The organism is Hymenobacter psoromatis (assembly GCF_020012125.1).
GTDB lineage: Bacteria > Bacteroidota > Bacteroidia > Cytophagales > Hymenobacteraceae > Hymenobacter > Hymenobacter psoromatis.
The window spans coordinates 2690495-3151867 of sequence record NZ_JAIFAG010000001.1 but is presented as its reverse complement, the minus strand read 5'-3'; the positions used below and the strand labels follow the sequence as shown (position 1 = coordinate 3151867).

Here is a 461373-nt window from a genome sequence, read left to right as displayed (position 1 = left end):
CCGCCTTCGGCCCAGTCGGTGGCCGAGATGCGCACGAATAGCGGAAAAGTGGGGGGTAGGGCCTGGCGCACGGCCGCCACCACTTCCAGTAGCAGCCGGGCGCGGTTCTCGAATGAGCCGCCGTAGGTGTCGGTGCGCTGGTTGCTGAGCGGCGACAGAAACTGGTGCAGCAGGTAGCCGTGCGCGGCGTGTAGCTCAATCACCTGAAAGCCCGCGGCCAGTGAGCGCTCGGTGGCGCTGCGGAAATCAGCAATTACTTTCTTGATGCCCGCCGCATCTAGTGCCATTGGCAGGGGGTAGTCGTCGGAAAAAGGCACCGCGCTGGGTGCCACCACTTGCCAGCCGCCTTCGGCGTCAGGAATCGCGCCGTGGCCCCGGCCCAGCCAGCTGGTGTAGGTGCTGGCCTTGCGGCCGGCGTGGGCCAGCTGCACGCCCGGCACGCTACCCTGGGCCTCAATAAACTGGTTGATACGCCGCTGAAAATCAATATGCTCGTCTTTCCAGATGCCTAGGTCTTCGGGCGTAATGCGGCCCTCGGGCGACACGGCCGTGGCTTCCTGAATGAGCAGGCTGGCCCCACCCACGGCGCGGCTGCCGCTGTGCACCAGGTGCCAGTCGTTGGCAAAGCCATCCTGGGCACTGTACTGGCACATGGGGGACACGACGATACGATTTTTGAGCGTGAGGCCACGCAGGGTAAGCGGCTCGAAAAGGGCGGGCATGCGGAGGAAAATAAGCGTCGGGCAAAGAAATAAATTGCCGACTAATGATTGTCTATCAAGCGTTTATACTAAATCATAAAGCGCTGGCAGCTAGTAATTGACCCCTGCTAAACCGGTCAGCACGGGAGAGGTTATCACCGCCGAGCTTACTCTGCCGGCCGGCAACGCTGGGCCCCCTCCGGCACGTAGAGCCAGCTTTCCCTGGCTTCCTACTCTTTACTTTCTACCATGTTCCACGAGATTTCCACTGCCGATAGCCTCGACCGCGTTGCGGTTGAAACCACCGCCGATACGGCCTGCGACGCCTCGCGCCGCCAATTTATCAACCACGCTGGGCGCGGGCTGCTGGCCGCCGGTCTGGCCTCGACCCTACCCCTGGCCGCCGCCGAAGCCGCCAGCCTGGGAGACGCTGCACTGCCGCCCGTCACGGGCCCGCTCGATATCACCCTACCCTCCCTCGAAGCGCCCACCGACCCTAAAGCCGGCCCTTTTTTGAATCCCGACGCGCCCGACCAGCGCGTGGGGTACGCCCTCGTGGGGCTGGGCCATCTCACGCTGGCCGAAATCTTGCCCGCTTTTGGCCAGTGTAAGCACGCCAAGCCGGTGGCCCTGGTGAGCGGTGATGCTGACAAAATGGCCAAAGTAGCTAAGCAGTACGGTATTAAGCCCAGTAGCTGCTACTCGTACCAGACCTACGACAAGCTCAAGGACAACCCCGAGGTGCAGGTAATTTACATTGTGCTGCCCAACGCGATGCACCACGAATTTACCCTTCGGGGGGCAAAAGCCGGCAAGCACATTCTCTGCGAAAAGCCGATGGCTACTTCTGTGAAGGAGTGCGAGGAGATGATTGAGGCTTGCAATAAGGCGGGCAAAAAGCTCATGATTGCCTACCGCATTCAGTACGAGCCGCTCAACCGGGCTGCCATGAAGCTAGTGCGCGCAAAAACCTACGGTCAGACCAAGCTCATCCAGATGATGGACTGCCAGAACCAGGCCCACGACCAGCAGTGGCGCCATAAAAAAGCCCTGGCCGGCGGCGGCTCACTGCCCGACGTGGGTCTTTATTGTCTCAACACTACGCGCTTTTTGCTGGGCGAAGAGCCTACCGAGGTGTCGGCCTATACCTACAGCACGCCCGGCGACGACCGGTTTAAGGACATTGAAGAAAACGTGGCCTTTACGCTGCGCTTCCCCAGCGGAGCTATCTCGCAGTGCATGAGCGGCTACGGCTCCTTCGATTCCAAAAACTACATGGTACACGCCGAAGCCGGTACCATCAAGATGGACCCGGCTTTCCCCTACAAAGGCCTCAAGCAGGAACTGGTGCACGCCCCCGGTGGCAAGCAAGTAACCGAGCAGCCCAGCAACCCTGATAAGCAGCAGTTTGCCCTCGAACTAGACCACATGGCCGAATGCGTACGCGACAACAAAACGCCCTACACGCCCGGCGAGGAAGGCTTGCAGGACCAACGTATTATGGAAGCTATCTATCAGTCGGCCAAAGAGAACCGCCCGGTAAAATTGACGGTAGGGGTAGGCAAAACCGATGCCTTCCGGGGCACGCCGCCCACCGAGGAGCAGGCATAACTAATGCAATTATCAATGGGCACTTATTAATGCCCGACATTGCTCATTGATAATTGCCAATCGCGCACTACCTTGCCGCCCAATTCAGCAGGTATCATGTTCAGCAATCGCTACTTTTTTGGCTTCTATTATTTTACGCCGCCCGCGTAGAACGAGTCGCCATGTAGCTAAGCCCCGAAAATTAGCAGCGCCACTCGTTCCCCGAGTGGCGCTTTTTTTATGCTTTTCCGAAGCAGCTTCCGCCACAAGTCATACTTTATATTTAAAATGAAAGTCGCCATTCAAGGGTTTCAAGGCAGTTTTCACGAGGTAGCGGCCCGCCAGTACTTCGGGTCGACTCCGGCGCTGAATTTCTGCGCCACCTTTAGCGAGGTGGTGGCCCAGGTGGCCGATGGCCGCGCCAAGGTGGCCCTCATGGCAATGGAAAACTCGCTGGCCGGTAGTATTTTACCAAATTATTTGCTGCTGGAGCGCGCCGACTTCACCATTACCGGCGAAGTGTACTTGCCCATTCACCAGCACCTGCTGGCGCTGCCCGGCACCACGCTGGCCGACGTGCGGGCCGTGCACTCGCACCCGATGGCCTTGCGCCAGTGCGGCGATTTTCTGAGCCAGCACCCCGACTGGCAACTGGTCGAAACCGAGGATACCGGCCTCAGTGCCCAGCGCCAGGCCAAAAGCCGGATGCCCGGCGTGGCCGTGGTGGCCGGGGCGCAAGCCGCCGCGGCGTTTGGGCTGCAAGTGCTGGCCTCCGCCATCAACGACGACCCCAGCAACTACACCCGCTTCCTGGTGTTGGAGCGCGCCGCCGAGGCCCGCCCGGTGGCCCGGCCCGACAAAGCCTCGCTGTATTTCTACACCTCGCACGCGCCGGGCATGCTGGCGCGGGTGCTCACGCTGGTAGCGAGCCACGGCCTGAATCTGAGTAAGTTGCAGTCGTGCCCGCGCCCTAGCCAGCCCTGGCACTACGGCTTCCACGCCGACGTGGAGTTCGACGCCCCCGCCCAGCTAGCGCGGCTGCTGGCCGAACTACCCGCCGTGACGGAGGAGCTGCGGGTGCTGGGCGCTTATGAGCGCGGCAATATGGTGTTTAGGGAGGAAGGGGTAGTGGAATTAAAAGAGTATCATTCTACTCAAAGCCATATCTCCTCACAGCTTTCAGGCTAACATTATGTCTGGTTTTACTTGCGTAACCTGCGGCCAATACCACGAGGAATTACCGTTGTGCTTTGGAGCTGAAGTTCCATTATATTACTACAGTATTCCGGTGGAGGAGCGGGAAATCCGCATTGAAATGTCAGCTGATTGGTGCGTAATAGATGAACAGCATTTTTTTGTTAGAGGGAGAATAGAAATACCAATTTTGAATTATACCGAAACGTTTATTTGGAACGTTTGGACTTCGCTTAGCGAGGAGAAATTTATTCGGTCTCAGGAAATGTGGAACGACCCCTTGCGAGTACAGGAGATGCCTTATTTCGGCTGGTTGCAAACCGAAATTCCAGGCTATGAAAACACTGTCAACTGCAAAACTTGGGTACACACGCAACGGGTAGGTATCATTCCAAATATAGAGGTTTTTGAAGAAAATCATCCGTTAACAATTGACCAGCGTGATGGCATTACGCTAATACAAGTGCAGAAGCTAGTTGAATCGCTGCTGCATGCCGAGTGATTAGCCACTACTCACAAGCTTACCAATATGCTTCATTTTGCTCAGTGTGACGCCCTTCTCTAGCTTATTAACCTAATGACTATCACCACCGCCAGTCGCCTGGCCCACACCGGCGAATATTATTTTTCGCGCAAGCTGCGCGAGCTGGCCGCACTCAATGCGGCCGGGGCCAATATTATCAGCCTGGGTATCGGCAGCCCCGATTTGCCGCCGCATCCCAGCGTGGTAGCGGCACTGGCCGCTACTGCCGGCCAGCCCGGCGCGCACGGCTACCAGAGCTACCAGGGCACGCCGGCATTGCGCCAAGCGATGGCCGGCTTTTACCAAAAAAGCTACGGCGTGGTCCTCGACCCCGCCACCGAAGTGCTGCCGCTGGCCGGCTCCAAAGAGGGCCTGATGCACCTCGGCATGACCTTCCTGGAAGCCGGTGACGCGGTGCTGATTCCAAATCCCGGCTACCCCACCTACCGGGCGGTGGCCGAAATCTGCGGGGCTGAGGTGCGCGAGTATGACCTGACCGCCGCCACTGGCTGGCTGCCTGACCTGGCCGCGCTGGCTCGGACTGATTTAAGCCGCGTGAAAATGATGCTGGTCAACTACCCGCACATGCCCACCGGCACGCCGGCCAGCCCCGCGTTTTTGCAGCAGCTGGTCGAGTTTGCCGCAGCGCACGGCATTATGCTGGTGCACGATAACCCCTACGGCTTTGTGCTAAACGAGACGCCGCCCACAAGCCTGCTCAGCATTCCGGGCGCTAAGGAGGTAGCACTGGAGTTGAATTCACTTAGTAAGAGCCATAACCTGGCCGGCTGGCGGGTAGGGATGCTGGTGGGCCGCGCCGATTGGCTGACGGAGGTGCTGCGCTTCAAGAGCAACATGGATTCGGGCATGTTCCTGGGCACGCAGCAGGCGGCTGTGGCGGCGCTGGCGCTCGGCGACGACTGGTTTGCGGAGCTGAATGCCACGTACCGCACCCGGCGCGAGCTAGTGGTGGCGCTGCTGCGCGCCCTGGGCGGCGCGCCCGCGCCGGGCCAGGTGGGCCTGTTCATCTGGGCTGCCGTGCCACCGGCGTATGCCGATGGCTACGCCCTGAGCGACGCTGTGCTGGCCGAAGCCCGCGTGTTTCTGACGCCCGGCGGCATCTTCGGCAGCAACGGGCTCGGCTACATCCGCGCCAGCCTGTGCCAGCCCGAAAGTGTGCTGCGCGAGGCGTTGGAGAGAGTTGAAACGATGCAAAAAGAACGTCATGCGGCGCGGCGCGAAGCAGCTTATGTGCAGCAGTAACCTCAATCGTTGAACGACACCCGAACGGCGCGGGCGAGCTGCTTCGCGCCGCATGACGTTCACTTTTAGTAAACCTAATGACTATCACCATCATCGGCCTCGGTCTTATCGGCGGCTCACTGGCGCTCAGCCTACGGCAGCACGGCCTGGCCGACCGCCTTATCGGCGTGGAGGCCTACCCCCCCTACGCCCGTCGGGCGCTGGAGCTGGGCCTGGTCGACGAAATCGAGGCCGACCTGTCGGCGGCCGTGGCCCTGGCAGGCCTCGTCATCGTGGCCGTACCGGTAGATGCGCTGCTGACCGTGCTACCCCAGGTATTAGACTTGCTTACTGACCAGCAAGTGGTTATCGACGTGGGCTCGACCAAAAGCAACCTGCTGGCGGCCGTGGCGGGGCACCCGCGCCGGGGCCGCTTTGTGGCCGCGCACCCAATGGCCGGTACCGAATACTCGGGTCCCGACGCGGCCGTGCGCGGTTTGTTTGAGGGTAAGACGCTGGTTATCTGCGACGCGGCGGCCAGCGACGCCGACGCCGTAGCCACGGTAGAGGCACTGTTTCGGGCGCTACCCATGCGGGTGCTGCACTTGGGCGGGGCCGAGCACGATTTGCACACGGCCTATGTATCGCACATCTCGCACCTCACCTCGTTTGCCTTGGCCCTCACGGTGTTGGAGAAAGAGCAGCGTGGCGAGCAGCGCATTTTTGACCTGGCCGGTGGCGGCTTCGCTTCCACGGTGCGGTTGGCCAAGAGCGCTCCGGCCACTTGGGTGCCCATCTTCCGCCAAAACCGGGAAAACCTGCTGGATGTGCTCGATGAGCATCTATCGCAATTGCGTAAGCTGCGCGAATTGCTGGCTGGTGAAGACTATGCCGGACTGACGGCGCAATTGGAGCAGGCCAATGAGATACGGAAGATTATTCCCTGAAAAAGTAGGACATCAAAAGAGAACGTCATGCTGACGACAGGAAGCATCTCGCTCGCATCATTGAACGATTGAATTTACTATCTCACGCGAGATGCTTCCTGTCGTCAGCATGACGTTCTCTTTAACAATCACCAACTAATAATTACCAACCACCCCCCATGTTTCACGACCTGTTCAATCGCAAACCCGAGGATAAGCCTTTCCTCATCTCTGGCCCGTGCTCGGCCGAAACCGAGGCGCAAGTGCTCGAAACCTGCCAGCGCCTAGCCGCCACGGGTAAGGTTCAGGCGCTGCGCGCCGGCATCTGGAAGCCCCGCACCAAGCCCGGCGGCTTTGAGGGGGTAGGGGCCAAGGGCCTGCCCTGGCTCAAGAAAGCCAGCGAGCTAACCGGCCTGCCCGTGGCCGTGGAAGTAGCCACCGCCAAGCACGTGGAAGACTGTCTGGCCTTCGGCGTAGACCTGGTGTGGGTGGGGGCGCGCACCACCGGCAACCCGTTTTCAGTGCAGGAAATTGCCAATGCGCTGCGCGGGGTGGATATTCCGGTGCTGGTCAAAAACCCCATTCACCCCGAGCTGGAGCTGTGGGTAGGGGCCATTGAGCGCTTGCAAAAGGCGGGCTTAAAGCAGGTGGGTATGATTCACCGGGGCTTTTCGAGCTACGGCAACACCGACTACCGCAACGCGCCCATGTGGCACCTGCCCATCGAGATGAAGCGCCGGCTGCCCGAGATGCCCATCCTCAACGACCCCAGCCACATCTGCGGCCGGCGCGATACGCTGTTTGCCGTGGCCCAGCAGGCGTTGGACCTCGACTTCGATGGGACGATGATTGAGAGCCACATCGACCCTGACAATGCCTGGAGCGATGCCAAGCAGCAAATCACGCCCGAGGTGCTGCAGCAGCTTATTACCGACTTGGTGTGGCGGCACGAAACCACTGATAAAGAAGAGTTTCTAAGCGCCCTGGCCGGCCTGCGCGAGCAAATCAACAACCTCGATGCCGAGGTGATGCAGCTGCTGGGCCGCCGCATGGCCGTGGCCGAAAAAATCGGTCAGTACAAGAAGGACAACGACATTACCATTCTGCAAACTGCCCGCCTAAACGAGATTCTGGCGCGCAGCAAGCGTCAGGGTGCCCAGGTAGGCCTCACCGAAGATTTCGTGGAGCGCTACATGGAGGCCGTGCATCTGGAGTCGGTGATGCGCCAGGAGCGGGTGATGAAGGGGTAGGATACCCGCGCTACTTAAAGCGAACGTCATGCTAACGCAAGGAAGTACGACGTTCGCTTTAGTGGGTTTTACTGTGCTTGCCGCGTACTTTTCAGCAATGAAAAAAACTACGCTACTCGCGGCCCTGGCCGCTACGCTGCTCGTGGCCAGCCCTGCCTGCGCCCAGCACCTACCTAAAGCTCAGCACGAACTGCTGGCTACCCCCGCCACCGTGGCCTGGGGCTACTACGACGCGGCCGCCCCGCCGGTGCTGCGCATCAAGTCGGGCGAAACAGTGCAGGTGCACACGCTCATCACTTCCAGCCCTACCCGCCTCGAAGGCGCGGGCGTGGCCCCGGCCCAGGTGGAACAGTCGCTGCGCGATATTTATGACAAAGTGACCAATAAAGGGCCGGGCGGGCACATTCTTACCGGCCCCATCTTCGTGGAAGGGGCCGAGCCGGGCGATGTGCTGGAAGTACGCATCCAGGCCATCGAGTTGGCGATTCCCTACGCCTACAACGGTTTTGGGCCGAAGAGCGGGTTTATTCCCGAAGATTTTGGCTACGCCAAGATGAAGATTATTCCGCTGGATGGCAAGCGGATGGTGGCCGATTTCGCGCCCGGCATCACGCTGCCCCTGCACCCGTTTTTCGGCAGCATGGGGGTAGCGCCGCCGCCCGCGGCGGGCCGCGTGAATAGCGCGCCGCCCGGTATTTTTGGCGGCAACCTGGATAATAAAGACCTGGTGGTGGGCACTACCCTCTACTTGCCGGTACACGCGCCGGGCGCGCTCTTCTTTGTGGGCGACGGTCACGCTGGGCAGGGTAACGGCGAGGTAGACATCACGGCCCTGGAAACGTCGCTGGTTGGCAACCTAGAGTTTATTGTGCACAAAGACATGCACTTAACCATGCCCCGCGCCGAAACGCCTACCCAGTACATCAGCATGGGCCTCAACGAAGACCTGACGCTAGCCGGCAAACAGGCCGTGCGCGAAATGATTGATTTCCTGATGAAAACGAAGGGTATGACGAAAGACGACGCCTACATGCTGTGCAGCGTGGCCGGCGACCTCAACGTGACGCAGGTAGTGGACGGTACCCGCGGTGCCCACATGCTAGTGCCGAAAAGCATTTTTAAGAAATAAGTGCTTGTAGAAGAACGTCATGCTGAGCCTGTGAAGCATCTCTAGCGCTTCGTTAAACGACATCCCAACGGCGTGGTAGAGATGCTTCGCGGGCTCAGCATGACGTGCTTTTCTTCGGTATAATTACTTGCCCGCCGCCAAGAACTTCCCGATGTTATCGTTCAGAAACTTCGCGTCAGCCGGATTGCTGGCCGCGCCGGCCGTGTGGCCCCACAGCGACGGAATGGGCAGTAGCGTAACGCCCGGAATAAACGCCGCCTCGTAGCGCGCGTCGCCCACCGGGAAGTACATGTCCGTTTCGGAAGGCATGTACAAAAAGGGTACTTTAATGCTGCGCAGGGCCTTCTCCACGTCGCCGCCCATGCCGGGGGTAGTGCCCACGTTGTGGTATTCCCAGGTGCGCATCTGGGCAATGAGGTCGTTGGCATCGGCCCCCGGAATGAAGTGCGTGCGGTAGTTATTGAGCACCTGCTCGAAGGTGGTACCGGGCTTCTCCTCGCTGCGCCACAGCTCTTTGCGCCACCATTCCTGCGAGAAAAGCCAGCCCGTCCAGACCACCGCAAATGCCTCGATACCCTTGGTGGGCGGGGCGGTATAGTCGCCGTTTTTGAAGGCCTCATCGGCGGTGAGGGCGGCAATCTGGCCTTCGAGGCGCACTACACCGTGCGGATAATTCTTGGCCGTGCCCGAGGTAGCCACGATGCGGTCGGCGAAGGTGGGGTAGCTCACGGCCCACTGAAACGCCTGCTGCGCGCCCATCGAAAAGCCGATGAGCGCGCGCAGGTGCGTTATTTTCAATTCCTTGGTCAGTAGCTCATGCACGGCTAGCACGTTGTCGCGGATGGTCATCACTGGGAAGCGCGGCCCGTGAAACGGCTCGGGCGTGTTGCTGGGCGACGACGAGTGCCCGTTGCCAAACAGCTCGGTCGTGACCAGAAACAACTTTGTGGTATCCAGGCACTTGCCGGGGCCGATGAGCCACTCGTAGCCCCGGTGCCCAGCCATGTAGTGCGAGGGCAGCAGCACCGCATTGTCATGCTTGGCATTGAGGTGGCCGTAGGTGCCGTAGCCCACCAGGGCCTTCGGCAGTACTACGCCGGCCTCGGTTTTGAAGTTGGTGAGGGTGAAAAAATGGTGCGGCACCGGGCTAACCGCCGGCTTGGTTTGGGCCTGGGTAGCGGTGAAGCCGAGCAGCAAAATAAGCGTAAGTAACTGGCGCATAGAAGTGAATTGGTTGGTTACGAGCAGGAGCGGTTAAACCCGCCGCATTCTCCTTAAGCGCATTTATTCCCGCATCAGGGCCCAAGTGCCGGGTAGCGGCGGCCGGCGCATAGGTTGCGGCGCGTTTGGGAGGGTGCTGGTAAAGGTAGCCGGCCCGTTGTTTCTATAGGGGTGCCCCGCCGGTTTTATTCCCCGCTTTAAGGTGCCTGCTTGCTTAACTTCTGTCGCGCCAAGTCTCTGTGTGCGTGGCGGGTGGGCAGCGTGGCCAGACTGCTGCGGAGAGCTGACCGGGCGTAATGGGCTCGCTGCTTATCGGCCGGCTTTGGCCCGGAGTGCCACTTCGTGCTACCCTGCCCCGTACCCCGACCCGGAAACCGCATTAGGCCGCCTACGGCCTGCCCTGGCGGTATGCTGCCACGCTGAGGAGTGAAAACCAACCCAGGAAAATGGCGAACGTGAATTTTTGGATAACGGGCAGCGAGTAAATGAATTGCTGGGTGTAGTACACGTAATTATTAGTGGCCAGCAGCACCAGGCACAGCACCCCGAGCCCCAGCAGGCCGAGCCGCCGGGTTTGGTACAAACCCACAAAGGTGCCGCCGAGCGCCACCACCCCGAGCAGGCAGGCGATATTCAGTACCAAGTCGTGCTGCGCGCTGGAGAGGAAGCCCGCAAAAACCATGGAAAGCATCCCGGCTAGCCGCACGGTGCCTGCGCCGAGGGCTCCGAAGGGGAAAAGCGGGGGTAGGTAATACCAAAAAAGCATGAGCGACGCACACAGCACGCTCATCGCCAGCAGGGCCACGGGCTGGGCGGCATTAGGCTGCCCGTTGATGGCGACCGTCGTGAGCAGGTTGCACCAGTAGTTATGCAGCCAGCTGAAGCCGGGCGCGGTTTTGTCGGTTGGCGAGCCGCCTGGGTACAGCGCGGCCGCCAGGGCATACAGCGCCACGAACAGGGCCATGCCACCCGCCGGCAGCAGCTGCCACCACGAGTTAAGTAAGGGGCGCTTCTTGTTGAACACGACGCGGGTGAAAAGGGTGAAGCCGGCCGGCTGGCAAGCAGTGCCAACGTACGGCCCGCCCTACCGCACTGGTTCCCGGCGCGGCAAAAAACCACGGGTCAGTAGCCGTCGCGGCCAAGGACTTACCGCAGCGCCAGAATCTGCTTCAGCTCCTGGGGCGACACCGTGAGCAGGCCCACTTTGGGCAGGCGCTCAGTTAATATCCGCCAGTTGGGCTCCTGCTGAAAAATGGGTTTTAGCAACGCCAGCGCGGCGGGCACCTGCTGCTTATTGGCCAGCGTGATGGCGTGCCAATACTTCATTTCCAGGTTTTGGGGAAACATCTTTTCGGCGGCTTGGTACTCGGCGATGGCGGTCGGCATGTCGTTTTTCTCCACGGCCAGGTCGCCGGCATTCATGTGGTCGTAGGCGCGGGTGAGCTTCAGCAGGCGGTGCAGCTCGGGCAGCGGGGCGGCGCTGTCGTCCACCCGCAGGTCGATGAGGCGGTCGGCCCAGGGGCCTTCGGTGGCGGTGCCGCGCACTACGAGCAGCGCGGCCGACTGCCGGCCCCGGATGTCGCCGCCGGCGGCCTGGGCCGCGTCGAGGGCGGCGAGCACGCGCTCGGCGAGGGGTAGGGCGGCGTTGGCCTCGTACGCCTTGGCCATCGCGCCCCACACGGTAGCATTCAGCATCATGTTGGCCTGTACCGAAAACTGGTTGCCCTGCTGCTGGCCGGCCATATCCACGCACTTTTTGCCGGTGTGGGTGGCCACGCGGCCCTGGTTGTCTAGGATAGCGACCTGGCGAACCTCGCGGCCTTCGTCGGCGGCCAGCAGCTCGTCGAGCGCCTGCTGAGCGGTTTTACCGCTTTTCAATAAAGCTAATCCTCTCAGGCCAAACGACTTATTGGTAAACGACTGCGTGGCCACCACGCCCACGCCGGCCTCGGCCCAGCTCACGCTGGTGCCCACCGAAAACCAGTGGCTTTGCACGGCCACGGCCATTTCGCCCGTTTTGGGGTCGCGGGCCACGATGCTGAAGGTGTGAGCCAGCGGGTCAGTGGCCGAGTACACGGCCTGCGCGCGGGCGGGCCGGTGGCTCAGCAGCGTTAGCAGCCCGAGCAGGGGTAGGAGTTTGCGAAGCATAGAGCGGGACTTTTTGCCAAAGTAAGCACGCCACCCGCTGATAGGTTGTAGCGACGCGACCCCTCGCGTCTCTTGCCGCCAGAATGATTGTTCAACGACGCGAGACGGGAGGGGTCGCGTCGCTACATCCCTAATAGTACGTGCCTGCCACCAAATACCCCTGCACGTAGTCCCGGATGCCTTCTTCCAACGTCGCAAACGGCCGGTCGTAGCCCGCGGTGCGCAGCTTGCGCATGTCGGCCTCGGTGAAGTACTGGTAGGTATTGCGGATGTCCTCGGGCGTGTCGCGGAAGCGGATGTCGGCGGGCCGGTCCAGCGCGGCGAAGGTATTGAGGGCCAGGTCCATGAAGGTGCGCGCCTGGCCGGTGCCGAGGTTGTAGATGCCCGACTGCGTGCGGTGGTGCAGGAAAAAGTAGCATACTTCCACCACGTCCTTCACATAAATAAAATCGCGCATCTGGCCGCCGTCCGCGTAGGCGGGGTTGTGCGAGCGGAAGAGCTGCATGGAGCCGTTTTCCTGAATCTGCCGGAAGGCGTGCAGTATCACCGAGGCCATGCGGCCCTTGTGGTACTCGTTGGGGCCGTAGACGTTGAAAAACTTCAGTCCCGCCCAGAAATACGGCTGCTCAGTTTGCTGCACGGCCCAGTTGTCGAAGTCGTTTTTCGACTCGCCGTAGGGGTTCAGCGGGTGCAGGCGGGGGAGGAGGGTAGGGTCCTGGTCGGAGTAGCCGAGGCGGCCGTCGCCGTAGGTGGCCCCGCTGCTGGCGTACACCAGCGGCAGCTGGTAGCGCACGCAGGCCAGCCACATCTGCTGGCTGTAGTGGAGGTTCAGCACGTCGAACACGGCCGGGTCCTGCTCGGCGGTATCAGTGCGCGCGCCCAGGTGAAACACGAATTCCACCTGCTCGTGGTGGATATCGAGCCAGTCGAAAAACTCCTCGCGGTCCACGTATTCGCGCAGGTGCTTGCCCCGGATATTGGGTAGCTTTTTCTCCACGGCGAAGTTATCCACCACCACGAGGTCGTTGAAATTGGCGGCGTTGAGGCGGGAAACTAGGCAGCTGGCAATGAAGCCGGCGGCCCCGGTAACGACTATCATGGGACGAAGGATTGGGGTAAGAAGCAAGCTGGCCGGCCAGAAAAGCAGTACGGCTCGCCGGCTCATTCTGTGGCGTTATTCCAGCCTTTTTGCCGGCGAGCAAAGGTACGGCCACCCCGCCCCGCGGGGGCGGGCTACCTTTGCGGTCATGCGCGTTTCGCCCTTTGCAAGCCTGCTGCTGGCCGGGCTGCTGGCCTGCCAGCCCGCCAGCAAGCCTGCTAACCCGGCCGCCACCGTACTGGTGCACGACGACCTGGGCCGCGCCCTCACCCTGCCCGCCCATCCGCGCCGGGTGCTGGCCCTGGCCCCCAGCATGACTGAAATGCTGTACGCCGTGGCCGACACGGCCACCATCATTGCCCGCACCCAGGTCGACGACTACCCCGCCGCCGTGCTGCGCAAGCCGCTGGTCACGTCCTACCCCCTCGATTTGGAGCGGCTGGTGGCCCTGCGGCCCGACGTAATTTTTACCGTGGAAGGCCTCACCCCGCTCGATGCCGCCGAGCGCCTGCGTCAGCTCGGCATTCCGGTGTATTACCAAAAATACCGGCGCGTAGCCGACGTGCTGCAGGGCCTCACCGACATGGGCCGGCTGCTGGGCCGCCCCGCGCAGGCCCGCCGCCTCACCGATTCGCTGCGGGCGCAGCTCGCCGCGCTGGCCGCCACGCCGCCCGCCGCCCACCGGTCCACGGTGCTGGCTCTAGCCTCAGCCGACCCCATTTACGCCTACGGGCAAAACACACTGTTTACGGATGAAATCCGGCTGGCTGGCGGCCAGAACGCCGTGCGCGATACCTTTCCGCAGCCCTACCCCGCCCTCACCCGCGAATACGTGCTGAAGCTCGACCCCGAAGTGGTGCTGGGTGGTCGCTTCGGCCAGCTCGACAGCACGTTTTTTCAGCAAAACCCCGAGCTGCGCCGCACCCGCGCTTACCGCGCCCGCCGCGTATTTGCTACTACTTCCAACCTGCTCCAGCGCCCCAGCCCCCGCATCGTGGAAACCGTGCGCGAGCTGCGAAGGCTGCTGGGGCATTGATTGGTGCTTGGTATAGAACTTACGAAAAAGACGTTTGTCATTGCGAGCAACGCGAAGCAGTTGCATCTGAGCGACCGGCGCGGGTGTCGTTCTGGGGCGATTGCCGCGTCCTTGCTTGATGCGCAACATGCTCGCAATGATAAGCGATTAATTACTAATCATTACCCATTAATCACTACCCCATGACCCACCCTGGCCGCTGGCTGTTCGCCGGCGCGTTACTTACGCTGCTGCTGTTGGGGCTGGGGCTGGGGGTAGGGTCGTATAGCACCAGCTACGGCTTCATCCTGAAGACCTTGCGCCACTACGACCCCGCCGACCCGGCCCAGCTGGTGCTGGTGCAGCTGCGGCTGCCACGGCTGCTGCTGGCCTGGCTGGCCGGCGCGAGCCTGGCCCTGAGCGGCTACCTGCTCCAGACGCTCGTGACCAACCCGCTGGCCGACCCCTACCTGCTGGGCACGGCCTCGGGGGCTTCGCTGGGGGCCATTGTGGCGTATCTGTTTTATCCGGCGCTCACGCTGGGCGGGCTGTATCTGCCACCGCTGGCGGCGCTGGTGGGCGGGCTGCTGGCCACGGCATTGGTGGTGGCCATCGGCTCGCGGCGGGGGCGGGTGCGGCCCGCGCCGCTGCTGCTGGGCGGCGTGGCGGTAGGGGCACTGGCGGCGGCGCTGGGCTCACTCATCATCTTCCTGAAGGCCGACCAGGGCAACTTGCAGGCGGTGGTGTTCTGGGCTTTCGGGTCGTTTGAGCGGGCGGGGTGGGTAGGGCTGGGGCCGCCGGCTATAGTATTGACTAGCAGCTTGATTATGCTGTTTTTTCTGCAAAAAGACCTTAACCTGCTGCTGCTGGGCGAGGAGCGGGCGCAGGCGCTGGGCCTGCCGGTGGCGCGGCTGCGCTGGCTGCTGCTGGGGCTGGTGGCGGCCCTCACCGGGGGGGTAGTGGCGCTGTGCGGCCCCATTGGCTTCGTGGGGCTGGTGGTGCCGCACCTCACGCGGGGCTTGCTGGGCACCACGGGGCCGCTCAACCTGGTGGGGTGTGCGGTGCTGGGGGGCGGCTTTCTGCTGGCCTGCGACCTGCTGGCGCGCCTGCTCTACCCCCCCGCCGGCCTGCCCGTGGGCCTGGTAACCGCCCTGCTAGGGGTGCCATTTTTCGTATATTTGCTGCGGAAAAGTAGTTAGCTAGTAGCTGTTAGCTGCTGGCTTTTGTTTTATATAACGAAGAGCTAACAGCCAACAACCAGCAGCTAGTAGCCTAAAAAAATATGCTATACGTCAGTCGCCGCGAGCACTTTAACGCCGCCCACAAGCTCTACAACCCGGCCTGGAGCCCGGCGCGCAACGCGGAGGTATTCGGGCCGTGCGCCAATGAAAACTGGCACGGCCACAACTACGAGCTAATTGTGACCGTGAAGGGCCAGCCCGACCCCGATACCGGCTTCGTGGTGGACCTCAAAGCTTTGAGCGACCTCATCCGGGTGCACGTGACGGAGCAGGTAGACCACAAAAACCTCAACCTCGACGTGCCCTTCCTGGCTGGCCAGCTCGCCAGCACCGAAAACCTGGCCGTCGCCTTCTGGCAGATTCTGACCCGCGAGCTGCCCGCCATCACCGCCGCTCAGCTGCACTGCATCAAGATTTACGAAACGCCCCGCAACGCGGTGGAATACTTTGGCGGCTAGTTATTTAACAGGTATCAATTAACATGTAACAGGCCGTTTTGCTGGTAGGCCCTATCAATAGGCCGCCGCCGCTGCCCTACTGTTTTTGATAAAGAAAGAATGTTAAATGTTAAATGATATCTGTTAAATGAAATACTACCTGATTGCTGGTGAGCGCTCCGGCGACACCCACGCCGCCTACCTGCTGCGCGAGCTGCAAGGCCAGGACCCGGCCGCCGACTTTCGCTACTGGGGCGGCGACCAGATGCAGGCTGTGGGTGGGCACCTGGTACGCCACTACCGCGACCTGGCCGTGATGGGCCTGTGGGAAACCATGAGCAGCCTGCTCAAATTCAGAGGCTTGCTCAAGGAATGCCAGCGCGATATTCTGGAGTACCGGCCCGACGTGCTCATCCTGGTGGACTACGGCGGCTTCAACCTGCGCATGGCGGCCTGGGCCAAGACGCACGGCGTCAAGGTGTTCTACTACATCTCGCCCAAAATATGGGCCTGGAACCAGGGGCGGGTCGAAAAAATTAAGGTGCTGGTGGACCGGATGTTTGTCATTCTACCCTTTGAGGAAGAATTCTATCAACGCTTTGATTATAAAGTAGATTATATTGGAAACCCCACCGCCGACGAGGTGGCGGCGTTCCGGCCCGACCCCGAGTTTATGACCCGCTACGGCCTCAGCGCCGACCGGCCGATTGTGGCCGTGCTACCCGGCTCGCGCAAGCAGGAGATTGAGGAGATGCTGCACGAGATGCTGGCCGTGTTACCCGCGTTCCAAGACGCGCAGTTCGTGGTGGCCGGCGTCAGCAACCTCGACCCAGTATACTACCAACACTTTGAGCGCAATGGAATTAAGCTGGTATTTGACCAGGCGTATGACCTGCTGGCGCGGGCCAGCGCGGCGCTCGTCACCAGCGGCACGGCCACCCTCGAAACGGCCCTCTTCGATGTGCCGCAGGTGGTGTGCTACCGCACCAGCAGCCTCACGTATCTCATTGTCAAGGCCGCGATTAAGGTGCCCTACATCTCGCTGGTCAACCTCATCGTGGGCCGCGAGGTGGTAGCCGAATTCATCCAGAATAAATTCACGGCCCGCTACCTGCTCGATGAGCTGAAGCGCCTGCTGACGGATGAAGACTACATTGCCCGCCAAAAAGCCGGCTACGCCGAGCTGCGCCAGAAGCTGGGCCAGCACAGCGCCGCCCGCCAAGCCGCCGCGCTCATGGTCAGCTACTTGCAGGCGAGTTAGTTATGCTGCTGGCTCCTGACGGTTTTAGCCCGCAGAGAACCCGGAAGCGATAGTATGTAACTAGGAACCCGAGACTTAAAAAATGCCTACCCCCCCGCTTTTGGCCAGCGCCGAGCGCACCACCGTGCGGCGCGTGGAAGGCGCGGCCGCCACTACCGCCACTGACCTGTTGGCCGTGGAAGCGCCGCTCGAAATCAGCTTGGGCTACGGACCGGCCGGGGCGCGCCAGGTGCTGGCCCTGGCCATAACCATGCGCACTCCCGGCCACGATGCGGAGCTGGCTGCCGGCTTCCTGCTGAGTGAAGGCATCGTGCGCCAAGCGGTTGATATCGAAAGCATTGAATACCGCGCCGACCCGCGCCGACCCAAGGAGCGCGGCAACGTGCTGCGCGTGGAGCTGGCTCCCGGCGTGGCCGTGGCGCTGGACCGGCTGGAGCGGCATTTTTACACGTCGTCGAGTTGCGGGGTATGCGGCAAAACCAGCATCGACGCGGTGCGGGCCGCCAGCTGCCCGCTGCCACCGCCCGCCGATGCGCCGCGGGTGCCGGCCAGTATCATTCACGCCCTGCCCGAGCGCCAGCGGGCGGCCCAGCGCGTGTTTGCCCAAACCGGCGGCCTGCACGCCACCGCCCTGTTTTCCGCCGAAGGCGAGCTGCTGACGCTGCGCGAAGACGTGGGCCGCCACAATGCGTTCGACAAGGTAGTGGGCGCGGCGCTGCTGGCCAGGCAAGTACCTCTACATCAGCATATTATTCTGGTAAGCGGCCGCGCCAGCTTCGAGTTGGTGCAGAAGGCGGCCGTGGCGGGCGTGGCCATTTTGGCGGCCGTGGGCGCGCCGAGCAGCCTGGCCGTGGAGGCGGCCGAAGAGTTTGGCCTCACGCTGCTGGGCTTCGTGCGCGACCAGCGTTTCAACATCTACACCCACGAAAGCCGCATTCTATGAAGCTCCGCCTGGAAGAAAATTCGCTGCGCCTGCGGCTCTCCGAAGCCGAAGTGGCCGAGTTTGCCCGCACCGGGCAGGTGGCTTACGTTATCGCCTTTGGCCCTACCCCCTCGGCTACGCTGAGCTACGCCCTGGCCCGCCTGCCCGCCACCGATGCCGCGCCGGCCGTGCGGGTGCGCTACGCGGCGGGCGCGCTGGTGGTGGAGGTGCCGGCCGCCATTGCCGAAGCCTGGACCAGCACCGCAAACATTGGCTTCGAGGAGCGGGTTTTAGCGGCTGAAAACCGAGAGCTATGTATCTTGGTAGAGAAAGACCTCGACTGCCGCCATTAAGCTCCACCGTGGGTGCGGCGAGCCAGTTACCTTGTATTGCTACTCTTTTATTCTGATACCTCATGGAGAATTCCCCCGCCGACCAGCCGCACGCCCCTACCCCCCCCGTTCGCTCGCATAGTGGACAAGCCAGTGCCACCCCCTCGGACCGCACCGACCCCGATGGGCACGCCGGCCCCACCAAGGTGGAGCCTCGCCTGCCGGTGCCCGACGTGGCCGGGGCCAAGTACCAGCACGCCGTGCTGGCGCAGCCGCCCGAGGAATTGACCGGCCTGCGCCTCTCGCCGCAGCAGCGCATCGCGGCCGGCGTTACGGCTGTGATTAAGTCGATGGAATTCAACTGGGGCGAGGCCGGCGTGGGCCGCGGCACCAAGGCCCTGCTGGGCCTCAACCAGACGGACGGCTTCGACTGCTCGTCGTGCGCCTGGCCCGACCCGGACACCCACCGCTCGATAGCGGAATTTTGCGAGAACGGCGCAAAAGCCACCGCTTCCGATGCTGACGACAAGGCCGCCGGCCCGGAGTTTTTTGCTAAGAATAGCCTGGCCGCGCTGTCGCGCATGACCGACCGCGACCTCAACAACGCCGGCCGCCTCACGCACCCACTGGTGAAGCGCCCTGGCAGCACGCATTACGAGCGCATCGAGTGGCCCGAGGCGTTTGGTATTGTGGCCCAGGAGCTTAACGCGCTGGCCTCGCCCGACGAGGCCACGTTCTACACCTCGGGCAAGGTGCCTAATGAGCCGGCGTTCTTGTTCCAGCTCTTTGTGCGGCAGTTTGGCACCAACAACATGCCCGACTGCTCTAATATGTGCCACGAGAGCAGCGGCGCGGCCCTCAGCCCTACCCTTGGGTTGGGCAAAGGCTCGGTCACGCTCAATGACATTCACGAGGCGGAAGTCATCCTTATCATCGGCCAGAACCCCGGTACCAACCACCCGCGGATGTTGTCGGCGCTGAAAATTGCCAAGCAAAACGGGGCGAAGATTATCAGCATCAACCCCTTAATGGAAGCGGGCCTCAACCACTTCCGCGACCCGCAGGATTTCATGAATCCGCTGAAGGCGCTGGGGGCCATGCTGGGCGGCGGCACGCAGATAACCGACGTGTTCCTGCAAGTGCGCGTAGACGGCGATATGGCCCTGCTGCGCGGCATTATGAAGCACTTGTTTGAGGCCGAGGACCTGAACCCCGGCCAGGTCGTGGACCACGAGTTTGTCAAGGAATTCACTACGGGTTTTGAGGGCTTTGAACAGAATATTCGCAACACGAGCTGGGAAGATATTGAGGCGCTGAGCGGCATCAGCCGGGCGCAGCTACTGGAGGCGGCCAATATCATTGCCCACAAGCAGAAAATTATTACCTGCTGGGCAATGGGCGTAACGCAGCAGCGCCAGGGCGTACAAACCATCCAGGAAATTGTGAACCTGCACCTCATGAAAGGGGCCATTGGCAAGCCGGGCGCAGGCACCTGCCCGGTGCGCGGCCACTCCAACGTGCAGGGCGACCGCACGATGGGCATCTGGGAGCAGCCGGCTAAAGAGTTTCTGGATGCGCTGAAGAAAGAATTCGGCTTTGAGCCGCCCTACGAGCACGGCCTCGACACGGTGGAGAGCCTCAAGGCGATGGTCAACGGCAAAATCAAGGTGTACTTCGGCCTGGGTGGCAACCTGCTGGCCGCTGGCCCTGATACCGAAATCATCGCCGAAGGCATGCGTAAGCAGAACCTGACCGTGTACGTGGGCACCAAGCTCAACCGCGGCCACCTCGTGACGGGCCGCACCAGCCTGCTGCTACCCTGCTTCGCGCACGTGGATATCGATATGCAAAAGGCTGGCCACCAGATGACTTCCTGCGAGAACTCGATGGGGGTAGTGAGCCAGAACAAAGGCATTCTGGTCCCGCTGCCGGGTAATAATATTCTGAGTGAAGTCGCCATTCTGAGCGGCATCGCCATTGCTACCCTGGGCGATAAAATCAAGGGCGACTGGGTGGCGATGACCGAGAATTACGACGTCATTCGGGACCACATCAGCCGGGTTATTCCGGGCTTCGATGATTTCAACGAGAAGCTGCGTTCGCCGGGCGGCTTCTACCTGCCCAACGGCCCACGCCACCGCCGGTTCACCACCAAAAACGGCATGGCTAACTTCACCACTACCGAGCTAGAGCAGTACGAAGTGGGCCCCGACGAGCTGGTGATGATGACCGTGCGCAGCCACGACCAGTTCAACACGACTATTTACGAGTACAACGACCGTTACCGCGGCGTCCACGGCGAGCGCCGGGTGTTGTTTATGAATCCCGAGGACGTGCGCCAGCGCGGCCTGCAAGCCAAAGACTTGATTGATATCACGAGTCATCACGAAGGCGAGCAGCGTACCGTAGAGAAGTTCGTGGTGGTGCCCTACGACATCCCGAAGGGTAATGTGGCCGCCTATTTCCCCGAGGCTAATCCGCTGGTGCCCATCAGCAGCGTGGCTAAGGTGAGCAATACGCCCACTTCCAAGTACGTGCGCGTGACCGTGGCCAAGGCAAAAGTTAGCACTGCCCCCGCCGCGGTGAGGCCCCGCGCCGAGGCGGTGCCGGCGTAGCAGTCTTTTTTGAGAGCAAACAAAAAGTCCCTGACGGCGAGTCAGGGACTTTTTGTTTTCCTAACCACTCGGTTCGCCCCGCATTAGCAACGCGCCTATACCAGATTAGCAACATAAACAGTCGCTGCCTTTGCTGGGCGAAAGGCTGGCTATATCTTGCAAAAGCTTAGCGGATTGGCGCTGGCTTACTTTCTTTCACACTACCCTTTCCCGCCCACTTATGGCCGATTCTTCCGCTCCTTTACTTGACCGCAGCCGCACTATTGCGCCGGCCGGCTACAACCGCTGGCTGGTGCCGCCGGCGGCGCTGGCCATTCACCTAGCCATCGGGCAGGCTTACGCCTTCAGCGTGTTTAATAAGCCGCTGGGCTCGCTCATCAGCGGCGACCCGGCTAACCCCGCCCCGGCCGACTGGACGCCCACTCAAATCGGGGTCACGTTCTCGATTGCCATCGTGCTGCTGGGCTTGTCGGCCGCTCTTTTTGGGAAGTGGCTGGAGCGCGTGGGGCCGCGCAAGGCCATGCTGGCGGCGGCGCTTTGCTTCGGCGGCGGCTTCCTCATTGCCTCGCTGGGCATAAGTATGCACAACATCTGGCTGGTATATTTTGGCTACGGCTTCGTGGGCGGTATCGGGCTGGGCATTGGCTACATTTCGCCGGTGAGCACGCTCATCAAGTGGTTCCCCGACCGCAAGGGGGTAGCAACGGGCATGGCCATTATGGGTTTCGGCGGTGGGGCGATGATTGCCTCGCCTTTGTCGGTGGCCCTGATGTCGCACTTCAAGGCCAGCGCGCCGCAGGGGGTAGCGCCCACGTTTATTGTGCTGGGTATCATCTACTTCCTGTTTATGCAGTTCGGGGTCTGGACCATCCGGGTGCCGGCCGACAGCTGGGCTCCGGCCGGCTACGTGCCCAACGCCGAGCACAACGCGCTGATTACGACCGGCAATGTGTCGGCTGATAATGCTATTAAAACGCCGCAGTTCTGGCTGCTGTGGGTGGTGCTGGTTACCAACGTAACAGCCGGCATCGGTCTGCTCGAAACGGCCTCGCCGCTCATTCAGGATACCTTTTCGGACAAAGCGATGGGGGTAGGAAATGGCGTAACGGCCGCCGCCGCCGCCGGCTTCGTGGGTTTGCTCAGCCTGTTCAACCTGCTGGGCCGCTTCTTCTGGTCGTCGGCTTCCGATAAGCTGGGCCGTAAGGTCACCTACGCCATCTACTTTGGTCTGGGTATTCTGCTCTACGCCCTCGTGCCCACGCTGGGCCACAACTTGCAGCTAACCTTCTACGTCATAGCAGCCTGCGTTATCGTGAGCATGTACGGCGGGGGCTTCGCCACGGCCCCAGCCTTTTTATCCGACCTCTTTGGTAAATTCCAGGTAGGGGCCATCCACGGCCGCCTGCTCACGGCCTGGAGCACGGCCGGCGTGCTGGGGCCGCTCATCGTGCATCAGCTCCACGACCACGCCAAAGCCAACGGCCTGACCGGCGCGGCTGCCTACCAAAACGTGTTCTATACGATGGCCGGCCTGCTCGTGGTAGGCCTGCTGGCCGACCTGGCCGTGACGGCCGTGAACGCCAGGTATTACGAAAAAGGCCCGGTTGCCGTCGAGGCCGGTGGCCATTAATCAATTGAGGGCTTTCTCTTTCATTTTCAATAATCTAGCTTTATGAATCCGCAACCAATTTCCAACGCGGCCCCCGAAGAATCTGCGGGCGGCTCCGTCATTCTGGCCTGGCTCGTGGTGGGCGTACCCTTGGTGTGGGGCGTGTCGCAAACGTTTATAAAGGCGCTGGCGCTGTTCAAATAGTCCCTGCCTCCTCCTAAACAGCTAACGCCGCCCGGCCACATTGTTGACCGGGCGGCGTTAGCTGTTTAAGAAGGGGGTAGGGCGGCCCACACGGAGGGCTACTCCCGCACCATTCTAGGGTACTTAGGCAGAACGGCCGTACCAGTGGCGGCGCAACCAACGTGCCACGTTAACTAGGGCAATCAGGGCCGGCACTTCAATCAGCGGCCCCACTACCCCGGCGAATGCCTGGCCCGAATTGAGGCCAAATACGCCGATAGCCACGGCAATTGCCAGTTCAAAATTGTTGCCGGTAGCCGTGAAGGCGACGCTGGTATTCTCGGCGTAGCCTGCCCCCAGCCACTTACCAGCCGCGAAGCTGAGCCCAAACATGAGCCCGAAATACAAGCCCAGCGGCAGGGCAATGCGCAGCACATCCAGTGGAATCTGGATAAGCAATTTTCCCTTCAAGCTGAACATGACCACGATAGTAAACAACAAGGCAATCAGCGTAATCGGGCTAATGGCCGGAATAAATACCCGTTCGTACCAGGCATCGCCCTGCACCCGGCGCAGTACGAGGCGCGAAAGGAAGCCCGCTGCGAAAGGTAAGCCTAGGTACGCGAGCACGCTTTGGGTAATGGTGCCAATGCCAATCTGCACGGCGTAGCCCTTCAGGCCAAAGTACGGGGGTAGCACGGTGATAAACAGCCAGGCCAACACGCTGTAAAACAGCACCTGAAAGATAGAATTGAGCGCTACCAGCCCGGCCGCGTACTCGCGGCTACCGTCGGCCAGGTCGTTCCAGACCAGTACCATTGCGATGCAGCGGGCAATGCCGATGAGAATCAGGCCCATCATGTACGCCGGCTTGTCGGGCAGCAGCCAAATGGCCAGCAGAAACATGAGGAGCGGCCCCACCAGCCAGTTCAGCACCAGCGACAAGCCAATGATGCGGGTATTTCTGAAAACCGTGGGTAGCTGCTCGTACTTGACCTTGGCCAGCGGCGGATACAGCATGAGCACTAGGCCCAGGGCCAGCGGCACATTTACCGTGCCCACAGTGAAGTAGTTAACTGCCCGCTCTATGCCCGGCACGAAGTAGCCAAGGGCAACGCCGAGGGCCATTGCCAGAAAAATCCAGAGCGTCAGGCCCCGGTCGAGGCCCGAGAGCTTCTTTTCGGCCCCGGCCAGGGGCGCGGCGGCCGGTGGTGCGTGCGGGGCCATACTCAGCACGCTTGGCGCAGCATGTCGGCATCGGCGAAGGCCAGAGAAGACTTTATCTTGATAAGATTCATAGGTAGGGAAATAGCAGAAGAATAATTAGCAGGCGCACGCCTCCGCCGGCCCACAGGAAGACGCCGTGGTGGCTTCAATAAAAAAAGCCGCAAACTGCTGCTGAACGCGGCGCAACAGCTCCGTGTGCAGGCAGTAGCAGACCGTTACCCCCTCAATCTCCCCTCGAATCAGGTCCACGGCTTTCAGCTCGCACAAGTGCTGGGCAACGGTGGTCCGCGAGAGAGGTAGCTCCGCCGCGATGTCGCCTGAGATGCAGGTATTCTTGCTGGCCAGAAGCTGAATAATGGCCACGCGGGCCGGGTGGGCCAGGGCCTTAGCCACGCGGGCCAGCTGCTGCTGCTCCTGCGTGAACGCAGCAGTTTTGGCGTAGGTCATGAGGAGTGAAGCTGAAAATGACGTAAACATACGACATAGTGTGTCGTATGTTTACGTCATAAGGAAAAGCTTTTCCCATACCACTACCCCAGAACTGGCGGCCGCCACGCACGAAACGCGTAGCGGCCGCTATTTTTCACTCTCGAAGTCGGCTCCGTTTCACATTGCCCGCACCAGCACGCGCACGTCGGTGGTGCGGCCGTGGTCGTCGGCGCAAGAGATTTTGACCTCGCCGGGCGGCGGCCGAAAAAACAGCCGGGCCGAAGCTGGAGCCGCTTGCAGAAACTGGTCGTTCACGTACCAGTACACCTGGCGCACGTCGCCGGCCGCTGCGCAGCTGAGCAGTAGCTGTTGCTTTTCGTGGGCATCGAGCACGTACTCGGCATGGGCGGCGGGCGAGGTAATGGCTAGTAGCGGCCCGGCATCGGGGCCGGTGGGGCCGGTGGCATCGGCCCCGCGCACCAGGCGACAGGCCGGGTTGTGGGGGGGTAGGCGGCGCGTAGGCAGCCCCTGGCTCTCACGGAAGGCCAGCACTTCAGGCTTCAGATTTGGGAACAGCTCGCGGCGGTAGCCGCTGGCTGGCGCGCAGGCCCGGCAGTAGCTGAAGCGCCCATCGGCCGACACCAGCACCTCTTGTTGGTGCTGGCAGCGCTGGCTTTCGGAGTGGCCCGGCAGGTAGTAGTCGAGCAGCTGGTTGGGACAATTCTCGCCGGGCACCAGCCCGGTTTCGGCGCACACCAGCCGGAAATCGAGGCTGGCGGGCGGCGCGAACCATTCGCCGGAGCCGTTGTAAGCCAGCGCATTAAATAAATCAAATAGTAGCGGCGAGGCCACATCGGCCCCCGTCAGGGCCGGGCTGCCCTGCCCACTAAAATTCCCTACCCACACCCCAATGGTGTACTGGCGGTTGTAGCCGATGCTCCAGGCATCGCGGCGGCCGTAGCTGGTGCCGGTTTTCCAGGCAATGCGCGGCAGGTGCTGGCCGGCAGCCGCATCGAGCGGCAAATCGGGCCGGGTGCGCTGCGCCAGAATGTCGGTCAGCAAGTAAGCGGACGCTTCGCTAATTAAAAATTTTGAATTAAAAATTAGGAATGGATTCTTCGGCTGTTTTGCTCCAATTATTTTTCCGGTTGATTTCGCTAGTTTATTCGCAGCATCAATTTTAAATTCATCATTTTTAATTTTTAATTCCCCCCACCGCCCGCCGTTCGCCAGCGCGCAGTACAGGCCCGTTAGCTCTTCCAGCGTCGCGCCGCAGCCGCCCAAAATAGTGCTCAGGCCCAGCCGGGGGGCGTCGCGCGCTACCTGCCGGAAGCCTGCCTGCCGCAGCGTGTGGGTGAAATTATCTACCCCAACCTCGGCCAGCACGCGCACAGCCGGGATGTTGAGTGAGTAAGTGAGGGCGCGCTCCATTGTCACCTCACCCTGGCAGTGCTTGTCGAAGTTTTCGGGCCGGAAACCTTGGAAGTTAGTAGGCACGTCAGGCAGCACGGTCTTGGGCGTGAGCAGGCCGCGGTCGAAAGCCAAGCCGTAGAGCAGCGGCTTGAGTGCGGAGCCCGGCGAGCGCACGGCCTGCACGCCATCGACTTGCCCTAGCGCGCTATTGTCTTGAAAATCAACGGAGCCCACATAGGCTTCCACGGCGTGGGTGCGGTTGTTCACGACCAGCACGGCGGCCTGCGAGATGCCGAGCGTAGCCAGCCGCCGCACGTAGTTGCGGGCTAGCACCTCGGCCTTAGCCTGGGTGGCGGGCCGCAGCATGCTGCTAATGAGCGACGCGCCCGGCTGCGCCGCCACCAGCCGCCGGCTCAGGTGCGGAGCCAGGGTAGGGGCGGGGTGGCGGTGGGCATCGAGCGGTTCCAGCAGCGCGTCCGCTAGGTCCTGGGCTGGGAATAATTTTTGGGTTTGAAAATAGCGCAGCCAGCGGTTGCGCTCGCGTACGATGCGGGCGTTGTCGCGGCCCAAAACCAACCCGCCCGGTCGGTTCGGAATAATGGCCAGTGTCACGGTTTGAGCCAGGGACAAATAATTGGGTGGTTGCTGAAAATAGAGCAACGCTGCCGACTTCACGCCCTCAATATTGCTGCCGTAGGGCACCAGGTTGAGGTAAAGCTGTAAAATCTCGGCCTTGCTGAAATGCGCCTCCAGCTGTACGGCGCGTAGTATTTCGAGCAGCTTATTGCCAAAGGTCCGCTGCTTGGGTTCCAGCAGCCGCGCCACCTGCATGGTAATGGTGCTAGCCCCGGTGGTGCGCCCGCGCCCGAATAAATTGCGCCCCGCCGCCTGCATCACAGCCAACGGATTAACCCCGAAATGCCAGCGAAAATACTGGTCCTCCTTGGCAATAATGGCCGCCTGCAAGGCCGGCGTAATCTCGGCTAGCTCGGTTTTCATCCGCCACTTTTGGGTGGGGTTGAGGTAGGCGTGCAACACTGTGCCGTCGGCGGCCAGCACCAGCGGCGAGTAGCGCGGCGGGGGGGGTAGGGGCCAGCGCCGGTCGGCCAAAAAAGCCAGCACCAGCAAAACGACCAGCGCCAGCGCGGCGCGCAAAAGCTTGGGGCGGCGCATAGTAGCGAATGTAGCGCGAAGTTTTCACTTCGCGCTACTTACACGTACTTAATTTCTTGCAGGCCAAAGCGCTGCACTACCCCCTCAATTTCCACGGCCAGGCGGCCATCGGGCTCCACACCCACGATTTGGCCGCGCACGCGGCGGCCGGCCACTTCATACTCGTGCCACTCCTGGTAGCGGTAGAGGGCGGCCAGGTAGTCGCGCCGCAGCTCGCCCACCCGGCCGGCGCGCAACTGGAGGTAGCGCTTTTCCAGGCATTCGAGCAGGCGGGCGGCCAGGGTTTCGCGCTGGAAGTAGCGGCCCGTGAGCGCGCCCAGCGAAGTAGCTGTGGGTAGACCAAAGTGGCGCTGATTGATATTCAGCCCGATGCCGACGATACTAGACTGAATTCTTGCTCCACTCAAGCTGTTCTCAATGAGAATTCCCCCGAATTTTTGCGCGCCGTAATATAGGTCATTGGGCCACTTCAGGCGCAGCCCGCTGGCGGGTTGCAACAGGGGTAGGGCCCAGTCGTAAACGGCCAGCGCCACGGCTTGGCTCAGCAAAAACTGCTGGCCGGCATCCAGGAAAGTGGGTAGCCAGACGATGGAAAGTGTTAGGTTTTCGCCAGGCGCGGCCTGCCACTGGTTGCCCCGCTGGCCGCGCCCGGCAAACTGGTCGTCCGTTATGACAGTGCAGCCTTCGCTGGCCTGGTTTTCGCGCAACAGTTGCTGCGCTTCCGAGTTAGTGGAAGGGCAGGAGGGCAGCCAAATGAGCTGCTGACCCGTGAATAAGGTATTAGGGCTGATGACCACGGAGGTTAGCAGTCGTACATTAGCTAGTAAACAACGCAAACTTACTCTATGAAGAGCAATCAGGTCCGGCAGGATTCGGACACATTGGCAGAAATAGCCGTGCGCGGCCTCCAAGACCGCAAAGGACAAGACATTGTGGTTCTCAACCTGAAAGAGTTGAAAAACGCGGTGGCCGATTATTTTATCATCTGCTCCGCCTCATCCGATACGCAGCTCGACGCCCTGGCCCGCTCCGTGGAAGAGGAAGTCGAAAAAGTGACCGGTGAGGCCCCTTGGCAGAGCGAAGGCCGCACCAATCGGGAGTGGGTATTGTTGGATTATGTGGATGTGGTGGTGCACGTTTTTCTGCGCGACCGTCGGCAGTTCTATGCCCTCGAAGAGTTGTGGGGCGACGCCAATATCACCTACGTTGAAGACACCGCCGACGTGGCCCGGCACTAAAGCATCGGGCCGCTGGTTGCGTCTGCGGGTAGCCAGGCTACTAACAACGCTGGCCTGGTGCGGTTGCTTTTAAGTCACTACAAATTAAGTCATTTCCTATGTCAGATACGACGCCCACCAAACGCCGTAAGCCCACGCTGCCCAACCCTACCCCCCGGCCGGGCGTGCAGCTTTGGGTAATGGCGGGGCTGCTGGTGCTATTCACCGGCATGTTCTATTTTACGAGCTATAATTCGGCCGTTAAAATCAATCAACAAAAGTTTGAGCAGATGCTGGCCGCTGGCGATGTGCATGACATTACCGTCGTGAACAAGCAGGTTGTGGAGGTCGGCCTCACGCCGGCCGCCCTGCAAAAGCCAGAGTATCAGCGCGACCTGGCGGCCCACCGTGGTCCGTTTTCTGCTGAGCGCGGCCCGGAATACTTCTTCCCCGTTTTTGATGCCAAAGTATTTCAGGAACAGCTCGATAAGCTGCAAGCCAACAAGCCGGTAGGCCAGCGCGTGCCGCTCGATATCTCGGAGCGCCAAAGCATCGTGGACTTCATCAGTGGCTACGGGCTCATCATCGCCAGTATCGTCTTGTTTATCTTCCTGATGCGCCGCATGAGCAGTGCGGGTGGCCCCGGCGGGCAGATTTTCAACATTGGTAAGAGCCGCGCCGCCCTTTTTGAAGGCGGTGACAAGGTGAAGATTACGTTTAAAGATGTGGCCGGCCTGGAAGAAGCCAAGGAGGAAGTGCAGGAAATAGTAGAGTTCCTCAAAAACCCCAGTAAATTCACCATTTTGGGCGGTAAAATCCCGAAAGGCGCACTGCTGGTCGGCCCTCCCGGCACCGGCAAAACGCTGCTGGCCAAGGCCGTAGCTGGCGAAGCCGACGTGCCGTTCTTCTCACTCTCGGGCTCCGACTTCGTGGAGATGTTTGTGGGGGTAGGCGCGGCCCGCGTGCGTGACTTGTTTAAGCAAGCCAAAGCCAAAGCGCCCTGCATCATCTTTATTGACGAGATTGATGCCGTAGGTCGCTCGCGTAGCAAGGGCGCAATGCCCGGCGGCAATGACGAGCGCGAGAACACCCTGAACTCGCTGCTAGTGGAGATGGATGGCTTTGGCACCGACTCGGGCGTTATTATCCTGGCTGCCACCAACCGGCCCGATACTCTCGACTCAGCTTTGCTGCGCCCTGGTCGCTTCGACCGGCAGATTAGCATCGATAAGCCCGATATTAACGGCCGCACCGAGATTTTTCAGGTGCACCTCAAGCCGCTGACTCTGGGCCCCGATGTGGACGCCAGGAAGCTGTCGGCCCAGACGCCAGGCTTTGCCGGAGCCGAAATTGCCAACGTTTGCAATGAGGCTGCCCTCATTGCGGCCCGCCGCGATAAGAAGTTCATCACCAACCAGGACTTTACCGATGCCATCGACCGCGTGATTGGTGGCCTGGAAAAGAAAAATAAGATTATCAGCCCCGGCGAAAAGCGTATTGTGGCCTACCACGAGGCAGGCCACGCCATCACGGGCTGGTTTTTAGAGCATTGCGACCCTTTGGTGAAGGTGTCTATCGTGCCGCGTGGCGTGGCAGCGCTTGGCTACGCGCAGTATTTACCCAAGGAGCAATTCTTATATAACACCGAGCAGCTGATAGATGAAATGTGCATGGCCCTGGGTGGCCGCGCCGCCGAGGAGTTGGTATTTGGTAAGATTTCGACCGGCGCACTGAGCGATTTAGAGCGCATTACCAAAATGGCCTACTCCATCGTGACGATGTACGGCATGAATTCTAAACTCGGCAACGTATCGTTCTACGACTCAAAAGGGCAGAACGAATATGGCTTTTCGAAGCCCTATTCGGAGGCTACGTCGCAGATGATTGATGAGGAGGTGCGCACGATTATTGAGCAGGCCTACATCCGCACCAAGGAATTGCTGACCGAACGCCGCCACGAGTTGGAGGTTATCGCCAAGGAATTGCTGGAAAAAGAAGTGCTGCTGCAAGACGACCTAGAGCGTCTCGTAGGCAAGCGTCCCTTCGGCGGCCAGACCAATTATCAGGCTCACATGGCCGGTACCGACCGCTCCGAAACCGCCAGTGATTTGCACCGCGAACATCCCGATGTGCCGCTAGATGGCGACCTGCCTGCCCTGCACCTGCCCGGCCAGCCCGAAACAGAGACGGTATAAGCAACCACCAATAATGCCCAAGGCCAGCCGCAAGGCTGGCCTTTTTTGTGTTCCCTACCTTTGCCCGCATGTCCTCCTCCCGTGATATCCTGCTGGCGCGCATCCGCACGGCACTGGCGGCCGGTCCGGCCCCGCCACTGCCTGTGCCCGACTGGGCCGCGCCGGTGCACCCGCCGCTGCCCACCGCCGACCTAACCGTGACGTTTGCCGAGAACTTCCAGCGCATCGGGGGCGAGTTTTTTTACTGCGAAAGCCGGGCGCGGTTTGGTGCAGCGCTGCGCACCTGGCTAGCCGAGCGCCTACCCCCCGGCCAGCAGCTCTACGTGTGGGAGCCCGCTTTACAACAGCTGCTGGCTGCTGAAGATATGCCGTTTCAGGCTACGGAAGTTGATTTTCGGACGCAAGCGGCCGCGGGGCTAACCTCGTGCGAGGCGCTGGTGGCGCGCACGGGCAGCATTGTGGTGGCACCGGCCACGGCCAGCGGACGGCGGCTCAGCATCTACCCCGACCAACACCTGGTGCTGGCCCGGCCCAGCCAGGTAGTAGCCGAAATCAGTGACGCGCTACGGGCTGTGCAAGCCCGCTACGGCCAAAAAATGCCCTCAATGCTCTCGCTCACCACCGGTCCCAGCCGCACCGCCGATATTGAAAAAACGCTGGTGCTGGGCGCGCACGGCCCGCGCCGACTTAGCTTGTTTTTACTAGAAGATGACGCCGAAAACCTGGCCTGAGCTACCGCCGCTGGCACTAACCGCCGGCCAGCGCGTGTATTTTGCTTCCGATTTTCATTTGGGCGCGCCCGATGCCGTCAATTCGCGCGAGCGGGAGCGCCGCATTGTGCGCTGGCTGGACGCGGTGGCCCAGGATGCGGCGGCCATCTACCTGCTGGGCGACGTGTTTGATTTTTGGTTTGAGTATAAGCACGCCATTCCGCGGGGATTCAGCCGCTTGCAGGGCAAGCTGGCCGAGCTAACCGACGCGGGCCTGCCCGTTACCCTATTTACCGGCAACCATGACATGTGGATGTTCGGGTATTTTACCCAGGAAATGGGCATTCCAATCTTCCGTGAGGCCGTATCGCAACGGATTGGCAATCAGCTTTTTCATGTTGGGCACGGCGACGGGCTGGGGCCGGGCGACTTCGCCTACAAGCGCCTGCTGAAGCCCATATTCAGCTCCCGACTCACGCAGTGGCTCTTCGCTCGCCTGCATCCCAACCTGGGCATTGGCCTGGCTAACCGCTGGAGCCGCCACTCGCGCCTCCAGAACGGCGCGGCCGATGCCAAGTACTTCGGCGAAGACGAGTGGCTGCTCGTATACTGCCGGGCGATGGAGCAGCGCCAGCACCACGACTACTACGTATTTGGCCACCGCCACCTACCCCTCGACGTGGCCGTGGCTCCCGGCAGCCGCTATATTAACCTCGGCGAATGGGTCAATTATTGCTCTTATGGCGTGTATGATGGGCAGGAATTGGTTTTGCGCGAATTCACCGGTTGAATTTAAAAAGAAGAAAGAAGCTGGTAGAATCCCGACCACTAATTTCGGGGCTTTGCGCCTGCTACTTTTCCATTTTTTCTTTTTTCTTCACTCCCAATTAGCGCAGGCGCAGGTGCCCAGCGCGGCCTCCGTTGCGCCCGCCGCCCGCGTGGCCCCGGTCGAAACCGCCGCCCCAGTGCGAAGCCTGAATCCCGTCAGCCCTACCCCCGCCTCCGGCACGTGGGCGCTGGCCAAAACGCTGGCGCTGCCTGGCGTGGGCGCGGCCTCGCTCGACCGCCGCGGCACGCTCTACCTGGCCGACCGTGATAACAACCTGCGCCAGCTCAGCCGCGACGGCCAGCCGCTCAATACCTACTCGCCGACCCAGCCGGGCCACGTGGCGATAATTGAGGCCTGGAATCAGAATAGCGTACTGGTTTTTTACGACGACCGCCAGCAGGTGCTGCTGCTCGACCGCTTTCTGGCCCCGCTGAGCGAAATCAGGCTGGCCGACTATATCGATGGTACGGTGCGCACCGCCACGCTGGCCCCCGATGGCCTGCTGTGGCTCTTTGATGAGAGCGCGCTGGCCCTGCGCGAATTCGACCCCCAGGCGCTGCGCGTGGTGCAGAGCACGCCGCTCGACCTCATCATCGGGCGCAGCCGGCCCGATTTCCGCTTCCTGCGCCAGTACCAGAATAATGTGTATCTGGTAGACTATACCAGCGGCATCTTCGTGTTTGATAACCTGGGCAATTACCGCAAGAAATTGCCCTTTACGGGGCTGGATTTCATTACGTTCCGGGGCGATGAACTGGTGTACCTGGGTGCTGGCCAGCTGCATTTCTTCCACCTCTACAGCCTCACCGAGCGTACCCAGCCCCTACCCCCCGACCTCGATGCAACGACCGTGCGCCAGGTGCTACTCAGCGACCAGCTCGCTTACTTTATTACGACCGAGGGCGTGCGTATTTACCATTTATGAGGAAGTAGGCTGAGCAGCTGATTTTGAGTTGACGAGCAATTAGTATGGTGCAGGTCGGGAGCGGAGAAGAAGTATGGGCTAATTTATGTAACAGAGTTGCGTCCAGCGAGGCCAGCGTAACCAGCTGGCCGGTTGGCCGTTAGGAAGGGTGTTTCTCACTCTATTCCCCTTTTCCATGAAAGCTCTCATGTTCCACGGCCCCCGCAACGTCAGCGTGGATACCGTCGACGACCCCACGCTAAAGGACTCGCGCGATGCCATCATTCGCGTGACCAGCACGGCCATTTGCGGCTCTGACCTGCACATCTATAATGGCTCGCTACCCACGGCGCCAATGGTACTCGGGCACGAGTTTATGGGCATCGTGGAGGAGGTTGGTAAGGGCGTAAGCAATCTCAAGCGCGGCGACCGCGTGGTAGTGCCTTTCCCGATTGCCTGCGGCCACTGCTTTTTTTGCAGCCACGAGCTGCCCGGCCACTGCGAAAACTCCAACCCCGACCACTACGGCCCCGAAGGCGGCCTGATGACTCAGAAGGGCGGCGCGCTCTTCGGCTACACCGACCTCTACGGCGGCTACGACGGCGGCCAGGCCGAGTTTGTGCGCGTGCCCTACGCCGACTTCGGCCCGCGCAAAGTGCCTGATTTTCTGACTGATGAGCAGGTATTGTTCCTGACCGATATTTTTCCGACCGGTTACTCCGGCATCGATTGGGCCGAGGTACGGGGCGGCGAGTTTATCGCTATTTTTGGGGCCGGCCCGGTGGGCATTATGGCCGCTAAAAGCGCTTGGCTGCGCGGCGCGGGCCGCGTGGTAATCGTTGATACCCAGCAGTATCGCCTGGATAAAGCCAAGGAAACGACCCGCTGCGAAACTATCCTTTGGGAAAGCCACGACCAAGTGGTGCAGCAGATTCGGGACATGAGCGAAGGCCGCGGGGCCGACGTGTGCGTGGACTGCGTAGGCTTTGAGCCCGACCGCAACCTGCTCGACCGCGCCAAGGCCGTCATCAACCTCGAAAAGGGCTCGCCCAAAGTTATCGAAACCTGCATGAGCGCCGTGCGGCGCGGCGGCGTGGTGTCGGTGCTTGGCGTCTACGTAACTACCAACGATAACTTCCCGGTGGGCCAGTTTTTCGACAAGGGCATCAAGCTAGTGGGCGGCCAGGCCCCAGCCCATAAGCACATCGACAAGCTGTTGCAGCACATTATCAAAGGGGAAGTCGTGCTTGATGACATCATCTCGCACCGCCTACCCCTCTCGCAGGCGGCGCACGGCTACGACATCTTCCGCCACAAAAAGGACAACTGCCTGAAAGTGGTGCTACGGCCGGGCGAGTAGGCCTATGCGTTACTCCATAAAAAATGCCCCAGCCGGTTTGGTTGGGGCATTTTTTATGGAAATAAGGGTAAGAACGCCGGCGAGAATGGCAACCATAACATGGAGTTTTATTATCGCCTGCTACCTGCCTGTTCACCTGCCCAAAACGGTTATCTTTGCTAGATTCCCACTTTCGTGCGGCCGCTGTGCGGCTGCCTCACTTATATACTCTCAGCCTCATGGCTTGTGCTACTTGTTCATCCGGCGGCGGCTGCTCTACCAGTAAGGTAGGCGGCTGCGGCTCTAAGGGGGGCTGCTCGTCGGGCGGCTGCACCAGGCTTAATGTTTTTGACTGGCTCGCCGACGTAGAGATGCCCACCGATTTTCGCGGCTTCGACTGCGTGGAAGTACGCTTTAAGGGCGGGCGGAAAGAGTTTTTTCGCAACGATAAGCGTCTACCCCTCGTCACGGGCGATGCCGTGGTGGTAGAGGCCGCCGGGTCGGGCTGGCATTTGGGCCACGTGAGCTTGAAGGGCGAGTTGGTGCGCCTGCAAATGCGTAAGAAAAAGGTGCCTACTGATTCGCGCGACATTCGTCCCATTCTGCGCGTGGCGACGCCCGACGATGAGGAGCGCTGGCAGGCCGTGCGCGACCTCGAAAACGGCACCATGTTCCGGGCCCGCGCCGTGGTGGACGAGCTGCGTCTCAAGATGAAGCTCTCCGATGTGGAGTACCAGGCTGACCGCACGCGGGCGCTTTTTTACTACTCGGCCGAGGATAGGGTTGATTTTCGGGAGTTGATTCGGCGGCTGGCCGACGAGTTTCGGGTGCGCGTGGAAATGCGCCAGATATCCTTGCGCCAGGAAGCCGGTCGCATCGGCGGTATCGGGGTGTGCGGCCGCGAGTTGTGCTGCTCCACCTGGCTCACCGACTTTAAGGCCGTGAGCACCACCGCCGCCCGCTACCAGAACCTGAGCCTTAACCCGCAAAAGCTGGCTGGCCAGTGCGGCCGCCTCAAGTGCTGCCTCAACTACGAACTGGATGCCTACCTCGACGCGCTCAAAGATATTCCGCAGGTGCAGCGCCCGCTGCAAGTGGCTACGGGCGAGGCGTTTCTGCAAAAAACGGACATTTTTCGCAAGCGCATGTGGTTTGCCTTTCGGGGCGATAACAACTGGGTGATGCTGAGCGCCGAGCGCGTGCGCGAAGTGCTGGAAATGAATAAGAAAGGTGAAAAGCCCGATACCCTGCTACCCCCCCGCCAGGAGCAGGAAGTAGTGCCCGCTGTTTCGACCCTCATGGAAGGCGACCTTGACCGTCTCGACGACCAGATAAAGGGCGGTAGTAAGCGCGGTAAGCGCAAGCGTAAGGAGCGCCCCGACCGCCCCGAGGCCAGCGCCGCCGATACCGCGCCTACCCCCGCCGAACCCCGCGAAGACCGTCCGCGTCGTCGCGAGCGCCCTGAGGGCAGCGCTCGGCCCGAGGGCAACGCTCGCCGCGCCGATAATCCACCTTCGCCGGCTGCCAGCGATGTGCCTGCCGCGCCTACCTCCCCCGCCACCGGCGACCAGGCCGAGCACCGGGGCCGGCGTGGGGCCGCGGCCCGCCCCCTCAACCGCCGGGCGGGCCGCGGCCGCGAGGCCGGCGATACCGGTATGCCTCGCCCCGACCAAGAGGCCCGCCCGCGCCGCGCTGAGCCCGATGCCGACGCGCCTACCCCCCGCCCGCCCCGCGAAGGCGGCGACCAGCCTCGCCCCGAAGGTGGTGGCCGCAGCCGCGGCCGCCGCGGGGGTAGTGGCCGCCGCGGGGGCGAAGGTAGTGGCAGCGCCGCGCCAACTCCTTCTTCCAGTCCTTCTTAGCTCTATGCAACGCTCACGCCATATCAGCCGCCGGGCGGCTTGGCTGGCACTGCTGCCCCTGGCGGTGGCCGCGCTTAGTGCCTGCGACCCGCGGCGCGTGTACGAGGAAAACGTAGACCTGAAATCGCCCAGCGGCGACGCCTATGTGTGGGACGTGCAGCAGCGCCCCACGTTCACCTTCGTCATCGCCGACACGGCCGCCCGCTACAACGTGTTATTCAACGTGCGCAACGCCGCGGGCTACGGGTTTTATAACCTCTACCTTAAGCACACGCTTATCGGCCCCACCGGCCGCCCCGCGGGCCCGTCTTTGCTGCACCAGATGCTGCTGATGAACGCTAAAACCGGTGAGCCCCTGGGCGCGGGCGCGGGCGACATCTTCGACCACCAGTTTCTGGCCCTACCCCGCCAGCGCTTCGCTAAGCCCGGCACCTACAAGCTGACCTTGGAGCAGTACATGCGCCAAAACCAGCTCCCCGGCATCATGTCCGTTGGCGTGCGCATAGAGAAGATTAAGTAAGGATAAATGAGTAGGGTTCAGTGATTAATGTCGTTCAATGAGCAAGTTGAACGACATTAATCACTGAACCCTACTCATTTATCCCTATTCCAACTCTCTCCACACCACGTTCAGGCCCTCGGCCCAAACCGGGTGGGCGATGACCATGTTTTGCAGCTGTTGGTAGCGCAGGCGGCCGGCCATCGCTATCTGTAGCATGGTCATAATTTCGCCGGCCTCGGGGCTCAAGATGGCCGCGCCCAAGATGCGGTCGTCGGGGCCGACCAGCACCTTCCAAAAGCCGGTTTTCTGGCCCGTCTGCTGCGCCCGGCTCACGATGCTGACCGGAATTTTGCTCACGCGATAGGCTATTCCTTGGTCCTTGGCCTGCGTTTCGCTCAAGCCGATGCGGCCCAGGGCGGGGTCGGTGAAAACGCAGTAGGGCAGGGGGCGCTGTTTGGCCGAACGGCGTGGACCCTGGTGCAGCAAATTGTCGCGAACGACCCGAAAGTCGTCATAGCTCAAGTGCGTGAACTGCGGGCCGCCGTGCACGTCGCCTAGTGCAAACACCCCCTTGACGTTGGTTTCGAGGCGGCTATTGACCTGAATGTAGCCTTTTTCATCTAGCTTAATACCAGTGGTTTCCAGGCCCAGCTGGTCGGTATTGGGCTGGCGGCCGGTGGCTACCAGCAGGTGGCTGCCGTGCAGGTGACGTGCGCCCTGGTGAGTCGAAATGGTGAGCGTGTACCGACCGGCCGCGTCGCGGGCCACGCCGCGGGTTTCGGCGTGCATCAGAAACTCAACGCCTTCTTTTTCCAGCGCTTTCTGCAGGGCCTCGCACACGTCATCGTCCTCGCGGTCTAGTACCTGGCCGCCGGTTTCGATAATGGTTACCTGGCTGCCGAAGCGTCGGAACATCTGCCCAAACTCCAGCCCGATGTAGCCGCCACCCAGAATGAGCAGGTGGGTAGGAACTTCTTGTAAATCAAGTAGCTCGGTAGTAGTCAGGAAGCCCGCTTCGGCCAGACCGGGCACCTCGGGCACGGCGGCGCGGGTGCCGGTATTGATGAAAACCCGCTTAGTCTTGATAGTACTGGTGCGCTCCTGGGTTTCCTGCACCCGCACCTGGCGCGGCCCAGTGAAGGCAGCATGGCCGCGTACCACTGTAACGTTCTCGTGCTCAGGGCCCAGCGACTCGCGCAGGTGGCGGCGCGACTTGTCCAGTAAAGCATCTTTGCGGGCGATGACGGCGGGCATATCTACCCGCACCTCCCCGCCGACCTCAATGCCCAACTCGCCGGCCGTGCGTACCTCGTGCGCCCGCGTGGCCGAGGCCAATAAGGTTTTGGTGGGCACGCAGCCGTAATTTAGGCAGGAGCCGCCAAGGTGCGCTTCTTCTACTAAAACAACGTATTGGCCGGCTTCGGCCAGCGCTTTGGCGAGGGGATTGCCGGCCTGGCCGGAGCCGATGATGAGGGCATCGCAGGAATAATCGGGCATATTAAATAGCAAAACCGCCGACAATGGCGGTGCGGGCTATACGTAGATGGCGGTGCTAATGACCGGCTGACTGCAACGATTTTGGTCCCGCCTGGCTCTGTCAGGAAGTGAAAACTACCTGGCTTTTTAGGAGGTCCGCAAAATTTTAAAAGTCCGATAGTTTTTCCCTAAAACGAGTTGCTACGCGTGCAGAAGCCCGAAAACGAGGCTGCTAAAACCCATCAGCAAGTAGATAAAAAGTCTGATAAACAATAAAATAGATTTGCGCGGTGCCGGGCTTGGCGCGGTATTTTAAGGCATCGCTCACGCTCAACTACTACGCGCATGGCACTTACTCGATTATTCGCCGTGGGCCTAGGCTGCGGCCTGCTGGCTAGCACTGGCTGCACGGTGTACGCCCCCATGCAGCCACTGATGCCCCTGGTGCGCCAACGCGGGCAACTCGAAGCCGGAGCCAGCACGCAGTTTACCGGGCGGGTAGAGGCCACGGGGGCCTACTCGCCCGTGCGGCGGGTGGTGCTCACGGCCGGCGGCACCCTGGCCCCCAAGCTGGGCGACCGTTACTTTTTAGTTACCAGGCAGTATGAGGTAGGAGCCGGCCTGTACCAGCCGCTAGGCCCGCGCTGGCTGCTGAGCGGCCTAGCTGGCTACGGGCAAGCGTATTGCCGGCGCGGCTACGTTGACCTAGGCATTTTTGGCCCCGGCGTATATAGCGAGTACGAAGCGGCGTATGCCAAGCGCTTTGGTCAGCTCGGTATTGCCTACGGGGAGGATAGTCGGGCCATAAGCCTGACCTACCGCCTGGTGCGCATCAATTTCGACTACCTCCGCGATGCCGACTACGGCCCGCTGCCGCTGCCGGCCATGACCCGGCACGAATTGGCCCTTTCCAACCGCCTCGGCTTTGGTGCCCGGCCAACGCCCCGGTGGCTGCTGACCTCCGCGGTGGGCCTCTCACTGTCGGGCACGGCCCGGCTGGATGATACAGGCACTTCCTCCCCGTACCACGTGGTCTACGAGGCCAATCGCAACCTACTACCGGCCTTTTTTATGAGCCTGGGGGTAGTTTTCCGCCCGGCGCGGACCAGGCAATAGCTTAGCCTATACCGGCCGGGCTCTCCGGCATTTCCTTCTAGATATTCTTATTTTGCCCTTGTGAAAAATTTACGCTACGCCTACCCCCTGGCTGGCGCGCTGGCCTTGCTCAGCAGTTGCGCCGTGTACGCGCCCACCGTGCCCGCTACCCCCCTACTCGCGCGGGGGCAGGGGCAGCTGACCGCCAGCCTGCGCGGCCTCAACGCCCTGGAGGCCGGCGCAGGCTGGGCCCCCACTAGCCATCTGCTGCTCACGGCCGAGGCCGCCCTGCAAAGCAGCACCACTACCGAAACGGCCAATAACGTCACTACCACCTACCCCGACTACCACCGGCAACTCAGCCTGGGCCTGGGCTACTACCGGGCAGCCTCCGACCGTTCGCCCTGGTACCGGGCGGCGGTGGCGGGGGTAGGGCTGGCCAGCGTTAACCTCTACAGCGTTGATTTTTTCGTGCCTTCCGCGTTCTTTCCCTTTCCGCTGCCCTACGTTTCGGGGTTTTATGAGGCGCGGTACCGGCGCTACTATGGGCAGCTCTACGCGGCGCGGCCGCTGGGCCCCGGCGTGCAGGCCGGGGCCTCGGTGCGCGGTACCTGGGTCGATTACACCCAGCTCACCTTCGACGGCCAAGCCCTGCGCCCCACCAACCGCTTTTTCCTCGAACCCACGCTGTTTATGCAGGTAGGGCACGGCGTGGTGCAGGGCCTGGGCACGCTGGGCCTGTCGCTACCCACGCGCCACGAGGCCGGCAACCCCCTGGACAAGCGTACCTCGCCGGTATCGGGGCTCGTTAGCGTGGGCGTGATTTTCCGGCCCGATTTGCTATTCCGGCGCGGGGCACAGTAGCAGGGATTAGGGTTTCGTCTCGAAAAATTTGCTAACGGGGCGCTTGAACAGGCCGCTAGTAGTGCCTACATACACCGTATCGCCGAGCTGTTCTAAACCGGTTATCTCGCTTTGCCCAAAACCATCGTTTTTCAAGGCTCGAATCCTGTAGTTGGAATCCTTCCAATTTAGGGTATAAATCTGATTGTCACTTCCTTGGGTAACAACAACTAAGCTGTCACTAGCAGTATAGTAGCTCGTAAAGTTAAAGGCATCAGGCGTACCGGTGGCGCGCTGCCAGGTTTGGCCATCGTCTTTTGACAGTAAAACAGCATTGTATTCCTCTACCCCATATATACTTCCTTGCCGCTTATAGAAAATATCCGTGTAGCTGTACCCAAATACTTTTTTAATAGCGCCATCTTCCGTCACCTTATATAAGCCAGCACCGCAGTTGACAAGAAAATAATTGTCAATGGCTACCATGCACCGGATGGCGCTGTAAGCTGCTGTAGGTGAGGCGATACGAATAGTGCGGGACTGTGACTGCAACTCGCCTGCTCCATCCAAGCTCACTTTTGACAATACCAGTCAGATGTCCGTGCCCGCCCCGGCGTGATAGCCGAACAGGAAGAAGTTGTCGCTATTAATCGTTCCGAAGGGTAGCCAATAGGTGTGGGAAGGATTTAGGCTGGTAGCCTCGGGGTCTAGTTGTCGCAAGTGAATAAGCTTGTTAAAGCTATTCTGCACTGGTTCGGTGGGGCGGATAAGCCGAACAATAGAATCTTGAAAAGGAACGACTAAAAAAGTGTTGCTTATTAGTATCTTAATGTAAACGTCGCTGGGCAAGAAGGCATCAACAGTTATGTAGTAGCCAAAGCGACGTTTGACTGGTGGATTCTTCGGTGGTGTCAAAATACCCAGCAGGCCCGGGGTTTGGAGGAAAATGGAATTGTCATCCTTCCCCATCCCCAAAATAGTATTCTCCAAATCATATAGCCGCTTGATTTACTGCCAGCTATACACTTTATTCACTTCTTGCACCACAATCTTCTCCACCTCCTTTTTGCAGGCGGTACCTAGTAGCAACCCACCAACGAGCAGTATGGAATGAAATTGACGCATGAGGAAAAAGCAGGTCACTTATTACTCTCAAAAAATTTGCTGAGCGGGCGCTTAAACAAGCCGCCGGTGGTGCCCAGGTACACGGTGTCGCCGAGCTGCGCCAGGTCAGCGAAGTCATTGTAACCCAGGCCGTCATTCTTCAACTCGCGCAGGCGGATGCTATTGGCGCTCAGCCAGCGCAGGGTGTAGATACTGTTAGTGATGATGCCATGCGTAATGCCTACCAAGCTATCGCCCACCGGGTAGAAAGTTGAGAAGGTGAGTGCCTGATTGAAGCCCGTGATTTGCTGCCAGGTTTCGCCATCGTTTGTAGAAGTATAGAAGGTAGCATCACCGCCAGAACCCTGCTGAAGGGAATAAACCGTGCCCTTCCATTTATAGATGGTGGTTGGGCTTACCGGGCCACTCGTGAAGTTGGGCGGGCCATTTACTTGCTTTACCGTTCCATCTTGGTAAATTTTATAGAGTCCGGCATAATCACACCAAACCAAAAAATAATCATCAATAGCCCAAAAGCTCTTAAAGCTGAACTGACTTGGGCCGGGGGTAGGGAGGCGAATAAGCTGCGAGCTTATCTGCGTGGTGCTGGTAGTGGTTGAGCCGGTAACAGACGTATTGACGAGCTTTGTCAATATCAGGTGAAAAGCATTTTCCTGCGTGTTAGTCGTGCGGTAGCTGCAGAGCAGGTAGTTATTGCGATTAATAACTCCAAACGGGTAGCGCGAACCAATCAGAAAATTCTCAAACTGCGTGGCGGTGGGGTCCAGGCCGTGCAAATGCAGTTGAGTGCCCCGGTCAAAAAACTTGGTTGGGTAAATGGTTAGTATCGTGTCAGAATTGACGTCGCGGTAGCCGTTTGGATTGGCGTAGAAGTTTGCGTTCATCGGCACGGCATTGCGCACGTCCCACGGCAGGGGGTCGGGTACCCAGGTGCGCGATAGCTTGTGGCCAAAGCCCGTGTAATAGCCATTAGCAACCTGCTCGGCGGAGCCCGGAATGGGCGAAAGCACCTCAAAGCTCCCCGTTTCCTGCAAATTGAGGGTGTTCGTCCCCGGCATCACCCGCAATACATTACGCTGGTAGTTGACCAGATACTTTACTTCCGTCCAGCTGTACGCTTTATCCACCGGTACGGTAATCGTTTCGATTTCCTTCTTACAGGCCGTGGCCAGCACCAGGAAAGCCAAGGGGAAAAGAGGCTTGGTAAGCGTTTTCATAGGGGTAGGGAAGTAGATTGGTCAGTGTATATAAAAGTACCCAAAAAAAGCCCCGGTAAGTACCGGAGCTTTCTCTGTAATAACAATGAAGAACGGGCCTATTTCCCGCCCAGCACTTTCAACATCGTTTCGCCAATTTCGGCGGGCGAGTCCACCACGTGGATACCGCACTCGCGCATGATGGCCATTTTAGCGGCGGCCGTGTCGTCGGCTCCGCCCACGATGGCGCCGGCGTGGCCCATGCGGCGGCCGGGAGGCGCGGTTTGGCCCGCGATGAAGCCCACGACGGGCTTCTTATTGCCGGTTTCCTTAATCCAGCGGGCAGCTTCGGCTTCCATGCCGCCGCCGATTTCGCCAATCATCACGATGCCCTCGGTTTCGGGGTCGTTCATCAGCAACTCCACCGCCTGCTTGGTGGTGGTGCCGATAATCGGGTCGCCGCCGATGCCGATGGCCGTGGTCTGGCCCAGGCCGGCCTTGGTGAGCTGGTCCACTGCTTCGTAGGTCAGCGTGCCCGATTTTGACACGATGCCGATTTTACCCTTCTGGAAGATGAAGCCGGGCATGATACCCACCTTACACTCGCCGGCCGTAATGACACCGGGGCAGTTGGGGCCTACCATCGTAACGCCCGGCCGGTCCTTGAGGTAGTGCTTCACCGCAATCATGTCCTTAGTCGGGATACCTTCGGTGATGGTCACGATGACCTTAATCCCCGCCTGGGCGGCTTCCAGAATGGCATCGGCGGCGAAGGCCGGGGGCACGAAGATGATGCTGGTATCGGCCTGGGTGGCGGCTACGGCGTCGGCCACGGTGTTGAACACGGGGCGGCCGAGGTGCTCGGTACCGCCCTTGCCGGGCGTAACGCCGCCCACTACCTGGGTGCCGTAGTCCATCATTTGCTGCGCGTGGAACGAGCCTTCGGAGCCGGTGAAGCCCTGCACGATGACCTTGGAATCTTTATTGACGAGAACGCTCATGGGCGGCTAGCTTGTTAGGAATGAATGGGGCAAAAGTAGGGCCGGCGCGGGCAACGCACCCCGCCCGGCCGCCCACTCGGCAGGCTCCGTACCTTTGCCGCCTCATTAGCTCCCTACCCCTCCCCACCTGGCAGTATGTACTACGACCATATTATTGACACGCTCGGCAACACGCCGCTCGTGAAGCTAAACAAAGTTACCCAAGGCATAAAAGGTACTATTCTGGCTAAAGTTGAGTACTTTAACCCCGGTAACTCGGTGAAAGACCGCATGGCGCTGCGTATGGTCGAAGACGCTGAAAAGGCCGGCCTGCTGAAGCCCGGCGGCACCATTATCGAGGGCACGAGCGGCAACACGGGCATGGGCCTGGCCCTCACCGCCATCGCCAGAGGCTATAAGGCCATCTTCGTGATGAGCGACAAGCAGAGTAAGGAAAAGCAGGATATCCTGCGCGCTGTGGGGGCCGAAGTGGTAGTGTGCCCCGTCGATGTGGCCCCCGACGACCCGCGCAGCTACTACTCCGTGGCCCGCCGCCTCAACCAGGAAACGCCCAACTCCTTCTACCCCAATCAGTACGATAATCCCGGTAACACCGCCGCTCACTACGAGACCACCGGCCCCGAACTCTGGACCGGCACCGAGGGCCGCATCACGCACCTGGCGGCGGGGGTAGGCACGGGCGGCACCATCTGCGGCAGCAGCAAGTATTTGAAGGAGCAGAACCCGGCTATTTTTACGCTGGGCATCGACACCTACGGCTCAGTTTTCAAGAAGTACAAGGAAACCGGCATTTTCGACCCGAACGAGATTTACCCCTATAAAACGGAGGGCATTGGCGAAGACATTTTGCCGAAGAACGTGGACTTTAGCGTCATCGACCAATTTATTAAAGTCACCGATAAAGCTGCCGCGCTGATGACGCGCCGCCTGGCCCGCGAGGAAGGCTTGTTTGTGGGCTGGAGCTGCGGCTCGGCCGTATTTGGCGCGTTAGAATTTGCCCGTGAGCATCTTACGGAGCAGGATACGATGGTCATCATCCTACCCGACCACGGCACGCGCTATCTGGGCAAGATTTATAACGATGACTGGATGCGCGCCCAGGGCTGGCTTTAGCTAGCCGGCCGCTTGCGCGAATGGGGCCGCCGGTCTATCTTCGTTAGCCTAAACCGCACTACTTTTCTATGACGGACGCGCTTAACCATATCGTGTTGATTGAGGACAACGAAACGACGAGCTTCCTGAATAACCGGTTACTGAGCCGGTTGGGGGTAGCCAAACAGGTCAGCTCGTTTTCGAAGGCCGATGAAGCCTCGCAATTTTTGTGGGGTAACGAGCCAGCCGACCAAGCCACGCCCGACTTGGTATTCGTGGATTTGAAAATGCCCGGCATGAGCGGTTTCGACTTTCTGGAGCATTATAGCCGCCTGCCCACTGAAGTGCAGGAGCGCACCGTGGTGGCCGTGCTCACCACCTCCATGCACTCCGCCGATACCGCCCGCGTGGCCCTATACCCCAACGTAGAATATCTCACCAAACCGCTCACCGAGGAAAAAATGCAGCGCCTGCTAGCCAAGCGCTTCGCGCTCAGTAATGGGTAGCAGGCAATGAGTAATGTTGTTCAATCAGCTTGAACGACATTACCCATTGCCTATTACTCATTGCCTATAAACTCAAACTTCTCGCCGTCGAACAAGCCTTTGTCGCTGAGTTTGAGACTGGGAATGACTAGCAGGGCCATGAACGAGAGCGTCATAAACGGCGCTTGCAGGCCCGAGCCGAGCTGGGTTTTGGCAAAAGTATCGAGGGCCGAGTAGGCGGCCGCTACTTCGGGGCCGGGGCGGTCCGACATGAGGCCGGCCACGGGCAGGGGTAGTAGGTGCGCTTCGGCGGCGGTGCCCACGGCGGCCAGGCCGCCCTGGGCCGCCACCACCAGGTTGATAGCGCGAGCCAGGCTCTCGTCGTCGTAGCCCACGGCCGTAATGTTGTGCGAGTCATGGCCCACGCTGCTGGCCAGCGCGCCCCGCCGCAGCCCAAAGCCCTTGATGAATGCCACCGCTGGCGGCGCGCCCGGTTCATAGCGGTTGAGCACCACCAGCTTCAGCACGTCCTGGGCCGGGTCGGGCTGCACTAGGCCGTGGGCGAGGGGTAGGGGCAAGTTGCGCCGCGCCGTAATTAATTGGCCATCAAAGCACTCAATGACGGGATAAGTGATGGTTGGTTGTGGAGTATTGGCTGATACTTGAACCGCTAACGCAGCGGCTTTAATGGGCTGAGCGTGGAAATTATTGACCACCGCCACCGGCGCGGGGGGTAGGAGGCACTGGCCGTTTTCGGCCACCAGCACGCCATCCAGGTAGGTTTGCTTCACCTGAAAATCGGTTAGGTTATTGACCAGAATAAAATCGGCGGGGTCGCCCACGCGCAGTTGGCCCACTGGTAACTTATAGTGAGCCACGGGGTTGAGGCAAGCTACTTGCAACACGTCGAACACCGAGTAGCCCAGCGCCACGGCCCGCTGCACGAGTTGGTTCAGGTGGCCCAGCAGCAACGTATCGGGGTGCTTGTCGTCAGAGCAGAACATCAGATTCTCGTAGTGATGGGGCAGCAGTTCGATAAGCGCGTCGAAGTTGCGGGCCGCCGAGCCTTCCCGAATCAGGATTTTCATGCCCGCCGCCAGCTTGTCACGCGCTTCAATGGCCGTAAAGCACTCGTGGTCGGTGCTGATGCCGGCGCTGGCGTAGCGGGCGGCATCTTCGCCCTGGAGGCCGGGCGCGTGGCCGTCCACGGGCCGGCCGTAGTGGTGGGCCAGCTCGATTTTTTCGAGCACGCCGGGGTTGCGGTTAAGCACGCCCGGCCAGTTCATCATCTCGGCCAGGTAGCCGATTTTTGGGTTTTGAAAAAGCGTTTCAATGTCCGAAGCTGTGATTTCGGCCCCGGCTGTCTCGAAGGGGGTAGCCGGCACGCAGCTGGGGGCGCCGAAGCAAAATTTGAACGGCACCTGCGCCGCATTATCCAGCATATACTGCACGCCGGCCACGCCCAGCACGTTGCCAATTTCGTGGGGGTCGCTCACGGTGGCCACCGTGCCGTGCGCCAGCGCCAGCCGCGCAAACTCGCTGGGAACCAGCAAGGAACTCTCTACGTGCACGTGCGCATCCACAAAGCCGGGTAGGGCGTAGGGTAGGGCCGGGTCGGGGCCGCTGGCCCCGGTTACGGGCTCAATGGCCGCCACCCGGCCGGCCGCTACCCGCAGCTGGGCCGAAAAAATAGCGCGGGCCGGAATATCCACCACATTCACCGCAAGCACGAAATCAGACTGCATATCGTTCAGAGAAAAATCCGGCCCACGCGCCGGAGCGGCTTGGGCCGAAATGAAGTATTTTTGTAAAAAACCGCGCCGTGAAGCTATCGCTAAACATTCATGTACCAGCCCGGCCGGCGCTGCTGCTGGCCCTGGCTACCCTGCTGGCAGCCAGCGGCTGCGCCCGTCACGGCTCACTCCAGCAAAAAACGCGCTGGTATAAGCACCACAGCGGGGGAAAGGCAGTGCCTTGCCCTTGTGGGCATTAATAATTTGACTTTCATGGGTTTTGGCATTATGTTAGCCGCTGCTTAGTAGTAGTAGCGTGCTAACTTATGAAATATCTTTACGGAATAGGATTATTTTTATTAATCACCGCGCCGGCGCTCGCGCAGCAGCCCGCGCCGCATCTGCCGCCCACGGGTTTTCGCGGCGGCTCTTACCACCTACTCAATGGGGACTGGCAGCATGCCAAGCTTCAGTACGATACGCAGAGCCTGCGCGTGAGTGATAAGGACCACAAGCCGGATGCCCCGCTGGTGTACTCGGCCGAAAGCGTGCAAGCCTTTGTCATGGGCCGCGACACGTTTTCGCTGGCCCGCGAGGTGGATATTCCGCGGCCGGCTCAGCATTTCAACATCTTGTTTGTGCGGCAATTATATCGGCGCGGGGGCTTTCAGGTGAGCGAATACGTGGCCCTACCCCCCGCCCCCGAGCCGCCGCTGGTATACACGGTGCTGGTTGCACCCGGCCAACCCACGGCCGTGCTGCCACCCGGCAACGTAGGTTTCCGGCTGGCACTGGCCAAAGCCGTGCGTGATTTTGAGGTGCTCTCGCATCAGCTGGAACTGGACCCCAGTATCGTGCCCGCGCAGCTGCCCGAGCTGCTGACCGTCTACGGCAACTGGAAAGCCGGCCAGGCGAAGTGAGTTCCTGGTTCCTAAGTTTGCCTTTTGTGAAAAGCGTCTCTCCTTCAACTAAGAACTAGAAGGAACCAGTAACTCGAAAAAATTAAAAACCGAAAAAAGTTATGCCCGAAAACTCGTCCGAAGTCAATGCCCTGCAAGCCGCGGCCGAGCAGGTGCGCCAGCAGCTCGGCCTGGCGGCTTTCAATGCCGAGGCCGTGCAGGAACTGGACCATTTTATTGAGGTGCAGCGCGTTGAGCTGGCTCAGCAGGCTAATGAGCGCGAGGGCGTAGTGTCGGCGCTGGGCTGCTTTTTGGGGCAATGCCTGGTGAGTGCCTACCATGCCGAGTGGGCCGCCGGCCCCGACGGCAGCACGGGGATAGGGCTGGCCAACCGGCTTTTTTTTAACCCGTTTTATTTAGTTAATCAGCAGTTCGATAGGGGCACGGTGGCTTCGGTGGCGGCCTTTTTTCAATCGGTACCGCAGCGGCTGGTGGGCGCGGCCGGGGCCCGCAAGCGCTGGATTTCGTAATCTTGCGGGGCCAATGGCCGTTTCCGCGCGTTTATGAAAAACCTCGTCATCGCCATTGATGGCTACTCTTCTTGTGGCAAAAGCACTACTGCTAAGGCAGTTGCTGCCGCGCTACACTACGCTTACCTCGATACCGGGGCCATGTACCGGGGCGTAACGCTTTTTTTACTGGAGAATAATATCGCCTTCGATGATATGCCTCGCATCGAGCAGGTTCTGCACGATGAGATTCACCTCAGCTTCAAGCGCAACCGCCGCACCGGCCGCAACGAGCTGTGCCTGAACGAGGTAATCCGGGAGGATGATATTCGCCAGATGCGCGTCTCCAACTCGGTAAGCGAGGTGTCGGTTATTGCGCAGGTGCGCCACGCGATGGTGGCCCAGCAGCAGCGCCTGGGTCGCAAGCGGGGGGTAGTGATGGATGGCCGCGACATCGGCACCACCGTTTTCCCCGATGCGGAAGTTAAAATCTTCATGACCGCCGACGTGGAAGTGCGCGCCCGCCGCCGCCAAGATGAGCTAACCGCCGCCGGCCAGGACGTGCCGCTGCCCGACATCATAGAGAACCTGCGCAAGCGCGACCACATTGACTCGACCCGCGCCGAAAGCCCCCTGCGCCGCGCCGCCGATGCCGTGCTGCTCGACACCACGCACATTACCATCACCGAACAGGTTGATTTCGTGCTGGATAAGGTATCGTCGGCCCTGTTCGCAGCGTATGCGCATAAAATTAATGGGTAATGACAAGTGACTGATAACTAAGTAAGCACGTCATGCTGACGAAGGAAGCATGACGTGCTTACTTAGTTATTAACCCAATATCCGCCGCCAGCCGGGTGCTGAACGCCCGCGCCGCGCCGCGCCAGAGGTGGTTGCCGTCGGTAGTGAGGTAGGGCTGGCCGGCGTAGTTGAGGTAGGGTACGCCCAGGGAAGCGCTGGTTTGCCGCATGAGTTGGTCGAAATCAGGTTGATACATGCTTTCGATACCCGTCATGGCCGCGCCGGTGGGCACGCGCACCAGCACCACCTGGCCGTGCGGCTTCAGAAAAAGAATGAGTTGGCGCAGGCTGGCCAGCCGCGCCGCCGAGGGCTGGCTGGTGCGAGCCAGCTGGCGGTAGGTAGCCAGGCGCTCGGTTTCGCGCTGGCGGGTGCGGGCAGGGGTAGTACTGGGCGAGGGCAGCGCGATTTCGAGCCAGCCATCGGGCTGTAGGCGTTCGGTGGCGGTGGCGGTGTCGCGCAGCAGGGCACGGTAGAGCGGGAAGTTCAAGTAGTGGGCCAGGTAGCCAAAATTAGGGTTCTGGCTTACCTGGCGCAGTTGCCCAATCATGAGCTGGTCCTCAGGAAACGCCACTGGCTTATATGCCCCCGTGGGCCGCGCCACCGACAGCGACCACGGGTCTACGGCCAGCACGAATAGCCCGTGGCGGGTGTCCGGGTTCAGTTTGTGCCGGATGCTGGCCAGGTAGGCCGGCCCGTAGGGCGACTGGTAGAGCGTGAACGCATAGTTGAGCCACGGCCCGGCGTAGCGCCCGCCCAACTGCGCTTTCAGCACGCCCGGCAGCACCCCCTGCGCTGCCCGCGAGGTGCCCAGCACCAGCGAAGCCGCCGCCGGCGCGGTAAAGCGAGCGTAAAACGCATCGAGGTAGGGCCGCCGTAGCGCCGGTCCCAGCACGAGCACCGCTACCAGCCCTACCCCCCCCAGCAGCAGCAAGAGCTGCGTAAGTAGCTTGCGCATAGTTGATTGTTGATAAGTTGTTGTTAACTGTTAGCCGTTTGTCATTGCCGCGCTGCGTTCGCAATGACAAACGGCTAACAATCAACTCAAAACTGAAAATAAATAAACTGCGTGCTATTAAAAAACCCAAACAACACAATAGCCAGCAGCAGTGCCGCGTAGCCAGCCCAGCGCACGGCCGGAATGGGCCGGCCCCAGCGGGCGGCCAGGGCTGGCAGCTCCAGGCGTAGGTCCACGGCTAGCAGCAAGGCCCCGGCGGCCAGCGTCACGGCGACTTCGGGGGGGTAGTTGAGCAGGAAATGGCCGATGGTCAGCACCGCTTCGTGGCGCGTGAGCTGGGCCCAGCCCCGGAATAAATGGGTGCTCACGTACCAGGCATCGGCCAGCGAATTGGCTCGGAAGAATATCCAGGCGTAGGCCACCAGCGCCAGGGTAGCGGCCACGCCCAAGCCGTGCAGCAGGCGCGGCCGGGCGGCCAGGCCCAGCCCGCGCGCCAGCGCGGCGCGGGCTGGCTGCGTGAGGCCCTCCATTACTAAATACAGCCCGTGCAGCGCCCCCCAGGCCACAAACGTCCAGCTGGCCCCGTGCCAGAGGCCACTTAACAAGAAGACCGCGAACAGGTTAGTGTAGCGCCGCACCAGCCCGCGCCGGTTGCCGCCCAGCGGAATATACACGTAATCCCGAAACCAGCCCGAGAGCGATAGGTGCCAGCGCCGCCAGAAATCGCCCACCGAGGCGGCAAAATACGGCTGCCGGAAATTGAGCACCATCTGGTAGCCCAGCACCCGCGCCGCGCCCCGCGCCAGGTCGGTGTAGCCCGAAAAGTCGGCGTAAATCTGGATGGTGAAGCCGGCCACGGCCAGCAGCAGGGGTAGGCCCTGGTACTGGCGTGGGTGGTCGAAGATAGGTGTCACCATCTGGGCCAGGCGGTCGGCAATGACGACTTTCTTAAACATGCCCCAGGCCATGAGGCGCAGGCCGCTCGCCACCCGGCCATAGTCGAAGCCGTGGGCCCGCCGAAACTGCGGCAGCATCTGCGAGCCCCGCTCGATGGGGCCGGCCACGAGCTGCGGAAAAAACGCCACGAACAGCGCGAACCGCCCCAAATTCCGCTCGGCCGGCAGCCGGCCCTGGTACACGTCCACGACGTAGCCCACCGACTGAAACGTATAAAACGACACGCCCACCGGCAGGGCCAGCGCCAGCGCCGGGGCCACAAATGGCAGGTGCAGCGCCGTGGCCAGCTCGCCGGCCGCGCCCCAGAAGAAATTGAAGTACTTGAAAATGAACAGCGTACCCAGGTTGCTGGCCAGGCTCAGGTAGAGCCAGGGCCGGCGCTGCCGCTTGGTGGCCAGCCGGCCCATGCGCACCCCACTGAGGTAATCGAGCAGGGTAGTGGCCGCCAGCAGCAGCCCGTACACGGGCCGCCAACTCATGTAAAAATAGTAGCTAGCCGCCAGCAGCAGCGGCCCCCGCCAGCGCGCCGGTAGCCCAAAATACAGCCCGACAACAACCGGAAAAAAGACGAGGAAGTGAAGCGAGTTGAACAGCATGGGTGGGGGTAGGGCGGCAAAGTTCGGGCGAAAGCCCGTTGCGCCGGCCCTACCCCTTGGCCCGGCCTTTGCAGAGGGCCGCGCAACCCCCCGGCCCCGGCCGTACCTTTGCCGGCTGCGAACCCCAGGGAGCAGCGGGGGGTTTACTGAGTATCATGCAGGTAACCATTGACAAAAATTCGGGCTACTGCTTCGGCGTGGAGTTCGCCATTCAGATGGCCGAAGATGAGCTGCGCCACAGCGGCGGCACGCTCTACTGCCTCGGCGACATCGTGCACAACCGCATGGAGGTCGAGCGCCTGCACCAGCAGGGCCTGCGCGTGATTGACCGTGAGGAACTCGGCACGCTGCACGACTGCAAAGTGCTCATCCGGGCGCACGGCGAGCCACCCGAAACCTACCAGCTGGCCCTGGAAAACAACCTGGAGCTGATTGACGCCAGCTGCCCGGTGGTGCTCAAGCTCCAGAACCGCGTGAAGCACGCCTTCGACGCCACCACCCGTGCCAACGGCCAAGTCGTCATCTACGGCCAGCCCGGCCACGCCGAGGTTATCGGCCTCACCGGTCAGACGCGCAACCAGGCGCTCATCGTGATGACTGAGGCCGACCTTGACCAGATTGATTTTAGCCGCCCCATCACGCTCTTCAGCCAAACCACCAAGAGCACGGCTGGCTTCTACAAGATGAAGGCCCTAATTGAAGCCCGCATCGCCGCCGCTGGCGGTTCGCTCGAAAGCTTCGATGCCAACGACAGTATTTGCCGCCAGGTGAGCAACCGCGAGCCGCAGCTCGCCAATTTTGCCCAGGAGCACGACGTTATTCTCTTCGTGAGTGGCCGCAAAAGCTCGAACGGCAAAGCCTTGTTTTCGGTAGTAAATGCCGTGAACCCGCGCAGCTACTTCATTGAGAACGAGCACGAAATTCAGGAAGAATGGTTGGTCGATGCCGCCTCGGTGGGTATCTGCGGGGCCACTAGCACGCCGCTCTGGCTCATGCGCCAGGTAGCCGACCGCGTGGAGGGTATTGAGGTAGCAGTATAAAAGCAGCGCGATGCGAAAGCTTCGCGCCACTACCCGATTTCCTGCTCATAGAGAAGCTTATTTTCCTGGTCGAACGCCACCAGCACTACCTCGCGCGGCTACTCGTGCGCCGCCAGCCACTGCCGTATCTCGCGCACGGCGATAGCCACCGCGTCTTTTCTGGGGTAGCCGTAGATACCAGTGCTAATGCCGGGGAAGGCCACGGAGTCAAGGTGGTTTTCCAGCGCCAGGCGCAGGCTATTGCGGTAGCAATTGGCCAGTAGTTCCGGCTCACCTTTCTGGCCGCCGTTCCAGACTGGCCCTACGGTGTGAATAACATACTGCGCCGGCAGCCGCCCACCGGTGGTGATGACGGCCTCGCCAGTTTTGCAGCCGCCCTGCCGGGCCCGGATTTTTCGGCATTCCTCCAAAATGGCCGGCCCACCGGCGCGGTGAATAGCGCCATCGACGCCCCCGCCGCCGAGCAAAGACGAGTTGGCGGCGTTGACGATGGCCGTGGCCGCCATCTTGGTAATATCGCCTTGCTCAGCGCGCAGGCGGGGGGTGGGGGAAAGAAGCATGAGGTGAAACGCGGGGGGTAGGGCCAGCTTGTACGCAACGCTTCGGGTGGCGTTTGGGTAGCTTCGGGGGGGTAGGGCGACGGTTCGGCAGCGGCCAGTTGCGAGGGGGTAGGGCAACAAATACTTTTGAGCATCCTCCACCCCTTAAACGCCCCAAGCCATGCAGCCGACCAGCCCTACCCCCGCCAGTATCCGCGAGCAGCGCCTGTGGCAGGTTGCCCGCGCCCGCGTGAAGTTTCAGAGCCACGCGCTCGTCTTCGTTCTCGTCAATGCCGGGCTGTGGCTGCTGTGGGCGCTGCTGCCCGAGAGCCACAGCCGCCACGAGCTACCCTGGCCCATCTGGACCAGTCTGTTTTGGGGTTTTGGGTTGGCGCTGCAAGGCTTTGCTGCTTATAGCCGCCTCAACTGCGGCGAGCGCACCCAGCGCGAATATGAGCGCCTGCTGACTGAAAGCCATTGAATTAAAAATTAAAAACGACTTTTAGCGGGGCCTAGCCGGGCGCGGCGGCTCTGCGATAGGTCATGGGGGTAGGGGCGGTCAGGGGCGGCCCGCGTATCTTTCTTCCCAGGAAAAGCATTTTCGATTTTTAAGTTAAAATTTCACGTAGTTTGAAAAAACCTTCTGCCCAGCGGGTGCTGGGCCGCCGCGAGCTGCTGGACTTGCCCGCGCTGGGTCTGGCCGGGGTAGAGGCCAAAGTAGATACCGGGGCCTATACCAGCGCCATTCACTGCGCCGACCTGCACCTTGCCCCCGACCCCGCCACCGGCCGGCCCGTGCTGCACGTGCGCCTGCTCGACCCCGAGCACCCCGCCACCGACGGCCGGCCGCTGGCCTTCAGTGAGTTCGCGCAGCGCGCCATCCGCTCCTCCAACGGCGAGGTGCAGTTGCGCTACGTTATCCGCACCGTGGCGCGCCTCTACGGGCAGGATTTTACTACCGAGTTTTCGCTCGCCAACCGCTCCGACCTGCGCCATCCCGTGCTGCTGGGCCGGGCGTTGCTGCGGCAGGGCCGCTTCGTGGTAGATGTGGCGCGTCGCCACGTGGCCTATCAGGCTGAGCGCCGGGCCGCTGCGCCCAATCCGCGCGCCGCGTCCGCACCCGGTGGGGCAGTTTAGCCGTAGTTTGGCACCGAAATTCAAGTCAAAAACTACTATTCGAGCCGGCTTAGGTTGGCTTATGGTGGAGCTTTAAGACCTAACCTTGCCACTGCCGCGCGGCCCGGAGCGCGGCTTAGCTACTCTTATGAAACTGGCAATTCTCTCGCGCGAGCCCAATTCTTATTCCACCAGGCGGCTGGTGGAGGCAGCCACCGCGCGCGGCCACGAAGTGCGGGTGCTCGACCACCTGCGCTGTAACCTGGTGCTCGAAAAAGGCCAGCCCAGCGTGCTCTACCGGGGCCAGCTGCTGGAGCGGCCCGACGCCATTATTCCGCGCATCGGAGCCTCGGTCACGTTCTACGGTACGGCCGTGGTGCGGCAATTTGAGATGATGAAGGTGCGCACGGCCGTGGATAGTCAGTCCATCGTGCGCTCGCGCGACAAGCTGCGCTCGATGCAAATCTTGAGCCGGGCGGGGGTAGGGATGCCCAAAACGGCCTTCACCAACGATACCGACGAGGTGCCCGCCCTTATCGAGCACGTAGGTGGTGCGCCCGTGATTATCAAGCTCTTGGAAGGCACGCAGGGCCTGGGCGTAGTGCTGGCCGAAAGCGCCAAGGCCGCGCAGTCCGTCATCGAGGCGTTTCACAACCTCAAGGCTCGTATTCTGGTGCAGGAGTTCATTGGGGAAGCTAAAGGTGCCGACGTGCGCGCCTTCGTGGTGGATGGCGAAGTGGTGGGAGCCATGCGCCGGCAGGGCCAGGAGGGCGAGTTTCGCTCTAATCTGCACCGCGGCGGCACCGGCACGCTCGTGAAGCTGAGCCGCGCCGAAAAAGCTGCCGCCCTGCTGGCCACCAAAGCCCTGGGCCTGGGCGTGGCCGGCGTGGATATGCTGCAAAGCAAGCGCGGCCCGCTGGTGCTCGAAGTCAACTCCTCGCCCGGCCTCGAAGGTATCGAGAAAGCCACCGGCCTCGATATTGCCGGCCGCATCATCGACTACACGGCCGCCCTCACCCTGCGCAAGCGTGGCGGCAAAGCCAAGCCCAAACGTAAAAAAGCGGCTCCCGACCCGGCGGAGTAGTGATTTTGCCCCTTGGTTAGAGGCATTTGTCCTTACCGCGCTGTGCTCGCAAGGACAAACGTATTCAAAGTCACCTTAGCGGGTTTTTTTCTGAATAATGCCTGACAACACGCTGACGATAAATGGCCTGCACATTCAGCCCGGCGAGCGGGTGCTCACGCGCCTGGTTATCTCGCGCCTACCCTCGGGCACGGTCATCGACGTGCCGGTGCACATTATCCGCGCTGCCGAGCCCGGCCCGGTACTGCTGCTGATGGCTGGCATGCACGGCGACGAGGTAAACGGCATCGAAACCATTCGGCGGCTCATCCGGCGCGATTTGCTGCGGCCCACGCGGGGCACCGTTATCGCCATTCCGATTCTCAATATTTACGGCTTTCTTAATTTCAGCCGCGAAGTACCTGATGGCAAGGACGTGAATCGCTCGTTTCCGGGGCACCCGCGCGGCTCGCTGGCCAGCCGGGTAGCGCACCGCTTCATGCGCGAGATTATGCCGCTCGTAGACTACGGCCTGGATTTTCACACCGGCGGCCGGGCGCGGGCCAACTACCCGCAGCTGCGTTGCCTGTTGGGCGAGGAGCCGGCCATTGATGCGCTGGCCGCCGCCTTCGCGGCCCCTTTCACGCTGCACGCGCGGCTGCGCACCGGCTCGCTGCGTGCTACGGCCCACGCCCTGGGTAAGCCCATTATCGTGTATGAAACCGGTGAGAGCCTGCGCTTCGACGAGCCGGGTATTGGGGAGGCCATCGCGGGCACGCTGCGCGTGCTGCACCACCTGGGCATGGGCCCCGCGGGCCCTACCCCCGCCCGGCCCAACGTGGTATGCCAGCGCCACCGTTGGCTGCGCGCCCGCTACGCCGGCCTGTTTCGGGCGCACGTGGCGCTGGGCGACTACGTAGAAAAAGGCCAGATTTACGGTTCCATCGCCGACCCCTACGGCGAGCAGGCCGTGCGCCTGGAAGCTACCCTCAGCGGCTACGTTATCGGGCTCAACTACATGCCCGTCGTGAACCAGGGCGACGCCCTGCTGCACCTGGCGGTACCCATGCAGTGAACAAGGAATACTGTCGTTTCGACTGCTTATGGAACGACAGTGTTCACTGCTCCCTGTTTACTGCGCACTACTTTTGCTACCATGAAAAATCCTGCTCAACTAGCTTTTAATGCCGTGCTGCTCGTAGCGGTGGCGATACTGTATTTTCTGCATTTCAATCAGCGCCCGGTTGCTGCGCCGGCCGCGGCCCCGGTAGCCGCTACCGCGGAGGCTCCCCCTGCCGACACGGCTATCGTGCCGGCCGCTACCCCTGCTGCCGCACCCGAAATACCCGCGCCGGCCGTAGTTGCCGCGCCCGCCGGCCCGGCCCCGGCGGCCGGAGCCATCGTGTACATCGAGTCGGCAAAGCTGCTCGATGGCTACCAGGGCATGAAGGACGCGCGCCATTCATTTGAGGCCAAGGCCAAAGGCTGGGAAAAGCAAAACGCGGCTCTGGTCAGCAGCTTCCGCACGGCCGTGGAGGCATACCAGAAATCGGCCCCTACCCTCACCGCCGAGCAGCGCGCCGCCGCCGAGCAGAAGCTCCAGCAGCAGCAGCAGCAAGGGGCCGTGGAGCAGCAGAAAATCCAGCAGCAGGCCCAGGAAGCCGAAGGCAAGCTGACGCAGACGGTGCTCGAAAGCGTAAACAAGAAAGTAGAAGCCTATGGTAAGACCCACGGCTACAAGCTGATACTTATTTCGGCACCCAGCGGCGGCGTGGCCTACGGCGAAAAAAGCCTGGACGTGACGGCGGCCGTATTGGCGTATTTGAACAGCGAATACCGCAAGAAGTAATGTCCCAAGGCATATATCTGCGCTTGGCCACCGCACCTTATTTCTTCTGATTATTTTGTGCTATGAACGTCGACCAACTTCTCGACCAGCTCGAACCCTTGCTATCGGAGGGCATGGCCATTTTGGACCAGCATACCGCGCTGCTCAATCGCCATACTACCCAGTTGAAGCAACTGGTTAATACAGCCTCGTAGCACAGCGACAGCATCAGCTACGTGCTGCGCGGAGTGATAGAAATAAAGGAAAACAGGTAATGATGCTCACCAATCAAGTGAGCACGGGAGGCCGGATGGGTTCGCTGCAAGACGAAGTACAAAAGATAGCTGGCAAAGTTGACCACGTAATAAGGCTACTGAGTGCTGGAGAATAAGTCGCTTTTTGCCCGATTCTTTTCAAAACAACGGCTGCCGGCCACCAGCATAGGACTGGCGGCTGGCAGCCGTTTTTAGCACGTCAGCACCACTTTGCCGAGCTGCCGGCCGGCTTCGAGGTAGCGCAGGGCAGCTTCGCCCTCGGCCAGCGGGAATACTTTATCCACCACCGGCACTAGCTGGTGCTCGTTTACCAGCGCCAGCATATCGTCAAAATCCTGCTCCGAGCCCATCGACGAGCCCAGGATGCTGAGCTGCTTCCAGAAGACTTTGGCGGCGGGCAGCTGCGGCACATTACCCAGCGTGGCCCCGTAGAACACGAGGCGGCCGCCCGGCGCGGCCACGTCGAGCAGGGTGCCGAAGGCTGCGCCGGCCGCGCTGTCAACTATCACGTCGAAGCCGCCGCCGGCCTGCTGCGTGAGGGTGCGGCCCCAGTTTTCGGCTTTGTAATTGAGGCCCCCGCGCAGGCCCAGGGGTAGGCCCAGGGCGCGGGCCAGCTTGTCGTCATCGCCCGACGTCACCCACACTTCGGCTCCGCGCGCGGCGCAAAACTGGGCTGCTTGCAAGGCCACGCCACCGCCTACCCCCGTTACCAGCACCCGTTCGCCGGCCTGCACCCGCGCCCGCCCGAAAGCGGCCCGGTAGGCCGTGAGGCCGGCCAGCGGCAGCGCGGCGGCCTGCTCCCAGCTCAGGTGCGCCGGGCGGGGCCGCACGTAGTGGGCCGGCACGGTAGTGTACTCGGCAAAAGTGCCGGGGTCGGGCATGCCCAGCACCCGAAAGTCGCGGCCCTGCGCCCGCTGCTCGTTGCCCCAGGCCACCCCTGGGTAAATAAGGACGGGCGCGCCCACGGCCCACCCGGTTACGCCCGCGCCCAGCGCCGCGATTTCGCCGCTGCCATCGGCCCCCAGTGTGCAGGGCAGCTTGATGCCCGCGTACTGGCCCTGCTGAATCCAGACGTCGCGGTGGTTGAGGGCGGCGGCGTGCAGCCGCACCAGCACTTCATTGGTGGCGGGCTGGGGGGTAGGAATTTCGCGCGCCACGGCGGGCTGGTGCGGGGCATCGAGTTGAAGAGCAAGCATGTTATGGCTGATTGATGACTTATGTAAAAGCGTTTGTCCTTGTGAACATATTGCACACCAGGCAAAGACGCGGCAATAACAAGTAGGTTTCTGAAGGCTTATTCTCCCTTCTCCATTCCAACTTGCAGAGGAATAGCCAGTAGCAAGCCCATGAGCAGGCCGCCGAAGTGGGCCACGTTATCAATATTGCCGCTGAGCCCCGAGATTAAATTACTAAGCACCAGGTATAAAACCAGGCCCAGCAGGCCACGGCGGTCCCACTTGTCCAGCACCAGCTTCTTGCCGAGCAGCAGCGCCAATAACAGGCCGTAGAGCCCAAAAATAGCCCCGCTCGCCCCCGTCGAGTTGATGCCGCCGCTGTGGTACCAGAGCGTGGCCACCGAACCCGCCACGCCGCTGGCCAGGTACACGGCCAGCAGCCGCCCGCCGCCGGTGCGCGCTTCGAGCAGCACGCCCAGCAGCCACAAGCTGGCCATGTTGAGCAGCAGATGCGTGAGGCCGCCGTGCACGAATAAGCTGGTAACCAGCCGCCAGGGCTGGTGCGGCCACGTCAGGCCCGACACGTTGGAGCCCCAGCGGGCCAGCTCGTGTCCGGTGGGCGCGCTGGCCGATACACCGCTCAGCGTCATGGCCAGCCACACCAGCACGTTGAGGTCGATGAGCAGTGGTACGGCCCAATACTGGCGCGTGGGCCAAAACAGGCTCCGCAGCGCCGGCCGCAGCACCTGCCCCCAGGTTTCGGCCGCTTCGGCCGCTTCGGCGGGTTCGGGCTCGGTGGCGGCGGGCGGGGGGGGTAGGGGCGGGGCCACCTCGGGCAGCAGGCCGCGGCGGCGCAGCTCGACCACGGCGGCCGCCCCCACGGCGGGCGGGTAGCGGCGGGCGTAGCGGGCCAGGTACAGCAGCTCGGCATCGGGGCGCTGGGCAAAGTGCGCGGCGGCCGCCTCGGGGGTCGAAAGGTCCATGCTACAAGGGGTTCCTGATTTCTAGTTGGGAATAACAGATAACTAGGAACTAGGGACCAGGGACTCAAAAAACCAGAAACTTCCTACTGAAAGTGCAGCACCGTGACGCGGTAGGGCCGGCCCGTGACGGGCGAGGTCTTGCGCAGGCCCGCCAGCCAGTCCTGCACTTCGGCGTCGCGGGCCAGCATCTCCTTGTCGGTCAAAAACTTGCGTCCGGGCAGCAGGCCCGGCATATTGGCCAGGATGTGCTGCTGGCTGCTGGCCGCCTGGGCCATGCGCTCGAACTGCCCCTGCATAGTAGGCCCGAAGCGGTAGCTGTACACGACAGCCTTGTTCCAGGCCCGCCAGTTTTCGCGCACCAGCAGTGCCTGCTCCGCAAACATGGGGCTCACCTGCCCGGCGTGGGCTTGGTTGGTCAGAAACTCGGTCTGGGTTTCGGCCGACCAAAAGCGGCGGCCCAGCTCCCGAAACTGCCGTAGGGCCTGCGCCTCCTGCTTTTCTGAGGTCGGCACGCGGACTAGCTGCGCCGCCACAATGGCATCGGTGTCGAAGCTGGGTAGGGGGTGGGCACGCACGCTTTCGAGCCGCAGCGAGTCGGGTGAGAGCTGGCCGGGCCGGTTGGCGGGGGTAGTTACCGGCGTGCGGGTGTGCCAGAGCCAGCCCGTGCCCGCCGCGCCCAGCACCAGCAGCCCCGCCAGCAGCGGCCATCGCCGGGTGGCGGGCGTGGGCGCGGGTTCGGCCTCGGCGGGGGAGTAGGGGGCGGGCGGCGGCAAGGCAGCAGCAGGCGCTACGTCCCGGCGACGCAACTCGCGCTGGGCCGCTTCTACCAGGTCGGCGTGGTAAAAGCCGGGGTTGTCCACAAAAAACTGGAGCTCGGTGTTGGTTTTGGCGCGTAGCGTGTCGGTGGGGGAAGCCATAAAAAAGCGATGGACGGCAGCCCGCGCCCATTTGGGCCCTAAGTTGGGTATAAATTCTCAAATACCGTTGCTAACCAGTCTGCACCGGGCTGCGTACAGCCTGCGTAGCCTTCTTCGCCTTTTCTTATTCCGGCTAGCCATCCTGAAAGCTACCAAGCCACCCAGTTTGCGCAATTAAATGATTGCCAGCTCATCACTAAATCTCAATCCCCAAAAAATGGTAACCCCCAACCCCGCCCCCGACTCTGGCCGCCCTACCCCCATCGAAGAAGGCAAGCAGCCCAGCACGGGCGGCCCCATCACCAACCCCGACGCTGACCAGGACCAGAACGCCAGCGGCAACCCCGAAACCGCTACCCAGGAGGATTTGGCCGGCAGCGACGGCGCGGGCATTCGCGGCGACTACGGCGACGCCGAGCAGACCAACGGCCTCGAAGGCGGTAAGGATTCTATGGCTGATGCGACGCCCGATAATGCTGGTGCCAAGCCGACCAACGCCAGCGAGTAGAAGGTAGGGTGCGGGGGCAGGCCCCGCACCCTACTCTCAATTCCCCCTGCCCGTACTTTGTGCTTGTGTTGAGTTTCTGGTTTTCCTACCCCCGCTTTTTCGTTTATTGTCTTCTGAGCTTATTGCCGCTGGCCGGGCGGGCGCAGGCTCCGCCTACGCTCGGGGCCATCGCGGGCGCGGAGGACCTACGGCCCGCGCCGCCCAAGCGCGAGTTGCGCGGCTTCTGGGTGGCCACGGTGGCCAATATCGACTGGCCCAACCAGCGTGGTGAAGCCCCCGAGCAGTACCGCCGCGAGTACCGCCGCCTGCTTGATGCCGGCCAGCGCGCCGGCCTCAACGCGGTGTTTGTGCAAATCCGGCCCGCCTCGGATGCCTTCTATAAGTCTGATTTAGAGCCTTGGAGCAAGTACCTGACCGGCCGCCAGGGCCGCCCGCCCGGCGACCACGACGACCCGCTGCCCTTCCTCATCGCCGAGGCGCACCGCCACAATATGGAGTTCCACGCCTGGTTCAACCCCTACCGGGCCACGATGGACACAGTGACGCGCACGCTGGCCCCGCTACACCCCTACAAACAGCACCCGGAGTGGTTTATTAAATACGGCGGCCAGTATTTATATAACCCCGGCCTGCCGGCGGTGCGCGCCCACATCAAGCGCGTTATTATGGACGTGGTGCGGCGCTATGATATTGACGGCGTGCACTTTGATGATTATTTTTATCCCTACCCCGAGCCGAAGCTGGTATTTCACGATGAGCAAGCCTATCGGGAGCAAAACCCCGATAGCCTGAAGCTGGCCGACTGGCGGCGGCAGAACGTGAACACGCTCATCCACGACCTGCACGACAGCATTCGGACGGCCAAGCGGTGGGTGAAATTCGGGATTTCGCCCTTCGGCGTGTGGATGAACAAGAGCGCCGACCCGCTTGGCTCCGATACCCGCGCCGGCCAGCCCAGCTACTCCAATCTCTACGCCGACTCGCGCCTGTGGCTGGAACAAGGTTGGGTGGATTATATTTTACCACAATTATATTGGAGTACTAAATTTCGGCTCGTGCCCTACGGCCCGCTGCTGGACTGGTGGACGCGCAACCACTTTCAGCGCCACCTCTACATCGGCCACGGCACCTACCGGATGCTCGAAAGCACGCGCTCGGACACGGCCTGGCGCACGGCCCGCGAGCTGCCCCGCCAGATTCGCCTCAACCGCGACTACCCCGCCGACGTGCAGGGAAGCGTATTTTTCTCGGCTAAGTCGCTGGCCACGAACCCGCTGCACACTACCGATTCTTTGCGCCTCGACCTCTACCGAACTCCGGCGCTGGTGCCTGTTATGCCTTGGCTCGATAGCCTGGCCCCGCGCCCGGTGCGTGAGCTAGTGCTCAGCCGCCAGGGCCAAGTGGCTACCCTCACTTGGCAACCCGACCTGCGCCCCGCCGCCGATGGCGACCTCGCTGCCTACTACGTGCTCTACCGCTTCGAGCGTGGCCAGGTGATGGGTCCCAACGACCCGCGCCGCATCCTCACGGTGCAGCGGCCTACCGCGCTGGCCCAGCCCGGCACCTTCGCCGATACCACCGCCGTGCCCGGCCTGGCCTACGCCTACTACCTCACCGCCGTGGACCGCCTGCATAACGAGAGCGTGCCAGTCCGCATTTTCAGCGAAGGCAAGCTGCCTGTGGAGATGCTGGCCGCCGCGCCGCCCGCCGAGGTTCCAGTGGCCGCGGCCCGTCCGCAGCCGCGCCCCTCGGTGGCCGCGCGCCCGCAGCCGCGCCCCGCCGCCCCAGGTGCAGAGGAAGCTGCCGCCAAAGCGAAAGTCAAAACCAAAGAAAAACACCGGCACCGTGGCTTCTTCGCCCGGCTTTTTGGGTTGGAGTAAGGGGGTAGAGAATTTAAAACTTATGGCTTAGGCAGCTTACTTGAGGTTGTTCGTCTTTGCGAGCGCAGCGCGGCAATCGCCCCAGAACGATGGACGAACGACCGGCGCGGGTTTCGTTCTGGGGCGCTTGCCGCACTGCGCTTGCAAGGACAGACGATTTTTGCTTAATTCCCTATTCTAAATCCCCTACCCCCATGCGCCCTACCCGCCTGGTTTCGCTCGATGTATTCCGCGGCCTCACCGTGATGCTGATGACGGTGGTGAATAACCCCGGTGACTGGGGACACATCTACCCGCCCCTGGAGCACGCCGAGTGGAACGGCTGCACGCCCACTGACCTCGTGTTTCCGTTTTTCCTGTTCATCGTGGGTGTGAGCCTAGCCTACGCCCTGGCCGGAGCCCGGCGCGACGGCCTACCCCTCAGCCCGGTGTTGGCGCGGGTGGCGCGGCGAGCGGCTATTTTGTTCGGGCTGGGCGTGCTCACTTCGCTCTACCCGCACTTCGATTTTGCCACGGTGCGCATCATGGGCGTGTTGCAGCGCATTGCGCTGGTGTACTTCGGGTGCAGCGTTATCTACCTCACTACCAGTTGGCGCACACAACTCATGCTGCTGGTAATTTTCCTGGCTAGCTACGCCGCGCTGATGCAACTGGTGCCGGTGCCCGGCGTCGGCCCCGCCAACCTGGAGCCTACCACCAATCTTGGGGCCTGGCTCGACCGCACCCTGCTCACCGAGCCGCATCTCTGGCCCACCTCCCGCACCTGGGACCCCGAGGGGCTGCTCGGCACGCTGCCCGCGCTGAGCACCGGGCTATTGGGGCTGCTGGCGGGCACCTGGCTACGCTGGCCCGGCCCCGCCCGGCTCAGCAAGCCAGTGGGCCTGGCGCTGGCTGGCGTGGCGGCCGTAGTCGCCGGCTTGATATGGAGCCACTGGTTTCCCATCAATAAAGCGCTGTGGACCAGTTCCTACGTGCTCTTCACGGGCGGGCTGGCGCTGGGGCTACTGGCGCTGCTTTACTGGGTCTGCGACGTGCGGGGCTACCGGCGGGGGGTAGGGCCGGCGTTGGCCTTTGGCGTCAATGCCATTGCGGTATTCTTCTTCTCGGCCATTCTCTCGCGCACCTTTGGGTTGATGCGGCTGCCAGGTTCCGGTGGGCAAGCGGTGGGCCTCAAAGAATGGCTCTATGAGTGGGGCATCGCGCCTTTTTTCCACGACCCGCGCAATGCGTCACTGGCCGGGGCGGTCGTATGTTTGCTCATCTGGTGGGGCATACTCAGCTTCCTGCAGCGGCGAGGCTGGATTTGGAAAGTTTAAGATTTAAACCAAGCAACAGTGTTGCAAATGCGTTTTACTCTAATTTGCAACAATAATGCAAAATGAAGTAGATATGGATAATCAGCGGCTTATTGATGGTTAGAGCCTCGATTGGGCTATGCACTACTTACGATTAGGAGCGATTTTTTTCTCCAGAGCATGAAGATTCTTATTATTGGCGGCGGCAATATGGGCCTGACCTACGCCCGCAGTTTCGTGCGTGCTCACATCACCTCGCGCCTCGATTTGCGCCTGCTGGCCCGCTCGCCCGAGCGCGTGCTCGCCCTGGCCGCCCATGAAGTCGGGACCGTGTGGGGCCGGCCCGAAGAGTGCGTGCCGGGGGCCAATATCCTCATCCTGGCCGTGAAACCGCAGGATTCGGCCGCGCTCTTTGCGCAGCTGCGCGGGCTGGTGCAGCCGCAGCAGCTGGTGCTCAGCATCATGGCCGGCGTGCGGATTGACACGTTGCGCGAGGCGCTGGGCACGCCCAAAGTCATCCGGGCTATGCCCAACCTGCCGGCCCAGATTGGCATGGGCATGACGGCCTTCACCAGCACCGATGAGGTAAGCCGCGCCGAGTTGGTGCTGGTGCAGAACCTGCTGAGCACCACCGGCAAAACCGTGTATGTGGAGCAGGAAAGCGCCATTGATGCCAGCACGGCCATCTCGGGCAGCGGCCCGGCCTACGTATACTACTGCATGGAGGCCCTGATGGCCGCCGCCGCCCAAATGGGCTTCGCCCCCGCCGAGGCTGAGCTACTGGTGAGCCAGACCTTCCGCGGGGCCGTGGAGCTGTATAGTCAGGCTGGCCTCAGCTGCCAAGACTGGATAGCCCGTGTGGCTTCTAAGGGCGGCACCACCGAGGCCGCCCTGGGCGCTTTCGGCCGCGGCTCCGTGCGCGAGGGCCTCATGGCCGGGGCTGAGGCCGCCCGCGCCCGCGCCGAGGAGCTGGGCAAAAAATAAAGGGTAGGGCCGCCGCGCCGCCGCGCACCTTTGCTTCTTTTGCGTAAGCACTTACATCACCGCGCGTTTTGGTACCGCGCGATTATTATCACCCGTCTATTTCCCCTTTCTACCTTGCTGGTAATGAAAAAAACCGCACTCCTGGCCGGTGCTACTGGCCTTATCGGCAGTGCGTTGCTGCCCCTACTGCTGGCTTCGGAGCGCTACGCCAAAGTGATTGTGGTGGGTCGCCGCCCGGTAAGCACCCAGCATCCCAAGCTCACCCAGGTAATCACCGATTTCGACCAGCTTGAAGCCGAGCGCCTGCGCCTCATTGCCGATGATGTATACTGCTGCCTAGGCACGACTATCAGCCAGGCGGGCTCACGGGAGGCTTTTTACCGCGTTGATTTTCTGTATGTGGTGCAGCTGGCGGCCCTCACGGCGGCCAATTTTGCGGCGCAGTTCCTGGTGGTGTCCGCGCTGGGGGCCGACGCACACGCGCGCTTTTACTACAATCGCGTGAAGGGTGAAATGGAGGAAGCCGTGCGCCAGACGCCGTTCCGGGCCATTCATATTTTCCGGCCTTCGCTGCTGCTCGGCGAGCGGCCTACCCCCCGCTTAAGCGAGCGCCTGAGCGCAGCTGTACTAACCTTGGCCCGGCCGCTGTTGCGTGGCGGCTTGGCCAAGTACCGCCCCGTGACCGCTACCGCCGTAGCCCAGGCCATGCTGCGCGCCGCCGAAGATGATGGCGGCGGCATCCGCGTGCACAGCTCTGAGGCCTTGTGAGTCAAGTTGTTATAGAGATAATTTACCAAAAGCCCCCGCCAGCCAAAGCTAGCGGGGGCTTTTGGTAAGCTGAAACCGGACAACCTACCACCGGCGGCCGTAGCCACGTCCATAGTAGGGCCGGGGGTAATAAAAGCGCGGGCGCGGCGCATAGTAAATCGGGCGCGGCGCGTAGTACACGGGCGGCGGCACTACCACCACCGGCGCTACCACGGGGGGGTAGTAGCTATAGGGCCGGGGCGCGTAGTATGGGCGGTTGTAGTAGCCGTAGGGGCTGCCAATGCGGGCACTAATAAAGACTTGGGCTGAAGCCGCGCTCGCACTGAGCAAGCTTAACAGCAAAGCGAATAACAAGGGGCGGAAGCGCATGGCGTATGCGTGCCGAAGCACGTCGGTTAAGTGAGAGGAAAAGCGGGCCAATGCCCGGCTAAGGAAGAAAAAGGTGGAAGGTTGAAAAAAGAACGCTACTAGCGGCCGCGCCGGCTACCGTAGTGGCCACCACCGCCACCGCCGTGCCAGCCCCGCTCGCCCCCACCAAAGCCGCCCCGGTACGAGACCCGCGGTGCCACAATAATCGGGCGCGGCGCGTAGTAGCGTGGGCCATAGTAGCGCGGCCCGTAGTAGCCGCCGTATCCGTAGCCGTAGGCCGGGTAGCCATAGCCGGTGCCAATGCTGGCGCTGGTATACACGCCCGGCGCGCAGCTGCTGAGCCCCAAGCTCAAACCTATAATCAAGAACAAGGAAAAAAACAGATTGCGACGCATGACGAAACGGGGCCGTAGCTCCCGGATTTAGTTGTTGGAAACAACGCTGGGTTGGACCGAAAATACAGCGACTGGTTTAACGGCCAGTACTTATTGCTTGTACTAATACGTAACTGGCAAAAGTACCGTTCGGCCTTACCCATAATACCAAAACCTTGCCAAAAAATAAGTCTCTTCGGGACTGAAAAAAATATTTTTAACCTATTGATTTTCAATATTATAACCTTAGGTTTAGGTGGAATTTAATGCAGTCATCAGCTGTTTAGTAGACAGCCAATTATCCGTCTTAATTCCGTCATGAAAAATCCTGTTGATTACCTGGCCAGCCACGTTTTTGAGGCCCGTCGGCCCCGCCGCGAGCTGCAGCCCGTAGTAGCCTACGCCGATGCCGTGCAAGCCGTATCTCAGGCCCTGGCCGATGCCGAAAAGTACAGGTATCTGCTCATGCGCGCCCTGCGCCACCACGCCGACGAATTCGCCGTGCCAGCGGCGACCCTGCCCGCCAGCCCCGCCCGAGTACTCCCGCTCTACCCCGAGGGCTTGCCGATGGCGGCCTGAGTAGCAGTAGGCTGCTAGCTTAAAAAAAGCGCCGTTCTGGCTTTGGCTGGGGCGGCGCTTTTGCGGGCCGGGCCGGGTGGTAAGGCGGCGGCCAGCCGGGACCAGTTTGTAAATACCGCGCTGTAGGCCGGAACTTGCCGCTACTTATGCCTACCCTCCTACTTTCGCTCGAAACCTCATCGCCGATTTGCGCCGTGGCGCTGCACCACCTCGCCGATGGCCGCCTGCTCGGCCAGGCCGAATTGCGCCTCGATAAGTCGCACTCTACTCACCTTACGGTGCTCATCGAGCAGCTGGTAGCCAATACCGGCCACGCGCTGGCCGACCTCGGAGCCGTGGCCCTAAGCGACGGCCCTGGTTCCTACACCGGCCTGCGCATCGGGGCCGCCGCCGCCAAAGGCCTGTGCTTTGCCCTCGATATTCCGCTGCTGGCCGTGGGCACGCTGCCCGCGCTGGCCCATCAGGCGGCCGCGCATACGCCGCGCCCCAATACCTATTTATACTGCCCCATGTTGGATGCCCGGCGGCAGGAAGTGTACACGGCCCTCTACGCCGCCGATGGCTGCGAGCTGCTACCCCCCACCAATCTCGTGCTCGATGCCGGTAGCTTGGCCGAACATTTAGCCCACCACGCGGTGTTATTCTGTGGGTCGGGCGCGGCCAAGTTTGAGGCTTTGGTGCAGAATAATCCCAACGCTGTTTTCCTGGCCAATGTGCAGCCCTCCGCCGTGAGCCTCGGTGAGCTGGCCTGGGCCGCCTACCAGCGCCAGGAATTCTGCGATGTGGCTTATTATGAGCCTTTTTACTTAAAAGAAGTTTACACGACTACCCCCAGGTCAGTTATCAACTAATAGTTATTAACGAGCAGAGTATACCTGCTAATTGATGACCGCTAATTAATGACTGATAATTGATGACTGAAACTATGGAACCACTCTTCGTCAACCGCGTCGCCGCCTCGGGCCTCGTCACCCTTAACCTGGAGGATTTCATCCATCCCGGCAACCGGGTGGTGTACGATATTAAGGATAACCTCTTCCACGGCCTGATGCTGCGCGAAAAGGACTTCCGCGAGTTTGTGAAAACCCACGACTGGACGCAGTACGACGGCCAGAACGTGGCCATTATCTGCTCCGCAGATGCCATTGTGCCCACCTGGGCCTACATGCTGCTGGCTGGTAAGCTGCAAGGCCACGCCCATCGCTACGTATTTGGCAACCTGGAAGCGTTGGAGCAGTCGCTGTTTGAGGAAGCTATTGCCGCTATTAATCCCGTTGATTATCAAGGTATTAAGCTGGTAATCAAGGGCTGCGGCGACAAGCCGGTGCCCACTTTTGCCTACGTCGCCATCATGCAGCGGCTGCTGCCCGTGGCCGCCAGCATCATGTACGGCGAACCGTGCAGCACCGTGCCGCTTTATAAAAAGCCCAAGGCCGCCACCGCCGTAGCCGAGGGGTAGGGGCGGGGAATGGCCGGGCTAAGCGCATCTTTGCGGGTGCAAGCCGCCGCCCATGCCCGATTCGTCCAGTCCTTATAAAATTAATTTCCGCACCGGGGCCGCCATTGTCATCGCCAATATGGTGGGCACGGGGGTTTTTACTAGCCTGGGCTTCCAGGTGCTGGGCATCCAGAGCGGTTTTGCGTTGCTGATGTTGTGGGGGGTAGGCGGCCTCATTGCATTGTGCGGGGCCGTGAGCTACGGCGAGTTGGCGGCCGCCATGCCCCGCTCGGGCGGCGAGTATCATTATTTGAGTCAGATTTACCATCCGGCGCTGGGGTTTTTATCGGGTTGGGTGTCGGCCACCGTAGGCTTTGCCGCGCCTACTGCCCTGGCGGCGCTGGCTCTGGCGCGCTACTCGCAGAGCGTGTGGCCAGCGCTGGCCGCGCCGCTGGCACCGGGGGGCTCGTTCACTGGCGGCACCTTACTGGCCGTGGCCGTAGTGCTGGCCCTGGCGCTGGTGCATGGCCGCAGCACCCGCGCCGGCAGCCGCTTACAGGTGATTATCACGGCGTTGAAAGTGCTGATTCTGGTCGCTTTTATCGGGGTCGGCCTGGTGCTGGGCAACGCGCAGCCGCTGGCCTTCGCGCCCGACCCGGCGGGCTGGCGGGCGCTGCTGAGCCCGACCTTCGCAGTGTCGTTGGTGTACGTTAGCTATGCCTACTCGGGCTGGAACGCCGCCGTGTACCTCACCGGCGAAATCGAGCGCCCTCAGCGCAACCTGTCGCGCATTCTGCTTACCGGTACGGCCGTCGTACTCCTATTATATGTAGGGCTGAACTACGTATTTCTGCGCGCTACCCCCCTGGCGGTGCTTAAGGGTCAGCTGGAGGTAGGCTACCTGGCGGCCAGCTGGCTGTTCGGCCCCGCGCTGGGGCGGCTCATGGGGGGCGTCATCGCGGCGCTACTGGTTTCCACCATCAGTGCCATGATTTTTGCCGGTCCTCGCATTGTGCAAACGATGGGGGAGGACCTGCCCGCCCTACGCTGGCTGGCGAACCGCAGTGCGGCGGGCATTCCGGTGCGAGCACTGCTGTTGCAAGTAGCTATTACCCTAGTTTTTATCCTGAAGCCCGATTTTAACGCCGTGCTCGTCTACGCGGGCTTTGTCTTAAATCTGTTCACGTTTCTCACCGTGTTAGGCTTGTTCGTGCTACGCTGGCGTCAGCCCGAGCTGCCGCGTCCCTACCGTGCTTGGGGCTACCCCTTCACGCCGCTGCTGTTCCTGGCCCTCAGTGCCTGGACGCTCATCTTTATTATAAAGGATAAGCCCTACGAGTCGGCCTATGGTCTGGCCACGGTAGCGAGCGGCCTACTAGTGTATTTCGCCGCTACTAAGCTGGGCCCTACCCCCCGGCCCGCGGCCGAAGCGCCCGTGCCCACAGTGGGCGAAAGCTCTGCCGCTTGAAGAATTTTTTGTAAAAACCTCCGCTTACCTCGTTGCTCCATGCGCCTTTCTCTACTGCCGCTGCTGCCCGCTTTCGTCGCGTTGCTGGCCGGCTGTTCCAATGCCACCACCGACAAGCAAACGGCCACTACCACCAAAGCTCCGGCCGATACGGCCGCCCGCGTGGCGGCTACCCCGCCGCCCACGCGCCCGGCCGCGACTACCCCACCGCCCGCCCCCGACACGGCCAACGTGCAGAATGTGGCCGCCTACCTCGCCGGCCTACTCCCGCGGGCCGGCTCGCCCCTAGCCGCGCTGGCGGCCCAGCCCGCGTGGCAAGCCTTTGCCAAAGACCAGAATAAAAGCTGGGCGAAATACCGCACTACCCACACCGACCGCATGAGCCACTGGGCCTCCACTGAGCTGGACTCGGTGCGCCAGAATAGCCCTACCCTATTTTATCCCTTCAGCGGCCCCGATTTTCTAAACGTCTTCACGCTGTTTCCCGACAGCAAAACCTATGTGCTAGTTGGCCTGGAGCCGGTGGGCAGCGTGCCCGGCCGCGCCACCCTCGATAACCCCGCTCTCTTCCCCGCCGTGAAAACCTCGTTGTGGTCGGTATTGAATTTCAGCTTCTTCCGCACCAACGACATGGCCGTGGACCTCAAATCGGTGAACCTCGACGGGGCCGTGCCCCTGCTAATGCTCTTCGCGGCTCGCACCGGCAACCACCTGCTGGCCGTGTGCTCCGTGCAGCTCGATGCCCAGGGCCAGCTGCACGAAGTCAGCGACACTACCCGCGCGCCCGGTGCCAAGGTTATTCCGGGAGCCGAGCTGCGGCTGCAAGCCGCCGACGGCAGCCAGAAAACTATCTATTACTTTTCCGCCGACCTCAGCGATTGGAAATTGGGTGCCAAAGATGCGCCCCTGCGCTACGTGCGCAGCCTCGGTCCGCTGACTACCTACGTGAAGTCGGCCACCTACCTCATGCACAAGTCGTATTTCTCGAAAATCCGCAACCTTATTCTGGCCCAAAGCCAGTATATTTTGCAAGATGACTCGGGCATCGGCATGAAATATTTTCCTAAAAGCGACTGGCAGTTTACCTACTACGGCACCTACCGGCGGCCTATCAACCTCTTTGCCAAGCAGTACCAGCCTGAGCTGACCACCGCCTACCACGACAGTCTACACCACGCCCGCCCGCTGCCCTTCGGCACCGGCTACAACTGGCGTCAAACCGACAGCAACCTGCTATTAGCTCGCCGCCGCGTGCCGCTGGCCAACTAAGGTGGGGTAGGGGCCTGCCGCCGCTCCTTCGCTTCAGTATAGTAAAGGCCGTGATGAGGTATCACGGCCTTTTTCTTTATAATCCTATCCGATGTTTATCCGCTCGCTGCTGCCCAGCCTATTATTACTGCTTTTCCTAATGCGTCCGGCCCAGGCGCAGCAAGCTCCCCCCGATTCGCCGCTACTCGATAGCCTGCTTCGCAGTAGTCCCGCGTTGGCTCCGGTGCTGGCCCGGCCCGCCACGTACCAGCTCCAGATTATCTACACCCAGATAAATCGCGACGCGCAAAACGTGCCGCACTTCACCCGCCACACCTACCATCTCAATCCGCAGCAGTATTTCAATCCCGCTAGTCTGGTTAAGCTGCCCGTGGCGCTACTATCCCTCGAAAAGCTGCACGCCCTACCCCTCTCAATTACCCGGAATACCATCATGGCCACCGGGGTTGCCGGGCGCTGCCAGACTCCCGTGCCCTTCGCCGCCCCCGCCGATTCTGACCAGCAGGCCACCGTTGGTAACTACATCAAACGGATGCTGCTCGTCAGCGATAACCTGGCCTACAATCGGCTCTACGAGTTTCTTGGTCAAAAACCACTTAATGACCGCCTGCAGCAGTTAGGCTACGCGGGTAGCCGCATTGTGCGCCGTTTCGCCCCCTGCGACACGGCCGCCAACCGCTCTACCAATCCAATCGCTTTTCTTACCATCATCGGCGATACCCTCTATAAGCAGCCTGCCCAAACTAACCCGCGCACGCCCGCGCCGCCGCTTGGGCCCGTCTTCGCCGGCCGCGCCTACAAAGTGGGTAGCCGCATCATCCATAAGCCCTACGATTTCACCACGGCCAATAATCTGCCGCTACTCGATATCACCGCCTTGCTCCAAAGCGCGCTATTCCCTGAGTCCCTACCCCCCGCTCAGCGCCCCAGCCTCACCGCGCCCGATTATGCTTTCCTACGGCAATACTTGCATCTAACCCCCCACGCCAGCCACTTCAGCGCCTATACCAGCGCCAAGTACTTCGACGCTTACAAGAAGTATCTCTACTACGGCCGCAGCCCAGCTGCCATGCCGCAGCCCGGCCTGCGCATTTTTAACATCGTGGGTATGTCGCACGGCTACCTGGCTGATGTCGCTTACTTCGCCGACTCGCTGCACCAGTCCGAATTTATGCTCAGCGCTATCCTTTACGTTAATCAAGATGGTATTATCAATGATGCCGCCTATGATTACGACACCGTTGGCGAGCCTTTCCTGGCGCAGCTAGGTCAGCTTTTTTACCAATACGAAGCCCGGCGCGCCCGTCAGTTCCGCCCGGCGCTAACGCTTTTTTTCGAGTCCGACCCTGGCCACTAGTTTTTTTTAGCAATCAGCCATTCGCTAACCGTCTGATTGCTAAAGCACGGACGCCAAAATTTAGTTAATGCCAAGAAAAGAATGGACTAAGTGTTACCAACAAGCGCCTTCTCCGAGTACTTTTGCACTCCCAAATCGAACGGACAAGGGTAACCAAAGAGGACTCGGAAAAATAATTCTCCAAGTTGTTTTGCAAATTCAAAACCTGCGGCCTTACCTTTGCACCCGTTTAAATAACGGCTCATCGGGAACGCTGTTGAGGAGGTCAAAAAAACTTATTTTTTTGCTCCAAACTTGCGAATCCAGAAAAAAGCGCTACATTTGCACTCCCAAACAGAATAAGGGATAGTAGAACACAAAAACAAAAACTTAACTGTCAAGCTTTTGCAGATAAAAGTCGGTTTAATCGAAGTCGACTAAATTTAAGAAGTTAACTTAAAATCTTCAAAAATTCTCTCAGAAGATTTTGAAAACTGAAATAAACTTCTTACCTTTGCACCCCGCTTCGACCGGAAGCGAAACGTAAAAAAAAGATGAAAAATAAACTTCATCCGAAACTTGCGAAATAAAAATTTTATTCTACCTTTGCACTCCCAATTAAAATAGGGTCTTGCAAACGGTAAGAAAGGGAAGCTAATGCTACCCACCATGTTGCTTCAACTGGAAGCAACAAACGTTCTTTGAATGACTGGAAAAGACAAATGGTAAGTATGCTTACGTAAGTAAGCAAAAGCGTAACATTAAAATTGAACTCGTCAATACGAGTCGAACTAGCACTCGACATCGTTCCTACTTAGGTAGTGAATTTGGAATATTTTACAATGGAGAGTTTGATCCTGGCTCAGGATGAACGCTAGCGGCAGGCCTAATACATGCAAGTCGAACGGATAGTAGCAATACTATTAGTGGCGCACGGGTGCGTAACACGTAACTAACCTACCTACACCTGGGGGATAGCCCGCCGAAAGGCGGATTAATACCGCATAAGGCTTGGAACCGGCATCGGTTTTTAGTTAAAGATTTATTGGGTATAGATGGGGTTGCGGGTCATTAGCTAGTTGGTTGGGTAACGGCTGACCAAGGCGACGATGACTAGGGGAGCTGAGAGGCTGGTCCCCCACACGGGCACTGAGATACGGGCCCGACTCCTACGGGAGGCAGCAGTAGGGAATATTGGGCAATGGGCGAGAGCCTGACCCAGCCATGCCGCGTGCAGGAAGAAGGCTTTCTGAGTCGTAAACTGCTTTTGATAGGGAAGAATAAGCTTCACGTGTGGAGTGATGACGGTACCTACAGAATAAGCACCGGCTAACTCCGTGCCAGCAGCCGCGGTAATACGGAGGGTGCGAGCGTTGTCCGGATTTATTGGGTTTAAAGGGTGCGTAGGCGGCTTTGTAAGTCCGGGGTGAAAGCCCGCTGCTCAACAGCGGAACTGCCCTGGATACTGCGGAGCTTGAGTACAGACGAGGTTGGCGGAATGGACCGAGTAGCGGTGAAATGCATAGATACGGTCCAGAACCCCGATTGCGAAGGCAGCTGACTAGGCTGATACTGACGCTGAGGCACGACAGCGTGGGGAGCGAACAGGATTAGATACCCTGGTAGTCCACGCCGTAAACGATGGATACTCGCTGCGGGCTAAAGATTGTCCGTGGCTTAGGGAAACCGATAAGTATCCCACCTGGGGAGTACGCCGGCAACGGTGAAACTCAAAGGAATTGACGGGGGCCCGCACAAGTGGTGGAGCATGTGGTTTAATTCGATGATACGCGAGGAACCTTACCTAGGCTAGAATGCGCGTGACCGGCTCAGAGATGGGTCTTTCCTTCGGGACACAAAGCAAGGTGCTGCATGGCCGTCGTCAGCTCGTGCCGTGAGGTGTTGGGTTAAGTCCCGCAACGAGCGCAACCCCTATAGTTAGTTGCCAGCACGTAATGGTGGGGACTCTAGCTAGACTGCCTGCGCAAGCAGTGAGGAAGGCGGGGACGACGTCAGGTCATCATGGCCCTTACGCCTAGGGCGACACACGTGCTACAATGGACGGTACAGCGGGTAGCTACTGGGCGACCAGATGCCAATCTCGAAAAGCCGTTCTCAGTTCGGATCGGAGTCTGCAACTCGACTCCGTGAAGCTGGAATCACTAGTAATCGCGCATCAGCCATGGCGCGGTGAATACGTTCCCGGGCCTTGTACACACCGCCCGTCAAGCCATGGAAGTTTGGTAGACCTGAAGCTGGTGCTCCGCAACGAAGCCAGTTAGGGTAGAACAGGTAACTAGGGCTAAGTCGTAACAAGGTAGCCGTACCGGAAGGTGCGGCTGGATCACCTCCTTTCTGGAGCAGTTCGACTCGTGAGTTCAATTTGTTATGTGGTATCGTACCACGCGTCTTTTCCATCATTCAAATAATAAAGATTGGTATATTGGGCTTGTGGTTAGAGCGTTAAGCTGATAATGTAGATGTCTCTAGTTCGAGCCTAGGCAGACCCACTATGCCATCTATACCAAATAGACTACTGGTTTAGCGTGAAGTAGTTCAGCTATTCCGCATTTACTACTAATTGAGTAGTAAACGTTCTTTGACGTAAGGGAAAACAAGAGAGAGAAGTAAAAAGCGGGCTTATATCCACAAGATATAAGCAATTCATTCTACCCCGTGTAGGATGAATCGCAAGCGAGAAGTAAGTAAGAGCACACGGGGGATGCCTAGGGTCTCAGAGGCGAAGAAGGACGCGATAAGCTGCGATAAGCCGGGGGGAGGGGCACATACCCGTTATATCCCCGGATGTCCGAATGGGGCAACCCCACTGGTTGAAGACCAGTGACCACTCCTTTAATAGGACTGGGGCAAACGCAGGGAACTGAAACATCTCAGTACCTGCAGGAAAAGAAAATAACAATGATTCCCCAAGTAGTGGCGAGCGAACGGGGAGGAGCCCAAACCACGGCGGTTACGGCCGCTGTGGGGTTGTAGGACTGCGATATCTGATTAAATCGAGGTAGCTGAAGTGTGTGGGAAAACACGCCAGAGACGGTGAGAGCCCGGTAAGCGACATTTCTGATTTACGGTAGCAGTATCCTGAGTAGGGCGGGGCCGGAGAAACCCCGTCTGAATCGAGCGGCACCATCCGCTAAGGCTACATACTCCTGAGACACCGATAGTGAACCAGTACCGTGAGGGAAAGGTGAAAAGAACCGCGGATAGCGGAGTGAAAAGAACCTGAAACCGTGTGCTTACAAGCAGTTAGAGGACTATAAATGGTCTGATAGCGTGCCTTTTGCATAATGAGCCTACGAGTTACTCCTCACTGGCAAGGTTAAGCGTTTTAAGACGCGTAGCCGCAGCGAAAGCGAGTCTGAATAGGGCGCGTAGTCAGTGGGGGTAGACGCGAAACCTAGTGAGCTACCCTTGAGCAGGATGAAGGAGCGGTAACACGCTGTGGAGGTCCGAACCAGTTTCCGTTGAAAAGGATTTGGATGACTTGAGGGTAGGGGTGAAAGGCCAATCAAACTAGGAAATAGCTCGTACTCCCCGAAATGTATTGAGGTACAGCGTCGTGGTTAGGTTTGTTGGAGGTAGAGCTACCAATAGGACTAGGGGGTGTCAGAGCCTACCGAATCCTGATGAACTCCGAATGCCAGCAAATTCATACACGGCAGTGAGGCCTGGGGTGCTAAGGTCCCCGGCCGAGAGGGAAAGAACCCAGACCCGCCGCTAAGGTCCCTAAGTTCTAGCTAAGTTGAACAAAGGAGGTCCAGTTGCTTTGACAGCCAGGAGGTTGGCTTGGAAGCAGCCATTCCTTTAAAGAGTGCGTAACAGCTCACTGGTCGAGCGACCGGGCATCGATAATACGCGGGCATCAAGCTAGGCACCGAAGCGCGGGATTTGACATGTATTTGTCAAGTGGTAGGGGAGCATTCTGGTTGCGGAGAAGCCGTCCTGTCAGGGCACGGTGGAGCGTCCAGAAAAGCACATGTAGGCATGAGTAACGATAAAATAGGTGCGAAACCTATTCGCCGATAGACTAAGGTTTCCAATTCAACGCTAATCGGAATTGGGTTAGGCGGGACCTAAGGGATAGCCGAGAGGTGTACCCGATGGCAAGCCAGTTGATATTCTGGCCCCCGGATGTAGAAGTGATGCAGGGACGCAGGAATGAAAGTACCGCGAGCGGACGGAAGTGCTCGTTAAAGCCCGTACCTATTGGATGAGTAGTTAAGTACGCTCAACTAGGGGAAAGGTGATAGTACTGCACGGCTTTCGGGCCACGCAGATAGTGTACCTAAGGACTGCCAAGAAAAGCTGCTAAACGTTGTATCTATATTCGGCCCGTACCGCAAACCGACACAGGTAGTCAAGGAGAGAATCCTGAGGCGCTCGAGTGAATCACGGCCAAGGAACTCGGCAAAATGGTCCTGTAACTTCGGGAGAAGGGACGCTTCCTCTAGCGATAGAGAAGCCGCAGTGAAAAGACCCAAGCGACTGTTTAACAAAAACACATGGCTTTGCTAACGCGTAAGCGGACGTATAAGGCCTGACACCTGCCCGGTGCTGGAAGGTTAAGAGGGGAGCTTAGTCGCAAGGCGAAGGCTTGAATCGAAGCCCCAGTAAACGGCGGCCGTAACTATAACGGTCCTAAGGTAGCGAAATTCCTTGTCGGGTAAGTTCCGACCTGCACGAATGGTGTAACGATTTGGGTGCTGTCTCAGCCGTGAGCTCGGTGAAATTGTAGTCTCGGTGAAGATGCCGAGTACCCGCCACGGGACGGAAAGACCCCGTGCACCTTTACTATAGGTTGCCATTGGTGTTGGGTTCAGTATGTGTAGCATAGGCGGGAGGCGTCGAAGCGGGTCCGCTAGGATTTGTGGAGCCAACGTTGAAATACCGCCCTTACTGTGCCTGATGCCTAACTCTGAGTTTTTAGAGAACAGTGGCTGCTGGGTAGTTTGACTGGGGTGGTCGCCTCCAAAAGAGTATCGGAGGCTTTCAAAGGTCCACTCAATCCGCTTGGTAACCGGATGTAGAGCGCAATAGTAGAAGTGGGCTTGACTGTGAGACTGACTAGTCGAGCAGGGTCGAAAGACGGATATAGTGATCCGGTGGTTCCGCATGGAAGGGCCATCGCTCAAAGGATAAAAGGTACGCCGGGGATAACAGGCTGATCTCCCCCAAGAGCTCATATCGACGGGGAGGTTTGGCACCTCGATGTCGGCTCGTCACGTCCTGGGGCTGGAGAAGGTCCCAAGGGTTCGGCTGTTCGCCGATTAAAGTGGCACGCGAGCTGGGTTCAGAACGTCGTGAGACAGTTCGGTCCCTATCTGTGGTGGGCGTTGGATGATTGAGAGGACCTGACTTTAGTACGAGAGGACCGAGTTGGACCAGCCGCTGGTGCGCCGGTTGTCCCGCCAGGGGCAGCGCCGGGTAGCTACGCTGGGAGCAGATAAGCGCTGAAAGCATCTAAGTGCGAAACTCACCTCAAGATGAGTCATCCCAATGAAAGGTTCGTGGTAGACGACCACGTGAATAGGCCGCAGGTGTAAAGTCAGAAATGACATAGCTGAGCGGTACTAAGGAACCGAGGGCTTCCGCTGGCCCAGAAGCTTTTACTTCTTTCTCTTTTCCCTTATGTCAACAGTTTTGTCAAGTATCACTGAACACGATACTTAACGCCAGCAATGGTGGCTTTAGCCCGGGTGTTCACCTCTTCCCATTCCGAACAGAGTCGTTAAGCCCCGGTGCGCCTATGGTACTGCCTTCACCGGTGGGAGAGTCGGTCGCCGCCAATTTATCACGAGAGTCCTTCTGGGTCGTGCGCTTTTACCAGCGCCACTCAGAAGGACTTTCTGCGTTTAACATTTATAAATTTATCGTTGTAATTTTTTAATCTTCAGCAATAGCTTACTTGAATAAGTGAACTATTTTTGCAGTTATTGACTAGTATTAACGCGCGAGCTTTGTCGAATAATGCAATTATTATATCCGGGATTTTTGTGGGGATTATTTGGGATTAGTATTCCGGTCTTTATTCATTTGCTGCAATTGCGTCGGCCACAAAGGGTGCTTTTTAGTAATACTGGTTTTATACAAGAAATAGAGTTGACGACTACGCGTCGGCGGCGGATAGAAGAGCTAGTAATTTTGCTGACCCGAGTGGTAGCCATAGCTTTCTTAGTGTTACTTTTTTGCCAACCATTTATTCTCAGTAAAGCTTCCAATAAGCCTACTAGTAATGAGGTAAACATGCTACTTGATAATTCGGGAAGTATGCAGGCGCTTGGTCAGTCTGATACACCGCTTAATCAAGAAGCAGTAGTAAGTGCACAAGCACTTGGTAAGAGCTATGTAAGCACAGCGCGTTTCACGCTGTTAGGCCAAAGACCAGCAAATATGCAGCAAGCTGCCTTTTTGCTAACGGCTGTCTCCAGGCAAGTAGGTGTCACGGCGCAGGGCTGGGGTAGAGCAGAAGTTCGAACGGTTTTGCAAGAGGAAGCGCAAGGGCCGCTGTACATTTTCAGCGATTTTCAAAAGAGCGAAATGCGGCCTCAGCTTATCCAACATATAAAAACTGCTGGGGAAGTTGTGTTGGTGCCACTTATGGCCAAGCCAACGGCTAATATTTTTGTGGACAGCGTGTGGCTGAATGATGCCTTTGTGCGGGCACGTGCCAATGTAACGCTACACATTAGGTTTCGAAATGGGGGTAGTATTCCACTTGTTAATTGCCCGGTGAAAGTGATATTAGGTAAACAACAGGTGGCGGCCTTTCAGATTTCGGTAGTTGCGGGGCAGAATACGGAGACTACCGTGCAAGTGCAATTAGTTGACGATAAACTGGCTTTAGGAAAGGTAGTGACTCAAGATACACCGATTACATTTGATAATACCTATTATTTTACTCTGCAGCCCGCTTCGGCAATTCGGATACTAGAGATTGGGCCGGAGCCTATGACGAAGGCTGCTTATGCCAACGAACCGCTGTTTACCTATAGCTATGCTAAGCCGCAGGCTGTTGATTATGGCGTTTTGCGGCGAGCAAACTTGGTAATATTGCGGGAAGCACCGCAGGTAAACGCGGGATTGCGAGCGGCCTTAGTAGAGGTAACGCGGCGGGGGGGGAGCGTAGTGATAGTACCTCCTGGTAGCATAGCGGCACATGCTGCTTATAATGAATTATTTCAAGCGTTGGGAATAGCGGGTGAACAATGGCAACATGACCCTAATGCATTGCCAGTACGCCAGGAAGTACTGATGCCAAACGCGCGTAACCCTTTTTTTAAGGATGTATTCGGGGTGCAGCCGCAACAGGTGGCTATGCCCCAAGTGGCCCCGATAGTACGCTTACAGCGGGCAGGCACGAACATTCTACAACTGCGGGATGGCGATGGTTTCTTAACTGAGTTTCCAAGTAGGACAGGGCACGTTTACATTTTTGCAGCACCTTTTAGTACAGACTATTCCGACTTCGCGACGCACGCGCTATTCGTGCCGGTGCTGTATCGACTGGCGATAGTAAGCTACCGAACTGACCAGTTACCGGCTTATCGACTGACCGACCCAGCACTGACGTTACCGGTACCAAATGAAGATGAGCGAACTACGAATGAGCAGGCGAGCTACCGGCTAGTGCACGACAGTGCCACTTATATCCCCATTCAGCGCGTACAAGCGGAACAACTGCACTTGGATGTGCCAACCGGATTACGAACACCGGGTTTTTACGAATTACGCCGGCAGGGTAAGGTAGTCACTACCCTGGCATTTAATTCGGCGAAGGGCGAGTCAGAGTTGGGGGTTTATTCGGTGGCTGAGCTAAGGCAGCTCATCGGGCCCAACCACCCAAACGTGCGGGTGCTGGAAAATAGTGAGCAGCCCGCGACGATAGCGCGCTACCGGGCAGAACAAACTGGCCAGCCGTTGTGGCGCTATTGCTTGTTAGCAGTGCTGGCCTGCCTGTTGGCCGAAGGAATATTGCTGCGGGTGGGGCAGCAACGAACCGCGGCGCGCTTAGCCGTGAACTAAACCAGAAAAGTGGTAAGTGAGCTTAGCGTACCTTACATGCTGAATAGAAGTTTATGCAAGCCGCGAATCCAAATACCAAACCAGAAATATCCCGCGCTACGGCCGGCGAGCTAATTGTACGGCTCGGGCTACGCTTCGGAGTGGGGGTAGGGGTAGCGGGCGCGGCATGGTTACTTTTCTTGCAACTGACTGAAAATAATGCTTTTGGTCCCAAGCAGCTGATGGGGCAGCTGCTGGTGCCAATCGCGGTGGCAGGAAGCCAGTGGACGCTGCGGCGGCTTCTGGCACCCGTGCCGCCGGGCGTGGGGCGAGCTATGGCGGTGGGCTGGCTCACGGCTACGCTGGCCGCGGCCCTCGCAGGTGCCAGTGTATGGGGGCTGGCGCACGGGGTAGGCGAAGCGGCTCTGATTAAAAACCGGGCGGAGATGGTAGAAATAGTGCGGGTGCAACAACAAATTCGTCCCAAAGAGAAACGTAATGCTCAGTTTGAGGCCCAGGAGCTGCAGCAAATGGCTCAATTGACTATCCGCGACTTAGCAGTAGGGACTTTTACCCGTGTATTATTGCTGGGGTTAGTGCTAGCCATACCAAGTGGCCTATTTTTGCGCAAGTAGCAGAACGGTCTGCTAGCTTAATCTGCTCTTACTCATGGAAACCACTGGCGACTCCCAAGTTACTCCGACCTCAGTAGGATTGCGCTATGGGCTACTGACGGGATTAATTTGCATCATCATCTCTTTCGGATTGAATGCAATGCATATGGAAGCATCTCCACTCCGCTACCTAACTTATGCGGTGATAATAGGAGGAATTGTTTTGGCGCAACGCGAATTTAAACTGTGTAGCGCCGGCTTTATGGGCTATGGTCAGGGATTGGGTATTGGCACCCTATTATCAGGGGTAGTTGGGTTGCTGAGCGCTGTATTCGCTTACGTGTACATCAATTTTGTGGACCCCGACATTATTACTCGTGGTTTGGAAAAAGCACGTGCGGATATGGAAGCTCGTGGTACAATGTCAGACGCGCAAATTGAGCAAGGATTAGCTTGGGGAGCTAAGTTTAGTAATGGTCCGTTTCTATTTGTGCTTATTATCATTCTTACGTTACTCTTTGGATTGGTTGTCAGCTTGATAACCGCAGCCATTCTTAAAAACGCGAAGCCTGAATTTGAATAAGTCGGCTGCTTTTTCGGTGGAGCTTTCCATCGTGATTCCCTTGCTGAATGAGGAAGAATCGCTACCCGAACTCACGCGCTGGATAGCGCGGGTGCTCACGGCGCGCGGGCTATCCTACGAAGTGATTTTGATTGACGACGGCTCGACCGACGATTCGTGGGCGGTAATTGAGGCGCTAGCGGGCCAAGACATGGCCCTGCGCGGCATCCGCTTCAACCGCAACTATGGTAAGTCGGCGGCGCTCAACGTGGGTTTTGAGGCCGCGCGGGGCCGGGTCGTGTTCACGATGGATGCCGACCTGCAAGACTCGCCTGAGGAACTGCCAGAATTGTACCGCATGATAACCCAGGACGGCTACGACCTGGTAAGCGGCTGGAAGCAAAAGCGCTACGACCCGATTTCCAAAACCCTGCCGACCAAGCTTTTTAACGGTGCGACGCGGGCCATCTCGGGCATTAAGCTGCACGATTTCAACTGCGGCCTCAAGGCCTACGACCAGCGCGTGGTGAAGGCCATTGAGGTCTACGGCGAGATGCACCGTTACATCCCGGTTATCGCCAAGTGGAACGGCTTCAAGAAGATAGGTGAAAAGGTAGTCCAGCACCAGGAACGCAAGTACGGCGTCACTAAGTTTGGGCTGGAGCGCTTTATCTACGGCTTTCTGGATTTGGCCAGCATCACGTTCGTGGGCAAGTTTCGGCGGCGGCCCATGCACTTTTTTGGCACGCTGGGCACGCTCTCGTTCTTCTTCGGTACGCTATTGACTCTATGGCTGGTAGGCGAAAAAGCGTGGCTGGCCTGGCACAACCTCCGCGCCCGTGACGTGACGGACCAGCCGCTGTTTTTCCTGGCCCTGGTGGCGGTAATTGTGGGGATGCAGCTATTCCTAGCAGGTTTTCTGGGTGAATTAATTCAGCTCAACGGACCCAAGCGCAACGACTACCTGGTGCGCGAAACGCTGCGATGAACGTCGTCATCATCGGGCCGGCCTACCCCCTGCGCGGCGGCCTGGCCACCTACAACGAGCGGCTGGCGCGGGCCTTCCAACAAGCCGGCGATGAGGTGCGCATTATCACGTTTTCGCTGCAATATCCTGGGTTTTTGTTTCCGGGGCAAACGCAGTTTAGCACCGAAGCCGCGCCGGCCGATTTGGACATTGAGGTGAGCATCAATTCGGTGAACCCGCTCTCGTGGGTGGGGGTAGGGCGGCGGCTGCGGCGGGCGCGGCCCGACCTCGTGGTGTTTCGGTTCTGGCTGCCGTTTATGGGGCCGGCGCTGGGCACGGTGGCGCGGCTGGCGCGCGGCAACGGCCACACCCGCGTGGTGGCCATCACCGACAACGTGATTCCGCACGAGCGCCGGCCCGGCGACGGCCCGCTGACGCGCTACTTCCTGCGCGCCTGCGACGGCTTCGTGACCATGAGCCGCGCCGTGCTGGCCGATTTGCAAAGGCTGGGCTTCGGCGACAAGCCGGCGCTTTACCGGCCGCACCCGCTTTACGATAATTTTGGCCCGGCCAAGCCGAAAGCGGCGGCGCTGGCCGCGCTGGGCCTACCCCCCCACTTTCGCTACGTGCTGTTTTTTGGGTTTATTCGGGCGTACAAGGGGCTGGATATGTTGCTCGAAGCCTTCGCCGATGCCCGCGTGGCGGCCCTACCCGTCAAACTGCTCATCGCGGGCGAGTTTTATGAAGATGCCGCGCCCTACGAGGCCATTATTCAGAAACTCAACCTGGAAAACAAACTGGTGCGAGCCACCGATTTTATTCCCAATGAGCGGGTGGTTGATTATTTCTGCGCCGCCGATTTAATTATTCAACCCTACAAAAACGCCACCCAGAGCGGCGTGTCGCAGGTGGCCTACCACTTCGGGCGGCCCATGCTGGTGACCGACGTGGGCGGCCTGGCCGAGCTGATTCCGGCCGGCGTGGTGGGCTACGTGGTGCCGCCTACCCCCCTCGCCATCGCCGATGCGCTGGTAGATTTTTACGCCAATGGCCGCGAGGAAACCTTCGCGGCCGGCGTGCGGGCGGAGGCCAAAAAGTTCTCGTGGGACGTGATGGTGGCGGCGTTGAAAGAAGTGGCCGGGCTATGAGCCAGCTATGAGCCAGCGCCCGCCCGTGCCCGAACCCGCCCGGCGCTGGCCCGTGTGGCAGGCCCTGGCCGACATGTACCTCGACACCGAGTTGCAGCCCGACGAGCTGCGGCACATCGCCGAAGTCTGCGTGGCCAGCGGCTTCAGCTGGGCTGAAATCAGGCAGCTGAATTATGACGAAGTAGCCCCGGCGCTGTGGTTTAATCTGCACGACGTGGCGGGCGTGTGGGGCTGTTGGGACAAAGAGTGGCTGCGGGCGCGGCTCACGGCCTGCTACACCGGCACCCGCCACCGCATGCTGGGCTTTGAAAGCCTGTGGCGGCGGCGGGTGGATTTTTATACCGGGGATTACCTGGTCAAAATCGAAGCGTATTTCCGGGAGCTGAGCCAGCCAGCAAGCTGACGCCTACGCGGGTAGCGGCACGCTTTCGACCACCGCCGCGAAGACTTTTTCGGCCGGTAATTCCTCCATGCAGCTGGTGCCGAGGCGGCAGGTGCCGCGGTAGAAGCACACGCACTGGCGGTTGGGGGCCACAATCTGGCCCCGGCCGTAGAGGTCAAATTCGTGCGGGTTGAAGATGTTGTTCATCAAAATAGTGGGCTTGCGCAGGGCGATGCTGATGTGCATGCCCATCGTGACCTGCGTGACGATGCCCGCCAGCTGGTTCATCAGGTTGATGAACTGGGGGAGGGGGAAGGTGCCGGGATAGGCCGCGCCGGTGGCGGCTTGCAGCGCCAGGTTGCGCGGGTGCTCGGCCTCGCCGCCCAGCAGCACGGGCGCGTAGCCGGCGGCTTGCAGCTCGGTGATGAGCGCAATCCACTTTTCGGTGCTCCAGAGGCGGGTGGTCCAGCGGTCGCCGCAGCCGGTGTTGAGGCCGATGCGGGGGCCGGCGCTGGCGGGGGGTAGGGCGCTCCAGTCGTAGCCTTTGTCGTCGTGATTATCAAAGACGTATTCTTCGCCCCGGAAGTCGAAACCGCACAGCTCGAAAATTTCCTGCACGTAGGGCTTGGTATTACTGATGCTCAGCTGGTCGAACACGCCAGTGAGAAACTTGTGGTCGGCTAGGTCGTTGATGGGCCAGGGCACGCCGTCGTAGGGCCGCAGGGTGTAGCCGAATTTGCTGGGGGCCTCCACGTTGTGAAGCAGCGCGGCGGCTTCTTTTTCCTTATCGAGGTTAATGGCGATATCGAAGCGCCGGGCCTGCAAGTGCAGCGCGCTGGCGTAGTCGAACTTCAAAATCTCCTCAATCTCGCCCTGCGGCAAAATAGCCGGCGTGAGCGTGAGCCAGGTAATGTAGCAGCCCGGATGCTCCTGCCGCAGCCGCCGCAGCAGGGGGGTAGTACGAATGACGTCGCCAATGGCCCCGAGCTTGATGAGTAAAATACGCTTCGTAACCGGCTCATACACCGGGCAATCGCCGCACAGGTACCCGTGCTCTTTATTGGGGCGGCAGGGCAGGTCGCCGCGAAAAAATCGGCAGTCGGGACGAACGGGGATAGCGTGAAGAAACTCGGACACTGGAATAAGGAAAAAACGCGGAAGACTGCGAAATTACTCCCCAACGTTTCGAACTTGAAAAACCCTGTCTCTGAAGCATGTGTCATAAAATAGCGTGTCATACTTTTACGACACAAAATTTTATGACATACTTCGCTTGACTATGAGCTTGCCCAAACGATTTTCGGCGCAGCGTGGGCCACGTACCAGCCACAACGCGCTCCGCAGGTTGCGGGCCTGCTACGGGCTTACGCAAGACTGGCTGGCGGGCTTCCTGGGAGTGCCGCGCACGGCTATCTCGATGGAAGAATCGGTGGGGCGCGGGCTAACGTGGCGCTTTGATAAGCAACTAGTGGCGTTTTATCAGCAGCTGCCCGCCCCCGACGGCCCGGCCCCCGAGCCGGTGGCCCAGCCCACGGCGGCGGGGCTGGCCGAGGCCCGGTCGGCCCTGGCCGACCGCCGGGAGGCGCTCCAGCTGGAGCAGTACCGCCTCGGCCAGGCGCGGCAGAAGCTGGATATCCGGCTGCGCCAAGCACGCCTGCGCCTGCAAGCCCTACCCGCCCTGCTGGCCGCCCTACCCCCACCGCCCGCCGCCGAGCATCCCCGCCGCGCCCTGGGCTACTGGGCCACCCATGCGCCGGCCGAGCTGACCGCCGATGAGGCCGCCCTCACCCTCCTCGAGCTGCGCCAGCGCGTGCTGGAATTTGAGCTGGGTGAGCTGGAACGCCTGCTGAAAGAGCCAGAAGCCGAGAGCTAGCGCAGTTCCCAAGTTGGTGTACGGGGCGGGCTGCCGGCTTTTGGGCCGGCTGTCCGCTCTTTATAAAGAACGAGCGGCGCGCACGACGAGCGGACAGCCGGCCGAAAAGCCGGCAGCCCGCCTCGTAACCGCTTAGGCTACCGGCCCACGTAGCTGGCGGGCGTGAGGGCGCGCAGCTCGGCCTTCACAGATTCGGGTACTTGCAATTCCTCCACGAAGCCGGCGATGGTGGCGGCCGAGATGGTGGTGCCGGTGCGCGTGAGCTGCTTGAGGGCGTTGTAGGGGTCGGGGTAGTTTTCGCGGCGTAGTATCGTTTGGATGGCTTCGGCGAGCACGGCCCAGTTCTGGTCGAGGTCGCGGGCCAGGGCACTTTCGTCCAGGGCCAGCTTGCCGAGGCCGCGGGCAATGGCCCCGAGCGCGATGAGCAAATGACCCAGCGGCACGCCCAGGTTGCGCAGCACCGTGGAGTCGGTGAGGTCGCGCTGGAGGCGCGAAATCGGCAGCTTGGCGGCAAAATGCTCTAATAAGGCATTGGCGACGCCCAGGTTGCCCTCGGCATTTTCAAAATCAATGGGATTGACCTTGTGCGGCATGGCCGACGAGCCCACCTCGCCCGCCTTGAGCGTCTGCCGGAAATAGCCCAGCGAGATGTACTGCCACACGTCGCGGCACAAATCCAGCAAAATGGTATTCAGGCGCTTCCAGCCATCACAAAAGGCGGCCAGGTTATCGTAGGGCTCAATCTGGGTGGTCGGGAAGCTGCGGTGTAACGCTAACTTTTCTTCCACAAAACTTTGGGCGAAGGCGTGCCAGTCGGTGCCGGGGTAGGCGGCAAAATGCGCGTTGAAGCCGCCCGTGGCCCCGCCGAATTTGGCGGCGTAGGGCACTTGATTTAGCAGCGCCAATTGGCCATCGAGCCGGGCCACGAACACCGCCAGCTCCTTGCCCAGGCGGGTAGGGGAGGCGGGCTGGCCGTGGGTGCGGGCCAGCATGGGCACCGCGGCCCAGCCAGTTGCCAGCGCCGCCAGCTGGTCGCGCACCTGCCCGAAGCGCGGCAGCAGCACATCGGTCATGGCCTCCTTGAGGCTGAGCGGAATGGCGGTGTTGTTGACATCCTGCGAAGTCAGGCCAAAGTGGATAAACTCCAGAAAACCGCTCAACTGCAGCTTGGTAAATGCATCACGCAGGTAGTATTCCACAGCTTTTACGTCGTGGTTGGTTACGGCCTCGTGGGTTTTAATGCGCTGGGCTTCGGCTTCGCCAAACTGCTCGTAGAGGCCGCGCAGGGCCGGGAAAACGGCGGGCGGCACGGCGGCCAACTGCGGCAAGGGCAGCTCGCAGAGCGAGATGAAATATTCCACTTCCACCCGCACCCGGTAGCGCATCAGCGCCAGCTCCGAAAAGTATGGGCCAAGGGGAGCCGTTTGGCGCTGGTAGCGGCCGTCGAGGGGCGAAAGGGCAGTTAGCATTTTTTTTTGGTTCCTGATTTTGGAAGGCAAAACTAACGGGTAGGTAGACGTGAGTGGCCGCCCGGCAAAAAATGGGAGCACCCTGTTTAAGAATAACCAGAAACTAAAGAACCCGGTAACTTTGCGGGTATGCGCGTATCCGACCTTGCTAAAAAACGAATTTTATATGCCCTGGCCGGCCTGCTAACGCTGATTTTGCTGGCACTCATCGTGTTTCTGTGGAAGCGTCAGCAGCTGCTTGATTATGCACTGGGCGAGGTTAAAGTCCGGGTTGAGCGCCAGTATCCCGTGACGCTGACGCTGGGGCCGGCGCATTTTTCGGCCCTGAAAACCGTCGAAATCGCTGGTATGAGCCTGGTGCCGACCGCCGCGGCCGGTCCGGCCGCCGCCGGCGATACGCTGCTCACGGCCCAGCGCCTGCAAGTCAGCCTGAGCGTGCGCTCGCTGTTTGCGGGCCGGCCGGTGTTCAGCGAATTGCAGATTGACCGCGCCCACCTCACGGCCCACAAGGATGCCAAAGGGGCCAACAACTTCGCGTTTTTGCTGAAAAAATCGCCTACCCCCGTGGTGCGGCGCGATACGGCGCAGGGCCGCAACTACGGCTTGCTGCTCAACCAAGTGCTCGACGCGGGCTTCGGCAACGTGCCGGGCGAGGCCGATTTCCGGCAGTTTGTGGTGAGCTACGACAGCCCGCACCACCGGGTGCAGCTCACCATGCCGCGCCTCAGCATTCAGGACGGCCAGGTGCAGGGCCGGCTCACGGCCACCGTCGACTCGCTGGTGAACGAGCTGGGCGTGAGCGGCACCATCGCGCCGCGCGACTACGCCCTGAACCTGCGGCTGTTTGGCGTCAAAAGCTCGGTGCAGGTGCCCTACGTGGCGCGGCGCTTCGGGGCGCTGGTTTCGTTCGATACCATTCAGGTGGAGCTGATGGGCAAGGACTTTACGAACGATAAGCAAACCGGCGGGCAGCTCACGGTGCGCGGTTCGGTGGCGGCCCGCAACTTCAGCTTCTACCAGAAGCGGATTGCCTCGGAAGACATGGTGATTCAGCGCGGGCAGCTGGATTTTGTGGCGACGCTGGGCCGCGGCACCGTTTCGCTCGACCCCGGCACGCGGGCCGTACTCAACCAACTGGTAGTGCATCCCGAAATTTCGGTGCGCCTGAAGCCCCGGCTGGTCGTCAAGCTGAAAATTGATTCGGACCCGACCCCGACCAACGCCTTTTTCAACTCGCTGCCGGCGGGCATGTTCGACGTGGTGGCGGGCACGGCCGGCACCGGTACGCTCACCTACCACCTCAAGGCCGACGTGAACCTGGCGCGGGTAGACAGCCTGCACCTCGTGTCGTCGCTGCAACCCAGCAAGGACTTTACCATCACCCACTTCGGGGCCGAGGATTTGAGCCAGCTGGCCCGCGAGTTTCCATTTACGGCCTACAATGACAAGGGCGATTCGCTGCGCACCTTTTTAGTAGGCCCAAGCAACCCTGACTTCACGCCCTACGCCGACGTGTCGCCCTACCTGCCGGCCGTGATTCAGACCACCGAGGACCCGCAGTTTTTCCGGCACCACGGCTTCATGGAAAAGGCGTTTGTGAACGCGGCCATCGAGGATATCAAAGAAAAACGCTTTGCCCGCGGCGGCAGCACGCTGAGCATGCAGCTGGTCAAAAACGTGTTTCTGAGCCGCGAAAAAACCGTGGCCCGCAAGGCCGAGGAGATGCTCATCGTCTGGCTCATCGAGAACTGGCTGGTGGGGCGCACGCACACGCTGACCAAGGAGCGCATGTTTGAGATTTACCTCAACATCGTGGAGTGGGGCCCTACCACCTACCGCTGGCCCAGCGGCAAGCGCGGCGTGTACGGCGTGCGCGAGGCGGCCCTTTTCTACTACGCCAAGCGGCCCAATGAGCTGAACCTGGGCGAGAGCCTTTACCTGGCCAGCATTATTCCCAAGCCCAAGTACTACCGGCAGTCGTTCAACCAGTACGGCGAGCTGCGCGGGTCCACGCGCTGGTACTTCAAGTTTATCGCCGATATTATGCTGAACAAAGGCTTGATTACGAACAGCCAGCGCGATAACCTGAATTACTCGGTGAGCCTGCGCGACCCGGCGCGCAGCTACATTATTACGGCCGTGCGCGACACCACCCGCACCGTGCAGCCCGGCGACACAGCCCAATTCACGCCCCTTAACCTGATTGACTTGCTCAATACCGGCGCGCCCGCCACGCCCGAGTCGCTGCCCGCCCGCGGGGCTGCCGAGCCGCCTACCCCCCGGTAGTAATGCGGCCGCTGCGAGCCGGCCCTACCCCCGCAAACCTTCCCGGCCCGGCCGTAGTTATCAGCAGCTTACTCACTTCACCCAGCCTTTTCCTTATGAAACCTTTTGCTTTCGCTTTAGCCGCTGCCACGCTTGGTCTGGCGGCTTTCACCAGCCCCCGCCCTACCCCTATGCAGCCTACCGAAGCCACGGCCACCGGCACCGTGTACGACTACACCGTGAAAACCATTGATGGTAAAGACGTGAAGCTGAGCCAGTACAAGGGCAAGAAATTGCTCATCGTGAACACGGCTTCCAAGTGCGGCTTCACCCCGCAGTATAAGGAGCTGGAAGAGCTATCGAAAAAGTACGGCAACAAGGTGACCGTGCTGGGCTTCCCGTCCAACAGCTTCAACCAGGAGCTGGCCTCGAACAGTGAAGTAGCCGCGTTCTGCGAGAAGAACTACGGCGTGACTTTCCCGCTTTTCTCCACCGCTCCGGTGAAGGGCGATGATGCGCAGCCGCTCTACAAGTTCCTGGCCGACAAGGCGAAGAACGGTGCCGTGAGCGAGGCTCCGACCTGGAATTTCTGCAAATACCTAGTGGATGAGCAAGGCCACGTAGTAGCCTTCTACCCCTCCAAAGTGAAGCCGACCGACCCCGAGCTGGTAGCGGCTATTGAGAAGAAGTAGTCTTCTTCAAAAAAGAACGTCATGCTGACGAAAGAAGCATCTCTACCGCGTAACTAACCTCAATCGTTAGATTTACTTACACGGTAGAGATGCTTCCTTCGTCAGCATGACGTTCTTTTTTAGCTGAAAATCAGCATAGTAGTACACCAAAAAAATCAGCACCTCAACCCATGTCGCCCTGGATTTCCGCGTTTCGTCCCCGCACCCTACCCCTCGCTTTGGCCAGCATCCTCACGGGCGGCTTTCTGGCGAAGGCAACGGGGCATTTTAATGGCCCGGTGGTGGCGCTGGCGGCAGTTACGACCATTCTACTTCAGATACTTAGCAACCTGGCCAACGACTACGGCGACTCGGTAAACGGGGCCGACAGCGTGCATCGGCAGGGGCCGCTGCGGGCGGTGCAGAGCGGGGCCATTACGCCCGCGCAGATGAAACGGGCCATGTGGGGCTTCGGGGCGGCGGCCTTTGTGAGCGGGCTGCTGCTGCTGCTGCTGGCGCTGGGCCTGGCCGGCGCGTGGGTGCTGCTGGCGTTTCTGGTGCTGGGAATATCGGCCATTTGGGCGGCCGTGAACTATACGGCGGGTAGCAACCCGTACGGCTACGCGGGGCTGGGCGACGTGTCGGTGTTCACCTTTTTTGGCCTCGTGGGCGTGTGCGGCACGTACTTTCTGCAAGCCTACTCCCAGGCGCACGCGCTGGGCCAGGCCCTGCCGCTGGTGGTGCTGCTGCCGGCCGCCGCGCTCGGCTGCTTCGCCACGGCCGTGCTGAACGTCAACAACATCCGTGACATTGCCTCGGATAAGCTGGCTGGTAAAATCACGGTGCCGGTGCGGCTGGGGCCGCGCCACGCCCGGCGCTACCACTGGCTGCTGCTGCTGCTGGGGGTAGGGGCCGCCACGCTCTACGTGGCGCTCACCTACCACTCGCCCTGGCAGTGGCTGTTCGTGCTGGCCCTGCCGCTGTTCGCCTTCAACGGCTACCAGGTGTGGGCGCGCCAGGAGTCGCCGCAGCTCGACCCGCTGCTGAAGCAAATGGCGCTCAGCACGCTGGTATTCACGCTGTTGTTTGGGCTGGGACAGGTATTGTAGCGCGGCTACTCAGTAGTCGGCATCCCCAAACCTATCGAAACGGCACCTTTCTCGTTTTTGAGGCTGTTTTTGTTCAGGGCCGGCACGGGCACTAGCAAGTCCTTGAGCCAAGTGGGGCGGGGTTTGGAACTTGTGGCCAACTGGCCCTGCCACTCCTCATCGGTGAGGGGGGTAGGGCTGGTAAATTCGTAGTAACTGAACACCGCGCCGCGGGTGAGCACGGCCGTGCCGTTGATATCCACCACTACGTAGAGCGCGTCGGCCGCGCCCACCGCTTCTTCCAGCGCGGTGCCGTTGTAGGCGTACACGTCGGCCACCAGCGCGAGGCGGCGCTCGCGTTCGGGCAGTGGGTCAGACGTGCTAAGCTTGAGCGTGAGGAGCGTCAGCATTTCCACCTCGCCCCCCACGTGGGCCAGGCCATTCATTTCGTCGGTGGTGAGGGGCTGGTGCGCCACTTCTTTGCGGGCCAGCTGCTCCAAATTACTCACCAGCCGGTAAATGCCCCGGTTCAGGCTGTCGAGGTGCGGCGTGTTGGCGTGCAGGCGGCGCAGGGCCTGGTTCTGGAAATCGAGCAGCGCCAGCGCGTGCTGCCAGAAGGGTAAATTAGGCTCGACGTAGCCCAATTGGTTGGGGGTAGGCGGGCCGCCGCCGGGGCCGCCCATCTCGGCCCCCATCGGCTGCTCCGAATACAGCAGCAGGTCGTGCTTCAGCTCGGCCCAGCCGCCGAGAGCCGTGCTGAGGTTGCGCCGCTGCCAGGCCGGCGTGCGGGCAAAATAGGGCGGGTTGGGGTCGGGGCTAGGCGCGTTCAGGCTCAGTAGCACCTGCATGGTTTTGGTGTACAGGTTCTGGTCCCAGTTTTTATAGCTCCCGAACTGCTTTTGCACCGACCGCAGCGTGTCGGGGTAGGCGGGCCAGCGGGCGGCTTCCTTGTATTGATTAAGTAGAATATCCTCCGCCGTGCGGTTGCCGAAGGCCGCGAAGGCATCCAAACCCTTCGGGAACGGCCGCTTGGGCTGGGGTGCCAGCACTTCGGTGAGGCGCGAAAGTATTTCGCCGTCGAATGTGTAGCGCCCGGCCGTGAACAGCAGCTTGGGCCGCGCCAGGGCCTCCGCGGCCTTGGCCGTAACGCCTTTGGGCCGAATGCGGTCGGTGCCGGCGGCCACCAGCTGCTGGCGCAGGCGGGCCAGGGTGGCGGGCGCGGCCAACTGGTCGAGCGTTTGCCCGGCGTAGTCTTTTTTTAGAATCCGCAGTAGGTTGGTGAGCGAGCGGTTGTCCTCGTCGCCCACCAGCACGTCGAGCACGCGGCTCAGGTCGGCTAAGCCTTTGGTGGCCTCGGGGCTGGCCGATAGGGCCAGCGCCAGCGCGGCGGCCCGCAGCACACCGGCATCGCCATCCAGAAAAACGGGGGCGGTATTCAGCCACTTTACCGTGCGGAAGTAGCGCCGCGTAGTGTCATTGCGGGTGTACATGCCGCGCGGCTTTAGAGACTTATACTCGTAGAGCGAATCGCGCAGGAAATACGAGCCCTTCACGTTGGCCTGCGTGACCAGGGCCACCTCGCCGGGTACCTGGTCGGCGTACTCGCCGGCCACGGTTTGGGTGCTGCCCGTGAGCAGATTGCGGCCGATAGCGTAATAGGCGGCGGCCCATTCGGCCGCGTCGCGGGCCTGGAGGTTTTGGCTTTGGGTAGCCAGTATCTGGGCCTGGGTGGTGCCCTGGCGCAGCATTTGGGCCACGATGGGCGCGAGGCGCACCTCCTCCACATCGCTTAAAATGCCGTTCAGGTACTTGTGCAGCAGCTGCAGGAGGAGGTCGGTGGTGACGAAGTTGGGCGTGTAGCTGTACTCGTTTTGGTCGTAGAGGTAAAATAATTGCTCCTCCTGAGTGGGCACGATGGCGAAGTTGTGGCGCGCTAGCACCGGGCGCAGGGCTGGCGTCAGGGGTTCCTCGCGCTGGTTCACTACATAGTCCAGCCCCAGCATCGGGAAGCCGCCCTGCGGGGCCACGCGGTGCGCCAGCAGCACTAGCTCTTGGGCGTGAATTTTTTGGGCAAAGGCGGCCTCCTGCCGGTTCAGCGGCACGGGCAGCGGCCCGGCCGAATGCACCGAATGGCCATCCGCCGCCACCGAGTCGTTTTGCCACACTGGCCGGTACCACTTTTTGGTGTCGAAATAGGCTCGGGCAGTGCTATTCATAAAGCAGTAGCCGTTGCGGGCGTACAACTCATTGCGCAACAGCAACAGGTCGAGGTACGACTTGCCGGCCAGCGACTGGTTGAAATCGAGCGGCAGCGGGGCAACCTTGTGCTTGACTTCCTCGGCGGCAAATTCGTCATATCCCTCATTGCTTTGGTAAAATTCCGCGATGTCGGGCCGCTGGTAGAATTTGGCCAGCCCGGCCTTGCTCTCGGTCAATTGCACCGGCACCAACTCGCCAAAACCGTTTTCCTGCATCGCATCGGTGAAAACCGCCGGCCCGGCCGCCACCGCGGCAGCCGTGATAGGGGGCGCGGCCAGGCGCGCCGGCGCGGCGCGCCACCAGTAAATGCCCGCCGCTATAGTCAGCAGCACTACGCCGGCCAGCGCCAGCATTAAGGGTTTCTTACGCATACCGATACGGGTAGTAAATGCCTAGTGGGCAGCCGGGCCGGCCTGCACGAAAACCTGGTACGCCGCCGCCCGCGAAAGCCGCCGCGCCCGAAATTTATCGAGCGCCAGCCCAAAGCCCTGCCAAACATAGCGCCCAACGCAGTAGCTACCCCCCGGTTCCTGCTCAATGGTCAGCACGGACGAGCCATTTGAGTCAGGCACTACCTTGAAATACAGTAGCTTGAACATCAGCCGCGAGCCGCGCCAGCGGGGCCGCAGCCGCCCGGCGCTGTCGAGGCTGTACACAAATAAGCGCCGCCGCACCGCCGCATCGAGCGGCGTGCGCTTCACGGGCCCGATGAGCAAATCGGGCCGGCCGTCGTTGTCCACGTCGCCCTGCGTGAGCCGGTACACCGGAAATCCCAGGGGTAGTACCGACTCGGTATCGCCGGTGCGGGCGCGCACTTGGTACTGCCGCCAGTGGGGCAGGTAGCGCAGGCGCACGGCGGTGCGCGGGCCGGCCGGGCCGGTTATCGTCAGGTGCGGTACCAGGTAGGTGGGCAGCGAATCGGCGGGGGTAGGGAGCGCGGTGGGGCGCACGAGCCAGCCCGTCGGCTGCTCCACTAGCCGCGCGCTGCCGTCGGCCGGTTGCAGCCGTTGGGCCAGCGCCCGCCGGGCGGCCGCGTCGGCTAGCTGGGGCACTGCGCCCACCAGGCGTAGCGGCCGGATAAACGTGGCCGCCACCCGCCCGTTTTTCAAATCAAAATCAACCTGCGCGGCCAGCGCAGCAACGCCTCCGCGCTGGTCAAACAGAAAATTGCCCAAACTGTACACGATGGGCCGGCCCCGGTAAAACGCCACCGGCTGCACCACGTGCGGGTGCGCCCCTACCACGGCCGCCGCGCCGGCATCCACGAGGTCGTGGGCCTGCTGGCGCTGGTCGGCGCTGGGCCGCGCCGCGTACTCGGTGCCCCAGTGCAGATACACCAGCACCGCCCGCTCGGGAAACAGCGTTTTGTACGTGGCCACCCGCTCGCAGAGCGCCGCAAAATCGCGCCCGCATTGGCAGCCTTCGCCGGCAGTTTGCTGCGAGTAAGCAGAATAGGCGAACACCACCACGCTGCTATCGGACCCCAACACTGTGGGTAGGCAGCCGGCCAGCGAGTCGGGCTGGTAGCCCAGCGCGCCCAGTCGCGCCGCCCGCAGGGTGCGGGCCGTGGTGCGCAGGCCCGGTAGGCGCTGGTCAAGGGTGTGGTTATTCGCCAGTGAAAGGTGGGTGAATCCCAGGCTACGCAGCCAGCCAGCCCACTTTGGCTTAGCCTGAAAAACAAACGCTTTGTGTACTGGCCGGGCCGTATCGGTGAGCGGGCATTCCAGGTTGCCCACCACGTAGCGGCTGCCGGCCCAGAGCTGCCGCGCGGTGCGGCGAAGGGCGGCGCTGTCGCGGGCCAGCGCGGCGGGCACGGCGCGGGCCAGCAGCACGTCGCCCACAAAGCTCACGCGCAACGGCGGCGGGGGGGTAGGGCGGCAACCCAACAGGAAAAGAAGGAGGAATTCAGCAGGAAGAAGGAAGAATTTAGTCCGGGTGATTTTGCTGAAATTCCTCATTCCCAATTCTTCCTACCCCTAAAAATCCGCATCCAGCCCCAGGCGCTGCTTCATTTCCTGCAAGGCGGGATATTTCTCGGCCAGGTAGGCGAATTTATCGTTGGACGTGTAGAGCTTGCGGCCGGTGGGCGCGGCCTCGGCTACCTCGGTCTGCACCGTGAGGCCGGGGTGGCCGGTGCGCCGCCGCAGCTCCACCGTAAACTCGGCCCGAAACTCGTTGAACTGCACCACCTGCACCGGATTATCCACAGTGAGCATGATGACGTGGCTCGCGTCGGCCGTCACGGCGCGGTTCAGCACCAGGTAGTCACTGATTTTTTCCTGCGCGCGGCGCTCCTCGGTCAGCTGCTTCCACACGGTTTGCAGCAGCTCGGGCGCGATGGGGGGTAGGGGGCCGGTCGGGGCGGCTGGTTCCTGGGTTTGGGTTCCTGGTTTTTGGGCTGGCGTGGCCGGAGCGGGCGTGCCCACGTCGCGCAGGCCGGGCAGGCGATTGGCGAGGCTGGGCAGCTTGGGGAGGGTAGGGGCCAGCGTGGGGCGCACGGCCGGAGCGGACGACTCGGCCACGAGGCCGGGCGGCACGTCGGTGGGCCGGTGGTTGGGCTCCAAACCCTGCATACTGGGCCGGCCCACTTCGATGTGCGGCAACGTGTCGCGCACCTGATGGCGGGGCGTGACGAGCTCCGCGGCTTCGGGCTCAATACTGGGGGTAGGGTGCAACTCGGTTACGCCGTTTTCGACGGGCAACGGCTCGGGACCGTCGGCGGGGGCGTTGGTGTCGGACGCCTGGCTGCTGGCGTTTGGGGCTTGACTGAGGCTGGCCGGGGGCGAGGGGGTAGGGGCAGCTACGCCGCTAGTTTTTTTTTTAGCCTCGCCGTTGGCTGATGCTGACCTGTGGTTGCCGGCCGGCGTCAGGTCGCGCACAAATTGCACGGCCCCGTTGAGATACGCCAGCTTCATGAGCGTAAGCTCCACGTGCAGGCGCTGGTTTTTGGCCTGCTTGAACTCGCGGTCGCACTGGCTCACCAGGTTCAGGGCCGAGAGCAGGAAGGGCAGCGGCGCGGCCTGCGCCTGCCGCACGTACTGCTGCCGAATGCCCTCCGACACCTCCAGCAGCTGCACCGTCACGGGGTCTTTGCACACCAGCAGGCCGCGCAAATGCTCGGCCGTGCCCACCACGAAGTTGTGCAAATCGAAGCCCTGCTGCATCACCTCGTCCAGCAGCAGCAGCGCGGCCGACAGGTTTTCGCTGGTCAGCGCCTCCACCAGCCGGAAATAATAATCGTAGTCCAGGATGTGCAGGTTCTGCACCACTTCCTTGTATGTCAGATTATTACCCGCAAAAGTTACCTGCTGGTCAAACATCGAGAGCGCGTCGCGCAGGCCGCCGTCGGCCTTCTGGGCCAGCAGGTGCAGCGCGTCGTCGTCGGCCGTTACGCCCTCGCTAGTCGCCACGTAGCGCAGGTGCTCCCGAATATCATCCACCCGAATCCGGTTGAAGTCGAAAATCTGGCACCGGCTCAAAATGGTGGGGATAATCTTGTGCCGCTCGGTAGTAGCCAGGATAAAAATGGCGTAGCTCGGCGGCTCCTCCAGCGTCTTCAAAAAGGCGTTGAAGGCCGCGTTGGAGAGCATGTGCACCTCGTCAATAATATAGATTTTATACCGGCCCTGCTGCGGCGCGTAGCGTACCTGCTCCACCAGCGAGCGGATATCTTCCACCGAATTATTAGAGGCCGCATCCAGCTCGTGCACGTTAAAAGAGGCATTTTCTTGAAACGCCACGCACGAGGTACACTGCCCGCACGCCTCGGCCTCGGGCGTAAGGTTGGTGCAGTTGATAGTCTTGGCCAGGATGCGGGCGCAGGTGGTTTTGCCTACTCCCCGCGGCCCGCAAAACAAGAACGCCTGCGCTAAATGCTGGCTCTGAATGGCGTTTTGCAGCGTCGTGGTGACGTGCTGCTGCCCCACCACGCTCCTGAACGTGGCCGGACGGTACTTACGGGCCGAAACAACAAAATTTTCCATACGCGATACGCTAGCAAAGATACCCCCGGCCAGCGGCAAGCTAAAGCTGGCCCTACCCCCCGGAACAAAACCCGCCACCAAAACATTTATTTCACCTAGCGCGTATCTTTGCGCCCCGCTTCGCAGGAGGCGGACCTCGTTCTTTCTAATTTGGGGCTGACCGGAATTGACAGCTTGCGCAAGTTGCGGGTAAGCGTGCCGGGAGTTGATGGAAGCTCTCCCGCCAAAAAATCTATCAAACAACAATCGGCGACTATTCGTACGCCATGGCTGCCTAGTTTAGAACTAAGCACTGCCATCGTGCCGCCTGGGTACGTTTTTACACCTGGGAGTTCGGCGCGTCGTAAGTAAGAACTAGCCTTCGAAGAGCGGTGATTCGGAGGCGAAACCCAACTGCCGATAAGGGAATTTTAAGGGCCTGATGTGCGCCTGAAATGCCTCGAAAATCCAAGCATAGCTACGCACGTAGAAAGCACGTTGGCTTCCTTGTCTGGACCAGGGTTCGAATCCCTGCAGCTCCACTAAAAAAGTTAAAAAACCCGTTTCTGACCTGGAAACGGGTTTTTTGTTTTGAGGCCGGCTGGCAAAAAAAAGTCCCCGCCCGGTAGGGGCGAGGACTCAAGTGGAGAATATCGGAGTCGAACCGATGACCTATTGCTTGCGGAGCAATCGCTCTAGCCAGCTGAGCTAATCCCCCATTCGGCCGCAAACATACGGTGCGCCGGGCTATCCGGCGCCGGGCCGGGCAATGGCCGGCGTTAGCTTTACCGTACCACCCTCCCTTAGTTGCTTTGCTATGCGCGGTCTGTATGCGATTCTGCTCCTCACGGTATCCAACCTCTTTATGACCTTTGCCTGGTATGGGCATCTGCATTTGTTCAAGAAGATGGCTTGGTTTGCCAAGCTTGGGCTGTGGGGTGTCATCTTGGTGAGCTGGGGCTTGGCGTTGTTCGAATACATCTTTCAGGTGCCGGCCAACCGTCTGGGCTTTGAAGAAAACGGAGGGCCGTTTGGCCTGTTTCAGCTCAAAGTAATCCAGGAAGTGATAACGCTCAGCGTTTTCACGCTGTGTACAGTGTTTGTCTTCAAAACCGATAAGCTCGGCTGGAATCACCTGGTAGGCTTTGGGCTGCTGGTAGCAGCAGTGTATATCATTTTTAAAAAATGGTGAAGCCAGCTGGCCGGGGTAGGGCCGCGGGTTGCTGCCAGTAGCTAGCAAAGACCACTTCCGAAACGCAATTGTTGTAGCATTAGCCGGCTAATCATAACGCCTTGTTTATTAGCTGTAAATGAAAATAGTAACGCCGTGTTTACTGAAAGATTAATGAATTAATACTGAAAAACAGGCAACAATAGGGCACTGACCTGACGTATAAGGGCCGGCAATTGCCAGTTCATTCACCATTTACCTCCTTTTCCATGAAGACCGCCCCTATTTTCCTTGCCGCCGCTTTTGCCCTTAGCACCAGCGCCGCCTTCGCCCAAACTACGCCTAGCACTACCACGCCTGGCACCACTACGCCCGGCACTACTACCGGCACGATGCCAGGCACTTCGACCTCCGGCACGATGAGCAATGGCACCTCGACCTCTGGCACGATGGATAATGGCTCGATGGGCAACGGCTCGATGAGCGACAAAAAGCCCATGCGCCGCGAGCGGATGAAGGGCAAAGGCTCGAAGACCAAGAGCACGACGTCTAGCGGCTCTATGTAATAGCCATCAGGCTAGCATTCTGCGTATAGAAGCCGGCTTTCCTGTCTGGGGTAGCCGGCTTCTTTTACTTTCTGCTAATCTTCATAATTATTTGGCCATGAAAACGTTGACTCTATTATTGGTGCTGGGCTTGGCCGCCGTTGCGGCCCGCGCCCAAACCGTACCCTTCGACGCCACCGCGCCCATGCGCGGCGGAGCCCAGAACCAGACCAGCGTGCCCCCCGTAAACCCTGCCCTGAACCAGAGCACTATTCAGGGGCCATCGGAGGTGCAGCGCACTACCAGCAGCTACGATGCCCAGCCCAGCCGCCAGCCCAACGGCTCGGTGCCCCTGGCCGGCACTCCTGACATATCGCCCACGGCCGTACCCGACGTGCGCGAACAGCCGCTCATTCCGCAGACGGGACGGCGGCAGTCGAGCGACATCGTGCCCAGCCGGGGGGTAGGCTCCAGCAACATCTACCAGCGCCGCCCGCCGCTACCCCAAAATAATTCGTTGCCCAGCGTAGTAAAACCCACCATCCAGCCGTAGCTGCTGATTGCAGCATCCCCATTATTCTTTTCTTATGAACGCCAGAAATCTTCTGCTTGCCCTCGTGGCTACTTGCTGCTTTGGCAGCGCCCACGCCCAAACCGCCCCCATCAGCCCCAGCGCCCAGCAGGCCCCGGCCACAATGGCTAGCCCTAATACCACCCGCAGCAGCATGGGCAATGCCGCTGAGGCTACCGGCACCGTCGTAGGCAAACCCACCGGCAACGAATACGGCACTACGGGCGATGGCATGAAGCGCAAAACCACTAAGCGCAAAGGTGAAATGATGGGCGGTAAAGGCAAGATGAAAACCAAGATGTAGGGTTTCCCAGCACGCCTACCCCCCTAAAAAAGGCTGGCCTCCCACGCGGGAGGCCAGCCTTTTTTAGGGGGGTAGGGACAGAATTAGTTGGTATGAGCCAGCAGGTCGTGGCCGTGGCGGCGCAGCGTATCGGCCAGCTTTAGCAGGTCGGGCTTGAGGTTGGCGGGCGCGTGGTGGCTAACCTGGCTGGTTTGGTCGCCGAGCATATTCAGTGAGTTGCCGATGGCGGTGGCGTTAAGGCTGCCGCTGGTGAGCAGCGACTGTAAGTTGCCCATTTCGCGGGCAATATCCTGAAACTCGGGCTGGCCGCTTTGCAGAAACTGCTGCTGCCAGGTTTCGGTATTGTCCATCGCGGAGCCCAGGGGCAGGCTGGTGAGGCCGTTCTGCAACCCGGCGAGGGTTGCGTGCAACAAGTCGTTCATAAAAAAGGGGGTAGGGAGAAGGAGGAGAATAAAGCCGGCTCGTTACGGCGCGGTTGGTTTTTTGGCAGCGACCCGTTTGGCTTTCGGAGCCGCCGAGTCCGCTTCGGCCGGCGCGGGTTTGGACGCCGTTTTGCGCGGTTTTTTGATGGGTGGCACCGGGCGGCCTTCAGTAGCGAGAGGGGGGGTAGGGCGGGGAGCGAAAGTAGGCGGCGCGTAGCCGGCCGGCGCGGGCGGCAGGTAGCCCAGCTCGCGCAGCACTTGGGCGGCGCGCACGGCACTGGCCTCTTTATCCTTGATTTCGAGCATCATATCCACGTTCAGTCCATCGAGGTCGGCCAGGAAGGCGCGGAACAGCTCGGGCACCAGCGCATCAGTGTGCTTGCCGCGGCGCTCGCCGGGGGCCTGCGAGCTGTAATCCATCATCAGCACGCCGTCGCGGACGGGATGCCAGGTAGCAGCGGCCAGACGCAGGGCTTCGCGCATGGGCTCGCCGTGGTTCAGGCATTCGTGGTGAAAATTATCGAACAGGATGGGTACGCCCGTCAGGTCGTGCAGGCTCAGGCACTCGCGCAGGCTGTAGAGGCGGTCGTCATTCTCTACTACCAGCCGAATTTTCACGGCCTCCGGCACCAGCGTTTGGAAGGTTTCGACCCAGCGGGCCAAGGCCGCACCTTTGTCGCCGTAGGCTCCGCCGGCGTGAATTTGCAGCTTGGCCGTGCTGTCCAGCTCCATCAAGTCCAGCATCAAGCCCTGGTATACCAACTCCGCCACGCTACGTTGCACGATGGCCGGGTCCGGTGAGTTGAGCACCACGAACTGGTCGGGGTGGAACGAGATGCGCATTCCGTGCTGCCGGATGTAGGCTCCAAGGGCTTGAAATTCAGCCTTAAAATGCGCCTGCCACGGAAATGTATTGACTTCATGCGAGCCAAACGGCACGATGCCCGAGCCCATCCGAAAAAATAGCAGCCCGTGGGCCACGTTCCACTCCAGAATTTGCCGCAGGCAAGCTAGGTTGGCTGCCACGGTTGTCACCAGCCGCTCCTCCGAGTACGAGGCCAGCCGAAAAGTGCCGGCTGCGCTGCACGGCAGCGTTTCATTCACGCAAGGATACCCAATTTTCATCCCTTTGGCTTACGGAGGTTTTGATGGTTAGTTGGCAGCTAATCGCTTGTAATTGCGAGCGCAGCGCGGCAATCTTTCCTGGTCGTTCGCTTAATCGAGTTAGTAATCCTAGTGTGAAGGAAAGATTGCCGCGCTGCGCTCGCAATTACAAGTGCTTAACAAGCAGCAATTATTACTCATACCCTCGGTTATCCCGAAACGCCTTATTATACTCGGCACGGCGCTTAGCGGCTTCTTCGGCGGCATCGCGGGCTTTAAGCATCTCCACTTTGCGGCGCTCCTTACCCTGGCGCGAAAACTGGTCGTAGAGCCAGTCCACGTTCGAGCCGCTGATGGTGGGCGCTTCGGCGCGGGGCGCAGTCGAGTCCACGGCGAAGAGCGGCTTGGGCTTGGGCGCGCGCTTGGGTATCTTCACCACCGGGGGGGTAGGGCGCTTCATATTGCGCAGCGCCCGGTTGATGGCGGCGCGGTCGGGGCGGTCGGCGGTCACGCGCACCTCGCCCAGTTGCACTGAGTCGCGCACCATTTTCACCTGCACCACCAGCTGCGAAAGCGTGGTGCCGCCCAGCACCAGCCGGTGCGGCTTGTAGCCCACCGCCCGAAACAGCAGCGTATCCGTAGCCAGCGCCGTGATGAGAAATGCGCCCTCCGCATCGGCCGCCAGGCCGCGATGGGTACGCTGCACCTGCACCGTAGCCCCCGGAATGGCCTGCCGGTTTTCGGCCGCCGACACGTTGCCGCTCACGCGCACGGTAGGCGGAGGGCTGCCCGCCTGTGCCCACGCCCGCCCGCCGGCCAGCATTAGGCTGAGAGCCAGCAGCATACATCGAAAAAAAGTGGGGGTAATCGGTTCAGACACGTATCAAAATAACGCAACGCCAGCACAAAGCTGCCACCAAAGGAGGCAAAAAAAGCCCGCGCCGTTGCAGACGCGGGCTTTTCAGCGGCTAATAAGCAGATTTTACCGCCCAAAGCCTACATTTTCATTTTCTGCCCATCGGCGGTTTTTATCTTCACTTCATCGCCCTTCACCTTTATTTTAGCCCCGTTATCGAGCTTGGTTTTGGACTTGGAAACGGTATTATCGGCGTTCATCGTACCCTGGCCTGGCGTAGTGCTGCCCGAAGTAGTCGGCGCAGCGCTCGTGTTATCGGCGCTGCTGCTCATGGTGCTGCCGCTGCCGCTCCCCGACGACATGGCACCGGTCGTGTCCGACATCGCGCCGCTGTTCGACTGCATCGTGTTGTTATCCAGGTTCGTAGCCTCGTCATAAGTCGAGCGCGATGACTGGTACGCCTTGTACTGCGAAGGGTCGGTCAGCACGCCCTGAAACTCGGCATCGGTGTCGGTATTATACTGGCGCATATCGGTAGCCATGCCGGCCGTGTCGCTCGCGTACTTCTGGTGCATCGTATCATAGCGCTTCGAGCGGTTGTAGTAGGCCGTGCGCAGCTTCTCCTTAGTCGGCTCGTCGGTGATTTTCATATCCGAGGCAAACTTATCGGCCATGCGGTTGCCGCGGGCGTGGTAGGTTTCGTCGGTTACGGTGGTGCTGGTCGCCATTGCCCCGTCGGCGGGGGCCGTGGTAGTGGTGGTCTTGTCAGTGGTTTTTTCCTGCGAGCACGAGGCCAGCGAGAAGGCCGTAGCACCAGCCAAAATAAACAAAGCGTTTTTCATGGAGAAAGGGAAGGTTGTTAAAACCAGTAAGTTGTGGGGCCTTCAACGAAAGCACTTCCCGGCAGGTTATCCCTATGCCCCACCCGCCGCTAGGCCCGGCGCAACTCCAGCAAGGTTATTTCGGGCAGAAACCCGACCCGGCCCGGAAAGCCCAGGTAGCCCAGGCCCACGTTCACGTACAGCTTCTGGCGACCCTGCTCGTAGATACCCGCCCACTGCGGGTAGGAATACTGCACCGGGCTCCACTTGAAATTCGGCAGATTCACACCAAACTGCATCCCGTGGGTGTGGCCGCTGAGCGTGAGGTCAATGTCTTTGTAGTCAAGCACCTGCGCTTCCCAGTGAGACGGGTCGTGCGAGAGCAGGAGCTTGAAGGGCGCGTTGCCGCTGGCCGCGTGGGCCTGGGGCAGGTTGCCGTGCTTGGGAAAGTTGGGGTGGCTGCTCCAGTTCTGCACGCCCAGCACGGCCAGCTCATCGGCCCCGCGCCGGATGGTGTGGCTCTCATCCAGCAACAGCCGCCAACCAATTTTGGCGTGGTTGCGGGCCAGGCGCTGCAGGTTCTCGCGCTTGGCCTCGGCGCTGGTCCACTGCACGTAGTCGCCGTAGTCGTGGTTGCCGAGGATGGAGAAAATCGGCAGTTCCGACTTGATGCCCGCCAGCGCCTCGATGTGCGGCTCTACCTCCGTGGCGCGGTCGTTCACCAGGTCGCCGGTCATCACGATGAGGTCGGCTTTTTGGGCATTAATGATGCCCACGGCCCGGCGCATGGGCTCCGGGTTGCCGTTGAACGAGCCGGTGTGCAAGTCGGAGATTTGCAGAATTTTAAACCCGTCGAACGCGGCCGGCAGGTTGGGGTAGCGCAGCACCACGCGGCGCACGCGGTAGTCGGTTTTGCCTTTTGCCATGCCCCAAAGCAAGGCCAGCAGCGGCACCGCGCCCAGCCCCAGCGCCAGCCGGCTGATAAACTGGCTGCGCGAAATCGGTTCCACGGCCGCCCTACCCCCCGCCGCGCCGCCGAAGCCCGCCGCCGCCCAGCGGCCCAGGCGCGTCAGGTCTTCCAGCAATAGCGGGAAAACGACGACCAGCTTGGCCGCCAGCAGCAGCAGCGGGGCGGCCAGCAGGTAGCTTTTGAGAGCCACCGGGCCGTCGTGCCGGGTGCGGGCGGCCCAGAAGCACAGCGCCCACAGCCCCAGCGTGAGCACCCAGTAGCTAACCGTAAAGCCGCGCCGCGCGGCCGGCGAAGTCAGCCCCGCCGCCGTGCGCACGGCCAGGTAGCCGTAGGTTTCAGCAATAATAAGTAAGAAAAATATTCCCCAGAAAACGAGTTGGTTGCGCATACGGAAGGCCAAACGGCCGGCCGCGGGTTTTGGTTTGCGGTGCGGCCCGGCTCGCGCGGCTGACGCACGGCGCGGCGTTTTGCTTTATCTTGGGCCGCTATAAATCAGCTTTTGTATGTTCCCTACCCCCCCGGCTTCGCCCGATGCTGACGCCGACTTGCCCCCGGCCGCGCCCTACGCCCCGCCCGCCAGCTTCGGCATCAAGAGCTGGGCTGAAGAGGACCGTCCCCGTGAAAAAATGGTGCAGAAAGGTCGCGCCGCTCTCTCCGACGCCGAGCTGATTGCGATTCTGCTGGGCTCGGGCACCACCAAGCTTACGGCCGTAGATGTGGGCATGCTCATGCTGCAAGCCGCTGATAATGACCTGAATGAGCTAGCTCGGCTCAGCATCAAGCAACTGTGCCGGCACCCAGGGGTAGGGCCGGCCAAAGCCATCACGGTGGTGGCGGCCCTGGAGCTGGGCCGCCGCCGCAAGGAGGCCGGCGCGGGCCGCCGCGTGGCTATCACTTGCTCCAAGGACATTTACCAGCTGGTGCGGCCGGCGCTACAAGACCTGCCCCACGAGGAGTTTTGGGTGATTTTGCTCAACCGCGCCAACGTGGTGATGCGCCAGGAAAAAATCAGCAGCGGCGGCGTGGCCGGCACCGTGGCCGACCCTAAGCTCATTTTCAAACAGGCCCTGGAGCACCTGGCCAGCAGTATTATCCTGGTGCACAACCACCCCAGCGGCAACCGCCAGCCCAGCGGGGCCGACATTTCCCTAACCAAAAAGCTGAAAGAGGCCGGCGGCTTTTTGGATTTGCCCATCCTCGACCACCTCATTTATACCGATAACGGCTACTATAGCTTCGCCGACGAAGGCATATTGTGATGCAGTAGCCCAGTAGCGCGAACTTTGTGGTTCGCGTCTCCGCGCCGTAACAACGGTTTTAACGGCGCGGGGACGCGAACTATAAAGTTCGCGCTACTACGGTGCTCCTAACTATGCGTAAAATTCTCCTGGCCGCTGGCCTGCTGGCAGTTGTTGGTTTATTAATCTACAATTTTTTGGGCAGCTCCGCGCCTACCCCCGCCGCGCCGGCCGACCCCGCCTACGCTGCTCAAATCCGCCGGGCGCGCCAGCAAAAAGACGCCGCCTTCCGCGAGAGCCCTAGTTCGCCCCTGCCGGCCGGGCAGCGGGCGGCGTTTGGCGGCCTGCGCTACTTCAAGCCCAATGCGGCTTACCGCGTGGTGGCCCGCCTGACCCGCGCCGCCGTGCCGGCCCCGCTGCCGCTGGCCCTCACCCGCGGCTCGGCCGATGCCTACGTGAGCTGGGGTACCGCCGAGTTTGAGTTGGGCGGCCGGCCTCAGCGGCTGGCGCTGCTGCAAAAACAGGGGGTAGGGGCGGGCCAGGAGCTGTTTCTCCCCTTCACAGACCCTACCAACGGCCAGCAGACCTACGCCGGCGGCCGCTACCTCGACCTACCTCTGCCCACCCCCGATGCCGCCGACATCACGCTCGATTTTAATACTGCTTTCAACCCCTTCTGCGCCTACAACCACGAGTACAGCTGCCCCAAGCCGCCCGCCGATAACCGTCTGAGCGTGCCCGTGCTGGCCGGCGAGCAGTTGGCCCCGCAGTAGGCTGGCGCGGCGGCCTTTTCATCAAGCCCTACCTTTGCGGCCCGCGCCTGGCTCCCAATCTGGTCGGCGCTTTCGCTGATGACTATCTCCTTCGACTGGCTCAAAACGCTGTTCCCTACCCCCCTGCCCGCTGCCGAAGTGGGCGCGCTGCTCACCGGCTCCGGCCTCGAAGTGGAAAGCCTGACTGAGCTGGAAAGCATTCCCGGCGGCCTGCGCGGCGTGGTGCTGGGTACCGTGCTGACTTGTGAGCGTCACCCCGACGCCGATAAATTAAGCTTGACCACGGTAAGCGTGGGCGATGCTACCCCCCGCCAAATCGTGTGCGGTGCGCCCAACGTAGCCGCCGGCCAGCGCGTAGTGGTGGCCCTGGAAGGCGCGATGCTGCACCCCACGGCTGGCGAGCCATTCAAAATCAAGAAGTCGAAAATTCGCGGCGCGGCCTCCGAGGGCATGATTTGCGCCGAGGATGAGATTGGCCTGGGCCAGTCGCACGCCGGTATCTTGGTGCTCGATACCGACCTGCCCGACGGTACGCCCGCCGCCGATTACTTTGGCCTGGGCTCAGATGTAATTTTTGAAATTGGCCTCACGCCCAACCGGGCCGATGCCGCCTCGCACTACGGCGTGGCCCGCGACCTGCGCGCCCTGCTAGGCCAGCCCACCCACTTGCCCGACGTGAGCAAATTTGCTACCCCCGCCGCGGGCGAGAATATCAAGGTTACCATCGAGGACGACCAAGCGTGCCCGCGCTACGCCGGCCTGCTCTTGGATAATGTGAAAGTCGGCCCCTCGCCCGAGTGGCTCCAGCGCCGGCTGCGCAGCATCGGGCTTTCGCCGATTAATAACGTGGTGGATGTCACCAACTTCGTACTGCACGAGTTAGGCCAGCCGCTGCACGCTTTTGACGCGGCGGCCATCACGGACGGCCACCTGCGGGTGAAGCGCGCGGAGGCCGGCGAGCACTTCGTGACCCTGGACAACGTGGCGCGCACGCTGAGCGCCGACGACCTCGTGATTGCCGACGGTAATGGCGCGCCAATGGCGCTGGCCGGCGTGTTTGGCGGCAAAACGTCGGGGGTAGGGGCGGGCACCACGCGGGTATTCCTGGAAAGCGCCTATTTCGCGCCGGCCGTAGTGCGCCGCACCAGTCAGGCGCACGGCCTGAAAACCGATGCCTCCTTCCGCTTCGAGCGCGGCACTGACCCCTACATGGTGCCCCTGGCCCTGCAACGCGCCGCCCTGCTGCTGCAGGAAGTGGCCGGCGCGCGCATTGCCGCGCCGGTCGTGGACGAGTTTCCGCACCCTATCCCCAACAGCGAAGTGCGCCTGCGCCTACCCCGCGTCGCGCAGCTCATCGGCCAGGAAATCAGCGAGGCGCGCATCCGTGAAATCCTGACTAACCTCGACATTAAGATCGAAGAGGAAATCACCGAAAAAACTCCTAATTCCTCCTTCCTAATTCCCAATTCAAAAGCTTGGCTCTTGCAGGTGCCGCCCTACCGGGTGGACGTGACCCGCGAGGCCGACGTGGTGGAGGAAATCCTGCGCATCTATGGCTTTAATAACGTGGCGTTGCGGCCCCACAACTCGGCCTCTTTCCTCTCGCCCTTCCCCAACCCCGACCCCGAAGTGGTGCGCCAGAAAGTGGCCAGCCTGCTCAGCGGCCAAGGCTTTTCGGAGATTATCACCAACTCGCTCACCAACTCGCAGTACTTCGAGCCAGCCGATGCGCCAGCTGAGAACCTGGTACGCATTCTGAATTATAACAGCCAGGACCTGAACGTGATGCGGCCCGCGCTGCTGCATTCGGGCCTGGAAGTGGTGCGCCACAACCTCAACCGCCGCCAGCGCGACCTCAAGCTCTACGAATTTGGCCGCACCTACCAGCGGGCGGCGGGCGGCTACCTCGAAAAAACCGTGCTTGGCCTCTGGCTAACGGGCAATTTCAGCGCCGAAAGCTGGCAGCACCCGACCCGCAAAACGACCTTCGCCGACGCGGCCGGGGCGGTGCAGCAGGTGCTGGCCGCGCTGGGCCACCCGCAGGCCGCGCCGCAGCCCACGCAGCACCCGTACCTGGCGGGGGGGGTAGGGCTGCTGGTGCAAAACCAGCTCATCGGCCACGTTGGGGCCGTATCGCCGGCCGTGCTCAAGCGCCTCGACGTGAGCCAGCCCGTGTGGTATGCCGAATTGGATTGGGACTGGCTGCTCAAAAAATATAAGCCTACCCTCGTAGCCCGCGAACTGCCCCGCTTCCCGGAAGTGCGCCGCGACCTGTCGCTAGTCGTAGATAAGGGCGTGACCTTCGAGCAGTTGCGCACCATCGCGCAGCGCGCCGAGAAGAAGCTGCTGCACGGCCTCAATGTATTCGATACGTACGAGGGCGACCGGCTGGAGGCTGGCAAGAAGTCGTACTCCGTCAGCTTCACCCTACAAGACCCTGCCCAAACCCTCACTGACCAGGCCATTGACCAGGTGATGCAGCGGCTCATCCAACAGTTTGAAAAGCAGGCTGGCGCGCTGATTCGGAAGTAATTCTGGCTAAGGGTAAAATGCGCCACGACGCGTTCGGAAATCAGGTGTTCGGGGCTCAACCAGCGGACGTTCAACTCCCGAATGCGACGTGGCGCATTTCTATGGTAGCATAGAAGAAAACGAGGGAATAATGTAATGTTTTGTGCTTGTTGGCGAGTAACATTGTGGGCTGCTGGTGGGGGTAAGGCACTTCTGCTTACTACCAGCGGCTTTTCTCACCCTTTTCTTCTCTTATGAAAATACGTTCTGCCTACCCCTGGCTGTGCGGGCTGGCGCTGGTAGCGGCCCCGGCCGCCGCGCAACAAGCCGCGCCCAAAACTCCGAAAGCTTCGGCTAAAAAAATGACGGCTGCGCCCACCCTTGGCGGTGCGCGGCTGGTCGAAACTGTGACCCGCAAGCCCGGCGAGCTGGTTATTCCGTACTCCAAGTACGTGCTGCCCAATGGCCTGACGGTAGTGGTGGCCGAGGACCACTCCGACCCGCTGGTGCACGTGGACGTGACCTACCACGTAGGTTCGGCCAGGGAGCAGATTGGTAAGTCGGGCTTCGCGCACTTCTTTGAACACATGATGTTTCAGGGCTCCGACCACGTGGGCGACCAGCAGCATTTCAAGCTGGTGACGGCCGCCGGCGGCACCCTCAACGGCAGCACCAACCAGGACCGCACCAACTATTACGAAACCGTGCCGAGCAACCAGCTCGAAACCGCCCTCTGGCTCGAAGCCGACCGCATGGGCTTTTTGCTGGATGCGGTGAGTCAGAAAAAGTTTGAGATTCAGCGCGCTACCGTGAAAAACGAGCGCGGCCAGAACTACGACAACCGGCCCTACGGCCTGGCCAGCGAGTATATCTCCAAGACGCTCTACCCCTATGGCCACCCGTACTCGTGGCTAACCATCGGGTATTTGAAAGACCTGGATAACTCCAGCGTGCAGGATTTGAAGAACTTTTTCCTGCGCTGGTACGGCCCAAACAACGCGACCCTGACCGTGGGCGGCGACGTGACGACGGCGCAGGTGCTGAAGCTGGCCGAAAAGTACTTTGGGCCCATTAAGCGGGGGCCGGCCGTGCCGGTGCAGAAGCTGCCCGAGCCCGTGCTTACCGCCGACCGCTACGTGAGCTACGAAGACAACGTGCGCTTCCCAATGCTCCAAATGGTGTTTCCGACCGTGCCCCACGGCAACCCCGACGAGGTACCGCTCGATGCGCTGGCCGATATCATCGGTAGCGGCAAAACCTCCTTGCTCTATAAAAACCTGGTGAAGCCCCAAAAAGCCGTGCAGGCCCAGGCATATCAGCGCAATTCAGAATTGAGTGGCGAATTTGCGATGGTGGCACTGCCGCTACCGGGTAAGGGCCTGGACAGCACCGAGGTAGTGATGCGCCAGACGCTGGCCGAGTTTGCCAAAACCGGCCCCACCGACGAGCAGGTAGCCCGCTACAAAGCCAGCACCGAGGCCCAGCTCATCAACAGCCTAAGCAGCGTGAGCGGCAAGGTGAGCCAGCTCGCCGCCAACCAGACTTTTTTCAATAATCCCAATCGACTGCCTATCGAGCTGAAGCAATTGCGTAGCCTCACGAAAGCCGACGTGCAGCGCGTGTTTGATAAATATATTCGCGGTAAGCACGCCGTGATTCTGAGCGTGGTGCCCAAGGGCAAGACCGACGAGGTGGCCGCCAAGGATAATTACACGGCCTCTACGGCCGGCTACGTAGCCCCCAATTACGGCTACGACGGCCTGAAATACGTGAAGGCCACCGATAACTTTGACCGCTCGAAGCAGCCAGGGGCGGGGCCGAACCCAGTGGTGAAGGTTCCGGCCATTTGGGAAGATAAATTTGGCAACGGCCTCAAGCTCATCGGTACAAAAAACACCGAGCTACCGACCACGACCATGCTGCTGACTATTGAGGGCGGGCACCGATTGGAGCAGGCCAACCCCGGCAAAGCTGGCCTGGCCTCACTCACGGCCCAAATGCTGAACGAAGGCTCGGAGAAATACACCGGCGAGGAGTTTTCGGCGGCGTTGGACCGGCTGGGTAGCACCATACAGGTATTCGCGGGCGATGATAACACGTCGGTCTACGTGCAGAGCCTGACCAAAAACCTGCCCGCGACCTTGGCCCTACTCGACCAGCGGCTGCTGCACCCGCGTTTCGACCCAGCCGATTTTGAACGGGTGAAAAAGCAGAACTTGCAGCTCATCGCTAATCAGGTAACCCAGCCGGTCGTTATCGCTAATAACGCCTATGCCAAGCTGTTGTATGGCCCTAATGACATCATGGGCGTGCCCAATAGCGGCACCACGGCCAGCGTGGGTAGTATCACGCTCGATGATGTGAAGCAGTTCTACCAGCAGTTCTACTCGCCCAGCGTGAGCTTCCTCACTGTGGTGGGCGACCAGGACCAGGCCGCCGTGGAGCCGAATCTAGGCTTTCTGAAAAGCTGGGCCGCTAAGCCCGTAACCCTGCCCGTGGCCACGGCGGCGGTGCAGCCCGACAAAACCAAGATTTACTTCATTGACAAGCCGGGCGCGGCGCAGTCCGAAATCCGGGTGGGCTACCTCACGCCGCTGGCCTACGACGCCACTGGCGATTACTACCGAGCCTACCTCTCGAACTACCTGCTCGGCGGGGCTTTCAACTCGCGTATTAACCTGAACCTGCGCGAGAACAAAGGCTACACCTACGGAGCCAACTCGGGCTTCCGGGGTACGCGCTACTTCGGCCCCTATACCGCCCAGGCCGGCGTGCGCGCCGATGCTACCGCTGCCTCGGTGAAAGAGTTTATGAGCGAAATTCAGAACTACCGCAATGGTATCTCGGATGAGGAGCTGGCCTTCTTGCAAAGCTCAGTGGGCCAGAGCGATGCGCTGCGCTACGAAACCGGTCAGCAGAAGGCGAACTTTCTCTCGCGCCTGGTCGAGTATGACCTCAAGCCCGACTACGTGCAGCAACAGAGCACCATCCTGAAAGCGCTGAAGAAGGAGGACGTGCAGGCATCGGCCCAGAAATACCTGCCCGCCGATAAGATGTATATTGTAGTGGTCGGCGACCGCGCCAAGGCTTTCCCCGGCCTCTCGGAGCTGGGCTACGACGTGCAGGAGCTGGATGCCAATGGCACGCCTGTGACTGCCGCGCCTACCCCCGCCCCAGCGGCCGTACCTACTTCGACCGTGCTGCCCGCCATGCCCGATGGTAAAACTAAGAAGGATGAGGACGGCCGCAAGGTGAAGACCAAGAAGAAGGGATAGAACTTGTAGAGACACGACCCTTCGCGTCTCTCGGCAATAAGGGTTATTCACGCGGAGAGAGACGCGAAGAGTCGCGTCTCTACGGCCCGTTCCGCCTCGAAACCCCGGCCGCGCTAGTAGCCGGGGTTTCTTTTTTAGTGAGTTGCTAGCAGGAACGTTTCTATGCGCGGACTCGCAGCGTTCACGCTACCCGCTGGGGGTAGGGGCTTGCCGCGTTCGCGCCCTACCTTCGCGGGCTCAACAATACTTTACCGTGGCTTCATCCCAGCAACTCGCGCAACTCGACCGCCTGGAGCGACAAGTAACCATCTTAGTAGCTGCGTATCAGCAGCTACGCGAGGAACTGGCCGATGCTAACGTTACCATCGAGCACCTGCGCGCCGATGCCCGCGAGCGCGAAAAGCAGCTGCGCGAGTACCAAAACCAGGAAAACATTGTTAAACTTGTGCAGACTATAGCCGGCGGGGAACCTACCCAGGCCAACGAGCTCAAACAACGCCTCAACGAATACATCCGCGAACTAGATAAGTGCCTTGCCTATCTGAGGGACTAAAAAACCTTCTTATACGTTTTCTTATTTGCTCTCTGAATGAACGACTTAGCCATCAAGATTCGCATTGCCGAGCGCGACTACCCCATGCGGGTAGAAGTGGCTGACGAAGAGCGCCTGCGCCTGGCGGGCCGGCAGCTCAGCGAACGGCTCCGGGAGTTTCGGGAGCAATACGGGATTCAGGACAAACAGGACCTGCTGGCGATGGTAGCCCTCGCCACAATGGCGGACTCCCTGAAAGTCAGCAAGGAAAAGGATGGAACCGATGCAGCCCTCACCGAGCGCCTAGCGCGCCTCGACGAGCTGCTAACAGGCGTGGTGCTGGCCGCCTAGCGGCGGGGTAGCACCCACCAGTTTTGTTGGCCCGGCCGGGCGCATCGAAGGCAAGTAGCCTTCTCCTGCGTTTCGGTTCGGGTTTTTGTCGTGGCTATGGGCTTAGTTCATTTCTAATTCCCAAAATCCATGTCTCTTATAATTTTATACTGCGCGATTGCCGCCGTCCTCGCCCTCGTGGTGGGCGTGGGGGTAGGCCGCCAGCTGGCCGGCAAAGCCCGGCAAGACCACGAGGGCGCGGCCCGCGCCCAAGCCCAGCAGCTCCTCGCCGAAGCTGAGGCCGAAGCCACCCGCACCCGCGACGAGCGCATTCAGCAATCGAAAGATAAGTTTCGTAACCTCAAAAACGAGTACGAGCAGGAGCAGAAGCGCCAGCGCCGCGAGTTTGAGGCCGAAAGCCAGCGTCTCAAAGCGGGCCTCGACCAAGAGCTGACCGAGCGTCGGCAGGGCGTGCTAGTTCAGGAGCAAAGCATCAAGCACCTAACCGATACCACCCAAAAGCAGCTTGAAGCCCTGCAGCACAAGGAAAAAGAGCTGGAAGCCACCCGCGAAAAGCTGCAAGCCGACACCGAACACCACCGCGCCCGTTTCGAGCAGCAGGAAGAAAAGCGCCAGAGCAAGCACGAAGCCGCCCTGGCTGAGCTGCAAGCCAAGCAGCAGGAAGCCGAAGCCCAACTGCACGACGTGCAAAACCAGCTCGAGAAAGTGGCCGGCCTCACCGCTGCCGAGGCCCGCGAGCAGCTCGTGGAAAGCCTTAAAAACGAGGCGCAGCTCCAAGCCAGCTCCTACATCAAGGACACCGTGGCGCTGGCCAAGCTCACGGCTACCAAGGACGCCAAGAAGGTGGTGCTGGAAACCATTCAGCGCACCGCCTCGGAGCACGCCATTGAAAACTGCGTCTCGATTTTCAACATTGAGAGCGACGACGTGAAGGGCAAAATTATTGGGCGCGAGGGCCGCAACATCCGGGCGTTGGAAGCCGCGACGGGGGTAGAGATTATCGTGGACGACACGCCGGAGGCCATTATCATCTCGGGTTTCGACCCGGTGCGCCGCGAAATCGCGCGCCTCTCGCTGCACTTGCTCGTGAAAGACGGCCGCATCCACCCGGCGCGGGTGGAAGAAATTGTGGCCAAGACGACCAAGAAAATTGAAGAAGAAATCATCGAGATTGGCGAGCGCACGGTCATTGACCTCGGCATTCACGGCCTGCACCCCGAGCTGATTCGGATGGTAGGCCGGATGCGCTTCCGTTCTTCCTACGGCCAAAATCTGCTCCAGCACAGCCGCGAAGTGGCCAACCTCTGCGCCACGATGGCTGCCGAGTTGGGCCTCAACGTGAAGCACGCCCGCCGCGCCGGCCTGCTCCACGATATCGGCAAGGTGAGCACCGAAGAGCCCGAATTGCCTCACGCCATCTTGGGCATGGAGATGGCCAAGAAATACAAAGAGCACCCCGACGTGGTGAACGCTATTGGCGCGCACCACGACGAAATGGAGATGACGGCCCTTATCTCGCCCATCGTGCAAGCGTGCGACGCCATTTCTGGCTCGCGCCCCGGTGCCCGCCGCGAAATGATGGAGAGCTACATCAAGCGCCTGCGCCAGCTCGAAGAAACCGCCGGAGCTTTCAAAGGCGTGAACCAGACCTACGCCATCCAGGCCGGCCGCGAGCTGCGCGTGATAGTGGATGCGGAAAACGTGAGCGACGAGCGTGCTGGTGAGCTGAGCTTCGAGATTTCGCAAAAAATTGAGAAGGAAATGCAGTACCCCGGTCAGATTAAGGTGACCGTCATCCGCGAAATGCGCTCAGTAGCTTACGCTAAGTAGGGTAGGGCTTCGCATTTGCTGCAACCAAACAAGAACGTCATGCTGAGCCTGTCGAAGCATCTCTACCACGCCGTTCGGGTGTCGTTCGGTAGAGATGCTTTGACAAGCTCAGCATGACGTTCTTGTTTATTTACGGTAATTTATCCTGCTCAAGAAATGCCCAATGACTAAAGCGACTACTACCTTTTTGCTTGCGGCTGGCCTGCTCGCTACGGCCTGCGTGCGTAACCCCTACGCCACTACCAATAAGGTTTATCGCCAGCAGGTCAAGCTATTAGCGCAGCAAATTCAGGCGCAGCCGGCCCTACCCCCCGACACGCTGCCGCCTACCCCCTACTGGGTGGGCACCGTCAATTTTAATCTGCGCAAGCCCAACTACGTCATTATTCATCACACCGCGCAGGATAGTACCGCGCAGACTCTGAAGACTTTTACGCAAACTAAAACGCAGGTAAGCGCACATTACGTCATCGGCCGCAACGGCCGGGTGTTCCACATGCTGAGCGACTACCTGCGGGCCTGGCACGCTGGGGTAGCCCGCTGGGGCAGCGTGACCGATATCAATTCCATATCCATCGGTATCGAATTGGATAATAATGGCCGCGAGCCTTTCGCGGCGGCGCAGCTGACCAGCCTGCTGAAAATTCTGGGGTATTTAAAACGCAGTTATAACATTCCAGCCGCCAATTTCATCGGCCACGGCGACATTGCCCCAACCCGCAAAAGCGACCCGAGCGCGCTCTTTCCCTGGCAAAAGTTAGCTGCCCGCGGCTACGGCCTCTGGTACGATGCGGCCGTGCTAACTGATACCACTGCCGTGCCCTTCGCCGCCGACTCGCTGGGCCGGCTCCTACCCGGCCTCACCCCCCGCGAGGCCCTGCGCATCATCGGCTATGATACGCAGGACCTAAACGCGGCTATTCTGGCCTTCAAGCGCCATTTCGTGCCCACTGACCCGAGCCCGTTGCTAACCGAGCAGGACCGGCGGATTTTATATAATATTTATCGCAAAAGCTTGTAGGGGCAAGCCCCGCACCTACCAGATTATTGATTCCCCTTCAGTTTATCCTCACCGCCGTAGGGCGCGCCGGCAGTAATGTCGCCGCGCAGGCCGCCGGCCGTGGCCTCGCCGGGGCCGAAGCCGGGCTGCGGCGCAGTCGTGTCATTCTCTTGGCCTTGGGGGATTTCGGGAGCCATTGGGGCATTGGTGAGCGCGTCGGTAGGGACCTCACCGGCCTGGGTGCCCGCGCCAGCGTTATTAATCTGGGTTACCTGAGCCACGTAGCGGCGCTTGGCATCTTCCTCCGAAACGCCTTTGTACTTGTCCCACGACTCCCACTGGGCCTGCGAGAGGCCGGCGGGGCCGCTGGGCTTGTCTGCGCCGCCGGGGTCTACTTCATCAGATTTCATGTTCACATCGCCTTCAGTAGCCTGCTTATAGAGGCCGTAGAGGTCGGTCATGTGCTGGGCGGCCACGTTGGCGGGGAGGTTGTCAACCTGTTGCACGGCGGCTTCAAATTCTTGCTGTAAGCTCATGGGGTGGGGGTAGGAAAAATAGTGAACTGGCTTACTGTACTAGCCCCGGCCGGCTGAGGTTGCGCCCGCCCTACCCGCGAGCCTAGCCGCCGCCCTATCTTTGCGGCCTAGCTATGTGTGGAATAACCGGCCTCTACGCCTTCTCCGATTCGGGCCGCCTGGCCCTAAGCCGCCTGCAGGCGTCCACCGACGCCATTGTGCGCCGTGGCCCCGATTCGCAAGGGCATTTTGTGTACGACAACGTGGGCCTGGGCTTTCGCCGGCTGGCTATCCTCGACCTTTCGGCCGATGGCAACCAGCCCATGACCGATGCCTCGGGCCGTTACACCATCGTCTTCAACGGCGAGATATTTAACTTCCGCGAGCTGCGCGAAAAGCTGGTGCGCAAAGGCTATCAGTTTCATTCCCAGACTGATACAGAGGTTATTCTCAACCTGTATATCAGCGAGGGCAGGAGCTTTATCAAGAAGCTCAACGGCTTTTTCGGCTTCGCCATCTACGATAAGGAAGACGACTCGCTGTTTATCGCCCGCGACCGCTACGGGGTCAAGCCCCTGCACGTGTACCGCGACGAAGACCACCTGCTATTTGGCTCCGAGCTGAAGTCGCTGCTAGCCCTGGGCGCCCCCCGCAAGCTCGATTACGTGGCTTTGAGCCAGTATTTGCAGCTTAATTACATTCCGGGGCCGGCCACTATTTTCAAGGGTATTAAGAAAGTATTACCAGGCTACTACCTCTTTATTCAGGGTAAGAAGGTGGTGCGCAAGCGCTGGTACAAGATTCCGTATGACCCGAAAAAGGTCGCCAAAAACAAGCTCACTTATGCCGAACAGCAAAAAAAGCTGGTAACGCTGCTGGATGAGGCGGTGGAGCGCCGCCTCGTGGCCGACGTGCCGCTGGGCTCTTTCCTGAGCGGCGGCATCGATTCCAGTGTGATTACGGCGCTGGCTACCCGCCACACGCCCCACCTCAACACGTTCAGCATCGGCTTCCGCGACGAGCCATTCTTTGATGAAACCAAGTACGCCAACCTGGTGGCGAAGATGCATAACACCAACCACACGGTGTTTTCGCTGAGCAACGACGACCTCTACGAGCATCTGTTTCAGATGCTGGACTACTTCGATGAGCCCTTTGCCGACTCGTCGGCGCTGGCCGTGCACGTGCTTAGCCAGCGCACCCGCCAGCACGTAACGGTGGCGCTGAGCGGCGACGGGGCCGACGAGCTATTTGGCGGCTACAATAAGCATCAGGGCGATTTTCGGGTGCGGCAGGGCGGCTTCAAGGCTGAAGCCGTGACGGGCCTGAACCTGCTCTGGGACGTGCTGCCTAAGTCTCGCAACTCGTACTTCGGCAATAAAGTCCGGCAGTTTCAGCGCTTCTCGCGCGGCATGCTCAGTGGCCCTAAGGACCGGTATTGGGACTGGGCCAGCTTCGCCTCCGAAAAGCAGGCCCTGGACCTGCTCAGTCCCGCCAGCCGCCAGAAGGTGGGTAGAAAACTGGCTGCCAAGCGCCGCAAGGATATCCTGGAAAATATCCACGCCGACGGCGACCTCAATGAGGTCTTACTCACCGACACGCAGCTCGTACTACCCTACGATATGCTGACGAAGGTGGACCTGATGAGCATGGCTAATTCGCTGGAAGTCAGAACGCCATTCCTGGATTATCACGTTGTAAACTTCGCCTTTTCTCTACCCGTTAGCAGCAAGGTAGATGGCACGATGAAAAAGAAAATTGTGCAGGATGCCTTCCGCCCCCTGCTGCCACCCGAGCTATACGACCGCCCCAAGCACGGCTTCGAGGTGCCGCTGCTTAAGTGGATGCGCGGCGAGCTGCGCCCCCTCATTGAGCAGGATTTACTGGCCGACGATTTCGTAGCCGGACAAGGGATTTTTGCCGTGGAGGCAGTGCAAGAGCTAAAAAAACAGTTGTTTTCCGGCAATCCCGGCGACGCGCACGCCCGTATCTGGGCGCTGCTGGTGTTTCAGTACTGGTGGAAGCACTATATGGCCGAACCTATAAAACTAAAAACTTCCTGAGCTGGCGGGTATTAGGCAGGTTTTTTGCCGAGCGCACCAGCTGTTCTTCACCTTTCAATACCTTATGAAAATAGCAGTAGTAGGTACCGGCTACGTCGGGCTGGTCACGGGCACATGCTTCGCGGAAGTGGGCATCGATGTCGTGTGCATTGACATTGACCAGAAAAAAATTGATAACCTCCACAAAGGCATCCTGCCCATCTACGAGCCGGGGCTGGAGGAAATGGTGTCGCGTAATGTGAAGTCGGGCCGCCTAAATTTCTCTACCTCGCTGGCTGAGAGCATAAAAGGCGCTGACGTGGCCTTTATCGCGGTGGGTACCCCGCCCGGCGAAGACGGCTCGGCCGACCTGAAATACGTACTGGCCGTAGCCCGCGGCATGGGCGAAAACATGGATAGCTACACGGTGGTCGTAACCAAGAGCACCGTGCCGGTGGGCACCGCTGCTAAGGTGCGCGCCGAAATTGAGCAGGCCCTGGCCAAGCGCGGCGCGAGCGTGGAGTTCGACGTAGCTTCTAACCCCGAGTTCCTGAAAGAAGGCGCGGCGATTGACGACTTCCTTAAGCCCGACCGCATCGTGGTGGGCGTCAGCTCTGACCGGGCCGAGGAAATGATGCGCCGGCTCTACAAGCCCTTTCTGCTTAATGGCCACCCGATTATTTTCATGGATATTCCATCGGCCGAGATGACGAAATACGCCGCTAATTCCATGCTGGCGACTAAAATCTCGTTTATGAACGACATTGCCAACCTGTGCGAAATCATGGGAGCCGATGTCAATAAGGTGCGGCAGGGCATTGGTTCTGATGCCCGCATCGGCCACAAGTTTATCTATCCCGGCATCGGCTATGGCGGCTCGTGCTTCCCGAAGGACGTGAAAGCCCTTATCAAGACGGCCCAGGAAAACGGCTATCAGATGCAGGTACTGCAAGCCGTGGAGGGTGTGAACGAGGCGCAGAAAGAAGTGCTGTTCAGCAAAGTAAAGAAGCACTTTGGCGGCGACTTGAAGGGTAAGAAATTCGCTATCTGGGGCCTGTCCTTCAAGCCCAAGACCGACGACATGCGCGAAGCTCCGTCGCTGGTCATCATCGAGAAGCTGCTGGCCGAAGGTGCGACCGTTTCGGCCTACGACCCGGTGGCCATTCCGGAAGCCAAGCACTCGCTGGGCGACACTATCACCTATGCCAAAGACCAGTTCGAAGCGTTAGTAGATGCTGACGCGCTACTGGTCGTAACGGAGTGGCCCGAGTTTCGCTCGCCCTCATTTGAGGTGGTAGGCCGCCTGCTGAAGCAAAAAGCCATCTTTGACGGCCGTAATATCTACGATGCCGCCGAACTAAAAGAACTGGGCTTCGCCTACCACTGCATCGGGGTTAAGACCGACCATCAGGAGTCGGTTGCTTAGCAGTTTCTAACGAAACGGTCATGCTGATTTTGTCGAAGCATCTCGCTTGAATCGTTATAACGATTGAATTACTCTTACCCTACTTTGCTGCTTCGGCAGGCTCAGCATGACAATGATTTAAGTCTTCCACTATGTCTGACAAAAAACGAGTACTCATCACCGGCGGGGCCGGCTTCCTGGGCTCGCACCTCTGCGACCGGTTTCTGGCCGAGGGCTACCACGTTATCGCAATGGATAACCTCATTACGGGCAACCTAGCCAATATTGAGCACTTATTCAAGCGGGAGGATTTCGAGTTTCACCACCACGACGTAAGCAAGTTCGTGTTCGTGCCGGGTAAGCTTGATTACATTCTGCACTTCGCCTCACCGGCTTCGCCGATTGACTACCTCAAGATTCCGATTCAGACCCTGAAAGTGGGCTCGCTAGGCACGCACAACCTGCTGGGCCTGGCGCGGGTGAAGGGTGCCCGGATGCTGATTGCCAGCACGTCGGAAGTATACGGCGACCCCGAGGTGCACCCGCAGGTGGAGGAATACTGGGGCAACGTGAACCCCGTAGGTCCGCGCGGCTGCTACGACGAGGCCAAGCGCTTCCAGGAAGCCATTACGATGGCCTACCATAACCACCACGGTTTGGAGACGCGCATTATCCGCATCTTCAATACCTACGGCCCCCGGATGCGCCTCGATGACGGCCGCGTGCTACCGGCCTTCCTTTCGCAGGCGCTGAAAGGCGAAAACCTGACCGTATTCGGTGATGGCTCGCAAACGCGCTCGTTCTGCTACGTGGATGACCTGGTGGACGGTATTTACCGGCTGTTGCTCAGTGACTACCACATGCCCGTGAACATCGGCAACCCGGCCGAGATTACCATCAAGCAATTTGGCGAGGAAATCGCTAAGCTGACGGGAGTCGAGTTTAAGCCCACCTACCAAGCGCTGCCTGAAAACGACCCGATGAAGCGCCGTCCCGACATTACCAAGGCCAAGGATATTCTAGGCTGGGAACCCAAAGTGGACCGCGCCGAGGGGCTGAAGCGCACCCTGGAATATTTCAAGGAGCACGTGAAATAAGCTGCGGCCTAAACTAATGATTGTGGTCACCGTCCCCGGTCAGTTAAAGCAGTCGCTTTAGCTGACCGGGGACGTTTGGCGTTCGCTACCTCAGCTATGCTCATTCCCTTTTACTCATTTACTGCCCAACACGACCCACTACGAGCGGACGTGCTGGCCGCCTTAGCGGAAGTATACGATACGCACTGGTATGTATTAGGAGAGCAAGTGCGGGCTTTTGAGACTGAATACAGCGCTTTTAATGGGGTAGGCCATACCGTAGGGGTAGGGAACGGCCTGGAGGCACTAACGCTGGCGCTGCGCGGGTTAAGCATCGGGCCTGGCGACGAAGTATTGGTGCCCTCCAATACGTACATTGCTACCTGGTTGGCTGTGTCGCACGTGGGCGCCACGCCCGTGCCCGTCGAGCCCGACCTCGCTACCAGCAATCTCGACCCCGCCCGCTTGGCCGCCGCGCTCACGTCCCGTACCCGCGTCGTGCTGCCCGTACACCTTTATGGCCAGCCCTGCCGAATGCTGGAGATACTAGCCTTTGCCGGGCAGCATGGCTTGTTTGTAGTAGAAGATAACGCGCAGGCCCAGGGCGCTACGTTTGCGGGCCAACTGACGGGGAGCTTCGGCCACGCCAGCGCCACGAGTTTCTACCCCACCAAAAACCTGGGAGCCCTGGGCGATGCCGGGGCCATCACGACGGATGATGCCGACCTGGCCCGGCGGTTGCAACAGCTGCGCAACTATGGTTCAACGCAAAAAAACCACCACGAGCTGCTCGGCTACAACTCGCGCCTCGATGAGCTGCAAGCCGCCGTGCTGCGCGTGAAGCTACCCTACCTGACTGCCTGGCTTAGCCAGCGCCGCCAGTTGGCGGCCTGGTACAACGAATATCTGGCCGACGTACCCGGCCTGCGGCTGCCCGCCGTAGCGGCCGGGGCCGAACCCGCCTGGCATCTCTACGTGGTGCACACATCCCACCGCAATGCTTTGCAGCGCCGCTTAGCCGCGGCAGGTATCGGTACTCAGGTGCACTACCCCGTGCCACCCCACTTGCAGCCGGCCTACGCCTACCTCGACTTGGCAGCCGGCGCACTGCCAATCGCCGAAGATTTGGCCGCGACTTGCTTGAGCTTGCCACTGTGGCCGGGGATGACGGAGGCGATGGTGGCTACCGTGGCACGAGTTGTGCGGTCGTTTGCTGCTGAGGTTAGCGGGTTGCGGTAGTCCGTTCTGCGACGTAAGACGTACCTTTGCCCTCCCTAACCCTTGGCCGGTTGACTCGTACTAGCGGCCGCACTTGCTTTTAGAATTTGTACATGGTACCGTCTAGTATTGTTATTACCTCCATTTTTGCGCCTACCGAGGCAGTAACTAAATTTGCGGCCCTGCCTGATTATCAGCTGGTAGTGGCGGGTGATAAGAAGTCGCCGGCCGATTGGAGCGAACCCAACGTAACGTACCTCTCGGTAGCTGACCAGGAGGCCGCTGGCTTCCGGCTAAGCGAGAAGCTGCCCTTCAACCACTACGGCCGCAAGATGGTGGGCTACCTGCACGCCATTCAGAAAGGCGCGCAAGTTATTATTGATACCGACGACGATAATATTCCCTATGACGGCTGGCAGTTCCCGGCCACTGAAGGTACGTTTGCCGTCGCGCCGGCTGATATGGGTTTCGTAAATATCTATAAGAGCTTTACCAGCCACCACATCTGGCCCCGCGGCTACCCCCTTGACCTGATTCTGAACGCTGACCACAATCTGAAAGAGGCAGAGCTAACCCAGCAGGAAGCCAAAATCGGTATCTGGCAAGGGCTGGCCGACTCGGACCCCGACGTGGATGCCATCTATCGCCTGGTGGATAATACGGAAGTATTTTTCGACAAGCGCGCCCCCATCGTACTGGCTGAAGGGACGCTGTGCCCTTTCAATTCGCAGAATACGATGGTGCGCCGCGAGCTATTTCCGTTGCTCTACCTGCCAGCTTACGTCACGTTCCGCTTCACCGATATTCTGCGCGGGCTGGTGGCCCAACCCATTATGTGGGCGCACGGCTACCGGCTGGGCTTCACGGAGGCTACCGTGATTCAGGTGCGCAATCCGCACGACTACGTGAAGGATTTTGAGTCGGAAATTCCTTGCTACCTGCACCCCAACTGCGTTATTGCCGCCGTGCAGCGCGCTGTCGCTCCCACCAATACAGTAGGGGAAAACCTGCGCCGGGCCTACGCCGAGTTGGCCAAGGAAAACATCGTAACCGCGCAGGAGATTGAATTGCTCGACCTCTGGCTGGCCGACCTTGCCACGCTCACCGCGTAACGCACTAGTATGAATCAGGAATTTCCTTCGGTTTCGGTCGTCATTCCCTCCTGGAATCAGGGGCGCTTTATCGGCCGTACCCTGGATAGCATTCTCAAGCAGGACTACCCCGGCGCGGTGCAGGTCATTGTGTCCGATGGCGGCTCGACCGACGAGACGGTGGAAGTGCTCAAAAGCTACGGCGACCGCCTTACCTGGTGGTCGGCCCGTGATAAGGGCTTCGTGGATGCCGTAACCAAAGGGGTAGCCCAGGCTACCGGCGAAATCCTGGCCGTGCAAAGCTCCGATGACTACTACCTGCCGGGCGCATTCCGGGCAATGGCGGCGGCATTTCAGAAATATCCGGCGGCCAGCTTCATCTCGGGCGGGGAGTATTCGATTGACTTGCAAGGTAACGTGCTGAGCAGCAGCAATCCGGCCGGCGAAATCACGCCCCACACCATTCTGTTTAAGACCATCCCCCCCCAGCACGCTACGTTCGTGAAGCGCCGCTATTTCGAGGAAACTGGCGGAATGCGCCTCGAAGTGGATATGTGCGCCGACATTGACCAGTGGTACCGGGTAGCGCACCTGGCCCCCGGCCACTACACCCCCGAGATGCTGGCCGTGTACCAGCTGCACCCCGACCAGCGCACCGTTACCAGCGATAAATGGTACCCGAACCTGGTGAAGATGGTGGAGCTGTGCGAAGCTGAGCCCCGCTACGGCGACAAGTTCCGCCTCCGCGACGACGAACGCCGCAACCTCTACACCTACTGGGAAATCAACTGGACCGGCAAGCGCGACATGGCTGCCGCCCGGCCACTGGCCTTCGCCAAGCTGCCCGGCCTGCTCAGCTACAGCCCCCGCACCCGCCGCATGATACTCGGGGCCAGCATCAACCCCATGCTGAAAAAGCTGGTGCCGACGGGCCTGATGCAGACCATGCGCCCGGCCGCGCCAACTACCGCCGCCAAGCCCGACCTGGATTGGTGGCAGGCTTAGCCAAGCCGCCCTACCCCCCTCATATTCGCTCGTGAATCAACTTCCTTTCATGGAAAAAGACGCTAAAATATACGTTGCCGGCCACCGCGGAATGGTGGGCTCCGCCATGCTACGCCGCCTGGAACAGGCCGGCTTTGCCAACTTCGTTACGCGCACCTCCAGCGAGCTGGATTTGCGCAACCAGCAGGCCGTAGCTGATTTCTTCGCTCAGGAAAAACCCGATTACGTGGTGCTGGCCGCCGCTAAGGTGGGCGGCATCAATGCCAATAATACCTACCGGGGGGAGTTTCTGTATGATAACCTGATGATTCAGAACAACGTCATTCACCATTCTTATCTGAATGGAGTGAAGAAGCTGTTATTTCTAGGGTCGTCGTGCATTTACCCCAAATTTGCGCCGCAGCCCTTGCAGGAAACGGCCTTGCTCACCGGGGAGCTGGAAAGCACCAACGAGCCCTACGCCATCGCCAAGATTGCCGGCATTAAGCTCTGCGATGCCTACCGGGCGCAGTACGGCTGCAACTACATCTCGGCCATGCCCACCAACCTCTACGGGCCGCACGATAATTACGACCTTAAGAACTCGCACGTGCTGCCGGCGCTCATCCGCAAGTTTCACGAGGCCAAGAAAAGCGGTGCGCCCGAAGTAGAAGTGTGGGGCACCGGTACCCCACGCCGCGAGTTTCTGCATGTAGACGACTTGGCCGATGCCTGCTACTGGCTGCTGGAAAATTACAACGAGGCCGGCCTGGTGAACGTGGGCACCGGCACCGACCTCAGCATCCGCGAGCTGGCCGAGTTGGTGCAGCGTACTGTGGGCTACGAGGGCCGCATCCGCTTTAATACTGACTATCCCGATGGCACCCCGCGCAAGCTGATGGACGTGAGTAAGCTGGCGGGCCACGGCTGGCAAGCGACTATTGGCTTAGAAGAAGGAGTTACTGCCGTGTACGCAGGGGCATTCACTGAGGCCTAGTCAGCAGAACTAAGATACTTGCGGCATCTTCAAAGTTATAAAAAATTTATACTTTACGTTTAAAGCTTAACCTACGTGCAAACAATTGACACCGCCAAGCCCACTGTAGCCGCTGCTTCCGTGCCGGCTCATGAGGAGAGTGGGCAGTGGACTGAGATTATTAAGCCACGTACTAGTCTGCTCGACTTACGCCTCGGCGACGTGTGGCGCTACCGCGACCTGGTCATGCTGTTCGTGCGGCGCGATTTCGTTTCCAATTACAAGCAGACTATTCTGGGGCCTATCTGGTTTTTCATCCAGCCCCTGCTCACTACGCTTACTTATTATATCATCTTTGGCCGGGTAGCTAAGCTTGATACGGACGGCCTACCCCCCTTCGTATTCTACTTGGCCGGTATTACCGTTTGGGGCTACTTTTCCCAGAGCCTGACCGCCGTGGCCACCGTGTTCACGACCAACGCGGCCATGTTTAGCAAGGTGTACTTTCCGCGCCTGACGATGCCCTTGTCCATTGTGCTATCCAACCTGGTGCGGTTTGGTATCCAAATGGCCTTATTTCTGGTCGTATGGGCGTATTATCTCTTTACTAGCAATGCCTTACACCCCAATTGGCTGATAGCCCTTACTCCGTTGCTGGTGGTGCTAATGGGGTTACTTTCGCTGGGTTTGGGCATGATATTCAGCGCCCTGACTACCAAATACCGTGACCTGGCCATGCTGCTCACTTTCGGGGTGCAGCTGGCGATGTACGCTACCCCGGTTATCTACCCGCTATCTAAGGTGCCGGCCCAATACATGTGGCTCATCGTGGCCAACCCGATGACCGCCATTACGGAAACGTTCAGGGCTGCTTTTTTAGGTTCGGGTACTTTTAGCTGGCTGTATTTAGGGTATAGCACCTTAACTACCCTAATCATTTTGCTGGCTGGAACTATTATCTTCAATAAAGTAGAAAAGAGCTTTACCGATACGGTATAATTTTCCGGCCGGGGAACGTTGCCCACTGGCTGGCAAGTTTCTTCTTTGTTCGTAATAAGCTATTGTAGCAGTTAATAGGTATGGGTGATATCGCCATTAAAGTAGAGGGCCTGGGCAAACTGTATCGCCTAGGCGAGATAGGCACTGGGACCATAAGCCACGACCTGAACCGGTGGTGGGCCCAGCTGCGGGGTAAGGAAGACCCCTTTGCCAAAGTTGGTGAAACGAACGACCGCGCTGCTAAAGGGAGAGGTAGTGACTATGTATGGTCGCTCAAGGACATTAATTTTGAAGTGAAGCAGGGCGAGGTGCTTGGCATCATCGGCCGCAATGGGGCCGGTAAATCTACGCTGCTCAAGATACTATCGAAAGTAACGGCCCCTACTACCGGGAATATTAAGGTGAACGGGCGCATCGCTTCGCTGCTGGAAGTAGGCACGGGCTTTCACCCGGAGCTAACGGGACGGGAAAATATTTTTCTTAACGGGGCTATTCTCGGCATGACCAAGGCCGAAATCCGCAGCAAATTCGATGAGATTGTAGACTTTTCGGGCGTGGAGCGGTATATTGACACTCCGGTGAAACGTTACAGTAGCGGCATGTATGTGCGACTAGCTTTTGCCGTAGCGGCTTTCTTAGAACCCGAAATTCTAATTGTGGATGAGGTGCTAGCTGTGGGTGATGCAGAGTTTCAAAAGAAGTGCTTAGGCCGTATGAAAGATGTGAGTGTAAATGATGGGAGGACAGTATTATTTGTTAGTCATAATATGGAAGCGGTTCAAAACTTATGCAACCGTATCATCTCAATGCACCAAGGCTTACTTGTGGATAATGGTACACCCCATGTTATCGTGTCTCGTTATATTGCACAGTATACAAAGCAACAAACAGAGCGTACTTGGACACCTTCTGAAGCTCCTGGTAATTATGCGTCTCGCCTTCTAGCAGCACGGGTGACTAATCCAGTCACAAAGGATGCAAGCAATTTGAATACGCATGATGGCTTTAGACTTGAATTTAGTATCGAATTGCTCCAACTCGAGGAAAAGCAATTAGATGTGACATATCATTTAACTGATGAGCGTGGAATTTTAGTTACCGTTTCGTCTTCGGTGTTCACATCCAGCACGTACCGTTTGCGTAATGGTATCTTAGCTGTAAGTACGCAGTTCCCTGGTAACATTCTAGAACAAGGTATATATACTGTTAACCGTTTAATACTAGTTTATAATAAAAATCAGATTTTAACTGAATGGTATGATGTTTTATCATTTGAAATATTGCCTGTTACACAAGGTGGATTTGGTTGGCAAGGTGCAAAAGAGGGTGTTGTAAAAATTAACGATATTCCTTGGAATATAACTCTAGCTAATGAATATTAATGTTACTAAGGCGTATCTGCCGCCGTTTGAAGAATATACCAATTACTTACGCGGTATTTGGGAGCGAGGGTGGCTAACTAATAATGGCCCTCTGGTTCAGCAGTTAGAAGCGCAGCTTAGTGCTTTTTTGCATGGTGTACCTGTACAGTTTACCAGTAATGGTACTATTGCAATTCAAATTGCTATTAAAGCACTGAAATTATCAGGAGAAATAGTTACTACGCCTTTCTCTTATGTGGCTACTACAACTTCTATTATATGGGAAAATTGTAGCCCGGTATTCGTAGATATCGAATCACAAACCTTTTGTATTAATGCACAAAAAATTGAGGAGGCAATTACTGAACAAACATCAGCTATTCTTGCCACTCATGTTTATGGTTATCCATGTGACGTCGAAGCTATTGAGCAGATAGCTCAGAAGCATAATTTAAAAGTGATTTACGATGGTGCACATGCCTTTGGCACGGAGGTGCATGGGCGGCAATTACTCACATATGGCGATTTAGCTACGTGTAGCTTTCATGCTACCAAACTATTTCATACGATAGAAGGAGGGTGCATTGTAGTGAATGATAGCAGCTTAGCTAATGATATTTGGTTGCTAAAATCTTTTGGACATATCGGCGACGATTATTTTTCGCTTGGAGTGAATGGAAAAAATTCTGAATTTCATGCTGCAATGGGTCTATGTAATTTTCCGCGAGTGAATAGTTTTATTGCTTCGCGCAAAAAACTAGCCGAGCTTTACCATAGCGAATTAGTGGGATTACCTATAATATATCCTATGCCACAAGCGAAATCTTTGGTATATAATTATGCTTATTTTCCAATAATATTTCAGTCAGAAACGCAAATGTTGAAAGTGAAAGAAGCTTTAGCTGCACATTCTATTTATACCAGACGATATTTTTTTCCTTCACTTAATAGATTACCTTACGTTAAAGGTCAAATTTGTCCTGTATCGGAAGATATTGCTAGTCGAGTACTCTGTTTACCTTTTTACCAAGAATTAAGTGAAGATATAGTTCGTTGGATTGCTAATGTTGTTCGAATTAATTTTGTAGTAGCGTAAATTTATTTTAAAAATATGCTTGTTATAGGTGCTAAAGGTCATGCAAAAGAAATTTTAGATATACTAATTTATAATGAATATACTTTAGAAGAAATTTATTTTTTTGACGATATTTCAATCGATTTACCTAATAAACTCTTCAACAGGTTTCCTATTATTCGTACTTTGCCAGAAGTGACTCATTATCTAAGTTTTAATCCTTCTTGCATACTAGGTATTGGAGGGGTATATGCTCGTAAGATGCTCTATCACAAAATGACCGAATTAGGTGGCAAAGTTGAAACTATAATTGCTCAATCATCTAAGATTGGGAAATTTAACGTTGAAATAGCAGGTGGTGTTAATATTATGCACCAAACTGTAATATCAAGTTCGGTAAGTATTGGAATAGGAAGCATTATTAATGCCGCAAGCACAATTCATCATGATGTTACGGTAGGCGCATTTTGTGAAATTTCTCCTAATGCTACTATCACTGGAAATGTTGAGATTGGTAATAATACTTACGTAGGAACTGGAGCAATCATACTTCCTAGAATTAAAATCGGAGATAATGTTATTGTAGGCGCAGGAGCTGTTGTTACGAAAGACGTTCCTTCCAATAACAAGGTAGTAGGTGTACCTGCAAAATTAATTTGAATTTTTTGCTATGGTTTCTGCATTTGAAACAAGAATTAAAAGATTGATGAGACGATTTATTTATCGGGTCGTCCAAACCTTTATCTTCTATTTTTCGCTTATTAATAAACGGAATAGCATAATTATGTACATACCAGCAAATAATATGATTAGTGGTGGAATATTATCTATTTATTCACTATATTATGTTTCTAAAAGTATACTAAAAAATAGTAGCGTATTTATCTGTACTTCCTCGGAGCAGCCGGCATTACGAAAATATGATTGGTTTATGAATAATGTTAACTTGATTAAGTTAAATGTTATACTAAATAATCTATTTATTATAAATGATTTGGTTATTCACTTGCCAGAATGCTTCATTTCAGATTTTCTCGATAATTTGACTACAAAGCAAATAGATAAGTTGAAAGCCGTTCGAAACCTTCAAATAAATGTAATGAATCAAAATAATGAGCTGATGCCAACAGTAACTGTGTTTGATAATTTAAAAAAATTAACAAATACAGTTACTATCACGGCTGCACATAAACAATATGCCAATAAGAAGCTAAGCCAAAAATACCAAGTTCCAGTTCACTATTTATCAGCTTGGTTTGAACAGAATTCTTTGCTGGTTGAACATTACAGCAAGAAAAAAGATATTCTAATCGTATCCCCAGATGAGCACCCACGTAAAACAGCAATTCTTAATAAAATTAAGTATAATTTGCCACATATAAAACAGGTAATTGTTAAAGGCATGCAGTATGATGATTATAAGCTTCTAGAGAAACAAGCGAAATGGTCTCTATCATTCGGCGAAGGTTTTGACGGTTACACTATATTTCCAGTACTCAAAGGTGGAATTAGTTTCGCTGTATATAACGAGACTTTCTTCGATTCTGCCTATGAAAAATTTCCTAATTTTTATAAGTCTTATGATGAGATGGAAAAAACTATAGTTGAAGACATTATGAGATATGATAACATGCTGAATTATAGTGAGTATAATAACATACTAAGAAGCCGCTTAGAACAGGATTACAGTTACCAGGCATATACTAGTAGAGTAAAAGATTTTTATAATAAACATTATTTTGTATTCGAGTAATAAACTTTTTAATTAATGCGTAATTTACCCTATATTTCTGTTATTATTCCTAATTATAACCACGCCCGGTATCTACCGCAGCGCATCAAAAGTGTGCTCAATCAGACGTTTAGAGATATAGAAGTAATAATTTTGGATGATTGTTCGCCCGATAATAGCCGCGAGGTTATCAGCCGGTATGCCACGCAGGACGCCCGCATTCAATTAGCTTTCAACGAGCAGAACAGCGGTAGCACATTCAAGCAATGGAACAAAGGTATTGCATTAGCTCAGGGCAAATACATATGGATTGCGGAAAGCGACGATTATGCTGATACTGAATTCTTAGAAACGTTGGTAACTCGCCTAGAGGCTGATGCTGAAATAGGACTTGTTTATAGTGACTCTTGGAGTATTGACGAAAAAAATGCCATTATTGGAGACTGGAAATTATTTTATGAAGAACTGGATACTACCCTATGGACAAAAGATTTTGTTAGGTCTGGTGAAGAATTATTAAATAAATTTATGAGTTTTCGCAATATTATACCTAATGCGAGTGCAGTAGTTATTCGAAAATCAATAATACAGCAGATTGGGCTAGCTGATGAAACCTTTCGATTAAATGGTGATTGGGTATTTTGGGCAAAAATTCTAGCTATCTCCAAAGTTGCCTTTGTGGCGCGTCCGCTCAATTATTTCCGCCAGCACTCAAACAATGTACGTAGTAAGACAATAACGGATGGAACGGCTTTATTAGAACTTACTCGGATGGTGAGTTTATTAAATGGTTTTACTAAATTTGAGCCATATTTTTTTGATATAATGCTTGACAAGCTTCATAATATCTGGTTTACAAGCATGATAGAATATGACGTTTCACTAACCAGGCATCGGCAAATTTTCCGCAACCTAAAAGTAATTGATAAACAATTTTATTCACGATTTCGGCGTAATTTTTCCAGTCGTATGTTTTCCAATAGGATGAGCGGCTTACGGCAATTTTTGGGAGACGGCATCTTGTACCGAATTATTAAAAAACGTCCAAAAAAATAACTGTACTGTATTCTGATAGTAAACAGTGGATTATGATTTCATTAATAATATGCTCCCGTGATTTTTATCAACTTGAGCAGGTCAAAAAAAATGTTCAAGCCACTATCGGTATTCCTTACGAAATTATTGCCATTGATAACAGCCAGGGACAATATGGCATCTGCGAAGCCTACAACATCGGGGCTTTCCGGGCAAAGTACGAGTACCTATGCTTTATGCATGAAGACCTCAAGTTTCACACCCAGGACTGGGGCGCTATCGTGGCTAACACCCTAGCAGACCCAGACGTAGGTGTGTTAGGGGTAGCTGGCGGCACTTACCAGGCCAAAGCCCCGGCAGGCTGGACGGGGGGGGGAGCTGATACTCTCCGCATTAATGTACTACACACAACCAAGCATTCGGTAGCACAGTATGACCACTGGAACCCGGATGCCGAGAAAACGGCAGAAGTTGCTACCTTGGACGGACTGTGGTTGTGTTGCCGCAAGGCCGTATGGCAGGAGTTTCCATTTGACAGCGAGCATTTTCCGCATTTTCACTTCTACGACATTGATTTTTGCAGTAGGGTGCAGACTAAATATAAAAACCTGGTCACGTTTGAACTGCTGATAGAACACTTTTCGATGGGTACGTATGGGGCCGACTGGCTGCACAACGCGGTAAACTACTATAAGCGCTGGAAGGACCGGCTACCATTCGGAGTAATTACTGTTGACCAAACCGAAATAAAAAAGCGGCAGCTGGTATCGTTTCAGCATATAGTGCGCATGATGCTAGATTTCAGGGTAAGCGCGGGCGATGTGGTATATAGTCTAGGGCAATGCCTGGCGCTGGATTTTGGAAACCGGGATACTTGGTGGCTGGTAAAGCAACACCTGAAGAAAGCAACGAAATAAGCGAGTAATGCCGCAACGTTGTCAGCCTCTTCACACCGCCAAGATGGACGTCATGACCCCAAATTCTTCTATCTCTACGCCGCGGGTATCGGTTATCATCCCCAACTACAACCACGCCCGGTATTTGCCACAACGCATCGAAAGCGTGCTGAACCAGACCTTCCGTGACCTCGAGGTGCTGTTGCTTGACGATTGTTCGCCCGACGACAGCAGAGCGGTAATTGCTAAGTATGCGGCTCAGGACACCCGCATCCGGGTAGTGCTCAATGCGCAAAATAGTGGCAGTACTTTCAAACAGTGGAACAAAGGCTTTGCCCTAATCCGAGGTGAGTACGTATGGGTAGCCGAGAGCGACGACTTTGCCGAACCCGACCTGTTGGAAAAGCTGTTGGTCCCGCTGCTAGCTGACGAAGCGGTAGTACTAGCATATTGCAACTCATTCGATGTAGATGAGTACGGGCACGTGAGTGGCACCTGGGAAAGCTTCCTGACAGAGCTAGGACCTCAGTGGCAGCATGACTTCGTGGCTGAGGGTCTACCGCTTGTGTTGCGGTATCTATCGTTTCGCAACTTCATCCCCAATGCCAGCGCCGTGCTGATGCGGGCCAGCGCCCTGCGTGCCGCTGGTCCCGCCGACGAAAGCTATCGGCTGGTAGGGGATGTGATATTTTGGGCAAGGTTACTAGCCAGAGGTAAGATGGCCTACGTGGCTCAGCCGCTCAATTATTTCCGCACGCACCGCCAGAACGCCCGCAGCAAAAACTATGAAAATGGCACGACCGTGGAAGAAGCCAGTCGCGTGCCAATACTGTTGCGCGCATACGGCGAACTTGACCCCGTGTTTGTCGAGAAGGCCATCCGGTTTCTGTTGGAATTGTGGTACAATGCCACTATCCATTTCTTTATTCCTTGGTCTCGCCAACGGACAATATTTCGAAATTTTATAGTAATAGACCCTCGAACAAGGAAGTTGATTTTTCGAACGTTCGGTCGCAAATTCTTTAGCAAAGCCAGCGGATTTAGAATTTTATTGGGCGACCGACTCCTGTACCGCTGGCTAAAAAAAAGTGGAAAATAAGTTACGAGCAGCATAGGTGATTAAGCGCATTTAATTAGCGCTGAACCGATACCAGGCCGCCATTCTAATGGATACATTGCCCATACAAATCTCGGTTATTGTCCCAAACTATAATCATTGCCCTTACTTGAAAGAGCGGCTAGATTCTATATTGGAGCAAACATACCAGCACTTCGAACTTATCATCCTTGATGATTGCTCAACAGACGGTAGTGTAACCGTCATCGAGCAATACCGGAATCACCCCCGTGTCAGTCAGATATTGATTAATACTGAAAACAGCGGAACTACTTTCAAGCAATGGGCTAAAGGCATCGAGCTGGCCCAATATGAGTGGATATGGCTGGCCGAAAGTGATGACTGGTGTGAGCCTACACTACTCGAAACCTTAGTGGCTGGCATCACGCCCCAAACGTGCATCTCCTTTTGCATGTCGGTGGCTATTAAAGGTAACGATATTCTATACGTCAACGAAAATAAGTTTTTGTACAAGACATACCAAGGCCTGAGTTTTGTGCGGGAAAAGATGCTTCGCATAACGGCCATATCCAATGCCAGTCAAGCTATTTTCCGCAAGGAAACGTACTATAAGATTGATAAGTGCTTCACCACCTATAAGTTCACGGGCGATTACTTATTCTGGATGTTGGTGGCCCAGCATGGCGAGGTATTCGTAGTGGGCAAGTATCTCAATTACTTTCGCAAGCATGATAAGGATGTAACCAGCCCTTCACTTAAAAATGGCATGGCCTACCGCGAGTACCTACGCACCCTGCACATTTTGCAGAAACACGGTATTATTAGTTATGAAGAACGGGTACGGCTGCTCATTCTGAAATTTAATGAGTTGCTGTGGGATAGCCGCGTCGAGCAATCTTTTGTTTCGGAAATTAGTGCATTATACCACGATGAGTTAGGTAATCAGTTATTAAGCCCCAGTGCATACCAAATAATGGGCAAACGGAGCTATGCGAAAGTGTTATTGCACCGAATGTTTCCTAAAAAATATTAATGTTATTTGCCACTAAGTACAAATGTTTATTAACCTATTTTGTATTTGAGTATTTCAAATGGAACCAGAGCCAAAAGATATACATACTAGATTTTACGAGATAGACTTGCTACGTTTCTTAGCTGCTATTTTAGTAGTGATATATCATTATACATTTATTGTATATAATTTATCTAATCTTAGTCCAGTACGATATGAATATTTTGAACCAATTACTAAGTATTTTTACCTAGGGGTAGAGCTCTTTTTTGTTATTTCAGGTTACGTGGTATTAATGTCGGCTTATAAGAAAACATTGAAGCAATTTCTTATATCACGAATTACCCGTCTGTATCCAGCCTTCTGGGTAGCCTGTACACTTACTTTCATAATTATTCTTTTTTTTGGGCCAACACTACAAAGCTTAGCTTGGTCAGAGAATATGCATGTCACCAAGATGCAATACATTGTGAATATGACAATGCTCCAGCATTTCTTAGGCTATAGTGATATAGACGGGGCCTACTGGACACTTGCTACGGAAATTAATTTTTATTTTTTAATAAGTTTACTTATGTCTTATAAAATATTTAAAGAAATAGATATTTTCATACTTATTTGGATTATATATACAGGTGCTGCACAATTATCAGCTGCTACAGATACTCCTTTTCATTATTTACTCATTCCAGAATACAGCTCTTTTTTTATTGCGGGAATGCTTTTTTACGTCCTTCAAAATAATCTGATGCCACTATGGAAAATTTATGGCTTATTAATTGCGTCATTTATATTATGTGTGCGTAGTGCGTGGATTGAAGCACAAGTTCACACAAGGGTTTTTCATCAGCCTCACTCAGTAACTATTGTTGCTCTAGTTATTGCTTTTATCTTCGTATTTTTTTGGCTGATAGTTAAGCGTAAAATAGATATGAGCCGTTTTCCCTGGCTAAATCGGTTAGGAGCAATTACCTATCCATTATACTTATTGCATAGTAATATTGGATATATTTTATTTCAAAAAATAAATTATTCAGTTAATAAATATTTTTTATTAATAAGCATTATTGGGTTGATGTTAGTCGCTTCGTATTTAGTTCATGTGTTTATTGAGAAACGGTTTAGTTCGCTACTAGGTAAGCAAATGAATAAATTACTACTTTATCTAAGCAGTTGAAACAGTCTTTAAATTAATCTGCAAGCTTTTTACGCGTAGAAATTAAAGTAATTTTCTGCAAAATTCCGTATTATTTACCAGAACATTAATATGAAACTTTATGTGAACCAGCGGTGCGTGAGTAGTTAGCTTGCAAGTTTACCGTAGGTGATTGAAAGTTCAAATGCATGCGACGTTGGATTGATAAACATAAAAAATAATACTGTAAAATTTAATGTAATGATACTTAATAACTATATCTCTCCGCCACTTGTAACGGTGCTTATGGGGGTTTATAATGCGGCTACTTACCTTCACGAATCTATCGACAGTATTCTGCACCAGACGTTTACTGATTTTGAATTTCTGATTTATAACGATGGTTCGACGGATACTACTGCCGAGATAGTAAGAAGTTATACTGACCCGCGCATTATTTTTTTCGACAATCCGGTAAACCGTAGCGTATCGCCGAACATGAACGAAGGTATTGACCGGGCACGGGGGCGATACATTGTGCGTATGGACGGGGACGATATTGCTCACCCTGAGCGAATTGCTAGGCAACTAGCTTATATGGAGGCACACCCGGAGGTAGGCCTATGCGGCAGTGCCGTGCGTTACATCGGCGCGAGCAAAGCCATCAAACTTGTGCCAACGGACAACGGTACAATTCAATACACGATGTGGCTGCAAAATTCGTTTTTTCAGCCAGCAGTTATTATTCGCACGCAGGTATTACTAGATAATAACCTGCGCTACAATGTAGCTTATGAATGTGCGGAAGACTATAAGCTTTGGGCGGATATGTGCAGCGTGACTGAAGTACACAATCTTTCTGAAGTGTTACTGGATTATCGCATTCATCCGCACCAAATTAGCCGTCGTCGTAGTTTGGCGCAACGGCAGGTCAGCGCCCGCATTCAGCGGGAGCAAATGGAACGTCTGAATATTCGGCTGGAGCCAGCGCAAACTTCAGCGTTCGAATTGCTAACAATCGGTGAACCGCACACTTTCACCTCCAACGAATACGAGCAGGTAGCTACCCTACTCGAAGATTTTGGTCGACAGGCACGGCAGTCGGCAATGCCCGTTCACATTGTTTATCAAGTCCTGAGTCAACAATGGGCACGGATATTGGAGGCCACCCAGCAGTATAGGCTCGCGTTAATACCTTTCGTAATGCGCCAACCGTTGCGTAAGCATATTGCTTCTGGGCGCCTCTTAAAGCTGCTAACCAAATGTTTGATAAGCTGGCAAGTGAAGCAGCCAGTCTAGATAAAAGATAATACCTTCAACAGAAGAGCTACTACAATTTGAGTTCAGAATTTAGCAGTTAGCTTACTTAATAAGCTAACTTGTTACGCAAGTAAACTGCGAAAAGTCTTATTCCTAATTTGGGGATGTTCTACGCTAAAGTCATGGCGTAGATTAAGTATCCTTGACAGTTCACTTAAATGGTAGGCTAATTATCGCATAAAATAGATTTAAATTATACTAACTTTTTCTTTAAGACATCACTCATTCAACCATACTTTTCATGAAAGTTGCACTCATCACGGGTATTACGGGTCAAGATGGCGCGTACTTAGCTGAATTGCTACTCAAAAAGGGCTACGAGGTACATGGTCTTAAGCGCCGCTCATCGCTATTCAACACCGACCGTATTGACCACCTGTATCAGGACCCCCACGAGAGCAACGTGCGCTTCACGCTGCATTACGGTGACTTGAATGACTCGACGAACCTAATTCGCATTGTGCAGGAGATTCAGCCCGACGAGATTTACAATCTCGGGGCTATGTCACACGTGAAGGTGTCATTCGATACACCCGAGTACACAGCCAATGCTGATGGCATCGGTACGCTACGCCTGCTCGAAGCCATTCGCATATTGGGACTTACGGATAAGACGCGCATTTACCAGGCGTCTACTTCGGAGCTTTATGGACTAGTGCAGGCCGTGCCACAGAGCGAGACTACGCCTTTCTACCCTCGCTCACCCTATGCGGTGGCCAAAATGTACGCCTACTGGATTACGGTAAATTACCGCGAGGCTTACGGCATGTTTGCCTGCAACGGTATCCTCTTCAACCACGAGAGCCCGCTGCGTGGTGAAACTTTTGTAACGCGCAAAATTACCCGTGGAGTAGCCCGCATTTCGCTGGGCTTACAGAGCAAGATTTTCTTGGGCAACATCGACTCAAAGCGTGACTGGGGCCATGCCCAGGACTACGTAGATGCCATGTGGCGCATCTTGCAACAAGACGAACCGGAGGATTTTGTTATTGCAACCGGCGTGACCACGACCGTGCGCGACTTCGTGAAAATGGCTTTTGCTGAAGTTGGCATTGAGGTGGCCTTCACGGGCGACGGTGTAGACGAAAAAGGCCACGTAGTGAGCGTCAATAATCCCGCCGCTAAAGTGCAGCCCGGCGACGTAGTGCTCGAAATAGACCCCCGCTACTTCCGTCCCACCGAAGTAGAGTTGCTGATTGGCGACCCTACCAAAGCTAAGACCAAACTTGGCTGGGTACCCAAGCACGACCTAGCATCTTTGGTGAAGGATATGATGACTGCTGATGTAGAGCTATTTCGCCGCGATGCTTACCTGCTCAAAGGCGGGCACAAGGTGTATAACTACCACGAATAGGCTAAGTTCCTGCCTAACATGGAAGGACTGACCAATCGGTCAGTCCTTTTTTATGCCCGTATTTTTACGTTTTATTTTTGTGTCTGTCAGATGCGGTCAGTAAAGCCTTTTTTCAGTGTTATTATTCCCACTTATAACCGGGCCGACCTTATTGGTAAGACGCTGGAATCTGTACGCCAGCAGGAGTTCGCAACCTTCGAGGTGCTGGTGGTAGATGATGGCAGCCGTGACCACACGGCCGAAATAGTGCAGCCTTTTCTGGCCGACCTCCGCTTTCACTATCTGCTTAAACAAAACGCCGAGCGCGGCGCGGCCCGCAACTACGGCCTTGACCACGCTCAGGGTGAATACGCCGTTTTTTTGGACTCCGACGACCTGTTTCACCCCGAGCACTTAGCTACGCTGCACGCAGCTATCGAAGCCAGTCCCACTTGGCCGAACTTTATTGCTACTAAATACGACTTTGACCGCGCGGGGAGGCGACGGCCCAGCGACCTTGCTTTCCTACCGACCGGGCCATTGGGTTTTGATACCTTTTTGCAGGGTAATGCGCTGGCTTGCAACGTGTGCGTGCGGCGTGAAAACCCCGACCTACGCCGTTTTGAGGAGGACCGACGCTACGCAGCCATCGAGGATTGGATGTTTATGCTCGAAAATACCCAGCATGGTGACGCGGTGCAACTCGTGGATGCCCTGACACTGACAATGAACGACCACGACCAGCGCTCGATGCGCGCAGATAATCAGGGCTTCATTCGGCGGCTGGAACTGGCGGTAGGCTGGATGCAGCAGCACCTGACCCTCACGGCTGCCCAGCGCCAGGTGCTGCTGGGGCGGCTCCACTACCTTTGTGCCATTCACGCCCATATTGATGGTTATCAGGCCCAGGCCTTACGCTTTGCTTGGCGGGCCATGCCGGGGCTGCCGGGCCAGGCCGGGGCGGCACTACTACTGCGTTGCGCCACACCACCCGGCGTAGTGCAGTGGGCTAAGCGCCTGCTGGGCCGCTAGCCCCTGCCTAACTGCTACCCATGCGTATTCTATTTTTGAGCTACTGGGGCTTCGAGGACCCCCTCACTACGGCCACCGTGCTGCCCCACTTGCATGTGTTGCAAGCACGCCCCGATGTGGCCGCCATCCGGTTGGTGACGGTGGAGCGCGGCCAAGCGGCCTTATGTCCGCCCCTGCTAACGCTACCTTTCGCCAATAATAAAATAAGTTTTGAGCCGCTGCTATCGCCGCCTGGACAAAGGGTATTGGTGACAAAAACTAATGATTTCCGGCGCTTCCCGCGTGAGCTGGCCGAACAGGCGCGGCAGTTTGGTGCCGATATTATTTTGGCGCGGGGTGCACCAGCGGGGGCACTTGCTTACCTGGTTCAGCGGCGCACAGGATTGCCCTTTTATGTGGAGTCGTTCGAGCCGCACGCCGAATATATGCGAAAAGCAGGCGTGTGGCGGTGGTATGACCCACGCTATATTTTTCAGCAATATTGGGAAAATCAACAGAAGAAGCGGGCAGCTGGTTTAATGCCAGTGGCCGAGAGCTACCGTCGCCAATTATTGCGCGAGGGCGTGCCGGCTGAGCGCGTCGTCACGGTGCCGTGCTCGGTTAGTCTCACCGATTTTGCCTATGACCCCATAGCCCGCACCAAGGTGCGGCAGCAGTTAGCCTGGACAGCCGACACGGTAGGTGGGGTCTACGTCGGGAAGTTTGGGGGTATCTACTACGATGAGGAAGCCTACGGGCTGTTTAAAGAGGTAGCCGAATTTTTTGGGCCGAATTTTCGGCTATTGCTGCTCACGCCCCAAGCCCCGGCTGAGGTGCGTGCCCGGCTAGCCGCTGTCGACCTAGACTCTGTCCGCGTCACCATTACCAAAGTGCCCTTTGCCGAAGTACCGGCCTATCTATCGGCGGCCGATTTTGCCTTTGGCCTACATCGGCCTACGCCTTATGTGTCGCCTATTAAAATAGGTGAGTACTGGGCCAGCGGCTTACCCGTGCTGCTGACCGAAGGCGTAGGTGACGACTCGGGCATTATAACGGCCGAGGGTGGTGGGGCCGTGTTTAACCTCGCCCGGCCAGACAGTGTGAGCGCGGCGCTAGCTAGTATCCAGGAGCAGTTAACTAACCCCCTACACCGGGTTATTATCCAACGGCTAGCCGTGCGATACCGCTCAGTGGAGCGCGCCCGTGAGGCCTATACTGCTTTGTTGCCTGCTAGTTCCAGGCTCTAACCTGATTATGAGCAGCATTCTCTTTCTCGCTCCCTACCCCCCTGGGCAAGCTCCATCGCAGCGGTTTCGGTTTGAGCAGTACCTGCCGGCGCTAGCGGCGGAGGGGCACACGTATCGCCAAGAGTCCTTCTTATCACCGGCTACCTGGGCCATTCTCTACAAGCCGGGGCACACTGGGGAAAAGGTAGTAGGTATTCTACTGGGATTTATGCGGCGGTTGGGTCTGCTATTTGCCGTGCCGGGCTACGACGTAGTGTTTATTCACCGCGAGGCAGCGCCCATTGGGCCGCCCATACTGGAATGGATTATTGCCAAGGTGCTGCGCAAACGCATTATCTACGATTTTGATGATGCTATCTGGTTAAAGGACCCCGCGGGGGAGGCAGGATTTATTGGCCGGCTGAAATGGCAGCAAAAGGTAAGCAGTCTCTGCCGCTGGGCCTGGAAGAACAGTTGTGGTAATGCTTACCTGCGGGACTTCGCCCGGCAATTCAACCCGTCTGCTAGTATAAACCCCACTACCCTCGATACCAACCGGCTGCACAACCAGGTACGTTACCAGCTACAGCCTGGCCCCCTCGTTATCGGCTGGACCGGTACGCATACCACCCTGCGGCACCTCGACCTAATATGGCCCGTGCTGCGCCGGCTCGAAGCGGAAGGGCATGACTTTGAGTTTTGCGTGATTGCCAACCAGCCGCCCGATGACCCAGGGCTACGGGGCTTTCGTTTCCGGCCTTGGCGCAGAGATACGGAAATTGCCGACCTGCTAACTTTTCACGTGGGGCTGATGCCACTTGTGGACGACCCTTGGGCGCGCGGCAAGTGCGCATTTAAGGCGCTCCAGTACATGGCGTTGGGTATCCCGGCACTGGTGTCGCCGGTTGGCATGAACACGGAGGTAGTAGCTGATGGCCGGAACGGTTTCGTATGCGCAACGCCCGACCAGTGGTATACTGCCCTGCAACGGCTGCTGGCGCAACCAGGTTTGCGGGCTGAATTGGGCGCGGCCGCCCGCCGTACCATCGTGGAGCGTTACTCAGTAGAAGCCAATACTCCCAACTTTCTCGCCTTATTCGGTGGCTAGCCAACGTTGCATTCTTAATGTCAAACCCTAGTTCTAACCCGCCCGGCTCGTTCGTAATCTCTCTGGATTTTGAATTGTTTTGGGGAGTGCGCGACCTGCAAACCAAAGCTGGCTACGGCGCCAATATTCTAGGAGCCCGGCGAGCCATTCCGGCCATGCTGGCGCTATTCGAGAAATTCAACCTACATGCAACCTGGGCTACGGTGGGACTACTTTTCTTTGGTAATCGAACTGACCTGCTAGTAGGCCTGCCCAGCCAGCAGCCCGCTTATGCGGATGCTAATCTATCTAACTACGTAGCCCTGCCCGAACTTGGCCCCGATGAGGCCGCCGACCCGTATTACTACGGCCATAGTCTGCTTGAGCAAATCAGGCGAGTACCGGGGCAGGAAGTTGCTACCCATACCTTTTCGCACTACTACTGCTTGGAGCCAGGTCAGAACGCCGACGATTTTCGGGCCGACCTGGCGGCGGCCGTGGCCGTGGCCCAGCGGCAGGGGTACCACCTTCAGAGCCTAGTGTTTCCGCGCAACCAGTACAATACCTCCTATCTAGCTATTTGCCGCGAGTTAGGCATCACGTGCTATCGGGGCAATGAAGCTGCCTGGATGTATCAGAAGCAGAGCGAAGCGGCCCAAACGCGCTGGCAGCGCGGTGCCCGGCTGCTAGATGCCTATTTAAACGTTTCGGGCTCTAATACTTACTCACTCACCCAACTTGCTCAGCAGCAGCCATTCAATATTCCCGCTAGTCGTTTTTTGCGGCCTTGGTCTGGGCGGCTTCAGTTGTTGGAAGGCTTGCGCCTGCGCCGAATTCTGAATGGCATGGAACACGCGGCCCGCCATAAGGAAGTATTTCATTTGTGGTGGCATCCGCACAATTTTGGGGCGAACCTGACTCAAAATATGCTTGTATTGCAACGTATTGCCGAACATTTTTGGTACTTACAGGCCCGCTACGGCATGGTGAGTCAAAGTATGAGTGAAGTAGCAGCCTATCTCCAATTACTAGCTAGCGCCTAAACTATATGAGTACTGACCCTGAGTTTGCCGGTAAGAAAATTGTGCTGTTAGCTGGTAATGGCGAATCAACCGATATACTATTTCATGCCCTAGATGCCGAATTTGGCGTGCATCGCATTATTGTTGAAGCGCCGGTAAGTCAGCAGCAGCTCCTGAGGCGGCGGGCCCAGAAGCTTGGGTGGAGCACCGTGCTAGGCCAGATAGCCTTTAAGTTAATGATAGCTATTCCACTTGGGCGGGCCGCTCAGCCGCGGCTACGGGCGCTCAAGAACGCGCATTGTCTTAGCGACCAGCCCTTGCCCGCCGACCGCACCATTCAAGTAGCCTCGGTGAATTCCTCGGAATGTATAGCAGCGCTGCAAGCGCTGAATCCGGATGTAGTGGTGGTAAATGGTACCCGTATCATTGCCAAGCGGGTGCTTACCAGTGTATCCTGCCCTTTTATTAATACGCACGCGGGTATTACGCCTCTCTACCGCGGGGTGCACGGTGGCTACTGGGCGCTGGCTAACCATGATGCCGCTCACTGTGGGGTATCCGTGCACTTGGTAGATGCGGGCATTGATACGGGCGGTATTATTGCACAAGCCCTTATTCAGCCGAGCGAGGAAGACACATTCGCTACCTACCCCTTGCTCCAACTCATTGCCGGCCTACCCCTGCTGAAGAGAGCCATACGAGCCGCCCTGACTAATAAAGTGCAGCTACAACCCGCCCCGGAAGGTACTTCACGCCTGTGGTCGCACCCAACCCTACGCGAGTATCTGACTAATCGCCGCCGCAACGGTATTAAATAACCGCTACCGCCACGCTGGGCGTAGTGCCTTGACCGCAGCCTGCTTTCGTTGCGGCTGGCTCATACTCTCGGTAATGAGCAAGCCGCACATGTAGAAGGGAATAAGTGGAATCTTATAGCGTACCAGCGTGCCAAAATTCGACGTTGACGTACCTACTGCCACGGCAAAAACGAGGACAAATACGAAGCAAAGCGTGAGAATAGGAGTGGAAGCAATTAAGCGAAGCGTGCGAAAGAAACCGTTTCGGTAAAAGATACGCAGTGTAAAAAACAAAAAATAAGCGGCCTCGAGCGCGGAAAGAAGCATAACTGGGTTGCGAGCTTCCCAAATGAACGGGCGAAATAAAGTCACCACTATTGCCTGGGGGCCAAGCTTGATGATGCTGCCGATACTACCGTCCAACTCGCCGAGTTTGTAGCCGGACCCTTCCTGCTTTTGACTGACCTCATAGAGGTAATCAGCTGTAATCTTGCTGCGTGCCCCAATTTTATCAACATCAAAGCGCGCATCGCCAGCCGTGAGGTGAGTAGCGGCAAAGAAACCCAAGACTCCGCCAATACCTAACAGGAGTGGGCGAGCAGCTATGCGCAGCGTCGGGTTGCGGATGCGGGCGCTATTCTCATTGAATACCCACAATAGTGCGGGGGGTAGGAACGCCAGGAGGATATAAATTTTAGTGGCCACCAGCGGAACCGCAGCTAAGCCTCCAATGAGAAGGGCACGTAGTATATTCCGCTTCTCTATAGCTCCCCTATAAAAAGCATAAAAGACCCAGCCTAGGGCACCTAGGCAGAGAGAGTCTTTCATTAAACCCGAACCCCAGAAGAAGACGGAGGGAATGAAAAAAACGGCGATACCTAACTGCTTGTATATGGCGGGGCGAATTTTTGCAAATGTCATGTACATTGCCCAAATGCCACTGAAGCTAAGCAGCGCAAAAATCAAAGCTGTTACGGTGTAAGTATCAAAATCTAGTAAAGCACAAACACCCGCGACCCGTACAATAAAATACTCATTGGAATCGTGGCCAAACCAAAACATCTGACTCGTATATTTCGAAATAGCCGGGTCCGGGTAGCCATTAGTAGTAAGCAATTTCCAGCCTATAGGGAAAGAATCGCCGAAAGCTTGATAAACCAAGCTGGCATGGTTATAATAATTAATGGTATCACCACCGCTGTAATAAAACGTGTAAATGAGTCCTACTGAAATAGCACCAATAAATTTTAATGTAAGAGCCGGAATAAAATAGGGCCGAGTATATACATTAGTGACTCGTGGACGGACCGCATAGGCCAGTCCATAAAACAGCGCCAGATACAGCGGCGTTAGAAATAAATCATTTAATCCGAGGGCCATTTGCTAACCTGTTATTCTCTATGCTTTTTTAGCCACGCCTTGGCTTCCTTGTACTGGTCCGACTTGTGGTCGGCTTTGTCGGCTACTACCTCGTAGTAGCGGCGGGCGGCTACCAGGTCGCGGTCGTGGTCGGCCATGCGGGCCAGGTTGGCGTTGGCGAAAAGGTAAAAGCCGCCGTCGGTTTCGCCGTTGCTTTCGGCGAAGACGATGCAGCGCTGGTAGTAATCCTTGGCTTTCTCCAAGTCGCGGTACTTATACTGCATGAGGTAGCCCATGAAGTAGGCGGCGTAACGGCCGCTGCTGGCTTCATAACCGGGCATTCCCGCGTTGATTTTATCGAGAATATCGTGGCTTACACGCTCGCACTCCGTAAAATCGGCTTGGTCAAAACAGAGCAGGGCGTAGAAGCGGGCAAAGTAGCCATTGTCGGGGTACTTGAGGGCTAGGCCGCGGGCTACGGGCATGGCGGCGGCCGTCTGGTGCTCATCGTTGTGCAGCAGCTTCATCAGGAATACCTTGGCCTCGACTCCGGTGTAGAACGCATTGTTGGCTACCGTGCGCAATTGGCTTAAGCCCAATTGCTTATTACCCTTTGGAAAAAATAGTAGGACTGGCTTGAGCAGCGGGTAGTTTTCGGGAATCCAGACGGCGTAATAATTAAACAGTGCTTCGCCGAATAAAAACTCGGGGCTCAGGCCGTTGGCCTCGCTGCTTTTCTGGAGGTAGGTGAGCGAGCGCTTGCTGCTGAAGGTAGCCTTACGCCAGTTGTGGCGCTCGGCGTTGAGGCGGGCATCGAAACCGTTGGCGGCCGAAAGGAAAAAATAGGCTTCGTAGTTGTGCGGGTCCTCCTTTATCATGCGCTCGGCGTAGGTGTTGGCCGTATCCATGTAAGCGAAGAAAAGTCGGTCGTACTGCTTACTGTCGAAGTTGGTGGGCATTATTTTCCACCAGGTGCTCAGGCCCAGCAGGAAGTAGGGCATGGGGTGGTGGGGGTAGCGGCGGCGCAACGAGCGAAATTGCTTTTCTGCCTTTTCGTACTTGAAATTGTAGAGGTTCTGCACTGCGCCGTCCAGCTCCAATTGAATGTCCTTATCCAATAAAAGCCAGCCTTTGGTGTCGGCGGCGGTGGGCAGCACGTTCACCGTATCGACCTCAATGGTGCGCATGGCGGGTACCTCGCCCACGCGCAGGCGGGTAGTATCGGGCGTTTGCTGGGCCCAGCCGGGGAGGCCAAGTCCTAAAACCCCCACCATTACCAACAGCAACCGGAAAAACCAAACGGGAGTGGACATGCAGGCAAAAAAGCACTTGGGCAACCAGCCGGAACTGCTTGCGAATAGACAATAGACTTACGAAAGTACGGCGGCGGTCTTAGCTTTATCCAAACTCCCCCTACCCCCCGCCGATGCAGCTGCTCCGCACGCTTTGCCAAATTCCGGCCCCGTCGGGCGAAGAAGCCGCCCTGACGCGCTTTTTGCTCGACTACGTGCATGCCCACGGCCCTGGCTGGCGGCAGCCGCCGCTGGTGGTGCACGACGAAGCCCGGTTTCAAGACTGTCTGCTGCTGGTGTTCGGGCAGCCGCGCACGGCCGTGTTTGCGCACCTCGATAGCATCGGCTTCACGGTGCGCTACGGGCGCGGGCTGGTGCCCATCGGCGGGCCCGAGTGCGCGGCGGGCTACCAGCTGGTGGGGCGCGATTCGCAAGACGAGATTGCTTGTACGCTGACGGTGGAGGAAGTGGCTCACGATGAAGACGAAACCGAGGGGCTTGGCTATGAGTTCAGCCGAGTTATTGACCCCGGCACAAGCCTGACCTTTGCCTGCGACTTTCGCGAAACTGACACCACTGTGCAAAGCTGCTACCTCGACAATCGCCTGGGCGTGTGGGCCGCCCTGCGCCTGGCCGAAACCCTGGAACACGGCATTATCGCGTTTTCGTGCGGCGAGGAGCACGGCGGCGGCTCGGTGCCCTACCTGGCCCGGTTTATCTATGATACCTACGGCGTGCGGCAGGCCCTCATCTGCGACATTACCTGGGTCACGGAGGGGGTAAGGCCCGGTGCCGGCTGCGTGATTTCGCTGCGCGACTCGCTCATTCCGCGCCGCGGCTACGTCGAGCGCATCCGGGCCATTGCGCGGGCAGCGGGCATCGCGCACCAGGTGGAAGTGGAGGGGGTAGGGAGTTCCGATGCTCAGGACTTGCAGCGCAGCGATATTGCCTGGGACTGGTGCTTCGTGGGCGCGCCCGAAGACCACGTACACACGCCCAATGAAATAGTGGCTAAGGCCGACATTACCAGCATGGTAGCGCTTTATCAGGCTTTACTGCGCGAATTATAGGCCCAGTCGCCTACATTTGCCCATCTAGGCTCATTGTCACAAGCTTAGATTTCCTTTCCCACCCCAAACTGCTGCTGCTTATGCCTACCATTCTCTACGCGGTGCCCGCGCTGGGTATTTTTGCCTTGCTTTATACCTGGCTGCGCTCGGGCTGGGTGGCCCGGCAAGATGCCGGCGATGCCCGAATGCAAACCATTGCCGGCTACATCGCCGACGGGGCCATTGCCTTTCTCAAGGCCGAATACCGGGTGCTGGCGCTGTTTGCGCTCATTGCCTCGCTGTTTCTGGGCTACCTGGGTTTTACGGGCGAGAAATCCAGCCCGGTCATCATTATTGCCTTTCTGATTGGGGCGATATTTTCGGCCACAGCGGGCTACATCGGGATGAAAATTGCCACCAAGGCTAACGTCCGCACGGCGCAGGCGGCCCGCACCTCCCTCACGCAGGCCCTGAACGTGTCGTTCTCGGGCGGCTCCGTGATGGGCATGGGGGTAGCGGGGCTGGCCGTGCTGGGGCTGGGCACGCTGTTTATTATCTTTTATAAACTGTTCGTGCCAAGCGGCTTAGCTACGGGCGCAGAAATGGAAAAGGCACTCGAAGTGCTCACCGGCTTCTCGCTGGGAGCCGAGAGCATCGCGCTGTTTGCCAGAGTAGGGGGCGGCATTTATACCAAAGCCGCCGACGTGGGGGCCGACCTCGTGGGCAAGGTGGAAGCCGGCATCCCGGAGGATGACCCGCGCAACCCCGCCACCATCGCTGACAACGTGGGCGATAACGTGGGCGACGTGGCCGGCATGGGGGCCGACCTCTTCGGCTCCTACGTGGCCACCATCCTGGCCACGATGGTGCTGGGCCGCGAAGTGCGCCTGGGCAACATGGACCAATTTGGCGGCCTCTCGCCCATTCTGCTGCCGATGGCCATTGCCGGGCTGGGCATCGTGGCCTCGTTGGTGGGCATCCTGTCGGTGCGGGTGAAAGAGGGGGGTAGCGTGCAGGGCGCGCTCAACTTGGGCAATAACGTGTCCATCATCGTATCGGGTATTTTCTCTTTCTTCTTGATTAAGTGGCTGTTGCCGGCCGGTGACATCACCATCCGCGGCTATACCTTCGATGCCAACCACGTTTTTTACGCCGTACTGGTGGGCCTGGGGGTAGGCTTTTTGATGAGCACCATTACCGAATACTACACTGCGATGGGCAAGCCCCCGGTGAATAGCATCGTGCAGCAGAGCAGTACCGGCCACGCCACCACCGTTATCGGTGGGCTGGCGGTGGGCATGGAAAGTACCGTGCTGCCTATCCTGGTGCTGGCGGCCGGCATTGTGCTGAGCTACCGCTTCGCCGGCCTCTACGGCGTGGCCATTGCGGCGGCCGGCATGATGGCCACCACCGCCATGCAGCTTGCCATTGATGCCTTCGGCCCCATTGCCGACAACGCGGGCGGCATCGCCGAAATGAGCGAGCTACCTAAGGAAGTGCGCGAGCGCACCGACATTTTAGATGCCGTGGGCAACACCACGGCCGCCACCGGCAAGGGCTTCGCCATTGCTTCGGCGGCCCTCACTTCGCTGGCGCTATTCGCGGCCTTCATGGGCACGGCTAATATTACCACCATCGATATTTCCAACGCCAACGTGCTGGCCGGCTTGTTCGTGGGGGCCATGATTCCGTTCATCTTCTCGGCCCTAGCCATCAAGGCCGTAGGACAGGCAGCGATGGCAATGGTGCAGGAAGTGCGGCGACAGTTTCGCGAGATTCCGGGTATTATGGAAGGCACCGGGCGGCCCGAGTACGAGAAGTGCGTAGCCATCAGTACTGAGGCGGCCATCCGCAAGATGGTGGCACCAGGGGCCATCGCGTTGCTCACGCCCATTATTATCGGCTTCGCCTTTGGCCCCGAAGTGCTGGGCGGCACGCTGGCGGGCGTCACGGTCAGCGGCGTGCTCATGGCCATGTTTCAGAGCAACGCCGGCGGGGCCTGGGATAATGCCAAAAAGTCATTTGAAAAAGGTGTGCTAGTCGATGGCGTGATGCAATTCAAAGGCTCCGAGGCTCACAAAGCCAGCGTCACCGGTGACACCGTGGGCGACCCCTTTAAGGACACCAGCGGCCCGAGCATGAACATTCTTATCAAGCTCATGAGCATCGTTTCGCTCGTTATCGCCCCGCACATTGCCCGCGTAGGTAGCGAGCGCGTCGCCGCGCCGGCCCCAACCCACGACCGGGTAGAGCTGCGCCAGCCGCACGTGCGCTTCGCCCAAAACCCTACCCCCGCTGTGGAGGCCGTGCTACTCACGGCCCTGCGGCAGTTACGCTAAGGTGATTTTCAATTAAATAGGGCGTGAGGATACTCAGCCAGCAGGGCCATTTATAGCTCAGAAGGAAGTCATGCAGACCGAAGGGAAGCATCTCGTCCGAGTCGTTGGAATAGTAACCAACGATTCAGGCGAGATGCTTCCCTTCGGTCTGCATGACTTCCTTCTGGGCGAATTATCCTCACGTCCCAGCCATCCGGCGGGGGGTAGGGGCCGGCTATTTCGCCGCGTTGTACTGGCGCAGGTACGTCCGCGTTTTCAAGCCCGATTCCTTCAGGTCCGCGTCCTGCCACGGGCCGGTCGAGCTGGCCGATTTCTGGAGCATCGAGCATGTTTCGTCCTTATCCGAAACCGACCACACAATCCAGCTTAGGCCCTTGGCCTCCATCCAGTCAATATATGCTTGCCAAGCTTCGTTGTTAAGGGGGCCGTCGCCGGAGGCTTCCATACCCGCCGACTCCGACACGAATACCGGCAGGCCGCTGGCCAGCGCTGCATCGGTGCGGTCGCGCAGCCACTTGCCGTGCGTGGCGGCGTAGAAGTGCATGGTATACATCAGGTTAGCGTAGCCCTTGATGGGGTCGGCGGCGGGCAGGTTGATGTCTTGGTCCCAGTGCGGGCAGCCCACTAGGATAATATTGGACGGGTCATTGGCCCGAATCACCTTGATGATTTCCTCCGAATAAGCCTTCGCCTCGGGCCAGCTTTCCTGGTCGGGCTCGTTGAAAACCTCGTAGATAATGTTCGGGTACTTCGCGTATTTTTTCGACATCTCGGCGAAGAAGCCCTTGGCTTCCGCTAAGTTGATGTTGTGGCTGTGCCAGTCGATAATCACGTAGATATCGGCCTTGATGGCCCCCGCCACCACGGCCTCCACCTTAGCCTTCGAGAAGGCGGGGTCCTGCTTATAGTTGCGCTCGCCCACCTCGATGCCCATCGCCGCCCGCACCACGTTGCAGCTAAAATCCTTTTGCAGCCACCCCACGGCCGCCTCGTTGTAGAAGCGCGGCCACAGGCTGTGCCAACCGAAGCTCACACCCCGCAGCATCACCTTAGCCCCGTGCTGGTCCACGAGCTGGGTGCCGGCCACCCGCAGCCGGCCGTGGCGGCGTACGAATCCGTCGGCCGTCGCCTGCCCGGCGGGGCGCGCAATGGGTGGAAAGGCTGTCGGCCGGGCCACAGGCCTAGCCGGGGGTAGGGCGGCCGCCGATAGCAGCAGGGCCGCGGCAAGCAAGGGCGTGAGAAAGCGGGCGGGAGTAGGCATGGCTGGCGGGGGGTAGGGTAGGCTGCAAAGTAAGGAGCCCGGCTAGCCGGGCGGCCACGAATGCCGCGTATTGCCCAAAAAAAGCCAGGATTAGCTAATTTTTAAGCCGATGTGGACCTGGTGAGGGCCGAGGCCGAAGCAGTGCTGGTGCTCGCCGTACCTTTGCAGCCCGAAACGGCTACCCCGGCCGTTCCCCACCGCATGGGTCAAGCCCTTATTACGCTCCACAACAAGGCTTTCCGGCCTTATCTCGCCGCCGCCGACATCGCCACGGCCATCGACCGGGTGGCCGCCCGCCTCAACGCTGACTACGCTGGCCGCCGGCCGCTGTTCGTGGTGGTGCTCACGGGCGGCTTCATGTTTGCCACTGACCTGCTCAAACGCTACCGGGGCGACTGCGAAATCGTGTTTATCCGCGTGGCTTCCTACGAGGGTACCGATAGCACCGGGCAGGTGCAGGAAATTATGGGCCTGCGCGAAGATGTGCAGGGCCGCGACCTCATCTTGGTCGAAGACATCGTAGATACCGGTACTACCGTGCACTACTTACTGCCCACGCTGCGCGCCAACCAGCCAGCTTCTATTGAAATCGCGGCCATGTTCTTTAAGCCCGCCAGCCTACGCTACCCCTTGGATTTGAAGTACATGGCTATGGAGATTCCCAACGACTTCGTGGTGGGCTATGGCCTCGACTACGACGGCCTGGGTCGCAACCTGCCCGACGTGTACGTAGCCGCGTAAGGTGGCTTTTTCGTAGGTTACGCTATCTTTCCCGCCCCGGCCTTCGCGCCCTACCCCTCTTTTTTCTATGCTCAACATCGTCCTCTTCGGCCCGCCCGGCGCGGGCAAAGGCACTCAAAGCCAGAAGCTCATCGCCAAGTATAAGCTCGTGCACCTGAGTACCGGCGACCTGTTGCGTGCCCAGATTGCCGAAGGCACCGCCCTGGGCCTGCAAGCCAAAAAACTGATGGATGAAGGTTTTTTGGTGCCCGATGAGGTAGTTATCGGCATGATTGATAGTGCGTTGGAGAAAAATAAACAAGCTACCGGTTTCATCTTCGATGGCTTTCCGCGCACCGTGGCCCAGGCCGAAAGCCTCGACCGCCTGCTGGCTAAGCATAGCACCGGCGTGGCTTGCATGGTGGCCCTCGAAGTGGGCGAGCAGGAGTTGGTGAAGCGCCTGCTGGAGCGCGGCAAAACCAGCGGCCGACCCGATGACCAGGACGAAGCCAAAATCCGCCGCCGCGTGCAGGTATACAATACCGAAACCGCACAAGTAGCTGGCTTCTACGATGTTCAGCAGAAGTTTCACTCCCTCAACGGCATCGGCGAAATCGAAACGATTTTCGGGCAAATTTCCGATATTATTGACCAGCATCCGGTGGCTAAAGCTGAAACGCCCGCCGCCGCTACTAAAGAAGTGCGCGCCTAGTGGCGCGGCCGGCCGACGCTTAAAAGAACGGTCATGCTGAGCTTGTCGAAGCATCTCTACCGCGTAAGTGACTTCTGCCATTGAGGTTAGTTACGCGGTAGAGATGCTTCGACAAGCTCAGCATGACCGTTTTGTGTTATTCACTCAATCGCTTAATCATCAATTCCTTACCCCCGTGGCTAATAATAACTTCATCGATTACGTTAAAATCACCTGCCGCTCGGGTAAGGGTGGGGCGGGCTCGCACCACTTTTTCCGGGCTAAGGGCCTGCCCAACGGCGGCCCCGACGGCGGCGATGGGGGTAGGGGCGGCCACATTATCCTGGAAGGCAGCGCCCAGCTCTGGACCCTGCTGCACCTGCAATACCGCAAGCACCTTTTCGCTCAGGACGGCCAGGGCGGGGCCGAAAACCTGCGCACCGGCGCGCAGGGCGAAGATATTGTGATTCAGGTGCCGCTGGGTACCGTGGCCCGCGATGCCGAAACCGGCGAAATCAAGCTCGAAATAACCCAGGAGGGCGAGCGCCGCATCCTCACGCCGGGCGGGCGCGGTGGCCTCGGCAACGACCACTTCAAAACCTCCACCAACCAGGCCCCGCAGTACGCCCAGCCCGGCGAGCCGGCCGTGGAGGAGCAGGTAATATTAGAGCTGAAACTGCTCGCCGACGTGGGCCTCGTGGGCTTCCCCAATGCCGGCAAGAGCACGCTGCTTTCGGTAGTGTCGGCGGCCAAGCCCAAGATTGCTGATTACGCCTTCACCACCCTCGTGCCCAACCTGGGGGTAGTGGCCTACCGCGAATACCAATCGTTCGTGATGGCCGACATTCCGGGCATCATCGAGGGCGCGGCCGAGGGTAGGGGCCTGGGCACCCGCTTCCTGCGCCACATCGAGCGCAACTCCATGCTGCTCTTTATGATAGCCTGCGACAGCCCCGACCTCGCCGCCGAATACCGCGTGCTGCTCAACGAGTTGGAACAGCACAACCCCGAGCTGCTGGACAAAAAGCGCCTGCTCGCCATCACCAAAGCCGACCTGCTGGACGAGGAGCTGGAAGCCGAGCTACTCGCCTCCCTACCCCCCGACTTGCCGCCGACCGTCTTCATCTCCAGCCTCACTAATAAGAACATCCAACGGCTGAAGGATATGATTTGGGGGGCGTTGCACGAGTAAGCTACGAGCTTTGCGGCTTGCGCAGTGTATAGACAAAACCGAAATTTTTCATTAGCTCTTGTATATCCGGCGCGCTCTCAAGAAAATCTTCGGATGCATAAGACCATCCCGGCGAACCAACCAACAAAATCAAGGATTTTGTATTGATTGCTCGCTTACAAGCGTGCTGAAGCAAAAAGCCGAAATGCCTTTCATCAGGTGTTGCATTGGGCGCGTCAAAGTCTGTTGCTGGTGTAAAAATAGCGAGAGTTTCGCCACCATCAGTATCGAAATGTAGGGGATTACCAAGTGCGTTAATGGCAGCCGGGAAAGGAGACCATTCAAGGGCTAGTGTTACAGGTGCAATCGGTATAAAAACGGCGGGTATCAAGTCAGGGTCGCCGATTAGACTCTCCTCATCCTCGGCTTGGTCTTCGATATCATATTGAAATGACATGATAGCACAAGCTTCTTTGGCTTGTCGCGCAATCGGATTCTGCAAATCACGCAGCAGTAATAACCAGTAAGTAAAGGTATTATTCCATGTCTCATTGCCTGCATCTTTATTTAAGGTGGCAAAGTCAAGATTTTGATTTAGCATAATTTGCCTGATTAAATTAGAATCTTGTGTCAACTTGTCACCCTTCCCACCTTTGGCAAACTCCTTGTCCCTGACGGGCTGCCCGTATGGGAAATTCTTTCGCCCGCAAATTCCGCCATTTTTTCCAGAAAATGACTGACGATAATCCTATGAATCCCGAAGACCAGCCGCTGACTGACCCTACTGCCGAGCATGCCGCCGAGCAGCCTCTTGCCGCCGAAGACGGGGCCAATGAAGCTGGCAGCCGCACCGAAATGGAGCTGGCTGACTTGAAAGACAAGTACTTGCGCCTGGCCGCCGAGTTTGAGAACTACAAGCGCCGCACCGCCAAGGAGCGGAGCGACCTCTTCAAAACCGCCAATCAGGAACTGATGGTGGCTTTGCTACCCGTGCTGGACGATTTCGACCGCGCCCGACTGCACACCCACGATACCCAGGACCCCGCCGCGCTGCAAAATGCGCTCGATATTACTTATACCAAGCTCAACAAAACCTTGCAGCAGAAGGGATTAACGGCGATGAACGCCAAGGGTGGCGACTTTGATGCTGAGTTGCACGAGGCCATCACGCAAATACCCGCGCCCAGCGACGATTTGCGCGGCAAGATTGTTGAGGAGATTGAAAAAGGCTACTACCTGGGCGATAAAGTTATCCGCCACGCGAAAGTGGTGTTAGGTCAATAGAAAAGAACAATCATACAGAACGGTCAGGCTGAGCCTGCCGAAGCATCTCTGCCGCACAACTAACTTAAATCGTTAGGATTACTCGCACGGTAGATGATGCTTTGGCAGGCTCCGCATGACGGTCAAATGTAGCAAGCAACAATGGCAACCGGAAAGCGCGATTATTACGAAGTATTAGGTATAGCAAAAAACGCGGAGGGCGACGTTATTAAGTCGGCTTACCGCAAGATGGCTATCAAGTATCACCCCGATAAAAACCCCGACGACCCTACGGCCGAGGACAAGTTTAAGGAGGCGGCCGAAGCGTATGAGGTGCTCAGCGATGGCGACAAGCGGGCGCGCTACGACCGGTTTGGTCACCAAGCGGGCGGCGGAGGCGGCCACGCGCAGAACATGGAGGATATCTTCTCGCAGTTCGGCGATATTTTCGGCGGCGGTGGCGGCTTCGAGGGCTTTTTTGGCGGCGGGCGCGGGCAGGGTCGGCGCGTGAAAAAAGGCTCCAACCTGCGCATCAAGCTTAAGCTTGATTTGGAGGAAATCGCCAACGGCGTGGAGAAAAAAATCAAGGTGAAGCGCTACGTGGCCTGCCAGCCGTGTAGCGGCACCGGGGCCAAAAACGGCACTGAGCTGAAAACCTGCGCCACCTGCCAGGGCAGCGGCCAAACCAAGCGGGTAGTGAATACCATGCTGGGCCAGATGGTGAGCGCCAGCACCTGCCCCACCTGCCACGGCGAGGGCAAAACCATCAGTACGACTTGCGACGTGTGCAAGGGCGAGGGGCGGCAGCTGCATGAGGAAGTGATTCCGATTAATATTCCGGCCGGCGTAGCCAACGATATGCAGCTGAGCATGAGCGGAAAAGGGAATTTTCCGGAGCGCGGTGGCGTGCCCGGCGACCTGCTCATTCAGATTGAGGAGGAGCCGCACGAATTTCTGAAGCGCGACGGCAACAACATCATGTTTGAGCAGTATATCTCGTTCGTTGATGCGGCGCTGGGCGCGAGCCTGGAGGTGCCCACCATCGAGGGCAAAGTCAAAATCAAGGTAGAGCCCGGCACGCAGCCCGGTAAAATTCTGCGCCTGCGCGGCAAAGGCATCAAGGACCTGAACGGCTACGGCCGCGGTGACCAACTCATTCACCTCAATGTGTGGACGCCCAAAAACGTGAGCAGCCAGGAGCGCGAAATGCTGGAAAAGCTGCGTGATTCGGATAATTTCACGCCGCATCCCGGCAAGAACGAGAAGGGCTTTTTTGAGAAAGTGAAGGAGTATTTCGCTTAGGAGGAAGGAAATTGTTTCCCCGGAGTAGCTACTCAAAGCGCCTGTCGTTCGCGGCGGGCGCTTTGGTGCTTTACGGAGATTTTAGCCAACTTTGCGGGCGATGTCCGTCTTCACCACCTACCTTGAGTTAGGCTTCCGGCATATTTGCAGCTGGCAGGCCACCGACCATCTGACCTTCCTGCTGGCTTTGTGCGCGCCCTACGTGCTGGCCGACTGGCGGCGGGTGCTGGCGCTGGTCACGAGCTTCACGGTGGGCCATTCCCTCACGCTGGCGCTGGCCACGCTGGGCCTGGTGCAGGTAAACGCGCCGGTGGTGGAGGCCCTCATTCCGGTCACGATTATGCTTACGGCACTGCTGGATATGTGGCGGGCAGGCCCGGCGCTGGCGCGGCGGCCCGCCCGCCCGGCGTCTATTATCTGGGCGGCTCCCAATGCGCTGGCGGTGGCCTTTGGGCTGATTCACGGGCTAGGATTTTCGACCTACCTGCGCGAGCTGCTGGGCACGCAAAGCCGGCCGGTAGTCGAACTGCTGTCGTTTAACTTGGGCGTAGAGCTGGGGCAGCTGCTGGTCGTCAGCGCTATTCTGCTGCTGGGCTTTATTGTGCTGCGTGGCTTTCGGGTGGCCCGCCGCGACTGGGTACTCGTGACCAGTGGCGCGGCGCTGGGCGTTGCCGCGCTGCTGTTACTGCAGCTCAGAAAATAGGGGAGGGTAGGGAAGCCAAAATGGTGAAATAGCAGGAATACCAGCCCTCACACGGCCGCCAGCACCCATTGCCGCAACCCTGGCCTTATCTTCGCCGACTTTAACAACGGACTCTTTTTGCCTCTTAACCTATGCGCATTTCGCTACTAGCCGCCGGGCTGGGGCTGCTGCTGGCCCCGCTGCTGGGCCGGGCCCAGACCACCAACTCGGGTACCGATAAGTTCGCGCAGCTCGAAACGCTGCTGCCGACCCCCAACGAGTACCGCACCGCCAGCGGCGCGCCCGGCCCGCGGTACTGGCAGCAGCGCGCCGACTACAACATCAAGGTGAGCCTCGATGACCAGAAGCAGGCCATCACCGGCTCGGAGACGATTACCTACGCCAACCTCTCGCCCGACGTGCTGACCTACCTCTGGGTGCAGCTCGACCAGAACATTCTGGCCAAGAACTCGATGACGACGGCCACCAACGTGGCGCAGGTTACCACCGGTCGCTTCTCGTTTCAGGAGCTGGACAACCAGCTGGCCACGGCCGAGTTTGATGGTGGCTACAAAATAACGGCCGTGACCACGGCCGGCGGGCAGCCGCTCCAGCACGTCATCAACCACACCATGATGCGCATCGACCTGCCTACCCCCCTGCGGCCGGGGCAGTCGGTGGCCTTCGGCATCAAGTGGAGCTACAACATCAACGACCAGCTCAAGATAAATGAGCGCAGCGGCTACGAGTACTTTCCGACTGATAAGAACTACCTCTACGAAATCGCGCAGTTTTACCCCCGCATGGCGGTGTATTCGGACGCGACGGGCTGGCAGAACAAGCAGTTTTTGGGCAATGGCGAGTTTACGCTGCCCTTCGGTAATTATAAGGTGAGCATTACCGCGCCCGCCGACCACATCGTGGGGGCCACCGGCACGCTCCAAAACCCCGACCAGGTGCTGACCAGCGCCCAGCGCCAGCGCCTGGTGCAGGCCCGCGGGGCCAAAAAGCCGGTGCTCATCGTGAGCCAGGACGAGGCCACGCGCAACGAAAGCAGCCGCGCCACCGGCACCAAAACCTGGACCTTCGCCGCCCAAAACGTGCGCGACTTTGCCTGGTGCTCCTCGCGCAAATTCATCTGGGATGCGATGGGCATTACCGAAAGCGGCAAGTCGGTGCTTTGCATGAGCTACTACCCCAAGGAGGGCAACCCGCTGTGGGGCCAATACTCGACGGAGGTGGTGGCCCACACCATCAAGACGTATTCTAAGTTCACCATTCCCTACGCCTACCCGGTGGCCATCTCGGTGCACGGGCCGGTGGGCGGCATGGAGTACCCGATGATTTGCTTCAACGGCGGCCGGCCCGAGAAAGACGGCACTTACTCGGCCGACCGGAAATATGGGATGATTTCGGTGATTATCCACGAAGTGGGCCATAACTTCTTCCCGATGATTGTGAACTCGGACGAGCGCCAGTGGACCTGGATGGACGAGGGCCTGAATACCTTTTGCCAGTACCTGACCGAGCAGGAATGGGAGCGCGGCTACCCCAGCCGGCGCGGCGAGCCCCAGAACATCGTGGCCTACATGCGCACCGATAAGAGCCTGCAAACGCCGATTATGACCAACTCGGAGTCGGTGTTGCAGTTTGGTAATAATGCCTACGGTAAGCCCGCTACGGCCCTCAACATCCTGCGCGAGACGGTGATGGGCCGCGAGCTGTTCGACTACGCCTTCAAGACCTACGCCACGCGCTGGGCCTACAAGCACCCGCAGCCAGCCGACTTTTTCCGCACGATGGAGGACGCCTCGGCCGTGGACCTGGACTGGTTCTGGCGCGGCTGGTTTTACGGCACCGACCGCTGCGATATCTCGCTGGAAGGCGTGAAGTATTACCGCGCCAACACCAAGAATCCCGGCCTCGAAAACGCCCGTCTTCAGCAGGAGCGCCAGGCGCAGGTGCCTACCCTCTCGGCCCAGCGCAACGCCACCGACATCAAGCAAACCGCTGTGGACGAGAAGCCCGAGTTGAAGGATTTCTACAACGGCTACGACCCACTAGCCGTGACGGAGGCCGACAAGCAGCGCTACTTCCAGTACCTGAAAACGCTCAGCCCCCAGCAGCAGCAGCGCCTCAACGGCAACCTGAACCTCTACGAGCTGAGCCTGCGCAACGTGGGTGGCCTGGTAATGCCGGTAGTCATTCAGATGACCTACGACGACGGCACGCAGGATTTGGTGAATATTCCGGCCGAAATCTGGCGCAAGAATAATGAGGAGGTGACCAAGATTATCGTGTCGCCCAAAAACGTGGTGTCGTTCGTGATTGACCCTTACCAGCAAACCGCCGACACCGATTTGAGTAACAACGCCTACCCCCGCCAGCCGGTGGCCTCGCGCTTCGAGATGTTCCAGGCCGGGCAAGCGGGTAACAACGCCCAGCAGCCGCTCAACCCCATGCAGCAGGCAGCCGTGGCTACCCCCGGCACCGTGGATAAGCCCGCCCCACCCTCGCCTATGCAGCGCAAGGAAGACAAGCCCAACCCCGATGGCCGCCCGGCCAGGGGCACTCGCTAAAGGGAATTTAATTCAGTTAAAAAAAGCACCTGCCGGGTTCGGCAGGTGCTTTTTTAGTGATTATTTGCTGCGGAGCCGGGACATTTCTTCTGGTATCCTACCAGGACTTGAAGTTTTGGATGCGGAGGCGTTCGAGCATGGGAGGGGGGGTAGGGGCGGGGGCAAAGCTACTGGCGGCCGGCGCTACAAAAAACCGGGGAGCGGTAGTTGCCGGGCGAAGTAGTTTCTTGCGTCCGCTATGAAAGCCGCTACCCTCCCCGTGCTGCCGCTGGCCGCCTTTCCGCCCGCCGAGGCCACCGGCCCGGCCAGCCGCCGGCCCTACTACGTGCAGCAGCTCGAAACCCACGCGGCGCGGTTTCCGGGGGTGAGCGCGCCGCACACGCACGATTTTTACCTGCTGCTCTACCTCACGCGGGGCGGGGGCACGCACACCATTGATTTGCAGGCGTATGAGCTGCGGCCGGGGGCGCTGTTTTTTCTGGCACCGGGGCAGGTGCACGGCTGGACGCTGAGCGCCGACGCGGCGGGCTACATCGTGTTTTTCGAGGCTGGCTTCTACCAGCAACGCTACCCGGCCGGCCGCCTGCACGGCTACCCCTTCTTCGACCCCGGCCAGCTGCCGGTGGTGTACCTGCCGCCGGGCCACAACGACATTGCGCCGCTGCTGGCCCAGCTGTGGGCCGAGGTAGCGCCGCCCCGCCCCGAACCCGACGAGGAGGTGGTAGCCGCCTATCTGTTCCTAGTGCTGGAGCTAGCCGCGCGCGGCTACCCCGTGGCCTCAGGCCCGGCCGCGGCGCTGGGCCGCCAACAGGTACGCCGGTTCAGCCAGTTGCTCAATCAGCATTTCTGGCACGAGAAAACGGTAGCTTTTTACGCCAATGCGCTGCATGTGAGTCCCAACCACCTCACGGCCGTGTGCCAGCGCGTAGTGGGCCGCCCCGCCCGCAGCCTCATCCTGGCCCGCGTGATGGCCGAGGCGCAGCGTCGGCTGCACTACTCCGCCGATTCGGTGGCCCAGCTGGCCGAGGCGTTGGGCTACGCCGAAGCGTCGTATTTCAGTCGGGCCTTCAAAAAGCACGTAGGCATGACCCCCGAAGCCTTTCGCCGCCCGCGTTGATTTGTGCGGTCTTTGCCCGCGTTTGGCGCTGGTAGGGGGGGTAGGGGGCCGGTACCTTTGCCGGGTCATTTTAACTGTCCGTTTGCCATGTCTACTTCTGCCGCTGCCGCGCCCATCGAGTCTTCTACCCTAGCCCTGCTGGCGCTGCGCTGCCCGCGCTGCCACCGGGGCAAGCTGTTTTCGTACCCGGCCACTAACATAACCAAGTTTATGGATATGCCGGACGTGTGCCCGGTGTGTAGCCAGACGTTTGAACCGGAGCCGGGCTTTTATTTCGGGGCGATGTACATCAGCTTCGGCTTCGCGGTGGCCATTTTTGCGGTGTGCGGGGTGGGGCTATATTACCTGGCCGGCGACCCGGACGTGTGGGTGTACGTGGTGGCCGTGGCGGTCGTCACGCTGGTAACCACGCCGCTGACCTTTCGCTACTCGCGGGCCGTGATGCTGTATTTGTTTGGCGGCACGCGCTATGACTCGCGGTGGGCTACCCGCCCGTAGTAGATGAGAGCCTCGAAAAGTGCGGGGCGATGCAGGTGCCCAGTATGACGCTAGATGCTCTTTTTTTGCCAGACTGACTAAAGGAAGAACTGTCCCATACTTTTCGATGCTCTCCAATAGTAAATAAATGCTCGTTTAAACCTGGCAGGCAGTTCGACTTCTGCTCTACTGCTACCTTGCGTACTGGCCGCAGTTCGCGGCTGTCCCCACTGCCGAACCCATTCCCAGGAGGCTTCTCCATGCGTAAAGTTCTCCTTTGCCTGGCGGCTACTGTTGCGTTGGTCGCTCACGCCGCGGTCGTGGCGGCTCAAGTGGTGCTGCCCCCCGACCAGATTATGCAGCCGCACCTGGACTCGGGGGAAGGTATTGCTTTGTGGGTAGCGGGCGCGGCGGGTATGGTCGCCGTGTTGAGCGGGCTCATGCATTTCTACATTGTGCTCTGGGGGCATCAGCCGCCCGCGGCGGCGGCCCCGGCCCCAACTTCCCGACGCCGCCAACAGGCGGCTGGCCTCCCGGTAACCAAACCGGCCACTCCCCCTCGCTATTCGATTCCACAAGGCGTGCTATTCGTGGTATTGGGGGGTTATTTCGTCTGGATGCCGCTCCTCTACATCCGGCCGAAGGTGCAGCAGGAAGCCATCCAGCAGCAATGCGAAGACCTGCGCCGCCACCTGGGTAACGACTCGCTGGCGATGTCGCCCGGCCTGTATCTGAGCTACGTGCGGGCCGGGGCGGTGGAGCTGAATGAGGACCTGGGCAACGGCAGCACCATGCTGTCGAGCCTGGTCGAAGCCCACCGCCCCGACACCGTGCGCACGCTCTTGGCGGCGGGGGCCACTGCCGATGCGCACGCACCCGGCCAATACACGCCGCTGCTTATTGCCATTGATAATTTCGACGTGGCCGACGTGCGCCTGCTGCTGGCCGCCGGGGCCAATCCGTCGCTGGCGGCGGACAACCTGCCCATCTTCGATGCGGTTTATCCGGCTCCCAGCGAGGATTCTAGCCCCATTAGCCCCCGCCGCGCCGAGGCCCGCCGCCAGATAGTGGCCGCCCTGGTGGCCGCCGGGGCTCAGCTCAACGTGCGCGACAACTCGTATACGCCCCTGATGCTGGCCGCCACCAACGGCCAGTGCGACCTGCTGCCGGTGCTGCTAGCCGGCCACCCCGACCGCACGCTACGCCTGAAAACCGGCGAAACGGCGCTCGACCTGGCCGTGGCCCAGCACCCCGCGTGCGCGCCGCTGCTGCGGGCCGCCCACCCCGCCCCGCCCACCGGGCTTTTGCCGGCCCTACCCCCGCTGCGGGCGGCCCCCCGCCCCGTCCGGGCCGCCGGGGACACGGTAACGTTCAACCACCAGGAGTACGCGCGCTGGCAGGCCCCCGCGGTGGAACAGCAGGCGCGCGACCACCACGAGGAGTACCCCTACGGCTGGTTTGGCACCCACGTAGTAGGCGTACTGATTAATATCCTCTTATCGGTGGTGTTGAGCGCTTTGCTTTACTTTTTGCACCGCGCCTACCGCTTCTTGCGGGGTGACCACCGGCCGGTGGCCTGGGCGTGGCTAACGGTGTCCTCCGGTAGCTCAACTTCCTCCTCTTCCAGTGATGACGACGACCAGCCCGATTTGGAGGGGATAGCCGGGGGCGGGGGTGTGTCGGGGGGCGGGGGCGCGGCGGGCAAGTGGTAGAGCCTCAAAAGTGAGGGTGGGTTTATGCTGAGCGGAGCAGCTTTCTGCTTTATTCGTTCTTGAAACAACTGAGGACAGAATTGCCCCGCACTTCTTTGATACGCTCGTAGTAGGCCCAGGCAATTAGTAAGTTAGCAGGTAACTGCGGCTGAGCATTGGGCAAAAGCCGGTAAACTAAAGGCGGCTTGTCAGGTTGAAAAAGCGCGAAAGTCTTCTTACTTTTAACGTATCAGATAAGCGTTATCTCCTATTTCCTGGCCCATGCTACCCCCCGACCAATCTTCCGACGCGGCTAACTCGGCCGCCGCCGGCCCTTCGCGCCGGACTTTTCTCAAGCAAACCGGCGGCCTGCTCGGCGTGGCCCTGGCTCCGCCCCTGGCGGGCCAGGCCGAAGCCATCGCTGATAAAATGGCCCCGGCCAGCCCCATTCTGTCGGGGCCGACTAACGTGAGCCTCACCATCAATGGCCAGACCAAAAACCTGCGCCTGGAGCCCCGCACCACCCTGCTCGACACCCTGCGCGAGTACCTGGACCTGACCGGCTCCAAGAAAGGCTGCGACCACGGCCAATGCGGGGCCTGCACGGTGCTCGTGGATGGCCAGCGCGTGAACAGCTGCCTCACCCTGGCCATCATGGCCCAGGGCAAGCCCATCACCACCATCGAGGGCCTGGCCAAAGGCGACGACCTGCACCCCATGCAGGAGGCATTTCTCAAGCACGACGGCTTCCAGTGCGGCTACTGCACGCCCGGCCAGATTATGAGCGGCGTGGCCTGCGTGAAAGAAGGCCACGCTACCACCGATGCCCAAACCCGCGAGTGGATGAGCGGCAACCTCTGCCGCTGCGGGGCCTACCCTAATATTCTGGCCGCCGTGCGCGAAGTGGCCGGCCAACAAGCAAAAGGCTAGTCCGATGAATAATTTTAGCTATATCCAGGTGGCTTCTACGAAGGAAGCTACCACCGCCAAAGCGGCCGATAAGCAGGCCGCGTTTATCGGCGGTGGCACCACGCTGATTGATATTATGAAGTCCGATATCGAGCAGCATTCCTTGCTGATTGATATCAACAAGCTGGCGCTGCTGGGCATTGCCGACGACGCGGCCACTGGCCTCCGCATCGGCGCGCTCGAGCGCATGAGCGCCGTGGGCGAGCACCCGCTGGTAGTGCAGGGCTACCCCGTTATTTCGGAATCGCTGCTGGCTTCGGCTTCGCCGCAACTACGCAACATGGCCAGCATGGGCGGCAACCTGCTGCAAAAGACCCGTTGCGGCTACTACCGCGACGTGGCCTTTCCGTGCAATAAGCGAGTGCCCGGCTCGGGCTGCCCGGCCCAAACCGGCGACAACCGCACGCTGGCCATCCTGGGCGGCAGCCCCAACTGCATCGCTACCCATGCCTCCGACCTGGCCGTGGCCCTGGTGGCGCTCGATGCCAAATTGACCCTGGAAAGCCCCAAAGGCACGACCCGCGTGGTGCCGCTACTCGATTTTTATAAGCTGCCCGGCGCAACGCCGCAGCTCGAAAATCACCTGGCTCCCGGCGAATTGATAATCGCCATCACAGTGCCGGCCGCCGCGCACGCCCGCCGCTCGCACTACCTCAAGGTGCGCGACCGCGCTTCGTATGCCTACGCGCTGGTGTCGGCCGCTGTGGGCCTGGACGTGCAGAATGGTGTCATCAAGTCGGCCCGCGCCGCACTGGGGGGGGTAGGCACCGTGCCCTGGCGCGTGCCCGCCGTGGAAAAATACCTCGTGGGCAAGCCCGTTTCGGAAGATAATTTCCGCGCCGCTGCCGCCCTGGCTGTGCGCGAGGCCGCGCCCCGCGAGCACAATAAATTTAAAATCGAATTGGCCCAGAGCACCCTTACGCGGGCCTTTCTGGAAATAGCTTGATTTCAATTATTAGTCATCAATTATCAGTTATCATTCGCTTGCCCGGTAGGGGTAGGGTAATTGGTAATTGCTGACCAGTGATTGATACTTGAAGCCAACTGGCTGGCTACCGAATGCTAACTGATGATTGATAACTGATAATTGAAACTATGGACCCCCAATTTTCTGAGCAGCCTGGTGGCGTGGTGGGCAAGCCGATTGTCCGCGTGGATGGGCGCGACAAGGTGACCGGCAAGGCCAAATACTCGGCGGAGTTTCCGCTGCCCGGCCTCACCTACGGCGTGCTGGCCACCAGCCCCATTGCCAAGGGTAAGATACTGAGCATTGAAACCGCCGCTGCCGCCCGCGAGCCGGGGGTTATTGCGGTGCTCACGCACCAGAACCTGCCCAAGCTGGCCGTGACCCCCGACACGCCCGAGGGCAAGAAGAAAACCAGCGCGCCGATGGGCTTCATGCCCCTCACCGGCGACGAGATTTTCTACGCTGCCCAGCCTGTGGCAATGGTCGTGGCCGACACCCTGGAGCACGCCACCCACGCCGCTACCCTGGTGAAAGTGACGTACCAAAAGGGCGAGCCCATCGCGTATTTCACCGACCCGCGGGCGCAGCTGTTTGACCCGCAGAAGGTGCAGGACGGCAAAACCGACGGCCACACCCAGCGCGGCGGGGCGCAGGCGGCCTTTGATAAATCGGCTATCCAGCTGACTGCCACCTACCACCATCCGGTGCACAACCACAACCCGATGGAGCCCGGCTCGACTACCGCCGTGTGGGACGCGCCCGACCGCCTCACGGTGTACGAGTCGTCGCAGGGCATTACGCGCACTCAGAAAACGCTGGCTGCCATGACCGGTTTGCCCCAGGAGCAAGTACGCGTCATAACCAAGTTTATCGGCGGCGGCTTCGGCTGCAAGGGCTCGACCTGGCCGCACACTATCCTCACGGTGCAGGCCGCCAAGGCCGTGGGCCGCCCAGTGAAGCTGATGCTGACCCGGCCCCAGATGTTTACGAGCATGGGCCAGCGCGAAGACCAGCAGCAAACCGTGCGCCTGGGCGCGACTGCCGACGGCAAGTTGACCGCCCTGCTGCACACCAAAAAATCTACCACCTCGCCCTGGGACGACTACGCCGAGTCGAACTCGAAAATCGTGGATATGCTTTACGCCACGCCCGCTTTTGAGGCGCAGTACGAGCTGGCGCGGGCCAACGTGATGACGGCCACCTTTATGCGCGCACCGGGCGAAGCGCCCGGCTCATTTGCCATTGAGTCGTCGATGGATGACCTGGCCCATAAAGTGGGGGTAGACCCGATTGAAATCCGGCTGCGCAACTACGCCGACCACGACTACAGCACCGGCCAGCCCTGGAGCAGCAAGAGCCTGAAGCAGTGCTACGCCCGCGGGGCCGAGCTGATTGGTTGGAGCAAGCGCAACCCTACCCCCGGCCAAACCCGCGACGGGCGCTACCTAGTGGGCATTGGCATGGCCACGGCCAGTTACCCCGTGCACAGCACCAAAGGCACGGCCCGCGCCCGCCTCTACGCCGATGGCCACGCCGTGGTGCAGGCCGGCGCCACCGACCTCGGCACCGGCACCTACACCGTGATGACGCAGGTAGCCGCCGACTCGCTGGGCCTACCCCTCGAAAAAGTGCGCTTCGAGCTGGGTGATACGCAATTCCCGTCCACTACCGGCTCGGGCGGCTCCACGGCGGCGGGCACGGTGTCGTCGAGCGTCTTTCTGGCGTGTAACGACGTGTGGCAGAAGCTAATCAAGATTGCCGTGGCCGATAAAAAATCGCCTCTGCACCGCGCCCAGCCTGATGAGGTAGGGGTAGAGAAAGGCCGCTTATTTCTTAAAAAACACCCTAACAAAGGTGAAAGCTACGCCGACCTCATGCACCGCGCTGAGATGAGTGACATTGAGGGGATGGCCGAGGGCAAGTACGGCGCGGGCTACGAAACCGGCCGCTCGGGCAGTCCCGCCGACACCGGCAACCAGGGTAGCAAGCAGCCCGAAGCCGAGCACTCCATGCACTCGTTCGGGGCACACTTCTGCGAAGTGCGGGTCGATGCCGACCTGGGCACGGTGCGCGTGAGCAAGTGGGTGAGCGTTATCGGGGCGGGCCGCATTCTGAATGCCCAAACCGCCCGCTCGCAAATTCTGGGCGGGGCCATCTTCGGCATCGGCTCAGTGCTGATGGAAGACACCCGCCGCGACCCGCACCTGGCCCGTTACACCAACGCCGACCTGGCCAGCTACCACATCCCCGTCAATGCCGACATCCCCGACATGACTGTAGAATTCGTGGACGAGCATGACCCTTACATCAACGCGATGGGCGTGAAAGGTATCGGCGAAGTGGGCATTGTGGGCGTGGCCGCCGCTGTGGCCAACGCCGTCTTCAACGCCACCGGCAAGCGCCTGCGCGAGCTGCCCCTCACGCCCGATAAGGTGCTGACGGGAGAGGTGGTAAGCTAAAAGAACGTCATGCTGATGAAGGAAGCATCTCGCCCGCGTAAGTAATCCTAACGTTTGAGGATAGTTACGCGGGCGAGATGCTTCCTTCATCAGCATGACGTTCTTTTAATCCGCTCAATCACCAATTATGCACCACGACCCCATTGCCCAGGTGGGCCTTTTACTACTGGCCGCCGGCTCATCCTCACGCCTAGCACGGCCCAAGCAACTGCTGCCCTACCAGGGCCAGACGCTCCTGCGCCACGCCGCCGAGGTGGCTGTGGCCTCGCCCTGCCGCCCGCTGGTGCTCGTAACCGGCGCGCTGCACGATGAGCTGCTGCCCGAAATCGAGGGCCTGCCCTTCCACGTGGTCCGTAACGATGCCTGGGCCGATGGCATGGGCGGCAGCATCGCCGCCGGCCTCGCCGAGCTGGAAACCGCCGCCGAAGCCGCCCGCGTAGACGCGGTTATCGTCATCCTCTGCGACCAGCCTCTACTGACGGAAGACGTGCTGGGCCGGCTCATCGTGCAGTTTCAGGCCACCGGGCAGCCGGTGGTAGCCTCTACTTACGCGGGCACGCAGGGTGTGCCCGCACTCTTCGGCCGCGAAGTATTTCCGCAGCTGCTGGCGCTGCGCGGGGCCAGCGGCGCACGTGAATTGTTGCAGCAGTATGCGCATTTGCCCACCGTAGACTTCCCCGGCGGTGCTACTGACGTGGACACCGAGGCGCAATACGCCGCGCTGGGGGGGTAGGGGCGCGGCTTCGGCTTTTAGCTACATGCAACAGGTGCGCCGAACTTCGGTGGTCCTATTATTTTTCGGCGGTAGGGGGATAGGGGCCTACCCGGTGGTACTCTACCTCTTCGCTGGCGCCGGGCAGTTCGGGGCCGGCCGGGAACACTAGTACCAGCCCGCGGCGGGTAAGTTTCTGTACCTGCTGGTCGTGGAAAGAGGAACCGTCGGGGCTGGCGGGACTGCTGGCTTGCAGGTGTCCGTGGGCCAAGGAGTAGGTGCCAGTTTCGGTGCGTAGCCGCTTGCCGGCGCGGGTAATGGTGAATTGGTAGCTGCTATCGGCCCGAAATTCGACCAGCAGCTGCGCTTCGCCCGTAAACATGGCCCGGTTGAGGTCGGCGATGTCGGGGTCGTCGAGCTTGTTGCGCACCGAGTCGGGCGTGGCTGCTGTGACGCTAAAGCCGATTTGGCGGGTTTGCCAGTAGCCGAGCAGGGTAGGGGGCTCCTTGGGCGCTTTCTGGGCCTGGGCCGGCGCGGCCAGTAGCGGCAAGCCCAGCAGGCCCCCGAAAATCAGTTTGTTAAAGATGCTCATTAAGGGTCAAAAATAAGCCCATTTACGCGCCTGACAGCCGGGCGCACCGGGACCGGGTGGAAGTTGCCCCAGCTTGAGCGGCCCACGCCCGTGGTAGTAGCCCTGGCGGAGGCTTGCGGTAACTTGCGGGGGTATTGCCGGGGCCAGCCAGGTAGTATGTTGAGATTTTATTGTGCGGGCTGCCAACCAGGAAGTATTTTTTTCTCGTAGGGTTACCGGGCCACCGGGGTCAACCGCTATGGCAGCTGTCAATTTTGGTGCACTAACCTCGAAGTCGCACTAAGACTGGCCCTCGTCCCCGCCGCTTCCTATTATTTTCTCCTTTTCCTGCCGTGCCTGCTACCCCCGCCCGCGTTGCCATCCTGCTTTTCACCCGCTCGGCGCGGGAGGAAGGGGTCCGCAAGCGGTTCGTGAGCCACGGCTCACGAGCAGCGAACGCGGCGGTGGCCGCCCGCCTCATCGCGCACGCCACGGCCACGGCCCACGAGGCGGGTATCGAGGTAGTGTGCGTGAATTCGGCGGGCCAGGCCGGGACCACATTTGGCCAGCGGCTGCACGGGGCCGTGCGCCAGACGTTTGCGCTGGGCTACGAGAGCCTACTCATTATTGGCAATGACTGCCCGCAGCTGGCCGGGGCCACGCTGCGGCGGGCCGTGACAGCAGTGCGGGCCGGTGGCGCGGTGCTGGGGCCGGCTACCGACGGCGGCGTGTACCTGCTGGGCATCTCGCGCGCCTTTTTTGAGCAAGCCGACTGGCTGGCCCTACCCTGGCAAACCCGGCGGCTGGGTGCGGCGCTGCGTCAGCAGCTGCGCCAGGCCGGGGCTACCGTGTATCAGCTACCTGCCCTGGCCGACATTGACGACGAGGCTGGGCTGGCGCGAGTGCTGCGGCAGCTGGTTGCCCTACCCCTGCGCCGCGCCTTGTGCCGGCTGCGCGCCGCCCGGCCCCGGCTCGTCGGCCGTCCGGCCGTTCGGCTGGCCGACCCGCGCGGTGGCGCGGCCGCCTGCCCGCGCCGGGGTCCGCCGGCCTGTTAAACCATTTCGGAAAGTGCTACCCCCGGCCACGGGCGGCAAGGTCCACGGAGCGCTTGCCGCCCGTGGCCGGGGATAGGCGCGCGTCGGGTTTCAGCTTACTTTTCTCGTTTTTATGAAGAATATTTCCACTTTTTTAGGGTGCCTTTTGCTGTTTTTTGGGCCGTTGCGCCAGGCTTGGGCGCAGGTTGACTTAGTAGTGTCGGTGCAGAACGCGGCTCGCCAGGCCGTGGTGGGGCTGCCGGTGCACCTTGACAATGCCGGCATCGGCTTTAGCACCGAGCAGACTACCGATGCGCAGGGCAAGGTGCGGTTTCGGGGCCTGAGCACGGCTGGTAGCTACGCCGTGAGCACCACCGTGACCGACCAGTACCAGGCCGTGCGCGAGGCCAACCTGACGCTGCGCGCCAACTCCAGCCCCAGTGTCACGCTGGTCCTACCCCAGGTCAGCACCCAGGCGCTGGCCGGCGTGGTGGTGCGCGCCCCCAACGCCACGACCATCAACACCCAGAACGCCGAGGTGGCCTCGCAGCTTTCGGCCCGCGAGCTGCGCGAGATTCCGATTGAGGCGCGCGACATTACCCGCGCCCTCTACCGCCTGCCCAACGTGACGCAGGCCACCGGCTTTTTTGCCGAAGCGCCCAACGTGAGCATCAACGGGGCCAATGGCTTGTATACCAACTACCTGATTGATGGGCTCGACAACAACGAGAACTTCCTGGGCGGGCAGCGCTTCGCCATTCCGGTGGGCTTTGCCCAGAATGTGAGCGTGCTCACCAACAACTTCTCCACGGAGTTTGGCAACTCGGCCAACGGCATCGTGAACGTGACGACCAAGTCGGGCTCCAACAACCTCACGGCCGAGGCGTTTTACCTCACCCGGCCCGGCCCGGGCATCGATGGCAAAACCGCTTTTCCGCAGCGTGACTTGTCGGGCAACCAGGTGCAGAACGGGTTCCAGCGCCAGCAGTTTGGCTTTGCCGTGGGCGGGGCGCTGGTGAAAGACAAGACGTTTTTTTACCTGGATGCCGAGCAGACTTTCGACCGCAAGGACAACGCCCTGACATCGCCTGAGCTGGGCGTGGCCGCTACGGTGCGCGGCCACAACCGCTTCACTTATCTCTCGGGCAAGCTCGACCAGCGCTGGACGGACCGGTTCCGGTCGTCGCTGCGGGCCAACGTGGGCTACGTGAGCATCGAGCGCCAGGGCGGCGGGCTGGATGGCGGCGTGGCGTTTCCGTCGTCGGGTAATTATCAGGACCGCAACTCGGTGAACATTGCCAGCCAGAACGTGTACGTGGGCCGAAACTTCACCTCCGAAACCGACCTGCAATACGCCACGTTTCGCTGGAACTACGCCCGCGCCGACAACCCCAGCAGCCCCGACGTGACGGTGAACGACCCCAACGGCCAGCCCATAGCCGTGCTGGGCAACCCCGGCTACCTGTTCGACTCGCACCAGAAAACCTGGCAGGCTCAACAGAAATTCACCCTCGTGAAGGGCCGCAATACCTTCAAGGGCGGCCTGGGCCTCATCAGCACCGCGCACCAGCTCTACGGCGGCGGCAACCCCAACGGCAGCTACGGCGTGCAGCTGACGCAGGGCCAGCTCGATGCGCTGCGCGCCCGCAACCTGGGGCCGGGCCTGAGCATTACCGATATTCCGGCGAGCGTGCAGGTAAATAGTTACAATGTGGAGCTGCGCCCGGCCGCTTTCGGCACGACCCAGAACCTGTATAATATTTACGTGGAAGACCTGGTGGCCGTGACCGACCGCCTGAACGTGACGCTGGGCGTGCGCTACGACTACGACAACCTTTCGAAAGGCGGGGCCGCGCACGGCGACCGCAACAACATCGGCCCGCGGGCCAATTTCAACTACCGGCTCACCGAGCGCAGCAGCCTGCGCGGCGGCTACGGCGTGTTCTACGACAAGATTCTGTACACCGTGTACAGCGACGCGCTGCAGCAGAACACGACCTCGGCCGACTACAAAACCCAGCTCCGCGAGCTGGTGCGGGTGGGTGCCCTACCCCCCGGCACCGACGTGGACCGCATCACCTTCGACGGCAACCTGACGGCCAGCCTGGGCAAAGCGGGTAATGTACCCTACCTCCAGGGCCCCTCGGCGGCCAGCCTGCAAGGCCAGCGCGCTACGGTGCCCAGCACCGAGCGCCGCATCCTGAACCCCAACGGCTACCAGAACCCGTACTCGCTGCAAAGCACGCTGGGCTATCAGTACCAGGTGAGCGAGAAAACGCTGTTTTACGTGGATGCCATGTACAACCGCTCCTCCGACCTGTTCCGGCTGCGCAACGTGAACGCCGTGTCGGAATACGCCCAGACCGACCCCAATAACGTGGTGGTGCGCACCGCGGCGCAGGCCGACGCTACCCGGCCGGTGCCCATTCAGGCCGATGGCAGCGCCATTATCGGGGGCCAGCGGGTGGCGGGCGTGGCCCAAAACGTGGTCGAAACCGAGTCGGCGGGCCGCTCGCGCTACGTGGCCGCCAGCTTCAATTTACAGAAAACGGCCGGCGACGATAAGTATGGCTACCGGTTAGTCTACACGCTCTCGAACCTGAAAAACGACACCGAGGACGTGAACTTCCGGGCCGCCGACGCCAACAACTACGGCCCCGAGTTTGCCAACTCCATCAACGACCGTACCCACGTTATTAACGCCATCGGTAGCTACTATCCCACTAAGGCCCTGCGCTTTACGCTGGCGGCGCTGCTGCAAAGCGGCCAGCCCGTGAACCGCGTGACCGGGGCCTACCTGGTGCCCGGCACCACCAACGTTTACACCAACGACCTGAACGGCGACGGCAGCTCGTTCAGCACCGCCTACCTCGGCAACGCCGACCGCTACCCTGGCGAAAGCCGCAATTCCGACCGCCTACCCTGGTCCAAGACCTTCGACGTGGCGGCGCAGTACACGCTGCACCTCGGCGAAGGCACGAGCCGCGTGGAGCTGACCGCCGACGTCTTCAATGTGCTTAATACCCAAAACCTGAGCGGCTACTCCAACAACGCCACTCAGAGCAACCAGATTCAGGTAGGGCCGGCCGGCTCGGGCATCATGCAGCGCAATGCCAGCGCGCCGCGCCAGTTTCAGTTCGGGCTGCGCTACGCGCTGTGAGGGTAGGTAGTTGCTTAAACGTAAAGCGGTTACTGAGTAAATAAGAACGTCATGCTCATCTAGCGTCCGCTTGTCGAAGCATCTCTACCGTATCATTGGACGGCGTGGCTGAAGCGGTAGAGATGCTTCGACAAGCGGACGCTAGATGAGCATGACGTTCTTCGATTTCGCATTCTCCATGAAAAAAATCCTCCTTCTTTTCCTCCCTACCCTTGCCCTACTGGCCGGCTGCCAGGCCGACCAGCCCCGCACCCCGCAGCAAACTCTGGCCCAGACCTGGCCCCAAATCGAGGCCCGCGGCAAAAGCCAGCCGGTGAGTATGCTGATGTGGATGGGCGACCCGCTCATTAACAAGTACATGAGCACCTACGTGAAGCCTGAGCTGAAGCGGCGCTACGGCATCGACCTGCAAATCTCGGCCGGGCAGGGCGCGGGCCTGGCCCAGACGCTGGCCGCCGAGCAGCAGGCCGGCCAGCCCAGCCAGGTGGATATGGTGTGGATAAACGGTGAGACCTTCTACCAGCTGCGGCAGGTGGATGCCCTGCTCGGCCCCTTCGTGGGCAAGTTGCCCAACGCTCGTTTGCTCGACCTACAAAACCCGTTTATCAACACCGATTTTCAGCAGCCGATTGCCGGCATGGAGTGCCCCTGGGGCAACGTGCAGTTCACGTTTATCTACGATTCGGCGCGGGTGGCGCGGCCGCCCCGCACGTGGGCCGAGCTGCCGGCCTACGTGCGGGCGCACCCCGGCCAGTTCACCATCCCGAACGAGTTTACGGGCATGACCCTGCTCAAATCGTGGATGATAGCGCTGTCCGGTGACCCGAAGCTGTTCCAGGGCAAGTTTAATGAGGCAGTATATAAAAAGTGGTCGGGTGAGCTGTGGAAGCAGGTGAATGCCAGCCGGCCCTACTTCTGGAAGCAGGGCCAGACGTTTCCCGAGCAGCTGGCCCCGTTGCACCAGCTTTTTGCCAACGGCGAGGTGGCCTTCACGTTTTCCAATAATGATGCCGAGGTGGATAATAAGGTGAACCAGGGCGTGTTTCCGGCCACGGCCCGCGCCTACGTGCCACTGCCGGGCACCATCCGCAACTCGCACTACCTGGGCATTGTGCGCGGGGCGCAGCACCCCGAGGCGGCCATGCTGGCCATCAACTTCCTGATTTCGCCGGCGGCCCAGCTAAAGAAAATGGACCCCAATGTGTGGGGCGACCACACGGTGCTAAATCTGGCCGCCCTACCCCCGGCCGAGCGCCGGCAGTTTGAGCAGCTGCCCTCGCGCCGCTACGCCCCTCGGCGCGCCGCCCTGGAGGGCTTGGCCGTAATGGAACCCGACCCCGAGTACATGACCCGGCTATTCAAGGATTTTCGCACCTATGTTATCGAAGCGCCTGCCCACTAGGCTGTTGCTGGGCCTCTACGCCCTGCTGGTGGCCGGCCTGCCGCTGGCCGGGCTGGGCTATGCGCTGCTGGGTAGCCTGGGCATCGTGGGGCCGCTGGCTACCGGCTTCACCGCCCGGCACTGGCAGGTGCTGGGTACCGATGCCGGCCTGCTGAAAGCCGCGCTGTTCAGCCTGTGGATAGCCGGCGTTTCGCTGGCGCTGGCGGTGGGCCTGGCGCTGGCCTTGGTGCTGGGGGCGCAGGCCACGCTGCGGCGGCGGCCGTTTCCGACGCTGCTCTACGTGCCGCTGCTCATGCCGTCGCTGGTGCTGGGCTTTTATTTGTTTCAATTGCTGAGCCGGGCCGGCTGGCTTTCGCGCCTCAGCTTTGGGCTGAGACTCACGCGGGGGGTAGAGGGCTTCCCGGAGCTGGTGCAGGATGCGGCCGGCGCGGGCATTATTTTGGCCCACGTGCTGCTGCTGTTCCCGTTCCTGACCCTGCTTTTTCAGGCCATTTACCAGGAAAGCCGGCTGCCCGACTATGCGCAGCTGGCCCAGACGCTGGGAGCCAGCCTGGGCCAGTTTCGGTGGCGGGTGGCCCTGCCGGTGCTGCTGCGCCGGGCCGCGCCCACGGTGCTGCTCAGCTTCATTGCCACGCTCGGGGCCTACGATATTCCGCTGCTGCTGGGCCGGCCCTACCCCCAGATGCTAAGCGTGTACATTGCCACCCGCCTCCAACGCTTCGACCTGCGCGAGCTGCCGGCGGCCTACCTGGCGGGCTTCCTGGTGGCCGTGGGGCTGCTCGCGCTGATTCTGGTGCTTACCCGCCTCACCCGCCGCCATGCGCTTTAGCTCACGCTCTAAGCTGCTTGCCACGGCGCTGGTGCTGCTGTTTGCGTTGCCGTTTGGGCTGCTGGTGCTGCTGGCCGTGGCCCCGGCCTGGCGTTTTCCGGCCGCCCTACCCCCCACTTATTCGCTAGGTGCGCTGCGCGACCTGCTGGCGGCCGACAGTGAGCTATTGGCCGGCCTGGGGCGTAGCCTGCTGCTGGCCAGCGTGGTGGCCGTAGTGGCTACGGCCAGCGGCTTTTGGCTGGCGCGGGCCGTGTCCCGCGCCGCCCGGCCTGCGCGCTGGGAAGCCCTCAGCTACCTACCCTACGCGCTGCCGCCGGTGCTGCTGGCGGTGCTCATTCAGCCGTTTATTATCCGGCTGCATTTGTCGGGCTCGGTGGGTGGGGTGCTGCTGGGGCTGTTGCTCATCGCTGTGCCCTTTGCCACGCTGCTGCTGCGCAGCTTCTGGACGCCGCAGGCCCGCGAGTACGAGCAGCTGGCCCGCACCCTGGGCTGCACGCCCCAGCAGGCGCTGGGGCGGGTGCTGCTGCCGCTGGCGGGGCCGCTGCTGCGCACGGCGCTGTTCCAGACGTTTTTGCTCAGTTGGTTTGATTTTGGGCTGACTAACTTATTGAGCGTGGGCAAGGTGCGTACCCTCACGGTGCAGGTGTTTACGTATGTGGGTGAAGCCAACGCGCCGCTGGCCGCCGTGGCTTCGCTGCTGCTGCTGCTACCCCCGGCGCTATTGCTGTGGGCTAATAAAAATGCCCTGCTGCGCAAGACTGAGTGAGGGCTTTTGCGCGTAGATAAGCTTAGGAACAGTCAGGCAAAGCGAACAAAAAGAACGTCATGCTGACGAAGGAAGCATTTCGCCCGCCTCGTTGCTGCCGTTGAAATAAGTATCCCGACGATGCGAGCGAGATGCTTCCCTGCGGTCTGCATGACGTTCTATTAGTATTTACTCTCTCCCCTTATCCTTACCCCTCCCTCATGCTGCAAGCCCTCCTCATTTCCAACGGCCTTCAGGGGCTGGAGAAATACTACGTCTCGAACGAGCTGGTGCAGTACACTACCTGCCTCATCACCCAGGATTTCGACCCCGATTTACTACCCTACGACTTGCTGGTGGTGCCCAACGGCTCCGACCACGTGGCAATGCTCAAAATTAGGGACAAGGTGCGGGCTTTTCTGGATGCGGGCCGGGCGCTGGTGTGCTGCGACGGCTTTTTTACGGCCTGGGTGCCCGGCAACCAGTGGGTGATGGACAACTCGCGCCGCACCCAGGACGTGCGCTACGCGCCCGGCACCGACCGCCACCACCTGCTCGCCAACCTCGACCTGGACCAGCTCAACTTCTCGCACGGTATGAGCGGCTGGTGGGCCTGCGGCTACCTCGAGGCCGCGCCGGGGGCCGACGTGCTACTGGCCGATACCTGGCAGCGCCCCGTGGTGGTGCTCGACGAGGTGAGCACCAACGGCCGGCTGCTGCTCACCGCCAGCGGCCCGCTGGCCGACGTAACTTACGCCGGCCGCGCTGATAGCGCCCTGGTTACCTTGTACCGCAACTTTCTGCACCTGCTTGCTACCCCCACCGTTCCCGCTCATGGCTAAGATAGGACTGATTTTCAACGGCGTATGGTCGCACTATGCCGTGGCCACTGCCCCCAAATACCGCGACCTCTACCGCCTACTTTACGTGCACGACCTCTCGGCCGAAGCTGTGGCCGACCTCGACGCGCTGGCCATTCCCTTCCAATCGAACCAGGCGGTGCTAACCGAAAAGAAGGCGATTATCTACGACTTTCTGGCGGCCGGCAAAAAGGTGTTTGTGGAGGGCGACTCGTCGGCAGCCTGGCTCGATGCGCAGTGGGAAGACCGGCCGGTGAACAACTACTGGTGGGTGACGGACCCTACCCGCCCGCCCGTGGCCGATACTGACTACGACCACCCCGTGTACCAGGGCCTGACCCCGCGCCAGGCGTGCTGGCACACCCACGGCGTGTACACTCGGGTGCCGGCCGGGGCCGCTATTATCCAGACCAACGACGGGGGCGACGTCATTACCTGGCAAACTAACTGCTATGGCGGCACCCTGCTGGCCACTACCCTCGACCCCCTCGTGGAGCACGGCGTGCAGCAGATTACCCACCTCGACTACTACGTGGACCGCCTCACCGAGTGGCTGAGCGGCGAGCGGCCGGCGGCCGGCCGCATGACCATCGAGGCGGCGGCCTACGGAGCGGGGGCGCTGGTATGAGCGAGCTGCTGCGCGTGGTGGGCCTTTCCAAGCAGTTTGGCGGGCAGCCGGTGCTGCGCGATGTGTCGCTGACGCTGGCCGAAGGGGAGGTGCTGGCCGTGCTGGGCCGCTCGGGCTGCGGCAAAACTACGCTGCTCAAAATCCTGGCCGGCCTCGAAGCGCCTGATGCCGGCACGGTGCTTTCGCGGGGCGAAAACCTGCTGCCCGTGCCCCCCAACGAACGCCAGATGGTGTACCTCTACCAGGAGCCGCTGCTGTTTCCGCACCTGAGCGTGTTCGAGAACGTGGCCTTTGGCCTGCGCATCCGGCGGGTTGCGCCGGCTGAAATTACCCGGCAGGTGACCGAGCTGCTGGCCGAGCTGGACCTGGCCGCCCACGCTCAAAAAGCCCCGCACCAGCTCTCGGGCGGGCAGCGGCAGCGGGTGTCGTTTGGCCGGGCGCTCATCATCCGGCCGCGCCTGCTACTACTGGACGAGCCCTTTGGCAACCTCGACGCCCAGACCCGCGCCGACATGCAGCAGCTCTTTTTGCGCGTGAGCCGGCAGCACCAGATTACCTCCCTTTTCGTAACCCACGACAGCCGCGAAGCCCTCACCGTGGGCACCCGCTTCGCCTACCTCGACCGCGGCGAGCTAACCAGCTTCGCCGTGGTGGCCGATTTTATCCGCGACCCGCGCACGACTATTGCCGCCGAGCTGTCTTTCTGGGAGAATGTTCAGCAGCAGGCATTTCAGCAGCGAAAATGAGCGTCATGCTGACGCAAGGAAGCATCTCTACCGCTTCGTTGAACAGCGCGGATGAAGCGGCAGAGATGCTTCCTTCGTCAGCATGACGGGCTGATTAGTAGTTAAAAACAAAATAATGAAAACCGACTTCAACCACTGCGAGTCCGTGTACTGGGTCTTTACTCAGCTCTGCAACGATAAGTGCGACCACTGCTACAATAGCTCCGGGCCGCAGGGCACCCGCATCAGCGCCCAGGACTGCCTGCGTATCGTGCGCAACCTGCCCGCTAGTATTGACCGCCTCATCCTCTCGGGTGGCGAGCCGCTGGCCGACCGCGCCAAGCTCTACCTCATCCTCGATGCCGTGCAGGAAAAATATCAGGGCCGCACCCAGGTGATGCTGCAAACCAACGGCGATTTGCTCACGCCCCAAATTCTGGACCTGCTGATTGAAAAGGGCGTGACCCGCTTCGACATCGCCAGCATCGACCGCTACCACAAGCACGCTGGCAGCCGCCTGATGACGCTGGCTGACCTCTTCGAGAGCCGGGGCGTGAACGGCGACGACCACGACCCGCTCATCGAAAAAGACCACCTAGTAGTAGAGGGCCACCGCCTGAGCTGGGGCTACTGGGGAGCCAGCGACGACATGTGGCTGGGCGGCAACTGGGCCCGCGGCCGCGCCCTCGAAAAGGACCTCTGGCTGCGCGACCCCAACCATAATTTCTGTGCCATCCTGTCGGGGGCCAAGGGCTTTTTGGGCGGCACCGACTTGCCCCAGGAAATCAGTATTCAGCTCTGGAAAATCAATCCCTGCTGCCCCGGCACCAAGTTTCCGCTCGGCGATGCCCGCCGCGAACCAGTGGCCGACGTGCTGCTGCGCGCCTCCCAATCCGAAATTATGCAGCGCCTCAACCAGGGCGACCCCTGGAAGATGGGCGAGTCCATTGGCGTGACCGAGGCCCACGCGCTGGCGCGGGGCGAGGAATTGCAGAACGTGTGCCGCTGGTGCGACGAGTTTTTTGAACACCACCCCGAAGCGGCCGTATTGCCGTTGGTCGTGGCCGCGCCGGTCGCGGACGCGTAAGCCTTCTCATTTATGCCTTTCCGCCTGCGGCAAATCTGGCAGCAATTGCGTGAGTCGCTCTGGTTTGTGCCCCTCTTGATGGTGCTGGCTTCGTTGGGGCTGGCTTTCGGGCTGATACAGCTCGACCAAGCGAGCAGCGCCAGCGGCACCCGCCGCCTACCCCTGCTCTTTGGCATCGACGCGGCCGGGGCGGGCGGGATGCTCACGGCCATCGCCGGCTCGATGCTGACGGTGGCGGCGCTCACGTTTTCGCTGCTGCTGGCGGCCATTGCGCAGGTCAGCAACCAGTACTCGCCGCGGGCGCTGCGCAATTTCATGCGCGATTTGGTCAATCAGTTCGTGATGGGCTACTTCGTGAGCGTATTTACCTACTGCCTGGTGGTGCAGGGCACTATTCGGGATAGCCCGGCGGGGCATTTCGTGCCCACCACGGCCGTGCTGGCGGGGCTGCTGCTGGCGCTGGGGGGGGTAGGGGCGCTGCTGTTCTTCATGCACCACGTGGCCGAGTCCCTGCAAACGGGCACCCTGGTGCGGCAGATTGTGACCGAGACGGAAAACCAGATTGGGGAGCTGTTTCCGCACCGCTTCGGGCAGGAGTTGCAAGCCACGGCGCGGCCCGCCGCCGCCGCTTTCGCCGCCGCGCCCGAGGGCTGGTTTGCGGTGTATGCCGAAGCGCCCGGCTACTTGCAGCAAATAGATGCCCAGGGCCTGCTGGCCTGGACCACCCGCCACCGCACGGTGCTGCGCCTCGACGTGCACATCGGTGACTTCGTGGGCACCGGGCAGCGGCTAATGAGCGTGCGCGCCGGCATGGAGCGCGCCGCCACCCCCACCGCCGACTGGCCCGCCGACCTGCTGGGCTACGTGAGCCTGGGCCGCCACCGCAACCCCGAGCAGGACGTGGCCTTCGGCTTGCAGCAGTTGGTAGACATCGCCCTCAAGGCCCTTTCGCCGGCCGTGAACGATACCACCACCGCCATCATGGCCATTGACTACCTGGGCGAGCTGATGGGCCGCCTGGCCCACCGCACTTTCCCCGACGCGCTCCGCTCCGACGGCCAGCACCTGCGGGTGCTGGTGCGGGCCTACGCCTTCACCGATTACGTGTGCCTGGCCTTTGATTTGGTGCGCGAAAATGCCCGCGGCAACCCGGCCGTGCTGCGCCGTCTGCTGCGCGCCCTGGCGCTGGCCGCCAGCCAGGTGCAGGCCCCCCACCGCCAGGCAGCGTTGCGCGAACAAGTGGAGTTGGTCATGGCCATCGCCCAGGGCAGCTTACCCACCGACTATGAGCGCGCCGAAGTGCGGACGTTGTATGAGGAACTGCGCCCGGCCTGGGAGCAGGAAAGGGGGTAGGGGTAAGGCATTACCCTATCGTTACGCGGCGGCCCTGGGCCCGAAAAGCTAGTATCTTGGCAGCTCACTCACCTGGCAGCTCCCTATGGTTCCCACCGCCCCCGCGCCCGCCCTGGCCGTCGAGAAAGACAACAAGCACATCACCAACGGCTGGACGTTCTACGACTGGGCCAACTCGGTGTACCCGCTCGTCATCACCAGCTCAATTTTTCCGATTTACTGGGGTAGCATCACTAAAGAAATTAATCCCACGGACGTGGTTGATTTCCTGGGGTTTAAGGTGCCGGGCTCGTCGCTGCTCACCTATGCCATCTCGGCCTCGTTTCTCATTATCGCGCTGGTCAGCCCGTTTCTGACGTCGCTGGCCGACTACTCGGGGCGCAAGAAGCTGTTTCTGCAAATCTTCTGCTACCTCGGAGCGGCGAGCTGCGCGGGGCTGGCTTATTTTACCAAGGATACGCTGACGCTGAGCACGTTCATCTTCATCGCGGCCACCGTGGGCTTCAGCGGGAGCATCGTTTTTTATAATTCCTACCTGCCCGAAATCAGTTCCGAAGAGAAGTTCGACTCGCTCTCGGCCAAGGGCTTCTCGATGGGCTACATTGGCTCGGTGTTGCTGCTGGTTATTTGCCTCGGCATTATTATGGGGCCGCACATCGCGGGTGGGCCCGCGGGCGTGGCGCTGTTCGGCATGAGTACCGGGGCGGCTACGCGGCTCAGCTTTTTGCTGACCGGTGTGTGGTGGGTAGGCTTCGCCCAGATTCCGTTTTTCACCCTACCCCCCGATACCGGCCGCCCCGCCGATGCCCCCGCCAGCCAGGATGGTTGGCTGCTCAACGGCTTCCGCGAACTGGGTAAGGTCTGGGACCAGCTCAAGCAGCTGCCCAATCTCAAGCGCTTCCTGCTGGCCTACTTCACCTACAATATGGGCGTGCAAACGGTGATGTACGTGGCTACTATCTTCGGCGACAAAGTATTGAAGCTCGATAGTACCTCGCTCATCGTCACTATTCTACTGCTCCAAATCGTGGGTATCCTCGGAGCCTGGCTGTTTGCCAAGCTTTCCGAGCGCATCGGTAACACGCGGGCGCTGAGCTGGGCCGTGTTCATCTGGATGCTTATCTGCATTGCGGGCTACTACGTGCAGGCGGGCTGGAGCTTCTTCGCGTTGGCGGGCGTCATCGGCCTCACGATGGGCGCGGTACAAAGCCTCTCGCGCAGTACTTATTCCAAGATTATTCCCGAGAATACGCCCAACTCGGCCGCGTTTTTCAGCTTTTTCGACGTGGTGGAAAAGTTGGGCATCGTCATTGGCACGCTCTCGTTTGGCCTCATTGGGCAGCTCACGGGCTCGATGCGCAATAGCATTCTCTCGCTCATCGTATTCTTCATCCTGGGGCTGGGCTTTCTGCTCACCCTGCGGGGCAAAAAGCTGCGCGATGACCCCGCCGGTAGTAATTTCCTACCCCCCCCACCCGCCTCGGCCTCAGTCGATATGGGCCGGCCGCAAACCACGTAGGGTGCGGTCAGTTTAATCTACGCATTCCCTACCCCTCCATTCTTCTTGTATGCACACTTCCTCCCTGCAACAAAATATCCTCGACGAGCTAGACCGCGAACTAGTTGTGACGCGCCAGGTGCTGGCGCGCGTGCCCGACGATAAGTTTGACTACCAGCCGCATCCCAAGTCCATGAAGCTCGGCCAGTTGGCTTCGCACATTGTGAACCTGCTGAAATTCAAGCAGCTATTCGTGCAGACCGACCACCGCGACCTCCTCGACCCCAACGCGCCCAAGCCGCCGCCCAGCCCCACCACCACCGCCGAACTGCTAACCCGCTTCGACCAATTCAGCGCCGAACTACGCGCGGCCCTGCGCGCCAGCAGCGACGAGGAGCTGACCGATAATTTTCGCCTGCACCGCGGTGAGCAAACGATGATGGAGCGCCCCAAAGGCGCGGCTCTGCGCATTATGGGCCTCAACCACAGCATCCACCACCGCGGCCAGCTCACGGTGTACCTGCGCCTGCTCGATATTCCGGTGCCCGGCGTGTATGGCCCGAGTGCCGATGAGATGGGCGAGTTTTAGGTCAGTTATCGACTGAATACGAAGAACGTCATGCTGACGAAGGAAGCATCTCTGCTACGTAAGTAATTCTAATGATTAAGGTTAGTTACTCAGCAGAGATGCTTCTTTCGTCAGCATGACCGTTCTTTTTAAGGTTTTGCCTTAAACACCTGCCGACCGCCAATCCAAGTCTGCTGCACTTTTAGGTCGTGCAATTGCTCGTTAGGCGCGGTCATGAGGTCGGTTTTCAGCATGACGAAATCGGCCAGCATTCCGGGTTTTATCTGGCCTTTGCGGCGGTCCTCGAAGGCGGCGTGGGCGGCCCAGGTGGTCATGCCGCGCAGGGCCTGCTGGCGGGTGAGGGCGTTTTCGGACTGGAAGCCGCCGGCGGGGTAGTTCTTGGCATCCTGCCGGGCCACGGCGGCGTGGAAGCCGTAGAGCGGATTAATATCCTCGACCGGAAAATCGGAGCCAAGTGCCACCTGGCCGTATTGCGCTAGCAGCGCCTTATAGGCGTAGGCATCGGGCAGGCGCTGCGCGCCGAGGCGCTCGCCGGCCCAGTACATATCGGAAGTGGCGTGGGTGGGCTGCACCGAGGGCACGATGTGGTACTGGCCAAACTTGGGAATATCCTGCCGGCTCACGATTTGGGCGTGCTCGATACGCCAGCGCCGGTCGGGCTGGCCACGCAGGGCCGCGCCGTAGATGTCCAGTAGCAGCCGGTTGGCCGAGTCGCCGATGGCGTGGGTGTTCATCTGAAATTTGGTGGCCGCCAGCTCCTGCGCGATGGCGCGGTAATAGGCAGGCTTTTGCAGCAAAAAGCCTTTTTCGTGAGGCCGGTCGGTATACGGAGCTAGTAGCGACGCGCCCCGCGAGCCGAGCGCCCCGTCGGCGTAAACCTTGAACGAGCAAATAGTCAGGTTGTCGCTGAAATACGGCCCCCGCGGCAGGTAGTACGCCTTATTTTCGGGGGTAGGGTTCAGCATGGCGTAGAGGCGTAGGTGCAGCTTATCGGCCTTTTGCAAGGCGGCCAGCCGGTCAATATCGGCTTTATCAAGGCCAGCGTCGGCGAGGCTGGTGAGGCCCACGGCCAGGCAGTTTTGCTGGCCGGCCAGCAACAGGGCGTCGGCTTCGGCAGGGGCGGGCTCGGGCACGTGGCTGGCCACGAGGTGCACGGCATTGTCCACGAGCAGGCCGGTGAGGCGGCCCCGCGCATCGCGCCCAATTACGCCGCCGCTGATAGGGGTAGCGGCCGTAATGCCTGCCAAGTCCAGCGCCTTTTGGTTGGCCAGCGCCGCGTGCCCATCCACCCGAATGAGCAGCACCGGCACGCCGGGAAATAGCGCGTCCAGGGTGTCTTTGGTAGGAAAGCGCTGGCCGGGCCAGTCGTTCTGGTCCCAGCCGCGGCCGGTGAGCCAGGCGTCGCCGGGCCGCTGCTGCCGCTGCCGCGCTACTCGTGCCACCGTTTCGGCCCAGGAAGCCGCGCCTACCAGGTTGGCCGAGCGCAGCCCCAGCGAGTAGCGGTAGAAATGGCAGTGCGCGTCGTAAAAGCCGGGGTAGATAAACTGCCCGCCCGCGTCCACCGTTCGCGCCGCCTGGTAGCGGCCCTGCAAGTCGGCCGCGCTGCCCACGGCCACGAAGTGCCCATCGCGCACCGCAAACGCCTGCGCCTTACTAAAAACTGAGTCCACGGTATAAACGGTAGCGTTGGTCACCAGTAAGTCAACCGCCTCACGCTGAGACTGGCAACCGCCAAAACCAAGCGCCAGTCCAAAAGCCAGAGTACTCCCAAGTTTATAAAGTAGATTCATAGTACAAAAGAGTATGCAAAGTTCCTGGCCTATCCTATCGAACAAAGCTAAGCCCGTTCTCGCTAGAGAACGGGCCACGCAAATCATCCACAAAATCCGCGAAATCCGTTAAAGTCCACGCTAATCAGTGGGCTTATTCAAAGCGCATATGCTTCACCGACTCGCCCGAATTCTTCAATTCCAGCAGCGAGTCGATGCCGATTTCCAGGTGCTTACGCACAAAATTAGTAGTCACCTTCGAGTCCGACTCCGCCGTTTTCACGCCCTCGGGGGTCATCGGGTTGTCGCTCACGAGTAGTAGCGCGCCGTGCGGAATGTCGTTCATAAAGCCGCACACAAAAATGGTGGCCGTTTCCATATCCACGGCCAGGGCGCGCACCCGCTTCAGGTAATCCTTGAACTCCTCGTCGTGCTCCCACACCCGGCGGTTGGTCGTGTACACGGTGCCGGTGTAGTAGTCCAACTCGTGCTTCTTAATCATGGAAGACACCGCCCGTTGGAGCCGGAAGGAGGGTAGGGCCGGAATTTCCTTGGGCAGGTAATCATCAGAAGTACCCTCGCCCCGGATGGCGGCAATGGGCAGCACCAAATCGCCGAGTTTAGTCTTTTTCAGCCCCCCGCACTTACCCAAAAAGAGGGCCGCCTTGGGCTTCACGGCCGATAGTAAGTCCATGACTGTGGCCGCCATTGGCGAGCCCATGCCGAAGTTGATAATGGTGATGCCGCCCGCCGTGGCCGACTGCATCGGCTTATCCAGCCCGTGCACTTTCACGCCGAATTGCTCGGCAAACATGGTGACGTAGTTGCTAAAGTTAGTAAGTAGAATGTACTGCCCAAAATCCTTGAGCGCTACCCCGGTATAGCGTGGCAGCCAATTGTTTACGATGTCTTCTTTGGTCTTCATCAGGTGAGTTTTAGTTGAGTTATTTTTTAGCTGTTATTGCGAGCAGAGCGAAGCAATCGCACCAGAACAAGTCGTTCGGGTATTTTTTAGCTGTTATCGCTTCGCTGTGCTCGCAATAACAGCTAAAATAACCGGCAGCCAGAAACAAAAAAGCCGCCTACCCCCTGGGGTACGACGGCACGGCGGGCGCAAAACCAGTGAAACGCGGCTACCCGGCCAGTACCTTTGGAGGTGATGCACGTGCTGGACCTGCCGCCTTTCGAGGCCAAAATTAGGCAAATTTCCGCGGATATTTCCGAAATCTGGGATGAGTTGCGCCGCAAGTACGTGGTGCTGACCCCCGAGGAGTGGGTGCGCCAGCACGTGGCGCACTACCTGATGGCCCACCTGGGTTACCCCCGCGGCCTACTGAGCCTGGAGCGCGGCCACCGTTACAACCAGCGCCAGAAGCGCACCGACCTCGTGGCCCTCGGCCCTGCCGGCCAGCCTCTGCTGCTGGTGGAGTGCAAGCGCCCCACGGTGGCCATTACGCCCGCCGTGGCCCGGCAGGCCGCCACCTACAACCAAACCCTGCGTGCCCCTTTCCTACTGCTCACTAATGGTTTAACGCACTATTGCTGGCGCGTGGACTTCGAGCGGAGCCTGAACGAGCGGCTAGCCGAAATCCCCAGTTATGCGGCGGCCGTGGCCCTAGCTGGGGGGTAGGAAAAAGCCCGCCGGACGCGCGTCCGGCGGGCTTTTCAGCAAAAAGAATAGCGATTGCGGCTTTATACGGCCGCGCCTTCCAAAACAGTTTCCACGTCCACGAAGGGTAAGTCCCAGGCATCGGCCACGCCCTTATATACCACCTCGCCGTGCACCACATTAAGGCCGAGGCGCAGGGCCGAATCGTGGCGGCACGCCTCCTGCCAGCCTTTGTTGGCGAGCTTCACGGCGTAGGGTAGGGTGGCGTTGGTGAGGGCCAGGGTGCTAGTGTAGGGCACCGCGCCCGGCATGTTGGCCACGCAGTAGTGCACCACGTCGTCGATGATGAAGGTCGGGTTTTCGTGGGTGGTGGGGTGGCAGGTTTCGATGCAACCCCCTTGGTCCACGGCCACATCCACGACCACCGTGCCGGGGCGCATGGTCTTGAGCATGTCGCGGGTGATAAGGTGCGGGGCTTTTGCCCCCGGAATCAGCACCGCGCCCACGATGAGGTCGGCGGTTTTAATGGCTTCGCGGATGTTGTACTCATTCGAGTACTGCGTCACCACGTTCTTGGGCATGAAATCGTCCAGTTCGCGCAGGCGGTTCAGGTTGATGTCCATGATGGTAACCTGCGCGCCGAGGCCGGCGGCCACCTTGGCGGCCTGCGTGCCCACGATGCCCGCGCCCAGCACCAGCACGTGCGCCGGCTTCACGCCGGGCACGCCGCCCAGCAGAATGCCGCGGCCCTTGAGGGGTTTTTCCAGGTATTTTGCGCCTTCCTGCGGGGCCATGCGGCCGGCCACCTCGCTCATCGGAATGAGCAGGGGTAGGGCGCGCGAAGGCAGCTCCACCGTCTCATAAGCCAGGCACACGGCCTTGCGCGCAATCATGGCGTGGGTCAGCTCCTCGCCGCTGGCAAAGTGGAAGTACGTGAACAGCAGCTGGTTCTCCTTAATGAGCGGGTACTCCTCGGCAATCGGCTCCTTCACCTTGATAATCATCTCGGCCTGCCCGTATACGTCGGCGATGGACGGTAGCAGCAGCGCGCCGGCCTGCTCGTACTCCGCGTCGGTGAAGCCCGAGCCTTCGCCCGCGCTCGCCTGCACCAGCAGCGAATGGCCGTGCTTACGCAATTCGGCCACGCCGGCGGGCGTCAGGCCCACCCGGTTTTCATTGTTTTTAATTTCCTTCGGAACGCCGATAATCATGGGGTAGGAGGGGGGAAGAGATAGGGGAAAAACGCTCTGCAAAGATACAAGCCAGCTGGAGCGTAAAGTTTCCTTTCGCCCCTATTCAGCTAAGCTGAGCAGGCCCGGCAGGTCGAGCGGATGCGTATACATGGTCAGCTTACCGTCGGAGGAGGTGGGCCACTCGGCGCGGGGGCGGTCCCAGTACAGCTCCAAGCCGTTGCCGTCGGGGTCATCGAGGTAAATGGCCTCGCTCACGCCGTGGTCCGAGGCTCCACTCAGGGGGTAGCCCGCCGCCAGCAGGCGCTTGGTCACGGCCGCCAGCCCGGCCCGCTCCTGGTACAGGATAGCGGCGTGGTAGAGGCCCGCTACCCCCTCGCGCGGGGCGGGCTGGCCGCCCTGGCTGTGCCAGGTATTAAGCCCGATGTGGTGATGGTAGCCATCGGCCGATAAAAATGCGGCCGTGCCCATGTCCAGCATCACTTCAAAACCCAGCAGGTCGCGGTAAAAAGTCAGGGCGCGTTTTAGGTCCGTGACCTGCAAGTGGATGTGGCCGATACTGGTGCCGGCCGGTACGGTGTAAGCGTTGGCGATGGGGGAGGGGGTAGGGTTCATAGGAGGAAGATAAAACGTTAGATAAAAATAATGTACCTACATTGGTTAATAATCAAGCCAAAAAAAAGCTCTGCCGGTTTGGCAGAGCTTTTAAGGTACGTAAGAAAACGCTGCACAAGGTTTTCGCAGTGCGCCTCAAGGCCCTTGGCAAAATGCTCAGGGCGCGGCGCGAAAAACCAGGCGAGGCTGCGGGCCCTGCGGCGCATAGAGCCGCAGCGTATCGTGGCTGATGGCGTAGCGGCTGGTTTGGGGCAGCGCCGCCAGGTAGCGGCTGGCCACGGTGGGGCTGGTGCAGCCGCCCTTCGTCGTAGAAAGTTGATTAATAGTGAGTTGCTGCGAGCCGCTGCCCAGCGCAAACTGCCCCTGAATGGCATCGCACGTCGCCAGGCCTAGCAATTGATTGCCGGTCGCCGCGAACTGGATGTACGAATTATAGTCGTAGGAATAGCTTGACAGCGCTATGGGCGTAGCGTCTATCTGCACTAGCGCCCAGCGGGTGCCTACCAGTCCTGGGGTGGGGGTAGGGGCCGGCTCAGTGGTGCGGTGCTGGCAGCTCCCGAGTAAGGTGGCTGCTAAGAATAGGATAAGCTTTTGGTTCATAGGGATTTTGTTTGAGTAGAATGAGGGAACTACTATCACAATAATACTCATGCAAAACGCATTATCCTAGCGGGCGAAGCGCAGCAATTACATCCAAACGATACCCACGTCCATCGTGCTGGGGCGATTGCCGCGCTACGCGCGCAATAGCGAATAGTTGGGGCTACTTAAACGGCACCGACGCTCCGCTTTCCTTCACTAAACTCGTGGGCACCAGGCTCTTCACCACATCGGCCTTGAGGGTCAGCTTGGCGTCGCCGCGTGGGTCGTTCGAGTCCAGGGTGACGACCTCAGCCAGCGCGCCGGTGCCGCGCGGGGCGTACACCAGCTCCAGCACGGCGCGCTGGCCGGGCTTGATGGCGGCCGGTACCGTGCGGAAACCCACGCAGTAGCACGACGAAGTTAGCGTGCCCAAAACCAGGTCTTTCGGCCCGGTGTTGCGCACGGTGAGGTGGGCCACCGGCTGCTGCCCAGCCTCGATGCGGCCGAAATCGTAGGTGGCTTTTTCCAGCGTCAGGCGGGGCGTGGCGGCTAGCTGGGCGGGCGTGAGGCTGGCCCGAATCTCCTCCTTACTCAGCACCGTACCCTTGAGGCTGAGGACTTTGCTACCCTCGGTGGCGTTGCTCATCACGGTCACGGTTTTGGCAAACACGCCGGGGCGGCCAGCGCTGTTATACACCGCCTTGATGACGCCCGAGTGGCCCGGCAGCACCGGCGCTTTGGTCCACTCCGGGGTGGTGCAGCCGCAGCTAGCCTGGGCATTGGCAATTACAACGGGCTGATTACCGGTATTTTTAAACTTAAATTCGTGAGTGGCCATCGTGCCCTCGGGCACCTTACCAAAGTCGTGGTCAGTGGTTTCAAACGTGAGCACGCCCTGGGCGCGGGCGGCCAGCGCCAACAGGCACAGCACAAGGGTAGAGGCAAAGCGCATAACAGCAGGTAAAAATCAGGCCCTGACCGGAGTCATTGGCCGGAGTAACAAATACTTAACCCCAATCCGTGGGGCGGCTGAGACAAATATACGGCCCGCCCCCAATCGATTTCGTAAATTTGCACCCTCGCCCTACCCCCTTTCCCACCCACCCACTTCTTATTTCCACGCATTATGTCAGAGACGCTGCTCGCCCCGGCCGAAGTTTTGCCCGCTACGGCCGCCCCGCCCTTGTCGCTCTCGCAAGCCGAGCTGCTCGATGACTACCGGCTCGGCTGGGAAAGCCGCCACGCCTCGCTGGCCGGCCGCCGCGAGGTGTTTATGGGCAAGGCCAAATTCGGTATCTTCGGCGATGGCAAAGAGTTGCCGCAGCTGGCGATGGCGCGAGTGTTTGCGAAAGGCGATTTTCGGGCCGGCTACTACCGCGACCAGACCTTCATGGTGGCCATCGGGGAGCTAACCTGGCAGCAGTATTTTGCGCAGCTCTACGCCCACGCCGACGCGGAGGCCGAGCCCAGCACCGCCGGCCGCGCCATGAACGGCCACTTCGGCACTCGCCTGCTGGACGACGATGGCCAGTTCCGGCCCCAGACTTCGACCAAGAATTCCTCAGCCGACATCTCACCCACCGGCGGCCAGATGCCGCGTCTCGTGGGCTTGGCCTACGCTAGCAAGCTCTACCGCCAAAACCCCGAGCTGCACCAGTTTACCGATTTTTCGGTGAATGGCAACGAGGTGGCTTTCGGCACCATCGGCAACGCCAGTACCTCAGAGGGCGTGTTTTTTGAGGCTATAAATGCCGCTGGTGTGTTGCAGATTCCGCTGCTGATGTCGGTCTGGGACGACCACTACGGCATCTCGGTACCGGCTGAATACCAGACGACCAAGCAGAGTATCTCGGCCATTCTGGCCGGCTTCCAGCGCGAGGGAGAGAACCAGGAAGGCTTCGAGATTTTTGTAGTGCGCGGCTGGGACTACCCCGCCCTAGTGGATACTTACCAGCGCGCCGCCGCCGTGTGCCGGGCGCAGCACGTGCCAGTGCTCGTCCACGTCACGGAGGTGACGCAGCCGCAGGGCCACAGCACCAGCGGCTCGCACGAGCGCTACAAGCCCAAAAGCCGCCTCACCTGGGAGGAGCAGCACGATTGCCTGACCCACTTCCGCGAGTACCTGCTCACCGAGGGGGTAGCCACGGCCGACGAGCTGGCTCAAATCGAGAAAACGGCCGCCGCCACCATCAAGCAGGCGCGCACCGCCGCCTGGTCCGCTTTTTTCGACCCCATTCAGCAAGAGCGCGACGAGGCGCTAGTAGTGCTGAACAAGCTGGTGGCCGAAGCCGGCGCGGAAAACCAGCTCGCCGAGCTGGTCAACAGCCTGAAAACCAACGTAACGCCCATTCGGGCCGACATTGTGCGGACGCTGCGCCGGGCCCTGCGCCAGGTGCGCGGCGGTAGCAAGCGCAGTGCCGGCCGCCGCGCCGCGTTGCAGCTGCTGGAGCAGTGCGAAGCCGAAAACGCCGACCGCTACAACTCCTACCTCTTCAGCCAAAGCGCGGAGGCAGTGGGTAATATTGAAGAAATTCCGGTGCAGTACGCCGCCGACGCGCCCCTCGTGGATGGCCGCGAGGTGCTGCAAGCCTGCTTCACGGCCAACTTCAGCCGCGACCCACGCATCTTTGCCATCGGGGAGGACGTGGGCCAGATTGGCGACGTGAACCAGGCCTTCGCGGGCTTGCAGGAGAAATTCGGCGAGCTGCGCGTGACTGATACTGGCATCCGGGAGGCCACCATTGTAGGGCAGGGCATTGGGGCGGCGCTGCGCGGCCTGCGGCCCATTACCGAGATTCAATACCTTGATTATCTGCTCTATGCCATTCAGGTGCTGAGCGACGACGTAGCCTGCTTGCAGTACCGTACCAAGGGCGGGCAGAAGGCCCCGCTCATCGTGCGCACCCGTGGGCACCGCCTGGAGGGCATCTGGCACTCGGGCTCGCCGATTCAGCTCATTCTCGGGGCCATCCGCGGAATCCACCTGTGCGTGCCGCGCGACATGACCCAGGCGGCGGGCTTCTACAACACGCTGCTGCGCAGCGACGAGCCGGCCATCGTCATTGAGTGCCTCAACGGCTACCGCCTCAAGGAAAAGCTGCCCGCCAACATCGGCGACTTCACCCTACCCCTCGGCCGGCCCGAGGTGCTGCGCGAAGGTGCGGACCTGACCATTGTCACCTACGGCTCGATGTGCCGCATCGTGCTGGACGCCGCCCAGCAGCTGGCCGAAGTCGGCATTTCGGCGGAAGTCATGGACGTGCAGACGCTCCTACCCTTCGATACCGACCAGTTCATCGCCGACAGCCTGCGCAAAACCGGCCGCGTTATCTTCGCCGATGAGGACCTGCCCGGCGGGGGCACGGCTTACCTGATGCAACAGGTACTCGATGGCCAGAACGCCTACCAGCTGCTCGATTCCGCGCCGCGCTGCCTTGCCGCCCACGCCCACCGCCCGCCCTACGGCTCCGATGGTGACTACTTCTCCAAGCCCAACGCGGAAGACGTATTCGATATGGCCTACGATATAATGCGCGAAGCCGAGCCGGCTAAGTTTCCGGCTATTTATTGAGAGTAGACTAGAAGTAAGACACAGAATAACGTCCTGCTGAGCTTGTCGAAGCAGGACGTTATTCTGTGTCTTACTTCCCTTTAAAGCTTCGGAATAACGATGCTGTCGGTGCGGATAACATTGCTCACGTGCAGGGCGCGGTCGGCAATGCTGACGTCGAAGCGCACCACGTCGCCAGCATTGAAGTAATCGCCGCGGCCAAAGGCGAATGTGCGGGTCAGTGTACCTTTAATGGGAGCCGTTTTACTGTCTGTCAGGCCCGTAATATGATCAAAGCGAGCATTAAAGGTGCCGGGTGCGGCTGGTGTATTATTATACTGCAATATAGGAACTACATACGTGGTAGTACCAACATACTTTACAGTAGGTTCAATGAAGTAATTATTGTTAAATAAACTAGGATAAGTGTATGGGGCTACTTTACTCTCATCCCCACTCAACCCCAGGTCGCCGTCGCCATCCTGGTAATTAATGGTAATGTAGACGGAATCAATGGATTGCCCCCCCGGAACGGTAGATTTAAAGCTGCTCACCCGCACGTTATTGTTGCTGATAGAGGGAGTGGTCGAATAGTCGGGTGCTTGCAGGCAGCCGCCCAGCCCGGTCGCCAGCAGCGCCAGCCCACTTAGCGAGCAAAATAGTCGAAAAGATTTCATGTGTGAACGCAGTCAAAAAGAGTGTCTTCGGCCCTGCCTACCCTGCCCTTCGGGCCAGCTTAGCCAACGAGAAGGGCCAACGTTTGTTGTGCCCCGGTAAAGGTAAGCCGCCCGCCGCTAGCTACGGCCAGCGCTTATTTTGCCTAACCTTTGCCGCTTGCTATGAGTTTCCGCACTGCTTTTCTAGGGCCCGATTATCGGACTCTTATCCGCCTAAAACCCGCTGACTTTGCCGCCGCCGCGCTGCAACTGTTTCGCTACCAGGCCGCGCACTGCCCGCCCTACGCGGCCTACCTGGCCGGCCTGGGCCGCGACCCGGCCGCCGTGGGGGGGGTAGGGGACATCCCGTTTCTGCCCATCGAGTTTTTCAAAACCCAGGACGTGCGCACCGACCCTGCCGCCTGGCAGCCACAAGAAGTGTTTCGCAGCAGTGGCACCACCTTGCAGCAGCGCAGCCGCCACCTCGTGCGCGACCCCGCCCTGTACCGCGCCAACGCGGCCGCCATTTTCGAGGCCGCCTACGGGCCGCTTACGGACTGGGCGTTTCTGGCCCTGCTACCCTCGTATCTGGAACAAGGTGAGTCGTCCCTGGTGGCCATGGTGGCCGATTTTGCCCAGCGCTCGGGGCAGGCGCAGCCGGCGTTTTTCCTGCGCGACCACGCCGGCCTGCTGCGCGCGCTGGCCGAAGCGAAAGCGCAGCCCGGCCGCCGCGTGCTGCTCTTCGGCGTCACCTACGCCCTGCTCGACCTGGCCGACGAACTCGGCTCTATCCCCGAATTGCAGGACGTAACTCTGCTCGAAACCGGCGGCATGAAGGGCCGCCGCCGCGAAATGATACGCGAGGAGCTGCACCAGGAGCTGCATGTCGCCTTCGGCCCCGCGCCCATCCACTCCGAATACGGCATGACCGAGCTGCTGAGCCAAGCATACTCGCCCGGCGCGGGCCTCTTCTACTGCCCGCCCCAGATGCGCGTGCTGCTGCGCGACCCCGCCGACCCGTTCTCCGCTTCCGAAACCCGCCCCGAAGGTGCCATCAACGTCATCGACTTGGCCAACGTGGACAGCTGCGCCTTTGTCGAAACTAAAGACCTGGCGCGGCGGCATCCCGGCGGCGCGTTTGAGGTGCTGGGAAGGATGGATAATTCGGATATTCGGGGGTGCAGCCAGCTGGTTTGATTCCATTTGTCCTTGCGAGCGCAACGAGGTGGAGCGCGGCAATCTTTCCTAATCGTTGAATTATTAACTCCAACGGCAAGGAAAGATTGCCGCGCTCCACCTCGTTGCGCTCGCAAGGACAAATGGGTTTACTTCCCCGCAAATGCCTTCGCGTCCGCGTCAGTAATGGTGTCGTCGCTCATAATGACCAGGCGCTCGACCACGTTGCGCAGCTCGCGGATGTTGCCGCGCCAGTCGAGGCCCTGGAGGTAGTGCAGGGCGCTCTCCGAAATTTTCTTGGGCTTGTTGCCGTAGTCGGCAGCGATGTCCTGCAAGAATTTTTGTACCAGTTCCGGGATGTCCTCGCGCCGGTCGTTGAGGGCCGGTACTTTAATGAGAATCACCGACAAGCGGTGGTACAAATCTTCGCGGAAATTCTTATCGGCGATTTCCTGAAGCAGATTTTTATTGGTGGCGGCCAGCACCCGCACGTTCACCGTAATCTCCTTTTCGCCGCCTACCCGCGTAATTTTATTTTCCTGCAAAGCGCGCAGCACTTTGGCCTGGGCCGAGAGGCTCATGTCGCCGATTTCGTCCAAGAAGAGCGTGCCGCCGTCGGCCTGCTCAAACTTGCCAATGCGCTGCTTTATAGCCGAAGTAAACGAGCCTTTTTCGTGCCCAAATAACTCGCTCTCAATTAGTTCAGAAGGAATAGCGGCGCAGTTAACTTCCACCAGCGGGCCGTTGGCGCGGGGACTAAGCTGGTGCAGCTGCCGAGCCACCATTTCCTTGCCCGCGCCGTTGGGGCCGGTGATGAGCACCCGCGCATCAGTGGGCGCGACCTTCTCAATGGCCTTGCGCACCGCCCCGAGCGCGTCGGAGCCGCCAATCATCTCGGAGCCTTTGGTGGTGGCAAGCTTCTTCTTGAGGGTTTTGGTTTCAGAAGTTAATTTACTGCGTTCCAGGGCGTTGCGCACCGTTACGAGTAGGCGGTTGAGGTCGGGCGGCTTGGGTAGGAAGTCGAAGGCACCTTTCTTAGTGGCTTCCACGGCGGTTTCGATGTTGCCGTGGGCCGATACCATGATGAACGTCGCGTCGGGGGCCAGGGTACGGGCGCGCTCCAGTACTTCGAGGCCGTCCATCTTGGGCATTTTAATATCGCAGAGTACCACGTCGTACTTCTGCTGAATGAGCAGGTCGAGCCCCGCTGGCCCATCCTCAGCCTGGTCCACCTGGTAGTCCTCAAACTCCAGTATTTCCTTGAGGGTGTGGCGGATAGCCTTTTCGTCGTCGATGATGAGAATGCGGGGCATGGAACAGTTCAGAATTCGTTTGTCATTGCGAGTGTAATGACAAACGGGTTTATATAAAAAGGCGGCTGCCTCCGAAGAAGCAGCCGCCGAAATTACGCAGTGCGCCGATAAGCCGGGTTCTGTCCGCCCCGAAGTTTCCCTCGGGTCGGCCCCACCATTTATCTAGGCCCGCCATCGCTGACGGGCTCCAGCGACCTACCCGCGAACCCGGACGGGCCGCCCGGTGCCGGCCGCCCGAAGGCCGCCTGCACGTTCGCTTATTTGGTCTTGCAACCCCTGAGGTTTACCCAGCCGGCATGGTCACCCAGCCGCTGGTGCGCTCTTACCGCACCTTTTCACCCTTACCGGTTTTTCATTTAACAATTGTCAATCAACATTTAACAGTCGTTCAATCAGCGCATTTTGCGCAAGCCGAACGACTGTTAATTGATAATCGTTAAATGAAAAACCGGCGGTTATTTTCTGTGGCACTGGCTGTCCTGGCCCGGTTGGCCAGTCCTACCCGTTAGGTAGCAGGGTGCCCTGCGTAGCCCGGACTTTCCTCCCCGCCCGCATTTGCGTTGGGCGCGGCGGTGGGGTGGCGCACTGCGGGGCAAAGGTACGCGCTAGCGGGTTGGGGGTAATAATTCTTCGTGCGGGGGGCTGAACGTATCGAGTAGTGCGCCCGCCTGGCGGGCCACCACGCCGTGCGGCACGTTGGGGGCGGCGTAAAACGTGTCGCCGGTCCGCAGAATGCGCGTTTCGTCGCCCACCGTCACCGTAAACTCACCGCTCTCGACGTAGGAAATCCGGCTCTGCGGGTGTTGTTGCAGTGGGCCCAGCGCCCCGGCCTCAAACTCCGACTTCACCAGCATAAGCTCTTGGTTAGTAGCCAGCAAGCTACGGCGGATGCCGGGGCCGGCGGGCTGCCAGGTAAGGTCGGTAGCGGGATGAAAAGCGGTGGTGAAAGCGGGCATAGCAGGGAAAAGCGGGCGAGTACCTTCTACGGTACCCACACCAAGTGGTTAGCTTGTAGCGTTTGTTCGCCATCCCAGCGGTAGCCTACCAACTGGCCGCCCTTAGCCACACTGTAGTCGAGGCACACGGCGTGGGGCTGCAAAATAACGGGCTCACCGCGCAGCCAGTAATGGCCAAAAAATACCGGCTTCTCGTCGTGGTAATACCACGGGTCGAGCTTGGTCGCCGCCACGGGCCGGCCGCGCAATTCGGGCAGGTCTTCGAGGTAATACTCGTGGTAGGCGGCGGCCGTGGCGGGGTTTTGCCACCAGCGCGTGCGCATCAGCTCGCGGCGGTGGCCGTCTTTATCGGCAAACGACAGCCCGCCCGGCAGCCGCACCTCGCGGCCCTTGAGCGTGACTTCCACCGCTTCGTATTCGGGGCTGCCGCGCCGGCTGGCCCGCAGCATAAAGTCGGGCGTGAGGCGCAGCTCGGGCAGCTCGCGGCGCAGGTACACCACGTGGCGCGGCTCCCAGCAGGCGTGCACCGCGCGCAGGCCGGGCAGCTCCAGCAGCAGGGGTAGGGTCTGGAACCACGCCAGGTAATCGAGCCACTCGCGGTACAGCTCGGGCGTGCTAAACTCCTGGATGGTAGCCCAGTGCTGCTTGATGTGCCAGGGCCGGTGCGGCCGCAGGTAGCCACCGGCCGGGTCCTTCTGCCAAAACGCCAGCGCATTATATTCGTGGTTGCCCAGAATAGCCAGCGCCGCGCCGCCCGCCACCATGCCGCGCACCAGCTGCAGCGTTTCCCGGATTTTTGGGCCGCGGTCCACGTAATCCCCCAAAAAAATAACCTGCCTACCCCCCGCGTGGCGCGGCACACCGGCCGCGTCGGGCCGGTAGCCGAGGTGGTGCAGCAAGGCCCGCAGCTCGTCGGCGTGGCCGTGAATATCGCCGATGAGGTCGTACATGGAAGATGAAATTAGGTAATGGCCTCGTTCCTGAAATAGAAAAACCACAAAAAAGAACGTCATGCTGAGCTTGTCGAAGCATCTCTATTAAACGATACCCGGACGGTACGGTAGAGATGCTTCGACAAGCTCAGCATGACGTTCTTTTTTGATTTTACTGACTTCCTAAATAGCTTTCTATTTAAAACCGCAAGCCAATATTTGTTGACCTGCACTAAAATCGTATTCCGCGTGCCAGTAATGAACATCATTAATAAGCCTATGCGTAACATCAGAGGGCAGTAGGTAAACTTGGCTGAACTTGCGTTGGAGCATAATGAATAATTCGCACGTAGGTGGCCAAGCACTGACTTCCAAAATAGTATTACCTGCCGCTAGTTCAGCGTCAAGAATAGCTTGCAACGACGACACTAATTGGAGCATACCGACTGCTACTTCAGCCGCACCAGCGTAGCCCCATACCCAAACTTCTCTTTCTGGGCTTCCTCAAAGAATTTAATATCCTTGTTGCGGCTCAGCTGGCGGTGGATTTCCTTGCGCAGCGTGCCGTTGCCGGCCCCGTGGATGAAGATGATTTCGTGCATGTTGGTGGCCAGGGCGCGGCTCAGCGCATCCTCAAAGGCATCGAGCTGGAGGCGCAGCGCGGCGGTGTTGCTGAGGCTTTCCGCACCCTCGGCGCGCAGGGCTTCGAGGTGCAGGTCGAACTCGTGGGGCGGGGCCACCAGAGCTTCGGCCGGACGGGGGGGGGTAGGGGCCAGGATGGCTGGCACGGGCGCGGGCTTGTCGCCGCCTAGCGCCTGCTGCAGGGTGCTGGCTTGCTTGGCATCGAGCACCGGCGGGGGGGTAGCAGCTTCGAGGGCAGCCTCGGCCTGGGCCAGTTTCTCGGGGGTGAGGGCCGGCGCGGGGCGTTCATCGAGCTGAAACAGGTAGGCCTCCTTGCCAATAACCGGCGCGGGCCGGCGGCTGGTGTAAAACGTGGTGGCCTTGAACGACTGGCGCTTGGTGAGCAGGTCGTAGGCGGCATCGCTGTTCAGCTTAAAATTCAATAGCTGAAACACTACGGCGGGCCACTGCTCGAAGTCCTTGAGGTGCAGGTGGGCCAGCGGGGCGCTGGCGGCCTTGGCCTTCAGCTGGCCGGTAGCCAAGGCGCGGTACTTGCCCGCGCGCTCTTCGCCGTAGGTGAAGACTACTTCGGCTTCGGTGTTATTGAGCAGGTGCAGGGCCAGCAGCTCGGGGGCTTGGTGCACCAGCGCCAGGTAGAGGCCCTTGGCAGCGGGCGGGGGGGGAGTGGCGGCTGGCCGCGGCGGCATGGCGGCGCTGGGGCCGCCGACCGGCCGGCCGGCGGGGGTAGGGGCCGCCGGCGCGGGCCCGCTGGCGCGCGGGGCCTTAAGCTGGCCACCCTGGGGCTTGTTCTTTTTGCTGCCGGTAACGGGGCGGGTGGCTTCGGGGGCGGGCCGGCGAAACGCCTGGCCCTCCTCGGCGGCCACGAGCACCAGCTCGCGCCGCAGCACCGGAATGGTGAAGTCGTTGTCGATGGCTACTTCCACCAGCTCACTGTCGAGCAGGCGGGTAATAATTCCTTCTTCAGTGCCCGTGAGCAGGCGTACTCTATCTCCTACATTCATAATCTACGGCTTTTGGCGAATCGTACAAAGTACGCGCCGGAGCCGCGAAAGGCTGCCGGCCGGATGAGGGCCGATGCGGAAACGGGCTAAAATCAGCCCTGCCGGGAGCGCAAACGTTTGGGGAAGCTTCGTAAAAAAATCTAAGAATTTCACTTAAAATGCGTACGCTGTGATAGTATCTTAGCCAGATACTCGCAAAAACGACGCCTCTCCGCTCGTTTTCCCCGTTTTCCCCACCCATTTTATGATGAAACCTCGACTCCGCGGGCAGTGGCTACTGGCTTTGCTGCTGGTGCTGGGCTGGGCCTCGGCGGCCCAGGCGCAGGTCACGGCCAACCCGACTCCGTTTACTGACGCTACCCCCGTTACCCTCACCTACGACGCCACCCAAGGTAACGCGGCGCTCAACAACTTCGCCGGCGATGTCTACATCTGGACCGGCGTAGTTACGAGTAGCGCCACCGGCACGGGCTGGACTTACGTCAAGAGCCCCACCTTCGGCCAGGCCGACCCGGCGGCCAAGATGACGCGCAGCACCACTAACCCTAATCTCTACACCATCACCTTCACGCCGCGCACCTTCTACGGGGTGCCGGCTGGCACGCCCATCTACCGGCTGGGCATGATTTTCAAGGATGCGGCCGGCGCTACGGTGGGCCGCACTACCAGCGGCGGCGACATTTTTGTGGACGTGGCCCAGGATGCCTTCAACCTGCGCTTTGCCAGCCCCGGCGGCGCGCCACCCTATTACTTTCCGCAGAATACGGCCACCAACGTGACCGTGACCACCAATACGGCGGCCACTATTACGCTGTTTCTTAACGATGTGCAGGTGGCGCAGCAGGCCAACGTGACGACCCTCACGGCCCCGGTGACCCTCACGGCGGCCAGCGGCACGCTCAAGGCCACGGCTACCAGCGGGGCCAATACGGCTACTATTCAGGCGGCGGTGCAGGCCTACCCCCCCGTGACGGTGGCGGCGCTGCCGGCTGGGGCCAAGGCCGATGGCATTACCTATATTAACGGCGGTACGTCGGCCATTCTAACCCTGACGGCCCCGCGCAAGCAGTTTGTGTACGTGGTGGGCGACTTCAATAACTGGCAGCCCACGGCGGCCGGCTTCATGCAACGCACTACGGCCGGCAGTCCCACTTCCCTCAGCGACCCGGCCTCGGCCGTCGACGCGGCCAGCGGGCGCTGGTGGGTGCAGGTAGATGGCCTCACGCCCGGCACCGAATACGCCTACCAGTTTTTGGTAGATGGCCAGTTGCACGTGGCCGACTCGTACTGCGGTAAAATTTTGGACCCTGGTAATGACGCGGGTATTCCGGCCAGCACTTACCCCAGCCTGGTGGCCGCCTACCCCACCGGCAAGGCCACGGGCATCGTGTCGGTGCTGCAGCCCGGTAAGGCCGCTTATACCTGGACGGTCACCAACTTCCAGCGCCCGGCCCGCCCCGACATGGTAATTTATGAGCTACTGGTGCGCGACTTCGTGGCCGCCCACGACTACAACACCCTGCGCGATACGCTCAATTACATCCAGCGCCTGGGCGCGAACGTGATTGAGCTGATGCCGATTAATGAGTTTGACAACAACGAAAGCTGGGGCTACAACCCGAGCTTCTACTTTGCGCCCGACAAGTACTACGGTACTCAAGATGCCCTGAAAGCATTTATTGACGAGTGCCACCGCCGTGGCATCGCCGTGGTGCTGGATATGGTGCTCAACCACTCGACCGGCAACAGCCCGATGGTGCAGCTCTACGGCGATATTTCGAGCGGCCCCACGGCTGATAACCCGTGGTTTAATACGATGGCCCCGCACCCGTACAGCGTCTACAACGACCTCAACCACGAGAGCCCTTACACCCGGCTCTTTAGTAAGAACGTCATCCAGTTCTGGCTCCAGGAATACCACGTGGATGGCTACCGCTTCGACCTGGCCGGCGGCTTCAGCCAAGTACCTAAGACGGAGGCCAATTACAGTGACTACGACCAGAGCCGCATCAACATCTGGAAGGACTACTACACCTACCAGATGAGCGTGGATAATACCTCCTACCCCATTCTGGAGCACTTCCCCAACTACAATGCGGACCCCACCAAGGACGAGGGTAAGGTGCTGGCCGACTACGGCATGATGCTCTGGGACAACCAGAACTACAACTACACTCAGGCCGCGATGGGCTACGACCAGGGCTGGGACCTGAGCTACGGCTACTACGGCAACCAGGGGGGTAGGGGCTGGAACGAGCCCAACGCCGTGACCTATATGGAAAGCCACGATGAGGAGCGGATGCAGTTCAAGAACATCACCTACGGCAACAGCAGCGGCGGCTATACCACCAAGGACCCGGCCACCGGCCTCAAGCGCGATGAGCTGGCGGCGGCGCTCTTCTTCACCCAACCCGGACCGCGCCTGGTGTGGCAGTTTGGCGAGGTGGGCTACGACATCAGCATCGACCAGAACGGGCGCACTGGCGACAAGCCCATTCTCTGGAACTACTACCAGGAGCCCAACCGCCGCCACCTCTTTGATACCTACCGCGCCCTCATTGCCCTGAAAAAGCAGCCGGCTTTTGCCGCGCCCACCGCCTACGTGCAGAACCTGAGCGGCCCCGTAAAAACCATCAGCCTCACCGGGGCCGACCTGAGCGTGGTGTCCTACGGCAACTTCGGCGTGGTGGCGACCACGGCAACGGTTAATTTTCCGGCCGCTGGTACCTGGTACAATTACCTCGACGGCACGCAGCTGAACGTGACCAGCGCGGCCGTGCCCCTGAGCTTGCAGCCCGGCCAATATGCCGTGTACACCAGCCGCAAGCTGACCGTGCCGGCTGGCACCACCCTGGCCACCCGCGCCCCGCAAACGGCCGCCTTCGACCTGAGCCTGGTGCCCAACCCGGCCGCCGGCACCACTACCCTCACCTACGCGCTGCCCACGGCCGCCACCGCCACCATCGCGGTGCAAAACCTGCTGGGCCAGACCATCCGCCAGCTGCCGGCTGCCCGGCAGGCGGCCGGGGCGCAGGCCCAGGCGCTGCCGCTGCTGGGCCTCGCCCCCGGCGTGTACCTGGTGCGCCTGCAAGCCGACGGCCAGACCCAGACCGCCCGTTTACTGGTGCAATAACACTGGCCCGGCGGACACCCCGCGGCGCGGGTGCCCGCCGGGCCAGTGTTGGAGTTGTATTCGGCGTGTGTGAGTATTTATTGGCAGAAAAATTTGTTAAAATTTTTAAGCTATTCAGCAATAATTCAGAAGGTTAGCCTTAGATTTACCTCAGTGGCCCGCTAGCGCGGACGGCTGGTATTTTTTCACTTTTCCCCACCCATTTTTTCATCTCATGAAAAAAATCTTTACTCTCGCGGCCGCCAGTGCGCTGGCTACCGCTTCCCTCGGCGCGCAGGCGCAGGCAGCCGTTGACGGCGTGTTGAACACCGCCGAAACGAGCGGCACGGCTACTACCGGCCATTACGTGCTACTCGGGCAGTACCCCTACGTGCACAACTTTGGCCCCTGGGGGCTGCTGTCGATGTACGGCGCTAACACGCCTTCCAAAGTGCAGATGTTTATCGGGGGAACGTTACAGGCCAGCGCTACCAACTCGCTCCAGGTTTTCATTGACCTACCCGCCGTTACCGGCGTGCCGATGGGCACGGCCCTACCCGGAGCCACGCCGGCCGCCGCCACCTCGCTGGATAAATTCACGGCCAAGCTGGACCAGGGTGCCGAGCTGGCGCTGTCTCTGCACAGCCTGAACCCGGCCGCCGGGGCGACTACCCCCGCCTACCAGATTGAGGCCGCTGCCTACTACATGATGACGCCGGCCGCTGGCACCACGCCGGCCGTTTACGCGGCGCAGGATACCATTATTGCCCCCATTACGTCGGCCGGCACGGTCGTCACCGTGGGCTACATCTCCACCAAAAGCCGGTTTGCGGGCCTTTCTGGTGCCCGGTTCGCGTATGTGGCCCCCACTGGCGACATCACGACCAATCCGGGTTACACCGCCCCGATGACCACGGCCGTGACTTCCTACCCGGTGGCGGGTTTTGGCCAGGCAGCCGGCACCGTGGGCTGGGAAATGGAGCTGGACCGCACGTCGCTGGGCCTGCCCACCGGCAACCCCAGCCTGGGCCTGTTTGCCATCCAGAACAACGGCGGCGGCGATTATGCCTCGGGCGACTTCCTGCCCAACGCCGTAGTAGGGGGTGCCAACCTGGGCGGCCTGCCGACCAAGGGCGGCCCCGATTTTACGGATAATACCGTTTTCCCCGGTACGCAGTCGGCCACTTTCGCGCTGGCTACCGTAGCACTGGCCACCCGGGTAGCGTCCGCGGCTTCAGTAGGTCTGAGCGTCTATCCCAACCCCGTAGCCGATGCCTCTACGGTGACCTATCAGGTAAATGACCGCGCCGCCAATGTCCACATCGTGCTCACCGACTTGCTGGGCCGTACCGTGCGCACCGTCGAGAATGGCCTGAAGCCCGTGGGCCTCCAAACTGCCCGCGTCGATGCCTCGGCCCTGGCCGCCGGCACGTACCTGCTACGCGTGCAGGTCGGCGACAACGTTGCGACCAGCAAACTAGCCGTGCGCTAAATCAATTAAAAATGATAAATTAAAAATTTAGGAGTTGACTGTCAAATTTTTAATTTATCATTTTTAATTTACCAAAAAGCCCCGTTGCCTACGCAACGGGGCTTTCCGGCGTTTGGGGGGGTAGGGAGCTTAGAGCTTGACGAGCCGCTGGGTGCTAACGTAGCCCGCGTGGCGGAGCTGCACTAGGTACACGCCGGCGGGCAGGCCGTCGAGCGTGCCCAGCGCGAGGTGGTGCGGGCCGGCCGGAGCGCTGGGCAGGGCGGCCAGTGCGCGCACCAGCTGCCCCGTGAGCGAGTACAGCGCCACGGTGACCGCCGCCGGCTGGTCGAGCACGTAGCTGATGCTGAAGCTGCCGGTCGTAGGGTTGGGGTAGAGCTGGGGGGCGGCCGGGGCGGCGCTGGTGGGGGTAGTAGCCAGGGCGGTGGCGGGCACCAGCTCCACGTCGTCGAGGCTGCAGTAGTTACCGGCGGCCGCCACCGAGCGTAGGCCGATTTCGCACTGCCCATTAGCCACCACGATGCCCGGCAAGCTGAGCTGCGTCCAGGTGCCGGTAGTGGGTAGGGTCAGGGCCTGCTCGGCCGTGCCCGAGCGGCCATAGAGCTGGCAGGTCGTCTGGCCGCCGCCGCTCTGGGCCCAGGCGCGCAGGGTGTAGGTACCGTTGGGCAAATTACTGATAACCTGCGAGGTAGTAACCTGGTAGGCCGTGGCCTTGTAGTGCGTGAGGCGAAATTGGCTACTGTAGCCGCCCGTTTCGGTGTAGTCTGCATCGGCGTCGCCGGTGGTCGAGGTGGTGGTCCAGCCCAGCGGATTTTGGGTGGCCGCCGAGTATTCGAAGCCAGGGTTGTATACCAGCGGGGGGGTAGGGGCGGGCAAAAAGCCATCCATGCCTACGGTAGCGTGGCCGTCGGTGCCCCAGGCTCCTTTGCTGTAGCCCTGCCAGTTATAAGCCTCTGGCTCCCAGTAAACTACGCCCAGTCCCTTGCCGCCGGGCACGGCCTGGGTTTTGGCGATAAGGTCGAGCAGCAGCTCGCGGGTAGCGATGGGCACGTAGCTGTCCAGGCCCACTTCTACCACCATCACCTCCTTGCCAGGGTAGCGGCTCACCATATCGTTCATGTTGGCCTGCGTTTGGGCGGTGTAGGTAGGCCAGGTGGCCGCGTCGGGGTAGAGCGACATCCCCATCACATCCCAGCGCGCGCCGGCGGTTTGCAAGCCGTCAAAGTAATAGCGGAAAGCGCCGTTATCGTTGCCGTTGGCAAAGTGCACCACAACCTTGGTGGTGGGGCTTACCGCCTTCACGGCCGCGTAGCCCTGGTCCACGAACGCCGCGAAGTTGCCGAAGCCATTGACCGTAATGCGGCCTTCGGGCCAGAGCATCCCGTCGTTGGTTTCGTTGCCCACCTGCACCCACTCGGGCGTGATACCGTTGGTTTTCAAGGTAGTAAGTACCGCCGCCGTGTGGTCGTACACGGCCTGCTTGAGCTGGTCCACGGTGTAGCTCTGCCAGGCGGCGGGCTTGGTTTGATGGCCGGGGTCGGCAAACGTGTCGCTGTAGTGAAAGTCGATGAGCAGCCGGTAGCCCAGCGCCTGAGCCCGCTGGGCCTTGGCCAGCACGTCGGCGGGGCTGCAGTAGCCACCGGGCGGGTTTACCCACACCCGCAGCCGGATGGTGTTCAACCCGTAGTCACCCTTAAATAGCTGAAACAGGTCCTGCTGGGCCCCCGCTTTGTTGTAAAACTTATAGTTGTTGGCCTCCATCTCCGTCACCCAGCTGATGTCGGCTCCTTTGGAAAAAACGGGGGTAGTCTGGGCCCCGACCGGCCGCCAGCAAGCGCCAAACAGCAGAAAAACAAGTAGTAAACGGGTAGAAAGCAGCATGGGCTGGTGGGGAAGAGTTGAATAATACTTGTGTCAAATCGGCTGCTACCACAAGTAGGCCGGGCTTTAGATAAGGAAGACGTTAATTTACTCCAGCCTCACCGATTCCACGTCTACCCGCAGCGGCTCGATAAGGCCGGTGGGCTGGTCGAGCACCACTTGCAGTACCTCCACCGCACTCAGCCGGAAGGCCGGGCTACTCGCCGGGCTGTACGTGAGCGGCAAAAAGCTGGGGTAGGGCCGGGGCGTGAGTAGCAGCGGGGCAGCGCGCAGCGTGCGCAGTGGCACCCGCACCTCGCCGCCTGCCGCCGGTAGCGGCACGGCGGCTTCATAGGCCACCGCGTCGCGGCTCACCAGCACTACCCGCAGCCGGGTGGCGGCCGGCTGGTTACTTTGGGCTTTGATAACCAGTTCTTTAAAATTGCCTAAGTCAGCCATCCGGCCGGCCGTTTTCAAGCTCAGGTAGGCGCGCAGCGCGGCAGCGGGGACAGTTGTCATGGGCATGTCCGCTTTGGCCGGGTTCAGCACGAAGCGCAGGGCCAGCGCGCCATCGGCGGTGGTGGAGTAGTCGGTATAAGCCCCATTGGCGATGCCTCGGGCCTCCACCGCGTCGTGGTCGAGGGCGGCGGTGAAGAGGGGTAAGGGTGCAGTAGCCGCCACCAGCGGCACCTGCCAGGGCGCAGTGATGGGCGCAAAATCCCAATCGCGTGGGGTGCCCGGCTGCCCGCCCGGAAAGGTCAGGGCCGGCTGGCCGGCTCGTTTTAGCACCACCCAGTAGCGCAGCAAGCCGGGGTAGGTGAGGGCCGCCGGCACGGTAGCGGCCCAGCTGCCCGCGCCCGTAGGCTGCATGGGTAGGGTGCGGGTCGGCCCATAATAGTGCTGCGCCACCAGCAGTATGCTATCGGCCGGGCCGCTGCCGGCTACCGCAGCCGTGAGGACCAGCGGCTGCCCGGCCGTGGCCTGCGCCACCGGGCGCTGCCACACCCGCGGCGGGCCGGGGGTGGGCGGCGGGGCCACGAACTCACCCAGCCGAAGCGACCCGCTCCGCGTTTGGGCGGTCCAGGCGCGGCTATCCTGGCCGGCGCGGGTGAGTAGGTAGGTGCCGGGCCGCACCCGCAGCTGCCCGCCGCTGGCCTGGGCCTGGGTGTTATTACCTTCATTCAAGCCTTTGAGCTGAAAATCAGCGCCCAAATCGGTCAGATTGAGCGTTAGCGGCTGCTCGTTCCAGATAATTTCGGTCACCACTTTGCGTAGCGAGGCGGTGGCAAACGGGTCGCTCACGGGTACGGCGTCGGGCATTACTTCCAGCCGCCACACGCCGGGCACGAGCCGGTCGAGAAAGTACGCGCCGCTGCCGCCGTAGCGCGCCACCCCCGACGACCCTACCCCCGCTACGTGGCGCAGGGCGGCCGGCTTCACTGGATTATCGCTGGTGTTATTCGTGTAATAAAACTCCGCCGGCTTGTTCCACTGGCTTAGCTGGCGGCGGTAGCTCACCAGCGCCGGCCCAAAAACCGAATCAGCCGGATAGCGCCCGAACGACTGCCCGCGCTTGGTTTCGCTAAATACCCGGCCCGCGATGAGCAGGCTCAGAGCCTTAGCCGGCGTGTAGGCCAGGTTGAGGTAATGCGTCTGATACTCCGTGTTGTACGGCGCCAGGCTCAGCGGGTCGTAGGCAAACTGCGTGGCCCACTGAAAGCCCGCCGTGCGCAGGCTTTTGGCCATAAACGGGTATATGATGGGCTGCAACACGTCGGCCGACTCAAACTCGTACACCATCTTCGCCCGGCGCTCAAAGCGCGGGTCGCCCGTATAAGGCAGCGGGTACTGGTCCACGTAGGGCAGGAAATTACCGCGCAGCTCGTGCCCCGCCACCAGCCCCTCAGGGTACCACTGAAAGCTGAATCCCTGCACGTTAGCATCCAGAATGGCCTCGTGCACCTGCGGGCTTTCGGCAATGTTATAGAAAATCGGCTTGGTCAGGCCCGTGGCGCGCATGGCGGCTACCATCCGGTTGGCGAAGCTCAGTACGGGGGGTAGGGGCAGGTGGTAGTGCGGCTCGTTGCACACCTCGTAGGCGATAATGTCGGGGTCCTCGCGGTTCAGCAGGCCCGAGTACTGGTTGCGGTGGTTTAGAAACTGCCCCAGGTAATTTTCCTGCGCCCGAATGGCCCGCGGGTTGGTGTAGGCCTGGCCCTTATCATAAATACTCGAAAAGCCCCGGCCCGTGTTCGTGGGCTCGGGGTAGGCGTTACCCCAATAGGCAATAGGCGTGAAAATAATCTTGATACCCCGCGCCTTAAGCTTAGTAATCAGGTAGTCAAGTAACCGCAGGTGCTCATTTTGCTGCAGGTTGCCGAGCGTGTCGGTAATCTCAATATCCCAGACGTGCACCCGGAAGGCCGTGATACCCAGCCGGCTCAGGTGGTACACGTCCTGGTCAATGGCATCCTCGGGCCGGATGCCGAGCTGGCCCAGCGCCCGGTACGAGTAAGCAAACGGCGCGGTGTAGTTTACCCCAAAAAGCGCCACCTCGCGCTTGGTTTTCTGCCAGCGCAGCACGCCATGTGCGTCCACGAACACGTCGCCCGTAGGTGGGGGGGTAGGGGCTTGCGCGTGAGTGAAAAGGGCTAGCAGCGTGGCTAAGAATAAAAAGCAGTAGCGAAGCATTGCTTAATAATTAGCTGTGAATGAAGTAAACAGAACGTCATGCAGACCAAAGGGAAGCATCTCGCTCGCATCCTTGGGCCCTACTCCAACGGCGCGGGCGAGATGCTTCCCTTCGGTCTACATGACGTTCCTTCAGTAATCAAAGCCAGCGAAGCGGCCTACCGCTCGCCCTCGTGGAAGCTCACCAGGTCGTCGATGGGCGAGCGGATAATCTTGCCCACCTGCATGCCGTGGTGGTTGGCCACCTGCGTGAGCGCATCGCGGAAATTATACGCCACCGACCCAATGCAGTTGAAGCTAAGCTTTTGATAATCAGGATAATGCATCACAATGTTCTGGAAGAACGCCTCGAACGACTCCACCACAATCTGGCGGCAGTAGCTCACGTTGTTGTGGTCGTAGGCAAACTTGGCGAAGCTGGCCAAAAAGCGGTTGGGTAGCGGCTGGTTGTAGAGCCGGTCGATGATGTCGTTGCGGTGGCCGAGCTGATATTCCTCCCGCAGGGCTTCCTGCAAGCCGTCGGGCAGCAGGTTGCGCATGTAGTCGCGCAGCAGGCGCTTGCCCAGGAACGAGCCGCTGCCCTCATCGCCCAGAAAATAGCCCAGCGAATCCACGTTGTAGGTGATTTTCTCGCCGTCGTAGATGCACGAGTTGGTGCCCGTGCCCAGGATGGCCGCGAAGCCCGCCGAGTGGCCCAGCAGGGCGCGGGCGGCGGCCAGCAGGTCTTCGGTCACTTCCACCTTATTAGCCCCGGTGAATACCTCGCGCATGGCGGCGGCCACCACCTCCGCCTTGGCGGCGCTCGATACGCCCGCGCCGTAGAAATAAATCTCGCGTACTTCGGTGCGGGGCAGCGTATCGGGCAGGCTTTTGCGCAGCGAAGCCACGATGGTGGCCGTGTCCACGAAGTCGGGGTTGTAGCCTTCCGTGTTGAAATACACGCGCTGGCCCGTGTCAGCGAGCTGGCACCAGCTGGTTTTGGTCGAGCCGCCGTCGGCAATGAGTATCATGGGCAAGGAGGTAATGGGTAGTAGGTAATGGGTAATTCGTTCGTAAAGAAAAGGCCGGTTAGTCGTTCTTGCTTCCAAGTGGGAGTAGCGGACAGCTCCTTGTCTTTATAAGCAGCGTCGGCATTACTCATTGCCCATTACTTACTACTAATCGCCGACGGCAGCAAGTCAATCCAGCCATCTTCGCTCACCACCACGGCCAGGCAGGGGTAGGGTGAGGAGCTGACGTAGCGTACGGCCGAGTTGTAGCGCGCCCCGCGGCTGGTATCACCCTTTTCGGTGGCCTGCCCGTCCAGTATTACCCCAATGGCGTGGCATACGCCGGTGGGCTCGATGAGTACAGCCCCGTCAATACTGCTGGCCTGGCGCAGCACGGGAGCCAGCATGGGCCGGGGCACCACCCGGAAGCACTGGCGGCGCAGGCGCTCAGCCTCGGCCTTGGCCCCGGCCGAGATGCAGAGCATGGTGCCGTGGCTCTGGTTGGAGGCTTCCAGGGCCAACTCCCAGAGGTAGGCTACGCCCGCGTCGTCTACCTCCGGAAATACCCGGCGCGCCACGCGGGCAAAGTTGTCGGCCTGCACCTTGCCCTGGGGCAGGCGCGGCGTGTTGCTAACCACCCGCATTAGGGTGTGGCCGGCGTGGCGCAGCTCCCAGCCATAGTGGTTGGTAAAGTGCACCGTGGCCAGGGGCTCGTAGCGGGCATCGGTTTCGTCCACAATGTGGCCCAGCCCAAACACCTGCGTGGCATCCGACACCAGCCCTGTGGGGCCCTCCGTCAGCTCCAGCAGCTTGCGGATGGAGCGGTGGTCGCGCAGGGGCACGGGGGTTTCCAGGGTTAGCACCGGCACAATGGCCGCGTGCTGGCGCCGCCCGATGAGCATGGTGCCGCGGGCCTCATCGCCCTCGTGGCGCAGGGCAGCCACGCCCAGGCAGGCATCGTAGAGGCCGTGGGCATTGGCCGGCGAAATGCGCAGCATCAGGCGGCGGCCGGCCCCGCGCAACACCTCGTTGTAGTCGCGGTCCAGCACCGGCTGCTCGTTGTCAGCAGTATCGGCCTCGCGCAGGGCGCGGGTGCACTCGTGCAAAAACTCCAGTACCGCCGCGTGGGGCAAGGAGCCGGGCCGGTTGGGGCCCGGCTTGCCGGGTAGGGTGTAATACGAATTGTAGGTATCGGCGGCCAGCTGCACCACCACCACCACCAGATAACCGTTGAGGTTGAGGGGGGTAGAGCAGAAGCAGCGGCGGTTTTCACCGCGCGCGGCCACCAGCTCCTGCAAGGTCTGGTCAGTGGCGCGGCACACCAGCTCGTACCAGTGCTGCTTTTCCATCCGGTCGTGGTCCTGCGGGTGCAGGTGGTACACGTTGTCGCGCGGGCTTAGGTCGGCCGCCTCGAAAGTCACTGCCAGCGTCTTGATACCCCCAAAATCGGCCGGGCCGTAGCGTAGGCTGGTGGGCTCCACCACCACGCTCTCGGGGTCGTCTTCCTCGCGGCCTGAGGCCAGGCCCAGCAGAAAAACCTCAGGCCGCAGGTTGCGGTCGAGCAAATTAAAAATACCTTCGGCAAAGAGCTGAGCCGAAACGCGAAACAAGCTTTGGTGTTCCCACATAAGTGGTCGTCGGGGTGGGGCGAGGGGGCAGTGTCCGCCAGGGCCTGTGCGGGCTTACGTAAAAAAACCGAAAATAGTAATGCCCAACCCAGCGCTTTTTTTTACCGCCAGTTGTTGTAACTTCGGGCAGACGCTCCGCCGCCCGGCCCTCACCCCGTAGCCTCCATCCGCTTATGCCCCTTCTTGACATAATTCTGATGATGGCGGCGGGAATCTCCTTCATCCCCATCGTGACGGGTTACTGCGCCGCCTCGCGCGGGCGCTCATTCTGGGTTTGGTTTGCCCTGGGCTGGCTCTTGCCCATCGTGTCGTTTCTGCTGCTCTTCGCCCTCATCGCCCGCGATGAGCTAGACCCCGGCCGCCAGCTGCTGCGCGAAGCCCGCCAGATTCTGAAAGAATCGGAAAAAAAATCCATCAATAGCTGAATTTTAATTGTCAGCTATCAAACCCTGATTGCTGGACTTGCTGACTAATGACTGATTTCGCCACCCACGCGCCGGTGCTGAAGCAGCCTTGCAGCAGGTAGCCGCCGGTGGGCGCTTCCCAGTCCAGCATCTCACCGGCCAGGTAGGTGCCGGGGCGGCGGCGCAGCATCAGGTTTTCATCCACTTCCGTAAACGGTACGCCGCCCGCCGACGAGATAGCCTCGGCCAGCGGCCGCAGGCCCGCCACCGGCACGGGCAGCGCCGTGAGGGCTTCCACCAAATCTAGGGGGGTAGGGCCGGCCAGCTCGCGCAGCAGCGTGGGCACCGGGTGTTTGAACTTAAAGGCTTCGGCCAGAAAGTGGGGTAGGGAGGTGCTGGGCCGCCGCTGCGCCAGCCGCGCCCGCAGCTCGGCGGGCGGCAGGTCGGGCTTTAGGTGGAGGTGCAGTAGGGGGGTAGGGCCGCCCGCCGCCAGCGCGGCCCGCACCTGCGGCGTGAGGGCGTACACGGGCGTGCCCTCCAGGCCGTAGTCGGTGAGTAATATTTCGCCGCGCACGGTGTGGCCGCCGCAGCTCAGAGCAATGTTTTTGAGCGGGGCGCGGCCCACTTTCTCCTTAAAATAAGCCGACCACGCCACCTCGGCCCCGCAGTTGGCGGGTTGCCAGGGCCGGCACGCCACCCCAATATCGGCCAGCAGGCGCGTCCAGTGGCCATCGGAGCCGGTTTGGGGCCAGCTTGCGCCGCCCAGGGCCAACACCGTGGCAGTGGGCGTGAGGGTAAATTCCGCGCCGGTTTTTTCGTCTAAAAAGCGCAGGCCGGTTTCGCCCGAAAAGCCCAGCCAGCGGTGGCGCACGTGGATTTCGACGCCCAGCTCGCTCAGACGGCGCAACCAGGCGCGCAGCAGGTCGGCGGGCTTGTGCTGCGCCTCTGGGAATACGCGCCCGCTGCTACCCACGAAGGTGGCAATGCCCAAGTTGGCGGCCCAGGCGCGCAAATCGGTGGGGGAGAAGTAGGCCAGCAGCTTCCCAAAAAAAGCGGCCTGCGCGCCGTAGTGCGCCGCCATCGGTCCTACCCCCTCGCCGTTGGTCAGGTTGAAGCCGCCGTGGCCCGCCACCAGAAACTTGCGCCCCACGGTGGCCTTCTGCTCAAACACCCGCACCCGAAAACCCTGCTCGGCCAGGCGCTGGGCAGCCAGCAGGCCGGCCGGCCCGCCGCCGACAACGGCTACAAGCGGGGCGGAAATGGGTAGCGGGGCGGGAGGCGGGGGCATGGGCGGGAAACAAAATTAGGAAGCTGCTCAAAAAGTCGTCGAATAAGTATAATAGTCCTGGTAGTGCAAACCAAGAACGAAACTTTTTGCGCAGTCTGTCAGTAGTTAACCAAATGGTTAACTTTGCCTCGACATGACTGATACATCCAAGCTTTCGACCGAACAGCTAATCCTGGAAGCTGCGCAAGCTGTTTTTCTGGAAAAGGGCTTGGCTGGGGCGCGGATGCAGGAAATTGCTGACCGGGCCGGTATTAATAAAGCGCTGCTGCACTACTATTTCCGCAGCAAAGAGAAGCTTTCCGAAACGGTGGTGCACCAGACACTGGGGCTGCTGGTGCCGCGCTTGTGGCTGGTGCTGGAGGCCGAGGAGGAATTATTCGGGAAAATTCGCCGGCTGGCGCAGGAGTACGTGGAATTTTTGCAGGCGCATCCGCTGCTGCCATTGTTCATCGTGAATGAGCTGAACCGCAACCCGCGTTTTTTTGCCGGGTTGGTAGCGGGCAATGAGCCGGGCGGGCGGCTGGCCAGCTTCCGGCGGCAGGTGGAAGCCGCGGAGGCGCAGGGCCACATCCGGCCCGTTGGCACGGCGCAGCTGCTGCTCAATATCGTGTCGATGCTGATATTTCCGTTTCTGGGCCGCCCGCTGTTTCAGGCGGTGCTGGGGCTGTCGGCGGCCGAGATGCAGGCCGAGCTGGCCAAGCGGCAGCACGCGGTGGCCGAGTTTGTGATTCAGGCAATTACGCCCTGATATTTTTTTGCCTATTTCTTAACCAACTGGTTAATTTTTTCATCTTATCCCTTCTCACTCATGAGCAAGCTACCTGATGCCCCGGTTGCGCTGGTGCCCGAAACCAACCCCATCCTGATTGTGGGTGCCGGCCCCACCGGCCTCACCGCCGCGCTGGAGCTGTCGCGGCTGGGCGTGCCGGTGCGCCTCATCGAGCAGCGCACCGAGCCGGCTACCACCTCGCGGGCGCTGGCCGTGCAGGCCCGCACGCTGGAGCTGCTGGCCCCGCGCGGCGTGGCCGCCCCCATGCTGGCGCTGGGCAACCGGGCCTGGGCCGCCACTATTTACGATTCGGAAAAGCAGCTGGCGCAGGTGAATCTGCGCGATATTCCGAGCCGCTACAACTTTATTCTGCTGCTGGCGCAGTCCGAAACCGAGCGCCTCCTGCGCGAGCAGGTGGCGCGGCAGGGCGTGGCCGTGGAGTGGGGCACCGAGCTGGTGGCGCTGGCCCAGACCGAGGCCGGCGTGCGGGCTGTGCTGCGCGGGCCGGGCGGGCAGCTGGAGGAGCTGGCCGCCGCCTACCTCCTCAGCGCCGAGGGGGCGCACAGCCTGGTGCGCCACACGCTGGGGCTAGCCTTTCCGGGCACCTCCCTCCCCCAGCACTACGCCCTGGCCGACCTGCACCTCGATGGCGACCTGCCCGACGATGAGCTATCCATTTTCCTGGCTGAGCACGGGCTGGTGGCGGTTTTTCCGATGAGCGACCGGCGGTTTCGGCTTATTGCCACCGACCCCGAAGTTACCAGCACGGCTCCGCCCACGCTGCCCGAGCTCCAGCGCCTCTACGATGCCGGGGCCTGCCACCCGGCCCGCCTGCGCGACCTGGTGTGGAGCTCGCGCTTTCACATCAACAGCCGGATGGTAGACCAGCTGCGGGTGGGCCGGGTGCTGCTGGGCGGCGACGCGGCCCACCTGCACTCGCCGGCCGGCGGGCAGGGCATGAATACCGGCATCCAGGACATGGTGAATCTGGGCTGGAAGCTAGCCCTGGTCTGGCACGGCCAGGCCCCGGCCGCGCTACTGGATACCTACGCGCAAGACCGGCTGCCCGTTATCAGGGGGGTAGTGAACACCACCGAGAAAGCCACCGACGCCTTTAATTCGACCAACCCGCTGGTGCACACCCTGCTCACCCACGCCCTACCCCTGCTGCTCAGCTCCAGCTTCGTGCAGCACAAAGGGGCGGCCGTGCTGAGCCAGGTGGCGGCCGACTACCGCGCCAGCGCCTTGTCGCAGACGTTCCACGCGGGCGGGCAGCTGCGCGGCGGCGACCGCCTCCCCGACCCCGACGTGCAGCCCACCGCTGCCTCTGGGAGCGTGCCGCTTTACTCGCTGCTCAGCCCTTCGCGCCTGACGCTATTGTGCGTCGGCCCCGCGCCGCTGCCCGCCAGCTGGCTGGCCCAGCTGCAACCCTGGCAGCCCTGGCTGGCCGTGCAAATTATCGCTGCCGCCGCCGAAGATGCCGGGCCATTTACCGATGCTTTTGGCCGTGGCCCGGCGCTGGTGCTGGTGCGCCCCGATGCCTACGCCGCCGTGGTGGCGCGGGCCGATGCCGCCGGCCGCGCCGCCGTGCTGGCGTGGCTGCAGCGCTGGCTGCCGCGCCCGGCCGGCGCGTAGCCGCCCAATTACGGCCCTAAGTAGCGCGGCAACGGGTAAAAAGGTGGGGTAGGGACTGGGGCGGGCAGCACAAATACCGGCTGCCCGCCAACGCGGCCCGTTCTAGCCCGTACCCTAGGGCCCTATGAGTTCTTACAGCATCCTGATTGGCCTGAGCCTGGCCGTCATTCTTTCTTATGTCTTCAACCTGGCCTCGCGGGCCACGCGCATCCCGTCGGTGCTGCTGCTGCTGCTCACCGGTATCGGCCTGCGGCAGTGGGCCGAGTACCAGGGTATCGACCTCCACGTTCCCAAAACGGTACTCGAAATATTTGGTATTATCGGGCTGATAATGATAGTCTTGGAGGGCGCGCTCGACCTGCGTCTGAGCCGCGACAAGGTGGCGCTCATCCGCAGCTCGTTCTTCGCGGCGGCGCTCATGCTGGTGGCCCAGGCCGCCGCTATTGGTGGGCTGCTGCACTGGTGGCTGGGGGCCAGCTGGCAAACCTGTCTGCTCAATGCCGTGCCGCTGGTGGTTATCAGCAGCGCCATCGCCATCCCGAGCGTGGCCAGCCTCACGGGCGAAAAGCAGGAGTTTATCGTGTACGAAAGCACGTTTTCCGACATCCTGGGCATCATGCTCTTCAACTTTGTGGACCAGGAAGACTTTTACCAGGGCCAGGGCCTGCTCACCTTCGGGCGGGGGGTAGTGCTGGTTATCGTGGTGGCCATCGTGAGCACCGTGCTGCTGAGCTTTTTGCTGGGCCGCCTGCGCGAGCACGTCAAGTTTTTCCTGCTCTTCTCATTTCTGATTCTGATTTATAGCCTGGCCAAGCAGCTGCACCTCTCGTCGTTGCTGCTGGTGCTGGCCTTCGGCCTGGCCGTGAACAATGCCGACCTGCTGCTGGGCTGGCTGCGCCTGCGCACCGGCTGGCGCGGCTTCACGGCCGAAGACCTGGCCCCCGACCTGCACCAGCTCAAGAACATCACCGCCGAGTCGGCCTTTCTTATTCGCACGTTTTTCTTTCTGCTCTTCGGCTATTCCATCACCCTGCCCAGCCTCATGAGCTGGCAGCTGCTGGGCCAGGGCCTGCTGATAGTGGGCGTGCTCACGGCCATCCGCTACGTGTACCTGCGCTACATCGCCAAAACGGACCTCCTGCCCGAGCTGTTCATCGCCCCCAAGGGCCTCATCACGGTGCTCTTATTTTACAGTATCCCGGCCCAGCACCTGCTCGGCGATGTGAGCGAGAATATCCTGTTCGTGGTTATCCTGCTCACTAGCATTTTGATGATGGCCGGCCTGGTAGTCAGTCATCAGCGCCAAACGGCCGCCATTGAGTTTTGAGGGGGTAGGGCGGGCAGCCCAGTTCGCGCTACTTTACTACCCGCTTGAAATCCAGGTCTTGGAAATCGTAGGCCGGTGAGGTATTCGGCGAGATACCCTGCATGGTCATGGCCTTGGCTTGGCCTTGGGTATTGAGCGCAAACACTACGAAGGCATCGGCACTTCGGAGCAGTGGATTTGCCCAGCGCACGGCGAACGTATTGCCCCGGTACGGCCGCAGCGGCCCGCGCAGCTGCGGCGATTTCAGTGCCTGAAACCACAAGCCGCCAGCGCGTTGCGAAATGCGCACCTCGCCCAGCCACGGGTCGCGGTAGGTGCCGGCGTAGGTTTGGGCCTCGGCGGCTGTAGTCGCCGGGTGGCGGTCTACTTCGCGCCACACGGCGGCGGCCGTGGTGTCGGCGGCCTGGGCGCGGGCCTTCACCCGGTCGGCCCAGTACTGCACGAGGTCGGTGCTGCGCAGGCCCAGGTAGCCATCCACCAGCTGGTCCAGGAGGGCGCGCACGGCCCCGCCGCCCTCCTGGTTGGTGAGCACCGTAATGCCCAGGTTCAGCTCGGGTACCAGCGTTATTTCGGATATCTGGCCCTCGTCGCCCCCAGTGTGAAAGACCACTTTATAGCCCTTTTCATCCACCAGAAACCAGCCCAGGCCATACGCGCCGAAGTGGGTGTTGTAGTCCCCATTTTTAGAAGTCGGAATGATGGTTTGGGGCGTCCACATCTCCTTGGCCACGGCATCGCTGAATAGCCGCTGGCCCGCGCCGTAGCGGCCCCCGGCCAGCTGCGTCAGCATCCAGCGGCTCATGTCGGCGGCGCTGCTGTAGATGCCGCCGGCCCCCACATCCAGCTCGGTGGTACTGGTGGCGATGGCTTGCGGGTGGCCGGCTACTTCGTAGTGCCCCAACACTACGTTGGGGTTTTTGCGGTGGTCGATGCGGTCGTAGGCGGCGCGGCTGGCCCGCATTTGCAAGGGGGCCAGGATGCGCCGCTCCATAAACTCATCCCAACTCAATCCGCTCACCCGCGCCACCAGCTCGCCGGCCACCAGGTACAGAATATTGTCGTAGGCGTAGTGGCTCCGAAACGGCGCTATTGGCTTGAGGTAGCGCAGATTATGAATAACGTCGGGGATGGTGAACCGGGTAGAGTCGGGCGAGCGCATGAGGTCGCCCGCGCCCGGCCCCAGGCCGCTGCGGTGCGTGAGTAGGTCGCGGATGGTGCAGTCGGCCGTCGCGTAGGGGTCGTAGAGCCGAAACTCGGGCAGGTAGTCGATTACTTTATCGTCCCAGCCCAACTTGCCTTCATCGACGAGCATGCCCAGCGCCGCCGCCGTGAACGCCTTACTGTTGGAAGCAATGGCAAACAGCGTGTTGGCATCCACGGCCGGCCGGGTGCCGGCCACGCGCACCCCGTAGCCCTTGGCGCACACTACCTGCCCATCTTTGACGATGGCCAGCGCCAGCCCCGGCACGTCAAACGTGCGCATGGCCCGCCCCACCAGGCTATCGAGCTGCGGGCTGGTAAGGGGCGTTTGGGCGTGGCTACTGCGCGGGGCAGCCAGGGCCAGCCACACTGCTCCTACTGATACTACCCGGCGTAGAAAAGCTGACATGCAGTAGGTTGCTTTGTTTGAGAGGCAATAATACGAAGGGCGCTTTGCTTACCTTGTCTAGCTTCCAGATATTAGCGAAAGCTTTCCGGCGGGCTCTCCGGGTACTGGCTACTCGCCCAGTCGAGGCGGTAGGACAGCATCCAGTCGGTGCTTTTTTTGCCGAATAAAGGGATGAACAGCGCCATCAGCAAGTTGCGCAGCGCGGAAGCAAACGGGCTCAGCAGCTCCTTGTCGGCGGCGCGGGCGCGGCCTTCGGCCACCACTTTTTCGGCGCGGGGCTTGCGCTCGCGCTCGTATTGCCTGAAGGCCCAGGCGTAGTCGCCCTGGCAGTCGCGCAGCGTTCGGGCCAGGTACAGGGCATCTTCCAGGGCTTGCGAAACGCCCTGGCCCGCGTTTGGGCTCACGGCGTGGGCGGCATCGCCCAGCAGCGCTACCCGGCCCTGGTGCCAGGTTGGCAGGGTAGGCACATCGTACACGTTGCCGCTGAAAGGGAGCGGCGTGCGCCGAATGAGCGCCGGAATAGGGGCCGGGTAGTGCTGGTAGCGGTCCAGCATGGCCTGTTGCACTGCGGCCGGGTCGAGGTCGCGCAGCTCCTGGGGGCTCAGCTCGCGGGGCTGCGGGAGGTTGGCCCACCACATCAGGCGGCCGGCATCGCTGCCGCCGTAGCCAAAAAAACCGTTGGGGCCAAATGTGTACACCAGATTCTGGCTATCCTCGGCTCCAGCTTCCGGCACTTGGGCCAGCGTGGGCATTCCTCCGATGCCGATGATGCCCACGTAGGCCGGGCCGGGGCCGGTAGGCAGCAGCAGCTGGCGGGTGCGCGAATGCAGGCCATCGGCCCCCACCAGCAAGTCGCCCTCGGCCGCGGTGCCGTCGGCAAAATGGGCCGTTAGGCCGGTCGGCCGCTCGGTGAGGGCCGTTAGCTGCTTTTGGTAATGCACCGGGATGCCCTGGGCGCGCAGCTCGGCCGTGAGCGTTGCAAACAGCGTGGCGCGCGTCATGCTCACGCAGGGCTGGCCGTAGCGGGCTGGGTCGCCGTACCGCACGCGGGCCAAGCGGCGGCCCTGGCTACTTTTGAAGATAAAATGCCGAGCCGGCGTGCCCTGGGAAAGCAGCGTATCGGCCAACCCTAACTCAGCCAAGACATTCATGCCATTCGAGGCAACGTTCAACCCGCCCCCTACCTGCTCGGTGAAGGGGTGCGTCTCGTACACGGCGCAGGAAATACCCGCTTTTTTCAGGAACAGCCCCAACGCTGGCCCCCCAATGCCGCCGCCAATAATGAGCACATGAAGCCGGGGAGGAGCTGGCTGAGAAACTGGCATGAGTGCTGACGTAAAGCCGGGGAGGGGAGTGATAAACCTTACGCAAAGCTAGCAGATTTTGTCTTAATAAAAAAGAATCTTAACAATAAAGATAAAAAAGACGGCTTTTGGCCCGGCGCTTTATATGACTGACTCTTCCAATAAGCCGGTACTAATGGCCCAGGTGCTCAAGCTGGCCCAGGCACTGAGTACCGAAACGGCGCTCTTTCAGCAGGCCGTTGCCACCAAGCTCCAACTGAGCTTAACGGACACAAAAACGCTCTCGCTGCTCCTGGCGGCCGGGCCGCTCACGGCCGGACAACTAGCTGATAGTCTGAATTTTACGAGTGGAGCCGTTACCAACGTTATTGACCGGGTAGCGCGGGCCGGCTTTGTGCGGCGGGTGGCGCACCCCACCGACCGGCGCAAGGTGGTGATTGAGTTGGTACCGGAAAAAATGCGGCAAGCCGAGGCGGTATACGCCTCCATGGCCCAGGCGGCGGGCGCGCTCTACCAGAGTCTGAGCGACGAGCAGCTGGCTTTTCTGGTGGGTCATTACCAGAAAAGCATCGCGCTGGCCCAGGCCGAGGCCGCCAAGCTGGCGCAGTAGCACTGCCTGCGGCGGTTTCTACCCGTTGCCCTCTTCCATCAGCTCGCGGCGGTAGCGGGCCAGGATGGCAGCCGTCTGCACGAAGCCCAGGTAGTGGTCGTCTTCGTCGCACACGGGGAGGGTAGGGCTGGCGGTGCGCTCCAGCAGGTCCAGGGTGTGCTCCACGGTATCGGTGGGGCTGACCACGGCGACCGGCGGCTGCATGAGGTGGCTCACCTTGATGGTATCGTAGTGCTCCTCATCGAAGAGGGCATCGCGCACCATATCGAGGGCGATGATACCGCGCAGCTTGCCATTTTTGCTCACCACCGGAAACACGTTGCGATGCGCGTGGCGGAACACGTCTACCAGTTCGCCGAGGGTAGTGCCGGGACGCAGGGGCACGAAGTCGGTATCGATGAGGCGGTGCAGGTCGAGGCGGGCCAGCAGGTCGTGGTCGCGGTCGGCGTACACGTCCACGCCCTTCTGCGTGAGCTTGCGGGTATACACCGAGTACGGCTCGAAGTGCTTGGTAATGAGGTAGGAAAGGCTGGTGACGAACATCAGGGGCACGAACAGGGCGTAGCCGCCCGTTATTTCGGCAATCAGAAACATGGCCGTGAGCGGCACGTGCACCACGCCCGCCAGCGTGCCGGCCATGCCCAGCACCACAAAATGCACCTCGGGCAACGCCACCAGCCCGGTCATGTTCACGAGCCGGGCAAATAAAAATCCCAGCAGCGCCCCCGATACCAGCGACGAGCCAAACATGCCGCCGTTGCCGCCCGCGCCCACCGTCACGCTGGTGGCCACCACCTTCATTAAAATAGTAAAAAAGGCCAGTGCCAGTAGCAGCCACACGTTATTATCGCCATATACCGAGAAAAGGCTGCCGTCGGTGAGGTTGGCGGCGCGGCCGGCCAGCAGCTCTTCCACCACGTTGTAGCCCTCGCCGTAGAGCGGCGGAAAAAGGAATATCAGCGCGCCCAGCGCCGTGCCGCCCAGCAGCACCTTCTGCCAGCGTAGCCCCGGCCAGCGCCCCCAAAAGTTATCGAACCAGTAATAAGTCCGAATCATGTACACCGATAAGGCCGCGGTGAGCAGCCCCAGCAGCAGATAAAACGGCACCGTGTGCAGCACCCACGAGTGGGTGATGAGCGCGAACGGCTGCCCCGCATATAGCCACTTCGACACCGCCGTGGCCGTGGCCGAGGAGATGAGCAGCGGAATAAAATACTGCGCCGGCAGCTCCAATAAAATGGCCTCGACCGCGAACAGTACCCCCGCGATGGGCGCGTTGAAAATGGCCGCGATGCCGCCCGCTACCCCGCAGCCAGTGAGCAGCCGCCGCCGCCGTCGGCCCGCCCGCAGCACCCGCGCCACGTTGGAGCCCAGCGCCGCGCCCGTCACTGAAATCGGGGCCTCTGTGCCCGCCGAGCCGCCAAACGACACCGTGAGAAAAGCCGTGATGAGCTGCGAATAGAGCTTGGAATTAGGCACCCGCGCATTCTCGCGGGCCGCGCTGTAGATAATCGGCCCAATGCCCCGGCCCAGGTTACCATTGAGCCAATACTTGGTAAAAAGCGCCGTGAGCGTGATGCCAATGAGGGGGTAGAGCGAGAGCGCAAACACCCGGTTGGGCTCGGTCACGGCATCGGCCAGGCGGGCCTGCTGCCAGTGCACCGCCGTTTTGAGGGCCACCGCCGCCAGGCCCGCCAGCACGCCCACCAGCACCGCCAGCCACACCACGTACACCCGCTCACTGACGTGGCGCAAGCGCCAGAGCAGTAGGGGATTGAGTAGGCGGAAGAAGAGCTTTTTCAATAGGGCGGGCTAAATCGTTGTCCTTGCGAGCGCAGCGCGGCAATCTTTCCTTCACGCCTGGGTTAGTAAATCCAACGATGTGAACGACAAGGAAAGATTGCCGCGCTCCACTTCGTTGCGCTCGCAAGGACAAATTGCTTTAACTAGAAACTACAAAAACCTTACCGCGCGCAAATGCCGCTGTAAGGACAATACGCGCACTTGGCCAAATCGTCGGTTTTGCGGATGGGCTCGGCGGGGTCCAGGATGCGGCGGGCCAGGCGGCCCACCAGCACGGCGCTGGCGCGGAGGAAGTCGGGCTCGCCGGTGCCTTCGAGCAGAAATTCGAGCGGGGCGGAGAGCAGGCCCTCGTCAATCTTGCGCAACGACATAATCGCCGCCTCCGAGCCGGGCGGCGCGGGGTGGGTTTCGTCGCTTTCCAGCAGGAAGCGGTAGAGCCAGAGCTGCCGCACCTTGTCGGCCCCGCTGCTCGACTCCTTGAGCAGGCGCTCCACGGTTTCGGCGGGGGGTAGGGGCTTTTGGGTGCCGCGCAGGTTTAGCTCGCGGCGCTCCACGAGGCCGGTTTTGTAGTCCACCACCCGGCGGCGGCCGTCGGGCAGCCCATCAATGCGGTCGGCCCGCCCGAAGAGGCGCACTGGCAGGGGGGTAGCCTCGCCGGGCAGGTCCACGAATACGGTGGCGGCCATCGGCTTTTCCTGGCCCACGATGTGCAGCGGCAGTATTCCGGGCTGCGCCGGCAGGCTTTCCAGGTACTTGCGGATGAGGCGCACCGCCACCTGGCCCAGCACGTGGTTGAGGCCATCATCGGGCCGGGCCTGGCGGTCAGGACTTTCCTGGCGCAGCTGGCGCGTTACCTCGGCCGGTACGGCGGCCAGTACGGCGGGCAGGTCGGCGGCGGTGAGGGGCCGGTTTTCCTCCTCAAAAACCTTGAGCAGCATTTCCAGCGCGTCGTGGACCACCGTGCCGAAGCCATCGGCCCCCAGCGCTTCTTCCACCTCCTCATTCTCCTGGAAGCGGGCAATGCGCGAGAAGTAGAATTTGAGCGAGCAGCCGAGGTATTCGTTCAGCGCCGAGGGCGAGAGGCCGCGTTCGAGCACGCCGCGCAGGGCGGCCAGCATGGGGCCGTCTTTGTGGAGGGTAAGGTCGCCCAACGGCACCTCACCCCCTGACCCCCTCTCCAAAAGAGAGGGGGCACCGGTCATGCTATCCTGACCATTTACGTCCGGCTCCCCCCTCTTTTTTGGAGAGGGGGGTAGGGGGGGTGAGGTGCCAGGTGCAACCACCCCCACCGTTCTATCCTCCAGCACCAGTTCCGGGTTCTGCGCCGCCAAATCAAACTCTAATTGCCGCAAAAACCGGCTCCGCTCGCCGGTTCGCACGCCTTCTGCGCCGGGCAGCACGTGCACCAAATCCACGCGGCCGGCGCGTTGCAGCAGCCGCCAGAAATTATAGGCCGCGTTGGCCTCCGCGTCGGCGTAGGTGGGGAGCTTGAACTCGGCCAGCACGTCGTAGGGAAACAGCGAGTTCTGCCGCTTGGGGGGGGGTAGGGAGTTCTCGTTGCAGCTCAGAATAATCACGTGGTCGAAGTCCAGGGCCCGCGTTTCGAGCAGGCCCATTATCTGGACCTGCGCCAGCGGCTCGCCGGCAAAGGGCAGGCGCGTGCGCCGCATCTGGTCATATAGAAAGCGCCGGAACGAGCGCACGCTCAGGCGCTGCTGGCGACAGTCGAAGGCCGTATCGAGCTGCCGCACCAGGGTGTAAAACAGGTACAGGTACTCGGTTTCCATGCCCTCATGGGCGTGGTCGTACACGCGCTTGAGCAGGTCGATGAGCGCGTAGCAGGCCCGGATGATGTCGTCGCAGTTGTTCCAGGTCTTGAATAGCGCCTCAATGAGCGGGTGGCCGTGGCCCAGGCGCAGCAGCTCGGTGGCGGGTAGCAGCACCAGGTGGCGCTGCACGATTTCGCGGCAAATGCCGTTGAGCAGGCCGTGGTACTGCGGGGCATCGGCCTGCGCGTCCTGCCACTGCTGATAACGGCGCAAGAAGGGGTGCGCCAGCAGCTTGGTCACGGCCAGGTGGTGGTATTTCGGCACGCCAAAATCTTTGCCTTCTTCGCCCTCCCGAATGCCGGTCAAATGCACTTCAAACAGCAAATCCACCAGGTTGAACAACGCCGTGCTCTGGAAGCTCAGGCCCATCGTCACGTTGAAGTCGGGCACCAGCTCTTTGGGGGGTAGGCCGTGGAGCACGGGTAGCAGCAGGGTTTCATCGGGCAGCACCACGGCCACGGTGGCGGCGGGGTTGCGCTGGCGGGCCTCGGCCAGCAGCTGGCCAGCCAGCTTGCCTTGCATACTGGCGTTGGCCACGCCCAGCAGGCGCACGTGGTGGGGCCGACCGCGCAGGTGCTCCTGGTAGGTGAAATCATCGCGGGGCAAGTCCCAGTCTTTCCAGTAGCGGCGCAGGGCCTGCCCGGCGCGGTTGGGCGCGGTTTCTTCGAGGTAAAATGGGTCGCCATCGAGGTAAATCGTGGCCCGGCCCACCTTGCGCAGCAGGTTGATAAACGTTTCCTCGGCCTTACTCAGCCCGCCCAGGCCCACGAAGACGTGGTGCGCGGGCAGGGCCAATTTGGGGTTGGCCAGCTCGCGGCGCAGGCGCTGCACGGCGCGCCGGTAGGCCAGGCCGGGGTAGGCGAGGTGTTCCTTTTTGAGCCGGGCCTTGAAGCGCAGGTACACCTTGTGCAGCTGCCCCCAGAAGCCAAAGTAGCGGTCCAGCCCCGTCGTTTTCAGCTCCGGGTCCAGCTGCCAGCGCTCCAGGGCCTTGGCCTCGGCCAGGTAGGCAAACAGGGATTTGGTATCGGCCAGGTGCTGGTCGAGGGTCGAGAAGTCTTGCAGCAGCAGCCCGCCCCAGCCCACAAAGTGGTCGAACTGCAAGTCGGGGTCAATGCCCTTGAAGATGTCAAACAGCAGCAGCTGTAAAGCAATCGGCTCCTCGACCTGCACCCCGGCGCGGTCCACTATATAGTCCTCCATTGCCGCGATGCGCGGGGCCCACAGCGCCTCGCCCTCGGGCGTGGCCAGGGCCAGCTCGTTTTGCAGGTACACCACGGCGCGGCGGGTGGGCACCACCACCACCAGGTCGGCCAGGGCCTCGGCGTCGTGGGTGGCCAGCAGCTCGGCGGCCACCTCGGCCAAAAAGGAGGGGGTAGGGGCCGGCATCGCCCGCGGCGGCGCGGCCAGAATAGGGGAGGGCAGCATGGTAGCCAAAGATACGGCTGCCCAGCCCGGCCAATGGCTAGCCCCGGCCGGGCGTTGGGCTAGCCAAAACGGGTGTTCGTCTAGTTTGCTTGATAGACCGCAAGGCTGGCCCAGGCTTTGATATATCCTATTCAATAACCTAAAACCGCCCGCTTCTCTGTCTTTTATTTTATTATTACTCACCTCTTACTGATGAAATCGCTACCCGGCAAACGCCCACCGCCCGCCGCGCCATCGGCTCCCATTGGAGGCTGCCCTCGATGCTGGGCTGCGGGCTACTGCGCCCGCTATGACCCCCACAACGCGCAACAGCCCCCGCCCAACTGCCCGCTCCTGGCTGCCACGCCCCCGCCCAAGCGCCGGGGGTAGGGCGGGTAGGTTGGGGTGGGTCAGCACAGCTCGGCGCGCCCCCGCCCGGTAACTTCACGGCCCGAACCGGTTTACCGCCCATGCCCCACACGTTCCGCAACGCTGCCCGCCTGCTCTTAACAGTGCTCCTGGTTAATTGCTCACTGCTCCTTGCAAAAGCGCAGGCCCCCAAAACATACTCTTCCTCGGAAATTCTGCTGGGCCTGCAAAAGCTCGACGTGCTGGGCTCGGTCATGTACATCGCCGCCCACCCCGACGATGAGAATACCCGCCTGCTGGCCTACCTGGCCAACGGCCGCCACCTCGAAACCAGCTACCTCAGCCTCACCCGCGGCGATGGCGGCCAGGACCTCATCGGCCCCGAACTGCGCGAGGGCCTCGGCGTCATTCGCACCCAGGAGCTGCTGGCGGCGCGGCGCATTGACGGGGCCAAGCAGTTTTTCACCCGCGCCAACGACTTCGGCTTCAGCAAAACTTCGGCCGAAGCGCTCAGCATCTGGGACCACGAGCAGGTGCTGAGCGACGTGGTGTGGGTGATTCGGCAGCAGCGGCCCGACGTGCTCATCACCCGCTTCCCGCCCGATGCCCGCGCCGGCCACGGCCACCACCAGGCCAGCGCCATCCTGGCCGCCGAAGCCTTCGACGCCGCCGGCGACCCCAAGCGCTTCCCCGAGCAGCTGAAATACGTGCAGCCCTGGCAGCCCAAGCGCCTGTACTGGAATACCGGCAGCTTTTTCGTGAAGCCCGGCGAGGATATGAGCGGCTACCTGAAGCTCGACGCGGGCGGCTACAACCCGCTGCTGGGCCAGAGCTACGGCGAAATCGCGGCTCGCTCGCGCTCCAGCCACCGCTCGCAGGGCTTCGGCGCAGCCGCCCAGCGCGGCGAGGCCATCGAGTACTTCCAGTTCGTAAAAGGCACCCCCGCCAAAACGGATTTATTCGAGGGCATTGACCAGACCTGGGGCCGCGTGCCCGGCGGCGCGGCGGTCGGCAAGCTGGTGGGGGAAGTTATTAAGAAGTATGATGCAGGGAATCCAAGCGCGAGCGTGGCGGGACTTGGCTTTCTTAGCAAAGAATTAAGCAAGATGGTTAGCTCTGCTTTTAGTAATGGAGGCAGCGGAATTAAATCTGATACTTATTTCTGGGCTGATGAAAAGCGCTCTGAAGCAGTACAACTACTTCAGGCTGCTTCAGGAATCTACGTGGAGGCAGTTGCAGCTAGCCCTACGGTGACGGCTGGTCAAAAGGAAGATATTACATTAGAAATAGTTAACCGTTCAAGCAATTTATTGAAAATAAACAATATTTCTAGCTTCGGTTTAGTAGCAGTGGATACTGTTTCACAAACGCCTATTGTAGTCGAACCAGGTAAATCGCTTCGCCTATCCTTAAAAGGATTAGTAAGCCAGTTGAGAACGAGCGAACTGCGTCTTCCTGGAAGTACTCGAAATAATAAGCCCGTAGCTGGAAAAGATTATTCAACAATTGTTTCGCAGCCTTATTGGCTGCAAGTTCCAGGTAGTATTGGGATGTATGCTCTGGCCCCGTATTATTTAGCTGGCCGAACTACTTTATATCCTCCGCTTAGTGCATCTGATGGTTCCTCGCGGATGCCTGAACAGAATATTCTTAGTGAAAGCCGAAATTATATCGGCGCAGCGGAGAATGGACCACTAGCTTTTGTAACGCTTTTTACCTCTGGTGTTGAAGGTCTTAATATCACCGTCCCCGTCCAACACAAGCACACCGACCCGACCCTCGGCGAGCTGTACCAGCCGCTGGTGGTGGTGCCGCCGGTGCTGGTGAATATTCCCGCCGCCCGCGCCTACGTCTTTGCCGACCAGCAGCCCAAGGCCGTGCCCGTGACGCTGCGGGCGGGCGCGGCCGGCGTGAGCGGGTCGCTGGCCTTGCAGGTGCCCGCCGGCTGGCAGGCCGAGCCGGCGGCGGTGCCCTTCGATTTGAAAGACAAGGACGAGGAGCAGACCATCACCTTCACGCTGCGCCCGCTGTCCGGCGCGGCCGAGGGTAAAACGGAGCTGCGCGCCGTAGCCACCGTGGGCGGCGTGGCCTACAGCCGCGGCATCCACCAGATTGCCTACCCCCACATTCCGACCCAGACGCTGTTTCCCGAGGCCACCGCGCCGCTGGTGCGCCTGCGCGTGGCGCGCGGCCACACCAGCACCATCGGCTACCTGATGGGGGCCGGCGACGAGGTGCCCGAGGCCCTGCGCCAGCTCGGCTACCTCGTGACGCTGCTCGACCCCGCCACCGACCTCAGCGCCGACCGCCTGGCCCGCTACGATGCCGTGGTGCTGGGCGTGCGCGCCTACAACGTGCTCGACCAACTCAAAACCAAGCAGCCCGAGCTGCTGCGCTACGTCGAAAACGGCGGCACCCTGCTGGTGCAGTACGTGGTGAACGGCGGCACCGTCATCCCCCAAATCGGCCCATACCCCCTCACCCTCAGCCGCGACCGCGTGACGGTGGAGGGCACTGCGGTTACTTTTCTAAACCCCGCCGCGTCGGTCCTCAACGAGCCTAATAAGCTCACGCCCGCCGACTTCGAGCAGGGCTGGGTGCAGGAGCAGGGCCTCTACTACCCCTCGGCCTGGGATGCGCACTACCAGCCCGTCATCGCCAGCCACGACCCCGGCGAGCCAGACCGAAAAAGCGCCATCCTGGTTGCGCCCTACGGCAAAGGGCGGTACATCTACACCGGCTTGTCGCTGTTCCGGGAGCTGCCGGCGGGCGTGCCGGGCGCGTTTCGGATACTAGCTAATTTGGTGGAATCGAAGTAGGGTGCGGGGCTTGCCCCCGCCCGTCGTTGAACGAAACAGAAACGAATCGTTCGACGGCGGGCGGGGGCAAGCCCCGCACCCTACTTAAATCAGCGCCTAGCACTATTTTCTTTTTGCGATGCCCGTGCTCACAGTAGAAAAAATCGGCGGCACTTCCATGACCGCCTTCGCCGATGTCCTCCAGAACATCATCTTCCACCACCGCCAGGGCGAGGCATTATACAACCGCATATTCGTGGTGTCCGCCTACGCGGGCGTCACCAACTGGCTGCTGGAGAACAAAAAAACCGGCGCGCCCGGCGTGTACCACCACATCACGCAGCACCAGGATTTTGCCGCTGCCCTGCAAGAGGTGCTGGCCCAGCTCAAGGGCCTGAACCAGACCTACGCGCCGCTGGGCCTGGACCTGGCCGCCGCCGATGCCTTTATTGAAGGCCGCATCGGGCTGGCCCAAACCTACCTCGCCAGCCTCACCAACGTGCTGGCTTCGGGCTACGTCAACAGCACCAACATCTTGCAGGCGGCCCGCGAAATCCTGGCCAGCATCGGGGAGGCGCACTCGGCCTTCAACTCGGTCAATATCCTCCAAAACCGGGGGGTAGGGGCCACGCTCGTGGACCTGAGCGGCTTCGACGATGCGCGCGCGCTTACCATTGATGAGCGCATCCGGCAGGCGTTCGCGGGCATTGACTTCAGCCAAACCATCTGCATCGCCACCGGCTACTGCAAGGGTACGGAGGGCATTATGCGGGAATTCGACCGGGGCTATTCGGAGGTCACGTTCAGCAAGATAGCCGTGGCCGTGCGGCCGCAGGAGGCCATTATTCACAAAGAATACCACCTCTGCTCCGCCGACCCCAACCTGGTGGGCGTGGACCAGTGCCGGCCGGTGGGCTTCACCAACTACGACGTGGCCGACCAGCTCGCCGACGTGGGCATGGAGGCCATTCACCCCAAAGCCTCGAAGCCGCTCGAAATCAACGCCATCGACCTGCGCATCAAAAATACCTTCGAGCCCGACCATCCCGGCACCCTCATCACCCGCGACTACGTGGCCGCCCACAAGCACGTCGAAGTCATCACGGGCACCGATAAAGTGGTGATAATCGACATCTACGACCCGCTGATGGTGGGCACCGCCGGCTTCGATTTGCACCTGATGCAGGCGTTTTACGACCTCGACGTAAGCTATATTTTCAAGGCCACCAGCGCCAACAGTATCTCGCTGGTTATCTGGCAAAAAGACCTCAAGCCCGAACTGGTGCCCGCCCTGGAAGCGCGCTACGAGAAAGTAGCCGTAGAAAACGTGTCGATGGTCTGTCTCATCGGCTCCAACATCGACCAGCCCGGCCTGCTGGCCCGCGCTGCCGGCGCGCTGGCCGAAGCTGGCGTCAATATCCGCAGCGCCGGCTTCGCGCTGCGTAAGGTTAATATTCAATTTATTCTGGCCCGCGAGGATTATGAGTCGGCCATCGTTGCGTTGAATAAAGCGCTGGAGTAGCGCGAACTTTCCAATTCGTGCGCAAGCGTAGCGAGCAGGCGGGACCGAACGGCGCGAATGACCATACTCGCTTTGCTCGCGCACGAACTGGAAAGTTCGCGCTACTTTGCGGCGATGAAACAGCTCTTACTTGCCGCCTGCCTGCTTGCCCTGGATACCCCCGCCGCCCGCGCGCAGTCGCTGGTCCTACCCCCCGATACCCAGCGCGTGAGCGATACGCAGGGCCTGGCCCGCGTTTTCGCCGATACGCTCTACACCCGCGAGCACTACGATAAGCGCGAAATTCAGATACCGATGCGCGACGGGGTGAAGCTCTACACCGTGCTCTACGTGCCCAAGGATGCCGACCGCGTGCGCTACCCCATCCTACTCACCCGCACGCCCTACTCGGCGGGTCCCTACGGGCCGGGCCAGTACCGCCTGCGCGTAAACCCCGACGGTTTTTTGCTGCGCGAGGGCTATATTTTCGCCATTCAGGACGTGCGGGGGCGCTATTTATCGGAAGGTGCTTTTGAGGATATTCGGCCCGAGGACGGCCCGCACGCTGGCAAAAAAGCCGTGGACGAAAGCACCGACACCTACGATACCATTGAGTTTCTGACTAAAAAAGGCCCTAAGAACAACGGCCGCGTGGGGCAGTTGGGTATTTCTTACCCCGGCTTTTACACCACGGTGGGCCTGCTGAGCCGCCATCCCGCCCTGAAGGCTTCCAGCCCGCAAGCGCCGGTCATGAACTGGTTTTGGGACGATGACCACCACAACGGCGCGTTTTTCCTGACGAACGTGATGAGCTTCTGGGCCACCTTTGGCCAGCCCCGCCCTCAGCCGCAGGCCCACTACCCCGACGGCCCGCCCATGAAAACACCCGACGGCTACGCTTTTTACCAGAACCTGGGCCCGCTCAAAAACGTGAATGAGCGCTACTTCCACGGCCAGTATCAGCACTGGAGCGACTTGGTGGCCCACCCCAACTACGATGCCTTCTGGCAGGCCCGCGACCCGCGCCCGCACCTGCACGACCTGAAAGCGGCCGTGCTGGTAGTGGGTGGTTTCAACGATGCCGAGGACCTTTTTGGCACCCTGCACACCTACCAGGCCATCGAAGAGCAAAACCCCGGCCTCAGCAACCGCTTCGTGTGGGGGCCGTGGGTGCACGGCGGCTGGAGCAACACCAGCGGCGAGTACGTGGGCAACGTGGAGTACGGCCCCTCGCCGTCGCTTTGGTACCAGCAATACATCGAGGCACCCTTTTTTAAGTCGTATCTGAAAGATGCTAATCCTGGCGCAGCCCTCGCGGGCCTGCCCGAAGCTACTGTTTTTGAGGGGGGTAGCAACCGTTGGCGCGCCTTCGATGCCTGGCCACCCCGGCAGGCCCAGGCAAAGACGCTGTACTTCCGGCAGGCCGGCGGCCTCAGCTTCAGCCCGCCCACCAGCGGCGACAACGAACGCCGCATGGCCGGCATCAACTTCGAGTTTGACCAGTTCGTGAGCGACCCCGCTCATCCTGTGCCCTACACCGAGGCCATCGCCCCCGGCATGACCAAACAATATATGACTGACGACCAGCGCTTTGCCAGCCGTCGCCCCGACGTGCTCACCTACCAAACCGAGCCGCTGGCCGAAGCCCTGACATTGGCCGGACCCATCGAAGCGCGGCTGCAAGTAGCCACCACCGGCACCGATGCCGACTGGGTGGTGAAAATTATTGATGTTTACCCCGACGACACCCCCGACAATGCTCATACCGCCCCCGGTCAGCACCTGGCCGGCTATCAGCAGCTGGTGCGCTCAGAGGTGATGCGCGGCCGCTTCCGCGACAGCTTCACCACGCCCCAGCCCTTCGTGGCCAATGCGGTAACTGCCGTGCCCTTCACCGTGCAGGACCTGCTGCACACGTTCAAAAAAGGCCACCGCTTGATGGTGCAAATCCAAAGCACCTGGTTTCCGCTCGTGGACCTGAACCCCCAAACCTACGTGCCTAATATCTTCGAGGCCAGTGCCGGCGACTTTAAGGCCGAAACGCACCGGCTGTACCATAATCCCGCGCACGCTTCGCAGCTGATAGTGAAGGTGTTGCCGTAGTAAAACTGTCCGTCCTTGCGAGCGCAACGAAGTGAAGCGCGGCAATCTTTCCTAAGCGTTGAGATACTAACTCCAACGATTAGGAAAGATTGCCGCGCTTCACTTCGTTGCGCTCGCAAGGACGGACGCCTACTTCTTACCTCCCTTCTTGGCTTCAGCAATCAGCTCATCGTCCATTTTCACGTAATCGCCATTGGGTGGCAGCGCCTCCATAGCCAGTTTTTTCGACTTTTCGGCGGCGGCGATGGCTCCTTTATAATCTTTCATTTTCAGGCGGATTTTGGCTTCCGTATTCACGTTCCAGTACTTGGGCTGGGTAGCGTTGGCCTTCTCCATCCAGGCCAGGGCCTGCTTGGGGTCCTTGTTATTATCGTTGTAGTACACGGCGGCCCCGGCTAGGTCGTTGGCCGTAGGGTTCGGGTTTTTGACTACTTTCTCGTCAATCTGCGCCATCACCTTGCTGTCCACGTCGCTCAGAATCCGAAACTTAACGCCGGTATTTTCCCACTCCATCACCACGGAGGCGGTAGCGGGCGTCAGGTCGGCGAAGTTGATGGTGAAGGTCTCGACTTTGGCCGGCAGCTTGTAGGGCTTCAGGGTGAAGCGTAGCACGTCCTGGTCATCCTTGAAGCCGTCCACGTCGGCCCCTTGCTTGAGACTTTTGTTGAGTACCAAGGTCCATTCAGTAGCCTGCGGCACGGTATACATGCCGTACTCGCCAGCCGGAATCTTGTGGCCCTCAATGGTTACTTCGTCCGAAAACTTGATGCTCGTGGTAGCGTTAGCCCCTGTACGCCAGCGCTTACCGTTGGGTACTACCGAGTTGTCGGCCCCAAAAATAGTACGGCCCTTCACGCCGGGCCGCGAGTAGGTAATAGTCACGTCGGAGAGGCCCACGCGCTGCATCACCGTGCTTTTGGGGCTGGGCTGGGGCGTTATAATCTGGGCCTGGGCGACCGGCGCGGCCAGCAGCATAGCGGCGAGCACCACGGGAGCCCCGAGGTGCGTAGCAAAATTTTTCATAAAACGCGAAAAAATAGGGCGGCAACTGGTTGCCACCCCCAAAAGTAGCAAAGCCCGCCGGGTAGGGCGGGCTTTAGCTAGTTTTGTTTCGCGTGGGTGCTAGGTGCAGGCCGGTCCTAGGGCTTGGTTAGCGCGTGCACCTTGCTTATCACATCGGCGCTGAGCATAATGTACTCCCGGCTGGCCGGCATTCCTTTCAAAGCCAGTTGGTAAGACTTTTCGGCGGCCGCCTTGGCACCAGTGTAGTCTTTCATTTTCAGGCGAATACGCGACTCCGTATAGAGGTTCCAGTAAGTGGGGGACACAGCATTAAGGTCGAGTATCCAGGCCAGCGACTGGCTCAGGTCCTTGCGCGAGTCGTCGTAGAAAGAAGCGCCTTCTTCGGGAGTTGGCACCGCGCTTAAGTTCACGGGCTGCACCACGAGGATATCACTGATATCCGTCGTCGGCGCGCCAGCAAAGGTGATTTCGGTGTTCTGTTGTTTGTGGCTAGGTTCTGAGCTAGCTACGAAATGGTTATCCTGGGCCTGAGCCGTAGCAGCTGCCAGCAAGCAGCTGATAAAGGCATAAGTGGCGAAGCGGAGGAAGGTGAGAATTTTCATAGTGGTGAGCTTTTAATCTTTAACGATTCCAAACTACTACCGGAAAATTTTACTAGCTCACTTTAACCTTAAATAAGAAGAAAGTTTATAAATTATCCTTCATTAAAGCAAAAAATGGCGTTTTTTAGGACTTTTCTCTTCAACAAGATTGTATAAAAAAAAGAAACAATTGCGTCAACTATCTCTATTATACAAATCCAAACTTTCTTTTAAAAATACTATTAAAAGGGCAGTTTCTTAGCTGATAGTTTCGAAGCCACAGTAGCTATGCAGCGCTTGCGGCAGTCTGATGCCTTCGGGCGACTGATTATTTTCGAGTAGCGCGGCTACAATGCGGGGTAGGGCCAGGGCCGAGCCGTTAAGCGTGTGTAGCAGCTGCATCTTGCCACCCTCGGCCCGGTAGCGGCACTTGAGGCGATTAGCCTGAAAGGTCTCAAAATTGGACACCGACGAGACTTCCAGCCAGCGACCCTGGGCTGCACTCCACACTTCCAGGTCGTAGGTCAGGGCTGAGGTAAAACCCATATCCCCACCGCATAGGCGCAATACGCGGTAGGGAAGCTCCAGTTTCTGGAGCAGGCTCTCTACGTAACTTACCATTACTTCGTGGGCGGCGTAGGAGTTTTCGGGTTGCGTAATTTGTACTATCTCCACTTTGTCAAATTGGTGCAGGCGGTTCAGGCCGCGCACATCGGCTCCCCACGAGCCAGCCTCGCGCCGGAAGCAGGGCGTGTAACCGGTATTACGCACGGGCAGCTTATCGGCCGCGATAATCTCGTCGCGGTAGAGGTTAGTAATCGGCACCTCCGCGGTCGGGATGAGGTAGAGGTTATCGGCCGCGTCGTAGTACATCTGGCCCTCCTTATCAGGCAGATTACCAGTACCGTAGCCGCTGGCCTCGTTCACCAGGATAGGCGGCTGCACCTCGGTGTAGCCCGCGTCGCGCGCCTCGTCCAGAAAGAAATTAATCAGTGCCCGTTGCAAGCGCGCGCCCTGCCCCTTATACACTGGAAAGCCTGCGCCGGTAATCTTGATACCCAGCTCAAAATCAATGATATCGTACTGCTTAATCAAGTCCCAATGGGGTAGGGAGCCGACGGGCAGCGTGGGCTTGGTGCCGTGCTCGCGCACCACCTCATTATCCTGGGCCGAGCGGCCGGCAGGCACGCTCGCGTGCGGCACGTTGGGCAGCTTGTAGAGCAGCTGGGTTTGCTGCTGCTCGGTGGCCGTCAGCTCGTCGGCCTGGGTTTTAATTTGGGCTTTGAGGGCGGTGGTGTGGGTCTTAAGGTCGTCGGCCGCGGCGCGGTCGCCGCTTTTCAGCAGGCCCCCGATGCGGCGGGCCAGTTCATTGGCTTCGGCCTGAGCGGCGTCGTGCTGGGTCTGGATGGCGCGGCGGCGCTGGTCGAGGTCCAGGATAGCGCGCACATCCGCTTCGGCTGTCAGGAAATTGCGTTTGGCAAGGCCGGCCAGCACGCGGTCGGTTTGCTCTTTCAAAACTTGGATTTGCAGCATAGTGCGGCAAAGGTAGTTTTTTAAGAAAGAAGCGGGCCGGTAAATGGTAGGGCAGCGCGCAGCAAACCCCCGAAATAGCTACTCCCGAAAAAAGCACGTTCAAGCCCTACCCGTTTTTATTCCTCTAGTTCGACTTTCAGACCACCAAAATGCAACTCACATGGCCTTACTTGCTCTTGATGCTGTGCGCCTTGTGCAGCACCAATCCGGCCCCGGCTATGCCCATCCAAGTCCCTACCCCCACTGGCAAAGCGGAGCCCACCGCGGACCAGCCGGGGGCAACGGTTCTGCTCAATGCCGAAGAAATCAGTAATTTGCGTCGTAATAAAGACGCCTACGCCGCGTTCATCCGGGCGGGCACGGTGCAGCTGGCTTACGTGCCCCAACCCGTGGCGGTGCTGGCCCCCGACCCGCACTATACCGCCGATGGCGTCAACGAAAGTGGCAACACGGTTAAGCAACTAGCCACCGATGCCCAGGTGGCGTACCGGGCCGGGCTGTGCTAACTGCTCACCGCCGACCCGCGCTTTGCCGCCACCGCCCAGCGCATCCTGGATGCCTGGGCCGGGACGCTCCGGCAGGTGGCTACGCCGCAGGGCAAGGCCGACGTGAATTTTAATCTGCCCTATATGATTATGGCGGCCAGTTGGGTGCGGGGGGTAGGCGGCTGGCACAGCGCGCCATTTGACCAGTTTCTGCGCACCACGGTGCTGCCCGTATCGCAGGCCGCTAACCCGCGCAACCACGGCCTGTGGGGCGTGCTGCTGGATGCCAGCGCCGCCGCTTACCTGGGCGACGCCCCGCGGCTGCGCACGGCCCGTGAGCGTTGGCAAATCTTGATGCGCGGCGAAGTGGCCGCCGATAGCAGCCTACCGGAGGAAATGCAGCGCAGTGGCACCACCAACTGGCGCAGCGGCCCCGACAAAGGCTTCAAGGGCCTGGCCTACACGCACTACGCCCTGCTGCCAGCTAGCCTGGCCGCCAAAATTTTTGCCGACCAGCAGCAGCCCGTGTGGCGCACCCCCGGCGGGCAATTGCTGCAAGCCGCCTTCGACCGGGCGGCCGCCTGGACCCTGCACCCCGACACATTTCCGTACTTCGCCAGCAACGGCGGCCACCTGGAAGGTGTGCGCAATGCCGCTTATTTTGCTCTGCTGCTGCATTACTACCCCAATCAGGATGCCGAAGCCGTGTTGCGGCAGGGCGACGTAGGCATGAACGGCTTTCAGCTGCTGGAGCTGTTTGCGCCCGCGCCCGCGGGCAGCGGGGCTCCGGTACTCGCCCGCTGATTTTCCCGAACCCGTTGGCCGTTTGCGCGTAATGACTTAATATTGCAGCAGCAAGCCGGCCCGCGGGGCCGGCCGGGCTAGCCTACCGGGCCGGCCTGCTGCGTAGCCGGCTCAATCAGGTTGCTTTTGGTGGAGCTGCCGGCTATCCTTCTCACACCTCACTCATTCCTGTTTATTGCCCGCCGCGTTGTTGGTTGAGTGGCGCTTTTGCGCTTCGTGTCGTTGGTTTCTGGTCCGTGGGACCGGACTGGCGGGGCGCGGCCCGGCAACGGCCGCATCTGCCCGCCCACTGGCCTTGGCTGGGCTCCGTTTCGATTCTCCTTCCTACCCCTTTTATGTATACTCTTAACGAGCTGAAAGACCGTCTTTTGTCTGAACTCAAGGAAGTTGCCGAGCAGCTAAATGTCGGGAACTTCAAGCGCTTGAGCAAGCAGGATTTGATTTATAAAATCTTGGACCACCAGGCCGCGCAGCCCGATGGTTCGCCCGCCGCTAAAAAGCCCGCTTCTGCCGCCGCGCCTACCCCCCCCGCCGAAGCTGAAGCCCCGGCTGCTCGCGGTACGCGGGGCGGGGCCGGCCGCCGCCGCCCGGCCGCCGACACGGCCGACCAGCCCTTTTCTGACGTGGCCGAGCCGGTAAAAAATACTGAGCCGCAAGAAGTTAGTCAAGCAGTTGAGGCCGAAGCGCCGCAGCCTACCCGCCTCGAACGGGTAGAAGCCGACGAGCAGGCCCTGGCCACCACCCCGGTAGCCGAGGAGGAGCAAACCGCGCCGCCTACCGAAACCAACCCCACGGCCGAAACCCATTCAGCCGATGAGAACACGGTGACGATGGACGACTCCCAGCCCCGCCGCGAGCGCCGCGAGCGCGTGGACCGCGCCGGCCGGCCCCTGCCACGCCGCGAGCCCGGCCAGCCCGCTCCGGCCGCCGCCGCTGAGGCCGCCACCGCCGAAGTTCCTACTCCCGACCCTTACGCCGACCGCCGCGAAACCCGCGAGCAGCGCTTCGAGCGGGAAAACCGCGATGGCCGCGAGCCGCGCGAAAACCGGGATGGCCGCGACCAGAACCAACGTCGCAACGACCAGCCCCGCAACGAGTTCCGCGAGCCGCGTGAACCACGCGAGCCGCGTGAAAACCGCGAACCACGCGATAATAACAACGGTAGCAACGGCAACAACGGCCAGCCCCGCGAGCCGCGCCCCGCCAATGGGGTAGGGGCCACCGACCAGCCCCGCCTTAGCCGCGAGGAGCGCTATGCCCAGCGCGAAGCCCAGCGCCAGCAGCGCCGCGAAGAGCGCCAGCGCACCGGCGGCGATGACCAGGCAGCTGCTACTGAACAAGTAGATGATAGCCAGCAGAATACGGCTAGGCAGCCGCAGCCAGAGCGCCGCGACGATAACCAGCGCCAGCCGCAGCAGGCTCCGCGCCCGGCCCGCACCCCCGAGTTAGACTTGGTAGTACCCGGCTCGGGCACGATGGAGCTGATGGCCGATGGTGGCTACGGCTTCCTGCGCTCGCCGTATTACAATTACTTATCCTCGCCCGACGACATCTACGTGTCGCCGCAGCAGGTGCGGCAGTTTGGCCTCAAGGCCGGCGATACGGTGCAGTGCACCATGCGCCCGCCCCGCGAAAACGAGAAATACTTTGCCCTGGTAAACGTGGAGAGTATGAACGGCCGCACGGTGGAGGAAGTACGCGACCGCGTGCCGTTCAGTCACTTAACCCCGCTTTTTGCCGACGAGAAGCTCAAGCTCAGTACCAAGCCGACCCAGATTAGCACCCGCGTGCTCGACCTGTTTGCGCCCATCGGCAAGGGGCAGCGCGGCCTTATCGTGGCCCAGCCCAAGACGGGTAAGACGGTACTTTTGCAGGAAATCGCCAACGCGATTTCGGAGAATCACCCCGAGGTCTACCTCATTATTTTGCTGATAGATGAGCGCCCGGAGGAAGTGACCGACATGTCGCGCTCGGTGAAGGCCGAGGTGCTGTCTTCTACCTTCGACGAGATGGCCGACCGCCACGTAAAAATCGCCGAACTGGCCCTAGACAAAGCCCGCCGGCTAGTAGAGTGCGGCCACGACGTGGTGATTCTGCTCGATTCAATTACCCGCCTGGCGCGGGCCTACAACACGGTGCAGCCCAGCTCATCGCGCATCCTTTCGGGTGGTATTGATGCCGGCGCGCTGCAAAAGCCCAAGCGTTTCTTCGGTGCGGCCCGTAATATCGAAGGCCCTGGTTCCCTGACAATTATCGCCACCGCCCTCATCGAAACCGGTTCCAAGATGGACGAGGTTATCTTCGAAGAATTCAAAGGCACCGGCAACATGGAACTCCAGCTCGACCGCAAGCTGGCCAACAAGCGCGTGTTTCCGGCCATTGACATCCCGGCTTCCGGCACCCGCCGCGAAGACCTGCTGATGAGCCGCGACGAGCTGAGCCGCGTGTGGGTGCTCCGCAAATTCATGACCGACATGAGCGCCACCGAGGCAATGGAATTCCTCAAGGACCGCATGAAAGGCACCAAGGACAACGAAGAATTCCTGCTGGCGATGAACGGGTAACGCCGTCGGAATCAGCTTGTAAAATGCCTCACCAAATTTAATTTGGTGAAGCATTTTATATTTACCGTAGGAGATAAAAATGCAGCATGCAATTATAACTCACATGAAAATTATTTTCACGCTAGTTGCCTGTTTCACAGTTTCTTTGATAGCGGCCCAAGCTGCGCCGCCGTGCGCTCTATACACCGCCGCTAGCTCAGATACCTGGATAACTGCTTTGAAACATCGGCCGCTGCAGCAACAGGTATTGCTGGTACGCCAACGTTTTACCTGCGATGCCAGAACGCGCGGGATGAGGCCAATTGGCGACCGAATAACTCCAACTCACCTGCACTGGGATACCGACCCGCGCCCAGAAGGCGTAACGCTGCTTTACGTGGTAGACGGACAGGTAATTGCCCATGATTCTACCGCCCAATTTCTGCATTTAGTAACGGTGCAATCCGTTAAAACCCTCGACTTGGTGAGCGGGCGAACCGCCACAGCACTTTATGGCTACCAAGGTGTTAATGGCATTGCTGTTGTGACTACAAAAATTCACTGATTCATCTTCGCCACTCATCGCTGACCCAACGCCAGCATCCCGATAAACGCCACGCTCAGGCACACCGACGACACCTGATTCATCCGCATGGTCCAGGTGAAGTTGGCTAGCGCCGGGTCGTGCCAGGCCAGCCAGGCCCAGCGCGAAAACAGCGCCACCACCGGCCCGGTCGCCAGCAAAAAAATCAACAGGTTTTGCACTTCCCCGCGTTGCCAGTAGGTGAATCCCATGAGCAGCGTGCCCGCCAGCAGCCCGCCCGCCGCGAATATGAACGTGCCCCGAATGCCCAGCCGCAAGCTCAGCGTGCGGTCACCGCGCCGCGCATCTTCCTGGTGCTGATAGATTTGGGTGAGGGGGTAGGAGCCGCACAAAAACAGCGAGCTGACCAGCGCCAGCAGCAAATTGGTTTTCTCAAACAGCGCCCCCGGCCCGGCCCCTACCCCCACCTGCGCCATGAGGAAGGTAAATGCGCCCTGAAACACCACCACCACGGCCGTGCTCAGCAGCGGGTACTTTTTGAGCCGAATGCCCTCGTAGCTGTACGCCTTGGAAACCAGTAGATAAACCACCACCAGCACTGCGAAGCGCCAGCCCAGCAGCAGCGCCCCGCCCAGCGCCAGCGCATCAAAAAGCCGCACCAGCGTCAGCAGCTCGGGCGTGACTTTAGGCGGCGCGGCCAGCCCCCCGATGCTGCCCTCGTCGCGGTCGTAGTACGAGTTGTAGCCGTTGGAAGCCGGGTACACCAGCAGGTGCAGCACGGCAAAGGCCCCCAGCGCCCGCCCCCAGCTAAACGGCTCGCGCAGGGCGCTGAGCCCGAACCAGAACACGGGCATCAGAAACAGCGAAAACGGCAGCCGTAGTAGCACAAAGGCTTGGCGGTAGGGACTTGGTGCTCGGACAGCGGTGCTCTGAGTACCGGCCGCTTGGCTATTCGTTGGCAAGGGGAAGTGATTTATTAAGCGACTACCAAAGGAAGCTAAAAACGAATTGAAAAGACATAATTCAGCTTGAAAATCAAAAGCTAATAAGCCTCCAATCAATTAGCCTCCAAGTACTAAACAGGAACCCCAATCAGATACGTCACCCGCGGGCCCCACCAGCGGCGTAGCTGCCCGGCCTGCCAGTGGTAATGGCCGGCCGGGTCGGCCAGTGCAGCCAGGGCCAACAGCTGCGCGGGCGGGTACATGCGTAGGATGGATACCGTACCGTCCCACATAGTCGCCAGCGGAATAACGGGTAGTAAATACGTGAAAACTAATCGACTACCCTGAAAAGGCCGAAAGAACGGCGTGAGCAGCAGCTGCGCCACGGGCAGTACCGTGAGCGCCAGCCCGATTTCGAGCCAGCTCTTGGCCGCACCCTCAAACACGCCCACGCCCACGCCGCCCGCTACGGCATCGCGCAGCAGCGCGGCGGCCTGCGACGGTGCAAAGTGGTGAAAGGCCGAAAAAATAACCCGAAACCCCGGCTGGTCGGCCGGCACGCATAGCGCATTCACGGGGGTAGGCAGGCCGCGAATGGCCCCGCTGGTGCGCCGCGCCACGTCGGCCCAGGCGGCGGGCTGGGGGTAGAGGTCGGTGAGGGTGATGGTGGCGGCCGGCACCGCGTGGGCGCGCAGGGTGGCCAGCACGGTTTCGGTGCCGCCGCCCGCGCCCGCGCCCAGCTCCAGCAAGTGCGTCTGGCCGGTGCGGCGCAGGGCGGCGGCCAGCAGCGGCCCCACGGGCCGGTAAATCCCCAGCCGGGTAATCATAAACCGCAGATAGTCCATCATCCCGGCCCGGATAACGGCCGGAAACCACGGCAGGTCCTCAAACTCAAATAAGCGCAGGCGAAGCTTCACGGCGGGGTAGGGGGGTAGGCGTTGGCTTGCCGCTTACGGAAAAAAGCCGCCGGCCGCCGGCCAGCTCACGCTACCGTCAGTTACCACCGATGCCAAATACTTTTTTCAGCAGCGAAGTAGTGCGGGCCACCGGATTTTGCCGAATGTCGGCCTCCTCCTGAGCAATGAGCGTGAACAGCCCGTCGATGGCCTTGCCGGTAGCATACTGGTTAAGGTCCGTTTGCACGGGCCGCACCAGCGGCAGCTGGTTGTAGGTGGTGGTGAGGGTCGAATAATATTTGGTAGCGTCCACTTTAGCCAGGCTTTGCTGCATAATGGGCATGAAGGCCGTGGTCAGCTGCGTGGTAGTGGTGCGCTTCAGATACTGGGTAGCCGCGTCTTTCTGGCCGGTCAGGATATTCCACACATCGGTGAAGGTCAGCTGCTTGATGGCGTTCAGGAAAATGGGCTTGGCGCTCTTGGCCGCGTCCTCCGCGCCCCGGTTCAGCGACAGCTCAAACTTATCGACCTGGCTGCCCAGCCCGATGCTGCGCAGGGTAGTGGCCACGCGCTGCGCATCGGGCGGAAACGGGATGCGGATGAGCTTATTCAGGTAGAAGCCATCGGTTTGCGAAGCCTGGTCCGAGCCCTTCGAAATACCCTGGATGAGCGCCTCCTTGAGGCCATTGGCGGCCTCGGTATTGGTGAGGCCGCCCACGGCCCCGGTCGTTGGGGTAGTCTTCGTACTGGTACTGGTTTTGGTGATTACCTCCTTCACCTGGCCGAGGCTGGGTAGGCGGAATTGAGCGTGGGCGGGCAGGACAGCGGCCAACGCCAGTAGGGCAGTGGAAAGCAGGTAATTTTTCATGACGAATGCTACTGGCGCAACAATGGGAGAACAGCTTGGCGACGCGCAATTTCCGGCCGCGGACTGAACGTTAGCCAAAGCTCGTACCAAAACAGCCCGCTTTGGGCGGCCCTAAGCGGTGGGCACGTCGATAGAATGGCGCCGCTCGTCGGGCGCGAGCGGGCGGTACGGCGCTAAAAACGGGCGTTGGTAGATTGCCGGGCTCCGCTGCCAGCCGCGGGCACCAGCCGCCGCAGCCTGTGCCAGCTGGCCCCTAGCGCCGCCAGCAACCACGGCAGCCCGAATGCCTGGCATAGCGTCAGGCACCCGGTAAGGGGAATGTAGCCGCGTCCCCACGCAAAACCCAGCAAGGCAATCGCCGCCAGCACCCCTTCAAAAATGAGCAGGGTGCCCGCTACCACCCGCCCCCGACCGACACCAGCGCTGCCCTGCGCCAGGCACTGCCGGAACAGCCAACGCATGAGCGGCAACCGGATATAAGCCACCAGCAGAGCCGGCACAATGCCTGTGCCAGCCAAAAACAAGTAGAAGTCGAACCACTCGCCTCATACCTCCCGGAGCTGGTAGGGGCCGCGATACGTGAGCCAGCTCGCGCCCACTGCCAGCGAAATAGCGAACACCAAGCCCCCCGTTACGGTGAGGAAAAGATGGCGATTAGCCAGGGTGGCGGGGGAGAGAGACGAGGACATATAAAAAATTCTTCCCTAAGTAACACTTCTACCCCTGTTTACACTAACTTTGCAGTACAAAGTACTTCACCGCCCCGCATGAAGCCTGCCGCCCAAGACCCCCTGGCCCAACTCACGGAAATCCGCGCCATTATGGAGCGTAGCTCGCGCTTCCTCTCGCTCAGCGGACTGAGTGGGGTAGGGGCGGGCGTAGTGGCGCTGGCGGGCGTACTGTTGCTGGAGCGAATGCTGCCGGCCGGCTCGGCCTATGAAGGAATCGCGGACTTCAACAGCTTCGCCGCTTTGCTGGAGCGCAATGCGGCGGCGCGCGAAAGCTGGTTCCTACCCCTGCTCGGGCTAGCGGTGAGCATGATAGCGCTGGCGCTGCTGGCTGCGGCGTTTTTCACGTTGCGCCGCACCCGGCGCGAGGGTTTACGCTCGCTCTGGACGGCCCCGGCGCGGCGGCTGCTGGCGGCGCTGGCCGTGCCGCTGGTGGCGGGCGGGCTATTTTGCCTGAAGCTATATGTGAGCGGTGCGGTGGCGCTGGTGGTGCCGGGCCTGCTGCTGTTCTACGGCCTGGCCTTGCTCAACGGTAGCAAGTATACCCTGGATGAGATTAAATACCTGGGTATCACGCAGGTGGTACTAGGGCTGGTGGGGCTGCTGCTGCCTGGCTACGGCCTGCTGCTGTTCGGGGCGGGCTTTGGGGTGGGGCACATCGGCTACGGCCTGCTCATGTACAACCGCTACGAACGCCCCGCGCCGGCTAAAGCGGCCAAGGCGAACTTTGCCCCGTGAAGTACGCCATCCACACCCTCAATAAGGCCTTCGACCACCGCGTGCGCCTCGGTGTAATGGCCGTGCTACTGGCCAATGAGTCGGTGAGCTTCAACGACTTAAAGGAAAGCCTCGACCTCACCGATGGCAACCTGGCCAGCCACGTAGCCGCCCTCGAAAAAGCTGGCTACGTGCTGGTTAGCAAGCAGTTCATCGGTAAAAAACCGAATACTACCTACCAGGCTTCCGCCGCGGGCAAAGCCGCGTTTCAGGGACACCTAACCGCGCTGGAAAAGCTACTGCGGGGGTAAGGAAAGAGTAGCGTGAGTAGACGTTTGTCCTTGCGAGCGCAGCGCGGTAATATTTCCTAATCGTTGAGTTACTACCCCTAACGTGCAGGAAAGATTGCCGCGTTACGCTCGTAAGGACAAACGATTAACCATACTAATAAACGGATTTCAAACTCTTTTTTTTGTGTTAATGCTTTGAATTACAAAGTTCTTTAAAAATGCAAGCAATTTCTTTCTGGCCGGCTAAGTCGGCCACCGCGCCCGCGCACCGCATCTCCACCCGGCTGGCGACCCTGTTGGTAACGGCCACGGCCCTGAGCGACTACCTCTTCTGGCACCAAGGGGTAGGGCTGAACGGGCTGATTTACATGCTGTTTCTGGTAGGCGCACACTTGTGGCTGCTGCCGCGCCACGCGCCGGTGCGGCGCACGGCTGGCTTCTGGGTGGCGGGGGCGGGCTGCCTGCTCAGCGGTGGGCTGGTGGCCTGGTACGGCTCGGCGGCGGCGCAGTGGGCGGCGCTGGCCTCGGGACTGCTGCTGCTGGGACTGGTGAACCAGGCGGGACTACGGCTGGTGAGTTCGGCGGTGGGCACGGCGGTGGCGGGCGTGCTGCCGTCTGTAGCGCTGGTGCTTAGTGGCTTACGCGTGCCGCGGGGGGTAGGCGGCCGGCTGCGGCGGGGCTGGTTTTACGGCCGGCTGCTGGGGCTGCCGCTGCTGGGGCTGGTGGTTTTCCAGGGGCTGTTCGCGGTGGCCAACCCGAAATACGGCGAGCTGAGCGCGCGAGCCTGGGCGGGGCTGGGCGAGTGGCTGGGGCGGCTGTTCGAGGCTATTTCGGTGCCGCATCTGCTCTTTCTGGTTTTGTGCGGGGTAGGGGCGGCGGGCGCGCTGGTGGTGGTGCCGGTGCATTTTTTTACGGACTACGAGGGGCGCTTTGGGGAATTTGTGCGGCGGCAGCGCGATGGCGTGGCCAGCTTCAGCGTGCGGCGGCCCAACTTTGCGCTCACCAGCCGCCGCCTGCTCGATTTGCGCAAGGAGTGGCTGGCGGCGGTGGCCTCGTTTGGGCTGCTGAACGCACTGCTGCTATTGGTGAACGCGGTGGATATCCGCTGGCTGTGGTTCGGCTTCCGGCCCGCGCCCGATTTCGACCTCACGCAGTTTGTGCACGAAGGTACTTACGTGCTGATTTTCAGTATTCTGCTGGCGGCGGGCATCATGCTGTGGTTTTTTCGGCGCAACCTCAATTTCTACCAGTCCGGCCTACCCCTGCTGCGCTGGGGTGCCACGCTCTGGGTGGCGCAAAACGCGGTGCTGGCCGCGAGCGTCGGGCTGCGCAATTACTATTACATCACCTATACTGGCCTGGCTTACAAGCGTATCGGGGTGTACGCTTTCCTGCTGTTGACGCTGTTCGGGCTGGGCACGGTGCTGCTCAAAATCTGGCAGCGGCGCTCATCTTTCGGTCTGGTGCGGCTCAATTCGTGGGCGGCCTACGCGGTGCTGCTGGCACTGGCGGCCGGCAATTGGGAAATCTGGATGGCCGAATACAACCTCCAACCCCGCTTCCCGCGCCTTGACATCGGCTTTCTGCTGGCCATGCCGCCCCGCGTGCTGCCCGTGCTGGCCGCCCACGAAGCCGTGCTAACCCAGGTGCCCCAGCTGGTGGCCGAAAACGAGTACGGCGAGTACGAGCGCCTTAGCCCCGCGGCGGCGCGCCAGCGACTAAGCCAGCGCCTGGCCGCGTTCCGGGCCGCCTACCCCCTCCGCGACTGGCAGAGCCGGACGGGCGTAAACGAGCAAGCCTTTAGAGCGGTGAGCACGAACTCGCCAGCTCGCTAATTCATCATTTCTAATTCAACATTCTAAATTGAATAAAATGACTTTCACCGACTTCAAGACCTATTTCCAGGCTAACCAGGGCCACTACACCGACCTCGCCTGGGACGACCCGCACCAACTCACGGCTCACGAGCTGCGCGCCGTGCGGGCCTCGCTGCAAACCTTTCAGCGGGGCGAAAGCTCGGAGGGGCACTACCTCTACGCCCGCGCCAAACAGCTCGGCGATGCCGAGTATCTGGCCGCTATGCGCCTGTTCATCAAGGAAGAGCAGAGGCACGCGGCGGTACTGGGGCGTTTTATGGACCAGCAGGGGATTCCACGCCTGCGCGGGCACTGGCTCGATGCCGCGTTTCGGGGCCTGCGCCGGGTACTGGGGCTGGAGCACACGCTGCGGGTGCTGCTCACGGCCGAGGTGGTGGCGGCCGTGTACTACCGGGTGCTGTTCAGCGCCACGTATTCGGGGCTGCTTCAGCAGATTTGCCGCCGCATCATGCTCGATGAGGAAATGCACCTCAACTTTCAGTGCTTCACCCTGCGGCACCTCTCGGCCGGGCGCGGGGGGGTAGGGGCTTGGCTACGCCGGCTGGCCTACCGCGCCCTCATGGCCGGCGCGGCGCTGGCCGCCTACGCCACCAGCCGTGCCACCTTCCGGGCCGGTGGCTACGGGCTGCTGAGCTTCGGGGCGGCCATTGTAGCCGAGTACGCCCGCGTGGAGCGGATGCAGCAGGATGGCCTTATCGCGGTGCGGGGCGGGCAGCCAGTCGCACCGGCCGCGGTGGGGCCGGTAGGGGCGTGGCAGTGGCCGGGCCAGCAGCTGCGCGCCGCGCCGTGAATTGCACAGAAGCAGGTTTTGGTTGGTAAGGCAGTAGCTTAGAGGCGCGTAGCAAAAATCTTCCCCACCCTAAATGACCAGAATCCTACTTCTTTTCGTGCTGGCCATCGCCGTTTTGTTGGAGCTGGCACTCACGGTTGGCGCGTTTTTCTTTCCCATATTTACGCTGGCGCAGTTTGGGGTGACCTACGGCCCGGAGACGAAGTTTCTGGCTTACCTCACGGGCTGGTTTTTACTGTTCATAACGCTGGCGGCGGCCCTAGCCTGGGCGTGGGTGCGGCAGCGCCACGCGGGCGCGGCGGGCCTGTGCTACCTGCTGGGCGGCTGGTGGATTGGGATTGGCATCGGCATTTTCGTGGTATTTGGCAAGTCCGACAACCTGTTGCTCGATACCCTAAAAGGCTTACTTATCGTAGTACTCACCTGGCGCGGCCAGCGGGGTAGCACCGTGCGCTCCTCCACCTCCCAGCCGGCCTAAGTACGTATGACCCAAGCCCTACCCCACTCTGTGCCGCGCCTCCGCCCGCGCCCGCTGGTGCGCCACGCCCCCAAGCGCCTCTCGCGCCTGGGCCAGGTGCTGGCGGGCTTGCAGCTGGCCAAGGAAACCCTGACTATTGTGCTGCTGGGCGTGCCGCTGCTGCTGGCGCAGCCGGTGCTGGCCCCGGCGGCGCTGCCGGGCGTGGTACTCTACCTGTTTCGCTGGGTGCTGGTGCTGGGCCGGCTGCGGCGGCGGGTGGCGGTTACGCTCTGGATTTTTACGTTGCTGGATGAGCTGTGGGGCCTGGCCCTATTTCACTACGCCTACGACGAGCCCACCGCCCGGCAGCTGCACTACCTCAAGTGGAGCGTGAGCATCGGGCTGACGCTGACGTTGCTGGCGCTGGCCGAAATCTGCTACCAGCGCCTGCGCGAGGGGCGCACGTTGCGCCGGGCGCTGCTGCGAGCGGCCTAGCGCCGGGGTTGGTGGGTATCTTTGCCCTTCCCCGCCTCTGATTTGCCATTTATGGCCGAAGAAAACCTGCCGCCCGCGGCTCCCGATTCCACGCCCGCCCGCCCCGCTGCCGCTTCGCGCCCGAGCCAGAAGCGGCCCGGCCGGGGCACCCGCCGCCTGGTGCGTATTGCCTGGACGCTCTTTTTTGTGGGGGTAGGCTTTTTTCTGGCGTATCCGCTGCTGGTGCGCAGTAATTTTTTATTCCTCTTCGGTAAATCGCCGAGCCTAGAGGAATTAGAAAATCCGAAGGTGGAACAAGCCTCGCAGGTATTCACTGCCGATGGGGTGCTGATGGGCCGCTACTTCCGCGAAAACCGCTCGCCAGTGCGCCTCAGCGAAATGTCACCCTGGTTAGTTAAAGCGCTGATTGCTACCGAGGATGCGCGGTTTTATGACCATTCGGGTATTGATGCGCCCTCGCTGGCGGGCTCCATCTACTACGGCCTGCGGGGCGATAAGCGGGGCGGCTCTACCCTCAGCCAGCAGCTGGCCAAGAACTTATACAAAACCCGGCGGGCCGAAAACCGGGGCGCGCTGAGCCAAGTGCCGGGGGTAGGGGTCATTATTGCCAAAACCAAGGAGTGGCTCACGGCCGTGGAGCTGGAGCGCCACTACACCAAGCGCGAAATTCTGCGCATGTACCTGAATACCGTGGAGTACGGCTCCAATGCGTTCGGCATCAAGGTGGCGGCCAAAACGTTTTTCAGCACCTCGCCCGATAGCCTCAACGCCGTGCAGGCCGCTACCCTCGTGGGGCTGCTGAACAACCCCACGGCCTTCAACCCGCGCTTTCACCCAGCCGCCTCGCGCCGCCGCCGCAACGTGGTGTTGCAGCGGATGGGCCAAGCGGGCGACCTCAAATTAGCTGAAGTCAAGGCCCTGCAAGCCGAGCCGATTGTGCTCGATTACCAGGTAGAAAAACACATTGACGGACCGGATAACTACTTCCGCAGCGCCATTAGCCAGACGGTGAACCACTGGTGTGAGGAGCACGGCTACGATATGTACCGCGACGGCCTGCGCATCTACACCAGCCTCGATTCGCGGATGCAGGACCACGCCGAGCAGGCCGTGCACCAGCGCATGAAACTGCTGCAACAAACCTTCGACAGCTTCTGGCGCAATAAGGGCCAAAACCCTTGGGTGGACGAAGACGGCCACGAAATTCCCAACTTCATCGAAACCCAGATGAAGCGCACGCAGAGCTACCACAGCCTGGCCGCCCGCTACCGGGGCCAGCCCGCCCGCCTCGATTCGGCCCTGCACGCCAAGCGCCCGATGAAGGTGTTTACCTGGAAAAAGCAGGACGGCGATACCACGCTGGTCATGTCGCCGCTCGATTCGCTGGCCTATTACAAGCACTTTTTACAAGCCGGCATGATGACGATGGACCCCTTCACGGGCTCTATCAAAGCCTGGGTGGGCGGCTTGGACTACCGCTTCTTCAAGTACGACCACGTGAAGCAGGCGCAGCGCCAGGCCGGCTCTACGTTCAAGCCCTTCGTATACCTCACGGCGCTGGCCAACGGCTACTCGCCCTGCGACCGCATCCGCGACCAGCGGGTGACGATTAAGTACGTCGAAAACGGCAAGCCGATGGAGTGGCAGCCCGACAACGTGACCCGCGAATACACGGGCATCAATATGACGCTGCGCTCGGCGATGGCGCGCTCGGTCAACTCCGTTACGGCGCAGCTGACCGAGAAAGTAGGCTGGGCCAAAGTGGCCGACTACGCGCATAAAGTGGGCATAACCAGCCCCTTACTGCCGGTACCGAGCATCGGCCTGGGCTCGGCCGGCGACGTGAGCGTGTACGAGATGGTGGATGCGTACTCGACTTTTCTCAACAACGGCTTCCGGTCGGCCCCGCGCCTCATCACCCGCATCGAGGACCGCAACGGCAACGTGATTCAGCAGTTCGACCCGGTGCAGAAGCGCGCCATCTCGCCCGAAACGGCCTGGCTCATGGTGTACATGCTGCGCGGCGGTATGGAGGAGCCCGGCGGCACCTCGCAAGGGCTGTGGGATTTTCAGGACCTGTGGCGCAAAAACAACCAGATTGGCGGCAAAACCGGCACTACCTCCAACTACTCCGACGGTTGGTACATGGGCCTCACCAAGGACCTGGTTTCCGGCATCTGGGTGGGCGGTGAGGACCGCAGCATCCACTTCTACCGCTCGCAGCAGGGCGAGGGCGGCCGCATGGCCCTACCCATCTTCGGCCGCTACATGGAGAGCATCTACAAGGATAAAAAGCTGAGCTACGACTACGGCCCCTTCCCCAAAGCGCCCACCGGCCTCAAGCGCAAGTACGTGTGCTACACCGAGTACGAGCCGCCGCGCCGCCGCGCCGAAGTCATTGACACGTTATCGGCCGATAACCTGCTGGAACAGCTGAACCAGGGGGGTAGGGATAGCGTGCGCTAGGGACAAGAATCATTCTGTCCATAATTATGCTGGAAATTCTAATTCACGAGCAATAGAATTTAAAGTATTGCGATAGGAATTAATATTTTTTGACCTTATAAATTCACTGGTAAATAATTTCAGCGCTTCCTGCTGATAACCCGCGTGAAACATAGTTTGGATTTGTGCAGACGGATAGTGAGAATGGTGGCCGTTAAGTAGAAACGCATAAATGTCCTCCCGGCTTTTTATGCTGACTAAATAGGAATGAACATACTGGTCAAAATCATTGATTAGCTGCTGGCTAATTTTTGCTATGTCCGATGTGACAGTGAGTTCAATCCAGCTATCGGATGGGCTGTTTCTAAGATGACCGTATCGTTTGCGAACTGCACAAGAAACCTCCTGAAATTTTAGTCCTGACTTTTGGTTGCTTAAATAGTATTCAAAATCTTCCAAATATAGACTGACATTAACTGTGAATGAAAGGCTATCAGCAGAATTGTACTGAGACTTTTGAAACTGAATAATTCTTCCCCACCCTTCTGGACTATAATATCGAAAATTATTACCAGATTTTTTATAGCCTAACGCTTTGAATTTAGGCCACAAAGTAGATTTTACTAATTGGTCGAAAATCGAGTTGAGGTCAGTCATTTTTCGGAATTTATAGGAGTTTCAACCAAAAAGTGCCCGGCCCGCACATGCGTGCAGACCGGGCGCTTCTGGTAAAATTCAAACGGGCTTACTGGCGCTCGATGGCCGTGGCAGTGCTGGCCGTAACCGGCGCAGCCGTTGTTTTGGCTGAGGAGTAAGCGGGGCAGGAGCCGCGGTTGCAGGCCCCGAGGCCGAGGGTAGCGGCCCCAACGGCGAGGATAAGGAGCTTTTTCATAAAACAGTAAAAATGAGGAGGAACGCGAGTAGGCTCCAAAGATAGGGCCAGAGAGTGGTTAGGTGGTTGAGAGCGTGCGTAGTTAGATGAGTTTCTGGGAATAGTGCCGCGCCAACTTTATTGCCTCCTACCCCCAGCCTAACGGTCCGCGTGGGCTATTCCGTATAGCCCAGGATTTTTAGCATGCTGGCCGCCTCCTGCTTGGGCGCGAACACGGTGTCGGTGAGGGTGCCGTTGGGGGCGCGGTCCAAGATGACGTGTTTGGGTGCGGGAATGAGGCAGTGCTTGATGCCGCCGTAGCCGCTCAGGCTTTCCTGGTAAGCGCCGGTGTGGAAGAAGCCCACGTAGATGGGCTCGTCGGTAGCGGGCTGGTGGCGAGCGGGTTGCAGCTGCGGCAGGAACGTCTGGTAGATGTGCTTCTCGGAGTTATAGTAATCCTGCGAGTCGCAGGTGAGGCCGCCGAGCTGGATTTTGCGGTAGGGCCGGTTCCAGCCATTGAGGGCCAGCATGATGAAGCGCTGGTTCAGGGCCCAGGTGTCGGGTAGATTAGTGATGAAGGAGCCATCAATCATGTACCATAACTCCTTGTCGTTCTGTAACTTCTCATCCAGAATGGAGTAAATCGTGGCCCCGCTCTCGCCCACCGTGAAGATGCCGAACTCGGTGAAGATATTAGGCTCCGGCACGCCCTCCTCGGCGCAAATGCGCTGGATGGTGCGCAGAATCTCAGCAATCATGTACGGATAGTCGTATTCGAGCTGAATGCTGGTCTGAATGGGCAGCCCGCCGCCGATGTCAATTGTCTGGAGGGTAGGGCAAAGCTTGCGCAGCTCGCAGTATTTGTGGATGAAGCGCGATAGCTCGGTCCAGTAATACGACGTGTCCTTGATGCCGCTGCTGATGAAATAATGCAGCATGGTGAGCTCAAAGCGCGGGTCGTTCTGGATATTTTCCTCGTATAGCGGCACCGCATCGGCGTAGCGCACGCCCAGGCGCGAGGTGTAGAACTGGAAGCGCGGCTCCTCATCGGAAGCCAGGCGCAGGCCCATCTTGACCTTGGTGCCGGCGTTGACGTGCGCGGCGTAGTAGTCAATCTCGTTGGGCGAATCCAGGATGGGTAGGCAGTTCACGAACCCATCGTTGAGCAGCGCCGAAATGTCGCGCTTGTACTCCTCGTTCTTGAAGCCGTTGCAGATAATATACTTCTGCTTATCGAGCTTACCCTGCTCAAACAGCGAGCGGATGATGCTGATATCGAACCAGCTGGACGTTTCCAAGTGCACGTCGTTCTTGAGCGCCTCCTCCAGCACAAAGCGGAAGTGCGACGACTTGGTGCAGTAGGCGTAGGAATATGAGCCCTGGTAGCCCGTTTCGATAATGCCATCGGCAAACCACTTTTTAGCCCGCTGAATCTGGGAGCTGATTTTGGGTAAGTACGTGAGGCGCAGTGGGGTGCCGTGCTTCTGCACCAGGGCCATCAGGTCAATGTCGTGGAAGAATAGCTCATTTTCGCGCACCTGAAAATCGGCGTTTGGAAAATCGAAGGTTTGGGTAATCAGGTCCTGATAGGTGTCCATTAAATGAGTAGCTGATTGCTGATTGTTAAAAACGTCCGTCATGGCGAGCGAAGCGCGGCAACCGCATCAGAACGAAATCGGGCGGGTATCGTTCGGGGGCGATTGCCGCGCTTCGCTCGCAATGACGGACGTTTTCGAGAACTCGAAAAAAAGCCCGACCTTTGCGGGCAGCGTACCAAAAGTACCGCCGGGGGCCGGAAAGAATTCGGCCCTGCGCATCGGTTTCCGATGGAAGGAAGCGACATGGCTACGGCGCGCCCGCGCCGCAAGGCAGCGCTCGCCTACCCCCCCGCCGGGGGGTAGGCGGCCCGATGCCGTGCCCCCATGTCCCTACCCCCCCCCCCACCTGATGAAACGCATTAAGCTCATTGAAGTCCGCTCCGAACTCGGGGCCGGCACCCGCGGGGCCAGCATGGGGCCCGATGCCCTGCGCGTGGCCTGCCTAAACCAGGGCTCCGACTACTTCCGGCGTTACAATGCCGTGGTGACGTCGGACTTGAACCACGTGCTGTTCGATAAAACGCCCTTCCGCTTCGCCAAGCACATCGACGCGATTTACACCGTGCAGAAGGGTATTGCCAGCGCCGTGGAGCAGACGCTGCGCTTCGGCGAGTTTCCGTTGGTGCTGGCCGGCGACCACAGCAGCGCCAACGCCACCATTGCCGGCATTAAGGCGGCCTACCCCCACAAAACGCTGGGGGTCATCTGGATAGATGCGCACGCCGACATCCACTCGCCCTACACCACGCCCAGCGGCAACGTGCACGGCATGCCGCTGGCCGCGTCGTTGGGCGAGGATAACCGGCCCTGCCAGCGCAACGAGCCCGATGCCGACACCGAGTTTTTCTGGCGGCGGCTCCAGAACCTGGCCGAGCCCGGCCCCAAGCTGCGCCCCGAGCACCTCGTGTACGTGGCCGTGCGCGACACCGAAGCCGAGGAAGAGGCGCTCATCGAGCTCCTGAATATCAAGTGGATAAAGCTGCCCGAAATTCAAGTCAAAGGCTCGCGCCAGCTCAGCCGCGAGATTTACGAGCACCTGCGCTTCTGCGATATGGTGTATATCTCCTTCGACGTGGATAGCCTCGATTCGGAGTTCAGTAAGGGCACCGGCACGCCGGTAGAAAAGGGCCTGTTTTTATCAGAAGCCGAAAACCTGTGCCAGGACCTGCTGGAAAACGACCGCGCCGTGTGCTTCGAGATGGTCGAAATTAACCCGACCCTCGACAACGAGAATACGATGGCGAACAACGCCTTTATTATTCTGGAAAAAGCCACCGCCGCCATCGAAAAGCGGCTGCGGCTGGATGAGGTAGTGAGCCGATGATGGACAATTTTGCTTATCGCACAATCTCTACCCACCCCTTATAGCTGCGCTTGGTGTTGGCCGCGTCGGCAAACTGTACTTCGGCCAGGTAGTAGTAGATGCCGTTGGAAACCAGGCCGCTGGTGTTGCCGTCGCCGGTGGCCGCGCCGGTCCAGTTTATGTAGGGGTCCTGGTCGCTCTCGTACACCTTGCGGCCCCAGCGGTTGAAAATCTGGATGCGGGTGCGCAGGATGGTACTGGCCGTTTTGGGCCGGAACACGTCGTTTTTGCCGTCGCCGTTGGGCGTGAAGATGTTGGGTAGCAGGAAGAACGCGCACTCATCCTGGCAGGCCGAGTTGCTGAGCGCGCTGCGGATGCCCTGGGCGCTCACCGCCTGTACCTGGTAGCAGTAGGCCGATTTCAGCAAAAACCGGTCGGCGTAAGTGAGGCTGGTAGTGGAGTCGATGGCCACGTAGATGCCGGTTTGGGAGCTGCTGCGCAGGATGCGGTAGTAGGCCGCGGCCACGCTGCACCCGGTGGGCGCGTTGCCTACGGTCCAGCGCAGGTCGTTCTGGTAGCGCTGGTTGTCGGCGGGGTAGGTGGGCAGGTTGGCCAGGCTATCGCAGTTGGGAGGGCGTAGGCTGAGCACCGGCGTACAAGGCACAGCTTGTAGCACGGTGCAGGCTTGCTGGCTGTTGTTCAGCAGGTTAGTCAAAAAACTAACGTCCGGGTACTGGCCATTGGTGAGCACGTAGTAGCAATACTGCTGGCCGCGCTGAAGCTTGGGGTCGGCATCAGTGTAGGTGCCGCCGGCCGCGCCGGTGGGGGCCGTGCCGATGGCCGCAAACGTGGTGCTGCCGGGGTCTTGGCGGTAAATGGTGGCCGGCTGCTTGGTATTGTCCCAGGGCACGGAGTAGGCCCAGCTCACGGCCACGCGGCTGCCCAGGCCGTCGGGCACCAGGCTGGTGCGCACGCTGCTGGCGGTGGGCGCGGTTTCGGCCTGCTCCACGGGCGCGCCGCTGGCATTGTCGGTGTTGAAGAACGTGAGCTGGTAGGTGTACTGGTTGGCCGCCGTGTTCAGGTTGCGGTCCACGTACACGGTATCGGCCAGGGTAGTAATGGTAGCCACCGGCGTGAAGGCCGCCGAGCCGGCCACTGCCCGGCCCAGGCGGTAGCCCAGCGGTGCCCCAAACGTGCCGACATTGGGCCGCGGCTGGGTCCAGCGCACCGTAATCTGGCCGGTGATAGCGTCGGTCGTGTTCACGTCCACGTTGGTGAGCCGCGCCGAGCGGCCAGTAAAGGTCAGGCACGCCTCGTTCGAGACGAGGCTGGCTCCGCCCGAAGGCAGCGGAAACACCGCATAGATGCGGTAGCTGTACGTTTTACCCCGCATCAGACCGGCCCCGCCGTTGTTGTCGGCAAAGGTGGTGGCGGTGGGCGGCACCGCGCCCACCTGCACGTAGCCCGAGCCCGCGGGCAGGCCCGTGTTGCAGGGGCCGGGCGAGTAGTTGTAGCACCCTTCGCGCCGAAAAATCAGCAGCTGGCTGGCGTTCTGGCAGGTGTAGGGGTCCCAGCTCAGCAGGCTGGTGAGGGGGCTGATGTTGGGCACGGGCGCAGCGCGCAGGTTCTGGGGCGGCGGCCCCACCACCGTAATGCGCACCGGCCGCTCGTCAATCAGCGTCGGCGCGTTGCTGCTGGCGGGCGGGCTGTCCTGGGCCTTAAACACCACCACGTAGGGCTGGTTGGAAACGTTGTTGCACTGGGGCGTCCAGCGGAAAGTACCCGTCACGGAGGTTCCCGTGGAAGTCTGGACGAACGTGGCCGGCGGCAAAATGCCGCTGTAGGCAAATAGCGTAATGGGGCTCGGGGCCAGCGCGCCGGGGGCCGTGCCGTCGGTGGCCGACACGGTGAGCGTGACGGGCGTGCCCGCCACCACGCACAGGTCGGGCGGCACCGTGATAACCGGCGGTAAGTTATCGGTGGCCGTCACGATAATCTGCATGTCCCGGATAACGGTGCCAATCAGGCGGAAGCCGTTGGCCGTGCGTCGCCATTCCTCCACCGTGAAGGCGATGTTGTAGGTGCCGGCCAGGCTGGGCGCGTTCCAGGTAATCTGGCCGGTTTGGGGGTCTTGCACGATGATGGCCGGGTTGCCGGCCTGGCCGGTCGGCACGCCGGGGTAGGGCACCTGCACGCCCTTGGGCGAAGTATTATTGGGGTAGAAATAGCCCGCGCAGGTCACCGAGTCGGGCGTGTTGCCGTTGTGTATGGCCGCGGCAATGCCGCCCTGCACCTGGCGGCTGGGGCTGAGGTGGTAGGAGAGCGAGTCGCCGTCGGCATCGTAGCCGGCCGGGTTGTGCAAAAACACCTGCCCAACGGCCCCACGGTCGATGGCCGGAGCGCGTAGCACCGGCGAGTGGTTGCGCCCGTAGGCCGGGTTAATAGTGATGCTGGAGCTGATGTAGAACGTCTGCTGGTCCGACGACCGCATGTTCACTACCCCGGCCACCCGGTTTTCGCCCACGAAGCTCACCCGGTACTGCCCGGCCCCCGCGTAGAAGTGGTCGAAGTTGAAAATGATTACGTTCGTCTCCCCGTTCAGCGGCGTTTCGCTCACCTTCGGAATATTATCCTGGCGCGTGCCATCGCCAAAAAAGATGGTCGACGTGTCTTGCAGGGCCGCCCCCGGAGTCGAATTACGATAAATCGTGAGCCGGAAAAAAATGTGGTTCGGGTTGCCCGTCACGCTGTCTACCCTGGCCTGAATGTCGCCGGCCCGCAGGTGCGAGGCCCGCGCCGCCTCGGGCCGCAGCCAGCCCAAACCTATGACCAAAAAAGCCAGCAGCCAGGCACAAAACGGCGGCTTTAAACCAGACAGTACTGAAAATCGCATACGTTCACGTAGTTTTCAGCAAGGTACGCATGGGGCAAAAAAGCCCCAGGGGAAGCGCGCTAATACTTGCTGATAAACGCATACGCCCCCAGCGTATAAGCCGTGGCCGACGAAAAGTGGTCGCCCCCCGGAATGGGGTGCAGCTCGACCTGCGTGGCCCCGCGCTTTTGCATGGCGTCGTAGGCATCCTGCGAGTTGAAAAAGGGCACGTAGTCGTCGGCCGTGCCGTGGAAGAGGGCCAGCGGCGCGGCCGGCTTCCAGTCGTAGATGTCGTTGTCGGCCAGTGCATCATTGAGCGCCGCGTCCGAGTTGGTTAGCACCGCCTGCCGGAAGCTGGCCGCAAACAGCTGGTCCGCCCGGCCGGGCACCGCGCCGAAGGGGTCGGCTTGCAGCTGGGTGGCGTAGGGCTCCTGGTAATAGAAGGAATACGGCCGGTTCAGGGCGTACACTCGGTCGTAGGTGCGCAGCACCCACACGTAGGTACTGAGGAAACTGAGCGGCTGGGTCGCGTTCAAAATATAGCGGGCGAAGGCCGTTTTGTGGTACGCCCCCGCGCCCGGCGCGCTGGCCGTCACGGGCAGGGTAGCGGCGTATTTCGCTTCCAATAATTTGTGCAAGGCCATCGTGGCGTAGCCGCCCTCCGAGTAGCCAAGCAGGAAGTTTTTCTGGTTAACGCTGATGGCCTGCTGCTGGCAGAATTCGCGGGTGGCCCGCAGCATATCGGCCGCAGCCGAGGCCAGCGAGGCGGCGTGCTCGTAGGGGTGGGGTAGGGCCTTGCTGGCCCCGTAGCCCAGGTAGTCGGGGGCCGCCACCACGTAGCCTGAAGCGGCCAGCACCGACACCACCGACCACACGTCGCTGCCCGCGGCGTAATACGACGGAGCCTGGCCCTCGCTGCCGGGCAGCAGCGTGCCGTGCTGGTAGCTGAGCACCGGCAGCGGACTCGGGGCCACCGGCACCAGCACCGCGCCCGAGGCGGTAGTTTGCTGGCCCGCGGGCGTGCTGGTATGGTAGGTGAGGCGGTACACCCGCACCGGATAGCGCGCCAGCGCCGCCGCTACTGGCACCGCCGGCACCCGCGCCCCCAGCGTGGCGGCGCTGTACTCGCCGATGAGCGTGCTACCCGTGAGTACCGTCTCGGTGGGGGGGGTAGGGGCTGCCGGGCCGGGGCCGGGCGAGTTGCTTTTGCAAGCCGGCACGGCCAGCAAGAGCGCGAAAATCCAGAGCAGAGGTAAGGCAGAAAAACGGGGGGTAGGCACGCGGAAAGAGCTGGGTAAGGAGAATAACCAGCGCCCTAACGCCCTACGCGCCCGGCGGCGTTCCCGGCCGGCCGCGTAGGGCGCGTAAGGCCCCGCCGTACCTTTGCCCTCGTGCAACAGCTAGAACAAACCCTCCTCACTGCCCTGCAAGCGGCCGCCCAGGCCGTATTCGGGCAGGAAATCCCCGCCGCCAGCCTCGTGCTGCAGCCCACGCGCAAAGACTTTGCGGGCAGCTTTACCCTCGTCACGTTTCCGCTCACCAAAGCCTTCGGCAAAGGCCCCGAGGCCATCGGTCAGGGCCTGGGCGAGTGGCTGACGGCCCACGCGCCCGCCGTGCGCGGCTTCAACGTGGTGAAAGGCTTCCTGAACCTCGAAATTGCCGATGCCGAGTGGCTGAAGCTCTTTGGCGAGCTGGTCGCGCAGCCGGCCGGCGCGCCCGTGCCCTTCGACGGCCCCCGCAACGTGGTAGTGGAGTACTCTTCGCCCAATACCAACAAGCCCCTGCACCTGGGCCATTTACGCAATAACTTCCTGGGTTACAGCGTGGCTGAGATTCTGAAAGCCACCGGCGCTACGGTTTCCAAAGTGAATCTGGTAAACGACCGTGGTATCCATATCTGCAAGTCGATGTTAGGCTACCAGCGCTTTGGCCACGGAGAAACGCCGCAGAGCGCGGGCATTAAGGGCGACCACCTGGTGGGCAAGTACTACGTGCTCTTCGAGAAGCACTACCGCGAGGAAGTGCGGCAGCTAGAGGCTGAAGGCGTAGCCGCTGACATCGCCAAGCGCCAAGCCCCACTGATGCTGGATGCTCAGCAGATGCTGCAACAGTGGGAAGCCGACGACGCGGAGGTAGTGGCTCTTTGGCGGCAGATGAACGGCTGGGTGTACGAAGGTCACAATGCGACTTATGAGGCTATTGGCGTTGATTTTGACAAGTTCTACTACGAGTCAGGTACCTACTTGTTAGGCAAGAAGCGGGTAGCGGAAGGTCTAAGCAAAGGTGCATTCTCTACGAAGGAGAATGGCTCGGTTTGGGTTGATTTACAGGCTGAAGGCCTCGACGAAAAATTGCTGCTGCGCGGCGATGGTACCAGCGTATACATCACGCAGGACCTGGGCACGGCCGAGTTGAAGTACGAGGATTTTGGCTACGACAGCAGCATCTACGTCATCGCCGACGAGCAGAACTACCACATGCAGGTGCTGCAAGCCACCCTGCGCAAGCTGGGCAAGCCCTACGCCGCCGCCATCCACCACCTCAGCTACGGCATGGTGGACCTGCCTACTGGTAAAATGAAAACCCGCGAAGGCACCGTGGTCGATGCCGACGAGCTGGTGCGGGAAGTAGAAGAAGCCGCGGAGGCTGCCACCCTCGAAAAAGGCAAAACCGAGGGCCTCAGCGACGAGGAATTGCAGCAGCTTTATCACACCCTGGGCCTGGGCGCGCTCAAATACTACCTGCTGAAAGTGGACCCCAAGAAGCGGATGCTCTTCAACCCCGCCGAGTCGGTGCGGCTCGAAGGCGACACCGGGCCATTCATTCAGTATTCTTACGCCCGCATCGCCTCCATCCGGCGCAAGGTGCTGGCGCAGGGGGTAGAAGAAACCACCGATTTCAGCTCGCTCACCGAGCTGCAACCCACGGAGCAAGAGCTAATTCAGCAGCTGGCCGGCTACGCAGGGGTAGTAGCCGAAGCCGCCCGCGCGCTCTCGCCCGCCGTGGTGGCGCAGTATGCCTACGACGTGGCCAAAAGCTACAACCGCTTCTACACCGAAGTACCCATTTTCGCTGAAACCGACCCGCTGAAGAAAGCCTTCCGCGTGGCCCTTTCGGCTAAAACGGCCGAAACCCTTAAAACTATTCTCGGCCTGCTCGGCATTGACGTGCCTGAGCGCATGTAGGGGGTTGAGAAATAAAGTAAGACCGTCATGCTCATCTGGCGTCCGCTTGCCGAAGCATCTCTACCGCGCAAATAGCTTTAAAATTGAGAGTTAGCTACGCGATAGAGATGCTTCAGCAAGCGGACGCCAGATGAGCATGACGGTCTTTTTATTGAAAATCGAAGTAATTGACTTTATGAAAAGCGTAGCAGTCTACTGCGGCTCCAGCAGCGGCAACCAGGAAATGTACACGCAGCAGGCCCAGGCAATGGGCCGTGAGCTGGCCCGGCGCGGCCTCACGCTGGTATACGGCGGCGGCCGGGTGGGCCTGATGGGCATCATCGCCGACGCCGTGCTGGCCGCGGGGGGTAGGGTTATCGGCGTCATCCCTCGTTTCCTGGCCGATAAGGAGCTGGCGCACCGGGGCTGCACCGAGCTGCACGTGGTAGACACCATGCACCAGCGCAAGCTGCTTATGGCCGACCTGGCCGACGGCTTCGTGGCTATGCCCGGCGGTTTCGGCACCCTCGAAGAGCTATTTGAAGTCCTCACCTGGGGCCAGCTCGGCCTGCACGGCAAGCCGGTAGCCCTGCTCAACACGCTGGGCTTCTACGATAAGCTGCTGGCTCTGCTCGACCACATGCGTGCTGAGGCGTTTTTGCGCCCTGAAAACCAGGCGCAGCTGCTGCACCACGCCGATGCCGCCGCGCTGCTGGATGCGATGGCGGAGTACCAGCCCGCCAGCGTGGAGAAGTGGCTGACCCCGCGTACGACGTAAAAAGAACGGTCATGCTGACGCAGGAAGCATCTCGACCGCGCAAGTAACTCTTAACGTTAGGGATTACTTACGCGGTAGAGATGCTTCGACAAGCTTAGCATGACCGGTCTTTTCTCCCCAGCGTCTTCTTACCGCGCCAGCCGCAACCCGGTAAATTGCCAGCGCTTATCAGCGTGAAAAAAATTGCGGTAGCTGAGCCGAATGTGGCTCTCAGGCGTGGCGCACGAGCCGCCGCGCAGCACGAGTTGGTTAACCATAAATTTGCCGTTGTACTCGCCCAGCGCGCCGGCCGCGCGCTGGTAGCCGGGGTAGGGATGGTAGGCCGAGTAGGTCCATTCCCAGCAGTCGCCCAGCAGCTGGTGGCACTGGGTGGGGTCGGCATCGGCGGGGAGGGGTAGGGGGTCGAAGTGGCCGGTTTCGAGCCAGTTGCCGCCGGCGGGCGTGACCCCGAAGTGGCGGGCGGCCACCTCCCACTCGGCCTCGGTGGGCAGGCGCGCCCCGGCCCACTGCGCGTAGGCATCGGCCTCGTAAAAGCTGACGTGCGAAACGGGCGCGGCCAAATCCAGCGGTACCAGGCCGGTGGGGCCGTAGCGCTGCCACTGGCCGTTAGCGGTGGGCGACCAGTAGAGCGGGGCCGCCCAGCCCTCGCGGCTGGCCAGGTCCCAGCCCTCGCCCAGCCAGAACTGAAACTGCCGGTAGCCCCCCGCCTCGATAAACTGCAGAAAATCGCCGTTCGTCACGAGCCGGTTTTGCAGCTCAAACGGCGCGATTAATACCTCGTGCACCGGCAGTTCATTATCAAACGAAAAACCTTCTGCCTGGTGCCCCACCGCGTAAATGCCGCCCGGTACCGCCAACCAAGTCGCTGCCGGCAGGGAGTAATTATCACTTGAAAATTGCTCCCTGCTCCCTGCTAACTGTTCCTCACTTAAATAGCCGGGAGCCAGTGGGTTGGTACTGAGGATGTATTTGATATCGGTGGCCAGTAATTCTTGGTGCTGCTGCTCGTGGTGCAGGCCCAGCTCGACCAGCTCGGTGGCGGCGGTGGGTAGGTCGGCTAGCTGACTTAGGAGGCAGGCCATGTGCTCATCCACGTAGGTGCGGTAGCGGTACACGTCGGCCAGCGGCGGGCGCGAGAGCGTGCCGCGGTCGGCCCGGTTCACTCTGGAGCCCAGTGAGTTGTAGTACGAGTTGAACAGAAAGGCGTAGTCGGGGTGAAAGAGCTGGTAGTCAGGTAAAAAGCGTTGGAGCAGCATCGTTTCCCAAAACCAGGTGGTGTGGGCCAGGTGCCACTTGGGCGGGCTCACGTCGAGCGAGGGCTGCACCACGGTGTCTTCGGGCAGCAGGGGCTGCACCAACGCCACCGACTGGGCGCGCACGGCCTGGTAGTGCGCCGGGAGCGCGGCAGCTTCGGCCACGGCCGGTGCAGATAAGGAAGCAAAAGTTGACGACATAAAAACGAGAAGAAAACCAGCGGACTAACTGGCTGCTGTAACCGCGCCGGCCGGGGTAGGGTTGCGCCCGCGCTGCGCCGGCCCAAACTTCGGGACCACCAGCTAAAAATAGGGGAGAAATTTATTAGCAAAAGGAATTTACCGCTTACTAATACAGTTTGCAAGAGCCGGTAATAGGATGGTCTGCTTCAGCCGACTTTGGTGTTTTTTTAGCTCGTTAGTTTTCTTCTATGAATACGTTTGGCGTTGATTCCATCATCCCCCTTAGTATGCAGCCTACCCCGCCCAAACGCCCGGCCCGCCGGGTGGGTGAAAAAAGCCGCCGTGGCTTCGCGGCCATGTCGCCCGAGCAGCAGCGCCGCATCGCCAGCGAAGGCGGCCGCGCCTCGCACGAGAGTGGCCGCGGCCACCGCTTCTCCTCCGAAGAAGCCCGCGAAGCTGGCCGCAAAGGCGGTAGCATCAGCCGCCGGGGACCCACTAAAAGTAAGTAGCGTTAGGGTAGGAGGTTGTTATTGCGAGCAAAGCGAAGCATTAATACTCTCTTACCCCCCTACCTCCTTACCTTGCGCGCTCATGCTGACTCTCACGTACCAGCGGCGGGCGCTGCGCTTCAACTTCCCGGCCCGCACTTCGCGCGGGGCGCTCACTGAGCACGTAGCTTATTACGTGGGCCTGCGTGATACCAGCCGGCCTACCCTCACTGGCTGGGGCGAAGCCGCACCGCTGGCAGGGCTTAGCCTCGACTATAGCCCTGGTTTTGAAAAAACTGTGGCGGATTTCTGCCGGCAGTTCAACCAGGAAGGGCACGCAGCCCTGACGGTAGCCGAGGCCGCCGACCTAGTGCCGCCTACCCTGCCCGCCCTGCGCTTCGCTCTCGAAACGGCCGTGCTCGACCTGGACGGTGGCGGTCAGCATCAGCTTTATACCAATACCTTTAGCCAGGGCCGCGCCGGCCTGCCCATCAACGGCCTCGTGTGGATGGGCGACGCGCCCTTCATGCGCGCCCAAATCCGGCAGAAGCTGGCCGCCGGCTACGCTTGCCTGAAAGTAAAAATCGGCAGCCTCGACTCTGCTACCGAGCTGGCTTTGCTGGCCGAAATCCGGGCCGAGGCCGATGCCTCCCAACTCATGCTGCGCGTCGATGCCAACGGGGCCTTTTCTCCCGCAGAAGCCCCGGCCCGGCTGGCGGCGCTGGCGCGGTTTAACATTCACTCCATCGAGCAGCCCATTGCGGCCGGGCAGTGGCCGGCGCTGGCGGTACTGTGCCGCACGTCGCCCATTCCGGTGGCGCTCGATGAGGAGTTAATCGGCCTCACCGACCCCGCCCGGCAGGAAGCTTTGCTGGAGGAAGTGCGCCCGCCCTACCTCGTGCTCAAGCCCACGCTGCTGGGCGGCCACGCCGCCACCCGCCGCTGGATAGCCCTGGCCCAAGCCCGCGGCATTGGCTGGTGGATAACCTCGGCCCTCGAATCCAACGTCGGCCTCAACGCCGTGGCTCAGCTCACGGGCGAGTACGCGGTCGGCGATTTTGCCCAGGGCCTGGGCACCGGCCAGCTCTACGACAATAACTTGGCCGCCCCCCTGCGCATCGACGCGGGCACTCTGCACTACGACCCCGCCGGCACCTGGGAAAACGTAGGCTAGGCCTCCGCCTGCCGGTAAATGTGCGGCAAGGTGCAGCTCGCCGGGAGCAAAGCAGGGGAAGCTTTAGCTTGCCAAATTAGTTGGATAGCAAACCGCCTCGTGCCCGGCAAGCTACTGCTTATTGCACATAGCCAGGTGGGCTAAAGCCTAGCCCGTGCCGGCCTTGCGTAGCCTGCTAACTTGTTGTATATTTAGCCTTTCACTAGGTTAAAGTGCAGAATATCGTGCAGATTCACGCGTTGTTCGGTTGGATGCGGGCTCGCTGGGCCTGCTGGCTGCTGGCAGCGCTGCTGCTGAGCGGGGGGGTAGGGCACGCCCAAACGCCCACGGCTGCCTTCCAGTTTAGCCGGGCCGGGCGGCACCAGGGGCGGATATCCTTTCTTGCGCAGCGCAATCTGATAGTAGTTACGGCCCTGCTCAATGGGCGCGGGCCGTATAATTTTCTGCTTGATACGGGCGTGGGGACTAGCTTGCTTACCGACCCCGCGCTTTCGGCTTCGCTAGGCCTGCTGCGTGGCTCCGAGTACCGGCTGTTGGGCGTGGGCGGCACCGACAGCGGCCTGCGGGCCTACGAAACCACCAACGTGCGCGTGGATATGGACGGTGGAGTAATAGCCCCCGGCATGACCTGGCTCGTGCTCAACAGCGATGTGCTCGACCTGTCGGGCTACGTGGGAATGCCCATTCACGGCATCATCGGGTCCGATTTATTTCGCTCGTTCGTAGTTACCATTCGGCCCGACGAACGCCAGCTGGTGCTCCACGACCCCACTACCTACCGCGCGCCGCGCAGCCGGCGCTGGGCTCGCATCCCCCTGGTACTCGACCGCGACAAGGCCTACCTCACGGCCGAGGTACAGCAGCTGCCGGCCGTGCCCGGCGCAGCCGGGCTGCCGCTGCGCCTGCTGCTCGACACCGGCGCGGGCCACGCCCTGAGCCTCGAAACGACCTCTGACCAGCGCCTGCGCCTACCCCCCCAGCACCTGCGCACCGACCTGGGCCGCGGCCTCACGGGGCTCATTAGCGGCTGGCTGGGGCGGGTGGCGGGCGTGCAGCTCGGGTGCTACCACCTGCCGCAGGTGCTCACCTCTTTCCCCGACTCATCGCAGGTGCACGACCGACTGGTGGGTACCGAGCGCCTGCGCAACGGCAGCGTGGGCTACGAGGTGCTCAAGCGCTTTATCACCGTCATCGACTACCCCCACTGCCAGCTGCTGCTGCGGTCCACGCCGGCCCTGCGCGAGCCGTTTGAGCACGATATGTGCGGCCTCGACCTGCTGGCTACTGGCCCCAACTACCGCCGCTACCTGGTGCAGCGCGTGGTGCCGGGCTCGCCCGCCGCCGCCGCTGGCATTGCCGAAGGCGAGGAGCTGGTGAGCATCAACCTCTTGCCCATTAACGTTTTCTCGCTCACCGACCTGAGCCGAATGCTGCACTCGCAGGATGGCCGCGTGCTGCTGCTGCTGCTACGCCGCCCCGATGGCGAGCTGCACACGGCCAACGTCCGCCTGCGGCGGCAGATTTAGGAGGGGGTAGGGGCCGGTGGTCCTGGCAAGCTGGCATTCGGCACCGCAAGCGCATCAAAATGACACCCGCACGACTCGTGCGGGTGTTATTTTGATGCGCTTGCGGCGCAAGCTCGCAATGACCACCGGCCCCTACATTTGCCACCCATGCCTGCCGCTACGCCCGATTCTCTACCCCCGCCCGCCCCCGCCATTCGGGCCAATCAACACATCTACCGCGAGCATTTTCACGAGGAATTTACTCAAACGCTGGATGAGAATATCCTGCAGCTGCTCGACCGGGTGTGGTTTCGGACCCGGCTGGTGGGCTTTGAACCGTGGCCGCAGCCCAACAACCCCAACCGGCCGCTGATTTTTGCCTCCAACCATTCGGGCATGGCCTTCCCCTGGGATGCCATTATTTCGCTCTCGCACTTTTGGCGCTACCTGCTGCGCACCCGCGGCTCCCTGCGCGATTTGCCCCGGCCGCTCTCGGCCCCGATGCTCTCGCAAACTACCCTGATGAATCCCTACCTCATCCGGGATTTCTGGAAGCAGTGCGGCAGTGTGGATGCCACCACGCTCAACTTTGAGACCATGATGTTCTACCAGGAGAACAACCTCATGCTTTACCCCGAGGGTGTGCCGGGCATCGGCAAGGGTTTCAATCGCAAGTACGAGCTGCAGCGCTTGGCCACCAGCATGTTGCGCCTGAGCTTGCAGCACGGCACCGATATCATGCCCTTCTATTGCATTAATGGCGAATATTTAAATCCGTATGCGTACAGCTTTGAGTGGATAAACCGGCTGACTAAAAAAATCGGCATTCCGTTTTTGCCCATCACGCTGCTGCTACTGCTGGTTATTATCCAGCCCTGGGCATTTTACTTGGCCCTACCCGCCCAGCTTACCTTCGTAATGGGCACCCGCATCCGCCCCTCCGAGCTGACCGATAAGAAATACGACGAGCTGACCCGCCCCGAGTACCTGGCCCTGAGCGAGCAGGTGCGTCGGCAAATGCAAACCGAGTTGGATGCCGCCGTGCGCGCCCACGGCCGCCACCCCTACCGCTGGCGCGAGCTGTGGCAGCGCATCAAGGAAAACCGCCGCTACTTCCCGTTTTTCCTGCCCTTCGCCTGGCCGCTGGCCTTCACCGAGTTCGAGCGCCGCTACGTCAAAAATGGCGAGCGCGACTTCGATATGCACCTTGACCGGCCCGGCACATTCTGGAAAATGCTCTGGCGCAATCCGCTGGTGCTGGCCTACTTCATTCCGGTGCTGGGCTGGCTGCCGCTGGCCATTAAGGGCTACCGGGGCCACCGGCTGGGCCAGCAGCAGCGGGGTAGGGCCGCGGCCAGCGCGTGAGGCGGGCTGTTTTCACGGCCGCGTGCGCCGACTCTAACCTCCACGGTAGGCGCAGTTATGCAAACGGTAGTACCTTGGTCGGGTATCTGGCGCGGCGGGCGTAAGTTTGCCACCAAAGTACTCACTTTCACTTCTTTAAACTCTCCCTCTTTTTACTCATGGATGACCTGTTTAAGAAATTCATTAACACCGGCGTGGGCCTGGTTTCGCAGGGTAACAAGGCCATGCAAACCGCCATTGAGAAGCTCGTGAAGGAGAGTAAAATCTCGGAGCACGAGGGCAAGAAAATCGTGGACGACCTGCTGAAAAGCAGCGAAACCAAGCGCAATGACTTCGAAAAGCAATTCAAAACCCTCACCGATGACCTGCGCACCCGCGTGGGCCTGAGCCCCGACGCGAAGAAAAAGCCTACCCCCCCCGCCAAGCCCAAAGCCGCCGCTAAGCCCGCCGCGAAAGCCCCAGCTGCCAAAAAGCTGGCCACCAGCGCCGCCGCCCAGGCTGCTGGCACCGTAAAAAAGGCCGCCGCGAAGGTGAGCGCCGCCGCCACCACCGCCCAGCGCTCGGCCGCCGCGAAGGCAGGCGCGGCCAAGAAAGCTGCCGCGGCTACGGGCGAAAGTGGGGGTAGTAAGTAGGTGACCCGGCCGCGCCAACTGTCCCGTCGGGTTTCCAACTAAAAAGCCCCCTTGCTACGCACGTAGCAAGGGGGCTTTTTAGTTGGAAACAAGCTTTTCTTACGCCGCCGTGTAGGTAACTTCCTTCACCGCTTTCACGATGCGGGCCACGTTGGGCAGCGAAGCTTCGATGAGGGTAGGGGCGTAGGGCAGGGGCACGTCGGCGCAGGTGATGCGGATAACCGGCGCGTCGAGGTAGTCGAAGGCGCGGCGTTGTACCATGTAGGCCAGCTCGCCCGAGATGCTGGCTAGCGGCCAAGCTTCTTCCACCACCACCAAACGGTTCGTCTTTTTCACCGAGTTAACGAGCGTGTCGTAGTCAATGGGGCGCACTGAGCGCAGGTCAATTACTTCGGCGCTGATGCCAACCTGGGCCAGCTCGTCGGCGGCAGTATAGAGCAGCTTCATCATCTTGCCAAAGCTCACCAGCGTCACGTCCTTACCCTCGCGCACCACGTTGGCCTTGCCGATTTCGAGCACGTATTCTTCTTCCGGTACCTCGCCCTTGTCGCCGTACATCAACTCCGACTCCATGAAAATTACGGGGTCGGGGTCGCGGATGGCGGCCTTCAGCAGGCCCTTGGCATCGTAGGGATTGCTGGGCACTACAACTTTGAGGCCGGGGCAGTTAGCGTACCAGTTCTCGAAGTTCTGGGAGTGCTGCGACGACAGCATCCCGGCGTTGCCGGTGGGCCCGCGAAACACGATGGGGCACGAGTACTGCCCGCCCGACATGGAGTAGATTTTGGCCGCCGAGTTAATCACCTGGTCAATGGCGACCAGCGAGAAATTGAAGGTCATGAACTCGATAATCGGCTTGAGGCCATTAATCGCCGCGCCGACCCCAATGCCAGCGAAGCCCAGTTCGGCAATTGGCGTATCAATCACGCGTTCAGTGCCAAACTCATCCAGCATTCCCTGGCTGACCTTGTAGGCCCCGTTGTATTCGGCCACTTCCTCGCCCATCAGGAAAACCGACGGGTCGCGGCGCATTTCTTCGTTCATGGCCTCACGCAGGGCCTCGCGGAATTGAATGGTACGCATCTGTTAGAATAAATTAGCGGAGTAAAGTTACGGCACGGGCGCGGGTAACGGGGCAGGAAATTTGCGTGGCAGCTAGCTTCTGATGCTACCGGGCAGTCGGGGCGCAACTTAGCCGAACCTGTTCTAGCTTTACCACGTTCTTAACCCGAAAAAGAAAGGGAGCCCGACCCTAGGCCCGGCTCCCAATCCCAGCTACTGAAGGTAATAAGCGATTAAGTAGAGGCCGAAGCCTTTAGCTAATCCTTTCAAAACCTCCAAAAAAACCGGCTTACACCAAGTTTTAAGTAGTTTCTTCGCGCTGTCCTTTTTCATCTGGTTGGAAGTAAAAGGGTTCTACCGAAACCCCCACACTTCTCGAAGCCCTGGTTGTTCTAGCAACTAGGGCTTCTCTTTTTTACCAGAGTAGCCGTTGGCTGGGGGACATACCGAACGCGAGTGCGGCGAAAATAGAGCTGTGGGACCGGCAGGCTAAAGCCTACCCTACAATTTTAGCGCTTCGCGGAAGGCGGGGCGCTGCACGTAGTCCTGAAACTCCAGGTCCTCAGTGGCCTGGGTGGCGAGGTCATGGTTGAGGCGCACGGCCTGACGCAGCTCGGTGGTGAGGGTAGCTTCGTCGTGGCGGCGGGCGGCGGCCACGGCCAGGCCGTAGTGCGGGGCGGCGGCCTGCGGGCGCAAGTCGAGGGCCAATTGGTACTGAGCGGCGGCCGCGTCGTAGGCCCCGCGCTGCGTCAGCAGCAGGGCCTGGTTCATATAGTTCTGGTAGCTGGGGCCAGCCAGGCGCAGGCTGGTGAGGGCCTGGTCGGGTTGGCCCACCTGAATTTCCAGGGCGGCCTTATCCGAAAAGACCTTGCGCAGGATATCGCGGTCGCCGCCCAGCTTAATGGCGTAGTCGTAGTCTTGCAAGGCTTCGAGGCGCTCGCCGGCGTGGTGGTGGGCCGAAGCGGCGCGGTAAAACAGCTCGGCCGTGGGGTGGCGGTGGGCGGCCAGCGTGAAGTTGACGGCCGCCCGGTGGTAGTAGCTCTGCACTACGCGCGGGCTCGGCTCCTTTGCGGCGCGCAGGGCCAGCACCGTGCCCAGGTTATAAAACGCCTCCCAGCGGGCGGTGCTGGCGGCGGCCAGCTCATAGATGCGCTGCTTCTCGGCCAGCAAAGGGGTAAGCTGCGCCGAATAGCGCAACTCTTCGGGCGTGAGGGCGTCCACGTCGGCTTCCTTGGCCAGGATTTTTTTGCTCAAAATGTACACCTCCGAGTCGTAGCGCGGCGGCGCGGTGTAGGTGACAGCCACTGTGCCCCAGCGCAGCACCGGGTAGATGTAGTCTTCCAGATAATCGAAATAGCTGAGCTGGTGCAACGCCTTCTCCTTTTGGGCAAATGTGCCGGGCATATCATTGATAATGCTCACTACCGAGTCCTGCTGCGTGGGCTTTAGCACAGAGTGCTGCACCTGGTTGAGAAACAGCTCCCAACTTCGGTGGTAGGACAGCGTATCGAACTTAATACTTTCCACGTCATTCAGATACGAAAAGCCTTTCACCCGTTGTTTGTAGTAGTAAAGTAGCATTTTAACGCGCTTGCTGGCTAGCGCCGGCTGGTGGGCATCGAGCGAATCGGGCGAGTGGCCGGCCGCGATGAGCACCCGCTGGGTGTGCTGGTTTTCATCAATTAAGTCTTCCAGAGCCGCGATGTTGGTGCCCAGGTGCGAGCGGATAAACCACTGGCCCTGGTCAAAATACAGGGGTAAGATGCGCGTGCCGCTCGTCACGTTACTCACCGTTTCGGGCAGCAGCGCCAGCAGCGTATCTTCCAGCACTACCTGGCGGGCGGGGTCGGCGATGCCGCGCGCCACCAGGGTTTCGGTGGTGGCGGTTAGCACTTTGCCGCGGGGCTTTAACTCGCGCACCTGGCCGCGGGCCAGGAGTTGGCCGGGCGAGCGCTGCGGCGTGTTGGGAATGGTGAAGCGGCGGCGGCTCACCAGCCGGCCCTTCACGGAGTCGTCGTAGGTAAACTCGCCCGGCGCAAATGAGAGCCTGCCCACCGTGTCGAGGCGCAGGTCGTGGTCGTAGCGATAGGTGAGCAGCACCTCGTACACGGCCCCTTTATGCAGGTGTTTGGCGGCGGCTTTGGCCGTGGCCTCGAAGGGCACCGACTCGCCCACGGCCGTGAGCGGGGCCGGCTCCACGCGCACGCGCCGGCCGGCTTCGGCCGTTTTCAGCATGGCGGGCAGGGGCGAGCAGCCCGTGAGCAGGGCTAGCAGCAAGCTGGGTAAGCCAGCCAGGAAGAAGCGCTTACGAGTTGAGAATGAAGGCAAACGAAAAGGAAGTTGGCAGCGAAAAAAAAGCGACCCGGTAACCCGGTCCGCACCTAAACGTATGTTCAACAGTAACGTTGACCGCGAATTAGGTTGTATATTAGCCCGGCAAAGTTGCACCGCATCGCCCAAAACTTCATCTCATGCACCGCCTCACTGACTTTATCGAAACGCAGTCTTTCGGGCTGTGCTCGGCCCTGGGGCAGCGCTGGGGCTTCAGCACGCGCAGTATCCGGCTCTCATTTGTCTACGCCTCGTTCTTCACGTTTGGCTCGCCGGTAGTACTTTATTTCGCCGGAGTGTTCTGGATGAATATCCGCCGCGCTTGGCGCCAGCAGCGCAGCACGGTGTGGGATTTGTAGAGGGTTGTTAAGCGGCATGACCTCTCGGTACGAGATTTTTGAACGCCAATCACTTCGTATGTCCTCTCTGTAAGGAGCAAGCTCTAGCTTGCAGCATGAAAGAGGGGTCTGCTTTAGCCGAAAAAATTGTTGCTCATCGCCAGCGGCTGGGTCTTTCGCAGGAAAATCTGGCCGAGGCATCTAACCTGAGTCTGCGCACGGTGCAGCGCATCGAAAAAAACGAAACGCTGCCGCGCGGCTTTACCCTACAGGCCTTGGCCGCCGCGCTTCAGCTATCGGTAGAGGACCTGACTGCCGCATCTTCCCAAGTAGCCGCAGTAGAGCCTGCGCCAGTTGGAGTGGTCGACGCGCCGGAGGAGGTGTCCGCCTACGTGGCGCTAATGTACCTGTCCTGTTTTAGCTATGTGTTTCTGCCGGGGGCTAATATAGTCTTGCCGCTGTGGCTGCGCTACCGCAAGCGGCACAACCTCGAAATTCAGAAAGCGGGTAGTCAATTACTCAACTTTGAGTTGGTGTGGACGCTCGTAACCTACGGGGGCTATCTACTGCTGCTGGCTGCTCAAATCGGGCTTATCCTGTACTTCCACATTGTGCTGGTAATGACTCCGCTGGTCTTTCTATTTAGCCTGAATCTTGCGCACGCCCCGCTGCTACTAATAGGTGCACACCGGGCGCGCCAGGGTCGTTACGGCAGCTACCCGATGGGTTTGCGCCTCTTTTAGAGGAGTGCAGGCGAAATATAAAATACTGATGGAAAGGTATTTACACTAAATGTCATAAGAATGGCGGGCAAATGACGCAGACCTGGCGGCCGGAGTGAGTAGCCGCAGTGCTCACCTTTGGATATCGCGTCGCAATATGCTGGTAGTCACGCTAACTTGCTCGTCCCCGGTATGAAAAAATGGTGTCTGCTCCTTATGGGGCTATTCTTCGCGCTCGCTAGTCAGGCGCAGGCTCCGGCTGCTCTCACGCTGGCCCAACTGCAACAATACGAAGGGCAGTATGGCTACACTAACGGTATGACGCTGCAAATGATGGCCTCACCCCGCGACCTGCGCCTCTATGCGTTTATCACGGACGCCCGCTACCCACTTACTTTTATCGAACCCGATGCTTTTCGAAGCAATAGTGGCGATACCGTGCGTTTTCAGCGCAATGCGGCCGGCTTCGTAACATCTTACGTTATGCACCGCCAGCAATTTCGCCAGCTTAAGCGCGGGATAGTTTTTTCGCGCCAGCTGTGGTTTCCACGCCCGGCAGAGGCACAGCCTTTCAAATACATTTATACAGCTCCGGCCGCTACCGGCGATGGCCTGCCCGTGGGCACCCTCCAGGGCACCGGCCTCGACCCCAAGCTGCTGGCCACAATGGTGACCAAAATCGTAGACAGGAGTTATCCTGATGTGCACAGCGTATTGATTATCAAGGATAATAAGCTGGTTTTTGAGGAATATTTTTACCAGTATAACCGCGATAGCCTGCACTCACTGCGGTCGGCTAGCAAGAGCTTCATCTCGGCACTCACGGGCATTGCGCTCAGCCGGGGCGTGCTCAGCAGCGTGCAGCAGCCGGTAGCCGCGCTGTTTCCTGAATATAAAATTCAGCATAATTCGCCGGCTAAGCAGCAGATTACCATCGAAAACCTGCTCACCAACCAGACCGGTCTCGATTGCGATATTAGCGATGAAAAGTCGGTAGGCAACGAAACCAAGATGGACTATTCAGCTGATTGGGTGAAGTTTACCCTGGACCTGCCGATGCTTGACGCGCCCGGCACTACGGGGCGCTACTGCTCAGGTAATCCGATTACGCTGGGCCGCCTCATTGAAGAGCAGGCGCGCCAGCCGCTGCCCAAATTCGCCAAGCGCTATTTGTTCGCGCCATTGCGTATCAAGCACTTCAATTGGCGCTTCGTGCCCGACTCGACCAGCGCCGAAACATATTGTCAGCTTTCCCTGCGTCCCCGCGATATGGCTAAATTTGGCCTGCTGTATCTCGACCAGGGATGCTGGCAGCAGCGGGCGATAGTACCGGCCGCCTGGGTCACGGCCTCCCTCGCGCCGCATTCGGTGGTGCAGGGCGTGAGCTACGGCTACCTATGGTGGCTGAAGCACCTCAACGCGAATGGGGTTCGTTACGACGGGATGATGGCTCAGGGAAATGGTGGCCAGCGAATCGCCTTATTTCCGCAGCAGCACTTGGTAGTCGTGATGACGGCTGGTTGCTATAATCAACAGTCGCCAGCCGACGAGCTAATGAGTAAGTACATCCTGCCCGCTTTCAATCCAACTCGCTAAACCGCTTTTTACCCCTGGCAAAATATGCCCATACAATACTGCCCGCGTAGGTGCCGGCGCGCTCATCTACCCGCAAATGCGGCCGGGCCAAACGGCGGCGCTGCCGCCAGTAGCTGAGTTTCTGCAAAAAATGCCAGTGCGCCCTACCCACCGCCTGGGCCTCAGCCCAGTTACCGGCCAGCAAAAAGCGCAGCCCGGCCACCCAGTCCAGCAGCAGGCGTAGCGCGAACGCACCCGCCAGCTCGCCGGGGGCCGCGTTTTTGTATAATAAAGCCAAGCCGTTGCGGAAGTTGAGGTAGGTTTTGCGGGGGCTGCTTTTGGGCAGGGTGCCGCCGCCCACGTGGTGCACCACGCTCGCGCCGCCCGCGTACCAGATTTCGTAGCCCGCGTTCTGGGCCCGCCAACAGAAATCAATCTCCTCCATATGGGCAAAAAAGGCGGGCTCCAGGCCGCCCAACTCGTGCCAGGCGCTGGCCCGCACCAGGCAGCACGCGCCGCTGGCCCAGGCCACGGGCCGCGCGTCGTCATATTGCCCGCAGTCAGCTTCCAGCGTGTCGAAGAGCCGGCCGCGGCAGAAGGGGTAGGCCAGGCGGTCGAGGTAGCCGCCGCCGCCGCCGGCGTACTCGAAGAGGGTAGGGTCGTTGTGCATGAGCAGCTTAGGCTGCGCAGCGGCGATGCGCGGGTTACTGGCCAGCAGCGCCCGTAGCGGCGGCAGCCAGCCCGGCTGCACGGCCACGTCGGAGTTGAGCAGCACGAAATACGGGCTGTCGAGCTGGGCTAACGCCTCATTATAGCCCTCGCAAAACCCCAGGTTCTCGGTAAAAACCAGCACCTCCACCTGCGAGAAGCCGTGACGCAACAGCGGCACCGAGTCATCGGTCGAGGCATTGTCGGCCACCACTACCCGCGCGCCGGCCGCGTGGGCCAGCACACCGGGTAGGAATTGCCGCAAAAAATGTTCGCCGTTGTAATTGAGAATAACAATGGCAACGTCGGCGCAGGTCAAAGGGGAAATGGAGTTGGAGTAAGAGTTTACAAAGAATGGTTACGCCTTAACTTTTATGGGGGCTCGCTTCAAAGAACGGAAGATACAGCACGTTGAAGCTCACGCCGTGGATTTTGAAGCCGTAGTTTTACGTATTGTAAACGACCGTGGCTGTTGCAGAACTCTAGATGGGTAGGCACTCAGTTAGAGAATTGACTTGAAGAGAGTTAGAAGTAGTCAACCAAGCGCTAAAAAGCGAGCTATAGGACCCTTGTTGCATCGGGTAGAGGGCAATTGCCACCCTGGCGGTCGGCTTCGACTGGTATTTGAGCAGCTTTTTCAAGTTGTAGGCAATCGCACTGAGCAGCATGGCCTTATGAGCTGCCGCCCGGCCCTTGGTGCCGACCCGTCGGAGCCCATAGTGGTGCAGTAAACTGCCAAAAACCGGCTCGACGGTGCGTTGCCGGACCCGGCGCATCTGCTGCCCCGCCCGACTGTGTTGGCGGTGCCAAGCGCGGCGATAGGCCGCGGCAAAGGCCGAGCGCACGAACTTCTGCTGGGGCGCGGCCGGCGTACAACTCATTTTCAAGGGGCACTGCTGGCAGTCCTGATAAGCGGCCCGGTAGTTCTTGGCCCAGTTTCCGTCTTTGCTAGTAGCATAGTTGCGAAAAGGGAGCAGCTTGCCGGCCGGGCAGCGAAACGCATCGACCTCCGCCTCATAGGTAAAGCCTTCGGGGGCTGGTTTGTAGGCCCCAAAAACCGGAATCCAGGGCGTAACACTCCGCTGTTCTAGAAAGGCATAGTTGAAGCCGTTGGAGTAGCCCGTATCGGCTACAAAGTCGCGCAAAGTCAGCTCGTTGGCTACTAAGCGAGTTTGCAGCCGGGGCACTAGGTCAGGCACATGTGTGCTGTCGCGCCGGTCGGCAAAGTCCGCCTGGATGTGGCTGATGAGGCCAGCGGCCGTGTCCACAGCCACGCTACAGAGGTAGTTGAGGGCTCGCGCTTTGCCCGGCTTTACCGAGATGCGGGCCTCGGGGTCGGTAGGACTGTAGTGCGTTTTATTGCTCAATAACTGGGCTTTGGGGTGGCGGGCGCCTAGCCCCCCGGCGCGGCTTGCCGCTTCGCCCGCCGGGTAGCCTCGCGGCGCAGCTGGTGAGCGGGTGCGGAGTGCACGGCCGCCGCTGGTGCCGGAGTCACCGGCTTACCTGCTATCGTTAACGAGGAGGCCGCAGGCGCTTGTTTCTCGCGCAGGCTATCGAGGGAAGCCGCCGCTTTGACGGGCGCCGAGTCCACCACCTGCGTATCGCCCGCCACTAGCCCGGCGCGCACGCACTGGGTGAACACCTGGTCGAACAGGTGCTCGAAGACGGCAGCTGGATAGAGTTGGCGGGTGCGACTGATGGTCGAGTGCCAGGGCAAGTCCTCATCCACTTCGTAGCCCAGAAAAAAGAGAATATCCAGCCGCAGGGCGCACTGCTCGATTAAGCGGCGGTCGCTGACGATATTTTCCAGCCGGCCCACGAGCACCAACTTGAAGAAGACAACGGGGTCCAGCGAGGGCTGCCCGGTATGGCTGTAGACGGAGCGCGTCTGCTCGCGCAGAAACTCCCAATCTAACAACTCGCCCAAGCGGCGGTAGAAATTATGCTTCGGCACGCGTTCCGAGAGGCGGAAGCGCAAGACGACTTTATCAACGAACTGCTTGTGGCCCTGCATAGGACCAAGTTACTGCTGGCCAGTCACCTACTTCTGCAACAGCCACGACCGTTTACAATACGTAAAACGGCTTGCTAACTTGTTTAAGCGAGGTACAGAGATAATTTCGTATTACAGCCCCATGACTTCACCTCACCGCTTGCTCTTGGTTCTGCTGGCCAGTGGCCTTGGCTTGCTTGGGTATCTGTGGTCTCATCCCTTTTTCTTCACGCCAGCTAAGACCTTGTATGAACGCGGGATGGTCGAGAAAGAAGAAGGCATGGGCACGGATGTTCTCCGTCCAGTGGCCATCAAAGAAGCCGCTCGCTATTTTGAGCTAGCCCTCAGCAAAGGGTATCATTCGCGCGACGTGTTTCAGAATTTATACTGGTGCTACGCGTATTCTCACGATGGGCTCGCAGTAGAAATGGCGCTTTCGCGGGGATTGGCGCGCTACCCCACCGACCAGGAATTTTGGTGCCGGCGCGCTGCTGCCCGGTTGGAACAAGCGCACTTCGGATTGGCGCTGCAAGACTTCAACAAAGAGCTTAGCTTACCCCCTAATTATCAGCACTTAAGTGAAGCATTTTATGGGCGCGGCGCGGCAAAATATATGCTGGGTCAAAAGCCAGCAGCGGAAGAAGACCGAACCCGTGCTCAAACGTTAAGCGGTGATTCTCTCCGCACTTATGAGGACTATTGCCAGTCGTTTGACTAACGAAGCACTGCCTCGCTAAAGTACCACAATCGGAAGATGGGGGCAGTGGGGGCTAAAACCACCACAATTCCAAGAGTGGGTTTATAACTCTTGTTATGTTAATGAATTATTTTCAGAAATAAGCAAAAAATAACTCTCTGCGCTATCAATTTAAAAATTCCATTTTACCCAGTTAACTAAATTTGCCTGGTGAGCAACTATCCCTATTTTTTAAGCAAACTCTTATAGCCCAAAATTATTCAAATCCAAACCAGGCAAATTAGGCATTAACCCGCTGGTTTGGCGTTGCAGCTCGCTTTTAGCCAGCTCGCCGGCGGCTTCCAGGGCTTTGTTGACGGCCGCTACTACGAGGTCGGGGAGCATTTCGCGGTCTTCGGGGGTGAGCAGCGAGGGGTCAATTTCGAGCTTGGTGAGGGTGCGGTGGCCGTTGGCGGTGGCTTTTACCAGGCCGCCGCCGGCTTCGCCGGTGGCGCTCAGGTGCTGAAGCTGCGCCTGGGCCTGCTGCATCTTGTCTTGCAGCTCTTTCACCTTGCCCATCATGCCGGTCATATCAAATGCCATAGTCGTAACGTATTAGCTTCCAAGTCGCTGGAAGAAGTTGTGAAAATGAAAAAAGGGCAGCCGCCCGGTCAAAACCGGGCGGCTGCTTGTATAACTCAAAGCCGGGGCAAAAAGTGGCGGCCTACCCCAGCGCCTGCTTCAAGGCGGCTAGCACGGTGCCCATACTTTGTTCGGGGTCGGGGCCGAGGTGGATATGAATGGCGCGGCGGCCTTTGTCGCGCAGGGCTTGCAGGTCGCCCTGGGCCTGGGCGTTCTCGAAGGTGCCGAAGGTGTAGGTGCGGCCGGGCAGCGGCAGGTCCTGCGGGTGGTCGGCGGTAAATTGCACGAACAAGCCCGTGTTGGGACCGCCCTTGTGGTACTGGCCGGTCGAGTGTAAAAAGCGCGGGCCGTAGCCCGAAGTAGTGGCCAGGCGCAGCTTATCCTGCACCAACTGGCGGAAGTCGGCGAGCTGCTGGTTGAGCTTATCGGTTTCGTGCAGGTAGGCTTGCAGCGTCACAAAATTGCCGGGCGCGGCCTGCGCAAAAAATGCCTTTAGCACCCCGGCCGCGTCGGAGCCGGCCACCTCGGCGTAGTAGCTGATGCCAGCCTGGGTAGCGGTGGGCTGGCCGGCGCTGGGCAGCTTACCCTTTTCCGTTACTTCCTTCATCAGCTTGTCAGTAGCCGTTTTGGCGGCCTGTACGTCGGGCTGGTCGAAGGGATTGATTTGCAGCACAATGCCCACCACGGCCACCGCGATTTCCCAGCGGTAAAACTCGCGGCCCAGGTCCAGCGGTTCCTTCAGGCGGATGCTGATAACCGGGTGGCCGGCCGCCTCCAGGGCCGTCAGCTTGTCCTGGTTGGCCTGGTCCGTCTCGTTCTCGTAGCCCACGTACACGAACACCCGGTCGTGGCCGTACTCGTCGGGGCGGCCCAGCGGCTCGCCGGCCACCGGCAAAATGCCTTTGCCCTGCTTGCCGGTGCTTTCGGCAAAAAGCTGCTCCAGCCACAAGCCCAGGCTGCTGAGCGACTCGGGGGTGATGAGCGTAAGCTTATCGCGGCCCTGCTGGGCCAGCACGCCCAGCGCCGTGCCCAGCGCCAGGCCGGGGTTATCGGCCACCGCGCCCTGGCTGCCGCAGGCGCGCATCATGGCCTGCGCGCCGGCCAGCAGCGCGCCCACGTCCACGCCGTGCAGGGCCGCCGGCACCAGCCCGAAGTAGGTGAGGGCCGAAAACCGGCCGCCTACCCCCGCAAAATTCTCGAACGTGTATCGGAAACCTTCCTTCTTCGCCTGGTCCACCATGTGCGAGCCAGGGTCGGTACAGGCCACGAAATTCTCGCCCGCCTTATCGCCTTTCAGGGCCTTGAGCTTGGCGAAAAAATAGTCATTAAAAGCCAGCGGCTCGGCCGTAGTGCCCGACTTGCTGGACACCATAAACAGCGTCTCGCGCAGTGACAGGCTGGCTTCCAGCTGCGCAATGGTGCCGGGGTCGGTGGTGTCGAGGATGGACAGCGGCAGGGCCGCCGCGCCGCGCCGGAAGCAGCGCTCAAACACAATGGGGGCCATCGAGCTGCCGCCCATGCCCATCACCACCGCGTGCTGAAAGCCGTCCTGCTTGGCATCCTGCACAAACTGCTGAATCTCCGCCACGTTGCCGGCCATCACGTCGGGCGTGGTGAGCCAGTCCATATAAGTGCGAATGCTTTTCTGCGCCTCCGCGTCCTGGGTCCACAGGGTAGCGTCTTTTTGCCAGAAGCGGGTGGTGAAACCCTGGTCGTTGAGTGCCTTGGTTTTAGCGTCAATCTCGACCTGGTACTGGCCCAGGTGGTAGGTGGTGGCAAAAGAGTTGTCGGGCATGATGTTTTGGGTGGTTAGAAAACGTTGTCATGGCGAGCGCAGCGCGGCAATGACAAACGTTTAAAGAAAATCTATTTTAAAATAGTAACGGTACCGGTCTGGCTGAAATCCTGACCGGTTTCGTCCAGCATCTGGAGGTGCCAGACGTAGGCCGCGTTCACCGGCGCGTGGCCCCGGATGGTGCCGTCCCAGGTTTGGGCGCGGTCGGTGGCGCGGAATACTTCCTGGCCATTCTTATCAATTATTACGAAGGAAAAATTATTTAGGTAACGGCCCTTCAGTTCCAGCACGTCGTTGAGGCCGTCGCCGTTGGGCGTGAAAGCATTGGGCACTAGCAGGCGCGGGCGGCGCGCCAGGGTGGCCACGTTGGAGTAGCTCACGGTGCCGGGCGGCAGGCCCGCGCCGCTCACTTCCAGCCGGTAGCGCAGCACCTGGCGGTCGGGGGGGGGGGTAGGGTCGAGGTAGCTCAGGCCGGCGGTGGGGGCCGAAGCGGCCAGCACCGTGCCATCGGGGGCCAGGGTGAGCACCCGGTAGCTGGCCGGCGCGGCTGGGCTGCCCGGCCCCTGAAAGGCCGACCAATTCAGCTGCGCCGTGAGGCCCTCGGGGTCGGCGGCCGTTACGGTCAGCAGGCTGGGGCAGGTGGGGGGGGTAGGGGCCGAAGAGTTGCCGCACACATCTTGCAGGCGCACGCGGTAGCAGGGCGCGGCGGCCAGCAGCGCGGCCAGGTTGGCGGGGTCGCGCAGGGTGTCGGTGGCGGTGGGAACGGCCGCAAAATCGAGCGCGCCCGGCCCGCCCTGGCGGCTGTACAGCAGCTGCCCACCCGCCGGCAGCGCCGCGCCGCCCGGCCCGCTGGCCGTGAGCGTGAGCCGGCCCAGCAGGTCGAAGCTGGCGTTGAGCAGCGGCGGGTCGGGGGGTAGGGTAGAGGTAGCTAGTACGGCTACCTCATTGGAAATACTCTGGCTACCTGCCACGGCGGCTTGCAGCTGGTAGACGTAGCTGGTGCCGCAGCTCACGGCCGCATCGGCGTAGGTAGTGGCCGAGGGGGGTAGGGTGGCTAGGGTTTTGCCATCGCGCAGCAGGGTGTAGCCGTCTACCGGCCCGGCCGTTTGCCAGCTCAGGTTATTGACGTTGTTGGTCGAAGTGCCGGCCAGCTCAATGGTCGGCACCAGGGCCGAAAAGGCCGAGTCGGTGCGGCAGTAATCAACCCGGCCGATGCGGTATTGACCGGGTAAGGAATTCGGATTAATTACTACCCCCGACGTGCTATTAGGCGACAGTAGCAATACCAGGTGCGGGCCGCTGGCATCAATGCGCTCCACACGATAGTAGTAGTCATTAGGTAAATTACTGACTGCTAGAACTATATTGCTAGTGGGCAACGGCCCCTGCGTAGTCAGGCGGCTGAGCACCGGAGTTTGCGCCGGAGTGGGAGTCGGAACGATTTTGGTGGTCCGGCCCTCGCAAAGGCCATTGCTGAGGTAGCGGCCGATGACGGTAATGCTGCTGCCGGGGGCGGCCGGCAGCGTAATCGTGCCTGGCCCCAGCGGCCCCACCAGCGCCCCGGCATCTACCTGGGCAAAATATTGGTCGTAGCCGCTGGTCGTAATAGTTAGGCCCACCGCATTGTGCAAGCAGGGTATGAGAGTAGTGATGGGAGCCGGACTGGCATACACCTGAAAATTGCGCACGAACACCGTGCCCGTGCCGCCCGCCACGCTGGGGTTGGCCAGCTCGGAAACGCTGATGGGCCCCGCCGCGGTGGGCAGAAAGGTATTGACCGCCAGCTGGCCCGGCACGAAGTCGCAGTTAGGGGGCGTAGCGTTGGTACCCGGCAGGGCATTGTAATACAACAGATTGGTTGCTACTGAACGGCCGCAGCCCGGCTCGAAGCGCACGGCGCGGCCCACGCACAGGGCGTCCACCGGCTGCCCGGTGGCCACGTCTACGGCCACGAAGGGGGTAGTGCAGCCCGTGGGTAGGGGGGTAAGAGTACACTGCGCCGCCGCCGACCCAGCCCCGGCCAGCAGCCACCCCAGCACCAGCAGCCGCGCAAGGAGAAAAAACGAATTCATGCCTTTAACTACCCGTTCCAAAGTCTTGTTGGTTAGAACAAAAGCTAACAGCCAATAGCTAGTAGCCAACGACGTAATTACGCCCACTCGTATTCCCGCACGAAGCGGGCGGCGCGGTGCAGGTCGGGGGCCAGCAGCCGGTCGTGCGCCACGAAGGTAACCACCTCGCGCAACGCGGCTACCACCGCCGGTACCGGCTCACCGGAGGCCGCCCGCCGCTCGTCGAGCGCCTGCGCGGCGGCCAGCAGTTCCAGGCCCAGCAGCTGCTCAGTATTTTCCGCTACCCAGCGCACGTCGGTCGGGTGCGGCTCGGCTAACCCGGCCAGCCGCTGGCTCGCGGCGGCCAGGCTGGCCGCCACGGCCGGCAGGGCCACCAAGCCCACAAAATCCATCGCGCCAACAGTCGGCGGCGCGGCCAGCAGCTGGCCCGTGCGCCGCGCCGATGCCTCGCCCACGGCGGCCAGCGCAACAGCCACCTGGCTGAAAGCGCCGGGTAGGCCGGCGGCCGACTCGGGCGCATTGCAGGCCGCTTCGACCACGCGGGCGGCTTCGGCCAGCGAGGCGGGGGTAGGGCCTGGTGCCGGCGCTGAAGCGCTTAGCGCCGCGATGGCCACGTCGGCGCGCAGCACCAGCTCGGCGCGCTCCAGCGCCTCCGTGGCGTAGGCTAGCGCAAATTCAGCCCCCGCCAGCAGCGCTTGGCCTTCCGGCAGGGTCAGCGCCAGCGGCTCCCAGCCGAAGAGGCCCAGCACGTCGGCCGCCGCCAGGCGGTAGCCTTGGTAGTTGACCTCGCCTAGCCCCAGCAGGGGTAGGGCCAGGTGCGCCAGTGGCGTTGCGGGCGTGCCCTGCTCATAGATGACCGGCCACACGTCGCGGTTATAAAAATCAAGCAGCCGCTTGAGAAGGAGCGAATTAGGGGAGGCCGCTAAGCTCAGGTTGTGGGCCTTGAGCAGCAGCAGGCGGCGCACCAGCTCGGGCGGCACTTCGGGGCCGGTGCCGCAGGCGTAGGCCAGTAGCCAGTGGGCAGCCGGGTAGGCTAACGCGCCCGGCGCTGGCGGCTCGCTCGCCGCGGGCATCGGCGTGGTAGCGCTGATACGCACCGCCTCAGTGCTGCGGAGCTGCTCGCGCAGGGTTTGCAGGCGGAAGGGCTGAGAAAAGAAAAGGTGGGGCACGGCGGAGAAAACAGGGCGGGCGGCAAAAACGGCCGCGGTAACTCAGGAACAACAAAGGATAGAGCCGCGCTATCAAAGCGAATCAGCCTATTTCAGCCCCACCGTCAGCGCCTGGCCCGCATACGTCACGCTTTGCGCCGGGGCTTTGGCAAAATCAACGGGGGTAGGGCGGTCGGGGCTCACCCACACGATATTAAACGTGCGGCTGGCCGCCATGCCCGGAAACGAGCCCTGGCGCGCCCCGATGGTCAGCGTCTTGCTCCGCTCAACGTAGCTCAGCGGGATGGTGGCCGACGCGCCCTTCTCGTAGTTATAGTTCACGTTCTCATCCTCATAGAGCGAGAATTTGCCGTCCTGGCCCGTATACACGTAGAGCGTGATGGGGTCGGCGGGCTTCTCGGCGGCGTACTGCAAGTCGGGGCCGAAGGGCACGATGGCCCCCGCCCGCACGTAGAGCGGCAGGCGCTCCAGGGGCGCGTCGGCGGTCAGGGTTTGGCCGCCGGGGTAGTGGCGACCGCTGTAAAAGTCGTACCAGCCGGTGCCGGCCGGCAGGTACACCTTGCGGCTGCGCGCCTGGTAATCGGTCACCGGGTTCACCAGCAGGCTGGGGCCAAAGAGGTACTGGTCGGCGATGTTGCGCACGGCCGGGTCACTCCCAAAATCCATCACCAGCCCGCGCATAATGGTGACGCTTTGGAAGTGCACCTGCCCGGCCAGCGAGTAGATATAAGGCATCAAGCGGTAGCGCAGCTTGTCGTAATACAGCATGCTCTCGTAGGCCGGGTGGCCGGCGGGCGCGATGTTGTAAATCTCCCGGAACGGAAACTGCCCGTGCACCCGAAACAGCGGGCAAAAGGCCCCAAACTGGTACCAACGGGCCTGCAATTCGCGCCATTCGGCCTGGTCGGTAGCGTTCGGGTGCTCGTAGCGGCGCTCCACCGCGAAGCCGCCGATGTCGCTGGTCCAGTACGGAATGCCCGACATGGAGAAGTTCAACCCCGCCGGAATCTGGTTCTTAAAGTCCTCCCAGCGCGCGCCAATGTCGCCGCTCCAAATGGCTGCCGCGTAGCGCTGCGACCCCGCGTAGCCCGAGCGCGTGAGCAAAAACACCCGCTGGTCGGGTGCAGTGCCGCGCTGCCCTTCGTAAATACCCTTGGCATTTTGCAGCGGGAACGCGTTGAAATACTGCGTGCTGGAGCCAATGGCCGGCGCCATCAGGCCCTTGCGGGTCGTCACGTTGGTGTTTGAGTAGATGTCGGGCTCCGAGGCATCCATCCACCAGGCATCCACGCCCTTGGTAAAGAGCTTGGTATTCATCAGGTTCCAAAAAGCCTGGCGCGCCTGTGGGTTGAAAGGGTCGTAAAACGTGGACGTGTAGCCCGGCGCAATCCAGTCCTTGGTGCCATCGGCAATGTTGCGGGGGTACACGTAGCCCTTGGCCTTGAAGTCTCGGTACACCGAAGTGCCCTCGTAAATCTTGGCCCACACCGAAATCATGAAGTGCAGGTGGTCCTGCTCGTGCAGGGTCTTTATCATCGCGTCGGGGTCGGAGAAGCGGCTGGGGTCGAATTCCTGGCTGCCCCACTCGGCGGGCTTCCAATACGACCAGTCCAGCACGATATTATCGACCGGAATCTGGCGCTTGCGAAATTCGGCGGCCACATCCAGCAATTCCGTCTGGGTCTTGTAGCGCTCCCGGCTCTGCCACAGGCCCATCGACCAGCGCGGGCTCACCGGGGCCGCGCCCGTCAGCTGCCGGTAGCCGGCAATCACCTCATCAGCCGACTGCCCCTGCACGAAATAGTAGTTCAAATCAGCGCCTGCCTCCGAGCGGAAGCCGTACTCCTGCGCGGCCTGGCCCACCAGCGGGCTCAGCCACTTCAGCCCCAGGTACGACTCGCTGCCGTCGGGGTCCCACTCCAGCTTAATAGTGTATTTGCGGCCCTTCTCCATCAGCACCGGCACCACCGACGTACCGGGATTCCAGGCTTGCCGCCACTTATTAACTACCTCTTTGCCATCGATATACAGCTTGGCGTAGCCCGCATTCTTGAGCAAAAAATGGTGCAGCCCCGTCGTGCCCGACGCCACGCTACCCTCCCAGCTCGCCCGCACATCGCCGAGCTTCAGGCCGGCCGGAAAATTCTTCTGGTCTTCCAGGTACTCGTAGCTTATCACCGACTCGGGCCGCTGCGTCAGCACTTGCCCCGGATTTTTCTTGCTCGCGTAAGTGGCTGTGAGCCAGCTCGGCGTGCCTTCCTTCGAGTACAATTTGAGCGTAGAAAGCGGCTCGTAGTCGCGCGTGTCGCTGGCCTTAGTAATGGAATAATTATCCCACAAAATGCCGTAATTCCGGCTCGAAAGCAGGAACGGCACCGCCACGTCGGTGTTGTTCTGGGCCAGCTCCACCGGCTGGCCGCGGTAGTTCATCACGCCATTCTGGTGCTGGCCCAGGCCATAAAGCCCCTCATCGGCGGGCGATTCGAACACCTGCGTTACCTCGTACAGCGGCTGCCCATCGGCCACCACGGGCCGGAAGACTTTGCCGCCGCCCGCCCGCTCCTGCAAAATGGGCCGCCCCTGCGCATCGGCGAAGCTGACCGCGCCTGTGGCCAGCGCCACGGTGGCCGTGAGGGTGGGCGTGGTCAGCATTCCTACCCCCTTCTTTTCGCGGTATTGCCAGTGGACCGCCGGCCCGGTCTGGGGCACCACCATCAGGCTTTTGGTGGTCGAAAGCGTATCCAGCGGGCTAGCCTGCACGTGGATAATGTGGTCCGAAACTACCGTGAGGCGCAGCGTGCGCGTTTCCTGGTCGTTGCGTGGGGCCAGGTGCAGCACCACGCCGTCGGCGGTTTTTTCGATGCGCGGGGCCTGCTGGGCAGCGGCCGGCAAAGCCGCTAGGCTTAGCAGTAAAAGGGGGGGCAGGCGAAGGGGAAAGGGCATGAGTGAGTAGCGGCGAGTTTTTGATTATTGGTTGGGATGGGAGTAGGGTGAGATATTGAGGGGGTAGGGGCTATTTGTCCTTGCGAGCGCAGCGCTGCGCTCGCAAGGACAAATAGCCCCTACCCCCTACCCTAAACTTGCCCTACAGCGTCAGGCTACCCTTTTGGCGGATATCATCCGAGGCGCTGCCGACGAGCACCTCAAACTGGCCGGGCTCCAGCACCCACTGCTTTTTGGCCTCGTCGTAATATTGAAAAGCCTCGGCGGGCAGCTGCATAGTCACAGTCTTACTTTCGCCGGGGTTCAGCATGATTTTCTCAAAGCCTTTCAGCTCCTTATCGGGGCGCTTCACGCTGGATTTCACGTCGTGCACGTACAGCTGCACTATCTCGGCACCGGCCATTTTGCCGGTGTTGCGCACGGTCAGCTTCACGGTGGCGCTCTGCTTGCCGGGCGTCACGGTCAGCTTGCCATAGTCGAAGGTGGTGTAGCTGAGGCCGTGGCCGAAGGCAAACTGCGGGGCCACTTTATACGTGTCGTAGTAGCGGTAGCCCACGAAAATATCGTCCTTGTAGGTCTGTTTCAGCGGGTTGCCGGGGGTGCTGGGGTACTCGCCCAGCTTCATGGCGGGCGCGTCTTCGAGCTGCTTGGGGAAGGTGATGGGCAACTTGCCCGAGGGATTTACGTCGCCGTACAGCAGGTGGGCCAGCGCGTGGCCGCCCTCCATGCCGGGGTACCAGGCTTCCACAATGGCCGGGGCCTGGCCGGCCCAGGCGGCCACGTCAATCGGCCCGCCGCCCAGCAGCACTATCACGGTTTTGGGGTTGGCGGCCAGCACGGCCCGCACCAGCTCATCCTGGCCGAAGGGCATCTTCATATCGGGCTTGTCGGTGCCCTCGGCGTCGTAGGCGTTGTCGCTCCACTTGCCGTAGTCGTAGCCGTGGATGGAGCCGCCCACGAAAATAACCTGGTCGGCGGCCTTGGCGGCGGCCACGGCGGCCGCAATGAGGGCCGGGTCAGCCTTCTGGTCGCGGGCAATGGTGTAGCCCGGCGCGTAGGTTACGCTCACGCCGCTACCTAGCTCATCCTTAATGCCTTGCAAAGCGCTAATCTCATACTTGGCCTTCACCTGCCCGCTGCCGCCGCCCATCGCGTTCGGGCGCTCGGCGTTGGCCCCAATCACGGCTACGGTCTTCACCGCCTTTTGGAGGGGTAGGAGGCTACCTTCGTTTTTGAGCAGCACAATGCCCTCCTCGGCTACCTTCAGGGCGGTAGCCTGGTGCTCCTTGGTATTGTAAGCGCCGGGCTGGCGCTTGGTGTCGCCGAGCTGGTGGGTGGCGTACATGACGCGCAAAATGCGCCGCACTTTCTCGTCCACCATCGGCACCAGGCTCGGGTCTTTTTTCAGGTCGTCGAGCAGCGGGTTAGCCAGGAAAAAGCGGTCGTAGAGGCTCTTTTTGCTGCCGTTCACTAGGTCGGGCTGGCCGGTCACGCCCGAGGCCACGGCGCTCTGGTCCACGCCCTGGCTCATCAGCACCAGGTCGGTACCCATCTCCAGGTCAGTGCCATTGCGCAGCGCTTCATTGGTATTATGCACCGAACCCCAGTCACTGATTACCAGGCCCTTGAAGCCCCATTCGCCCTTCAGAATGGTGTTCATCAAGTACGGATTCTCCGTAGCGTAAGTGCCCCGAAACTTGTTGTACGAGCCCATCAGCGAGTACACGCCGCCCTGCTCCACGGCCGCCTTGAAGCCCGGCAGGTAGATTTCACGCAGCGCCCGCTCGCTCACCTCCACGTCGATGTCGTCGCGGTGGGTTTCCTGGTTGTTGAGGGCGTAGTGCTTCACGCAGGCTGATACGCCCTGGCTCTGCACCCCTTGAATGTAGCCCGTCACCATCTGCGTCACCAAGTAAGGGTCCTCGCTGAAATACTCGAAGTTGCGTCCATTCAGCGGGGCGCGGATGATGTTGATGCCCGGCCCCAGGATGATATCCTTGCCGCGCGCATTGGCCTCGCTACCCAGCACCGTGCCGGCGGTGTAGCCCAGGCTGCGGTTCCAGGTCGAGGCCAGGGCGTTGTTGGTGGGCATGTAGGTGCCCGCATCCTGGGCATCCTTCACGCCGCGCCAGTCGCGGCCCTGCTCGGGGCGCACGCCGTGAGGGCCGTCCGAGGTCATGATTTCCGGAATGCCCAGGCGGGGAATGCCGCCCGCCGCGAAGGCCGAGTTGGCGTGCAGCATATGCACCTTTTCCTCCAGCGTCATTTGCTGGAGCAGGGCATTCACCTGCGCATCGTGGGTAGTAAGCAGGGCTTGGCGGTTGGCACCGGCCGCAGTTTTCATCGGTTTGGTCGATTTGGTTTGGGCCAGGGCGGGGCTGACGGCGGCGCAGCACAGGGCCGTGCCCAGCACGGTAGCGAAGCGGGAAAAGGGGTAGGGCATGAGATGGGAGAAAAAGAGAGGATAGGGATGTATTTTTAGGAAAAAAGGCCGTCAGGAAACGCGTTAAAAATCGTTTGTCATGCTGAACGCAGTGAAGCATCTTGGCCGCTTCTGCTACATCGTCCTATAAAGCGGCCAAGATGCTTCACTGCGTTCAGCATGACGTTCTGGTATAGCTAGTTGAAAACAATTTACTTCAAAAGCAGCGTATTAAACGAATGTGCCCGCAGCACCGGCGCTACCGTGCGGCCGCCCACCCGAAAGCGCACGGCCTGGTCGGTGTCGTGGTCGTTCTGAGCCACCAGCACCACGCTTTTATCGGGGTTCTGGAAGGCCAGCAGGTTGGTAAACGCGCCGGTGGTAGCCAGCCGCCGCGCGCCGGGCTGCACGTAGTGGCTCAGGTGTTTCAGGAGGTAATACTCATGATTGTAGTGATAGGTGTGGGCGGCCTCGTCCACGGTCACCAGCGAGTTCTGGCTCCAGCCCCAGCGGCTGATACCACCTTTTTTCAGCGAGATATTCCAGTACATATACGCGTTAGCGCCGCTACCAATGTAGTGTTTCAGCAGCGTCCAAGTGTATTCGCAGTATTTCCAGTCGTTCTTACCGTCGCCGCATTCCTGCTCACTCTGGTAGAGCGTGAGGGCCGGGTAGCGCTGGTGAATGCCCGCAATCGCGCCCTTGCCGGCCCACTGAAACCCTACCCCCTCGATAAAGGGCGCACTGCGCGGGTCGCGCAGCACGGTGTCCACCAGCGCCTCGTTGGCCCGCTCCATCGTGCCGAAAAAAATGCGCGTCTGGTGCTGCCGCATCTGCGGGCCCAGGTAGCCCACGAAGCGCGCCAGCCCGGCAGCCGTCCAGGGGCAGCTCGGAAATATCTGCGCCGAATTGAACTCGTTCTGCGGCATCACCATGCCCACCGGAATGCCTTGCTGCTTATACGCTTCAATAAATTTGGCGAAGTACAAAGCGTAGGCCGCGAAGTACTTGTCTTCCTGAATGAACAGGTTGTGGCCCTCCTGGCCCTGGCGGTCTGCCGGCAGGCCGTTTTCAGCCAGCGGGAACGCCTGGCGCTGCTCGGGCCGCACGGCCGCGGCGGCGTAGTGGTGGTTGTACTTCATCCAGGTGGGCGGGCTCCAGGGCGAGGCCCACAGCGCCAGCTTCGGATTATACTGCCGGGCCTGCTTGATGAACGGTATCAGCGTCTGCTCATCATTGGCAATGTTGAAGTGCGTCATGGCAAAGTCGTCGGGCGTCTCATCATACGAATACCAGTCGCGCGAGAAGTCATTGGCCCCAATCGGCATCCGGCAAATAGTGAAATTAGCCCCCACGCCCGGTGCAAACAGCTCGCGCAACACCTTCGCCCGGTCGGCGGGGGGTAGGGCGCTCAGCGACGTCCAGCCCAGCTCATTAAAGCATGCCCCGAAGCCCTGGATGACTTGCAGCGGCTGCGTGAGCACAATTTCGGCATCGGCCGGGCCAGCGCTGGCGGTCACGTTGGGGGCGGGCTGGGCTACCCACCCAGCGGTGGCCGTGGTGGCTACCCACTCGGCGCGGGTTTGTGCCTGAGCGCTACGTAGCCCTACCCCCAGCGCGGCGACCAATGCCAAAATACGAAAGGTTTTCATGGAGCGGTCTTGAAGTTTTATCAGGCGGTCATGCTGAGCTTGTCGAAGCATCTCTACCGCGTGACTAACGCCAATCGTTGAGATTACTTATGCGGTAGAGATGCTTCGACAAGCTCAGCATGACCGTTCTTTTAAGCTTGGCTGGCGGACTATCTTTTGGCAACTTTCAACTCGTTAACGGGCGCTGGCGGCGCCAGCAGCGGCCGACTTTTCTCCACCATCAGCGCGGCGGGTAGCTGGAAAGTGGCGCGCTGCTTAATGTTCAAAGACGACGCGCCGGCCTGTACCGAGTAGGTGCCCGCATCGGCCACCCACGCCGATGACGCCGTGTTGAACGAAGCCAGGTCGGCGGGCTTCAGGGTGAAAGTCAGCGTCTGCGACTGGCCGGGGGGTAGGAGCTTGGTTTTGGCGAAGGCTTTTAGCTCGCTGGCGGGCTTGTCGAGCGGGCCGGCCGGGGCACTCAGGTACAGCTGCACCACTTCCTTGCCAGCCACTTTGCCAGTGTTCGTCACCGTCAGGCTGGCCGTGAGCGAGCCACTAAACGAGGCCGCGCTCAGCCTCAGCGCCCCGTAGCCAAACGTGGTGTAGCTCAGGCCGTAGCCAAACGCATACGCTGGCTGTTTCTTAAAGGTATTGTAGTAGCGGTAGCCCACGTAAATGCCCTCCGAGTAGGTATTTTCCGACGGCTGGCCCATGAGCGCGTTCGCCGGCTTGGCCCCGCCGGCCAGCAGCTTACCCGGAAAATCGGCCCCGTAGGGAATATCGGCGTAACTCATCGGGAAGGTAGTGGCCAGCTTGCCTGAGGGATTTATTTTGCCGCTCAGCACGTCGGCCACGGCGTAGCCGCCTTCCTGGCCCGGCTGCCAGGCCAGCAGGATGGCATCGGCCTGGGCGCGCCAGCTGGCTACCTCGGTCACGCCGCCCACGTTCAGCACTACCACCACGCGCTTGCCCGCGCCGTGGAAGGCTGCGGCCACCTGCTTTAGTAGCGCCTGCTCGGCGGTGGTGAGGGTGAAGTCGTTGGCTACCTGACGGTCACCGCCCTCGCCGGCGCTACGGCCCAGCGTGAGCACGGCCACGTCGCTGGCGTGGGCCAGCTGCCGCACCAGTGCGGCGGGCGGGGCCATTTCGGCAATCACCGGGGCCGGGGCAAACGGGTTCTTCGTCGGGGGTAGCTTGGCTTTCTCGGCCTTCAGATAACTGCCATACGCCTGGCTCAGCGGCGTATTCACGGCGTAGCCAGCGCTGCCCAGGCCCTGGGCAATGGAGATGGTGTAGGCGCGGTTCACGTTGCCGCTGCCCGTGCCGCCCGCAATCAGGTTGTAGGAAGTATTGCCAAACAGCGCCACCTTGCGGCCGGCGGGTAGGGGTAGGGCGGCACCCTCGTTACGCAGCAGTACCATGCCGTCGGCGGCGGCCCGGCGGGCCACGGCGGCGTCGGCTTTTAGCGCGGGCTGGCTGGTGTATTTCACGCCCTTGAAGGTGGGCGATTTCAGCACCAGCCGCAGCACCCGAATGGCGTTGGTGTCGAGCTGGGCGGCCGTGAGCTGGCCGCTTTTCAGGCCCGCCAAGATGGCCTCGGTCTGGGCGTGGGTGCCGGGCTCCAGCAGGTCGTTGCCGGCTTTGAGCTGGGCCACGGCGTCGTGGCCGCCGTACCAGTCGGTCATCACCAGGCCCCGGAAGCCCCATTCCTTGCGCAGCAGCTCGGTCAGCAGCTCGGGGCTTTCGGAGGTGTAGGTGCCGTTTACTTTGTTATAGGATGACATCACCGTCCAGGGCTGGGCGCGCTGCACGGCTATCTTGAAGCCTTTCAAATAAATCTCGCGCAGGGCCCGCTCGCTCACGTGCGAGTTGAGCTGCATCCGGTTGAACTCCTGATTATTAACCGCGAAGTGCTTGATGCTGGTGCCCACGCCGTTGCTTTGCACGCCGCCCACCAAGGCCGCCGCCATGCTGCCGGCAATGAGCGGGTCTTCGGAATAATACTCGAAGTTGCGCCCGCCCAGCGGGTTGCGGTGAATATTCATGCCCGGTGCCAGCAGCACGTCAATACCAAAGTCGCGCACTTCGCTGCCAAACGCTACCCCCACCTGCCGCACCAGCGTGGTGTCCCAGCTCGAAGCCAACAGCGTGGCCACTGGAAAGGCCGTGGCGTAGTAGGTTTTGGTGGTGTCGGCGCTCCGCTTGGGGTCGATGCGCACGCCCGCCGGGCCGTCCGAGAGCGTGAGCGACGGGATGCCCAGCCGCGCAATGGCGTGGGTGCGGCCGGCCGCGCCGGGCACTTTTTCGGGCACTTCGCGGTCGCCAGGGTCGCCGGGCGGCAGCATTCCCGCCGGAAAGCCGGAAGGGTAGAAGCCCATGCCCACCACCAGCTTCACCTTTTCCTCGGTGGTGAGGGCGGCCAGCACGGCTTGCAGGCTGGCCTTGCCGAGCTGGGGTAGGGAGGAGCCAGCCTGGCCCGCCTCTGTTTTGCCTGCTGGCGAGCAGGCGGTAGCGCCGAGCAAACCAAGCGCGGCCACGGCCCACCGGGCCGTTGAAGTAGCTGTTTCTTTGTTCATAACAGGAAGCAGGAGGAGGGGTAGGAAGCCGCGTTGGGCGCGAGCGGAGGGGTAGGGCTGCCCGGCCTGGCCCGCCAAAGCGGCAGCCCGAAAACCGAACGTCATGCTTCCCGAGGGTGAGCATGACGTTCGGTAGCAAAAGATAGGCGGCAGCGGGCGGTTAGTAGCCGGGGTTCTGCCCCAGGTTCGGGTTCACGTCACGCTCTACCTGCGGAATGGGCAGCAGGTCGTTAAACGGCTTTATGCCCTTGGGTATCAGGTTGGGGTTGTTGACCAGCGTTTTCGTGCGCTTCAGGTCGTACCAGCGGTCCATCTCAAAGGCTAGCTCGTAGCGGCGCTCCTTCAGCACCACGTCTATGCTGAGGGTGGTAGCGTTGGGTAGGCCGGCCCGTTTGCGCACCACGTTCAGGGCCGTCAGGCCGTCGGCCATTTTGCCGGTGTTCATATCGGCCTCGGCCAGAATGAGGTACATCTCGGCCAGGCGTAGCACGGGCACGTTCAGCGGCGAGTCCCAGATGGTGGAGGCCGCGCCGGCATAGAACTTGCGCACGTTGTAGCCGTTGGGGTCGCCTTGCAGGCTGGCGGGCTGCACCTGCCCGTCGGGATATTTGTCGCCGGGCACGAAAAGGGTCACGGCCTTGCGCAAGTCGCCGGGTTCGTAGCCGTCCACAAACTCCTTTTCGGGGATGTTGAAGCCGTAGCCGCCGCCGCTCACCACGTAGGGATTGCCGAAGAAGCGCGCACCCCAAAACTCGTTAATGGCCGAGCCGGGCCCGTCGAGCGTGTACTGGTTCAGGCCACTCTTATACTGCACCTCAAACAGCGACTCCTGGCCGTTCTCGGTCGCCAGGTTGAAATTGTCGCCGTAGTTGGGCCACAGGCTCTTACCCGAGCCGCTGATAACAGCCTGGGCCTGGGTGGCGGCTTCGGCCATCTTGCCCTCGGTGAGGTACACCTTGGCCAGCAGCGCCGTGGCCGACCACTTATTGGCGCGGCCCACGTCGTCGCCGGTGTAGTTGGTGGCCGGGAGCTTGGTGATGGCATCTAGCAGGTCTTTCTCCACCTGCGCGTACACCATTGCGGAAGGGTCGCGGCTCACGTTGGCCACTGCCCCGGCACTAGTGGGCGGAGTCAGAACAATCGGCACGTCGCCGAATAGACGGGTCAGGCTGAAGTAGTAGAAGGCCCGCATAAACTCGGCCTCGCCCAGGCAGCGGTTTTGGATGGCGGGGTCAATGTTCTTGATGCCGGGCACATTCGCCAGCACTTGGTTGCAAGCCCCAATGCCCAGGAATGGGCGTTGGAACAAGACCGTGGTGATGGGGTTACTCGACGGAATGGTGTAGGTATCGAGCTGCTGAAGCTCGATGCCGTCGGCCGCGCCGCCGCCGCCCACGAACGAGTTATCGGCCATGATGTCCATTGACCACAGTCCTTCCCCATACATGCCGTACCCGCGCAGCTGCGCGTAGGTCGAGTTAGTGGCCTGAATGGCGTCGTCCTGGGTCTGGTAGAACTGGTCGGTCGAGAGGGCATTGCGCGGTTGCAGCTCCAGGTAGCTTTTGCCGCAGCTCCCCAGCAGCCCCAGCGTGAGCAGGCTGAAGCCAATGGCTTTTTTAGGTAAATACATAGAAGTAGAATACAAGAGGGTGGGAGATGAGAGGGGTAGGGCCCGCCGACTTAGAAGCCCACGTTAACTCCGGCCAGGAACGAGCGGGCCTGCGGATACACCCCGCGGTCTACCCCAAGGCTGTTGCCGTTGTTGCCCAGCTCCGGGTCAAAGCCCGTGTACTTGGTGGCGGTGACCAGGTTCTGCGAGCTGACGTATATGCGGATGCGCTTGCCTTGCAGAGCGCTGGTGAGTTCCTTGGGCAGGGTGTAGCCCAGCGTCAGGAGCTTGATGCGCAGGTAAGAGCCGTTCTCGATGTAGTGGCTCGACGCGCGAATGTTCTGGTTGGGGTCGTTGTACACGGCGCGGGGTACAAAGTTGCTCGTGCCCGGCCCGGTCCAGCGGTCCAGGGCGATGGTGCCGGCGTTGGTAGCCGCCGCCAGGCCGCCTTCCAGGTAGTAGCGGTTCAGGTTATACACGTCGTTGCCCTGCGAGCCCTGCACGAAGATGTTCAAATCGAAGCCCTTGTAGCCCAGCGTGTTATTCAGGCCGTAAGTGAATTTCGGGTTCGGGTTGCCGATAAACGCCCGGTCCTGGTCGTTCACTACCCCGTCGCCGTTGAGGTCCCGGTACTTGATGTCGCCGGGGGCCGTGCCCGACGTCTGGTAGAAGCCGTTCGGTGAGCCCGCGTTCAGCTTGGCCAGTTCGTCGGGGGTCTGGATGAGGCCGTCGGCCACATAGCCGTAGAACGAGCCAAACGGCACGCCTTTGTCGTAGCGGGTGATGTTGGCCCCGCCTCGAATGCCCTGCCCGTTGAAGGGCTTGCCCACGCCCAGGTCAGTAATCAGGTTGCGATAAGCCGACACGTTCAGCGTCGTGGACCAGGTGAAGCCGTCGCCCGCGCTGATGAAGTTATTGGTCGTCACCGACAGGTCGATGCCACGGTTGCGCGACGCGATGGCGTTGGTCGCAATCGGGTCGGTGGTGCCCGACACGGTGGACACCGGCACGTTCACCAGCAGGTTAGGCGAGGTGCGGGTATACAAGTCTATCGAGCCCGTGAGGCGGTTTTGCAGGAAGCCTACGTCCACGCCCACGTTATACTGAATGTTGTTTTCCCAGCGCAGGTTGCTGTTGGGCAGGCGGGTAGGCACGCCGCCGTTGGCAATATTCTGGCTGCCCGTGCCCAGCACGTAGCCGTAGGTAGGGTCGGCGTTGATGGTAGGCAGGTAGCCAAACGTGCCCGCGTTCAGCGGGTTACCCACCTTGCCGTAGCCGACCCGCAGCTTTAGGTTGCTAATCGAGGTGTTATTCTTCAGAAATTCTTCCTCCGAGATGCGCCAGCCTGCCGACACGCCGGGGAAGAAGCCGTACTGGCTGCCGGGCGCGAAGGCCGACGAGCCGTCGTAGCGGGCCGTGGCCGACAGCAGATACTTGCCCGAGAACTCGTAATTCAAGCGGCCGAAGAAGCTTTGCAGGCGGCTCTGGCCGTTGCCGCCGCCGTTCGTAATCAGGGGGTTTATCGGGCCCCGGTCCAGAATGGTGAGCGTGTTATTGGTGTAGCTGGTGCGGCTACCGCTCAGGTAGAAGTAGTCGAACTGCTGCGCCGACTGCCCCACCAGGGCCGTCACGGAGTGCTTGCCGCCAAACACGGTGCTGTAGGTGGCCGTGTTCTCAATCAGGTAGCTCGGGTTGTAGTTGCTGCTGCTGTTGGCCGAGGCGTTCTGGGTCGTGTACTTCGCCGAGCCCGGAATGGAGGGGTAGAACTGGTCGTTCTGGTTGAATTGCAGGTCGGCTCCGATGTTGGTGCGGATGCGCAGGTTCTTCAACGGCTCTATCTCAGCGTAGAAGGTCGTCGTGACCCGGTTGCGGTTGTTGTGGTTTTTCGCGCGCAAAGCCTTCGTCACCGCGTTTTCCTCGCCGAAGTTATCGTTAGGCAGGCTTCCGAACTCATAAAAGCTCCCATCGGCATTGTAGACGGGCCGGAAGGGCGGGTCCTGCAACGCCAGCTGAATAGGACCGCCGATTTCATCATTCTCCCCGTTCAGCGGGTTCTCTTCCTGGTGGCTCAAGGAAAGGTTATTGCCGATTTTGAGAATCTTGGTCAGCTGAATCTCTCCGTTCGAGCGTAGCGTATAGCGCCGGAAATTGGAGCCAATGATGGTGCCATCCTGCTGGAAATAACCCGCACTGATGGCGTAGCGCGCTTTTTCGCTACCCCCGTTGGCTCCCACGCTATAGCTCTGGATGCGGGCCGGCCGGAAAATCGAGTTTATCCAGTTGGTATTGGGTAGGGCCGCTATTTTCTCCGGCGTGTCGAAGAGCGGGTTCAGCGCTACCGGGTCCCCGATATTCAGCACCTTGGTTTCCGCATTGTAGTTGTTGCGGGCCTCGTTGTTGAGCACCGCATACTGCTGCGCGTTGAGCACGCTCGGCTTGCGCCACACGTTTTGCACGCCCGCATACACGTCCACGTTGATATTGGAAGTACCTGCCTTGCCGTGCTTGGTCGTGATGAGCACTACCCCGTTGGCAGCCCGCACCCCATAAATGGCGGTGGCTGAGGCGTCCTTCAGCACGTCAATCGTCTCAATATCATTGGGGTTGATGTTGTTGATTTCGGTGCCAGTCGGGTTGCCGTTGCCATCCGTCGCGGCAGGCAGCGGAAAGCCGTCCACCACGTACAGCGGCGAGTTGTTGCCGGCCGAGGTAATGCCCCGCACCCGGATGGACGTGCCGCCCTGCCCGCCCGGCGAACCCGAGTTGGACACCACCGTCACGCCCGCGGCGCGGCCCTGCAAGGCTTGCGCCGGGTCGGCCACTGGCTGCGCGGCAATTTCGCGGCCCGATACCGAGGCCACGGCCCCGGTCACGCTCTGGCGCTCCTGGGTGCCGTAGCCCACCACCACAATCTCGCTCAGCGCCTGCGCGTTTTCTTGAAGCGTCACCGCCAGGTTGGCATCAGCCCCGGTAATGGCTACCTCCTTGCCGGTATAGCCCACGGTGCTGAATACCAGCGTACCACCTTCCGGCACGCTCAGGGTAAAATTGCCGCCGGCATCGGTCGAGGTGCCAATGTTGGTACCCTTCACCAGCACCGTCACGCCGGGTAGGCCGTCGCCGTTGGCCTGCGTTACGCGGCCCGATACGGGTACGTTGGCTAGCTTTAGTTTGCTCAGCACGATGCGGTTTTTGCGCACCTCGTACTGAATTCTGCGCGGGGCCAGCAGCTCGTCGAGCACCTGCGTCAGAGGCTTGTCGGCCACCTTTAGGGTCACCCGGCGGTTGGCCCCAATGAGGGTAGGGCTGTACACGAACCGCACGTGCAGCTGCTGCTCCAGCTGCGTGAGCACCGATTCAATAGTTTGATAATCAACGCGCACGCTTATTTTCTGGTCCAGTACAATCTCCGTCTTGACCGAGGCGTGTGCCGTAGCCATCCCGCTAAGGGGGTAGGCTAGGCAGAGGTGAAGCGCAAGCACCCCAGTGGGGCGCCAGTAGCTTCGCTGAGAGGGTAGGCTGTTTTTCATTCGCCGGAATCGTTTGTGGTGGGAATTAAAGGAAAGTATGAACCAGCACGCGGGGCGGCTGCGTGGCAGAAGAGGAGCCTGGGCAGCCGGTTGCGAGGCCGGGCGTGCGAGGCAGAAAGGGGGGGTATGCAGCTATCAGCTGGCCTTACAGCCGTGGCTCTCAAATAAAATCTGGGCGTTGTTGGCCAGCTTATACTTGGCATCCAAGGCTTTGCAAAGCGTATCAAGCTGCTCAAACAGCGACTCATCCCCGAAGCTTATCGTGATGGTACAGTCGCGCAGCTTGGCCGGGTCGTACACGATACTCACGCCGTAGACGTGCTCCAAAGCGGCCAGCACTTCGGCCACCGGCCGGTTGTGAAAGTCAAGCGGCTCGGTAGTCAGCTGAACCGGCTCCCGCACCAGATTTTTGGCTAGCTCCTTGGTCGAAGCCGAGTAAGTAGCCTGCTGGTTGGGCAGCAGCAGCAGGCCAGTGGCAGCCGGGTGGGCGGGGGTAGCGGCCAGCTCGGCACCCTCGCGGCGCTGCACGGCCACGCGGCCCTCGCGCACGGCCACGGTATTTTTCTGGTTGGGGTAGGCCGTTACCATAAAGCTGGTGCCTAGCACAGTTGTCACCAGCTTATCGGTATATACCAGAAACGGGTGGGCCGGGTCTTTAGTAACCTTAAAGCAGGCCTGGCCCGCGAGGTACACTTCCCGGCGCTGGCCCGTCAGGCCGGTGCGGTAGCGCAGGGTGCTATGCGGGTAAAGATTTACCCGGCTGCCATCGGCCAAGCGCAATGCCATAGGCTGCGCACTGGGGTTGGTGTGCTGCTCCCAGCGCGGGGCGGCCTGCGCGGCGGTGCCGGCCGGCTGGTGGCGGGGTAGCCACCAGCTCAGGGCCCCGGCTCCCAGCGTGAGCAGCGCAGCGGCGGCCCAGCGCAGGGCCGGCTCGCGCCACACCGCGGGCCACAGGGGCCGCACGGCGGGGACCGGAGTCGTCGTTTCGGCGTCGGCTGTGAGCACGGCTATACGCTGCCACATGGCTTGGCGCACCTCCGCCCGCAAAGGGGGGGGTAGGGGCTGGTACCCGGCGCGGCCCAACTGCGCGCTCCACTGCTCCACTAGGTGCTGCTCGCCAGGGCGGCTTTGGCCGTCGAGGTAGCGCTGAAGCATGGCGTCAAATTCGGCTTGGGTCATCATGGAGCGGGGCGTCTAAAGGGAAAGACGCGCCACGACCAGCTACCCCTAAAAGCCCGCCTTATTTTTTTGAAAATAAAGCAACTTTTTTCTCAAAAAAACGTGTGGACCACTCCAAAGGCCCTACTGCGTCACCAAAAAAACGAGGGCTAGCACCACAAAATCGCGCAAGTGGCCGCGCAGCAGCCGCATCGATTTGGTGAGGTGATACTCCACGGCTTTGGCCGACAGGTTGAGCTGCAAGGAAATTTCGCGTACTGAAAAATGTTCCAGCCGGCTCAGCCGAAATACTTCGCGCGACTGGGCGGGCAGACGTAGCAGTGCCTTGTCGAAAGCTTCGGACAAGTCAGCGGCGGCCAGGGCGTACTCGGTTTCCTGGGTGGCTGCGGTTTGCGTCCAGCGGCAGTAGTCGGCGTAGGCCATGCGCACTTTACTGCCTCGCAAGTAGCTGATAACGCGCCTATTGATGGCGGAAAGCAAGTAGTGTTCCAGTTGCTCAATGCCCTGCTCCCGGCGCTTTTGCCACAGCGTGGCAAACAGGTCCTGCACCAGCTCTTCGGCCGTTTCCCTGACTTTGAGCTTGCGGTAGGCTAGGGCAAACACGCGGTACCAGTGCCGCTCATAAATTTCAGCGAAGGCCGCGCGGTCGTCGGCGAGTAGCGCCGTTAGCAGCGCCTCGTCGGACCAGGAAGTGTACGCACGTAACGTTGGCGAACTCACGGGACTAGAAGAGTAGGGGTGGGAACAAAAGCTTAGCGTAAAGTGTGGTAAATGTACCAGTAGATGCTGGTAAAGCAATAGGAAATTACAAGTAAGTGGATGTATAGCGTGCAACCTGGGGACCGGCTGCGAGTCCATGAAAAAAATGGCGCGCAACCGCCTTTTCTACTTTAAGTTTGGCTCGTAGCAGCCCATTCCTGCACTTACTGCCCCCTCTGCCACCGGGTAGGGGGTAGGGGTTGGCCTCCGGCCCCAGACTAGCTTATCGGTTTTGTCTTGCTACATTGCCAGCTAGTTGGGCGGGCTACTACCTGGCCCGGCCGCCGCGCTCGCCGCCGGGGTTGCTGTTTTCTCGCTTCTAGTCTTTAAATTCCCACCCCTTTCTTAGCAGCAGCTATATGGATAAAAATACGTATGATGCCATTGTCATTGGCTCGGGCATCTCGGGCGGCTGGGCCGCAAAAGAACTGACGGAGAAGGGCTTAAAAACCATTATGCTGGAGCGGGGCCGCAACGTCGAGCACATCAAGGACTACGTGAATGCCAACAAAGCTCCCTGGGAGTTTCCGCACCGCGGCGGCAAAACCCAGCAGATGATTGCCGACTACCCCGTGCTGAGCCGCGACTACACGCTCAACGAAACCAACCTCGATTTCTGGGTCAACGAAAAGCAGAGTCCCTACGTGGAGAAGAAGCCCTTCGACTGGTTTCGGGGCTACCAGGTGGGCGGGCGCTCGCTGATGTGGGGCCGGCAGAGCTACCGCCTCAGCGACTACGACTTCGAGGCCAACGCCAAGGATGGCATCGCCGTAGACTGGCCCATTCGCTACAAAGACCTCGCGCCTTGGTACAGCCACGCCGAAAAATTTGCGGGCATCAGCGGCAACCGCGACGGCCTGGCGCAACTGCCCGACGGCGACTACATGCCCGCGATGGAGATGAACGTGGTGGAAAAAGACGTAGCCGCCCGCATCAAAAAGAATTACGAGCACCGGCGCATGATTATCGGCCGCACGGCCAACATCACTCAGAACCACCACGACCGCATCAGCTGCCAGTACCGCAACAAGTGCTGGCTGGGCTGCCCATTCGGGGCGTATTTCAGCACGCAGTCGGCCACGCTGCCCGCCGCCGTGGCCACCGGCAATCTCACGCTGCGGCCGTTTTCCATCGTCACCAAAATCCTCTACGACAAGGATACCAAGCGGGCCAAGGGGGTAGAGGTGCTCGATGCCGAAACCAACCAGACGGTGGAGTACTACGCCAAGGTTATCTTCCTCAACGCCTCGACCCTGAACTCGGCCTGGGTGCTGATGAACTCGGCCACCGACGTGTGGCCCGAGGGCCTGGGCAGCAGCAGCGGCGAGCTGGGCCACAACCTGATGGACCACCACTTCCGGGCCGGCGCGCACGGTACCATGCCCGGCTACGAAGACAAGTACGTGTTCGGCCGCCGCGCCAACGGCATTTACGTGCCGCGCTACCGCAACCTGTTTGGCGATAAGCGCGACTACATCCGCGGCTTTGGCTACCAGGGCAGCGCCGGCCGCGAAGGCTGGAGCCGCGAAATTCCGGAGATGGGCATGGGCGGCGATTTCAAGGATGCGCTCAGCGAGCCCGGCCAGTGGACGATGGGCATGACGGGCTTTGGCGAAACCCTACCCTACCATGACAACCGCACCTACCTCGACAAAACCAAGAAGGACAAGTGGGGCCTGCCCGTGCTGGCGATAGATGCCACCATCCGCGATAACGAGCAGAAAATGCGCATCGACATGATGAACGATGCGCAGGAAATGCTCGAAAAAGCGGGGTTGAAGGACGTGAAGCCCTACAACAACGGCTACACCCTGGGCGGCGGCATCCACGAGATGGGCACCGCCCGCATGGGTAGGGACCCCAAAACATCGGTTCTGAACGCCCACAACCAGGTCTGGGACGCCCCCAACGTATACGTGACCGACGGCTCCGCGATGGTTTCAACCGCCTGCCAGAACCCCTCGCTCACCTACATGGCCCTCACGGCCCGCGCCGTGGACCACGCCGTGGGCGAGCTGAAAAAGCAAAACCTTTAATTCCTACCCCCATGATGAACCGCCGTGATGCCCTGGCCCGCGTGGCCCTCCTGATGGGTGGCACCGTTATCGGAGCCGATTATTTCCTGACCAGCTGCTCTGCGCCCACCAGCAAGGAGGCGGGAGACGCCGCCACCAAGGTAGCCTTCACCCCCGCCCAGGTGGGCCTGCTCAATGAGGTGGGGGAAACCATTTTGCCCGCCACCGCCACGCCGGGGGCTAAGGCTGCCAACGTGGGTGGCTTTATGGAAGTAATGGTGCGCGACTGCTACAAGCCGGAAGACCAGAAGGTCTTCCTCACCGGCCTCACCCAGCTCGACCAGGACTGCCAGAAAATGCAGGGTAAAGCCTTCCTGGCCTGCGATGTCGTGCAGCGCCGGGCCTTCCTCACGGCCCTGGACACGCAGCAGAAGGAATTCACTAAAAACCAGCGCAAGGACGACCCCGCCCACTATTTCCGCATGATGAAGGAGCTGACGCTGCTCGGCTTCTTCACCTCCGAGCCGGGCGCTACTAAGGCCCTGCGCTACCTGCCCGTGCCCGGCCGCTACGACGGCAACGTGCCGTATAAGAAAGGCGACCGCGCCTGGGCCACTACTTAATTTTATGAACTGTTGGCTACTAGCTGATAGCCGTTAGCTTTCAACAAGAAAGCCGAGTACTCTGCTGAAAGTAGGGGGTAGGGCCGTTTTGGCGTGCGCCAGAATGACCAGAAAAACCATAACCAAAAAAGCTATCAGCCATTAGCTACTAGCTATCAGCTTAAGAACATTATGACCCCAATCGTCCGCTTTAAGCTGTCCCTGATGATGTTCCTGGAGTTTTTCATCTGGGGCGCGTGGTTTGTGACGCTGGGCACCTACCTGCTGCAAAACCTGCGTACCAGCGGCCTCGAAGTGGGAGCGGCTGTTCTCACGCAGTCCATCGGGGCCATTATCGCGCCGTTCATCATCGGGCTGATTGCCGACCGCTTTTTTTCGGCCCAGAAAATCCTGGGCGTGCTGCACCTCATCGGGGCGCTGCTGTTGTGGCGGGCCGCCGGGGCCACCGATTTCGGCAGCTTCTACCCCAGCATTTTGCTGTACATGATAGTGTACATGCCCACGCTGGCGCTGGTCAACTCCATCTCGTTCAGGCAGATGAAAAATCCGCAGAAGGAATTTGCTTCGGTGCGGGTGCTGGGCACGCTGGGCTGGATTGTGGCCGGCCTCACCATCGGCTGGCTCAACTGGGAGCAGCGCGGGGCGCTAGGCCTTACCTTCCAGATGGCCGCCGGCGCGTCGGCCATACTAGGTATCTTCAGTTTCACGCTGCCGCCTACCCCCCCCGTGAAGCGCGAAGGCCCCGTGGCCCTCAGCGACCTACTGGGCCTTGGGGCTATCGGCCTGCTCAAAAACCGCTCGTACCTGATTTTTTTCCTGGCTTCGATTGCCATCTGCGTGCCGCTGTCATTCTACTATGGCTTCACTAATCCCTTCCTCAACGAGGTGGGTATGAAAGGCGCGGCCGGCGTGCAGACGCTGGGTCAGGTATCGGAGGTGCTGTTTATGCTGCTGATTCCGGTGTTTTTCGTGCGGCTGGGCGTTAAGAAAATGCTGGCTATCGGGATGCTGGCCTGGGTGGTGCGCTACCTGTTCTTCGCCTACGGCAATGGCGACACGGCCTACTGGATGCTCATCGTGGGCATTGTGCTGCACGGCATCTGCTACGATTTCTTCTTCGTAACGGGCCAGATTTACACCGATAACCTGGCCGGTGAGCAGTCGAAGAGCGCCGCCCAGGGCTTTATCACCCTGGCTACTTATGGGGTGGGCATGCTGATTGGCTCGCTGCTCTCGGGTCGCATTGTGGATGCCTATAAGCTGACCGGCGACGCGCATAACTGGCACGCCATCTGGCTCATTCCGGCGGCCATCGCGGCGGTAGTGCTGGCGGCCTTCCTGCTCTTTTTTAAGGACCAGCGCATGAGCGAGCCGGTGGAGGAGATGAGCTATTTGGAAACGAAGGCGCGGTTGGAAGTTTGATTTTGCCCTTTGCGGCGTGAGGTTACCCCTCGCGCCGCTAGCACCATTCACCAAATATGAAACTACGACTTGCAATGATTGGCGGGGGGGTGGGGGCCTTTATCGGGGCTGTGCACCGCCTGGCCGCCAACCTTGATGGGCAGTATGAGTTGGTAGCCGGCGCTTTCAGCAGCGATGCCGAAAAATCGGCCGCCACCGGCGTGCTGCTAGGCCTGGACCCGGCCCGCGTATACGGCTCGTATCAGCAGTTAATCGAAGGTGAAAAGCAGCTCCCCGAAGCCGAGCGGGTGCAGGTTATCAGCATCGTGACGCCTAATTACCTGCATTTCGCGCCGGCCAAGATGGCGCTGGAAAACGGCTTTCACGTTATTCTTGATAAGCCGCTGACCTTCTCATTGGCCGAAGCTAAGCAGCTACAAGAAATTGTAAAGGCCAGCGGCTGCCTGCTCTGCCTCACCCACACCTACACCGGCTACCCGATGGTGAAGGAAGCGCGCCAGCTGCTGGCCACCAACGAGTTGGGACCCATTCGTAAGGCTTACGTGGAGTACCCGCAGGGCTGGCTCAGTAAGTTTGAGGAGGGCGGCAACAACAAGCAGGCCGCCTGGCGCACCGACCCCGCCCGCAGCGGTGTAGCCGGCGCAATGGGCGACATCGGCACTCACGCCTTTAATTTGCTCGAATACGTGACCGGCCTGCAAGTCACCAAACTCTGCGCCGACATCAACACCGTGGTGGCGGGCCGCCAGCTCGACGACGACGGCGCGGTGCTGCTCAAACTCAGCAACGGGGCCAGCGCGGTGCTCATGGCCTCGCAAATCGCGGCGGGGGAGGAGAACAACGTTAAAATCCGGGTCTACGGCGAGCAGGGCGGCGTGCAGTGGCAACAGGCCGACGCCAATACGCTGCTGGTGAGCCGCCTCGACCAGCCCACCGAAATCCGGCGCACCGGCACCGGCTACGTCGGCTCCTTCGCCCGGCACAACACCCGCGTGCCCGCCGGCCACCCCGAAGGCTACCTCGAAGCCTTTGCCAACCTCTACCGCAACTTTGCCCTGACCCTGCAAGCCCGCGCCGCTGGCACCCTACCCCCCCCCGAAGCCCTCGACTACCCCGGCATCGAGGACGGCGTGCGCGGCATGGCTTTTATCGAAAACGTGATTGCCTCGGGGAAGTCAAGCGAGAAATGGACGGAGTTTAGGGTTTGATAAGGAGTTTGTTTATGAATTTAATAGAACGTCATGCTGAGCTTGTCGCAGCATCTCTACCGCTTCACCCTAGCCGCTCAACGGTGCGGTAGAGATGCTTCGACAAGCTCAGCATGACGTTTAGTAATAAAAGTTAGCATCTCAAAAACCATGACGACCATCCAAGGCCCCGCCATTTTCCTGGCCCAGTTCATCAGCGACCAAGCGCCCTACAACAGCCTCGAAAGCATCTGCGCCTGGGCCAAGGACTTGGGCTTCAAAGGCATTCAACTGCCCACCCTGGATAAGCGCTTCATTGACTTGCAACTGGCGGCCGAAAGCCAGACCTACGCCGATGAGCTAACGGGCAAGGTGCGGGCCGCTGGCCTGGAAATCACCGAGTTATCCACGCACTTGCAGGGCCAGCTGGTAGCCGTGAATCCGGCTTATGATAAGCTGTTCGACGGCTTTGCGCCCGAGGCGGTGCGCGGCAACCCGGTGGCCCGGCAGCAGTGGGCCGTGCAACAGCTCATCTACGCGGCCAAGGCGTCGCGCCGGTTGGGGCTGAAAGCGCACGCTACGTTCAGCGGCGCGCTGCTCTGGCCGATGGTCTACCCCTGGCCGCAGCGCCCGGCCGGCCTGGTGGAGGAAGGCTTCGCGGAGCTGGGCCGACGCTGGCTGCCCATCCTGGATGAGTTTGACAACGAGGGGGTTGACCTGTGCTACGAGATTCATGCCGGCGAAGACCTGCACGATGGCATCAGCTACGAAATGTTCCTGACCGAAGTCAACGACCATCCGCGCGCCTGCCTGCTCTACGACCCCTCGCACTTCGTGCTGCAATGCCTAGATTACCTGGAATATATCGACATCTACCACGAGCGCATCAAGATGTTTCACGTCAAGGATGCTGAGTTTAACCCTACCGGCCGGCAGGGCGTGTACGGCGGCTACCAAAGCTGGCTGAACCGCGCCGGTCGCTTCCGCTCGCTAGGCGATGGGCAGGTCGATTTTAAGGCCGTTTTCAGTAAAATGGCGCAATACGACTTCCCCGGCTGGGCCGTGCTGGAGTGGGAATGCGCCCTCAAAAACCAGGAAGATGGGGCTCGCGAAGGGGCCGAATTCATCAAAAATCACCTTATTCGCATAACCAATAAAGCCTTCGACGACTTCGCTGGCACCGCCACCGACGCCGCGTTCAACCGGGCCTTGCTAGGCCTCTAATTCTACTTTCTCATGAAAAAAGTCCTCCTTTTCCTAAGCGCCTGCGCCCTGCTGGCCGCCTGCGACTCGGGCTACAAGCCCGACGAGGCCGACCGTAAAAGTGCTGCCGGCCCTACCCCCGGCGACGGCAACGCTACCATGCGCGACACGACCGTGGGCACCAACCTGGCCGCTGTGGCGCGCCAGCCGCAGGTCGATACCAGCGTGAATAAAATCGGCACCGAGCACACGGGCGGCCTAGTGTCCAAGGGTGCGCAGCTCATCAAGGGTTCCGACTGCCTGGGCTGCCACAAGGAAGACGTGAAGCTGGTGGGCCCGGCCTACATCGCGGTGGCTGAAAAATATCCCGATACGGAGGCCAACATTACCATGCTCGCCAACCGGGTAATAAAGGGTGGTAGCGGCCATTGGGGCGCTATTCCTATGTCGGCGCATCCCCAGCTTTCGCTGGCCGATGCCAAAGAAATGACCAAGTATATTCTGAGCCTGAAGTAAGTCGTGCTGACGAGCGCCTCCCTACCCGGCCGCATTTGCTTGCGGTTGCTGGCGGAGGCGCTCGTTAGAACCACAATCCACCTCCCTAACTAAGCCGCTATGCCTACCCGCCCCACCCGCCGCACGGTACTCAAAAACCTGCTGGCCAGCACGGTAGCCATTGGGGCGGCGGGAGCCCTGCCGGCGGCCGCGGCCACACCTTCGCAAAACCCGCCTTTGAAAAATAATATCAAGCAATCGGTTTGCCGCTGGTGCTACGGCGATTTATCCTTGGACCAGCTCTGCGCCACGGCCAAAAGTATCGGGTTGCAAGGTATTGATTTAGTGGGGCCTAAAGAATGGCCGACGCTCAAAAAATACGGCCTGCACTCGCCCATGTGTAACGGGGCCGAATTAAATCTGACTGACGGTTTTAACGACCCGCAATTTCACGCGGCGCTGCAAAAGAATTATGCCGAAATGATTCCGCTGGTGGCGCAGGCGGGCTACACCAATTTAATTTGTTTTAGCGGCAGCCGCCGGGGTAAAACCGATGAGCAGGGCTGGGCCAACTGCGTGCAAGGATTAACGCCGCTGCTGGCGCTAGCTGCCAAGCATAAGGTGGTGCTGGTCATGGAGTTGCTAAACAGCAAGATTGACCATAAGGACTATCAATGCGACCGCACTTCGTGGGGCGTGGAACTGGCTAAAAAATTAAATTCGGAAAATTTCAAGCTGCTGTTTGATATTTATCATATGCAGATTGACGAGGGCGATATTATTCGGAATATCACCGATTTTCACCCTTACATCGCACATTATCACACGGCCGGCGTGCCGGGCCGCCACGAAATTGATGACACCCAGGAATTAAATTATCCGGCCATTATGCGGGCTATCAAAGCCACTGGTTTTAAGGGCTTTGTGGCGCAGGAATTTATTCCGACGCACACCGATAAAATTGCCTCGCTTCGCCAGGCGGTGCAGTTGTGCGACGTGTAAACCGGCTATTATTGTATTGCGAGCAGGTTGCGCCTCAAGCCATGATAGATACTTGGGCTTGCGCCCTGTCAAACTGAATACACTCATCCTTTCTCACCTTAAAAAATCCCGCCCATGAAGCTTGCTATTCTTTTTTCTCTGGCTTTGCTCGGCAGCGTGGGGGTAGGCCGCGCCCAGCAGGCCGGCAAGCCCGAAGACACGGAAGTGTGGTCGCCGGTGCCGAAGGTGGTAACGCCCGGCAAAATCAGCGGGGAAGCTCCTTCGGACGCGCTGGTGCTGTTTGATGGCAAAAACCTCGACCAGTGGACCCTGACCAGCGACCACGCCAAAGCGGCCGACTGGCTGGTGAAGGGCGATATTCTGACGGTAAACAAGGCTTCGGGCAACATCGAAACCAAGCGCAGCTTCACCAATTACCAGCTGCACCTTGAGTGGCGCGTGCCGGCCAATATTACTGGTACCGGGCAGGCACGCGGGAACAGCGGCGTGTTTTTGGCCTCGCTTGGCGAGGGCGACGCGGGCTACGAATTACAAATTCTGGATGCTTACAACAACCAAACTTACGTCAATGGCATGGCGGGCAGCATCTATAAGCAGCTGCCACCGCTGGTGAACCCCGCCCGCCCGCCCGGCCAGTGGCAGACCTACGACGTGGTGTGGACGGCCCCCACCTTTGCGGCCGACGGCACCGTGGCTACCCCCGCCCGCGTCACGGTGCTCTTTAATGGCGTGCTCGTCCAAAACAATGCTACCCTGCTTGGGGCCACGCGCTACATCGGCAAGCCCGAGTACCAGCGCCACGGCCCGGCTCCCATCAAGCTCCAGGCCCACGGCGACAAAAGCGAGCCGCTCAGCTACCGCAATATCTGGCTGCGTGAGTTGCCGGCAGCCGGGCAGTGAGTAGCCGTCAAACAGCAAGAGGGAGCAGCAAGCCGGCTAGTGGCTCGCTGCTCCCTCTTTTTAGGGCTAAACCCAGTGGGTGGACGCTACACCAGGTTTTTCTTGATATAGGCGATGCTTTTGGCTACGCTATCAAAGGGCGAGCCGGGGGTAGCGTCCTGCTCCACGAAGAAGTATTTCAGGCCGGCCTCGTTGGCGTGCGCGAATATTTTCTTGAAATCGATGGAGCCGCTGCCTACTTCGGCGAAGGAGTGCGGCGCTTCCTTGGCCATATCCTTGACGTGCCACAGCGGGAAGCGGCCGGGGTACTGTTTGAAGAGCGCCAGCGGGTCCTGGCCGGCTTTGGTAATCCAATAGAGGTCCAACTCCATCTTTACCAACTCCTTATCGGTGCTGTTCAGCAGGATGTCGTAGGGCCGCTTGCCGCCGGCCTGGGCCGGAAACTCAAAATCGTGGTTGTGGTAGCAAAGCTGGATGCCGGCTTTTTTGCAGCGCTCGCCAGCCTTGTTCAGCTCCTCGGCCACGCGCTGGTAGTGGTCGAGGCCGCCGCGCTCAGCCTCCGATAAGTAGGCGCACACCATATACTTGACCCCCACGGCGGCAGCATCATCCACGGCGCGGTCCCAGTCGTGCAGAATGGTACCCGGTACCGGCGCGCCGTTGGCTAGCTCCTCGCCCAGGCGGTGGTGGCTGCTGGGCATTATCAGGCCCTGCTGCTTGAGTAGGGCCGCGAAGACGGCCGGCGTCATGCCGTAAAATTTCTGGCTGCCCGTGTAGGTAGCGCCTTCCACCGAGTTGTACCCAATCTGAGCCAGCTTGGCCAGCGTGCCGGCAGGGTCCTTTTCCATTGCCTCACGCACTGTATACAGCTGAATGCCAATGTAGTGCTTATCGTAGGCGAGTAGGGAAGGAGCTACCAGCAGGCCCGCCGAGAGCAGGGCCGCCGAAGTCAGAAATTCTCTTCGAGAAGTCATAGGGGGGTAGGGTGGGATGGTGAAAAGTAGATTTGGCACTGGCCGCGGCCCGAAGCGCGCTGCAAGATAGTGAGTTAGGAGAATTACCCGCAATCGCTCGCCGTAATCGCTTACCGGTGCTGGCGCATCTCAGTCGATGCAGCCTCAAAAACGAAGTTTGCCATAGCAACTACGCGGTAGGCGGGCACCGATAAGACTGCTGCCGGTGCTGCCGAAGTTATTATCCGCAAAGTGCCGAAAAAAAGCCTCCCTAAACATCGTCATCCGTACTGGTGCGGTACTCAGCGAAAGTAATAAGGAGCACTGGCGCGCAGAAAGCGTCGCTGCTAGCAGCAATCCGGGCAGATGCCTATTTGCATCTGTACTTTATAAGCTCTTGAATAATTGTTGCCCGGTAGCCTCCTCCGATTTACTGGGCCAATTAGCAGCAGGATATTAGCCTTCAAAGCTCGACCGTGGCGGCGACGGCGACTACCTCATATAATAGACGCTAAATCAAAGCGCTTTAACGCAAAACGCGACTACCTCTGTGCTTTGTTAATAAGTTGCCGCTGCCCCGCACGTAGCTACGCGGCCGGCAGCACCAACACGGGTATCGGGCTGTGCAGCAGCACGTGCGCCGTTACGCTGCGGTGAAACAGCTTGCCCAGGAAGCTACGCGGACGCGCCACTAGCACCACTAAGTCAAACTCGCCGCTTGCTATTACCTGCAAAATGCCGCCCGCTGGCGTGCCGTGCACCAGGCTTTGGGTGCGCAGGCCGGTAGTCAGGTCGAGGGCGAGGCCCGTGCGCTCCAGCGCCTCGGCGGCGGCGGCCGTGCCGGCCGCCGCGCTCGCCTCATCGGGCCCTACGTGCAGCACGGTCAGCTCTGCGGGCAGCGCATCAAACAGGTGCCGGACGAGGCCCGCGTGTTCTCCCAGGCTAAACGCTTCGGCATCGAGAGCCAAGAGTAGGCGATGCGGGATGAGGGGGCTAGTGTGGACGGGTACCACCAGCATGGGCTGCGGAGCGGTGCGCAGCATATCCAGCGCGGCGGTCGATACCAGCGCGTCGGGCATGGCGTCGGTATTGCGGTGGCCGAATACTACCAGCGCAGGCTGGTGGCGGCGCAGGGCGTCGGCCACCGCCTCGGCTACCCGGCCGTGCGCCACTTCGGCCACTACGGGCGTGACCAGCTCCCGCGTCAGGCTTTCCAGCGCGAGGGCGATAGCTTCCTGGTTGAGCGTATCTACTTGGCCGGTGAGGTGCTCGGGGTCCAGGAGCGAGTCGCGGCGCACGTGCAACAGTACCAGCTGCGCGCCGATGGCCCCGGCCAGCGCGTCGGCGTAGGCCAGGGCGTGGTCGGCGGGTTGGAAAAAATCGGTAAGCACCAGCAGTGAGAGCGCCATTTTGTGGGGGGTAGGGAACGCTGGTAAAGAACCGGGCGCGGCTGGCCCCCGGCTATGTTTATTATCAGCCCCGCCACCTGATTTTAATCATGAGCCCGGCCGGGCTGCTAACGGAATCTTGCAGCCTCCTAAGCTTACTACCCGGCGCTTGATGAGTAAAGAGCCAGGGCGGGAAGCTTTTTTATCCCTCAGCTTTATGGTCCAGTCAATTTCGCCTGCTTCCCGCCACGCCTACCTGGTGGGTGGCGGCATTGCCTCGCTGGCCGCGGCGGCTCTTCTCCTTCGCGACGGGCAGTTGCCGGGAGTAAATATTCATATTTTTGAAGAAGCGGAGCTGATTGGCGGTAGCCTCGACGCGGCCGGGCAGGCCGACCAGGGCTACGTGATGCGCGGGGGCCGGATGCTGAACTTCAGCTACCGCTGCACCTACGAGCTGCTGGATTCCATCCCGTCGCTGGAGCACGCGGGTAAGTCGGTGCACGACGATATTATCGCCTTCAACGAGCAGCTCAAAACCCACGCCCTGGCGCGGGTGGTGGACCGCGACGGCCACATTGTGGACGTAAGCTCGATGGGTTTTGCCGAGCCCGACCGGCTCGCCCTCGTGGAGCTGCTGGCCATGCCCGAGCACCTGCTCGGCACCAAGCGCGTGGACGAGTGGTTTAGGCCCAGCTTTTTTGAGACGAATTTCTGGTTTATGTGGGCCACCATGTTTGCCTTCCAGCCCTGGCACAGCTTGGTGGAATTTAAGCGGTATCTGCTGCGCTTTTTGCAGGAGTTTCCGCGCATCGACACGCTGGCGGGCGTTGACCGCACGCCGTACAACCAGTTCGACTCTATGGTGTTGCCCATCCTGACGTGGCTGCAAGGGCAGGGGGTAGACTTCCGGCTGGGCAGCCAGGTAACGGACCTGGATTTTGCGCCCCACGCCGCTACCAAAACCGTGGAGCGCCTGCACTACACCCGCGACCAGTCGTCGCAGACCCAGGACGTGCAGCCCCACGATTTGGTGCTGGTCACCAATGGCTCGATGACGGCCAACTCGACGCTGGGCACCATGAGCACCGCGCCGGTGCTCAACGCTGCGCCCGGTGATGGGGCCTGGGCCTTGTGGGAAACCCTGGCCCAGAAATACTCCGATTTCGGCCGGCCCTACGTCTTCGACCAGCGGCTGGAGGAGTCCACCTGGGAGTCGTTCACGGTGACCAGCCACGGCACGCTGTTTTTCGATTTGATGGAGAAATTCTCGGGCAACAAGGCCGGTACCGGGGCGCTGGTCACGCTCAAGGATTCTAATTGGCTGCTGTCGGTGGTGCTGGCCTACCAGCCGCACTTTATCAACCAGCCGGCCGGCGTGACGGTATTCTGGGGCTACGGGCTGTTTCCGGATAGGGTAGGGGACTACGTGCCCAAGAAGATGAGCGACTGCTCGGGCGAGGAAATTATGACGGAGTTGCTTAATCACCTGCACTTTACCGAGCAGCTGCCGGCCATTATTGCCGAAGCCAACTGCATTCCGGCGCTGCTGCCCTACATCACCAGCCAGTTTCTGACCCGCGCTCCCGGCGACCGGCCGCAGGTGGTGCCCGCGGGCTCGACCAACTTCGCCTTTCTGGGTCAGTTTACCGAAATGCCTGACGACGTGGTGTTTACCGTAGAGTATTCCGTGCGCTCGGCACAGCTGGCGGTGTACGAGTTATTGAAGCTCGACAAGCAGCCCCCGGCAATTTACAAAGGGCAGCACAACCCGAAGGTGCTCTACGAGGCCCTGCAAACCATGCACCGCTAGGTGCTGAGACAACCCCGCATATACCTGTTCCTACCCCTCCTGTCAATTATGAACGTGACCGTTTTTAGCACCATGCACTTTGAACGCCCCTTTTTAGAGCGGGCAAATGCGGGCCGGCACCAGCTGCATTTTTACGAGGCGGGCGTAGCGGACCAGACCGTGCCGCTGGCCCAGGGGTCGCTGGCCATCAGCGTGTCGGCCGACGATGACCTGTCGGCCCTTATCCTGACGCAGCTGGCGGCGCACGGCGTGCGCTACGTGCTAGTGCGCGGCACCGGCACCGACCAGGTAGACCTGCCCGCCGCCCACCGGCTGGACCTGCGCGTGGCCAACGTGCCCGACTATTCGCCCCACGCCATTGCCGAGCATGCCGTGGCCCTGATGCTGGCCCTGGCCCGCCACCTGCGCCAGGCCGACCAGCAGCTGCGCGCCAACGACTTTTGCCTGGATAAACTCATTGGCTTTGAGCTGCACGGCAAAACGGTGGGTATCGTGGGGGTAGGGCACATTGGGGCGGTGCTGGCCGGCATCCTGCACGGTTTCGGCTGCCGGCTGCTGGGCGAAGACGTGCGTCCCAACGACGAGCTGCGCCGGCGCTACGACCTGGAGTACGTGACGCTGCCCGAGCTGTGCGCCCAGGCCGATATCATCAGCCTGCACACGCCCCTGACGGCCCGCACCCGGCACCTGTTCGACGACCAGGTGCTGGGCCAGCTGAAGCCCGGCGCCATGCTCATCAATACCGGCCGGGGCGGCGTGCTCGATACGGCCGCCGCGCTGCGTGCCCTCGACAGCGGCCGGCTCGGCTACCTGGGCCTCGACGTGTACGAGGCCGAAAAAGGACTGTTTTTTGCCGACCACACCCATGACCAGTTGCGCGACGCCACGTTTGCGCGGCTACTCACGTATGCCAATGTGCGCGTGACCGCGCACCAGGGCTACCTCACCCGCGAGGCCCTGACCAGCCTCGCTACGGCTGTAGTGGCTAGCCTCGATGAGTGGGCCAGCAGCGTCCCCGCCGTCCACGAGCTCTAGGGCCGCCGCAAGCCAGCTTAGCGCCAACGCTAGGCACCTGACTGATAGCTTCGGGCTGGTCTGCCGGTGGGGAGGAAAAGAAACGGAACAGCCCGCAACGCGCCGCGCCGGGGCCGGCCATGACGACTATCAGGCATCGGCCTGACGGTCGTCATGGCCGGGCGGCCGGGCGGCTGGCACCTTTGTAGGCAAGAAGCTTAGCCGGTGAAGCTGGCCACGTCCGGTCCGGTTCTGCCCTGCCGCCGCCCAAGCGGCGGGGTAGCCAAGTGCCTAAACAGGCGCGGCGCGGACGTTAGCCGCCCCGTTTCGCCAACTCAATTACTTTTCCCTTTTCCTTCACTCTCAACCACAAAAGTCATGATGTACGGTAATTATTTCTGGGGTATGAACTTCGTTTGGTGGTTCATGTGGATTATGCTACTGGTCTGGATTTTCGCTACCCCCTTCCGCATCCCCGGCCAGCGCCACCAGCCCAGCTCCGCGCTCGACGTGCTGCGGATGCGTCTCGCATCGGGGCAAATCACTCCCGAGCAGTACCAGGAGCACAAGCAGCTACTGGACACGGGCGAGTTGCGGCGCGGCTGATACGGCCCGGCTGCCTAACGTCAAAAAAGGCTCCCCAACTCTGGGGAGCCTTTTTTGACGTTAGGCGAATTGAATTTTTGAGTTGGGGCGTTCTGCGTACCGGCCGCGCCGCCGGGAGGGCCGGGGTTTACTCATACAGCTCCCCAGCGTCCAGGTCAACAACCAGGTCGTTGCGCACGTCCCAGGCACCGGCCGCGTAGGCCGCGCCGCCGGCCTGGTCGCGGTCGAACCAGGATTCGACGGTGCCCGTGAGGGTAGCCCGGCCCTTCTTCACCGCCACCTCAATAGCCTGGCGGTGCAGGCTCGGCGACCAGAACAGCCGGCTGCGGATGCGCTCGGCCAGCGCGAAGTCCGGGTTGGGGCGCGCCAAGCCGGGTTTCCAGGAATAGGTCTGATACGCGTCGAAGTGCAGGCTACCGGGTATGGTTACCCAGTTATCGACTTCGGTAACTCCCTTGACCCCGGCGGCCACCCGGCCGGCCTGGTCCTGCTCGAAGTAACTGCTAACCTGCCCGTAGAGCTGGGCCTTGCCGTTGCGCACGTATACGCTAAACTCGTCCTGGCCCACGTAGGGGTCGCGGGCCAGCGCCGCGCGGATGGTATGCCCGATGTAGAGGTCGGGAATGAACCAGGACGTGCGCACTTTCAGCAGATTGAGCACATCTGCAACGCCCACCACGTGGCGGGCGTCGCGCTCGGCGTGCTGCTTGGCGAGCAGGTTGCTCACCGTGCCGCTCAAGGTAACGATGCCGTTGTGGACCATTATCAGCGGCTGATAGGCCAGCACGCGGGGGTCGCAGCGAAAGGCCGCGCGCACGGCCTCGGCAATGGCCTCGTCGGGGCGCGGCGCGTACTTATCGCCCCGCAGGTCGCGGTTGGTGGCCCAGTACTGCACGTTCAGGTCGCGGATGTCAACGTGGGTTGCGCCGGCCTGGTAGGCCGTGGTTTCTACCTGGGCCAGCTCGGTGGCCGTGCCCACGGTGCCCGACAGGTACACCGTCCGGTCGTGGGTGCGCACATCTACTAGGGCGGCGTTCACGCGAATATCCCACGCCAGCGACTCCCGGATTTGGCTGGTGATTTCATGGTCGGAATTCTGCAGGTTGTCCCAGCTAATGGTCAGCTGGTCGGCCACCAGGCGGCGCACGCCGCGCACGCCCCGGCCCACGCGCAGCACCAGCTCTTTTTCGGCCCAGGTCTGCACGGTGCCAGTCAGGGTAACGACCCCCTCGGCGGCGGCGACGTGCACCCCGTAGAAGCTCGTGGCGGGGTCAGTGGCCAGCGCGCTGGTTACCGAGGCTTGCAGCTCGGCATCGGGCACGGCGGGCGTGCTGATGAGCACTTCGTTGACAACCCCGCGCACGCCGCGCAGCGCCAGAGCGATGTCCTCGGCCCGCTCCCGCGCCAGCAGGTTGTCGGTAATGCCAGTCAGCATAACGATACCCTCGTGGGTAGTTACGTTAATTAAATGAGCGGGTACCCCTTTTTGGGTGAGGTACAGCAGCTCAAGGGCGGTGGTGATGTCGCCATCGGCCAGGTAGTCGGTGAGCGGCGCATTAATGCCGAGAGTTTGCATAGAGGGGGTAGGGAAAAATGAGGAAAAGGGTCGGCAGGGGGACTACCGCAGGTGCTGGCCAGTGCAAAAGTTTGGCCGCCGCCCGCCGCGGCCCCACGACCAGCGCCTAGCGGTTGCCTGATATTAGTCAGGGCCGCAGGCAGGCATGGGCCCCGGCGGGCCAGCCCGTGGCGGGTAGAAAAGCGGGCGCGTTGGTGGGTAGCAAGCGAGAAAAGCCAACGCCGTAAAGGTGGCCCGATAATCCGCACGGGGACTTGACAACAGTCATCAAATCAGCTGATTTCGCTCATGCTGGCTAGCCCGGCCGGGTCCCAACTTTGCCCCCGAAGCTGGTGGTCCCGGCTGGTCAGCGGCAGTGACGCGCCCGGCTATCGTTCGCGCCGGCTGGCTGGCCCGCCCATTTTTTTGCTGCTCCATGAAAGCCCCCGTCCTGCTCGCGCTCACCGATTTTTCCCGGCCGCCGACCATGCCCCGGCCTCCGCCGCCAGCCTGGCCGCCTCGTGCTGCTGCCGGTGGTGGGCCACGGCCCTGGAAATTCTGTGCCCCGCCCCCTACCCCCCTACCGGTAGCGGGCTGTTTTCTTCATCCTTAATTTCTTACCCGTGGACCTTTACCACCTCCTTTACCAGAGCCAGGCGCTGGGCGAATTCGACGAGGCTGCGCTCGCCGCCCTACTGCGGCGGGGCCGGGCGCACAACCAGGCCCATAATATCACGGGCGTGCTGCTGCACACGGCCGACGGGCGCTTCCTGCAAGTGCTGGAAGGCCCCAAAACGGCCGTGCGCCACCTCTACTACCACGTTATCCTGTCCGATACCCGTCATTTTCACTGCCAGGTGATAAGCGAGGGGCCGTGCGCGCAGCGCAGCTTTGCCGGCTGGGCGATGGGCTGCCGCCTGGCCCGCCCCGCCGACCTGCGCACGCTGCTGGGCGAAGCGCCGGCCGATGACCTGGGACTTACCCACCGGCCTTACCCCCGCTCCCAGCTGCTGGCGCTGCTGGAGAACTTCGTGGCGCAAGGCCCCGTCGAAACGGGGCAGGAGCATGCGTTGGATAGCCAGCCCACCCGCCACCATTAGTCCCCGCTTCACTCGTGGCACGCTTCGCTCACATTCACCTGCTAGGCTGCTGTACTGGCTTGCTACTGGCCACGCAGTGCGGCTCTACGCCCCCGCAGTCGGGGCCGCCGGCCACCCGGCTGGTGGCGGTGAAAACGCAAGCTGACAGGCCAGTAGACGCTATAATCCGGGCGCTGCTGGATACGACCACGGCGGGTAGTACTGGCCGCGCCGATGAGCGCCTGGGCTTGCAAGCCGGCGCGGCGGTGCGGGCTTTTTATGGCACTACCGGTGCGCTCGCCTGGCTGGTGGCCGGCAGCCTCAGCCCCGATGCAACGGCGGCCCTGGCGCTGCTGGCGCAGGCCCCCGCCCACGGCTTGCGCCCCACGGACTACGGCAGCGAGCGCCTGGTGCTCCTGCGCGATTCGCTGGCCCAGCCCGGCGACCCAGTGCGGCGCGCGCGCCAGCAAGCGCGCTTCGATGTATATCTCAGCGATGCGGTGCTCAGCTTTATGCGCGACATCGACCGTGGCCGGCTGCACCGCTACACGGCTTCACTGAGGGAAAAGGCCGCCGGCCCGAGTGGCCAGCCGGTGGTGCAGCTGCGCGCGGCGCTGAGCCGGCACGCGGTGCCTGCCGCCATGCTGGCCGGCCAGCCCGCCAACCGCGAGTACCGCCAGCTGCAGCGGGCCCTGGCGCAGTGGCTGGTGCTGCCCAGCGCCCCGGATTCGGCGGCGCAGCACCAAGCCCGTTACGAGCAGGCGGCCGCCAACCTGGAGCGCTGGCGCTGGGACGCGCTGCCGCCCACACCTGACTACGTGCTGATTAACATCGCGGCCTGCGAGCTGCTGGTGGTGGCTCGCGACTCGGTGCTGCGCCGCCACCGGGTGGTAGTGGGCAAGCCCGCCACGCCTACCCCCACCCTCAGCAGTAGCATCGACCACTTCACGCTGGCCCCCGACTGGCACGTGCCCCGCTCCATTGCCACCCGCGAAATGCTACCCCATCTCCAGCGCGATGCCGGCTACCTTGCCCAGGGCAATTACGCGCTTTACGATGCGCGCGGCCGCCTGCTCGACCCGCGTAGCATCAACTGGGCGAAGGTGACGGCCCAGCATTTTCCTTACACCATTCGCCAGTCGGCCGGCTGTGATAATGCGCTGGGCAACATCGTGTTTCGCTTCGCTAACCCGTATTCGGTGTACGTGCACGACACGCCAGAGCGCCAGGTATTTGCCCAGCCCTACCGCGCTTTGAGCCACGGCTGCATCCGCCTGGAAAACCCCTTTGCGCTGGCCGCCTACCTGCTGCGGCGCGGCGGCCAGCCGGTGCAGCTGCCCAGCGAAGCCGCGTGCGCCCGCCAGCCCCGCCCCCGCAACGTGCCGCTGCGCCGCCCCATGCCGCTGTTCGTGCGCTACGCCACCTGCACGGCCGAGGGCGGCCACTTGCGCTTTTTGCCCGACCTCTATCACCGCGACGAAACGATACGTCGGGGCTTATTTGGTACAACGCTTTAGCAGGCAAGTAGATAAGCTGGGAGCTGCGCCAGGTGGTCGGGCGGTTTTTTCTGCAGGCCGCCGGCCAGCCTACCCTGAAACAGCGCACTTTTTCGCACCTGCAATGAGCCTGGCACCAAGGCCGGCAAGCAACCACTATGGCGACGCCCGCACTTCAAAAGGCCCCCGGCCACCCGCGCGACATTGTCGTTATCGGGGCTTCGGCGGGGGGCGTTACCGCTTTGCTGGCGCTGGCCAAAGCGCTGCCGGCTGATTTTTCGGCTCCTATTTTCATTGTGCTGCACGTGGGGGCCACATTGCCCAGTATTTTGCCGCAGTTACTTAGTTCCGTATCGAAGCTGCCGGCCCGGCACCCGCAAAACGGGGAGCTTATCGAGCCAGGAGTGCTATACGTGGCCCCGCCCGACCACCATTTGCTGTTGGAAGGCGACCGGATATTGGTGACGCAAGGCCCGAAGGAAAAACGGTTCCGACCCTCCATTGATGCGCTGTTTCGCTCGGCGGCCCGCACGTATGGTCCCCGTGTGATTGGGGTGGTGCTCACGGGCTACCTCAACGACGGGGCCCTGGGGCTGTGGTGGGTGCAGCAGCTGGGCGGCCTAACTATTGTGCAGGACCCGCTTGATGCCGAGCAGCCCGCTATGCCCACGCACGCCCTGGAGGTTGTAGTGCCCGATTACCTCGTGCCGCTGGCCCAGCTGGGGCCCCTGCTCGTGCGCCTGACCAGGGCAGCCAAATCGGTTATGCAGTGATTGTCAGTCGTTAAATAGTTCGCTTGCTAAAGCAGCTGCTCGCCGGCGAGCCCCCACTAGGTAGGCAGCTCGGGCCAATACCCAGCTGGTCGGTAACCTGGACTGCTGTGGCGGCACTTGATAAAAATCATCCCTTACGAATGAGTTTTGTCATAAAAAGAGGGGGTAGGCGCGCCTACTTTTGGGTGGCCCGTTTCCGCCTTCAGCAATGTTTTGTTCCCTTAAAGTGGCCTTCCTGTTGCTCTGGATGGCCCTGGTGCCGGGCCACGCTGCCCAGGCGCAGGCTATGGCAACGGCCGACGTGCCGCCGCTGGCTTTTGGGGCGATGTTTCAGCAATATCCGCAGGCCCGGCAGATAACCTGGCGCCGGTTTGAGGACTGGTACCAGGCCAGCTATACTCAGAGCCAGACCTATCGGCTGGTCAGGTTCAACAGCAACGGCGATGTGGAGGCCACGGGCCAGGATATGGCACTCAGTGCGCTGTCAATTCCCATAAAGCATACCCTGACCACGTACTACCCCACCCGCACTTTCTGCCGCGCCATTGAGGTGACTAATGCTCGAACCGGGGGCCTCACCTACGAGATGGCCACCTGCGAAACCGCCGTCAGCCGCACCGTCACGCTGACGGCTGACGGCCGGAAAATACCCCGCCCTGAATAGCCGGGGACAGCCACTTTGCCTGCTGCGTTTTTTGGTGCGCTGGCTGGCCAAGGACTGGCTAGGGGCTACCTGACAAATGTCAGATGGGAAAGCGATAATCGTCAAGGTATTGCCAGGCGGTGGGGCGGAATTTTGTGGTCTGCTTACGTCCTCATCCCGGCCGGGCAGCGGCCAGCTCTTATTCCTTTTCCCATGCAAACCCTGGAAACCTTCGCGCCGTCCGCCACGGCCGAGCACCTATCGGATACCGATATTACGGCCGCCATCGAGCTGTTTTTCCTAACCAAAAAAGGCGTGCCCGCACACCTGATTGACGTGGCGACTCACGATGGAATTGTACGGCTGACCGGCATCACCGACAACCTGCTGGCCAGCGAGCGGGCTGAGGAAATAGCCCTGGCCGTGCGCGGCGTGCGGGGAGTAGTTAATAACCTAGTAATCAGTACTTCCGATAGAGCAAATGACGAGCTATACCACGCCGTAACGCAGGCCCTGAGTGCCGACCCCGCCACCACTGACTATAACGTGGCCTGCACCGTGGCCGATGGCGTGGTGACGCCCACTGGCGTGGTGCAGTCGTGGGCCGAGCAGCAGCTGGTGCTGCGCGTACTGCGGGGCGTGCGCGGGGTGCGTCGCCTCGTCACTGATGAGCTGACCATCCGCTTGGGCGAAATCCAGAATTCGGACGAGGAAATCAGCACCCAAATCCGTGAGCTGCTGGCGTGGGACATCCGCGTGTTCAGCAACGAGCTAGTGGTGCGCACCACCAACCGGGTGGTGCACCTGAGCGGCACGGTGGGCACCGCCGCCGAGCGGGCGCAGGTGGTGGCCGTGGCCTACCAGGCCGGCGCTACCCGCGTCGATGCCCTCGACCTGTTCGTGGCCTACTGGGCCATCAGCGGCGACCTGCGGCGCGAGAAATTTGCCAACCGCAGCGACGAGGACATTGCCCAGGCCGTGCTCGACACTTTTCGCTACGACCCGCGCGTGCTGTCCTACCAGCCCGTGGTGGTGGTGCACAATGGCGTGGTGACCCTGACCGGCCAGGTGAGCAGCCTGCGCGCCAAGCACAGCGCCGAGCGCGACGCCCGCCACGTGGTGGGCGTGTGGGACGTGCACAACCTGCTGAAGGTGCGCACCCGCTGGTTCACGCCCGATGTGGAGGTGGGCCAGGCCATTCTCGATGCGCTGGCGCGGGACCCCTACGTGAGCATCTTCGATTTTCGGGTGCGGGTGACCAATGGCCGCGCCCACCTCGATGGGCTGGTTAACAGCCACTTTGAGCAGGCCCAGGCTGCCGAGGTGGCCGGCGGTGTAAATGGCGTGGCCGAAATCGAAAATGACGTGCGCGTACTGCCTAGCGCTGGTCAGGCCGGCTGCTACCCTGGTGCCCTGCGCCCGGCCGCCTACCCCCGCACCGACTTCGCCCTGGCCGAGCGCATTCGCACGCTGTACTTCTGGTCGGCCAGCCTGCACAACCAGGACGTGGAAGTGCTGGTGGAGAACGGCCGCGCTACCCTCACGGGCACCGTTGATACCTGGCTCGACCGCGAGCAGGCTGCCTTCGACGCCTACGAAGCCGGCGCGCTGGTGGTAGACAACGACTTACTGCTATCCACTGCTAGTGGACTATAGGTCAGCATCATGCGTTCTTTTTCTCGCACCAGCGCGACTGGCCTGCCACGGGCGGCCAGTCGCCACGAGCCCGGCACCGTGAGCCCGGCCGCCCTGCGCATTGCCCAGGAGGCCGACGCCACCATGTCGCCCGACAGCTGGGAGGCCGACTACTCCCCGCCGGACCTGCTGGCCGCAGCGCCGGCAGCCAGCCCTGTCTTATCCGCTGCCCAGGTAGCACCTACTGCCTAGGCGCAGTTCATTCAACTCCCTACCCCTCTCTGAGTTATGAATCCTTCCCTGCTCGTGCTGGCCAATTTGCCGGAGGCCGCCGCCCACACGGCGCGCTACGCCGCTGCCCTGGGCCAGCCGCTGGGCCTGCATCTGGCCCTGCTGCACTGCTACCTCCACCCCACCTTGCTCACGCCCGCGCTGGTGGAAGAAGAAATAGCGCATTCCGACTACAACGAGGCCGAAACCATGACCGCCTTGCGCGCCCTGGCCGGCCGCCTGTCCGTGCCCGCTGAGGTAATGGAAGCGGGCGGGCTGCTGGATGAAGACGTGGCCACCGCCATCAGGCGCTACCAGCCGCTGCTGCTGGCCATGGGCCTGGGCCCCGACCAGAGCCTGCTCGACGAGCTGCTGCGCCGCCAGGTGCTGCCCGTGCTGCGGGCCACCGGGCGGCCGGTGCTGCTGGTGCCCGCCGCTACGCCAGCGGTGCCGGTGGCCCCGCGCCGGGTGCTGGTAGCCGTGGACGGCGAGCCCTTCGGCCTGGCGGCGGCTTCCCGCAACCTGGGCGAGCTACTGGGCTCGTGGGCAGCCGCCTACACCGTGGCCCACATCGACTTAGCCGGCGAGCTGCCGGGCACCAGGGGCCAGCGCGCCCTGGCCGATGTGCGGGCCAGTAAGCTACTGCCGCCCGCCACGCCTTTGGAGCTATACGAAGTAGCCGACGCGGCCCCGGCCGCCGGCATCCTGCAGGCCATTGACGACACGCGGGCCGATATGCTGGTGCTCATTACCCGGCCGCGCAGCTTTTTGGGGGCGCTGTTTCACCGCAGCGTCACGGCCGCCGTGCTGCGCCATACCCCGGTGCCGGTGCTGCTGCTGCCGGCGGCGGGGTAGGGGGTAGGGCCCCGCCAGTTTCTTCTTTTCAGCTTTCTCTTCTATAAAATGGATACTACCCAACCTGCTCATTGCCCGCCCGGTATTGGCGCGCAAGCCCCCGATTTTGAGGCTATCACCACCACCGGCCTCATCAAGTTTGCCGATTTTGCGCCCGGCAAGTGGGTGCTGTTCTTCTCGCACCCGGCCGATTTTACGCCCGTTTGCACCACCGAGTTGACGGGCTTTGCCAAGCGCGAGGACGAGTTTACGGCCCTCAATACGGCGCTGCTGGGTTTGAGCATCGACAGCATTCACGCGCACATTGCCTGGGTCAACGACGTGCGCGAAAAGAGCGGCGTGTACTTCCGCTTCCCCATCATTGCCGATATCGATATGAAAGTGGCGCGCCTCTACGGCATGCTCCAGCCCGCCGAGAGCGACACCGCCGCCGTGCGGGCCGTGTTCTTCATCGACCCCAGCCACAAAGTCCGCCTCGTGCTGTACTACCCCATGAGCGTGGGCCGCAACCTCGACGAGCTGCTGCGCGCCCTCCAGGCCCTGCAATACGTGGACGAGCACCACGTGTCGCTACCCCTGAACTGGCAGCTGGGCCAGAAAGTGCTGCTGCCGGCCCCCGTCACCCTCGCCCAACTCGATGCGCGCCTGGCCGATGACTCGGTGGAGCAGCCGGAGTTTTACCTGGCCGAAACCTACGTGTAAGACCTTGCGCCAAGCAAGGGTTTGCTACCAGAATACCTTAATTACTACTCCCTTCACCCTTCCTGACGCATCAATTCTGGTGCGCTATTCCCCCAATCCCATGTAGAAGAAAGCAGTTGACAGCCACAAAAAGGCCGCCACCCACCACACCGAGGCTGCCAAGCACCACACCGAAGCCGCCACCCACCACGAGGCCGGTAGCCACGAAAAAGCGGCTCACCACGCCCACACGGCCGCCGCCCACACCGAGCACGCCGCCGAGCACGCCACCCACGCCCGCAAGAGCCACGCCGAAGACCACGGCACTAAGTAAGCCGCCCCAGCCGGCTGCCAAAACCCCGGCTTCCCCGCAACGGAAGCCGGGGTTTTTTGGCTACTTCCGCCCGCTATAACGACTCTTGCCGCATAAAACATTAATATTCGAATGGTTATAAAATAGTGCAAGCCAGGTAAATGCCAGTTTAAACCTGCCGCTCTTCGCCCATGCCGTCATGACGAAAAGCAGGCAGGAGGGTGACGTTTTGCGGCGCGCGTGGCCCCGATGCTACGCCGCTTGCACCCCTCGCCGCTGCCCGGAAACCACCGGGGGCGAGTTAACAAAATCAGCCCATTCCGCTATGAGTCCTAAACCCCTGGCCGCTCCGGCCGCACCAACACCCGCATCGCCGCTGGCTAAGGGTCTGGTCCAAGCTGACTTAGCAGGCTTGCGGGCGCAGTTCGGTTACAATGAGGTGCTGGGGAAGAAGCCCAATCCGGTGTTATTGTTTGCCAAAAAGTTCTGGGGCCTCACGGCGTGGCTGCTGGAGGTGATAATCGTATTTTCCTGGTTTTTGCACAAGTTTGTCGACGTTTACATCGTGCTGGGGCTACTGGTTTTCAACGCGGTCATTGGCTTTATTCAGGAACACAATGCCGCCAAGGCCGTGGCAGCGCTGAAAAAAAAGCTGCAAATCAACGTCAAGCTCCTGCGGGATGGGGCCTGGACTACCCTGGCCGCCCGCGAGCTGCTGCCCGGCGACGTTATCCGCGTGCGCATCGGCGACTTCGTGCCGGCCGACGCGCAGCTCACGCAGGGCGCGGTTCGCCTCGACCAGGCGGCGCTGACCGGCGAATCGGGCGATGTCGCCAAAAAGGTGGACGACACCCTGTACTCCGGCTCCGTCATCACCAAAGGCGAGGCGACGGGCACCGTCATCCTGACCGGCACCCGCACTTACTACGGCAAGACCATCGCGCTGGTCAACATCGCCCAGCCAAAGTCACATATCGAAGCGGTAGTCGGTGGCGTAACCCGGTGGCTGCTGGCCATTGCGGGCACGTTGCTGGCCGTGGCGCTCGTGGCTATAGTTACCAAGGGCCTCAATGTGCTCCAGCTAATGCCCCTGCTGCTGGTGTTGCTGCTCGGGGCCGTGCCGGTGGCCCTGGGGGCCCTGTTCACGGTCAGTATGGCGCTGGCTTCCCGGCAGCTGGTGGCCAAGGGGGTGCTGGTTACCCGGCTCAGCGCGCCCGACGACGCGGCCAGCATGGACGTGCTGTGCGTGGACAAAACGGGCACCCTGACCTTGAACCAGCTCACCGTGGGCACCGTGCACCCGGCCGACGGCTTCAGCGCCGACGACGTGCTGCGCCTGGGTGCCCTGGCCTCGCAGGAAGCCGACCACGACGCCATCAACCTGGCCTTCATCGCCGCGGCCCGTCAGAAAAACCTGCTGGATAGCACGTTCGTGCAGAAAACGTTCGAGCCCTTCGACCCCCAGACCCGCCGCACCGAAGCCCAGATTCAGCACGGCCCGGCCACGTTTTTGGTGCTGAAAGGCGCGTTTGACAGCCTGGCAACGGCGTGCAGGCTCGACGCGGCGGCCACGGCCGCGTGGGCCGCCAAGGTGGCCGTGGCGGCCCGGCAAGGCTACCGCACGCTGGCCGTGGCCACGGCCACGGGGGCGGCCCCGCCCCGCCTGGTGGGGCTGGCCGACCTGCACGACGCGCCCCGGCCTGACTCCCGGCAGCTCGTGCAGGAGTTGAAAAGCCTGGGCGTGGCCGTTAAGATGCTCACCGGCGATGCCCGGCCCATTGCCATCCAGATTGCCACGGCCGTGGGCGTGGGCGGGGTAATCATTCAGGCCGCCGACCTCAAAAAGGCGGACCCGGCCCAGGTGGCGGCCCTGCTGGAGAAAAACGACGGGGTAGCCGGCGTTTACCCCGAGGATAAATACGACATTGTCAAGGCTTTGCAGGCGGGCGGCCACATCGTGGGCATGACCGGCGACGGTGTGAACGACGCCCCCGCCCTGAAGCAGGCCGAAGTGGGCATTGCCGTGCGCAGCGCCACCGACGTGGCCAAGGGGGCGGCCAGCATCGTGCTCACCCAGGACGGGCTGGTCAGCATCCTGGAGCCCATCAAAGTGGGCCGCATGATGTTCGAGCGCATCAACACCTGGATACTCAACAAGCTGGCCCGCACCATTCTCAAAACCTGCTTCGTGGTCGGGGCCTTCCTGGTGCTGGGCAAGTTCGTGATTTCCGCCGCGGCCATGCTGCTGATGATTTTCATGACCGACTTCGTGAAAATCTCCCTGGCCACCGACCACGTGCAGTGGGCCCCGCAGCCGGCCCGCTGGAACATCCGCGGCCTGGCCAAAACGGGCATCGTCATTGGCCTGGCGATGACGCTGGAAGCCTTCGGGCTGCTGTACCTGGGCCTGCGCTACTTCCGGCTGGGCGCGGGCAGCGCGGCGCTCAGCACCTTTTGTTTCGAGCTGCTGCTCTTTTTTGCGCTGTTTTCCATCTTTGTGGTCCGCGAAAAAAGCCATTTCTGGCACTCGGCCCCGAGCCGCACCCTGCTGCTGCTGCTGCTGGCCGACATGGTGCTGGGCCTTGCGCTGGCCACTTTCGGGCTGCTGGGGTTCCAGGCCATTCCCCTCACGCAGTCTGCGGTGGTAATTGCCTACGCTGCCTTCTGTTCCTTTATAATCAATGACTTACTGAAAGTGGCGGTTTCCCGCCCCGCCCCGGCGTCCAGGCCAGAGCTGCCCCCTGGGTAGCCGGCCGCCGGGCCTCTGGCCGGGAAAACCAGGGCCGGAGGCAACCGGGTTTTTTGCGGGGTTAGCCAGCCCCGCGCGGTACCTGCTTTGCCAAGTAGAGCGGCCGGCCACTACGCGCCATTCTGGTGAACTGGGCTCCCCGGCGCTGGACAGCGCTTGCCCTGCCCTGACAAAAATCAGCTAATCAGCCAATTGTTGTCAGGGCCTTGCTAAGCCCTGCCCCGGACCTTTATGCCCAGCTTACCACCTGCCCCTAACTGGGCCAGTGGGGGCTCTCGCAGCTTAAAATACCTGCCTCATGGACAAGGATTTGCAAGGAAAAACGGCTCTGGTTACCGGGGCGGCCTCAGGCATCGGCCGGGCGGTGGCGCTGCTCTACGGGCAGCATGGGGCCAACGTCATGATGTCGGACATCGACGAAAAACAGGGCCAGCAGGTAGTGGCCGAGCTGCAAGTTGCCGGGGCCAACGCCCGGTTCTACAAGGCCGACGTGGGCGACGCAGCCCAGTGCCACCAGCTGATGCAGGCCACCTTGGCCGCCTTCGGCACCCTCGACGTGGCCTGCAACAACGCCGGCATCATCGGCGAGCTGAGTCTGACCGCCGACTACTCGGTCGAAGGCTGGCAACACATTATTAATGTGAATCTGAACAGCATATTCTACTGCCTCAAATACGAGCTGGAAGTGATGCTGAAGCAGGGCCACGGCGCGATTATCAACATGTCGTCCATTCTGGGGCAGGTGGGCACGCCCAAGCTGGCGGGCTACGTGGCGGGCAAGCACGGCATCGTGGGCCTCACCCAGACGGCCGCCATCGAATACGCGGCGCAGGGCATCCGCATCAACGCCGTGGGTCCCGGCTACATCGACACCCCGCTGCTCGGGGATTTTTCGGCCGAAACCAAGGAGGCGCTGGTGGCGATGCATCCCATCGGCCGCCTGGGCCGCTCCGAGGAGGTGGCCGAGCTGGTCATCTGGCTCAGCACCGACAAAGCCTCGTTCGTCACCGGTGCTTACTACCCCGTCGATGGCGGCTACCTGGCTAAATAAGCGCCCCCTACCCCTTCCTTCTTTTCCAACCTCCTTTTCCAATGAAAAAATCCGAATCCCACCTGCAAACCATCCTGATTGAAAACCTACAGGCCAACCTGCTGGGCTTGAACGAGCAGCACAGGAAAAGAATGCATAAAACCGTGGCCCGCGCCGCCAAAAAAATAGCCCGGAAGTTTGCCAAGCTCCTGGCCAAACAGCCCAAGGCCGATAAAGTGACTACCCCCAGTACCGTTCCACCGGTACTCCACAAAGCCACCGCCCGCAGCGTGGGCAAGCACGCCCCTAGGCCAGCCACCCGCCCGAAAGCCCGTGCCACCGCCAGCAGCTAGCCCGCGCCCCGCTCCATGACTGATTCTTCACCTTCCCCGGCGCGCGCGCTGCCCATCACCACGCTCTTCGTGGATATTGGGGGCGTGCTACTCGGCCCCGGTTGGGGCCATGCCTCGCGGCAGTTGGCGGCCACCACCTTCGGGCTGGAGGCGGCCGAAATGGAGCTGCGCCACCACCTGTTTTTCAGCACCTACGAGCTGGGCCGGCTCAGCCTGGCCGACTACCTCCGGCAGGTGGTTTTCTACCAGGTGCGGTCGTTTAGCGAGGCTGATTTTCGGGAATTTATGTTTGCCCAATCGCAGCCCTTCCCCGAGATGCTGGCGCTGATACCACAGCTCAAAGCCCGCTACCACCTCAAAATCGCCGTGGTCAGCAATGAGGGCCGCGAGCTGAACGCGCATCGGATTCACACGTTCGGGCTGGTCGGATTCGTGGATTTTTTCGTGTCCTCGTCCTTCGTTGGCCTCAGCAAGCCTGATGTTGACATCTTCCGCCTGGCACTTGACTTGGCGCAGGTGCCGGCTCAACAAGTGCTGTACTTGGACGACCAGCCGCTGTTCATCGACGTGGCGGCGGGCGTGGGCATCCAGGGCATTTGCCACGTCGATTATCCCTCTACCTGTACCAAGCTGGCCGCTTTTGGCCTGCCGGTGTAGGGTGCGGGGCTTGCCCCCGCCCGTCGTTGAACGGCGCGTTTGAACTATAACGACGGGCGGGGGCAAGCCCCACACCCTACTTCTAACACCCCTCCCATATGGCCGCCGCTGACCTCATTCTAGTCCTCAACGGCGGCTCGTCCAGCATCAAGTTTGCCGTGTATGAGCCGGGCGAAACCCCGCATTGCCGGCTGCACGGCCACCTCGACCGCATCGGCCTGCCCGGCACCCAGCTCACGTTTAGCGAAGGGCCGGCGGCACCCATCACCAGCCCGGCGGCCGCGGCCGCCCCGGCGGCGGCCACCACCTTCTTACTCGACTGGCTGGCCCACCACGGCGTATTTGCTACCCTGGCGGCGGTGGGGCACCGGGTAGTGCACGGCGGCCCGGCGCACCAGTCCCCCGAGCTGGTGACCCCCGCGCTGCTGGCCGACCTGCGCCAGTTGACGAATTACGACCCCGACCACCTGCCCGGCGAAATTGCCCTGATGGAGGCGGTGCACGCGCGCCAGCCGCAACTGCGGCAAGTGGCGTGCTTCGACACGGCCTTTCACCAGCACATGCCCCGCGTGGCCCAGCTGCTGCCGCTACCGCGCCGCTTTGCGGCGCAGGGGCTGCGGCGCTACGGGTTTCACGGTATTTCCTACGCCTACCTGCTGGAGGAGCTGGGCCGGCAGGCGGGGCCGGTGGCGGCGCGGGGCCGGGTGATTCTGGCGCACTTGGGCAGCGGGGCCAGTCTGGCCGCCGTGCTGGGGGGCCAGAGCCAGGATACGAGCATGGGCTTCACGCCCGCCGCCGGCCTGGTGATGGGTACCCGCACCGGCGACCTCGACCCCGGCGTGGCCGCCTACCTGCTGCAAGCCGACCACCTCACGCCCCAGCAGTTCAACCACCTCATCAACCACGAAAGCGGCCTGCTGGGCGTGTCGGAAACCAGCTCCGACATGCGCGATTTGCTGGCCGCCCAGGCCACCGACGCGCGGGCTGCCGATGCGGTGGCGCTGTTTTGCTACCAGGCTCGCAAGTGGGTAGGGGCCTACGCGGCCGTGCTCGGCGGCCTCGATACGCTGGTGTTTGCGGGGGGGGTAGGGGAACACGCGGCCGAGGTGCGCGCCCGCATCTGCGCGGGGCTGGGGCTTCTGGGCGTGGAGCTCGACGCAGCCCTTAACGCCACCCACGCCGCCGTGATTTCCAGCGTCGCCAGCCGCGTCACCGTCCGCATTATTCCGACCGATGAGGAGCGCCAGATTGCGCAGCTGGTCAGCCACTTGTTGGCGGAATAACATTCCGTCAGAAATTTATCTCTCTTTTAGTCAGCTTTTTATGGCGTCTCCTGCTTCCCAAACGGCTCTGGTTACCGGGGCTACCAGTGGCATTGGCTACGAGCTGGCCAAGCTCTTCGCGCAGGACGGTATCGACCTGGTGCTGGTGGCCCGTGGCCAGGTGAAGCTCGCCGAAATCAAGGCGGACTTCGAGCAGCAATACCGCATTCGGGTCACCTGCCTGGCGGCCGACCTGGGCGTAGCCGGCCAGGCCGCCGCCTTGTATCAGCAGTGTCAGACCCAGGGCCTGGAGCTGGATTACCTGGTCAACAACGCCGGCTTTGGTGCCTATAAAGACGTGGTGCAAGAGGACGTGACGACCTACGAAAGTATGCTGACCCTCAATGTGCTGGCGGTTACTATCCTCTCCACCCTGGCAGCCAAGGATATGGTTCGCCGCCGGGCGGGCCGCATCCTGAACGTGGGCTCGACTTCCGCCTTTCAGCCGGTGCCGCACATGGCGGTGTATGGCGCATCGAAGAGCTACGTGATGCACTTCACCGAGGCCCTGCACGCCGAACTGGAAGGTACCGGGGTAACGGCCACGGTGCTGAGCCCCGGCGTCACGGCCACCGGTTTTGTGGCGCGGGCCGGCATGGGCAAGTGGTCGCAGGCGCAGGGCAAGCTGCTGAGCGCCGCCGCCGTTGCCCAGGCCGGCTACCTGGCCATGCAGCAGGGTAAGGTAAACGTGATACCAGGCTGGAAAAACAAGCTACTTGCCTTGGGTATCAGTTTGATACCGTTTCGCGGGCTGAAGCTGGCCCTGTCAAACCGTTTTATGAAAGAAAGCCATTAGGGCCCACAGTGCTACCTGTGCCGCCATGATTTCGGCGGCTACCAGCCGCATTACTGTCCGCATTATCCCTACCAATGAGGAGCGCCAGATGGCGCAACTCGTCCAGCAGCTTTTGCTGACTGGGGAAGTCAGAACCTTTTAAAACAACCACTTATGGAAACCAACACCCTCGCCCCGCCGGCCGTGCGCCCGGCGGCCACGCCGCTGCCCGCGGCCGAAGCCGACCTCATCAACGCCTACTGGCGGGCCGCCAACTACCTGTCGGTGGGCCAGATATACCTCTACGACAACCCGCTGCTGAAGGAGCCGCTGAAGCTGGCGCACGTGAAGCCGCTAGTGGTAGGCCACTGGGGTACCACGCCGGGCCAGAACTTCATCTATGCCCACCTGAACCGCGTTATTAAGGCGCACGACCTGAATATGTTCTACGTGGCCGGGCCGGGGCACGGCGGCGCGGCCATCGTGGGCAACGTATATATGGAGGGCACCTGGACCGAGGTGTATCCCGAAATAACGCAGGACGAGGCCGGGCTGAAGAAGTTTTTTACCCAATTTTCGTGGCCGGGGGGTATCTCCAGCCACGTGGCCCCCACCACGCCGGGCTCCATTCACGAGGGCGGCGAGTTGGGCTATTCGCTCAGCCACGCCTTCGGGGCGGTGTTCGATAATCCGGGGCTGATTGTGGCCTGCGTGATTGGGGACGGCGAGGCCGAAACCGGCCCGCTGGCCACGTCCTGGCAGTCCAATAAGTTTCTTAATGCCCGCACCGATGGTACGGTGCTGCCCATTCTGCACCTCAACGGCTACAAGATTTCCAACCCCACCGTGCTGGCCCGCATCGAGCCCGACGAGCTGGACCAGTTTCTGCGGGGCTGCGGCTGGGTGCCCTACTTCGTGGAGGGCGACGACCCGGCCACCATGCACCAGCTCATGGCCGCCACGATGGACCAGGTAGTGGCCGACATCCAGCGCATCCGCGAAGAGGCCCAGCTGCACGACGATGCCCCCCGCCCGCGCTGGCCGATGATTGTGCTGCGCTCGCCCAAGGGCTGGACGGGCCCCAAAATAGTGGACGGCCTGCGTGTAGAGGGCACTTTTCGCTCGCACCAGGTGCCGCTGCTCGTCGATGCCCAGCACCCGGACCACGTGGCGCAGCTGGAATCCTGGATGAAAAGCTACCATCCCGAGGAGCTTTTTGATGAAACCGGCCGCCTGCGGCCCGAGCTGGCCGCGCTGGCCCCCACGGGCCTCCACCGCATGGGAGCCAACCCCCACGCCAACGGCGGCCTGTTTCTGCGCGACCTGTTAATGCCCGATTTCTGCGACTACGCCGTGCAGGTGCCCAAGCCGGGGGCCGTGGAGGCCCACGACACGGAGGTGCTCGGGCCTTTCCTGCGCGATGTTATCCGGCTCAACCAGGAGCGGCCCAATTTCCGGGTTTTCGGGCCCGATGAAACCATTTCCAACCTGCTGGGGGCGGTGTTCGACGTGACTAATCGGCAGTGGGATGCCCGCACGGTGCCCGGCGACGAGTTTCTGGCCCCCGTCGGCAACGTGTTCGACGGGATGCTGAGCGAGCACCAGTGCGAGGGCTGGCTCGAAGGCTACCTGCTCACGGGCCGGCACGGGGTCTTCAACTGCTACGAAGCCTTCGTGCGCATCGTGGACTCCATGTTCAGCCAGCACGCCAAGTGGCTGAAAGTCACGCGCGAGCTGCCCTGGCGGCGGCCCATTGCCTCGCTCAACTACATCCTGGCCTCGCATGTGTGGCAGCAGGACCACAACGGCTTCACGCACCAGGACCCCGGCTTTCTCAACCACGTCATCAACAAAAAAGCCGACATCGTGCGGGTGTACCTGCCGCCCGATGCCAACTGCCTGCTCTCGGTGATGGACCACTGCCTGCGCTCGCGCAACTACGTGAACGTGGTGGTGGCCGGCAAGCACCCCCTACCCCAGTGGCTGACGATGGATGATGCCGTGGTGCATTGCACGACCGGCATCGGCATCTGGCAGTGGGCCAGCAACGACCAGGAGGTGCCGGAGCCCGACGTGGTGCTGGCCGGCTGCGGCGACACGCCCATGCTGGAGGTGCTGGCCGCCACCTCCATCCTGCGCGAGCACCTGCCCGAGCTGAAAATCAGGGTTATCAACGTAGTCGATTTGATGAAGCTGCAATCGGCCAGCGAGCACCCGCACGGCCTCAACGAAGCCGAGTACGACTCGCTTTTCACGAAGGAAAGCCCCATCATTTTCGGCTTCCACGGCTACCCCACGCTGGTGCACCAGCTCACCTACCGCCGCACCAACCGCCACCTGCACGTGCGGGGCTACATCGAAGAAGGCACCATCACCACGCCCTTCGACATGCGCGTGCAGAACAGAATCGACCGCTACCACCTGGTGCAGAGCGTGCTGGATTACCTACCCAACCCCGGCAGCAAGGGAGCCTACCTTCAGCAGCTGATGCGCGACAAACTCATCGAGCACAAGCGCTACATCGACATTCACGGCGAGGACCTGCCCGAGATACGCGAGTGGAAATGGGGTGCTTAGTGGAGGCTATGTAATTGAACGTTAGGCAGGACGCGGCCTTCCTGCGGCCTGCCCGACAACCAGCATCTGCTTAACAAATGGATAACCACATGCTACCCGAACCGACAACCGCCCCGCCGAAGCCCACTCCAGTTCCAGCAACGCCTCCGCCTAAACCCATGAACCACAGCCAGATGGACCATTGCCAGATGGACCACGGCGCCATGGGCGGCCCCGTCCACGGGGCCATGCTGGCCGACTTCCTGCGCCGCTTCTGGATATGCATGGCGCTGTCGGTGCCCGTGGTGGGCTTGTCGGGGATGTTCCAGCAGCTGGTGGGCTACCACTTGGTGCTGCCTTATGGCACGCCCCTGGTGTTGGTGCTGGCCACGGTCATTTACGTGTATGGCGGCTGGCCCTTCTTCAGCGGGATGGTGCGGGAGCTGCGTAGCCGGCAGCCGGGCATGATGTCGCTGGTAGCGGTGGCCATCACGGTGGCCTATGGCTACAGCGTGGTGGTGCTGCTGGGCTGGCTGCGGGGCACCGACCTGCTGCTGGAATTGGCTACGCTGATTGACATTATGCTGTTGGGCCACTACCTCGAAATGAAGTCGGTGGCCGGGGCCTCGCGGGCGCTGGAGCTGCTGGTGCAGCTGCTACCCGCCGAGGCCCATCAGAAGAAAGGCGACGTCCTCAACGACGTGCAAGTGAGCGCGTTGGTGGTGGGCGACGTGGTGCTGGTGAAGCCCGGCGAGCGTATTCCGGCCGATGGCGAGGTGACGGACGGCAGCAGCGCCGTAAACGAAAGCATGCTGACCGGTGAGAGCACGCCGGCCCCCAAGCAGACGGGCGCCAAGGTCATTGCCGGCTCGCTAAATGGCACGGGCGCGCTCACGGTGCGCGTCACGCACCAAGGGGCCGATAGTTACCTGAGCAAGGTAGTGAAGATGGTGGCCGAGGCCCAGCAAACCAAGTCCAAAACCCAGACCCTGGCCGACCGCGCCGCCGCCTGGCTCACGGGTATCTCGCTGGTGGCCGGCCTGGGCACGCTGGCCACGTGGCTCTGGCTGGGCAAGGGTGCGGCCTTCGCCATCGAGCGCATGGTGACGGTGATGGTTACGGCCTGCCCGCACGCGCTGGGCATGGCCATTCCGCTGGTGGTGGCCATTTCTACCTCCATTTCGGCTCGCAAGGGCCTGCTCATCCGCAACCGCACGGCCTTCGAGGAAGCCCGCAAGATTACGGCGATGGTGTTCGACAAAACCGGCACCCTCACCGAAGGCACCTTCGGCGTAACGCGCGTGCAGGTGCTGGCCGTCGGCCCCGACGAGGCCACCCTGCTGGGCACCGCCGCCGCCCTGGAGCAGCAGTCGCAGCACCCCATTGCCCAGGGCATCGTGGCCGAAGCCAAGAAGCGCAGCCTGACATTGCCGGCCATTCAGGATTTCAAGTCACAGACCGGCAAGGGGGTAGCGGCCACCGTGAACGGCAAGGCGGTCGTAGTGGCCAGCCCCGGCTATTTGAAGGAAAAAAATATCTCCCTACCCCCCGACGCCAGCAGCAATGGGGCCGAAACGGTGGTGTTTGTACTGATTGATGATAAGATGGCCGGCTACATCGCCCTGGCCGACCGCATCCGCCCCGATTCCCAGGATGCCGTGCAGCGCCTGCAACAGCAGGGCATTAAGGTGTACATGGCCACCGGCGACAACCAGCAGGTGGCCGACGCCGTGGCCAAAACCCTGGGCCTCAATGGTGTGTACGCCGAAGTGCTGCCCGACCAGAAAGTAAAGATTATCAAGGACTTGCAGGCCAAAGGTCAGTTTGTAGCCATGACCGGCGACGGCGTGAACGACGCGCCCGCCCTGGCCCAGGCCAACGTGGGCATCGCCGTGGGCTCGGGCACCGACATCGCGGCCGAAACCGCCGACATCATCCTGGTCAACAGCAAGCCCACCGACATCACCAACCTGGTCGAATTCGGTAAGGCCACCTACGCGAAGATGCGGCAGAACCTGTTCTGGGCCACGGGCTACAACGTGGTGGCCATCCCGCTGGCGGCGGGGGTGCTCTACCCGCATTTTGTGCTCAGCCCGGCTATGGGCGCGGTGCTCATGAGCGCGAGCACCGTCATCGTGGCCCTGAACGCGCAGCTGCTGCGCCGCGAGCTGAAGTAGCCCGCGCGCTACTGGCCAAAAGCCCGTCATGCAGACCGTAGGGAAGCATCTCGCGTGGGGTAGTAATCTCAATCGTCAGCAACGATGCGAGCGAGATGCTTCCCTACGGTCTGCATGACGGGCTTATTTCGATTCTTTAAACAGCCTCGCTTTTATAACCCTAATCTTATGAACCTAAACACTTTAACTGCCACCGCTCATGCTCTGATGGCGCCCGGCAAGGGCTTGCTGGCGATGGACGAAAGCACCGGCACCTGCAACGCCCGCTTCGCCGCGACGGGCATCCCGCAAACTGTGGAGGCCCGCCGCGCCTACCGCGAGCTGTTGGTGGCCACGCCGGGCCTGGCTGAGGGCATCAGCGGGGCTATTCTGTTCGATGAAACCATCCGGCAGCACACCACGGCGGGCGTTTCCTTCGTGAAAATCTTGCAACAGGCGGGCATCATCCCCGGCATCAAGGTGGATTTGGGCGCGCACGAGCTGGCCGGCTTCCCCGGCGAGCAGGTAACCGAAGGGCTCGACGGCCTGCGCCCGCGCCTGACCGAATACGTGCAGCTGGGAGCCCGCTTTGCCAAGTGGCGGGCGGTGCTCACCATCGGTCCCGACCGGCCCAGTCGGGCCGGCATTTCGGCCAACGCCCACGCGCTGGCCCGCTACGCCGCGCTGTGCCAAGCGGCCGGCCTGGTGCCCATCGTGGAGCCCGAAGTGCTGCTGACCGGTCCCCATTCCCTGGCCCGGTGCGCCGCCGTGACGGAGGAAGTGCTGCACGAAGTATTCAATCAATTGCGCACCCAGGGCGTGGCCCTGGAAGGCATGCTGCTAAAGCCCAGCATGGTGCTCGCCGGGGCCGACTGCCCCCAGCAGGCCACCACCGCGCAAGTCGCCGACGCTACCGTGGCCTGCCTGCTGCGCACGGTGCCGGCGGCCGTGCCGGGCGTGGCCTTTTTATCGGGCGGGCAGTCGCCCGAAGCCGCCACGCGCCACCTGGCCGCCATGCACGAGCGGTTTGCCGGCCGGCTGCCGTGGGCGCTCACCTTTTCATTTGGCCGGGCGCTGCAACAGCCAGCCCTGGAAATCTGGGCCGGGCAGGCGGCCAACGTTGTCGCCGCTCAGCGGGCGCTGCTGGAGCAGGTGCGTAGCAACCACGCGGCGGTTGGGGTGGGTAGCACGGTGGCTGGCGCGGCCTAAAATAGACTCGTAAATTATTGCTAGTCAAGATATTATTTACGCCTTCTTAACCTCTTTTCCTCATGGAAATTATCAAAGAGAATACCCAGACCGGTCACGTATTGCTCGCCGTGCTGGCGGGGGTAGGGGCCGGCGTGCTTGGCGGGATACTGCTGGCCCCCACTGCCGGGGCGGCTACGCGCCAAAGCCTGAAAGGCCTGGCGCATAAGTACGCCGGCCTGGCCAGCGAGCAGCGGCAAGAAGCTGGCCATCACCTCGCCGAGCGGGCCACCAGGCTCAGGTTTGCTACGAAAGACCTGGTGAGCGATTGCCGGGGCTATCTCCAGCAATGGGGCCTGCTACCGGCAGCTCCAGACCGCCCCTACTAAGAGCCCCACTACTATATAACGCGCCCCTCGCGGGGCGGCAGTACCGGACCAAGCTGGTTCGGTACTGCCGCCCCGCGAGGGGCGCGTTATATAGTAGCTAACGAACGCCTTACAACGCGTTCAGCATCTTCACGATTTGGCGCTTGCGCTTACCTAGTTTGGCTTGCAGGCGGCCCACCAGCTCGTGGCCTTTGCCTTCTGCGTAAGTCAGGTCCTCGTCCGTGAGTTGGGGGTAGGCTTGTTGCAGCTTGCCTTTGAGCATACTCCACTCGCCGCGCATGCGCAGGCGGTGGTCCACGCGCAGGTTGCGGAATTTGCGGCGGCGCTCGATACCTTTTTCGGAGTAGAGCAGGACCCCGGCGAGGGCCCCAATGCCAGCGCCGGCGAGGAGGGTAAGGAAGACTTTACCGGTTTTGTTTTTGGGGGTTTCGGACGTCATGGCAAGTAAGCTAAAAAAGTGGGGAGGAAGCTACCGGCCAGCAGTAGCGCAGGCCGGCGGCGGTTTAGCAAAGGTGCCGCCGCCGCCCGCCGCGCGGCCCTGACTATCGTCAGGCCAGCACCTGATTTTTGTCATGGTCCAGTTGGGGTATTTGCCGGAAACTTGCAGCGTAACTGCTTTCCAAATAGAAGTACAACCATTTGGTTTACAAGAGGTAAGATTGGATTTGCGTCTCGCGTGCTGCTTCCCTACGGCGACAATCAGTTCCTTTTAATGGATTATTACTTAACCCCCGTGGCCGAGGTAGCCGCGGAGCTGCACACCTCGCCCGCCGGCCTCGACGCCGCCACGGCCCGGCAACGCCTGGCCGAGTATGGCCCCAACCAGTTGGCCGACACCCGGCAAAAAGCCTGGTGGCAGCTGTTGCTGCACCAGTTCACGGACGTGATGATACTGGTGCTGCTGGCGGCGGCCGTCCTCTCGGCCGTGGTGGGGGAGGTCCAGGCCGCCTATGTCATCCTGGCCATCGTCGTCCTGAACGCCTTCGTTGGATTCGGGCAGGAATACCAGGCCAACCAGGCGATGGCGGCCCTGCAGCAGCTGGCAACCCAGCAGGCCCAGGTGCTGCGCGGGGGCCTGCCGCACGCCGTGAACGCCACCGACCTGGTGCCCGGCGACGTGGTGCTGCTCGAAGCCGGCAACGTCATTCCGGCCGACGTGCGCTTTCTCGAAACCCACGCCCTGAAAGTTGATGAGTCGTCGCTGACCGGCGAATCGGTCAACGTGGAAAAAAACCCCGACCCGCTGCCCCCCGGCGCCTACCCCCTCGGCGACCGCCTGAACCTGGGCTACAAGGGCACGTTTGTGACCACTGGCCGGGCCACCGCCTACGTGGTGGCCACTGGCCCGAAAACCGAGCTGGGCAAAATCGCTACCCTCATTCAAGCCGATGAAACGCTGACGCCGCTGCAACAGCGACTAGCCACGCTGAGCAAGGGCCTGTCGGTGGCGATACTGGTTATTTGTGGGCTGTTTTTCGGCACGGGTTGGCTGCGGGGCGAGCCGCTGCTGCCCTGGTTGCTGGTGTCCGTCTCGCTGGCGGTAGCCGCTATTCCCGAAGCCCTGCCCGCGCTGGTCAGCATCACGCTGGCGCTGGGTGCCCGGTGGCTGAGCCAAAACCACGCCCTGGTCCGCAAGCTGCCGGCCGTGGAAACGCTGGGGTCCGTCACCTACATCTGCACCGACAAGACGGGAACCCTGACCCTCAATCAGATGACGGTGCAGGAAGTGTATGCCAACCCGGCGTTTGCCCTGCCCGCGCTGGGCGACCGCGACGCGCTGCTGACCGCCCTGGCCCTGAATACCGACGCCAGCCCCGGCCCCGACGGCCAGTGGCTGGGCGACTCGACCGAGGTGGCGCTGGCCCGCTACGCCGCCGACCACGCCTACCCCCGCCCGGCCCTGGAAGCCCGGTTTCCGCGCCTTGCCGAGCTGCCCTTCGACGCGGAGCGCAAGTGCATGACGACCCTGCACCAAACCCCGCACGGCGTGCTGGTGCTCACCAAAGGTGCGCCCGGCGTGCTCTTCGCCAAGCTCGCCGCCGACCAAAAAGCCCAGCTGCCCGACCTCGAACAGCACGCCAACGCCCAGGCCGCCCAGGGCTACCGCGTGCTGGCCTACGCTGCCAAGCTGCTGCCCGCCCTGCCGGCGCAGCCCGATGCGGCCACCCTCGAAACCGGCCTGGCCTTCATTGGCCTGGCCAGCCTCATCGACCCGGCCCGCGAGGAAGCCCGCCAGGCCGTGGCCGACTGCCAGGCGGCCGGCATTATCCCGGTGATGATTACCGGCGACCACCAGCTGACCGCCGAGGCCATTGCCCGCAAGCTGGGCATCCTGACCCGGTCCGGCGAGCTGGTGCTCACCGGGCCCGAGCTGGCCGCGCTCGACGAGGCCGCCTTCGCGGCCCTGGTGGAAAAGGTGCGGGTGTATGCCCGCGTGGACCCGGCCCAGAAGGTGCGCATCGTGCGCGCCCTGCAGGCCCGGCACCAATGCGTGGCCATGACCGGCGACGGCGTGAACGACGCCCCGGCCCTCAAAAACGCCGACATTGGCATTGCCATGGGCCACGGCGGCACGGAGGTGGCCAAAGAGGCGGCCGACATGATTTTGCTCGACGACGATTTTGCCACCATCGTGCAGGCGGTGCAGCGCGGCCGGCGGGTGTACGACAACATCCTGAAATTCATTCGCTACATCCTCTCCGGGAGCGTGGGTGAAATCTGGGCCGTCTTCCTGGCGCCCTGGCTGGGCCTACCCCTGCCGGTGCTGGCCATCCAGATTCTGTGGATTAACCTCGTGACGGACGGCCTGAGCCTGGCGCTGGCCTACGAGCCGGCCGAAGCGGATAGTATGCGCCGCCCGCCCCTCGACCCCCGGCAATCCATCTTCGCCGATGGCCTGGGCTGGTTCATTATGGGCGCGGGCCTGCTGCTGGGCAGCCTCACGCTGGGCCTGCAAGCCTGGGCCATCCGCGGCGGCCTGGCCCACTGGCAAACTATGGTATTTACCATGCTGCTATTCAGCCAGCTGGGCCTGGGGCTAGCCGTGCGCTCCCGCCGGGCTTCCTTCTTTCGCCTCGGGCTGCTGTCCAACAAGCCGCTGCTGGGGGCTCTGCTGGGCAGCGTGGCGCTTCAGCTGCTGCTGCTGTACGTGCCTTTTTTCAACCGGCTCTTTCACACCCAGCCGTTGTCGGGGGGCGAAATGGGGATTACCGTGGCCGTGTCGAGCCTGGTTTTTTGGGCGGTGGAAGGCCAGAAGCTCCTCGGCCGCTGGCGGGCGGCCCCGCTGCCCATGCCCGCTGCCCAGCCTCTACCCCTGCCGGCCGCGCTAGCCCCGGCTTAGCGCCTTTTTAGTACTTACTCCCGCCACCTTAGCCGCTTTGTTATGCCTCTGACGCTCGTTGTTTTCGCTGGTTTTTACGCCGCCGCCCGCCACGCCGAGCGCTACGCCGACACGTTGGGCGAGGCCCTGCACGGCCACTTGCTCCTGCTGCACGTCAACCGCGTCTCGCTCTTCGACCCGTATGAGCTAGTGGACGAGCGCTACCGCCAGGCCGAGCTGGCTACTGAAACGGATACCACGGCCGCCCTGCACCGGCAGGCCGCCGCGCTGCGCACCCCCGCTACCGTGCTGGTCACCACCGACCTGCTGCCCGAACTAGCTAATGACGTGGCCGCCCGGTACCGCCCGGCCCTGTTCGTGCTCAGCCAGCCCGACCCCGACCACCCGGCCGCCAGCGTGGTGGCCGACTGCGCCGAGCTGCTGCGCGCCGGCCACCACGCGCTGCTGGTGGTGCCCGCGCACGCCCCCGCCGACCAGCCCCCGCGCCGCATCCTGCTGGCCGCCGACCGCGAGCCCTTTACCCTGGCCCCGGCGGCTACCGCCCTGCGCGAGCTGCTGGCCTTGCCCGGCACCGCGCTGCTCGTGGCCCACGTGTCGGGTGGGGTGGAGGATGACAGCGGGTGCGCGGCGGCCCTGCGCGCCGTGCAAAACAGCGGCCTGGTAGACGGGCTGCCTACCCCCGAAGTAAGAGGCTATACAGCAGGTAATTATGCCGCCGGTGTGCTGGCCGCCGTGCGCGAAGCGCAGGCCGACCTGGTGGTGGTGTTCGCCCGCGAGCGCAGCTACCTGGGCGAGCTGTTTCATCGCAGCGTAACGGCCCGGCTGCTGGCCGATAGCCCCGTGCCGGTACTGGTGCTGCCCACCGCCGCCGTAGCCACGCCGGCCGCCGCGCCGGCCAGCACCTTCCCTGCCGCCACCGCCGCCCAATATGCCAGCGTCGTGCTCACCGGCCTCAGCCCGGCTTCCTGAGGAACCGCCGCTTTTCTTGCTAAGTGCATTACTGCCTCCCTTTTCAGCTTTTGCCATGAAAAAGAAACCCTTGCCGGTCCCTACCCCCCTGCCCGCTGCCGACCTGCCCACTACCCCCGTGCTGGCCATGAAAGCCCACGAGGGCACGCCCCAATACGGTGACTACGGCCACCCGTCCGCTGAGCCTACGCCGCTCGCGCCCGACCACCGCGCCGAAGGCGGCGACGTGTACGACCTCAGCCACGAGCAAACCGCGCTGTAAATCGCCGGTGGGGATGAACCCTCGCCACTTTCTGCCAGTAGCCGCCGGGCCGGCACCGGCCTGCTGGGCTACTACGCCTGGCACCAGGCCGCCGCCAGCACGGCCCGGTGCCAGGCAGATGCGCCCGCGCGGCCATTGCCCAGCGAGTGGTTTGTCTGGGCCTGAGCCGGGCGGCGCCTGAGCTGCCCGAGCGGGCTTGACAAACGTCATGCTTTTAGTAAATCATCGTCAGGGTAGGGGTGGGCGGGCGCGGCGACTTTTGCGGTGGCCTGCCCGCTAGCTAGTGGCGGGCTGCGCGCCGCCGCTGATTTCTCTTCCTTTTTCGGACACGTACCATGCAAACCCTCAAAACCTTTGAACAGACCCTGGAACACGTCGCCGATGCCGACATTACGACGGCTATCGAGCTGTTTTTTACAACTAAAAAAGGGGGTGGCCGCGCACCTGATTGACGTGGTGACCCACGAGGGCATCGTGCGGCTGACCGGCATCACGGATAACCTGCTCTCGCGGGAGCGGGCCGAGGAAATTGCCCTGAACCTGCGCGGGGTGCGCGGCGTGGTGAACGAGGTCCTCATCAGCACCCCCGACGTGCCCGACGATGAGCTGCGGTGCCACGTGGCCAGCGCCCTGGTCATCGACCCCGCCACTACGGACTATGACGTGCAGGCGACCGCCGCCGATGGCGTCCTAACCCTGACCGGCATGGTGCAGACGTGGGCCGAGAAAGAGCTAGTGCTGCGCGTGGGGCGGGGCGTGCGCGGGGTGCGCCGCCTGGTGGCCGACGACCTGCTCGTCTGCTGGGGCGAGATTCAGAACTCGGACGAGGAAATCAGCACCCAAATCCGGGAGCTGCTCGCCTGGGATATTCGGGTGAACACCGCCCTGGTCGAAGTACGCGTCAACGACCGGGTGGCGCACCTGAGCGGCACCGTGGGCACGGCCGCCGAAAAGGCCCACGTGGAAGCCACGGCTTACCAGGCCGGCGCGAGCCGCGTTGATATCCGCGACCTGGTTGTGGCGTACTGGGCCCTGGGCCACGAGCTGCGGCGCGACAAGCTGGCGACCCGCCCCGATGCCGACATTGCCCAGGCCGTGCGCGAGGCCGGCCAGCACCAGCCGCCGCTGCTGGTAGTGCTGGCCCGGCCCGACCAGGCTGTTGCCTCCGCAGAGCTCGTTGTCAGCACGGCCATGAACCTACTGCGCCACGCCCCCTACCCCCTGCTGCTGGTGCCAGCCGCCGGCTGGGATGCCACCCTACCCCGCCGCCTGCTGCTGGCCGTGGATGGGCAGCCGTTCCGCCTGCATCCGCACCAGGACCTACTGCGCCGGTTGCTGGTGGCCACGCAGGGCACGCTCGACGTGGTGCACGTCGTGCTGGAGGAAACCGCGCAACATAGCCCGGCCCCCGTGTTGGAAACGGTGGGTGAAAACAACCTGGTGGACTTCCTGCCCGGGCGCAACCTGCACCAGGTATATCAAACCACGGTGGTGGATGGGGTTTTGCAGGAGGCTGCCCGCCAGCTGGCCGATATGCTGGTAGTCGTGGCCCGGCCCCATAGCCTGTTCGGCAGACTATTTCACGAGAGTGTGACGGCGCAAATTCTGCGTGAAAGCCCCATTCCGGTGCTGGTGCTGCTGGCCGCAGCGCCTGGCCAGCCCCTTAGCTAACGGTCGATTTTCAGTTCTGCGCAGCGGCTTCGACAAGCAAAGGCCAGCTGCGCAGAACGTTCAGCGTTCTGATTCGACGCTGCGAGGCACGCAGCCCAATCCCTTCGGGTGGCCCCGGCAGGTAGCAGACTACCTGAAAGACGCCGCAAAAAATCGGCGGCGGCCGGACTTTTCCGGCAGAAGCTGAGCGGGGCGGCTCCGGTGCACTTCGCAGTATTTCCCGGCATTTTTTCTTCGCTATGCACCACCTCCCCACGCTTTTCGAAACCCTGGCCCAGCTCAAAAAGGCGGGCTACACCGAGGATTTCAATCTCAATAAAAACTACCTGGCGGGCCAGCGCTCGGCCATTCAGCTCTCGCCCGAGGAGTTTGTGGTAGACCAGCACTTTCGCTTCGAGGGCAACTCCGACCCCGATGATGAGGCCATCGTGTACGCTATTTCCGCCCTCCACTTTAACCTGAAAGGCACGCTGGTGAACGGCTACGGCCCGTCCAGCGACGCGGGGGCGGCCGAATTGATTCGGGCTTTGCAGGAAAAGATTACTTGATTACCAACATCTTATCCCACCCTACTATTTATCCCACCCTACTATGGCCATCCAAACTATCAATCCCACCACTAACCAAGTCGTCCAGTCGTTCGAAGAAATGACCGAGCCGGCCATTGACGCGGCAGTTGCCCAAGCGGCCACGGCTTTCGAGGCCTGGAAAACAACCACCTACCCCCACCGGGCCAAGCTGCTGCGCCGAGTAGCCGCGCAACTGCGGGCCCAAAAGCCGGCCCTGGCCCGGCTCGTTACCCTGGAAATGGGCAAGCTGCTGGCCCAAGCCGAGGGCGAGATTGAGCTGAGCGCCAATATCGTCGACTACTACGCCGAGCACGGGGCCGCGTTTCTGGCCGACCAGCCCCTGCACCCCGACCACGGTACGGCCCTGGTGCGCCACAGCCCCGTAGGGGTGCTGCTGGGGGTCGAGCCCTGGAATTTTCCCTTCTACCAAGTGGCTCGGTTTGCCGCGCCCAACCTCATGATTGGCAACGCGGTGCTGGTGAAGCACGCCTCCAGCGTGCCGCAGTGCGGCATCGCCATCGAGCGCCTGCTGCGCGAGGCTGGCGCCCCGGCCGGACTCTATACCAACCTGCTGATTTCGGGCCGCCGGGCCGATGCGCTGGTAACCGACCTGCGCATCAAGGGCGTGTCGCTGACGGGTAGTGAGGCGGCCGGGGCCAGCGTGGCCGCCGCCGCCGGCCAGAGCCTGAAAAAGTCGGTACTGGAGCTGGGCGGCAGCGATGCCTTTATCGTTCTGGAGGATGCCGACATTGACCGGACCGTGGACTGGGCCGTGGTGGGGCGCATCAACAACAACGGCGAGTGCTGCGTGGCCGCCAAGCGCCTTATTGCGGTGGAGGCGGTGGCCGACGAGTTTCTGCGAAAATTCACGGCGAAAATGGCGGCCTTGCGCGTGGGCGACCCCCTGGACCCGGCTGCCGAGCTGGGCCCCCTCAGCAGCGAGGCCGCCGCGGCCGGGCTGGTCGAGCAGGTGCAGCGGGCCGTGCACAACGGGGCCACGGTGGTGCTGGGGGGCCAGCGGGTGGCCCGGCCGGGCGCGTTTATGGCACCGACCATTCTCACGGACCTCACCCCGGCCAACCCGGTTTTTTGCGAGGAGCTATTTGGGCCGGTGGCGGCCTTTTTTCGCGTGCCCGACGAGGCCGCGGCCATTGCCCTGGCCAACGACTCGCCGTTTGGCCTCGGCGGCTCGGTCTTCACGCGGGACGTGGCGCGGGGCCAGCGCGTGGCCGACCAGCTCGATACGGGCATGGTGTTCGTCAACCACCCCACCTGGACGCAGGCCGACCTGCCCTTCGGCGGCACCAAGCGCTCGGGCTACGGCCGCGAGCTGGCCGGGCTGGGCATTGAGGAGTTCGTCAACAAAAAGCTCATCCGCGTGAGTGCCCTCATCGACCCGTTTTAGCGCCCGGCAGGGGGGTAGGGATTGTTTCGCAAGTTGCCGGCTGGCCGAGAGGCTGGCCGGATTTTTCCGTTTTTTTGTATGCGCCATCGGCTTTTATTTGAATCTCCCACGCTCGTGCTCGACTACGACGCCGTAGACGACCTGCTGCACGCCCGCTGGGGCCCGGCCCAAACGCTGGCTTCGACCCAGGCCGGCTACGAGCAGATACTGACTGTGCTACCAGTCCAGCACTGCCACCGCCTGCTCGACGACCGCCGCGCTTCGCACCTGATGTGGGACGAGCTGGCCACCTGGATGGCCACCGACTGGTACCCGCGCGCCCACGCGGCAGGCCTGCTGCGCCACGCCGTGGTGTTTGCCGAAGACTTTTTTGGGCACCTCGCCACCGCGCTGGTGCTGGCGCGCATAGACGGCGACGGCCAGCTCGTGGGCTTCAGCTCGGAAGCGGCGGCCCGCCAGATGCTGCTGGCCCCGTAGGCCGGCCCTGCTCTTTTCGTACCCGCTATGCTGCTCGATACCAAGCTCCCGGCTGCCTACCTCTTTCGGGGCATCCGCCCCGACCTGGTGCGGGTGCTGCTGATTTCCAGCTTCTTCCACCTGCTCAAGCTCTCGATTGGGGCCTTCCTGCCGCCCGTGCCGCTGCAGCTGCCCACCATTCTGGGCAGCCTGATTTCGCTGCTGCTGGCCTTCAAAACCAACCAGTCGTATGAGCGCTGGTGGGAGGCCCGCAAGGTGTGGGGCGCCATCGTCAACGACTCGCGCGCGCTGGTGCTGCAGGCCGGCGGCTTTGTGCCCGATGCCGTGCTGGCCGCCGCCCCGTGGCCGCTGCGCGCCCTGGCCCACCGCCAGATAGCCTGGTGCTACTGCCTTGGCGAAACCCTGCGCGGCCTCGACACCACCGCCACCCTCACCAAGTTCCTACCCCCCGACGAGCTGGCGTACACCCATAAGCAGGATAACAAGCCCCTGGCGCTGCTGGCCCTGCACACGGCGCAGCTCAAAAAGCTGTTTGAGCAAGGGGCCCTAAACGCCTACCAGCAAGTGCAGCTGGATGCCACGCTGGGGCGCCTCTGCGATGCGCTGGGCCAGGCCGAGCGCCTCAAGAGCACGGTGTTTCCGGCCAGCTACCGGCGGCTGGTGCATTTTTTCATCTACCTCTTTCTATTTACGCTTTCGCTGGGGCTGGTGCAGGCCATCGGGCTCTGGGAAATTCCGGTGCTGCTCACCACCGCCTCCACCTTCTTCCTGCTCGAGCGCACCGCCCGCTACCTGCAAGACCCCTTCAGCAACCAGCCCACCGATACGCCGGTCACGGCCCTGGCCCGCACCGTGGAAATCAACCTGCGCCAGCTGCTGCACGAAAGCGCCGTGCCCGCGCCGCTCGCGCCCGAAGGCTTCTATTTGCTATAAGGCGGTAGTTGGCTTTTCGCTAACCCGCATCCCATCTCTCCCTACCCCCGCGCCAATGGCCAGAGTCCCCGACCACCCTTTTTAGTAGTTTTTTATGATTAAGAATCTAGCTTATAGGAACTTGAGTTCTTATCATAAAGATAAAGCGGGGTACTTTAATGCTTGGGAAGTAGCCTTTGAGACTGTGGCCTTTAATGCCTTATGACCGACCGTTGATGGAACGCAAAATGTTCCAAATACCATCGCGCAGCCTGCGCTTACTGGCTTCTAGTTGAACTCACTTGCATTCCCGTCCAAGGGGAGCTGGCGTTGGAGTAGTGCTCAACTATATGAATTTGAGCGCGGCATTATCTGTGAACTGACCCAGGCCGGATTACTAGTAGCGCGGGCCCGTGGCCAGGAGGGCGGGCGGCCCAAAGGTTTCTCGGAAGAAGCCCTCTCTCCAAAGCCCAGGCTGCTAAAATCCGCTACCTACGGCAGGACAAAATTGTGGCTGAAATTGGCCAGCTCCTCGGCGTCGGCCACGCCACTAGTTACCACTACCTCCTGCACTTGGGCGTCCCGGCGGGCGGTAGTCAGCAGCCAGCCGGGGCTTAGCTTGCTTTTTTACCCCGAGGTAACGAGAACTCCGCTAGGACTTGGCTGCGAATGACTGGCGAAAGGCCAGGGGGGAAGTGCTCGTTTTTGTTTTGAACAACTTACTGAACGATTGAGAATGCTCGAAGCCCAGCTCATACGCAATCTCACTGATGGAGAGTTCGGTCAGCGAAAGTCGCTCTTTCGCCTGCTCAATCAGCTTGTGGTGAATGTGCTGTTGGGCGCTCAGCCCGGTGAGCGAGCGGAGCATATCACTCAGGTAGCTGGGGGTCAACTGCACCTGCGCCGCCAGGTACTGCACGGTGGGCAGGCCCTGGCGGAGCCCCTGGTGCCCGCCGAAATACTCGCTGAGCACCGCATCTACCCGCGCTAGCAGCCCCCGATTCACCGTGCGGCGGGTGATAAACTGCCGCGTGTAAAAGCGCTGGGTGTAGCTCAACAGCAATTCCAACTGCGCAATCAGTACATCCTGGCTGAAGTCATCGATGCGGTCGTGCAGCTCGTTCTCCAGGCTGTGGAAGAGCGCGAAAACGGTGGTCTTTTCCCTATCAGATAAGTGCAGGGCTTCGTTGGCCGCATACGAAAAGAAATTATAGTGCTTGATTTTTTGGGCCAGTGGGTAACCCAATAGCAGGTCGGGGTGGATGAGCAAGATATAGCCCGCCTGCGTACCAGCTTCCTCGTAGCTGCCCAGAAGCTGGTTGGGAGCCGCGCAGAGCAGGCTGCCTTCCGTAAAATCGTAGTAGCCCTGGCCGTATTTGATGGTACCGCTACCCCCCGTTTTGTACGCTATTTTGTAGAAGCTCAGCAGGTGAGAGCCGGATGATGACCCTACCTCCACCGGGGTAGCGGTGGTATCTACCAGACTGATGAGCGGATGCAGGGGCTTCGGCAGGCCAAAGGCCCGGTGCGCTTCCGTGATGGAGTCGAACTTATGTACGCTATTGGCTGGGTTTTTCATCGCGGGGCCTTCGGCAGCCCGCGGCGACGAGTCTCGTCGCCGCGGGCTGCTTTACCAGGTAAAAATAAGTACGCTAACATGCAAGCCCGCAGGCCAGGGCGCTGCGGTAGCGGCCAGCTCCGCACGCTGGCTCCGCTAGCTGGGCTGGCCCTGCGCCGCATCCGACACGGGGGCCCAGGCTTCCCAGGTGGCGAGGCGCTCGGCGTAGACGGTGCGCGTGTGGGGCAGCGACTGGCTGCCCAGGAATAGGCGCAGCGGCGGGGTAGGGGCATCCACAAGGGCGAACAAGGCGGCAGGGGTTGCCTGCGGGTCGCCCCTTTTGGAACCCCGCATCCGCTCCAGCATACTACTCCGCAAGGGGGCGTAGAGGTCCAGGCCGGGGGCAAATTTCAGGGATTGCGGGCTGCCGAAATCGGTGGCGTAGGCGCCCGGCTCGACCAGCGTGACGTGCAAGCCAAAGGGCTTAATTTCGGTCGCTAAGCTTTCGTGCAGGGCCTCAAAGGCCCACTTGGACGAGCAGTACGAGCCAATCAGCGGCATGGTCACCAGCCCGAGGCTGCTCGAAACGCCAATAATGTGCCCGCTGCCTTGCGCGCGCAGCAGCGGCAAGGCGGCCTGAATGATGGCCAGCGCCCCGAAGATGTTCGTGTCATAGAGGGCCTTTAAGTCCGCCGCGCTGACCTCCTCAATGGTGCCCACCAAGCTATAGCCGGCATTATTGAGCACAATGTCGAGCCGTCCGAAGTGCGCGTGCGCCTGCGCCACGACCGCTTTTACCTGCTCCGGGTTGGTCACGTCCAGCTCCAGCGGTAGCACGTTGGCCCCGTAGGTCTGCGGGAGGTCGGCCAGGCTGGCCAGCGTGCGGGCCGTGGCAACTACCCGGTCGCCCCGCCGCAGGGCGGCCTCGGTCCACAGGCGGCCGAAGCCACGCGAGGCCCCCGTGATAAACCAAATCCTACCCGCCGTGCCGGTAGTGGGTGCGGCGCTGCCGGGCAGCGGTTCCTGTTGCTGTACCATGTTTTTTCGTTTAGGTGAATGACCCTGCAAAGCTCGCCGGCTGCCAGGCGGTGCTTGTAGGCTAAACGAGGAATTTCGTAGTCGAAATGAGGCGGCCGGCTTCGCCCTGGCTGCCGCGCCAACGCACGGGCTCGGCGGTCATCTACAGGCGCTTCAGGGGGTGTTACCAAGCGGCTTAAAATAGCCCTGGGAGGGTTTGCTCGGCAACTGCCAAGCTACCACGTTACTGCCTGACCATCAGATGAGCATGACGTTGTTTATAACTTCCTCCCCAGCTCAAGTCCTACAAATCGCCCTTGACGGCGCGGCTCAACTAGGCAGGGGTGGGCGCACCGAGCTGGAGGAGCGGGAGCCTACCCCCGCGTAGGGGGCCGCTGCTGGTGCACGATTAATTCATCTACTTCCAGCCGGCCAATGCGCAGCTTGCGGATGGCACCCCGGTTCAGGTGCAGCTGTCCGATGGCGAGGGTGCCCACGGCCAGCGCGCCGATGGCCAGGGCCCCGACCGCAAGGGCTCCCAACGCCGTAGCGCTTATGGCCAGTCCTTTAAGCTTTAGTTGTTTAGGAGTTTGGCCGGCAGTGGCTGGCACGGCAGGATGAGTTGGGGCTTGCATGAGGAAGTTGAAAATGGGCGCAGCGGAGCTGCCCGTGAAAAAATCAATGGCTAAAGGGAAGTAAAATGACGCGGGCCGAATCGGCTCAGTGCTGCCAGTGAATGTGCTGGTCCTCCAAAGGCACCGAGATGCCCTCATAGGCAGGCAGGATGCGGGCCGTGAAATCGCTGGCGGGGCGGGTGGTGGTGACCAGGGCCTGGTAGGGGTAGTGGCCATCGGCATCGGGGGCCGCGTCCGGTTTTAGTGGGATGCGCTGGGGCGCGGCCCCATTGAGGCCCGTCGCGTACAGCTCGACCAGCACTTGGTCGGGGGTGAGCGCGCCGAGCCGAACCGGCACCTGAAGCCGGTAGCCGCCAGCGACGGTATCCGTTTGCACCTGGCCAAATTCCAGCTTATCCCACTCACTAGCAATTTGCTGGCGCTGCTGCACGATGGCCGCCCCGGCCGCGCCTTTGTTGGTGGCGAGTTGGGCGTAGCGGGTGGCGGCGGGCAGATAGTAGCTTTCCGTGTACTCGCGCACGGTGCGATTGGCGGAGAACTGCGGGGTGAGGGTGGCCATACTTTGGCGCATCCGCTCGACCCAGCGGGCGGAGATGCCGTGCGCGTCGCGGGCGTAGAACTCGGGCACCACCTGGGTTTCGAGCAGGGTGTAGAGCGCATCGGCCTCGGCGGCATCCCAGGCGGGGTCGTCGCCGTGCTCCTGGCCGTCGCCGATGGCCCAGCCCACTGCGGGGGTGTAGGCTTCGGCCCACCAGCCGTCCAGCTCCGAGAGGTTGAGGCCGCCATTCACGAGCACCTTCATGCCACTGGTGCCGCTGGCTTCCCAAGGCCGGCGGGGCGTGTTCAGCCACACATCCACGCCCTGCACGAGGTGCTCGGCCATGAGCATGTCATAATCACTCAGAAAAACTACGTGCTGATGCAGCTGGTGCTGGTCAATAAACTGTATCCACCGCTGAATCAGCACCTTACTTCCCTCGTCGAAGGGCGGGGCCTTGCCGGCCAGCACCAACTGCACGGGCTGCTCGCGGTTGGTGAGCAGGCGGACGAACCGCTCGGGGTCGTGCAGCAGCAGGTCGGGCCGCTTGTAGTCCACGAAGCGGCGGGCAAAGCCCAGCAGCAACGTATTGTCGTCGAATACCTTACCGGCGATAGTAACCAACTCCGATGGGTAGCCCGCTACGGTGAACTGCCGGGCCAGCCGCTCGCGGGTATAGGCCACCAGCGCCTGGCGGCAGCTGGTCGCCAGTTGCCACAAGTCGGCGTCGGGCACCTGGCTGATGTGCTGGGCCAGCGCGGCCAGGTCGCCGCGCCACCGGTCTTTGCCGCAGGCGGTGGTCCAGATGGCATCGGCGGCTTCGGCGTCCCAGCTGGGCATGTGCACGCCGTTGGTAACGTAGCCAATCGGCACCTCCTCAACGGGCCAGCGCGGAAACAGCCCGCTGAACAGCTGCCGGCTCACCTGCCCGTGCAGCCTGCTCACCCCATTGATGCCCCCGCAGCCCCGAATGGCCAGAAAGGCCATGTTGAAGCTCTCCGAGGAATCGGTGGGGCGCTGGCGGCCCAGCGCCAGCAGGGTATCCAGGTCGATGCCCAACTCCTGCCGGGCGTAGTCGCCCAAAAACTGGTTCATCAGGGCCGGACTGAAGTGGTCGAACCCCGCCGCCACGGCCGTATGGGTGGTGAAGTGGTTGCCGGGGCGCGTCACGGCCAGCGCCGCTGCAAAGTCGAGGCCGATTTCCCGCATCAGGGTTTTCGCCCGCTCTAGCACCACGAAGGCCGCGTGGCCCTCGTTGAGGTGGCACACGTCGGGCCGGATGCCTAGGGCCTGCAATACCCGCCAACCGCCGATGCCGAGGATAATTTCCTGCTGAATGCGCTGCTCCATACCCCCGCCGTACAGCTCGGTCGTGACGCCCCGGTGCTGCGGCAGGTTGGCCGGGTCGTTGCTATCGAGCAAATACAGCATCACGTCGCCCACCTGCGCCTGCCAGATGCGCAGCCACACCGGAAAGCCCGACAGGGTAATCTTCAGCCGCAGCCACTCGCCGTTGGGCAGGCGCAGCGGGGTAATGGGCAGCTGGCCGGGGTCGTTGTATGGAAACAGCGCCTGCTGCATCCCCTGGCGGTCGATTTCCTGTCGGAAGTAGCCCTGCTGATACAGCAGCCCCACCGCCACCACGGGCACGCCCAGGTCGCTGGCCGTTTTTAGCTGGTCGCCGGCCACGTTGCCCAGCCCGCCCACGTAAATGGGCAGCGCCTCGCTCAGCATATACTCCATGCTGAAATAGGCCACGCAGGTCAGGGGCGAGTTCGGGTGCTCCTCCTGAAACCACTTGGGGCGGTCGGTGGCTTGCTGCTTTTGCGCCGCCAGCGCCGCCATCTGGCCTTGGAAGGCCGGGTCGGCGAGGCGCTGTTCCAGCACTTCGCGCGAGGCGGTTTGCAGCACCACCCAGGGGTTGTGGGTGCGCTCCCACAACTCGGCGTCGAGCTGCTGCCAGAGCGTATCGGCCGCGTGGTTCCACGACCAGCGCAGGTCGAGGGCCAGCTCGGTCAGGGTGTCAAGGCCGGGTAGCTCGGTGGGCAGGAAGCCGTGGCTGCGGGTGAAAGTTGGGGTGTTGGGAGTCATGGGGGAGTGGGGAGTGAAGCGCCCGCCAGCGCCGTTAGTTATCACTACTTAATCAGGATTTCGCCAAGGCGGTATCCACCATTTCCTGGGCCTGCGTCATAATCTCAGTAAGGTGCTCGGTGCCCAGAAAGCTCTCACCGTAAATCTTATAAATAGCCTCCGTGCCCGAGGGGCGGGCGGCAAACCACCCGTTCTGCGTCGTTACTTTCAGGCCCCCGATGGGTGCGTGGTTGCCGGGGGCCTGGGTCAGGATGGCGGTTATCTTCTCGCCGGCCAGCTCGGTGCTGGTCACCTGCTTGGCCGTGAGGGCCGCGAGCTTTTGCTGCTGGGCCGGCGTGGCCGGGGCCTCCGCCAGCTTGGTTACCGGGTCACCCAGCTCGTGGGTGATGGCCTGGTACAGCTCGCCGGGGTCGTGGCCCAGGCGCGCCGTCATTTCGGCCGACAGCAGGGCCGGGATGAAGCCATCTTTATCGGTAGTCCAGACCTGGCCATTAAGCCGCGAAAACGCGGCCCCGGCGCTTTCCTCGGCCGCGAATCCCAGGGAGCCATCAAGCAGGCCCGCCGCAAACCACTTGAAGCCGACGGGCGTTTCAAACACCCGGCGGCCCAGCCGGGTGGCCGCCCGTTCGAGCAGCTGACTGGTCACCACCGACTTGCCCACGGCCGCCCCGCCGCCCCAGTCGGGCCGGTGCCGAAACAGATAGTCGACGCACACGGTAAGGTAATGATTAGGGGGTAGCAGGCCGTGGCTGCGCGTCACGATGCCGTGCCGGTCGTGGTCGGTGTCGCAGGCAAAGGCGATGTCAAACTTGTCTTTGAGCTTAATCAGGCTCTGCATGGCGTAGGGCGAGGACGGGTCCATGCGAATCTGCCCGTCCCAGTCCACGGTCATGAAGCGGAAAGTGGGGTCCACGGTCTGGTTAACCACCGTGAGGTTGAGCCGGTAGTGCGCCGCAATAGCGCCCCAGTAATGCACCCCGGCCCCGCCCAGCGGGTCCACGCCCAGGTGCAGGCTACCCCCCCGGATAACGTCCATGTCGAGCACGCTGCCCAGGTCGGCAATATAGGTGTGGAGGTAGTCGTGCGTCTGCGTAGTAGCGGCCCGCCGGGCTTTTTCCAGCAACATACGCTTTACTCCTTTTAAGTTATTGCTCAGCAGCTCGTTAGATTTGTTTTGAATCCACTCCGTTACGGCCGTGGCGGCCCCGCCGCCCTGGGGCGGGTTGTACTTGAAGCCGCCGTCGTGGGGCGGGTTGTGCGAGGGCGTAATCACGATGCCGTCGGCCCAGCCGTGTTTCCTACCCTGGTTGTAGCCCACGATGGCGTGCGAAATAACCGGCGTGGGCGTGTACTCGTCGTCGGTGGCCAGCATCACGGTTACCCCATTGGCGGCCAGCACTTCGAGAGCCGTGCTCAGGGCCGGCACCGAAAGCGCGTGGGTATCCAGGCCCATAAACAGCGGGCCGTCAATCTGATGGGCTTTCCGGTAGAGGCAAATGCTCTGGGTGATGGCCAGGATATGGTCTTCGTTGAAGGACCGGGTAAAGGAGGAGCCGCGGTGCCCGGACGTGCCAAACGCCACCCGCTGGGCCGGCACCGCCGGGTCGGGCTTATCGGTGTAATAAGCCGAGACGAGCCGGGGCACATTGACCAGGATATCGGGCGGGGCCGGCTTGCCGGCCAAAGGGCTTATTTGCATAAGGAGGGGTAGGATTGCCTGATTTTGGTTTGCGACCGCCGCCGGAGAGCCACCACGAGAGCCGGCGGGTAGAGCGGGGCAAGATTACGCCCCGGCCGGCGCGGCTAGCCTGACGAAAATCAGCCTTGGGGGTGACAATTGGCAGCTAATCGCCCTCCGCCCGCCCTACTACCCCTCGCGGCCCTTGTCCTTTTTCAAAGCCTCAAACCCCGAAACCACATCAAAAAGCTCTTCGTCAATGGCGCTCTGCCGCTGGCGGTAATATTGGTGCGACATATCATCGAGCAGGGAGTTGATGTTTTTTTCGGCCCGCTGCATGGCTTGCAAGCGGCTGGCATTCTCGCTGGCCAACGATTCGGCGCAGGCCTTGAACAGGGATACAAACAGCAGCTCGTGCAGCAAGGCCGCCAGCGTGGGTGGGCGGCCGCCCGCCACCTGGGGCACTAGCTTGGTGGGCCAGGTGAGCTGCGCGATGTCGGCCCGCCACGTGGCATCCAGCGGCAGCAGGCGCTGCTGCACAGGCTGGTAGCCAGCGGCGCCAGTGGGCTGATTATGAAAGACGTAGAACTCCGTCAGCTCGCCTTTGGCCAGGTTTTGCTGGGCCTGAAGCAGGAGCTTGCCCACCAGCGGCGTAATGGTCTTAATCGAGCCTGGTACGGCAAATTTGAAGGTGATTACCAGGCCCTTGTCGGCTAGCAGCAGCTGCACTCGCTCGCCCACGCCCCATACTTCCTGCGGGCCGGGTAGGGCGCGCAGGGCCTGGCCCACGAAGTTGGCCAGCGCGCTGTTGAAGGAACCCACCAGGCCTTGGTCGGACCCAAAAACCAGGGCGCAAATGCGGGGCGGCGGCGCTTTTGGAGGGGCCGGCTTCGGGGCTTCCGGCTCGCGGGGCTCCGAGGCGAAGTAGGCCACCAGGCCCAATGCCACGGTCTGGTAATACTCCCCGAGGGAACTTACTGCCAATTCATACTGGCTGATGTTGGCCGCCGCCATCGCCTTCATGGCCCGCACCACGGATTTAATATCCTTGGCACCCGCCATTTTGCGGGTCAGTTGTTGCAGCGTTTCCATAGGTGGTTCAGCGCAATTGATTTTGCAAAAAGGCCGTCATGCTCATCTGGCGTCCGCTTGTCGAAGCATCTCTACCGCTTCACCCGCGCCGTTCAACGAAGCGGTAGAGATGCTTTGACAAGCGGACGCCAGATGAGCATGACGTTCTAATAGTTTGCCTAATTTCGGCAGACTACTTATCAGGCGTGGGAGCCGCCGGGGCCGGGGGTTGAAAAGGCGCCAGCACCGTTTTGGCGTGGGCCAGCAGGGCGTCATGGTCGGCCGGGAGCAGGGGCTTTTCGGAGGCCAGGCGCTTGAGAAGGTCGGGGGGGAGGGCCTGGCTGCTTTTGATGAGCTGGGCCTGAGCTTCGGGCATTTTCGCCAGGGGCACCTGGTCAAAATAGCCACTGGTGAGGGCCAGCAGCACCACCAGCTGCTCGGTTACCGCCAGCGGGTGCAGCTCCGACTGCTTGAGCCACTGCCGAATACGCTGGCCGTGCTCAATAACGGTTTGCGTGTGCGCATCGAGCCGGGTGCCGAAGCGGGCGTAGTTTTCCAGCTCCTCAAACTGCGCGTAGTCCAGCTTGAGCGAGCCAGTGGCGGCGCGGTAGGCGGGCAGCTGGGCCACGCCGCCCACCCGCGACACAGATTTGCCCACATCGACGGCCGGCAGAATGCCCGCCTCAAAGAGCTTGGGCGAGAGGTATATCTGCCCGTCGGTGATGGAGATGAGGTTGGTCGGAATGTAGGCCGAGATGTTCTGGGCTTCGGTTTCGATGACGGGTAGGGCCGTGAGCGAGCCGCCGCCCAGCGCCGGGCTCAGGTGCGTGGCCCGCTCCAGCAGGCGCGAATGAATGTAGAAAATATCGCCCGGAAACGCCTCCCGACCCGGCGGCCGCCGCAGCAGCAGCGACAGCTCGCGGTAGGCGCGGGCGTGGTGGGTGAGGTCATCATAAATGATGAGCACATCGCGGCCCTGCTCCATAAAGTGCTCGGCCACGCTGGTAGCCGCGTAGGGCGCGATGTATTCGAGGCCCGGCGCGTCGTTGCCTTCCGCCACCAGCACCACAGTGTAGGCCATTGCCTGGTGCTGCTTGAGGTTGGCAATCAGCTTCGCCACCGCCGAGGCCCGCTGCCCGATGGCACAGTACACGCACAACACGTTCTTGCCCTGCTGATTAAGAATGGCATCGAGGGCAATGGCGGTTTTGCCGGTCTGCCGGTCGCCCAGAATCAGCTCGCGCTGGCCCCGCCCGATGGGAATGAGGGCATCGAGCACCTTGAGGCCGGTTTGCAGCGGCGTGGCAACCGCGGCCCGGTCCATAATGGCCGCGGCCGGCCGCTCGATGGGCAGGCGCGTGGCGGTGCGGATGGGCGGCCGCTCATCCAGCGGCTCGCCCAGCGGGTTGATAACCCGGCCGAGCAGCGCATCGCCCACCGGCACGTCCATGACCCGGCCCGTGCGCTCCACCTCGTCGCCCACGCTCACCCGCGAATCCTCGCCCAGCAGGATAACCCCGATTTCGTCGGCATCCAGGTTGTAGGCAATGCCAAACAGGCCGCTGGGAAACGTCAGCAGTTCCTCAAAGCCCGCCCCCGGCAGCCCCGCCACCCGCACCACCCCCGCCGACACGCTGATAACCGTGCCCAGCTCGCGGGGCACCAGCGCGGGCACAAACGCCTCGCTGGCCCGCACCAGCTCGGCAAAAACGTCGCTTAAAGCCTCGGGTAGCTTACTTAACGACATGGGGCTTGGCTTTAGGGTGCGGGGCAGGGGTAGGGTCGGGAGTCGGCGCGGGGGCTGGGTCGGGAGCCGATTTGGCGGCTGGGTCGGGGGCCGGCGCGGGAGTTGGGTCGGGAGTTGCCTTGGGGGCTGGTGTGGCTTTTTCCAGCGCCACCAGGTAGTCGGCCACGTCCCAGGCCAACCTAAAACCGTTGGCGCTCAGGCTGATACCGCTGATTAGGGCCGGGTTGGCCGTAAACTCCAGGTCCGGGGCCGCCCCCAGCAGGGCCACCAGCGTTGTTTTAATGGTCGCCTGCTGTTTCGGGGTGAGGGCGGAGGCGCTCTGCACCTGCATCGGCTTTTTGTTGGCTTGGAACGCGGCGACCAGGGGCTTCTTATCATCGTCGCTCAGCTCATGCAGGCGCTGCACGAATACGTCCACGGCCTGGGCTTCCAGGCTCGCCGAGGCCAAGTCGGCCAGGGCTTTTTTGGCCACCGCAAAAACGGTTTGCCGGGTTTGGCGGGCCAGGTCGGCTTGCTGGGTAGCCTGGCTTTCCTGCAAGGCTTTTTGCTGCTTGGCGCGCTGGTCATCGGCCTCCTGCCGGCCGGCGGCCAGCAGCTTCTGGCGCTGGGCCTCGGCATCGTTCGTGGCGGTCGTCAGCAGGGCCTGCTTTTGCGCGTCGAAGGCTGCGGTTTTCTGCGTTAGCTCGTCGTGGGCGGTTTTGGCCTCGTCTTTCTGAGTTTTGGCAGCTTTGAGCTGCGCCGAAATCTTCTTCTCGCGCTGGTCCATCGCGGCCAGGATGGGGGCGTACAAAAAGCGCCGCATCAACCACACCAGCAGGGCGAAATTGAGGAGCTGCGCAATGACCGTGAACCAGTTAATTTTCATGACCGTCGCTGTTATTTATGGGCGGCGATGACGTGGTTCCAGAACGGGTTGGCGAAAATGAGAATCATCGACACCACGAAGCAGTAAATGGCGGTCGATTCAATCATGGCCAGGCCCACGAACAAGGTGCGCGTAATGGTGGAGGAGGCATCGGGCTGCTGGGCCAGCGCACTCATGGCCGCCGCCACGGCCTTGCCCTCGCTCAGGGCCGGCGTTATGATGCCAATGGAGGTAGTGAAGCCCGCCATGATGATGGAAATCATGGCAATAGTGGTGATGCTGTCCATGGAATTTTGGTGTGTAAGTGCTTGTGTGAAAATGCTTTAGTAGTCGCCCTTCGGGTTCACCTCACCCCCTAGCCCCCTCTCCTGCGGAGAGGGGGAACTAGCTCTAAAAAAGCTAGCCTAGAGCTAAAAACTAAAACTAGTCCCCCCTCTCCGCAGGAGAGGGGGCTAGGGGGTGAGGTGAACGCGCAGGGCGATTGGTACCGACTGCTACTCAGCCGTCGGCGCCGGCTGGTCGGCGGGAGTTTTAGTGACGGCCGCCGCGATATAAACCGTGGCCAGAATGGCGAAAATGTACGCCTGCACCATGCCCGTGAGCAGCCCCAGCAAACTCATGAGCACCGGGAAAAACAGGGGCGCGATGCTCAATAGAATGGCCACAATCAGGCCCCCGCTCATGATGTTGCCAAACAGCCGCACGGCCAGCGCCAGCGTGCGCGAAGCGTCGGTGATGAGGTTGAAGGGCAGCATGATAAAGGTGGGCTGCACGTAGGTTTTCAGGTAGTGGCGCAGGCCCATTTGCGAAATGCTGAACGCCGGCACGGCGATAAACACCGCCAGCGCCAGCGCCACCGTGGTCGAGAGCGAGCCGGTGGGGGCCTGGTAGTACGGCAGCACAATGCCGAAATTGGCCAGGGCGATAAACAGAAACAACGTGCCGATGAAGCCGATGTAGCGGGCCGGCTGCGGTAGGCCCACCTGCTCGATTTGGGTGTTGATGCCCGACACGATTATCTCGAGCGCGCACTGCCAGCGAGCCGGGTGGAGGCCGGTTTTCAGGTGGCGGGTGCCCCAGGCGGCGGCCCCCACCATCAGCAGCATCAGGCCCCAGGTGGTCACCAGCGTGAGGTTGATGGTCACAAAACCGCGCTGCCAGAAGACAACTTCATCCGAGCTAAGATGCATGGGGTAGGGGGCTAGGGATGGGAGGGGTAGGGGGCGTTGCCGGCCGGGTGCCAGCCGCCACCAAATAGCGCGCGGCCACGAAGCCGACCAGGCAGGCGAGCAGCGCCCGCCAGTCGCCCCCGCTCCCCACGAAGTAGAACCCCGCCCCCACGCTCCCCGCGCGCAGCCAAAAGCTGCCCAGCACCCACAGGGCCGGCACGCGGGAGGCCAGACTTAGCCGCACCGTTAGCCAGAGGCCGTAGAAAAACAGGGTGCCCAGGGCCAGGCCGGTGACCAGAGCCAGGGCCATTCGGAAGGGTTCAGTCATCGGTTTTGGGCGTTGATTTTGAGGGGGGAGTTTCTTTATCTTCCTGCTTCACCCAGAACCACGCCATGCCGCAGCCCAGCACCAGGCCCGCCAGCAGCAGCGTCAGGGTCCACGACAAAGGGGCGGGGGCGGGCGCGTGCTTATCGAGCCACACGCCCAGGGCCGCGCCGGCCAGCGTGGGCACCACCACTGTCCAGCCCACGGTGCCAAACAAACTCAGGCCCTGCCAGATAACGGGGCTATCGTCGGGCGCGGCCCGGCGCTTGCGGCGGGCCTTGTCGCCTACCAGGCGGCTGAAGGCAGCTTCGGGGGGGGTAGGGGGCTTCATGGCTAGGTGGATTTGTATTTTTCGAGCCGGGCAATGAAGCCGCTTTCCAGCTGCGCCATCACCCGGCGGTTGGTGCGCTCGGTGGCTTCCTGCGCCTTAAATTGCTTATCAACCGCCGCCTGGAGCTGCGCCAAATCGGAGCCGCCCAGCGCCTGCCGCACCGCCACCGACACCTGCGCCCCGGCCTTGGTCAGCACGCCCTCGTCCACGGCCACGTACTGCTCGGCGCTGCTTGCAGTCTGGTAGGTCAAAATGCCGGGCACCAGCGCCGCCACGCAGTCGAGGCGGTGGGGTAGCAGGCCATACGAGCCTTCGCTCGTCTCAAACACCACCCGGCGCACCTCCGCCACATCGAGAAAAACCTCGGACGGCAGCAGCACTTTCAGGTGCATCAGGTCATCGCTCATTGGGGAGAGTTGGTTAAAAATTGATAATCGTTGTCTTGTAAAAATCGTCCGTCATGCTCATCTGGCGTCCGCTTGTCGAAGCATCTCTACCGCTTCATCCGCGCCGTTCAACGAAGCGGTAGAGATGCTTCGACAAGCGGACGCCAGATGAGCATGACGTTCTTTTTTAGGCTGGTTGCTACGCGGCGGTCGCCGCCGGAGCCGGGGCGGGTGGGGCCGCTGTGGCCGGCTTTGGCGCGTCCGGCTTCGACGCGTCCGGTTTCGACGGGTCTGGCTTCGACGGGTCCGGTTTCGGCGCGTCCGGCCCCGGCTTTTTGGCCTGGTCGGCGGCTTTTTTTATCACTTCGTCAATAGTGCCTACCATATAAAAAGCACTCTCCGGCAGGTCCTTAAACTCGTCGGCCAGAATCCGCTCGCACCCGCTCAGGGCATCTTCCAGGCTCACATCAACGCCTTTGAGGCCGGTGAACTGCTCGGTGGTGAAAAAGGGCTGCGTCAGGAACCGCTCCAGGCGGCGGGCGCGGCCCACCAGGCTGCGGTCGGTGGGCGAAAGCTGGTCCATGCCCAGCATGGCGATGATGTCCTGCAAGTCTTCGTACTGCGAGAGCACCCGCCTTATTTCCTGCGCCAGCTTATAATGCCGGTCGCCAATAATGCCGGGGGTCGCCATTTTAGAATTTGACTTCAACAGGTCGACGGCCGGGTACATGCCCTCGCTTGCCCGCTCGCGCGACAGCGACAGGGAGGCCGACAGGTGCGAAAAGGCGTGCACAGCCGCCGGGTCGGTCAGGTCGTCGGCCGGCACGTACACGGCCTGAATGGCGGTAATGGCCCCGGCCGAGGTATTGGCAATGCGCTCTTCCAGCTTGGAGAGTTCCGTGCCCAGCGTGGGCTGGTAGCCCAGGCGCGAGGGCATCTGGCCCAGCAGCCCCGACACTTCCATGCCCGCCTGCATAAACCGGAACAGGTTGTCAACGAGCAGCAGCACGTCGCGGTGCTCATCGTCGCGGAAATACTCGGCCACGGTCAGGGCCGCGTGCCCCACCCGAAACCGGGCACCGGGCGGCTCGTTCATCTGCCCAAAAAACATGACCATATTTTTTAGCACGTCGGCCTCCTTCATCTGGTCGTACAGCTCGTAGCCCTCGCGGCACCGCTCGCCGATGCCGCAAAACAGACTGATGCCCTTGGTGTGGCCCACCATGTTGTGAATCAACTCGGTGAGCAGCACGGTTTTGCCCACGCCCGCGCCGCCAAACAAGCCGGCCTTGCCGCCCTGCTCCAGCGGCACCAGCACATCGATGGCCTTGATGCCGGTGAGGAAAATCTGGGAGGTAGTCAGCCGCTGGGCCAGCGGCGGGGGCACTTGGTGAATGTTGCGCCGGGGCAGCGGGGGCAGCGCCGGCCCGTGGTCGATGGTGTTGCCAAACACGTCGAACATCCGGCCGATGATTTCCTTGCCTACCGGCACCATAAGCTGCTGGCCCTCAGTCTCCAGCTGCATGCCCCTGGCCAGGCCCTGGGTGGGGTCCAGGGAAATGCCACGCACCGTGTGGTCGTCGAGCTGAGTGGCTACTTCCACGGTAATCAGGGGCGCGGCGGTGGTGCGCAGCACGTCGTAAATCGCCGGCAGCTCGTGCGCAAACCAGACATCGACCACGGTGCCCCGCACTGCCACCACGTGGCCCTGGTTGCGGGCGACGGGGGGGGTAGGGGCCGCTGCCGCGCCGGCGGCCGGCAAGTGGCTCGGTGAACTCATGGGGGTAGGCGAGTAGTTCGGCAATCAGCCGTAGCCCCAATCAGCGGGACGGCCCTGGCAAAGTTGGCCGTTTCCTAAAGCCCATCCGCTGACGATAATTTGCGGAAAACCTGACGTTTATCATGCCCGCCCCTAAATTCAGGCTGCCTTTACAGCGCAATAGTATCCGGGTCGATGGGTAGCCACCGGTAGCCGGTAGCAGTAGCCACAACGTGCCCGATGCCGGGAAACGGCGCGTGGGCCGCCGCCAACCAGTAGCCGGCCGCGCTGGCCTCGGCCAGGGCCAGCTGCCGCGAGCGGACGGCCTGGGCCGGGTCCACGTCGTAGGCCAGGGCGATGGTGGGGTCGGCGAGCTGCAGGGTTATGAGGTGGGCCAGGTCGGCGCAGAAAACCAGGCGCGGCCCGGCCCCGGCCAGGGCGTAGTAGGTATGGCCGGGCGTGTGGCCGGGCCGGGCAATGGTAGCTACCCCCGGCAGTACTTCGCCACCCGCCGCAAACGGCCGCAGCTGGCCGGCCGCCTGGTAGGGCAGCAGCTTGCGCCGGGCGTTGGCAAAGCTGCGCTGGCGGGCGGCGGGGGCCAGCGGCTGATTGGCCTCACGCAGCCAATAGGTCGCATCCAGCTCATTCACATATACTTGGGCGCGGGGAAAGGCCAGTGCCTCGCCGGCCAGCAGGCCCCCCGAGTGGTCGCCGTGGATGTGGGTGAGCAGCACCGCATCAATTTGGTCGGGCTGGTAGCTGGCCTGGGCGAGGCTGGCCAGCAGGTGGCCGGCCGGCGCGCCCATCAAGTCGCCGGCCCCGGTGTCGAGCAACAGGCACCGCTGGCCATCGTCAAGCAGGTAGGCGTTGATGGAAATGGTGACCGGGTTGCCCAGGCCCGCTTCCTCCAGCAGGGGGGCTACCTGCTGCACGGTGTGGTCGAGCAGCACCTGGTCCAGGTCGGCGGTGGTGGTGCCGTCAGAGAGGGCCAGTACCTGCCAGTCGTTCAGGGTAAAGCGTCGGTAAGCGGGCGCGGCCGTTGGAGGAAGTTGGGGCATGGCAGGTTCACAGCGTAGTCAGTGGGGCTGGCCGAAAGTCCTGGTACGTATTAGCGCCCCTCCTTAGCTGGGGCGTGGTTAGGGGGTAGGGGCCGGCCGGGGTGCGGTGGGCGTTTTCCGCTTCTGTTAAATGGGCAAAGGTTTGCACGTTAGGCTCGTAACTGAATTTGAATAGTCGTGCTGACCGGAGCACAGGCACGCTAAGCGTCTGAGTCGGTCAATACCGGTATTGCCTCACTTTGCCTGACCCCTTGCGCGGCAGGCAAGCGGTATTGCTTGTCCTGCGCTGCGGGCCAGCCCCTCACTCAGAGGTTGACGAAAATCACGCTACCGGCCCCATTTCGTCATGCCAAGGGCGCAGGGGGCCGGTAGTTTTGGACCATGCAACCCTCGCTCCCCACCTAGTGCATCGATGTCCACGCCCACTACATCACCCCCGCGTACCGCGAAGCGCTGCTGGCCGCCGGCCACGCCCAGCCCGACGGGATGCCCGCCATTCCGGCGTGGAACCCGGCCGCGGCCCTGGCCCTAATGGACCAGCTGGGCAGCGAGACGGCGATGCTGTCCAGCTCGTCGCCGGGGGTGCATTTCGGCGACGACCACGCCGCCCGCCCGCTGGCCCAGCGCGTGAACGAGCCGGGCCGCGAGCTGGTGCAGGCGCACCCCGGCCGCTTCGGGCTGTTGGCCTCGCTGCCCCTGCCCGACCTGGACGGGGCCCTGGCGGAGCTGCGCTACGCCTTCGACGTGCTGAAGGCCGACGGCGTGGTGCTGTAAACCAACTGCCACGGCCTCTGCCTGGGCGATGAGCGCCTGGAAACCCTGTTCAAGGCCCTGGGGCGGACCAGGCTAAAACCTTGTCGAAAGTCATGCCGGGGCCTGACGTTGCGCATGCCGTTTGCTGCCTACCACTCGGTTCTTTGCTAGTGATTTTGGCCCTCGCGCCACGCACTGCCAACGACCTCCCGGGGGGCCTAATTTAAGTTAGAATATTGGCCCATAATCCGCAAGCCAAGCCGGGAAAGTTGAACCAAACAGCCCCAAACTGCTCGCCAGCGCCGCCTAGAGTTTTGAATTTTTCTCATCCCGTTCACCCCTAATCCCTTTTCTCATGAGCCACGCAAAAGCCCCCGCCCACTCGCCGATACCGCCCAACGGCGCGAAATACCGGGCCATCGTCGACACCCACCGGCACCCCATCGGCCCCAAGCTCGCCGCCAAGATGGCGGCGAGCGGCTTCTACGACCCGAAACAACCCTTTCCGCAGACCAATGCCCTGGACTTAATCGGCTACCGGGAGTTTTACGACCTGGCCTACGCCATGACCAAGCAGCGGGCGGAGGGCGTCACCCTCAGCGTGGCCAGCAACGGCGGCGAAGTGGCCTGGATTGCGCAGGATTTGCTGAAAGTCAGCACGAACGAGGCGCTCAAGTTCCTGAACGACGAATACCTGGAAATCCGGGACGCTTACCCCGGCGAGTTCGCGCTGATGGCCAACGCCCACGCGCTCGAAGAGGGTTGCCGGCCCGTCGTAGAGGACATGATTCGCCAGGGCGGGGCCAAGGCCATTGCCGTGGCCTCCAGGCGACGGCGCGCAGCGCGCGTTCCTCGACAGCCCCAAGGCGGAATGGCTGTGGGAGTTCGCGGCCGCGAACGACCTGGTGGTCCACATCCACCCCCCCATGCTGTCGCTCGGGCACGAGGCCCTCATGCAGTACCGCCTCAACGAGGCGGTGGGCCGGCCCTTCGACTCGACCGTCAACGCGGCCCGCATGATTGGCTCCGGCGTCTTCGACCGCCACCCCAAGCTGCAGGTGCTGGTCGTGCACATGGGCGGTGAGCTGACGTCCGTGCTGGGCCGCCTCGACTTCACCTGGCACCTCAACTACAACGGGGTCCAAAACCCGCCGGCCGGCAAGCCCTACACCAACAAGCGGCCGCCGTCCGACTACCTCAAGACCAACATCCTGGTGGATTGCATGGGCTTCAGCGCCATTGGCGTACGCGCCGCGGTGGAAATGTGCGGCGTGGACCGCGTGGTATTCGGCTCCGATTACGGAGCGGTGCCCTACGGCATCAAGGAGCACGTCCAGGTGGTGGAAGACGTGCTGCCTAAGCCAGCCGACCGCGACCTCGTGTTCTGGCAGACCAGCAACCGCGTGTTCCGCCTGGGCCTGGAAGCGGCCCCGGCCGCGAAGGGGCCGGGCGTGAAAAAAGCAGCCCTCGCCCCGGTGGCCTAGGCGGCCCGCTTGGCAGACGAGAGGCCGGCACCGCCCTTGCCGGGCGGTGCCGGCCTCTCGTTCATTTTTCCTAGTAAATACCTCTTTTCCCTTTCGGAAAATAAGGGTAGTTAAGTAGCAAGTGAACAACGGCTTGAAAACCGCTCTAAAGGTATTCTGGCTTTAAAAAACCCGCTTTCAGCTTCTTTTGCTCATGAACTATCCTCCTGCTTCAACCTCCGATTCGGCCCCCGACGCTACGCCCGCCATTCTCATCACCGGGGCCACGGGCAGCATCGGCACCGAGCTGACCAAGCTGCTGGCCGCCCAGGGCGTGCCGTTTCGCGCGATGGTCCGCCACCGGCACGAGCCGGCGACCCAGGCCCTGGCCGCGCTGCCAGGGGCCACGCTGGCCGTCGGCGACTTCGACCAGCCCGAAACTGTGATGGCCGCCCTGGCGGGCATGGAGCGGGCGTTTCTGCTCACCAACTCTTCCGAACAGGCCGAGGCGCAGCAGCTGCGCTTCGTGCAGCTGGCGCAGCAGGCCGGGGTGCGGCACCTCGTCAAGCAGTCGCAGTGGGCGGCCACGCCGGGTTCGCCGGTGCGCTTCCTGCGCTACCACGCCGCGGTGGAGGCCGCCATCCGGGCCACCGGCCTGGCCTACACGTTTCTGCGGCCCAACCTGTTCATGCAGGGCCTGCTGAGCTTTCGGGATGCTATCGCGCAGCAAGGCAAGTTCTTTGCCCCCATCGGCGACGCAAAAATCAGCGTCGTGGATGTGCGCGACATTGCCGCCGCGGCCGCGGCCGCGCTCACCCAGCCCGGCCACGCGCGCAAAACCTACGACCTGACCGGCCCTGCCGCCCTGACCCACGCCGAGATGGCCGCGCAGCTCAGCACCGCCCTGGGCCACCCCGTCGCGTTCATCGACGTGTCGCCGGACGAGATGTGCGCGGCGCTGCGGGGTATGCACCTGCCCGCCTGGCAGGCCGAGGGGCTCATCGAGGACTACGCCCACTACCACCGCGGCGAGGCCGCCACCGTGGCCACCGGCGTGCAGGAGGCCACCGGCTGGGCACCCCGGAATTTCGCCGATTTCGCCCGCGACTACGCCCCGGCGTTTGCCGGCGACCCCGTGCCGGTGGCCCGCTAAGTTTTTAGAGCTCCCCGCGGTCGCTTCCCTCACCCCAGCTTTTCCTTTCCGCCATGCAAAAGAATCCGAAACAGCTCGCGTGTGTTTCCCTGGCCCTCGGGGCCGTAGCCGCCGCCGTAGTTATTGCCGAAAAAACTAGTGTGTACCCAGCGGCGGCGCGGCCCAACCCCGCTGCCCCCGCCCAGACCGACCAAACCATCCGCATCAGCGCCCCGCCCGAGAAGGTCTGGCAGGTGCTCAGCCGGGTAAACCAGTGGGCCGCCTGGCAGCCCGACATCAGCCGCCCGCACCTGAACGGCCCGTTGCAGCCGGGCACGAGCTTCGACTGGAAAACCAGCGGGCTGCTCATCCATTCGACCCTGCACACCGTCGAGCCCAACGCCGCTCTGGGCTGGTCGGGCCGGGCGTTCGGGTCGTTTGCCGTGCACAACTGGACCCTCACCGCCCAGCCGGATGGCAGCACCGCGGTGCGGGTAAAAGAAAGCATGGAAGGCTGGCTGGTGAGCCTGCTCCAGCCCGTGTTTCAAAAAGGGCTGGATTCCTCCATCAAGCGCTGGTTGGCGCGCCTGAAGCAGCAGGCCGAACAGGCGTAGCCCTGGCTTCAGTTAAAAGCCTGATGCAGAAGTTAAGCGAAGCGCTTTCAAACGCAGCCGCTACGCTCCAAAACACTGCATTCAGGGCTAGCAGGGCACATTCGCTCAGTGATACGACCGCTGGTTTGTGCTTTTACGGTGCTGTAGCCCCAGCAACCAAAATGGGTAGTTATCGGCTCGCAGGGTTTCTCTTGGTTGTGCAACAACCCTTTATTTCAGGTAGCTCCCGTCTCAAGATGAAAAAACTACCGGTTGTGCTCGTTGTCTTATTTGCCATACTAGGCGGAACGTACCTTGGTTTTCAGCGCTACACTGAAAAGGTGATGGACCGCATCACGCTCCAGGTAACTCCGGCGCCTACCCGCCCTTCCGCCATCGGATTGAAGTACCGCGAACTGACCCTTACCCAGCGCGGCAGAACTGTTAAAGCCTGGATAGTAACAGCGCCCGGCAAGTCCCGTGCGCACCCCGTCGTGGTGCTATTTAACGGGCGGGGGGACAACCGGTCCGAATGGCTTTGTTTTCAGCAGTACCTGGCCAGCAACGGCATTGCGTCGGTTTCCTTCGACTACGGCCCGCTGGCCGATACCCTGTGCCCGCAAGGAAGCTCCCACCTGGCCCAGGTGGGCGGCGACGTAAAAACCATCCTGGATACCCTGCAACTGCTGCACCCAAAGACGGAAAACGTATTTCTGCTGGCGCACTCCGTCGGAAACGCCGTGATGCTCCAACTCTACCCCGCGATTGATTCACCCCTTATCAAAGGGGTAATTATTTGCAATGCCTTCGCTTCGATGAAACAATGGAGCGAGCAGCGCGGCCAATTGTCGCCCTTGGTGGCGGCCCTTTTCCCTGTGTATTACGATAATACAGTTGGCGTGCAACGGGTCACGCAACCCATTCTACTGCTGCATAGCCGAAACGACCGCGTGAATCTGTTTAGCGACGCGCAGGCGCTTTACGCAGCCATTAAATCGCCTAAAATATTCATCACGTTCGACCACTACGGCCACAACGACCTGTACAAACCACATATGCTACCCTACTGGGGGCCCATTGTGCACTTTATCAACGCGCATTCCGCCAAGTAGGGCGTTTGGGGCGGAGGCTAGGCGCACAGAAGTAAGACGTGTATTTTACGAGTCATACCTGCAAAGAATAGCATTCTCATGCCGGATAAACGGCGCAAGCTCGCCGCACGCCCACAGCAACGGCCACGGCTTTTTGCAGCTTCCCACGGCCAGGAGCCGGGGGCCACATCAACCTAAAAGGCAAATTTAATTTCGCCGACGAGGCACTGGGCGCGGCCCTACGTTTTGGGTTGTGCGCGTTGCTCACGCTGAAGCAGGAAATACGCTCTGCCCAGCAGCCCATGTAACATGTGGACTAGGCTTCTAACCAAGGCTACATCCCGGCTACCCTCGTTTGTGCTGCCCGGTTTTAGGCAACTGGTGCAGCCACCACGGCCGGCCCGGCCACGGCCCGCTGCGCGGCCCGCACCAAGGCAATAAACTCGCGGGCGTGCAGCGAGGCCCCGCCCACCAAAGCCCCGTCGATATCAGGCTCGCATAGGAAGGGGTCAACATCGGACGGCGTAATGCTGCCGCCGTATAGGATGAGCGTGGCCGCGGCTACCGCGGCCCCGTAGCGCTGGGCAATGTGCTGGCGCAGGGCGGCGTGCACCTGCTGGGCCTGCGCCGCCGTGGCCGGCTTCCCCGAGCCGATGGCCCACAGCGGCTCGTAGGCCACCACGACGTTCCCGAACGCTTCGGCCGACAAATGGAAAAGGCTCTCGCTGAGCTGGGTTTTCACAAAGCCGAGGTAGTCGCCGTGGGCGCGCACCGCCGCCGACTCGCCGCAGCAAAAAATAGGTAGTAGCTTGTTGGTGAGGGCGAGACGTACTTTTTCGGCCACCAGCGCATTGGTTTCGCCGAAGTAATGGCGCCGCTCGCTGTGCCCCAGTACCACGTAGGTTACCCCCACGGAGTGCAGCATGGCCGCCGAAATCTCGCCCGTGTAGGCCCCCGCGGCCTGCTGCGCGCAGTTTTGCGCGCCTAGCAAAACCGCGCTGCCGGGCCGCAGCAGGGGTAGGGCCGGCACCAGGTACAGCGCCGGCGGGCACACTACCACCGCCACGCCGGGTGCCGCGTCGGCGGGCAGACCTTCTGCAATGGCCGTGAGCAGGGCGGTGGCCTCGGGCAGCGTCTTGTTCATCTTCCAGTTGCCGGCAATCATTTTCCTGCGCATAACGGGTTGGTTTTAAGGGGGAAAGCTTGGGTTGGATGCGGTGGGCAGGCGGGTTGGGTGAACGCGGAGGGCGACACCCAGCCCTACCCCACCACCTCCACCGCGCCCACCAAAGCCGGCGTGTCCACGGTTTCGGCCCGCGGAATCTCGATGGTGAACGTGCTGCCCTGGCCCGGTTGGCTGGCCACGGAAATGTGGCCGTGGTGCCACTCCACGATGGTTTTGCACAGGGCCAGGCCCAGCCCGGTGGTGGCTTCGCCGCGCAGGCCCGGCCGGCGGGCCTTGGTAAAGCGCTCAAACAAATAGGGCTGCATGGCCAGCGGAATGCCGATGCCATCGTCTACCACGCGAATGCGGACTATGCCGGGGCCCGGCTCGATGTGCACGGCCACGAGGCCGGCATCGGGGGTGAATTTGAAGGCGTTGCCGACCAGGTTGATGAGCACCTGCGTGAATTTATTGACGTCGATGTTGGCGTATATCGGCGTGGCGGGCAGCGTGTAGGTGAAGGCGTGGCCGAGCACCCGCTGGCCGGTCTGCAGCTGGTCGAGGGGCACGCGCAGCACGGCCCCCACGTCCACGCGGTCCACTTTCAGGTCGGTGTTGGCCGAGGTCAGGAACTCTATATTAATAAGGTCCCGAATCATTTTTACGCTGTCGCGGCTGGTGGTTTCCAGCACGCCCAGCATCTCGGGCACCCGGCTATGGAGCGGCGCGGTCACTTCCTCCCGCAGAAATTCGGCAATCTGCTGCACCAAAATAAAGGCACCGCTCAGGTCGTGCGATAGAATTTCGAGGGTAGCGTTTTTGCGGCTGTTGAACAGGTCGGCGTTTTCCTGGTAGCGCTTCAGCACGCTGGTATCGCGCAGGGTGCCCCCGAGCAGCACCCGGCCCTGCGCATCGGGCTGGTAGGAGGGGGTAAGGCAAAACCACTGGTGCGGCTGGCCCGCGTGCAGCAGGCGCACTTCCACTTCGTTGGCGGGCGCGCCCTGCTGCCACCGCGCCCAGTAGTGCGCCAGGTAAGCCCGGTCGTCGGGGTGCAAGCGCTGGAGCAAGTCGGGCAGCTCGGCATTCACCAGCCCGCAAGTACCCCCGAAAACCTGCTCATACGCGGCGTTGACGAAGATAAGGCGGCCCGCCGCCAGGTCGTACACGAACTGAACGTGGGCGCTGGCTTCCGCCTGGTCCTGAAAGAAATTGGCGAAGTCGGGCATCGGTAGTAATTCGCTAAAAAGCAGCTGGGGAGGGTGCGCACGGGCGGCCCTGGCACTAGCGATGCCGGGGCCGTGCTGCTTCCAAAAGGGGGGGTAGGGACCCATGAGAAACCCGCCCTGCCCGCCTAGCGGGCGCGGTGCGAGCAGCACACCACAAGATTACGCCGGCCCTAAAGCGGCTCCCATGACGGAAATCAGGCCCCAGGGTGACAAACCGCAGCTTCTATTCGTATTCATCACGAAGTAGAGTGCGGGGCTTGTCCCCGCCCGGATGTTCGCGTCAAGCCACCGATTCCGTTCAACGACGGGCGGGGGCAAGCCCCGCACCCTACGCGACGGGTCTAACAGCCAAACGATTACGGATAGTTAAGCGACTCCGGCTCGTGGTCGCCCACAAAATCGAGCAGCAGCTTCAGCAGCTCGGGGCGCACGCGGGGCTGGGGGGCAAACAGCACCAGCGAGTGGGGCGTGCCGGCGGCCAGCAGTGCGTACAGCTCCTGGGCGTTGGCCACGCGGAAGCCCATGTTCCAGTCGGCAAAGCTGCGCTCGGCGCAGGCCCCGGCGCCCACCAGGCGGCAATTGTAGTGGCGCGGGTCGGGCACGATGTGGTCGTAGTAGAGCGTGCGCACCGTGGCTTCCTCGCCCTCCAGAAGCTGAAAAAACCGGTCGTCGGGCGCGTGCAGCAGCAGGCCCGAGAGGTGGTTTTCGCGGTTGAAGGCGCGGGCCTGCAGCAGCAGGGCCGTCAGGGCCGGCGTGTCAAAAGGCTGCTGGCCCTGGCTGTGGTAAATGAGGTGGAACAGGCCCATAGTGGCAATAAGTGAATAAAAACCCACTGGTGGAGGATAGCCTGCCTGGCCGGCGTAGCACCTACTATTGGTGAAGCTACGCACGGCGTTCGATAAGGGACCCGGTTTACTTAGGCTACGACGACTTCTAAGGAAATTTACTGCTTAGAGGTGAATTAAAGATGATAAATCACAAATTAAAAATGTGACCACCAAATTTTTAATTCACTTCTAAAGTCGAGCTAGCGCGCCGACCCGGCGGGTTGCCTACCCGGCAGGGGGTAGGGCGAGCTGGGCCAGCAGTTGGGCCACGATAAACTCGCCTTCGGGCAGGCCCTGCTGCCGCCATAGCTCCACGCCCCGCCGCACCAGCACGAAGGCCGGCAAGTTGGTTGCTTGGAAGCTCTGCACCACCGCCGGATGGCTGGCATCATCCACCGACAGCACCCGGATAGCGCTGCCCAGCCGCTGCTGCAAGGCCTGGAGGGCCGCTAGGGTAGCCGCCCGCACCGGCGGGGCCGTGCCCTCCGTCGGCAGCAGCACTAGCAGCACTGCCGCATCGGCGGCCAGGGCAGCAGTTGGAGTGGGGGTAGGGATGGGCATGGCGAAGAGGGTAGCGGCAGAATACGTAGATAACGGCAAAACTAGTGCCGCACTACGCCCAACAACATGATTTTGGTTGCTTAAATGACTGAAATTTAGCATATTGATTTGAGTCAAGGTTAACAGCAGTCGCATCCAATCCACCAAAGGTGAGCAGTTTAGCCAGCTGGCCCCGCCATGCGAAAGCAGCTTCCCATTCCGGCTGGTAGGGTCGCAAAGCTATGGGGCCATGCGGGCGGGCGGCATGACGGCTACCCGGTAAATACCTGACGTTCGTCATGGGTAGCCGCCGGCCTACCGCCGACCTTTGACGGGCATGAAGTGCCGCCTTGCGCCTTCTGCTTATCCTGCGCCCGCCCATGCTTTCCGCTGCCTATACCACCATTCTCTCCAATCTGCTCTACACCCACTCCCGCGAGTTTGTGGGTATTTATGATGTGGAGGTGGGCTGGTTCACGCAGGTAAACCCCATGGCCGTGCAGCTGCTGGGCTACGCCTCGGAAGAAGCCTTCCTCACTGACCCCGACCACTCGCTACGCTTGCCGCCCTGGACGGTGGCCGAGTGGCACGACCTCTGCGAGCTTACCAAGCGCGAAGGCCACCACGAGCAGGAAACCACCATTCGGCGCCACACCGGCGAGCCGTTTCTGGCCTATATGCGGCTCACGTATTTTGAGGCCGCGGGCCGGGCCTCGCTCCTCGTGTGCCTCACCGAGCAAAGCCCGCTGCAACGGGCCGAGCGCGACCTGGCCCACAGCGTGCGCCGCTTCGAGGCCGTGTTTGCCAATGCCACCATCGGCATCATCGTTTGTGATAAAGCCGGTACTATGGTGTCGGCCAATGAGTTGGCCGGGGAGCTGTTTGGCTACTCGCTGGCTGCGCTGCTGGGCCAGCGCATCGAAGTGCTGGTGCCCGGTGCCGCCGGCCGCCACCACGAGCAGCTGCGCGAAACGTTCAACCAAAACCCGCAGGTGCGTAGCATGGGTTTGCACCGCGTGCTGCAAGGGCAGCGCCAGGATGGCTCGGTGTTCCCGGTAGAAGTGAGCCTGAGCTACTTCTACCTCGATGAGGAGCTGTACGTGGTGGCTTACATCCTCGACATCAGCCTCAAGCAGGCCGCCGAGCAGGAGCTGGTTGCCCAGCATCAGCACGTGGCTCGCCTCAACGCCGAGCTGGAGCAAAAGGTGGCCGACCGCACCCAGGCCCTGCTCAGCACCCTGGCCGAGCTGGAAGAGCGCGGCCGGGAGCTGGCCCTGGCCCTGGCCGCCGAGCAGGAGCTGGGCGAGCTGAAGTCGCGCTTCGTGAGCATGGCCTCGCACGAGTTTCGCACCCCGCTCACGGCCGTGCTCACCTCGGCCACGCTCATCGGCAAGTACCCCGGCACCGACCAGCAGGCCCAGCGCCTGCGCCACCTGGCGCGCATCGAAGCCTCCGTTAACCACCTCAACGCCATTCTGGAAGAGTTTCTTTCGGTGGGCCGCATCGAGGAAGGCACGATGGAAGCGCACCCCACTACCCTCAACCTGACCACGCTGCTCACCGAAACGCTGGCCGACGTGGAAAGCCTGCGCAAGCCCGGCCAAATCTTCGTGCGCCTGGTCGAGTGCCCCGACCCGTTTCGCCTCGATTCGTCGCTGCTACGCAAAATCCTGGTCAACCTGCTTTCCAACGCCCTCAAGTATTCGGGCGACAACGCGGTGGTGACGGTGCGGGCCAGCTGCCACGCCAACCAATTGGTGCTGAGCGTGGAAGACCAGGGGGTAGGGATTTCGGAGGCCGACCAGGCGCACCTGTTCGAGCGGTTTTTCCGGGCCCGCAACGTCAGCACCGTGCCCGGCACCGGGCTGGGCCTCTACATCATTGCCAAGTACCTGGAAATGATGCGGGGCACCATTGCCCTGCGCAGCAAGCTGGGCCAGGGCACCACCGTCACCGTCACCATTCCCTATGAAAACGATTCTGCTGATTGAGGACGATACGTTCATCCGGGAAAACACGGCCGAGCTGCTCACGCTCACCGGCTACACCGTGCACACCGCCGAAAACGGCAAAATTGGCGTGGAACAGGCCCTGGCCGCCCGGCCCGATTTGGTCATCTGCGACATTATGATGCCGGTGCTCGACGGCTTCGGCGTGCTGCACATCTTCAACCAGAACCCGCAGCTGGCGGGCGTGCCGTTCATCTTCCTCACCGCCAAAACCGAGCGCGCCGACCAGCGCCGCGGCATGGAGCTGGGCGCCGACGACTACCTCACCAAGCCCTTCAGCGAGAATGAGCTGCTGAGCGCCGTGAGCGGCCGCCTCGACCGCTTCCAGCACCTCAAGCCCGACTACGACCTGCAAGCCGGTGGCCTGAGTGAGTTTCTGGACGACGCCCAGGCCGTGGGCAACCTGGCCGGCCTCTCGGCCGACCGCCGCGCCCACCCCCTGCGCCGCAAGCAGGACGTGTACCTGGAAGGCGACGAGCCCACGCGGGTGTATTTCGTGCAGTCCGGCCGCGTCAAAACCGTGAAAACCACTGAGGGGGGTAAGGAGCTGATTACCGGTTTCTACGGCCCCGGCGAGTTCTTCGGCTACCTGGCGCTGCTGGGCCAAACGCCACACACCGACTCGGCCGTGGCCGTTGATGACTCGGAGCTGGTCTACATTCCGCAGGATGATTTTTCGCAGCTCGTGCTGCGTAATCCGGCGGTCAGCCAGCAGTTTATTCACCTGCTGGCGGGCCGCGTGGGCGAGCGCGAGCAGCAGCTGCTGGCAATGGCCTACAGCTCCATCCGCCGCCGCGTGGCCGACACGCTGCTGCGCCTCTACGAGCCCACGGCCGCCGACCCCGAGGCCACCATTCAGCTCACCCGCGAGGACATGGCAGCGATGGTGGGCACCGCCCCCGAGTCGCTGATTCGCACGCTCAGCGAGTTTAACCACAGCGGGTTGATTGAACTGACGCCCAAGAATATCCGGGTGCTGGAGCCCGAAAAGCTGCGCCGCGCGCACTGGTAGGGGCGGTACTTACCTGCACCGACAAAATCTGCGCTTCAGCAGCGCCGGCTGCTTAGCCCCGACTGCGGCAACTACAGAGGCCACATGTCAAAATGCCCCGGAAAGGATGACCTGACTCATGCCCCCGCCGCCGTCCGCCCGGCACCTTTGACGACGCCTGGGTCCGCACGCGGCCCGTGTCAGCTCAGGTGCTCACTTTACGCGCCGCAGGATGAATCGGAGACAATTTTGGCTGGCCGCCGGGGGCGTGCTGCTCACTGCCGGCGGCCTCGCCTACCTGGCCACGAAGCCATCTGAACCCACTGCACACCCGGCCCTACCCGCCGGCCCGGTGCCGCTGCTGCCCGCCGAGCACGAAATGCTGCGCCTGGCCGCGCTGGCCCCCAGCGGCCATAATGCCCAACCCTGGCGAGTGACGCGCCACGCGCCCTTCCAGTGGACCATCGGCAACGACCGCACCCGCTGGCTGCCGGCCGTGGACCCTACCCAGCGCGAAACCATGCTGTCGATTGGAGCTTTCCTGCAAAACCTGGAATCTGCCGCCAATCATCTCGGCTACGCCTGCCGCTGGCAGCTGCTAAACGATAATAATCAGTCGGCCAGCGTAATAGATGTGACGCTGACCAAAACCGCGGGCCTCCCCACCGTGGACATCACGAGCCTCCTGCGCCGCCGCACGGTGCGCACGGGCTACCGCAACTAGCCGCTGGCCCCGGCCGACGTGCGCGCCCTGACGGTGGGCGAGCCCGACTACCACTTCTTCCGCCGCGACTCGCCCCAGGGCCAGTGGCTGGACGCCCAGACCCTGGCCGCCAACCACCAGCAAACCTACCGCGACGCGGCCGAGCAGGAGCTAAGCCACTGGGTTCGGTTTTCGGACCAGGAGGCCGCCCGGCACCGCGACGGCCTCACGCCCGCCAGCATGGGTATCGACGGGGTGGCCGGGTGGTGGGTACGGCATTTTTACACTCCGGCCACGGTACTGAAAACCAGCTTTCGGGAAGCCAGTCTGGCCAGGGTAGCCGAGCAGGTGAGCCAGTCCGGGGGCTGGCTGGTGCTAACCAGTGCTGACCGCGCCACCCCTACGCTGCTCGACACTGGCCGGCGGGTGCAGCGCCTCTGGGTGCAGGTGCGGGGCCGCAGCATCGCTCTACACCCCATGAGCCAGATACTGGAAGAGGTGCCCTTCGCCCAACAAGTCAATGGGGCCCTGGGCGTAGCCGAGCCCATTCAGTTTCTGCTGCGCTGCGGTTACGTAGACGCCTACCCCGCCCCCGTGGCCGAGCGCCGCCCGGTCGAGTGGTTCGTCCAGAACGGCGCGGTGGGCCGGAACACGGCGTAGACTGGGATAATCAATTACTGCTGCAACACAGCACCATTGGTTACCCGTTCGGCTTGGGCATAGCCCTGCGGTACTGTGTGCTAGCTCAGGCGCGGGTGGGTAGCTCGCCTGGCGTGGTAGGGCCAGATGTAGCGGGTAACCGGCTGACTCAACTCGCCGGAGGGCAGTACCCGCACGGGGCTCAGCAGGCCCACCCGCGGGTGCCAGTGCTGGGGTCGCCGGCTGCGGTGATACCAAGCCAGGCCCAGCGCCCCGAACAGCAGCGAAAAGACTGATACCCTGAGCAGGATACGGGGTGCGGGCCGGGCCGGAGCCCCGGCCGGCCGGGCAGCCAAGGTGGCGTAGTGGCCCTCAAAGGCCGCTAGCTTGGCGGGCTGGTTTACGGCCATGCCATTGGCCGAGTGGTGGCCGGTGATGAGTTGGCCCAGCCCCGATACCGTGGCCACGGCCAGCGCAATCTTAAACGCCGCCTTCGAGCTGACCACAAACCGACCTTTCAGCAGGTACCAGGCGCTCACGCTCAGCACCAGAAACGAGCCAGACAAAAACCCGCCGATAACGGCGTGCGAAAGCCGGTCCATACTGCTTGGGTTGAAGACCATCGCCCAGAAGTCGGTGACTTCGGCCCGCGCCGTGAGGCCCGAGCCCACGAGGTGAAAGCCGGCCGGGGTTTGCTGCCAGGAATTGGCCACCACAATCCAGACGGCCGAAAACATGGAGCCCAGCGCTACCATCACCGTGGCAAAGAAGTGCAACCGCGGCGATACCCGGTGCCAACCAAAGAGCAGAATGCCCAAAAAGCCCGACTCCAGGACAAAGGCAAAAATGCCCGCCGCCGCCAGCGCCGAGCCAAAAATGTCGCCCACGTAGCGCGCGTAGGTGGCCCAGTTGGTGCCAAACTCGAACTCCATTACGATACCCGTGGCTACCCCGATGCCGAAGATGAGGGCAGAAATGCGAATCCAGAACCGCGTGAGGCGCTCGTACATGGGGTTGCGCGTCTTCAGAAACATGCCCTCCATAATGACCAACACCACGCCCAGCCCGATGCTCAGCGGCGGGTAGATGTAGTAGAAAACAGTGGTGAAGGCAAACTGAATGCGGGCGAGAATTTCGACGGACATAGCAGTGGGATTAGCGAGGCAGACCGGCAAGCCTAGGTCTTACTAGCTGATAATCAAAAATCCTGTAATTAAACTTACTAGCTCAGGCACGGGTAGCGGCGGAGCTGGCGGTATTGCCGGAGCAGGGTAGGTAATTTTTTGCCTGATTTACTCCTAAGCACTCAATTCCTGCTAACTATCAGGCAATTATGCGCAGGTGGTTATTCACGTCCGTTGCCCCGCAGGCGTAGGCCTCACTCACGGCCTGCTGGCGGGCCAGCCACGAGCCGACAGTGCCGCTGAGCGTAACGCGGCCGGCCCGCACGCCCAGGTCAATCGGCTGGTTGTGAAGCAGGGCCGACCAGTGGTAGTGCTGGTGCAGGCGCTGGGCCAGTTGGGCATCCATAGCCTCGCGGCTGAGTAGGGCCAGGGTAGGGGGCACTGCCTCGCCGGTATCGGGGGCTACCTGGACGCCGGGGGCCGCCGCCAGCCGCACGTGGTTTAGCACCTCCACCACCCCATTGATACCAGCGGCCACGTCGGCTGCCCGCTCCCGGTCGAAGTGGTCGGGCACTACGCCCGCTAGCTGCACGCATCCATTGGTCACTTGCACCGCAAAGCAGCGGCGGCGCACGTAGGAGTCGTGCAGCAGGGCCGCCTGCACCTGCGCCTGAATGTGCGCGTCAGGTTCGGGCTGGGCGCTGCGCACCTTCAGCAAGTTGTGTACTTCCCAGGTTCCCAGCACATTGCGAGCGTCCTGCTCGGCGGCCTGCCGGGCCCGCAGGTTGCTGAGCGTGCCCAGCAGTGTAACCACCCCGGCGCGCACCTGCACCGTGGGTAGCAGCGGGTCGAGGCGCGGGTCGTAGCGAAGTGCATCGCGGATGGCCTGGGCCACGTCGGCATCGGCCTTGGGGGCAAATTTCTGGCGGCTCAGGGCCGGGTCCTGGGCCCAGTACGCCACGTGCAGCTCATCGGCTTTCACGCAGCGGGCACCGGCTACGTAGGCCGTGGTCACTACCTGGTCGTGCTCGGCAGCCGAGCCCACGGCCCCCGTGAGGTAGACCACGCCGTCGATGGTCAGCACGTCTATCCGCGTGCTTTGCACCCGGATATCCCAAGTCAGAAACGCTTGAATTTGCGTCGTAATTTCCGCATCGGAGTTGGTGAGTGGGCCACCGCGCACCACCAGGTGGTTGTGCAGCTGGCGCAGGCCGGGCACCCCAAACAGCACCTGAAGCACCAGCTGCGCTTCAGCCCACGACTGCACAGTGCCTTCCACCGTCACGGCCCCGGCGTAGGCCCGGCAGTCTAGCACATAGCCACTTACGGCCGGGTCCTGGGCCAGGGCCTGTTGCACGCGGCGGCGCAGTTCGCCGTCGGGTACATCGGGGGTGCGCACGCTCAGCTCATTTAGCACCCCGCGCACGCCGCGAATAGCCTTGACCAGCTCGGCGGCTCGCTGCCGTGCCAGCAGACTATCGGTGAAGCCCGTTAGCGCCACGATGCCCTCGCGGCAGGCCGTGGTAATGCGGGCCGCGCCTACCCCCTTCGGCTGGTCGAAGAGTCGCGCCACGGCGGTGAGGATATCGGCATCGGCCAGGCGGGTTTCGATGGTATGTATGTGAACGGGCATGTACATAGCAAGGGGTAGGAAGGGGGTGCTGGCGGCCCAGCCGCACAGGATGGAAATGGTAGCAAAGCTCCCCTCTGACCGGAGCCGGTGGGCTGACAACCATCAGGCGGGAACCTGATTTCCGTCATGCCCGCCGCTGTGCGAGCGCCCCACCTTTGCGTGATAAAATATTTGATACTTAACGGGTTATTGGCGTCGTCGGCGTTTGCCCCAGCGTAGCTGCCGCCGCCCGCTCACCAGCCCCGCCACCCCATGTTCAACGGTCCTCTTTTCACCGAACTTCGGGCCATGATGGGCTTTGCCGGCCGGTTCTTCCGCGAGGGGCTCCGGCCGCGCTACGAGTGGCTGGAATTGGTGAATCAGTGCTATGTTGTGGGGTATCAGTCGCTGCCACTGGTGGGCATCACCAGCTTCATCATGGGGCTGGTGCTCACGCTGCGGCTGCGGCCCACGATGGTGCAGTTTGGGGCCACGTCGTGGATTCCGGTTATGGTCGGGCTCACCATTATTCAGGAGCTGGGCCCCATCATCACGGGGCTGATGGTGGCCGGCAAGGTGGGCTCCAGCATTGGGGCCGAGCTGGGCTCGATGCGCGTGAGCGAGCAGATTGACGCGATGGAAGTCTCCGGCACTAATCCGTTTAAGTACCTGGTGGTCACGCGTATTCTGGCCGCCACGCTCATGGTGCCCATCCTCACGCTGCTGGCCGATGCCATTGGCCTGTTTGCCTGCTACTTGGGCATCAACATGCAGGGCGTGACCTCGGTGGCGCTGTTTACCAACAACATCCTGGGCCGCCTCACCTTCGGCGAGGTGCTGCCAGCGGTGGTCAAAACCTTCTTCTTCGGCTTCGCCATCGGCCTCATTGGCTGCTACAAAGGCTACAATGCCAACAAGGGCACCGAGGGCGTGGGCGTGGCCGCCAACTCGGCCGTGGTGCTGTCCTCGCTCCTGATTTTTTTGCTCGACCTGGTGGCGGTCGGCGTCAGCACCGCGCTCGGCCTTATTTAATTCTCATGTCGCCCGCTACTTCTCCCGCCCCGGCCGCCGCGCCCCCTACCCCCGCCCCGGCAGCTGAAGTGGTGCTGACGGTGGACAACATCAGCAAATCATTCGGTGATAACCACGTGCTGAAAGGCTTTTCACTGACGCTGCACCGGGGCGAAAACGTGGTGGTGCTGGGCAAATCCGGCTCGGGCAAGTCGGTGCTTATTAAGTGCATCATCGGCCTGCTTACGCCCGATGCGGGCACTATCACGGTACTGGGCCAGCACATCGCGACCCTCGACCACGCGGCCCTTGACCAGCTGCGGGCCAAGGTGGGCTTCCTCTTCCAAAGCAATGCCCTCTACGACTCGATGACGGTGCGCGAAAACCTGCTGTTTCCGCTGCGCCGACACTGGCTGGCCGGCCATCAGGGCCAGGAAGATAAACTGGTGCACCAAGCCCTCGACGACGTGGGCCTACCCCAAACCATCGACCAGCTGCCCGCCGAGCTGTCGGGCGGCCAGCGTAAGCGCATCGCGCTGGCCCGCACGCTCATCGTCCCCCCCGAAATCATTCTCTACGACGAACCCACCACCGGCCTCGACCCCGTAACGGCCCGCGAAATCGACCAGCTCATCCGCCACGTGCAGCAGAAATACCACGCCTCCTCCCTCATCATCTCGCACGACATGAACTGCGTGCGCCTCACCTCCGACCGCGTCATTTTGCTGGCCGAGGGCCGCAGCTACGTCGAAGGTACCTACGCCGAGCTGCTGGCCAGCACCGACCCCACCGTCCACGCTTTTTTCGAATGATTGAACCTGGTCGACCGTCATGCAGACCGCAGGGAAGCATGACGGTCGACCAGGTTCCCAATTCATAACTCAAAATTAAAAAGATGCCCACTGCCAGCCACCATATCCGTCTCGTCCTGTTTGTGCTGGCGGGCCTGGCTTGCCTGGCCGTCACGCTCGTGCTGCTTGGGCAACGGCAGAATCTGTTCGGCTCCTCGCTGACGGTGCGGGCCGATTTTCGCAATGTTTCGGGTCTGCTCACTGGCAATAATGTGCGCCTGGCCGGCATTACCGTGGGCACGGTGAAGGAGATTAACATTTTAAACGACAGCACGGTGCGCGTGGTGATGCATCTCAAGCGCGACGTGCAGCACTACCTGCACCAGAATGCCGTGGCCTCGGTGGGTACCGACGGCCTGGTGGGCAACACCATTGTGAACCTGACCGCCACGGCCGCGCCCGCGCCGCTCATTGCCGAAGGCGACGTGCTGCGTACGACTACCCCGCCGGCCATCGACGAGATGCTGAAAACGCTGAGTGTGTCGAACAAAAACCTGGTTGGCATCACCGAAGATTTGCACCAGATTACGGGCAAGCTCAACGGCAGCCGGGCGCTTTGGCAGCTGCTCGGCGACCAAAAGGTGGCCGCCAACGTGCGCCAGAGCCTGCGCCACGTGGCCGGTGCCACCGCCACGCTTCAGGCCTCGGCCAACGACATCAGCCACCTCACGCGCGGCATCCGCCAGGGCCGGGGCCCGGCCGGGTACTTATTGACCGACAAGGAGTTTGCGGGGCAAATGCGCCATGCCACCCACCAGCTAGCCCGCAGTTCCGATGCCTTGGCCGGCACTGTGGAAAGCCTGCAGCAGCAGGTGCAAACCGGCACCGGCCCGCTGCACACGCTGCTCACCGACACGGCCATGAGCGGGCAGCTGCGCCAAACTTTTGGCAACGTGGAGCAGGGCACGGCCGGCTTCAACCAGAATATGGAAGCCCTGAAGCATAACTTTCTGCTGCGCGGCTACTTCCGCAAGCAAGCCAAAAAGAAGGCCAAGGCCGCCGGGCTGTAAGTCCTACTACATAATAGACAGGCCCCGGTTGGCGTGGGTCATGGCTATTTTGGCCTGAAACAGCTCGCCCATTTTCCGGGTCCGCACCTTAATTTCAGCGGCATTGTCGCCAGCAAATAGGGCGTCTACCGTTTGCCCGAACAGCTTCGTAGGGTACGCTTACACGGTCAATTTGCGTGCTGTATTACCTGCTTACTCCTGCTGCTTCCATTGTGATGAGTTGAATAAGGACGCCAGCAGGTTGCAGGCACATGCGACAGATTCCCAATACCGCATCTGACAAGTCTATTGCTTCCCACGCTCTTAGACCTTCGGGCAAGCGGTAAGAATCGAAAAAGCCGACTTATACCCTATGCTGTGCCCCAAATAAACAAAAAGCCGCTTTACGTACTATAGGGCGGCTTTCTTGTAGTCCGTAGGAGATGAATCAACCGCTAGGCCAGGGTAGGGGAAGCGCTCGTAAGTGCCCAATTTCGGCGGGTTAACAGTTTTGTCGGCACCCGCTTACCTGCCGTTACCTAGCGCGGCGGGAAAACTGCCGCACAAAATGCCTCATCTCTCACCAGTTCTTGCCCTTGGCAGTCGTGCCTGTGGGGCTGGCCATAGCCGTGGCCAGGGAGCTGATATCGTGCTGCGCCTCCTTCTCTACTTCTAGCCCGAAGCGGCGGACGTTGTTCGGGTTCTTAGGATTAATGTTGTAGACCTGCCGGTCGTATTTAATGTCCCGCGCTCCAAAGTCAGTTAGCTCGTAGCGGTAACGCCCATCCTTGACGTAGACCTTTAGGGTGCGCCAGACTTCGTAGGTAGTGAGCACCTTGGTGAGCAGGGAGTGGTAAGTACCGGCAATCTCGCCCCCAACTGGGTCTTCTACGCCCACGACTTCCTTGTAAGCCTTGAAATTACTGACGAACCACTCGCGCGCGCGCCGGTAGAGTTCGGCTTGAGAAACCCCTGGGGCTTGGACCACCGCCTCGTAGAGAATTTTGCCGCTCGCGCTATCGGTAGGTAGCGTTAAGGTGGGGGCCGTAGCTGCCGGGGTAGCTTGTCCATAGCTGGCGAAGCTGCCGCCCAGCAGTGCCAGCAGCAAAAGCAGTACTTGTTTCATAGAAGAAGAAAATAGTGCGGTAAAAGTAAGGAGGCCGCAGTAATGGCGCAGTGATTACGCGGCCCGCCGGTGGGCCGACTTGCGCATGAATTCTTCCAATAGCCGCAGCTGGTCGATGCCCACGTAGTGGGTGAAAGCTTCCGCGGTCTGGTGGCCGGTGGCCTGCACGATGAGCCGGGCCGGCACGCTCTGGTAGAGCTTGAGCGTGGCGAAGGTCTTGCGCCCAATCTTAGTGGTAAGCTTGAGGCAGCTGAGGCCGGCGAGCTGCTGCACGATGGCCAGAAACTCATTGGCCCGGTAGCACTCGGGCACCAGCAAGTCCAGGGGCGAGCGGTACTCGTAGCGCCCGGCCAGGGCCACCGGCCAGAAGAACTCATCGTCGTAGAAGGGGATGTAGACCGTGACGCCGTTCTTGGCCGAGTCGTCGAGCACCAGCATCTGGCCGTGCACGTGCTTCCAGGCGGCGCGGTTGGCATCCGAGATGCGCAGGCCGGTGTAGCAACACTCCAAGAACTTGTCGCGGGCCAGTTTCACGTGCGCTACCCAGCGCTCGGCGCTCGAGCCCTCGTGGCGGTTGGTTTACTCGCGCACGCCGGCGCGCAGCTCCAGCAGGCGGGCGCGGGTGTCGGCGTCCTAGAAGTCGAGGCTGGCCACGCGCAGCAGTTCGGCCTTGGTGAGAGCCTCGACCTAGCTGCGCTTGCGCGGGGCCACGAAGCGCCGGTAATGGCGGTGCACGGGTAGGTCCAACTCGTCCTCGCGCCAGGTTAGAAAGGTCTTGAGCCGGTCCACGTGCTTGCCGAAGGTGTTCACGCTCTGGCCCAGCTCATCGATGACGTAGGTGCGAAAGTCTTGGTAAAACGTCAGGGCCAGTTACTTGGGCAGCAGCTCCGCGCCCCGCGCCGTGGCGTCCTAGGTAGGGCGAGCCTAGGTGGCCACGAGGCCCGCCACGGCCAGTTTAGAGAGCGGCTGGCTCGAGTTGGTGCGCGGGCGGCGGCTGTGCTCGCTTATCCAGCGCGTAAACAGGCGGGCAAAGCCGGTGGTGGGGGTAGGGGCGGGAGCGGCCTCCGCCACGGGGGCTAGGTGCGGGGCGGCCTCCACGGCGGCCTTGAGTTCTTCTTTGGGTAAGCGGCGGCCCTGCTTGGTGGCCAGCTGCTAGGCTTCGGCGGCGGCTTCGCTGGCGCGGTTCAGGCGGGGGTTGATGGGGAGCGTGTGGGGTATCCTTCTGCACCTTCACCTGCTGGCCGTCCCAGCGGTCGGGGCGCACCACAGCCCCGGTACCCAGGCGCAGGCGGTTGCCCTCCCAGCTGATAGTGAGCTAGATGGAGGCAGTGCCGTCAGGGGTAGGGTTATCGTGGGGCGTGGCCGGCGTTTGGGCCTGGGCGATGAGCAGGAGCGCTGACAGTGCGAGGCTGCTGGTAAGGGTTGGGAGCGTTTTCATTAGTGAGGGCGGTTGTAGCTGCCGAGCAGCTGGGTACTGGGCTACTGACTAAACACGTTGGTGAAGTCGCCTTGCACAGGGTATTCTTCGCCTTCCTTCGCTTGGCTAGTCCCCGCGAAGGTGCCTGAGTAGCCCCCGTTTCGCAGTTTGTGGAGCGTGCCAGTTAGGTGGTGGGCGCAATTGATGTTGTACGAAACGGAGTCGTTCAGCCGGTAGGTGTAGGTGAGCAGCTGGAGCTGGTAAGCCGACTCGGGGGCCCTGGATGGCTTGACGTAATCTAGTGTAAATGTTCCCTCCCCAACGGCGAGATGCCGCTCCCCCACGCGCACGGTTAGCCAGTCGCGGCCGTTGCCATACCTGTTTGGCTTCAGGTTGGCCTCGGCTGAGACGAGCCTAGTACGACCGGCCATGACGTAGCGCCCAGTATCGCGTACTGGGGGGCGCTGTGCTCCTGCAAATAAGCAGAAACCCAAGCAGGCAGATAGGAAAGCTGTTTGCATTTAGTTTGGGCGGTTACCGCCGGTGCACAGCAGCTCAGAATTACTTCTTTACTGGTCGCGCTTGAGGCGGGAGCATCATATCAGTAGGCTTGCTTTTTTGCACCATTTCCTTACCTAGGGCTTTGCTGTCCCTGACCACTTTGGGGCCTTGGTAGGTAGCGGCGCGGTGGTCGGCCATTTTGGTCGCCTTGGCGGGGGTAGGGTTATCGTGGGGCGTGGCCGGCGTTTGGGCCTGGGCCGTGAGTAGGAGCGCTGACAGTGCGAGGCTGCTGGTAAGGGTTGGAAGCGTTTTCATTAGGTGGCTAGGTTAAAGTTGAATAACAACCTGCGGCTTAGTAGCTCTTGAGAGGTAAAAAACTGCTGTATCACCAGCCGAAAATTGAGTAGATTTTGGCTTCCAACGGACAGCTACCCAATGTGCATTGATAAACCTGACCAGAGTGAGTTCCCAGTTACCCGGCGCAAGTGAGGTAGCATAGTGATTACCAAGTGTATCACTCAAATGTCTATACTGAAAAGCACCAAGTCCCACAGTCAAGTAGTGCGGATTTATACTCTCTACTAGTAGTGGTCCTGTACTCGGTGGTTGATGTGATTTGGGTATACGAGTCTGTGGCTGACCTTGCGCCCAGCCAGTAGCGGGTGCCAAGAGAGAGGCAAGGACTAGCAGACATTTCATTAATTTGGGCGGTTACCGCTGGCGCGCAGCAGCTTTACTAGGTAGGGAGTGGCGAAGCTTTTCCCATAGAGAAGGGGGTGAGCATTGCTACCCACTAGCAAGGTAACGCAGCTATCCTATCTTTTGCCGCGCATACGTCCGGTACCCTTGCGTGGCACTGAGTAGCAATGCCGAGGTGGGCACCGTGGCCTGAAGCTGAGCGGCCAGCTCGTGCAGCGTTGGGTCTTCGAGGTGGAGAAGGTATTGGCTGAGGAGGCAGAGCACATTGCCGGCCGCGAGCAGCAGGCTGGTAAGCGCTGGCCCGCCCGCTGGAGGCGTTGCCGCCACTGGGGGTGGCCTGCATCACGGTGCAGTTGATGGTAACTTCTTGGCAATTGCCGGTGCTGGCCTGGTTGAAAGACCCTATTTGAACGGTAGGGCCTGGGCCGGGTAGCAGGGCGGCTAGCGCTACGCCCAAGGCGTGGGCCAGGCATTGCAGCAGTTCGGCCAGGGTAAAGTTGCCGTAGTGGCGGATGGCGCGCAGGCAGGGTAGACAGATGCGGGCCTGCTCGCTGAGTGTGCATAGGGAAACGTCGCGCTCGACCAGCAGCTGCAGAACGACTACGATAACAAACTGGCGGATGCCGCCGCCAAGCGGGCCAAGGAGCAGGCGGAGGTCGAGAAGAAAATCGGCGAGCTAAAGGCTAGCCTGTTCGATGACGAGTCGGAGCGCCGCATTCAGCAACTTATTACGGCCGCCGAAAACGAGAAAGCCACTGAGCTCACTAACCTGGCCGACGACCGTAGCCGAGGAGCCGTTCAGTAGAAACTACCACACAAACTGCTACGATAGGAAATAAAAAAGGTCTTCTCGATACTGAGAAGACCTTTTTTGTAGTCCGTAGGGGAATCGAACCCCTGTTGGTAGAATGAAAATCTACTGTCCTAACCCCTAGACGAACGGACCATTTTCCGTTTTGGTGGTGCAAAGATAAGGCGATGAACTTTTAATCCAAACGCGCGGCCGAAAAAAATGGCCTGGGGGTGAAATAGGCGCTGATTTTCAGGTGAAAAAAGATGAACTCAGCCATCCGCAGCCTGAGAAAACCGTATGCCCGGCCCTCGGCGGGGGTAGGCATGGTGCGAAGCCGCCGTGGCCCGTACCTTCGCGGGGCGTTATCACCTGGGCTGCGGCAGTAGCCCGCTACCCTTCTTATTTTTTCCAACATCATGGCAAAAATTAAAGTCGCCATTAATGGCTTCGGTCGTATCGGCCGCCTCACGTTTAAGTCGCTGCTCGAGCGCGAGAATGTGGAGATTGTGGCCATCAATGACCTAACTGACAACAAGACGCTGGCTCACCTGCTCAAGTATGACTCGGTGCACGGCCGTTTCAACGGCACGGTCAGCTACGACGACAATAGCCTGACCGTGAACGGCCAGCGCATTGTCGCCCTGGCTGAGCGCGACCCCAAGCTGCTGCCCTGGAAAGACATGGGCGTGGATATCGTGCTCGAAAGCACGGGCCGCTTCGTGGACGAGGCCGGTGCGGGCCAGCACATTACGGCGGGCGCTAAGAAAGTCGTGATTTCGGCTCCGGCTACCGGTAACATCCCGACCGTGGTGCTGGGCGTGAACGACGACACGCTGACCGGCGACGAGACCATCATCTCGAACGCCAGTTGCACCACCAACTGCCTGGCCCCGATGGCCAAGGTGCTCGACGATGCCTTCGGCATTGAGAAGGGCTACATCACCACGGTGCACGCCTACACCTCGGACCAGAACCTGCAAGACGCGCCCCATAAGGACCTGCGCCGCGCCCGCGCTGCGGCCCTCAACATCATTCCGACCAGCACTGGTGCAGCCAAGGCCGTGGGTCTGGTACTACCCCAACTCAAGGGTAAGCTCGATGGCATCGCCATGCGCGTGCCCGTGCCGGATGGCTCGACGACCGACCTGACGGTGATTCTGAAGAAAGAAGCCTCGAAGGAGGAAATCAACGCCGCCATGAAGAAGGCCGCCGAGGAAGGCGCGCTCAAGGGTATTCTGGAATACAGCACTGACCCGCTCGTGAGCACCGACATTGTGGGTAACCCGCACTCGTGCATCTTCGATTCGCAGCTGACTTCCAACAATGGCACGATGGCCAAAGTAGTAGGCTGGTACGACAACGAATTTGGTTACTCGACCCGCACCGCCGACCTCATCCAGAAGCTGGGTGAGAAAATGGTGGGGTAGAAAATAGTGTTTAGTGGTCAGTGGTCAGTGATTAGGGATTAGGGTCGTTCTGCTTGCGCCTGCTTGTCGAACGGCATTAATCCCTAATTACTGACCACTACTCATTAAAAGAGACATGTTGCCTACCTGCTTTATTTTCAATCCTACCGCGGGCACTGGTCGCCGGGATGGTTTTCCGGCGTTGCTGCGGCAGCACTTCGGCGGCGTGGAGGGGAGCGACTACCTGCTGCGGCCCACCGAGGGGCCGGGCCACGCCACCGAGCTGGCCCGCGCCGCCGCGCAAGCGGGCTGCCGGGTGGTAGTGGCGGTGGGCGGCGACGGCACCGTGAATGAGGTGGGTAGGGGCCTGCTCGACCAAACCGGCACAGCCCTGGGCATTGTGCCGCGCGGCTCGGGCAATGGCCTGGCCCGGCACCTGCGAGTGCCACTGGGCCTGCCCGCCGCGCTGCGCCGGCTGCGCCAGCCCACCTTCAGCCGCATGGATGTGGGCTTTATTAATGACCAGCCGTTTTTTTGCACGGCTGGTCTGGGGTTCGACGCACACGTGAGCCAGCACTTTGCGCAGGCGGGCTCGCGGGGGCTGAGCACGTACTTGCGCGTAACCCTGCGCGAGTACGGCCACTTTCGGCCGGTGCCGGTGGAAGTTGAGACGCAGGGCCAGACCCTGCGCACCAGCTGCTACGTGTTGGCGTTTGCCAATGCCTCGCAGTACGGCAATAATGTCTATATCGCCCCGCAGGCCAACCTGCGCGATGGCCTGCTCGATATGTGCCTCCTGGATGCCCTACCCCCCTGGCGCGCCGCACGCGTGATGCTGGGCCTGGCCCTGGGCACCCTGCCGCGCACCGGCGGCGCGGCTTACCGCCAGGTGCGGCAGGCCACCGTGCGGGCCGCCACGCCCCTGGCTTACCACGCCGATGGCGACTACCTGGGCCACGCCACCGAGTTCGAGCTGGCCATCCGGCCACTGGCGCTGGAAGTGGCGGTATAGCCTGCGTTTGCACTGCCTGTTCCGCTCGATTAATTGAGCAAAACAGGCAGCATAAATGCAGCTAAATAGTGGGCTGGTTTGTTGCACAGATACCTCGCCCATTTCTAATAAAAGAAATATGACCCAGAATTTTGTGCAAGACTTGCAAGCGCAGCTCCAGCCCTACCGGCAGCGTATGGTGGACCACGCAGTGTACCGCCGCCTCGATACGCTGGCCGACCTGCGGGTATTTATGCAGCACCACGTGTTCGCAGTCTGGGATTTTATGTCGCTGCTCAAGGCGTTGCAGCGCGAGCTGACGTGCGTGGAGCTGCCGTGGGTCCCCAAGGGCAACCCCACTACCCGCCGCCTCATTAACGACATTGTGCTGGAAGAGGAAACCGACCTCGACCCCGAGGGCCGGCCCACCAGTCACTTTGAGCTGTACCTGCGCGCCATGCGCGAGGCCGGGGCCGACACCGCCCCCGCCGAGCGCCTGCTGGCCGCTTTAGCCGCGGGGGCGAGCGTGCCCGCGGCCCTGGCCGCCGCTGACGCGCCGGCCAGCGTGCGGGAGTTCGTAGCGCATACGTTCAGCGTCGTGGCCAGCGGGCAGCCGCACGCCGTGGCGGCGGCCTTCACCTTTGGCCGCGAAGATGTGATTCCCGATATGTTTCGCAACCTGGTGGATGACCTGGCGGCGCGCTTTCCGGGTCAGCTCGATACGTTTATCTACTACCTCAACCGCCATATTGAGCTGGATGAGGACCACCACGCCCCGCTGGCCCACCAGATGGTGCGCGACCTCTGCGGCCAGGACCCCGCCCGCTGGGCCGAGGCCACCGAGGTTGCCCGCCAGGGCATGGCCGCCCGCGTGGCCTTCTGGGATGGCATCGCCGCCGCGCTGCCGCAGCCGCAGCCAGTAGCCTAGCTTTATAGCGAAGATGAAAAACGATCAGCCGCGCCGCCAGGGGGTAGTGTATTCTACGAATCCTGACTTCTCTTTTCAGTCCGATACGCCGGCTGAAACCGAAACCCTACCCCCCCGCCAGCAGCAGCTGCGCGTGCAGCTCGACAAAAAGCAGCGCGGCGGCAAGCAGGTCACGCTCGTAACGGGCTTCGTGGGCCGCGAGGAGGACCTGCAAACTTTGGGTAAGCTATTGAAAGCCAAGTGCGGGGTAGGGGGTAGCGCCAAGGATGGCGAGATAGTGGTGCAGGGCGACCTGCGGGCGAAGGTGCTGGAAATCTTGCTCAAAGAAGGCTACAAGGCCAAGCAGATTGGCAGTTAATTAAGTAGGGTGCGGGGCTTGCCCCCGCCCGTCGTTGAACAATTCGCGTGAATTTTGTTCAACGACGGGCGGGAGCAAGCCCCGCACCCTACGGCAAATTACTCCTTTACTGCCTCCAACGAGCTGCCGCCACTGAGGTCTTTTTCGATGCGGGCGGGGTGGCCGGCATAGCGCACCTGGCTGCCGCCGCCGAGGTCTACTTTTAGCTCCTCGCTGGCCCGTACGTTGGCTTGCGACGCACCCGAGAGGTCGATATTAGCGCGCTTGGCCTGGAGACCGAGGGCTTTTACCTCGCAGGCCCCGCTGGCATCGATGGCCAGCTCATTGGCGGTGCCGCGCAGCTCGGCTTGGCAGGCCCCGGCAAGGTCGAGGCTGAGGCTGGGCACCCGCACGTCGAGGCGGGCCACGGAGGCCCCGGTGGCCTCGAGGCGCAGCGCCTCGTCGTGGAAGCCGCTGACGTCGGCCTGGCAGGCCCCGCTGAGCTTGAGATACTGGAGGCGGGGTAGGGTCACGGTGACCAGGATGGGGTGGCCGCTGAAGTTGAAGCCCGAGAAGAGCGAGCCCCTACCCCCCTGGCGCGCCACCAGGCGGTCGCCGCTGGTAGTCAGGCGCAGGTCGTCGAGGTCCTGCTGGCGGCCGGCGGCTTCTACTTTATAGGTGTCGCCCTGGCGCAGCACCAGGCGCAGCGCCCCGCGGGTTTCGACTTCGCTAAAGGTGCCGGGGTCGTTCAGGGTTTTGCGGCCGGTGCCGTAGGTGGCCGGGTTGGTGCCGAAGGGCTTCGTGGTGAAGCGCACGGTAGGCTCGTCGCCGTCGGTGTTCACGCGCACCTGCATCTTGTTGCCGTTCAGGTCCAGATTCACTACCCCATCATTGTCGCTGTCTTCCTTATTGTTATCAGCATTGTCCTCCTCATCGTCCGTGGTCGGCGGGCAGTCGAGGCAGGTGAACTTGCCGGCGCGGGTAAAGCGGGCGCGGTGAGGCTGGTTGTCGTGGGGCCGCCGGCCGTTGGTAAAGTCTTCGTCATCGAGCTTTTCGAGGAAAAGCGGCATCAGGCGGTAAGTTTTGTCCAGGGGCAAGTGCAGCGTTAGGGTCAGCTTCTGGCCGCGATAGGGCGCATTTTCACGCAGTGTCAGGCCCTGGTCGAAGGTGATGGTCGAGTCCTGCTGCGTGATAGTATAGAGAATGGATTGTTGTGCCGTGAGGCGGGCCGAGCTTTGGGTGCGGCCCCGCGCCTGGTAGTCCTCCTCCACGTAAGGGGCCGCGCCGCTGTCGGCCAGAGCCAGGCGCAGGCGCGCCTGCTCCATAAAGTCGTCCATGTTGCGCGAGTCGAGCACGATGCCGGGGCCCGGCATGGCGGCCAGCCGCCGCACGGTGGTGTAGCTGGCGCGGGTGCGGGTATCGCGGAAAATCTGCCCGCCGGCCGCCGCCGTGCCTACTATCCCCAGCAGCCACAGCGCCAGCAGCACCAGCCCGCCGCTGCGGCCAAGCACCGAGCGGCGCAGCAGCAGCCGCACCCCCAGCAGCATCAGCGCTAGTGCCGGCACGCCCACAGCCAGCGTGGCGGCCACTACCCCCCAGGGCTGAGCGTTATGCATCACCGAGTTAAAGCTCTCATCGCCAAAGCGAAAATTATTATCCGTATGAATAACCGAATCGGCGGAGATGATGCCCAGCGCCGCGCCGGCAAAGCCCAGTACCGTCAGCAGCCACGAGCCGCCCGTGAAAATCAGCACCACTCCCGCCGCCCAGCGAATGAGTGTACCCAGGAAGCCCACGGCCGGCCGTGCCTGCCGGGCCGCGCCCTCCAGAAACGTTCCCACCGGGCGGTTGGGCGCGGGCGGCACGTCGCCATCCAACGCACTGCCGCGCAGGCTGTTGTCAATGCCCGAGAGCGTTACGGCATCGCCGCGCATCTGCATCCGTTCCGATACCGTACGGGCCTCCGGCACCACTACCCACAGGATGAGGTACACGATAAGGCCCGAGCCGCCCAGAAACAAGCTGATGAGAAACAGCACCCGAATGAGCACCACGTCGGTGCGGAAGTAGGCCGCCAGGCCCGCCGCCACGCCGCCCACCTTGCCACCGTCGGTGTCGCGGAAGAGCTTGCGCCCGGTGAGCGAGCCGCCAAAGTCCAGCGTGTCGATGGGAGCGGGGGCATCGGCGCGCTTGGGTAGGGCTACCCACAGAATAATGTAGAGGAGTACCACCAGGCCGGGCAGGTCGAAGTCGCGGTCAAAAATCCCTACCCCCGGAAATGGAAAGCGGTGGCGAAATAGGTTTGGCAGCAGCACCAGCGCCAGAAAAGCCAGCCGGATTACCAGCGGGTTAATCATGAAGTACTGCGCCAGGCCGGCGCACACGCCCGCCACCTTGCGGTGGGCCAAGTCGCGGTACAGGCGGCGGGGCTGGCCGTCGGCGGCCTGGCCGAAGGGGGGGGTAGGGCCGGCGGCGCGGCCGGTGCTGCCCACAGCTGGCTCGTCTTCGTCCTCTTCCTCCGCCGACTGGAAGTCGCGGACGCGGCCCATTTTAGCCGTCATCTCCTCTACGTCGGCCAGGGTAATAACTTGCTTGCTGACGGAGAGGCGCGCCGAAAACAGCTCGGCAATGCGGCCCTCAATGTCAGCCACGATTTCTTCGTGGCCCTGGTAGCTGGCGAAGTGCGCCTTTACCTCCTGGAGGTAGCGGCTGAGCACGTCGTAGCCATCATCTTCGATGTGAAAGATGATACCCTGCAAGTTGATGCTGATATTCTTTTTCATGGCGGGGGCCGCAGGCGCGAAGCGCGGCAGGTTAAGTTTTTAAGGTTCCTGGTTTTGGGGTTCCTGGTTGCTAGTTGTGAGTTCCTGGTTTGAAAAGGTTATCAATTGAAAACCAATAACTAGGAATCAGAAACTAGGAACTCAAAGTGAAGTGCGGGGCGGCTGGCGGATGATGCCCACCGAGACGGCCATTTCCTCCCAGGTCTGGCGCAGCTCTTCCAGAAACTGGCGGCCGGCCTCGGTGAGGGTGTAGTATTTGCGGGGCGGCCCCGAGGTCGATTCCTTCCAGACGTAATCCAGCAGGGCGGCATTCTTGAGGCGCGTGAGCAGGGGGTAGAGGGTGCCCTCCACCACTATCATGCGGGCGGCAGTCAGCTCCTCCAGCATGTCGGAGGCGTAGGCCTCGCCCCGGCCAATAATTTCCAGGATGCAGAATTCGAGGATGCCTTTGCGCATCTGCACCTGGGTGTTCTCGAGTTTCATGGGCGGTATGGGCTAGTAGTAGGTGAGAAACGGTACAAATGTACAACGGGTACTTTGTATTGCATAATACTTGGTGTAAAATATTTTCTTGCCCGTTACAAAATTATTTTTTGCCCGCTGACCCGTTGCCTACCCCTTTCGTCCAATGCTACCCGCCGCCAATCCAACAACTGCCCGCTAACTGCCCGCTGGTCAACTGGCTGCACGTTTTGGGGTCGCGCCGTGCGGTGGGTTATACACTATCGGGCAGTAACTTGCGTTGCTGCTTCATTCAGTTTTTGGCTTATTATCCCGCTATGCTACAACTTTTTACTACGCGCCGCTGGTGGCTGTTGGGGCTAAGCGCCGGGCTGGGGCTGGCTGCCGCGCCCGCCGCCCGCGCCCAAACCAACACGCCCAAATACAGCAACGAATTCCTGAACCTGGGCGCGGGCGCGCGCTCGCTGGGCATGGGCAAGGTGCAGGTGAGCCTCGCCGACGATGCCACCGCCGGCTACTGGAACCCCGCCGCCCTCACCAACATCAAGGCCAAATACGACGGCGTGCTGATGCACTCCGAGCTGTTTTCGGGGGTAGTAAAAAACGACTACGCTGCCTTCGCCATGCCCTTGGATGAGAAAAGCGCTATCGGCGTGACGCTGCTGCGCTCGGGTGTAGACAATATTGCCGATACCCGCTCGCTCATCAACGAGTACGGCTACATTCAGTACGATAAGATTACCTACTTCTCAGTGGCCGATTACGCGCTGCTGCTCAGCTACGCCCGCAAGCTGGGTCCCGAGGGCCTGAGCATCGGCGGTAGCGCCAAGGTTATTTACCGCAACGTGGGCAGCTACGCCAACGCTTACGGCTTCGGTATCGATGCGGGCGTGCAGTACAATCACAAAGGCTGGCGGCTGGGCCTGATGGCCCGCGACATCACCACCACCTTCAACGCCTGGAGTATCGACGCCGATAAATTCAGGGCCACTACCATTCCCGGCGAGGCCATCCCCACCAACTCAACCGAGCTGACGCTGCCGCGCCTGGTACTGGGCGCGGGCTACCAGTTCAAGCTGCCTTCCCAATTCACGGCCCTGGTGGCCGCCGACCTGGAGGCCACCACCGACGGGCAGCGCAACACGCTCCTCTCGGCCAAGCCCGTGAGCGTGGACCCGCGCCTGGGCGTGGAGTTTGGCTACCGGGCCTTGGCGTTTCTGCGCGGGGGGGTAGGCAACTACCAGCAAATCACGAATTTCGATATGCAAAAGCAGTGGAAGGGTCAGTACAGCCTGGGCGCGGGCGTGGCCATTAGCGGCCTGCGCGTAGACCTGGCCCTCTCGCGCCTCGACGTGGGCGTGCAGGGTGGTGCCTCGTCTCAGACCAACTCGCTCATCGTGAGCTTGGGCTACGGCCTGGGCAGCCGGGCGGGGGTAGGGCAGCCGATTATTAAATAAGTTAAAAATGCTTATAGGTTTAATATATGGATAATAAATACCTTACTACCTGGTATTGGTGGAGTATTATAGGCAAAAGATGGGGTAGCCTGGGCCTGTTGGTCCTGGCTGGCCTGCTGCTGAGCCCAGCAGCACGGGCGCAGTCGGGCCCCTACGGCAACGAGTGGATAGTGCCGGGCCAGACGTATTACAAGCTAAAAGTGACCCGCGACGGCCTTTACCGCCTCGACTACGCCTACCTGAGCCGGCTCAGCGGCAGCGCGGGCGTGGCCCCCACGCAGCTGCAACTGTGGCGGCGGGGTAGGGAAGTGGCTATTTACCAGGGCGGCAACGCCGCCGCGCTTGACAATACGACCTACCTCGAATTCTACGGCCAGCGCAACGACGGGCAGCTCGACCGCGACCTGTATAAAGTACCCAGCGACCAAGGCAACCCCTTTTACAGCTTCTACACCGACACGGCTACCTACTTCGTGACCTGGAGTGCCGGCCGGCCCGGCAAGCGCATGGCCCAGCCCGCGGCGGCCGGCGGCGCGCCCCACGCCTGGCGGATGCAGTCGGTACTGACGACGTACCATGACTTTTACTTCGACTCCCCCAATACTGATTATTATAACTGCCTGCCCTGGCTGGAGCGGGGCGAGGGGTTTTCCACCCCGCGGGTTATTGATATAACCGTGACCAACGACAGCCTGCTGCGCGCCATCGTGACCCTGCCTGCCGCCCCGCTACCCCGCGCCGAAGTGCTGGTGATAGGCGGCACCATTCCCGCCGCGTCGCCCACGCGCCCGGTTACGCAGCACCTCACTAGCATCGGTATTACGCCGCCGGGGGGCGCTTACCGCCAGGATACCATATTGGCCTATCGCAGTTATGACTTCGTGCGCCGCCGCATCGTGTTGCAGCGCAGCGATATCAGCAGCGCGGGAACCGTGCAGCTCACGGGCAGCACCGTGCGGCCGATTACCGGCCCGCCCTACGATTTTTTCCGTTTTGGATACCTGCGCGTCACGGCCCCGCAGGAAAACCGCTGGTTTAGTGACCGCGCCAGTCTGGCTTTTCAAAATGACTCATTGCTCAGTGGGCCCGCCACGTATGAGCTGGATAATATACCGGCCACGGTAACTGGCTACGACGTGCAGGACCCGTGGAACGTGCAGCGCATCGCGCCCGCGGCTGCCCAAACGCTGGGTAGCACGGGCCGGCGCTTCGTCTTTCCCGCCGCTACCAGCGCCCAGACGCGCCAGCTGCTGCTGGCCGATGCGGCCCGGCCGTTGGTGCCGCCCGCCCCCATCGCCGTGCATTTTAGGGCCATTAATCCGGCTAAAGCTAACTTTCTCATTATCACGCATCCCCAGCTGATGAAGGCGGCCGGTGCGGAGCCCAATGCGGCGCGCGCCTACGCCAACTACCGCGCTTCCGGCGCGGGCGGGGGCTACGATACGCTGATGGTGACGGCCCCGCAGCTCTACGACCAGTTTCACTACGGCGAGCGCTCGCTGCTGGCGCTCCGGCACTTTGCCCTGTGGGCCAACGCCGCCGCTCCTACCCAGACCAAGTATCTGCTGCTGCTGGGGAAGGGCTTGTCACCGAACTCCTACTACCGGGCTCCGCCTAATAGCGTATATACCTATCCTTTTGTGGAGAACGGCTTGCCCTTCACGGCGACCACCCGCGCGCTGGGCGAATTGGGGATGGACCTGGTGCCTACTTCCAGCCGCGCGCCCTCGGATAATTTGCTCACCAGCGACTGGCAGCACGACAACTACGCGGCCAAGCTGCCTACTGGCCGCGTGCCCGCCACTACCCCTGCCGATGTACTAGCTTACCTCAATAAGCTGAAAGAACACGAGGCGCTGGGGCCGGAAAGCTGGCGTAAAAGCGTGCTGCACCTGGTAGGCGGCCACAGTACGGACGACTACCGGGAGTTTGCTGGCTACCTCGACAAGTATAAGCGCATCATTGAGCGCCCATTATTTGGGGGGCAGGTAAAGACCTATGCCAAGAGTGGAGACGGCCTGCCGACCAGCATAAATATTGCACCGGAACTGAACAGCGGGCTCTCGCTGATTTCCTACTTTGGGCACGGCTCTACCACGGTCGCAGACCTGGATATTGGCGATATTAATGACCCGGTGAATAATTATCATAACGCGGGCCGCTACCCGGTGATGATGTATGATGGCTGCGATTTCGGCGCTTGCTTCGTCAGTGCCCCGGTTTTTAGTACCAACTGGCTACTAGCGCCTAATAAAGGAGCTATTGGGGTATTCTCGCAGTCAGATTTTTCCTATGCCTACCTGCTCGACCCGGTGGAGACGCAGTTGCATACGCTGCTTTTTAATAACCCGGCCTGGTTTGGCCGGCCCGTGGCGGAGGTGTATAACGAGGTGGTGCGCCGCCTGCAAAACACCGCGCCCTTCGTTAATAACCCTTCCGGCGCGATTGACTTGCTGGCCACCGTGTGGCAGGGCGACCCCGCCCTGCGCCTCTACGCCCCGGCCCGCCCCGACTTTGTGGCCAATGGCGTGTCGCTGACCCCGGCCAACCCGGTGGCGACGGCCAGCAGCCTCCAGCTGACCATCTCGGTCAGCAATCCGGCGCGCATCACCTTCGACTCCGTGGAGGTGCGCCTGACGCGCAGCTACTCGCCCCAGAACGGCGCGGCGGCCCGCAAGCCGGAGGTGTTTCTGCGCACCTTCCGCCAAGCCTGGCAGACGGATACGACCTATACTATCACTATTCCGAATACGGGTAATGTGTTCGGCACCAATAAGTTTGTGGTGGAGCTGGACTACCGTAACAAGGTGGCCGAGCTGAGCGAAACCAATAATACGGCCGAGTTGTCGTACACCTTCTTCCAGGGGGGCGTCATGCCGCTTACGCCCACCGAGTTTGCCATCGTGCCCGGCCCTACCCCCCGGCTCGTGGCCCAAAGCAACGACCTGACCGGCCCCGTGCGCGGCTACGATTTTCAGGTAGACTCGGTGGCCAGCTTCGATAGTAAAGCGCTGCAAACCAGGAATAACCTGCAAGCCGCCGCCGTGGCCAGCTGGACGCCCGCCGCCCTGCTACCCGCCGCTGGCCGCGACTCGGTGGTGTGGTACTGGCGGGTGCGCTTCACCATCCCCACCGCACAGGAAGACCCCGCCTGGAAGGTCAGCTCATTTCGCATTTTGCCCAAAAACCTCACGGGCGGCTGGTCGCAGAGCCACAACGGGCAGTTTAATCGCGACCAGCTGCTGGGCGTTACCGTCTCGACTCCTGGTAACCGCTGGGCGTTTGCGGGCCAGCAGCAGGGGTTGCAGCTGCGCACTGTGGGCGGGGGCGCGCCGGGTGCTACCCCCACCTTCAGCCCGAGCAGCGGCTACGGCATCTTTAGCTCCACCACGAGCCCGCCGGCGCTAAACGACTGCGGCATCAACGCGCCCAACCTGCTGGTGGTAGCGTTTGATGAGCATACGTTGCAGCGGCTGACCATCACGCAGGGTGGTCCCTACCTCCTCTGCGGGCAAGGCGACCAGTTTTTCTATCACTTCGCGGGCCAGGGCGATACGCTGGATAACCTCAACAACAGCGCCGCCCGGCAGGCGCAGCTCCAGGCCTTCCTCAGCAACGTGCCCGACGGGGCCTACGTGGCCCTTATCAGCGTCAACCGGTTGCGCTACGCCAGCCTGCTGCCCGCGCTGGGTAGCTCGTTTTCGACGGCCCTGGGCAGCAGGCTCATCACGCAGCTTAAAAACGGCTCGCCGTGGGCGCTGGTGGCGCAGAAACGCGCCAGCGGCGGGCACCTAATTCAGGAGGTCGGCCCCGACCAAGGCTTATCGCAGGCAGCTTTCAGCCAGGCTGTTAGCTTGAATACTGCGCTCACGGCCCCCGGCCAGGCGGGTAGCGTCACGAGCACGCTCATCGGCCCGGCCCGGCAGTGGCAGACGCTTTACAATACCATCCGGCGCGAAACCCCATCGTCGAGCTACACGCTCACGCTCTCGGGCGTTGATGCCACGGGCAAGGCCACCGTGCTAAACGGCAACGTGGGCAGCCAGCCCGTTGACCTGAGCGCCTATTCTACCGCCACCTACCCTTATATGCAGCTCCAGCTGGCCCTGCGCGACTCGGTGAGCCGCACGCCGCCGCAGCTCAAACAGTGGCTCATCACCTACAAAGGCTTGCCGGAGGGCGTGGTGCGCCGCGACCTGGTAGCCGCGGCCGTGTATGATACTACGCGCCTTAAAAATCAGGCGCTTAACACGGGCATTATCAGCTTCCCGGTAAAGTTCGATAACGTATCGCAGGAGGCGTTTGCCAGCCGCTTGCAGGTGCAGGTGCAGCTTATCAGCGTGGCTACCGGCCTGCCGATAGCCAGCACCACCAAGCTGCTACCTGCCCCGCGCGACCTGGGGGCCAATGACAGCGTGCTGACCGTGAATGTGAGCCTCAACGTGAAGGGGATTTTCGGCCGCGTTATTCCGCGCGTGTTCGTCAACCCGCAGCTTCAGCCCGAGCTGTATTACTTTAATAATGAGCTGGATTTGCAGCCCTTCACTATCCCCAACACCAGCGTGCCGCCGACCCTGGATGTGGCCGTGGACGGCCGCCACATTCTGGATGGCGAGCTGGTGTCGCCTACCCCCGTTATCAGCATTCAGCTGAAGGATGGTGATAAGCTGCGCCACATCACGAAGGCTTCCAATTTTACCGTGTTTCTGCAAAAAGGCAACGACCCGGCGCAGGCCATCGACGTGAATGGCCCGCTGGTAGTTTTCAGCGTGGATAGCACGGCCGGCAGCGTGGCCCGCCTGGAATTTAGCCCCGGCAAAAACGGGCTGCTGGCCGATGGCATCTACACGCTGCGGGTGCAGGGCCGCAACGGGGCCAACGCCAGCGCCAGCACCCAGGACTTCCAGGTGAAGTTTGAGGTGGTACAGCGGTCTACCATCACCAACGTCTATCCCTACCCCAACCCGGTGACCAGCAAGGCGCGCTTCGTGTTTACGGTGACTGGTCAGGAGCTGCCGCGCAACATGAAAATCCAGATTATGACCATTACCGGCCGGGTCGTGCGCGAGATTTTTATGAGTGAGCTGGGGCCGCTGCACATTGGCAATAACATTACCGACTACGCCTGGGACGGCACCGACCAGTACGGCGACCGCCTGGCCAACGGCACCTACCTCTACCGCGTGTCCCTGGACCAATCGGGCGGCACCTTTGAGCGCCGCGCCACCGCCGGCGACCAGGCATTTAAAAACGACTGGGGTAAGCTGGTGCTGCTACGGTGAGTTAGCGAAATTAAAAGTCCAAAAACCTACTCGCGTACTACGTTTAGCTTAGCAGTTTGCGCGCCTTGGCGCACTACCAAAATGTACTTGCCGGGCTGGAGCTGGCCCGAGCCGAGCAGGGGTACCAGGCTAGTGCCAACTTCCACGCTGGCCACCGCGCGGTTGTAGATGGCGCGGCCCAGCACGTCGTAGAGCTGCACGTCGAGCGGCCCGGCCGTGGCGGTGGTTACTTGTATGGAAAGGCCCTCGGCCGTGAAAGGTACAGGGAACGCCTGGATGGCGTAGGTAACGGCGGCCGGGGGTAGGGGCGTGGCGGCGCTGGCCAGCGTCCAGCGACCGGCGAGGCCGGCTACGTAGTCGCGGCTTACAGCCGCGCCGGTCGCGTCGCGCCGGGTAGCGCCCTGGTCGCGCCAGGTGGCCCCGTCGTCCGTCGATTGAAACAAGCTGAGCTGGGCGGCGGGCAGGCTGTTCAGCTCGTGCGGCAGGTAGGCCAGCGCCAGCGTAGTGCCCAGCGGGCTATTCCCGGCGGGTGCAATATCGTAATAGCGGCTGATGCTCAGGCCCGCGCCGGTGCCCTGGCCCTGGCCCGTAGTGCGCCGCACGTGGATGGAATCGGGCGTGGTAACACCCGCCAGCCGCACTCCCAGGCCGCCGAAGTTTTCGGTAGCCGGGCCAGCGGCGCGCGTGGTTTGCACCTGGCCCAGCACGTAGCTGGCGTCGGTTTCAGTAAGGGTGGCGGCCGGGGCCAGCGTAAGTGCCGAGTCGGCTTGCAAAATTGCCCCTGCTAGGATTAACGCTTGCGTAACGGTGGCCGGGCCGATGGTTTTCACCCCGCCACCCGCCACCAGCAGTGCTTGGTAAGTGCCCGGCCGCAGGCGCTGCGCGCCCGCGCCGCGGGTCGCCACGGTGCCGCCGGTTTGGGCGAGTAGGCCGGTGCCGGCGTAGTCGCCATACAGCGCCAGCTCGCCGCCGGCCAGCGTGAGGCCGCCCTGCTGGGTGAGGGTGCGCACCTCGGCCGTACCGCCGCTAATGGTGGGGTAGGGGGTGGCCAGGCCGGCCGGAATCACGGCATCGGTGGTGCGGCTGGGCACACAGCCCTGCCAGTTGGCGGCGTCGAACCAGCTGCCGGTGCCGGCCGCGCCGCTCCATACCGGCGTGAGGGCCCGCACGCTTATCGTAGCCGCGGTCGTGCACGCTGAGCCGGCCACGCCCACCGTTAGCTGGTAGGTAGACGACTGCGTGGGGCTGACGCTAATGCTGGGGGTAGTGACCACGGCCGGCAACCCGTCGCCGCTCACCACGGCCCAGGTATACTGGCCACCCACCAGCGGGTTCGTGACGGAAAGCGTCAGCCCTACCCCCCCGCTTGGGCAGAAGGTGGCGGCCGAGGCGGCCAGCACCGGCGTGGGCGGGGCCGGGCTTACCACGAGCACGGTGCTGGCTGCGCCGGGGCACGCGCCAGTCGTTACCGATACTTGCACGGTATAGGTGCCGGCCATTGCCAGCGTAGTGGCCGGCAGCACGGGGTTTTGCAGGGTGCTCACGAAGCCGTTGGGGCCGCTCCAATCGTAGCTGGCTCCGGCCGGGCCGGTGGCGGTGAGGGTGGCGCTGCTACCCGCGCACACCGGGCCGCTGGTGGCCGCCGTAGTGGCCAGCGGCGCGCCCGTGCACAGGGCCGGCGAAGTCAGCAGCACCGTGCGGCGCGGGGTGCCAGCGGCCAGCACGGCCTGCATCCGGTTTTTCTGGTCAAGAGAAAACAGCGCCATGCAGGCATCGTTGGCGTAGTCCAGAAAATCCTGGAACAAGTCGCCATTCGGGCTGATGGAGCACGTCGTTACGTGCGGAAAAGTGGGGCAGCCGTAGTTAGGCCCCAGCTGCGGCGGTGTGTCGGGGCAGTAGTCGTCGCCGCAGTTGGCATCGCCCCAGGTGTGGCGCAGGCCCAGAAAGTGGCCCAGCTCGTGGGTGAGGGTGCGGCCCTGGTCGTAGGGCGCGGCCGCGCTGCCCGCCCGCCCGAAGGCCGAAGTCAGCACCACTACCCCGTCGGTATTGGCCGCGCCGCCCAGCGCGCTCAGGCCGGCCAGGCCGGCCGTGTTATCGGGGTATTGGGCGTAGCCCAAAATGTTATTGCTCAGGCCCATCACCCAGACGTTCACGTACTGGTCGGGGTCCCAGTCGGTGGCCGGCTTGATGGTGCTTTCGATATACGCCTGCGCGTAGGGCGGCGCGTCGAAGCCCAGCGCGCGGCGGCTTACGCGGTCGATGCCCGGCTCGGCCAGCGCCCGGCCGCCCGGCCCGCGCTGAGCCAGTACGAACTGAAACTGCGCATCGGCCCGCAGCGGCTGAAACGGGGCCGGCACGCCCGCCCCGTTGGCGTTGCGGTTGCGGTAGTCCTCGTTCAGCACATCAAGCTGCGCCTGCACCTGCGCCTGGCTGAGATTACTCCCCACGCCCACGGCCTCGCCATCCGAGATGATGTGCACCACCACCGGCAGCGTGTAAGTAGTGGCGGCCGCGGTGCGCTGGGTACTGAGCGGGAGCCGGCCCACGGTCAGCTTTTCAGTGCGGTAGCCGGGCCGGCGCTTTTGCAGCTGGGCCTGCTGGTAGCTGTCGGCCTGCTGGGTGGCGCAGGTGCGCGGCCCGGCGGGGGGTAGGGTTTGGGCAGCCACCGGCCCCAGCGCCAGCAGCCACGGCAGTAGCGCACCGAATTTTACCATAATCATCCGCGGCCCGCGCTACTAATGAAAGTGACAAGTAGGCTCCGGTAAAGCTAAGGCCGGGGCTGGCTGGCAGCGCAACGCACGAGCGCCGCTTTGCGTGCCTTTGCCCGCCCGCGGGGGGGGGGTAGGGACCGCCGGGCGGCGTGGCTAGCGCACCTCAACCTTAAACTTCTCGGCCCAATAATCAGCCAAACGGGTCGGCTCCGGCAGCTTGTAGCCGCGCAGGCAGGCCAGGGTGAGGCGCGTGGCCGTGGCCTGGTCGCAGCGATGGCCGGGGCTGACGAACAGCGGCAGCACCCGGTCTTTGCTGCGCAAAACTTCGCCCAGCAGCTCGCCCGTTTTAGGGTCGGTGAGGGGGGTAAGGCTGCCTTTCTCGGGGCCGGGCTCCTGGTAAGTGCCCGTGAGTTTATGCTTGGCTACGCCGAAAGTGGGCCGGTCGAGCAGCACGCCCAAGTGCGCCGCAATGCCCACCCGGCGCGGGTGCGCGATGCCGTGGCCATCCACCATAATAATATCGGGCACGTGCGTGAGCTTGGCGAAGGCTTGCACCACGTTGGGCGCTTCGCGGAACGAGAGGAAGCCCGGCACGTAGGGCAGCGGCACGGGGCCGTAGCTGTATACCTTCTCCACCAATTCCAAGGACGGAAATTTTAGCACCACGAACACCGACAAAATGGTGTCGGGCGTCGGAAACGATGAGTCGCAGCCGCCAATCAGGGCCGGCGGGTGGGGTAGGGGCTCGGCCCGCACCCGCTGGCGCAGCTCGTTTTGCTGCGCGGTGAGGTCGCGCACCAGCGCCGGGTCGGGCGCGGGGCCGGGCGGGCGGTAGTAGGGCATGAGGTGAGTTAAATGGGTGAATGGGAGAAAGCTTACGTAAAAAGCCGTTTGTCATTGCGAGCGCAGCGCGGCAATCTTTCCTTGTCGTTCGCATCGTTGGATTTACTACCCCAAACGTGCAGGAAAGATTGCCGCGCTGCGCTCGCAATGACGGACGTTTCTACGTAAGCATTTCCTAATTTACCCATCCACCAATTCACCAATTCTCCCTATGCCTCACCCTGAGCAGCCCGCCGCGCGCGGCACCGGCCCGCGGCTGGAGCGCCGCTACTACCTTGACGTAGTGCGCCCGCGCCTAGCCCCGGCCCAACTAATGGCAGTGGTGCAGGCCGATTTGCCGCACTTCTCGCCCGGCCTGCTCGCCGATTTTGAGCGCACCAGCGCTGGCGAGGGTCAGCCGCTGCGCGTGGGCGACGAGTTCCGCATAAAAATCTTGGGTCCTTGGAACGGTAGCGTGCGCGTGACGGCCGTTGGCCCCACGTTTTTCGAGTTGGTGACGCTGGAGGGCCACCCCGAGGCCGGGCGCATCCACTTTGAGGCCCACGCCCTCGACGGCCGCTCCGACGCGCTGCGCTTCGAGATTCGCTCGCTGGCTCGTTCGCGCGATGGGCTGGTGGCTTTTGCTTATGACACCATTGGCGGCGGCCGGCTGGTGCAGGCCGCCACCTGGGTTGAGTTTTGCCAGCGTGTGGGCCAGGCCAGCGGCGGCCAGGCCCTAGGGCCGGTTACTCTCGAAACCATTCGCCACGCCGAAGATGGCTCCACGCAGCAGGAAACGGACCATGCCTAACCGCTCTACCCCCCCCGCGCCCGCCTGGCAGCAGTACCGCGCCCAGCTGGCGGCCTATGCCCGCACGCCTGTCAACTACGACGATGCCCAGGACCCGGCCGCGCAAACGCCCGCCGCCGGCTGGCGGCGCGACGACTACGCCACCGACCTGCCCGCCGAGGTCCCCGGCCCGCCCGCGCCGGCCGGCGCGTTTGCCGCCGCCCAAGGCGTGCTGCGGCGCTACGCCTTCCCGCCGCCCAACCTTATCACCGGTTATTTTGACCCCGCCCAGCCGCTGGCCGAGCGCGTGATGGTGCTGCGGGCGCACTTTCTGGTCTTCTATTTCACCTTCGGGGTGCGGATTGTGGACGTGGTGGACGAGGCCGCCCTACCCACCCCCGGCGGCCCCGAGCGCGTGTGGGGCTACGGCTACCGCACCCTGGAAGGCCACTTCGAGCGGGGCCAGATTAACTTCTCCCTCCACAAAAACCTGACGACCGGCGCGGTGCAGTTTCGCATTGGGGCCGTGTCGCAGAAGGGCACCATTCGCAACCCCTTCTACTGGCTGGGCTTCAAGGTGTTTGGCCGAATTTTGCAGCGCCGCTTCGCCCGGCAGTCGCTGGCGCGGATGCGCCGCCTGGTAGGCGAGGCCCTGGCCGCGCCCCAAACAAAGCCCGCCGCTCCGGGTTAAACTAGCTACTTACCCACACGCGCCGCCGCGGCCTCTAGGCCGTTGCGGCGTTTTTGTGGCTCTTTCTATTTCTAAACCAGACATATAATGCCTGCTACTAAAGCTTATGCGGCCCCGGCCGCCAATGTTCCGCTTGCCCCTTTCAGCGTCGAGCGCCGCGCCCCCGGCGCGCACGACGTGCAAATTGATATCCTATTCTGCGGCGTGTGCCACTCCGACCTGCACCAGATTCGGGACGAGTGGGGCGGCTCCATCTTCCCGATGGTGCCGGGCCACGAAATCGTTGGTCGTATATCGGCCGTGGGTGACCACGTAACCAAGTTCAAAGTCGGCGACCTGGCCGGCGTGGGCTGCATGGTGGACTCGTGCCGCACCTGCCCCAGTTGCCAGGATGGCCTGGAGCAATACTGCGAAACCACCGGCATGGTGGGCACCTACAACGCCCGCGAAATCGGCACCGGCCAGCCCACCTACGGCGGCTACTCGCAGCAGATTGTGGTAGATGAGAAGTACACCCTGAAGGTGAGCGAGAAGCTCGACCTGGCGCGCGTGGCCCCGCTGCTGTGCGCTGGCATCACTACCTACTCGCCCCTGCGCCAGTGGAAAGTAGGCCCTGGCCACCGCGTGGCCGTGATGGGCCTCGGCGGCCTGGGCCACATGGCCGTCAAGTTTGCCGCCGCCCTGGGCGCGGAAGTCACCGTGCTCAGCACCTCGCCCGAAAAAGAGGCCGATGCCAAAGCCCTCGGCGCGCACAAGTTCGTGGCTACCAAGGACAAGGAGCAGCTGAAGGCGGTGACCAACTACTTCGACTTCATTATCAACACCGTATCGGCCCAGCTCGACCTGGGTACTTACGTGAACCTGCTGCGCCGCGACGGCACCATGATTTTGCTGGGCGTGCCCACCGAGGCTCCGCACCTGCACGCGTTCAACCTTATTGCCAAGCGCCGCCGCGTGGCCGGCTCGCTCATCGGCGGCATCGCCGAAACCCAGGAAATGCTCGACTTCTGCGCCGAGCACAATATCATGTCAGATATCGAACTAATTGATATCCAGCACATCAACGAGGCTTACGAGCGGATGTTGAAGGGCGATGTGAAGTACCGCTTCGTCATCGACGTGGCTTCGCTGAACTAGCGCGCCATATAAAGAAGCAGGGTACGGGGCTGGTCCGCGCCCATCGTCGCACGAACTCAACCGAGTTAGGCAACGATGGGCGCGGACCAGCCCCATACCTTTTTGCGTTTGGCCATCAATTACTTGGTGATGGTATAGCCGCGGCGGGCATCCACGCGCTGGCCGTTCACCAGGGCATCAAGTCGATTGATGTTCCGGGTGCAATCACTGAGGCCGCCGTATTCGAGCACGATGTCGGTAATGTCGTAGCTGCGTTGCGCGGCCGGCACAGCCAAGCGGTAGCTGTGGAAGCCATCGGAGCCGCCGGTAGCCAAAATATTCAGAAACATTGTTTTATCCAGGTAAGTAAAGGCCCGTGGCACCTTGTCCTGGGCTCGCAAGGTGTCGAGCGGCTCCGTCAGGTTGGTGCCCCGGTAGCGCACGAGGTAGGCCGAAAAGGCTTCGGCCTTGCGGAAGCCCGTGCCCGTGCCGAGGGTATCGGTGCTGAACGCCAGGCCGAAAGGCAACGGCCCGGTGAGGGCGAGTGGGCAAGGGCTATTGGGCGAGGACTTTTTGCAGCCGGCAAAAGAGAGGCCGGCTAATAGGAACAGCAAGGAGGCCGGCCGCCAGGCATACGAGTGTAGCATAGGGTAGGAGCTGGAGATTGACAATAATAATAATACCAGACAGAGTATCACAATTGGCAAGACAGTTACAAAGCAGGGGTAGGCGGGTATTAATTTTTCCGCATTTGTCAGGCTAAAATCAAGCGGCCCAACCAGCCGCTGCCACCCTCGTAAACCTTCCTATGAAATACGCTCTTGTTTTTTTGGTACTGGTAGCCACGCTGTTGCCAGCCCACGCCCAGGTGGGTCAGGGAAAAGCACTCCAGCTGCCCCACCGCTGGGTCAACCCCCTACCCATCGACTCGGCCACCGGCAAGGTGAGCTACCGGGCGGTGGTGCAGGCCCCCGGCCTCTCGGAAGCTGAGCTGTATAAGCGCGCTAAGCAGTGGCTGGCCGAGGCTCCCAGCACCACTAAAATGCCCCTGCTAACCGATGATGCTGCCGTCGGCCGCCTCGTGGGCCAGACGGGCGAGCTGGTGCGGCAGAATTTTCTCGGGGCCAACGTGCAGGTGCCGCTCTGGCGCACCATCACGATTGAGGTGAAGCCCGGCCGTTTCCGCTACCAGATTACCGATTTCGCCTTCGATAGCGGCAAGGGCTTGGGTGTGGTAACGCCCATCGAGAACTACTTGACTCCTAATGTTCTCACCTTCGATGCCAACGGCTACCCCCTGCCCGTGCTGCAATCCACCATCGAAGCTATCCAGCGCAGTGGCCGCCAGCAGGCCAGCGCCATCCGCCAGCGTGTCAGTGGCAAAAGCCAGGATGATAACTGGTGAGAAATAGGCATTAGAGATTAAAGTCGTCTGTCATGCTGACGAAGGAAGCATGACGTTCAATCTTAATCCCTAAAAAGAAAACTCCTGCCTGACTTGCGTGGTGAAGCTGTTGTAGCCGGGCATGGGTACCATCGTAGCGGGCAGGGGGGATAGGACGGGCACCGGTGGCAAGCCTAAGCAGCGAGTGGTTACGGCCAGATGCAGCGGTCCCCGGCCAGCCAGCGTTAGTTGAAGAATTTCGCCGGTGGGGCGCGGGGCGAAGAAGGTGAGGCTGGCTGGGTGCGGGCCGCCAGCCGCTATGGCTTGGCCGGCTAGCCGCAGTGCCCGCAGCCGCCCGGCCTCAGGAAAAGCGATAAGCAGGCTGCTAACCGCCGGCCGGCCGGGCAATAGGCGCAGGCGCAGCCACCGCTGCCCGGCGGCCTGGCTATCGGCGAGCACAACCAGGGTAGGGGCCGCTAGCTTCAGCACTGGGGCCGCTTGGTGCAGCACGGGCGCGGGCGACTGCGGATAAAGCGCCGGTAGCGGCCCAAACTGCGGCTGGGGCAGCACGGCGCGCGTCCAAGCATCGGGCCGGGCGGCGGCCGACAGCCAGTAGGCCCGCCCGTGGGCCGCATCGAGGGCGTAGAACAAGTGCGTTTGCTGAGGCTGGTCGGGGGTAGGCAGGCGGGTGGCGTGGCCCACGGCCAGCGCGGCGACCATGCCGGCCAGCGCCAGCCCCGGCAGGGCCCAGCTGCTGGTTGGTGGCCGCCCGGCTGCCCCCGGCCGCCCCAATACACACAGCAATATGGGAAGTAGTAAGGCTAAAAGCACGCTTAGCAGCAGCAGCGCTACCAGCACCAGATTACTTAACCCAAAGATTATCAGCAGTAAATGCATGACGGGTGCCAGCAGCGCCACCGCTGGCAGGGCTAGCAGCCACTCGCTGAAGCTGGCGGCGGCCGGGCGGTTCGGGCTGGCCACCCGGCGTAGCCGCAAGCCCCAGGCCAGCGTAGCCGCCAGCAGCGGCAAACTCAACAAAAAGGCCGAAGACGCCGCCTGCCACTGAAGCAGCCCCAGCAGCCCGGCCACGAGCAGCAGCGCCCCGCCTACCAGCGAGCCCGGCCGCACGTAGCAGCTCAGCCCGCCGTAGTAGCCGCTGAATAAGGCCAGCCCCAGTAGCAGCAGCGCTGCCTGATAGGCCGGTGCGTTGTAGGCGGCCCGGTCGTAGAACGCGCTGTATTGGGGGTACCACGCCGCTACCAGCGCCAGTAGGCCCCAGCCGGCCGCCAGCACCAGCGCTAGCCCCAGCAACCAGGCCAGCGCCCCGCCCAGCAGGCTGCCCCAGCTCAGCTGGCCCCGCTGCCCGGCCAGGACTAGCACCAGTAGCAGCAGGCCGCCCGTCAGGCTAGTCAGCCACAGGTTCCAGGCGGCCGGGTAGCGCACCAGCCAGGTACCGAGGGGGTTGAAAAACGTCTCGTCGGGAGCCTTGGTTTGCGCCAGCGAAATGCTGCCAAAGTGCCGCACCAGGCTCAGCATGTACGAGCCGTGGTGTTGAAGCGAGCTTAGGCTCAGGTGGGCGGGCGTGTCGGCTGGGCTGTGGTAGTAGGGGTAGCCCCCCACGAAGGCAAAGTTTAAACCCGTGAGGCCCGCCTGGCGCAGCGGCGTGAAATCGGTATCGTTGGGCAGGTGGCGGTAGGCTTCGTAGAACAGCGACGACGCGAGGGGGTAGGGCGCGGCGCGGGCGTACTCGCGCATCACCCAGCCGTTGCCGGGGCTCACCTCGAAGGTGAGGCTCGGGCCGGCGTTGCCCCGGCCCTCGAAGTTGAGGGCTACCCCCACCGTGCGGCGCAGGCGGGCCGTGTCGGCGGCGTAGGCCCTGGCCCCGAGCAGACCGGCCTCCTCGCCGTCGCTGAACAGCCAGATAACATCGTGCCGTAGGGGTGGCCCCGCCCGCAGCGCCCGCACGGTTTCGAGCATGGCGGCCACGCCCGCACCGTCGTCGCCGGCCCCCGGCGCGTGGGGCTGCGAGTCGTAGTGGGCCAGTACCAGCACCGCCCGGCCACCCGGCACGGAGCCGGGTAGTCGGGCGATGAGGTTATGGACGCGGCCTCCCACCAGCTGGCCGCGCTCAGCCAGCAGGATGCTGGTATCCTGGGTAGTAACCTGCAGGCCCAGCTCGCGGCAGCGTCGCAGCAGGTAGTCATGCACGGCTACGTTGGCCGCCGAGCCGGTCGGGTGCGCCTGCCGGGCCACCACGGCCACGTCGTGCAGGGCGCGATAGGCCGAAAACTCAGTGGCCGGCGCGGTGGCGGGCACCGGGCGGGGCGGCCGCATCAGCCAGATGGCCAGCCCGGCGAAAAGCCCCAGCCCCAGCAGCGGCAACCAGCGAAAGAAGGAAGAACCCATGTGGCCAGCAGCTTGAAAACTCTTGAATGAGTTAGCAAAGCAATGCTAGCCGCGCGGATAATTCAACTTATTCACGCCTAAGTACCCAACTGGCGCGCCCGGTCGAGCTAAAAACGAGGTGAGTTGTGAGGTAGTAGTTTCGGGCAAGACCTTGCCCGAAACTACTACCTCACAACTCACCTCGTTTTGAATGCTTACTAAAGCGTGATAGCCTACAACTTTACGAAGCGGGCGTGGCGCACAGCTTGGCCGGGCACCTGCACGCTCACGATATACACGCCCGCCGCCAGGTTGGCGACCGGCAGGCTCAGGGCCGCGTCGGTGCTGGCTTCGGTCGTGAAGTTGACTAGGCGTTGGCCCTGCGTATTGATAATGGCCACTTCGATACCGGCCTGGCCTGCCTCGGCCATTGCCAGCGACAGGCTGGTACTCACCGGCACGGGGCTCAGCGTCAGCTCGGTAGCTGCTACGCCCGCTGCCCGGTTGATAACGGCCACCGGCGAGTAGCTCGTCTGGCCGTTCAGGTCTTCCTGGCGCAGGCGGTAATAGGCCTTGTCGGAGGCTGGCGCGCTGGCCAGGCTCTTATCCAAATACTCGTAGGTGCTGCCGGTAGCCGCACCGGCAGCCACGAAGCCCACCGTGGCCCAGCTACTGCCGCCATCCAGCTGCCGCTCAATGTTGAAGCCCCGGTTGTTGGTTTCGCTGGCGGTGAGCCAGCGTAGCAGCGCCGTACCCTGCGCCGTGGCGGTGGCCGTGAAGCTCACCAGCGTCACAGGCAGTGGCGTGTTGCCATCGCTCAGCGTGATGACAGTGCCGTTGGTGATGGTAAGCGAGCCGGTATAGGTAAGCGTGTGCCCACCCGTATCGGTCGTAGTGGGCGTCACTTTGGCGTAGGGCGGGGTGCCGGTAAGCGACTGATACAGCGCCAGGTTATTTTCCAGGATGTTATTCAGCTCGTCGGGCCGGTAGCCGTAGGTCAGGGTTTCGTTGGCCAAAGCCGTGCCGCCGCTGATGCCCGAGAGCGTGAAATACCGCTGGATACTTTGTCCCTTGTTGCCCATACCCACGCCGAGCAGGGTGGTGCCCGTGGTGCGCGTCACGGTCACCGAGCCCAGCGCGGCCGCGCCGGTGCTGGGGTTCAGGCTGAAGCCGAGGTTACCGAAGGATTGAAGACCTGAGCCCGAGCCAGCTACCGATTGCGTAATCTGCACTTGCCCAATAATGTGGCTGGTAGCCGATTCATTTTGCAAGGATGCACCCGACGAGAGAAATATTGTATTATCACCCGTTATAATGTTGCCTGAATTAAAGTCTATTTCCCGGCTAACGGAAATATTATTGCTGAGCATTACATTATTGCCGTTTGCGACCGCCAAGTAAGCAAACGGTATAGTGAAATTTGTTGGTGCCTGTACGACGTGTGATGTACCAGTTCCACCTAGGAAGAACACAGCACGCTTATTAGGGTTGAATCTAGTAGCTAAGTCATTAGTACGATTTTGAATAAGGAAGTCGCGCCCCACGTATAAGTCACCGCCATATTGCCCGCTAGCCAGTTGAAGCTGGCCTCCCGAGAGCACCACATCCTGCACAACGTTCAGGTTCTGATTTGTGAGGTTCATATCCAAAAGCCCACCCGTTACGCGCAGGTTACCCACGTTCGTAGTACTTGTGATGCTCCCGAAATCCAACGTGCCGGCACCTACTACCAGGCTGCCGCCAATAAGCCAGTTGCCGCCAAACTGGCCGTCGCTCCGGGTAACCGTTGTGTTCGTGCTGTTCAGGGTATAATCCCAAACGTTGATATTGTAGAAGTGGGGGCTACCTCCATAATTTGAAAGAGCCGTAGGAAACGTGTAGCTGCGCAGGGCAAAAGGCTTGGTAGCCGCGCCATCAGCGGTGCTCACAACGGTGTTATAATACTGAAAAATGGGCGTGTTGCTGCGATTCGTGGCTTCCGCGTCGGAGTTGGCCGGAGCCAGGTGGTAGCGATAACCACCTGGGCTGAGAGCATAGCCCAACCAGTTGAACGTGGGCGGAATACTACCCCCACCAGTCAGCGTAGCCCAGCTCAGGCTGATTTCCCGCGTGCTACCCGATGGGTTAGTTGCGAGCGATAGGTCGTTCGTGATAGCGTCGCTCCACTTACCATCGCCCGTCCGCCGCCGAATCTCAACGTAATTGCCAATAACGTAAACCCGGACATCCGCCCTGAAAGGTAGGAAAGGGGTCGTCCCGTTATCGGCGGTGCCCATGATGTTACCGTTGGTATCGTCGCCCCCCGTCACTGGTAGGATGGGGTCAAGGTCCAGATACATGATGGTTGGCTCGCCGGAGTCTCCGTTAGTCTTGCCCACGTACAGGTTCTGAGCATTCCAGCTCATATACCAGTTGCCGCCGTCGCTCGTCGTGAAGCTATTCTGGTTGTTATTCTCCGTGGACCCGAAGGTCGTGACCGCGGTGCTGTTGGGGCCATATTCCCCGGCCCCGATGTTGCCGTCTAGCACGGGTGTCATGTATTGGGCCTGCGCCGAAAAGCCATGCAGCAGCAATAAAAATAAGCTGCTTAGTACGTAAAAGTTCTTATTCATAGGAAAAAACGGAGAGAAAACATAAACTCTCCACGAATGTAATACACAAAAGCGACTTGTACCTATTCTTTATTTTATTGTACTTTAATAGTAAAGACAGGACAAAAAAAAGGCCACCTGAAGGCGGCCTGAAGAAAGGATATTGGTAAAAAACAGAAAATCAAGTCGTAGGCGAAGTTGTAAGTGCCTCCCAAGGTACCTGGGTGAGTTGCACTTCGGGCCACAAAGTCTGCTGCCCGGTGTAATGTAAGTATACTCGGGCAGTGGTAATTACATCTTTTTCGCAGTAGATAACGATGCGGCCCAGATTTTTTTCTTCCCAATACACCTGCGCTACCTGCGAGCCGTCGATATCGTCTTTGGGCGAAGGGATGTTGAAGATGCCCGCCAGCAGGGGTAGGGAAATGTGGCCCTTGTTGTCGCCAAATTTCCAGAGGTCCATTGTGTCGAGCAGGTGGTGCAGGTCCCAGGGCCGGTGGCCGGCCACGTCGAGCATGGGCGGAATGGGCTGCCCGCAGATGAGCATCCGCCGGCCCAGGTAGCCGTAGTCGAACTCGCGGCCGTTGTGGGCGCACAGGAAATGGCCCTCGGGGCCGGCCGTGTCGAGCTTGGCGTAGCGGGCGGGGCCATAAGGGGCGTAGCGCTGCAAAAACTGCCCGAAGCTGCGCAGTACCACGCACTCGTCCTCGTCGGCAAACGACTTGGTGCGAAATTCCAATGTCTCATCCATCAGCGGCCGGAAAAAGCCCACCGAGATGCACACCACCTTGCCAAACTCGGCGTAGAGGCCGCCGTGGCCGAACAGCTCCGCCGGCGACTGGCCCTCGGCCAGCTCGCGGGCGTGGCGCTTGGCGCAAAACTTGGCCCACAGCGGCTGGTGAGTGGCGGGTAGCTCGGCATGGGTAGCGTAGCCGGGCACGGTTTCAATGTCAACGAAAAAAATGCGGGTCAGGTCAACGTGGCGGAGGATGTGCATGGCGGCCGGAAGAGCAACGGGGAAGTAGCCCAAAGCTAAGCAAAATGGTGATACTAGCGGGCCGGCCCGCGCTGTACTTTCGCGGCTGCTATGCTCTTTCAATTTGGTCCGCGCAGCGCCCTGTTGCTGCCGTTCGTGGTGCCGGGGGCGGTAGTTACCCTGTGGCTGCTGGGCCGGGCCGGGCGGCGCGGCGCGGCCCCCAACGCCCTGCTTGCGCTGCTTATTGCCCTACCTACCCTCAGCGTGAGCCAGTGGATGCTGGGCTACGCGGGCTGGTTTGATAGCCACGACGGCTACTCCACCGTGATGTTCTACGTGCCCTGGCAGCTGAACCTGCTGCTGGGGCCGGGCTACTACCTCTACTTTCGCAGCCTCACCAACCAGGAGTTCCGGCTGGGGCCACGGGCCTGGCGGCATTTGCTGCCGGGGCTGGCCCAGGTGGCGCTATTTGCCGGGGTAGCGCTGCTCGACCTGGGCTGGCGGCGCGGCCTGCGGCACGAGGCCCTACCCGATTTTTTCGGCACCAAGGGGGCCGCCGCTACCTGGCGCGATGCCTTGTTTGAGCCCCTCAACTGGCTGGGTGTGGCGCTGCTGGTGGCCTACGGCCTGCGGATGCTGGCCGACTACCGCCGCTACGCCCACTACCTCGACGATAATTTTTCGGACCCCGAGCGCCTGCGCTTTGCCGGGCTGCGGCAGCTGCTGGTGCTGCAAGCCCTGGTGCTGCTGCTGGGGCTGGCCAGTACGCTGCTCAACTACCTCTTCGACCTGAGCTACGACGCGGCCTGGTACATTTTTGCTATGCGGGGACTATTGATTTACGGGCTCATTGTGGTGGGTATTCAGGCCAACTACGCCGCCGCTACCAGCCCGCTGCGCTTTGGTACGCCCGCGCCGCCAGCCGATGCCGACACCCAGGCCCTGCTGCGCCCCACGCCCACGGAGCAGGCCATCGTCGCCGGGCTGGACGCGGAACTCGCGTTGAACCCACTGCCGGAAAAAGAAATCGAAGCGGCTATCCGCGCCGCCTACCCGCCCGTGGCGCTGCCACCCGAGCTACTGGCTTGGCGCGCTAAGCTGCTGGCCTTGATGGACGAAAACCAACCCTGGCTGGAGCCCGAGCTGACGCTGACCGAGCTGGCCCAGCGCCTGCGCACCCATCCGGCCCTGCTCTCTAAAGTCATCAATACCGGCTGCGGGCAAAACTTCAGCGACTTCGTGAACACCTACCGGGTGCATGAGGCCCGCCGCAAGCTGGCCGACCCGCGCTTCGGGCACTACTCGCTGGTAGGGGTGGCCTTGGAAAGCGGATTTAACTCTAAATCAACATTCAACCGCGTATTTAAGAAGCTGCTGAACCAGGCTCCGAGCGAAGTGGTGCGGCCCAAATCATAAGTTGGGGCGGCCCGAATTATGACCTGGAGCGCCGGGCCGGGAAGGGTAGGGCACCTTTGGGCCCTCGTTTCACCAACCCGCCTACCCCATGCGCTTCCTCCTGCTCACCGTCCTGCTACTCGGGGGCCTGTTTCTTCGTCCGGCTGGCCAGGCAGGGTGTCCATTCGCACTTGTTTGTAGAGCCGGACAAGCAATTTATTTTGGGCCGCGACCAGCCGGAGGGCTTCCGCGTGGCGGCCCGCAATACTGGCCCGATGCCGGTGGCCCTGCGCACGGGGGCCGTGATAGAGCGCGGAAGCCTGGCCCCCGGCCAGCGCGCTACCCTGAACTTCGCCCTCGGCTCGGCGGCGCTGGTGCGCAATGTTAGTACCCGGTGCACCAGGCTGGACCTCGACATCAGCGGCGGCTGGCCCGGCCGCATGACGTACAAGCTGGCTGGTGATAACTAAAAAATAATGTGCCGGCCCGGTAACAAAATGACCCTGAATCTGATAGTTGGGGAAATTTTAGCCGCACTTCCCGCTAGTGCGTGGTGCCAAGCAACCACTGAATAGAAAATAGCATCTCTGCTGCCAATACCACTATTTAAGCATGAAAACGAGTGCGTTCTCCCTGGCGACCGGCCTGCTGCTGGCTGGCCTGGCCACTATGGCCGCCGCCCAGGCCCCTACCCCCCCCGCCGCGCCCAGTGCTACCGGCGCGCTCACCGGCACGGTGCTCGACTCGCTGAGCCGCCAGCCGGTGGCCTACGCCACGGTAGTGCTGCTGCCGGCCACCGGCGACAAGCCCATTACCGGCGTGGCGGCCGACGACCAGGGCAAGTTCAGCCTGACTAAGCTGGCGGCCGGCACCTTCCGACTGCGGGCCAGCTACGTGGGCTACGGCACCCGCACCCGCACCGTAACGGTGGGGGTAGGGGCCACGGAAGTAGGCGCGTTGCGGCTGCCCGTGGCCGCCCAGGCGCTGGCCGAGGCCGTGATAGTGGGCCAGCGGCCAGTGGTGGAAGTGCGTCCCGACCGCATCGTGTACAATGCCGACCAGGACGCGAGTAACGCCGGCGGCACTGCCCAGGACGTGCTGCGCAAGGCCCCGCTGCTGGCCGTGGACGGCGACGGCAACGTGAAGATGCGCGGCTCGGGTAATTTCAAAGTACTCGTTAATAATAAGCCCTCGCCCACGCTGGCTAAGAACCTGGCCGAAGCGCTCAAAAGTATTCCGGCCGACCAGATTAAGAGCGTAGAAGTGATTACTACCCCCTCGGCCAAGTACGATGGCGAGGGCACGGCCGGCATTATTAATATTATTCTGAAGAAAGGCGTGGACCAGGGCCTCAATGGCAGGATAGGGGCCAGCGGCGGCAACCGGAACTACGGCCTCAACTCGGCACTCAATTTTCGGAAGGGCAAAGTCAACTTCACGTCTTCGGCCAACGTGGGGGGCTGGTATAATCCCGGCGAGTTCAGCCGCGAGCGCATCAACTTTACCCCGGCCGGCAACGATACACTGCGCCAGCGCAGCAATAATTCCAACAAAGGCAACTGGACGTATGGTACGGTGGGCCTCGACTACGACCCCGCCGAGCACCATAGCTTTTCGCTGGCCGGCGCGGTGGATGGCTACCGGGGTAGCTCTACCCAAAACCTCTTTAGCCAAGATAAAGCGTCCTTCCCAGTCTCAAACCCGCTGTATTTCCGCAACACCAAGAGCTTATTCAGCGGCCTCAACGTGGAGGGCACGGGTACCTACACGCGCACCTTCGCCACGGCCCGCAAAGAGTGGAGCGTACTGGGCCAGTACGCGCTTAACAACGGCACGTTTGGCTACGATTTTGACCAGTATTCCAACTCCTACCTGCCGCTGGAGCAGAGCCAGGCCGACTACCGCGAGCACAGCCGGGGCCGTACGCCCGGCCACGAAGTCACGTTCCAGACCGACTTCACCCAGCCCTTTGGCGATAAGCGGACGCTGGAAATAGGCGCAAAAGCTATTTTCCGGCGCACTGCTTCGGTGGCCAACGTCGATACGCTGTACTCGGCGCAGAGCGCCGATTTTACTACTTCGCGCCGCCGGGCCACCGACTTTAGCTACGCCCAGGACGTGCAGGCGGCCTACGCTACCTACGGCTTCGGAGTGGGTAAGAAGGTGAATATCAGCCTCGGCGGCCGGGTGGAGCGCACATCTATCGCGGCCGATTTTCGGACTAATAACTCGGGCTTCAATCGCAGCTACGTGACGCCCCTGCCCAATGGCAACGTGCGCTACGCTTTCAGCGACGCCACCAGCCTGCGCGCCGCCTACAGCCGGCGCATCACCCGGCCGTTCATCGATTACCTCAACCCGTTTGTGGACCGTTCCGATGCTAAAAACATCAATTTTGGTAACCCCGACCTTAGTCCCGAGCTGACCGACTCCTACGAGCTGAGCTACAACACGAACATCAAAACGATGAGTATCAACGCCTCCCTCTCGGCGCGGCACACCGGCAACGCCATCGAGCAGGTCCGCTTTCTCACTACCAATCCGCTGACGCCCCTACCCCCCGGCGTACTCCCGGACCCCAGCGTGACGGTGCAAACTTTCGCCAACGTGGCGGCCAATACCTTTTATCAGTTCAACGTCTACCTCTCGGCCAAGCCGAGTCCCAAATGGGACCTCAGTGCCGGCCCCGACGTGCAATATATTGTGCGCCGCTCACCGTCGCTCAACGCTAGTAACCAGGGGTTTATGGTTGGCACTAACTTCAATTCCTCCTACAAAGTCACTAAGACCTTCACCGTGCAAGGCTTCGTATACGCCTCCACGCGCAGCCCCGAAATCCAGGGTACCGGCCCGGCCAACCTCTACTACCAGATGGGCGTGAAGAAAACGGTGCTCAAGGAAAAGGCCGACTTAGTGCTCAATTTTGGCAGCCCCTTCAACCGCTACTGGCCCTACCGCACCACCACGAATACCCAGTTCTTCACCGAAAACAGCGAGAACCGTTCTTTTCAGCGCTCCTTTCGCCTCTCCTTTGCCTACCGCTTTGGCCAGGCCGGCCAAGGCAAGCAGCGTAAAGCCATCGAGAACAACGACACCAAAGGCGGTAATAGCCAGCGCGGGGGGTAGGGAGGTAGCGGCGCGACCCATCGCATCCCTCTTCGCCAAGGCGATTTAACAAAAAACGCGACCCTTTGCGGCTCTCTTCCCCAGAACAACTGTTCAGCGAAGAGAGCCGCGAAGGGTCGCGGCTCTACAAGCAATAGGTTGAAATCGCTTATTTCATCGTGCTACGCAGTGTTTTAGCTTCGGCCATGTGCTTCTGGTCGTCGTCCATCATTTTCTGCGCGTAGGCTTTCAGGTCGGTGTTGGTGGTTTTGCCAATCAGGTCCTTCTCCTTGCCGATGGCCTTGTCGTTGATATCGGACATGTCATCCAAGTACTTTTTCTCGAAATCCATCGGCTTCGACTCCTTATTGAGGGTGTTGAGCATATCCTGGCTGTCGTTGGAGAGCGCGGTGGGCAGCGTAACATTATACTTGGCGGCTTCGGCCTTCAACTCTTCTTCGTCCTTGGCGTGCGTGCCTACGGTCTTGCTGGCGTAGTCCTTCACGGCGGGGGTAGTAGCGCGTGAGGCGGCCACTTGGCTCATCTCGTATTCAGCGCGGCCGGTGTTGGCCAGTGTCACCATATAGTCGGCCACATCCTTGGCATCGCCTTCCGAGCCGGCCGTGGCCATCGCACCACCTTTGGTGTTAGCCGAGTCCATTTTCTCAATTTTCTTGTCGTTGGCATTATCAGCCATTTTTTTGCTATCGGTGCTCGACGAGCAGCCAGTGGCAACCAATAGTCCGCTGACGAGCGCGGCGCTTAGCGTGGTGATTTTCATGTGGGGTAGGAAGATGGTTTGGTTGAACTAAACAACTGAGCGAACGAGAGTTGCCGAAATTTGTTTAACACCGGCACCCGTCGCTCAACTTGACCATCTGGATGTTCAGGTTAGCTTAGTAAATTAAAACATTACTAATCAGTAATTTAAATCGAATAAATGCCCATTTAAAAAAGCTCTGCCTTGTCAGCCCGTGTTGTGCCAGCCAGCACCTTGGGTAAATGGCAAAAGGCCGGCCCTGCACCTGGCAGAACCGGCCTTTCAACCTACTAATGCTTGACTACTTCGCTTCCCCAGCTTCGGGCTCCGAAGGAGCTTCGGCCGGCCGCTCGTCGCTGGCCAAGTTCGGCGCCTCGTCGCTCTTAGCGATGCTGAAGGTTAGCTCCTCCTTACCTTCTTCGTGGTCAGCGGTGATAATATCGCCGTGCAACAGCTGCGCCTTGAGAATTTCCTCAGCAATCGGGTCTTCGATATACTTCTGAATGGCCCGGTTGAGCGGGCGCGCGCCGTACTTGGGGTCGTAGCCCTTCTCGGCCACAAAATCCTTGGCCTTCTCCGTTAGCTCCACCTTGTAGCCCAGCGAGAGCACGCGGCTCAGCAGCTTACCCAAGCTGATATCGATAATCTTATGGATATCTTTCTTCTCCAAGGAGTTAAAGACAATCACATCGTCCAAGCGGTTCAGGAACTCGGGCGAGAACGTCTTGCGCAGGGCATTAGTGATAGTGCCTTTCGTCAGCTCGTCCATGTTTTCGTTGCGCGCCTTGGTGCCGAAGCCGATGCCCGCGCCGAAATCGGCCAAATCCCGCGCCCCGATGTTCGAGGTCATGATAATAATCGTGTTACGGAAGTCCACCTTGCGGCCCAGGCCATCAGTCAGGATACCGTCGTCCAGCACTTGCAGCAGTAAGTTGTATACGTCGGGGTGGGCCTTCTCAATCTCGTCGAGCAGAATCACCGAGTACGGCTTGCGGCGGATTTTCTCCGTTAGCTGCCCGCCCTCCTCATAGCCCACGTAGCCGGGAGGCGCGCCCACCAGGCGCGATACGCTGAATTTCTCCATGTATTCCGACATGTCCACGCGAACCAGCGCGTCTTCCTTATCGAAGAGATAGGTAGCCAGCACCTTCGCCAATTCTGTCTTACCTACCCCCGTCGGGCCGAGGAATACGAACGAGCCAATCGGCTTCTTCGGGTCTTTCAGGCCCACGCGGGTGCGTTGGATGGCTTTTACCAGCTGCTTGATAGCCTTTTCCTGACCTATTACCTTGCCTTGCAGCTCCTCCCCCATGTTGAGCAGCTTTTGGCTTTCGTTCTGGGCTACGCGGTTCACGGGGATGCCGGTCATCATGGCGATTACCTCAGCCACGTTTTCCTCCTTCACCGTGTAGCGCTTCTTCTTGGTTTCGTCCTCCCAGCTCTTCTTCGCCGATTCGAGCTGCTCCAGCAGCTTTTTCTCATTGTCGCGGAGCTTAGCGGCTTCCTCGTATTTCTGCGACTTCACCACGCGGTTTTTCTCGCCCTTGATATTCTCAATCTGCTCTTCGAGCTTAAGAATATCCTCCGGCACCACGATGTTGTTGATGTGCACCCGCGCCCCGGCTTCGTCCAGAATATCAATGGCTTTGTCGGGTAGGAAGCGGTCGCTCATGTAGCGGTCGCTTAGCTTCACGCACTGCTCAATGGCCTTGTCGGTGTACACCACGTGGTGGTGGTCCTGGTACTTATCCTTGATATTATGCAGAATCTCAATAGTTTCCTCCGGCGTGGTGGGGTCCACCATCACCATCTGGAAGCGACGGGCCAGCGCGCCATCCTTTTCAATGTACTGGCGATACTCATCCAGCGTGGTAGCACCGATGCATTGAATCTCGCCGCGCGCCAAAGCCGGCTTGAACATGTTCGAAGCATCGAGCGAGCCCGAAGCGCCGCCCGCGCCCACGATGGTGTGCAGCTCGTCAATGAACAGAATCACGTCGGGCGATTTTTCCAGCTCGTTCATTACGGCCTTCATGCGCTCCTCAAACTGGCCGCGGTACTTAGTGCCAGCCACCAGCGAGGCCAAATCCAGGGTCACCACGCGCTTATTAAAGAGCACGCGGCTCACTTTCTTCTGAATGATGCGCAGGGCCAGACCCTCGGCTATGGCCGTTTTGCCTACCCCCGGCTCACCGATGAGAATCGGGTTGTTCTTTTTACGGCGGCTCAGCACCTGGGCCACGCGCTCAATCTCTTTTTCACGGCCCACGATGGGGTCGAGCTTGTCTTCCTCGGCCATCTTGGTCAGGTCGCGGCCGAAGTTATCGAGCACCGGAGTTTTCGATTTTTCGCCGGCCCGGCGGGTGCCAGCCGCGCCGCCCTGAGCACCCTGGCCCCGGCCGCCGCCCTGGCCCTGGCCAAAGAGGCGGTCATCATCGTCGTCAGCCTCCGGGCCAGCCTTAGGGCTGGTAACCGGAGCCGCGCCGTGGTAGTCGAGCGAATCACGCACGGTTTCGTAGTTCACGTTGAATTTGGAAAGAATTTGAGAAGAAATATTGTCCTCATCACGCAGAATGGAGAGGAGCAAATGCTCGGTACCAATGATTTCCGACTTGAAAATCTTGGCTTCGAGGTAGGTGATTTTCAACACCTTCTCGGTCTGCTTGGTGAGCGGAATCGAGCCGGTGATGCTCGTGCCCTGGGTTGAGGCCGTGTTACGCGTGGCTTGCTCTAGAGCAAACTTCAGCTCATCGGTGGCTACCCCCAGCTTTTTGAGCAAGCCTAGAGCCGTGCCTTCGCCTTCGCGAATCATGCCCAGCAGCAAGTGCTCGGTGCCGATGTAGTCGTGGCCCAGCCGGATGGCCTCTTCCCGGCTCAAGGAAATAACCTCCTTGACGCGGTTTGAAAATTTAGCTTCCATGCAAGCAAGAAATAAATAAGACGCAGATAATAACAGTACCGATACCAGACCGAATAGTTGCGCTACGCGGATACGTAAAGGAAGGCGGAATATTTGAAAAACAAGCGCCTGGGAGCGAAGGTTCTCTTATTTCTTTGGAAAAGGCAGGAGTAGCGGTAGCAAAAACCGAAAAGACAAAAAACGTGTGTTTTTCTCACGCCTCCCTCTGCGGCCTGCCTACCTCAGCACGGCTCCCAAAAATTGCCCTGCCGCCGGCCCTTGCATAAATAGCAAGTCCAGGACGCTGAGCCCTGGTACAAACGCGGTACCAAATACCTGCGGGTACGGTCGCTGTGCCGGACTGTCAGGTCCTGGCGGGGGCAAGGCACTTTTGGGTGTCAGGAAGTCGCGTCGGTCGAGTGGTGAATCAGTTATGGAGTGATTTAGGGAAGCGGGGGGAAGGTAGGCGTCTGTGACGAGCAGGGGTAGGGGCCAGCGTAGGCAGCGTAGCAGTAGCTGCAGCAAGGCCAAGTTCAGGTCCCAGAGCCGGGCAGGCTTTTGGGCGTAGATATCCTGCAAATAATCAGCGTAGTAGCTGAAGTACGGGGAGGCCCCGTAGGCGGTTTGCAGCGTGCGTAGGTGGCGATGTCGCCAGTTCTGGCGGTAGTCAATCTCCATCTCGCTGGTGCGGACCTTGGCCGCTCGTGCGCCGTCGAGCACCGGTACCGTGAGCGGTTGCGGCCCCTGCGCCGTGAGCACCAGGCAGCGGTTGCGATACGTCTGTTTGCGGTAGTGCTCGTGGGCGTCGAGCAGCAGCGCGTCGTCGGCCAGGGCTTGCTGAAAGAAGGCGATGGAAGGCAAGTAATGCAGCTCAGTGAAGACAACGGACATGGCCGCAAGGTAGCGGCGCGCGGCCTACCCGTTATTTTTGTGCCCATGCGCCTCCTACCCCTCGCTACGTTCCTGACCCTGCTGGTCGCCGTACCGGCCCCGGCCCACCCGCCGCAGCTGCTGCTGCAAGTGGCCCAGTTTCGCAGCCTCGACCAGACCCGGCCGAGCGGCGAAGTAGAGATTTCGGCCACTGTGCCCACCCAGCCGCTCACCTACCGGCAGCGCGCGCCCAAGTCGTTCCAATCGTCGGCGGTGGTGGATTTGACCATTCTGAAGGCCGACGGCACCGCCGCCTGGCAGGAAACCGTGACCCTGAAGCCGCCCGTGCTCAACGATACGACCATTGCCCTCAAAAACCCGCTTAGCTTTCTCAAGCGCGTGACGCTGCCCGATGGCACCTATACGCTGCGCGGCCACATCCGCGACCAATATAATCCCACCACTGGCGAGGCCACTGTGGAGCTGCCCCTGACCGTGGCCGCGCCCACCGCGCCCGCCTTCAGCGACATTGTGTTCCTGGCCCGGCCCGCCGCCAAGGCCAGCGCGGCCGGCACCTTCAACCGCGGCGGCTACCTGCTCACGCGCGCGCCGGGCGGCTACTACGGCCGCGGGGCCGATAACGTATTCTTTTACACCGAGCTGAACGCGGTGCCGGCCGGCCGCGCCGTGCGCCTGCACTACCACCTGGCTGCCCCCGACGGTACCGCCGCCGATGCCGACGCGCCGCCCGTGACGGCCCTGGCCGGCCGCCCTACCCCCCTCGTGGGCCAGCTACCGCTCGGGCCGCTGCCGGCCGGGCCGTTCACCCTCACCATCGAGGCCCGTGATGCGACTACCCACAAAATCCTGGCTACCCAGCGCCAAAGCGGCCAGCGCAGCCTCACCGACTACGCTCCCGCCGGGGCCCCCGGCCCCCGATGAGTACTCCTCCGGCCGTACCGTGGCACTACCGCGTGCTTAGCTGGCCGTTGCTGGCCCTGGCCCATCTGCCGCTGGTGGTGCTCTACGGCTTCGCTAAGGGCCTGTATTGGCTGCTGGCCTATGTGGTGCGCTACCGCCAACAGGTAGTGCTCGATAACCTGCGTCAGGCTTTTCCCGAAAAATCAGCTCCCGAAATTCAGCACGTAGCCCAGCAGTTTTATTGGCATTTCGCGCAAATAATGGTCGAAATCCTCAAGCTAGCTAGCATCAGTGCGACCGAGCTACACCGCCGCGTGCACTTCACCAATCCCGAATTGCTGGGCGGCTACCTGGCCCAGGGCCGCCAGGTATTGGGTGTTAGCTCCCATATGGGCAACTGGGAATGGGTGCTGGCCGGGGCGGCGGTCAGGTTTCCGGGGCAGGTATCCGGGGTCTACAAGCCGCTGAGCAACAAGTTTTTTGAGTACTTTGTGCGCCGCTTACGCACGCGCCTGGGAGCCGAGGTAGTGCCCATGCTCAGCACATTGCGGTACCTGGTAGCCCACCGGGGCCAGGGCCAAATTCTAAGCCTAGTATCGGACCAGGCCGCTGGCCCCGACGACCATCCGTACTGGACCGACTTCTTGCATCGGCCGGCCGGCTTTTATACCAGTACCGACCGCCTGACGCCCCAATTCGCCGCCGTGGTGCTCTGCGCCAGCACCCAGCGGGTGAAACGGGGCTATTATACCGTCACCTTTACGGAGCTGCCTGGCAATGAAGCAACTACTACTCTCACCCCGGATGCTGCCCGTTACCCGATTACCGCCTCCTTCGTGCAGTTATTAGCCGCCGATATTCGCGCGGCACCCGAACAATATCTCTGGACGCACCGAAGGTGGAAACACAAAAGAGTAAGTTGAGTAATGGGGGTAGTAAGCGTAATGTCGTTCGGCTGTGAGAACGACATTACACTTACTACCCCCATTACTCAACTTACTCTTAAAGAAACTGTTCGATATCGCCAAGGCCCTGGCGCACCAGCTCGAAGTCATCCTTGGTGCAATCGACGATGGTGCTGGGCTCGTTGCCGCCGAAGCCGCCGTCAATCACGAGGTCCACGAGCGCGCGGTATTTCTCGAAAATCAGGTCGGGGTCGGTTACGTATTCTACCAGGGTTTCCGCGCTTTCGCGCACCGAAGTGCTCACGATGGGCGTGCCGAACTCCTTCACAATCTGACGCACAATCTGGTTATCGGGCACCCGTATGCCCACCGTGCTGCGCTTCACGCCGCCGTAGCGCGGGGCATTAGGGCTGGCCTCGAAGATGAACGTAAACGGGCCGGGTAGGGCCTTTTTCAGCACCTTAAATACGGGGGTTGTGATGCCGTGCGCATAGTCGCTGATGTGCGACAAGTCGTGGCAAATAAAACTCAGGTTGGCTTTTTCTGGCTTCAGTCCTTTAATGCGGCAGAGCTTTTCTACGGCTTTCGCGTTGTTGATGTCGCAGCCAATGCCATAGACCGTATCAGTCGGATAAATAATAAGCCCGCCCTTGCGCAGCACTTCCACGACTTGCAGAATGCGGTTTTGGGGCGGGTTATCGGGGTGAATGCGGAGCAGGGTAGCAGACATAAAGCAGAACAGGAAATTATATGAAAAAAGCGAGGGCCAGCCGGGGCGGCCCGTTCGGGTGGCCAAGGTACTACGGCTAGGGGAGAAGTTGGAGGGGTAAGCCGGCCAGGGCCCACGCGCTTCGTGGGGACGGTCAACTGTCCAAACAGCGAATACCTGGCCGCCGGAGGTTAATTTTGGGGGATTTATTTTTCGTCTTATGTCTGAGCCTGTCAAAAAGTCTGCCTTTGATTACCGGGCAGATTCCATTAAGCGTCGCAATCGGTTTGGTATCATCAGCGTGCTGCTGGGCCTTACACTGGTGTGCTTTTCCTATTACTTCTTCCAGATTTTTTTCACTGCTAACATCGATACCAAGGAGCTGCCGACCTACGTATACATTCGCCGAGGCGATAATTGGCAGCAAGCTTTGAAGGCAGTAGAAAAATCGGGAGCCGTTATCGACCGGCTTTCGTTGTATTTTGTGGGCAAGCTCATGGGCTACAACAAGCCCGGCGTGGTGAAGCCCGGCCGCTACATGCTGGTCAACAATGCCACCAATCGCCAGATAATCAATCTGTTAAAATCGGGCCGCCAGTCGCCGCTGCGTCTCACCTTCGCCAACGTGCGGCTGCGCCGCGAGCTGGCCACCAAGCTCAGCAAGCAGATTGACGCCCAGCCCCGGCAGATTGACTCCCTGCTGAGCAGCCCCAGCTACACCAGGAGCCTGGGCTTCGACACCACTACGGTGCTGGCCATGTTCATCCCGAATACGTACGAGCTATATTGGAATACCTCGGCCCAGAATCTCATGCAGCGCATGAAAACTGAGTACGAGAAGTTCTGGACGCCCGCCCGTGACGCGGCCCGCGAGAAGCTGGGTCTCACCCGCGTGCAGGTGAGCACGCTGGCCAGCATCGTAGAGGCCGAGCAGCAGCAGCACGCCGACGAGCGCCCCCGCATTGCGGGCGTGTACCTCAACCGCCTCAAGCGCGGCATGAAGCTGCAAGCCGACCCCACCGTAGTATACGCCAACGGCGATTTTGGTATCAAGCGCGTGCTCAACGTGCACCTGCGAAAAGACTCGCCCTATAACACCTATATGTACGCTGGCCTACCCCCCGGCCCTATCGACCTGCCCAGCATCACCAGTATTGACGCCGTGTTGCACCCCGAGCAGAACGACTACCTCTACTTCTGCGCCAAGGACGACTTCAGCGGCTATCACGCCTTCGCCGCCACGCAGCAGCAGCACTTGGTGAACGCCCACCGGTATCAAGCGGCGCTGACGCGGGCGGGCATTATGTAAAAAACCGCTTGTCATGGCGAGCTTGCGAAGCAATCGCACCCGCCCGACACCCGCGCCAGTCGCTCGTCCATCGTTCGGGTGCGATTGCTTCGCAAGCTTGCCATGACAGGTGTTTTCTTAGCCGACCTATGTATCAAGCCGACATTCAAATCCGGGTGCGCTACGCCGAAACCGACCAGATGGGCTACGTCTATCACGGCAACTATGCGGCGTACTTTGAGGTGGCCCGCACCGAGTCGTTTCGGCAGCTAGGCATTCGCTACAAAGACCTGGAAGCGCAGGGGGTAGGGATGCCGGTGGGCGAGCTGCATACCCGCTTTCGCCGCCCCGCCCGCTATGATGACCTGCTGACCATCCGGGTACTATTGCGCGAACTGACCGAGGGCTCGCGGGCGAAGTTTGAGTACGAAATCCGCAATGAGGCTCAGGAATTGCTCACCGAAGGCTACACGCTGATGGTGTTTGTGAGCACCGCCACCGGCCGGCCAGTGCCTATTCCGGACAGCGTGCGCGAAAAATTAGCGCCGTACTTTGCCGAAAGCGAGGCCGACCTGCCGCTCGGCACCGGCCGCGCTACCCCCGGCGACGCGCCCGCGCCGGCCGCGTTCGGCAAATGAGTAGCTGCGTAAAGGAGAGCTGAGCCCCTAAAACCAGCTCGTGAACTCATCGGCCAACTTGCTCCTTTACTCACCTACTCACCCACTCACTTATCGATGCTCGCTTCTCCCGCCCGCCGCCGCGCGCTGCCCGATGTGCGCCGCCACCGTGCCTACCGCACGGTGCTGGCCTGGGGCAAGCGCCAGCGAATGCGCGGCGGCCGCATCTCGATATACGCTGTGGGCGAGCGGGTGCTGCACGAACTGCGGCTTGACTCCTTGGAAAAACGTGCCGCCTACATGGCCTTCAACCTCACGCTGGCCCTGTTTCCGACCATTATTTTCCTCTTCACGCTTATTCCCTACATCCCGGTGCCCAACCTAGATGTGGATATTTTACAGTTTCTATCCGACATCATGCCCCACGAGCTGTACTCGGCTACGGCGGGCACCATCGAGGACATTGTGCGCATTCCGCATGGCGGCCTGCTTTCGTTCGGCTTCGTGTCGGCGCTGGTGCTCAGCAGCAATGGCATCATGGCCCTGCTCGATGCGTTTGAGAAGAAATACCCGTGGTTCAAGCATCGCGGCTATTTCCATAAGCGCCTCATCGCTACGGGCCTCACATTTATTCTGGCCCTTATTCTGGTGCTAGCCATCGCGGGCATCTTCTTCGGCACGTTCATCATTGACGGGTTGGTATTCTACGAAATCGTGCCCGAAAGCTCCACTGAGTTTATGATTTTGGCGCTACGCTACGGCTCGCTTATCGGGCTGTTTTTAACTACGACTTGCGTCATTTATTACTTCGTGCCGCCGGTGCATGATAAGTGGCCCTTCATCTCGACCGGCGCGCTGGTGGCCACGCTGCTCATCTTCCTGGTGTCGTTTCTGTTCACGCTCTACGTGCGCATCTTCAACTCCTATAACCACTTCTACGGCTCCATCGGGGCGCTGGTAGGCTTTATGGTGTGGCTCGAATTCGTGTGCATGACGCTCATCATCGGCTTCGAGGTCAATGTTAGTATTGATGCCGTGACGGGCCGACTAGATTTAATGAAGAAAGAAAAATAAGGGATTTGGGATTGATTTTGAGGCAACTAAGGCTTCCTGTAAAAGAAAATTCTTCCCTCGCACTGCCTCATTCCAAATTTCCCCCTACTTTTGCAGCCCCAACTACTCGTCTGGGACCTTTAGAGAGGTGGCAGAGTGGTCGAATGCGACGGTTTCGAAAACCGTTATACCGGCAACGGTATCGGGGGTTCGAATCCCCCCCTCTCTACGAAATGGTGAAATAGTGAGTTGATAAAGTAGCTTCCACGCTTCATTAATCTGCCATTTTACCATTTCATTTTTAGAGAAGTGGCAGAGTGGTCGATTGCGGCGGTCTTGAAAACCGCTGACTGTAACAGGTCCGGGGGTTCGAATCCCTCCTTCTCTGCTGAGAAGCCCGTTTCCAGCTTGGAAACGGGCTTTTTATTTTTCTGGGTGACAGTTTAGGAGACAGCAAGCCAAATTATTTAACCTTTACTTGTTAGATGTTGGCTAAAAGGGTAGAACCTTATTTAGCTTTTAGAAACGGATGACAAGTCCTGCGTCTGCTGCAAGGTGTCTGGGCCATTAGCGCATCGTCTGGCGGACTAGTTCACATAAACAGGCCAAGCAGTGCAACTCATACGCGAGCAACCCGATGCTGAGGGTCAGCTTTGCGCGAGCGTGAGCATATAGAAACCCGCGTGGGTAGAGCTGTCAGTCCTTTTCCCTATTAGTTGCGGGGTATTGGTAGCGGTAGCCGCAGGGCGAACGTTCTTTGTGGGATGCGTTACCTATTTCTACTGTTTGCCGCGCTGCTTCCCGCGCTGGCCCAGGCTCAGGCACCTGCCGTGCTCTACCAGCAAATTGCGTGGGCTGATAGCAGCGTATTTGCCGCTTTTAACCGCTGCGACAGCCTCGCTTATAAACCGTTTTTCGCGCCCGACCTGGAGTTTTACCACGACCTGGGTGGACTCACCACTGGCCGACAGTTAGAAATGAAAAGCTTTCGGGAGATGTGCGCCCGTGGTAGCCATATTCGGCGCGAGCTAGTGAAAGGTACGCTCGAAGTGCATCCGCTGAAAGGGTATGGAGCAGTTGAGATAGCTGTACACCGTTTTTACCACACCAACAAGGGCCAAGCCGAAAAGCTCAGCGGCACCTATAAGTTCATCCATGTGTGGCAACGTACCGCGACCGGCTGGCGCATCACCCGCGTCATTAGTTACGGGCACGAGGATATGAAGAATGACTAGGGTAGCAGCTACTAAAAAGTAGTTGTGCTAAGCTTTTCCCTATTTCTGGGGCTGCTACTTGCTAGCGGGATGCACCTGATTTCAGCTAACCCAACGATTAGGAAGGATTGCTGCGCTCGCAATAACAGACGGCTTTTACGTAGTCCCTACCCCCTACCGCCCCCCAGGCGGGCAGTGCTCTTTTAGGAATTTGGTATAGGTAGTAGCCAGGTGGCGGCTGGTACCCTCGCCCTCCGAGAGGCTGTGGGTGCGGTTGGGGTAGCTCATCAGCTGGAAGGTTTTGTTGTTCTTCACCAGCTCGTTAATCATCTGCTCGCAGTTGTTGTAGTGCACGTTGTCGTCGCCGGTGCCGTGGATGATTAGCAGGTTGCCGCGCAGATTTTTGGCGTGGGCCAGCGGCGAGTTATCCACGAAATAGTGCCGGTCCTCGGGTAGCAGGCCCATGTAGCGCTCCTGGTAGATATTGTCGTAGTTGAGCTGGTTGTCCACGGCCGCGATACTGATGCCGGTTTTGTATATTTCCGGGTATTGAAACAGTAAGTTGAGGGTACAGGAGCCGCCACCGCTCCAGCCCCACACGGCTACCCGGCTGGTATCGATGTAGCTGTTTTTCAGTACTTCCTTCGCGCCCATTGCCTGGTCGCGGATGTTGAGCGCGCCGATGTTGTGATAAATAGCCTTGCGCCACTCGCGGCCGCGCGGGGCCGGTGTGCCGCGGTTGTCCAGGCTCACGTACACGTAGCCATCATCGGCCATGTTGCCTTGGTAGAGGCGGTTCATCCCACTGCCGATGCGGTCGGTTACGGTCTGGCTGGCCGGCTCTCCATATACGTAAAATACAATGGGGTATTTCTTTGCAGGGTCGAAATTGGTGGGCTTTACCATCCAGCCGTCGAGAGTCACGCCGTCCACAGTTTTAACCTGAAAAAACTCCGTTTTAGGCAGCTTAATCTGCTCCCAGCCGGGAGGAGGAGTTTGCTTGACGCCAGCGTTGAGAGGCTGGCAATCGGGCAGGCTCACCATGTCGTCAACAGGTATCTGCCTGGCAGTCGAGAATGAGTGTAGCGCAATTTTGCCGTTGGGCGAGATATCGTAAGTGTGCCAGCCCGCTTGGGCGGCAGGGGTTAGGCGCTTGGCTGCGCCGCCTTTCAGTGGTACTTGGTAGAGGTAGGTCTGGGTGGCGTTGGTAGGCGAAGCCATGAAATAGAGCTGGCCACCTTTCTCATCGATGCTTTCCAGGCTGATAACGTCGTAGTTGCCGGGCGTCAGCAGCTTTTCGTGGCCGGCCAGGTCCACGGCGTAGAGGTGCCGCCAGCCGTCCTTCTCACTGGCCCACACAAACTTGCGGCCCCTCTCAATCCAGTTCCAGCCCACGGCCTGGTCCTTGGCGTCAATCCAGGATTTATCCGTCTCGCTCAGCACCGGCGTGGCCGTGCCGGTGGCGGTATTCACCAGCAACACCTGGCTCTCGTTCTGGCGGCGGTTGAGTTGCTGCACAATAATTTTCTGGGGGCCAGCCCACTCCATGCGCGGCAGGTAGTGTTGCACGGCATCGCCGGGTATATCCATCCACTTCGTGGCCCCGCCGCCCACCGGCACCACGCCGATGCGGGCGCGGCTGGGGTCTTCGCCCACCACCGGGTACTCCACCGCCACGGTATAGGGGTAGAGCTTCTCAGTGGTGTCGAGCATCAAGTAGTTCGGCGTCTTGGTGGCGTCGAGCTGCCAGTAGGCGATGCTCTGCCCGTCGGGAGCCCACCGGAAGCCGTCGCGGCAATCTAATTCTTCCTCGTACACCCAGTCGAAAGTGCCGTTGATGAGGTGAAGCGTGCCGTCCTGGGTGAGCGGCGTAATGGCATGGTCAGCCAGGTTTTCCACGTACAGGTTGTGCTCGCTCACATAGGCCACCTTGCCGCCATCGGGCGAGAACTTGGCAAACATCAGCGACGACTCCGGCCGGCCCTTGCCGAGCTGGGTGAGCTGCTTACTACCACGGTCGTACACCCAATAGTCGCCGCGGGTGTCGTAGCGCCACACTTTCTTGGTGTTGGTGTTGAGCAGTACTTTTTGGCCATCGTCGGCGAGCGCGAAGCGGCGCACGCGCAGCGGTTCGGCCTGGCCGGTGGGCGTGAGCTGCTGCTTGCTGAGTACGGTCACGGCCTGGCCGGGGCGGCGGGCGTCGAGCTGCACTATTTCGTCGGGCCGCGCTTGCAGGTAGCCGTAGCCGTCTTTGGTCCATTGGGTGCCGGGGCCTACCTGCGCCTGCACCGCGGTTGTACCCGCCAGCAGGAGCGCTACCACGCCTGCCCGGCGGACTATCTGTTGTATCATGAAAAGGAAAAAGAGCGTTGAAAAAACGAAAGTAGCGCGGCCGGCCGGCAGTGCCGCGCCCGGCGGCCACCGCCTACCCCCTCTACCCGGCCGAACGCTACCCCGAATGAAAAAGTAGCCGGCGCGAACGCGCATCCTGGCTCAGCGGCGTAGCTTACGGCCGCATTGTTTCGCCCATCTATTCTTACAATGGCTAAAGCTGCTACATCCGCCACCCCGCCTACCCCCGCTGCCACCTCCGCTACCCCTAAAAAGCCGGTCCGCGCTCGCAAAGCGCCCGCCGACAAGCTGGCTGAGCCCCCCGCCGTGGCTCCCGTGCCCGAGGTGCTGCTGCCCGACCGCCTTTACCTCATCGCCGAGGGCCTACGCGAAAAATCCAGTGCTAAACAGGCCATTTTTCGGGCTACGGAAGCCGCTTTTATGCTCTTGCGGCAGGTATCGCAACAACTCTGCCGGGAACTGACCCAGAAGGTGACCACTGATTCCGATGCCAGCGTGAAAATTGAGTATCAGACGGTTAACGAGATGGAATTTCACATCCGTTTTTCCGGCGATTTGCTCATCTTCCTCATGCACTCCAACATTGTCACCTTTCCCGACGACTTTGGGCCGCTCAACACGCCCTACGTAGCGGCCGACTTTCGGCGGCGCTTTTTCGGCCACATCATGGCTTATAATTTCATGGCCGACAGCATCCGCTACCAGCGGCTGAACGACCCCGGCTACCTGCTGGGCCGCCTGCTCGTTAACATTGACGGGCATTATTTTCTGGAAGGCGTGCAGCAATTGGAGCTGCCCGGCAACGACATGAGCGCCAACGCCATCACGGCCGAGTCGCTACGCCTGTTCGTAGAGAGCGCCATGATTGCGGCCGTCAACAACGACCTCATTGCCCCGCCACTGCCCGAAATCCAGCGCATCAGCGTCAAGCAAAAGCTCGAAAACCAGCAGGTGAGCCGGGGTAGTAAGGTGGGTTTCAGCTTCGCCCACCAGCAGCAGTACTAGGGTCTGGTCGGGGGTAGGGATGGCCAGGCTAGCCGAAAGGCAGGTAAAAAAGTGTGGGAAAATCAACTGTTTAGAGGGGTAGCCATAAAGCGTGAAACTTAATTTTCGCACTGGCGGAGGTTACTATTTCCCTCGTTACTATCCTTCTTCCACTTCCTTTTCCACTTCCATGAACCCAATCTCTAACCCCGACTACCCTGCCCGGCCGGTGGTGGCCGACCTGGCCCCGGCCTACCCCCCGCTTACGCTACCACGACTACCGCCGCCGTAGACCCCAAGCCGCACTGGCGTATCTCGTGGGGGGCGGTATTTGGTGGCGCGCTGCTGGCCCTCGTTACCGAGCTGGCGCTGAGTATGCTGGGCGTTGGCATCGGCCTGAGCACCGTGAACCCCATGCAGGAGGGTAACCCGTTCAACGGCCTCGACACGGGAGCCATTATCTGGTACGGCATCAGCACGCTGCTGGCGCTGTACGTGGGCGGCGTGGTGGCCGGCCGGCTGGCCGGCAGCGCGCGGCGCGCCGATGGGATGCTGCACGGCTTACTGAGCTGGTGCCTAGTCACGCTCTTCACATTTTACCTGCTCACGACAGCCGTAGGCGGCATTATCAGCGGGGTAGGTGGTTTGGCGGGCCGCACGCTCACGGCCGCTGGCAGCAGTATTTCCGCCGTGGCTCCACAGGCCGGCAGCGCCATTCAGGGTGAATTGCAGAAGCAGGGCATTGATGTCAACGACCTCAAGCACGAAGCCCGCACCCTGCTTCAGCAAACCGGCAAGCCCAAATTGCAGCCGAGCGCCCTCGAAAGCCAAGCTCGTAGCGCCGGCAACAACGCCAAAGCCGCCGGCCAGAGTGCCGAAAACCCGCAAAACGCGGGTGAAACCCTCGACCAGGTATTTGATAACCTGACTTCCCGCGCCGATAACATCGGCAACGCCGCCGACCGCGACGCCGCCGTAAACGTGGTGATGAAGCGCACCGGCAAGAGCCGCGCCGAGTCGGAGCAAATCGTGGACAACTGGATTAACAATGCCAAGGAGGCCCAGGCCAAGCTGAAGCAGGCCAAGGATGCTGCCGCCCTAAAAGCCCGCAAAGTAGGCGAGGCCACCGCTTCGGCCTTATCGAAGGCGGCCATTTACACCTTCATCGGTATGGTGCTGGGCGCGCTGGCTGGCGGCTTCGGCGGTTTCCAGGCCACGCCCGGCGAGCGCTTGGTTGAGACCGAGCGTCGGGGGTAGGGGATGTTATAGGTCAATAGAAAAAGGCTTTTCCATAATAGAAAAGCCTTTTGAGTGCCCGGCGCGCAAGTCGGTCTAGCGTGGCCCGTAGCCCACCTTCTCGCGCACCCGCGCCAGCACGCCGGTTCCGTACTCCTGTGCCCGCCGTGCGCCGATGGCCAGCTGCGCATCCAGCTCGGATAGGTTATTCATATAAAAATTAAACCGCTCGCGCTCCGTAGCGAAGCGCCGTAGAATCAATTCGTACAGCGCCTGCTTGGCCGCGCCGTAACCGAAGCCGCCGGCCTCGTAGCGCTGGCGCAGGTCGGCCGTTTCGGGGGGGGTAGCGAGCAGCGAATATAGGCGAAAGGTGATATCAGTATCCGGGTCCTTCGGGTCTTCGAGCAGGGTGCTGCTGGAAATGATGCTGCGCACGGTTTTCAGTAGCTCTTTTTCGGGCGCGAATACGTCGATGGTGTTGCCGTAGCTCTTGCTCATCTTCTGGCCGTCGGTGCCGGGGATAGTCATTAATTCGGCATCCACGCGGGCCTGGGGCGGCACCAGCGTATCGCCGTAGCGGCCGTTAAAGGTCTGGGCGATGTCGCGGGCAATTTCGAGGTGCTGCACCTGGTCCTTGCCCACCGGCACCACCTCGGCATCGTAGAGCAGAATGTCGGCCGCCATCAGCACCGGGTAAACGAAAAGGCCGGCGTTCACGTCCGACAGCTTATCGCTCTTATCCTTGAAGCTGTGCGCGTTGGCCAGCATGGGGTAGGGCGTGAAGCACGACAAATACCACGTCAGCTCCGTCACCTGCGGCACGTCGGACTGCCGATAGAACAAGTTTTTCTCCGTATCGAAGCCGCAGGCCAGCCAGGCGGCGGCCACGGCGTAGGTGTTGGCGCGTAGCAGGGCCGGGTCGCGCACGGTGGTGAGCGAGTGCAAATCGGCAATGAAATACAGCGAGTCGTTGGCCGGGTTTTTCGACAGCTCGATGGCCGGAAGAATGGCCCCGAGCAGGTTGCCTAGGTGCGGCCGGCCGGTGCTCTGGATGCCGGTGAGAATGCGGGACATGAAAAGTGCTTAGTTAATCGGCTCCAAAAGCAGGTATTGACTTGGGTCTTATAAAAGGCTGATTGGTATTGAGCGCGTGCATAAAAGAAGGCAATTCATCGATGCTAATACTGCCATTATTGAGTAAAGCCAGCAAATCGGGACGGGCGGCTGCAAAAGGCGCCAGCGTTTCCCGAAAGCGCTTGCCCTTTCCCGTGTAGGCGCTCACCGGCAGGGTAGTCGTTGAATCAAGGGCTGCATCATACAGCATGTAAGTTTCTAACTCACGGCTGCTGTAGTTAGGGCCACCCACCGTATAACGGTAGCGATAAAGGGAGATTTTGCCGCTATCTACTACTTCTACAAAAAGCTTTTCGTCTTGCTTAACGGACCAGAATCCGCTCTTAGTTTTGAATCCGCTCGCCGCGATGTAATGCGTAGTGCCAATTTGGGCGCTGTATACCTCATCTGGTGTGTATTTAACTTGTTTACCTTGGTCGTCTTTAACCACTAACTCGTGAGCGTATACCTTGATGTTACCAGGGTAGCGCACCAATCGGTTATCACTAAGCACGTAAAATCCGGACTCGGCCTTATGACCAAATAATAGGCCCTTCTGTATTTGCGCGTAGCTGGTTAGGTACGACATACTTAAGACCAAGCAATAGGTAATTCTTTTGAACATAGTAGTTAATAAAAGTTGGCAAACGGATAATTTATACTCCCTCATCCACAAAAGCCTCTTCCTGTAATTCCGCTGTTTCTTCCGGGCCTAAATACCGGTCGATAACGTAATGCGCTAGGTAAAGTAGGGGGGTAAGGACGATGGCAGCGGCAAATTTATACCAGTAGTTGAATTTAGCTACACTGATAACCTGCGCCATTGACCAATTACCAAACAAATAGAATGCCACGTAGAGCACCACGAAGCTATCTACGAGCTGCGAGATGAGCGTGGAGCCGGTGGCCCGCAGCCAGATATACTTGCTGCCCGTGACCCGCCGAAATGCCTGGAATACGCTGGCATCCAGCACCTGCCCGATTAGAAACGCTACCAGCGAGCCGATGATAATACCCAGGCCCTGCCGAAAAATACTCTGGTAGGCAAACTCAATATTAAAGGGCCGGCCCTGCCCGTCGGTCTTATTTAAATCGAGCCAGAAATCAGCCGGAATTAATTTCGTAGTACCCAGAATAACCAAAAAGGCATACAAAATCAGCCCCACCGTGAGGAAGGTGATGCGCAGCACGCCCTTGCGCCCAAAGTACTCGTTAATAATGTCGGTGGTAATAAACACGACTGGCCACACTAGCACCCCCGCCGTGAGGTTGCCGCTGAGGCCGAAGGTTTTTTCGACCGAAAATATCTTGACGCCAATAATCTCGGCTAGCAGCGCATTCACTAGAAAAATGCCGCTGAGTACGAGGTAAAGCTGCTGTTTTTTGTGAGCGTGGGAGGGCATTTTTTAGGTGCGGTAAGCTTCGGCTTGCCGGGATAGGGTAGGGTAAGCTTTAGCTTGCCGGGCGTAAAGTGCAGATGCTAAAAAGGCAAGCTAAAACTCACCCTACACGCTTACTTCCAGCCCTTCGGTGGCTAGCTCGGTCCACGGGAAAACCGCTTGGGCCTCTTGTAGATGCGCGTCTAGTTGCTTGTAGCGCGAAGAGAAGTGACCGATGAGCAGGCGGTGCACATGGGCGGCGCGGGCCAGCTCGCCGGCCTGGCGGGCGGTGCTATGGCAGGTAGTAGTAGCGCGCGCGCGCAGGTCGTCCAAAAAGGTAGCCTCGTGGTAGAGCAGGTCCACGCCCTGGATTAGCTCGGCCAGGCTCGGCGTGTAGAGCGTGTCGGAGCAAAAGGCATAGCGGCGCGGCGGCGCGGCGGGCGTAGATACGTCGGCGTGGGCCAGGGCCGGGCGGCCGGTGGCGGGGTCTGCGGGCAGGTCCTGGCCTTGGGCCAGCTGCGCCAGCTCGGCGGGCGTGAGGGTGGGGGGTAGGCGCTCCTTCACCAGCTTGGCGCGGCGGTGCTGCTCCTCAAACAGGTAGCCGCAGCACGGTATCCGGTGGCGCATGGGCAGCGACGATACCCGCACCAGCGCATCCTCATACACCACGGCGTGGGCCTCGGTATCCACCGGCACGAAGGTGAGCGAGTAGCTCAGCTGCATCTGGGAGTGCAGGGCCTGGGTCGTGAGCACGAATTCCAGACCGGGCGGGCCCACCACCAGCAGCGGCTCCTGCCGGCCCTGCAAGCTGAGCGTGCTCAGCAGCCCAAACAGCCCGAAGTAATGGTCGCCGTGCAAATGCGAAATAAAAATAACCCGCAGTGAGCTGAGCCGGCGGCGGTGTTCCAGCAGCCGTAGCTGCGTGCCCTCGCCGCAGTCGATGAGGTAGCGGCCCTCGCCCACCGCCAGAATTTGCGCCGTGGGGTGGCGGCCTACCATCGGCGTAGCCGAGCCGCTGCCCAGTATCTGAAGCTCGAAAGTCACGATTGCTGCTTATTGAGTGCTGCTTGTTAATTGCTGGTTGTTATCCTGCTAGGCCAACGGCCAGCGCCAGGGTCTTGGCTAAAATGCCAATTGCTGGCCGTTGGCCCAGCAGGACAACAACCAGCAATTAACAATCAACAATTAGCTAAAAACTTACTCTTTATCCGTCAGGTCGCGCTCGATGGCGTGCAGAAAGATGCGGTCGATGCCTTCTTCCACGGTGGGCAGGATGTGCAGCACCGACTCCAGCTTGCTGATGGTGATGAGCTTGAGCACGTGGTCTTGCAGGCCGGTGAGCACCAGCAGGCCGCCCGTCGAGTTGCACAGCCGGTTGGCAATAAGGATGCTGCTGAGACCCGACGAGTCGGTGTACTTTACGTTTTGCAGGTCCAGTATCAGGTTGTTACTACCTTCCGCGTTGAGCTTAACGAACTCCGATTTCAGGTCAGGCGCAACGGTGGTATCGAGCTTTTTTTCATCAATGGTAATGACGGTGTAGCTCTCTTTTTTATCAATGGAATACTTCATAAAACCGCGGCGGGAGAATGAGAATTGGATGCAGAAGGGCGAAGGTAGGAAGAAAACGGGGAACGTGAAATGAAGCTTTATGCCTATCTCGTTCTTAACTATTTGAGCAGCTGAAACTACTGGCTGGCCAGCGAGCCAGGCCCTCCAAAGGTAAGTGAAGCCCACGTACTGAGCCAGTCGGCCCGCGCCGCCAGGGTAGCCGGCGCGGCCTCTATGCGCACAGTGGCCAGCAGGTAGGGGCCAGCCGTGGGCAAGCGCAGTAGTATCCGGCCCTGCGCATTAGCGTGGGTCACGAAATGGGTAACCAGTGGCGGCCCCGGTTGGTTTTTGGTGGCAGGCGCGGCCTGCCACACCTGCACCAGCGCGCCCGGCACCGCCTGCCCCTCGCGCAGCACCCGCACCGTGAGGGCTGCCCCCGGCCGCAGCCGGTAGGGGTTTTGCTCGAGCACTAACTCCAGCGGCAGGCCCAGCACGCGGCGGTAGGCGGTATCGGGCGCGGCGGGGGGTAGGGCCGCGCCGCGCGTAGCCAGCACCAGCGCCTTGGCGCAGCGCCGGTATGCCTCACGGCCAGGCTTAGTGGGGGTCTCGTCGGCTTCCTGGCGCTGGCGTAAGGCCTCGCCCAGGCCTTCCTCGCGCAGGTAGGCGGTGAACTTCGCAGCGGGCAGCTCGATGAACGACGGCCGGCTGGTGAGCAGTACCAAGTGCGTACCGGCGGTGGGGCAGTTCAGGGCCGGGGCCACGGAGTCGGCCAGCAGCGCCGGGCGCAGGTCCGTGGTGTCGGGGGGGGTAGGGCCGAGGCGCACGAAGCGCAATACCCGGCGCGTGGGCCGCGCCCAGGTTTCGCCCGCAAAATTCTCGCCCACCAGCAGCTTGATAGGTACTGATGCGCCGACAGTTGTGCGAAAGCTGGCCGGTTGCAGCCAGAACTCGTGGGCCAACGCGGCGGTGGTGAGGAAAAGTAAGAGGGGTAGGGCTTTGCGCATGAATAAAAGAAGTTAAAAGTGATGCGTGATGAGTTGAAAGGAATATCCTGCTGAGCTTGTCGAAGCATGACGTCCCTTCTAGCTCATCACCCTTAGCTTCCTCTCACTGCCGCTCCAGGGCTAGCCCATACGCCCGGTCGTAGTAGACGCGCAGGTTTTTCCAGTCGAAAATATCGGCGGAGCTTTCCACGCGGTTGCGCTGGCTGATGCGCTCGCGGCGGCTCAGTAGCACGAAATTCCAGAGCATCTCGGTTAGCTCCTCGGCAGCCTGGTCGAAGCTGCGCTCTTGGCGGCGCACCACGAAAATGCCCTTATCCTCGTGGTCGGCCACGTTTTTTTCCACGTAATCGCCAAAGCCGGAGAGGTCGCTCGTGATGGCCGGCACGCCACGCGCCACGCACTCCAGCGGCGTGTAGCCCCAGGGCTCGTAGTAGCTCGGAAACACGCCCATGTGGCAGCCGCGCACAAACTGCCCGTAGTCCATGCCAAACAGCGGCGAGGTAGTGCTCACAAAATCAGGATGGTACACTATTTTAACCCGGTCGTGCTGGTTGTTCACCAGGTTGGCCCGACGCACGAAATTCAGAATATCGTCGTCCTGGTCGTTCACCAGGTTGTGGGTGATAACGGAGGGTAGCTGCGTGGTTTTCCAGCTTTGCAGGCTGCGGCGGTAGCGTAGCTTCCAGTAATCATCCACCATGCTATCGAGGTCGGGTAGGCGATGGTTCTGGCTGGCAGCGGCGGCGTAAAACAGCCGCTCGCCCACCTGCTCCTCAATGGCGCGGCAGGTCTGGCGCACTTCTTCAAGCTGCGCACGGCTTTGCAGCACCAGCGGGTTGATGCTGGTGTAGGGCCGCTTGGTGATAAAAAACATTACTACCTGCCCCTCCAGGCCGCTTTGCTGCAAGCGGTGGTTGAGGCGCGCCAGAGCCTCCAAAGTCAGGTCGAAGCCCTTGTTGTGGTACTCGTAGCGGCCCGAAGTGAAGAGATAAATCGTCTGGTCGAGGTCGAAGGCGTAGCTCTGAAAAAAGTGCGCCATCACAAACTCATGGATTTTATCCTTGTAGAGCTTGTGCAGGTTTTGAAACTCGTGCAGGGCCACAAACCGCTCGATGTTCAGCCCGTTAGGCAGCACTGCATCCGGAATTCTATCCAATAAATAAATGCACTCACGCACCGTCAACTCGCTCACCGTGGTGAACACATGGCTGCCGTGGGCGGCGGCGCGCTCCATGCTCACGGCCGGCTCGATGTTGAAGCTGCGGGCCTGCGCGCGCCAGTCCACCAGCATCAGGTTGTCATAAAAATTGGGGTCGTTCATGGCCAGGTAGCGGCCCAGCAGCGTGGCGTGCGTGGTAAAGAGCAAGTGCACCGGCACCTGGCGGCGGCGCAATTCCGGGATGGCTACCCCCGTCATCCACTCGTGAAAGTGCCCAATTACCTGCCACTCGTCTACCGACTGGCGGGCCACGGTTTCGATGAACTGCGTGGCCAGGTGGCCGAAGGCAATAACCTGGTGCAACAGGTCATCATTGTCGGGCGCCGGAATCTGGTGGTCGCGCCAGAGGTCGCTTTTCAGCGTCGCCAGCTCGTTGTATTTTTGAAATGGGTTGATGAGCACCGTGCGGGGCCGGCCCGTGACGAGCCACACGCCCAGGCAGATATCCATGCCCTGCTCGCGCAGCGTGCGCACGGCGCGGGCGTAGGGGTCGTTCATGCCCAGCAGCTGGTCGTCGTCGTAGCTCTCAAACTCGCCCTGGGCCATCTGCGGAAAGTAAGGGCCCAGCAAGCAGTAGCGCCCGCCCCAGGCCGGCATGGTAGCCGGCACCTTCGAGCGGATAACCGTGTAGATGCCGCCGACCTGGTTGCACACCTCCCAGGCTACTTCAATGAGTAAGGAATCGGGAAAAAGAGCGTCGGGTACCGGTGGCAAGGACTGCATGAGCAAGGAGGATGGGGGTAGGAAGAAGGAGCGAAAGGTAAGCTGTCGGGCGAAGATGCACGGATTCTAAACCGTTCGTTATCGCCCGCCGACCTAAACAATACGGTAAATTCGCTGCTTTAGGCGCTGCTGCTTTTTCCAGCTTACTATTTCTCATGGCCGACCTCACCAACGTGCTCCAGACCGAGCACCCCATTCTTCCGCAGTTCACTCAGCGCCGCAGCCCGCGCGCCTACACCGCCCAGCCGGTGGCGGCCGAGGCGTTGCAGCGGCTTTTTACGGCCGCTGGTTCAGCGGCTTCGTGCTTCGGCGAGCAGCCTTGGCGCTTCATCGTGGGTAGCAAAGCCACTAGCCCCGAGGCATTTGAGAAAATCCTGGGCGCGCTGGCCCCCTTCAACCAGACGTGGGTGAAGGAAGCGCCCGTGCTGGCGCTGGCCGTGGCCAAAACGACCTTCAGCCACGATGGCAATCCTAATGCCTGGGCGCGGCACGACGTGGGCCAGGCCACCGCTAACCTGGCCGTTCAAGCCGTGGAGTTAGGCCTGCAAATCCACCAGATGGCCGGCTTCTCACCGGATGCTGCCCGCGCTGCCTTCGCCATTCCCGCTGATTTTGAGCTGGTTTCGATTTTTACCATCGGCTACCCCGGCCCGGCCGACGCACTACCCGACCCTCTCAAAGAGCGCGAAACCGCGCCCCGCACCCGCAAGCCGCTGGGCGAAATCATGTTTGAGGGCGGCTGGCCTAGCGTGCAAGGCGAGCGCTACGACCAGGCGAAGGTGTGAGTGAGGAAATTAATCAGAAAGAACGTCATGCTGACGCAGGAAGCATCTCACTCGCATCGCTGGACGAACCCGAACGATGCGAGCGAGATGCTTCCTTTGTCAGCATGACGTTCTTTTTTAATTACTCATTTACCGCGACAGCACCACTACCGCATAGCGCCCCAGCGCAAAGCTGCCGTGCTGAGGGTAGTCGTCGTAGTCGCCGCCTTGGGCTTCGGTGCCGTAGCTGGGGAAATTCTTGAAATCAGCATCATACCCGTCCCAGTTCGAGTTGAAGCGCACCTTCCACTCGCCGCCAGTGGGTAGGCCGATGGTGTAGTTATCATAGGTGCGATTAGCGAAGTTGACGAGCACGACAACTGCGTTGTCGGGGTGGTCATCCCAACGGGCGAAGGCGATTACTTTGTCCGTATTGTTGACGTGAAACACCCGGCAGCCCTGGCCGCGCAGGCCGGGCGTTACGCCGTGCTGGTCGCGCCGCAACGCAATAAGGTCGCGGTAAAGCTGCGTGAGACCCTGGTGCGCCTCGGCCCAGTCCCATTCTAGCGGCTCGGTGTCGTTGAACGAGCCAGGCATCAGAAATTCCTGGCCCTGAAACAGCATCGGAATGCCGCGCGAAGTGAGTACCAGCGCCGCGCCCAGCACGGTGCGTTTTTTGGCGAAATAGTTTTCCACGTCGCCGCCCCCGATTTCTTCGGGTAGGCGGCTTTTGCCATTGGCTACCTCGTCGTGGCTTTCGGTGTAAATAATGCGCTGAAAAGCATCGCCATTATACGTCGTGCAAATGGCACCAGCCACGGCGTGCATGTCGCGGTCGGCATCATTGGGCGTCGTCAGGGCCTCGTGCACGGGATAAATGAACGAGGCCGACCACTGCGCCGAAAAGCCTTCGCCGCCCTGCTCCGTAGCCCCCGTGATGGCGGGGTTCGAGCGCAGGTCCTCGGCGATGGTGATTTTCCAGGGCTGGCGGGATTTTATTTCCTCGTTCACCCAGCGCATCAGGCTCCAGCCGTCGGGCAGGTCCGCGCCAGGGTCTTCCTCGCCGTGCACGTTGCGGATAAAGGCGATGGCGTCCATGCGCAGGCCGTCGCAGTGGTAGTCTTCGAGCCACATCAGGGCATTATCCAGGATGTAGCGGCGCACCTCGGGGCGGCCGTAGTCGGGGCGGTTGTGGCCCCAGGGCGTTTCGCCCCGCCAGTCGTTGTAAAAATAAATGCCGCCCCCATCGTTTTCCTGCCACCCATCAAACTGCCACAAATCGAGGTCGCCCGGCCCAAAGTGGTTGTACACCACATCGAGCACTACCGCAATGCCGCGCTGGTGGGCCGCTTTCACCAACTCTCGAAACGCCTCCGCGCCGCCATAATCGCTTTCCAGCGCGAAAGGATTTGAGGGGTTGTAGCCCCACGAGTAAGCCCCCGGAAACTCAGTGGCTGGCATTATTTCGATGCAATTGATGCCCAGGTCGCGCAGGTAGTCCAGCCGCGCTATCACGTCGCGAAAAGTGCCGGGCTTGCCCGCCTCCGGCACGTTAAAAGTACCCACGTGCAGCTCGTAGATAACAAGGTCGTTCCAGGCCGGCATCTGAAAATTATCTTCTTCCCAGTCAAAATCATAGGTATCGAAGACCAGCGAGTGGCCCGCCGAGTTGGTGACGGCGCGGGCGTAGGGGTCGTTGCGGGTCAGCTCGCCGGTGGGCGTTTGCAGCACAAATTTATAGCCGTCGCCAGGCTTCACGCCGGGCAGGTCGGCGGCCCAGTTGCCATCTTGCTCCGCGCGCAGCGGGTGGCTGTTTTTATCCCAATCGTTGAAGGTGCCCATCACCGACACGGCGCTGGCGGCCGGGGCCCACACCCGGAAGGTGGTGCCGCCGGGGTGGGGTAGGGCCCCGAAGCCCTCGCGCACGGGCGCGGCGGCCGGTGGGGTAGTGGGTTTTTTGAGGGAAGCCGGCTTTTTCGGAGCGGCTGGCTTGGCTTTGGAGGGGGTAGGGGTAGGCATAAAAAAAGGCCGGCCGCGCGGGCGGCAGAAGTGCGCCCGGCTGGCGCGGCCAGCGATATAGAGGTCACTTGTACGAAACTAACCAGATTAGGATATGCTAGCCGCACTGGCGCAGCTTTTCGCAGGTGCACTACCCGTGCCGGGCAACCCAGGCGCGGATTTTTTGGTTTGGCTAAGCGCAAGCCTCCTTCCTTCCCGTTTATGCCCCGTCCGCGTCCCGTCGTTTTTGGTCTTTATGCTTGGTCGCCCGAGTACGGTTACCGCTACCTGCACCCTGCCAACCGGCGCTCGTTTGAGCTGCTGGAGCCGGTGGGCAAGGTTTTTGAAAAAGTGAGCGACCTCGACGACGATAGCGAGTGGATAACCCTGCGCTACGACGAGCAGCAGTTTCTGGTGCGGGGCGAGCTGTTCAAAGAGCTCTATAATAAGCCACTCTTCGGCTTCGGTGATTTGGTACAGGAAGTACGCCCTACCCCCGGCCAGCCCGCGCACCAGGGCCTCATCTCCGATATTTATTGGAGTGAAAGCCAGGACTGCGCCACCTTCCAGCTAGTCGAGCGCAAGCGCAAGCTGGCCCGTATTTTCGAGCCCGATGAGCTGCGCCACGCCGAGTAGCTGGGGTAGGCCCGGCGGGTAGGCAGCAGGGTGTGCAACGACTCGCCGTGCGCACCTTTGCCCGATGCCTACCCCCCCTCTTTTACCCAAGGCGGCCCAAAGCGAACTCCTTCGGGCCCTACCCGACACCCAGCCGTGGAGCGCGCTAACGGTAGCGCAAGTGCGGGAGCAGTCGCGCCTGGTGGCCAGCCGCAGCTTGCAGCCACTCAAGATTATCAACCCCAAATCGCCCGGCCCGGCCTGCCACGCCGTGCTGGCCAGCTACGGCGGCGGCTTGGTGGCCGGCGACCGCATCGCGCTGCGCGTGCGCTGCGAAGCCGATAGCCGCCTGCTGCTCACCACCCAGGCTAATACCCGCATTTTCAAATCAATAGACGGCAGCCAGGCCGAGCAGCTTACCGAAGGCCACCTGGCCGAAAACGCCCTGGCCGTGGTGCTGCCCGACCCCCTGGTGCCCCAGGCCGCCAGCCGCTACCGCCAGGCCCAGCACTGGCACCTGGCCCCCACGGCCACTCTGCTGCTGGCCGACTGGTGGCACGCCGGCCGCACCGACGCGGGCGAGGCGTTCGCCTTCACCACCTTCGCCACCGAGCTGCGGGTGAGCGTGGCCGGTCGCTTGGCGTTGCTCGACCGCTTCGCCCTGCGGCCCGAGGAGCATTTAGCGACCTCGCCGGCCACGTTCGGGGCCTATCGTTCGGCCTTGTCCATTTACCTGGTCGGCCCGCCCGGCGGGGCGCGCTTTCGGCAACTGGCCGCCGCCCTGCACCGCCTACCTCCCCCCGGCCAGACCGAGCTGCACGCCACCCTGGCCGGCCGCCCCTACGTGGTGGCCGTGAGCCAGGCGCGTGGAAACGTAGTGTTGGTGCGGTCGCTGGGTATATCGCGGCTTGCTTTGGAGCCGGTATACCAAGCCGTGTCGGCGGCGCTGGTTGAAGAGGAGCTGTTGGGGTTCAGTCCTTTGCAGCGGAAGTATTGAAAGTGGCTGATAGCTGCGGGCGGGAGCCCCACCCCCCAGCTTACGCCATTTACTGCGCGGGAGGTAACCGCGTTGAAGGGGGGTAGGGAATGAGCTTGCCCACTAGCCGGAGGTATTTTTGCACCCTTCTTCCCGGCCGGGACCTCACCCGTTATTGTTTAGCTGGATAGTAATGCCTGATAATCTTATTCCTGCGTCAACAGCGGCTGCGCCGGTTATCATCGTGGGAGCGGGGCTTTCAGGCCTTGTGGCGGCGCAAGCGCTGCAAGCGGCTGGCCGGCCGGTGCTAGTGCTGGAGGCCCGCGACCGGGTAGGGGGCCGCACGCTGGCCGTGCCGGCCCTGCCCGCCAGCCCCGAGGCCGATTGGCTCGACCTGGGCGCTACCTGGGGCTGGACGCACCACCCCTACCTGATGCAGCTGTTGGCTAGCCTTGGCCTCCAGCCCTTTGCGCAGCCTAGCGCCGGGGCCACGGCCTACGATACCCCGCAGGGCGTGCACCGCCTGGCCCACCCGGCGGGCTCGGCCGGCTATCTGCGCCTGGCGGGCGGAGCGGCCGCGCTGTGCCGGGCGCTGGCCCGCCAGCTACCTCCCGCTAGCCTGCGCCTGGAGTCCCGCGTTACGCACCTGCACCAGCTGCCGGGCGGGGCCGGCATTGCCCTCACAGTAGAGCAGGGTGGCCAGGCGTACCTACTCACGGCCCCGGCCGTGGTGCTGGCGCTGCCGCCGCGCCTAGTGGCCCACAGCCTGGCTTTCGAGCCCGCGCTGCCCGCGAAGGTGCAGCAGGCAGCGCGCGCCGTGCCCACCTGGATGAGCCACTCCATGAAGGGGATAGCGGTGTACGAAACGCCCTTTTGGCGGGCGCAGGGCTGGTCGGGCTACGCCGTGAGCCAGGTGGGGCCGCTGGTCGAAATCCACGATGCCTCGCCGGCGGCTGGCCAGCCGGGGGCGCTGTTTGGATTTTTCGCGGCCCCGCACCCGTTGCGCGCCGCCCCGGCGGCCGAGCGGCAGGCGGCGGTGCTGGCCCAGCTGGCGCGGCTGTTTGGCCCCGCCGCCCGGCAGCCCCTGGCTTATCACGAGCTCGACTGGACCCAGGAGCCCTTCACCAGCGCCCCCGGCGACGAGTACCAACCGCCGAGCGTGCCGCTGCAAGGCCCCGAACTGCTGCGCCAGCCCCTCTGGCACCGCACCCTCGTGTGGGCCGGGGCCGAAACCTCTGGCAGCGAGTGGGGCCGGCTCGACGGGGCCGTGGAATCGGGCCAGCGGGCAGCCGCGCAGGTGCTGAGTACTGCTGAATGAAGCATTGGGCTACGTGGTGCCCTATGCGCTTACTAGCTGGCTGATGCCTATATCATCGGCCAGCCAGTATAGCGCAAGAAGCCATCATTGCTTCCTGCGGGTAGCCCATGCGTCGGCGCGCCGACCTTGTAGCTCAAGAAACTTTGGCCCACACCAAGGCCCTGCATGCACCGGGTGCGTTGGCGCATTTGATGAAGTTGTTTAGGGAGTAGGGCAGCGTGCGGTGCCTATCTTGGGCCCGGCCCACGGTTGAGTTTACCGCGGCGCTCCTGCTCATGAGCCTACTTCACAAAAGCCTTGCTATCAACAGTGTGCTTATGCTACTTAGCGCATCTATTATCGGTACGGTACTGCACGAGTTGGCCCACTACATCGTTAGTGCGCACTTCGGGCTGAGCCCCACGATGCACCACAATTACGTAAACTTGGTCCTCGACGGTACCCCGCGCCAGCAGATTCTGGTGGCGGCGGCCGGCCCGGTTTTTTCGCTGTTACTGGGAGTGCTGGCGGCCGGGTTCGCCATCTGGCTGCCCCGGCCTTCGCTGGCCAAGCTGTTTTTGCTGTGGCTAGGTATGGACAGCATTCTGGGGTTTTTGGGCTACCTGCTCATCGCACCCATTGCTCGCGAGGGCGATACGGGCCTGGTATTTGCGTACTTCAGAGTGCCCTTATATGCGGCTATTATCCTCGCCGTGGTGGTTTTTGTGGGTTGCCAGCGGCTCTATGGCTGGTTTGCCACGCAGTTTGTATACTACAAAAACGCGCCCGTTTTCGACCTCGCCGCTACGCAGAAACAGCTGTTTCTCTACCCCATTCTTAGCGTCATCGTGCTGCTAACGCTGCTCAGCTTTCCTATCATCACTTGGGTGAGTCTGCTGCCCACCATTTTCCTGCCGATGACTTATTTCAGTACCTGGGGCGCGTATCGCCGCCTAGCCCCGACCAACGCGCCGATGGTGGTCGATGAAATCTCCCTACCCCTGGTAGCCCTGACAGTAGCTTCCGTAGCGCTGTTTCGCTACCTAGTGTGAATCTGCCTGACCAGTTCATGTCTTTATTAACTGCCAGCGCGCCTCCGTAGCTCAAGAAATGTTAGGCCAAGCCGAGGTCCTGCACGCGTCGGGTGCGTTGGCGCATTTAGTAGAATTATTCAGGGGGTAAGGCCAGGTGAATAGCCAGATAATATTCGCTACTTTAGCAGTAACAACCGCCCTATTCATGCCGAAGAAAATAGCATCTTTCCTAGTCTCTGAGCTACTAGCAAGTATTACCGTAAAACCTGCGCTGGATAATAAGTATATCAGCAATCAACCTTTTCAGGATGAAATAGACTTGGCTAGTCATGCTCTGAAAATCGTGGGATTACCATCGGAAGAGTTTTGAATGCAAACTACTAAAAATAAAGTTACTAATTTTAATCTCATAATTTTCTTATAAATATAAGTGATTTAATTACCCGGCTACAAGATTGGTATGAGATTAATTATAACGGTGACTGGGAACACAATAGCGGACTGTCATTAACTACGCTTGATAATCCTGGTTGGCATCTTATTTTAAGCTTGCAAGATACTACACTTGAAAATATCGAATTCGACAGGCAATATCAAAGCACTAGTTTTGAATATGGTTAGTTTTTCATCAAAAAAATAAATAAAAATCTTGAAATTAATTATGGACCCGAGTAATTTAAGTCAAACTTTGACTATTTTCTTTGACGACATAATTATAGGATATTCAGATAACAATATTTTTTAAAACATATATATCTAAATAATATGTCATGAGCCAATTATTTGGATAATTGCAAAAGGAAGAATTGTTTCCGAAAGTATTTTAGAATTAGTAGAAATACCATCTATAAAGCACAGTGAGATAAAGCTGAAAAATTTAGACGACATCGATTTCACCGAAAATGAAATGCATATTTTTGCTCATCATTTCAAAGTAGGTGACCTAATATCAACAGACATAGGAGATATGTTCGACGGAGTTAAACTGGTAGCTAAAATGAAGGCATAAAAAAGGAGAATACCCGAAAGCAACGGCTTCCAGGGCTTCTCTTTTATACCAATACCCAAAACCCTCACTTAAACATCCCTACCGCATTCTTGCTTGGCAAATTCGTCTTACCCATCAAAAATATATCGACCTGCCGGGCGGCCTCTCTACCCTCCGAGATGGCCCAGACGATGAGTGACTGGCCGCGACGCATGTCGCCGGCCACGAACACGCCGGGGAGGTTGGTGTGGTAGGTGATTTCGGGGGCATGCACGTTGCCGCGCTCGTCCAGCCCTACCCCCAGCTGGCCGAGCAAGCCAGCGTTGGCCGGGCCGGTGAAGCCCAGGGCCAGCAACACCAACTGGCACGGGATTTCGCGGTCGGAGCCGGGCACTTCTTCGAAGCGAACGCGGCGGCCCATTTCGTCGGTTTCCCAGGTTACGTCGCTCACGAGCAGGGCGCGCACCTGGCCGTGCTTGTCGCCGAGGTAGGCCTTGGTGTTCACGCCCCAGTAGCGCTGGCAGCCCTCCTCGTGCGAGCTACTGGTGCGAAATACGGTGGGGTAGAGCGGCCACGGCGTGTGGGCGGGGCGCTCCTCGCCGGGCTGGTGCATCATGGCGAACTGCGCTACCGACTTGGCTTGCTGACGATTGGCGGTGCCTACGCAGTCGGAGCCCGTGTCGCCGCTGCCGATAACTACCACGTCGAGGCCATCGGCCAGGATGTGCTCGCTGTCCACGGGCGTATCGCTCACGCGGCGGTTTTGCTGCGTCAGGTACTCCATCGCGTAGTGGATGCCAGCCAGCTCGTGGCCAGGCAAATTTAGCTCGCGCGGGGCCGAGGCTCCGCCCGCCAGCACCACCGCGTCGAAGGTGCGGCGCAGCTTATCGGCCGGCAGGTCGCGGCCGATTTCCACGTTGCAGCGGAAGGTCACGCCGGCCTCTTCGAGCAGCTTAATGCGGCGCTCAATCACCCATTTTTCAAGCTTAAAATCGGGCACGCCGTAGCGCATAAGACCGCCCGCGTGCGGGTCGCGCTCGAAGATGGTCACGACGTGGCCGGCCTCGGTGAGCTGCGCCGCCACCGCCAGCCCGGCCGGGCCGCTGCCGACCACGGCCACCGTTTTGCCGGTTTTCAGCACCGGCGCGACGGGCCGCACGTAGCCCTTCTCGAAGGCAATCTCGATGATGTGCTTCTCGATTTCCTCAATCGCCACCGGCGCGCTGTGGATGCTCAGCACGCAGGCCGACTCGCAGGGCGCGGGGCAGATGCGGCCCGTAAACTCGGGGAAATTATTGGTGGCTGACAAGATATCATACGCCGCCCGCCAATCCTGCTGGTACACCGCCTCGTTGAACTCGGGAATGATATTGCCCAGCGGGCAGCCCGAGTGGCAAAACGGCACCCCGCAGTTCATGCAGCGGGCCGCCTGCTGGTGCAGCTCTTTCTCGGGGTAGAGGCCGATAAATTCCTGGTAGTGGGCCACGCGCTCGGTCGGGGCCGCCTTAGGCGGCGCGGTGCGCGGGTATTCTTTGAAGCCGGTGATGTTGCCCATTGTGCGGTTTTAGCTCGTTCTGGCGGTGCGCCTCACCCCCCGGCCCCCTCTCCGAAAAGGAGAGGGGGAGCCAAGATGGCGCGCTTATTATTAGAAGTTTTGAACTTGACCTAACTTTATTACAGTATTTGTACTAAAATCGCAGTTGCAAACTGTTCTATTCAGTATCGTCTGTATTGACTCTGGCACTTGTGTTATTAGCAAGGGTTTATTAGGTTGGGTTATCGCCGAATAATCCTGCTTTTCTAAATCTCTTCGATAATTCGGTTCGATTCTATCGAAGGAATAGAGTCCACAATCCGAATAGTTAGCGAAGCTTGATAAAAATTTTGCTTTTTGCTCGGTACCCTTAATTTCTTGCGGGTAAGAAAAGTTGGGAGCGAGTTTGTGGCCTGTTCTTTCCTTCAAGGATGTGAAATAATCTACCACTGATTCTAAGTCTTCCGCAGAAGTAGAAATAGAATTAGGCAGAATCCCGCCGTTGGAAGAAAAATGACCTATGCTACCCTGTTTGTCAATAGCAAACCAATCATAATCGGTCACTTCCTGGTCGATTTCTGTAATCTGCATATTCATTAGCTAAATCAGTATTACTAGGCTCCCCCTCTCCGTTTCGGACAGGGGGTAGGGGGGTGAGGCGCACGCTAGGCGGCAGCCACTTTCCCCACCAGCACCCGCTTATATTCCAGTGGAAACACCTTCACGAACCGCCCGGCTTCCTCCTCCCAGTTGCCCAGCAGGAAATTAGCCAGGTGGCTACCCGTCAGCTCCACGTGTTGCTTAAGCAGCGTCTGAATCTCGGCTTCGTCCGTTTCCGTCAACCCTTCGAGGGCTACCATGTCGGGGTTGCAGTTCACGGGGAACCGGCCTTCGGGGTCATAGACCCAGGCCAGGCCGCCGCTCATGCCGGCGGCAAAGTTGCGGCCCGTGCGGCCCAGCACCAGCACCCGGCCGCCGGTCATGTACTCGCAGCCGTGGTCGCCTACCCCCTCCACCACGGCCGTCGCGCCCGAGTTGCGCACCGCGAAGCGCTCGCCCGCCTTGCCGCGCACGTACAGCTCGCCCGAGGTGGCCCCGTAGAGCGCCACGTTGCCGATGAGGATGTTGTTTTCGGGCGTGAAGGTGCTGGCGGCGGGCGGGAAAATGGCCAGCCGTGCCCCGCTCAGGCCCTTGCCCACGTAGTCGTTGGCCTCGCCTTCGAGCTTGAAAGTCAGACCGCTAACTGAGAACGCGCCGAAGCTCTGCCCAGCCGAGCCGGTGAACTTGTAGCGGATGGTATCGGCGGGCAAGCCGGCGGCGTGGTAGCGCTTGGCAATCTCGTTGGAGAGCAGCGTACCGATGGTGCGGTCAGTGTTCTTCACCTCGAACGCGGCCGTCACGACTTCCTGCCGCTCCAGCGCGGCTTGCGCGTGCTCCAGCAGTTGCCAGTCGAGCACGTCGCTGATGCCGTGGTCCTGGCTTTCGCTGTTGTAGAGCGTGCCACCCGAGATGTTGGGGGCGGGCGTCAGCACCGCGCTGAGGTCAATGAGCTTGGCCTTCCAGTGGCCGGCTTCGGGGTTCACTTTCAGGAATTCGCTGCGGCCCACCATCTCGTTCAACGTGCGGAAGCCCAGCTCGGCCATGATTTCGCGCAGCTCCTCGGCCAGAAAGCGGAAGAGGTTGACGATGTGCTCGGGCTTGCCGCTGAACAACTTACGTAGCTCGGGGTCTTGGGTGGCCACGCCCACGGGGCAGGTGTTGAGGTGGCACTTGCGCATCATGATGCAGCCGCCCGCGATGAGAGCGGCCGTGGCCACGCCAAATTCTTCGGCGCCCAGCAGGGCGGCCACGGCCAGGTCGCGGCCGGTTTTCATCTGGCCATCGGCTTGCAGCACCACGCGGCTGCGAAGCTGGCTGCGGAGCAGCGTTTGCTGCGCTTCAGCCAGGCCCAACTCCCAGGGCAGGCCGGCGTGGCGGATGCTGCTGAGCGGCGAGGCACCCGTGCCGCCGTCGTAGCCCGAGATGAGAATCACGTCGGCGTGGGCCTTGGCCACGCCCGCCGCAATCGTCCCTACCCCCGCCTTGCTCACCAGCTTCACGTTGATGCGGGCGGCGCGGTTGGCGTTTTTGAGGTCAAAAATCAGCTGCGCCAAATCCTCGATGGAGTAGATGTCGTGGTGGGGCGGCGGCGAGATGAGCCCTACCCCCGGTGTGGCGTGCCGCACCTTGGCAATCCACTCATCGACCTTGTGGCCAGGAAGTTGGCCACCTTCGCCGGGCTTCGCGCCCTGCGCCATCTTGATTTGCAGCTCGTCGGCATTGGTCAGGTAGTGGGCCGTCACGCCGAAGCGGGCCGAGGCGATTTGCTTGATGGCCGAGCGCATGGAATCGCCGTTTTCCATGACTTCGTAGCGCAGCGGGTCCTCGCCGCCCTCGCCGGTGTTGCTCTTGCCGCCGATGCGGTTCATGGCGATGGCCAGCGTGCTGTGCGCCTCGTGCGAAATCGAGCCAAACGACATCGCGCCGGTGGCAAAGCGCTTCATGATATTCTCGGCCGGTTCCACTTCTTCCAGCGCAATGCTAGGCCGGTGCTTGGCAAAGCCTAGCAGCCCTCGAATGGTGAAGAGCTGGTTGGGATGGTCGTTGAGCAGCTGGGCGTACTTCTTGTACGTCTGATAGTTACCGGTGCGGGTAGCGTGTTGCAGCAGGTGCACCGTTTCGGGATTGAACATGTGCGCCTCGCCCTTGCGCCGCCACTGGTACACGCCGCCCGTATCGAGCAGCTCGGGCCCCACGGTGCTTTCCTGCTTGTAGCCGTGGTGGTGCTTGTAGAGGGTTTCGCGGGCAATCTCATCCAGCCCCAGGCCCTGAATCCGGGTCACGGCACCAGTAAAATACTGGTCCACCACGCTTTGGTTAAGCCCCAGAATCTCAAATACCTGCGCGCCGTGGTACGACTGTAAAGTTGAGATGCCCATCTTCGAGAAAATCTTCAGCAACCCATCGCACACCGCCTTGATGTAGTTGTAAGCCAGCTTTTCGGCAGGCAGGTTATTGCCCAATAAGCCGGCCGCGTGGCGCGTCTGGATGGTGGCCAGCGCCAGGTAGGGGTTCACGGCCGTGGCTCCAAACGACAGCAAACAGGCGAAATGATGCACTTCCCACACGTCGCCGGCCTCCACCACCAGGCCCACCGAACCGCGCTTGCCACTCTTAATGAGGTGGTGATGCACCGCCGACACCGCCAGCAGCGACGGAATGGGCGCGTGCTCCGAGTCCATTGCCCGGTCGGAGAGAATCAGCACCTCAAAGCCGTCGTGCACCGCGTCTTCGGCGTAGCGGCACAGGCGCTCCAGCCCCCGTTGCAACGCCCCTGGCTTGCCATCGGCCTTGAAGTAGGTTTGCAGGGTCTTGGCCTGAAACGAGCCAGTGTCGATGCTGCGCAGCTTTTCCAGCTCGCGATTGCTTAAAACGGGCTGCTTGGCGGCCACGCAGTGGCAGTGGCGCGGGTCCTCATCCAGGATGTTGCCGTTGTTGCCAATAAACGTGGCCAGGCTCATCACCAGCCGCTCCCGGATGGGGTCGATGGGCGGGTTGGTTACCTGCGCGAAAAACTGCTTGAAGTAGCTGCTTAGGTGCTGCGGCTGGTCCGAAAGCACGGCCAGCGGCACGTCCACGCCCATTGAGCCGATGGGCTCCTTGGCCTCTAGCGCCATCGGGGCCAGGATGGTTTCGAGGTCCTCACGCGTGTAGCCGAAGGCCTGCTGGTACTTCATCACGGCCTCGGGGCCGAGGTCGGTGAAGGTGAGGCGCGGCTCGGGCAGGTCCTCCATCTGAATCTGGTAATCCTCCAGCCAGCGGCCATAGTCTTGCTGGCCAGCTGCTTGCGCTTTAATCTCGCGGTCAGTGAGGATGCGGCCGGCCTTGGTATCCACCACGAACATCTTGCCCGGCTGCAAGCGGCCTTTCTTAATGATGCTCTCAGGGGCCAGGGGTAGCACGCCCGCCTCGGAGGCTACCAGCACGCGCCCATCATTGGTGATGGCGTAGCGCAGCGGGCGCAGGCCGTTGCGGTCGAGCATGGCACCCACCAGCGTGCCATCGGTGAAATTAAGCGCCGCTGGACCGTCCCAGGGAGCCATAAAGGTGGCGTGGAACTCGTAGAACGCCTTTTTGAGCGGGTCCATCTGCTCGTTGCCGTCCCAGGCTTCGGGCACCAGCATCATCATTACATGGGGTAGGGACCGCCCGCAGTGCAGCAGTAGTTCCACGATGTTGTCAAGGCAGGCCGAGTCCGACTGCCAAGGGTCAATCACGGGCAGTATCATCTGCATCTCCTCGGCCGAAAAGTAGGGCGAAGCGTAGGTGGGCAGGCCCGCAAAAAACCAGTTCAAGTTGCCGCGCAGCGTGTTAATCTCCCCATTATGAGCTAGGTAGCGAAAGGGCTGGGCCAAGCGCCACGAGGGCATAGTATTGGTCGAAAAGCGCGAATGCACCAGCCCAAAAGCCGACGTTACGCGCTCGTCGCTGAGGTCAGGGTAGTACATACCCACCTGGAATGTGGTCAGCTGCCCCTTATATACGATGGTGCGGCACGAGAGGGAGGCGAAATAAAATGCTTCCATCGCCGTCGGCACTTCTTTCTGCAAGGTGTTGACAATCAATCGCCGAAACACGTACAGCTTGCGCTCGAAGTCGGCATCCGTGGCCAGCCCCGCCGGCCGGCCTAGAAACAGCTGCTCAATTACCGGCTCGGCCGATAGTGCTGTGACGCCGATGCCCGCCGTGCGCACCGGTACCGGCCGGTAGCCCAGCACAGAGATGCCTAGCCGCGCCGCCGCCCCGGCAATAATCTGCTTGCAGGCTTCGCGCAGCTTTTCCTTCTTCGGAAAAAACATCATGCCCACGCCATAGTCACCCGGCTCGGGCAGCCGGATGCCGTGCTTCACGCATTCCTCCAGCAAAAACCAGTGCGGTAGCTGAAGGAGCACGCCCGCCCCGTCGCCCGAGTCGGCATCGCAGCCGCAGGCCCCGCGGTGCTCCATATTGGCGAGCATGGTGAGGGCATCGGCCACCATCTGGTGGCTCTTGCGCCCGTCGATGGACGTGATAAAGCCCGTCCCGCAGGAGTCGTGCTCAAACTCGGGCCGGTAAAGGGTGGGCGTAGTCATGTCAGTAAACAATTAGCAAGCAGTGAGCGATTAGGGAGCGTTGGAGCAAGCGGGCCGGACATAAGGATGCGGCGCTGGCCCCAAGCTGTTTTTGAAAACAGCGAGGCCAGTGCCGGAAACCGGCAAATCCGTGATGGGTGGGGGGAGGGGTAGGGCGCGGGGAGGGCGGCGCAAGCTAACAAAGTCAGATTCTGCCGAAACATTGCCGCTTGGGGAGGCGGCAACCGGGGGGTAATATACGGTGCTAGGGGTTAAGTCGCGCCGTTGGGGGGTGTCTTAGGCGGCCAAAGCCGAGTAATGCAATAGTAGCATGTAGACAAGGAGCTACTACTTATTCCAAAAATCTTCAGGGCGATTATAAATTAGCCCATTCGAGTGACTCCTTCTTTAAAGTATCTGGTTCAATTTTTAGAAATTCATCATCTTTGCATTGAACCCCAAACTTTAGATTGTACTTTTTCTTTTTCAACACAAACCAAGTCTCATTACTTTTCTTTAAAAGGGTATCTCCTAATTCAGCTGCCTCTATTATATTGACATAGAATCCTCCTGCGTCATCGTAGGCCACTGGTTTTGTCGTAACAGGTTCGTAGCCTCTAAAGTCTATTTCTCTGCCGACGCTTTTATTCACCTGCAAAACTAAATTGATTTCTTTACCAAGAAAAGAAGTTTTATATTCTTCGCATTTCGGCATTAAAAAGCATGAGCTTAACCCTGGCAGAATAAGTATGGACAATTTCCAAAATTGGGCATTCATTATGCAGAAATAATAACCTCGGCTTCCCCAGCGCCTGCTGCCTACCGGCTTTAGCAAGTGGGCTCAGCTAATTTTGCGTAAATAGTTAGTCAAATCGGTTGTGTTATGCAGATAAGAGTCAGGAAAATCTTGCAAGTCAATGCCTTCTAAGTAAAGAAGAGAATCCCAAATCAGATTTTCATCTCTAGCAGGTTCAGATAATATTTTCTTAACTTCAACAGATTCTCGTATTCTTAAAGCCCAATTTGCAGCATCTTCTCTACCGATTTTACCCGTTATGGCCGCTTGTAACTTTTGTGCAATATTGGCCAAAGAAATAGTTTCCATAATTCGAGATTTCTCAACTTCTCCAGCGCCCGCCGCTTGCCGGCTTCAGCGAGCGGGCCAGTAAGCCGGGGCCGCCGGATGCGCGGCGCTCGCCGGCCAGCGCCACCAGTTGCCCGCACGCGCAGGTTTGAGGGTGAAATGTAGGTGCCAGCGCGTAAAACTGTGGGAAGTGCGGTTTCGCCAGTTCCATAGGGTCGGGCGGTAGCCGGAGTATACTTGTTTAGCGGCGGTCTTCGCGCACGGCGGCCAGGGCCTGCGTTTTGGCCGCGTGAATGTGCGCGATGATGGTTTCTAAATTATGCCCATCCGAAGCGCGGGCAAATACAAACGGCCCGTCGCCGCGCATCCGGCGCGAGTCGCGGTCCATCACGCCGAGGTCGGCTTTGATGAGGGTAGCCAAGTCTATTTTATTGATAACTAAGAGGTCAGACTGCGTAATGCCCGGCCCGCCCTTGCGCGGAATCTTGTCGCCGCCCGATACGTCAATCACATAAATGGAATAATCGACCAGCTCGCGGCTGAAGTGGGCGGCCAGGTTATCGCCGCCGCTCTCCACGAATAAGTAATCTATCTGGTAATCAAACTTGTGCATTAACCCTTCCAGCGCGTCCATATTCAGCGAAATATCCTCGCGGATGGCGGCGTGCGGGCAGCCACCCGTTTCGACGCCCACAATGCGGTCGGCGGTCAGGGCGCTTTCGCGGATGAGAAACTCGGCGTCTTCGCGGGTAAAAATATCATTTGTGACCACCCCCAGGCGGTAGTCATCGCGCAGGTTTTCGCACAATGCCTTGAGCAGGGCCGTTTTGCCGGTACCCACCGGCCCGCCGATGCCCACCGTAAACGCCCGCTGGCGGAAGTTGCGGTAGGGGGGGAGGCGGCGGGTTTCGCGCTCCGCAAAGCTGCCCGGCGAGTCCAGGGCCTCGTGGCTGTGGCCGTGGAGCAGCAGCGCCAGTTTCTCAACGAAAGCCATAGGGGTAGGGATTATTGGCTAAGGATTAAGGACGCAAGATGAGCATGACCGTTCTTAATAGTAGCGTTCTATTAATTCTGAAAAAGCCGCGAATAAATATCGTCGTGAAAAATCTGCGCTATCTCAAGCAGCAGGGTGCAGCGCGTTGCTTCGGGGTAGGGCCGAATAGTGGCCGAATCCAGCAAACTCTCAAAAATAACGTAAAAATCGTGTTGGAGCAAGTGCCCCGCCATCGGCCCGATAAAGCCCAGGCGGATGGCCGCGCTCAGCTGGTCGCGCAACGCCAAGTGCAGGTAAGTGGCTTGAATATCAGCCAATGCAAAGCCAATTTTACCCAGGCTCAATCCAAACAGCGGCACAAAATGCAGCGGTAGCCCTTGCTGCGCCAGCGCTTGGCCCAGCTTGGCAAGTTCTGCTTCGGGGTAAAAGGTAGCGAGCAGCTTCAGCCAGTTTTTGCCCTGCGTGAGGCTGGCGCGGTGCAAAGCGGGCGTGAGCAGTTGCGCATCGTACTCCAAAAGGAGGGTAGGGAGGCTGTCATTGGTCGCCGTTGCCGCCGAGGTAATGAACGGAAGCTCAAACCCTACCGCCTGCTGCAAGAAGGAATACAGGTAGGCCCGAAACTCGGTTTCCGTCTTAATCAGCCCAAACATGAGGCTACTTTCCAGCCCGTAGGAATAGGCAAACGAGCCGGTTGGCAGGGCCGAATCGGCGAGGTGGAGCAGGCGAGCGAGGTGCGGCATGGGGCAACCCGCTAAAACAAGTTATAAAGCTGCGCCAGCGGCAGCGTTTGCGCCGGCTCGCAGGTCAGGTGCACGCCATCCACCATCACCCGATACGTCTCCGGGTCCACCGAAATATTGGGTAGGTAGTCGTTCAGCGCCATGTCCTTCTTGACTACCGTGCGGCAGCCCTTCACCGCCAGCACGCGCTTACTCAGGCCGTATTCTGTGCTCACTTTCTCTACCGAAGCGGCCGACACAAACGCCACTGAGCAGTACCCTACCCCCCCGCCGAACGCCCCAAACATCGGCCGCGAAAACGATGGCTGCGGTGTGGGAATGGAGGCGTTCGGGTCGCCCATCTGGGCCTGCACGATGACGCCGCCCTTGATAATCATTTCGGGCCGCGAGCCGAACAGGGCGGGTTTCCAGAGCACCAAATCGGCCAGCTTGCCGATTTCGACCGAGCCGATTTCGTCGGCCATGCCGTGGGCGCGGGCGGGGTTGATGGTGTACTTGGCCACGTAGCGGCGGGCGCGGAAGTTGTCGTTGGGGCGGGCTGCGCCGGCGTCTTCGGGGAGGGGGCCGCGCTGCTGGCGCATCTTGTGGGCTGTTTGCCAGGTGCGGGTGATGACCTCGCCCACCCGGCCCATCGCCTGCGAGTCGGAGCTGATGATGCTCAGCGCGCCCATGTCGTGCAGAATATCCTCAGCGGCGATGGTTTCGGGGCGGATGCGGCTCTCGGCGAAGGCCACGTCCTCGGGGATATTCTTGTCGAGGTGGTGGCACACCAGCAGCATGTCAAGGTGCTCGTCAATCGTGTTCACCGTGAACGGCCGCGTGGGGTTGGTGCTCGACGGAATGACGTTGGGCTCGCCGCAAATCTTGATGATGTCGGGCGCGTGGCCGCCGCCCGCGCCCTCCGTGTGGTAGGCGTGGATGGTGCGTCCCTTGAAGGCCGCCACCGAGTTTTCGACGAAGCCGCTCTCGTTGAGCGTATCGGTGTGGATGCACACCTGCACGTCGTACTTCTCGGCGATAGTCAGGCAGTTATCAATGGCGGCGGGGGTGGTGCCCCAGTCCTCGTGCAGCTTAAAGCCCAGCGCGCCGGCCTCCACCTGCTCGGCCAGCCCCTCGGGTTTCGAGGAGTTGCCCTTGCCCAAAAACCCGAAATTTAGGGGGAAGGCATCGGTGGCCTTGAGCATCATTTCGAGGTAAAACGCGCCCGGCGTGCAGGTGGTGGCCGTGGTGCCAGCGGCCGGCCCGGTGCCGCCACCCACCATCGTGGTCACGCCCGAAGCCAGCGCCTCGGTTATCTGCTGCGGGCAAATGAAGTGGATGTGGCAGTCGATGCCGCCCGCCGTGAGGATGTGCCCCTCGCCGGCCACCACTTCGGTGGTCACGCCCACCACCAGGCGCGCATCCACGCCGGGCATGATGTGCGGGTTGCCGGCCTTGCCAATGCCCACGATGCGCCCGCCCTTGATGCCAACATCGGCCTTGTACACGCCGGTGTAGTCGAGCACTAGCGCGTTGGTAATCAGCAGGTCGAGCGCGTCGGCCTGCCCGATGCCGGCCGCCTGCCCCATGCCGTCGCGCAGGGTTTTGCCGCCGCCAAACTTGCATTCCTCGCCGTACACGCAGTAGTCGCGCTCGACCTCAATCAGCAACTCGGTATCGCCGAGGCGCACCCGGTCGCCCACCGTCGGGCCATACATATCGGCATACGCCTGCCGGCTAAGGGGTAGGGACATGGGAAGGAGGCTTAAATTATTTTTTTGCTTCTAAACGCAATACTTAGCGCTCTAAATTTATGCAACATCTCTTGTTCATCATCGTGACTCATAAAGCCTTGATTTATATATTTTGCATAATAATCTTTTAGCACATTATAAGATTCGCGGGTGTCTAAATTTACTTTAGACTCAACCAGTTCTAAAACCTGTTTTATTGCATCTATTCTGAGTTCAAACGAGTCTTCATTTAAAAAATCTTGAGTTTCTTGGTACTGGTCAAAATCACTTTTCTCACCAAATACGAATCTTGAACTTTGTCTGAATATGATTTCATTAATCATGTTCACGTTTCCGTTGGGAATGAATCCCCGTTTGATAACGTTTATTCCCTGTGTATTATCATGATATAATTTTACTGCGAATTTTCTGTTAAGAGGTAAGATAAATTCGGTAGACTTTAAAAATGGTTCTTCCCTCTTATTAATAAAATCTTCTAAGCCTAGGGGATTATCGCTTGTTAAGAAGAAAGAATCTCCTTTAGTTATATTTACCTCAATCTTTGCAAATTGGTGAAAATCAAGTATATTTCTTGTCGTCGCTAAATGTTTATTTTTAAACTCGTTTGTGGTGTTTTCTGAAAAGTAATCTATGATGCTTTTAAGAGTCCATTCTCTAAAGCTAAAATCTTCGTCAAGGTAGGACAATCCCTTTTTGCCTTTTGTTATGGCCTCGGTATAAAGGTTAGAAATTTCTTTATTATGATGAGATAAAGCTCTTTTTAAGATTTTTGGATTCCGCATATGAAGGTGTAGTACTGCTAGCAATATCTCCATGCGTTGTTTGTTTGTTATATCAAATATTTCATTATTTGTTAAAATTTCATAAGCTCTAGAGTACATGGGTTCGATAGAGTCAGAATAAATTTTTTCGATGGCTAGGATATCTCTCTCAATTGATGTGTTTTTTTGTAAAGTGTAAAAATTAATCTCTGAGCAAATATTTCTAATGTTTGGTTTAAAGTATTTTTTATCTTTTTTATCGAACGTATTAATAAAATATTCCTTTCTAACTTTTGTTGCAAAGTTTTTCAGATATACTCTTGGGACGAAGTGCTGATTCATAATTAAGAAGTTACCCCAGCTTCCCGAGCGCCTGCTGCTTGCCGGCTTCATCGAGCGGGCCATCAAGCCAGCCGTTGCCACCGTACACGCGGCGCTCGCCGGCCAGCGCTACTAGCTGCACGCGCTTGCGCTTGCCCGGCTCGAAGGGGAAGGTAGGTTTAAAAGGCAAAATCCATTTCGGCCAGCTCGCGGCCCACGGCGCGCACGCCTTCCAGAATCCGGCGCGTCTGGGTGGGGCTGGGCTTCTTGTTGCCGGCAATGTACTGGCTGAGCAGGCTTTGGGTCATGCCCAGGCGCTTGGCAAGCGCGGCGGCGTTGATGACTTTGTAGGCTTCGAAAAACGACTTCAAATCGTAGGTGATTTTCACGTCCTCGATGCCCACGGTGCGGCCTGTGTCGCTGAGGGCCAGGTTCAACACCTCCACCATATTGGCTTTCAGTTCCTCGAAGCTGGTGCCGACCGTGTAGGCCCCTTCGCCCTCGTTGTAGGCGCTGTAACCGGTAGGGGTGCGCTCCACAATTATCTCGTACTTTTTCATATCCAGGGTGACTTAGCAGGTTTTTGTTGAGTAGTAAATTTACTACCTGGCTGGCAAAACGCAGTGTGCTGCCCGAGTTATTTCAGCCCGGCCTGTTTCAGCAACACGGCCGCTAGCCCTTTGCCGACTTCGGCGCTGCCGTGCAGTGGAAACTCGATGTAGCCACTGCGGGTAAGGGCTTTTTTGGTAGCGTGCGCCAGCTTGATGTGACTATCAGTTTGCGCGATTTTATACCAGCCATCCTTCATTAGCCGGCGGTGAAGTTCGGAGCTTTTCACAGCGGGCTTCCCAGCTTTCCCAGCGCCTGCTGTTTCCCAGCTTCATCCAATGGTCCATCAATCCACCCGTTTCCCCCATATACTAGCCGCTCGCCGGCCAGCGCCACCAGCTGCACGCGCTTGCGCTCGCCCGGCTCGAAGCGCACCGCCGTGCCGGCCGGGATGTGGAGCCGGAAGCTAAAGGCCGCCGCCCGGTCGAAGTCCAGCCCCGCGTTGGTTTCGAAGAAGGGGTAGTGCGAGCCCACCTGCACCGGCCGGTCGCCCCGGTTGAGCACTTCCAGCTCAATCACCTCGCGGTTCTCGTTGAGTAGCAGGTCGCCGTCGGCCAGCAGGTACTCGCCGGGTACTACGGCGGGGGTAGGCGCGGCGACGGGAGCCACCCGTTGCAGCCCGCTGCCGTAGAGCGCCAGCTCGGGCGCGCCGTGCTCGCGGCAAATGGGCTGGTGCACGGTCACGAGCTTGGTACCGTCGGGGAAAGTGCCCTCCACTTGCACCTCGGGCAGTAGGTCGGCCACGCCATCCAGCACGTCGGATAGACCCAGCAGCTGCTTGCCCTTGTCCATGAGCGCGGCTACCGATTCGCCATCGCGAATAAACTCCAGCAGCTGGGTGGCGAGCAGGGCAGCGGCCTCGGGGTAGTTGAGGCGCAGGCCGCGGGCGTAGCGCTTCTGGGCCACTACGCCGGCCTGGTGCAGCACCAGTTTGTCGAGGTCTTTGGGGGTGAGGTGCATGGGGGCTTTGGGGCGTTGAACGGTCAGGCAGACCCCAGGGAAGCATATCGCTTGGGGTAGTAACTCAATCGTTCAACAAGGTGAGCGAGATGCTTCCCTGCGGTCTGCCTGACGAGAGTTATTCAGCAGGCTAATGTAAGTCGGGTTCGCCGGTCCACGTTTCTAAATCTATGGCCTCCCAGGTTGGGTTGAACTCGGCTATCAGCTTTTCTTTTTTGGCGCGGCTCCAGCCTTTCAGTTCTTTCTCGCGGGCAATGGCCTGCTTGGGGTCGGGGCAAAGCTCGAAGTAGACCAGGAGGTTGGCCTGGTAGCGGCCGGTGAATTTATTACGCTGGCCCAGGGTGTCGCTATGCTCGTGCAGCCGCCGCGCCAAGTCGTTTGTTACGCCGATGTAGAGCACGGTGCGGCTGTTGTTGGTGAGCATCTAAACGTACATAGAACAGTGTATAAGAAGGGTCTGCCTGACCGTTTAGGCTAGCAAATTACTGTAAATTAACCACCCTCCATAGCCTATACTCAGCCCCGACGACAGCACCACCGCGCCGGCCCGCAGCCGCCGCCCAGCCCGCATGCGCAGCGTGAAGGGAATGCGCATCAGGCTCACTGCCGCCAGCATGCCCAGCACCGAGCCCAAGCCGAATAATAGAATGTAAGCCACCGCCTCCGCTGGGCGCGGAATGGCGCTGAGCACCGCCAGCACTAGCGCCCCGCTGCCGGCCAGCCCGTGCACCAGTCCCACGGTGTAGGCGAAGCCCGCCTGCCGCTGCGGCTTCTGAAACGACTGATACGAATTTCTATCAAGCAAGCGGCTGATGCCCAGGCCGATGAGCATCACGCCCACCACCACCTCGAAGTAGCCCGAGTGCAGCCACGTAGCCCGGCTGAAGATAATAACTGACCCAAACAGCACCAGCATGGTAGTGTGCCCCAGGCCCCAGAACAGCCCGTCGCGCAGGGCCGGCCCCAGCCGGTCGTGGCGCGTCACGAGGGTGCTTACTGCCAGCAGGTGGTCGGGCTCAAAGGCGTGGCCCATGCCCACTACGAGGGCGAATAGGAGGGGTAGGAAGCTATGCACAGTGTAATTACATAAGAATAATCAGGCAGACCATTCTGCGCATTAAGCAGAGAGGAAGCATCTCGCTCGCACTAGCGGATATGTAATCCTAATGCCAGCACGCGATATACTTCCTCTCTGCTTAATGCGCAGAATGGTCTGCCTGACGTTCTTCCAGGTAGCTGGCGGAAAACCTACACCGCCCGAATCATCCAAATCTGACAGCCGAAGTGGCCGCTATTGCCCAGTGGGGCAGGTAAATACGTGAAGCCCAGCCGCTCATAAAGCGGGATGGCCTGGGTCAGCTCGTCGGTAGTTTCGAGGTACACGCGGGCGTAGCCGTTGGCGCGGGCTGCTTGCAGGCAGTGGTCAATCAGGGCCTTCCCTACCCCCCGCCCGCGGGCCGCCGGCCGTAGGTAGAGCTTCACCAGCTCCACGGTATCAGCGGGCAAGCCCTGGGTAGGGAAAGTGCCGCCGCCACCCAGTACTTCGCCATCTACTTCGGCGGCGAAGTAAGCGCTGTGGGGCGTCTGGCTAAATAGTTCGTAGAGGTGGTCAGTAGCTTCGTCGTAGTAGGCCGTGCCGGGCTTGGCAGCACCAAATTCAGCCAGGGTGTCGCGCACGGCGCGGGCCAGGGCCGCGTTGTCGCCGGGCGCGATGGGGCGGATGGTAATAGTTGGGTCCAAAGCAAGAGTAAAACGGAGTGGCACTCCGTTCTTGATTAAGCATCTTCGTAACAAAAACGGAGTGCCACT

The 461373-nt window shown here is 60.9% G+C and carries 397 protein-coding genes, 4 tRNA genes, 3 rRNA genes, 2 other RNA genes and 1 pseudogene (1 of these 407 running past the window's edge); 241 read left to right on the top strand and 166 right to left on the bottom strand.

Annotated features, from left to right (window positions below):
- Positions 1-722, bottom strand: partial view of an NADH:flavin oxidoreductase/NADH oxidase gene (locus LC531_RS13730; protein ID WP_223651115.1) — the 5' portion only. Its footprint begins 349 nt before the window's first position; 722 of the gene's 1071 nt are visible here — the first part of the coding sequence; the start codon lies at positions 720-722; its stop codon lies off the left edge, out of view.
- A gap of 228 nt (positions 723-950) precedes the next feature.
- Between LC531_RS13730 and LC531_RS13725 the strand changes: the two genes are divergently transcribed.
- From LC531_RS13725 to LC531_RS13695, 7 genes are all read left to right on the top strand, one after another.
- Complete coding sequence (locus tag LC531_RS13725) at positions 951-2312, top strand: Gfo/Idh/MocA family protein (RefSeq protein WP_223651112.1); 1362 nt, start codon at positions 951-953, stop codon at positions 2310-2312.
- A 267-nt stretch (positions 2313-2579) separates the two neighbouring features.
- Positions 2580-3479, top strand: a complete 900-nt coding sequence (locus tag LC531_RS13720) for a prephenate dehydratase (protein ID WP_223651110.1) — start codon at positions 2580-2582, stop codon at positions 3477-3479.
- A 4-nt stretch (positions 3480-3483) separates the two neighbouring features.
- Positions 3484-3987, top strand: a complete 504-nt coding sequence (locus LC531_RS13715) for a DUF2199 domain-containing protein (protein ID WP_223651108.1) — start codon at positions 3484-3486, stop codon at positions 3985-3987.
- A gap of 75 nt (positions 3988-4062) precedes the next feature.
- Positions 4063-5271, top strand: coding sequence for a pyridoxal phosphate-dependent aminotransferase (locus tag LC531_RS13710; RefSeq protein WP_223651106.1), 1209 nt, complete (start codon positions 4063-4065; stop codon positions 5269-5271).
- Positions 5272-5348: 77 nt separating this feature from the next.
- Complete coding sequence (locus LC531_RS13705; RefSeq protein WP_223651104.1) at positions 5349-6197, top strand: prephenate dehydrogenase; 849 nt, start codon at positions 5349-5351, stop codon at positions 6195-6197.
- Between the two features lie 158 nt (positions 6198-6355).
- The gene (locus tag LC531_RS13700) at positions 6356-7426 is read left to right on the top strand and encodes a chorismate mutase (protein ID WP_223651102.1); all 1071 of its coding nucleotides are present in this window, start codon (positions 6356-6358) and stop codon (positions 7424-7426) included.
- 97 nt (positions 7427-7523) lie between these two features.
- Complete coding sequence (locus LC531_RS13695; protein ID WP_223651100.1) at positions 7524-8555, top strand: acetamidase/formamidase family protein; 1032 nt, start codon at positions 7524-7526, stop codon at positions 8553-8555.
- Positions 8556-8678: 123 nt separating this feature from the next.
- On the opposite strand, the gene LC531_RS13690 is transcribed toward LC531_RS13695, so the two are convergent.
- The 4 genes from LC531_RS13690 to rfaD all read right to left on the bottom strand — a co-directional run bounded on the left by LC531_RS13690 (position 8679) and on the right by rfaD (position 13023).
- Positions 8679-9776 (bottom strand): alpha/beta fold hydrolase, encoded by a 1098-nt coding sequence (locus tag LC531_RS13690; protein ID WP_223651099.1) that lies wholly within the window; start codon positions 9774-9776, stop codon positions 8679-8681.
- Between the two features lie 388 nt (positions 9777-10164).
- On the bottom strand, positions 10165-10800 hold the full coding sequence (locus LC531_RS13685; protein ID WP_223651097.1) for a hypothetical protein: 636 nt from the start codon (positions 10798-10800) through the stop codon (positions 10165-10167).
- Positions 10801-10922: 122 nt separating this feature from the next.
- Positions 10923-11924: a DUF1028 domain-containing protein gene (locus LC531_RS13680; RefSeq protein ID WP_223651095.1), complete on the bottom strand. Its 1002-nt coding sequence runs from the start codon at positions 11922-11924 to the stop codon at positions 10923-10925.
- Positions 11925-12054: 130 nt separating this feature from the next.
- Complete coding sequence (rfaD, locus tag LC531_RS13675) at positions 12055-13023, bottom strand: ADP-glyceromanno-heptose 6-epimerase (RefSeq protein WP_223651093.1); 969 nt, start codon at positions 13021-13023, stop codon at positions 12055-12057.
- Positions 13024-13171: 148 nt separating this feature from the next.
- Between rfaD and LC531_RS13670 the strand changes: the two genes are divergently transcribed.
- The 9 genes from LC531_RS13670 to LC531_RS13630 all read left to right on the top strand — a co-directional run bounded on the left by LC531_RS13670 (position 13172) and on the right by LC531_RS13630 (position 22659).
- Positions 13172-14059, top strand: coding sequence for an ABC transporter substrate-binding protein (locus LC531_RS13670; protein WP_223651091.1), 888 nt, complete (start codon positions 13172-13174; stop codon positions 14057-14059).
- Positions 14060-14241: 182 nt separating this feature from the next.
- The gene (locus LC531_RS13665; RefSeq protein ID WP_223651089.1) at positions 14242-15237 is read left to right on the top strand and encodes a FecCD family ABC transporter permease; all 996 of its coding nucleotides are present in this window, start codon (positions 14242-14244) and stop codon (positions 15235-15237) included.
- A gap of 83 nt (positions 15238-15320) precedes the next feature.
- Positions 15321-15737, top strand: coding sequence for a 6-pyruvoyl trahydropterin synthase family protein (locus LC531_RS13660; protein WP_223651086.1), 417 nt, complete (start codon positions 15321-15323; stop codon positions 15735-15737).
- Between the two features lie 127 nt (positions 15738-15864).
- Positions 15865-16977 (top strand): lipid-A-disaccharide synthase, encoded by a 1113-nt coding sequence (lpxB, locus tag LC531_RS13655; protein ID WP_223651084.1) that lies wholly within the window; start codon positions 15865-15867, stop codon positions 16975-16977.
- 82 nt (positions 16978-17059) lie between these two features.
- Positions 17060-17920 carry a formate dehydrogenase accessory sulfurtransferase FdhD gene (gene fdhD, locus LC531_RS13650; protein WP_223651082.1) on the top strand — a complete coding sequence of 287 codons (861 nt, stop codon included), beginning with the start codon at positions 17060-17062 and terminating at the stop codon, positions 17918-17920.
- Positions 17917-18252: a DUF7009 family protein gene (locus tag LC531_RS13645; RefSeq protein ID WP_223651080.1), complete on the top strand. Its 336-nt coding sequence runs from the start codon at positions 17917-17919 to the stop codon at positions 18250-18252. Before fdhD ends, LC531_RS13645 begins: the two co-directional genes overlap by 4 nt.
- Before the next feature lie 62 nt (positions 18253-18314).
- Positions 18315-20846: an FdhF/YdeP family oxidoreductase gene (locus tag LC531_RS13640; RefSeq protein WP_223651078.1), complete on the top strand. Its 2532-nt coding sequence runs from the start codon at positions 18315-18317 to the stop codon at positions 20844-20846.
- 220 nt (positions 20847-21066) lie between these two features.
- The gene (locus tag LC531_RS13635; protein ID WP_223651077.1) at positions 21067-22476 is read left to right on the top strand and encodes an L-lactate MFS transporter; all 1410 of its coding nucleotides are present in this window, start codon (positions 21067-21069) and stop codon (positions 22474-22476) included.
- A 42-nt stretch (positions 22477-22518) separates the two neighbouring features.
- Entirely contained in the window at positions 22519-22659 is a 141-nt protein-coding gene (locus LC531_RS13630) for an MFS transporter small subunit (protein ID WP_223651075.1), read from the top strand.
- Between the two features lie 123 nt (positions 22660-22782).
- Here the strand turns inward: LC531_RS13630 and arsB are convergent, their stop codons facing one another.
- From arsB to LC531_RS13610, 4 genes are all read right to left on the bottom strand, one after another.
- Entirely contained in the window at positions 22783-23865 is a 1083-nt protein-coding gene (arsB, locus tag LC531_RS13625; RefSeq protein ID WP_223651072.1) for an ACR3 family arsenite efflux transporter, read from the bottom strand.
- 96 nt (positions 23866-23961) lie between these two features.
- Complete coding sequence (locus tag LC531_RS13620; RefSeq protein WP_223651070.1) at positions 23962-24312, bottom strand: ArsR/SmtB family transcription factor; 351 nt, start codon at positions 24310-24312, stop codon at positions 23962-23964.
- A 159-nt stretch (positions 24313-24471) separates the two neighbouring features.
- Complete coding sequence (gene pbpC / locus LC531_RS13615; protein WP_223651068.1) at positions 24472-26880, bottom strand: penicillin-binding protein 1C; 2409 nt, start codon at positions 26878-26880, stop codon at positions 24472-24474.
- 38 nt (positions 26881-26918) lie between these two features.
- Entirely contained in the window at positions 26919-27677 is a 759-nt protein-coding gene (locus LC531_RS13610) for a biotin--[acetyl-CoA-carboxylase] ligase (RefSeq protein WP_332874875.1), read from the bottom strand.
- Positions 27678-27725: 48 nt separating this feature from the next.
- Between LC531_RS13610 and rsfS the strand changes: the two genes are divergently transcribed.
- The 8 genes from rsfS (at position 27726) to LC531_RS13570 (ending at position 36453) form a co-directional block, all read left to right on the top strand.
- Entirely contained in the window at positions 27726-28118 is a 393-nt protein-coding gene (gene rsfS / locus LC531_RS13605) for a ribosome silencing factor (protein WP_223651066.1), read from the top strand.
- Between the two features lie 98 nt (positions 28119-28216).
- A complete protein-coding gene (ftsH, locus tag LC531_RS13600) occupies positions 28217-30292 on the top strand; it encodes an ATP-dependent zinc metalloprotease FtsH (RefSeq protein WP_223651064.1) in 2076 nt (691 codons plus the stop codon).
- A gap of 68 nt (positions 30293-30360) precedes the next feature.
- On the top strand, positions 30361-31023 hold the full coding sequence (locus tag LC531_RS13595; RefSeq protein WP_223651062.1) for a LutC/YkgG family protein: 663 nt from the start codon (positions 30361-30363) through the stop codon (positions 31021-31023).
- Positions 31001-31792, top strand: a complete 792-nt coding sequence (locus tag LC531_RS13590) for a UDP-2,3-diacylglucosamine diphosphatase (RefSeq protein WP_223651060.1) — start codon at positions 31001-31003, stop codon at positions 31790-31792. The genes LC531_RS13595 and LC531_RS13590 overlap by 23 nt, the downstream gene beginning before the upstream one ends.
- 52 nt (positions 31793-31844) lie before the next feature.
- Positions 31845-32756, top strand: coding sequence for a hypothetical protein (locus LC531_RS13585; protein ID WP_223651058.1), 912 nt, complete (start codon positions 31845-31847; stop codon positions 32754-32756).
- Between the two features lie 175 nt (positions 32757-32931).
- The gene (locus LC531_RS13580) at positions 32932-34095 is read left to right on the top strand and encodes a zinc-dependent alcohol dehydrogenase (RefSeq protein WP_223651056.1); all 1164 of its coding nucleotides are present in this window, start codon (positions 32932-32934) and stop codon (positions 34093-34095) included.
- 218 nt (positions 34096-34313) lie between these two features.
- The gene (locus tag LC531_RS13575; protein WP_223651054.1) at positions 34314-35933 is read left to right on the top strand and encodes a PSP1 domain-containing protein; all 1620 of its coding nucleotides are present in this window, start codon (positions 34314-34316) and stop codon (positions 35931-35933) included.
- 4 nt (positions 35934-35937) lie between these two features.
- A complete protein-coding gene (locus LC531_RS13570) occupies positions 35938-36453 on the top strand; it encodes a gliding motility lipoprotein GldH (protein ID WP_223651053.1) in 516 nt (171 codons plus the stop codon).
- 84 nt (positions 36454-36537) lie between these two features.
- Here the strand turns inward: LC531_RS13570 and LC531_RS13565 are convergent, their stop codons facing one another.
- Complete coding sequence (locus LC531_RS13565; RefSeq protein ID WP_223651051.1) at positions 36538-37932, bottom strand: mercuric reductase; 1395 nt, start codon at positions 37930-37932, stop codon at positions 36538-36540.
- A 324-nt stretch (positions 37933-38256) separates the two neighbouring features.
- Here LC531_RS13565 and LC531_RS13560 point away from each other — a divergent pair, with 324 nt between their 5' ends.
- Both LC531_RS13560 and LC531_RS13555 read left to right on the top strand, forming a co-directional pair.
- Positions 38257-39027, top strand: a complete 771-nt coding sequence (locus LC531_RS13560) for a hypothetical protein (protein WP_223651049.1) — start codon at positions 38257-38259, stop codon at positions 39025-39027.
- A 60-nt stretch (positions 39028-39087) separates the two neighbouring features.
- On the top strand, positions 39088-39870 hold the full coding sequence (locus tag LC531_RS13555; protein ID WP_223651047.1) for a hypothetical protein: 783 nt from the start codon (positions 39088-39090) through the stop codon (positions 39868-39870).
- 6 nt (positions 39871-39876) lie between these two features.
- Here LC531_RS13555 and LC531_RS13550 read toward each other — a convergent pair whose 3' ends face one another.
- From LC531_RS13550 to sucD, 4 genes are all read right to left on the bottom strand, one after another.
- Complete coding sequence (locus LC531_RS13550; RefSeq protein ID WP_223651045.1) at positions 39877-40425, bottom strand: beta propeller repeat protein; 549 nt, start codon at positions 40423-40425, stop codon at positions 39877-39879.
- A 15-nt stretch (positions 40426-40440) separates the two neighbouring features.
- Positions 40441-40839, bottom strand: coding sequence for a hypothetical protein (locus tag LC531_RS13545; protein WP_223651043.1), 399 nt, complete (start codon positions 40837-40839; stop codon positions 40441-40443).
- Between the two features lie 149 nt (positions 40840-40988).
- Complete coding sequence (locus LC531_RS13540) at positions 40989-42191, bottom strand: hypothetical protein (RefSeq protein ID WP_223651041.1); 1203 nt, start codon at positions 42189-42191, stop codon at positions 40989-40991.
- 98 nt (positions 42192-42289) lie between these two features.
- Positions 42290-43171, bottom strand: coding sequence for a succinate--CoA ligase subunit alpha (gene sucD, locus LC531_RS13535; protein ID WP_223651039.1), 882 nt, complete (start codon positions 43169-43171; stop codon positions 42290-42292).
- A 135-nt stretch (positions 43172-43306) separates the two neighbouring features.
- On the opposite strand from sucD, the pseudogene LC531_RS13530 reads away from it, so the two are divergent.
- Positions 43307-44281 (top strand): annotated as a pseudogene (locus LC531_RS13530) (PLP-dependent cysteine synthase family protein); the annotation flags it as partial.
- Positions 44282-44352: 71 nt separating this feature from the next.
- On the top strand, positions 44353-44769 hold the full coding sequence (locus LC531_RS13525) for a response regulator (protein ID WP_223651037.1): 417 nt from the start codon (positions 44353-44355) through the stop codon (positions 44767-44769).
- Between the two features lie 53 nt (positions 44770-44822).
- On the opposite strand, the gene ade is transcribed toward LC531_RS13525, so the two are convergent.
- The gene (gene ade / locus LC531_RS13520) at positions 44823-46493 is read right to left on the bottom strand and encodes an adenine deaminase (protein WP_223651035.1); all 1671 of its coding nucleotides are present in this window, start codon (positions 46491-46493) and stop codon (positions 44823-44825) included.
- A 314-nt stretch (positions 46494-46807) separates the two neighbouring features.
- Between ade and LC531_RS13515 the strand changes: the two genes are divergently transcribed.
- The 3 genes from LC531_RS13515 to cmk all read left to right on the top strand — a co-directional run bounded on the left by LC531_RS13515 (position 46808) and on the right by cmk (position 48651).
- Positions 46808-47401: a hypothetical protein gene (locus LC531_RS13515; protein WP_223651033.1), complete on the top strand. Its 594-nt coding sequence runs from the start codon at positions 46808-46810 to the stop codon at positions 47399-47401.
- A gap of 101 nt (positions 47402-47502) precedes the next feature.
- Entirely contained in the window at positions 47503-47910 is a 408-nt protein-coding gene (locus LC531_RS13510) for a hypothetical protein (RefSeq protein ID WP_223651031.1), read from the top strand.
- Positions 47911-47943: 33 nt separating this feature from the next.
- Positions 47944-48651: a (d)CMP kinase gene (gene cmk, locus LC531_RS13505; protein ID WP_223651030.1), complete on the top strand. Its 708-nt coding sequence runs from the start codon at positions 47944-47946 to the stop codon at positions 48649-48651.
- A 58-nt stretch (positions 48652-48709) separates the two neighbouring features.
- Here cmk and LC531_RS13500 read toward each other — a convergent pair whose 3' ends face one another.
- Both LC531_RS13500 and LC531_RS13495 read right to left on the bottom strand, forming a co-directional pair.
- Positions 48710-49645, bottom strand: a complete 936-nt coding sequence (locus LC531_RS13500; protein ID WP_223651029.1) for a hypothetical protein — start codon at positions 49643-49645, stop codon at positions 48710-48712.
- Positions 49646-49731: 86 nt separating this feature from the next.
- On the bottom strand, positions 49732-51198 hold the full coding sequence (locus LC531_RS13495) for an MBOAT family O-acyltransferase (RefSeq protein ID WP_223651028.1): 1467 nt from the start codon (positions 51196-51198) through the stop codon (positions 49732-49734).
- A gap of 155 nt (positions 51199-51353) precedes the next feature.
- Here LC531_RS13495 and LC531_RS13490 point away from each other — a divergent pair, with 155 nt between their 5' ends.
- Positions 51354-52238, top strand: coding sequence for a 4-hydroxy-3-methylbut-2-enyl diphosphate reductase (locus tag LC531_RS13490; protein WP_223651027.1), 885 nt, complete (start codon positions 51354-51356; stop codon positions 52236-52238).
- Positions 52239-52336: 98 nt separating this feature from the next.
- Here LC531_RS13490 and LC531_RS13485 read toward each other — a convergent pair whose 3' ends face one another.
- Complete coding sequence (locus LC531_RS13485) at positions 52337-52798, bottom strand: O-acetyl-ADP-ribose deacetylase (RefSeq protein WP_332874876.1); 462 nt, start codon at positions 52796-52798, stop codon at positions 52337-52339.
- Between the two features lie 160 nt (positions 52799-52958).
- Here LC531_RS13485 and LC531_RS13480 point away from each other — a divergent pair, with 160 nt between their 5' ends.
- From LC531_RS13480 to LC531_RS22735, 6 genes are all read left to right on the top strand, one after another.
- Positions 52959-53258 carry a 2TM domain-containing protein gene (locus tag LC531_RS13480; protein WP_223651026.1) on the top strand — a complete coding sequence of 100 codons (300 nt, stop codon included), beginning with the start codon at positions 52959-52961 and terminating at the stop codon, positions 53256-53258.
- Between the two features lie 149 nt (positions 53259-53407).
- Complete coding sequence (locus LC531_RS13475; protein ID WP_223651025.1) at positions 53408-53914, top strand: ATP-dependent zinc protease family protein; 507 nt, start codon at positions 53408-53410, stop codon at positions 53912-53914.
- A gap of 127 nt (positions 53915-54041) precedes the next feature.
- Complete coding sequence (gene rimK, locus LC531_RS13470) at positions 54042-54977, top strand: 30S ribosomal protein S6--L-glutamate ligase (protein ID WP_223651023.1); 936 nt, start codon at positions 54042-54044, stop codon at positions 54975-54977.
- Between the two features lie 97 nt (positions 54978-55074).
- Positions 55075-56031 (top strand): succinylglutamate desuccinylase/aspartoacylase family protein, encoded by a 957-nt coding sequence (locus LC531_RS13465; protein ID WP_223651021.1) that lies wholly within the window; start codon positions 55075-55077, stop codon positions 56029-56031.
- A gap of 81 nt (positions 56032-56112) precedes the next feature.
- Positions 56113-56805, top strand: coding sequence for an OmpH/Skp family outer membrane protein (locus LC531_RS13460; RefSeq protein WP_223651019.1), 693 nt, complete (start codon positions 56113-56115; stop codon positions 56803-56805).
- Positions 56806-56867: 62 nt separating this feature from the next.
- Positions 56868-56999 (top strand): hypothetical protein, encoded by a 132-nt coding sequence (locus LC531_RS22735; RefSeq protein WP_262903287.1) that lies wholly within the window; start codon positions 56868-56870, stop codon positions 56997-56999.
- Positions 57000-57250: 251 nt separating this feature from the next.
- Here LC531_RS22735 and LC531_RS13455 read toward each other — a convergent pair whose 3' ends face one another.
- The 3 genes from LC531_RS13455 to LC531_RS13445 all read right to left on the bottom strand — a co-directional run bounded on the left by LC531_RS13455 (position 57251) and on the right by LC531_RS13445 (position 60134).
- Positions 57251-58255 carry an alcohol dehydrogenase catalytic domain-containing protein gene (locus LC531_RS13455; protein WP_223651017.1) on the bottom strand — a complete coding sequence of 335 codons (1005 nt, stop codon included), beginning with the start codon at positions 58253-58255 and terminating at the stop codon, positions 57251-57253.
- Between the two features lie 98 nt (positions 58256-58353).
- Positions 58354-59217 carry a rhomboid family intramembrane serine protease gene (locus LC531_RS13450; protein WP_223651015.1) on the bottom strand — a complete coding sequence of 288 codons (864 nt, stop codon included), beginning with the start codon at positions 59215-59217 and terminating at the stop codon, positions 58354-58356.
- A gap of 83 nt (positions 59218-59300) precedes the next feature.
- Complete coding sequence (locus LC531_RS13445) at positions 59301-60134, bottom strand: hypothetical protein (RefSeq protein WP_223651014.1); 834 nt, start codon at positions 60132-60134, stop codon at positions 59301-59303.
- A gap of 217 nt (positions 60135-60351) precedes the next feature.
- Here LC531_RS13445 and LC531_RS13440 point away from each other — a divergent pair, with 217 nt between their 5' ends.
- The 5 genes from LC531_RS13440 to LC531_RS13420 all read left to right on the top strand — a co-directional run bounded on the left by LC531_RS13440 (position 60352) and on the right by LC531_RS13420 (position 65569).
- Positions 60352-60642 (top strand): hypothetical protein, encoded by a 291-nt coding sequence (locus LC531_RS13440; RefSeq protein ID WP_223651012.1) that lies wholly within the window; start codon positions 60352-60354, stop codon positions 60640-60642.
- Between the two features lie 65 nt (positions 60643-60707).
- Positions 60708-62522: a glycoside hydrolase family 10-like protein gene (locus tag LC531_RS13435; protein ID WP_223651010.1), complete on the top strand. Its 1815-nt coding sequence runs from the start codon at positions 60708-60710 to the stop codon at positions 62520-62522.
- Between the two features lie 194 nt (positions 62523-62716).
- Positions 62717-63838 (top strand): acyltransferase family protein, encoded by a 1122-nt coding sequence (locus LC531_RS13430; RefSeq protein WP_223651007.1) that lies wholly within the window; start codon positions 62717-62719, stop codon positions 63836-63838.
- Between the two features lie 159 nt (positions 63839-63997).
- Positions 63998-64801 carry a pyrroline-5-carboxylate reductase gene (proC, locus tag LC531_RS13425; protein WP_223651006.1) on the top strand — a complete coding sequence of 268 codons (804 nt, stop codon included), beginning with the start codon at positions 63998-64000 and terminating at the stop codon, positions 64799-64801.
- A gap of 123 nt (positions 64802-64924) precedes the next feature.
- Positions 64925-65569, top strand: coding sequence for an NAD-dependent epimerase/dehydratase family protein (locus tag LC531_RS13420; RefSeq protein WP_223651005.1), 645 nt, complete (start codon positions 64925-64927; stop codon positions 65567-65569).
- Between the two features lie 84 nt (positions 65570-65653).
- Here the strand turns inward: LC531_RS13420 and LC531_RS13415 are convergent, their stop codons facing one another.
- Positions 65654-65911, bottom strand: a complete 258-nt coding sequence (locus LC531_RS13415; protein WP_223651004.1) for a hypothetical protein — start codon at positions 65909-65911, stop codon at positions 65654-65656.
- A gap of 125 nt (positions 65912-66036) precedes the next feature.
- A complete protein-coding gene (locus LC531_RS13410; protein WP_223651002.1) occupies positions 66037-66333 on the bottom strand; it encodes a hypothetical protein in 297 nt (98 codons plus the stop codon).
- A 297-nt stretch (positions 66334-66630) separates the two neighbouring features.
- Between LC531_RS13410 and LC531_RS13405 the strand changes: the two genes are divergently transcribed.
- From LC531_RS13405 to LC531_RS13335, 15 genes are all read left to right on the top strand, one after another.
- Positions 66631-66891 (top strand): hypothetical protein, encoded by a 261-nt coding sequence (locus LC531_RS13405; protein ID WP_223651000.1) that lies wholly within the window; start codon positions 66631-66633, stop codon positions 66889-66891.
- A 146-nt stretch (positions 66892-67037) separates the two neighbouring features.
- On the top strand, positions 67038-67742 hold the full coding sequence (gene tsaB, locus LC531_RS13400) for a tRNA (adenosine(37)-N6)-threonylcarbamoyltransferase complex dimerization subunit type 1 TsaB (RefSeq protein WP_223650998.1): 705 nt from the start codon (positions 67038-67040) through the stop codon (positions 67740-67742).
- Positions 67743-67816: 74 nt separating this feature from the next.
- Complete coding sequence (locus tag LC531_RS13395; protein ID WP_223650996.1) at positions 67817-68350, top strand: DUF2480 family protein; 534 nt, start codon at positions 67817-67819, stop codon at positions 68348-68350.
- Positions 68351-68402: 52 nt separating this feature from the next.
- Positions 68403-69797, top strand: coding sequence for an APC family permease (locus LC531_RS13390; RefSeq protein ID WP_223650994.1), 1395 nt, complete (start codon positions 68403-68405; stop codon positions 69795-69797).
- Positions 69798-69836: 39 nt separating this feature from the next.
- A complete protein-coding gene (locus LC531_RS13385; RefSeq protein WP_223650992.1) occupies positions 69837-71066 on the top strand; it encodes a hypothetical protein in 1230 nt (409 codons plus the stop codon).
- 91 nt (positions 71067-71157) lie between these two features.
- Positions 71158-72423 (top strand): serine hydrolase, encoded by a 1266-nt coding sequence (locus LC531_RS13380; RefSeq protein ID WP_223650991.1) that lies wholly within the window; start codon positions 71158-71160, stop codon positions 72421-72423.
- 818 nt (positions 72424-73241) lie between these two features.
- Positions 73242-74757 (top strand): 16S ribosomal RNA (locus tag LC531_RS13375).
- Positions 74758-75097: 340 nt separating this feature from the next.
- A 23S ribosomal RNA gene (locus LC531_RS13370) occupies positions 75098-78013 on the top strand.
- 84 nt (positions 78014-78097) lie between these two features.
- Positions 78098-78209: ribosomal RNA gene (gene rrf, locus LC531_RS13365) — 5S ribosomal RNA — on the top strand.
- The 16S, 23S and 5S rRNA genes sit together here, the layout of an rRNA operon.
- 178 nt (positions 78210-78387) lie before the next feature.
- Positions 78388-80442 (top strand): BatA domain-containing protein, encoded by a 2055-nt coding sequence (locus LC531_RS13360; protein ID WP_223650989.1) that lies wholly within the window; start codon positions 78388-78390, stop codon positions 80440-80442.
- Positions 80443-80495: 53 nt separating this feature from the next.
- On the top strand, positions 80496-81056 hold the full coding sequence (locus LC531_RS13355) for a DUF4199 family protein (protein ID WP_223650987.1): 561 nt from the start codon (positions 80496-80498) through the stop codon (positions 81054-81056).
- A gap of 34 nt (positions 81057-81090) precedes the next feature.
- Entirely contained in the window at positions 81091-81618 is a 528-nt protein-coding gene (locus LC531_RS13350) for a DUF4199 domain-containing protein (RefSeq protein WP_223650985.1), read from the top strand.
- Positions 81619-81634: 16 nt separating this feature from the next.
- Positions 81635-82585, top strand: coding sequence for a glycosyltransferase family 2 protein (locus LC531_RS13345; protein WP_336245518.1), 951 nt, complete (start codon positions 81635-81637; stop codon positions 82583-82585).
- The gene (locus LC531_RS13340; RefSeq protein WP_223650981.1) at positions 82582-83712 is read left to right on the top strand and encodes a glycosyltransferase; all 1131 of its coding nucleotides are present in this window, start codon (positions 82582-82584) and stop codon (positions 83710-83712) included. The genes LC531_RS13345 and LC531_RS13340 overlap by 4 nt, the downstream gene beginning before the upstream one ends.
- A 7-nt stretch (positions 83713-83719) precedes the next feature.
- On the top strand, positions 83720-84115 hold the full coding sequence (locus LC531_RS13335; protein WP_223650979.1) for a DUF7079 family protein: 396 nt from the start codon (positions 83720-83722) through the stop codon (positions 84113-84115).
- Positions 84116-84118: 3 nt separating this feature from the next.
- On the opposite strand, the gene LC531_RS13330 is transcribed toward LC531_RS13335, so the two are convergent.
- Positions 84119-85231 (bottom strand): glycosyltransferase family 9 protein, encoded by a 1113-nt coding sequence (locus LC531_RS13330; RefSeq protein WP_223650977.1) that lies wholly within the window; start codon positions 85229-85231, stop codon positions 84119-84121.
- Between the two features lie 142 nt (positions 85232-85373).
- Here LC531_RS13330 and LC531_RS13325 point away from each other — a divergent pair, with 142 nt between their 5' ends.
- Positions 85374-85967 carry a hypothetical protein gene (locus LC531_RS13325; RefSeq protein ID WP_223650975.1) on the top strand — a complete coding sequence of 198 codons (594 nt, stop codon included), beginning with the start codon at positions 85374-85376 and terminating at the stop codon, positions 85965-85967.
- A gap of 137 nt (positions 85968-86104) precedes the next feature.
- Here the strand turns inward: LC531_RS13325 and purB are convergent, their stop codons facing one another.
- Positions 86105-87436 carry an adenylosuccinate lyase gene (gene purB, locus LC531_RS13320; protein ID WP_223650973.1) on the bottom strand — a complete coding sequence of 444 codons (1332 nt, stop codon included), beginning with the start codon at positions 87434-87436 and terminating at the stop codon, positions 86105-86107.
- 129 nt (positions 87437-87565) lie between these two features.
- On the opposite strand from purB, the gene LC531_RS13315 reads away from it, so the two are divergent.
- From LC531_RS13315 to LC531_RS13305, 3 genes are all read left to right on the top strand, one after another.
- Positions 87566-89722 (top strand): transglycosylase domain-containing protein, encoded by a 2157-nt coding sequence (locus LC531_RS13315; RefSeq protein ID WP_223650972.1) that lies wholly within the window; start codon positions 87566-87568, stop codon positions 89720-89722.
- A gap of 95 nt (positions 89723-89817) precedes the next feature.
- Positions 89818-90393, top strand: coding sequence for a glutathione peroxidase (locus LC531_RS13310; protein WP_223650970.1), 576 nt, complete (start codon positions 89818-89820; stop codon positions 90391-90393).
- Positions 90394-90563: 170 nt separating this feature from the next.
- The gene (locus tag LC531_RS13305) at positions 90564-91481 is read left to right on the top strand and encodes a 1,4-dihydroxy-2-naphthoate polyprenyltransferase (protein ID WP_223650968.1); all 918 of its coding nucleotides are present in this window, start codon (positions 90564-90566) and stop codon (positions 91479-91481) included.
- Between the two features lie 5 nt (positions 91482-91486).
- Here LC531_RS13305 and LC531_RS13300 read toward each other — a convergent pair whose 3' ends face one another.
- The 3 genes from LC531_RS13300 to LC531_RS13290 form a co-directional block, all read right to left on the bottom strand.
- Positions 91487-94090 carry a DUF3160 domain-containing protein gene (locus tag LC531_RS13300; protein WP_223650966.1) on the bottom strand — a complete coding sequence of 868 codons (2604 nt, stop codon included), beginning with the start codon at positions 94088-94090 and terminating at the stop codon, positions 91487-91489.
- Positions 94091-94111: 21 nt separating this feature from the next.
- On the bottom strand, positions 94112-95605 hold the full coding sequence (locus tag LC531_RS13295) for a CapA family protein (RefSeq protein WP_223650964.1): 1494 nt from the start codon (positions 95603-95605) through the stop codon (positions 94112-94114).
- Positions 95606-95695: 90 nt separating this feature from the next.
- Complete coding sequence (locus LC531_RS13290) at positions 95696-97702, bottom strand: DNA polymerase III subunit gamma/tau (protein ID WP_223650962.1); 2007 nt, start codon at positions 97700-97702, stop codon at positions 95696-95698.
- A gap of 152 nt (positions 97703-97854) precedes the next feature.
- Here LC531_RS13290 and ssrA point away from each other — a divergent pair.
- Positions 97855-98226: a transfer-messenger RNA gene (gene ssrA / locus LC531_RS13285) on the top strand.
- A 99-nt stretch (positions 98227-98325) separates the two neighbouring features.
- Here ssrA and LC531_RS13280 read toward each other — a convergent pair.
- A tRNA-Ala gene (locus tag LC531_RS13280) sits at positions 98326-98399 on the bottom strand.
- A 99-nt stretch (positions 98400-98498) separates the two neighbouring features.
- Between LC531_RS13280 and LC531_RS13275 the strand changes: the two genes are divergently transcribed.
- The 4 genes from LC531_RS13275 to LC531_RS13260 all read left to right on the top strand — a co-directional run bounded on the left by LC531_RS13275 (position 98499) and on the right by LC531_RS13260 (position 100272).
- Positions 98499-98873, top strand: coding sequence for a DMT family protein (locus LC531_RS13275; RefSeq protein ID WP_223650961.1), 375 nt, complete (start codon positions 98499-98501; stop codon positions 98871-98873).
- Positions 98874-99121: 248 nt separating this feature from the next.
- Entirely contained in the window at positions 99122-99418 is a 297-nt protein-coding gene (locus LC531_RS13270; RefSeq protein WP_223650955.1) for a hypothetical protein, read from the top strand.
- Positions 99419-99515: 97 nt separating this feature from the next.
- The gene (locus LC531_RS13265; protein ID WP_223650954.1) at positions 99516-99950 is read left to right on the top strand and encodes a hypothetical protein; all 435 of its coding nucleotides are present in this window, start codon (positions 99516-99518) and stop codon (positions 99948-99950) included.
- 64 nt (positions 99951-100014) lie between these two features.
- Positions 100015-100272, top strand: a complete 258-nt coding sequence (locus LC531_RS13260) for a hypothetical protein (RefSeq protein WP_223650953.1) — start codon at positions 100015-100017, stop codon at positions 100270-100272.
- Positions 100273-100355: 83 nt separating this feature from the next.
- Here LC531_RS13260 and LC531_RS13255 read toward each other — a convergent pair whose 3' ends face one another.
- The 5 genes from LC531_RS13255 to LC531_RS13235 form a co-directional block, all read right to left on the bottom strand.
- Positions 100356-100694, bottom strand: a complete 339-nt coding sequence (locus LC531_RS13255; RefSeq protein WP_223650952.1) for a hypothetical protein — start codon at positions 100692-100694, stop codon at positions 100356-100358.
- Positions 100695-100736: 42 nt separating this feature from the next.
- Positions 100737-101819: a UV DNA damage repair endonuclease UvsE gene (uvsE, locus tag LC531_RS13250; protein WP_223650951.1), complete on the bottom strand. Its 1083-nt coding sequence runs from the start codon at positions 101817-101819 to the stop codon at positions 100737-100739.
- Positions 101820-101991: 172 nt separating this feature from the next.
- Positions 101992-102642 carry a carboxypeptidase-like regulatory domain-containing protein gene (locus tag LC531_RS13245; RefSeq protein WP_223650950.1) on the bottom strand — a complete coding sequence of 217 codons (651 nt, stop codon included), beginning with the start codon at positions 102640-102642 and terminating at the stop codon, positions 101992-101994.
- Between the two features lie 152 nt (positions 102643-102794).
- Complete coding sequence (locus tag LC531_RS13240) at positions 102795-103496, bottom strand: hypothetical protein (RefSeq protein WP_223650949.1); 702 nt, start codon at positions 103494-103496, stop codon at positions 102795-102797.
- An 89-nt stretch (positions 103497-103585) separates the two neighbouring features.
- Entirely contained in the window at positions 103586-104833 is a 1248-nt protein-coding gene (locus LC531_RS13235) for a metallophosphoesterase (protein ID WP_223650948.1), read from the bottom strand.
- 115 nt (positions 104834-104948) lie between these two features.
- On the opposite strand from LC531_RS13235, the gene radC reads away from it, so the two are divergent.
- From radC to LC531_RS13195, 8 genes are all read left to right on the top strand, one after another.
- Positions 104949-105704 (top strand): RadC family protein, encoded by a 756-nt coding sequence (gene radC / locus LC531_RS13230; protein WP_223650947.1) that lies wholly within the window; start codon positions 104949-104951, stop codon positions 105702-105704.
- A 113-nt stretch (positions 105705-105817) separates the two neighbouring features.
- Complete coding sequence (locus tag LC531_RS13225) at positions 105818-106456, top strand: DUF1684 domain-containing protein (protein ID WP_223650946.1); 639 nt, start codon at positions 105818-105820, stop codon at positions 106454-106456.
- Positions 106457-106534: 78 nt separating this feature from the next.
- Entirely contained in the window at positions 106535-108988 is a 2454-nt protein-coding gene (gene pheT, locus LC531_RS13220) for a phenylalanine--tRNA ligase subunit beta (protein ID WP_223650944.1), read from the top strand.
- 341 nt (positions 108989-109329) lie between these two features.
- Positions 109330-112242 carry a M16 family metallopeptidase gene (locus tag LC531_RS13215; RefSeq protein WP_223653960.1) on the top strand — a complete coding sequence of 971 codons (2913 nt, stop codon included), beginning with the start codon at positions 109330-109332 and terminating at the stop codon, positions 112240-112242.
- Between the two features lie 253 nt (positions 112243-112495).
- Entirely contained in the window at positions 112496-112795 is a 300-nt protein-coding gene (locus tag LC531_RS13210) for a hypothetical protein (protein ID WP_223650942.1), read from the top strand.
- A 36-nt stretch (positions 112796-112831) separates the two neighbouring features.
- A complete protein-coding gene (locus LC531_RS13205) occupies positions 112832-113125 on the top strand; it encodes a cell division protein ZapA (RefSeq protein WP_133660057.1) in 294 nt (97 codons plus the stop codon).
- Positions 113126-113254: 129 nt separating this feature from the next.
- Positions 113255-114955, top strand: a complete 1701-nt coding sequence (rny, locus tag LC531_RS13200) for a ribonuclease Y (RefSeq protein ID WP_223650940.1) — start codon at positions 113255-113257, stop codon at positions 114953-114955.
- A gap of 163 nt (positions 114956-115118) precedes the next feature.
- Positions 115119-115976: an N-acetylmuramoyl-L-alanine amidase gene (locus tag LC531_RS13195; RefSeq protein WP_223650938.1), complete on the top strand. Its 858-nt coding sequence runs from the start codon at positions 115119-115121 to the stop codon at positions 115974-115976.
- 23 nt (positions 115977-115999) lie between these two features.
- Here LC531_RS13195 and LC531_RS13190 read toward each other — a convergent pair whose 3' ends face one another.
- The gene (locus tag LC531_RS13190; RefSeq protein ID WP_223650936.1) at positions 116000-116491 is read right to left on the bottom strand and encodes an acyl-CoA-binding protein; all 492 of its coding nucleotides are present in this window, start codon (positions 116489-116491) and stop codon (positions 116000-116002) included.
- A 113-nt stretch (positions 116492-116604) separates the two neighbouring features.
- On the opposite strand from LC531_RS13190, the gene asnB reads away from it, so the two are divergent.
- The 24 genes from asnB to LC531_RS13070 all read left to right on the top strand — a co-directional run bounded on the left by asnB (position 116605) and on the right by LC531_RS13070 (position 143402).
- Positions 116605-118533 (top strand): asparagine synthase (glutamine-hydrolyzing), encoded by a 1929-nt coding sequence (gene asnB, locus LC531_RS13185; protein ID WP_223650935.1) that lies wholly within the window; start codon positions 116605-116607, stop codon positions 118531-118533.
- A 64-nt stretch (positions 118534-118597) separates the two neighbouring features.
- Positions 118598-119938, top strand: coding sequence for a UDP-glucose dehydrogenase family protein (locus LC531_RS13180; protein WP_223650933.1), 1341 nt, complete (start codon positions 118598-118600; stop codon positions 119936-119938).
- Between the two features lie 131 nt (positions 119939-120069).
- Entirely contained in the window at positions 120070-121014 is a 945-nt protein-coding gene (locus LC531_RS13175; RefSeq protein WP_223650931.1) for a UDP-glucuronic acid decarboxylase family protein, read from the top strand.
- Between the two features lie 96 nt (positions 121015-121110).
- Positions 121111-122232, top strand: coding sequence for a DegT/DnrJ/EryC1/StrS family aminotransferase (locus tag LC531_RS13170; protein ID WP_223650928.1), 1122 nt, complete (start codon positions 121111-121113; stop codon positions 122230-122232).
- 92 nt (positions 122233-122324) lie between these two features.
- Complete coding sequence (locus tag LC531_RS13165; RefSeq protein WP_223650926.1) at positions 122325-123323, top strand: STELLO glycosyltransferase family protein; 999 nt, start codon at positions 122325-122327, stop codon at positions 123321-123323.
- A gap of 9 nt (positions 123324-123332) precedes the next feature.
- The gene (locus tag LC531_RS13160; RefSeq protein ID WP_223650925.1) at positions 123333-124307 is read left to right on the top strand and encodes a glycosyltransferase family 2 protein; all 975 of its coding nucleotides are present in this window, start codon (positions 123333-123335) and stop codon (positions 124305-124307) included.
- A 49-nt stretch (positions 124308-124356) separates the two neighbouring features.
- Positions 124357-125283, top strand: coding sequence for a GDP-L-fucose synthase family protein (locus LC531_RS13155; RefSeq protein WP_223650923.1), 927 nt, complete (start codon positions 124357-124359; stop codon positions 125281-125283).
- Positions 125284-125358: 75 nt separating this feature from the next.
- Entirely contained in the window at positions 125359-126261 is a 903-nt protein-coding gene (locus tag LC531_RS13150) for an ABC transporter permease (protein WP_223650921.1), read from the top strand.
- A gap of 80 nt (positions 126262-126341) precedes the next feature.
- Positions 126342-127643 carry an ABC transporter ATP-binding protein gene (locus LC531_RS13145; RefSeq protein ID WP_223650919.1) on the top strand — a complete coding sequence of 434 codons (1302 nt, stop codon included), beginning with the start codon at positions 126342-126344 and terminating at the stop codon, positions 127641-127643.
- Positions 127633-128718: a DegT/DnrJ/EryC1/StrS family aminotransferase gene (locus LC531_RS13140; RefSeq protein ID WP_223650912.1), complete on the top strand. Its 1086-nt coding sequence runs from the start codon at positions 127633-127635 to the stop codon at positions 128716-128718. The genes LC531_RS13145 and LC531_RS13140 overlap by 11 nt, the downstream gene beginning before the upstream one ends.
- A 15-nt stretch (positions 128719-128733) precedes the next feature.
- Positions 128734-129357: a NeuD/PglB/VioB family sugar acetyltransferase gene (locus LC531_RS13135; protein WP_223650910.1), complete on the top strand. Its 624-nt coding sequence runs from the start codon at positions 128734-128736 to the stop codon at positions 129355-129357.
- 382 nt (positions 129358-129739) lie between these two features.
- Positions 129740-130450, top strand: coding sequence for a hypothetical protein (locus LC531_RS13130; RefSeq protein WP_223650903.1), 711 nt, complete (start codon positions 129740-129742; stop codon positions 130448-130450).
- 15 nt (positions 130451-130465) lie between these two features.
- Complete coding sequence (locus LC531_RS13125) at positions 130466-131485, top strand: glycosyltransferase (RefSeq protein WP_223650901.1); 1020 nt, start codon at positions 130466-130468, stop codon at positions 131483-131485.
- Between the two features lie 32 nt (positions 131486-131517).
- Positions 131518-132381 carry a glycosyltransferase gene (locus LC531_RS13120; protein WP_223650899.1) on the top strand — a complete coding sequence of 288 codons (864 nt, stop codon included), beginning with the start codon at positions 131518-131520 and terminating at the stop codon, positions 132379-132381.
- A 43-nt stretch (positions 132382-132424) separates the two neighbouring features.
- A complete protein-coding gene (locus LC531_RS13115) occupies positions 132425-133459 on the top strand; it encodes a glycosyltransferase family 2 protein (RefSeq protein ID WP_223650897.1) in 1035 nt (344 codons plus the stop codon).
- A 67-nt stretch (positions 133460-133526) separates the two neighbouring features.
- Entirely contained in the window at positions 133527-134471 is a 945-nt protein-coding gene (locus LC531_RS13110; RefSeq protein WP_223650896.1) for a glycosyltransferase family 2 protein, read from the top strand.
- A 58-nt stretch (positions 134472-134529) separates the two neighbouring features.
- Positions 134530-135627 carry an acyltransferase family protein gene (locus LC531_RS13105; protein WP_223650895.1) on the top strand — a complete coding sequence of 366 codons (1098 nt, stop codon included), beginning with the start codon at positions 134530-134532 and terminating at the stop codon, positions 135625-135627.
- A gap of 147 nt (positions 135628-135774) precedes the next feature.
- Complete coding sequence (locus LC531_RS13100) at positions 135775-136884, top strand: glycosyltransferase family 2 protein (RefSeq protein WP_223650894.1); 1110 nt, start codon at positions 135775-135777, stop codon at positions 136882-136884.
- Positions 136885-137146: 262 nt separating this feature from the next.
- Complete coding sequence (gene gmd / locus LC531_RS13095; protein WP_223650892.1) at positions 137147-138259, top strand: GDP-mannose 4,6-dehydratase; 1113 nt, start codon at positions 137147-137149, stop codon at positions 138257-138259.
- 90 nt (positions 138260-138349) lie between these two features.
- Positions 138350-139270, top strand: a complete 921-nt coding sequence (locus LC531_RS13090) for a glycosyltransferase family 2 protein (RefSeq protein WP_223650890.1) — start codon at positions 138350-138352, stop codon at positions 139268-139270.
- Between the two features lie 20 nt (positions 139271-139290).
- A complete protein-coding gene (locus LC531_RS13085) occupies positions 139291-140496 on the top strand; it encodes a glycosyltransferase (RefSeq protein ID WP_223650888.1) in 1206 nt (401 codons plus the stop codon).
- Between the two features lie 7 nt (positions 140497-140503).
- Positions 140504-141583, top strand: a complete 1080-nt coding sequence (locus LC531_RS13080) for a glycosyltransferase family 4 protein (RefSeq protein ID WP_223650886.1) — start codon at positions 140504-140506, stop codon at positions 141581-141583.
- 17 nt (positions 141584-141600) lie between these two features.
- Entirely contained in the window at positions 141601-142605 is a 1005-nt protein-coding gene (locus LC531_RS13075) for a polysaccharide deacetylase family protein (protein WP_223650884.1), read from the top strand.
- A gap of 5 nt (positions 142606-142610) precedes the next feature.
- Complete coding sequence (locus tag LC531_RS13070) at positions 142611-143402, top strand: formyl transferase (RefSeq protein WP_223650882.1); 792 nt, start codon at positions 142611-142613, stop codon at positions 143400-143402.
- 3 nt (positions 143403-143405) lie between these two features.
- Here the strand turns inward: LC531_RS13070 and LC531_RS13065 are convergent, their stop codons facing one another.
- Positions 143406-144761 carry a hypothetical protein gene (locus LC531_RS13065; protein ID WP_223650880.1) on the bottom strand — a complete coding sequence of 452 codons (1356 nt, stop codon included), beginning with the start codon at positions 144759-144761 and terminating at the stop codon, positions 143406-143408.
- A gap of 11 nt (positions 144762-144772) precedes the next feature.
- The gene (locus tag LC531_RS13060) at positions 144773-146053 is read right to left on the bottom strand and encodes a tetratricopeptide repeat protein (RefSeq protein ID WP_223650878.1); all 1281 of its coding nucleotides are present in this window, start codon (positions 146051-146053) and stop codon (positions 144773-144775) included.
- 113 nt (positions 146054-146166) lie between these two features.
- On the opposite strand from LC531_RS13060, the gene LC531_RS13055 reads away from it, so the two are divergent.
- A complete protein-coding gene (locus LC531_RS13055) occupies positions 146167-147102 on the top strand; it encodes a M20/M25/M40 family metallo-hydrolase (protein WP_223650876.1) in 936 nt (311 codons plus the stop codon).
- Positions 147103-147182: 80 nt separating this feature from the next.
- Positions 147183-149420, top strand: a complete 2238-nt coding sequence (locus tag LC531_RS13050) for a sodium-translocating pyrophosphatase (RefSeq protein ID WP_223650875.1) — start codon at positions 147183-147185, stop codon at positions 149418-149420.
- A 214-nt stretch (positions 149421-149634) separates the two neighbouring features.
- On the opposite strand, the gene LC531_RS13045 is transcribed toward LC531_RS13050, so the two are convergent.
- Positions 149635-150681: a glycoside hydrolase family 5 protein gene (locus tag LC531_RS13045; protein WP_223650873.1), complete on the bottom strand. Its 1047-nt coding sequence runs from the start codon at positions 150679-150681 to the stop codon at positions 149635-149637.
- A gap of 111 nt (positions 150682-150792) precedes the next feature.
- Here LC531_RS13045 and LC531_RS13040 point away from each other — a divergent pair, with 111 nt between their 5' ends.
- The 3 genes from LC531_RS13040 (at position 150793) to obgE (ending at position 153284) form a co-directional block, all read left to right on the top strand.
- Positions 150793-151422: a phosphoribosyltransferase gene (locus LC531_RS13040; protein ID WP_223650871.1), complete on the top strand. Its 630-nt coding sequence runs from the start codon at positions 150793-150795 to the stop codon at positions 151420-151422.
- Positions 151423-151489: 67 nt separating this feature from the next.
- Complete coding sequence (locus tag LC531_RS13035; RefSeq protein ID WP_223650869.1) at positions 151490-152113, top strand: adenylate kinase; 624 nt, start codon at positions 151490-151492, stop codon at positions 152111-152113.
- 175 nt (positions 152114-152288) lie between these two features.
- The gene (gene obgE, locus LC531_RS13030; RefSeq protein ID WP_223650867.1) at positions 152289-153284 is read left to right on the top strand and encodes a GTPase ObgE; all 996 of its coding nucleotides are present in this window, start codon (positions 152289-152291) and stop codon (positions 153282-153284) included.
- A gap of 1 nt (position 153285) precedes the next feature.
- On the opposite strand, the gene LC531_RS13025 is transcribed toward obgE, so the two are convergent.
- Positions 153286-153864: a hypothetical protein gene (locus LC531_RS13025; RefSeq protein ID WP_223650865.1), complete on the bottom strand. Its 579-nt coding sequence runs from the start codon at positions 153862-153864 to the stop codon at positions 153286-153288.
- Between the two features lie 131 nt (positions 153865-153995).
- On the opposite strand from LC531_RS13025, the gene LC531_RS13020 reads away from it, so the two are divergent.
- The 11 genes from LC531_RS13020 (at position 153996) to LC531_RS12970 (ending at position 167502) form a co-directional block, all read left to right on the top strand.
- Complete coding sequence (locus tag LC531_RS13020) at positions 153996-154547, top strand: nucleotide exchange factor GrpE (RefSeq protein ID WP_223650863.1); 552 nt, start codon at positions 153996-153998, stop codon at positions 154545-154547.
- 141 nt (positions 154548-154688) lie between these two features.
- On the top strand, positions 154689-155828 hold the full coding sequence (gene dnaJ / locus LC531_RS13015) for a molecular chaperone DnaJ (RefSeq protein WP_223650861.1): 1140 nt from the start codon (positions 154689-154691) through the stop codon (positions 155826-155828).
- Positions 155829-155928: 100 nt separating this feature from the next.
- Positions 155929-156531 (top strand): HupE/UreJ family protein, encoded by a 603-nt coding sequence (locus tag LC531_RS13010; protein WP_223650859.1) that lies wholly within the window; start codon positions 155929-155931, stop codon positions 156529-156531.
- 131 nt (positions 156532-156662) lie between these two features.
- Positions 156663-159089 (top strand): M1 family metallopeptidase, encoded by a 2427-nt coding sequence (locus LC531_RS13005; protein ID WP_223650856.1) that lies wholly within the window; start codon positions 156663-156665, stop codon positions 159087-159089.
- A 238-nt stretch (positions 159090-159327) separates the two neighbouring features.
- A complete protein-coding gene (locus LC531_RS13000) occupies positions 159328-160206 on the top strand; it encodes an AraC family transcriptional regulator (protein WP_223650854.1) in 879 nt (292 codons plus the stop codon).
- An 87-nt stretch (positions 160207-160293) separates the two neighbouring features.
- Positions 160294-160704 carry a DUF983 domain-containing protein gene (locus LC531_RS12995; protein WP_223650846.1) on the top strand — a complete coding sequence of 137 codons (411 nt, stop codon included), beginning with the start codon at positions 160294-160296 and terminating at the stop codon, positions 160702-160704.
- Between the two features lie 239 nt (positions 160705-160943).
- Entirely contained in the window at positions 160944-162395 is a 1452-nt protein-coding gene (locus LC531_RS12990) for an ankyrin repeat domain-containing protein (protein WP_223650844.1), read from the top strand.
- 261 nt (positions 162396-162656) lie between these two features.
- Positions 162657-163304 (top strand): (2Fe-2S)-binding protein, encoded by a 648-nt coding sequence (locus LC531_RS12985; RefSeq protein WP_223650842.1) that lies wholly within the window; start codon positions 162657-162659, stop codon positions 163302-163304.
- A 4-nt stretch (positions 163305-163308) separates the two neighbouring features.
- The gene (locus LC531_RS12980; protein WP_223650841.1) at positions 163309-164289 is read left to right on the top strand and encodes an FAD binding domain-containing protein; all 981 of its coding nucleotides are present in this window, start codon (positions 163309-163311) and stop codon (positions 164287-164289) included.
- A 149-nt stretch (positions 164290-164438) separates the two neighbouring features.
- Entirely contained in the window at positions 164439-166769 is a 2331-nt protein-coding gene (locus LC531_RS12975; protein WP_223650838.1) for a xanthine dehydrogenase family protein molybdopterin-binding subunit, read from the top strand.
- 127 nt (positions 166770-166896) lie between these two features.
- A complete protein-coding gene (locus tag LC531_RS12970; protein WP_223650836.1) occupies positions 166897-167502 on the top strand; it encodes a nucleotidyltransferase family protein in 606 nt (201 codons plus the stop codon).
- A 58-nt stretch (positions 167503-167560) separates the two neighbouring features.
- On the opposite strand, the gene LC531_RS12965 is transcribed toward LC531_RS12970, so the two are convergent.
- Positions 167561-168073, bottom strand: coding sequence for a hypothetical protein (locus LC531_RS12965; protein WP_223650834.1), 513 nt, complete (start codon positions 168071-168073; stop codon positions 167561-167563).
- A gap of 332 nt (positions 168074-168405) precedes the next feature.
- Between LC531_RS12965 and LC531_RS12960 the strand changes: the two genes are divergently transcribed.
- The 12 genes from LC531_RS12960 to LC531_RS12905 all read left to right on the top strand — a co-directional run bounded on the left by LC531_RS12960 (position 168406) and on the right by LC531_RS12905 (position 181962).
- A complete protein-coding gene (locus LC531_RS12960) occupies positions 168406-169107 on the top strand; it encodes a TIGR04282 family arsenosugar biosynthesis glycosyltransferase (protein WP_223650832.1) in 702 nt (233 codons plus the stop codon).
- A 112-nt stretch (positions 169108-169219) separates the two neighbouring features.
- The gene (locus LC531_RS12955) at positions 169220-172246 is read left to right on the top strand and encodes a TonB-dependent receptor (protein ID WP_223650830.1); all 3027 of its coding nucleotides are present in this window, start codon (positions 169220-169222) and stop codon (positions 172244-172246) included.
- A 178-nt stretch (positions 172247-172424) separates the two neighbouring features.
- Positions 172425-173648, top strand: coding sequence for an ABC transporter substrate-binding protein (locus LC531_RS12950; protein ID WP_223650822.1), 1224 nt, complete (start codon positions 172425-172427; stop codon positions 173646-173648).
- On the top strand, positions 173623-174477 hold the full coding sequence (locus LC531_RS12945) for an ABC transporter permease subunit (RefSeq protein WP_223650820.1): 855 nt from the start codon (positions 173623-173625) through the stop codon (positions 174475-174477). Before LC531_RS12950 ends, LC531_RS12945 begins: the two co-directional genes overlap by 26 nt.
- Complete coding sequence (locus LC531_RS12940) at positions 174467-175243, top strand: ABC transporter permease (protein WP_223650818.1); 777 nt, start codon at positions 174467-174469, stop codon at positions 175241-175243. Before LC531_RS12945 ends, LC531_RS12940 begins: the two co-directional genes overlap by 11 nt.
- 200 nt (positions 175244-175443) lie before the next feature.
- On the top strand, positions 175444-176064 hold the full coding sequence (locus LC531_RS12935) for a hypothetical protein (RefSeq protein ID WP_223650815.1): 621 nt from the start codon (positions 175444-175446) through the stop codon (positions 176062-176064).
- A complete protein-coding gene (locus LC531_RS12930) occupies positions 176057-176710 on the top strand; it encodes a hypothetical protein (protein WP_223650813.1) in 654 nt (217 codons plus the stop codon). The genes LC531_RS12935 and LC531_RS12930 overlap by 8 nt, the downstream gene beginning before the upstream one ends.
- On the top strand, positions 176707-177456 hold the full coding sequence (locus LC531_RS12925; protein ID WP_223650810.1) for an ABC transporter ATP-binding protein: 750 nt from the start codon (positions 176707-176709) through the stop codon (positions 177454-177456). The genes LC531_RS12930 and LC531_RS12925 overlap by 4 nt, the downstream gene beginning before the upstream one ends.
- A gap of 115 nt (positions 177457-177571) precedes the next feature.
- Entirely contained in the window at positions 177572-178522 is a 951-nt protein-coding gene (locus LC531_RS12920) for a radical SAM protein (protein ID WP_223650807.1), read from the top strand.
- A gap of 12 nt (positions 178523-178534) precedes the next feature.
- Entirely contained in the window at positions 178535-179875 is a 1341-nt protein-coding gene (locus LC531_RS12915; protein ID WP_223650805.1) for a DUF2254 domain-containing protein, read from the top strand.
- 85 nt (positions 179876-179960) lie between these two features.
- Positions 179961-181394 carry an MFS transporter gene (locus LC531_RS12910; protein WP_223650803.1) on the top strand — a complete coding sequence of 478 codons (1434 nt, stop codon included), beginning with the start codon at positions 179961-179963 and terminating at the stop codon, positions 181392-181394.
- 49 nt (positions 181395-181443) lie between these two features.
- Entirely contained in the window at positions 181444-181962 is a 519-nt protein-coding gene (locus LC531_RS12905; RefSeq protein ID WP_223650801.1) for a DinB family protein, read from the top strand.
- Between the two features lie 128 nt (positions 181963-182090).
- Here the strand turns inward: LC531_RS12905 and LC531_RS12900 are convergent, their stop codons facing one another.
- Positions 182091-183656, bottom strand: a complete 1566-nt coding sequence (locus tag LC531_RS12900) for an amidohydrolase (RefSeq protein ID WP_223650799.1) — start codon at positions 183654-183656, stop codon at positions 182091-182093.
- A 229-nt stretch (positions 183657-183885) separates the two neighbouring features.
- Positions 183886-184656, bottom strand: a complete 771-nt coding sequence (locus LC531_RS12895) for an AMP nucleosidase (RefSeq protein ID WP_223650797.1) — start codon at positions 184654-184656, stop codon at positions 183886-183888.
- 234 nt (positions 184657-184890) lie between these two features.
- Between LC531_RS12895 and LC531_RS12890 the strand changes: the two genes are divergently transcribed.
- Positions 184891-185361: a type I restriction enzyme HsdR N-terminal domain-containing protein gene (locus tag LC531_RS12890; protein ID WP_223650795.1), complete on the top strand. Its 471-nt coding sequence runs from the start codon at positions 184891-184893 to the stop codon at positions 185359-185361.
- A 62-nt stretch (positions 185362-185423) separates the two neighbouring features.
- Here LC531_RS12890 and ald read toward each other — a convergent pair whose 3' ends face one another.
- The 4 genes from ald to LC531_RS12870 all read right to left on the bottom strand — a co-directional run bounded on the left by ald (position 185424) and on the right by LC531_RS12870 (position 188679).
- Positions 185424-186551 carry an alanine dehydrogenase gene (gene ald / locus LC531_RS12885; protein WP_223650793.1) on the bottom strand — a complete coding sequence of 376 codons (1128 nt, stop codon included), beginning with the start codon at positions 186549-186551 and terminating at the stop codon, positions 185424-185426.
- 81 nt (positions 186552-186632) lie between these two features.
- Complete coding sequence (locus LC531_RS12880; RefSeq protein ID WP_223650791.1) at positions 186633-187145, bottom strand: VOC family protein; 513 nt, start codon at positions 187143-187145, stop codon at positions 186633-186635.
- Positions 187146-187301: 156 nt separating this feature from the next.
- Positions 187302-187745, bottom strand: coding sequence for an META domain-containing protein (locus tag LC531_RS12875; RefSeq protein ID WP_223650789.1), 444 nt, complete (start codon positions 187743-187745; stop codon positions 187302-187304).
- Between the two features lie 163 nt (positions 187746-187908).
- On the bottom strand, positions 187909-188679 hold the full coding sequence (locus LC531_RS12870; protein ID WP_223650787.1) for a DUF1573 domain-containing protein: 771 nt from the start codon (positions 188677-188679) through the stop codon (positions 187909-187911).
- A 174-nt stretch (positions 188680-188853) separates the two neighbouring features.
- Between LC531_RS12870 and LC531_RS12865 the strand changes: the two genes are divergently transcribed.
- Positions 188854-191298 carry an alpha-ketoacid dehydrogenase subunit alpha/beta gene (locus LC531_RS12865; protein ID WP_223650785.1) on the top strand — a complete coding sequence of 815 codons (2445 nt, stop codon included), beginning with the start codon at positions 188854-188856 and terminating at the stop codon, positions 191296-191298.
- Between the two features lie 80 nt (positions 191299-191378).
- On the opposite strand, the gene LC531_RS12860 is transcribed toward LC531_RS12865, so the two are convergent.
- Positions 191379-191954 (bottom strand): hypothetical protein, encoded by a 576-nt coding sequence (locus LC531_RS12860; RefSeq protein WP_223650783.1) that lies wholly within the window; start codon positions 191952-191954, stop codon positions 191379-191381.
- A 162-nt stretch (positions 191955-192116) separates the two neighbouring features.
- Between LC531_RS12860 and LC531_RS12855 the strand changes: the two genes are divergently transcribed.
- Entirely contained in the window at positions 192117-193130 is a 1014-nt protein-coding gene (locus LC531_RS12855) for an acyl-CoA synthetase family protein (protein ID WP_223650781.1), read from the top strand.
- A 128-nt stretch (positions 193131-193258) separates the two neighbouring features.
- Here LC531_RS12855 and LC531_RS12850 read toward each other — a convergent pair whose 3' ends face one another.
- The 5 genes from LC531_RS12850 to LC531_RS12830 form a co-directional block, all read right to left on the bottom strand.
- Positions 193259-194422, bottom strand: coding sequence for a sigma-54-dependent transcriptional regulator (locus LC531_RS12850; RefSeq protein WP_223650780.1), 1164 nt, complete (start codon positions 194420-194422; stop codon positions 193259-193261).
- A 92-nt stretch (positions 194423-194514) separates the two neighbouring features.
- An RNA gene (rnpB, locus tag LC531_RS12845) (RNase P RNA component class A) lies at positions 194515-195011 on the bottom strand.
- 16 nt (positions 195012-195027) lie between these two features.
- Positions 195028-195378 (bottom strand): cupin domain-containing protein, encoded by a 351-nt coding sequence (locus tag LC531_RS12840; RefSeq protein WP_223650778.1) that lies wholly within the window; start codon positions 195376-195378, stop codon positions 195028-195030.
- A gap of 26 nt (positions 195379-195404) precedes the next feature.
- Positions 195405-196328: a metallophosphoesterase gene (locus LC531_RS12835; RefSeq protein WP_223650777.1), complete on the bottom strand. Its 924-nt coding sequence runs from the start codon at positions 196326-196328 to the stop codon at positions 195405-195407.
- A 431-nt stretch (positions 196329-196759) separates the two neighbouring features.
- Entirely contained in the window at positions 196760-197953 is a 1194-nt protein-coding gene (locus tag LC531_RS12830) for a Smr/MutS family protein (protein ID WP_223650775.1), read from the bottom strand.
- A 244-nt stretch (positions 197954-198197) separates the two neighbouring features.
- Between LC531_RS12830 and LC531_RS12825 the strand changes: the two genes are divergently transcribed.
- Together LC531_RS12825 and LC531_RS12820 are read left to right on the top strand one after the other, a co-directional pair.
- Positions 198198-201086, top strand: a complete 2889-nt coding sequence (locus LC531_RS12825) for a DUF4961 domain-containing protein (RefSeq protein WP_223650773.1) — start codon at positions 198198-198200, stop codon at positions 201084-201086.
- A 214-nt stretch (positions 201087-201300) separates the two neighbouring features.
- On the top strand, positions 201301-202557 hold the full coding sequence (locus LC531_RS12820) for a T9SS type A sorting domain-containing protein (RefSeq protein ID WP_223650771.1): 1257 nt from the start codon (positions 201301-201303) through the stop codon (positions 202555-202557).
- Between the two features lie 129 nt (positions 202558-202686).
- On the opposite strand, the gene LC531_RS12815 is transcribed toward LC531_RS12820, so the two are convergent.
- The 4 genes from LC531_RS12815 to LC531_RS12800 all read right to left on the bottom strand — a co-directional run bounded on the left by LC531_RS12815 (position 202687) and on the right by LC531_RS12800 (position 209722).
- Complete coding sequence (locus tag LC531_RS12815; protein ID WP_223650769.1) at positions 202687-204435, bottom strand: glycosyl hydrolase 53 family protein; 1749 nt, start codon at positions 204433-204435, stop codon at positions 202687-202689.
- Positions 204436-204522: 87 nt separating this feature from the next.
- Positions 204523-207105: a membrane or secreted protein gene (locus tag LC531_RS12810; RefSeq protein ID WP_223650767.1), complete on the bottom strand. Its 2583-nt coding sequence runs from the start codon at positions 207103-207105 to the stop codon at positions 204523-204525.
- Between the two features lie 158 nt (positions 207106-207263).
- On the bottom strand, positions 207264-208115 hold the full coding sequence (locus tag LC531_RS12805; protein WP_223650765.1) for an N-acetylglucosamine kinase: 852 nt from the start codon (positions 208113-208115) through the stop codon (positions 207264-207266).
- 137 nt (positions 208116-208252) lie between these two features.
- Positions 208253-209722 carry a diadenylate cyclase gene (locus LC531_RS12800; RefSeq protein WP_223650763.1) on the bottom strand — a complete coding sequence of 490 codons (1470 nt, stop codon included), beginning with the start codon at positions 209720-209722 and terminating at the stop codon, positions 208253-208255.
- Positions 209723-209895: 173 nt separating this feature from the next.
- On the opposite strand from LC531_RS12800, the gene LC531_RS12795 reads away from it, so the two are divergent.
- Positions 209896-210147 (top strand): hypothetical protein, encoded by a 252-nt coding sequence (locus tag LC531_RS12795; RefSeq protein WP_223650761.1) that lies wholly within the window; start codon positions 209896-209898, stop codon positions 210145-210147.
- A 10-nt stretch (positions 210148-210157) separates the two neighbouring features.
- On the opposite strand, the gene LC531_RS12790 is transcribed toward LC531_RS12795, so the two are convergent.
- Positions 210158-211414: a BaiN/RdsA family NAD(P)/FAD-dependent oxidoreductase gene (locus LC531_RS12790; RefSeq protein WP_223650759.1), complete on the bottom strand. Its 1257-nt coding sequence runs from the start codon at positions 211412-211414 to the stop codon at positions 210158-210160.
- 133 nt (positions 211415-211547) lie between these two features.
- On the opposite strand from LC531_RS12790, the gene LC531_RS12785 reads away from it, so the two are divergent.
- From LC531_RS12785 to LC531_RS12775, 3 genes are all read left to right on the top strand, one after another.
- On the top strand, positions 211548-212162 hold the full coding sequence (locus LC531_RS12785; protein WP_223650757.1) for a TetR/AcrR family transcriptional regulator: 615 nt from the start codon (positions 211548-211550) through the stop codon (positions 212160-212162).
- 60 nt (positions 212163-212222) lie between these two features.
- A complete protein-coding gene (locus LC531_RS12780; RefSeq protein ID WP_223650755.1) occupies positions 212223-213818 on the top strand; it encodes an FAD-dependent oxidoreductase in 1596 nt (531 codons plus the stop codon).
- A gap of 124 nt (positions 213819-213942) precedes the next feature.
- Positions 213943-215145 carry a cation:proton antiporter gene (locus tag LC531_RS12775; RefSeq protein WP_223650753.1) on the top strand — a complete coding sequence of 401 codons (1203 nt, stop codon included), beginning with the start codon at positions 213943-213945 and terminating at the stop codon, positions 215143-215145.
- Positions 215146-215173: 28 nt separating this feature from the next.
- Here LC531_RS12775 and LC531_RS12770 read toward each other — a convergent pair whose 3' ends face one another.
- Entirely contained in the window at positions 215174-216754 is a 1581-nt protein-coding gene (locus tag LC531_RS12770) for a serine hydrolase (RefSeq protein WP_223650751.1), read from the bottom strand.
- 71 nt (positions 216755-216825) lie between these two features.
- Positions 216826-218079 (bottom strand): FAD-dependent oxidoreductase, encoded by a 1254-nt coding sequence (locus LC531_RS12765; protein ID WP_223650749.1) that lies wholly within the window; start codon positions 218077-218079, stop codon positions 216826-216828.
- A 124-nt stretch (positions 218080-218203) separates the two neighbouring features.
- Between LC531_RS12765 and LC531_RS12760 the strand changes: the two genes are divergently transcribed.
- Positions 218204-218668 (top strand): MarR family transcriptional regulator, encoded by a 465-nt coding sequence (locus LC531_RS12760; RefSeq protein ID WP_223650747.1) that lies wholly within the window; start codon positions 218204-218206, stop codon positions 218666-218668.
- 18 nt (positions 218669-218686) lie between these two features.
- On the opposite strand, the gene LC531_RS12755 is transcribed toward LC531_RS12760, so the two are convergent.
- Complete coding sequence (locus LC531_RS12755; protein ID WP_223650745.1) at positions 218687-220471, bottom strand: chloride channel protein; 1785 nt, start codon at positions 220469-220471, stop codon at positions 218687-218689.
- 161 nt (positions 220472-220632) lie between these two features.
- Positions 220633-223725, bottom strand: a complete 3093-nt coding sequence (locus LC531_RS12750) for a PD-(D/E)XK nuclease family protein (protein WP_223650744.1) — start codon at positions 223723-223725, stop codon at positions 220633-220635.
- 449 nt (positions 223726-224174) lie between these two features.
- Between LC531_RS12750 and LC531_RS12745 the strand changes: the two genes are divergently transcribed.
- The 3 genes from LC531_RS12745 to LC531_RS12735 all read left to right on the top strand — a co-directional run bounded on the left by LC531_RS12745 (position 224175) and on the right by LC531_RS12735 (position 230475).
- Positions 224175-226892, top strand: a complete 2718-nt coding sequence (locus LC531_RS12745) for a PIG-L family deacetylase (protein ID WP_223650742.1) — start codon at positions 224175-224177, stop codon at positions 226890-226892.
- A 118-nt stretch (positions 226893-227010) separates the two neighbouring features.
- Complete coding sequence (locus LC531_RS12740; protein WP_223650740.1) at positions 227011-228393, top strand: aspartate kinase; 1383 nt, start codon at positions 227011-227013, stop codon at positions 228391-228393.
- A gap of 114 nt (positions 228394-228507) precedes the next feature.
- Positions 228508-230475 carry a CocE/NonD family hydrolase gene (locus tag LC531_RS12735; RefSeq protein ID WP_223650738.1) on the top strand — a complete coding sequence of 656 codons (1968 nt, stop codon included), beginning with the start codon at positions 228508-228510 and terminating at the stop codon, positions 230473-230475.
- A gap of 129 nt (positions 230476-230604) precedes the next feature.
- Here LC531_RS12735 and LC531_RS12730 read toward each other — a convergent pair whose 3' ends face one another.
- The 3 genes from LC531_RS12730 to serS all read right to left on the bottom strand — a co-directional run bounded on the left by LC531_RS12730 (position 230605) and on the right by serS (position 233612).
- Positions 230605-231498, bottom strand: a complete 894-nt coding sequence (locus LC531_RS12730) for a DUF2911 domain-containing protein (protein ID WP_223650736.1) — start codon at positions 231496-231498, stop codon at positions 230605-230607.
- 116 nt (positions 231499-231614) lie between these two features.
- Entirely contained in the window at positions 231615-232100 is a 486-nt protein-coding gene (locus tag LC531_RS12725) for a hypothetical protein (protein ID WP_223650734.1), read from the bottom strand.
- Between the two features lie 237 nt (positions 232101-232337).
- Complete coding sequence (serS, locus tag LC531_RS12720; RefSeq protein ID WP_223650732.1) at positions 232338-233612, bottom strand: serine--tRNA ligase; 1275 nt, start codon at positions 233610-233612, stop codon at positions 232338-232340.
- Positions 233613-233830: 218 nt separating this feature from the next.
- Between serS and LC531_RS12715 the strand changes: the two genes are divergently transcribed.
- The 4 genes from LC531_RS12715 to LC531_RS12700 all read left to right on the top strand — a co-directional run bounded on the left by LC531_RS12715 (position 233831) and on the right by LC531_RS12700 (position 238009).
- On the top strand, positions 233831-234118 hold the full coding sequence (locus LC531_RS12715; protein WP_223650730.1) for a hypothetical protein: 288 nt from the start codon (positions 233831-233833) through the stop codon (positions 234116-234118).
- Complete coding sequence (locus LC531_RS12710) at positions 234119-234901, top strand: alginate lyase family protein (protein WP_223653958.1); 783 nt, start codon at positions 234119-234121, stop codon at positions 234899-234901.
- Positions 234902-235236: 335 nt separating this feature from the next.
- Complete coding sequence (rho, locus tag LC531_RS12705) at positions 235237-237465, top strand: transcription termination factor Rho (RefSeq protein WP_223650728.1); 2229 nt, start codon at positions 235237-235239, stop codon at positions 237463-237465.
- Between the two features lie 103 nt (positions 237466-237568).
- The gene (locus LC531_RS12700) at positions 237569-238009 is read left to right on the top strand and encodes a hypothetical protein (RefSeq protein WP_223650726.1); all 441 of its coding nucleotides are present in this window, start codon (positions 237569-237571) and stop codon (positions 238007-238009) included.
- 14 nt (positions 238010-238023) lie between these two features.
- Here the strand turns inward: LC531_RS12700 and LC531_RS12695 are convergent, their stop codons facing one another.
- The 5 genes from LC531_RS12695 to LC531_RS12675 form a co-directional block, all read right to left on the bottom strand.
- Positions 238024-238875 (bottom strand): UbiA family prenyltransferase, encoded by an 852-nt coding sequence (locus tag LC531_RS12695; protein ID WP_223650724.1) that lies wholly within the window; start codon positions 238873-238875, stop codon positions 238024-238026.
- Positions 238876-239063: 188 nt separating this feature from the next.
- Positions 239064-239849, bottom strand: a complete 786-nt coding sequence (locus LC531_RS12690) for a class I SAM-dependent methyltransferase (protein WP_223650723.1) — start codon at positions 239847-239849, stop codon at positions 239064-239066.
- A gap of 76 nt (positions 239850-239925) precedes the next feature.
- Complete coding sequence (locus LC531_RS12685; RefSeq protein WP_223650721.1) at positions 239926-240696, bottom strand: DUF4197 domain-containing protein; 771 nt, start codon at positions 240694-240696, stop codon at positions 239926-239928.
- A gap of 173 nt (positions 240697-240869) precedes the next feature.
- On the bottom strand, positions 240870-241214 hold the full coding sequence (locus LC531_RS12680; protein ID WP_223650719.1) for a hypothetical protein: 345 nt from the start codon (positions 241212-241214) through the stop codon (positions 240870-240872).
- 27 nt (positions 241215-241241) lie between these two features.
- Complete coding sequence (locus tag LC531_RS12675) at positions 241242-241385, bottom strand: hypothetical protein (protein ID WP_223650717.1); 144 nt, start codon at positions 241383-241385, stop codon at positions 241242-241244.
- A 78-nt stretch (positions 241386-241463) separates the two neighbouring features.
- Here LC531_RS12675 and LC531_RS12670 point away from each other — a divergent pair, with 78 nt between their 5' ends.
- From LC531_RS12670 to LC531_RS12640, 7 genes are all read left to right on the top strand, one after another.
- Positions 241464-242162 carry a hypothetical protein gene (locus tag LC531_RS12670; RefSeq protein WP_223650716.1) on the top strand — a complete coding sequence of 233 codons (699 nt, stop codon included), beginning with the start codon at positions 241464-241466 and terminating at the stop codon, positions 242160-242162.
- Positions 242159-242452: a winged helix-turn-helix domain-containing protein gene (locus LC531_RS12665; protein WP_223650714.1), complete on the top strand. Its 294-nt coding sequence runs from the start codon at positions 242159-242161 to the stop codon at positions 242450-242452. The genes LC531_RS12670 and LC531_RS12665 overlap by 4 nt, the downstream gene beginning before the upstream one ends.
- Positions 242453-242649: 197 nt before the next feature.
- Positions 242650-244266 (top strand): DUF4153 domain-containing protein, encoded by a 1617-nt coding sequence (locus LC531_RS12660; protein ID WP_223650712.1) that lies wholly within the window; start codon positions 242650-242652, stop codon positions 244264-244266.
- Between the two features lie 37 nt (positions 244267-244303).
- The gene (locus tag LC531_RS12655) at positions 244304-245098 is read left to right on the top strand and encodes a ferritin family protein (RefSeq protein ID WP_223650710.1); all 795 of its coding nucleotides are present in this window, start codon (positions 244304-244306) and stop codon (positions 245096-245098) included.
- 73 nt (positions 245099-245171) lie between these two features.
- Positions 245172-245576 carry a hypothetical protein gene (locus LC531_RS12650; RefSeq protein ID WP_223650708.1) on the top strand — a complete coding sequence of 135 codons (405 nt, stop codon included), beginning with the start codon at positions 245172-245174 and terminating at the stop codon, positions 245574-245576.
- Positions 245577-245606: 30 nt separating this feature from the next.
- On the top strand, positions 245607-246050 hold the full coding sequence (locus LC531_RS12645; RefSeq protein ID WP_223650706.1) for a hypothetical protein: 444 nt from the start codon (positions 245607-245609) through the stop codon (positions 246048-246050).
- A gap of 51 nt (positions 246051-246101) precedes the next feature.
- Complete coding sequence (locus LC531_RS12640) at positions 246102-248516, top strand: transglycosylase domain-containing protein (RefSeq protein WP_223650705.1); 2415 nt, start codon at positions 246102-246104, stop codon at positions 248514-248516.
- 24 nt (positions 248517-248540) lie between these two features.
- Here the strand turns inward: LC531_RS12640 and LC531_RS12635 are convergent, their stop codons facing one another.
- The 3 genes from LC531_RS12635 to LC531_RS12625 form a co-directional block, all read right to left on the bottom strand.
- On the bottom strand, positions 248541-249152 hold the full coding sequence (locus LC531_RS12635) for a DUF4304 domain-containing protein (RefSeq protein ID WP_223650703.1): 612 nt from the start codon (positions 249150-249152) through the stop codon (positions 248541-248543).
- An 88-nt stretch (positions 249153-249240) separates the two neighbouring features.
- Positions 249241-249387, bottom strand: coding sequence for a hypothetical protein (locus LC531_RS12630; protein ID WP_223650701.1), 147 nt, complete (start codon positions 249385-249387; stop codon positions 249241-249243).
- 155 nt (positions 249388-249542) lie between these two features.
- Positions 249543-250964: a type III PLP-dependent enzyme domain-containing protein gene (locus LC531_RS12625; RefSeq protein ID WP_223653956.1), complete on the bottom strand. Its 1422-nt coding sequence runs from the start codon at positions 250962-250964 to the stop codon at positions 249543-249545.
- A 349-nt stretch (positions 250965-251313) separates the two neighbouring features.
- Between LC531_RS12625 and LC531_RS12620 the strand changes: the two genes are divergently transcribed.
- Positions 251314-252288 carry an arginase gene (locus tag LC531_RS12620; RefSeq protein ID WP_223650699.1) on the top strand — a complete coding sequence of 325 codons (975 nt, stop codon included), beginning with the start codon at positions 251314-251316 and terminating at the stop codon, positions 252286-252288.
- Between the two features lie 13 nt (positions 252289-252301).
- On the opposite strand, the gene LC531_RS22730 is transcribed toward LC531_RS12620, so the two are convergent.
- Positions 252302-255100, bottom strand: a complete 2799-nt coding sequence (locus LC531_RS22730; protein ID WP_262903286.1) for a gliding motility-associated C-terminal domain-containing protein — start codon at positions 255098-255100, stop codon at positions 252302-252304.
- Positions 255101-255219: 119 nt separating this feature from the next.
- Positions 255220-256419, bottom strand: coding sequence for an alpha/beta hydrolase family protein (locus LC531_RS12610; protein WP_223650696.1), 1200 nt, complete (start codon positions 256417-256419; stop codon positions 255220-255222).
- Between the two features lie 111 nt (positions 256420-256530).
- Here LC531_RS12610 and argS point away from each other — a divergent pair, with 111 nt between their 5' ends.
- Together argS and LC531_RS12600 are read left to right on the top strand one after the other, a co-directional pair.
- Positions 256531-258324 carry an arginine--tRNA ligase gene (gene argS, locus LC531_RS12605; RefSeq protein WP_223650694.1) on the top strand — a complete coding sequence of 598 codons (1794 nt, stop codon included), beginning with the start codon at positions 256531-256533 and terminating at the stop codon, positions 258322-258324.
- A 151-nt stretch (positions 258325-258475) separates the two neighbouring features.
- Positions 258476-259081: an LOG family protein gene (locus LC531_RS12600; protein ID WP_223650693.1), complete on the top strand. Its 606-nt coding sequence runs from the start codon at positions 258476-258478 to the stop codon at positions 259079-259081.
- Between the two features lie 128 nt (positions 259082-259209).
- On the opposite strand, the gene egtB is transcribed toward LC531_RS12600, so the two are convergent.
- Entirely contained in the window at positions 259210-260535 is a 1326-nt protein-coding gene (egtB, locus tag LC531_RS12595; protein WP_223650691.1) for an ergothioneine biosynthesis protein EgtB, read from the bottom strand.
- A gap of 230 nt (positions 260536-260765) precedes the next feature.
- Here egtB and LC531_RS12590 point away from each other — a divergent pair, with 230 nt between their 5' ends.
- From LC531_RS12590 to LC531_RS12570, 5 genes are all read left to right on the top strand, one after another.
- On the top strand, positions 260766-261026 hold the full coding sequence (locus tag LC531_RS12590; RefSeq protein WP_223650689.1) for a con-10 family general stress protein: 261 nt from the start codon (positions 260766-260768) through the stop codon (positions 261024-261026).
- Between the two features lie 82 nt (positions 261027-261108).
- On the top strand, positions 261109-262179 hold the full coding sequence (locus LC531_RS12585; RefSeq protein WP_223650687.1) for an o-succinylbenzoate synthase: 1071 nt from the start codon (positions 261109-261111) through the stop codon (positions 262177-262179).
- 212 nt (positions 262180-262391) lie between these two features.
- The gene (locus LC531_RS12580) at positions 262392-263705 is read left to right on the top strand and encodes an aspartyl protease family protein (RefSeq protein WP_223650686.1); all 1314 of its coding nucleotides are present in this window, start codon (positions 262392-262394) and stop codon (positions 263703-263705) included.
- 147 nt (positions 263706-263852) lie between these two features.
- On the top strand, positions 263853-265049 hold the full coding sequence (locus LC531_RS12575) for a lysophospholipid acyltransferase family protein (RefSeq protein ID WP_223650685.1): 1197 nt from the start codon (positions 263853-263855) through the stop codon (positions 265047-265049).
- Positions 265050-265207: 158 nt separating this feature from the next.
- Positions 265208-265681: a phasin family protein gene (locus LC531_RS12570; RefSeq protein WP_223650684.1), complete on the top strand. Its 474-nt coding sequence runs from the start codon at positions 265208-265210 to the stop codon at positions 265679-265681.
- A 99-nt stretch (positions 265682-265780) separates the two neighbouring features.
- Here LC531_RS12570 and LC531_RS12565 read toward each other — a convergent pair whose 3' ends face one another.
- Positions 265781-266764, bottom strand: a complete 984-nt coding sequence (locus LC531_RS12565; protein ID WP_223650683.1) for a pyruvate dehydrogenase complex E1 component subunit beta — start codon at positions 266762-266764, stop codon at positions 265781-265783.
- Between the two features lie 480 nt (positions 266765-267244).
- On the bottom strand, positions 267245-269071 hold the full coding sequence (locus LC531_RS12560) for a tetratricopeptide repeat protein (RefSeq protein WP_223650682.1): 1827 nt from the start codon (positions 269069-269071) through the stop codon (positions 267245-267247).
- A gap of 143 nt (positions 269072-269214) precedes the next feature.
- Here LC531_RS12560 and LC531_RS12555 point away from each other — a divergent pair, with 143 nt between their 5' ends.
- The 3 genes from LC531_RS12555 to LC531_RS12545 all read left to right on the top strand — a co-directional run bounded on the left by LC531_RS12555 (position 269215) and on the right by LC531_RS12545 (position 271730).
- Complete coding sequence (locus LC531_RS12555; RefSeq protein ID WP_223650681.1) at positions 269215-269433, top strand: PspC domain-containing protein; 219 nt, start codon at positions 269215-269217, stop codon at positions 269431-269433.
- 95 nt (positions 269434-269528) lie between these two features.
- Positions 269529-270155: a helix-turn-helix domain-containing protein gene (locus LC531_RS12550; RefSeq protein WP_223650679.1), complete on the top strand. Its 627-nt coding sequence runs from the start codon at positions 269529-269531 to the stop codon at positions 270153-270155.
- Between the two features lie 171 nt (positions 270156-270326).
- Positions 270327-271730 carry a serine hydrolase domain-containing protein gene (locus tag LC531_RS12545; RefSeq protein WP_223650677.1) on the top strand — a complete coding sequence of 468 codons (1404 nt, stop codon included), beginning with the start codon at positions 270327-270329 and terminating at the stop codon, positions 271728-271730.
- Here the strand turns inward: LC531_RS12545 and LC531_RS12540 are convergent.
- From LC531_RS12540 to LC531_RS12530, 3 genes are all read right to left on the bottom strand, one after another.
- Positions 271714-272736 carry a glycosyltransferase family 2 protein gene (locus LC531_RS12540; protein ID WP_223650669.1) on the bottom strand — a complete coding sequence of 341 codons (1023 nt, stop codon included), beginning with the start codon at positions 272734-272736 and terminating at the stop codon, positions 271714-271716. The genes LC531_RS12545 and LC531_RS12540 overlap by 17 nt on opposite strands.
- Positions 272737-272899: 163 nt before the next feature.
- A complete protein-coding gene (locus LC531_RS12535; RefSeq protein ID WP_223650667.1) occupies positions 272900-273784 on the bottom strand; it encodes a transposase in 885 nt (294 codons plus the stop codon).
- Positions 273785-273810: 26 nt separating this feature from the next.
- Positions 273811-274431, bottom strand: coding sequence for a transposase (locus LC531_RS12530; RefSeq protein WP_223650659.1), 621 nt, complete (start codon positions 274429-274431; stop codon positions 273811-273813).
- A gap of 121 nt (positions 274432-274552) precedes the next feature.
- On the opposite strand from LC531_RS12530, the gene LC531_RS12525 reads away from it, so the two are divergent.
- Complete coding sequence (locus LC531_RS12525) at positions 274553-275128, top strand: tetratricopeptide repeat protein (RefSeq protein ID WP_223650657.1); 576 nt, start codon at positions 274553-274555, stop codon at positions 275126-275128.
- 222 nt (positions 275129-275350) lie between these two features.
- Here LC531_RS12525 and LC531_RS12520 read toward each other — a convergent pair whose 3' ends face one another.
- The 12 genes from LC531_RS12520 to LC531_RS12465 all read right to left on the bottom strand — a co-directional run bounded on the left by LC531_RS12520 (position 275351) and on the right by LC531_RS12465 (position 297377).
- Entirely contained in the window at positions 275351-275689 is a 339-nt protein-coding gene (locus LC531_RS12520; protein ID WP_223650656.1) for a YbaB/EbfC family nucleoid-associated protein, read from the bottom strand.
- A gap of 121 nt (positions 275690-275810) precedes the next feature.
- Entirely contained in the window at positions 275811-277523 is a 1713-nt protein-coding gene (locus LC531_RS12515; RefSeq protein WP_223650654.1) for a hypothetical protein, read from the bottom strand.
- 71 nt (positions 277524-277594) lie between these two features.
- On the bottom strand, positions 277595-279595 hold the full coding sequence (locus tag LC531_RS12510; protein WP_223650651.1) for a T9SS type B sorting domain-containing protein: 2001 nt from the start codon (positions 279593-279595) through the stop codon (positions 277595-277597).
- Between the two features lie 77 nt (positions 279596-279672).
- A complete protein-coding gene (locus LC531_RS12505) occupies positions 279673-280764 on the bottom strand; it encodes an aromatic amino acid lyase (protein WP_223650649.1) in 1092 nt (363 codons plus the stop codon).
- 87 nt (positions 280765-280851) lie between these two features.
- Positions 280852-283707 (bottom strand): TIM-barrel domain-containing protein, encoded by a 2856-nt coding sequence (locus tag LC531_RS12500; protein ID WP_223650648.1) that lies wholly within the window; start codon positions 283705-283707, stop codon positions 280852-280854.
- A gap of 142 nt (positions 283708-283849) precedes the next feature.
- A complete protein-coding gene (locus LC531_RS12495) occupies positions 283850-286150 on the bottom strand; it encodes a glycoside hydrolase family 3 C-terminal domain-containing protein (RefSeq protein ID WP_223650639.1) in 2301 nt (766 codons plus the stop codon).
- Between the two features lie 191 nt (positions 286151-286341).
- Positions 286342-287781 (bottom strand): glycoside hydrolase family 30 protein, encoded by a 1440-nt coding sequence (locus tag LC531_RS12490; RefSeq protein ID WP_223650637.1) that lies wholly within the window; start codon positions 287779-287781, stop codon positions 286342-286344.
- Between the two features lie 149 nt (positions 287782-287930).
- Positions 287931-290339 carry a glycoside hydrolase family 3 C-terminal domain-containing protein gene (locus LC531_RS12485; protein ID WP_223650635.1) on the bottom strand — a complete coding sequence of 803 codons (2409 nt, stop codon included), beginning with the start codon at positions 290337-290339 and terminating at the stop codon, positions 287931-287933.
- A gap of 160 nt (positions 290340-290499) precedes the next feature.
- A complete protein-coding gene (locus LC531_RS12480) occupies positions 290500-291969 on the bottom strand; it encodes a RagB/SusD family nutrient uptake outer membrane protein (protein WP_223650633.1) in 1470 nt (489 codons plus the stop codon).
- A 50-nt stretch (positions 291970-292019) separates the two neighbouring features.
- Positions 292020-295388 carry a TonB-dependent receptor gene (locus LC531_RS12475; protein ID WP_223650631.1) on the bottom strand — a complete coding sequence of 1123 codons (3369 nt, stop codon included), beginning with the start codon at positions 295386-295388 and terminating at the stop codon, positions 292020-292022.
- Between the two features lie 225 nt (positions 295389-295613).
- Positions 295614-296660 (bottom strand): FecR family protein, encoded by a 1047-nt coding sequence (locus tag LC531_RS12470; RefSeq protein ID WP_223650629.1) that lies wholly within the window; start codon positions 296658-296660, stop codon positions 295614-295616.
- Positions 296661-296780: 120 nt separating this feature from the next.
- Complete coding sequence (locus LC531_RS12465) at positions 296781-297377, bottom strand: RNA polymerase sigma factor (RefSeq protein ID WP_223650627.1); 597 nt, start codon at positions 297375-297377, stop codon at positions 296781-296783.
- Between the two features lie 398 nt (positions 297378-297775).
- On the opposite strand from LC531_RS12465, the gene LC531_RS12460 reads away from it, so the two are divergent.
- The 8 genes from LC531_RS12460 to LC531_RS12425 all read left to right on the top strand — a co-directional run bounded on the left by LC531_RS12460 (position 297776) and on the right by LC531_RS12425 (position 306263).
- On the top strand, positions 297776-299452 hold the full coding sequence (locus tag LC531_RS12460; protein ID WP_223650625.1) for a GMC oxidoreductase: 1677 nt from the start codon (positions 297776-297778) through the stop codon (positions 299450-299452).
- A gap of 11 nt (positions 299453-299463) precedes the next feature.
- Entirely contained in the window at positions 299464-300054 is a 591-nt protein-coding gene (locus LC531_RS12455; protein WP_223650623.1) for a gluconate 2-dehydrogenase subunit 3 family protein, read from the top strand.
- 171 nt (positions 300055-300225) lie between these two features.
- Complete coding sequence (locus LC531_RS12450) at positions 300226-301476, top strand: nucleoside permease (RefSeq protein ID WP_223650622.1); 1251 nt, start codon at positions 300226-300228, stop codon at positions 301474-301476.
- 56 nt (positions 301477-301532) lie between these two features.
- A complete protein-coding gene (locus tag LC531_RS12445; RefSeq protein WP_223650619.1) occupies positions 301533-302684 on the top strand; it encodes a Gfo/Idh/MocA family protein in 1152 nt (383 codons plus the stop codon).
- 150 nt (positions 302685-302834) lie between these two features.
- The gene (locus tag LC531_RS12440; RefSeq protein ID WP_223650617.1) at positions 302835-303887 is read left to right on the top strand and encodes a sugar phosphate isomerase/epimerase family protein; all 1053 of its coding nucleotides are present in this window, start codon (positions 302835-302837) and stop codon (positions 303885-303887) included.
- Positions 303888-303899: 12 nt separating this feature from the next.
- Positions 303900-304382, top strand: coding sequence for a c-type cytochrome (locus tag LC531_RS12435; protein WP_223650615.1), 483 nt, complete (start codon positions 303900-303902; stop codon positions 304380-304382).
- A gap of 99 nt (positions 304383-304481) precedes the next feature.
- Positions 304482-305363: a hydroxypyruvate isomerase family protein gene (locus LC531_RS12430; protein WP_223650613.1), complete on the top strand. Its 882-nt coding sequence runs from the start codon at positions 304482-304484 to the stop codon at positions 305361-305363.
- A 114-nt stretch (positions 305364-305477) separates the two neighbouring features.
- Entirely contained in the window at positions 305478-306263 is a 786-nt protein-coding gene (locus LC531_RS12425; protein WP_223650610.1) for a 3-keto-disaccharide hydrolase, read from the top strand.
- An 86-nt stretch (positions 306264-306349) separates the two neighbouring features.
- Here LC531_RS12425 and LC531_RS12420 read toward each other — a convergent pair whose 3' ends face one another.
- A complete protein-coding gene (locus tag LC531_RS12420; protein ID WP_223650608.1) occupies positions 306350-307237 on the bottom strand; it encodes a sugar phosphate isomerase/epimerase family protein in 888 nt (295 codons plus the stop codon).
- A 566-nt stretch (positions 307238-307803) separates the two neighbouring features.
- Positions 307804-308625 (bottom strand): universal stress protein, encoded by an 822-nt coding sequence (locus LC531_RS12415; RefSeq protein ID WP_223650606.1) that lies wholly within the window; start codon positions 308623-308625, stop codon positions 307804-307806.
- 196 nt (positions 308626-308821) lie between these two features.
- Between LC531_RS12415 and LC531_RS12410 the strand changes: the two genes are divergently transcribed.
- The 3 genes from LC531_RS12410 (at position 308822) to LC531_RS12400 (ending at position 312034) form a co-directional block, all read left to right on the top strand.
- Entirely contained in the window at positions 308822-310414 is a 1593-nt protein-coding gene (locus LC531_RS12410; RefSeq protein WP_223650604.1) for an oleate hydratase, read from the top strand.
- Positions 310415-310462: 48 nt separating this feature from the next.
- On the top strand, positions 310463-311449 hold the full coding sequence (locus LC531_RS12405; RefSeq protein ID WP_223650602.1) for a 2-hydroxyacid dehydrogenase: 987 nt from the start codon (positions 310463-310465) through the stop codon (positions 311447-311449).
- Between the two features lie 384 nt (positions 311450-311833).
- Positions 311834-312034 carry an SHOCT domain-containing protein gene (locus LC531_RS12400; protein WP_223650601.1) on the top strand — a complete coding sequence of 67 codons (201 nt, stop codon included), beginning with the start codon at positions 311834-311836 and terminating at the stop codon, positions 312032-312034.
- A gap of 127 nt (positions 312035-312161) precedes the next feature.
- On the opposite strand, the gene LC531_RS12395 is transcribed toward LC531_RS12400, so the two are convergent.
- Complete coding sequence (locus LC531_RS12395; RefSeq protein WP_223650599.1) at positions 312162-313610, bottom strand: BON domain-containing protein; 1449 nt, start codon at positions 313608-313610, stop codon at positions 312162-312164.
- Positions 313611-314212: 602 nt separating this feature from the next.
- On the opposite strand from LC531_RS12395, the gene LC531_RS12390 reads away from it, so the two are divergent.
- From LC531_RS12390 to LC531_RS12355, 8 genes are all read left to right on the top strand, one after another.
- Entirely contained in the window at positions 314213-314689 is a 477-nt protein-coding gene (locus tag LC531_RS12390; protein ID WP_223650597.1) for a BLUF domain-containing protein, read from the top strand.
- Positions 314690-314703: 14 nt separating this feature from the next.
- A complete protein-coding gene (locus tag LC531_RS12385) occupies positions 314704-316185 on the top strand; it encodes a L,D-transpeptidase family protein (RefSeq protein WP_223650596.1) in 1482 nt (493 codons plus the stop codon).
- 137 nt (positions 316186-316322) lie between these two features.
- Positions 316323-316937 (top strand): chemotaxis protein CheB, encoded by a 615-nt coding sequence (locus tag LC531_RS12380; protein WP_223650595.1) that lies wholly within the window; start codon positions 316323-316325, stop codon positions 316935-316937.
- A 208-nt stretch (positions 316938-317145) separates the two neighbouring features.
- Positions 317146-317601, top strand: a complete 456-nt coding sequence (locus LC531_RS12375; protein WP_223650594.1) for a hypothetical protein — start codon at positions 317146-317148, stop codon at positions 317599-317601.
- Positions 317602-317793: 192 nt separating this feature from the next.
- Positions 317794-319236, top strand: coding sequence for a BON domain-containing protein (locus LC531_RS12370; protein ID WP_223650593.1), 1443 nt, complete (start codon positions 317794-317796; stop codon positions 319234-319236).
- 9 nt (positions 319237-319245) lie between these two features.
- On the top strand, positions 319246-319467 hold the full coding sequence (locus tag LC531_RS12365; RefSeq protein ID WP_223650592.1) for a hypothetical protein: 222 nt from the start codon (positions 319246-319248) through the stop codon (positions 319465-319467).
- Between the two features lie 36 nt (positions 319468-319503).
- Positions 319504-320340 (top strand): universal stress protein, encoded by an 837-nt coding sequence (locus tag LC531_RS12360; RefSeq protein WP_223650591.1) that lies wholly within the window; start codon positions 319504-319506, stop codon positions 320338-320340.
- A 48-nt stretch (positions 320341-320388) separates the two neighbouring features.
- Positions 320389-321042: a peroxiredoxin gene (locus LC531_RS12355; protein ID WP_223650590.1), complete on the top strand. Its 654-nt coding sequence runs from the start codon at positions 320389-320391 to the stop codon at positions 321040-321042.
- A gap of 70 nt (positions 321043-321112) precedes the next feature.
- Here the strand turns inward: LC531_RS12355 and LC531_RS12350 are convergent, their stop codons facing one another.
- Positions 321113-321343 (bottom strand): hypothetical protein, encoded by a 231-nt coding sequence (locus LC531_RS12350; RefSeq protein ID WP_223654035.1) that lies wholly within the window; start codon positions 321341-321343, stop codon positions 321113-321115.
- Between the two features lie 316 nt (positions 321344-321659).
- Between LC531_RS12350 and LC531_RS12345 the strand changes: the two genes are divergently transcribed.
- The 10 genes from LC531_RS12345 (at position 321660) to LC531_RS12300 (ending at position 334509) form a co-directional block, all read left to right on the top strand.
- Complete coding sequence (locus LC531_RS12345; protein WP_223650589.1) at positions 321660-324083, top strand: plasma-membrane proton-efflux P-type ATPase; 2424 nt, start codon at positions 321660-321662, stop codon at positions 324081-324083.
- A 298-nt stretch (positions 324084-324381) separates the two neighbouring features.
- Entirely contained in the window at positions 324382-325134 is a 753-nt protein-coding gene (locus LC531_RS12340) for an SDR family NAD(P)-dependent oxidoreductase (RefSeq protein WP_223650588.1), read from the top strand.
- 41 nt (positions 325135-325175) lie between these two features.
- Positions 325176-325466, top strand: coding sequence for a hypothetical protein (locus LC531_RS12335; RefSeq protein ID WP_223650587.1), 291 nt, complete (start codon positions 325176-325178; stop codon positions 325464-325466).
- 15 nt (positions 325467-325481) lie between these two features.
- Positions 325482-326123 carry an HAD family hydrolase gene (locus tag LC531_RS12330; protein ID WP_223650586.1) on the top strand — a complete coding sequence of 214 codons (642 nt, stop codon included), beginning with the start codon at positions 325482-325484 and terminating at the stop codon, positions 326121-326123.
- A 98-nt stretch (positions 326124-326221) separates the two neighbouring features.
- Entirely contained in the window at positions 326222-327406 is a 1185-nt protein-coding gene (locus tag LC531_RS12325; protein ID WP_223650585.1) for an acetate/propionate family kinase, read from the top strand.
- 40 nt (positions 327407-327446) lie between these two features.
- On the top strand, positions 327447-328241 hold the full coding sequence (locus LC531_RS12320) for an SDR family NAD(P)-dependent oxidoreductase (protein WP_223650584.1): 795 nt from the start codon (positions 327447-327449) through the stop codon (positions 328239-328241).
- 153 nt (positions 328242-328394) lie between these two features.
- Positions 328395-330797, top strand: coding sequence for a phosphoketolase family protein (locus tag LC531_RS12315; RefSeq protein ID WP_223650583.1), 2403 nt, complete (start codon positions 328395-328397; stop codon positions 330795-330797).
- Positions 330798-330955: 158 nt separating this feature from the next.
- Positions 330956-332953: a heavy metal translocating P-type ATPase gene (locus LC531_RS12310; RefSeq protein ID WP_416138800.1), complete on the top strand. Its 1998-nt coding sequence runs from the start codon at positions 330956-330958 to the stop codon at positions 332951-332953.
- A gap of 168 nt (positions 332954-333121) precedes the next feature.
- Entirely contained in the window at positions 333122-334141 is a 1020-nt protein-coding gene (locus LC531_RS12305; protein ID WP_223650582.1) for a class I fructose-bisphosphate aldolase, read from the top strand.
- Between the two features lie 62 nt (positions 334142-334203).
- Positions 334204-334509, top strand: coding sequence for a hypothetical protein (locus tag LC531_RS12300; protein ID WP_223650581.1), 306 nt, complete (start codon positions 334204-334206; stop codon positions 334507-334509).
- 109 nt (positions 334510-334618) lie between these two features.
- Here the strand turns inward: LC531_RS12300 and LC531_RS12295 are convergent, their stop codons facing one another.
- On the bottom strand, positions 334619-334948 hold the full coding sequence (locus tag LC531_RS12295) for a CsbD family protein (protein ID WP_223650580.1): 330 nt from the start codon (positions 334946-334948) through the stop codon (positions 334619-334621).
- 273 nt (positions 334949-335221) lie between these two features.
- On the opposite strand from LC531_RS12295, the gene LC531_RS12290 reads away from it, so the two are divergent.
- Genes LC531_RS12290 through LC531_RS12280 form a run of 3 tightly spaced genes read left to right on the top strand, consistent with a single transcriptional unit; the run spans position 335222 to position 339080 of the window.
- On the top strand, positions 335222-337849 hold the full coding sequence (locus LC531_RS12290) for a cation-translocating P-type ATPase (protein ID WP_223650579.1): 2628 nt from the start codon (positions 335222-335224) through the stop codon (positions 337847-337849).
- A gap of 42 nt (positions 337850-337891) precedes the next feature.
- Entirely contained in the window at positions 337892-338818 is a 927-nt protein-coding gene (locus LC531_RS12285) for a universal stress protein (protein ID WP_223650578.1), read from the top strand.
- Between the two features lie 55 nt (positions 338819-338873).
- The gene (locus LC531_RS12280) at positions 338874-339080 is read left to right on the top strand and encodes a hypothetical protein (RefSeq protein ID WP_223650577.1); all 207 of its coding nucleotides are present in this window, start codon (positions 338874-338876) and stop codon (positions 339078-339080) included.
- Between the two features lie 71 nt (positions 339081-339151).
- Here LC531_RS12280 and LC531_RS22725 read toward each other — a convergent pair whose 3' ends face one another.
- Entirely contained in the window at positions 339152-339283 is a 132-nt protein-coding gene (locus LC531_RS22725; RefSeq protein ID WP_262903284.1) for a hypothetical protein, read from the bottom strand.
- A gap of 229 nt (positions 339284-339512) precedes the next feature.
- Here LC531_RS22725 and LC531_RS12275 point away from each other — a divergent pair, with 229 nt between their 5' ends.
- The 5 genes from LC531_RS12275 to LC531_RS12255 all read left to right on the top strand — a co-directional run bounded on the left by LC531_RS12275 (position 339513) and on the right by LC531_RS12255 (position 344135).
- Entirely contained in the window at positions 339513-340751 is a 1239-nt protein-coding gene (locus LC531_RS12275) for a BON domain-containing protein (RefSeq protein WP_223650576.1), read from the top strand.
- A 239-nt stretch (positions 340752-340990) separates the two neighbouring features.
- Positions 340991-341299 carry a phosphoribosylpyrophosphate synthetase gene (locus LC531_RS12270; protein ID WP_223650575.1) on the top strand — a complete coding sequence of 103 codons (309 nt, stop codon included), beginning with the start codon at positions 340991-340993 and terminating at the stop codon, positions 341297-341299.
- A 43-nt stretch (positions 341300-341342) separates the two neighbouring features.
- The gene (locus tag LC531_RS12265) at positions 341343-342725 is read left to right on the top strand and encodes an NAD-dependent succinate-semialdehyde dehydrogenase (protein WP_223650574.1); all 1383 of its coding nucleotides are present in this window, start codon (positions 341343-341345) and stop codon (positions 342723-342725) included.
- 78 nt (positions 342726-342803) lie between these two features.
- Positions 342804-343202, top strand: coding sequence for a hypothetical protein (locus tag LC531_RS12260; RefSeq protein ID WP_223650573.1), 399 nt, complete (start codon positions 342804-342806; stop codon positions 343200-343202).
- A 27-nt stretch (positions 343203-343229) separates the two neighbouring features.
- Positions 343230-344135, top strand: a complete 906-nt coding sequence (locus LC531_RS12255) for a bestrophin family protein (protein ID WP_223650572.1) — start codon at positions 343230-343232, stop codon at positions 344133-344135.
- A gap of 631 nt (positions 344136-344766) precedes the next feature.
- On the opposite strand, the gene LC531_RS12250 is transcribed toward LC531_RS12255, so the two are convergent.
- The 15 genes from LC531_RS12250 to LC531_RS12180 all read right to left on the bottom strand — a co-directional run bounded on the left by LC531_RS12250 (position 344767) and on the right by LC531_RS12180 (position 360342).
- Positions 344767-345693: a helix-turn-helix domain-containing protein gene (locus LC531_RS12250; RefSeq protein WP_223650571.1), complete on the bottom strand. Its 927-nt coding sequence runs from the start codon at positions 345691-345693 to the stop codon at positions 344767-344769.
- Between the two features lie 135 nt (positions 345694-345828).
- Positions 345829-346710, bottom strand: a complete 882-nt coding sequence (locus tag LC531_RS12245; RefSeq protein WP_223650570.1) for an SDR family NAD(P)-dependent oxidoreductase — start codon at positions 346708-346710, stop codon at positions 345829-345831.
- 353 nt (positions 346711-347063) lie between these two features.
- Entirely contained in the window at positions 347064-347324 is a 261-nt protein-coding gene (locus LC531_RS12240; protein ID WP_223650569.1) for a hypothetical protein, read from the bottom strand.
- Between the two features lie 85 nt (positions 347325-347409).
- Positions 347410-349953 (bottom strand): alpha-glucan family phosphorylase, encoded by a 2544-nt coding sequence (gene glgP / locus LC531_RS12235; protein WP_223650568.1) that lies wholly within the window; start codon positions 349951-349953, stop codon positions 347410-347412.
- 52 nt (positions 349954-350005) lie between these two features.
- Positions 350006-351652 carry a phosphoglucomutase (alpha-D-glucose-1,6-bisphosphate-dependent) gene (gene pgm / locus LC531_RS12230; protein ID WP_223650567.1) on the bottom strand — a complete coding sequence of 549 codons (1647 nt, stop codon included), beginning with the start codon at positions 351650-351652 and terminating at the stop codon, positions 350006-350008.
- Between the two features lie 168 nt (positions 351653-351820).
- Complete coding sequence (locus LC531_RS12225; RefSeq protein ID WP_223650566.1) at positions 351821-352723, bottom strand: F0F1 ATP synthase subunit gamma; 903 nt, start codon at positions 352721-352723, stop codon at positions 351821-351823.
- 172 nt (positions 352724-352895) lie between these two features.
- Positions 352896-354449: an alternate F1F0 ATPase, F1 subunit alpha gene (locus tag LC531_RS12220; RefSeq protein WP_223650565.1), complete on the bottom strand. Its 1554-nt coding sequence runs from the start codon at positions 354447-354449 to the stop codon at positions 352896-352898.
- The gene (locus LC531_RS12215) at positions 354436-355314 is read right to left on the bottom strand and encodes a F0F1 ATP synthase subunit B family protein (RefSeq protein ID WP_223650564.1); all 879 of its coding nucleotides are present in this window, start codon (positions 355312-355314) and stop codon (positions 354436-354438) included. The genes LC531_RS12220 and LC531_RS12215 overlap by 14 nt, the downstream gene beginning before the upstream one ends.
- Positions 355315-355325: 11 nt before the next feature.
- Positions 355326-355601: a F0F1 ATP synthase subunit C gene (locus tag LC531_RS12210; protein ID WP_068332147.1), complete on the bottom strand. Its 276-nt coding sequence runs from the start codon at positions 355599-355601 to the stop codon at positions 355326-355328.
- 207 nt (positions 355602-355808) lie between these two features.
- On the bottom strand, positions 355809-356504 hold the full coding sequence (locus tag LC531_RS12205) for a F0F1 ATP synthase subunit A (protein WP_223650563.1): 696 nt from the start codon (positions 356502-356504) through the stop codon (positions 355809-355811).
- The gene (locus tag LC531_RS12200; RefSeq protein WP_223650562.1) at positions 356494-356811 is read right to left on the bottom strand and encodes an ATP synthase subunit I; all 318 of its coding nucleotides are present in this window, start codon (positions 356809-356811) and stop codon (positions 356494-356496) included. The genes LC531_RS12205 and LC531_RS12200 overlap by 11 nt, the downstream gene beginning before the upstream one ends.
- On the bottom strand, positions 356804-357139 hold the full coding sequence (locus LC531_RS12195) for an AtpZ/AtpI family protein (RefSeq protein WP_223650561.1): 336 nt from the start codon (positions 357137-357139) through the stop codon (positions 356804-356806). Before LC531_RS12195 ends, LC531_RS12200 begins: the two co-directional genes overlap by 8 nt.
- Positions 357140-357141: 2 nt before the next feature.
- Complete coding sequence (locus tag LC531_RS12190) at positions 357142-357546, bottom strand: F0F1 ATP synthase subunit epsilon (protein ID WP_223650560.1); 405 nt, start codon at positions 357544-357546, stop codon at positions 357142-357144.
- A 178-nt stretch (positions 357547-357724) separates the two neighbouring features.
- On the bottom strand, positions 357725-359305 hold the full coding sequence (gene atpD / locus LC531_RS12185) for a F0F1 ATP synthase subunit beta (RefSeq protein ID WP_269808159.1): 1581 nt from the start codon (positions 359303-359305) through the stop codon (positions 357725-357727).
- A 149-nt stretch (positions 359306-359454) separates the two neighbouring features.
- Complete coding sequence (locus LC531_RS12180; protein WP_223650559.1) at positions 359455-360342, bottom strand: MBL fold metallo-hydrolase; 888 nt, start codon at positions 360340-360342, stop codon at positions 359455-359457.
- 486 nt (positions 360343-360828) lie between these two features.
- Between LC531_RS12180 and LC531_RS12175 the strand changes: the two genes are divergently transcribed.
- The 5 genes from LC531_RS12175 to LC531_RS12155 all read left to right on the top strand — a co-directional run bounded on the left by LC531_RS12175 (position 360829) and on the right by LC531_RS12155 (position 365395).
- Positions 360829-361116, top strand: a complete 288-nt coding sequence (locus LC531_RS12175) for an amidohydrolase family protein (protein ID WP_332874878.1) — start codon at positions 360829-360831, stop codon at positions 361114-361116.
- A 791-nt stretch (positions 361117-361907) separates the two neighbouring features.
- On the top strand, positions 361908-362579 hold the full coding sequence (locus LC531_RS12170) for an amidohydrolase family protein (RefSeq protein ID WP_223650558.1): 672 nt from the start codon (positions 361908-361910) through the stop codon (positions 362577-362579).
- Positions 362580-362772: 193 nt separating this feature from the next.
- Positions 362773-363711 (top strand): SDR family oxidoreductase, encoded by a 939-nt coding sequence (locus LC531_RS12165; protein ID WP_223650557.1) that lies wholly within the window; start codon positions 362773-362775, stop codon positions 363709-363711.
- Positions 363712-363764: 53 nt separating this feature from the next.
- The gene (locus tag LC531_RS12160; protein WP_223650556.1) at positions 363765-364304 is read left to right on the top strand and encodes an SRPBCC family protein; all 540 of its coding nucleotides are present in this window, start codon (positions 363765-363767) and stop codon (positions 364302-364304) included.
- Positions 364305-364501: 197 nt separating this feature from the next.
- Complete coding sequence (locus tag LC531_RS12155) at positions 364502-365395, top strand: alpha/beta hydrolase (protein WP_223650555.1); 894 nt, start codon at positions 364502-364504, stop codon at positions 365393-365395.
- A gap of 349 nt (positions 365396-365744) precedes the next feature.
- On the opposite strand, the gene tpiA is transcribed toward LC531_RS12155, so the two are convergent.
- The 4 genes from tpiA to LC531_RS12135 form a co-directional block, all read right to left on the bottom strand.
- Positions 365745-366551, bottom strand: coding sequence for a triose-phosphate isomerase (tpiA, locus tag LC531_RS12150; RefSeq protein WP_223650554.1), 807 nt, complete (start codon positions 366549-366551; stop codon positions 365745-365747).
- Positions 366552-366634: 83 nt separating this feature from the next.
- A complete protein-coding gene (locus LC531_RS12145; RefSeq protein ID WP_223650553.1) occupies positions 366635-367870 on the bottom strand; it encodes a PAS domain-containing sensor histidine kinase in 1236 nt (411 codons plus the stop codon).
- 251 nt (positions 367871-368121) lie between these two features.
- On the bottom strand, positions 368122-368571 hold the full coding sequence (locus LC531_RS12140) for a BLUF domain-containing protein (RefSeq protein ID WP_223650552.1): 450 nt from the start codon (positions 368569-368571) through the stop codon (positions 368122-368124).
- Positions 368572-368817: 246 nt separating this feature from the next.
- Positions 368818-369153, bottom strand: a complete 336-nt coding sequence (locus LC531_RS12135) for a thioredoxin domain-containing protein (protein ID WP_223650551.1) — start codon at positions 369151-369153, stop codon at positions 368818-368820.
- 359 nt (positions 369154-369512) lie between these two features.
- Here LC531_RS12135 and LC531_RS12130 point away from each other — a divergent pair, with 359 nt between their 5' ends.
- From LC531_RS12130 to LC531_RS12115, 4 genes are all read left to right on the top strand, one after another.
- Positions 369513-371123: a sensor histidine kinase gene (locus LC531_RS12130; protein ID WP_223650550.1), complete on the top strand. Its 1611-nt coding sequence runs from the start codon at positions 369513-369515 to the stop codon at positions 371121-371123.
- Positions 371101-372153, top strand: a complete 1053-nt coding sequence (locus LC531_RS12125) for a response regulator (RefSeq protein WP_223650549.1) — start codon at positions 371101-371103, stop codon at positions 372151-372153. Before LC531_RS12130 ends, LC531_RS12125 begins: the two co-directional genes overlap by 23 nt.
- A 211-nt stretch (positions 372154-372364) precedes the next feature.
- A complete protein-coding gene (locus LC531_RS12120; protein ID WP_223650548.1) occupies positions 372365-372856 on the top strand; it encodes a nitroreductase family protein in 492 nt (163 codons plus the stop codon).
- A gap of 18 nt (positions 372857-372874) precedes the next feature.
- On the top strand, positions 372875-373495 hold the full coding sequence (locus tag LC531_RS12115; RefSeq protein WP_223650547.1) for a hypothetical protein: 621 nt from the start codon (positions 372875-372877) through the stop codon (positions 373493-373495).
- An 80-nt stretch (positions 373496-373575) separates the two neighbouring features.
- Here the strand turns inward: LC531_RS12115 and LC531_RS12110 are convergent, their stop codons facing one another.
- Both LC531_RS12110 and LC531_RS12105 read right to left on the bottom strand, forming a co-directional pair.
- Complete coding sequence (locus LC531_RS12110) at positions 373576-374619, bottom strand: cytochrome ubiquinol oxidase subunit I (protein WP_332874879.1); 1044 nt, start codon at positions 374617-374619, stop codon at positions 373576-373578.
- 178 nt (positions 374620-374797) lie between these two features.
- On the bottom strand, positions 374798-376237 hold the full coding sequence (locus LC531_RS12105; RefSeq protein WP_223650546.1) for a BON domain-containing protein: 1440 nt from the start codon (positions 376235-376237) through the stop codon (positions 374798-374800).
- 246 nt (positions 376238-376483) lie between these two features.
- Here LC531_RS12105 and LC531_RS12100 point away from each other — a divergent pair, with 246 nt between their 5' ends.
- From LC531_RS12100 to LC531_RS12090, 3 genes are all read left to right on the top strand, one after another.
- A complete protein-coding gene (locus LC531_RS12100; RefSeq protein WP_223650545.1) occupies positions 376484-377242 on the top strand; it encodes an MlaE family ABC transporter permease in 759 nt (252 codons plus the stop codon).
- Between the two features lie 5 nt (positions 377243-377247).
- On the top strand, positions 377248-378033 hold the full coding sequence (locus LC531_RS12095; protein ID WP_223650544.1) for an ABC transporter ATP-binding protein: 786 nt from the start codon (positions 377248-377250) through the stop codon (positions 378031-378033).
- Positions 378034-378116: 83 nt separating this feature from the next.
- Positions 378117-379082, top strand: a complete 966-nt coding sequence (locus LC531_RS12090) for an MlaD family protein (protein ID WP_223650543.1) — start codon at positions 378117-378119, stop codon at positions 379080-379082.
- A 559-nt stretch (positions 379083-379641) separates the two neighbouring features.
- Here the strand turns inward: LC531_RS12090 and LC531_RS12085 are convergent.
- From LC531_RS12085 to LC531_RS22710, 10 genes are all read right to left on the bottom strand, one after another.
- Positions 379642-380187: a DUF4468 domain-containing protein gene (locus LC531_RS12085; RefSeq protein WP_223650542.1), complete on the bottom strand. Its 546-nt coding sequence runs from the start codon at positions 380185-380187 to the stop codon at positions 379642-379644.
- 54 nt (positions 380188-380241) lie between these two features.
- Positions 380242-380721, bottom strand: a complete 480-nt coding sequence (locus LC531_RS12080; RefSeq protein WP_223650541.1) for a site-specific integrase — start codon at positions 380719-380721, stop codon at positions 380242-380244.
- A gap of 153 nt (positions 380722-380874) precedes the next feature.
- Positions 380875-380997, bottom strand: a complete 123-nt coding sequence (locus LC531_RS22720) for a hypothetical protein (protein ID WP_262903283.1) — start codon at positions 380995-380997, stop codon at positions 380875-380877.
- Positions 380998-381111: 114 nt separating this feature from the next.
- Positions 381112-381258 (bottom strand): hypothetical protein, encoded by a 147-nt coding sequence (locus LC531_RS12075; protein ID WP_223650540.1) that lies wholly within the window; start codon positions 381256-381258, stop codon positions 381112-381114.
- Between the two features lie 244 nt (positions 381259-381502).
- On the bottom strand, positions 381503-381625 hold the full coding sequence (locus tag LC531_RS22715; RefSeq protein ID WP_262903282.1) for a hypothetical protein: 123 nt from the start codon (positions 381623-381625) through the stop codon (positions 381503-381505).
- Positions 381626-381666: 41 nt separating this feature from the next.
- Positions 381667-382035: a hypothetical protein gene (locus LC531_RS12070; protein ID WP_223650539.1), complete on the bottom strand. Its 369-nt coding sequence runs from the start codon at positions 382033-382035 to the stop codon at positions 381667-381669.
- A 130-nt stretch (positions 382036-382165) separates the two neighbouring features.
- A complete protein-coding gene (locus LC531_RS12065; RefSeq protein WP_223650538.1) occupies positions 382166-382420 on the bottom strand; it encodes a hypothetical protein in 255 nt (84 codons plus the stop codon).
- A gap of 495 nt (positions 382421-382915) precedes the next feature.
- Positions 382916-383131 (bottom strand): hypothetical protein, encoded by a 216-nt coding sequence (locus tag LC531_RS12060; protein WP_223650537.1) that lies wholly within the window; start codon positions 383129-383131, stop codon positions 382916-382918.
- 547 nt (positions 383132-383678) lie between these two features.
- Positions 383679-383750, bottom strand: a tRNA-Glu gene (locus LC531_RS12055).
- A 40-nt stretch (positions 383751-383790) separates the two neighbouring features.
- Entirely contained in the window at positions 383791-383922 is a 132-nt protein-coding gene (locus tag LC531_RS22710; RefSeq protein WP_262903281.1) for a hypothetical protein, read from the bottom strand.
- A 91-nt stretch (positions 383923-384013) separates the two neighbouring features.
- Here LC531_RS22710 and gap point away from each other — a divergent pair, with 91 nt between their 5' ends.
- From gap to LC531_RS12035, 4 genes are all read left to right on the top strand, one after another.
- Positions 384014-385024: a type I glyceraldehyde-3-phosphate dehydrogenase gene (gap, locus tag LC531_RS12050; RefSeq protein ID WP_223650536.1), complete on the top strand. Its 1011-nt coding sequence runs from the start codon at positions 384014-384016 to the stop codon at positions 385022-385024.
- Between the two features lie 115 nt (positions 385025-385139).
- Positions 385140-386015, top strand: coding sequence for a diacylglycerol/lipid kinase family protein (locus tag LC531_RS12045; RefSeq protein ID WP_223650535.1), 876 nt, complete (start codon positions 385140-385142; stop codon positions 386013-386015).
- A 118-nt stretch (positions 386016-386133) separates the two neighbouring features.
- Complete coding sequence (locus tag LC531_RS12040; RefSeq protein ID WP_223650534.1) at positions 386134-386922, top strand: DUF3050 domain-containing protein; 789 nt, start codon at positions 386134-386136, stop codon at positions 386920-386922.
- Positions 386923-386935: 13 nt separating this feature from the next.
- A complete protein-coding gene (locus LC531_RS12035) occupies positions 386936-387280 on the top strand; it encodes a translation initiation factor (RefSeq protein ID WP_223650533.1) in 345 nt (114 codons plus the stop codon).
- Positions 387281-387378: 98 nt separating this feature from the next.
- Here LC531_RS12035 and LC531_RS12030 read toward each other — a convergent pair whose 3' ends face one another.
- A complete protein-coding gene (locus LC531_RS12030) occupies positions 387379-390042 on the bottom strand; it encodes a GIN domain-containing protein (protein WP_223650532.1) in 2664 nt (887 codons plus the stop codon).
- Between the two features lie 141 nt (positions 390043-390183).
- Complete coding sequence (locus LC531_RS12025; RefSeq protein ID WP_223650531.1) at positions 390184-390525, bottom strand: PadR family transcriptional regulator; 342 nt, start codon at positions 390523-390525, stop codon at positions 390184-390186.
- 296 nt (positions 390526-390821) lie between these two features.
- Between LC531_RS12025 and LC531_RS12020 the strand changes: the two genes are divergently transcribed.
- On the top strand, positions 390822-391961 hold the full coding sequence (locus LC531_RS12020; RefSeq protein ID WP_223650530.1) for a putative type IX sorting system protein PorV2: 1140 nt from the start codon (positions 390822-390824) through the stop codon (positions 391959-391961).
- Between the two features lie 26 nt (positions 391962-391987).
- Positions 391988-397243, top strand: a complete 5256-nt coding sequence (porU2, locus tag LC531_RS12015) for a putative type IX secretion system sortase PorU2 (protein WP_223650529.1) — start codon at positions 391988-391990, stop codon at positions 397241-397243.
- Positions 397244-397269: 26 nt separating this feature from the next.
- On the opposite strand, the gene LC531_RS12010 is transcribed toward porU2, so the two are convergent.
- Both LC531_RS12010 and nfi read right to left on the bottom strand, forming a co-directional pair.
- A complete protein-coding gene (locus tag LC531_RS12010; RefSeq protein ID WP_223650528.1) occupies positions 397270-399957 on the bottom strand; it encodes a M43 family zinc metalloprotease in 2688 nt (895 codons plus the stop codon).
- Between the two features lie 150 nt (positions 399958-400107).
- The gene (nfi, locus tag LC531_RS12005; protein WP_223650527.1) at positions 400108-400797 is read right to left on the bottom strand and encodes a deoxyribonuclease V; all 690 of its coding nucleotides are present in this window, start codon (positions 400795-400797) and stop codon (positions 400108-400110) included.
- Positions 400798-401008: 211 nt separating this feature from the next.
- Between nfi and LC531_RS12000 the strand changes: the two genes are divergently transcribed.
- The 3 genes from LC531_RS12000 (at position 401009) to LC531_RS11990 (ending at position 403394) form a co-directional block, all read left to right on the top strand.
- Positions 401009-401587: a DUF1990 family protein gene (locus LC531_RS12000; RefSeq protein WP_223650526.1), complete on the top strand. Its 579-nt coding sequence runs from the start codon at positions 401009-401011 to the stop codon at positions 401585-401587.
- Positions 401580-402257: a DUF1990 family protein gene (locus LC531_RS11995; protein WP_223650525.1), complete on the top strand. Its 678-nt coding sequence runs from the start codon at positions 401580-401582 to the stop codon at positions 402255-402257. The genes LC531_RS12000 and LC531_RS11995 overlap by 8 nt, the downstream gene beginning before the upstream one ends.
- An 87-nt stretch (positions 402258-402344) precedes the next feature.
- Positions 402345-403394: an NAD(P)-dependent alcohol dehydrogenase gene (locus tag LC531_RS11990; RefSeq protein WP_223650524.1), complete on the top strand. Its 1050-nt coding sequence runs from the start codon at positions 402345-402347 to the stop codon at positions 403392-403394.
- Between the two features lie 119 nt (positions 403395-403513).
- Here LC531_RS11990 and LC531_RS11985 read toward each other — a convergent pair whose 3' ends face one another.
- Complete coding sequence (locus LC531_RS11985; RefSeq protein ID WP_223650523.1) at positions 403514-404020, bottom strand: hypothetical protein; 507 nt, start codon at positions 404018-404020, stop codon at positions 403514-403516.
- Positions 404021-404181: 161 nt separating this feature from the next.
- Here LC531_RS11985 and LC531_RS11980 point away from each other — a divergent pair, with 161 nt between their 5' ends.
- A complete protein-coding gene (locus LC531_RS11980; RefSeq protein ID WP_223650522.1) occupies positions 404182-404778 on the top strand; it encodes a DUF4468 domain-containing protein in 597 nt (198 codons plus the stop codon).
- 69 nt (positions 404779-404847) lie between these two features.
- Here the strand turns inward: LC531_RS11980 and LC531_RS11975 are convergent, their stop codons facing one another.
- The 3 genes from LC531_RS11975 to LC531_RS11965 all read right to left on the bottom strand — a co-directional run bounded on the left by LC531_RS11975 (position 404848) and on the right by LC531_RS11965 (position 410730).
- On the bottom strand, positions 404848-407163 hold the full coding sequence (locus tag LC531_RS11975) for a M20/M25/M40 family metallo-hydrolase (RefSeq protein ID WP_223650521.1): 2316 nt from the start codon (positions 407161-407163) through the stop codon (positions 404848-404850).
- Positions 407164-407375: 212 nt separating this feature from the next.
- The gene (locus LC531_RS11970; RefSeq protein ID WP_223650520.1) at positions 407376-409754 is read right to left on the bottom strand and encodes a T9SS type A sorting domain-containing protein; all 2379 of its coding nucleotides are present in this window, start codon (positions 409752-409754) and stop codon (positions 407376-407378) included.
- 160 nt (positions 409755-409914) lie between these two features.
- Positions 409915-410730, bottom strand: coding sequence for a ribonuclease H-like domain-containing protein (locus LC531_RS11965; protein ID WP_223650519.1), 816 nt, complete (start codon positions 410728-410730; stop codon positions 409915-409917).
- Between the two features lie 90 nt (positions 410731-410820).
- On the opposite strand from LC531_RS11965, the gene LC531_RS11960 reads away from it, so the two are divergent.
- From LC531_RS11960 to LC531_RS11950, 3 genes are all read left to right on the top strand, one after another.
- The gene (locus LC531_RS11960) at positions 410821-412125 is read left to right on the top strand and encodes a helix-turn-helix transcriptional regulator (RefSeq protein WP_223650518.1); all 1305 of its coding nucleotides are present in this window, start codon (positions 410821-410823) and stop codon (positions 412123-412125) included.
- A 170-nt stretch (positions 412126-412295) separates the two neighbouring features.
- Positions 412296-412574, top strand: a complete 279-nt coding sequence (locus tag LC531_RS11955; protein ID WP_223650517.1) for a hypothetical protein — start codon at positions 412296-412298, stop codon at positions 412572-412574.
- 142 nt (positions 412575-412716) lie between these two features.
- Positions 412717-415230, top strand: coding sequence for a TonB-dependent receptor domain-containing protein (locus LC531_RS11950; RefSeq protein ID WP_223650516.1), 2514 nt, complete (start codon positions 412717-412719; stop codon positions 415228-415230).
- Positions 415231-415378: 148 nt separating this feature from the next.
- On the opposite strand, the gene LC531_RS11945 is transcribed toward LC531_RS11950, so the two are convergent.
- From LC531_RS11945 to LC531_RS11935, 3 genes are all read right to left on the bottom strand, one after another.
- A complete protein-coding gene (locus LC531_RS11945) occupies positions 415379-415990 on the bottom strand; it encodes a DUF4142 domain-containing protein (protein ID WP_223650515.1) in 612 nt (203 codons plus the stop codon).
- Positions 415991-416270: 280 nt separating this feature from the next.
- On the bottom strand, positions 416271-418889 hold the full coding sequence (locus tag LC531_RS11940; RefSeq protein WP_223650514.1) for an ATP-dependent Clp protease ATP-binding subunit: 2619 nt from the start codon (positions 418887-418889) through the stop codon (positions 416271-416273).
- A gap of 216 nt (positions 418890-419105) precedes the next feature.
- Complete coding sequence (locus tag LC531_RS11935) at positions 419106-419759, bottom strand: WbqC family protein (RefSeq protein ID WP_223650513.1); 654 nt, start codon at positions 419757-419759, stop codon at positions 419106-419108.
- Between LC531_RS11935 and LC531_RS11930 the strand changes: the two genes are divergently transcribed.
- Positions 419733-420680, top strand: coding sequence for a hypothetical protein (locus LC531_RS11930; protein WP_223650512.1), 948 nt, complete (start codon positions 419733-419735; stop codon positions 420678-420680). The genes LC531_RS11935 and LC531_RS11930 overlap by 27 nt on opposite strands.
- Positions 420677-421582, top strand: coding sequence for a lysophospholipid acyltransferase family protein (locus LC531_RS11925; protein ID WP_223650511.1), 906 nt, complete (start codon positions 420677-420679; stop codon positions 421580-421582). Before LC531_RS11930 ends, LC531_RS11925 begins: the two co-directional genes overlap by 4 nt.
- 79 nt (positions 421583-421661) lie before the next feature.
- Here LC531_RS11925 and LC531_RS11920 read toward each other — a convergent pair whose 3' ends face one another.
- Positions 421662-422294, bottom strand: a complete 633-nt coding sequence (locus LC531_RS11920) for an L-threonylcarbamoyladenylate synthase (protein WP_223650510.1) — start codon at positions 422292-422294, stop codon at positions 421662-421664.
- A 199-nt stretch (positions 422295-422493) separates the two neighbouring features.
- On the opposite strand from LC531_RS11920, the gene mltG reads away from it, so the two are divergent.
- From mltG to LC531_RS11890, 6 genes are all read left to right on the top strand, one after another.
- Positions 422494-423582 carry an endolytic transglycosylase MltG gene (gene mltG, locus LC531_RS11915; protein ID WP_223650509.1) on the top strand — a complete coding sequence of 363 codons (1089 nt, stop codon included), beginning with the start codon at positions 422494-422496 and terminating at the stop codon, positions 423580-423582.
- Positions 423583-423710: 128 nt separating this feature from the next.
- Positions 423711-424199, top strand: coding sequence for an acyl-CoA thioesterase (locus tag LC531_RS11910; protein WP_223650508.1), 489 nt, complete (start codon positions 423711-423713; stop codon positions 424197-424199).
- A gap of 96 nt (positions 424200-424295) precedes the next feature.
- Positions 424296-425252 carry a YihY/virulence factor BrkB family protein gene (locus LC531_RS11905; protein ID WP_223650507.1) on the top strand — a complete coding sequence of 319 codons (957 nt, stop codon included), beginning with the start codon at positions 424296-424298 and terminating at the stop codon, positions 425250-425252.
- Between the two features lie 121 nt (positions 425253-425373).
- Positions 425374-425460 (top strand) — tRNA-Ser (locus LC531_RS11900).
- A 74-nt stretch (positions 425461-425534) separates the two neighbouring features.
- A tRNA-Ser gene (locus tag LC531_RS11895) sits at positions 425535-425619 on the top strand.
- Between the two features lie 376 nt (positions 425620-425995).
- Positions 425996-426466 (top strand): nuclear transport factor 2 family protein, encoded by a 471-nt coding sequence (locus tag LC531_RS11890; RefSeq protein ID WP_223650506.1) that lies wholly within the window; start codon positions 425996-425998, stop codon positions 426464-426466.
- 153 nt (positions 426467-426619) lie between these two features.
- Here the strand turns inward: LC531_RS11890 and LC531_RS11885 are convergent, their stop codons facing one another.
- Positions 426620-428797, bottom strand: coding sequence for a S9 family peptidase (locus tag LC531_RS11885; RefSeq protein WP_223650505.1), 2178 nt, complete (start codon positions 428795-428797; stop codon positions 426620-426622).
- 189 nt (positions 428798-428986) lie between these two features.
- On the opposite strand from LC531_RS11885, the gene LC531_RS11880 reads away from it, so the two are divergent.
- Positions 428987-429802 (top strand): hypothetical protein, encoded by an 816-nt coding sequence (locus LC531_RS11880; RefSeq protein ID WP_223650504.1) that lies wholly within the window; start codon positions 428987-428989, stop codon positions 429800-429802.
- Between the two features lie 354 nt (positions 429803-430156).
- Complete coding sequence (locus LC531_RS11875; RefSeq protein WP_223650503.1) at positions 430157-431038, top strand: hypothetical protein; 882 nt, start codon at positions 430157-430159, stop codon at positions 431036-431038.
- A 75-nt stretch (positions 431039-431113) separates the two neighbouring features.
- On the opposite strand, the gene trpS is transcribed toward LC531_RS11875, so the two are convergent.
- The 7 genes from trpS to LC531_RS11840 all read right to left on the bottom strand — a co-directional run bounded on the left by trpS (position 431114) and on the right by LC531_RS11840 (position 438006).
- Entirely contained in the window at positions 431114-432091 is a 978-nt protein-coding gene (gene trpS, locus LC531_RS11870) for a tryptophan--tRNA ligase (RefSeq protein ID WP_223650502.1), read from the bottom strand.
- Between the two features lie 13 nt (positions 432092-432104).
- Entirely contained in the window at positions 432105-432719 is a 615-nt protein-coding gene (locus tag LC531_RS11865) for a hypothetical protein (RefSeq protein ID WP_223650501.1), read from the bottom strand.
- 67 nt (positions 432720-432786) lie between these two features.
- Positions 432787-433533 (bottom strand): queuosine precursor transporter, encoded by a 747-nt coding sequence (locus tag LC531_RS11860; RefSeq protein WP_223650500.1) that lies wholly within the window; start codon positions 433531-433533, stop codon positions 432787-432789.
- A 102-nt stretch (positions 433534-433635) separates the two neighbouring features.
- Entirely contained in the window at positions 433636-434553 is a 918-nt protein-coding gene (locus LC531_RS11855; protein ID WP_223650499.1) for a ribonuclease Z, read from the bottom strand.
- 153 nt (positions 434554-434706) lie between these two features.
- Positions 434707-435081 (bottom strand): STAS domain-containing protein, encoded by a 375-nt coding sequence (locus tag LC531_RS11850; protein ID WP_151089188.1) that lies wholly within the window; start codon positions 435079-435081, stop codon positions 434707-434709.
- A gap of 116 nt (positions 435082-435197) precedes the next feature.
- Entirely contained in the window at positions 435198-436064 is an 867-nt protein-coding gene (locus LC531_RS11845) for a DUF4198 domain-containing protein (RefSeq protein WP_223650498.1), read from the bottom strand.
- Positions 436065-436167: 103 nt separating this feature from the next.
- The gene (locus LC531_RS11840; protein WP_223650497.1) at positions 436168-438006 is read right to left on the bottom strand and encodes a glycosyltransferase; all 1839 of its coding nucleotides are present in this window, start codon (positions 438004-438006) and stop codon (positions 436168-436170) included.
- A 155-nt stretch (positions 438007-438161) separates the two neighbouring features.
- On the opposite strand from LC531_RS11840, the gene LC531_RS11835 reads away from it, so the two are divergent.
- A complete protein-coding gene (locus tag LC531_RS11835; RefSeq protein WP_223650496.1) occupies positions 438162-438791 on the top strand; it encodes a nitroreductase family protein in 630 nt (209 codons plus the stop codon).
- Positions 438792-438920: 129 nt separating this feature from the next.
- Here the strand turns inward: LC531_RS11835 and LC531_RS11830 are convergent, their stop codons facing one another.
- The gene (locus LC531_RS11830; RefSeq protein WP_223650495.1) at positions 438921-440789 is read right to left on the bottom strand and encodes an alpha-amylase family glycosyl hydrolase; all 1869 of its coding nucleotides are present in this window, start codon (positions 440787-440789) and stop codon (positions 438921-438923) included.
- 201 nt (positions 440790-440990) lie between these two features.
- Here LC531_RS11830 and LC531_RS11825 point away from each other — a divergent pair, with 201 nt between their 5' ends.
- The 5 genes from LC531_RS11825 (at position 440991) to LC531_RS23015 (ending at position 445311) form a co-directional block, all read left to right on the top strand.
- Positions 440991-441404 (top strand): DUF6960 family protein, encoded by a 414-nt coding sequence (locus LC531_RS11825; RefSeq protein WP_223650494.1) that lies wholly within the window; start codon positions 440991-440993, stop codon positions 441402-441404.
- Positions 441405-441468: 64 nt separating this feature from the next.
- Entirely contained in the window at positions 441469-442380 is a 912-nt protein-coding gene (locus tag LC531_RS11820) for an urease accessory protein UreD (protein WP_223650493.1), read from the top strand.
- Positions 442381-442552: 172 nt separating this feature from the next.
- Entirely contained in the window at positions 442553-443677 is a 1125-nt protein-coding gene (locus tag LC531_RS11810; protein ID WP_269808158.1) for a flavin monoamine oxidase family protein, read from the top strand.
- Between the two features lie 275 nt (positions 443678-443952).
- Positions 443953-444708 (top strand): hypothetical protein, encoded by a 756-nt coding sequence (locus LC531_RS11805; protein WP_223650492.1) that lies wholly within the window; start codon positions 443953-443955, stop codon positions 444706-444708.
- A 402-nt stretch (positions 444709-445110) separates the two neighbouring features.
- A complete protein-coding gene (locus tag LC531_RS23015) occupies positions 445111-445311 on the top strand; it encodes an Imm53 family immunity protein (protein WP_418886495.1) in 201 nt (66 codons plus the stop codon).
- 452 nt (positions 445312-445763) lie between these two features.
- Here LC531_RS23015 and LC531_RS11795 read toward each other — a convergent pair whose 3' ends face one another.
- From LC531_RS11795 to LC531_RS11720, 16 genes are all read right to left on the bottom strand, one after another.
- Positions 445764-447233: a glutamate synthase subunit beta gene (locus LC531_RS11795; protein ID WP_223650491.1), complete on the bottom strand. Its 1470-nt coding sequence runs from the start codon at positions 447231-447233 to the stop codon at positions 445764-445766.
- A gap of 90 nt (positions 447234-447323) precedes the next feature.
- Complete coding sequence (locus LC531_RS11790) at positions 447324-447803, bottom strand: hypothetical protein (protein ID WP_223650490.1); 480 nt, start codon at positions 447801-447803, stop codon at positions 447324-447326.
- 74 nt (positions 447804-447877) lie between these two features.
- Positions 447878-452383 carry a glutamate synthase large subunit gene (gene gltB, locus LC531_RS11785; protein WP_223650489.1) on the bottom strand — a complete coding sequence of 1502 codons (4506 nt, stop codon included), beginning with the start codon at positions 452381-452383 and terminating at the stop codon, positions 447878-447880.
- Between the two features lie 355 nt (positions 452384-452738).
- Positions 452739-453140, bottom strand: coding sequence for a hypothetical protein (locus LC531_RS11780; protein WP_223650488.1), 402 nt, complete (start codon positions 453138-453140; stop codon positions 452739-452741).
- 63 nt (positions 453141-453203) lie between these two features.
- Positions 453204-453467 carry a hypothetical protein gene (locus LC531_RS11775; protein WP_223650487.1) on the bottom strand — a complete coding sequence of 88 codons (264 nt, stop codon included), beginning with the start codon at positions 453465-453467 and terminating at the stop codon, positions 453204-453206.
- Positions 453468-453687: 220 nt separating this feature from the next.
- Entirely contained in the window at positions 453688-454440 is a 753-nt protein-coding gene (gene ureG, locus LC531_RS11770; protein ID WP_223650486.1) for an urease accessory protein UreG, read from the bottom strand.
- 71 nt (positions 454441-454511) lie between these two features.
- Entirely contained in the window at positions 454512-455180 is a 669-nt protein-coding gene (locus LC531_RS11765) for an urease accessory protein UreF (protein WP_223650485.1), read from the bottom strand.
- A gap of 11 nt (positions 455181-455191) precedes the next feature.
- Positions 455192-456913 carry an urease subunit alpha gene (gene ureC, locus LC531_RS11760; protein WP_223650484.1) on the bottom strand — a complete coding sequence of 574 codons (1722 nt, stop codon included), beginning with the start codon at positions 456911-456913 and terminating at the stop codon, positions 455192-455194.
- Positions 456914-456924: 11 nt separating this feature from the next.
- The gene (locus tag LC531_RS11755; protein ID WP_223650483.1) at positions 456925-458016 is read right to left on the bottom strand and encodes a DUF4238 domain-containing protein; all 1092 of its coding nucleotides are present in this window, start codon (positions 458014-458016) and stop codon (positions 456925-456927) included.
- A 10-nt stretch (positions 458017-458026) separates the two neighbouring features.
- A complete protein-coding gene (locus tag LC531_RS11750) occupies positions 458027-458185 on the bottom strand; it encodes an urease subunit beta (protein ID WP_223650482.1) in 159 nt (52 codons plus the stop codon).
- Positions 458175-458555, bottom strand: coding sequence for a helix-turn-helix domain-containing protein (locus LC531_RS11745; RefSeq protein ID WP_223650481.1), 381 nt, complete (start codon positions 458553-458555; stop codon positions 458175-458177). The genes LC531_RS11750 and LC531_RS11745 overlap by 11 nt, the downstream gene beginning before the upstream one ends.
- 77 nt (positions 458556-458632) lie before the next feature.
- Positions 458633-458833 carry a type II toxin-antitoxin system HicA family toxin gene (locus LC531_RS11740; RefSeq protein WP_223650480.1) on the bottom strand — a complete coding sequence of 67 codons (201 nt, stop codon included), beginning with the start codon at positions 458831-458833 and terminating at the stop codon, positions 458633-458635.
- Entirely contained in the window at positions 458830-459564 is a 735-nt protein-coding gene (locus LC531_RS11735; RefSeq protein WP_223650479.1) for an urease subunit beta, read from the bottom strand. The genes LC531_RS11740 and LC531_RS11735 overlap by 4 nt, the downstream gene beginning before the upstream one ends.
- 130 nt (positions 459565-459694) lie before the next feature.
- Positions 459695-459988, bottom strand: a complete 294-nt coding sequence (locus tag LC531_RS11730; RefSeq protein ID WP_223650478.1) for a GIY-YIG nuclease family protein — start codon at positions 459986-459988, stop codon at positions 459695-459697.
- Between the two features lie 45 nt (positions 459989-460033).
- Positions 460034-460639: a spermidine synthase family protein gene (locus tag LC531_RS11725; protein WP_223650477.1), complete on the bottom strand. Its 606-nt coding sequence runs from the start codon at positions 460637-460639 to the stop codon at positions 460034-460036.
- 173 nt (positions 460640-460812) lie between these two features.
- Complete coding sequence (locus LC531_RS11720; RefSeq protein WP_223650476.1) at positions 460813-461304, bottom strand: GNAT family N-acetyltransferase; 492 nt, start codon at positions 461302-461304, stop codon at positions 460813-460815.
- Positions 461305-461373: the final 69 nt, after the last annotated feature.

Excerpts from the sequence above, each read along its gene's own strand:
- LC531_RS13725 (WP_223651112.1), top strand. The coding sequence starts at position 951 with ATGTTCCACGAGATTTCCACTGCCGATAGCCTCGACCGCGTTGCGGTT.
- LC531_RS13720 (WP_223651110.1), top strand. The coding sequence starts at position 2,580 with ATGAAAGTCGCCATTCAAGGGTTTCAAGGCAGTTTTCACGAGGTAGCG.
- LC531_RS13715 (WP_223651108.1), top strand. The coding sequence starts at position 3,484 with ATGTCTGGTTTTACTTGCGTAACCTGCGGCCAATACCACGAGGAATTA.
- LC531_RS13710 (WP_223651106.1), top strand. The coding sequence starts at position 4,063 with ATGACTATCACCACCGCCAGTCGCCTGGCCCACACCGGCGAATATTAT.
- LC531_RS13705 (WP_223651104.1), top strand. The coding sequence starts at position 5,349 with ATGACTATCACCATCATCGGCCTCGGTCTTATCGGCGGCTCACTGGCG.
- LC531_RS13700 (WP_223651102.1), top strand. The coding sequence starts at position 6,356 with ATGTTTCACGACCTGTTCAATCGCAAACCCGAGGATAAGCCTTTCCTC.
- LC531_RS13695 (WP_223651100.1), top strand. The coding sequence starts at position 7,524 with ATGAAAAAAACTACGCTACTCGCGGCCCTGGCCGCTACGCTGCTCGTG.
- LC531_RS13690 (WP_223651099.1), bottom strand. The coding sequence starts at position 9,776 with ATGCGCCAGTTACTTACGCTTATTTTGCTGCTCGGCTTCACCGCTACC.
- LC531_RS13680 (WP_223651095.1), bottom strand. The coding sequence starts at position 11,924 with ATGCTTCGCAAACTCCTACCCCTGCTCGGGCTGCTAACGCTGCTGAGC.
- rfaD (WP_223651093.1), bottom strand. The coding sequence starts at position 13,023 with ATGATAGTCGTTACCGGGGCCGCCGGCTTCATTGCCAGCTGCCTAGTT.
- LC531_RS13670 (WP_223651091.1), top strand. The coding sequence starts at position 13,172 with ATGCGCGTTTCGCCCTTTGCAAGCCTGCTGCTGGCCGGGCTGCTGGCC.
- LC531_RS13665 (WP_223651089.1), top strand. The coding sequence starts at position 14,242 with ATGACCCACCCTGGCCGCTGGCTGTTCGCCGGCGCGTTACTTACGCTG.
- LC531_RS13660 (WP_223651086.1), top strand. The coding sequence starts at position 15,321 with ATGCTATACGTCAGTCGCCGCGAGCACTTTAACGCCGCCCACAAGCTC.
- lpxB (WP_223651084.1), top strand. The coding sequence starts at position 15,865 with ATGAAATACTACCTGATTGCTGGTGAGCGCTCCGGCGACACCCACGCC.
- fdhD (WP_223651082.1), top strand. The coding sequence starts at position 17,060 with ATGCCTACCCCCCCGCTTTTGGCCAGCGCCGAGCGCACCACCGTGCGG.
- LC531_RS13645 (WP_223651080.1), top strand. The coding sequence starts at position 17,917 with ATGAAGCTCCGCCTGGAAGAAAATTCGCTGCGCCTGCGGCTCTCCGAA.
- LC531_RS13640 (WP_223651078.1), top strand. The coding sequence starts at position 18,315 with ATGGAGAATTCCCCCGCCGACCAGCCGCACGCCCCTACCCCCCCCGTT.
- LC531_RS13635 (WP_223651077.1), top strand. The coding sequence starts at position 21,067 with ATGGCCGATTCTTCCGCTCCTTTACTTGACCGCAGCCGCACTATTGCG.
- LC531_RS13630 (WP_223651075.1), top strand. The coding sequence starts at position 22,519 with ATGAATCCGCAACCAATTTCCAACGCGGCCCCCGAAGAATCTGCGGGC.
- arsB (WP_223651072.1), bottom strand. The coding sequence starts at position 23,865 with ATGGCCCCGCACGCACCACCGGCCGCCGCGCCCCTGGCCGGGGCCGAA.
- LC531_RS13620 (WP_223651070.1), bottom strand. The coding sequence starts at position 24,312 with ATGACCTACGCCAAAACTGCTGCGTTCACGCAGGAGCAGCAGCAGCTG.
- pbpC (WP_223651068.1), bottom strand. The coding sequence starts at position 26,880 with ATGCGCCGCCCCAAGCTTTTGCGCGCCGCGCTGGCGCTGGTCGTTTTG.
- rsfS (WP_223651066.1), top strand. The coding sequence starts at position 27,726 with ATGAAGAGCAATCAGGTCCGGCAGGATTCGGACACATTGGCAGAAATA.
- ftsH (WP_223651064.1), top strand. The coding sequence starts at position 28,217 with ATGTCAGATACGACGCCCACCAAACGCCGTAAGCCCACGCTGCCCAAC.
- LC531_RS13595 (WP_223651062.1), top strand. The coding sequence starts at position 30,361 with ATGTCCTCCTCCCGTGATATCCTGCTGGCGCGCATCCGCACGGCACTG.
- LC531_RS13590 (WP_223651060.1), top strand. The coding sequence starts at position 31,001 with ATGACGCCGAAAACCTGGCCTGAGCTACCGCCGCTGGCACTAACCGCC.
- LC531_RS13580 (WP_223651056.1), top strand. The coding sequence starts at position 32,932 with ATGAAAGCTCTCATGTTCCACGGCCCCCGCAACGTCAGCGTGGATACC.
- LC531_RS13575 (WP_223651054.1), top strand. The coding sequence starts at position 34,314 with ATGGCTTGTGCTACTTGTTCATCCGGCGGCGGCTGCTCTACCAGTAAG.
- LC531_RS13570 (WP_223651053.1), top strand. The coding sequence starts at position 35,938 with ATGCAACGCTCACGCCATATCAGCCGCCGGGCGGCTTGGCTGGCACTG.
- LC531_RS13565 (WP_223651051.1), bottom strand. The coding sequence starts at position 37,932 with ATGCCCGATTATTCCTGCGATGCCCTCATCATCGGCTCCGGCCAGGCC.
- LC531_RS13560 (WP_223651049.1), top strand. The coding sequence starts at position 38,257 with ATGGCACTTACTCGATTATTCGCCGTGGGCCTAGGCTGCGGCCTGCTG.
- LC531_RS13540 (WP_223651041.1), bottom strand. The coding sequence starts at position 42,191 with ATGAAAACGCTTACCAAGCCTCTTTTCCCCTTGGCTTTCCTGGTGCTG.
- sucD (WP_223651039.1), bottom strand. The coding sequence starts at position 43,171 with ATGAGCGTTCTCGTCAATAAAGATTCCAAGGTCATCGTGCAGGGCTTC.
- LC531_RS13525 (WP_223651037.1), top strand. The coding sequence starts at position 44,353 with ATGACGGACGCGCTTAACCATATCGTGTTGATTGAGGACAACGAAACG.
- ade (WP_223651035.1), bottom strand. The coding sequence starts at position 46,493 with ATGCAGTCTGATTTCGTGCTTGCGGTGAATGTGGTGGATATTCCGGCC.
- LC531_RS13515 (WP_223651033.1), top strand. The coding sequence starts at position 46,808 with ATGAAATATCTTTACGGAATAGGATTATTTTTATTAATCACCGCGCCG.
- LC531_RS13510 (WP_223651031.1), top strand. The coding sequence starts at position 47,503 with ATGCCCGAAAACTCGTCCGAAGTCAATGCCCTGCAAGCCGCGGCCGAG.
- cmk (WP_223651030.1), top strand. The coding sequence starts at position 47,944 with ATGAAAAACCTCGTCATCGCCATTGATGGCTACTCTTCTTGTGGCAAA.
- LC531_RS13500 (WP_223651029.1), bottom strand. The coding sequence starts at position 49,645 with ATGCGCAAGCTACTTACGCAGCTCTTGCTGCTGCTGGGGGGGGTAGGG.
- LC531_RS13495 (WP_223651028.1), bottom strand. The coding sequence starts at position 51,198 with ATGCTGTTCAACTCGCTTCACTTCCTCGTCTTTTTTCCGGTTGTTGTC.
- LC531_RS13490 (WP_223651027.1), top strand. The coding sequence starts at position 51,354 with ATGCAGGTAACCATTGACAAAAATTCGGGCTACTGCTTCGGCGTGGAG.
- LC531_RS13485 (WP_332874876.1), bottom strand. The coding sequence starts at position 52,798 with ATGCTTCTTTCCCCCACCCCCCGCCTGCGCGCTGAGCAAGGCGATATT.
- LC531_RS13480 (WP_223651026.1), top strand. The coding sequence starts at position 52,959 with ATGCAGCCGACCAGCCCTACCCCCGCCAGTATCCGCGAGCAGCGCCTG.
- rimK (WP_223651023.1), top strand. The coding sequence starts at position 54,042 with ATGAAACTGGCAATTCTCTCGCGCGAGCCCAATTCTTATTCCACCAGG.
- LC531_RS13465 (WP_223651021.1), top strand. The coding sequence starts at position 55,075 with ATGCCTGACAACACGCTGACGATAAATGGCCTGCACATTCAGCCCGGC.
- LC531_RS13460 (WP_223651019.1), top strand. The coding sequence starts at position 56,113 with ATGAAAAATCCTGCTCAACTAGCTTTTAATGCCGTGCTGCTCGTAGCG.
- LC531_RS22735 (WP_262903287.1), top strand. The coding sequence starts at position 56,868 with ATGAACGTCGACCAACTTCTCGACCAGCTCGAACCCTTGCTATCGGAG.
- LC531_RS13455 (WP_223651017.1), bottom strand. The coding sequence starts at position 58,255 with ATGCTTGCTCTTCAACTCGATGCCCCGCACCAGCCCGCCGTGGCGCGC.
- LC531_RS13450 (WP_223651015.1), bottom strand. The coding sequence starts at position 59,217 with ATGGACCTTTCGACCCCCGAGGCGGCCGCCGCGCACTTTGCCCAGCGC.
- LC531_RS13445 (WP_223651014.1), bottom strand. The coding sequence starts at position 60,134 with ATGGCTTCCCCCACCGACACGCTACGCGCCAAAACCAACACCGAGCTC.
- LC531_RS13440 (WP_223651012.1), top strand. The coding sequence starts at position 60,352 with ATGGTAACCCCCAACCCCGCCCCCGACTCTGGCCGCCCTACCCCCATC.
- LC531_RS13430 (WP_223651007.1), top strand. The coding sequence starts at position 62,717 with ATGCGCCCTACCCGCCTGGTTTCGCTCGATGTATTCCGCGGCCTCACC.
- proC (WP_223651006.1), top strand. The coding sequence starts at position 63,998 with ATGAAGATTCTTATTATTGGCGGCGGCAATATGGGCCTGACCTACGCC.
- LC531_RS13420 (WP_223651005.1), top strand. The coding sequence starts at position 64,925 with ATGAAAAAAACCGCACTCCTGGCCGGTGCTACTGGCCTTATCGGCAGT.
- LC531_RS13410 (WP_223651002.1), bottom strand. The coding sequence starts at position 66,333 with ATGCGTCGCAATCTGTTTTTTTCCTTGTTCTTGATTATAGGTTTGAGC.
- LC531_RS13405 (WP_223651000.1), top strand. The coding sequence starts at position 66,631 with ATGAAAAATCCTGTTGATTACCTGGCCAGCCACGTTTTTGAGGCCCGT.
- tsaB (WP_223650998.1), top strand. The coding sequence starts at position 67,038 with ATGCCTACCCTCCTACTTTCGCTCGAAACCTCATCGCCGATTTGCGCC.
- LC531_RS13395 (WP_223650996.1), top strand. The coding sequence starts at position 67,817 with ATGGAACCACTCTTCGTCAACCGCGTCGCCGCCTCGGGCCTCGTCACC.
- LC531_RS13390 (WP_223650994.1), top strand. The coding sequence starts at position 68,403 with ATGCCCGATTCGTCCAGTCCTTATAAAATTAATTTCCGCACCGGGGCC.
- LC531_RS13385 (WP_223650992.1), top strand. The coding sequence starts at position 69,837 with ATGCGCCTTTCTCTACTGCCGCTGCTGCCCGCTTTCGTCGCGTTGCTG.
- LC531_RS13380 (WP_223650991.1), top strand. The coding sequence starts at position 71,158 with ATGTTTATCCGCTCGCTGCTGCCCAGCCTATTATTACTGCTTTTCCTA.
- LC531_RS13360 (WP_223650989.1), top strand. The coding sequence starts at position 78,388 with ATGCAATTATTATATCCGGGATTTTTGTGGGGATTATTTGGGATTAGT.
- LC531_RS13355 (WP_223650987.1), top strand. The coding sequence starts at position 80,496 with ATGCAAGCCGCGAATCCAAATACCAAACCAGAAATATCCCGCGCTACG.
- LC531_RS13350 (WP_223650985.1), top strand. The coding sequence starts at position 81,091 with ATGGAAACCACTGGCGACTCCCAAGTTACTCCGACCTCAGTAGGATTG.
- LC531_RS13340 (WP_223650981.1), top strand. The coding sequence starts at position 82,582 with ATGAACGTCGTCATCATCGGGCCGGCCTACCCCCTGCGCGGCGGCCTG.
- LC531_RS13335 (WP_223650979.1), top strand. The coding sequence starts at position 83,720 with ATGAGCCAGCGCCCGCCCGTGCCCGAACCCGCCCGGCGCTGGCCCGTG.
- LC531_RS13325 (WP_223650975.1), top strand. The coding sequence starts at position 85,374 with ATGAGCTTGCCCAAACGATTTTCGGCGCAGCGTGGGCCACGTACCAGC.
- purB (WP_223650973.1), bottom strand. The coding sequence starts at position 87,436 with ATGCTAACTGCCCTTTCGCCCCTCGACGGCCGCTACCAGCGCCAAACG.
- LC531_RS13315 (WP_223650972.1), top strand. The coding sequence starts at position 87,566 with ATGCGCGTATCCGACCTTGCTAAAAAACGAATTTTATATGCCCTGGCC.
- LC531_RS13310 (WP_223650970.1), top strand. The coding sequence starts at position 89,818 with ATGAAACCTTTTGCTTTCGCTTTAGCCGCTGCCACGCTTGGTCTGGCG.
- LC531_RS13305 (WP_223650968.1), top strand. The coding sequence starts at position 90,564 with ATGTCGCCCTGGATTTCCGCGTTTCGTCCCCGCACCCTACCCCTCGCT.
- LC531_RS13300 (WP_223650966.1), bottom strand. The coding sequence starts at position 94,090 with ATGCGTAAGAAACCCTTAATGCTGGCGCTGGCCGGCGTAGTGCTGCTG.
- LC531_RS13290 (WP_223650962.1), bottom strand. The coding sequence starts at position 97,702 with ATGGAAAATTTTGTTGTTTCGGCCCGTAAGTACCGTCCGGCCACGTTC.
- LC531_RS13275 (WP_223650961.1), top strand. The coding sequence starts at position 98,499 with ATGCGCGGTCTGTATGCGATTCTGCTCCTCACGGTATCCAACCTCTTT.
- LC531_RS13270 (WP_223650955.1), top strand. The coding sequence starts at position 99,122 with ATGAAGACCGCCCCTATTTTCCTTGCCGCCGCTTTTGCCCTTAGCACC.
- LC531_RS13265 (WP_223650954.1), top strand. The coding sequence starts at position 99,516 with ATGAAAACGTTGACTCTATTATTGGTGCTGGGCTTGGCCGCCGTTGCG.
- LC531_RS13255 (WP_223650952.1), bottom strand. The coding sequence starts at position 100,694 with ATGAACGACTTGTTGCACGCAACCCTCGCCGGGTTGCAGAACGGCCTC.
- uvsE (WP_223650951.1), bottom strand. The coding sequence starts at position 101,819 with ATGAAAATTGGGTATCCTTGCGTGAATGAAACGCTGCCGTGCAGCGCA.
- LC531_RS13245 (WP_223650950.1), bottom strand. The coding sequence starts at position 102,642 with ATGCTGCTGGCTCTCAGCCTAATGCTGGCCGGCGGGCGGGCGTGGGCA.
- LC531_RS13240 (WP_223650949.1), bottom strand. The coding sequence starts at position 103,496 with ATGAAAAACGCTTTGTTTATTTTGGCTGGTGCTACGGCCTTCTCGCTG.
- LC531_RS13235 (WP_223650948.1), bottom strand. The coding sequence starts at position 104,833 with ATGCGCAACCAACTCGTTTTCTGGGGAATATTTTTCTTACTTATTATT.
- radC (WP_223650947.1), top strand. The coding sequence starts at position 104,949 with ATGTTCCCTACCCCCCCGGCTTCGCCCGATGCTGACGCCGACTTGCCC.
- LC531_RS13225 (WP_223650946.1), top strand. The coding sequence starts at position 105,818 with ATGCGTAAAATTCTCCTGGCCGCTGGCCTGCTGGCAGTTGTTGGTTTA.
- pheT (WP_223650944.1), top strand. The coding sequence starts at position 106,535 with ATGACTATCTCCTTCGACTGGCTCAAAACGCTGTTCCCTACCCCCCTG.
- LC531_RS13215 (WP_223653960.1), top strand. The coding sequence starts at position 109,330 with ATGACGGCTGCGCCCACCCTTGGCGGTGCGCGGCTGGTCGAAACTGTG.
- LC531_RS13205 (WP_133660057.1), top strand. The coding sequence starts at position 112,832 with ATGAACGACTTAGCCATCAAGATTCGCATTGCCGAGCGCGACTACCCC.
- rny (WP_223650940.1), top strand. The coding sequence starts at position 113,255 with ATGTCTCTTATAATTTTATACTGCGCGATTGCCGCCGTCCTCGCCCTC.
- LC531_RS13195 (WP_223650938.1), top strand. The coding sequence starts at position 115,119 with ATGACTAAAGCGACTACTACCTTTTTGCTTGCGGCTGGCCTGCTCGCT.
- LC531_RS13190 (WP_223650936.1), bottom strand. The coding sequence starts at position 116,491 with ATGAGCTTACAGCAAGAATTTGAAGCCGCCGTGCAACAGGTTGACAAC.
- asnB (WP_223650935.1), top strand. The coding sequence starts at position 116,605 with ATGTGTGGAATAACCGGCCTCTACGCCTTCTCCGATTCGGGCCGCCTG.
- LC531_RS13180 (WP_223650933.1), top strand. The coding sequence starts at position 118,598 with ATGAAAATAGCAGTAGTAGGTACCGGCTACGTCGGGCTGGTCACGGGC.
- LC531_RS13175 (WP_223650931.1), top strand. The coding sequence starts at position 120,070 with ATGTCTGACAAAAAACGAGTACTCATCACCGGCGGGGCCGGCTTCCTG.
- LC531_RS13170 (WP_223650928.1), top strand. The coding sequence starts at position 121,111 with ATGCTCATTCCCTTTTACTCATTTACTGCCCAACACGACCCACTACGA.
- LC531_RS13165 (WP_223650926.1), top strand. The coding sequence starts at position 122,325 with ATGGTACCGTCTAGTATTGTTATTACCTCCATTTTTGCGCCTACCGAG.
- LC531_RS13160 (WP_223650925.1), top strand. The coding sequence starts at position 123,333 with ATGAATCAGGAATTTCCTTCGGTTTCGGTCGTCATTCCCTCCTGGAAT.
- LC531_RS13155 (WP_223650923.1), top strand. The coding sequence starts at position 124,357 with ATGGAAAAAGACGCTAAAATATACGTTGCCGGCCACCGCGGAATGGTG.
- LC531_RS13145 (WP_223650919.1), top strand. The coding sequence starts at position 126,342 with ATGGGTGATATCGCCATTAAAGTAGAGGGCCTGGGCAAACTGTATCGC.
- LC531_RS13140 (WP_223650912.1), top strand. The coding sequence starts at position 127,633 with ATGAATATTAATGTTACTAAGGCGTATCTGCCGCCGTTTGAAGAATAT.
- LC531_RS13135 (WP_223650910.1), top strand. The coding sequence starts at position 128,734 with ATGCTTGTTATAGGTGCTAAAGGTCATGCAAAAGAAATTTTAGATATA.
- LC531_RS13125 (WP_223650901.1), top strand. The coding sequence starts at position 130,466 with ATGCGTAATTTACCCTATATTTCTGTTATTATTCCTAATTATAACCAC.
- LC531_RS13120 (WP_223650899.1), top strand. The coding sequence starts at position 131,518 with ATGATTTCATTAATAATATGCTCCCGTGATTTTTATCAACTTGAGCAG.
- LC531_RS13115 (WP_223650897.1), top strand. The coding sequence starts at position 132,425 with ATGGACGTCATGACCCCAAATTCTTCTATCTCTACGCCGCGGGTATCG.
- LC531_RS13110 (WP_223650896.1), top strand. The coding sequence starts at position 133,527 with ATGGATACATTGCCCATACAAATCTCGGTTATTGTCCCAAACTATAAT.
- LC531_RS13105 (WP_223650895.1), top strand. The coding sequence starts at position 134,530 with ATGGAACCAGAGCCAAAAGATATACATACTAGATTTTACGAGATAGAC.
- gmd (WP_223650892.1), top strand. The coding sequence starts at position 137,147 with ATGAAAGTTGCACTCATCACGGGTATTACGGGTCAAGATGGCGCGTAC.
- LC531_RS13090 (WP_223650890.1), top strand. The coding sequence starts at position 138,350 with ATGCGGTCAGTAAAGCCTTTTTTCAGTGTTATTATTCCCACTTATAAC.
- LC531_RS13085 (WP_223650888.1), top strand. The coding sequence starts at position 139,291 with ATGCGTATTCTATTTTTGAGCTACTGGGGCTTCGAGGACCCCCTCACT.
- LC531_RS13080 (WP_223650886.1), top strand. The coding sequence starts at position 140,504 with ATGAGCAGCATTCTCTTTCTCGCTCCCTACCCCCCTGGGCAAGCTCCA.
- LC531_RS13075 (WP_223650884.1), top strand. The coding sequence starts at position 141,601 with ATGTCAAACCCTAGTTCTAACCCGCCCGGCTCGTTCGTAATCTCTCTG.
- LC531_RS13070 (WP_223650882.1), top strand. The coding sequence starts at position 142,611 with ATGAGTACTGACCCTGAGTTTGCCGGTAAGAAAATTGTGCTGTTAGCT.
- LC531_RS13065 (WP_223650880.1), bottom strand. The coding sequence starts at position 144,761 with ATGGCCCTCGGATTAAATGATTTATTTCTAACGCCGCTGTATCTGGCG.
- LC531_RS13060 (WP_223650878.1), bottom strand. The coding sequence starts at position 146,053 with ATGTCCACTCCCGTTTGGTTTTTCCGGTTGCTGTTGGTAATGGTGGGG.
- LC531_RS13055 (WP_223650876.1), top strand. The coding sequence starts at position 146,167 with ATGCAGCTGCTCCGCACGCTTTGCCAAATTCCGGCCCCGTCGGGCGAA.
- LC531_RS13050 (WP_223650875.1), top strand. The coding sequence starts at position 147,183 with ATGCCTACCATTCTCTACGCGGTGCCCGCGCTGGGTATTTTTGCCTTG.
- LC531_RS13045 (WP_223650873.1), bottom strand. The coding sequence starts at position 150,681 with ATGCCTACTCCCGCCCGCTTTCTCACGCCCTTGCTTGCCGCGGCCCTG.
- LC531_RS13035 (WP_223650869.1), top strand. The coding sequence starts at position 151,490 with ATGCTCAACATCGTCCTCTTCGGCCCGCCCGGCGCGGGCAAAGGCACT.
- LC531_RS13025 (WP_223650865.1), bottom strand. The coding sequence starts at position 153,864 with ATGCTAAATCAAAATCTTGACTTTGCCACCTTAAATAAAGATGCAGGC.
- LC531_RS13020 (WP_223650863.1), top strand. The coding sequence starts at position 153,996 with ATGACTGACGATAATCCTATGAATCCCGAAGACCAGCCGCTGACTGAC.
- dnaJ (WP_223650861.1), top strand. The coding sequence starts at position 154,689 with ATGGCAACCGGAAAGCGCGATTATTACGAAGTATTAGGTATAGCAAAA.
- LC531_RS13010 (WP_223650859.1), top strand. The coding sequence starts at position 155,929 with ATGTCCGTCTTCACCACCTACCTTGAGTTAGGCTTCCGGCATATTTGC.
- LC531_RS13005 (WP_223650856.1), top strand. The coding sequence starts at position 156,663 with ATGCGCATTTCGCTACTAGCCGCCGGGCTGGGGCTGCTGCTGGCCCCG.
- LC531_RS13000 (WP_223650854.1), top strand. The coding sequence starts at position 159,328 with ATGAAAGCCGCTACCCTCCCCGTGCTGCCGCTGGCCGCCTTTCCGCCC.
- LC531_RS12995 (WP_223650846.1), top strand. The coding sequence starts at position 160,294 with ATGTCTACTTCTGCCGCTGCCGCGCCCATCGAGTCTTCTACCCTAGCC.
- LC531_RS12990 (WP_223650844.1), top strand. The coding sequence starts at position 160,944 with ATGCGTAAAGTTCTCCTTTGCCTGGCGGCTACTGTTGCGTTGGTCGCT.
- LC531_RS12985 (WP_223650842.1), top strand. The coding sequence starts at position 162,657 with ATGCTACCCCCCGACCAATCTTCCGACGCGGCTAACTCGGCCGCCGCC.
- LC531_RS12980 (WP_223650841.1), top strand. The coding sequence starts at position 163,309 with ATGAATAATTTTAGCTATATCCAGGTGGCTTCTACGAAGGAAGCTACC.
- LC531_RS12975 (WP_223650838.1), top strand. The coding sequence starts at position 164,439 with ATGGACCCCCAATTTTCTGAGCAGCCTGGTGGCGTGGTGGGCAAGCCG.
- LC531_RS12970 (WP_223650836.1), top strand. The coding sequence starts at position 166,897 with ATGCACCACGACCCCATTGCCCAGGTGGGCCTTTTACTACTGGCCGCC.
- LC531_RS12965 (WP_223650834.1), bottom strand. The coding sequence starts at position 168,073 with ATGAGCATCTTTAACAAACTGATTTTCGGGGGCCTGCTGGGCTTGCCG.
- LC531_RS12955 (WP_223650830.1), top strand. The coding sequence starts at position 169,220 with ATGAAGAATATTTCCACTTTTTTAGGGTGCCTTTTGCTGTTTTTTGGG.
- LC531_RS12950 (WP_223650822.1), top strand. The coding sequence starts at position 172,425 with ATGAAAAAAATCCTCCTTCTTTTCCTCCCTACCCTTGCCCTACTGGCC.
- LC531_RS12945 (WP_223650820.1), top strand. The coding sequence starts at position 173,623 with ATGTTATCGAAGCGCCTGCCCACTAGGCTGTTGCTGGGCCTCTACGCC.
- LC531_RS12940 (WP_223650818.1), top strand. The coding sequence starts at position 174,467 with ATGCGCTTTAGCTCACGCTCTAAGCTGCTTGCCACGGCGCTGGTGCTG.
- LC531_RS12935 (WP_223650815.1), top strand. The coding sequence starts at position 175,444 with ATGCTGCAAGCCCTCCTCATTTCCAACGGCCTTCAGGGGCTGGAGAAA.
- LC531_RS12930 (WP_223650813.1), top strand. The coding sequence starts at position 176,057 with ATGGCTAAGATAGGACTGATTTTCAACGGCGTATGGTCGCACTATGCC.
- LC531_RS12925 (WP_223650810.1), top strand. The coding sequence starts at position 176,707 with ATGAGCGAGCTGCTGCGCGTGGTGGGCCTTTCCAAGCAGTTTGGCGGG.
- LC531_RS12920 (WP_223650807.1), top strand. The coding sequence starts at position 177,572 with ATGAAAACCGACTTCAACCACTGCGAGTCCGTGTACTGGGTCTTTACT.
- LC531_RS12915 (WP_223650805.1), top strand. The coding sequence starts at position 178,535 with ATGCCTTTCCGCCTGCGGCAAATCTGGCAGCAATTGCGTGAGTCGCTC.
- LC531_RS12910 (WP_223650803.1), top strand. The coding sequence starts at position 179,961 with ATGGTTCCCACCGCCCCCGCGCCCGCCCTGGCCGTCGAGAAAGACAAC.
- LC531_RS12905 (WP_223650801.1), top strand. The coding sequence starts at position 181,444 with ATGCACACTTCCTCCCTGCAACAAAATATCCTCGACGAGCTAGACCGC.
- LC531_RS12895 (WP_223650797.1), bottom strand. The coding sequence starts at position 184,656 with ATGAAGACCAAAGAAGACATCGTAAACAATTGGCTGCCACGCTATACC.
- LC531_RS12890 (WP_223650795.1), top strand. The coding sequence starts at position 184,891 with ATGCACGTGCTGGACCTGCCGCCTTTCGAGGCCAAAATTAGGCAAATT.
- ald (WP_223650793.1), bottom strand. The coding sequence starts at position 186,551 with ATGATTATCGGCGTTCCGAAGGAAATTAAAAACAATGAAAACCGGGTG.
- LC531_RS12880 (WP_223650791.1), bottom strand. The coding sequence starts at position 187,145 with ATGAACCCTACCCCCTCCCCCATCGCCAACGCTTACACCGTACCGGCC.
- LC531_RS12875 (WP_223650789.1), bottom strand. The coding sequence starts at position 187,745 with ATGAACCAAAAGCTTATCCTATTCTTAGCAGCCACCTTACTCGGGAGC.
- LC531_RS12870 (WP_223650787.1), bottom strand. The coding sequence starts at position 188,679 with ATGCGCTTTGCCTCTACCCTTGTGCTGTGCCTGTTGGCGCTGGCCGCC.
- LC531_RS12865 (WP_223650785.1), top strand. The coding sequence starts at position 188,854 with ATGTCAGAGACGCTGCTCGCCCCGGCCGAAGTTTTGCCCGCTACGGCC.
- LC531_RS12860 (WP_223650783.1), bottom strand. The coding sequence starts at position 191,954 with ATGAAATCTTTTCGACTATTTTGCTCGCTAAGTGGGCTGGCGCTGCTG.
- LC531_RS12855 (WP_223650781.1), top strand. The coding sequence starts at position 192,117 with ATGAGTTTCCGCACTGCTTTTCTAGGGCCCGATTATCGGACTCTTATC.
- LC531_RS12850 (WP_223650780.1), bottom strand. The coding sequence starts at position 194,422 with ATGCCCCGCATTCTCATCATCGACGACGAAAAGGCTATCCGCCACACC.
- LC531_RS12840 (WP_223650778.1), bottom strand. The coding sequence starts at position 195,378 with ATGCCCGCTTTCACCACCGCTTTTCATCCCGCTACCGACCTTACCTGG.
- LC531_RS12835 (WP_223650777.1), bottom strand. The coding sequence starts at position 196,328 with ATGTACGACCTCATCGGCGATATTCACGGCCACGCCGACGAGCTGCGG.
- LC531_RS12830 (WP_223650775.1), bottom strand. The coding sequence starts at position 197,953 with ATGAATGTAGGAGATAGAGTACGCCTGCTCACGGGCACTGAAGAAGGA.
- LC531_RS12825 (WP_223650773.1), top strand. The coding sequence starts at position 198,198 with ATGATGAAACCTCGACTCCGCGGGCAGTGGCTACTGGCTTTGCTGCTG.
- LC531_RS12820 (WP_223650771.1), top strand. The coding sequence starts at position 201,301 with ATGAAAAAAATCTTTACTCTCGCGGCCGCCAGTGCGCTGGCTACCGCT.
- LC531_RS12815 (WP_223650769.1), bottom strand. The coding sequence starts at position 204,435 with ATGCTGCTTTCTACCCGTTTACTACTTGTTTTTCTGCTGTTTGGCGCT.
- LC531_RS12810 (WP_223650767.1), bottom strand. The coding sequence starts at position 207,105 with ATGCTTCGCTACTGCTTTTTATTCTTAGCCACGCTGCTAGCCCTTTTC.
- LC531_RS12805 (WP_223650765.1), bottom strand. The coding sequence starts at position 208,115 with ATGATACTCATTGCCGACGGCGGCTCGACCAAAACCAGCTGGTGCCAG.
- LC531_RS12800 (WP_223650763.1), bottom strand. The coding sequence starts at position 209,722 with ATGTGGGAACACCAAAGCTTGTTTCGCGTTTCGGCTCAGCTCTTTGCC.
- LC531_RS12795 (WP_223650761.1), top strand. The coding sequence starts at position 209,896 with ATGCCCCTTCTTGACATAATTCTGATGATGGCGGCGGGAATCTCCTTC.
- LC531_RS12790 (WP_223650759.1), bottom strand. The coding sequence starts at position 211,414 with ATGCCCCCGCCTCCCGCCCCGCTACCCATTTCCGCCCCGCTTGTAGCC.
- LC531_RS12785 (WP_223650757.1), top strand. The coding sequence starts at position 211,548 with ATGACTGATACATCCAAGCTTTCGACCGAACAGCTAATCCTGGAAGCT.
- LC531_RS12780 (WP_223650755.1), top strand. The coding sequence starts at position 212,223 with ATGAGCAAGCTACCTGATGCCCCGGTTGCGCTGGTGCCCGAAACCAAC.
- LC531_RS12775 (WP_223650753.1), top strand. The coding sequence starts at position 213,943 with ATGAGTTCTTACAGCATCCTGATTGGCCTGAGCCTGGCCGTCATTCTT.
- LC531_RS12770 (WP_223650751.1), bottom strand. The coding sequence starts at position 216,754 with ATGTCAGCTTTTCTACGCCGGGTAGTATCAGTAGGAGCAGTGTGGCTG.
- LC531_RS12765 (WP_223650749.1), bottom strand. The coding sequence starts at position 218,079 with ATGCCAGTTTCTCAGCCAGCTCCTCCCCGGCTTCATGTGCTCATTATT.
- LC531_RS12760 (WP_223650747.1), top strand. The coding sequence starts at position 218,204 with ATGACTGACTCTTCCAATAAGCCGGTACTAATGGCCCAGGTGCTCAAG.
- LC531_RS12750 (WP_223650744.1), bottom strand. The coding sequence starts at position 223,725 with ATGCTGCCCTCCCCTATTCTGGCCGCGCCGCCGCGGGCGATGCCGGCC.
- LC531_RS12745 (WP_223650742.1), top strand. The coding sequence starts at position 224,175 with ATGCCCCACACGTTCCGCAACGCTGCCCGCCTGCTCTTAACAGTGCTC.
- LC531_RS12740 (WP_223650740.1), top strand. The coding sequence starts at position 227,011 with ATGCCCGTGCTCACAGTAGAAAAAATCGGCGGCACTTCCATGACCGCC.
- LC531_RS12735 (WP_223650738.1), top strand. The coding sequence starts at position 228,508 with ATGAAACAGCTCTTACTTGCCGCCTGCCTGCTTGCCCTGGATACCCCC.
- LC531_RS12730 (WP_223650736.1), bottom strand. The coding sequence starts at position 231,498 with ATGAAAAATTTTGCTACGCACCTCGGGGCTCCCGTGGTGCTCGCCGCT.
- LC531_RS12725 (WP_223650734.1), bottom strand. The coding sequence starts at position 232,100 with ATGAAAATTCTCACCTTCCTCCGCTTCGCCACTTATGCCTTTATCAGC.
- serS (WP_223650732.1), bottom strand. The coding sequence starts at position 233,612 with ATGCTGCAAATCCAAGTTTTGAAAGAGCAAACCGACCGCGTGCTGGCC.
- LC531_RS12715 (WP_223650730.1), top strand. The coding sequence starts at position 233,831 with ATGCCCATCCAAGTCCCTACCCCCACTGGCAAAGCGGAGCCCACCGCG.
- rho (WP_223650728.1), top strand. The coding sequence starts at position 235,237 with ATGTATACTCTTAACGAGCTGAAAGACCGTCTTTTGTCTGAACTCAAG.
- LC531_RS12700 (WP_223650726.1), top strand. The coding sequence starts at position 237,569 with ATGAAAATTATTTTCACGCTAGTTGCCTGTTTCACAGTTTCTTTGATA.
- LC531_RS12685 (WP_223650721.1), bottom strand. The coding sequence starts at position 240,696 with ATGAAAAATTACCTGCTTTCCACTGCCCTACTGGCGTTGGCCGCTGTC.
- LC531_RS12675 (WP_223650717.1), bottom strand. The coding sequence starts at position 241,385 with ATGTCCTCGTCTCTCTCCCCCGCCACCCTGGCTAATCGCCATCTTTTC.
- LC531_RS12670 (WP_223650716.1), top strand. The coding sequence starts at position 241,464 with ATGAAGCCTGCCGCCCAAGACCCCCTGGCCCAACTCACGGAAATCCGC.
- LC531_RS12660 (WP_223650712.1), top strand. The coding sequence starts at position 242,650 with ATGCAAGCAATTTCTTTCTGGCCGGCTAAGTCGGCCACCGCGCCCGCG.
- LC531_RS12655 (WP_223650710.1), top strand. The coding sequence starts at position 244,304 with ATGACTTTCACCGACTTCAAGACCTATTTCCAGGCTAACCAGGGCCAC.
- LC531_RS12650 (WP_223650708.1), top strand. The coding sequence starts at position 245,172 with ATGACCAGAATCCTACTTCTTTTCGTGCTGGCCATCGCCGTTTTGTTG.
- LC531_RS12640 (WP_223650705.1), top strand. The coding sequence starts at position 246,102 with ATGGCCGAAGAAAACCTGCCGCCCGCGGCTCCCGATTCCACGCCCGCC.
- LC531_RS12635 (WP_223650703.1), bottom strand. The coding sequence starts at position 249,152 with ATGACTGACCTCAACTCGATTTTCGACCAATTAGTAAAATCTACTTTG.
- LC531_RS12630 (WP_223650701.1), bottom strand. The coding sequence starts at position 249,387 with ATGAAAAAGCTCCTTATCCTCGCCGTTGGGGCCGCTACCCTCGGCCTC.
- LC531_RS12625 (WP_223653956.1), bottom strand. The coding sequence starts at position 250,964 with ATGGACACCTATCAGGACCTGATTACCCAAACCTTCGATTTTCCAAAC.
- LC531_RS12620 (WP_223650699.1), top strand. The coding sequence starts at position 251,314 with ATGAAACGCATTAAGCTCATTGAAGTCCGCTCCGAACTCGGGGCCGGC.
- egtB (WP_223650691.1), bottom strand. The coding sequence starts at position 260,535 with ATGTCGTCAACTTTTGCTTCCTTATCTGCACCGGCCGTGGCCGAAGCT.
- LC531_RS12590 (WP_223650689.1), top strand. The coding sequence starts at position 260,766 with ATGAATACGTTTGGCGTTGATTCCATCATCCCCCTTAGTATGCAGCCT.
- LC531_RS12585 (WP_223650687.1), top strand. The coding sequence starts at position 261,109 with ATGCTGACTCTCACGTACCAGCGGCGGGCGCTGCGCTTCAACTTCCCG.
- LC531_RS12575 (WP_223650685.1), top strand. The coding sequence starts at position 263,853 with ATGCCTGCCGCTACGCCCGATTCTCTACCCCCGCCCGCCCCCGCCATT.
- LC531_RS12570 (WP_223650684.1), top strand. The coding sequence starts at position 265,208 with ATGGATGACCTGTTTAAGAAATTCATTAACACCGGCGTGGGCCTGGTT.
- LC531_RS12565 (WP_223650683.1), bottom strand. The coding sequence starts at position 266,764 with ATGCGTACCATTCAATTCCGCGAGGCCCTGCGTGAGGCCATGAACGAA.
- LC531_RS12555 (WP_223650681.1), top strand. The coding sequence starts at position 269,215 with ATGCACCGCCTCACTGACTTTATCGAAACGCAGTCTTTCGGGCTGTGC.
- LC531_RS12550 (WP_223650679.1), top strand. The coding sequence starts at position 269,529 with ATGAAAGAGGGGTCTGCTTTAGCCGAAAAAATTGTTGCTCATCGCCAG.
- LC531_RS12545 (WP_223650677.1), top strand. The coding sequence starts at position 270,327 with ATGAAAAAATGGTGTCTGCTCCTTATGGGGCTATTCTTCGCGCTCGCT.
- LC531_RS12530 (WP_223650659.1), bottom strand. The coding sequence starts at position 274,431 with ATGCAGGGCCACAAGCAGTTCGTTGATAAAGTCGTCTTGCGCTTCCGC.
- LC531_RS12525 (WP_223650657.1), top strand. The coding sequence starts at position 274,553 with ATGACTTCACCTCACCGCTTGCTCTTGGTTCTGCTGGCCAGTGGCCTT.
- LC531_RS12520 (WP_223650656.1), bottom strand. The coding sequence starts at position 275,689 with ATGGCATTTGATATGACCGGCATGATGGGCAAGGTGAAAGAGCTGCAA.
- LC531_RS12515 (WP_223650654.1), bottom strand. The coding sequence starts at position 277,523 with ATGCCCGACAACTCTTTTGCCACCACCTACCACCTGGGCCAGTACCAG.
- LC531_RS12510 (WP_223650651.1), bottom strand. The coding sequence starts at position 279,595 with ATGAATTCGTTTTTTCTCCTTGCGCGGCTGCTGGTGCTGGGGTGGCTG.
- LC531_RS12500 (WP_223650648.1), bottom strand. The coding sequence starts at position 283,707 with ATGCCCTTTCCCCTTCGCCTGCCCCCCCTTTTACTGCTAAGCCTAGCG.
- LC531_RS12495 (WP_223650639.1), bottom strand. The coding sequence starts at position 286,150 with ATGCCCTACCCCTTTTCCCGCTTCGCTACCGTGCTGGGCACGGCCCTG.
- LC531_RS12490 (WP_223650637.1), bottom strand. The coding sequence starts at position 287,781 with ATGAAAACCTTTCGTATTTTGGCATTGGTCGCCGCGCTGGGGGTAGGG.
- LC531_RS12485 (WP_223650635.1), bottom strand. The coding sequence starts at position 290,339 with ATGAACAAAGAAACAGCTACTTCAACGGCCCGGTGGGCCGTGGCCGCG.
- LC531_RS12480 (WP_223650633.1), bottom strand. The coding sequence starts at position 291,969 with ATGTATTTACCTAAAAAAGCCATTGGCTTCAGCCTGCTCACGCTGGGG.
- LC531_RS12475 (WP_223650631.1), bottom strand. The coding sequence starts at position 295,388 with ATGGCTACGGCACACGCCTCGGTCAAGACGGAGATTGTACTGGACCAG.
- LC531_RS12470 (WP_223650629.1), bottom strand. The coding sequence starts at position 296,660 with ATGATGACCCAAGCCGAATTTGACGCCATGCTTCAGCGCTACCTCGAC.
- LC531_RS12460 (WP_223650625.1), top strand. The coding sequence starts at position 297,776 with ATGGATAAAAATACGTATGATGCCATTGTCATTGGCTCGGGCATCTCG.
- LC531_RS12455 (WP_223650623.1), top strand. The coding sequence starts at position 299,464 with ATGATGAACCGCCGTGATGCCCTGGCCCGCGTGGCCCTCCTGATGGGT.
- LC531_RS12450 (WP_223650622.1), top strand. The coding sequence starts at position 300,226 with ATGACCCCAATCGTCCGCTTTAAGCTGTCCCTGATGATGTTCCTGGAG.
- LC531_RS12445 (WP_223650619.1), top strand. The coding sequence starts at position 301,533 with ATGAAACTACGACTTGCAATGATTGGCGGGGGGGTGGGGGCCTTTATC.
- LC531_RS12440 (WP_223650617.1), top strand. The coding sequence starts at position 302,835 with ATGACGACCATCCAAGGCCCCGCCATTTTCCTGGCCCAGTTCATCAGC.
- LC531_RS12435 (WP_223650615.1), top strand. The coding sequence starts at position 303,900 with ATGAAAAAAGTCCTCCTTTTCCTAAGCGCCTGCGCCCTGCTGGCCGCC.
- LC531_RS12430 (WP_223650613.1), top strand. The coding sequence starts at position 304,482 with ATGCCTACCCGCCCCACCCGCCGCACGGTACTCAAAAACCTGCTGGCC.
- LC531_RS12425 (WP_223650610.1), top strand. The coding sequence starts at position 305,478 with ATGAAGCTTGCTATTCTTTTTTCTCTGGCTTTGCTCGGCAGCGTGGGG.
- LC531_RS12420 (WP_223650608.1), bottom strand. The coding sequence starts at position 307,237 with ATGACTTCTCGAAGAGAATTTCTGACTTCGGCGGCCCTGCTCTCGGCG.
- LC531_RS12415 (WP_223650606.1), bottom strand. The coding sequence starts at position 308,625 with ATGGCGCTCTCACTGCTGGTGCTTACCGATTTTTTCCAACCCGCCGAC.
- LC531_RS12410 (WP_223650604.1), top strand. The coding sequence starts at position 308,822 with ATGGTCCAGTCAATTTCGCCTGCTTCCCGCCACGCCTACCTGGTGGGT.
- LC531_RS12405 (WP_223650602.1), top strand. The coding sequence starts at position 310,463 with ATGAACGTGACCGTTTTTAGCACCATGCACTTTGAACGCCCCTTTTTA.
- LC531_RS12400 (WP_223650601.1), top strand. The coding sequence starts at position 311,834 with ATGAACTTCGTTTGGTGGTTCATGTGGATTATGCTACTGGTCTGGATT.
- LC531_RS12395 (WP_223650599.1), bottom strand. The coding sequence starts at position 313,610 with ATGCAAACTCTCGGCATTAATGCGCCGCTCACCGACTACCTGGCCGAT.
- LC531_RS12380 (WP_223650595.1), top strand. The coding sequence starts at position 316,323 with ATGGCGACGCCCGCACTTCAAAAGGCCCCCGGCCACCCGCGCGACATT.
- LC531_RS12375 (WP_223650594.1), top strand. The coding sequence starts at position 317,146 with ATGTTTTGTTCCCTTAAAGTGGCCTTCCTGTTGCTCTGGATGGCCCTG.
- LC531_RS12370 (WP_223650593.1), top strand. The coding sequence starts at position 317,794 with ATGCAAACCCTGGAAACCTTCGCGCCGTCCGCCACGGCCGAGCACCTA.
- LC531_RS12365 (WP_223650592.1), top strand. The coding sequence starts at position 319,246 with ATGCGTTCTTTTTCTCGCACCAGCGCGACTGGCCTGCCACGGGCGGCC.
- LC531_RS12360 (WP_223650591.1), top strand. The coding sequence starts at position 319,504 with ATGAATCCTTCCCTGCTCGTGCTGGCCAATTTGCCGGAGGCCGCCGCC.
- LC531_RS12355 (WP_223650590.1), top strand. The coding sequence starts at position 320,389 with ATGGATACTACCCAACCTGCTCATTGCCCGCCCGGTATTGGCGCGCAA.
- LC531_RS12345 (WP_223650589.1), top strand. The coding sequence starts at position 321,660 with ATGAGTCCTAAACCCCTGGCCGCTCCGGCCGCACCAACACCCGCATCG.
- LC531_RS12340 (WP_223650588.1), top strand. The coding sequence starts at position 324,382 with ATGGACAAGGATTTGCAAGGAAAAACGGCTCTGGTTACCGGGGCGGCC.
- LC531_RS12335 (WP_223650587.1), top strand. The coding sequence starts at position 325,176 with ATGAAAAAATCCGAATCCCACCTGCAAACCATCCTGATTGAAAACCTA.
- LC531_RS12330 (WP_223650586.1), top strand. The coding sequence starts at position 325,482 with ATGACTGATTCTTCACCTTCCCCGGCGCGCGCGCTGCCCATCACCACG.
- LC531_RS12325 (WP_223650585.1), top strand. The coding sequence starts at position 326,222 with ATGGCCGCCGCTGACCTCATTCTAGTCCTCAACGGCGGCTCGTCCAGC.
- LC531_RS12320 (WP_223650584.1), top strand. The coding sequence starts at position 327,447 with ATGGCGTCTCCTGCTTCCCAAACGGCTCTGGTTACCGGGGCTACCAGT.
- LC531_RS12315 (WP_223650583.1), top strand. The coding sequence starts at position 328,395 with ATGGAAACCAACACCCTCGCCCCGCCGGCCGTGCGCCCGGCGGCCACG.
- LC531_RS12310 (WP_416138800.1), top strand. The coding sequence starts at position 330,956 with ATGAACCACAGCCAGATGGACCATTGCCAGATGGACCACGGCGCCATG.
- LC531_RS12305 (WP_223650582.1), top strand. The coding sequence starts at position 333,122 with ATGAACCTAAACACTTTAACTGCCACCGCTCATGCTCTGATGGCGCCC.
- LC531_RS12300 (WP_223650581.1), top strand. The coding sequence starts at position 334,204 with ATGGAAATTATCAAAGAGAATACCCAGACCGGTCACGTATTGCTCGCC.
- LC531_RS12295 (WP_223650580.1), bottom strand. The coding sequence starts at position 334,948 with ATGACGTCCGAAACCCCCAAAAACAAAACCGGTAAAGTCTTCCTTACC.
- LC531_RS12290 (WP_223650579.1), top strand. The coding sequence starts at position 335,222 with ATGGATTATTACTTAACCCCCGTGGCCGAGGTAGCCGCGGAGCTGCAC.
- LC531_RS12285 (WP_223650578.1), top strand. The coding sequence starts at position 337,892 with ATGCCTCTGACGCTCGTTGTTTTCGCTGGTTTTTACGCCGCCGCCCGC.
- LC531_RS12280 (WP_223650577.1), top strand. The coding sequence starts at position 338,874 with ATGAAAAAGAAACCCTTGCCGGTCCCTACCCCCCTGCCCGCTGCCGAC.
- LC531_RS12270 (WP_223650575.1), top strand. The coding sequence starts at position 340,991 with ATGCACCACCTCCCCACGCTTTTCGAAACCCTGGCCCAGCTCAAAAAG.
- LC531_RS12265 (WP_223650574.1), top strand. The coding sequence starts at position 341,343 with ATGGCCATCCAAACTATCAATCCCACCACTAACCAAGTCGTCCAGTCG.
- LC531_RS12260 (WP_223650573.1), top strand. The coding sequence starts at position 342,804 with ATGCGCCATCGGCTTTTATTTGAATCTCCCACGCTCGTGCTCGACTAC.
- LC531_RS12255 (WP_223650572.1), top strand. The coding sequence starts at position 343,230 with ATGCTGCTCGATACCAAGCTCCCGGCTGCCTACCTCTTTCGGGGCATC.
- LC531_RS12250 (WP_223650571.1), bottom strand. The coding sequence starts at position 345,693 with ATGAAAAACCCAGCCAATAGCGTACATAAGTTCGACTCCATCACGGAA.
- LC531_RS12245 (WP_223650570.1), bottom strand. The coding sequence starts at position 346,710 with ATGGTACAGCAACAGGAACCGCTGCCCGGCAGCGCCGCACCCACTACC.
- LC531_RS12240 (WP_223650569.1), bottom strand. The coding sequence starts at position 347,324 with ATGCAAGCCCCAACTCATCCTGCCGTGCCAGCCACTGCCGGCCAAACT.
- glgP (WP_223650568.1), bottom strand. The coding sequence starts at position 349,953 with ATGACTCCCAACACCCCAACTTTCACCCGCAGCCACGGCTTCCTGCCC.
- pgm (WP_223650567.1), bottom strand. The coding sequence starts at position 351,652 with ATGCAAATAAGCCCTTTGGCCGGCAAGCCGGCCCCGCCCGATATCCTG.
- LC531_RS12225 (WP_223650566.1), bottom strand. The coding sequence starts at position 352,723 with ATGGAAACGCTGCAACAACTGACCCGCAAAATGGCGGGTGCCAAGGAT.
- LC531_RS12220 (WP_223650565.1), bottom strand. The coding sequence starts at position 354,449 with ATGTCGTTAAGTAAGCTACCCGAGGCTTTAAGCGACGTTTTTGCCGAG.
- LC531_RS12215 (WP_223650564.1), bottom strand. The coding sequence starts at position 355,314 with ATGAAAATTAACTGGTTCACGGTCATTGCGCAGCTCCTCAATTTCGCC.
- LC531_RS12210 (WP_068332147.1), bottom strand. The coding sequence starts at position 355,601 with ATGGACAGCATCACCACTATTGCCATGATTTCCATCATCATGGCGGGC.
- LC531_RS12205 (WP_223650563.1), bottom strand. The coding sequence starts at position 356,504 with ATGCATCTTAGCTCGGATGAAGTTGTCTTCTGGCAGCGCGGTTTTGTG.
- LC531_RS12200 (WP_223650562.1), bottom strand. The coding sequence starts at position 356,811 with ATGACTGAACCCTTCCGAATGGCCCTGGCTCTGGTCACCGGCCTGGCC.
- LC531_RS12195 (WP_223650561.1), bottom strand. The coding sequence starts at position 357,139 with ATGAAGCCCCCTACCCCCCCCGAAGCTGCCTTCAGCCGCCTGGTAGGC.
- LC531_RS12190 (WP_223650560.1), bottom strand. The coding sequence starts at position 357,546 with ATGAGCGATGACCTGATGCACCTGAAAGTGCTGCTGCCGTCCGAGGTT.
- atpD (WP_269808159.1), bottom strand. The coding sequence starts at position 359,305 with ATGAGTTCACCGAGCCACTTGCCGGCCGCCGGCGCGGCAGCGGCCCCT.
- LC531_RS12180 (WP_223650559.1), bottom strand. The coding sequence starts at position 360,342 with ATGCCCCAACTTCCTCCAACGGCCGCGCCCGCTTACCGACGCTTTACC.
- LC531_RS12175 (WP_332874878.1), top strand. The coding sequence starts at position 360,829 with ATGCCCGCCATTCCGGCGTGGAACCCGGCCGCGGCCCTGGCCCTAATG.
- LC531_RS12165 (WP_223650557.1), top strand. The coding sequence starts at position 362,773 with ATGAACTATCCTCCTGCTTCAACCTCCGATTCGGCCCCCGACGCTACG.
- LC531_RS12160 (WP_223650556.1), top strand. The coding sequence starts at position 363,765 with ATGCAAAAGAATCCGAAACAGCTCGCGTGTGTTTCCCTGGCCCTCGGG.
- tpiA (WP_223650554.1), bottom strand. The coding sequence starts at position 366,551 with ATGCGCAGGAAAATGATTGCCGGCAACTGGAAGATGAACAAGACGCTG.
- LC531_RS12145 (WP_223650553.1), bottom strand. The coding sequence starts at position 367,870 with ATGGGTCCCTACCCCCCCTTTTGGAAGCAGCACGGCCCCGGCATCGCT.
- LC531_RS12140 (WP_223650552.1), bottom strand. The coding sequence starts at position 368,571 with ATGGGCCTGTTCCACCTCATTTACCACAGCCAGGGCCAGCAGCCTTTT.
- LC531_RS12135 (WP_223650551.1), bottom strand. The coding sequence starts at position 369,153 with ATGCCCATCCCTACCCCCACTCCAACTGCTGCCCTGGCCGCCGATGCG.
- LC531_RS12130 (WP_223650550.1), top strand. The coding sequence starts at position 369,513 with ATGCTTTCCGCTGCCTATACCACCATTCTCTCCAATCTGCTCTACACC.
- LC531_RS12125 (WP_223650549.1), top strand. The coding sequence starts at position 371,101 with ATGAAAACGATTCTGCTGATTGAGGACGATACGTTCATCCGGGAAAAC.
- LC531_RS12120 (WP_223650548.1), top strand. The coding sequence starts at position 372,365 with ATGAATCGGAGACAATTTTGGCTGGCCGCCGGGGGCGTGCTGCTCACT.
- LC531_RS12110 (WP_332874879.1), bottom strand. The coding sequence starts at position 374,619 with ATGTCCGTCGAAATTCTCGCCCGCATTCAGTTTGCCTTCACCACTGTT.
- LC531_RS12105 (WP_223650546.1), bottom strand. The coding sequence starts at position 376,237 with ATGTACATGCCCGTTCACATACATACCATCGAAACCCGCCTGGCCGAT.
- LC531_RS12100 (WP_223650545.1), top strand. The coding sequence starts at position 376,484 with ATGTTCAACGGTCCTCTTTTCACCGAACTTCGGGCCATGATGGGCTTT.
- LC531_RS12095 (WP_223650544.1), top strand. The coding sequence starts at position 377,248 with ATGTCGCCCGCTACTTCTCCCGCCCCGGCCGCCGCGCCCCCTACCCCC.
- LC531_RS12090 (WP_223650543.1), top strand. The coding sequence starts at position 378,117 with ATGCCCACTGCCAGCCACCATATCCGTCTCGTCCTGTTTGTGCTGGCG.
- LC531_RS12085 (WP_223650542.1), bottom strand. The coding sequence starts at position 380,187 with ATGAAACAAGTACTGCTTTTGCTGCTGGCACTGCTGGGCGGCAGCTTC.
- LC531_RS22715 (WP_262903282.1), bottom strand. The coding sequence starts at position 381,625 with ATGAAAACGCTCCCAACCCTTACCAGCAGCCTCGCACTGTCAGCGCTC.
- LC531_RS12070 (WP_223650539.1), bottom strand. The coding sequence starts at position 382,035 with ATGGCCGGTCGTACTAGGCTCGTCTCAGCCGAGGCCAACCTGAAGCCA.
- LC531_RS12065 (WP_223650538.1), bottom strand. The coding sequence starts at position 382,420 with ATGAAAACGCTTCCAACCCTTACCAGCAGCCTCGCACTGTCAGCGCTC.
- LC531_RS22710 (WP_262903281.1), bottom strand. The coding sequence starts at position 383,922 with ATGCCTACCCCCGCCGAGGGCCGGGCATACGGTTTTCTCAGGCTGCGG.
- gap (WP_223650536.1), top strand. The coding sequence starts at position 384,014 with ATGGCAAAAATTAAAGTCGCCATTAATGGCTTCGGTCGTATCGGCCGC.
- LC531_RS12045 (WP_223650535.1), top strand. The coding sequence starts at position 385,140 with ATGTTGCCTACCTGCTTTATTTTCAATCCTACCGCGGGCACTGGTCGC.
- LC531_RS12040 (WP_223650534.1), top strand. The coding sequence starts at position 386,134 with ATGACCCAGAATTTTGTGCAAGACTTGCAAGCGCAGCTCCAGCCCTAC.
- LC531_RS12035 (WP_223650533.1), top strand. The coding sequence starts at position 386,936 with ATGAAAAACGATCAGCCGCGCCGCCAGGGGGTAGTGTATTCTACGAAT.
- LC531_RS12030 (WP_223650532.1), bottom strand. The coding sequence starts at position 390,042 with ATGAAAAAGAATATCAGCATCAACTTGCAGGGTATCATCTTTCACATC.
- LC531_RS12025 (WP_223650531.1), bottom strand. The coding sequence starts at position 390,525 with ATGAAACTCGAGAACACCCAGGTGCAGATGCGCAAAGGCATCCTCGAA.
- LC531_RS12020 (WP_223650530.1), top strand. The coding sequence starts at position 390,822 with ATGCTACAACTTTTTACTACGCGCCGCTGGTGGCTGTTGGGGCTAAGC.
- porU2 (WP_223650529.1), top strand. The coding sequence starts at position 391,988 with ATGGATAATAAATACCTTACTACCTGGTATTGGTGGAGTATTATAGGC.
- LC531_RS12010 (WP_223650528.1), bottom strand. The coding sequence starts at position 399,957 with ATGGTAAAATTCGGTGCGCTACTGCCGTGGCTGCTGGCGCTGGGGCCG.
- nfi (WP_223650527.1), bottom strand. The coding sequence starts at position 400,797 with ATGCCCTACTACCGCCCGCCCGGCCCCGCGCCCGACCCGGCGCTGGTG.
- LC531_RS12000 (WP_223650526.1), top strand. The coding sequence starts at position 401,009 with ATGCCTCACCCTGAGCAGCCCGCCGCGCGCGGCACCGGCCCGCGGCTG.
- LC531_RS11995 (WP_223650525.1), top strand. The coding sequence starts at position 401,580 with ATGCCTAACCGCTCTACCCCCCCCGCGCCCGCCTGGCAGCAGTACCGC.
- LC531_RS11990 (WP_223650524.1), top strand. The coding sequence starts at position 402,345 with ATGCCTGCTACTAAAGCTTATGCGGCCCCGGCCGCCAATGTTCCGCTT.
- LC531_RS11985 (WP_223650523.1), bottom strand. The coding sequence starts at position 404,020 with ATGCTACACTCGTATGCCTGGCGGCCGGCCTCCTTGCTGTTCCTATTA.
- LC531_RS11980 (WP_223650522.1), top strand. The coding sequence starts at position 404,182 with ATGAAATACGCTCTTGTTTTTTTGGTACTGGTAGCCACGCTGTTGCCA.
- LC531_RS11975 (WP_223650521.1), bottom strand. The coding sequence starts at position 407,163 with ATGGGTTCTTCCTTCTTTCGCTGGTTGCCGCTGCTGGGGCTGGGGCTT.
- LC531_RS11970 (WP_223650520.1), bottom strand. The coding sequence starts at position 409,754 with ATGAATAAGAACTTTTACGTACTAAGCAGCTTATTTTTATTGCTGCTG.
- LC531_RS11965 (WP_223650519.1), bottom strand. The coding sequence starts at position 410,730 with ATGCACATCCTCCGCCACGTTGACCTGACCCGCATTTTTTTCGTTGAC.
- LC531_RS11960 (WP_223650518.1), top strand. The coding sequence starts at position 410,821 with ATGCTCTTTCAATTTGGTCCGCGCAGCGCCCTGTTGCTGCCGTTCGTG.
- LC531_RS11950 (WP_223650516.1), top strand. The coding sequence starts at position 412,717 with ATGAAAACGAGTGCGTTCTCCCTGGCGACCGGCCTGCTGCTGGCTGGC.
- LC531_RS11945 (WP_223650515.1), bottom strand. The coding sequence starts at position 415,990 with ATGAAAATCACCACGCTAAGCGCCGCGCTCGTCAGCGGACTATTGGTT.
- LC531_RS11940 (WP_223650514.1), bottom strand. The coding sequence starts at position 418,889 with ATGGAAGCTAAATTTTCAAACCGCGTCAAGGAGGTTATTTCCTTGAGC.
- LC531_RS11930 (WP_223650512.1), top strand. The coding sequence starts at position 419,733 with ATGCAGCTCAGTGAAGACAACGGACATGGCCGCAAGGTAGCGGCGCGC.
- LC531_RS11935 (WP_223650513.1), bottom strand. The coding sequence starts at position 419,759 with ATGTCCGTTGTCTTCACTGAGCTGCATTACTTGCCTTCCATCGCCTTC.
- LC531_RS11925 (WP_223650511.1), top strand. The coding sequence starts at position 420,677 with ATGAGTACTCCTCCGGCCGTACCGTGGCACTACCGCGTGCTTAGCTGG.
- LC531_RS11920 (WP_223650510.1), bottom strand. The coding sequence starts at position 422,294 with ATGTCTGCTACCCTGCTCCGCATTCACCCCGATAACCCGCCCCAAAAC.
- mltG (WP_223650509.1), top strand. The coding sequence starts at position 422,494 with ATGTCTGAGCCTGTCAAAAAGTCTGCCTTTGATTACCGGGCAGATTCC.
- LC531_RS11910 (WP_223650508.1), top strand. The coding sequence starts at position 423,711 with ATGTATCAAGCCGACATTCAAATCCGGGTGCGCTACGCCGAAACCGAC.
- LC531_RS11905 (WP_223650507.1), top strand. The coding sequence starts at position 424,296 with ATGCTCGCTTCTCCCGCCCGCCGCCGCGCGCTGCCCGATGTGCGCCGC.
- LC531_RS11890 (WP_223650506.1), top strand. The coding sequence starts at position 425,996 with ATGCGTTACCTATTTCTACTGTTTGCCGCGCTGCTTCCCGCGCTGGCC.
- LC531_RS11885 (WP_223650505.1), bottom strand. The coding sequence starts at position 428,797 with ATGATACAACAGATAGTCCGCCGGGCAGGCGTGGTAGCGCTCCTGCTG.
- LC531_RS11880 (WP_223650504.1), top strand. The coding sequence starts at position 428,987 with ATGGCTAAAGCTGCTACATCCGCCACCCCGCCTACCCCCGCTGCCACC.
- LC531_RS11875 (WP_223650503.1), top strand. The coding sequence starts at position 430,157 with ATGCTGGGCGTTGGCATCGGCCTGAGCACCGTGAACCCCATGCAGGAG.
- trpS (WP_223650502.1), bottom strand. The coding sequence starts at position 432,091 with ATGTCCCGCATTCTCACCGGCATCCAGAGCACCGGCCGGCCGCACCTA.
- LC531_RS11865 (WP_223650501.1), bottom strand. The coding sequence starts at position 432,719 with ATGTCGTACCTAACCAGCTACGCGCAAATACAGAAGGGCCTATTATTT.
- LC531_RS11860 (WP_223650500.1), bottom strand. The coding sequence starts at position 433,533 with ATGCCCTCCCACGCTCACAAAAAACAGCAGCTTTACCTCGTACTCAGC.
- LC531_RS11850 (WP_151089188.1), bottom strand. The coding sequence starts at position 435,081 with ATGAAGTATTCCATTGATAAAAAAGAGAGCTACACCGTCATTACCATT.
- LC531_RS11845 (WP_223650498.1), bottom strand. The coding sequence starts at position 436,064 with ATGCGCAAAGCCCTACCCCTCTTACTTTTCCTCACCACCGCCGCGTTG.
- LC531_RS11840 (WP_223650497.1), bottom strand. The coding sequence starts at position 438,006 with ATGCAGTCCTTGCCACCGGTACCCGACGCTCTTTTTCCCGATTCCTTA.
- LC531_RS11835 (WP_223650496.1), top strand. The coding sequence starts at position 438,162 with ATGGCCGACCTCACCAACGTGCTCCAGACCGAGCACCCCATTCTTCCG.
- LC531_RS11830 (WP_223650495.1), bottom strand. The coding sequence starts at position 440,789 with ATGCCTACCCCTACCCCCTCCAAAGCCAAGCCAGCCGCTCCGAAAAAG.
- LC531_RS11825 (WP_223650494.1), top strand. The coding sequence starts at position 440,991 with ATGCCCCGTCCGCGTCCCGTCGTTTTTGGTCTTTATGCTTGGTCGCCC.
- LC531_RS11820 (WP_223650493.1), top strand. The coding sequence starts at position 441,469 with ATGCCTACCCCCCCTCTTTTACCCAAGGCGGCCCAAAGCGAACTCCTT.
- LC531_RS11810 (WP_269808158.1), top strand. The coding sequence starts at position 442,553 with ATGCCTGATAATCTTATTCCTGCGTCAACAGCGGCTGCGCCGGTTATC.
- LC531_RS11805 (WP_223650492.1), top strand. The coding sequence starts at position 443,953 with ATGAGCCTACTTCACAAAAGCCTTGCTATCAACAGTGTGCTTATGCTA.
- LC531_RS11795 (WP_223650491.1), bottom strand. The coding sequence starts at position 447,233 with ATGGGCAACATCACCGGCTTCAAAGAATACCCGCGCACCGCGCCGCCT.
- LC531_RS11790 (WP_223650490.1), bottom strand. The coding sequence starts at position 447,803 with ATGCAGATTACAGAAATCGACCAGGAAGTGACCGATTATGATTGGTTT.
- gltB (WP_223650489.1), bottom strand. The coding sequence starts at position 452,383 with ATGACTACGCCCACCCTTTACCGGCCCGAGTTTGAGCACGACTCCTGC.
- LC531_RS11780 (WP_223650488.1), bottom strand. The coding sequence starts at position 453,140 with ATGAATGCCCAATTTTGGAAATTGTCCATACTTATTCTGCCAGGGTTA.
- LC531_RS11775 (WP_223650487.1), bottom strand. The coding sequence starts at position 453,467 with ATGGAAACTATTTCTTTGGCCAATATTGCACAAAAGTTACAAGCGGCC.
- ureG (WP_223650486.1), bottom strand. The coding sequence starts at position 454,440 with ATGGCTTTCGTTGAGAAACTGGCGCTGCTGCTCCACGGCCACAGCCAC.
- LC531_RS11765 (WP_223650485.1), bottom strand. The coding sequence starts at position 455,180 with ATGCCGCACCTCGCTCGCCTGCTCCACCTCGCCGATTCGGCCCTGCCA.
- ureC (WP_223650484.1), bottom strand. The coding sequence starts at position 456,913 with ATGTCCCTACCCCTTAGCCGGCAGGCGTATGCCGATATGTATGGCCCG.
- LC531_RS11755 (WP_223650483.1), bottom strand. The coding sequence starts at position 458,016 with ATGAATCAGCACTTCGTCCCAAGAGTATATCTGAAAAACTTTGCAACA.
- LC531_RS11745 (WP_223650481.1), bottom strand. The coding sequence starts at position 458,555 with ATGAAAAAGTACGAGATAATTGTGGAGCGCACCCCTACCGGTTACAGC.
- LC531_RS11735 (WP_223650479.1), bottom strand. The coding sequence starts at position 459,564 with ATGCACCTCACCCCCAAAGACCTCGACAAACTGGTGCTGCACCAGGCC.
- LC531_RS11730 (WP_223650478.1), bottom strand. The coding sequence starts at position 459,988 with ATGCTCACCAACAACAGCCGCACCGTGCTCTACATCGGCGTAACAAAC.